This is a genomic window from Colwellia sp. RE-S-Sl-9 (assembly GCF_048296855.1).
Taxonomy (GTDB): domain Bacteria; phylum Pseudomonadota; class Gammaproteobacteria; order Enterobacterales; family Alteromonadaceae; genus Pseudocolwellia.
The window spans coordinates 1,845,487-2,306,859 of the sequence record NZ_CP182631.1; the positions used below are offsets into that span (position 1 = coordinate 1,845,487).

380 protein-coding genes, 4 tRNA genes, 3 rRNA genes, 4 pseudogenes and 2 riboswitches (2 of these 393 cut by a window edge) are annotated in these 461,373 nt (G+C 35.8%); of the genes and pseudogenes, 137 read left to right on the forward strand and 254 right to left on the reverse strand.

The genetic code is table 11. The features are described 5' to 3' along the window. Together cysE and trmJ are read right to left on the reverse strand one after the other, a co-directional pair. Positions 1-236: the 5' end (the start) of a serine O-acetyltransferase gene (cysE, locus tag ACM9HF_RS07910; RefSeq protein WP_473616947.1), read on the reverse strand. 574 nt of this gene lie to the left of the window's left edge; the window shows 236 of its 810 coding nt (coding positions 1-236); it begins with the start codon at positions 234-236; its stop codon lies beyond the left edge, outside the window. 33 nt (positions 237-269) lie between these two features. Then, complete coding sequence (gene trmJ, locus ACM9HF_RS07915) at positions 270-1,025, reverse strand: tRNA (cytosine(32)/uridine(32)-2'-O)-methyltransferase TrmJ (protein WP_473618269.1); 756 nt, start codon at positions 1,023-1,025, stop codon at positions 270-272. A 410-nt stretch (positions 1,026-1,435) separates the two neighbouring features. On the opposite strand from trmJ, the gene suhB reads away from it, so the two are divergent. Continuing rightward, positions 1,436-2,239, forward strand: coding sequence for an inositol-1-monophosphatase (gene suhB / locus ACM9HF_RS07920; protein ID WP_473616951.1), 804 nt, complete (start codon positions 1,436-1,438; stop codon positions 2,237-2,239). A gap of 146 nt (positions 2,240-2,385) precedes the next feature. Here the strand turns inward: suhB and ACM9HF_RS07925 are convergent, their stop codons facing one another. From ACM9HF_RS07925 to ACM9HF_RS07950, 6 genes are all read right to left on the reverse strand, one after another. Beyond that, on the reverse strand, positions 2,386-3,693 hold the full coding sequence (locus tag ACM9HF_RS07925) for a tetratricopeptide repeat protein (RefSeq protein ID WP_473616955.1): 1,308 nt from the start codon (positions 3,691-3,693) through the stop codon (positions 2,386-2,388). A gap of 8 nt (positions 3,694-3,701) precedes the next feature. After that, entirely contained in the window at positions 3,702-4,322 is a 621-nt protein-coding gene (locus ACM9HF_RS07930) for an energy transducer TonB (RefSeq protein WP_473616958.1), read from the reverse strand. Positions 4,323-4,324: 2 nt separating this feature from the next. After that, the gene (locus tag ACM9HF_RS07935) at positions 4,325-4,738 is read right to left on the reverse strand and encodes an ExbD/TolR family protein (protein WP_076419312.1); all 414 of its coding nucleotides are present in this window, start codon (positions 4,736-4,738) and stop codon (positions 4,325-4,327) included. A gap of 115 nt (positions 4,739-4,853) precedes the next feature. After that, positions 4,854-5,381: a MotA/TolQ/ExbB proton channel family protein gene (locus tag ACM9HF_RS07940; protein ID WP_473616963.1), complete on the reverse strand. Its 528-nt coding sequence runs from the start codon at positions 5,379-5,381 to the stop codon at positions 4,854-4,856. Positions 5,382-5,384: 3 nt separating this feature from the next. Next, entirely contained in the window at positions 5,385-6,770 is a 1,386-nt protein-coding gene (locus tag ACM9HF_RS07945) for a MotA/TolQ/ExbB proton channel family protein (protein WP_473616967.1), read from the reverse strand. Between the two features lie 22 nt (positions 6,771-6,792). Then, on the reverse strand, positions 6,793-7,581 hold the full coding sequence (locus ACM9HF_RS07950) for a DUF3450 domain-containing protein (RefSeq protein ID WP_473616971.1): 789 nt from the start codon (positions 7,579-7,581) through the stop codon (positions 6,793-6,795). A 322-nt stretch (positions 7,582-7,903) separates the two neighbouring features. Here ACM9HF_RS07950 and ACM9HF_RS07955 point away from each other — a divergent pair, with 322 nt between their 5' ends. Next, complete coding sequence (locus tag ACM9HF_RS07955) at positions 7,904-8,545, forward strand: sulfotransferase family protein (protein WP_473618270.1); 642 nt, start codon at positions 7,904-7,906, stop codon at positions 8,543-8,545. 22 nt (positions 8,546-8,567) lie between these two features. Next, positions 8,568-9,305, forward strand: a complete 738-nt coding sequence (locus ACM9HF_RS07960) for a dienelactone hydrolase family protein (protein WP_473616974.1) — start codon at positions 8,568-8,570, stop codon at positions 9,303-9,305. Positions 9,306-9,416: 111 nt separating this feature from the next. Here ACM9HF_RS07960 and eno read toward each other — a convergent pair whose 3' ends face one another. Both eno and pyrG read right to left on the reverse strand, forming a co-directional pair. After that, positions 9,417-10,715 (reverse strand): phosphopyruvate hydratase, encoded by a 1,299-nt coding sequence (gene eno, locus ACM9HF_RS07965; protein ID WP_473616978.1) that lies wholly within the window; start codon positions 10,713-10,715, stop codon positions 9,417-9,419. Positions 10,716-10,902: 187 nt separating this feature from the next. Then, entirely contained in the window at positions 10,903-12,540 is a 1,638-nt protein-coding gene (gene pyrG, locus ACM9HF_RS07970) for a CTP synthase (RefSeq protein ID WP_473616982.1), read from the reverse strand. Between the two features lie 319 nt (positions 12,541-12,859). On the opposite strand from pyrG, the gene ACM9HF_RS07975 reads away from it, so the two are divergent. Together ACM9HF_RS07975 and ACM9HF_RS07980 are read left to right on the forward strand one after the other, a co-directional pair. Then, positions 12,860-14,572, forward strand: coding sequence for a two-component system response regulator (locus tag ACM9HF_RS07975; RefSeq protein ID WP_473616983.1), 1,713 nt, complete (start codon positions 12,860-12,862; stop codon positions 14,570-14,572). A gap of 206 nt (positions 14,573-14,778) precedes the next feature. Next, positions 14,779-15,159 carry a response regulator gene (locus tag ACM9HF_RS07980; RefSeq protein ID WP_473616986.1) on the forward strand — a complete coding sequence of 127 codons (381 nt, stop codon included), beginning with the start codon at positions 14,779-14,781 and terminating at the stop codon, positions 15,157-15,159. Between the two features lie 2 nt (positions 15,160-15,161). Here ACM9HF_RS07980 and ACM9HF_RS07985 read toward each other — a convergent pair whose 3' ends face one another. The 3 genes from ACM9HF_RS07985 to ACM9HF_RS07995 are packed head-to-tail and all read right to left on the reverse strand — an operon-like array spanning position 15,162 to position 20,831. Continuing rightward, complete coding sequence (locus ACM9HF_RS07985) at positions 15,162-17,102, reverse strand: CHASE domain-containing protein (protein ID WP_473616989.1); 1,941 nt, start codon at positions 17,100-17,102, stop codon at positions 15,162-15,164. 32 nt (positions 17,103-17,134) lie between these two features. Next, entirely contained in the window at positions 17,135-18,217 is a 1,083-nt protein-coding gene (locus ACM9HF_RS07990; RefSeq protein WP_473616991.1) for a PAS domain-containing protein, read from the reverse strand. Positions 18,218-18,260: 43 nt separating this feature from the next. Next, the gene (locus ACM9HF_RS07995) at positions 18,261-20,831 is read right to left on the reverse strand and encodes an EAL domain-containing protein (RefSeq protein ID WP_473616995.1); all 2,571 of its coding nucleotides are present in this window, start codon (positions 20,829-20,831) and stop codon (positions 18,261-18,263) included. A 395-nt stretch (positions 20,832-21,226) separates the two neighbouring features. Between ACM9HF_RS07995 and ACM9HF_RS08000 the strand changes: the two genes are divergently transcribed. Continuing rightward, entirely contained in the window at positions 21,227-21,811 is a 585-nt protein-coding gene (locus ACM9HF_RS08000; protein WP_473617000.1) for a DUF4202 domain-containing protein, read from the forward strand. A 40-nt stretch (positions 21,812-21,851) separates the two neighbouring features. Here the strand turns inward: ACM9HF_RS08000 and ACM9HF_RS08005 are convergent, their stop codons facing one another. The 4 genes from ACM9HF_RS08005 to ACM9HF_RS08020 form a co-directional block, all read right to left on the reverse strand. Then, positions 21,852-22,235, reverse strand: a complete 384-nt coding sequence (locus ACM9HF_RS08005) for a YbaN family protein (protein ID WP_473617004.1) — start codon at positions 22,233-22,235, stop codon at positions 21,852-21,854. An 82-nt stretch (positions 22,236-22,317) separates the two neighbouring features. Beyond that, positions 22,318-23,322 carry an ABC transporter permease gene (locus ACM9HF_RS08010; RefSeq protein WP_473617008.1) on the reverse strand — a complete coding sequence of 335 codons (1,005 nt, stop codon included), beginning with the start codon at positions 23,320-23,322 and terminating at the stop codon, positions 22,318-22,320. Positions 23,323-23,325: 3 nt separating this feature from the next. Continuing rightward, a complete protein-coding gene (locus ACM9HF_RS08015; protein ID WP_473617011.1) occupies positions 23,326-24,207 on the reverse strand; it encodes an ABC transporter ATP-binding protein in 882 nt (293 codons plus the stop codon). A gap of 50 nt (positions 24,208-24,257) precedes the next feature. After that, a complete protein-coding gene (locus ACM9HF_RS08020; RefSeq protein WP_473617015.1) occupies positions 24,258-26,441 on the reverse strand; it encodes a tRNA(Met) cytidine acetyltransferase TmcA domain-containing protein in 2,184 nt (727 codons plus the stop codon). Positions 26,442-26,594: 153 nt separating this feature from the next. On the opposite strand from ACM9HF_RS08020, the gene ACM9HF_RS08025 reads away from it, so the two are divergent. After that, positions 26,595-26,777: a PA3496 family putative envelope integrity protein gene (locus ACM9HF_RS08025; RefSeq protein WP_077340779.1), complete on the forward strand. Its 183-nt coding sequence runs from the start codon at positions 26,595-26,597 to the stop codon at positions 26,775-26,777. A gap of 107 nt (positions 26,778-26,884) precedes the next feature. Further along, complete coding sequence (gene pdxH / locus ACM9HF_RS08030) at positions 26,885-27,541, forward strand: pyridoxamine 5'-phosphate oxidase (RefSeq protein WP_473617020.1); 657 nt, start codon at positions 26,885-26,887, stop codon at positions 27,539-27,541. A gap of 128 nt (positions 27,542-27,669) precedes the next feature. Here pdxH and ACM9HF_RS08035 read toward each other — a convergent pair whose 3' ends face one another. The 7 genes from ACM9HF_RS08035 to csrA form a co-directional block, all read right to left on the reverse strand. Beyond that, on the reverse strand, positions 27,670-28,803 hold the full coding sequence (locus tag ACM9HF_RS08035) for a sodium ion-translocating decarboxylase subunit beta (RefSeq protein WP_076419292.1): 1,134 nt from the start codon (positions 28,801-28,803) through the stop codon (positions 27,670-27,672). Positions 28,804-28,811: 8 nt separating this feature from the next. Then, positions 28,812-30,587 (reverse strand): sodium-extruding oxaloacetate decarboxylase subunit alpha, encoded by a 1,776-nt coding sequence (gene oadA / locus ACM9HF_RS08040; protein ID WP_473617025.1) that lies wholly within the window; start codon positions 30,585-30,587, stop codon positions 28,812-28,814. A 20-nt stretch (positions 30,588-30,607) separates the two neighbouring features. Then, positions 30,608-30,871, reverse strand: a complete 264-nt coding sequence (locus ACM9HF_RS08045; RefSeq protein ID WP_077340785.1) for an OadG family protein — start codon at positions 30,869-30,871, stop codon at positions 30,608-30,610. Positions 30,872-31,656: 785 nt separating this feature from the next. Further along, a tRNA-Arg gene (locus ACM9HF_RS08050) sits at positions 31,657-31,733 on the reverse strand. 85 nt (positions 31,734-31,818) lie between these two features. Beyond that, positions 31,819-31,895: transfer RNA gene (locus ACM9HF_RS08055), tRNA-Arg, on the reverse strand. Positions 31,896-31,955: 60 nt separating this feature from the next. Next, a tRNA-Ser gene (locus ACM9HF_RS08060) sits at positions 31,956-32,047 on the reverse strand. A 150-nt stretch (positions 32,048-32,197) separates the two neighbouring features. Beyond that, complete coding sequence (gene csrA, locus ACM9HF_RS08065) at positions 32,198-32,389, reverse strand: carbon storage regulator CsrA (RefSeq protein ID WP_473617031.1); 192 nt, start codon at positions 32,387-32,389, stop codon at positions 32,198-32,200. Between the two features lie 707 nt (positions 32,390-33,096). Here csrA and ACM9HF_RS08070 point away from each other — a divergent pair. The 5 genes from ACM9HF_RS08070 to ACM9HF_RS08090 all read left to right on the forward strand — a co-directional run bounded on the left by ACM9HF_RS08070 (position 33,097) and on the right by ACM9HF_RS08090 (position 40,256). Continuing rightward, a complete protein-coding gene (locus tag ACM9HF_RS08070) occupies positions 33,097-34,506 on the forward strand; it encodes an aspartate ammonia-lyase (RefSeq protein WP_473617034.1) in 1,410 nt (469 codons plus the stop codon). Between the two features lie 34 nt (positions 34,507-34,540). Beyond that, complete coding sequence (locus tag ACM9HF_RS08075; RefSeq protein WP_473617038.1) at positions 34,541-35,815, forward strand: dicarboxylate/amino acid:cation symporter; 1,275 nt, start codon at positions 34,541-34,543, stop codon at positions 35,813-35,815. 59 nt (positions 35,816-35,874) lie between these two features. Further along, on the forward strand, positions 35,875-36,927 hold the full coding sequence (locus ACM9HF_RS08080; protein WP_473617041.1) for a putative porin: 1,053 nt from the start codon (positions 35,875-35,877) through the stop codon (positions 36,925-36,927). A gap of 282 nt (positions 36,928-37,209) precedes the next feature. Next, complete coding sequence (locus tag ACM9HF_RS08085; protein WP_473617047.1) at positions 37,210-38,853, forward strand: transporter substrate-binding domain-containing protein; 1,644 nt, start codon at positions 37,210-37,212, stop codon at positions 38,851-38,853. Next, complete coding sequence (locus ACM9HF_RS08090; RefSeq protein ID WP_473617050.1) at positions 38,850-40,256, forward strand: sigma-54-dependent transcriptional regulator; 1,407 nt, start codon at positions 38,850-38,852, stop codon at positions 40,254-40,256. Before ACM9HF_RS08085 ends, ACM9HF_RS08090 begins: the two co-directional genes overlap by 4 nt. 708 nt (positions 40,257-40,964) lie before the next feature. Here the strand turns inward: ACM9HF_RS08090 and topA are convergent. Further along, positions 40,965-43,631: a type I DNA topoisomerase gene (gene topA / locus ACM9HF_RS08095; protein WP_473617055.1), complete on the reverse strand. Its 2,667-nt coding sequence runs from the start codon at positions 43,629-43,631 to the stop codon at positions 40,965-40,967. Positions 43,632-44,025: 394 nt separating this feature from the next. On the opposite strand from topA, the gene ACM9HF_RS08100 reads away from it, so the two are divergent. Then, the gene (locus tag ACM9HF_RS08100; protein WP_473617058.1) at positions 44,026-45,135 is read left to right on the forward strand and encodes an arginase family protein; all 1,110 of its coding nucleotides are present in this window, start codon (positions 44,026-44,028) and stop codon (positions 45,133-45,135) included. A 77-nt stretch (positions 45,136-45,212) separates the two neighbouring features. Here ACM9HF_RS08100 and ACM9HF_RS08105 read toward each other — a convergent pair whose 3' ends face one another. Next, positions 45,213-47,516 (reverse strand): beta strand repeat-containing protein, encoded by a 2,304-nt coding sequence (locus ACM9HF_RS08105; protein WP_473617062.1) that lies wholly within the window; start codon positions 47,514-47,516, stop codon positions 45,213-45,215. A 170-nt stretch (positions 47,517-47,686) separates the two neighbouring features. Here ACM9HF_RS08105 and ACM9HF_RS08110 point away from each other — a divergent pair, with 170 nt between their 5' ends. Then, complete coding sequence (locus tag ACM9HF_RS08110; protein WP_473617066.1) at positions 47,687-49,027, forward strand: dicarboxylate/amino acid:cation symporter; 1,341 nt, start codon at positions 47,687-47,689, stop codon at positions 49,025-49,027. Positions 49,028-49,139: 112 nt separating this feature from the next. Here ACM9HF_RS08110 and bamJ read toward each other — a convergent pair whose 3' ends face one another. The 7 genes from bamJ to ACM9HF_RS08145 all read right to left on the reverse strand — a co-directional run bounded on the left by bamJ (position 49,140) and on the right by ACM9HF_RS08145 (position 60,033). Then, positions 49,140-49,616 (reverse strand): BamJ family beta-barrel-assembly machinery protein, encoded by a 477-nt coding sequence (bamJ, locus tag ACM9HF_RS08115; protein WP_473617070.1) that lies wholly within the window; start codon positions 49,614-49,616, stop codon positions 49,140-49,142. A 36-nt stretch (positions 49,617-49,652) separates the two neighbouring features. Beyond that, positions 49,653-51,212: a glycogen synthase gene (locus ACM9HF_RS08120; protein ID WP_473617074.1), complete on the reverse strand. Its 1,560-nt coding sequence runs from the start codon at positions 51,210-51,212 to the stop codon at positions 49,653-49,655. Between the two features lie 140 nt (positions 51,213-51,352). Further along, positions 51,353-53,575, reverse strand: coding sequence for a 1,4-alpha-glucan branching protein GlgB (glgB, locus tag ACM9HF_RS08125; RefSeq protein WP_473617078.1), 2,223 nt, complete (start codon positions 53,573-53,575; stop codon positions 51,353-51,355). 19 nt (positions 53,576-53,594) lie between these two features. After that, positions 53,595-54,860: a glucose-1-phosphate adenylyltransferase gene (gene glgC / locus ACM9HF_RS08130; RefSeq protein WP_473617082.1), complete on the reverse strand. Its 1,266-nt coding sequence runs from the start codon at positions 54,858-54,860 to the stop codon at positions 53,595-53,597. Between the two features lie 55 nt (positions 54,861-54,915). Beyond that, on the reverse strand, positions 54,916-57,324 hold the full coding sequence (locus ACM9HF_RS08135; RefSeq protein WP_473618271.1) for a glycogen/starch/alpha-glucan phosphorylase: 2,409 nt from the start codon (positions 57,322-57,324) through the stop codon (positions 54,916-54,918). Between the two features lie 46 nt (positions 57,325-57,370). After that, positions 57,371-59,473, reverse strand: coding sequence for a glycogen debranching protein GlgX (gene glgX, locus ACM9HF_RS08140; RefSeq protein ID WP_473617085.1), 2,103 nt, complete (start codon positions 59,471-59,473; stop codon positions 57,371-57,373). A 263-nt stretch (positions 59,474-59,736) separates the two neighbouring features. Next, entirely contained in the window at positions 59,737-60,033 is a 297-nt protein-coding gene (locus ACM9HF_RS08145) for an isoamylase early set domain-containing protein (protein WP_473617089.1), read from the reverse strand. A 576-nt stretch (positions 60,034-60,609) separates the two neighbouring features. Here ACM9HF_RS08145 and ACM9HF_RS08150 point away from each other — a divergent pair. Together ACM9HF_RS08150 and ACM9HF_RS08155 are read left to right on the forward strand one after the other, a co-directional pair. Next, entirely contained in the window at positions 60,610-63,594 is a 2,985-nt protein-coding gene (locus tag ACM9HF_RS08150) for a TonB-dependent receptor (RefSeq protein WP_473617093.1), read from the forward strand. Positions 63,595-64,139: 545 nt separating this feature from the next. Beyond that, on the forward strand, positions 64,140-65,630 hold the full coding sequence (locus ACM9HF_RS08155; RefSeq protein WP_473617096.1) for a tryptophan halogenase family protein: 1,491 nt from the start codon (positions 64,140-64,142) through the stop codon (positions 65,628-65,630). A 113-nt stretch (positions 65,631-65,743) separates the two neighbouring features. Here ACM9HF_RS08155 and sohB read toward each other — a convergent pair whose 3' ends face one another. Next, the gene (sohB, locus tag ACM9HF_RS08160) at positions 65,744-66,787 is read right to left on the reverse strand and encodes a protease SohB (protein WP_473617099.1); all 1,044 of its coding nucleotides are present in this window, start codon (positions 66,785-66,787) and stop codon (positions 65,744-65,746) included. 162 nt (positions 66,788-66,949) lie between these two features. After that, positions 66,950-69,349, reverse strand: coding sequence for a VolA/Pla-1 family phospholipase (locus ACM9HF_RS08165; RefSeq protein ID WP_473617102.1), 2,400 nt, complete (start codon positions 69,347-69,349; stop codon positions 66,950-66,952). A gap of 239 nt (positions 69,350-69,588) precedes the next feature. On the opposite strand from ACM9HF_RS08165, the gene ACM9HF_RS08170 reads away from it, so the two are divergent. The 5 genes from ACM9HF_RS08170 (at position 69,589) to ACM9HF_RS08190 (ending at position 73,211) form a co-directional block, all read left to right on the forward strand. Next, the gene (locus tag ACM9HF_RS08170; protein ID WP_473617105.1) at positions 69,589-70,338 is read left to right on the forward strand and encodes a YciK family oxidoreductase; all 750 of its coding nucleotides are present in this window, start codon (positions 69,589-69,591) and stop codon (positions 70,336-70,338) included. A 419-nt stretch (positions 70,339-70,757) separates the two neighbouring features. Then, positions 70,758-71,018 carry a DnaJ domain-containing protein gene (locus tag ACM9HF_RS08175; protein WP_473617109.1) on the forward strand — a complete coding sequence of 87 codons (261 nt, stop codon included), beginning with the start codon at positions 70,758-70,760 and terminating at the stop codon, positions 71,016-71,018. A gap of 21 nt (positions 71,019-71,039) precedes the next feature. After that, positions 71,040-71,501, forward strand: coding sequence for a hypothetical protein (locus tag ACM9HF_RS08180; protein WP_473617111.1), 462 nt, complete (start codon positions 71,040-71,042; stop codon positions 71,499-71,501). A 56-nt stretch (positions 71,502-71,557) separates the two neighbouring features. Beyond that, on the forward strand, positions 71,558-72,205 hold the full coding sequence (locus tag ACM9HF_RS08185; RefSeq protein WP_077340810.1) for a hypothetical protein: 648 nt from the start codon (positions 71,558-71,560) through the stop codon (positions 72,203-72,205). A 70-nt stretch (positions 72,206-72,275) separates the two neighbouring features. After that, positions 72,276-73,211, forward strand: coding sequence for a DUF6178 family protein (locus ACM9HF_RS08190; protein ID WP_473617117.1), 936 nt, complete (start codon positions 72,276-72,278; stop codon positions 73,209-73,211). A 113-nt stretch (positions 73,212-73,324) separates the two neighbouring features. Here the strand turns inward: ACM9HF_RS08190 and ACM9HF_RS08195 are convergent, their stop codons facing one another. Beyond that, a complete protein-coding gene (locus ACM9HF_RS08195; protein WP_473617121.1) occupies positions 73,325-74,206 on the reverse strand; it encodes a LysR family transcriptional regulator in 882 nt (293 codons plus the stop codon). 145 nt (positions 74,207-74,351) lie between these two features. Between ACM9HF_RS08195 and ACM9HF_RS08200 the strand changes: the two genes are divergently transcribed. The 6 genes from ACM9HF_RS08200 to ACM9HF_RS08225 all read left to right on the forward strand — a co-directional run bounded on the left by ACM9HF_RS08200 (position 74,352) and on the right by ACM9HF_RS08225 (position 79,631). Next, positions 74,352-75,071 carry an outer membrane protein gene (locus ACM9HF_RS08200; RefSeq protein ID WP_473617124.1) on the forward strand — a complete coding sequence of 240 codons (720 nt, stop codon included), beginning with the start codon at positions 74,352-74,354 and terminating at the stop codon, positions 75,069-75,071. A gap of 54 nt (positions 75,072-75,125) precedes the next feature. Continuing rightward, positions 75,126-75,632, forward strand: a complete 507-nt coding sequence (locus ACM9HF_RS08205; RefSeq protein WP_473617128.1) for a nuclear transport factor 2 family protein — start codon at positions 75,126-75,128, stop codon at positions 75,630-75,632. Positions 75,633-75,822: 190 nt separating this feature from the next. Beyond that, entirely contained in the window at positions 75,823-76,239 is a 417-nt protein-coding gene (locus ACM9HF_RS08210; RefSeq protein ID WP_473617131.1) for a MoaF-related domain-containing protein, read from the forward strand. Between the two features lie 98 nt (positions 76,240-76,337). Then, entirely contained in the window at positions 76,338-77,042 is a 705-nt protein-coding gene (locus ACM9HF_RS08215) for an outer membrane protein (RefSeq protein WP_473617134.1), read from the forward strand. Positions 77,043-77,187: 145 nt separating this feature from the next. Continuing rightward, the gene (locus ACM9HF_RS08220) at positions 77,188-77,580 is read left to right on the forward strand and encodes a hypothetical protein (protein ID WP_473617137.1); all 393 of its coding nucleotides are present in this window, start codon (positions 77,188-77,190) and stop codon (positions 77,578-77,580) included. Between the two features lie 245 nt (positions 77,581-77,825). Then, complete coding sequence (locus ACM9HF_RS08225) at positions 77,826-79,631, forward strand: YfiR/HmsC family protein (RefSeq protein WP_473617141.1); 1,806 nt, start codon at positions 77,826-77,828, stop codon at positions 79,629-79,631. Between the two features lie 114 nt (positions 79,632-79,745). Here the strand turns inward: ACM9HF_RS08225 and ACM9HF_RS08230 are convergent, their stop codons facing one another. From ACM9HF_RS08230 to ACM9HF_RS08255, 6 genes are all read right to left on the reverse strand, one after another. Then, the gene (locus tag ACM9HF_RS08230) at positions 79,746-80,333 is read right to left on the reverse strand and encodes a Tll0287-like domain-containing protein (RefSeq protein WP_473617143.1); all 588 of its coding nucleotides are present in this window, start codon (positions 80,331-80,333) and stop codon (positions 79,746-79,748) included. A gap of 57 nt (positions 80,334-80,390) precedes the next feature. Further along, positions 80,391-82,124, reverse strand: a complete 1,734-nt coding sequence (gene cydC, locus ACM9HF_RS08235) for a thiol reductant ABC exporter subunit CydC (protein ID WP_473617148.1) — start codon at positions 82,122-82,124, stop codon at positions 80,391-80,393. Continuing rightward, positions 82,121-83,866, reverse strand: coding sequence for a thiol reductant ABC exporter subunit CydD (cydD, locus tag ACM9HF_RS08240; RefSeq protein ID WP_473617152.1), 1,746 nt, complete (start codon positions 83,864-83,866; stop codon positions 82,121-82,123). Before cydD ends, cydC begins: the two co-directional genes overlap by 4 nt. A 68-nt stretch (positions 83,867-83,934) precedes the next feature. After that, complete coding sequence (cydX, locus tag ACM9HF_RS08245; protein WP_076419258.1) at positions 83,935-84,060, reverse strand: cytochrome bd-I oxidase subunit CydX; 126 nt, start codon at positions 84,058-84,060, stop codon at positions 83,935-83,937. Between the two features lie 36 nt (positions 84,061-84,096). Beyond that, on the reverse strand, positions 84,097-85,251 hold the full coding sequence (gene cydB / locus ACM9HF_RS08250; RefSeq protein WP_473617159.1) for a cytochrome d ubiquinol oxidase subunit II: 1,155 nt from the start codon (positions 85,249-85,251) through the stop codon (positions 84,097-84,099). A 10-nt stretch (positions 85,252-85,261) separates the two neighbouring features. Next, a complete protein-coding gene (locus tag ACM9HF_RS08255; protein ID WP_473618272.1) occupies positions 85,262-86,848 on the reverse strand; it encodes a cytochrome ubiquinol oxidase subunit I in 1,587 nt (528 codons plus the stop codon). 328 nt (positions 86,849-87,176) lie between these two features. Between ACM9HF_RS08255 and ACM9HF_RS08260 the strand changes: the two genes are divergently transcribed. After that, on the forward strand, positions 87,177-87,944 hold the full coding sequence (locus tag ACM9HF_RS08260) for a sigma 54-interacting transcriptional regulator (RefSeq protein WP_473617162.1): 768 nt from the start codon (positions 87,177-87,179) through the stop codon (positions 87,942-87,944). A 347-nt stretch (positions 87,945-88,291) separates the two neighbouring features. On the opposite strand, the gene ACM9HF_RS08265 is transcribed toward ACM9HF_RS08260, so the two are convergent. Further along, positions 88,292-89,629 carry an MFS transporter gene (locus ACM9HF_RS08265; RefSeq protein ID WP_473617166.1) on the reverse strand — a complete coding sequence of 446 codons (1,338 nt, stop codon included), beginning with the start codon at positions 89,627-89,629 and terminating at the stop codon, positions 88,292-88,294. 171 nt (positions 89,630-89,800) lie between these two features. Next, a complete protein-coding gene (locus ACM9HF_RS08270; RefSeq protein WP_473617170.1) occupies positions 89,801-90,490 on the reverse strand; it encodes a glycerophosphodiester phosphodiesterase in 690 nt (229 codons plus the stop codon). A gap of 592 nt (positions 90,491-91,082) precedes the next feature. Here ACM9HF_RS08270 and ACM9HF_RS08275 point away from each other — a divergent pair. From ACM9HF_RS08275 to ACM9HF_RS08285, 3 genes are all read left to right on the forward strand, one after another. Beyond that, positions 91,083-91,220, forward strand: coding sequence for a hypothetical protein (locus tag ACM9HF_RS08275; protein ID WP_473617174.1), 138 nt, complete (start codon positions 91,083-91,085; stop codon positions 91,218-91,220). After that, complete coding sequence (locus tag ACM9HF_RS08280) at positions 91,220-93,475, forward strand: TonB-dependent receptor (protein WP_473618273.1); 2,256 nt, start codon at positions 91,220-91,222, stop codon at positions 93,473-93,475. The genes ACM9HF_RS08275 and ACM9HF_RS08280 overlap by 1 nt, the downstream gene beginning before the upstream one ends. 108 nt (positions 93,476-93,583) lie before the next feature. Next, on the forward strand, positions 93,584-95,560 hold the full coding sequence (locus tag ACM9HF_RS08285; RefSeq protein WP_473617178.1) for a tetratricopeptide repeat-containing sulfotransferase family protein: 1,977 nt from the start codon (positions 93,584-93,586) through the stop codon (positions 95,558-95,560). A gap of 521 nt (positions 95,561-96,081) precedes the next feature. Here the strand turns inward: ACM9HF_RS08285 and rimO are convergent. Further along, entirely contained in the window at positions 96,082-97,524 is a 1,443-nt protein-coding gene (rimO, locus tag ACM9HF_RS08290) for a 30S ribosomal protein S12 methylthiotransferase RimO (RefSeq protein ID WP_473617182.1), read from the reverse strand. 370 nt (positions 97,525-97,894) lie between these two features. Here rimO and ACM9HF_RS08295 point away from each other — a divergent pair, with 370 nt between their 5' ends. Then, positions 97,895-98,485, forward strand: a complete 591-nt coding sequence (locus ACM9HF_RS08295) for a PEP-CTERM sorting domain-containing protein (RefSeq protein WP_473617185.1) — start codon at positions 97,895-97,897, stop codon at positions 98,483-98,485. A 154-nt stretch (positions 98,486-98,639) separates the two neighbouring features. Here the strand turns inward: ACM9HF_RS08295 and ACM9HF_RS08300 are convergent, their stop codons facing one another. From ACM9HF_RS08300 to fabB, 8 genes are all read right to left on the reverse strand, one after another. Then, positions 98,640-100,121 carry a CotH kinase family protein gene (locus ACM9HF_RS08300; protein WP_473617189.1) on the reverse strand — a complete coding sequence of 494 codons (1,482 nt, stop codon included), beginning with the start codon at positions 100,119-100,121 and terminating at the stop codon, positions 98,640-98,642. Between the two features lie 317 nt (positions 100,122-100,438). Continuing rightward, positions 100,439-101,290, reverse strand: coding sequence for an SDR family oxidoreductase (locus tag ACM9HF_RS08305; RefSeq protein ID WP_473617192.1), 852 nt, complete (start codon positions 101,288-101,290; stop codon positions 100,439-100,441). 276 nt (positions 101,291-101,566) lie between these two features. Beyond that, positions 101,567-101,953 carry an SMU1112c/YaeR family gloxylase I-like metalloprotein gene (gene gloA2, locus ACM9HF_RS08310; RefSeq protein ID WP_473617195.1) on the reverse strand — a complete coding sequence of 129 codons (387 nt, stop codon included), beginning with the start codon at positions 101,951-101,953 and terminating at the stop codon, positions 101,567-101,569. Further along, positions 101,946-103,001: a sensor domain-containing diguanylate cyclase gene (locus tag ACM9HF_RS08315; protein WP_473617199.1), complete on the reverse strand. Its 1,056-nt coding sequence runs from the start codon at positions 102,999-103,001 to the stop codon at positions 101,946-101,948. The genes gloA2 and ACM9HF_RS08315 overlap by 8 nt, the downstream gene beginning before the upstream one ends. 97 nt (positions 103,002-103,098) lie before the next feature. Further along, positions 103,099-106,545: a FimV/HubP family polar landmark protein gene (locus ACM9HF_RS08320; RefSeq protein WP_473617202.1), complete on the reverse strand. Its 3,447-nt coding sequence runs from the start codon at positions 106,543-106,545 to the stop codon at positions 103,099-103,101. Between the two features lie 278 nt (positions 106,546-106,823). After that, positions 106,824-107,843 (reverse strand): aspartate-semialdehyde dehydrogenase, encoded by a 1,020-nt coding sequence (locus ACM9HF_RS08325; RefSeq protein ID WP_473617205.1) that lies wholly within the window; start codon positions 107,841-107,843, stop codon positions 106,824-106,826. Positions 107,844-107,866: 23 nt separating this feature from the next. Continuing rightward, positions 107,867-108,985 carry a 4-phosphoerythronate dehydrogenase gene (locus tag ACM9HF_RS08330; RefSeq protein ID WP_473617209.1) on the reverse strand — a complete coding sequence of 373 codons (1,119 nt, stop codon included), beginning with the start codon at positions 108,983-108,985 and terminating at the stop codon, positions 107,867-107,869. A 174-nt stretch (positions 108,986-109,159) separates the two neighbouring features. Beyond that, positions 109,160-110,371 (reverse strand): beta-ketoacyl-ACP synthase I, encoded by a 1,212-nt coding sequence (gene fabB / locus ACM9HF_RS08335; RefSeq protein WP_077339572.1) that lies wholly within the window; start codon positions 110,369-110,371, stop codon positions 109,160-109,162. A 176-nt stretch (positions 110,372-110,547) separates the two neighbouring features. On the opposite strand from fabB, the gene mnmC reads away from it, so the two are divergent. Next, positions 110,548-112,593, forward strand: coding sequence for a bifunctional tRNA (5-methylaminomethyl-2-thiouridine)(34)-methyltransferase MnmC2/FAD-dependent 5-carboxymethylaminomethyl-2-thiouridine(34) oxidoreductase MnmC1 (gene mnmC, locus ACM9HF_RS08340; protein ID WP_473617215.1), 2,046 nt, complete (start codon positions 110,548-110,550; stop codon positions 112,591-112,593). 93 nt (positions 112,594-112,686) lie between these two features. Here the strand turns inward: mnmC and ACM9HF_RS08345 are convergent, their stop codons facing one another. Genes ACM9HF_RS08345 through napF form a run of 6 tightly spaced genes read right to left on the reverse strand, consistent with a single transcriptional unit; the run spans position 112,687 to position 117,288 of the window. Continuing rightward, complete coding sequence (locus ACM9HF_RS08345; RefSeq protein ID WP_077339570.1) at positions 112,687-113,277, reverse strand: NapC/NirT family cytochrome c; 591 nt, start codon at positions 113,275-113,277, stop codon at positions 112,687-112,689. A 21-nt stretch (positions 113,278-113,298) separates the two neighbouring features. Beyond that, positions 113,299-113,757: a nitrate reductase cytochrome c-type subunit gene (locus tag ACM9HF_RS08350; protein ID WP_077339569.1), complete on the reverse strand. Its 459-nt coding sequence runs from the start codon at positions 113,755-113,757 to the stop codon at positions 113,299-113,301. Positions 113,758-113,790: 33 nt separating this feature from the next. Beyond that, positions 113,791-116,280, reverse strand: coding sequence for a nitrate reductase catalytic subunit NapA (gene napA / locus ACM9HF_RS08355; RefSeq protein WP_473617223.1), 2,490 nt, complete (start codon positions 116,278-116,280; stop codon positions 113,791-113,793). Continuing rightward, positions 116,277-116,576, reverse strand: coding sequence for a chaperone NapD (locus ACM9HF_RS08360; protein WP_076420502.1), 300 nt, complete (start codon positions 116,574-116,576; stop codon positions 116,277-116,279). Before ACM9HF_RS08360 ends, napA begins: the two co-directional genes overlap by 4 nt. Before the next feature lie 60 nt (positions 116,577-116,636). Continuing rightward, the gene (locus ACM9HF_RS08365; RefSeq protein WP_473617229.1) at positions 116,637-116,774 is read right to left on the reverse strand and encodes a TIGR02808 family protein; all 138 of its coding nucleotides are present in this window, start codon (positions 116,772-116,774) and stop codon (positions 116,637-116,639) included. Then, on the reverse strand, positions 116,761-117,288 hold the full coding sequence (gene napF / locus ACM9HF_RS08370; RefSeq protein ID WP_473617232.1) for a ferredoxin-type protein NapF: 528 nt from the start codon (positions 117,286-117,288) through the stop codon (positions 116,761-116,763). Before napF ends, ACM9HF_RS08365 begins: the two co-directional genes overlap by 14 nt. 309 nt (positions 117,289-117,597) lie before the next feature. Between napF and ACM9HF_RS08375 the strand changes: the two genes are divergently transcribed. The 5 genes from ACM9HF_RS08375 (at position 117,598) to ACM9HF_RS08395 (ending at position 125,927) form a co-directional block, all read left to right on the forward strand. Then, a complete protein-coding gene (locus ACM9HF_RS08375; protein WP_473617235.1) occupies positions 117,598-120,129 on the forward strand; it encodes a glycoside hydrolase family 2 TIM barrel-domain containing protein in 2,532 nt (843 codons plus the stop codon). Between the two features lie 190 nt (positions 120,130-120,319). Then, a complete protein-coding gene (gene prfC, locus ACM9HF_RS08380; RefSeq protein ID WP_473617238.1) occupies positions 120,320-121,900 on the forward strand; it encodes a peptide chain release factor 3 in 1,581 nt (526 codons plus the stop codon). A 219-nt stretch (positions 121,901-122,119) separates the two neighbouring features. Beyond that, positions 122,120-123,889 (forward strand): arginine--tRNA ligase, encoded by a 1,770-nt coding sequence (gene argS, locus ACM9HF_RS08385; protein ID WP_473617241.1) that lies wholly within the window; start codon positions 122,120-122,122, stop codon positions 123,887-123,889. Between the two features lie 23 nt (positions 123,890-123,912). Beyond that, positions 123,913-125,028, forward strand: coding sequence for an HDOD domain-containing protein (locus ACM9HF_RS08390; RefSeq protein WP_473617245.1), 1,116 nt, complete (start codon positions 123,913-123,915; stop codon positions 125,026-125,028). Between the two features lie 17 nt (positions 125,029-125,045). Continuing rightward, on the forward strand, positions 125,046-125,927 hold the full coding sequence (locus tag ACM9HF_RS08395; RefSeq protein WP_473617249.1) for a TatD family hydrolase: 882 nt from the start codon (positions 125,046-125,048) through the stop codon (positions 125,925-125,927). On the opposite strand, the gene ACM9HF_RS08400 is transcribed toward ACM9HF_RS08395, so the two are convergent. Further along, positions 125,880-126,488: an AhpA/YtjB family protein gene (locus ACM9HF_RS08400; protein ID WP_473617253.1), complete on the reverse strand. Its 609-nt coding sequence runs from the start codon at positions 126,486-126,488 to the stop codon at positions 125,880-125,882. The genes ACM9HF_RS08395 and ACM9HF_RS08400 overlap by 48 nt on opposite strands. A gap of 192 nt (positions 126,489-126,680) precedes the next feature. Between ACM9HF_RS08400 and serB the strand changes: the two genes are divergently transcribed. Further along, the gene (gene serB, locus ACM9HF_RS08405; RefSeq protein ID WP_473617257.1) at positions 126,681-127,748 is read left to right on the forward strand and encodes a phosphoserine phosphatase SerB; all 1,068 of its coding nucleotides are present in this window, start codon (positions 126,681-126,683) and stop codon (positions 127,746-127,748) included. A gap of 50 nt (positions 127,749-127,798) precedes the next feature. On the opposite strand, the gene ACM9HF_RS08410 is transcribed toward serB, so the two are convergent. Further along, positions 127,799-130,249, reverse strand: a complete 2,451-nt coding sequence (locus ACM9HF_RS08410; protein ID WP_473617260.1) for a PilZ domain-containing protein — start codon at positions 130,247-130,249, stop codon at positions 127,799-127,801. A 335-nt stretch (positions 130,250-130,584) separates the two neighbouring features. Here ACM9HF_RS08410 and radA point away from each other — a divergent pair, with 335 nt between their 5' ends. Further along, complete coding sequence (radA, locus tag ACM9HF_RS08415) at positions 130,585-131,964, forward strand: DNA repair protein RadA (RefSeq protein ID WP_473617264.1); 1,380 nt, start codon at positions 130,585-130,587, stop codon at positions 131,962-131,964. Positions 131,965-132,041: 77 nt separating this feature from the next. On the opposite strand, the gene metH is transcribed toward radA, so the two are convergent. From metH to ACM9HF_RS08450, 7 genes are all read right to left on the reverse strand, one after another. Beyond that, positions 132,042-135,734 carry a methionine synthase gene (metH, locus tag ACM9HF_RS08420; protein ID WP_473618274.1) on the reverse strand — a complete coding sequence of 1,231 codons (3,693 nt, stop codon included), beginning with the start codon at positions 135,732-135,734 and terminating at the stop codon, positions 132,042-132,044. Positions 135,735-135,822: 88 nt separating this feature from the next. Then, complete coding sequence (gene metA / locus ACM9HF_RS08425; protein WP_473617267.1) at positions 135,823-136,764, reverse strand: homoserine O-succinyltransferase MetA; 942 nt, start codon at positions 136,762-136,764, stop codon at positions 135,823-135,825. A gap of 234 nt (positions 136,765-136,998) precedes the next feature. After that, the gene (gene recA / locus ACM9HF_RS08430; protein WP_077339552.1) at positions 136,999-138,036 is read right to left on the reverse strand and encodes a recombinase RecA; all 1,038 of its coding nucleotides are present in this window, start codon (positions 138,034-138,036) and stop codon (positions 136,999-137,001) included. Positions 138,037-138,285: 249 nt separating this feature from the next. Beyond that, the gene (locus ACM9HF_RS08435; RefSeq protein ID WP_473617272.1) at positions 138,286-138,834 is read right to left on the reverse strand and encodes a phosphoglycerate mutase family protein; all 549 of its coding nucleotides are present in this window, start codon (positions 138,832-138,834) and stop codon (positions 138,286-138,288) included. A 20-nt stretch (positions 138,835-138,854) separates the two neighbouring features. Then, a complete protein-coding gene (locus ACM9HF_RS08440) occupies positions 138,855-139,607 on the reverse strand; it encodes a sulfite exporter TauE/SafE family protein (RefSeq protein ID WP_473617276.1) in 753 nt (250 codons plus the stop codon). A 113-nt stretch (positions 139,608-139,720) separates the two neighbouring features. Then, positions 139,721-142,783 (reverse strand): efflux RND transporter permease subunit, encoded by a 3,063-nt coding sequence (locus ACM9HF_RS08445; protein ID WP_473617278.1) that lies wholly within the window; start codon positions 142,781-142,783, stop codon positions 139,721-139,723. Between the two features lie 8 nt (positions 142,784-142,791). Continuing rightward, on the reverse strand, positions 142,792-143,886 hold the full coding sequence (locus ACM9HF_RS08450) for an efflux RND transporter periplasmic adaptor subunit (protein ID WP_473617282.1): 1,095 nt from the start codon (positions 143,884-143,886) through the stop codon (positions 142,792-142,794). A 594-nt stretch (positions 143,887-144,480) separates the two neighbouring features. Between ACM9HF_RS08450 and ACM9HF_RS08455 the strand changes: the two genes are divergently transcribed. The 5 genes from ACM9HF_RS08455 (at position 144,481) to ACM9HF_RS08475 (ending at position 152,701) form a co-directional block, all read left to right on the forward strand. After that, positions 144,481-146,997, forward strand: a complete 2,517-nt coding sequence (locus tag ACM9HF_RS08455) for an EAL domain-containing protein (RefSeq protein ID WP_473617284.1) — start codon at positions 144,481-144,483, stop codon at positions 146,995-146,997. A 125-nt stretch (positions 146,998-147,122) separates the two neighbouring features. Next, positions 147,123-148,901 carry a thiamine pyrophosphate-binding protein gene (locus ACM9HF_RS08460; protein WP_473617288.1) on the forward strand — a complete coding sequence of 593 codons (1,779 nt, stop codon included), beginning with the start codon at positions 147,123-147,125 and terminating at the stop codon, positions 148,899-148,901. A 95-nt stretch (positions 148,902-148,996) separates the two neighbouring features. Beyond that, positions 148,997-151,102: a TonB-dependent receptor plug domain-containing protein gene (locus ACM9HF_RS08465; RefSeq protein WP_473617290.1), complete on the forward strand. Its 2,106-nt coding sequence runs from the start codon at positions 148,997-148,999 to the stop codon at positions 151,100-151,102. Next, positions 151,102-151,899, forward strand: coding sequence for a citrate synthase family protein (locus ACM9HF_RS08470; RefSeq protein ID WP_473617294.1), 798 nt, complete (start codon positions 151,102-151,104; stop codon positions 151,897-151,899). The genes ACM9HF_RS08465 and ACM9HF_RS08470 overlap by 1 nt, the downstream gene beginning before the upstream one ends. After that, entirely contained in the window at positions 151,892-152,701 is an 810-nt protein-coding gene (locus ACM9HF_RS08475) for a citrate synthase family protein (RefSeq protein ID WP_473617297.1), read from the forward strand. The genes ACM9HF_RS08470 and ACM9HF_RS08475 overlap by 8 nt, the downstream gene beginning before the upstream one ends. Positions 152,702-152,718: 17 nt before the next feature. Here ACM9HF_RS08475 and ACM9HF_RS08480 read toward each other — a convergent pair whose 3' ends face one another. The 4 genes from ACM9HF_RS08480 to ACM9HF_RS08495 all read right to left on the reverse strand — a co-directional run bounded on the left by ACM9HF_RS08480 (position 152,719) and on the right by ACM9HF_RS08495 (position 156,961). Next, the gene (locus tag ACM9HF_RS08480) at positions 152,719-154,278 is read right to left on the reverse strand and encodes a sensor histidine kinase (protein ID WP_473617300.1); all 1,560 of its coding nucleotides are present in this window, start codon (positions 154,276-154,278) and stop codon (positions 152,719-152,721) included. 5 nt (positions 154,279-154,283) lie between these two features. Continuing rightward, positions 154,284-155,201 (reverse strand): ABC transporter substrate binding protein, encoded by a 918-nt coding sequence (locus ACM9HF_RS08485; RefSeq protein ID WP_473617302.1) that lies wholly within the window; start codon positions 155,199-155,201, stop codon positions 154,284-154,286. 554 nt (positions 155,202-155,755) lie between these two features. Further along, on the reverse strand, positions 155,756-156,160 hold the full coding sequence (locus ACM9HF_RS08490; RefSeq protein WP_473617305.1) for a hypothetical protein: 405 nt from the start codon (positions 156,158-156,160) through the stop codon (positions 155,756-155,758). An 84-nt stretch (positions 156,161-156,244) separates the two neighbouring features. After that, a complete protein-coding gene (locus ACM9HF_RS08495; protein ID WP_473617308.1) occupies positions 156,245-156,961 on the reverse strand; it encodes a peroxiredoxin-like family protein in 717 nt (238 codons plus the stop codon). Between the two features lie 163 nt (positions 156,962-157,124). Here ACM9HF_RS08495 and yegD point away from each other — a divergent pair, with 163 nt between their 5' ends. Next, positions 157,125-158,480, forward strand: coding sequence for a molecular chaperone (gene yegD / locus ACM9HF_RS08500; RefSeq protein ID WP_473617311.1), 1,356 nt, complete (start codon positions 157,125-157,127; stop codon positions 158,478-158,480). Positions 158,481-158,502: 22 nt separating this feature from the next. Beyond that, complete coding sequence (gene def / locus ACM9HF_RS08505) at positions 158,503-159,042, forward strand: peptide deformylase (RefSeq protein WP_473617316.1); 540 nt, start codon at positions 158,503-158,505, stop codon at positions 159,040-159,042. A gap of 72 nt (positions 159,043-159,114) precedes the next feature. Here def and ACM9HF_RS08510 read toward each other — a convergent pair whose 3' ends face one another. After that, a complete protein-coding gene (locus tag ACM9HF_RS08510) occupies positions 159,115-161,058 on the reverse strand; it encodes an alpha/beta hydrolase family protein (protein WP_473617321.1) in 1,944 nt (647 codons plus the stop codon). 215 nt (positions 161,059-161,273) lie between these two features. On the opposite strand from ACM9HF_RS08510, the gene ACM9HF_RS08515 reads away from it, so the two are divergent. Both ACM9HF_RS08515 and ACM9HF_RS08520 read left to right on the forward strand, forming a co-directional pair. After that, positions 161,274-161,861 carry a TetR/AcrR family transcriptional regulator gene (locus ACM9HF_RS08515; RefSeq protein WP_473617324.1) on the forward strand — a complete coding sequence of 196 codons (588 nt, stop codon included), beginning with the start codon at positions 161,274-161,276 and terminating at the stop codon, positions 161,859-161,861. A 125-nt stretch (positions 161,862-161,986) separates the two neighbouring features. Continuing rightward, entirely contained in the window at positions 161,987-162,592 is a 606-nt protein-coding gene (locus ACM9HF_RS08520) for an MlaC/ttg2D family ABC transporter substrate-binding protein (protein ID WP_473617327.1), read from the forward strand. A 308-nt stretch (positions 162,593-162,900) separates the two neighbouring features. Here the strand turns inward: ACM9HF_RS08520 and ACM9HF_RS08525 are convergent, their stop codons facing one another. Then, entirely contained in the window at positions 162,901-163,359 is a 459-nt protein-coding gene (locus tag ACM9HF_RS08525) for an RNA methyltransferase (protein ID WP_473617331.1), read from the reverse strand. 150 nt (positions 163,360-163,509) lie between these two features. Here ACM9HF_RS08525 and ACM9HF_RS08530 point away from each other — a divergent pair, with 150 nt between their 5' ends. Next, on the forward strand, positions 163,510-164,022 hold the full coding sequence (locus ACM9HF_RS08530; protein ID WP_473617335.1) for a YgjP-like metallopeptidase domain-containing protein: 513 nt from the start codon (positions 163,510-163,512) through the stop codon (positions 164,020-164,022). Positions 164,023-164,054: 32 nt separating this feature from the next. On the opposite strand, the gene ACM9HF_RS08535 is transcribed toward ACM9HF_RS08530, so the two are convergent. Further along, positions 164,055-164,762, reverse strand: a complete 708-nt coding sequence (locus tag ACM9HF_RS08535; protein ID WP_473617339.1) for a pseudouridine synthase — start codon at positions 164,760-164,762, stop codon at positions 164,055-164,057. 201 nt (positions 164,763-164,963) lie between these two features. On the opposite strand from ACM9HF_RS08535, the gene ACM9HF_RS08540 reads away from it, so the two are divergent. The 3 genes from ACM9HF_RS08540 to ACM9HF_RS08550 all read left to right on the forward strand — a co-directional run bounded on the left by ACM9HF_RS08540 (position 164,964) and on the right by ACM9HF_RS08550 (position 166,894). Continuing rightward, a complete protein-coding gene (locus ACM9HF_RS08540; protein WP_473617343.1) occupies positions 164,964-165,944 on the forward strand; it encodes a methylenetetrahydrofolate reductase in 981 nt (326 codons plus the stop codon). A 57-nt stretch (positions 165,945-166,001) separates the two neighbouring features. Beyond that, positions 166,002-166,628 carry a DsbA family protein gene (locus ACM9HF_RS08545; RefSeq protein ID WP_473617346.1) on the forward strand — a complete coding sequence of 209 codons (627 nt, stop codon included), beginning with the start codon at positions 166,002-166,004 and terminating at the stop codon, positions 166,626-166,628. 74 nt (positions 166,629-166,702) lie between these two features. Beyond that, positions 166,703-166,894 (forward strand): hypothetical protein, encoded by a 192-nt coding sequence (locus ACM9HF_RS08550; RefSeq protein ID WP_245825421.1) that lies wholly within the window; start codon positions 166,703-166,705, stop codon positions 166,892-166,894. Positions 166,895-167,068: 174 nt separating this feature from the next. Here ACM9HF_RS08550 and ACM9HF_RS08555 read toward each other — a convergent pair whose 3' ends face one another. Together ACM9HF_RS08555 and ACM9HF_RS08560 are read right to left on the reverse strand one after the other, a co-directional pair. Beyond that, positions 167,069-167,413: a YajD family HNH nuclease gene (locus ACM9HF_RS08555; RefSeq protein ID WP_473617352.1), complete on the reverse strand. Its 345-nt coding sequence runs from the start codon at positions 167,411-167,413 to the stop codon at positions 167,069-167,071. 232 nt (positions 167,414-167,645) lie between these two features. After that, positions 167,646-169,295, reverse strand: coding sequence for an electron transfer flavoprotein-ubiquinone oxidoreductase (locus tag ACM9HF_RS08560; RefSeq protein ID WP_473617356.1), 1,650 nt, complete (start codon positions 169,293-169,295; stop codon positions 167,646-167,648). 303 nt (positions 169,296-169,598) lie between these two features. Here ACM9HF_RS08560 and ACM9HF_RS08565 point away from each other — a divergent pair, with 303 nt between their 5' ends. From ACM9HF_RS08565 to ACM9HF_RS08580, 4 genes are all read left to right on the forward strand, one after another. Further along, on the forward strand, positions 169,599-170,351 hold the full coding sequence (locus tag ACM9HF_RS08565) for an electron transfer flavoprotein subunit beta/FixA family protein (RefSeq protein WP_473617359.1): 753 nt from the start codon (positions 169,599-169,601) through the stop codon (positions 170,349-170,351). After that, the gene (locus ACM9HF_RS08570; protein ID WP_473617363.1) at positions 170,348-171,274 is read left to right on the forward strand and encodes an electron transfer flavoprotein subunit alpha/FixB family protein; all 927 of its coding nucleotides are present in this window, start codon (positions 170,348-170,350) and stop codon (positions 171,272-171,274) included. The genes ACM9HF_RS08565 and ACM9HF_RS08570 overlap by 4 nt, the downstream gene beginning before the upstream one ends. A 78-nt stretch (positions 171,275-171,352) precedes the next feature. Beyond that, positions 171,353-171,679 (forward strand): SUI1 family translation initiation factor, encoded by a 327-nt coding sequence (locus ACM9HF_RS08575; protein ID WP_473617366.1) that lies wholly within the window; start codon positions 171,353-171,355, stop codon positions 171,677-171,679. 37 nt (positions 171,680-171,716) lie between these two features. Then, complete coding sequence (locus tag ACM9HF_RS08580) at positions 171,717-172,514, forward strand: response regulator (protein WP_473617368.1); 798 nt, start codon at positions 171,717-171,719, stop codon at positions 172,512-172,514. Between the two features lie 76 nt (positions 172,515-172,590). Here ACM9HF_RS08580 and ACM9HF_RS08585 read toward each other — a convergent pair whose 3' ends face one another. From ACM9HF_RS08585 to ylqF, 3 genes are all read right to left on the reverse strand, one after another. After that, entirely contained in the window at positions 172,591-172,752 is a 162-nt protein-coding gene (locus ACM9HF_RS08585; RefSeq protein ID WP_473617370.1) for a TyrR/PhhR family helix-turn-helix DNA-binding protein, read from the reverse strand. Between the two features lie 414 nt (positions 172,753-173,166). Continuing rightward, positions 173,167-173,589 (reverse strand): HIT domain-containing protein, encoded by a 423-nt coding sequence (locus ACM9HF_RS08590; RefSeq protein ID WP_473617374.1) that lies wholly within the window; start codon positions 173,587-173,589, stop codon positions 173,167-173,169. 9 nt (positions 173,590-173,598) lie between these two features. Next, positions 173,599-174,531 carry a ribosome biogenesis GTPase YlqF gene (ylqF, locus tag ACM9HF_RS08595; protein WP_473617378.1) on the reverse strand — a complete coding sequence of 311 codons (933 nt, stop codon included), beginning with the start codon at positions 174,529-174,531 and terminating at the stop codon, positions 173,599-173,601. A 165-nt stretch (positions 174,532-174,696) separates the two neighbouring features. On the opposite strand from ylqF, the gene ACM9HF_RS08600 reads away from it, so the two are divergent. The 6 genes from ACM9HF_RS08600 (at position 174,697) to ACM9HF_RS08625 (ending at position 177,986) form a co-directional block, all read left to right on the forward strand. After that, on the forward strand, positions 174,697-175,092 hold the full coding sequence (locus ACM9HF_RS08600) for an ExbD/TolR family protein (protein ID WP_473617381.1): 396 nt from the start codon (positions 174,697-174,699) through the stop codon (positions 175,090-175,092). A 51-nt stretch (positions 175,093-175,143) separates the two neighbouring features. Next, on the forward strand, positions 175,144-175,626 hold the full coding sequence (locus ACM9HF_RS08605) for a helix-turn-helix domain-containing protein (protein WP_473617385.1): 483 nt from the start codon (positions 175,144-175,146) through the stop codon (positions 175,624-175,626). Position 175,627: 1 nt separating this feature from the next. Continuing rightward, entirely contained in the window at positions 175,628-176,005 is a 378-nt protein-coding gene (locus tag ACM9HF_RS08610) for a transposase (RefSeq protein WP_473617388.1), read from the forward strand. Positions 176,006-176,047: 42 nt separating this feature from the next. Next, positions 176,048-176,530, forward strand: coding sequence for a helix-turn-helix domain-containing protein (locus ACM9HF_RS08615; protein WP_473617392.1), 483 nt, complete (start codon positions 176,048-176,050; stop codon positions 176,528-176,530). Next, positions 176,527-176,904, forward strand: a complete 378-nt coding sequence (locus ACM9HF_RS08620) for a transposase (protein WP_473617395.1) — start codon at positions 176,527-176,529, stop codon at positions 176,902-176,904. Before ACM9HF_RS08615 ends, ACM9HF_RS08620 begins: the two co-directional genes overlap by 4 nt. A 102-nt stretch (positions 176,905-177,006) precedes the next feature. Further along, a protein-coding gene (locus ACM9HF_RS08625; RefSeq protein WP_473618254.1) for an IS630 family transposase occupies positions 177,007-177,986 on the forward strand; the annotation gives its coding sequence in 2 pieces (ribosomal slippage) (positions 177,007-177,405 and positions 177,408-177,986; 978 coding nt in all). Positions 177,987-178,098: 112 nt separating this feature from the next. On the opposite strand, the gene rrf is transcribed toward ACM9HF_RS08625, so the two are convergent. From rrf to pssA, 5 genes are all read right to left on the reverse strand, one after another. Next, a 5S ribosomal RNA gene (gene rrf / locus ACM9HF_RS08630) occupies positions 178,099-178,213 on the reverse strand. 141 nt (positions 178,214-178,354) lie between these two features. Further along, a 23S ribosomal RNA gene (locus tag ACM9HF_RS08635) occupies positions 178,355-181,245 on the reverse strand. Between the two features lie 450 nt (positions 181,246-181,695). Next, positions 181,696-181,771, reverse strand: a tRNA-Ala gene (locus tag ACM9HF_RS08640). 153 nt (positions 181,772-181,924) lie between these two features. Beyond that, positions 181,925-183,467, reverse strand: a 16S ribosomal RNA gene (locus ACM9HF_RS08645). Together the 16S, 23S and 5S rRNA genes with 1 tRNA gene alongside form the textbook arrangement of a ribosomal RNA operon. A gap of 918 nt (positions 183,468-184,385) precedes the next feature. Further along, complete coding sequence (gene pssA / locus ACM9HF_RS08650; protein WP_473617399.1) at positions 184,386-185,198, reverse strand: CDP-diacylglycerol--serine O-phosphatidyltransferase; 813 nt, start codon at positions 185,196-185,198, stop codon at positions 184,386-184,388. Positions 185,199-185,411: 213 nt separating this feature from the next. On the opposite strand from pssA, the gene ACM9HF_RS08655 reads away from it, so the two are divergent. Beyond that, entirely contained in the window at positions 185,412-185,858 is a 447-nt protein-coding gene (locus tag ACM9HF_RS08655; protein ID WP_473617400.1) for a DUF4124 domain-containing protein, read from the forward strand. Positions 185,859-185,903: 45 nt separating this feature from the next. On the opposite strand, the gene clpB is transcribed toward ACM9HF_RS08655, so the two are convergent. The 3 genes from clpB to rluD all read right to left on the reverse strand — a co-directional run bounded on the left by clpB (position 185,904) and on the right by rluD (position 190,387). Further along, positions 185,904-188,480: an ATP-dependent chaperone ClpB gene (clpB, locus tag ACM9HF_RS08660; protein WP_473617403.1), complete on the reverse strand. Its 2,577-nt coding sequence runs from the start codon at positions 188,478-188,480 to the stop codon at positions 185,904-185,906. Positions 188,481-188,664: 184 nt separating this feature from the next. Beyond that, a complete protein-coding gene (gene pgeF / locus ACM9HF_RS08665) occupies positions 188,665-189,426 on the reverse strand; it encodes a peptidoglycan editing factor PgeF (protein ID WP_473617406.1) in 762 nt (253 codons plus the stop codon). After that, a complete protein-coding gene (gene rluD / locus ACM9HF_RS08670) occupies positions 189,413-190,387 on the reverse strand; it encodes a 23S rRNA pseudouridine(1911/1915/1917) synthase RluD (RefSeq protein ID WP_077341230.1) in 975 nt (324 codons plus the stop codon). Before rluD ends, pgeF begins: the two co-directional genes overlap by 14 nt. Before the next feature lie 221 nt (positions 190,388-190,608). Between rluD and ACM9HF_RS08675 the strand changes: the two genes are divergently transcribed. Beyond that, positions 190,609-191,370 (forward strand): outer membrane protein assembly factor BamD, encoded by a 762-nt coding sequence (locus ACM9HF_RS08675; RefSeq protein ID WP_473617411.1) that lies wholly within the window; start codon positions 190,609-190,611, stop codon positions 191,368-191,370. Between the two features lie 58 nt (positions 191,371-191,428). Here the strand turns inward: ACM9HF_RS08675 and glnB are convergent, their stop codons facing one another. Beyond that, a complete protein-coding gene (glnB, locus tag ACM9HF_RS08680) occupies positions 191,429-191,767 on the reverse strand; it encodes a nitrogen regulatory protein P-II (RefSeq protein ID WP_076421106.1) in 339 nt (112 codons plus the stop codon). 186 nt (positions 191,768-191,953) lie between these two features. On the opposite strand from glnB, the gene nadE reads away from it, so the two are divergent. The 3 genes from nadE to ACM9HF_RS08695 all read left to right on the forward strand — a co-directional run bounded on the left by nadE (position 191,954) and on the right by ACM9HF_RS08695 (position 194,089). Continuing rightward, positions 191,954-192,787, forward strand: a complete 834-nt coding sequence (nadE, locus tag ACM9HF_RS08685; protein ID WP_473617415.1) for an NAD(+) synthase — start codon at positions 191,954-191,956, stop codon at positions 192,785-192,787. 92 nt (positions 192,788-192,879) lie between these two features. Next, positions 192,880-193,443, forward strand: a complete 564-nt coding sequence (locus tag ACM9HF_RS08690; protein WP_473617418.1) for a GspH/FimT family pseudopilin — start codon at positions 192,880-192,882, stop codon at positions 193,441-193,443. Positions 193,444-193,516: 73 nt separating this feature from the next. Next, positions 193,517-194,089, forward strand: coding sequence for a GspH/FimT family pseudopilin (locus ACM9HF_RS08695; protein WP_473617421.1), 573 nt, complete (start codon positions 193,517-193,519; stop codon positions 194,087-194,089). A 255-nt stretch (positions 194,090-194,344) separates the two neighbouring features. On the opposite strand, the gene ACM9HF_RS08700 is transcribed toward ACM9HF_RS08695, so the two are convergent. The 12 genes from ACM9HF_RS08700 to murJ form a co-directional block, all read right to left on the reverse strand. Beyond that, the gene (locus tag ACM9HF_RS08700) at positions 194,345-194,671 is read right to left on the reverse strand and encodes a hypothetical protein (protein ID WP_473617424.1); all 327 of its coding nucleotides are present in this window, start codon (positions 194,669-194,671) and stop codon (positions 194,345-194,347) included. Between the two features lies 1 nt (position 194,672). Continuing rightward, positions 194,673-195,083, reverse strand: a complete 411-nt coding sequence (locus ACM9HF_RS08705; protein WP_473617427.1) for a type IV pilin protein — start codon at positions 195,081-195,083, stop codon at positions 194,673-194,675. Positions 195,084-195,088: 5 nt separating this feature from the next. Further along, positions 195,089-198,679: a pilus assembly protein gene (locus ACM9HF_RS08710; RefSeq protein ID WP_473617431.1), complete on the reverse strand. Its 3,591-nt coding sequence runs from the start codon at positions 198,677-198,679 to the stop codon at positions 195,089-195,091. A 1-nt stretch (position 198,680) separates the two neighbouring features. Continuing rightward, complete coding sequence (locus tag ACM9HF_RS08715) at positions 198,681-199,145, reverse strand: PilX N-terminal domain-containing pilus assembly protein (protein WP_473617435.1); 465 nt, start codon at positions 199,143-199,145, stop codon at positions 198,681-198,683. Then, a complete protein-coding gene (locus ACM9HF_RS08720) occupies positions 199,136-200,125 on the reverse strand; it encodes a PilW family protein (protein WP_473617437.1) in 990 nt (329 codons plus the stop codon). The genes ACM9HF_RS08715 and ACM9HF_RS08720 overlap by 10 nt, the downstream gene beginning before the upstream one ends. Positions 200,126-200,133: 8 nt before the next feature. Continuing rightward, the gene (gene pilV, locus ACM9HF_RS08725) at positions 200,134-200,676 is read right to left on the reverse strand and encodes a type IV pilus modification protein PilV (protein ID WP_473617440.1); all 543 of its coding nucleotides are present in this window, start codon (positions 200,674-200,676) and stop codon (positions 200,134-200,136) included. Between the two features lie 377 nt (positions 200,677-201,053). Continuing rightward, the gene (ispH, locus tag ACM9HF_RS08730; RefSeq protein WP_473617443.1) at positions 201,054-201,983 is read right to left on the reverse strand and encodes a 4-hydroxy-3-methylbut-2-enyl diphosphate reductase; all 930 of its coding nucleotides are present in this window, start codon (positions 201,981-201,983) and stop codon (positions 201,054-201,056) included. Between the two features lie 23 nt (positions 201,984-202,006). Next, positions 202,007-202,438 (reverse strand): FKBP-type peptidyl-prolyl cis-trans isomerase, encoded by a 432-nt coding sequence (gene fkpB, locus ACM9HF_RS08735; RefSeq protein ID WP_076420188.1) that lies wholly within the window; start codon positions 202,436-202,438, stop codon positions 202,007-202,009. A 31-nt stretch (positions 202,439-202,469) separates the two neighbouring features. Further along, positions 202,470-202,976, reverse strand: a complete 507-nt coding sequence (lspA, locus tag ACM9HF_RS08740; RefSeq protein WP_473617448.1) for a signal peptidase II — start codon at positions 202,974-202,976, stop codon at positions 202,470-202,472. 148 nt (positions 202,977-203,124) lie between these two features. Beyond that, the gene (ileS, locus tag ACM9HF_RS08745; protein ID WP_473617452.1) at positions 203,125-205,962 is read right to left on the reverse strand and encodes an isoleucine--tRNA ligase; all 2,838 of its coding nucleotides are present in this window, start codon (positions 205,960-205,962) and stop codon (positions 203,125-203,127) included. Between the two features lie 92 nt (positions 205,963-206,054). Then, complete coding sequence (gene ribF / locus ACM9HF_RS08750) at positions 206,055-206,987, reverse strand: bifunctional riboflavin kinase/FAD synthetase (protein ID WP_473617455.1); 933 nt, start codon at positions 206,985-206,987, stop codon at positions 206,055-206,057. 151 nt (positions 206,988-207,138) lie between these two features. Continuing rightward, on the reverse strand, positions 207,139-208,707 hold the full coding sequence (gene murJ, locus ACM9HF_RS08755) for a murein biosynthesis integral membrane protein MurJ (RefSeq protein ID WP_473617458.1): 1,569 nt from the start codon (positions 208,705-208,707) through the stop codon (positions 207,139-207,141). 268 nt (positions 208,708-208,975) lie between these two features. Between murJ and rpsT the strand changes: the two genes are divergently transcribed. Then, positions 208,976-209,236 carry a 30S ribosomal protein S20 gene (gene rpsT / locus ACM9HF_RS08760; protein WP_076420193.1) on the forward strand — a complete coding sequence of 87 codons (261 nt, stop codon included), beginning with the start codon at positions 208,976-208,978 and terminating at the stop codon, positions 209,234-209,236. Between the two features lie 175 nt (positions 209,237-209,411). Here the strand turns inward: rpsT and ACM9HF_RS08765 are convergent, their stop codons facing one another. From ACM9HF_RS08765 to ACM9HF_RS08780, 4 genes are all read right to left on the reverse strand, one after another. Then, positions 209,412-209,858 (reverse strand): DUF3010 family protein, encoded by a 447-nt coding sequence (locus ACM9HF_RS08765; RefSeq protein WP_473617462.1) that lies wholly within the window; start codon positions 209,856-209,858, stop codon positions 209,412-209,414. 340 nt (positions 209,859-210,198) lie between these two features. After that, complete coding sequence (locus ACM9HF_RS08770) at positions 210,199-210,984, reverse strand: DUF2884 family protein (RefSeq protein ID WP_473617466.1); 786 nt, start codon at positions 210,982-210,984, stop codon at positions 210,199-210,201. A 354-nt stretch (positions 210,985-211,338) separates the two neighbouring features. Beyond that, positions 211,339-211,545, reverse strand: a complete 207-nt coding sequence (locus ACM9HF_RS08775) for a cold-shock protein (protein WP_070376065.1) — start codon at positions 211,543-211,545, stop codon at positions 211,339-211,341. 608 nt (positions 211,546-212,153) lie between these two features. Then, complete coding sequence (locus ACM9HF_RS08780) at positions 212,154-212,675, reverse strand: RNA methyltransferase (RefSeq protein ID WP_473617471.1); 522 nt, start codon at positions 212,673-212,675, stop codon at positions 212,154-212,156. Between the two features lie 226 nt (positions 212,676-212,901). Between ACM9HF_RS08780 and ACM9HF_RS08785 the strand changes: the two genes are divergently transcribed. Continuing rightward, complete coding sequence (locus tag ACM9HF_RS08785) at positions 212,902-213,642, forward strand: DUF748 domain-containing protein (protein ID WP_473617474.1); 741 nt, start codon at positions 212,902-212,904, stop codon at positions 213,640-213,642. Positions 213,643-213,718: 76 nt separating this feature from the next. Continuing rightward, positions 213,719-214,318: a putative outer membrane beta-barrel protein gene (locus ACM9HF_RS08790; RefSeq protein WP_473617476.1), complete on the forward strand. Its 600-nt coding sequence runs from the start codon at positions 213,719-213,721 to the stop codon at positions 214,316-214,318. Positions 214,319-214,321: 3 nt separating this feature from the next. On the opposite strand, the gene ACM9HF_RS08795 is transcribed toward ACM9HF_RS08790, so the two are convergent. The 10 genes from ACM9HF_RS08795 to iscX all read right to left on the reverse strand — a co-directional run bounded on the left by ACM9HF_RS08795 (position 214,322) and on the right by iscX (position 223,771). Beyond that, the gene (locus ACM9HF_RS08795) at positions 214,322-214,828 is read right to left on the reverse strand and encodes a thioredoxin family protein (protein ID WP_473617477.1); all 507 of its coding nucleotides are present in this window, start codon (positions 214,826-214,828) and stop codon (positions 214,322-214,324) included. Positions 214,829-214,859: 31 nt separating this feature from the next. Then, positions 214,860-215,996: a bifunctional chorismate mutase/prephenate dehydrogenase gene (gene tyrA, locus ACM9HF_RS08800; RefSeq protein ID WP_473617479.1), complete on the reverse strand. Its 1,137-nt coding sequence runs from the start codon at positions 215,994-215,996 to the stop codon at positions 214,860-214,862. A gap of 45 nt (positions 215,997-216,041) precedes the next feature. Beyond that, entirely contained in the window at positions 216,042-217,112 is a 1,071-nt protein-coding gene (locus tag ACM9HF_RS08805) for a 3-deoxy-7-phosphoheptulonate synthase (protein ID WP_473618275.1), read from the reverse strand. Positions 217,113-217,377: 265 nt separating this feature from the next. After that, positions 217,378-219,324, reverse strand: a complete 1,947-nt coding sequence (gene acs / locus ACM9HF_RS08810; protein WP_473617482.1) for an acetate--CoA ligase — start codon at positions 219,322-219,324, stop codon at positions 217,378-217,380. 190 nt (positions 219,325-219,514) lie between these two features. Next, entirely contained in the window at positions 219,515-219,868 is a 354-nt protein-coding gene (gene rplS, locus ACM9HF_RS08815) for a 50S ribosomal protein L19 (RefSeq protein WP_077341269.1), read from the reverse strand. Positions 219,869-219,880: 12 nt separating this feature from the next. After that, positions 219,881-220,663: a tRNA (guanosine(37)-N1)-methyltransferase TrmD gene (trmD, locus tag ACM9HF_RS08820; protein ID WP_473617486.1), complete on the reverse strand. Its 783-nt coding sequence runs from the start codon at positions 220,661-220,663 to the stop codon at positions 219,881-219,883. 30 nt (positions 220,664-220,693) lie between these two features. Further along, the gene (rimM, locus tag ACM9HF_RS08825; protein WP_473618276.1) at positions 220,694-221,227 is read right to left on the reverse strand and encodes a ribosome maturation factor RimM; all 534 of its coding nucleotides are present in this window, start codon (positions 221,225-221,227) and stop codon (positions 220,694-220,696) included. A gap of 26 nt (positions 221,228-221,253) precedes the next feature. Then, positions 221,254-221,502 (reverse strand): 30S ribosomal protein S16, encoded by a 249-nt coding sequence (rpsP, locus tag ACM9HF_RS08830; RefSeq protein WP_076420269.1) that lies wholly within the window; start codon positions 221,500-221,502, stop codon positions 221,254-221,256. A gap of 245 nt (positions 221,503-221,747) precedes the next feature. Then, on the reverse strand, positions 221,748-223,439 hold the full coding sequence (locus ACM9HF_RS08835) for an NAD-dependent malic enzyme (protein WP_473617488.1): 1,692 nt from the start codon (positions 223,437-223,439) through the stop codon (positions 221,748-221,750). A gap of 131 nt (positions 223,440-223,570) precedes the next feature. Beyond that, on the reverse strand, positions 223,571-223,771 hold the full coding sequence (gene iscX, locus ACM9HF_RS08840; RefSeq protein WP_473617490.1) for a Fe-S cluster assembly protein IscX: 201 nt from the start codon (positions 223,769-223,771) through the stop codon (positions 223,571-223,573). 224 nt (positions 223,772-223,995) lie between these two features. Between iscX and ACM9HF_RS08845 the strand changes: the two genes are divergently transcribed. The 4 genes from ACM9HF_RS08845 (at position 223,996) to ACM9HF_RS08860 (ending at position 229,116) form a co-directional block, all read left to right on the forward strand. Beyond that, a complete protein-coding gene (locus tag ACM9HF_RS08845) occupies positions 223,996-224,241 on the forward strand; it encodes a DUF2164 domain-containing protein (protein ID WP_473617493.1) in 246 nt (81 codons plus the stop codon). A gap of 102 nt (positions 224,242-224,343) precedes the next feature. Then, the gene (locus ACM9HF_RS08850) at positions 224,344-225,549 is read left to right on the forward strand and encodes an NnrS family protein (RefSeq protein ID WP_473617497.1); all 1,206 of its coding nucleotides are present in this window, start codon (positions 224,344-224,346) and stop codon (positions 225,547-225,549) included. A gap of 95 nt (positions 225,550-225,644) precedes the next feature. Continuing rightward, on the forward strand, positions 225,645-226,598 hold the full coding sequence (locus tag ACM9HF_RS08855) for a D-2-hydroxyacid dehydrogenase (protein ID WP_473617501.1): 954 nt from the start codon (positions 225,645-225,647) through the stop codon (positions 226,596-226,598). Between the two features lie 118 nt (positions 226,599-226,716). Continuing rightward, positions 226,717-229,116, forward strand: coding sequence for an Ig-like domain-containing protein (locus ACM9HF_RS08860; protein WP_473617504.1), 2,400 nt, complete (start codon positions 226,717-226,719; stop codon positions 229,114-229,116). Between the two features lie 81 nt (positions 229,117-229,197). Here the strand turns inward: ACM9HF_RS08860 and ACM9HF_RS08865 are convergent, their stop codons facing one another. Beyond that, positions 229,198-230,742 carry an aminotransferase class V-fold PLP-dependent enzyme gene (locus ACM9HF_RS08865; RefSeq protein WP_473617508.1) on the reverse strand — a complete coding sequence of 515 codons (1,545 nt, stop codon included), beginning with the start codon at positions 230,740-230,742 and terminating at the stop codon, positions 229,198-229,200. A gap of 319 nt (positions 230,743-231,061) precedes the next feature. Continuing rightward, positions 231,062-232,318, reverse strand: a complete 1,257-nt coding sequence (gene moeA / locus ACM9HF_RS08870) for a molybdopterin molybdotransferase MoeA (RefSeq protein WP_473617512.1) — start codon at positions 232,316-232,318, stop codon at positions 231,062-231,064. Between the two features lie 349 nt (positions 232,319-232,667). Further along, positions 232,668-232,814: riboswitch (molybdenum cofactor riboswitch) on the forward strand. Between moeA and moaA the strand changes: the two are divergent. From moaA to ACM9HF_RS08920, 10 genes and pseudogenes are all read left to right on the forward strand, one after another. Next, positions 232,801-233,771, forward strand: a pseudogene (gene moaA, locus ACM9HF_RS08875) (GTP 3',8-cyclase MoaA). Its footprint overlaps the riboswitch before it by 14 nt. 3 nt (positions 233,772-233,774) lie before the next feature. After that, complete coding sequence (mobA, locus tag ACM9HF_RS08880) at positions 233,775-234,491, forward strand: molybdenum cofactor guanylyltransferase (RefSeq protein WP_473617516.1); 717 nt, start codon at positions 233,775-233,777, stop codon at positions 234,489-234,491. A gap of 2 nt (positions 234,492-234,493) precedes the next feature. Further along, the gene (gene moaB / locus ACM9HF_RS08885) at positions 234,494-235,036 is read left to right on the forward strand and encodes a molybdenum cofactor biosynthesis protein B (protein WP_077341295.1); all 543 of its coding nucleotides are present in this window, start codon (positions 234,494-234,496) and stop codon (positions 235,034-235,036) included. Further along, positions 235,036-235,572, forward strand: coding sequence for a cyclic pyranopterin monophosphate synthase MoaC (moaC, locus tag ACM9HF_RS08890; RefSeq protein WP_473617522.1), 537 nt, complete (start codon positions 235,036-235,038; stop codon positions 235,570-235,572). Before moaB ends, moaC begins: the two co-directional genes overlap by 1 nt. Continuing rightward, entirely contained in the window at positions 235,569-235,817 is a 249-nt protein-coding gene (locus ACM9HF_RS08895) for a MoaD/ThiS family protein (RefSeq protein ID WP_473617526.1), read from the forward strand. The genes moaC and ACM9HF_RS08895 overlap by 4 nt, the downstream gene beginning before the upstream one ends. 4 nt (positions 235,818-235,821) lie before the next feature. Then, entirely contained in the window at positions 235,822-236,301 is a 480-nt protein-coding gene (gene moaE / locus ACM9HF_RS08900) for a molybdopterin synthase catalytic subunit MoaE (RefSeq protein ID WP_473617531.1), read from the forward strand. Position 236,302: 1 nt separating this feature from the next. Next, on the forward strand, positions 236,303-237,091 hold the full coding sequence (modA, locus tag ACM9HF_RS08905) for a molybdate ABC transporter substrate-binding protein (protein WP_473617535.1): 789 nt from the start codon (positions 236,303-236,305) through the stop codon (positions 237,089-237,091). Beyond that, positions 237,088-237,804 (forward strand): molybdate ABC transporter permease subunit, encoded by a 717-nt coding sequence (gene modB / locus ACM9HF_RS08910; protein ID WP_473617539.1) that lies wholly within the window; start codon positions 237,088-237,090, stop codon positions 237,802-237,804. Before modA ends, modB begins: the two co-directional genes overlap by 4 nt. Continuing rightward, entirely contained in the window at positions 237,804-238,934 is a 1,131-nt protein-coding gene (gene modC / locus ACM9HF_RS08915; protein WP_473617542.1) for a molybdenum ABC transporter ATP-binding protein, read from the forward strand. Before modB ends, modC begins: the two co-directional genes overlap by 1 nt. A 1-nt stretch (position 238,935) precedes the next feature. Continuing rightward, positions 238,936-239,682 carry a HesA/MoeB/ThiF family protein gene (locus tag ACM9HF_RS08920; protein WP_473617546.1) on the forward strand — a complete coding sequence of 249 codons (747 nt, stop codon included), beginning with the start codon at positions 238,936-238,938 and terminating at the stop codon, positions 239,680-239,682. Positions 239,683-239,763: 81 nt separating this feature from the next. Here the strand turns inward: ACM9HF_RS08920 and rmf are convergent, their stop codons facing one another. From rmf to tviB, 9 genes are all read right to left on the reverse strand, one after another. After that, positions 239,764-239,937 carry a ribosome modulation factor gene (rmf, locus tag ACM9HF_RS08925; RefSeq protein WP_076420222.1) on the reverse strand — a complete coding sequence of 58 codons (174 nt, stop codon included), beginning with the start codon at positions 239,935-239,937 and terminating at the stop codon, positions 239,764-239,766. A gap of 307 nt (positions 239,938-240,244) precedes the next feature. Continuing rightward, positions 240,245-241,204, reverse strand: coding sequence for a DHH family phosphoesterase (locus ACM9HF_RS08930; RefSeq protein ID WP_473617552.1), 960 nt, complete (start codon positions 241,202-241,204; stop codon positions 240,245-240,247). Positions 241,205-241,250: 46 nt separating this feature from the next. After that, positions 241,251-241,853 (reverse strand): adenylyl-sulfate kinase, encoded by a 603-nt coding sequence (gene cysC / locus ACM9HF_RS08935; RefSeq protein ID WP_077339442.1) that lies wholly within the window; start codon positions 241,851-241,853, stop codon positions 241,251-241,253. Positions 241,854-241,906: 53 nt separating this feature from the next. Continuing rightward, entirely contained in the window at positions 241,907-243,634 is a 1,728-nt protein-coding gene (locus tag ACM9HF_RS08940; protein WP_473617557.1) for an SLC13 family permease, read from the reverse strand. Positions 243,635-243,694: 60 nt separating this feature from the next. After that, complete coding sequence (cysN, locus tag ACM9HF_RS08945; RefSeq protein ID WP_473617561.1) at positions 243,695-245,104, reverse strand: sulfate adenylyltransferase subunit CysN; 1,410 nt, start codon at positions 245,102-245,104, stop codon at positions 243,695-243,697. Positions 245,105-245,229: 125 nt separating this feature from the next. Further along, complete coding sequence (gene cysD / locus ACM9HF_RS08950; protein WP_077339436.1) at positions 245,230-246,129, reverse strand: sulfate adenylyltransferase subunit CysD; 900 nt, start codon at positions 246,127-246,129, stop codon at positions 245,230-245,232. 195 nt (positions 246,130-246,324) lie between these two features. Beyond that, entirely contained in the window at positions 246,325-247,221 is an 897-nt protein-coding gene (galU, locus tag ACM9HF_RS08955) for a UTP--glucose-1-phosphate uridylyltransferase GalU (protein WP_473617565.1), read from the reverse strand. Positions 247,222-247,279: 58 nt separating this feature from the next. Further along, positions 247,280-248,299, reverse strand: coding sequence for an NAD-dependent epimerase/dehydratase family protein (locus ACM9HF_RS08960; protein ID WP_473617568.1), 1,020 nt, complete (start codon positions 248,297-248,299; stop codon positions 247,280-247,282). A 232-nt stretch (positions 248,300-248,531) separates the two neighbouring features. Next, complete coding sequence (tviB, locus tag ACM9HF_RS08965; protein ID WP_473617570.1) at positions 248,532-249,812, reverse strand: Vi polysaccharide biosynthesis UDP-N-acetylglucosamine C-6 dehydrogenase TviB; 1,281 nt, start codon at positions 249,810-249,812, stop codon at positions 248,532-248,534. A 369-nt stretch (positions 249,813-250,181) separates the two neighbouring features. On the opposite strand from tviB, the gene ACM9HF_RS08970 reads away from it, so the two are divergent. The 4 genes from ACM9HF_RS08970 (at position 250,182) to serA (ending at position 254,562) form a co-directional block, all read left to right on the forward strand. Next, the gene (locus ACM9HF_RS08970) at positions 250,182-251,702 is read left to right on the forward strand and encodes a peptide MFS transporter (protein WP_473617573.1); all 1,521 of its coding nucleotides are present in this window, start codon (positions 250,182-250,184) and stop codon (positions 251,700-251,702) included. A 91-nt stretch (positions 251,703-251,793) separates the two neighbouring features. After that, complete coding sequence (locus tag ACM9HF_RS08975) at positions 251,794-252,393, forward strand: 5-formyltetrahydrofolate cyclo-ligase (RefSeq protein ID WP_473617577.1); 600 nt, start codon at positions 251,794-251,796, stop codon at positions 252,391-252,393. Positions 252,394-252,550: 157 nt separating this feature from the next. After that, positions 252,551-253,207 carry a ribose-5-phosphate isomerase RpiA gene (rpiA, locus tag ACM9HF_RS08980; protein WP_473617580.1) on the forward strand — a complete coding sequence of 219 codons (657 nt, stop codon included), beginning with the start codon at positions 252,551-252,553 and terminating at the stop codon, positions 253,205-253,207. Positions 253,208-253,326: 119 nt separating this feature from the next. After that, positions 253,327-254,562: a phosphoglycerate dehydrogenase gene (gene serA, locus ACM9HF_RS08985; protein ID WP_473617583.1), complete on the forward strand. Its 1,236-nt coding sequence runs from the start codon at positions 253,327-253,329 to the stop codon at positions 254,560-254,562. Positions 254,563-254,658: 96 nt separating this feature from the next. On the opposite strand, the gene ACM9HF_RS08990 is transcribed toward serA, so the two are convergent. From ACM9HF_RS08990 to ribH, 4 genes are all read right to left on the reverse strand, one after another. Further along, positions 254,659-255,126: a phosphatidylglycerophosphatase A family protein gene (locus tag ACM9HF_RS08990; RefSeq protein ID WP_473617585.1), complete on the reverse strand. Its 468-nt coding sequence runs from the start codon at positions 255,124-255,126 to the stop codon at positions 254,659-254,661. Positions 255,127-255,128: 2 nt separating this feature from the next. Then, positions 255,129-256,100, reverse strand: coding sequence for a thiamine-phosphate kinase (thiL, locus tag ACM9HF_RS08995; protein WP_473618277.1), 972 nt, complete (start codon positions 256,098-256,100; stop codon positions 255,129-255,131). Between the two features lie 106 nt (positions 256,101-256,206). Further along, the gene (nusB, locus tag ACM9HF_RS09000) at positions 256,207-256,623 is read right to left on the reverse strand and encodes a transcription antitermination factor NusB (RefSeq protein WP_473617589.1); all 417 of its coding nucleotides are present in this window, start codon (positions 256,621-256,623) and stop codon (positions 256,207-256,209) included. Positions 256,624-256,689: 66 nt separating this feature from the next. Next, complete coding sequence (gene ribH, locus ACM9HF_RS09005; protein ID WP_473617592.1) at positions 256,690-257,154, reverse strand: 6,7-dimethyl-8-ribityllumazine synthase; 465 nt, start codon at positions 257,152-257,154, stop codon at positions 256,690-256,692. Between the two features lie 221 nt (positions 257,155-257,375). On the opposite strand from ribH, the gene ACM9HF_RS09010 reads away from it, so the two are divergent. Genes ACM9HF_RS09010 through ACM9HF_RS09025 form a run of 4 tightly spaced genes read left to right on the forward strand, consistent with a single transcriptional unit; the run spans position 257,376 to position 261,430 of the window. Beyond that, entirely contained in the window at positions 257,376-258,566 is a 1,191-nt protein-coding gene (locus tag ACM9HF_RS09010) for a glycosyltransferase family 4 protein (RefSeq protein WP_473617596.1), read from the forward strand. After that, the gene (locus tag ACM9HF_RS09015) at positions 258,563-259,804 is read left to right on the forward strand and encodes an O-antigen ligase family protein (RefSeq protein WP_473617600.1); all 1,242 of its coding nucleotides are present in this window, start codon (positions 258,563-258,565) and stop codon (positions 259,802-259,804) included. The genes ACM9HF_RS09010 and ACM9HF_RS09015 overlap by 4 nt, the downstream gene beginning before the upstream one ends. Next, complete coding sequence (locus ACM9HF_RS09020) at positions 259,794-260,708, forward strand: glycosyltransferase family 2 protein (RefSeq protein WP_473617604.1); 915 nt, start codon at positions 259,794-259,796, stop codon at positions 260,706-260,708. Before ACM9HF_RS09015 ends, ACM9HF_RS09020 begins: the two co-directional genes overlap by 11 nt. Then, positions 260,708-261,430, forward strand: coding sequence for a WecB/TagA/CpsF family glycosyltransferase (locus tag ACM9HF_RS09025; RefSeq protein ID WP_473617607.1), 723 nt, complete (start codon positions 260,708-260,710; stop codon positions 261,428-261,430). The genes ACM9HF_RS09020 and ACM9HF_RS09025 overlap by 1 nt, the downstream gene beginning before the upstream one ends. A gap of 345 nt (positions 261,431-261,775) precedes the next feature. Here ACM9HF_RS09025 and ACM9HF_RS09030 read toward each other — a convergent pair whose 3' ends face one another. From ACM9HF_RS09030 to ACM9HF_RS09350, 65 genes are all read right to left on the reverse strand, one after another. Continuing rightward, on the reverse strand, positions 261,776-262,693 hold the full coding sequence (locus ACM9HF_RS09030; RefSeq protein ID WP_473617611.1) for a GNVR domain-containing protein: 918 nt from the start codon (positions 262,691-262,693) through the stop codon (positions 261,776-261,778). A gap of 151 nt (positions 262,694-262,844) precedes the next feature. Next, positions 262,845-264,146 carry an oligosaccharide flippase family protein gene (locus ACM9HF_RS09035; RefSeq protein WP_473617614.1) on the reverse strand — a complete coding sequence of 434 codons (1,302 nt, stop codon included), beginning with the start codon at positions 264,144-264,146 and terminating at the stop codon, positions 262,845-262,847. After that, positions 264,136-265,377: a glycosyltransferase gene (locus ACM9HF_RS09040; protein WP_473617618.1), complete on the reverse strand. Its 1,242-nt coding sequence runs from the start codon at positions 265,375-265,377 to the stop codon at positions 264,136-264,138. The genes ACM9HF_RS09035 and ACM9HF_RS09040 overlap by 11 nt, the downstream gene beginning before the upstream one ends. Further along, positions 265,374-266,624 (reverse strand): colanic acid biosynthesis pyruvyl transferase WcaK, encoded by a 1,251-nt coding sequence (gene wcaK / locus ACM9HF_RS09045; RefSeq protein WP_473617622.1) that lies wholly within the window; start codon positions 266,622-266,624, stop codon positions 265,374-265,376. Before wcaK ends, ACM9HF_RS09040 begins: the two co-directional genes overlap by 4 nt. Positions 266,625-266,721: 97 nt before the next feature. Next, a complete protein-coding gene (locus tag ACM9HF_RS09050; RefSeq protein WP_473617626.1) occupies positions 266,722-268,785 on the reverse strand; it encodes a secretin GspD/PilQ domain-containing protein in 2,064 nt (687 codons plus the stop codon). Then, positions 268,772-269,272, reverse strand: a complete 501-nt coding sequence (locus tag ACM9HF_RS09055) for a hypothetical protein (RefSeq protein ID WP_473617630.1) — start codon at positions 269,270-269,272, stop codon at positions 268,772-268,774. Before ACM9HF_RS09055 ends, ACM9HF_RS09050 begins: the two co-directional genes overlap by 14 nt. Further along, positions 269,269-269,814 carry a hypothetical protein gene (locus ACM9HF_RS09060; RefSeq protein WP_473617634.1) on the reverse strand — a complete coding sequence of 182 codons (546 nt, stop codon included), beginning with the start codon at positions 269,812-269,814 and terminating at the stop codon, positions 269,269-269,271. Before ACM9HF_RS09060 ends, ACM9HF_RS09055 begins: the two co-directional genes overlap by 4 nt. Further along, positions 269,811-270,977 carry a hypothetical protein gene (locus tag ACM9HF_RS09065; protein ID WP_473617638.1) on the reverse strand — a complete coding sequence of 389 codons (1,167 nt, stop codon included), beginning with the start codon at positions 270,975-270,977 and terminating at the stop codon, positions 269,811-269,813. The genes ACM9HF_RS09060 and ACM9HF_RS09065 overlap by 4 nt, the downstream gene beginning before the upstream one ends. 77 nt (positions 270,978-271,054) lie before the next feature. Beyond that, a complete protein-coding gene (locus tag ACM9HF_RS09070) occupies positions 271,055-271,921 on the reverse strand; it encodes a hypothetical protein (RefSeq protein ID WP_473617641.1) in 867 nt (288 codons plus the stop codon). Continuing rightward, positions 271,911-272,657: a PulJ/GspJ family protein gene (locus ACM9HF_RS09075; RefSeq protein WP_473617645.1), complete on the reverse strand. Its 747-nt coding sequence runs from the start codon at positions 272,655-272,657 to the stop codon at positions 271,911-271,913. The genes ACM9HF_RS09070 and ACM9HF_RS09075 overlap by 11 nt, the downstream gene beginning before the upstream one ends. Next, positions 272,605-273,066, reverse strand: a complete 462-nt coding sequence (locus ACM9HF_RS09080; protein WP_473617649.1) for a prepilin-type N-terminal cleavage/methylation domain-containing protein — start codon at positions 273,064-273,066, stop codon at positions 272,605-272,607. The genes ACM9HF_RS09075 and ACM9HF_RS09080 overlap by 53 nt, the downstream gene beginning before the upstream one ends. Next, positions 273,066-273,539 carry a type II secretion system protein gene (locus ACM9HF_RS09085; protein WP_473617652.1) on the reverse strand — a complete coding sequence of 158 codons (474 nt, stop codon included), beginning with the start codon at positions 273,537-273,539 and terminating at the stop codon, positions 273,066-273,068. Before ACM9HF_RS09085 ends, ACM9HF_RS09080 begins: the two co-directional genes overlap by 1 nt. A 14-nt stretch (positions 273,540-273,553) precedes the next feature. Next, positions 273,554-274,753 (reverse strand): type II secretion system F family protein, encoded by a 1,200-nt coding sequence (locus ACM9HF_RS09090; protein WP_473617656.1) that lies wholly within the window; start codon positions 274,751-274,753, stop codon positions 273,554-273,556. After that, entirely contained in the window at positions 274,750-276,450 is a 1,701-nt protein-coding gene (locus ACM9HF_RS09095) for a GspE/PulE family protein (RefSeq protein ID WP_473617659.1), read from the reverse strand. Before ACM9HF_RS09095 ends, ACM9HF_RS09090 begins: the two co-directional genes overlap by 4 nt. Next, positions 276,425-276,862 carry a type II secretion system major pseudopilin GspG gene (gspG, locus tag ACM9HF_RS09100; RefSeq protein WP_473617663.1) on the reverse strand — a complete coding sequence of 146 codons (438 nt, stop codon included), beginning with the start codon at positions 276,860-276,862 and terminating at the stop codon, positions 276,425-276,427. The genes ACM9HF_RS09095 and gspG overlap by 26 nt, the downstream gene beginning before the upstream one ends. 110 nt (positions 276,863-276,972) lie before the next feature. After that, positions 276,973-277,776, reverse strand: coding sequence for a DsbA family protein (locus ACM9HF_RS09105; protein ID WP_473617667.1), 804 nt, complete (start codon positions 277,774-277,776; stop codon positions 276,973-276,975). A gap of 128 nt (positions 277,777-277,904) precedes the next feature. Beyond that, positions 277,905-279,644: a hypothetical protein gene (locus tag ACM9HF_RS09110; protein WP_473617671.1), complete on the reverse strand. Its 1,740-nt coding sequence runs from the start codon at positions 279,642-279,644 to the stop codon at positions 277,905-277,907. Positions 279,645-280,089: 445 nt separating this feature from the next. Then, positions 280,090-281,142 (reverse strand): UDP-N-acetylglucosamine--undecaprenyl-phosphate N-acetylglucosaminephosphotransferase, encoded by a 1,053-nt coding sequence (gene wecA / locus ACM9HF_RS09115; RefSeq protein ID WP_473617675.1) that lies wholly within the window; start codon positions 281,140-281,142, stop codon positions 280,090-280,092. A 135-nt stretch (positions 281,143-281,277) separates the two neighbouring features. Beyond that, positions 281,278-284,022 carry an SLBB domain-containing protein gene (locus ACM9HF_RS09120; protein ID WP_473617677.1) on the reverse strand — a complete coding sequence of 915 codons (2,745 nt, stop codon included), beginning with the start codon at positions 284,020-284,022 and terminating at the stop codon, positions 281,278-281,280. A gap of 158 nt (positions 284,023-284,180) precedes the next feature. Then, positions 284,181-284,942, reverse strand: coding sequence for an MlaA family lipoprotein (locus ACM9HF_RS09125; RefSeq protein WP_473617680.1), 762 nt, complete (start codon positions 284,940-284,942; stop codon positions 284,181-284,183). Positions 284,943-285,087: 145 nt separating this feature from the next. Beyond that, positions 285,088-285,477, reverse strand: a complete 390-nt coding sequence (locus tag ACM9HF_RS09130; RefSeq protein WP_473617684.1) for a DUF2802 domain-containing protein — start codon at positions 285,475-285,477, stop codon at positions 285,088-285,090. An 81-nt stretch (positions 285,478-285,558) separates the two neighbouring features. After that, positions 285,559-286,053 (reverse strand): chemotaxis protein CheW, encoded by a 495-nt coding sequence (locus ACM9HF_RS09135; RefSeq protein ID WP_473617687.1) that lies wholly within the window; start codon positions 286,051-286,053, stop codon positions 285,559-285,561. A gap of 47 nt (positions 286,054-286,100) precedes the next feature. Beyond that, on the reverse strand, positions 286,101-286,871 hold the full coding sequence (locus tag ACM9HF_RS09140; protein WP_473617691.1) for a chemotaxis protein CheW: 771 nt from the start codon (positions 286,869-286,871) through the stop codon (positions 286,101-286,103). Next, positions 286,871-287,650, reverse strand: coding sequence for a ParA family protein (locus tag ACM9HF_RS09145; RefSeq protein WP_473617694.1), 780 nt, complete (start codon positions 287,648-287,650; stop codon positions 286,871-286,873). Before ACM9HF_RS09145 ends, ACM9HF_RS09140 begins: the two co-directional genes overlap by 1 nt. A 64-nt stretch (positions 287,651-287,714) precedes the next feature. After that, on the reverse strand, positions 287,715-288,806 hold the full coding sequence (locus tag ACM9HF_RS09150; RefSeq protein WP_473617697.1) for a protein-glutamate methylesterase/protein-glutamine glutaminase: 1,092 nt from the start codon (positions 288,804-288,806) through the stop codon (positions 287,715-287,717). A gap of 11 nt (positions 288,807-288,817) precedes the next feature. Further along, positions 288,818-290,887, reverse strand: coding sequence for a chemotaxis protein CheA (locus tag ACM9HF_RS09155; RefSeq protein WP_473617700.1), 2,070 nt, complete (start codon positions 290,885-290,887; stop codon positions 288,818-288,820). Positions 290,888-290,898: 11 nt separating this feature from the next. Next, entirely contained in the window at positions 290,899-291,642 is a 744-nt protein-coding gene (locus ACM9HF_RS09160) for a protein phosphatase CheZ (protein WP_473617704.1), read from the reverse strand. A 45-nt stretch (positions 291,643-291,687) separates the two neighbouring features. Next, positions 291,688-292,071 (reverse strand): chemotaxis response regulator CheY, encoded by a 384-nt coding sequence (gene cheY / locus ACM9HF_RS09165; RefSeq protein WP_473617708.1) that lies wholly within the window; start codon positions 292,069-292,071, stop codon positions 291,688-291,690. Positions 292,072-292,122: 51 nt separating this feature from the next. Further along, on the reverse strand, positions 292,123-292,842 hold the full coding sequence (locus ACM9HF_RS09170; protein ID WP_473617711.1) for an RNA polymerase sigma factor FliA: 720 nt from the start codon (positions 292,840-292,842) through the stop codon (positions 292,123-292,125). A gap of 26 nt (positions 292,843-292,868) precedes the next feature. Then, positions 292,869-293,711, reverse strand: a complete 843-nt coding sequence (locus tag ACM9HF_RS09175) for a MinD/ParA family ATP-binding protein (RefSeq protein WP_473617715.1) — start codon at positions 293,709-293,711, stop codon at positions 292,869-292,871. Between the two features lie 173 nt (positions 293,712-293,884). Beyond that, entirely contained in the window at positions 293,885-295,405 is a 1,521-nt protein-coding gene (gene flhF, locus ACM9HF_RS09180; protein ID WP_473617719.1) for a flagellar biosynthesis GTPase FlhF, read from the reverse strand. A gap of 40 nt (positions 295,406-295,445) precedes the next feature. Then, positions 295,446-297,551 carry a flagellar biosynthesis protein FlhA gene (gene flhA, locus ACM9HF_RS09185; RefSeq protein WP_473617723.1) on the reverse strand — a complete coding sequence of 702 codons (2,106 nt, stop codon included), beginning with the start codon at positions 297,549-297,551 and terminating at the stop codon, positions 295,446-295,448. Positions 297,552-297,646: 95 nt separating this feature from the next. Then, positions 297,647-298,777 (reverse strand): flagellar biosynthesis protein FlhB, encoded by a 1,131-nt coding sequence (gene flhB / locus ACM9HF_RS09190; protein ID WP_473617727.1) that lies wholly within the window; start codon positions 298,775-298,777, stop codon positions 297,647-297,649. Next, a complete protein-coding gene (fliR, locus tag ACM9HF_RS09195) occupies positions 298,777-299,559 on the reverse strand; it encodes a flagellar biosynthetic protein FliR (protein ID WP_473617731.1) in 783 nt (260 codons plus the stop codon). The genes flhB and fliR overlap by 1 nt, the downstream gene beginning before the upstream one ends. Before the next feature lie 15 nt (positions 299,560-299,574). Next, positions 299,575-299,844: a flagellar biosynthesis protein FliQ gene (fliQ, locus tag ACM9HF_RS09200; RefSeq protein ID WP_076416947.1), complete on the reverse strand. Its 270-nt coding sequence runs from the start codon at positions 299,842-299,844 to the stop codon at positions 299,575-299,577. Continuing rightward, positions 299,844-300,566: a flagellar type III secretion system pore protein FliP gene (fliP, locus tag ACM9HF_RS09205; RefSeq protein ID WP_473618278.1), complete on the reverse strand. Its 723-nt coding sequence runs from the start codon at positions 300,564-300,566 to the stop codon at positions 299,844-299,846. The genes fliQ and fliP overlap by 1 nt, the downstream gene beginning before the upstream one ends. A 94-nt stretch (positions 300,567-300,660) precedes the next feature. After that, positions 300,661-301,080, reverse strand: a complete 420-nt coding sequence (gene fliO, locus ACM9HF_RS09210; protein WP_473617736.1) for a flagellar biosynthetic protein FliO — start codon at positions 301,078-301,080, stop codon at positions 300,661-300,663. 10 nt (positions 301,081-301,090) lie between these two features. Further along, positions 301,091-301,483, reverse strand: coding sequence for a flagellar motor switch protein FliN (fliN, locus tag ACM9HF_RS09215; RefSeq protein WP_473617740.1), 393 nt, complete (start codon positions 301,481-301,483; stop codon positions 301,091-301,093). A gap of 74 nt (positions 301,484-301,557) precedes the next feature. After that, on the reverse strand, positions 301,558-302,625 hold the full coding sequence (gene fliM, locus ACM9HF_RS09220) for a flagellar motor switch protein FliM (protein ID WP_473617745.1): 1,068 nt from the start codon (positions 302,623-302,625) through the stop codon (positions 301,558-301,560). A 75-nt stretch (positions 302,626-302,700) separates the two neighbouring features. Beyond that, positions 302,701-303,249 carry a flagellar basal body-associated protein FliL gene (fliL, locus tag ACM9HF_RS09225; protein ID WP_473617748.1) on the reverse strand — a complete coding sequence of 183 codons (549 nt, stop codon included), beginning with the start codon at positions 303,247-303,249 and terminating at the stop codon, positions 302,701-302,703. A 78-nt stretch (positions 303,250-303,327) separates the two neighbouring features. After that, entirely contained in the window at positions 303,328-305,334 is a 2,007-nt protein-coding gene (locus ACM9HF_RS09230; protein ID WP_473617752.1) for a flagellar hook-length control protein FliK, read from the reverse strand. 104 nt (positions 305,335-305,438) lie between these two features. Continuing rightward, on the reverse strand, positions 305,439-305,879 hold the full coding sequence (gene fliJ, locus ACM9HF_RS09235) for a flagellar export protein FliJ (protein ID WP_473617756.1): 441 nt from the start codon (positions 305,877-305,879) through the stop codon (positions 305,439-305,441). Between the two features lie 57 nt (positions 305,880-305,936). Beyond that, the gene (gene fliI / locus ACM9HF_RS09240; RefSeq protein ID WP_473617759.1) at positions 305,937-307,292 is read right to left on the reverse strand and encodes a flagellar protein export ATPase FliI; all 1,356 of its coding nucleotides are present in this window, start codon (positions 307,290-307,292) and stop codon (positions 305,937-305,939) included. A gap of 29 nt (positions 307,293-307,321) precedes the next feature. Beyond that, positions 307,322-308,098 (reverse strand): flagellar assembly protein FliH, encoded by a 777-nt coding sequence (gene fliH, locus ACM9HF_RS09245; RefSeq protein ID WP_473617762.1) that lies wholly within the window; start codon positions 308,096-308,098, stop codon positions 307,322-307,324. Beyond that, positions 308,098-309,156, reverse strand: coding sequence for a flagellar motor switch protein FliG (gene fliG, locus ACM9HF_RS09250; protein ID WP_473617766.1), 1,059 nt, complete (start codon positions 309,154-309,156; stop codon positions 308,098-308,100). The genes fliH and fliG overlap by 1 nt, the downstream gene beginning before the upstream one ends. Beyond that, positions 309,149-310,870: a flagellar basal-body MS-ring/collar protein FliF gene (fliF, locus tag ACM9HF_RS09255; RefSeq protein ID WP_473618279.1), complete on the reverse strand. Its 1,722-nt coding sequence runs from the start codon at positions 310,868-310,870 to the stop codon at positions 309,149-309,151. The genes fliG and fliF overlap by 8 nt, the downstream gene beginning before the upstream one ends. 73 nt (positions 310,871-310,943) lie before the next feature. Next, positions 310,944-311,285, reverse strand: a complete 342-nt coding sequence (fliE, locus tag ACM9HF_RS09260) for a flagellar hook-basal body complex protein FliE (protein WP_473617769.1) — start codon at positions 311,283-311,285, stop codon at positions 310,944-310,946. 203 nt (positions 311,286-311,488) lie between these two features. Continuing rightward, the gene (locus tag ACM9HF_RS09265; protein WP_473617772.1) at positions 311,489-312,832 is read right to left on the reverse strand and encodes a sigma-54-dependent transcriptional regulator; all 1,344 of its coding nucleotides are present in this window, start codon (positions 312,830-312,832) and stop codon (positions 311,489-311,491) included. Further along, positions 312,819-314,045 (reverse strand): sensor histidine kinase, encoded by a 1,227-nt coding sequence (locus tag ACM9HF_RS09270; RefSeq protein WP_473617776.1) that lies wholly within the window; start codon positions 314,043-314,045, stop codon positions 312,819-312,821. The genes ACM9HF_RS09265 and ACM9HF_RS09270 overlap by 14 nt, the downstream gene beginning before the upstream one ends. 245 nt (positions 314,046-314,290) lie before the next feature. Further along, positions 314,291-315,757: a sigma-54 dependent transcriptional regulator gene (locus ACM9HF_RS09275; RefSeq protein ID WP_473617779.1), complete on the reverse strand. Its 1,467-nt coding sequence runs from the start codon at positions 315,755-315,757 to the stop codon at positions 314,291-314,293. Positions 315,758-315,882: 125 nt separating this feature from the next. Then, on the reverse strand, positions 315,883-316,611 hold the full coding sequence (locus tag ACM9HF_RS09280) for a nucleotidyltransferase family protein (RefSeq protein ID WP_473617782.1): 729 nt from the start codon (positions 316,609-316,611) through the stop codon (positions 315,883-315,885). Further along, entirely contained in the window at positions 316,608-318,092 is a 1,485-nt protein-coding gene (locus ACM9HF_RS09285) for a PfkB family carbohydrate kinase (protein ID WP_473617785.1), read from the reverse strand. The genes ACM9HF_RS09280 and ACM9HF_RS09285 overlap by 4 nt, the downstream gene beginning before the upstream one ends. A 15-nt stretch (positions 318,093-318,107) precedes the next feature. Then, positions 318,108-319,151 (reverse strand): alcohol dehydrogenase catalytic domain-containing protein, encoded by a 1,044-nt coding sequence (locus tag ACM9HF_RS09290; RefSeq protein ID WP_473617789.1) that lies wholly within the window; start codon positions 319,149-319,151, stop codon positions 318,108-318,110. A 13-nt stretch (positions 319,152-319,164) separates the two neighbouring features. Further along, complete coding sequence (locus ACM9HF_RS09295; protein WP_473617793.1) at positions 319,165-319,932, reverse strand: phytanoyl-CoA dioxygenase family protein; 768 nt, start codon at positions 319,930-319,932, stop codon at positions 319,165-319,167. A gap of 1 nt (position 319,933) precedes the next feature. After that, positions 319,934-320,791, reverse strand: coding sequence for a sugar nucleotide-binding protein (locus ACM9HF_RS09300; RefSeq protein ID WP_473617797.1), 858 nt, complete (start codon positions 320,789-320,791; stop codon positions 319,934-319,936). A 59-nt stretch (positions 320,792-320,850) separates the two neighbouring features. Then, entirely contained in the window at positions 320,851-321,675 is an 825-nt protein-coding gene (locus tag ACM9HF_RS09305; protein WP_473617801.1) for a phytanoyl-CoA dioxygenase family protein, read from the reverse strand. A gap of 2 nt (positions 321,676-321,677) precedes the next feature. Further along, on the reverse strand, positions 321,678-322,754 hold the full coding sequence (locus tag ACM9HF_RS09310; protein ID WP_473617805.1) for an alpha-ketoacid dehydrogenase subunit beta: 1,077 nt from the start codon (positions 322,752-322,754) through the stop codon (positions 321,678-321,680). Then, on the reverse strand, positions 322,747-323,742 hold the full coding sequence (locus ACM9HF_RS09315; RefSeq protein ID WP_473617808.1) for a thiamine pyrophosphate-dependent dehydrogenase E1 component subunit alpha: 996 nt from the start codon (positions 323,740-323,742) through the stop codon (positions 322,747-322,749). Before ACM9HF_RS09315 ends, ACM9HF_RS09310 begins: the two co-directional genes overlap by 8 nt. A gap of 8 nt (positions 323,743-323,750) precedes the next feature. Further along, on the reverse strand, positions 323,751-324,404 hold the full coding sequence (locus ACM9HF_RS09320) for a class I SAM-dependent methyltransferase (RefSeq protein ID WP_473617812.1): 654 nt from the start codon (positions 324,402-324,404) through the stop codon (positions 323,751-323,753). 8 nt (positions 324,405-324,412) lie between these two features. Then, positions 324,413-325,405: a GDP-mannose 4,6-dehydratase gene (locus tag ACM9HF_RS09325; RefSeq protein ID WP_473617817.1), complete on the reverse strand. Its 993-nt coding sequence runs from the start codon at positions 325,403-325,405 to the stop codon at positions 324,413-324,415. An 18-nt stretch (positions 325,406-325,423) separates the two neighbouring features. Further along, positions 325,424-326,080: a class I SAM-dependent methyltransferase gene (locus ACM9HF_RS09330; protein ID WP_473617820.1), complete on the reverse strand. Its 657-nt coding sequence runs from the start codon at positions 326,078-326,080 to the stop codon at positions 325,424-325,426. 28 nt (positions 326,081-326,108) lie between these two features. Beyond that, positions 326,109-327,236, reverse strand: a complete 1,128-nt coding sequence (locus ACM9HF_RS09335; RefSeq protein WP_473617824.1) for a class I SAM-dependent methyltransferase — start codon at positions 327,234-327,236, stop codon at positions 326,109-326,111. Positions 327,237-327,244: 8 nt separating this feature from the next. Beyond that, on the reverse strand, positions 327,245-327,808 hold the full coding sequence (locus ACM9HF_RS09340; RefSeq protein ID WP_473617827.1) for an SIS domain-containing protein: 564 nt from the start codon (positions 327,806-327,808) through the stop codon (positions 327,245-327,247). Further along, positions 327,805-328,749, reverse strand: a complete 945-nt coding sequence (locus tag ACM9HF_RS09345; protein WP_473617829.1) for an NAD-dependent epimerase/dehydratase family protein — start codon at positions 328,747-328,749, stop codon at positions 327,805-327,807. The genes ACM9HF_RS09340 and ACM9HF_RS09345 overlap by 4 nt, the downstream gene beginning before the upstream one ends. A 14-nt stretch (positions 328,750-328,763) precedes the next feature. Continuing rightward, the gene (locus ACM9HF_RS09350; RefSeq protein WP_473617832.1) at positions 328,764-330,299 is read right to left on the reverse strand and encodes a TIGR04372 family glycosyltransferase; all 1,536 of its coding nucleotides are present in this window, start codon (positions 330,297-330,299) and stop codon (positions 328,764-328,766) included. A 251-nt stretch (positions 330,300-330,550) separates the two neighbouring features. On the opposite strand from ACM9HF_RS09350, the gene ACM9HF_RS09355 reads away from it, so the two are divergent. Further along, entirely contained in the window at positions 330,551-333,049 is a 2,499-nt protein-coding gene (locus ACM9HF_RS09355) for a 6-hydroxymethylpterin diphosphokinase MptE-like protein (RefSeq protein ID WP_473617835.1), read from the forward strand. Positions 333,050-333,104: 55 nt separating this feature from the next. Here the strand turns inward: ACM9HF_RS09355 and ACM9HF_RS09360 are convergent, their stop codons facing one another. After that, entirely contained in the window at positions 333,105-336,317 is a 3,213-nt protein-coding gene (locus ACM9HF_RS09360; protein ID WP_473617838.1) for an ATP-binding protein, read from the reverse strand. A 499-nt stretch (positions 336,318-336,816) separates the two neighbouring features. Between ACM9HF_RS09360 and ACM9HF_RS09365 the strand changes: the two genes are divergently transcribed. The 3 genes and pseudogenes from ACM9HF_RS09365 to ACM9HF_RS09375 form a co-directional block, all read left to right on the forward strand. Next, positions 336,817-338,106, forward strand: coding sequence for an ammonium transporter (locus ACM9HF_RS09365; protein WP_473617842.1), 1,290 nt, complete (start codon positions 336,817-336,819; stop codon positions 338,104-338,106). Between the two features lie 426 nt (positions 338,107-338,532). Further along, positions 338,533-339,411: pseudogene (locus tag ACM9HF_RS09370) on the forward strand (sugar-binding domain-containing protein); the annotation flags it as partial. A gap of 96 nt (positions 339,412-339,507) precedes the next feature. Continuing rightward, positions 339,508-341,598 (forward strand): annotated as a pseudogene (locus tag ACM9HF_RS09375) (glycoside hydrolase family 2 TIM barrel-domain containing protein); the annotation flags it as partial. A gap of 411 nt (positions 341,599-342,009) precedes the next feature. Here ACM9HF_RS09375 and ACM9HF_RS09380 read toward each other — a convergent pair. The 5 genes from ACM9HF_RS09380 to ACM9HF_RS09400 form a co-directional block, all read right to left on the reverse strand. Next, complete coding sequence (locus ACM9HF_RS09380) at positions 342,010-345,258, reverse strand: choice-of-anchor I family protein (protein ID WP_473617845.1); 3,249 nt, start codon at positions 345,256-345,258, stop codon at positions 342,010-342,012. A 143-nt stretch (positions 345,259-345,401) separates the two neighbouring features. Further along, a complete protein-coding gene (locus tag ACM9HF_RS09385; RefSeq protein ID WP_473617847.1) occupies positions 345,402-346,439 on the reverse strand; it encodes a TIGR04552 family protein in 1,038 nt (345 codons plus the stop codon). A 111-nt stretch (positions 346,440-346,550) separates the two neighbouring features. After that, the gene (locus ACM9HF_RS09390) at positions 346,551-347,309 is read right to left on the reverse strand and encodes a hypothetical protein (RefSeq protein ID WP_473617851.1); all 759 of its coding nucleotides are present in this window, start codon (positions 347,307-347,309) and stop codon (positions 346,551-346,553) included. A 114-nt stretch (positions 347,310-347,423) separates the two neighbouring features. Further along, on the reverse strand, positions 347,424-349,238 hold the full coding sequence (locus ACM9HF_RS09395; RefSeq protein WP_473617855.1) for an alkaline phosphatase family protein: 1,815 nt from the start codon (positions 349,236-349,238) through the stop codon (positions 347,424-347,426). Positions 349,239-349,248: 10 nt separating this feature from the next. Beyond that, positions 349,249-350,835 carry an alkaline phosphatase gene (locus ACM9HF_RS09400; protein ID WP_473617859.1) on the reverse strand — a complete coding sequence of 529 codons (1,587 nt, stop codon included), beginning with the start codon at positions 350,833-350,835 and terminating at the stop codon, positions 349,249-349,251. A gap of 151 nt (positions 350,836-350,986) precedes the next feature. Between ACM9HF_RS09400 and ACM9HF_RS09405 the strand changes: the two genes are divergently transcribed. From ACM9HF_RS09405 to ACM9HF_RS09415, 3 genes are all read left to right on the forward strand, one after another. Then, a complete protein-coding gene (locus tag ACM9HF_RS09405) occupies positions 350,987-352,117 on the forward strand; it encodes an aldose epimerase family protein (protein ID WP_473617861.1) in 1,131 nt (376 codons plus the stop codon). Between the two features lie 292 nt (positions 352,118-352,409). Then, positions 352,410-353,525 (forward strand): phosphoserine transaminase, encoded by a 1,116-nt coding sequence (locus tag ACM9HF_RS09410; RefSeq protein ID WP_473617865.1) that lies wholly within the window; start codon positions 352,410-352,412, stop codon positions 353,523-353,525. 99 nt (positions 353,526-353,624) lie between these two features. Then, positions 353,625-354,794: a phosphoglycerate dehydrogenase gene (locus tag ACM9HF_RS09415; protein ID WP_473617868.1), complete on the forward strand. Its 1,170-nt coding sequence runs from the start codon at positions 353,625-353,627 to the stop codon at positions 354,792-354,794. 85 nt (positions 354,795-354,879) lie between these two features. Here ACM9HF_RS09415 and ffh read toward each other — a convergent pair whose 3' ends face one another. Next, positions 354,880-356,268 carry a signal recognition particle protein gene (ffh, locus tag ACM9HF_RS09420; protein ID WP_473617872.1) on the reverse strand — a complete coding sequence of 463 codons (1,389 nt, stop codon included), beginning with the start codon at positions 356,266-356,268 and terminating at the stop codon, positions 354,880-354,882. A gap of 247 nt (positions 356,269-356,515) precedes the next feature. Here ffh and ACM9HF_RS09425 point away from each other — a divergent pair, with 247 nt between their 5' ends. Further along, the gene (locus ACM9HF_RS09425) at positions 356,516-357,319 is read left to right on the forward strand and encodes a cytochrome C assembly family protein (RefSeq protein WP_473617875.1); all 804 of its coding nucleotides are present in this window, start codon (positions 356,516-356,518) and stop codon (positions 357,317-357,319) included. 83 nt (positions 357,320-357,402) lie between these two features. After that, positions 357,403-358,689, forward strand: coding sequence for an HlyC/CorC family transporter (locus ACM9HF_RS09430; RefSeq protein ID WP_473617879.1), 1,287 nt, complete (start codon positions 357,403-357,405; stop codon positions 358,687-358,689). A gap of 562 nt (positions 358,690-359,251) precedes the next feature. Here the strand turns inward: ACM9HF_RS09430 and ACM9HF_RS09435 are convergent. Together ACM9HF_RS09435 and ACM9HF_RS09440 are read right to left on the reverse strand one after the other, a co-directional pair. Then, positions 359,252-360,781, reverse strand: a complete 1,530-nt coding sequence (locus tag ACM9HF_RS09435) for an OmpA family protein (protein ID WP_473617883.1) — start codon at positions 360,779-360,781, stop codon at positions 359,252-359,254. A gap of 1,023 nt (positions 360,782-361,804) precedes the next feature. Further along, complete coding sequence (locus ACM9HF_RS09440) at positions 361,805-362,413, reverse strand: transglycosylase SLT domain-containing protein (protein WP_473618280.1); 609 nt, start codon at positions 362,411-362,413, stop codon at positions 361,805-361,807. Positions 362,414-362,606: 193 nt separating this feature from the next. Here ACM9HF_RS09440 and bluB point away from each other — a divergent pair, with 193 nt between their 5' ends. Next, positions 362,607-363,251 carry a 5,6-dimethylbenzimidazole synthase gene (gene bluB / locus ACM9HF_RS09445; RefSeq protein ID WP_473617886.1) on the forward strand — a complete coding sequence of 215 codons (645 nt, stop codon included), beginning with the start codon at positions 362,607-362,609 and terminating at the stop codon, positions 363,249-363,251. A 164-nt stretch (positions 363,252-363,415) separates the two neighbouring features. Here bluB and gshA read toward each other — a convergent pair whose 3' ends face one another. Further along, positions 363,416-364,987 (reverse strand): glutamate--cysteine ligase, encoded by a 1,572-nt coding sequence (gene gshA, locus ACM9HF_RS09450; protein WP_473617889.1) that lies wholly within the window; start codon positions 364,985-364,987, stop codon positions 363,416-363,418. A gap of 252 nt (positions 364,988-365,239) precedes the next feature. Between gshA and ACM9HF_RS09455 the strand changes: the two genes are divergently transcribed. Continuing rightward, entirely contained in the window at positions 365,240-366,601 is a 1,362-nt protein-coding gene (locus ACM9HF_RS09455; RefSeq protein WP_473617891.1) for a Na+/H+ antiporter NhaC family protein, read from the forward strand. A gap of 3 nt (positions 366,602-366,604) precedes the next feature. Continuing rightward, positions 366,605-367,312 (forward strand): TIGR01621 family pseudouridine synthase, encoded by a 708-nt coding sequence (locus tag ACM9HF_RS09460; RefSeq protein ID WP_473617894.1) that lies wholly within the window; start codon positions 366,605-366,607, stop codon positions 367,310-367,312. A gap of 11 nt (positions 367,313-367,323) precedes the next feature. Here the strand turns inward: ACM9HF_RS09460 and ACM9HF_RS09465 are convergent, their stop codons facing one another. Next, entirely contained in the window at positions 367,324-368,202 is an 879-nt protein-coding gene (locus ACM9HF_RS09465; protein ID WP_473617898.1) for a LysR family transcriptional regulator, read from the reverse strand. A gap of 122 nt (positions 368,203-368,324) precedes the next feature. Between ACM9HF_RS09465 and trxA the strand changes: the two genes are divergently transcribed. Next, the gene (gene trxA, locus ACM9HF_RS09470; RefSeq protein WP_076416989.1) at positions 368,325-368,636 is read left to right on the forward strand and encodes a thioredoxin; all 312 of its coding nucleotides are present in this window, start codon (positions 368,325-368,327) and stop codon (positions 368,634-368,636) included. A 108-nt stretch (positions 368,637-368,744) separates the two neighbouring features. Here the strand turns inward: trxA and ACM9HF_RS09475 are convergent, their stop codons facing one another. Beyond that, entirely contained in the window at positions 368,745-370,091 is a 1,347-nt protein-coding gene (locus tag ACM9HF_RS09475; RefSeq protein ID WP_473617905.1) for a sodium-dependent transporter, read from the reverse strand. 250 nt (positions 370,092-370,341) lie between these two features. Beyond that, positions 370,342-370,824, reverse strand: coding sequence for a YajQ family cyclic di-GMP-binding protein (locus ACM9HF_RS09480; RefSeq protein ID WP_077339278.1), 483 nt, complete (start codon positions 370,822-370,824; stop codon positions 370,342-370,344). 235 nt (positions 370,825-371,059) lie between these two features. On the opposite strand from ACM9HF_RS09480, the gene ACM9HF_RS09485 reads away from it, so the two are divergent. Both ACM9HF_RS09485 and ACM9HF_RS09490 read left to right on the forward strand, forming a co-directional pair. Next, positions 371,060-371,359 carry a VanZ family protein gene (locus tag ACM9HF_RS09485; RefSeq protein WP_473617910.1) on the forward strand — a complete coding sequence of 100 codons (300 nt, stop codon included), beginning with the start codon at positions 371,060-371,062 and terminating at the stop codon, positions 371,357-371,359. After that, positions 371,356-372,300: a ketopantoate reductase family protein gene (locus tag ACM9HF_RS09490; protein WP_473617914.1), complete on the forward strand. Its 945-nt coding sequence runs from the start codon at positions 371,356-371,358 to the stop codon at positions 372,298-372,300. The genes ACM9HF_RS09485 and ACM9HF_RS09490 overlap by 4 nt, the downstream gene beginning before the upstream one ends. Positions 372,301-372,321: 21 nt before the next feature. Here the strand turns inward: ACM9HF_RS09490 and thiI are convergent, their stop codons facing one another. The 3 genes from thiI to pomA all read right to left on the reverse strand — a co-directional run bounded on the left by thiI (position 372,322) and on the right by pomA (position 375,678). Then, the gene (thiI, locus tag ACM9HF_RS09495) at positions 372,322-373,776 is read right to left on the reverse strand and encodes a tRNA uracil 4-sulfurtransferase ThiI (RefSeq protein ID WP_473617918.1); all 1,455 of its coding nucleotides are present in this window, start codon (positions 373,774-373,776) and stop codon (positions 372,322-372,324) included. A gap of 187 nt (positions 373,777-373,963) precedes the next feature. Beyond that, positions 373,964-374,902, reverse strand: coding sequence for a flagellar motor protein MotB (locus ACM9HF_RS09500; RefSeq protein WP_473617922.1), 939 nt, complete (start codon positions 374,900-374,902; stop codon positions 373,964-373,966). An 11-nt stretch (positions 374,903-374,913) separates the two neighbouring features. After that, the gene (gene pomA / locus ACM9HF_RS09505) at positions 374,914-375,678 is read right to left on the reverse strand and encodes a flagellar motor protein PomA (RefSeq protein ID WP_077339274.1); all 765 of its coding nucleotides are present in this window, start codon (positions 375,676-375,678) and stop codon (positions 374,914-374,916) included. Between the two features lie 223 nt (positions 375,679-375,901). On the opposite strand from pomA, the gene ACM9HF_RS09510 reads away from it, so the two are divergent. From ACM9HF_RS09510 to ACM9HF_RS09525, 4 genes are all read left to right on the forward strand, one after another. After that, entirely contained in the window at positions 375,902-376,153 is a 252-nt protein-coding gene (locus ACM9HF_RS09510) for an exodeoxyribonuclease VII small subunit (RefSeq protein WP_473617927.1), read from the forward strand. Continuing rightward, positions 376,154-377,044, forward strand: coding sequence for a (2E,6E)-farnesyl diphosphate synthase (ispA, locus tag ACM9HF_RS09515; RefSeq protein WP_473617931.1), 891 nt, complete (start codon positions 376,154-376,156; stop codon positions 377,042-377,044). A 36-nt stretch (positions 377,045-377,080) separates the two neighbouring features. Then, a complete protein-coding gene (gene dxs, locus ACM9HF_RS09520; RefSeq protein WP_473617935.1) occupies positions 377,081-378,943 on the forward strand; it encodes a 1-deoxy-D-xylulose-5-phosphate synthase in 1,863 nt (620 codons plus the stop codon). Between the two features lie 299 nt (positions 378,944-379,242). Beyond that, positions 379,243-380,241: a LamG domain-containing protein gene (locus ACM9HF_RS09525; RefSeq protein WP_473617940.1), complete on the forward strand. Its 999-nt coding sequence runs from the start codon at positions 379,243-379,245 to the stop codon at positions 380,239-380,241. 188 nt (positions 380,242-380,429) lie between these two features. Here ACM9HF_RS09525 and ACM9HF_RS09530 read toward each other — a convergent pair whose 3' ends face one another. The 8 genes from ACM9HF_RS09530 to ACM9HF_RS09565 all read right to left on the reverse strand — a co-directional run bounded on the left by ACM9HF_RS09530 (position 380,430) and on the right by ACM9HF_RS09565 (position 393,185). Further along, positions 380,430-383,369 carry a TonB-dependent receptor gene (locus ACM9HF_RS09530; RefSeq protein ID WP_473617941.1) on the reverse strand — a complete coding sequence of 980 codons (2,940 nt, stop codon included), beginning with the start codon at positions 383,367-383,369 and terminating at the stop codon, positions 380,430-380,432. Positions 383,370-384,175: 806 nt separating this feature from the next. Then, entirely contained in the window at positions 384,176-385,252 is a 1,077-nt protein-coding gene (gene fbaA, locus ACM9HF_RS09535; protein WP_473617946.1) for a class II fructose-bisphosphate aldolase, read from the reverse strand. 17 nt (positions 385,253-385,269) lie between these two features. After that, positions 385,270-385,887 carry a bifunctional 4-hydroxy-2-oxoglutarate aldolase/2-dehydro-3-deoxy-phosphogluconate aldolase gene (eda, locus tag ACM9HF_RS09540; protein WP_473617950.1) on the reverse strand — a complete coding sequence of 206 codons (618 nt, stop codon included), beginning with the start codon at positions 385,885-385,887 and terminating at the stop codon, positions 385,270-385,272. An 87-nt stretch (positions 385,888-385,974) separates the two neighbouring features. Continuing rightward, positions 385,975-386,934, reverse strand: a complete 960-nt coding sequence (locus ACM9HF_RS09545; protein ID WP_473617954.1) for a sugar kinase — start codon at positions 386,932-386,934, stop codon at positions 385,975-385,977. Positions 386,935-386,938: 4 nt separating this feature from the next. Beyond that, on the reverse strand, positions 386,939-388,240 hold the full coding sequence (locus ACM9HF_RS09550; RefSeq protein ID WP_473617958.1) for an MFS transporter: 1,302 nt from the start codon (positions 388,238-388,240) through the stop codon (positions 386,939-386,941). Continuing rightward, the gene (locus ACM9HF_RS09555; protein ID WP_473617962.1) at positions 388,240-388,617 is read right to left on the reverse strand and encodes a cupin domain-containing protein; all 378 of its coding nucleotides are present in this window, start codon (positions 388,615-388,617) and stop codon (positions 388,240-388,242) included. The genes ACM9HF_RS09550 and ACM9HF_RS09555 overlap by 1 nt, the downstream gene beginning before the upstream one ends. A gap of 12 nt (positions 388,618-388,629) precedes the next feature. Continuing rightward, the gene (locus tag ACM9HF_RS09560) at positions 388,630-390,903 is read right to left on the reverse strand and encodes a heparinase II/III domain-containing protein (protein WP_473617966.1); all 2,274 of its coding nucleotides are present in this window, start codon (positions 390,901-390,903) and stop codon (positions 388,630-388,632) included. After that, on the reverse strand, positions 390,903-393,185 hold the full coding sequence (locus ACM9HF_RS09565; protein ID WP_473617970.1) for a chondroitinase-B domain-containing protein: 2,283 nt from the start codon (positions 393,183-393,185) through the stop codon (positions 390,903-390,905). Before ACM9HF_RS09565 ends, ACM9HF_RS09560 begins: the two co-directional genes overlap by 1 nt. 630 nt (positions 393,186-393,815) lie before the next feature. On the opposite strand from ACM9HF_RS09565, the gene ACM9HF_RS09570 reads away from it, so the two are divergent. Further along, positions 393,816-394,556 carry a FadR/GntR family transcriptional regulator gene (locus ACM9HF_RS09570; protein WP_473617974.1) on the forward strand — a complete coding sequence of 247 codons (741 nt, stop codon included), beginning with the start codon at positions 393,816-393,818 and terminating at the stop codon, positions 394,554-394,556. 221 nt (positions 394,557-394,777) lie between these two features. Here ACM9HF_RS09570 and ACM9HF_RS09575 read toward each other — a convergent pair whose 3' ends face one another. Next, entirely contained in the window at positions 394,778-395,659 is an 882-nt protein-coding gene (locus ACM9HF_RS09575; protein ID WP_473617977.1) for an NAD(P)-dependent oxidoreductase, read from the reverse strand. Between the two features lie 586 nt (positions 395,660-396,245). Further along, positions 396,246-396,623 (reverse strand): PH domain-containing protein, encoded by a 378-nt coding sequence (locus ACM9HF_RS09580; protein WP_473617981.1) that lies wholly within the window; start codon positions 396,621-396,623, stop codon positions 396,246-396,248. A gap of 234 nt (positions 396,624-396,857) precedes the next feature. Here ACM9HF_RS09580 and ACM9HF_RS09585 point away from each other — a divergent pair, with 234 nt between their 5' ends. Then, entirely contained in the window at positions 396,858-397,223 is a 366-nt protein-coding gene (locus ACM9HF_RS09585; protein ID WP_473617985.1) for a DUF4156 domain-containing protein, read from the forward strand. 129 nt (positions 397,224-397,352) lie between these two features. Here the strand turns inward: ACM9HF_RS09585 and ribBA are convergent, their stop codons facing one another. The 8 genes from ribBA to ACM9HF_RS09625 form a co-directional block, all read right to left on the reverse strand. After that, positions 397,353-398,462 (reverse strand): bifunctional 3,4-dihydroxy-2-butanone-4-phosphate synthase/GTP cyclohydrolase II, encoded by a 1,110-nt coding sequence (ribBA, locus tag ACM9HF_RS09590; protein ID WP_473617989.1) that lies wholly within the window; start codon positions 398,460-398,462, stop codon positions 397,353-397,355. Between the two features lie 10 nt (positions 398,463-398,472). Beyond that, a complete protein-coding gene (locus tag ACM9HF_RS09595; RefSeq protein ID WP_473617993.1) occupies positions 398,473-399,132 on the reverse strand; it encodes a riboflavin synthase in 660 nt (219 codons plus the stop codon). 44 nt (positions 399,133-399,176) lie between these two features. Next, positions 399,177-400,313 carry a bifunctional diaminohydroxyphosphoribosylaminopyrimidine deaminase/5-amino-6-(5-phosphoribosylamino)uracil reductase RibD gene (gene ribD / locus ACM9HF_RS09600; RefSeq protein ID WP_473617998.1) on the reverse strand — a complete coding sequence of 379 codons (1,137 nt, stop codon included), beginning with the start codon at positions 400,311-400,313 and terminating at the stop codon, positions 399,177-399,179. 21 nt (positions 400,314-400,334) lie between these two features. Further along, the gene (nrdR, locus tag ACM9HF_RS09605; protein WP_473618004.1) at positions 400,335-400,796 is read right to left on the reverse strand and encodes a transcriptional regulator NrdR; all 462 of its coding nucleotides are present in this window, start codon (positions 400,794-400,796) and stop codon (positions 400,335-400,337) included. 108 nt (positions 400,797-400,904) lie between these two features. Beyond that, positions 400,905-402,161 (reverse strand): serine hydroxymethyltransferase, encoded by a 1,257-nt coding sequence (gene glyA, locus ACM9HF_RS09610; RefSeq protein ID WP_473618008.1) that lies wholly within the window; start codon positions 402,159-402,161, stop codon positions 400,905-400,907. A gap of 323 nt (positions 402,162-402,484) precedes the next feature. Beyond that, positions 402,485-403,648, reverse strand: coding sequence for an ABC transporter permease (locus ACM9HF_RS09615; protein ID WP_473618012.1), 1,164 nt, complete (start codon positions 403,646-403,648; stop codon positions 402,485-402,487). Further along, the gene (locus tag ACM9HF_RS09620) at positions 403,645-404,394 is read right to left on the reverse strand and encodes an ABC transporter ATP-binding protein (protein WP_473618015.1); all 750 of its coding nucleotides are present in this window, start codon (positions 404,392-404,394) and stop codon (positions 403,645-403,647) included. The genes ACM9HF_RS09615 and ACM9HF_RS09620 overlap by 4 nt, the downstream gene beginning before the upstream one ends. Before the next feature lie 10 nt (positions 404,395-404,404). Next, a complete protein-coding gene (locus tag ACM9HF_RS09625) occupies positions 404,405-405,853 on the reverse strand; it encodes an alpha/beta fold hydrolase (RefSeq protein WP_473618019.1) in 1,449 nt (482 codons plus the stop codon). Between the two features lie 66 nt (positions 405,854-405,919). Between ACM9HF_RS09625 and ACM9HF_RS09630 the strand changes: the two genes are divergently transcribed. Further along, positions 405,920-406,831: a PhzF family phenazine biosynthesis protein gene (locus ACM9HF_RS09630; RefSeq protein ID WP_473618022.1), complete on the forward strand. Its 912-nt coding sequence runs from the start codon at positions 405,920-405,922 to the stop codon at positions 406,829-406,831. Positions 406,832-406,890: 59 nt separating this feature from the next. Here the strand turns inward: ACM9HF_RS09630 and ACM9HF_RS09635 are convergent, their stop codons facing one another. Beyond that, positions 406,891-407,613 (reverse strand): DUF1499 domain-containing protein, encoded by a 723-nt coding sequence (locus ACM9HF_RS09635; protein WP_473618025.1) that lies wholly within the window; start codon positions 407,611-407,613, stop codon positions 406,891-406,893. A gap of 444 nt (positions 407,614-408,057) precedes the next feature. Further along, on the reverse strand, positions 408,058-408,243 hold the full coding sequence (locus ACM9HF_RS09640; RefSeq protein WP_473618281.1) for a nitrate- and nitrite sensing domain-containing protein: 186 nt from the start codon (positions 408,241-408,243) through the stop codon (positions 408,058-408,060). Between the two features lie 23 nt (positions 408,244-408,266). Continuing rightward, positions 408,267-408,471: riboswitch (cobalamin riboswitch) on the forward strand. Between the two features lie 127 nt (positions 408,472-408,598). Between ACM9HF_RS09640 and ACM9HF_RS09645 the strand changes: the two genes are divergently transcribed. The 8 genes from ACM9HF_RS09645 to ACM9HF_RS09680 all read left to right on the forward strand — a co-directional run bounded on the left by ACM9HF_RS09645 (position 408,599) and on the right by ACM9HF_RS09680 (position 415,736). Next, positions 408,599-409,411 carry an ABC transporter ATP-binding protein gene (locus tag ACM9HF_RS09645; protein ID WP_473618028.1) on the forward strand — a complete coding sequence of 271 codons (813 nt, stop codon included), beginning with the start codon at positions 408,599-408,601 and terminating at the stop codon, positions 409,409-409,411. Continuing rightward, positions 409,408-410,412, forward strand: a complete 1,005-nt coding sequence (locus tag ACM9HF_RS09650) for a FecCD family ABC transporter permease (RefSeq protein ID WP_473618031.1) — start codon at positions 409,408-409,410, stop codon at positions 410,410-410,412. Before ACM9HF_RS09645 ends, ACM9HF_RS09650 begins: the two co-directional genes overlap by 4 nt. Before the next feature lie 12 nt (positions 410,413-410,424). Continuing rightward, positions 410,425-411,465, forward strand: coding sequence for a nicotinate-nucleotide--dimethylbenzimidazole phosphoribosyltransferase (gene cobT / locus ACM9HF_RS09655; protein ID WP_473618035.1), 1,041 nt, complete (start codon positions 410,425-410,427; stop codon positions 411,463-411,465). A gap of 302 nt (positions 411,466-411,767) precedes the next feature. Continuing rightward, complete coding sequence (locus ACM9HF_RS09660) at positions 411,768-412,640, forward strand: adenosylcobinamide-GDP ribazoletransferase (RefSeq protein ID WP_473618037.1); 873 nt, start codon at positions 411,768-411,770, stop codon at positions 412,638-412,640. A 5-nt stretch (positions 412,641-412,645) separates the two neighbouring features. Then, positions 412,646-413,353, forward strand: a complete 708-nt coding sequence (locus ACM9HF_RS09665; RefSeq protein WP_473618041.1) for a histidine phosphatase family protein — start codon at positions 412,646-412,648, stop codon at positions 413,351-413,353. A 21-nt stretch (positions 413,354-413,374) separates the two neighbouring features. Then, positions 413,375-413,980 carry a cob(I)yrinic acid a,c-diamide adenosyltransferase gene (cobO, locus tag ACM9HF_RS09670; RefSeq protein ID WP_473618046.1) on the forward strand — a complete coding sequence of 202 codons (606 nt, stop codon included), beginning with the start codon at positions 413,375-413,377 and terminating at the stop codon, positions 413,978-413,980. Positions 413,981-413,985: 5 nt separating this feature from the next. Next, entirely contained in the window at positions 413,986-414,888 is a 903-nt protein-coding gene (locus ACM9HF_RS09675; RefSeq protein WP_473618051.1) for a cobalamin-binding protein, read from the forward strand. Positions 414,889-415,067: 179 nt separating this feature from the next. Then, positions 415,068-415,736 (forward strand): hypothetical protein, encoded by a 669-nt coding sequence (locus ACM9HF_RS09680; RefSeq protein ID WP_473618055.1) that lies wholly within the window; start codon positions 415,068-415,070, stop codon positions 415,734-415,736. Positions 415,737-415,758: 22 nt separating this feature from the next. Here ACM9HF_RS09680 and ACM9HF_RS09685 read toward each other — a convergent pair whose 3' ends face one another. Next, entirely contained in the window at positions 415,759-417,357 is a 1,599-nt protein-coding gene (locus ACM9HF_RS09685; protein ID WP_473618059.1) for an AAA family ATPase, read from the reverse strand. Between the two features lie 136 nt (positions 417,358-417,493). Between ACM9HF_RS09685 and ACM9HF_RS09690 the strand changes: the two genes are divergently transcribed. Then, positions 417,494-418,735, forward strand: coding sequence for a multifunctional CCA addition/repair protein (locus ACM9HF_RS09690; protein ID WP_473618282.1), 1,242 nt, complete (start codon positions 417,494-417,496; stop codon positions 418,733-418,735). Between the two features lie 158 nt (positions 418,736-418,893). Here the strand turns inward: ACM9HF_RS09690 and ACM9HF_RS09695 are convergent, their stop codons facing one another. Continuing rightward, on the reverse strand, positions 418,894-420,369 hold the full coding sequence (locus tag ACM9HF_RS09695; RefSeq protein WP_473618063.1) for a tetratricopeptide repeat-containing sulfotransferase family protein: 1,476 nt from the start codon (positions 420,367-420,369) through the stop codon (positions 418,894-418,896). A gap of 75 nt (positions 420,370-420,444) precedes the next feature. Then, positions 420,445-423,069 (reverse strand): TonB-dependent receptor plug domain-containing protein, encoded by a 2,625-nt coding sequence (locus tag ACM9HF_RS09700; RefSeq protein ID WP_473618283.1) that lies wholly within the window; start codon positions 423,067-423,069, stop codon positions 420,445-420,447. 912 nt (positions 423,070-423,981) lie between these two features. Here ACM9HF_RS09700 and ACM9HF_RS09705 point away from each other — a divergent pair. Continuing rightward, positions 423,982-424,200 carry an EF-hand domain-containing protein gene (locus ACM9HF_RS09705; protein ID WP_076417046.1) on the forward strand — a complete coding sequence of 73 codons (219 nt, stop codon included), beginning with the start codon at positions 423,982-423,984 and terminating at the stop codon, positions 424,198-424,200. Between the two features lie 63 nt (positions 424,201-424,263). Here the strand turns inward: ACM9HF_RS09705 and ACM9HF_RS09710 are convergent, their stop codons facing one another. From ACM9HF_RS09710 to guaB, 3 genes are all read right to left on the reverse strand, one after another. Continuing rightward, the gene (locus ACM9HF_RS09710) at positions 424,264-424,614 is read right to left on the reverse strand and encodes a RidA family protein (RefSeq protein WP_473618068.1); all 351 of its coding nucleotides are present in this window, start codon (positions 424,612-424,614) and stop codon (positions 424,264-424,266) included. Between the two features lie 469 nt (positions 424,615-425,083). Next, entirely contained in the window at positions 425,084-426,661 is a 1,578-nt protein-coding gene (gene guaA, locus ACM9HF_RS09715; RefSeq protein WP_473618072.1) for a glutamine-hydrolyzing GMP synthase, read from the reverse strand. 218 nt (positions 426,662-426,879) lie between these two features. Next, positions 426,880-428,352, reverse strand: coding sequence for an IMP dehydrogenase (guaB, locus tag ACM9HF_RS09720; protein ID WP_473618076.1), 1,473 nt, complete (start codon positions 428,350-428,352; stop codon positions 426,880-426,882). A 180-nt stretch (positions 428,353-428,532) separates the two neighbouring features. Between guaB and xseA the strand changes: the two genes are divergently transcribed. After that, entirely contained in the window at positions 428,533-429,885 is a 1,353-nt protein-coding gene (gene xseA / locus ACM9HF_RS09725) for an exodeoxyribonuclease VII large subunit (RefSeq protein ID WP_473618080.1), read from the forward strand. 5 nt (positions 429,886-429,890) lie between these two features. Here the strand turns inward: xseA and ACM9HF_RS09730 are convergent, their stop codons facing one another. From ACM9HF_RS09730 to ACM9HF_RS09785, 12 genes are all read right to left on the reverse strand, one after another. Then, on the reverse strand, positions 429,891-430,568 hold the full coding sequence (locus ACM9HF_RS09730; RefSeq protein ID WP_473618083.1) for a PilZ domain-containing protein: 678 nt from the start codon (positions 430,566-430,568) through the stop codon (positions 429,891-429,893). 146 nt (positions 430,569-430,714) lie between these two features. Then, positions 430,715-432,178 (reverse strand): ribosome biogenesis GTPase Der, encoded by a 1,464-nt coding sequence (gene der, locus ACM9HF_RS09735; RefSeq protein WP_473618087.1) that lies wholly within the window; start codon positions 432,176-432,178, stop codon positions 430,715-430,717. Between the two features lie 137 nt (positions 432,179-432,315). Continuing rightward, positions 432,316-433,521 carry an outer membrane protein assembly factor BamB gene (gene bamB / locus ACM9HF_RS09740; protein ID WP_473618090.1) on the reverse strand — a complete coding sequence of 402 codons (1,206 nt, stop codon included), beginning with the start codon at positions 433,519-433,521 and terminating at the stop codon, positions 432,316-432,318. 108 nt (positions 433,522-433,629) lie between these two features. Continuing rightward, positions 433,630-434,265, reverse strand: a complete 636-nt coding sequence (locus ACM9HF_RS09745; protein WP_473618094.1) for a YfgM family protein — start codon at positions 434,263-434,265, stop codon at positions 433,630-433,632. A gap of 9 nt (positions 434,266-434,274) precedes the next feature. Further along, positions 434,275-435,549, reverse strand: a complete 1,275-nt coding sequence (gene hisS, locus ACM9HF_RS09750) for a histidine--tRNA ligase (protein WP_473618098.1) — start codon at positions 435,547-435,549, stop codon at positions 434,275-434,277. 111 nt (positions 435,550-435,660) lie between these two features. After that, positions 435,661-436,779: a flavodoxin-dependent (E)-4-hydroxy-3-methylbut-2-enyl-diphosphate synthase gene (gene ispG, locus ACM9HF_RS09755; RefSeq protein WP_473618102.1), complete on the reverse strand. Its 1,119-nt coding sequence runs from the start codon at positions 436,777-436,779 to the stop codon at positions 435,661-435,663. A 31-nt stretch (positions 436,780-436,810) separates the two neighbouring features. Next, entirely contained in the window at positions 436,811-437,743 is a 933-nt protein-coding gene (locus tag ACM9HF_RS09760; RefSeq protein ID WP_473618107.1) for a RodZ domain-containing protein, read from the reverse strand. 13 nt (positions 437,744-437,756) lie between these two features. Further along, entirely contained in the window at positions 437,757-439,145 is a 1,389-nt protein-coding gene (gene pilW, locus ACM9HF_RS09765) for a type IV pilus biogenesis/stability protein PilW (RefSeq protein WP_473618110.1), read from the reverse strand. Positions 439,146-439,197: 52 nt separating this feature from the next. Beyond that, on the reverse strand, positions 439,198-440,355 hold the full coding sequence (rlmN, locus tag ACM9HF_RS09770) for a dual-specificity RNA methyltransferase RlmN (protein ID WP_473618113.1): 1,158 nt from the start codon (positions 440,353-440,355) through the stop codon (positions 439,198-439,200). A gap of 263 nt (positions 440,356-440,618) precedes the next feature. Then, entirely contained in the window at positions 440,619-441,050 is a 432-nt protein-coding gene (gene ndk, locus ACM9HF_RS09775; protein ID WP_473618116.1) for a nucleoside-diphosphate kinase, read from the reverse strand. A 191-nt stretch (positions 441,051-441,241) separates the two neighbouring features. Beyond that, positions 441,242-441,712, reverse strand: coding sequence for a transcriptional regulator ArgR (gene argR / locus ACM9HF_RS09780; RefSeq protein WP_473618121.1), 471 nt, complete (start codon positions 441,710-441,712; stop codon positions 441,242-441,244). Positions 441,713-441,873: 161 nt separating this feature from the next. Further along, positions 441,874-443,064, reverse strand: a complete 1,191-nt coding sequence (locus ACM9HF_RS09785; protein ID WP_473618125.1) for an acyl-CoA dehydrogenase — start codon at positions 443,062-443,064, stop codon at positions 441,874-441,876. A gap of 247 nt (positions 443,065-443,311) precedes the next feature. On the opposite strand from ACM9HF_RS09785, the gene ACM9HF_RS09790 reads away from it, so the two are divergent. From ACM9HF_RS09790 to ACM9HF_RS09830, 9 genes are all read left to right on the forward strand, one after another. Further along, on the forward strand, positions 443,312-445,390 hold the full coding sequence (locus ACM9HF_RS09790; RefSeq protein WP_473618129.1) for a TonB-dependent receptor: 2,079 nt from the start codon (positions 443,312-443,314) through the stop codon (positions 445,388-445,390). A 152-nt stretch (positions 445,391-445,542) separates the two neighbouring features. Then, the gene (locus ACM9HF_RS09795; protein WP_473618132.1) at positions 445,543-446,433 is read left to right on the forward strand and encodes a MipA/OmpV family protein; all 891 of its coding nucleotides are present in this window, start codon (positions 445,543-445,545) and stop codon (positions 446,431-446,433) included. Beyond that, entirely contained in the window at positions 446,423-446,836 is a 414-nt protein-coding gene (locus tag ACM9HF_RS09800; protein WP_473618136.1) for a DUF3019 domain-containing protein, read from the forward strand. The genes ACM9HF_RS09795 and ACM9HF_RS09800 overlap by 11 nt, the downstream gene beginning before the upstream one ends. A gap of 9 nt (positions 446,837-446,845) precedes the next feature. Continuing rightward, complete coding sequence (locus ACM9HF_RS09805) at positions 446,846-447,553, forward strand: response regulator (RefSeq protein WP_473618140.1); 708 nt, start codon at positions 446,846-446,848, stop codon at positions 447,551-447,553. Further along, positions 447,553-448,851: a sensor histidine kinase gene (locus ACM9HF_RS09810; RefSeq protein WP_473618144.1), complete on the forward strand. Its 1,299-nt coding sequence runs from the start codon at positions 447,553-447,555 to the stop codon at positions 448,849-448,851. The genes ACM9HF_RS09805 and ACM9HF_RS09810 overlap by 1 nt, the downstream gene beginning before the upstream one ends. A gap of 15 nt (positions 448,852-448,866) precedes the next feature. Next, entirely contained in the window at positions 448,867-450,018 is a 1,152-nt protein-coding gene (locus ACM9HF_RS09815) for a phosphotransferase enzyme family protein (RefSeq protein WP_473618148.1), read from the forward strand. 149 nt (positions 450,019-450,167) lie between these two features. Beyond that, positions 450,168-450,791 carry a sigma-70 family RNA polymerase sigma factor gene (locus ACM9HF_RS09820; RefSeq protein WP_473618151.1) on the forward strand — a complete coding sequence of 208 codons (624 nt, stop codon included), beginning with the start codon at positions 450,168-450,170 and terminating at the stop codon, positions 450,789-450,791. After that, entirely contained in the window at positions 450,788-451,480 is a 693-nt protein-coding gene (locus ACM9HF_RS09825; protein WP_473618154.1) for a ChrR family anti-sigma-E factor, read from the forward strand. Before ACM9HF_RS09820 ends, ACM9HF_RS09825 begins: the two co-directional genes overlap by 4 nt. 18 nt (positions 451,481-451,498) lie before the next feature. Continuing rightward, a complete protein-coding gene (locus ACM9HF_RS09830; RefSeq protein WP_473618157.1) occupies positions 451,499-452,452 on the forward strand; it encodes a YbgA family protein in 954 nt (317 codons plus the stop codon). Between the two features lie 95 nt (positions 452,453-452,547). Here ACM9HF_RS09830 and ACM9HF_RS09835 read toward each other — a convergent pair whose 3' ends face one another. Beyond that, positions 452,548-453,048, reverse strand: a complete 501-nt coding sequence (locus ACM9HF_RS09835; protein WP_473618284.1) for a methyl-accepting chemotaxis protein — start codon at positions 453,046-453,048, stop codon at positions 452,548-452,550. 36 nt (positions 453,049-453,084) lie between these two features. Beyond that, positions 453,085-453,846: pseudogene (locus ACM9HF_RS09840) on the reverse strand (PAS domain-containing protein); the annotation flags it as partial. Between the two features lie 423 nt (positions 453,847-454,269). Here ACM9HF_RS09840 and phrB point away from each other — a divergent pair. Further along, complete coding sequence (phrB, locus tag ACM9HF_RS09845) at positions 454,270-455,676, forward strand: deoxyribodipyrimidine photo-lyase (protein ID WP_473618161.1); 1,407 nt, start codon at positions 454,270-454,272, stop codon at positions 455,674-455,676. 358 nt (positions 455,677-456,034) lie between these two features. Here phrB and ACM9HF_RS09850 read toward each other — a convergent pair whose 3' ends face one another. From ACM9HF_RS09850 to ACM9HF_RS09860, 3 genes are all read right to left on the reverse strand, one after another. After that, a complete protein-coding gene (locus ACM9HF_RS09850; RefSeq protein ID WP_473618165.1) occupies positions 456,035-457,498 on the reverse strand; it encodes a tetratricopeptide repeat protein in 1,464 nt (487 codons plus the stop codon). Positions 457,499-457,796: 298 nt separating this feature from the next. Beyond that, entirely contained in the window at positions 457,797-459,536 is a 1,740-nt protein-coding gene (locus tag ACM9HF_RS09855) for an Ig-like domain-containing protein (RefSeq protein ID WP_473618169.1), read from the reverse strand. Positions 459,537-459,622: 86 nt separating this feature from the next. Then, positions 459,623-461,373, reverse strand: partial view of a TonB-dependent receptor gene (locus ACM9HF_RS09860; protein WP_473618173.1) — the end only. 2,002 nt of this gene lie beyond the right edge of the window; the window shows 1,751 of its 3,753 coding nt (coding positions 2,003-3,753); its start codon lies off the right edge, out of view — the gene reads right to left on this strand; its stop codon occupies positions 459,623-459,625.

A 461,373-nucleotide genomic window follows, 5' to 3' on the forward strand; every position in this document is an offset into this window, starting at 1 on the left:
AAGAAACGTCTACCTAATGTTGCGCCCGGATGAATTTCAACACCCGTTAGCCAACGAGAAAAAGTTGATAATAAGCGAGCTATAAGTTTCCAATCAGCTTTCCATAACTTATGACTTACCCTATGTATCCATATCGCATGCATGCCAGGGTAATTAGTTAAAACTTCAAACGAATTACGCGCTGCGGGATCTCTATCAAAGACGCTTTTAATGTCTTCTCTAATACGGCTAAACATATTTTATCCTTTACTCTTAATGCTTTTTATCAATTAGGCTTTATTTTTTGCTGCGCGTTCTACTGACGCTAACATACCGCGTAACATTTTAACTTCTTTGTTATCGGGTCTTGCACGATTTAATAAGCGTCTTAATTTTGTCATCACTAAACCTGGATGGCTTGGCACAATAAATCCTGTTGCTTTTAAAGCATCCTCGAAATGTTGATATAAACGTTCAGTTTCTTCTAATACTGGGTACTCTTCATCTTCTTCAACATTTGTTGCTTTAACTAAAACATTATTATGCTTTTGGTTTTCAAGCGCTAAATAGCTCATACGAACTTCATAACTTAGTGTTTGAACCGCCATAGCTAAGTTCAATGAGCTGTATTCAGGATTTGCAGGTATCTGTACATGAAAGTGACACAGTTGTAGTTCATCGTTTGTTAAACCACTACTTTCACGACCAAAGACAAGAGCTACAGGAAAGTTATGTGCTTCTTCAATCAGCTTTTCACCACAACCTCTTGGTTCTAACATTGGCCATGGTAATGTTCTTGAACGCGCACTTGTACCTACAACTAAACCACAGTCAGTAATAGCTTCTTCTAGTGTGCTAACCACTTTAGCATTGGCTAAAACATCTGATGCACCTGCAGATAAAGCTTGAGCTTGACCATTTGGCATCTCAATCGGGTCAACTAAAACGAGTTGACTTAACCCCATTGTTTTCATTGCTCGAGCGGCAGAACCAATATTTCGACAATCTGACGTGTTCACTAAAACAATACGTACGTTATCTAACAAACTTCCTAAAGAAGGATCTAACATTATTTTTTACTCTCAAAATTTGGGGTAATTTATATAAAATTAAAGACCGTGATTTATTCTTTTTAACTTCACAAATGATAGATAGTGAAAATCTGAATATAAATTATCTATCTAGACGTCTAAAACTATAAAATAATTTTATCACAGAACCTTTCACTTGTACTGAGAAAAATCATCTTGTTTCATCCCTTTGATTAGCGCAAAACAATCTGATTTATGTCGTTAAATTATAATTAACACGGTATTGCTCAACATAAAATTCCGCGCCAGTGAATTTTGGTCGCCATCTAGTATTTATTTTGCTATACTTCGCGCCGCTTGATTTTCGCTCTGCGTTCAAGTTTCTCGTTCTTTTAAAATGCTGTTTATAAAATAAGGTAGTTGTTATGCATCCTATGCTTAATATCGCTATACGTGCGTCTCGTGTGGCTGGAAAAGTAGTTGTTCGTGCTTTTGAACAAGTTGATAAAATTGAAGTTCAATCTAAAGGCACAAATGATTTTGTGACTAACATTGATGTAAGCGCTGAAGAAGCTATTATTGAAACGATTCGTAAGTCTTACCCTGATCACACAATTATTGGTGAAGAAAGCGGTATATTAAAAGGTAAAGACGATGACTACCAATGGATTATTGACCCGCTTGATGGCACAGCTAATTTTATAAAAGGCATTCCTCACTTTGCAGTTTCTATCGCATTAAAAGTAAAAGGTAAGTTAGACCAAGCAGTAATATACGATCCTATTCGTGGAGAGTTATTTACAGCAAGCCGCGGTAAAGGCGCACAACTAAACAACTTTAAAATTAGAGTTAAAGCAAATAAAGAACTAGGCGGCACTGTACTAGCGACTGGTTTCCCGTTTAAATGTAAGCAACACACAGATGCTTACTTAAATATTTTTAAATCATTATTTATGAAAACAGCAGACATACGTCGTGCAGGCTCTCCAGCACTCGATTTAGCTTATGTAGCTGCTGGCCGTATTGATGGTTTTTTCGAAATTGGTTTAAAACCATGGAATTCAGCTGCTGGTGAATTATTAGTGATTGAAGCCGGCGGATTAGTAACAGACTTTACGGGTGGTCATAATCACACATCGTCAGGCAATATTGTTGCTGCTAGCCCAAGATTAGCAAAAGAAATTTTACAAGACATGCGTCCTCAATTAGGTGAAGCATTAAATAAATAATTTACCTTATTGATTAAAGAACGAGTAAAAAGACACAAAAAAAGGCTAAAGAAGATATTCTTCTTTAGCCTTTTTTCTGTTTAAATTTAAGTGCTATACCGAGTTGTTCAATATGTTATTTAAATTGATATGAGTGATATTTATTTTTACTCATTTAACATCGCTAATTGCATTTCTGCACTTTGCTCACGCTTAACGTATTGATACCATTGTTCCGCTGTTTTTGCCGACTCTTTTAACTTTTGGGCATCAGCAAATGCAGTTAAAGACGCATCAAACTTCTTTAAGTTAAAGTTAGACATGCCAATCACTAAATGCATGTTCCCTAAACGATCGACCCCACCACGTTTAATGGCTTTTTTAGCTGACGCTATTGCAAGATCCCACTTTTCTAAATTCAAGTACGATTGTGCTAAGAAAGCGTCAAACTTACCTGTTTCTGCAATTTCAGAAGCTTTAACTAATACAGGAATAGCTTTTTCGTCATTTTTAGCAGAAATATAAGATTGAGCCAGCATATCTAAATACTTTTCTTCTGCTGCTACTTGTCCTTTATCTATAGCAGTAGAAAGTAGTTTAGCGGCTTTATATGGTACGCCATGAAAACGATACAATTGCACTAAAGTAATAATATCTTGTGATGAAGTAACGTAACCGGCTTGATATGCACTTTCCATAACCGCAAGTTGTTTTTCTTCTTCACCTATTTCACCGTACATACCACTTAACTGTATCCAATATTTAGGTTTATCGTGAAAACGCACTAAATCTTCAATCACCTTTACAACATTTTCAGGTTGCTTAAGTTCATAGTAATTTGCACGTTGTAAAATAAACCAGTTTTCTTTAGGCACTTCGTCTTTAGAAAGAGAAAGTTCAACGGCTTCATTTACATATTTTAGTGAATTTTTGTAATCTTTATTTTGGTAATAGATTTGTGCAAATAATACTTGTTGTGTACTGGTTAACGGCTTAGCGTTAATTTTTTTCCACTGTCCTAAATACTTTAACGATTGATTATAATCTTGTTGCTGCATAGATAATTGCGCTAAAGAATATAAAGTTGATGTACGTAAAGTAAGAGGAATCGCTTCTTCAGCGATAACTTTTTCAAAGCTTTCAATAGCTAAAGGTAAGTTGTCACTACCGTAATACATAAAACCATAAAAGTTCCATAACATGGCTTGCTCGTAGCTATTTAAACTACTAATGCGATCTTTTACTTCGTCGAGAACTTCTAGCCCTTCTTTCTTGTTGCCTTCATCAGCCAGCTTTTGTGCACGAGCTAATTGCGAATAAACACGATTACGCATGGCGGGGACTTTAACAGTTTCAGTACTTTGCGCTTTTTCTTCTGCCTGCGCTACCGCTCCACCAAGTTCATTGGGTATGAAACTCGCCGTACTAAAAAGTACTGCTGCTGAAATTAAAGATAATGATAATTTTTTAATCATAATGTCTCCTAACCGTCTATTTGGAACGATATTTTATTTTGTACGCCAGCGACTTCCATAGCGACACCGTCAACAACGCGCGGCTTGTATTTAAATTTAAGTGCTGCGTCCATTGCTGCTTGGTCAAAAATGCTTTCTGGGTTTGATTCAACCACTTTAGCGTCTCGCACTGAGCCATTTTTAGTTACAACAAACTCTACAATTACGTAACCTTCAATACCTCTTGATTGTGCTCTTCGTGGATAAATAGGCGCCACTTTAACAATAGGTAAATAATCTCCATCACCTGTATCTAAACTTAACCCACCGCCTAAAGCCGTATCCGCTTGTACATTGGCTGCAAAACTTGTACTTACTGCATCGGCATTAGGGTTAGCTTGTTGCATTTGTGGTTGCTCCATTGGTGGTGGAGGCGTTTTAGGTTTAGCCGGCTTTTGTGGTTTACGTTCTTTCTTAGTTACGTCTTGCTCTTTCTTTAATCGAATAAAGTCTAGTACGTTACCTCTTGGTGCTTCGGTTAATGCATTGTTACCGCCAGAAATAAGCGCCTGCATTCCCCACAGTAAAGCAAAGGTAACAACAACAGCGAAAGATAAGCCAAATAAATAACGGCCACTTTTATTCATCATGGTTAGGCCTCTTGCGCCGCAATTGAAACATCGTAAACACCAGCTGCACGAGCTGAATCCATTACTTTTATTAATACGTCTGTTGTTGCTTTTTTATCGGCTTGAATAACCACCGTACCTTGTGGATTTTCAGCTTTTAAACGTTCTATGTTGGCTTGTACAGCACGAACATCTACACGACGTTTATTGATCCAAATTTCACCTTTGTCACTGATGGCAACTAATATATTTGCTCGTTCTTTTTTAACGGCGGTTGCTGCTTCAGGTCGGTTTACTTCAATGCCGGCTTCTTTTACAAATGAAGCGGTTACAATGAAGAAAATTAATAGAATAAAAACAACATCTAGCATAGGCGTCATGTTAATTTCTTCTGCTTCTTCTTGCTCTTGCAATACTTGTGATAATTGAGAACGCATCTTTTTACCTTACTGTAAACTTTTTATGTAAATCTCCTTGAGATCATTACCAAGGAGTATTCATTATTTCCTACGGCTTGAATTAATTCAGCCAAGTAGAGTTAAAATTTTTAAATTAATGAGCCAATGGCAAACTATCTTCAAGCTGTTGAGTTCTGCGTTTGATCTTGCGTTGTAACCAAGTAACAACAAAAACACCCGATAATGAACCCACCATGCCAGCCATTGTTGGAATAGTTGCTCTTGAAACACCTGACGCCATAGAGCGTGCATTACCACTACCCGAAATAGCCATAACATCAAATACTTCAATCATGCCAGTTACTGTTCCTAATAATCCTAATAACGGACATAAAACCACTAAACTTTGAATAAGCGCGACATTTTGCTTTAGCATTTCAGTCACTCTTGAAACATTGGCTATTTTAATTTGTTCAGCACTCCATGAGCTTTTATCTGTTCTTTTTTCCCAACGTTGAACTATGTCGGCTTTTACGTATTTATAGCTACGTAAAAAGAAATACATGCGTTCAAATATTAAGAGCCACATCAAACAAATAACAAAAGCGATAACGGTGAGCACTTGCCCACCTGTATCAAGAAACTCACGAATGCTATTCATCATTTCGATGAATAAAATCATGATTTACGCTCCTTTACCTGTATTTTCATCTTCAAAACGCTCAGCAAGAATACCAGCACTTTGATGTTGTAAAATATTAATAATGCCACGGCTACGCGTGTTTAAGATGGTAGAAATAAATACCATTGGAATAGCAACAACCAAACCTAATACCGTGGTAACAAGTGCTTGCGAAATACCGCCAGCCATAAGTTTAGGGTCGCCTGTACCAAATAACGTGATTGCTTGGAAGGTGTTGATCATACCCACAACTGTACCCAGTAAGCCGATAAGTGGCGCAACAACGGAAATAATTTTAATAAAAGTTAAGCGTGTAGTAAGTACCGGAACTTCTTGCAGTATACGTTCAGAAAGCTTGAGCTCTAACGTTTCAGCATCTGAACTCTTGTTTTCGTCTTTAACTAACATAACGCGACCAAGTGGGTTGTTTTTAGACGCTGTAGTGTTTTTAAGTTGGCTGTTAACTTTACCACCAATAATGGTTAATGAGATAAAACGCTCTACACCAATGAGTAAACCAATTAAGCCTATCGCTAAAATCACATAACCCACTGAACCACCTTGGTCTACGCGCTCTTGAAGGTTCGGAGCTTGTACAAGTAAACCTAAAATTGAACCACCTGTTGGGTCTAAAGCAAAAGGTACAACGCCTGATGTATTAGATGTTAATTCTGCTGCGCTTGCTAAATACCGATCTGAAGGTTGTCTCATTAATTCAACAACACTACCTGTTTCGTCTACATATTCTAAGTATTTGCCATCAGAAATTAAGTTAAAACCGCCCACTCGAACAACATCTGTTTTTAATTTTTCGCCGTTTGCTGTAACCACTTCACGACTAAATTTATGTACTTTACCGCTTTGCGTCATTTCACGTTGTAGTTCAAACCACAGGCGTTCAATTTCTTCGATTGAGGCTAATTTTGAAGAAGATCCCATGCTTTGAGCAAAATCATCTAAAAACACGCCACGGTCTGCTATTTGAGCCGAAATTACAGAGGTTTGAAATTTACTTCTTGTATCACCAGCAACTTGCTGAAGTACACCAAACAGCTCTTTTAATTCACCCATGCGTTTCGTTAACGCTTCTGATTTATTTGCTAATTCAATTTCGTTATCTTGAAATGTTGCTTCTAATTCAGCACTTACCTTGACTTCATTATCACGTATATTTTTAGCTTGTTTAAGTAAGTTTTCTTGCTCTGACTTTTTAGCATTAAACTCAGCCTCACGTGCTGTATTTTGTTTGGTTTGAGCAATTTTACCTTGTTCAAGTTGCTTTAATAATTCATCTAATGATGAAGCATCCTGAGCACTTGCGCTTGTTGTTATACTTGTAACTGATAGAGCTAATACAACCAGTGAAAAAAGTTGGCTTAATTTTTTCATTTTATAATTCCTATTACCGTACTTATTCGGCTGAGTTTTGCGCTACTGGCACAATGATTAAATCTGGGGCAAGCTGTTTACGTGCAATGCGTAAACCCTTATTGATGTTTGAACGATATTCTGCAGGAAGATCATCCCAAGACTTAGTCTCGTTATTCCATAAACCTAATTTTTGACCATCACGTGTTTGATACACTAAACTCACACGACCAATACGTAAAAAGTCTACGTCACGTTCGCTGCCATCAATTGTTAATAAACCGTTGTAAGCTTCAATAGTACGACCATATTCAACTTCAACTTGGTAAGCTTCTAATACACGACGAAATTTTTCAGATACTGAAACGTCAGCGCGTTCCATCATTTTCTTTAAACCTTCAATTCGTTCGCTACGCTCAGTCGGTAAAAACTGAACATCTAAACCAACAAAAGCTTCTAATGTATCTATCATACGTGCCATAAGTGGTGAGATTTGACGTTCGATAATACTCACTTGTTCCATTGAAACTGCTAGCTGAGTTAATTCTTTTAGCTGATTATCAATTTGAGTATTCATTTGTTGGTTGTAAACGCGTAAACCATCAACTTCTTTATTCACGGTTTTAAATTGTTGAAGTTTGGTTTGAATTTGTTCGCTAATATTATCTACACGACGTTGTGATTTATTTGCAGACTGGTTGATTTTTTTGCCAGCATCTACCACTTGTGATAAGGGTTCATCGTCAGCTGGAGCGGCATTTACAAGTGTAGGTAGGCTTAGTGCACTTGCACTTAAAAGCAAACTTGCTTTAGCCAAAGTAGACAATTTCATATTAAAACCTTTTGTTGAAATTCAATAGTGTTAAACGCTTTTAGCAAAACGCCTATTCAATATACTGCTATAATTGGGCACATTTTAAAGGCCAAATATGACAACTTGGTTTCACGAATATTGCATATTTGTTACATGACAGTTAGGTGACATTTTTTTTACAGGAAAGGTTTTATTAACAAAGCGTTAATCGTTATAAGGTTATATTTAAAGATTTGAGATAGTGTTCATCATCACTTTCCCCTAAAATGCGGTAACGTAAATCAGTAATAAATTAGATCACCCAACATGAGTTACCTTTAAACCTACTGTTATGAATAAACTGTCAAAAATATTCGTTTTAGGATTACCTCGAACAGGTACAACGAGCATTTGTTCTACTCTACTCTCTCTTAACTATTGCGTAGCTCATACTGCTTATACTCAAACAACGTTCGATAAAGCTAACGCGATAGCAGACACTCCTATTTTTAATGACTACAAAGCTTTACATCAACATTACCCTAACAGTAAGTTTATTTATTTAACGCGCGATGCCCAAAAGTGGCTCCCTTCAATAAAACAGCTTTTATTACGTATGTATAACAATGTAGTACGAGATGATGGTGGGTTTAACCCCATAATTAAGCGTTGTTATACTGAAATATTTTCCCCTTTTACCTTAGATAATATTAATAACGATGATTTCTTATTAACTTGCTACAACACGCATAAAGCCGCAGTTACTCAGTATTTTGAACAACAAGGCCACCCTGTGCTATTTATTGATATATCTAAACAAGGTGATTATCAAAAGCTATTAACGTTTTTGAATAAAGAGGATAACGATCCTAATACTTCAAACTCAGATTTTCCTGTACTTAATCAGGGCGGGAAAGTCACTGCATGGAAAGATTTAAAACATCCGCTTAAAGTTGATTCAACTAAAAATGGCCGTTGCTCTACCCTAAACCATATTCAATAAATATTAAGGACTTATACACACCATGATCATTACCCATAGCCAACACGATATTGCTACCCCAACAGGTGATATGCGCACTTATATTTATCAGCCTGAAGAACAAGGTAACTATCCTTGTGTTATTTTCTATTCAGAAATATTTCAACAAACAGCCCCTATAGCACGTAGCGCAGCTATTATGGCAAGCCATGGTTTTATTGTATTAGTGCCTGAGGTTTTTCATGAACTAAACCCTATTGGTACTGTATTAGGGTACGATGATGCAGGTAAAGACAAAGGCAATGAAGATAAGTGGGCAAAACTTTTAGAGCATCACGACTCAGACACTCAAGCATTAGTAAACTTCGCTCAAACACTTGATAATTTTTCAGGCAAGGTTGGTGCAATGGGCGTGTGTATTGGTGGTCATTTAGCTTATAGGGCGGCATTAAATAACAATATTTTAGCGGCGGCGTGTTTATATCCTACCGACATTCATTCAAACACATTACCTTGTAATAAAGGTAACGACTCATTAACGAGAACACCCGATATTAAAGGTGAACTATTAATGATTTTTGGTAAACAAGATCCTCATGTACCAGATGAAGGACGAATGAAAATTCATCAACATTTATTAACAAGTAAAAACACATTTACTTGGCATGAGTTTAACGCACAACATGCGTTTATGCGTGACGAAGGTGAACGTTACGATGCTGCTTTAGCCATAAAAGTTTACTTAATGGCTGTCGAGTTATTTAAACGAAAACTCACTTAAATCATTCATAATTTGTCATAAAAAGCGTACATAAAAAAACCCGACATTACTTTGTAATATCGGGTTTTAAATTTTTAAGGTTTACTTAATTAATAACGAAAGCGTTATTAATTACTGACCTTTAACTTCAGATAAACCGTTAAAGATAGCTTTATCACCTAAAAATTCTTCAATTCGTAATAATTGGTTGTACTTAGAAACACGATCAGAACGACATAAAGAACCTGTCTTAATTTGACCTGCAGCAGTACCAACCGCTAAATCAGCGATAGTTGCATCTTCTGTTTCACCTGAACGATGAGAGATAACAGCAGTAAAACCAGCATCTTTAGCCATTTTAATAGCCGCTAATGTTTCAGTTAAAGAACCAATTTGGTTAAACTTGATTAAGATAGAGTTACCAATACCTTGCTCAATACCACGAGCTAAAATCTTAGTGTTTGTAACGAATAAATCATCACCAACGATTTGGATTTTGTCGCCAAGTAATTTAGTTTGGTAAGCAAAACCATCCCAATCTGACTCGTCTAAACCATCTTCGATAGAAACAATAGGGTATTGCTCACAAAGTGTTGCTAAGAAATCAGAGAATTCGTTAGCTGTAAATTGCTTGCCTTCACCTTTAAGATCGTAAATACCTTTGTCTGCATCGTAAAATTCAGAAGCAGCACAATCCATTGCTAAAGTAACATCTTTACCTAATTCGTAACCAGCAGCAGATACAGCTTCTTTGATTACCGCTAAAGCATCAGCATTTGAAGCTAAATCAGGAGCAAAACCACCTTCATCACCAACAGCTGTATTTAAACCTTTTGCTGATAATACTTTTTTAAGTGCATGGAATATTTCAGCACCCATACGTAAAGCTTCGCGGAAGTTAGGAGCGCCAACAGGTTGTATCATAAACTCTTGAATATCAACGTTGTTATCAGCATGTTCACCACCATTGATGATGTTCATCATAGGTAATGGTAAAGAGTAAACACCTGGAGTACCGTTTAGGTCAGCAATATGTTCAAACAATTGAACGTTTTTAGCATTAGCAGCCGCTTTAGCTACAGCTAAAGAAACAGCAAGAATAGCGTTAGCACCAAATTTTTCTTTGTTTTCTGTGCCATCTAAGTCGATCATGATTTGATCAACTTTTGCTTGTTCTAAAGCACTTTGACCTAATAAAGCAGGAGCAATACTGTCATTTACTGCCGCTACTGCTTTTAAAACACCTTTACCTAAATAACGAGCTTTATCACCATCACGTAACTCTAAAGCTTCGCGTGAACCAGTAGATGCGCCAGAAGGAGCAGCAGCTCTACCCCAAGCACCTGATTCTAAATAAACATCAGCTTCAACAGTTGGGTTACCACGAGAATCCATGATTTCACGAGCAATAATCTTACTAATATTCGACATTTTTCATCCTATTTTATTAAAAAGCCGCTCGGTATTTATATACAGCGAGCTTATAAATACTATTAACGACAACATTCATACTAATTATATCTAATTGAATATTTTTTTTTAGAACATTCAATTATTTTAAATACCCTAAATAACAATTTTAAATAAAAAACCGCAGCTCAAGGCTACGGTTTTAATATTATGATTGTTTATTTTTTTGATGCTCAAATGAAGCAGCAACAAAACTTTCAAATAAAGGGTGTCCATCACGAGGTGTAGAATTAAACTCAGGATGGAACTGCCCTGCTATAAACCAAGGATGGTTTGGTATTTCAATAACTTCTACTAATGTTTTATCTGTAGAAAGACCTGAAAATACTAAACCAGCTTGACTTAATTTATCTCTATAGTTGTTATTTACTTCATAACGATGACGATGTCTTTCATAAATTGTGTCGCTACCATACACTTCATGCACTTTAGTATTTGGCGTTAAATGACACAATTGAGAACCCACACGCATAGTACCACCTAAATCAGAATCTTCGTGACGGTATTCCACTTGCCCTTCTTCATCTAGCCATTCATTAATTAAACCAACAACTGGGGCCGATGTTTCTGGATTAAACTCTGTACTGTGTGCGTCAGTTAAACCAGCAACATTACGAGCATAATCGATAAGAGCAACTTGCATACCTAAACAAATACCTAAGTAAGGGATTTTGTTTTCACGGGCATATTTTGCCGCTAATATTTTACCTTCAACACCACGTTCACCAAAGCCACCAGGAACAAGAATCGCATCAAGTTCTTCAAGAATATCAGCACCTTTACTCTCTACATTTTGAGAATCAACGTATTGAATATTTACTTTAACTTGATTTTTAAGTCCTGCATGTTTAAGGGCTTCGTTTACTGATTTGTAGGCATCAGGTAATTCTATGTATTTACCCACCATACCTATAGTCACTTCACCTTTTGGATTAGCTTCTTGATAAAGTACTTGTTCCCATTCACTTAAATCAGCTTCAGGTACGTCTAATCCAAAACGTTTAACCACTAATTCATCGGTGCCTTGCGCTTTTAATAAAGCAGGTACTTTATAAATACTGTCAACATCACGCATTGATACAACAGCTTTTTCTTCTACGTTGGTAAATAACGAAATTTTTGCACGTTCATTGGCAGGAATAGCTTGTTCGCTACGACAAACTAAAATGTCAGGAAAAATCCCAATTGAACGTAATTCTTTAACAGAATGCTGTGTTGGCTTAGTTTTAATTTCGCCTGCAGCGGCTATATATGGCACAAGAGTTAAATGCATAAACATAGCGCGTTCACGGCCTAACTCAACACCTAACTGACGAATAGCTTCTAAGAAAGGTTGTGATTCAATATCACCTACTGTACCGCCAATTTCAACCATAGCAATATCGTAACCTTCAGCCCCCTCAATAACGCGACGTTTAATGTCGTTAGTTATGTGAGGTATAACTTGTATGGTTGCACCTAAAAACTCACCTTTACGTTCACGCGCAAGAATATCTTGATAAATACGGCCTGTGGTAAAGTTGTTACGTTTAGTCATTTTGGTACGAATAAAACGCTCATAATGACCTAAATCAAGATCGGTTTCAGCACCATCTTCTGTAACAAATACTTCGCCATGCTGAATCGGACTCATTGTACCTGGGTCAACATTAATATAAGGATCAAGTTTAAGCATAGTGACATTAAGGCCACGGGCTTCAAGAATTGCAGCTAATGATGCAGCAGCAATACCTTTTCCAAGAGACGATACAACGCCACCTGTTACAAAAATATATCTAGTTGTCATGTGATACCAAAGTCAGAATAAGCAGAATTTTGCGTTAAATTGATAAACTGTTTAGTGAAACAATTCAATCTAACAGGACGGGAAAGCATTATACTTAACTTACCCTTAAACGACAATATATTAGATAGGTTGATCTTTGATTTTTACATTTAAATAACCTAAATATAAAACGCGAAAGCATTATTTGAAATTAAGGCTATAATTATGAAGTGTTTTTGCGCAAACAAGCATAAAAAACAGTTATGCACCCAATAAAAAAGACTATAGGTAATAATGTTGACTTTATTATAAATCAACATCATTAACATAAGGAATTCATGTGAATATACTCTTAGTCGACGATGATGAAGTCGATAGAAAGCTAATTAAAAGAGCGCTTACAAATGACGTGAATGTTAGTAACTTATGCGAGGTTTCTTCGGCTATTCAAGGCCTTAAACTTGCTGAAGATGGTAATTTTGATGTTTTATTACTTGACTATATGATGCCTGAGATAGATGGCATTGAAATGGTAATAGAAATTAGAAATAGACCAAACTTAGGCGAAACAGCCATTATAATGATGAGCTCATCTGAAGATGAAGAATTAGCCTTAGCCTGTTTACATGCTGGTGCTCAAGACTTTATTACCAAAAAAGAAATAACCTCATCCAAATTAAAACGTTCAATTCTTCAAGCTAAAAAACGCTTTGAGATGGAAAAAAAGCTTCATGATAGTTTTTGCCAAGTAAGAGAATTAGCTGAAAAAGATTCGCTAACGGGGCTTTCAAATAGATACCATTTTGAAGATGCACTGAATGTTTCAATTAATAATAACAAAAGATCTTCAGATATTATCGCTTTACTCTTTTTAGATCTTGATCACTTCAAAAATATAAATGATACCTATGGTCATGAAATGGGTGATTTGTTTCTCAAAGAAGTCGCCCGACGTACAAATGAATGTTTACGTGGAAACGAATTATTTGCTCGCTTAGGCGGTGATGAATTCGCTATTTTATTAACCGGATTAAAAAATGATCATGATGCCACAACAGTAGCTAGGCGAATTATAAAAACACTTGGAAACCCTGTAGAAATTAATAATAACCAACTACAATGTGGCGTTAGTATCGGAATAGCCTTGTATCCAAGTGATGCTGATTCAGCAGAAACCCTTAAAAAATATGCTGATATTGCAATGTATCGAGCCAAAAAAGAAGGTCGTAATCAACTTTGTTATTTTGAACCTTTAATGCAACAGCAGTTTTCACGTAACTTTCAAATTGAAACTGAACTCAAAAAATCAATCAAAAATAATGGTTTTGAATTACATTACCAACCCGTAATTAGTACTTCCCATAAAGAAATCATAGGTGTAGAAGCATTGATTAGGTGGCCTGACTGCCCCTTTATATGTTACCCAGATGAATTTATACCCGTTGCGGAACAATCTCGTATTATAGAAGAAATTGGTAAGTGGGTATTAGACACGGCCGTTAAACAACTTTCTATTTGGCAATCTAGTTTTGGTAATGAGTTCACAATGGCTGTGAATATTTCAGCCATCCAATTAGAAAACAACAGACTTGTTCCTACCATTGAGGGTGTACTAAAAACCTATAACGTTCCCGCTAAATCTTTAATACTAGAACTGACAGAAACCGCATTGTTTGTTCAAGATGAGAGTAACCACATACAAATCAATCAACTTTGTGATCTTGGTTGTAAATTAGCTTTAGATGACTTTGGTACCGGATTTTCTTCACTTTCTCATTTAGTCAATTTCCCAATTAACACGGTTAAATTAGATAAATCATTATTACCAACATCAAACGATGAGGTAAGGCACTTATCTATAGTAAAAGGCATTACAAAAATGGTGAACACCATTGGGCTACATATTATTGCGGAAGGTGTTGAAACAGAATATCAATATGAGCTGTGTAAAAGATTAGAGATAAGTGAATTACAAGGTTACTTTTTTGATAAGCCGATGCCTGCAAACGAATTAGAAAAGAAATGGTTACTCTCAAACCCTAATCAAGTTTAATTAACCTGAATTTGAGTTAATTAAAAACTTATCACCTATGCCCATAGAAACGTGGGCATTCCTTCTAAAAACAATGTATTTTATATAAACACTCTATTTTTACAAAGTAAACCTTAACGTCAAGATACCTGTGATCAATTTAAATTATATTAAAATATCCTTGGCAAGAAGAGAAAGTTTGATTTTATATTTTCCAAAAGAGCTTAATGATGACAGATACCGTAAATATTTTTTATGTAGAAGATAGCAAGGATGAAGTGGAGTTAATGTCTTTATACCTCAACAGGTATAATCTACAGCCCAAAATAGTGCTGCATGTAGCCGACACCGTTGATGAAGCCAAACAAATATTTAATTTAGAAAAGTTTTCTATGGCGTTAATTGACTGGAATTTACCTGACGGTACTGGTGATGAAATTGCTATGTATATACGTAATCAAACTCAATCTTTCCCCATTATATTTTTAAGTAGCTTAGTCACCGATACTCTTATTAATCAAGCAAAAGCATATACACCTGAAAATTTTTTAGAGAAAGGTTATAACAAAAAGTTCATTGAAGAAATTTATGCCATTTTAAAAAGATAACATTAAACCTCACTGACTAACTTTGGCACAGCTATATCCTTTTTACATTCCGTTATATTTTTAGGCCACGTAAAATAGAATGTACTTCCCTTTCCTATTTCTGACTCTACTGATACATAACCACCATAGTACTTTACAATTTTTTTAATTATAGCGAGTCCCATTCCACTTCCTTCAACATCATCACGAGGCTTTAGTGTTTTAAACATTTTAAAAATATTAATGTGATTATTATGGCTAATTCCTGGACCATCATCTTCAATGAAGAATTTATAATAGACATCCTCTTCATCACAGCTTACGGTTATATTGCCGTTATTTTTGTCATGATGTTTAATGGCATTATTTAATAAATTACGAAGCACTTGTTCAAATGGAGCACTAACCGTTAAAAAGTCAGGAAGGTTTCCTTTAATATGTAATTGAAAGCCCTTAGGTGGGGCGATAAGAGCAAATAAATCTTCAATTAACTCATTACAATGAATGTGGGTTAGCTTGTATTCTTGCCGATTAGCACGGGAATAATCCAACAAATCATTCAACAATGAATCTAAACGCTGAACTCGAGAACGCATTAATCTGATGTTTTCAGGTACTTCATCTAAATTTCCTTCTTCAACATCTTCAGCTACCCAATTTGCCAGTTGATCAATTCCGCGTAAAGGCGCTTTTAAATCATGGGAAGCGATATAAGCAAATTCATCTAGCTCTTTATTTGATCGCGCTAAATCTTTTGCTTGTTCTTCAGCATTATTTTTCGCCACTTTAGCTTCAATCATTAATGCCGAAAGCGTTTTACGCTGCTGAGTTAATTCTTCAACATGCTCGTTAAGCTGAATGTTTTTCTGCTCTAGCAGCTTTGTTCTTTCTTCTACTGTTGCTTCTAATTGATTATTTTGGTCCTTTAACTGCTTACTCAACTTTTTAATGTGTTGAGAACGGTAAACAACAACTTGCAAACCGTATATACATAAAGCTAACAACACACTTATCGTGATACCAGAAATTAACACCCCATAAACAATAGCGGGCGATTCAATGCTACGCAATAAGTCCTTATTAAGCGAAACCTCCAACTGCCAACGGCGATCAGGAATAGTTACATCAAAAGTAAAAGCTGTACTTTCATTCCCGTTGCCATACAAAATCCCTCCATTATCACTTTCTACATCGAGCAATGTTAAAATCAAACCTTCTTTATCTGCTTTTTCTCTAACATTTTCCATTAAGTTATTAATGCGAAACACGCCTGTTGCATAACCAATAAGGAAATTAGAGCGTTCCGCTTCTGTAGTCACAGATACGTTAGTTCGATAAACAGGGGCTATCATTAAAAAACCATAAGAGTCTTCGTTTTCTTGTACAAGATTTATTTTAGACGTAGCTGTTATTTGCCCTGTATTTTTAGCTTTTTGTAAAGAAACTCTACGAATACTATTACTACTTAAATCAAAACCTTGAGCAGCTTGGTTGATATCATAAGGACTAATAAAGGTAACGGGGGTATAGTAAGGTTTGTTGCTACTAACAATTAACTTACCTGTTTCTGTCCGTTCAGTAATATTAAAATTAGGATGTTTAATTTGAATATTGGCTTCAAAAATTTTTCTATCTTCTGCAGCAATATAAGGAACCCAGCTTAGTGCCTGAATATAATGACGCTTTTCAATATTGACTACGTCCATATAACGATCAAAATTATCTTGAGAAAGATTATCTTGGCTTGAACTATAAAATGCCTGTAATGCTTGTAAATCATTAACAGACATATCAATAGCATCTTGAAAACGAATTGAAACTTGTTGAGCAATATTTTTAAGTTTAAGATAACTTTGTTTTTTTAATTGCTCGCCCACTTGTATTGATAAGTAATAAGTACTACAAACTCCCATACAACCAATAATAATAGAAAAAAACAAAGCTCTAATTAATAATTTACTCATTATGTTAATAGCTCAAACGGTTAATATTATGCTTACATTTCAAATTGCTGAACAATGCTTCTAATTTCCTTTCTTTCCAATATATAATCAATACACCTTATTAATAATGCTTTAGATAAGTCATTTTTTTTAATAGAGTCATTAATTTCATTCATTAAAAATTCATTATCCATTGTTGACTCTTCTTGGCCAGATAACAAAATAACCGGTACATCAATTTTTTGAGACTTTAATGCTCGGGAAAAGTCTTCAGCTGTATTACCGCCAAGTTGATAATCCAGTAAGCAAACGTCTATATCCTTTTGTTGTAATATTGCAATGGCTTCATCGATACCTGAAGATTCAATTATTTGATATTCACGCTCATTAACGTCTTTTAAATAGCGCTTAATTATTTTGCGATCAATAACATCATCGTCAATAACAAGCACCGTTATGTTTTGGTTTTTTTCGATACGGTGGTGTAAACGCTCTGAACGACTAATTAACAAACTTTTAAATTGCTCTTGTGCTTGAGTTAAAGCATTTTCAACAAATTTCAAACGAGAAATATTTGTAATCGTAATTAACACGCCTTGTTTTACTTCGTGAGTATGTTCATCAAGGGTGTGAGGCATTATTTTTAATAGAACGGCTTGTCCTGATTTAGTCAGTATATCTCTTTCAATACTGATGTTTTTACTACGAACAATAGCAATTTGGATGAAAAACTCACTGTAATCTAATTGGTGCGTAATATCTTGTATAGGATGACCAATATCGCTTGGTCTTAAATTAAAGTAATGAGTAGATTGTAACGTATATTTTCGGATGGCTAATTGCTCATCTAAAAAAACGATACCAATATCAATAGAGTTGATCACATTATCAAGATCTGTGTTGGCTTCAGTTAATTGAGTAATTTTTTCTTGGTATTCATTATTTACGGTATACAACTCTTTATTAACTAATTGTAATTCGCTATTCGTTGTTTCTAACTTTTCTATTGCTAATTTTAAACACTCAAGCTCTTTGTTAGGCTCACCTTTCAAAACATCATTTCTTTTTTGAGTTGTTTCTTCTGTTTCAGCAGATGCATGATATGAGCTTTTCAATGTTTGTGATGACTTGTCCATTAAAGATCCACTTAAATTTTATTTATCATTTATAGCTAAATTATCAACTTGCTATAGTAGCGAGTGCGGCAGCATTAAGGAGTAACGATTGAGTATCAGTTTTCGTTAATGGTCGATTAAAGTAATATCCTTGATGGGTATAACAATCGTTGGCAATCAACCAATCTTTTGTTTGTGCGTTTTCAACACCTTCAGCAATAACACCTAAATTTAACATTTTACATAACCCTATAATCGCTTTAACAATTTTAGCTGTATCATCATCAGATAAAACATCTTTAATAAAGCTACGATCTATTTTTATGTAATCTAACGGCATTCTTCTTAATAAATTTAAAGATGAGTATCCTGTACCAAAATCATCTAGAGCAATTAAAAAGCCAGCTTTTTGAAGTTTTTTCAAATTTTTGCCCGCAATAGTAGGATCTTCAATAAAAGCGGTTTCAGTAACCTCTAGAGTAAACCACGTCGGTGATATATCTTTACTGGCAAATAAGGTAATAACTTGATCAGAAAAATCGTGGAAGTGTAACTGCTTAGCAGACAGATTTATCGCGATCCTTTGAGGTTGCTTAATAAGCCCTACTTTAACCCATTGACTCACCGTTTTGATAGCTTCATAAAATAACCACAATGAGAATTCATAGATTAAGTTATTATCTTCAACAAGTTTAATAAATGTATCAGGACCTATATGACCTAAAATATCATTATTCCATCGCGAAAGTACCTCAAATCCTGATATTTTATTTGAATTAATGTTTACTTGTGGTTGAAATACAATGGTAAATTCATTTTTTGATGGGTTATTTAAACTTTCACGAAGCCTGTTTAGCATAGTGATATTATGTTCAAGCTGACTATCATAAAAATAAAATTGATTTCGCCCTAATTCTTTCGCTTTATATAAGGCTAAATCCGCTTTATTTAACATATCTGTTGGAGTATGAAGCATCTTATCTTCATCGGTCATTGCAATACCAATACTACAAGACATAGCTATAGGATGCTCATCTACTGTAAAGGGTAAGTGCACAGCATTCACAATTTTTTGAGCGATTGAAGCAAGCACATGAATTGTTTTTATATCAGTAAAAATAATAGCAAACTCATCTCCTCCCAGACGAGCAATGGTATCTTCATTTCTTACCGTTGATGCCAAGCGTGAAGCCACTTCTTGAATAACTTTGTCGCCAACAGGGTGGCCTAAGGTATCATTAATATTTTTAAACTTATCTAAATCTAAAAACATCAATGCCGTAATACCATGCCGACTAGAACGCGACAATGCTACCGCTAATCGGTCATTAAAAAAGCTCCGATTAGACAAGCCCGTTAAATGATCATAATTAGCCATTTTTTCTAATTTTTCTGCATGGAGATAACTCTCTGAAATGTCATGCAAGGTCAATATAAAACCAGTTAACTCACATTTATCATTAAATAAACCAATGGCATTAATAGACACCCATAAATTAGATTGATCAATTCTTTTTAATTGTATTTCTCCTGTATAGTTTTTGGCGTAAAAAGTGACTCTTTGTATAGTAGGTAATATTTCTTGAATGTCAGATTGATGTAAACAAGAGAGCCAACCTTGCTCTTTTGAGTCTTTAATATGTTGTCCTGTATATCGTCCCCATGTTTCATTTACATAAGAACACCGCCAATGCTTATCTAGTTGTAAAATAGCCATAGGAACAACACTGGTTAAGGCATTAAATCGTTGTAAACTCGAAAAATAATCTTGTGCTGTAATTTCCGCATCATATTTTTCGTTCAGCATTACCCCAAAACATTGAGTGCCTAAATATTCTATTTCAAACAACTGAATATCAACCTTAACTGATTGGTAAGAATTGTGTTCAAACTTAACATCACACCACTGTTCTTTATTTAAGTGTCCAAGAAAGCCATATTTATTAATTGTATTAAGTAAAGCTGTTGCAACGCTCGGTATAGATTTTTCGAGTAGCTTATCCATAGTAGGCCAGCCACGTTCAATATTTGAATGAAATAATTTCTGTGAAGCCGAGTTAGCTTTCAATACTTTGAATTCGTCATTAAATATAAACGTTGGGTGAAAAGTGTTTTTTAATAAAGACTCTACAGCTTTTCTATCATTACCTATGTTTGTTTGGGGGAGTTTAACGGGGTAAAGTTCAGTGCCTTTGATTGAATGTTCGAACGACTTTAAAGAAGAGGCAACGAGTGATGTAATATCAGGTAATTTTTGAGTGACTTTAGATAGCTTCACATTAACTAATAAAATTACGGCGTAAATCCCTAACTCGTCCTTAATAGGAATATAGCGTATATTATTGATATTTTTGTTATTTAATACATTTGAATTGTGAAGGTTACTGTTTTTATCAAAAAATAGTGTTTCTCCTGTACAAGCTTGCTCAAAGAAGTTTCGTTCTAAATGGCGAGTTAATTTAATAACATCTTTTTCAGGTAAATCGAGAGAATTAATAACAACCTTTGTTTCTAAATGCACAAAGTTCGGTTTTACTGTAGTACTGACCACAAAACCCAAAGCAAACTCCGCATTGTTTAATTCAACAAATGCTTCAATACATTCTTTAAAAATATAATGGCTTATACTATTCATACTTAGATTTTCAACCTAATTTCATCCTTGGATAACATAAAACATAGCGCTAAAGTTAAAGCGCTTCTCTGTATTTTAAAGTTAATTACTTACATATTAGTGTATATCAGTGAAAAAGCGAGAAAGTAGAGCTTTTCATTACAATTTATTTGAATACGCATTTTTAGCTCGTCATAACTATTTATAAGCTTGTAAAGAAAATGAATAACCACTTAACTTTCATGATTTAAAGAGGACATACTTATAAATAAAAATCATATACTTACAGCTTTAAATCACAACTAAAAGTTAATGAATTATAAATAATTAAAGTCGACGCTAGAGTTAAATAGAGTATTACTGGAAAATAAATAATAAAAAGCTAAAATGTAACTCTTTATTTTTTAGGTACGATCATGAAAAACACCCAACTACACTCTGTTTTCACTGCAATTGACGATATTAATTCCGAAGATCCTAATACCACAATTGTTAACGGAAAAACTCAACCTAAAGAATTATTATATGGTCAGTACATGAGTGCATGTATTAATCAATATTGGCCAGAAGCCAATGAACTATTACAAATAGCGGTTCGTGCACAACATATCAAACGCTGGCACCTAAAACGAACTGAATTTGATGTGGGTAAAGCAGGTTATTTAAAATGGCGAATTGAGCAAGGTAAGTTTCACGCAGAATTAACTAAAAATATTATGATTGAACATGGATATTCTGAAGAAGATGCAGAAACTACGGCCAAGCTATTACGCAAAGAAAAAATCAAATCAAACCCTGATACTCAAACTTTAGAAGATGTTGCTTGTTTGGTGTTTTTACAGCATTACTTTGATGAGTTTGCAGCAAAACATACCGAAGAAAAAATCATTCGAATATTACAACTTACGTGGCGAAAAATGTCAGACCAAGGGCATGAAATAGCGCTTAAGCTAACACTACCTGAACATTTAGCCGCTTTAGTAGGTAAAGCCTTAGCATAATTTTTGTATTTAGATTGCAAACTAACAAACTCTAGACTATTTATTTGCTTGCTCGTTTAGCAATAGGTAGTCTATAAACGAAAATGGCTGGCCCTATCATTAGAACAATAACTAAAACCTTTAACCATATATTGCCCAGCATGTAACACGACCACGCCCCAGCTAACGCCATAGAACATAAAGAAATCATTTTAGACTTTTGCGATATAGATCGTGAATCTTGCCAATCTTTGATCAACTGACCAAACAATTTACTGTTTAATAATTTGTTATGAAAATAAGGTGACGACTTTGCAAAGCACCCTGCTGCTACCAACAAAAATGGCGTTGTCGGTAGCAATGGCAAAACAGCGCCTAAAATAGCTAAAAAAACAAATATACAGCCAGTGCTTTTTAAAAGAAAATTTTGAATAGATAACCTCATATCTCATCAATAAATCTATACCTTTAAGTATAGCTAAAAAGAAAGCCGCTTCAATAGCTCCGTTTGTTATAATCAACTAAGCTTATCGTTCTGTATTCCAACTAAATAAATAAGAACCTAAAATTAAAAACAATGAACACATAGCTACCAAGCACCATATGTGAAAACTAATATCAGCCAAACTAGCCCCTTCCGTAATAATTTTACGTGCTCCTGTCACAATATGAGTTAAAGGCAAGAAATTAGAAAACATTTGAATCGCACTTGGCGCTCCTTCTAAGCTAAACCAAACACCTGATAATAACATCATAGGCCATGAGGTTAAGTTTAATAAACCACCAATGAGCTCTTCACTTTTACTCCTGCTCGCCACTAAAAGTCCCAAGGTTATTAAGCTAAAAGCACCTAAAGCGCCAATAATAAAAAGATCTAAATAGCTACCTAACATGTAAAAATCGAAAAAAACGTTACAACCAATATAAACAACACTCGACATAAACATAACAATAAACAATCGCGATACAAGTTGGGCTGACACAAATTCAAAAGCGGATAAAGGAGTTGCCTTCAAGCGTTTTAACACTGAGTTTTTTCTGTACCTAACAATAACGTAGCCAACACCAAACAAGCAGCTAAACATCATATTCATACCTAAAATACCAGGTAAAACCCAATCAACATATCTAATAGGCTTTCCTTGTGTAGTTAAACGCTGATAGTTTGTATGTTCACTTTGAAATATTTTTTCCACTAAATAGCTATTAGGCGCACCTTCATTTACCCAATATTTCTTTAGGGTAAAATCTACTAAAAAATCAATTCCATGATGCTCAAGTTTAGTGGTAGCTAACGCCACATCGTTATAGTTAACAAAGTCTATGTGTTTGGTTTTAATAAAGTTTGATTGTGCTGTAGGTAAATTAATCACCCCTACTTTATAAACACCACGACCATCTCCTGAAAAAACAAACGACAAGCCCGCGAGCATTAATACAGGAAAAAGTAAATTCCATCCTAAAGAAGATCTGTCTCTAAAGAACTCAAGATTACGGGCCTTTACTACGGCTAAAAATCGCTTAAAATTCATCAATTAATCCCTCAAAGAATAGCCCGTTAGTTTTAAAAACAAATCATCTAAATTAGCTGACTTCACATGTAATCCTTCTAATGAAACGTTATTCTCAATTAATAGCGTTAAAGTTTTTTCCACATGTTGTGTCGTTATTTCGACTCTATCGCCTTGTACTTCACCATCAAACTTATCAATTAACTCAACACTGAGGTGTATTGCAGGCAAGTAAATAAAAATGCTTTCAAAGTGCTTATTTAATAGGGTTTCAGGTGTACCCGATTCAATAATTTTACCGTGATCCATAATTACCACTTCATCACACAGCTGTTCGGCTTCGTCCATATAATGCGTGGTTAAAATAATGGTTTTATCTTCTGCTTTAATATTTTTAATAAGTTGCCAAAAGTTACGTCGTGCTTGTGGATCTAAACCTGTAGTTGGTTCGTCGAGGAAAATAATTTCAGGATCATTAATCAAAGCAAGTGCTAGCAATAATCGTTGCCTTTGCCCCCCCGAAAGTAATCGATTATTTTTATTTAAAAATTCACTTAAATCGCACAACTCAATAAGTTTATTTTGAGGTACCGTTTTATCATAAAAAGCAGCAAATAAATTTAATGTTTCTTTTACTGTTAAAAAATCTTGTAGTGCAGTATTTTGAAATTGAATACCTATTTGTTGAGAAATAGACGGGTCAACGTCCTTGCCGTTATAAAGGACATTGCCTTTAGTAGCGGGAATAATACCTTCCATTATTTCAATCGTGGTTGTTTTTCCTGCTCCATTAGGACCCAACAGTCCAAAACAATGACCTTTTTTTATTGAAAAACTCACATCGTCCACAGCATTCAATTCACCATACTGTTTTACTAAGCTTTCAACTTTTATCACTTCCTGCATATTTTTTCCTGTTGTCAAACCACAAACGAGTTATATAAAAACAAAATATCTTATTTGCTCTGCTTTTGATAATAGCTTTGTGTAAATTGAATTAAATGATTATTAAATGCTTTTTTACCTGTAAATCCATAAGATTCAGCTAGGTTTGAAATTTCTTTCCGTTGGAATATTTTACTAATAATAGGGGCCATAGCGGGATCAAAAGGCATTATCATTTGATGCTGTAACCATTTATGTAAATGATAAACACAAACACTATATTGACGTTTTTTAGTAAAAAAATCTTCTATAGCTTTTAAATCTGAGTTATTCAATATAGGCAAAGAAGATAATGGACAATACGTCATAATTTGCCAAACAAGATCTGGCATCAGCTCTTTATATTGCTCAGCTAATAAGTAGTCAAAACTCTGATAAAAACTATTTTCAATTTTATCGAGGTATTCACTGTGTTGTTGATTAATGACTTTTAAGAGTAACGCCGAATGTTCACCGCTGGCTTTATCTTTAGTAAAACCTATGCGAGCAATTTTATAGTCTTGCTTTTGCCAAAAGTTAAGTAGAGATTTATTTGCACCAAAACTTGTTCCAACAAAGTCTACTTTCGTTTGTTTAGCATATTCTTCAATACGCGATAAAAACACACTACCTAAACCTTTCTCTTGTAGCTCTGGCACAATAGCAATACGCATAACTCTTAAATATGAATAGTTAAAACTACTCTCTTCACCGCAATGCGTGAGCAATGATTGTGGAATAAACTGATCTTTTAAACGTCTTTGATTCGTCTGAATTAACCCTTTTAATTGTTCATTTGCATTTGAACCTTCTTTTAATAATAAGGCGACACCCAGTAATTGCTTTTTATACGACAGAGTCACTAAAGTAATGTTGTTGTTATCAAGCAATAATCTAAGGTCGTTGGGCGACGTTTGATAATGTGCGGTAACCAGCACTGCAAAAACTTGCTCTAAAAGTAACTCGTTCAACATTAAAGCCTCTGTACTTACCTGTTCAAACTCAAGAGTTCTTTGCTCATTAATATTTGAAGATAACAACTGCGGCAATGAAAAATTTTCAGGTAACGGTGGCACCTCAGCATTCAACAAACAAAGTTCATAAATAAAAGTTTCAACAGGATCATTTTCTGCCCACCTAATTGGCTGACTAATATTTAAGGTTTTACCTTCAGGATATTTTTGTACGACATGCTTTTGAAATTTTAATGTAAAACTTCTGCCTGCTCCCTCGTATCCATGAACCGTACTAGCAAAAACCATTCGATGATGTTTCGCCAATAATTGATTTAAAAAATACAAAGGTATCGAAGCGGCTTCATCCACTAAAACTAAATTAAACACAGTTTTAGTTTTTATTAATTCATCTACAGCAATAAATTGTACATAACCGTTTTTATGCTCTAATTGGTTGGCATCCATACGAGTTTTATTTTTTTGCGCTAAACTTTTTGCTAGCTGCATAAAAAACACATCTAAAGATTTTCTATGAGTCGCCGTAATAGCTATCCTTAATTCAGACTTTGTATTATCTAATAAGTGAGCACATGCTATAGCTAAAGCTGATGACTTACCTCTTCCTCGATCGGCTGTTAATATTAAAGGCCTATTTCTATGACCTTTTACCACTTGGATAATATGTTTGACTGCAATGAATTGTTCTTCAGTTACGCAGTTCATTGCTATAGGATATTTTTTGAAAACAGTTGGATGAGTTACTGATTTTGGTATAAAGCTGTTTTCTATATTTAAACGACTTGAATCAACTTCTTTTATAATTTTAAAGGTCGAATCATTAAATATTTTATTAGCCAAACGTTGATTGAAGAAGCTATTTTTAAAAAAGCTTGAGTCCTCTATCTTGTTAGGTAAAACGATAAAAAGAACACCTCCCGCAACCAAGGTTCCAGATAAGGCAGCCAAAGCATCTACATTAAGCTCTTCACTATAAAAAACGACAAAATGACTTTCTGTGCCTAGCTGATTTCTATACGTTTGTTTATTTACATTGCCCCGTTTTAAATTATCGCTGTAAATATACCAACGTTTAGTTTGCTTATCTTTTTCCTCTTCAACAAAAGGATATGAATCAATTTTTTTAAGTAACGAATTAGCCCATTGCTCACTTCCTTGTAAAATAACTAGCTGCCTCTTAAAACAATTAAAAGCATTTATAGATACGTTATTTATCCACGAAGAAAAGTTGGTTAGAGTCATTTATGTACATCTAGAATATTAAATCAACATTTAGTTTATCAAGCTATTAAAAATATCTAAACAAACATAAATAAATTATTGATATTCAAATTTGAAAAGTTATAATTTTTTACCTATGTTCAAAGTATAAAGTTGTAAAAATTTAGGTGTTATATGAGTGATGATCTAGATAGTAGTGATGAAATAGATAGCATTGACGAAAGTGATTATGATAAAGATCTAGCAAAAGGAACAAAAGCAGAGCGTAACAGCAAAGTAAGAAGACGTATCGACGACCTTTTAGAAAGAAAACGCTTGAAAGAATTATTAGACGATAGCGATGATTGGGAGTTATAAAAAGCAAAATACACTATATAATCAATACCTTTAACCCCCCTTATTATTTTTATTATCCTTAGTATCTAAAGCTGATAAAATAGTAAAAAATCATTTGAATTAACTTAATGAATTTACTCGAAAAACTAAAATGTTTACTCACCTTTGGTCAAGGGGTCGCTCTACCTTTACCTGATATTTCTTCAGAAACCGATCCATTAGCATTATTTGAGCAGTGGTTTAACGATGCCCAAAAATCGGGAATATTGTTACCTGAATCTATGTCGATCAGTACTTGTGATACAAACGGTCAGCCACGTTCTAGAATGGTATTACTTAAAGAATATAATGCTGATGGTTTTGTTTTTTATACAAACTATGGCAGCAGTAAAAGCCAAGAATTAGAAGCAAATAATAAAATATCACTGCTCTTTCATTGGAATGTTTTACAACGCCAAATTCGTATAGAGGGTGAAGTATCAAAAACATCGGCCGAGCAATCTAAACGGTATTTCCATAGCCGAGATAGGGGTAGCCAAATTGGTGCTTGGGCGTCTAAACAAAGTACTAAGTTAATATCTTCTGATGAGTTAAAAGAACGTGAAGCTTATTATAAGAAGAAGTTCGCAGGTTTAGCTGAAATTCCTTACCCTGAGTTTTGGGGTGGTTGGAATGTTAAACCTACTTATATTGAATTCTGGCAAGGTAGAGCGAGTAGATTGCATGATAGGATCTGCTTTGAAAAAAATGACAATGCATGGACTCACTTCAAACGTCACCCATAGCAATTTGAATTTATTACACACATAATAAAAAACTAAGATAATAATCTTAGGGCAATAAAAAACGCAAACAGTAATGTTTGCGTTTTTTGTTTTATAACACGTTAATAATTCTTTAACGCTTAGTTGCTTTAACCGCCAACTAAGGCTAATAAAATCCCCGCAGCAACTGCAGAACCTAGTACACCAGCAACATTTGGTCCCATAGCATGCATTAACAAGAAGTTATGCGGATTAGCTTCTAAGCCAACCTTATTTGCTACACGAGCCGCCATAGGTACAGCAGAAACACCTGCAGCACCAATTAAGGGGTTGATAGGGTCTTTACTCACTTTATTCATAAACTTAGCCATCAGTACACCTGATGCAGTACCAATTGAGAATGCAACAGCACCTAAGCCTAAAATACCTAAGGTTTCCACGTTTAAAAACGCATGAGCACTTAATTTAGAACCAACACCTAAACCTAAAAATATCGTCGTAATGTTAATTAATTCGTTTTGAGCTGTTGTACTTAAACGATCAACAACACCCGATTCACGCATTAAGTTACCTAAACAGAACATACCAACCAACGGAGTAGCTGACGGTAAAAAGAATATTGTCATTAGCAACACACCTAATGGGAATATAATTTTTTCTATCTTAGTAACATGGCGAAGTTGAGCCATTTCAATTTTACGTTCATCAACACTGGTTAAAGCGCGCATAATTGGTGGTTGAATAATAGGAACAAGCGCCATGTATGAATACGCGGCAACAGCGATAGCCCCCAATAATTCAGGCGCTAGCTTAGAAGCTAAAAATATTGCTGTAGGCCCATCGGCACCACCAATAATCGCAATAGCAGAAGCGTCTTTCAGTGTAAATTCAATACCTGGGATCGCATTTAAAGCAATAGCACCAAATAAAGTAGCAAATATACCAAACTGAGCAGCAGCACCTAAAAACAACATTTTAGGGTTAGCAATAAGCGCCCCAAAGTCTGTCATGGCACCTACCCCCATAAATATAATGAGAGGGAATATACCCGTATCAATACCTGCGTAGTAGATATAATGTAATAATCCACCCACTTCTGAAAAACCAGCAACAGGAATATTCGTTAATATTGCACCGAATCCCATAGGAAGTAACAATAAAGGTTCAAAATTGCGAGCAATGGCTAAATACAATAAGCCACAACCCACCAGCATCATTACCACTTGGCCAACTTCAAAGTTAGCTAAGCCAGTAGACAACCATAATGTATGTAATGCTTCCATTATTTCACCTATGTCAAACTTAGTAAGGTGTCGCCAACTGTTACAGAGTCACCCTCTCTAACGTGTACAGCAACAATTTCACCTGCGCTTACAGCACGAATTTCTGTTTCCATTTTCATTGCTTCCATCACAATAACAACTTCACCAGCTTCAACCGTTTCACCTTCATTCACTAACACTTTAAAAATGTTACCTGCTAATGGTGCATTTAGTGTTTCTGCAGCACTAACCGACGTTGACTGCTTAAGCATTTCACCACCGGGAGCATGTGAAACACTTTCAAGGCTTCCACCTGGAGCAACAACAACATCATAAACTTTACCGTCTACGCTTACCGCATAATTCTCAGTAGGCTTATCTTCTTTCGATGCTGGAGCAGAAGCTTTAGCTGATTCTTTAGTAGGAACCGGTTCAAAAGCAGATGGATTGTTACGGTTTTCTAAAAACTTCAAACCAATTTGCGGGAATAATGCATAAGTTAATACATCATCAATTTCATCATCAGCTAGCGTGATTGACTTCTCTTTCGCTAAATTAGATAACTCAATTGATAAAGCGTCCATTTCTGGTTCAATTAAATCAGCAGGACGACATGTAATGGCTTCAGTACCATCAAGTACTTTAGCTTGTAGCTCAGCATCAACAGGAGAAGCAGTAGCGCCATATTCGCCTTTTAAGATACCAGCAGTTTCTTTTGTAATAGACTTATAACGTTCGCCTGTAAGTACGTTTAGTACGGCTTGTGTTCCAACAATTTGAGATGTAGGAGTAACTAAAGGAATATTACCTAAGTCTTTACGTACACGAGGGATCTCTTTTAATACTTCATCAAATTTATCTGATGCGCCTTGCTCTTTTAATTGGCTTTCCATGTTAGTTAACATGCCACCAGGTACTTGAGCTAGGAGAATACGAGCATCTACACCTTTTAAGCTACCTTCAAATTTTGCATACTTTTCACGTACGTCTCTAAAATATGCAGCTACTTCAGCCATTTTAACTACGTCTAAGCCTGAATCACGTGGCGTACCATCAACAATAGATGCGATAGTTTCTGTTGGTGAATGCCCATATGTTTGGCTCATTGAAGAAATTGAAGTATCAATTACATCAATACCCGCATCAATTGCTTTCATGTGTGTTGCAACACTTAAGCCTGTTGTAGCATGACAATGTAATGAAATAGGTAAAGCTACTGTTTCTTTTAATTTACCAATTAACTCAGCTGCAAAGTAAGGTTTGAGTAATCCAGACATATCTTTAATACATAAAGAGTGAGCGCCCATATCTTCTAACTTTTTGGCCATAGTTAACCAGCCTTCAAGCGTATGAACAGGGCTTTCGGTATAACTTAATGTTCCTTGAGCATGTGCTCCAACTTTAACCGCAGCTTTAATTGATGTTTCTAAGTTACGAACATCATTCATAGCATCAAAAATACGGAAAACGTCAACACCATTTACGTGTGCACGCTCTACAAATTTTTCTACTACGTCATCAGCATAATGGCGGTAACCTAAAATGTTTTGTCCACGAAATAACATTTGTTGTTTCGTTTTAGGCATCGCTTTTTTCAGGGCACGAATACGCTCCCAAGGATCTTCACCTAAATAACGAATACATGAGTCGAAAGTTGCTCCACCCCATGACTCGATTGACCAATACCCAATTTCATCTAATGTAGAAGCAATGGGTAGCATATCTTCAAGGCGTAATCTTGTCGCTAATAGTGATTGATGACCGTCACGTAGAACGACCTCAGTGATACCTAAAGGCTTTGACATGAATATGCTCCTATCTATTTTTAATTATGTTGACTACGATATTTTGAAACAGCCGAAGATATAGCAGCAACTACACTTGGCGAAACACTATCTGTAGACTTGTTCGAAGCTTTATTAGCTCTCGATGATTTAGTTTGAGGTATAGCATCCGGATATTTAATTGCTAACTTAGCTAATACAGCGTTAATAAACACTACCAATAAACCAAGAAATGCAAAAACAAAAACCATACCAGCAAGCATTAATGTGCCTGCTTCAATAAATAATTCGTTTAGATGTTCCATTTTATAACCTCAGGTCACTCTAAAGATAATTAGAATAATCACTCCAATAACTAAAAACAAATTGTTTTTTCTATTTTCAGAAAAATAACATTTAGTCAATAGCATAAAATACTTAATATTCACTATTATTGATAATTATTCAGAACATAGTATTACAAAAAACAAATTGTATACAATTTAGCGTCAACAGAAACAAGAGCTATAGAGGATAATTTTATTTTTGTATACAATATACATAAGACGTATCTGTAATCATAATTATTCATATTTATGTGAATAAAATTTACTATATAAACGATGTTTTTCGTATTAAGTGTTCATTAAATATGATTAATCAATCAGAAAAGAATAACCTAACTTACTGTAATAATTTTAGGCTTAGCTATGACATGCAACCAATACAACTTATCTGCTCGTATCAGTCATTAAATATTAAATAGGATAACTTTATTATTTTTATGAGCGCTATATAAGCTAATCAACTTAACATTAACCCCAACTCGGGTTAATAAATGTTAGAGAATGAATTAAAACTCTTATTTATCAAAAAATTAATATGTATCGTTGTTTCCCTAAGTTATATTAACCTCTCAACATTGATATTTTTCTGTATAGAAGGGATTTTTCTATCTATATAGCTGACGATTAGTAATAAATTCAACGAAGTTAGGCGTAAAAATAGCTTGTTGAGTAACTTTGCTTATCCCGAAGTAAGGTTAACATTATTAACTTCATAAATTTTAGGCGAAAAAAAACCAGTCATAAGACTGGTTTTCTTTTTAAAGTGGCGGACGCGGCAGGAGTCGAACCTGCGACCGCCTGGTTCGTAGCCAGGTACTCTATCCAGCTGAGCTACGCGTCCGCAATAAACTTGTTTTGTATCTACGTTAAAAGATAAATGTTCACCGTATTCTCGGTCTTTTATGTTTAGCCACTTAAAAGAAAAGTGGCGGACGCGGCAGGAGTCGAACCTGCGACCGCCTGGTTCGTAGCCAGGTACTCTATCCAGCTGAGCTACGCGTCCGTAATAAACTTTTTTTATATCTACGTTAAAAGATATTTTCTTCACAACCATTATAAATAATGGCGGAGAGGGAGGGATTCGAACCCTCGATCCGGGATAAACCAGATACTCCCTTAGCAGGGGAGCGCCTTCGGCCACTCGGCCACCTCTCCAATGGACGCGAATATTAATAGATATAAAAAATAAGTCAAACGTTTTTTGTAGATTTATTTCTGTTTGGTGAGATTTCAGGCAAGACGTTTAATTTTCAGCCATAAATATACAAAAAGCCGACAACAGCCGGCTTTTAAGATTTATCAGAATTAACTATCTGTTTGCTCTGCGTTGCCTTTTTCAGATTGAATTCTCATATAAATTTCTTCTCGGTGTACTGAAATTTCTTTTGGGGCATTTACACCTATTCTTACTTGGTTGCCTTTAACACCTAAAACAGTAACGGTAACTTCGTCACCAATCATAAGAGTTTCGCCTACACGACGCGTTAATATTAACATATTGATTTCCTTTTTATTTAATTCGGGATCCACTAAAGATTTATAAGCTAGTAATAAATTTAAATTTAGTCTAAAAATTATAATAAAGCACTATATCTATTCAAAAAACTTTAAATTTTTTCTAAAAAAGCATTTTAATATTTAAATACCACTAATATATCCAAATATTAATAACAAAATTAAAGCAACAGTAAGTACATATATTATTATTGTGTATATTAACAAGCTTATCGTTGCAATAAACACCAAAATTTCTATTTTTTGTATAATATTTTATAAACGTCTTAAAAATAGTTGTAGCAAACACACCAAATAAATGTAATTGACTATCATGTAGAGTAAAACTCCAACTCTAAGTTGAACAATTTATAATTCCAATTACTCTAAGTTCCCATTGAGTATGAATGGTACTAAGTATTAGGATAATACTCTTTTATACCTCTCCTCTCCCCTTATAACTTTAACTATAAATATAATAAAAGTTATAATCACACCTAAGCAACTGATAACAAACAAAAAAAATAAAAAAATAAATACTATTACTAAATATTACAAAGATAATTCCATCTAATTATTACAAAAGTTATACATTTGAAAAACGTCAAAAAAAAACAATAAAACACAAATAAATCAGCAACATAAAATATAAATAAACTCTGGTATCAATAATGCTATACAACATCTAATTAACAATGTGGATGTACGCTATGTCTCTAGATACAAATACTCGACAAGAAAAAGACTTACTTGGTATGGCTAACGTTCCAGCTAATGCCTTGTATGGCATTCAAACGCACCGAGCAATTGAAAACTTCACTTTAAGTGGTGTTCCTATTAATCACTTTCCTGAAATGATTAAGGCACTCGCTATGGTAAAACAAGCTTGTGCTATAGCAAATAATCAACTTGGTTTATTACCCACTGAAAAGTTCAACGCGATAGTAGTCGCTTGCGAAGATTTAAAACAAGGTAAGAATCATGATTCTTTTCTTGTTGATATGATCCAAGGCGGTGCTGGTACTTCCACCAATATGAATGCAAATGAAGTTATTGCTAACCTTGCTCTTAAAAACCTTGGTCATTCATTAGCAGATTACAAATACCTTCACCCAAATGATGATGTTAATCTTTCACAATCAACGAATGATGTTTATCCAACAGCAGTACGCTTATCTATTTTAATGAGCCACGGTGCCTTAGTGGAGTCGCTAAAGTCATTACGAAACGCTATGACAGTTAAAGCTAACGAGTTCACTCATGTAATTAAAATGGGTAGAACGCAATTACAAGACGCTGTACCTATGTCGTTAGGTCAAGAGTTTCAATCTTTCGCTTCCACTTTAACTGAAGATGTAGATCGAATAGCTCACTTATCTGAGTTATTAACAGAAATCAACTTAGGTGGTACGGCAATTGGTACTGGCATCAATGCTCACCACGAATTTGGCGAAATATCAGTTAAAGCATTACGTGAATTATCAGGTTTCCCTATGGTATTAGCCAGTGACTTAATCGAAGCAAGTTCGGACATGGGTGCCTTCGTATTGTTTTCGAGCATGTTGAAACGTCTGTCGATCAAACTATCAAAAATTGCCAACGACTTACGTTTATTAAGTATGGGACCTCGCGCAGGTTTAGGTGAAATAAATTTACCGGCACAACAACCGGGTAGCTCTATTATGCCTGGCAAGATTAATCCCGTTATTCCAGAAGCAGTATCCCAAGTAGCTTACAAAATAATTGGTCATGACTTATCAGTCACTATGGCTGCAGAGGCTGGTCAATTACAGCTAAACGCTATGGAACCTTTAATTGCTTATAGCGTACTAGATTCTATTGCTCTACTTACAAGAGCAATGCATATGTTTGAGCATAAATGTATCAGCGGTATTACAGCCAATGAAGAACATTGCCGTGCTCAAGTTAACAATAGTATTGGCATTATTACCGCTGTGAGTCCGTATATTGGCTACGAAAATGCTTCTCGCATTGCAAAACTAGCCTTAAATAGTGGTAAAGCCGTTTTAGATATAGTGAGAGAAGAAGCTCTTCTTAGCGAAGATAGATTACTTGAAATAACCGATATAAAAAACCTTATAAACCCAGTAGTAAAATAATCTTTAATTAATATAAAAAAAAAGGAAGATAAAAATGACAAACACAATAACTCCCCCCAACAGTGCATCTAAAAAGATGCCTTTATGGTTAAAAATACTCGTAGGCATGATTGCCGGTATTATTGCAGGTTCTTTACTAGGAACCGATGCAGAATTACTTAAACCGATAGGATCACTATTTATCAGTGCGATAAAAATGTTGATAGTTCCTCTTATCTTCTGTTCATTAATTGTAGGTGTTACCTCGATACAAGACACTTCAAAAATGAGTCGTATAGGCATAAAGTCAATGGCTATATATCTTTGTACTACAGCGGTAGCCATTTCTATTGGTCTAGCACTTGGAACTTTTTTCGAACCAGGTGCAGGCTTAAATATGGTAGCAACTACAGTTACTGAGGCAAAAACGGCTCCAAGTATAATTGATACATTAGTTGGTTTGGTTCCTAAAAATCCAGTAGGAGCATTAGCAGCAGGTAATATTCTACAAATTATTGTATTTGCGCTTGGTTTAGGTATAGCACTAAACTTATCAGGCGAAAAAGCTAAGCCAGCCATTAAAGTTTTCGAAAGCTTAGCTGAAGCAATGTATAAGATGACTGAACTTGTTATGAAATTTGCTCCTTACGGTGTTTTTGCATTAATGGCATGGGTATCTGGTAAGTACGGCTTAGATATTCTATTACCATTAATTAAAGTTATTGCGCTAGTTTATATTGGCTCTATCCTCCATGTATTATTCTTAGGTGGTGGCTTAGTTGGCCTAATGGCTAAACTTAACCCTACACGTTTTTATAAAGGCATAATTGAAGCACAAATCATTGCATTTACCACCACAAGTAGCTCAGGAACATTACCCGCTAGTATAAAGTGTGCAACTCAAAACTTGGGTGTATCACGTAGTATTTCAAGCTTTGTTTTACCTATGGGCGCTACCATCAACATGGACGGTACTGCACTTTACCAAGGCGTATTAGCACTATTTATTGCTCAAGCTTTTGGTGTTGACCTATCAACCGCTGATTACTTAACAATTATTGCTACAGCAACATTAGCTTCTATTGGTACTGCAGGTGTACCAGGTGCAGGACTTATCATGTTATCACTTGTTCTTAGTACCGTAGGTTTACCGCTTGAAGGGATTGCTATTGTAGCCGGTATTGACCGTATTCTCGATATGGCTCGCACTACTGTAAACGTAACAGGTGACATCATGGTTACCTTGTTAATAGGCAAGAGTGAAAATGAACTTGATCTAGATATATACAACGGTACAGGGACTAATAAGCCTCCCCTAGAGACTAAGTAATTAAAACTAACTTACAACTTAATAATTAAAAAAATAACTATAATAATAGGAACAACATAATGTTAAATAAATCCTTATATTTGTCGTTAGTGTCAGCTGCACTAGCAACAATTAGCCCAGCACAAGCAGATGTTTCAGTTAACGGTGTTGATGCAGTTAAGCTTTTTGGTGATATGCGATTACGCTTTGAACGTACTGATGGCGACACTATTGATACAACAAGTCGTGCGCGTTTACGCGCTCGTTTTGGAATTAAATATGCGGTTAATGATGATTGGTCTGCAGTAATGCGCTTTAGAACAACATCAAGTGCACATGATTCAACTCACCAAACGTTTGGCATTACAGATACTAGTGACAATGACGACTTCGGTCTTGATAAAGCGTACATGACATACAAAGGTATAGAAAATGCAACAATAGTTATTGGTAAAGCATCACCTGTATTTATGCACTCTTCAGAATTATTATTCCGAGATGATATTGCGCTTGAAGGTATCCAAGGAAGTTGGAGTAATAATGGATTTAGCGTTAATGCTGGCCACATTATTCTTGAAGAAAACAAAGATAATGGTGATGGTAAACGAGATGCTAGCTGGCAACAGTTACAAGGTGTTTATGAGGGTAAAATTAACAACGTTAAATACAAATTAGGCCTAGGTAAGTTATTTGTATCAGCTTCAGATAGTGCCTATTCTAGCGCAGAATCAGGACTTCATGCAGATCAAGCTGGCGATGTTATGACAATGAATGCTGACTTTAGAATGGGAGCTTTTCGTTTAGCTGCCGATTATTACACCAGCGATGCCGATAGTGAAGATACAGCTTATACAGTACACGCTCGATACCAAATGAATGATGTGATCGGTATGCGTTTCTATGTGATCCATACCGAAGCTTATGCCCTACCAATGAATGGGGCGTTTACACAAACAAATACTCCGGGTTCATACACCAACATTAAAGGCACTCGTTTACAGTTCGATTATAAAGTAGCGGACAATCTCAATGCTGACTTAAGATGGTATAGTGTTGATAATATTAACGAAAGCCTTCCAACCAACAACGCTGGTCGTGACCGCTTTCAAGTTAATTTAAATATGAAATTCTAACAATTATTCTATAATGCATAAATTAAAGCGACATAAAGGTTTATAAATGTCGCTTTACACCATTCAAAGCTAACGCATCTACTTTACTAATACTCAAAACATTATAATTTAGTACTCACTCACTTTATAACATAGTAATATTATTAAACTTATGATTTTTATTCATCGATTATTAAGCTTTTCTCAAAAGAACAAAAGCTACCTGAATCAAAAGGAATAACCACATTGTTTTCATACCGCCAAGCGCTATATCATCTTATTGATATCATACTAAAGAGCCTGATGATATGTAGTATTGGGGGATTTTTCGTATATGCTGATGAACAACCGATTAAAACAATTATTATTGGTGGCGATTATAGTTATCCGCCCTACGAGTTTGTTGATAAAGATGGTAAAAGCACTGGCTACAATGTCGAGTTAAGCCAAGAAATTGCCGAAGTAATGAACCTAAAGATAAAAATAAAGCTCGGTAAATGGTCAGATATTAGAGCACGATTCGATGAAGGTGAAATTGATATTATGCAAGGAATGTCTGCCACTAAAGAACGTGTAAACCTTTATGAATTTAGCCCTCATACTTTTGTTAATCAATCAATCTTTTCTCGCGATAATAGCTCAAATATTAATTCACTTAATGATTTAGAAAATCATGAAGTTATTGTGCAGCACAACGGCTCAGTTTATGACATGCTCAATAATTTAAACGTAAATATTAAAATCATTTCAGTTGAAAGTCACGCCGACGCTTTACGCTTATTATCTTCAGGTAAACATGACTATGCGATGGTATCTAACCTTCCTGGGCTCTACATTGTTCGAGAACTTGGCCTATCAAATATAAAACCAATATTTAATATCGAAGGGATAAGTAAATACGGCTACGCAGTGAAAAAAGGAGATGAGGTATTACTTTCACAATTCGCTCAAGGGTTAGCCATTTTAAAAAATACGGGCCGGCAACAAGCACTATACGATAAATGGTTTGGTGTTTCACAACGAACAGCTTGGTCAGAGTTTGGGTTAATTGCCGCGGCTATTGCCGTAATGCTGCTATTTATAAGTACTGCCGTTGTTATTTGGAATAAAGCGCTACGTAAAAAAGTTGAAAGCAGAACCCAAGAACTCAAAGCTCAGCAACTACAGTTATTACACGCCGATAAAATGACATCCTTAGGGGTTTTAGTCTCTGGTGTTGCCCATGAAATCAATAACCCTTGCAGTATTCTAACGCTCAATTTTCCATTTATAAAAGAGGTGTTTGAGCAGATTTCTGAAATTTTAGACGAGTACGAAACAGATGATCTCACCATTGCAGGTGTAAAATACAATAGACTAAAAGAAGTACTCCCAGAAACACTAGAAGACATGCATTTAGCCAGCGGTAAAATCCGAGGGATTGTAGAAGATTTAAAACATTTTGCACTTAAAGACGACGCAACGGTTAGTTTAACCGAATCACTAGATATTAATACGTTAGTTAAAGTATCAATTCGCCTAGTGGCCAACCAAATCAAAAACTCCACAGATAGTTTTGAGGTTAACTTTAGTAATAACATCCCAAATTTTAAAGGTGCAGGACAACGAATTGAACAAGTTATTATTAATTTAATTCTTAATGCCTGCCAAGCATTAACCAATAAAACTCAAAAAATCATCGTAACAACTTATTTTGATATAAAACGACAGCATGTGGTATTAACTGTTACTGACCACGGGGTTGGTATAAAAGAAAGTGATTTAAATAAATTAACAGATCCTTTTTATACCAGCAAACGTAAACAAGGAGGTACAGGTTTAGGCTTATCGATTTCTGCAGGGATCATAAGAGATCACCAAGGAATATTAAATTTTAGCTCCACGGAAGGTAAACACACTAAAGTAAAATTATCACTGCCATTATCCCATCAAAAGAGTAAGTTATGAGCACGAATCTATATCCTAATTTTCAAGTATTAATTTGTGACGATGATACTAGTTTTTTACGTAGCATATCTTTCGCCATAGAGCGCTACAGCGGGATCAATAATATTATCCAATGCAGTGATAGTCGAGAAGTACTGACTCATTTAAATACTGGTAACATTAGAGTAGTTTTACTTGATTTAAATATGCCACATATAACCGGAGATGAGCTACTTCCTCAAATCATTGAACTACATCCACATGTTTCAGTGATTATTATTAGTGGTATCAATCAAGTAAAATCAGCAGTGCAATGCATTAAATTAGGGGCCTATGATTATCATATAAAAACTGAAGAACCAGAACGTTTAAGTAGTAGTATTCTTCGTGTAATTAGGTTTCAAGAGTTAAGTATAGAAAATAACGCTATGCGTGGCTGTTTACTTAACAATCAAAAAGATTTACACCCTGCTTTTGCAAAAATAATTAGTATTAATAAACAAATGATCTCCATATTCCAATATATTGAATCACTTTCTAATAGCCGACAACCTATACTCATCACGGGAGAAAGTGGGGTGGGTAAAGAGTTAATTGCACAAGCAATTCATCAGACAAGTGGTTGTAGTGGAGAGTTGGTATGTGTAAATGTTGCAGGGTTAGACGACCACTTATTTTCAGACACTTTATTCGGCCATAAACGAGGTGCATTTACAGGCGCGGAACAAGCAAGAAAAGGAATGATTGAACGAGCTTCTGACGGCACGTTATTTCTCGATGAAATTGGCGATTTAAGTTTAGCTTCTCAAGTTAAATTATTGCGTTTATTACAAGAAAACGAATATTACCCCGTAGGAAGTGATACACCAAGACGTACCAATGCACGGATAATTTCAGCAACTCATCAAAATCTTCACATAAAAAAAGAACAAGGGCTATTTCGTAACGATTTATTTTACCGCCTTAAGATCCATCATGTTGATATTCCCCCACTTAGACAACGTAAAGAAGATATCAGACTCCTACTTGAACATTTTTTAACTCAAGCAGCTAACGAATTCAATAAAACTGTTGCTACTATACCCAAAGAGCTCATTCTGTTATTAGAAAATTATGTCTTTCCGGGTAATATTAGAGAGTTACGAGCTATGGCCTTTGATGCAATGAGCACGCACCAATCGGGGGTTTTATCGATGAAAACATTTAAAGTAGTTATTGATTCAATACCAGAGGCTGATAAATTAACTCAACCCGAGTCATTTTTTGTTACCTCATCAACGTTACCTACTCTTAAACATTCAGCCGAATTATTAGTTGATGAGGCAATGAAGCGATCTAATGGAAATCAATCATTAGCAGCACGGTTACTTGGAATATCTCAGCCCGCTCTCAGTAAAAGATTAAAAAAAACATTAGATAATTAATATCAATCGCAATAACACATTGATCATTTAATCATTAGAATAACTAGGGGCTGTTGAACTTTCATGTTTAAATTTCGTTCGAATTAAATGTTTATTGCTCGCGGCGCAAGGTATGTAACATAGTTGTTCTATATAAATTCCTTAACAATGAGCTGAAGTATTTAAATGGATCCGTAGGACTGCATTTATTAGCCATTTCTACGACGTTATAGCCTATTAGAGTATAATAACGGTGAAACATATGATTTGCCTTGTATAACAGACTAATACACTGCTGAAAAAACATTCAGAAAAGTTCAACAGCCCCTAGTTAACCTGAACTCGGCTTAACAAATTCTTCTCTAGCAGCTATTTTTCCTAATTTATGCGTTAAATTTACTTGCAATAGACCAACTATTGACGCGAAATTTGCCTTGAATTAAGAAAAAATATCAAGCTAGAGGAACAATAAAACTATTTTTTTTCTTATATTTCATTTTGTTAAGCATCTCTTAAACCAAGTTCAGGTTAGTTATTTGAATGCCTCGCCTACAGGGAGTAGGTGCTTAGGTTCAGTCTAGAACGATGAACCTGTGTATTTGACCATTTATTCTTCGTATAAAATAGGTAAATTCATTAATGTGTTTGGTATAATACGAACAGAAATAACAATATTAAAAAGCACCAAAAGGTGCTTTTTAATAAAATAGAACAATACATCAAATAAACTTAAGCTTTTACGGCTTTCTTAGCTTTAGGCTTCGCTTTAGCCTTTACGGCTTTCTTTTTAGCTTCTTCAACCCATTTATTATCAATGTACTTTGCCGTCCACCCTGTTGCTTTACCGTCAACTTCAGTCATAACATACTGCTCTTTAGTTTTACGGCTAAATCGAACAACAGCTAAATTCCCATCAGGGTCTTTGACTGGAGCATCAGCTAAATAATAAAATTTAGATGATATTCTATCTCTGAACCTCAGAAGCTCTTCTACTTTAGGCGCTCTAGTTTCACGTGATTTAGGAAAAGTATTCGCGGCTAAAAATATTCCAGCAGCGCCATCTCTTAGAACAAAATGTGCATCAGATTTTTCACAAGGTAACTCAGGTAATTGTACTGGGTCTTCTTTCGGCGGCGCAGCTTCACCGCTTGCTAAAAGCTTACGTGTATTTTTACATTCGCTATTTGTACAATCAAAGTACTTACCAAATCGACCTGATTTGAGTTCCATCTCAGATTCACAACGATCACATTCTAAAATAGGCCCTTCATAGCCTTTTATTTTAAATTCGCCCTTTTCAACTTCAATACCATCACATACTGGGTTATTACCACAGACATGTAATTTTCGAGTTTCATCGATAAGATAACTGTCCATTGCTGTATTACATTTTTTACAGCGATGCATAGCTCTTAGCGCTTCAGTTTCTTGATCTTCAGCTAAAACACTTACGGCTTCTTCACCCGGAGTCAGGTTCATTGTTGTTGTACAACGCTCCTTCGGAGGTAAAGCATAACCCGAACAACCTAAGAAAACTCCGGTTGAAGCGGTTCTAATCCCCATTTTACGCCCACACGTTGGACACTCAATATCAGTTAAAACAGGTTCGTTGTTTCTCATGCCACCTTCTTCTGTTGGCATGTCAGCTACACTTAACTGTTTAGTGAAGTTACTATAAAAATTATTTAGAACATCTTTCCAATTCGCTTTACCACCTGCAACCTCATCAAGCTCTTGTTCCATATTTGCAGTGAAGTCATAACTCATTAGGTTAACAAAACTTTCAGATAAACTGTCGGTAACGATTTCACCCATTTTTTCAGCATAGAAACGTTTTTTATCTAAACGCACATAACCACGATCTTGAATAGTAGAAATAATCGATGCATAAGTAGAGGGTCGGCCAATAGAACGTTTTTCTAATTCTTTAACCAGTGAAGCTTCACCAAAACGTGCTGGTGGTTTAGTAAAATGCTGAGAAGGATTAAGCTGTTCAAGCGTTAGCACTTCACCTACCGATAAATCAGGTAAATGTTTATCATCACCTTTAGACAACTGAGGGTGAACACGTGTCCAACCATCAAATTGCATGACACGACCTTTAGCTTTCAAATCAAATCTTTCGGCACCTATAGTCAGCGTACTAACCGTATATCTTGCCGCTGTCATTTGACATGCAACAAACTGACGCCAAATTAAGTCGTAAAGTTTTTTAGCATCGGCTTCAATACCTTCCATAAAGGCAGATTCCATCTTCACATTTGATGGACGTATCGCTTCATGGGCCTCTTGTGCATTACTTTTACTACTATATAATTTCGCTTTCTCTGGTAAATAATTTTCACCAAACGTATCAGCTATGTAGCCTCTACACATTTCAACAGCATCTTTACTTAAGTTGGTCGAATCAGTACGCATATAAGTAATATGACCTGCTTCATATAAACGCTGAGCCAAGCCCATAGTACGTTTAACACCAAAACCTAATTTAGTACTTGCCGCTTGCTGTAATGTAGAGGTAATAAATGGAGCTGACGGTGTACTTTTTGACGGTTTATCTTCACGTTTATCAACCGTATAAGTCGCGTCTTTTAAAACAGATAAGGCTTTATCTGTATCTGCCTTATTTGTCGGTTTAAATGCTTTTTTATTTTCATGGGTTACATCTAGTTCAAAATCTAACCCTGTATTTGTTTTAGTATCTGCGGTAATTTCCCAAAACTCTTCAGGAACAAACGCTTTAATTTCACGTTCTTTTTCTACAACTAACTTAACCGCAACTGATTGAACGCGCCCTGCGGAAAGACCACGAGCAACTTTCTTCCACAGTAAGGGGCTTACCATAAAACCAACAACGCGGTCTAAAAATCGACGAGCTTGTTGAGCATTAACACCCGGCATACTTAATTCGCCAGGTGTTGAAAAAGCTTGCTGTATTGCGTTTTCTGTTATTTCATTAAAAACAACACGTTTAAACTTGTCATCATCACCACCAATTATCTCTTTTAAATGCCACGCGATTGCTTCTCCCTCGCGGTCCAAATCGGTTGCGAGATAGATAGTATCTGCGGTACTGGCTAATTTAGTGAGTTCAGTAACAACTTTTTCTTTACCTGGAAGTATTTGATAGTTAGCTTCCCAATCTTTATCTGGGTTAATCCCCATTCGATTAACTAAAGCTTCTTTATCTCTTTTTTCTTTATATTTAGCTTTGGCTGCTGGTGTCATTTTACGAACTTCGGCAGGAGATTTTGCAGGAACTTTTTTACCAGTACTTCCATGGGGTAAATCACGTACATGACCTACACTAGATTTTACAATAAAGTCTTTACCAAGGTATTTGTTAATTGTCTTCGCTTTGGCTGGTGATTCGACAATTACCAGAGATTTTCCCATATGATTTTACATTCCTAGTCACTAATTGAACTAAATCAATTAGATATTATATAGAGTTTAAACTGTTCAATAATTAGGCGAGCAACCAATATATGAGAACAATTCACAATAAAATTGATGATTTAAGTGCTATTTACTATTAGATATATCTGCAATTATACAAAGTAACAAGCAAATATTTTGATTATATTCGCCTGCATTAATGCTTTTAGCTATAATGCTTGAGTAATTTCTGGCGTAATCATAATCGACTTTTATAAAAAAAATAAGGGCAAATGAAAATAATCATTAATTAATTTTCTTTTACAGCCCTTAAAAAACAATGAACCGCTGCATTCCTCCATAATTATTACTTTTATATATTTATCATTAACACAACATAGTGAGATCTCACATGACCACATCATGGCTAAATTTAAAAAATAAATTTACGCATTGTTTATGTCCTCCAGGAAACGGAGTTTTTACAGTAAACACGGCTAAAGAAAGAAAAGAAAAGCTACATCAATCACTTTTTGGACAAACTGAAAATATTGAACAACTATGGGCATCATCTTTAGATAATTTACCTTCTTCATCTAACGCTGTTATTTTAGGTATAGCTTCAGATTGTGGTGGCGGCATATTAAGGGGAGCAAATTGGGGACCTTTATTTGTTCGTTCAACGTTATTAGAACAATACAGTGGATTAAGTGCTTATGATTTAGGTGATGTGAGAGTTATTCCGCACTTATTACACGATAAGTACTTAAATGAGGCCACCATTTCAAATTGCCGAAAAGCATTATATAAAGATGAAAACAGTGAATATCCTGTTAGCCCTTTAACAATAACAGAAGATGTATTACACGATTTTTATGCTGAATTTCCTAAAAAAGGGATATTTGGTATTGGTGGCGATCATTCAGTGAGTTATCCGCTCACTAAAGCCTATTTACAAGCTAAAAAGAAACAAGGTATACGTGCTGCAATAATTCATTTTGATGCCCACACAGACCTATTAGTGGAACGCTTAGGGATAGATCTCTGTTTTGGCTCATGGTGTACACACATACTTGACGATTTACATGACCATAGTCATTTAATTCAAGTGGGCATTCGCTCAAGTGGAAAACCAAAGTCTCATTGGGAAAATACCTTTGGCGTAAAACAACATTGGTCTCATGAAATAAAAGAAAATGGTGTTGAAAGTATCATTGAAAATATTTTAAAACAGCTAAAAGATGAAAACATTGATGAGTTATACGTAAGTTTTGATATTGACGCACTTGATGCATCAATTGCATCAGCTACAGGCACTCCTGAACCTGATGGCATGGATATGAAAGATACAATGCTGATACTACGTTCATTAGGTCAAAAGTATCCGATTACTGGTGCTGACATGATGGAAATAGCTCCATTTACCGATAGCTCAGGTTTAGGTGAAGAAAGCAGAAACAAAACATTAACAGCCTGTGCTGAGATATCTGCATTTTTGATTGAAGAGATGTCGAAAACCTAATTTATAACTTTTTAAGGCTATATTTAGAACAATAAAAAAGCTCCTTGAGGAGCTTTTTTATTCATCCCTATTTTATCTTAATTAGCAGTATTACAATTATTTACATAGCCAAAGGGGCTATTTAAACCAATACCAGCAGTAGGCGGAGTAACATCTTCATCCAGAATATCTTCAGCCGATGTCGATAATGTAAATGTTGTCTTAGTTTGGCTTTCGGTGCCATTAACTTTCGCTGAAACAATTAAGTCTATATCAGCCCAACTACCACTACTTTGAGGATATCGAATATCAATAATGGCTTTACCTTGATCATCAGTTACAATGTTACCTAAAGCACCAACTACATTACCAGGAGTTAATGCCCCGTTACCATTAGTATCTTCCCCTGCATCCAATATACCATTAATATTTCCATCTTCATTGGCGCATGCAAAACTTCCATCATAACCTGTTAAATTTCCATCAACATCAAAAGTCAAATTACTCGCAGTAATCCAGCGTACAAAAGTTCCACCTATATCATAAAGTCTTATCCAACTACCTTTATAATAAGTTTTAGGAACAGCAGATACAGTCAATTCAACATTTTCAACAGGAGTAGAATCAACATCTGTAACAAATACACTAAACTGCTTGTTATAATTGGTAATATCTATTTCTTCAATGGTATTCCCCGTACCTAAAGTAATGAATAACTCTCTATCAGCTACTGTTAATGTAACCGTATCACTTACATTGGTTGTACCTATTGTATCCCTTACAACTGCTTTAATAGAAACAGCGTTTTGAGCTGATACTGCATTTGATGTATACACTGTAGAAGCATTACCGTTACTATCGGTTGTTGCACTAGCAGGAAAAATTGAACCGCCGTTAGTATCAGTTAGAGTAAAATCAATTTGCTTATTTTTAACCAAATTACCTGTAGGATCTTTAACTACGACTGAAATTGTAGATTTTTGCCCATTAGGTCCAATTGAATTTGGTGAAGCTTGTGCTACTACTCTTTCAGCTGTTTCGGCAACAAATTCAAACTCTAATTGATTATTTAAAGCAATATCACCATCGACCCCACTAAAGGTGACTAACGATTTACCTGCATTATTAGAAGTTAAGGTTGTTGATACTTTACCGTCAACAGTTGTTGCTGAGGTTGAAGACAAGTCACCTCTTGTTGCGGTAAAGCTAACTAGAGTACCATCAGGAACTAAGACACCATTTCGAGACCATGTTAATGTTAATGTCGCTGTTTTTGATAGCAACACATCAGGGATCGCACTTAAGTCTTGAGTGCTTAAGTTAATATTTGTACCGTTACCATCATTAAATGAAGAGAACAAAAAGGAATCAGCTTGAACGGCTACATTTTGAGTTGCTATAGCACCTAAAGCACTTGCTACAATGCTATTAACTCCTCCTGTTGTACCAACAACGGAAACTGTTGCCTGACCAGTAAAGTCAGTTGTTACAGATTCCGGAATTGTAATCCCTGCAGCTGTACTTCCATTTGAACTATTACTCGTTGATAACATAACTAAAGTATTAGCAATTCCCTTACCATCGGAATCAAGTACTCTTACAATAAAGTTATTTGAATCGTTAATAGCTAAAGAAGAAGATCCAGTTAGCTGGATACTAGTTCCTACAACTTGAACATCAACAGAGTCAGAAAATTGTGCCGTTGTTGCTGTAGTATGTATAATACGATTAGTCGGTTCATTACTTGTTTTTAGCGTTGCTGTTGCCTTACCATCAGCGCCTGTCAATGCTTTAACGACTTCAATCTGTCCAGAAGTTGCAGCAAATGTTACTAGTACATTTTCTAATAAGTTATTGTTCGCATCTTTTGCTATAGCTGAAAGAGTAACCTCTTGTGCACCACTCGATGCAATTTGTTGGCTACTTGCAAATAAAGAGATATTAGATACATCAGGTGTTGTACCTGTATTAGCGTCACCAGCACTATTAAAAGAAAGTGTTGCAATAACCTCTTCATCTACAGCTAAAATTGTCGCACTAACTTGCCCTGCACCAGCTGTTCCACCGGCATTAAGTGTCATAGTAGCAATCCCATCAGCGTCGGTTACACTAGTACCGAAGGTAGGAGTAAAATTAGCTAAAACGTCTGCGCCCTCGCTTAATGTAAAAGTAACAAGTACATTTTGCTCTGGTTCACCATTTTTTAGAACCGTAGCATTAATAGTTGCGGGGCTGGCATCTGATATATTTTGATCTGATATAGTCAAAGACATTGTAATAACATCTTTATCCTCTGGGTCTTCTGGATCTGGAGTTGTAGTTCCAAACCCCCCTTCACCACCTCCACAGGCCACTAACGTAAAAAGTAGTATGATTAAACTAAAGCGTTGAAGTAGCGCCATAAAAAGCATCTCCCTGGTAAATTTTTATTATCAACTTTGCCATCTTAACTGAAAAATCACAAAAAGGTCACTACCTTATTAAAAAAACTGACAATTGTTGCCTTTTTAATAATAACTTTTACTGTTAATCTTACAAATTAAACTCTAAATATAAGAAGTAATTCTAAATTATGACAAATAAACCTTCTTCAAGCCTTACTACACGCATCGTTATTGCAATGGTTGCCGGTATTTCAGTGGGCGCGTTCTTGCAGTGGTTAATGCCTGATCAATCAGACGTAGTTGTTCCTCTTTATTTGTTTGACCTATCCATTAGAGGAGTATTGGTTGACGGAGTATTTGAAGTGGTTGGCAAAATATTTGTTGCCAGCTTACAAATGCTTGTGGTTCCTTTAGTCTTTGTTTCACTTATTTGTGGTACATGCTCACTAAAAGATACAACAAAACTGGGTCGAATTGGTGGTAAAGCCATCGCGTTGTATTTAATAACTACAGCCGTTGCTATTAGTTTTGCTATGTCGTTAGCTTTATTTATAAACCCAGGTGAAGGCGTTAACATGGTGGCTAACACAACATTTGAGAGTCGAGAAGCGCCATCACTTGCTCAAGTACTCATTCAAATGTTTCCAAGCAATCCTTTTGAAGCTTTTGCTCAAGGTAATATGCTACAAGTTATCGTATTTGCATTACTTTTTGGTATTTCCATTGCATTATCGGGTAAAGCAGGTGAAAGAGTAGCAAGTCTATTTGAAGACTTCAGTGTCGTTATAATGCGCTTAGTTACCGTATTAATGAACATTGCACCATACGGTGTTTTCTGTTTATTAGCCGGATTGTTTACTGACGTTTCAATAGAAACCTTTGGTAATTTAATTAAATACTTCTTAGTGGTTTTTGTTGCTTTAATTTTACACGCGACGGTAACCTACCCTGTTTTACTGAAATTATTAACGGGATTAAATCCGCTTATTTTCTTAAGAAAAATGCGTAATACAGCTATTTTTGCTTTTTCAACATCAAGCAGTAATGCAACGCTTCCTATTACCATGGAAACTGTTACTAAGAAGATGGGCGTTAAAAACTCTATCGCTTCTTTTACTGTGCCTTTAGGGGCAACAATAAATATGGATGGCACGGCTATTATGCAAGGTGTGGCCACAGTATTTATTGCACAAGTCTTTAATGTAGATTTAACCCTTTCTGATTATTTGATGGTTATTCTTACCGCAACATTAGCGTCTATAGGCACAGCTGGCGTACCAGGTGTAGGATTAATTATGCTTGCCATGGTACTTGATCAAGTCGGTTTACCTGTTGAAGGTATTGGCTTAATTATAGGTGTTGATAGATTATTAGATATGACTAGAACAGCTGTAAATGTTACAGGTGATAGCATGGTTACTTTAATTGTAGGTAAATCTGAAAATCAATTTGATGAAGAGGTATATAAAGATCTTAATGCAGGTCAACAAATTGAGGATATTGATTTTAGTGATTTAAAACATAATTAATCTACATTTTAATAAACCGATACTTATCAGCTACGACAACTATTATACAAATAAAAAGGGAGATAACTTAATTAAGTTATCTCCCTTTCTTTTAAAGATATTTTTACAGCGTTTATTCGTTAATACCCAATAATTCAACTTCAAATATTAGAGTAGAAGCAGGTGTTATTTTTCCTGCGGAGCGGTCGCCGTAAGCTAAATATGATGGTATAAAGAATTTAAATTTATCACCTACTACCATTAACTGAACACCTTCAGTCCAACCTTTTATCACTTGATTTAAACCAAAGCTTATTGGTTGATTACGATCTACAGAGCTGTCAAATACTGTCCCATTTAGTAAAGTGCCATGATAGTGTACTTTTACTTTGTCAGAACTTTTGGGGTGTATAGTACCCTCACCTTTGTTTAATACTAAGTATTGTAAACCAGAGTCTGTTTCAATAACGCCTTCTACATTTCTATTATTATTTAAAAAAGTCTCGCCTTCTTGCTTATTTAAACTCGCAGCTTCTTTATTGGTATTAGAGCGAAAATAAAGTAAAACAACAATCACTAGAATAACAACAACTACAATAACTTTACCCATAATTTAATATTTACCTTTAATGTATTTTTTGAAATTTTATCTATATAAATCTGATATATAACGTTTAGCTGAATCGCTCCATAAAAGTCGTGTTTTACTCGCGTTATCCGATATTTCTTTATATTTTTTAGGCTCTTTAAGACATAAAAATAATGTGTTTTTAAAGCAACTAATCATATTCGTTGCTTGGTTAAACTGTGTATCACCATCAAATAAAAAACCATTTTCATGATCTTTTATTGTATCGGTTAAACCGCCTACACTATGAGCGATACAAGGTTGCCCCGCACGCATAGATAACATTTGGCTAATACCACATGGCTCAAAAGAGCTTGGCATCATAAACAAATCGCCCATGTTATAAATAGCTTCAGATAAGGTTTCAGAATAGCCTTTTAAAAAGATGAAGTTTGAATTTCTCCCTGCGGTTTTAGTTAAAAACTGCTCAAACCCAGCATCACCACTGCCTAATAAAAGAAAAATTCCTTTATCGCCTAATTCGTTCAATATGTGCTGTAATGCTGATTGACCATCTGCCATTTGCTGTTGTAACAATAATACTTTTTGATTGGTAATTCGACCAACAGACGTCATGATGAAAGGACGTTTAGCTATTTTTTTAGAGGTTAACTTGCCTAATCTTGTCGATGCAATTAAATGAGCACTCGCTAAAACAGCTTGGTTACCTGCCCACTTTAGGACCTCATTTTCGCATAAAGAAAAGAAGTGATTTAATGATAACGGTTTACGCTTCGAGTCATCGTATTCACAACCATTTAAAATACCAAACAGACGGTTTTCATTCGAAGCTCTTTGCAAATCATTTTCTAGTCCTTCACCACCAAAAAAACCTTGTTCATAGTTACTTGGTTTAACAATTTCTTTCGTATAATTAGGTGATACCGCATGAACTTTATCGCATAAATTAATAGCAGCCCTCATAGGGTTAAAGCAGTGAAGGTAGTTAGGGTCATTAATCACATTTACATCATAATTTAAATGTGGAAACCAAGTTTGCAACGAAGATTCATCATTCGATAACGGGCGAATACCTTGTAATGCAAGGTTGTGAATCGTGTAGGTTGTTCTTATATGTTTTAAATCTTGATATTGAGGATCGTACGCTCGTAAAACAGATAAAACAGCCGTATGCCAATCATGTAGGTGTAATACATCTACATGCCCAAAGATATGATCTATTATTGCCTGCCCTACCGCAGCATTAAATAAAGCAAATTTAGTTGCATCGGTAGCGAAAGGTCGATTATTAGGATCATCACAATAAACACTTCCAACACCGCAACTTGAAAATAAAGGGTGATGAGCTATCCATTGAGTTACGTTTTCATTACTGTTTGTAACAGCAAATTTATAAAAACTAACTTCTTGCGATTCTCCCGCAAACATCACAGTAACACTTTGTATAAATTCTGCTTTGTCTACTTCATGTAATATTCCATAATTTGGCATAACAACGTTTACTTGTTCGCCTTCGGCAGCTAATGCTTTAGGCATATCTCTTACAACATCGCCAATACCGCCAACTTTTCCGCCGGGTAATGCGTCATTTTCAGCCGACACCATTAATATATTCATGAATCACCTTTTGAAAGCAATGAATAATCACTCGCTTTTAGCCAGTGATTAAAAATTTGAATTTTATTTTAAAGAATAGAAACACATTTTAGGTTTATTTGAAATTAAATTAAAACCTAAAATGTGGCTTGTACAGGGTTTTACGTTTTTTGAATTTCAAATATTACCGTTGATAAAGGAGGTATAGAAACCTCTATATAATGATCTCTGCCATTATATTTCCCCACTTGAGATTCAATAATAGGAGTGTTCTTTACATTACTACCACCATAAATAACGTTATCTGAGTTTAAACGTTCAATATAGTGCCCTTTGTTTGGTACGCCTATTTTGTACCCCTCATAGGTTGAAGGAGTCATATTAACCATTACAAGTACTAGCGCTTCACCTTTTATGCTTTTACGTAAATAAACGAGTATTGATTCTGAAGCGTTCTCTGAAATCACCCATTCAAAACCATTACCATCACAGTCTAATTCATGTAAAGCCGGTGTCGTTTTATAAAGTGCATTCAAATCCCTTACTAAGGTTTGAACACCTTTATGTGGTTCATATTCAAGCAGATGCCAATCTAAACTTTGGTCGTGGTTCCACTCATCACGTTGTGCAAACTCACAGCCCATAAAGAGAAGTTTTTTACCTGGATGTGTCCACATAAAACCATAATATGCGCGTAAATTAGCAAATTTCTGCCAATCATCACCTGGCATTTTTTGTAATAAAGAACCTTTACCATGAACCACTTCATCATGGCTTAACGGCAATATAAAGTTTTCACTAAAACCATAAACCAGTCCAAAAGTTAGCTCATTATGATGATGTTGACGATAAATGGGATCTCTTTCCATATACTTTAAAGTATCGTTCATCCAGCCCATGTTCCACTTAAAACCAAAACCTAAGCCGTTTTCACTTACTGGTTTTGAAACACCTGGCCAAGCGGTAGATTCTTCAGCCACCATCATAATGCCAGGGTAGTTAAAGTAAGCTCTACTATTTACTTGTCTCAATAATTCGATTGCTTCTAAATTTTCTCTACCACCATGAATATTAGGTACCCACTCATCAGCTTCTCGGCTGTAATCGAGATATAACATAGAAGCAACAGCATCCACTCTCAATCCATCAATATGGAATTGATCTAACCAATAAAGCGCATTACTAATAAGGTAACTAACAACTTCTGCTCGCCCATAATTGTATATCAATGTTTTCCAATCAGGATGAAAGCCTTTACGTAAGTCTTCATGTTCGTAAAGACTACTTCCATCAAACTTTCCTAAACCATGCATATCTGTTGGAAAATGCCCTGGCACCCAATCAAGCAATACGGCAATATTTTGTTTATGACAACAATCAACAAAGTATTTAAAGTCTTCAGGTGAGCCAAATCGACAAGTAGGAGAAAACATTCCAATAGGTTGATACCCCCAAGAACCATCAAAAGGATATTCACTTACAGGCATCATTTGTATATGAGTAAATCCCATATAAGCAACGTAAGGTACTAATTGCTCCGCTAAATCTCGATAAGTTAAATATTCGTTATATTCACCACCAGTGCGTCGCCAAGAACCTAAATGAACTTCATAAATAGAAACAGGACCATGGTATTGATCAATATCCGTGGATCTTTTTTCCATCCACTCGTTATCTTTCCATTGATAAAGGCTTTTATTCACTGTTACCGAAGCATTCTGTGGTGCATGCTGCATTTGAAACGCATAAGGATCAGCTTTTAAAGGTAAAACTTCTCCAAATTTACCTACAATCTCATATTTATAATTAACATCGCCTTTAACACTTGGGATAAAAATATCCCATACTCCGCCACCGGGATGCTTGCGCATGACGTGACAACGGCCATCCCAAAAATTAAAGTCGCCCACCACTGAGACTCTTTTAGCATCAGGAGCCCATACGGCAAAATTAGTACCTTCTACACCATCAACTTCTTTAGAATGAGCCCCCATCCATCGATAAGCTTGCTCATGTGTCCCTTCACCAAATAAGTAAAGATCATCATTTTCGAGTAAAGAAGGAAAACGATAAGGGTCCTCTATTAGCAACTCAGATGATTCATAGGTCACTTTAAGTTGATAATTCAAGCTATTTTCGGTGCTATCTATATAACCTTCAAATAAACCAGAATGCTCTATTATTGATAAAGAAAAAATTGTTTCTTGGCTAACTTTATTAATAACATCAACAGCTAATGCAGTAGGCAAAAAACTTCTAATGATTAATCCACTTTTATCAGGATGACGATGTATTCCTAAAACAGAAAATACATCCTCGTGCTTACCTGAAACTAAGGCGTTAATTTCTTGTTGACTCAAAATACTCAACGCTTCTTTATTCATTTAGCTTACCTCTGATGTGTTAATCATGACTTATTGCTGCGATCATATCTCGTGTTACTAATACAACACCTTTTGCTGTTACCCTAAGGCCATTTGCTCTATCAGCATCATGATCAATACCAATTTCCATACCATCAGGAATAACACAACTTCTATCAATAATCGCTTTTGAAATTTTACAATTTCGTCCAATAATAGCGCCAGGTAAAATAACCGCGTCTTTGATTTCGCAGAAAGAATTAATTCTTACTTTTGAAAATAACAATGACCTTTTAACCGTTGAGCCCGACACAATAACACCACCAGAAACGGTTGAATCAACAGCCATTCCTCTTCTACCATCTTCATCAAAAACGAATTTAGCTGGGGCTGTTTGCTCTTGATAAGTCCAAATAGGCCAGCTTTCATCATACATATCAAGCTGAGGTTCAGGGCTGACAAGTTCCATGTTAGCTTCCCAAAAAGAATCTAACGTACCAACATCGCGCCAATAAGGTTGTTTTTCGCCATTAGGATCACGAAATGGAAAGGCAAAAACCTTATGCGATTCAATAATTTTAGGAATAATATCGTTACCAAAATCTCCACTTGATGAATCTTGTGCTGCATCTTTTGCGAGTTCATCAAATAAAAACTGTGTATTAAAAACATAATTTCCCATCGAAGCTAAAGTCATCCCTGGCTTACCAGGCACTTCTGATGGATGTTCTGGTTTTTCATCAAAACGGCATACACGGCTATTTTCATCAACCGTCATAACACCAAAAGATCCAGCAGCTTCTTCCACAGGCACTTCAACACAACACACGGTCATATCAGCGCCAGTTTCAACATGTTTAGCAAGCAACTCACCATAATCCATACGGTAAACATGATCGCCTGATAAGATCATGACATATTTAGGTAATTCGTGACGGATAATATCAATATTTTGAAAAACAGCATCAGCCGTACCTGAGTACCAACCATCACCTTTTCGCTGTGATGCGGGAAGTATTTCTACTGATTCACCTAATTCTTTTTTAAAGTGTCCCCATGCTCGATTTACATGACGTATTAATGAATGGGATTTATATTGTGTTGCTATACCAACACGACGAATACCCGAATTAATACAATTTGATAAAGGAAAATCTATGATACGGAATTTGCCACCAAAAAAAGTAGCTGGTTTTGCTCGCCAATCTGTAAGCTCATGCAGTCTTGAACCTCTCCCCCCTGCTAAAATTAATGCGTAAGTGTCTCGAGTTAAGTTACTAATATATCGATTTTCATATGTGGGCATAAAGCCTCCTTATATCGTATTAATTACCGTAAGCTATTTTTTTGTATTGTTATATTTAAAGCTTCCAAATTTCATCTCGATACTGCTTGATCGTACGATCACTCGAAAATTTACCACTTCCCGTAGTATTGATGATACTCATTTGAGTCCATTTTTCCTTGTTCTTAAAAACACAATCTACTTGACGTTGAGCTTCATAGTAAGAATCAAAATCGTAAGCGGTTAACCACATATCGTCGTGACTACGGATTGAATTGATAATTGAATCGAATATGCCAGGTTCAAATAAATTGAAATGTCCGCTCTCTAGTAGCTTCATAACAGCAGACAAATGAGGTGAGTTATTAATAATTTCGTTAGGATTATAGTTAGCTCGTATATCTTTTATTTCATGTGTTTGAGCACCAAATAAAAAAAAGTTTTCTTCGCCAACTTCTTCTCTTATTTCAATATTTGCGCCATCAAGCGTTCCTATAGTTAATGCGCCATTCATCATAAACTTCATGTTTCCGGTGCCAGAGGCTTCTTTGCCTGCGGTAGATATTTGCTCAGACAAATCAGTCGCTGGGCAAATAACTTCCATTGCCGTAACATTGTAATTAGGAATAAAAGCCACTCTTAAATATTGCGATACTTTAGGGTCTAAATTAATTGTGTCTGCAACATTATTAATTAATTTAATAATTTGCTTCGCCATAACATACCCCGGCGCAGCCTTTCCACCAATAAGTACGCATCTAGGCGCTAAGTGTTCTGTATCACCATTTCTTATTTGTTCATATAAACCAATAACATGTAAAACATTCAAAAGCTGACGTTTGTATTCATGTATGCGCTTTACTTGAACATCAAACATCATATTTACATCAAATTTAACACCTGTATTTTTTTCAACAAATTCAACCAGCGCTTGTTTATTTTGAGTTTTACATGCTTGCCATTGCTGCTGAAAAGCCTCATCACTTGCATATTGTTTAAGTTGCTTTATATGTGAAAAGTCAGCTACCCAATCTTCACGTATTTTACTACTAATAAGCGCTGATAACGGTTTATTACAATGAGACAACCAACGTCTCGGTGTTACACCGTTAGTTTTATTATTAAATTTTTCAGGCCATAATTGATAAAATTGATTGAATAAGCCTTCTTTTAATAATTGCGTATGTAAAGCAGCCACACCATTAACTGAATAACTACCCACAATAGCTAAATGCGCCATTCTTATTTGAGGTTCGTGGCCTTCTTCAATGAGTGATAAAGAACGTTGCTTATCCATATCACCCGGCCAAGAAACGGCAACGTACTGTAAAAAACGTGCATTAATTTCATAAATAATTTCTAAAATGCGAGGAAGCAAATTTTCAAATATTCGAACGGGCCACTTTTCCAAAGCTTCAGGTAACAAAGTATGATTAGTGTACGCCATGGTATTCGATGTAATATGCCAAGCTTTGTCCCATGATAATGAATAGTCATCCATTAATATGCGCATAAGCTCTGCCACAGCAATACTTGGATGTGTGTCGTTCAGTTGAAATGATTGCTTATCAATAAATTGCTCAAAACTATCACCAAACAATTCAACATAATTATTTACGGTATCTTGCAATGAAGCCGAAGACAGGAAGTACTGTTGACGTAACCTTAATTCTTTACCATTTTCGCTGGTATCATTAGGGTAAAGCACCATGCTAATTTGTTCAGCTAAGTTTTTTGTTGCAACCGCTTCTGTATAACCTCCAGCATTAAATTCATCTAAATCGAATTCGTCTGTTGCTTCAGATTTCCATAACCTTAATGTATTTACTATGCCATTTTTATAACCAGGGATAGGCATATCATAAGGTACAGCTAGCACGTCATGGGTGTTATTCCATTGTCGAAGTTGATTACCGTTACGTTCAGTAATCACATCAACTTGCCCAAAAAATTTAACTCTAATAGCCTTATCTGGAACAGCAATTTCCCATGGGTTACCTTCTCGTAGCCAACTATCAGGATGCTCTACTTGCTCTCCATTTTTAATTTGTTGGTTAAACATGCCGTACTCGTAACGAATACCATAACCAATAACAGGTAAAGTTAAACTTGCACAACTATCTAAAAAGCATGCTGCAAGGCGACCTAAACCGCCATTTCCTAAACCTGCGTCGTGCTCTGCCGTTTCAACTTCTTCTAACGCACAGCAATAACCTTTTAACGACTCCCGTACCGTCTCATCTAAGTCAAGATTAAGTACGGTATTGTTTAGGGTTCGCCCCATAAGAAACTCTAATGATAAATAGGCAACTGAACGTTCTTCAACTCTGTTAGCTCGAGTTTCTCGCCATTGAGCAACTAATCTATCTCTAATCGTTATTGCTAAAGCATTGTATAAATAAAGGTGAGAATCATTAACCTTGTCTCGACCTAGAGTAAAATAAAAATGTCGAGATAAGTCATCAGCAAAAGTGTTGTTGTCCATTAAAACACTGTCATCTAACGACGTTATTTGGCAAAAATCATCTGTGTTATTCACTAGGCTCAGATCCCTTATTCTCATTAGACAAAACAATTGTTGTACGTGGTTGAAGTGTTATTGCTCTTTGCGCTGGTAATTTAGGAATTTCGTTGTTTATTGCACTTGACGAGGTGTCTACCATCACATCCCAATATTCAACGTTATTTATTTCAGGTAAAACAAACTCAACAGGCTCTGCGCCGGCATGAAATATACAAAATACAGATGATGCATTATCTGTTTTTCCTTGAACTAAATAGCCAACAGTAGACGCATGGTGAGAGTGCCAGTTTTCTTTATGCATAATATTACCTGAACAGTGATACCAAGTAATATCCACATCAGATTTAGGATCATCTTTATGAATAAATCGATGATAAGCCAACATAGGGAAACGCTTTCTTAATTCAGACAAACGCGCTAACAAAGCGGACAATTCGCTAGCATATAAAGCATCCTCTTGCCAATTTAGCCAATTAATTTCGTTGTCTTGGCAATAAGCATTATTATTACCTTGTTGGGTACGCCCTATTTCATCGCCAGCTAATACCATAGGCACGCCTTGCGACAGCATAATCGTAGACAACATGTTTTTAATTTGCTTTAAGCGTAATGCAAGTATTTCAGCATTATCAGTAGTGCCTTCTACGCCGTAATTTTTAGACAAGTTTTCAGAATGACCATCACGGTTTTCTTCGCCGTTGCGTTCATTATGTCGCTGCTCATAACTCACTAAATCATGCAATGTGTAACCATCATGGCTCGTTAAAAAATTAATGCTTGCATAAGGTTGACGTCCATGATGTTCAAAAACATCGCTCGAACCATGAATTCTTCGTGCAAATTCAGGTAAGAGGCCTTTATCACCACGCCAAAAGCGTCTTATAGAATCTCTGTATTTATCATTCCACTCTGACCAAGGTGCTGGAAATCCACCTAACTGATATCCACCAGGACCAATATCCCAAGGTTCAGCAATAACTTTTACGGTGTTAAGTAATGGGTCTTGTAAAATTGCATCTAAGAAACCACTGTTTTTATCAAAACCATGAGGTTCACGGCCTAAAATAGTCGCTAAATCAAACCTGAAACCGTCAACCCCCATCACTTCAACCCAGTAACGTAAACTATCCATGACCATTTGGAGCACTCTTGGGTGGCTTAAGTTCACCGTATTACCACAACCTGTATCATTAATGTAATAACGAGGTTCAGATGGATTTAATCGATAATAAGAGGCGTTATCTATTCCTCTAAAGCTCAGTGTTGGGCCTAAAGCATTACCTTCTGCGGTGTGGTTATATACAACATCTATTAATACTTCAAAACCAGCTTGATGCAATTCATCAACCATGCGTTGAAATTCAAAAACTTGGTCGGTACTTAAATAATCTGAATGAGGAACAAAAAATGAAATACTGTTATATCCCCAATAATTACTCAGATCTTTATCATGTAAAAACTTTTCAGAAAGAAATTGCTGTACAGGTAATAACTCAATGGTTGTAATACCAATAGCACGATAGTGTGCAATCATTGATGGGTGACTAATACCTAAAAAAGAACCTTGTAATTCAGGAGGAACTTTTGAATTTAACTGTGTAAGGCCTTTAACATGCCCTTCATATATCACAGTATTTTGCCATGAAACAGGCACACGTTGTATTTGAGGTTTTGTAGGATCTATCACTACTGATTTAAGCATAACATCAGCATTGTCCCTGTCATCAAACGACAGATCTAGGTCAGGAGAATCCGCTTTATAGCCTAAATGACGATCAGACCAAGTAAACTTGCCTTTCAACGCTCTAGCGTAAGGGTCTAATAATAATTTATGATGGTTGAAACGGTGTCCCGCTTCAGGGTGATAAGCTCCATACACACGGTATCCATAAACTAATCCGGCTTTTGCACCTTTTAAGTAACCATGCCAAACATGATGTTCACAAGAAGGTAAAACGAATCGCATTAACTCTTGATGACCCAACTCATCAAAAACACACAATTCAACTTTTTCAGCATTAGCTGAAAAAAGAGAGAAGTTCACACCTGAATCATTAACTGACGTACCTAATGGGTAGGCACGACCAGACTCCATACTATATTGTTCCATTAATCACCTTTATTCTTTTTACTTAAAACAAAACGACTACACAACACGAAGGTAATTAATATTAACATGGTTAAATTCAACCAATGTCTTCTCTAAACCATATACCTATTACAAAACAGCTACAAATTAAAAATACATTAAAAACGTTTTATGTCTAAAAACTTTTTCTTATATAAATATGAGGAATAACAAAGGTAGTTGTTACCGATCAAACAAAGGCAACAACACACCAAAATAACCAGTTGATTTATAATGAAGTTATACTATGGGCGTGTTGATACAACACTATCTTCTGAACCAAATGAATTAGGTATATATTGATCCGCTTGATAATCATTTTCCCACTCAGCACCATTTAATAAATACTTAAATTGGAACTGACCGTCTTTAGGTAGCCTAACTTTTGTACGAAATGCTTTTTCTTTTTTACTAAATTTCATTTCAAGTGGTTGCCAATCAGTAAATTCTGCCACTAAAGCGACAGACTCAACGCCATCTCGACTAAACTCAAAGGTTATTTCTGCTTCATCTTTTGTTTTAAAAAACTTCTTAGTTAACATCTTTGTTCTCCATGCTTAATAAATAGTATTCACACCTTCTAACTATATTGTAATAATTTTATGACAATTCAATTACATTTATTTGGTCTTATTTAAGCCAAAAGAGGTGTTTATAGCTTTTATAAAAATAGTTACTTGATGTGAAAAATAATGAATAGCCATAAAGCCGACTCTCCACTATTCTATTTTATAGGCTTAAACGGATAAGCTTGCAAATATGATCTGTATAAAAAGCCTATAAGTGATAAAAAATCATCTATATTTTCTTTAATAATTAATAAATTTGTAGCAATAGTTATTTTATTCATTTTTTCTGACACTTTGGTTTCTCAGTTTAATGTCGGTATATTCACCAACAATCAAGATAAAAATAAAACTAACGATATCAAAGACTAGAAAAAAACACCTATAAAAAAGTAAATATATGTTGAAAAAAAAACAATAATAAATTAGCTTAATGTAAGCGCTTCCAAATACAAATACCTAATATATAAAATTGAATTATTATTTAATTGTACAAAATAAAATGTAAGCGCTTACAAATTAAAGAAATGATTGCAAAATCTAGGGGAAATAATGAGACATAATAAATTTAATAAAACAAAGCTGGCTACCAGTTTATCTATCGTTTTAAGCGCTACAGCAATATCACCTTTATCTTTTGCCTACGCAGAAGAAGCAAATAAAGATGAAGTAGAAATAATTCAAGTAACAGGTATGCGCTCAAGCATTAAAGAATCAACAGCACTAAAAAGAGATGCTAGCGGCGTTGTAGATGCTATTTCAGCTGAAGATATTGGGAAGTTCCCAGACACCAACTTAGCTGAATCATTACAACGAATTACAGGAGTTTCAATTGATAGAGCAAGTGGAGAAGGAAGTAAAATAACAGTACGTGGTTTTGGTCCTGACTACAACATGGTTACCCTTAATGGTCGTACTATGCCTGCATCTAGCTTACCTGATGGTGGCAGCGTAGCCAACTCTCGTGCATTCGACTTTTCAAACTTAGCTGCTGATGCGGTTAAATCTGTTTCTGTTTATAAAACAGGTAGAGGTAATATTGCTACAGGAGGTATTGGCGCAACGGTTGATATAGTAACAGCTAAACCGTTAGATAACCCTGGAATGCAAGTGAGTGTTGGAGCCAAAGCTTTAATGGATACAACTAATAGAGTTGGTGACGACGTAACTCCTGAATTATCAGGACTATTTAGTTGGACTGATGATGAAGAAGTTTTTGGTGCATCTTTAAGTTTTAATGCAAAAGAACGTCATAGTTCAGCGTCTGGAGCATTTGTTAATGAATGGCGAACAAGCGCCTATGATGGCACAATTCCGCAAGCCGCTGATAACATTATCTTAAGCGGTCAGCCTGAAATCGGACAGTTTTATTCAATGCCTTCCGATTTACGCTACTACATTACAGATGAAGAACGTGAAAGAACAAACGCTCAATTAACCCTACAATTTAGACCAATAGAAACTTTAACCACAACCTTAGATTACACTTATTCCAAACAAGATATTTTTCAAGCTAGGGCTGAACAATCTATTTGGATGGATACCTATAAATCAAACTTAGGCTTTGACGGGGAAACCGTTAAAACTCCAGTAGATTACAATGAAGATAGAGGTAATCAGGCACCTCGCGATTTAGGATTAGCTTTACAAGAATTAAATCAAGTTAATGAAAATAGTTCGATTGGTTTAAATATAAGTTACGACGTAAACGATAATTTTAATATTACTTTTGATGGACATAAGTCTAGTGCAGAAAGTACGCCTGATGCTGATTATGGCTCTTGGTTAAATACAGGATTAGGCGCTAACATTTCAGCAGGTCAAGGAGTCGACTTTACGAATGACTTCCCTACTATGTATATTAATTTTGATGACTGTAACGCAGAACGAGGACTCAATTGTAATGGTGTTCTTGACCAAGACGATGTTGGTACATCAATTTTAGATATGAGAGTTGCCTCACAAAAATCAGATATTGATCAATTTCGTTTAATGGGTACGTATGAATTTGAAGAAGGCAGTATTGAATTTGGTGTTGAATCTCGTTCAATGGAAAGTCACTCAACTCAAAGTTTAACTCGCCATACCATGGGTAACTGGGGAATAGAGAATCCAGGTGAATTACCAGACAACTTTTTAACGCTTATAGATTTTACTAGTGAAATCAGTGATTTTGATAAATCAGGTGCTTTCAACCAAGGATTTACTGGTAGCGCCTCTCAAGTAGCTGCTTGGGCAGCGGGTGAATATGGATTCGACTTTGTTGCTGATGGTGCTTTAGCTACAGATAGAACCATTAAAGAAGACGTTACTTCAGCATACTTTCAATTAGATTTATCAGGTGAATTAGCCGGTCGCCCATTTAATATTGCAGCAGGCGTTCGATTTGAAAGTACAGATATCACATCATCGGCTAATGTATCACTGCCTAATGCTGTTGCATGGGAAGGAAATAACGACTTTAACGTAAGGTTCGGTGAAGGAAAACAAGACTTTTCAACTGATGCTAGTTATACGCATTTATTACCAAGTTTTGATTTTGACATAGAAGTGCTTGATAACGTAATCACGCGCCTATCTTTTAGTAAAACTATTGCTCGCCCTACTTATGATCAACTAAGTGCTGCGGCATCAGATGTTAGTGGCCCAAGTGGACCAACAACATTAGCAGGTGTTCAATTAGGAACAGCCTCTAACGGTAACCCTGAACTCGTTCCCCTTGAATCTGACAATTTTGATATATCAGCCGAATGGTATTTTGAAGAAACAAGTTATGTCTCAATTGGCTACTATGAAAAACGTGTGAATAATTTTGCCGGTCGTCAACCTGTTATAGAGAACGTATATGGACTACGTGATGCAACCGCAGGTCCTCGTGCACAAGCCGCAGAAGCTGCGTTAATAGCTTTAGGCGAAGAAATTACTGATACAAACCTTTTTGCAATGGTTGCTGCAACAGAAAATAATGTAGATTTTTACTCAAGAAGTGCTGAAAGCTTTGAGGTTGACTACGATGTTTTACCCAATGCTGATGACCCATTGATGGATTTTACAGTCACTAAATTTGTAAATAACAAAGAAGCAAAAATTGACGGTTTTGAAATTGCCGTACAACATTTCTTTGGCGAATCTGGTTTTGGTATACAGGCCAACTATACAACAGTAAACGGTGATATCGGTTTTGATAACAATGGTGATCCATCCGTAACACAATTCGCCCTTGTTGGATTAAGTGACACAGCTAACCTAATTGCAATGTATGAAAACGATGATTTTCAAGCGCGTATTGCTTATAACTGGCGTGATAAATTCTTAAATACCCAAGCTCAATATATTAACGAGCCGGGTTATACTGAAGAGTATGCTCAAGTTGACTTTAATGTTGCATACCAAGTTAACGAAGAATTATCTGTCTTCATAGAAGGTATAAATATTACGGGTGAAGATACTAGAACTCATGGTCGTACAAAAGTACAACTATGGAAGTTAGCAGAACAAGGTGCACGTTTTGCTTTAGGTGCTCGTTATACTTTTTAAGCATTCTCTTTAACAGCAACTTATACCAAGTTACTTAGCGAGAATTAAAAGACTTATAGACACAGATGTTTAGTGCCAAGCTGAATCTAAACATCCGTGTCCGTGTAGATGTTATTGATTAAAGAAAATAGTTATTTAGGGTAACTGCTCTTGCATCCCCCTAAATAACCCTATAAATAGAGTAAATAGTTTTGTTTGGTATAAGGCTGTTTATCTTTCAGGGTTAAATTTTCAAGGCTCCAAAGAACTGCAATTTATAGGGATTATCATATGTTCGAGTAGCTAGTTACACGTCACATACTCACCCTATCTAAATATCACTCAACTTGCGGTAAAAGTAACTTCGAAAGTTCAATAGACCCTATTCAAATTGGTATAAAAACGGTTTAATGTAGAGCAACTACATAGCTTGTTATCTTGAAAAACAATCGAGAGACAAGGCTAAAATTAATAAACTCTAGCGATACCTATTTATTAACTTCATTGGTATAAAGCTCATTAATTGTATTTACCAAAATGTTCATAAGCATTAATCGAGGTATATTTTGCAACAAAAAAACATTAAAAACGTAGTTATTGCAGGTGGCGGCACAGCAGGTTGGATGGCTGCGGCAGCTATATCAAAACTGATAGGTAAAAATTTAAACATTACATTAATCGAATCTGATGAAATAGGCACAGTGGGCGTTGGTGAAGCAACGATCCCTCCCATTAAAACCTTCCATAAATTACTCAATATAAATGAACAAGAATTTATGCGAGAAACTCACGCCACTTTCAAATTAGGTATTAGCTTTAAAAACTGGGGAGAGATAAATGATGAATACATTCATTCATTTGGAGCAACAGGAAAAGAATGCTGGGCAGGAGAATTCCATCATTTTTGGTTACAAGGACGACAAAAAGGTTTAACAAAAGAATTTGGCGACTATTGCTTTGAACTACAAGCAGCCAAAGCCAATAAATTTGGCTTATCCAAACAAACACCGATTAATTATGCCTATCATTTAGATGCGACCCTCTATGCAAAGTATTTACGAAAGTTCAGTGAAAATTTAGGTGTTAAGCGTATTGAAGGTAAAATCAATAAAGTTAACAAACACTCCGATACGGGCTTTATTTCGTCTTTAACGCTAGATTCTAAACAAATCATCGAAGGTGATTTATTTATAGACTGTACAGGCTTTAAAGGATTACTCATTGAGCAAGCTCTGCATACTGGTTACGATGATTGGTCACATTGGTTACCATGCGATAGCGCCATTGCAGTTCAAACAAAATCTGTAGAACCAGCCATTCCATATACCAGATCTATTGCTAGAAATAGTGGTTGGCAATGGAAAATACCTTTACAACATAGAGTTGGCAATGGCTTAGTTTATTGTAGTAAATACATATCTGACGAAGCCGCGACTAAAGAATTATTAGCGAATATTGAAGGCGAAACCATTACAACACCAAGAACAATAAAATTTAAAACAGGACGCCGACGTAAAGGCTGGAATAAAAACTGTGTAGCTTTAGGCCTTTCTAGTGGCTTTATCGAACCATTAGAGTCAACCAGTATTCATTTAATTATGTCTGGTATCATTCGTTTATTACGCTTATTTCCGTTCCAAGGAATTGAACAAACAATGATAAACGAATACAACAGCAAACTCACTTCAGAACTCAATGCTGTTAGAGACTTTATTATTTTGCACTACCACGTAAACAAACGATCTAATAGTGAGTTTTGGCAGCATTGCCAAAATATGGAAATACCAGACTCTTTAGCACATAAAATTCAACTATTTAAATCATCGGGACGAGTGTTTTTAGATGACGGTGACATTTTCCGTGTAGATTCATGGACACAAGTGATGCTTGGGCAAGGTTTAATGCCAACACAACATCATCAAATTGCAGATATCATGTCAGACGATGAATTAAAGAACTTTCTTAACAGTTTGAAGCAATCGATTGATAACGCAGTAACCAAACTCCCGCAGCATCATGATTTCATTAACCAGTATTGTAAATCAGACCTAGCTTAGTGATTTTAAGTAACTCCCTAATAAACAGGTATTAAATAATATTAATTTTCAAACGTAAAAAAGGAGACAAACGTCTCCTTTTTAATAGCTATAAAACCAATTTATTCAGTATACTAGCTTGGGAAAATTCGATTTTTTTGCCACAAGTTACTAAAAATACGATCTACCGACATAGACGCCGCTTTAGAAAATTTTTCAGCTAAGCCTTTTTTAACAACGTATTTAATCGAGATAACTTTATTCGACTTATTCGCCAGTTGCAGATAGTCATCACTTGTTTGAATATCATCAACTAAACCTAACTCTTTAGCCTTTATGCCAAACCAATGTTCACCTGTTGCCACTTTGCCTATTTCAAGACTTGGACGATGATCTGACACAAACCCTTTAAAAAGTTGATGAGTTTCTTCTAACTCTTCATTGAACTTTTCACGACCTTTATCGGTGTTTTCACCAAACATAGTTACCGTACGTTTAAATTCGCCCGCGGTAAACTGTTCGTAATCAATATCGTTTTTCTTTAATAACTTATTAAAGTTTGGTACTTGCGCAATAACGCCAATAGACCCCACAATCGCAAACGGAGCAGATATAATTTTGTTAGCTACACATGCCATCATATAACCACCACTCGCTGCAACTTTGTCTACAGACACCGTTAACGGTATATTATGTTGGCGAATACGATCAAGTTGAGACGATGCTAAACCATAACCATGCACCATACCGCCACCACTTTCTAATCGAACAAATACTTCATCTTTTGGTGTAGCTACAGATAACACTGCAGTAATTTCTTCACGTAAAGAAGACACTTCTTTAGCGTCTATACTGCCTTTAAAATCAAGTACAAATACACGAGTTTCTTGCTCTACTTCACCACTTTTTACTGATTTTTTATCTGCTTTTGCGGTTTCTTTAGCTTGTTTTTTTTCTTCTTTTTCTTTTTGTTTAATTTGTTCTTTAGTTAATAGATGTTGCATAACATCATGCTCTACATCATCAAAGTGCTCAGATAAATCGGTAATTTCTAATTCACCTTTTTTAGTGCCCTGCTTAATAGCTGACGATGCAATTACCGCAACAATAGCGATAATTGCCAAAACAAAAGTAAGTGTTTTGGCAAAAAATAATCCGTACTCGTACAAAAATTCCAAGCTTATTCTCCTAAGCGTAAACCGCTTTAACTTTATTTATATTTAACTAACACCAAACGGATTAATCAAGTTGGTATAAATATGGGGATAAAAATGTAAAAAAAAAGCCCTTAAAAAGGACTTTCTCTCTCAAAGATCTTCATTATAAATGAAGTTTCTCCATTATTGTACAACTGCAGTATTTGTTACGTTAATCAATTGTCCTTTGCTTGCAAAAAAAGCAACAATTTGAGACTGCATTTCTAGCGTCGCGGCTCCTGTTAACATAGCGTCTGGAGCTTCAGGCCTAACACTAGGATCTAAAATAGAACTATGATGACCATTTAAAAATCTAACTACACCAGAACCTGCATTTGTTGTACTTACACTAGGCAATCCCAATAAAGCCACAGCACCTTCAGTACCACCAATTGGAGATGTTGATACCCTATTAGGTATAACTTGATCTGAAAGGTTTGTTCCACCATCACCCACTACTTCAATTAAATGAGTCGGGGTTTGAGTTACAGCCATTTGTGCTGCGTAGTTAATGGGGTCGCCAGAACCTACAATTGTTTGAGCAGCAAAAACAAACTGTGAGAATATTTCATTAAGACCCGCTTGTTGCTCCGCAGTTAAATTAGCATAAAATAATCGATAAGCTCCAACTAACTCAGCTTCTGTAGGGTTTGTGTATTGGCTAACCACAAAATTTTGAAAATCTTCAGATTGAGCAAAAGCTAAGTTAGATTTAATTACATCTTCAAAAGCGCCTGACTCTAATAAGAAATTAGCCACCATAATACCTGGCATAGCTAAAGAGTTAGACGCTATTTTAAACATAGGATCTAAAGCTGGATTAATTGGCGCATTAGCAAGAGCAACAAAATTAATACCTGTTATCGCTCCTAATGAATGCCCTAAATAATGAACTTCAGACGTATCAAGGTTTACACCTACTGTTGCGTTCAACCCTAAGCGTAAACCTAATGTATCAGCCGTACTTTGACGTAAATTATCACGCGTAGTTAACAAGCTCGCTAAGTTCATATAATGAGTTGCAGATACTGTAGAAGCATTAATTTCATCACCTGGTTTAGTTGGGTCTAAATCAAATCCTCGGCTACCATGTAGTGGGTGATCGATTGCAATTGTTGCGAAACCAAATGTTGATAAAATACCTGTTATCGCCAGCATATCTTCTTTTTTAGACGTAATACCGTGCTGAAGAATAACAACAGGCCAACCATTCTCTGGTGTTTCTAAAGCAGGTAAACCGTAATTCGCTCTGACCGCATCAGTAACAGGTGATAATTTAGGTGTAGTCATTTGAACATCAATATCTCCCGGATGAGAAATATAAGGGATATCACTCTCGCCTTGTGGCATAGGTACAGGGTTAAACTTTGTTAAGTTTCGCTCCGTATCCAGAGGTAAAGCACTGCTTAAATCTCTTAAACCAACCGCCATACAAAAACCGTCATTTTCACTTAGAGGCTCTACTGGAATTGCAGCTGGATTTTGTGCTGCTAAACCAGCAATCATAGCGCCAGAATCACATCGAGCTTGCCACCAAGAATTAACAGGGGCTTTAGGATTTGCTACACTAGGAATGGGTAAATAATACGGAAGTGTTACATTACCAGTATGATAGTTAGCCGTAGAATATAAAGCTTGTAATGATTCAGATAATACTCTGCCTTGCGATAAAAACACATCATTCACCGTAGCTCCCGATGGATTAATAGTAATAACAGGAGGTAAACCACCAGCAGCTAAATTTGCCGCCATTAAACCTTTAATTGTATTTAATACTTTCGTTGTTGATTGTGTGGTCATCGCCATAGTGTAAATTAACGAATCAGCTTCAACGCCTTCGCTTATTACAGCTTTTTCAAAACTATTAATAACAGCTTGTAAACCTAATTGAGCTTCAGAGCCTAATGGCTTTGTATTAATATCTTGGCGAACTGATTCATAGGTTGTGGAACCGGCGACGGCTTTACCATTAGTATCTTTAAGAGAGTTAGTTAGAGCAAGTAAATAAGTTGTCTCTGCTTTTAGCGGACTTAATGGCACAACAGCAATACTGTCACCTGATTTTTGTGCAATAAAATCAACACCAAATGTTAACTCACCAACTATTTTACATGCCAGTCCACGAGTAACATCGGTACACTCAGGATCATTTAAATCGCCCCCCATTGTTGCTTCAAAAAGCTTAATAGAATTCGCGACCGAATCGCCATCAAGAGAAGTACCTGCAGGAAAATCAACACTTAAAAGAAATGGATTAACAGTAGACCAGCCATCTAAAGCGCTTAACGCAACAGAAGGATCGCTTTCATCGGTAGGATCATCAACGGGTATATTCAATGTGCCATCTGTGGTTCCTTGAAATAACAAATCATTCGGTACTGATAAAATGCCATTTGAAGGATCAAATACAATCCGTGCCGAAGCCGTTACTGTAGAGTTATTTTTTTCTACGTTCTGTTGTACGTCATTAATCGTTTCACTATCGCATGCAGATAAGCCTAATAGACTTGCAATAGACATACTTAATATTACTTTTCTCATCATATCTCCCCAGATTAATTCTTTCCTAATACAAAGTTGTAGTCGTTTTAGTGAATTTTGCCTAATATTTATGACTAAAACACAACTCGTTAGACCAGTCAAACTTACCTTAAGAATTTGCTTTGTGCTAGTTGTTTTTTAAAATAACGACGGGTTTATTGAATTTTTATAACTTTTTACTCGTTTGTTTGCTCTGCTCAGAGTAGAATTCCCCCCATATTTTTTACGGCTTTCTAATGATTATGTTTGATTTTAAATGTGGAGCTAGTGCGCTAGCCAATAAAGTTATTTTAGTTACCGGTGCAGGAGATGGCATCGGTAAACAAGCAGCACTTACTTATGCAAATTTAGGTGCAACCGTTATCTTGTTAGGTAAAACAACTAAAAAATTAGAAGATGTTTACGATTTAATTGTAGAACAAAATTCGCCACAACCCGCAATTGTTCCTTTAGACTTAAAAGGCGCAACTAAGCAAAACTACATAGATATGGTTTCAACAATCCAAGAACAGTTTGGTCGACTTGATGGTGCCTTACTTAACGCCGCTATATTAGGAGAGTTAACACCATTTACACAAATTCACGAACAGGTATGGGCAGACATAATGCAAGTGAATGTAAATGCGCAATATTTACTTTCACAAGCACTTTTACCTTTACTGCAAAGTACTAAAAATTCTTCGTTAGTATTTACCACCTCAGGTGTAGGCAATAAAGGCAAGGCTTATTGGGGAGCTTACAGTATTTCTAAATTTGCTACCGAAGGTATGATGCAAGTTATTGCAGATGAATATGACACAACCTCAGTACGTACTAATGCCATTAACCCAGGCGCGACAAATACAAACATGAGATCTATCGCTTACCCTGGAGAAAATACTGAAGACTTAGCTTCTCCATCAGACATAATGCCAGCTTATGTTTATTTAATGAGTGACGAAAGTACAGATATAAATGGACAAATTATTAACGCACAAGCTACGTCAAATTAATTTTTGAATTAAGCACTTATTACCTCTGTCCAAAAAAATATTTAATTAGGGCCTGTTTGATATTTCTTACGTCGTTATAGTGATTTTATGTGGAACGCCACACATCAATCACTATAACTCTTATAAAAATCAAACAGACTGCTACAAAAACATACCTGCAAGTTCAACAGCCCCTCATAATACCTTCAAAGCGTATTACTAATTAAATTATCCTTATATTACTAATCTAGTAACGACAACAATTAAGTAAAAAACACTTAATGTAGGTATCCTCAAGGTTCGCACCTTTTTAAAATAAAAAATTAATAAATAAACATAATGATTTGAATAAACTGATTGCAGAGGTAGAATTGCATTACTCATGACAATTATGCCAACAGGCATTGTTAAGCTGTTTAGCAGAAGGTAGTAATACGTTTATGGATCATTTTGAACAGTTAGGTGTAGGTAGAGCATCTACAACCATCGAAATTAAAAAAGCCTATCGTAAGCTTGCAAATAAATATCATCCCGATAGAAACGATAGCGCAGAAGCAAAAGAAAAGTTTCAATTAATTCAGCAAGCGTATGATGTTATTTCTGACCCGAAAAAACGCGCGTTATACTTAAAAAGCAACTATACCGTAATAACAGATCCCCGAGAAATTGCTGATTCTTTTTGGCACAGTGCATTAAGTTAAGCTTCTCTACTAGGAAAAAAAATGCAAACTGAAACAAGTATACCTGACTATTTAACCGCTGACTTTTCTATGTATTTAGAAAACATGAACTCATTAGCTGATCCTGAAAACCCTGATTTATTATCAAATTATCTATCTAATTTATTCGAACAATTAACACAAATGCCTTTATTATTTAATGGCATGGTTGATCAACTTGCTATGGCTATATCAACCAAAGTAAGAATAAACAGTAAAAGCTTAGCAGCATTACCACTTTCGCAAGAACCTACATGGGAAGAAGTAAAACCTTTTGTGGGTGTTCATGCTGATGCAAGAGCTTGTATTACTGAAATAATGACTCACGCAGAACAAGACTTAAAAACAGCGATTTTACTTATTCATTTTTATAACAGCTACGATTCAAAACCTTTAAAAGCTGAAGACGAAGATGATGACCAGCACGATAATTATGACGATAATGACTACGATGAAAACTACTAATATTTGTCATTAACCATTAAATAAAACGAAAAACATATAAGTATTAAGGAATAATCTTGACTAAAAATGCATTAATTCTAGCGACCGACATTATTGAACAAGCACAACACAGCGGTAGACGCGCTGGCACCTCTTTAGAAGCTATAGCTTCTGAACAGGGCGATGCAACTATGTTAGCCGTATTAACAGAAATGGATATTTTAACTGTCGCTAAAATTGTTCGTGAGCACGACGCAACCATCCCTTCTATTGCAACTTGGTTAATGGATGCTGAATCAATTAAGCAATTATTAAATGTAGAACCCTCTTATTGGCAAAATATGGATGAAGACACCGTATTTTGTGCACAAACCGAAGCTCACAGCTTATTAACTCAGATATTTTTATCTTCAGACGACGAAGAGAAACAGCTAGAAGTACTTAAAGCCATAGTTGAAGACGATTTTGGTCTTCTATATTTGTCACTACCTTTTGTGGGTCATGACTTTTCTGAATTAGAAGAAGATGAAGAGCAAACATCGGGCAGTGTAGAAGAATTGTTAATGAAAATAAAAACGTTAAGCGAAGAAGCCTACCGTGAAGTAATGGTAGTAAGTACCAACGGCACACTCGACAACATTGAAAATGCATTAAAACAAAATGCTAATAAACAAAGAGTTACTGCTGTTGAAATGGATACCGACGATATGTTTGCGCCACTTTAGTTTTAGTAGCATACCGTATTTACTTATATACAAAACGTTATTTTCAGTAAGAATTGATTAGGATCCATCGATGACCGATTCATCAGTAAGCATTGCAGAATTAAGAAATCACCCTTTCCTACTTTTAGTATTAAAAGACGGAGAAAATGAAGGCTATTTTACGCCAGAATTTATGCACAAAACCAAACAACAATTATCTGATATGTCGTTAAGAATAGCCTCAGACAACTTATCAATAATTTATGCCGACCAAATAAGAAAAGGTTGTGAAATTGTACTTGGTATGTGTAATTTAGGTTTATTAGAGCTTTGCGATAACGACACCGAAAAAGCTAAACAAATTATTCAAACCGAAAGCATTGTGTACTGCTTTAGAGCCGGTTGGGCTAAATACGCCGAACTGAAAAAAATATCGCCTTCATACTTTGAAGAAATATCTATCACAAGTTATGCCCAAGCTATTAACGACACATCAGATATTAGAGCAATGCATAACGTATTAGAAAAAACTGGCCAACAAAGTGCCATGCTATTTAATATCTATAAAAGTATTGCCTCAGTTTACAGCGCAAATACCATTCTTGTAGATAATGACGAAGAAATTTTACAGTTTGAAATACAAAAATTTCTTAATTCAGCGATTACCCTATTACTCATAGATACTGATAAAAAGAAATACACCAATAGTTTATACGAAGAATTAATCACCTATCTCACCACTACAGAAAAAGACGAAATATTTGATAAAGTTGAAACGGCTATAGCCAAAATTAGCCAACAACTTCCGTTATCAGCAAGAGAATACCTACAAGATAAAGGTTTATTAGAATTTACCGATTTAAAAGGCTTAATTGAGCAACAACTCGATATTGAAGTGTTTATTCCTGACATATTAGAACTGCCCATCAGCGTTATTAATGAATTACATGACGACTTTGACGGTGGTTACGACTTCCATGCTGATGACGATGAAGATCTTGCTTATTTAATACCTGATGGTAAATAATAATCAAGATAGACTTCAGCTAAGTAAATTTTTTATACCCGTTATCATTCAAGATGCGTATTTCAGAGCATCTTGAATGATAACGGGTATATAACACCTATATAACGGCACTATTATCGATTTTGTTCAGCCAGAAAACGAACTAACATCAGCGTTAGGTTTTCGCGACGAGACTTATCTGGCCACACGGCGTAATACCCCATTGGTTTAAGTTCCCACTCAGGTAAAACATGCACAAACTCACCAGACTTAATCTGCTCTTCAACCAAATGCTCAGGTAAAATTGTCAGACCTAAATCTTGACTGGCAAAATACAATAACGCATTCGCACTATTCACACTAACACGAGCGTTTTCAGAGATGCTAACCTTCTCACCTGAAGGCGAAGTAAAATCAACCGTGCTCGACCGCATTTCAAAGCGCACCCAATCCCACATTTTCAAATCAGATGGGTGCTTAGGAGTTGCACGATTTTTTACATATTCTTTGCTTGCAACAAGAAATCGTTTACTTTCACCAAGTTTGCGAGACATCATCGAGCTATCTTCCAACCAACCTACCCGAATACTAAGATCTAAACCTTCATTAATAATATCTACCCTTTGATCTGTATAACTTAAAGAGAGAGATACTTTAGGATGTTGCCGAGCAAACTCAGCTATTCCGCTAGAGATAATAGAAGATGTTAGAAACGCAGGAAGTGATATTTTTAGTTTTCCTATATGCTTTTGCGAAAGCGTTTGTAGTTCATTTAATCCCGCTTCAGCATTCCTTGTTATTTCTACTACATGCGCATAAAAATTACGCCCCTCGTTAGTAAGAAAAAGCTTGCGTGTTGTTCTATTCAGCAAAGTAACGTCAAGATATTTTTCAAGATCAGATACTGTTTGGCTCACTCGTGATGGCGCCAAACCAAGGTTTTTAGCCGCTTTACGGAATGATCCTTCATCAACCACCATGGCAAAAACAGCCATATGTCTTAGGTAATTTATCATAGTTCTGTTTATCGGAATTATAAAATACAATTATTCTATATATTAAGCACAATAAGTAAAGGATATAATTGCTTCAGATTTATTAACATGAAGTCTGTCAGAAGAGAAACTCTGGCAAACAATAAAAATATCAATGGGAAATATTATGAATAGTTATAAAAAATTAATTTTAGCTACAACAGTAGCTTTGGCTATACCGTCAATAGCTCAAGCAGAAGGTTTTTACGTAACGGGTCAAATAGGTGTAAGTGAGCAAGCAAACGACTCTAAACCTTATGGTAACAATATCGCCATTGATCCAGACTTCCCAGGAAAATTTGATAGCGATGGCGGCACTGTTGGAGGCATAGGTATTGGTTACACATTCAACGACCAATATCGTATTGAAGGCCGTATTGGCTACCGTGATAGTAGCTTTAACGACAGACAAATAGGAACGGGTGCACGTGCAGGCGAAGAATATATTCTTAATGGCGAAATAGAAAGCACAACCTACACAATAGAAGGCTTTTATGACTTCTCAAATAATACGGATTTTACTCCTTATATTAAAGCAGGTTTAGGTATATCTGATAATAGTTACTCTGCTCGTTTAGGTGGCGCAGGTGTAGCAGCCTTTGATGCATTTGATGGAGCCGCTGATGGTTACTACGATGCTTATGCTGATGATGATTCCACTGAATTTTCTTGGAATGTAGGCTTTGGTGGTAACTATCAATTATCCGAAACAATCTCTTTATATGGCGAATATCAATATGCTTCATTCGGTGATGTAAAATCAGGGCAAGACTCATTCACTGATGGTTTTAAAATTGACGATACCGCAGCTCATGAAGTTATGGTGGGTATTCGTATTAAACTTTAAGTATTTTTTATTAAAAGATTCAAACTAAATTAACTCACTATAGGAAAACAAAAAATGAATAATAAATTAATTTTAAAAATGTTTGTCGTTATAAGCTTTATTGTCTCTGCTGGTACACAAGTAAACGCAAATGATATGAAAGACCAATCGCAAAATACACTTGCTACAGCACAAGCATTTTTAGAAGCTGCGGGTTCAGGTAATGGCGATAAACTCAATGAACTAATGGCTGACGACTTTGTTTGGCATAACGAAGGTGACAAAACAATTCCTTGGATTGGCAACTGGGAAGGAAAAGAAACCGTATTTAAAAAGTTTATGCCTAGCTTTGGTGCGGGTTTAAAAGTTACAAGCTGGACAACAGATTATAGTTTTTCTAATGGTGAACAAGCTGTTTTCATGGGAACAATGAGCGCAATTGCTACTAACACAGGCGTAGATACAGGCGTATTTAGCTGGGCTGTTCGCGTTAATGTAGTTGACGGAAAAGTTAAAAGCTGGAATTGGTTTGAAAATAGCTATGCCGTTTCTAAAGCTTATCACGCGAAAACAACTAAATAACAAAGCCGATATAGCTAGTGAAGATATATTTATTTACTTTTGATACCCCACGTATTTCAGGTAAATATTCTATTGTTATCAACGTTAGATAAATAAATATATTTTTCGCTAGTATTGTTTTTTATATTCTTTCCCCGCTATTCAACATATAGCCGTGTAGCTGGTATTTAACCTTACAATGAGAAATAACATGAAAAAATTAATGCTTATATTTATCTTCGCTTTTACATTTTTCAGCACTGGCGCTAATGCAGCTGATAACAAAAAACCTGAACACCTGCTCGATGGAAGTTCTATGAATTATTATTATCAAACAGGTAATGGAATTCATATGGAGTTTTATGACGGTATGCTTAAATATGAATGGATCACAGGTTCAAGAAAAGGCAATAGCAATAAAGATTTAGCGTATCAGTCACGTAAAATCGGACCTAAAATGTACATTGTTAGCTGGTTAGAAGAAGCTCACCCCGATTACGTTACACTTATTTTTAACTTTGATAGTGGCGTTATGTACTCTTCAGGTATCGCACGTTTTGGCTCAAAGAATCAATTCATAGTATTCGATGGCGGTATTATCGAAGATTTAAAGTTAATTGAAAAGTAACACCCATTTTATTATTAAATTATACAAATAAAAATTGCCATAAATAAGGCATTTATTTAACAACCCCCTAAATTCATAAATAACTAAACGGAAAAATCATGTCAAAAAAATACAACTTACTATCGGTTGCAGCTCTACTAACTACCGCTGCAATATCATCACAAGCACATGCAGGAGATTGGTACATATCTGCAAATGCTGGCTATTCAGACCCATCATCAAAAGTATTTAACGATGGTACAAATGGCCCTGGAACACCTAAAAGCTCAATAGACTCAGATATGAGATACGGTATTGCTGTAGGCTTTGAAGTATTACCAGCGCTAAAGGTTGAACTAGAATATTCACTTGCCAGCTATGATACTGACGCTAACCTTGCATTAGGTAATGACTCTAGAGCTTTAGATAACTTTGCAATTGATGCAAACCTTGATGTTGATTTACTTACACTAAACGTATCTTACGAGTTTAAAAACACATCTCAATTTACTCCATTTATTAAAGGTGGTGTTGGCTCTTCATTTTACGATGCATCTGGCGACCTTTTTGTAGGAAGTTTTGGTGGAAGCGATTTTGGTGGATTCTTACCTAGAACTTTCGAATATGAAGGAGATGGTAACGAGTTTGCTTATTTTGTTGGGGCTGGCGTTGCTATGGAAGTTTCAAATCAAGTAGAAGTAACACTAGAATATCGTTACAGCGACTTAGGTGAAGTGGCTACCGGTTATGATGAGAACGGCGATCGTCTTCAAACTAATTTAGACACAAACGACATTCAATTAGGACTACGATACAGTTTTTAATAAAATCTGCATCACAGTTATTTAAAAGTAAAGATGCAAGCGTTATATATTTCAAACCAATGTATAAAGTAACGCTTGCCTACCTCTTTCATTAGTTTCGAGTCACTTTATACCTCCTTAAACAAGGTCTCCTTGAGGAAGAAAAATGTCATTCAACAAACAATATATTGTTCCACGAATTTTAATTGCCCTTATGGCTCTCGCTATGGCGGCTGCAACAATCCCTGCATATACTAATCCCACATTTAACCCTGGACTAGCTGATTTGGTTGGTAACGCTCTTTCACTTGGTGAAACAGCGGGCGCATTCCTTGGTCGACAGTTAACGTTAATTATCATAGCCCTTATTGGTGCTGTTATAGGAAAACGTGACCTCGTGATGATCGGTGGTTTTGGTATGATGTTTATGAACGGTCACGATGCGATTTTCATGGGTTTAATGGACGGCCCAATGGCAGCAGCAATTGGAGGGCTTATTTTTTCGATTATAGCTGCAGTAGCCATTTTCCTAGTTTGGCGTACACCAGCAGATAATTAATCCCCTAAGTCGAGTAAGATAAACTCTCTTGTATTGAACACACAACTTATTAATAACAATCGCAGGATTACTGTCACAGACCCCTTACCAATCAAGATGTCTATCTCTGAATACATATTGAATGATAAGGGGTATATATGTGGTTATATAATCAATAAAGATAACCCACTAATAACCCTATTGATTTTCTTTTAATTCAACGTAGAATGTAAATACATTTTGTTATTTCCCTATAAAGGTTTTACATGGAAGTTACGACAACACGATTAAAATCAACTATTGCTCTATTGATTATCAGCTTAAGTTTCTTTATTGGTAGCCAAGTCTGGGCTCAAGCCATATCGCTTGATCAAGCAAAAGCACAGTTAGTAAGTAAATTCGCTAAGTTTATTGATTGGCCTGACGAAAACGAGCAACCTAAATTTATCATTGGTGTTTATGATGATATGGAAAAATATATCTATTTTAGTGATTATTTTGAAAACAAAGGCGTTAAAGGTAAAGATATTGAAGTACGTTTAGTTAAAACATTTAGAGAAGCCAAAGACGCTAATATTTTATATATTGCTTCAGGTAAAAGAAATATTTTAACTTCTGCGAATAATACGCTTAGTAACTCCCATGTTCTAATTATTACTGAAGACCATAAAGATGTTAAAAACACAATGATCGATATTTCTTACGATAAAGAAGAATCAAGTATTGTGTTTAAAGTTAACCAAGAAAATATTACAGATAAAGAATTAATATTTCCTGAATTATCTACTTTCTTAGATAAAAACAATAATACAAACGAAGAAATATTAACATTGGGTCCTACTGCAATTTTAAAGCAAAAGCATAGAAATGAATTACTAGCACTGCAAAAGAAAATAGAACAGCAAGAAAAATCATTAAATCAACTCAATACAAAATTAGAGTTAGGTGAAGAAAATTTAAAAAAATATAGCTTAGTTTTACAAAAAACTACCAAACGTTTAAATAATGCTGAAAAAGAAAGTGATACAAAAAGCCAAGAAATAAACTCTAAAGAACAAAAATTAAAAGAGTTAGAAAAAAAATTACAAGTTCAGATCTCACAGTCAAAAGAGAATAAACAAGAGTCGCCTGTTACCGAAAATACCTTGCTACTTGAAGAACAAGACAAATTAATAACAGAGTTAAGCGAAAAGCTGATACAACAAAAGAAAGTTTCAAATAACAATGCAACTAAATTAGCCAATATAACTAAAGAAAATAAAGCCCTAAGTCACTTTGAATTGTTGTTTTATATCTTTGCCGTTATGACCGTAATTGCTCTGCTTAGCGCATTTGTCATCTGGAAAAAAGCTAAGAACTTGGCCACACAAACCACATCAGAACCTAATAGTGCAAGCAATACATTATTATCCACTCGGGAAGGTCAACTTATAAGGTCAGAAAACTTTGCAGCTTTAGGTTATGTCGCCACCGATATTACCTATGCTGTTAACTTATACTTACTTGATTTAGAGACTGAACTTAAATCAAATAAAGATTTAAAAAGCCTTAATATTTTACAGCCCGTAATTACATTATTAGACAACTTTAACCTAATAGCCGCAGATCAAGATGACACTGAAATTCAGAGTTTTGATGTTATAGCCTATATGCAAAAAATGTTGATGCTTTATGATTTTGAATTTAAACAGGCCGATATTAGTTATAGTTACTTAGGTGAAGAAGCATTAAAAATCAAATCAATACCAAGTTATATTGCAGTAATATTAATCAACCTAATAAATAACTCTTTAAAACACGGTTTTGATAATGAAGGTAATGGTAAAATAACGTTAGAAGCCAAAAAAACAGGTAACGGTGTTAAAATCACGTATTCTGATGATGGCATAGGAATGAATAAAGCTACTTTAGAACAAGTATTTATACCTTTTTTTACTACACGTAAAGAGCGCGGCTATGTGGGTGTAGGTATGAGCACCACCTACGACATAGTTAAAAATAAATTAGCGGGTGATATAAAAATAGAGAGTAAAGAAGGTAAAGGAACAACCGTTATAATTACGCTACCGTAAGTTTTACATATCAATCTTTATAATTAATAACTTATGTCGCTTTAGAAAACGAATAAAATTCTGTTTACTAAAGCGATATAGGTTACATGATACAACTCATCAAATTAAATAAACCTACTCGACACTCAATGTTTTTATTAGAGTGAAAGCTCCTCTTATATCCCCTACATTAAAGCCTATTGCTTTGTCTTCAGGATATAATGCTTTTACTTTATCGTGAACGTCGTTAGAGAGTTTTGTGCCATGGCATGTCAAGCATAAGCCAGCTGTTGGTATTGGTTTCATGTAACGATAAACCGATTTATCGCCACTTTTAATGACTTCAGAGTACTCCATATTCTTCAGGTCTTCCCCTGCTTTTTTTCGCTTTTCAAATTGTTGTAAAACTGAAGTTTCCCATTCATCTGCAATGTTGTTCTCATTTCTCACTCTCAAAGAAGTTCGACCTATATTCCAAGGTGATACAGATGAGTTTTTGTCAGCAATAGGCTTTGCCTGCACATTACAAACCTCTAATGCCTTTAGCGGTCCCTCAGTTTGCATTGCCGTTTTTAATACCTTTTTTAAATCACTTCCAAAAGATTTTACTAAAGAACGTGCTTGCTGAAGCTCTTGATTAGGGAGTGTCTCAATAGCTGCAGCCAAAAAAGGTAATGATATGAGCGTACCAGCGAAAAGTAGCTTTGTAGTTATTGACTTCATTTTTTACCTCATTGCTAACGTGTTTATCTATATTTTGTTTATATTAAAATCATGTACTTAAAAATAATTGAGTAGCTTTTGATAATAATTATTCGTGTTAATCAGTTCATTATGACTGCCTTGGGCAATAACTTTTCCTTGTTCCATCACTATTATTTTGTCCATTTTTTCAAGCATAAAGGGTTTATGAGTGATCAAAAGTAAACTTTTTTGTTGCTGCTCAACATGCGTTAATAAACTATTCATCACTATTTTTTCGTTATTTCTGTCAAGGCCTTTTGTAGGTTCATCTAACACTAAAATTTGCGCCGAGCGAATGAATACTTGCGCCATTTGTAATCGTTGAATTTGGCCACCCGATAAACCTATACCTGTAGAACCTAACCAGGTATTAAAACCATTAGGTAAACTCTCAATGAATTCGAGTAAGTTAACTTGCTTGCAAGCATTACGCATTTCTTCGTTAGTCACATCATGTTTAGCTAAACGTAAATTATCAGCGATACTCGCATCAAAAATATGACCTTGCTGACTCATTAAAGCGATATTTTCGCGTAATGATGCTTGTTTTAATTGACTTAATTCATGATCCGCAATAGAAATTGAACCTGTATTTACACCATTTTCTGTTGGCCAAAACCCCATCAGCAAATTAACTAAGGTTGACTTACCTGCGCCACTCGCACCAACAATAGCGACTTTATCAGCCATTTTTATGGAGAGTGTTATATCCGTTAAACTCGCTTTGGTTTGCTCAGGATAATAAAAAGTAAATTTATCAAATTGAATATCCCCTTGTTGCACTTCTCGGCTTCCTACATCAATGGGTTTATCTTTATCTATAATGGCAAAAAGTCTGGCTGCACTAGCTAAGCTTTGTGGCAGTAGTTGTAATGCAAGTGGCATGCTGCTTACGGTTTCAAAGCTAACCAGTACAAGTAAAATAATGGCAACTAACGATTTACTATCAATCTCACCCGTAGCAAGTTTTGGCAATAAAATGAATAAACAGGCTAACGCCGATAAATGTATAAACAAAAAGATCAGTGCATTTAAAGCGGCATTAATTTTTACTAATTTGTAACGAATATCATAATACTGCTGCGTAATACTAGCGATAGAACGCTGATAACTAATAGCCACTTGATACACTAATAAGGTTTTAACAGCACTAATACCATTAACTAATGTTTCTGTTAGGTGGCTTTCTAAACGTGTTTTTTCTTTTGCTAGTTTTTTAGAAGAGAAATAACTCATCATGGGTAAAACAATAGCGACAATCAACAAAGCGCTAAGCATGAACCAAGCAACCGTTATTGAAAATAATGCCAAAGCATAACAAACAATGGGTACTGAAATGAGGGCAACAAATATAGGTAACAACACCCGTAAATAAAAGTTATCTAAGTTGTCTATGTCTTGCTGTAATCGAGCTAGCAAGTCGCCAGATCTTAAATCCATTTGATAATAAGGCAACAATGGCTCTAGCTGTTGATAAAAATAATGGCGCATATGAGCTAATGCATTAAAAGTAGCTCTATGGGTTAACATTCTTTCGGCGTAACGCCCTGCGGTTCGCACTATTGCTAAAAATCGTATTATCGCTGCAGGCGTAAAGTAGTTAACGGTTATGCCTGTTATACCACCAATCGCCATCAAGGTAATAAACCAACCCGAAATAGCAAGTAAACTAATATTAGCTAATACTGTAATTACAGATAAAAGCGCCCCCAATAACATTAAAGGTAGCTGCGGTTTAAGAAGTTTAATTAAACGGAAAAATATCTTCATATATTAATCTGCTTAGCGTAATAGTTATTTTGAGCGAACAACTCTTGGTGCGTACCTGACTCAATAATTTGGCCTTGTTCAAGTACAATAATATTTTTTGCGTTTATAACCGTATGTAAGCGATGCGCAATAACAATAACAAGATGATCTTTAGCATAAGCATTAATTGACTCAGTAATGATCTGTTCAGTTTGCTGATCTAAATGGCTTGTAGGTTCATCTAAAATAAGTACATCAGGTTGATGATAAAAAACCCGCGCTAATGCGAGCCGTTGTAATTGTCCTCCAGAAAGACCAGCGCCAGACTCACCGACTTGGGTTTCTATACCATTTTCAAGGCTTGATAAATACTCAGCTAAACCCGCTTTAGTAAGTGCTTCATGCACTAAGTCATTATCATAGGTTTCTGACAAAGCGACATTAAAGGCTAATGATCCATGAAACATTTCAGCTTGTTGAGCAATCCAGCCGCAATGTTGTAACCAAGCATCACGATTATCTGATGTTAAAGGAACATGGTTAATAAGCACTTGGCCTGAGTTAGGTTGTACAAAGCCTAATACCATATCAATTAAAGTTGATTTTCCCGAACCACTGTCACCAATAACCGCATATAAACCTTGATCCGCAAAGCTGGTATTTATATTAGTTAAAGCATTCGTGCGATCTGGATAGGCGAAATTGGCTTGCGCTATATCAATAGTAAAAGGTGAACAGAATTCTTGACTGTTATTTTGTTGAGCTTGAGATTTTGTTTGTGCTTGATTAAGAACCTCAACAAGATCCTCAGCAGCAGTAACACCGGCCATTTTTGCGTGATATTGCGTACCTAACTGTCTAAAAGGTAAATAGAACTCGGGCGCTAATAGCAAAACCCATAAGGCAAATACATAATCAACATCGCCGTAATACAAACGAAAACCGAGTACAACAGCAACTAATGCAATAGAAATAGAAGCAAGAAACTCTAAAACAAATGACGAAAGAAATGCTATTTTTAGAATTCCCATGGTTTCGTCACCATAATCATCACTAATGGTTTTAACAGCAGCTATTTCTCTGCGCGAGGCATTGAATATTTTAAGCTGAGTTAAACCTTGAATAATATCAAGAAAATGACTACTCATACGCTGAAGCTTAGTCCAATGTTCTTGGTTTAAACGTTGTGCTTTATGACCGATTAAAATCATAAAAAACGGCACCATAGGCGCAGTAAATAATAAAATTAATCCCGATTGCCAATCGATAGGAAATACGGCAATCAATATAGCGAAAGGAATAACCGCACAATAAGCGATTACCGGTAGGTATCCAGCAAAGTAGTCTTCTAACGAATCGATTCCTTGATTAAGTAAACTGGCTAATTTTGCACTACCTTTAGTTTGCGTATAACTAGGCCCTAATTGAAACAAGCGATGCAATAAACGTGAACGAATATTAGCTTTAATCAACATAGCGCCACGGTGGCTATAACATTCGCTAAAATAACCAAATACAGCACGAATAAAAATAACAGCCACTAATACAAAGCTAACTTGAGTAAGCGTAAATGTTGGTTCTTCTTCGCTCGTAAATATAACAATATCAATTAAATAAGCTAATATTGCCGTTTGTAGGATCATTAACAAACCACTTAATGATCCTAATGCTATCGCTCGACTTAATCTGCCATGGGCATGTTTTTTTTGAGCTTTGAGCCAGCCATTAACTTGTTTCTTTTGTTGTTCAGTTTTCTCTTTCATTTAACTCACTTTATTCTCTGCTATCACTGAACGCTGGCTCGTTTTCTAACGTAAAAAAAACGATAGAATTAATCGTCGTTATTTTGATCATCAGCCACGTTATCTACATGCTGCTCCATCTCATACCACATGACATTAATGATCCCAAAAGACACGGCAAGTAAAACACCTAAAATCCAACTAAAATACCACATACATAATTCCTCTAAACTGACTTAATATATTCTGAGCTAATACGCGGTGTGATTATTTTGCTCAATTTCTTCAATCGTAACGGTACGCCACATTTTTCGGTAACACCAAAAGGTGTAACCTAAAATAATTGGTGTAAAAACAGCAACAACCATTAACATTAAACCTAAGGTACCTTCACTTGATACAGTATCCCACATCAATAAGCTATGATTCGGTTGGCTGCTTGAAGGCATAACAAATGGGAACATAGCGATACCTGCCGTTAAAATAACGCCCGCAATTGTTAACGAACTAGCCAATAAAGCTGTAGTTTTTACTGAGGTACTTTTATTTTTGATACCTAATAGAAAAGCAGCGACTAATGGCATAAATACACCGGTAAACGGCACTAGCCACAATATTGGGTTTTCAACAAAGTTTGTTAACCAAACACCAGAACCAGTACTGACTTCTTTAGTGGTTGGCTGCGCTTGTCCCATAGTATCGATAGTACTAACAACTGAGTAACCATCAACACTTTGCCAAACCATAACACCAGCAAGAGCAAACGTAATCGCTAAAACCACAGCTACAACACGACCAATATTGGCTGAGCGCTGTGCGACATCAGCATCTGTTCTTAGCACCAACCAAGTCGAGCCATGTAGCAACATCATACATACACTTATGACACCCGTTAATAATGTGAAAGGCGTAAACAAAGCAAAAAATGATCCTGTGTAAGTTACTCGCATTAATGAATCGAATCCAAAAGGTACACCTTGTAATAAGTTACCAAAGGCAACACCAAATACTAACGGCGGCACCATCGAGCCGACAAACAAAGCTTTATCCCAGTTAGTACGCCATTTGTCAGACTCTATTTTACTGCGATAGTCGAATGCTAACGGTCTTAAAAACAAACTAAAAAGTGTTAGCATCATCGCAAAATAAAATCCGCTAAACGCTGTGGCATACACTAAGGGCCAAGCAGCAAAAAGTGATGCACCTGCAGTAATAAGCCATACTTGGTTTCCGTCCCAATGAGCGCCTACCGTGTTAATAACCACACGACTTTCAACATCTTTTTTGGCAACAAACGGAAGCAAACCACCTACTCCCATATCCATACCATCAGTTACGGCAAAACCGATAAAAAGAAAGCCGATCAGACCCCACCATATAAATTTTAATGTTTCGTAATCAAACATATATTGCTCCTTAAGAATTCTGACTGCGAAGACCAGACGTTAACTCTGGTGTTTTTTCAAAATGATAACGCCCTGTATGTAATGAACTAGGACCTAATCGAGCAAACTTAACCATTAAATACATTTCGATAATAAATAAAATGGTATAAACAACAATAAAGGCAATAAGAGAAAACAGTACATCGCCAACCGCTAGATCTGAAGTCGACAAAAAGGTCGGTAATACTTCACTAATCGCCCAAGGTTGACGACCAAACTCAGCCACAAACCAGCCTGTTTCTATGGCTATCCATGGCAGTGGTAAAGCAAACAGTAATGATTTTAATAACCAAGGTTTAGTCTCTATTTCACGACGAGCATTAAAGTAAAAAGCTAAAACAAAAAGTAATAACATTACTACACCACAACCAACCATTACTCTAAATGCCCAAAACACAGGAGCAACTGGCGGAGTAGAGTCTTTAACCGCCTGTTGAATTTGTTCTTCGGTGGCATCAACTACATTATTGGTATAGCGTTTAAGTAAAAGTCCGTAACCTAAGTCATGTTTAGTCTCATTAAAGCGAGCAATGTTTTCAGGCGTTTCTTCACCATTACGTAACTTAGTTAAATATTCATAAGCGATCATGCCATTACGAATACGAGGTTCATGGGCTTTTTGTAAGTCACGTAAACCAATCACTTTTTCATCTAAAGAACGAGTCGCAATAATTCCCAAAACATAAGGTATTTTTACCGCATAATCGGTTTCCATCGTTTCATCGTTTGGTAAACCGACTAAAGTAAATGCAGCGGGGGCAGGCTCTGTATGATATTCGGCTTCAATTGCAGCAAGTTTTACCTTTTGTACTTCTCCTGTTTCATATCCAGACTCATCACCTAGTAAAATAACCGATAAAATGGCTGCTAAACCAAAACCGGCAGCAACCGAAAAAGAACGTTTAGCAAAAGCTACATCTCGGCCTTTCAGTAAGTAATAACTACTAATACTTAAAACAAACATTGACCCAGCAACATAGCCACCAGCAACGGTATGAATAAATTTAACCTGAGCAACAGGGTTAAAAATAATTTCACTAAAGCTCACTAACTCCATGCGCATGGTCATGTAATTAAATTCACTACCAATAGGGTTTTGCATCCAACCATTGGCGATTAATATCCATAACGCAGACAAGTTAGTGCCTAATGCCATTAGGAAAGTCCCTATTAAGTGCTGTCGTTTACTTAAGCGATCCCAACCTAAAAAGAACATACCCACAAAGGTAGATTCAAGGAAAAAAGCCATCAAGCCTTCAATGGCTAATGGCGCACCAAAAACATCACCCACATAATGAGAGTAATATGACCAGTTGGTACCAAACTCAAACTCCATCGTGAGGCCAGTAGCCACACCAATGGCAAAGTTAATACCAAATAACTTGCCCCAAAACTTGGTCATGTCACGATAAATTTCGCGGCCAGTCATCACGTAAACCGACTCCATGATGAACAAAATCCAAGTTAAACCTAAAGTTAGTGGTACAAACAAAAAATGAAATAATGCCGTAACAGCAAACTGCCACCGCGATAGTTCTACTAGGGTTTCACTTATCATACTCATTACTCTCGTTATTGCTCTTTTGTGTTAAAAAACATATTACTATGGCTTGAGCTAGCTTTGGTTTCTATCTAACTAATCATTGATTGAAATCAATAGTTTTTCAAATTCTCTTTTTAAATAAAATTAATGCTCTTATTAATCGATAAAAATAAGGTTCAACAACTTTATTCAGCAGCTCAGTATTTTCTGTACTTCATTAATTAACTACTTAAAAAGCAACAAAGATGCCACAAGACAAAACAAAATTAAAACCTATAAAAAACAGTTTATTAACACTTACAATAAGAATATTTCAGATAAAAACCTTTCAATAGAGACATAAATGACATTAAATAAAAACATCAAAGTCATAAATGTCACAAACAAGCAGGTAATCGTGGTAAATCAAACCATTCAAGCAATAATAGAATCAATTGAAAAACCAGCGATTACCAGTAAAAAAGGCTTAGTTTGTATGGCAAATGGCGGCACCCTATTTTTAGATGAAATTGGCGATATCCCCTTAAACTTACAAGTAAAGTTATTACGATTACTGGAAACAGGATATTACCGACGAGTTGGCAGTACTGAAAAGCAAAAAGCCAATTTTAGGCTAATTTGTGCAAGCCATAAGAACATAGAAGAAATGGTAGAACAAGGAGAGTTTAGAGAAGATTTATATTATCGAATTGACGCTTTTCCTATTCACTTACCCACATTAAAAGAAAGAAAAACCGATATTCCATTACTCGCCGAACATTTATTACTAAAAAGTGAATTTCCAACTAAAAAGTTTTCACCCGAGGCATTAAACGCATTAACCCTTTATCATTACCCCGGCAATGTACGAGAGCTTAAAAACATTGTTCAACGCAGTGCTTTACTGAGTGATGATGATTTAATTACTATTGAATCATTACCACAAAAAATTATTGTCTTAAATCAAACACAAAACAGTACTACAAACCTCATCTCAAATGAAAAAAAACACATTACTGACTTGCTTAAACAATACGGTAACCAACCTAAAGTTATTGCTGAAAAATTAGAAATAAGTGTGAGAACGCTATACAGAAAGTTACAAAAGCACGAGTTAAATATAAAAAATTAATTATTAATAGAAGATAACCGTAAGCATAGGAATTCGTTCAGATTGATTTAGGAAAGTTAAGTAACACTGAGTTAATTAAGTTATATACCCGTTACCAATCAAGATACGTATTTCAGAATACTTAAGCGATATTACTTCTTCGATGGCTCTAAAAACAATTTATACCAAACACATTAATGAATTGACCTATTTTATACGACGAATAAATGGTCAAATACATAGGTTCATCGTTCCAGACTGAACCTAAGCACATACTTCCTGTAGGTGAGACATTTATTTTAATAACGAGTTGTTTTAATAATTAAATAAATCACGATGTCATTGGCCATTGCGATTAGTATTAAACCTTACACTGACTTTGCCGCTTTATATTCTGAATGCATAAAACCCCATACGGAGAGAATACCCACAGCAGAAATTAAAATTAACATATTCATAAAGCTAGACCAGCCACCGGCACTATCAGCTAATCTACCGCCAACAAAGCCAAATGTAGCACTTGCAGCAAAACCAAAAGCATCAATTAAACACACGAGTTTCGCGCTATGTGGTCCGCCATATTCAATAGAGAATATTGACATAGGTAAGTAATAAGCCGGTGATATTGAAAAAGCGAATAAGAAAATAGCCGTTAGCGCCACCAAATAATTAACTTCGTTACTAAAAGCAAACCAAGATAAATACTTCAACGTTAGTACACTCAGTAAACTAATAGTTAACGCTATGGTTAGAACGGTTCTAATGCCCTTTTTGGAGAAGCGATCATAAAACGCGATAGAAGCTAATAGCCCACCTAAAGAACCTATTGGGAATATAGTAGAAGCCATTGCAGCTTGCGAAGGTGTTAGCTTGTAGCTTTCCATCAAGTAAACCGCTACAAAATCTAAAAATGCCATCATACAAGTTAGCATCATCAACATGATCACCACTAACCAAACTCGTGGGCTTTTAGCAAAAGCGAGCATTCCACCCATCATGCTAGTGCCTTCCAGCGGATGATTGTACTTATTATCAAGGGCTTGTTTTGATGCTAAGGCTAGTTCAATTTCTTCAGGACTTGCATTAGTGTTGTCATTTTCACCTTCATTATCTTTAAAGAAATTAGGGTTTTCAGGCTTTTCTTTTAAGAAAATATAACACCCTAAAAATATAACCAAAGCAAAAACAGCAGCGATAATGGCCACTGTTCGCCAATGCATAAAGCTTAATAACCAACCAAAAAATAAAGTAGCAAGTACAACACTAAAACGCGAACTGGTTGATAAAATACTCCATACTCTTCCGTAATGATGAGGATGATACCAATCGCCTACTAACTTAGTCATACCCGGCCAGCCAGCTGATTTAGTAAGGTAAAGTAAAAAGGCAAATACTGAAAATACCATCACATTAGGTGAAAACCCAAAGGCAATAATAAATAACGCAGTAAGTAACACACCAGCTAAAAAGGTAAAACGTCCGCCAATTTTATCAGCAAGAGGTCCCCAAATAAGTTTTCCCACCAGAGCACCTAAAGTACCGTATGCGGCAAAGTCCCCTAAGTTTGTTTTTGTTAAGCCCAAAGTCTCATCAGCAAGCATAGCAGGGCTGAGAATGGTGATCATTTGTCGACAGATCATCATGGCGGCATAACCCAAATACATATAGATAAGGATGTTTAATTGTTTAGGAGGTCTACTAGACATAATTTCTCGTTGAACGCTGTAATATAGTTTCTGACGCTGCTATAAAACTCTGGTTCTGTTGGTGTGAATTAACATTAACTGTACATGCACTATGATATTCAATTGTTTACGTAAAACTGACGTATATACTCATAGCTCAATTCAATTAAATTCTTATTTTTATATTTTTACTTAAAGCCGTTCTGGAAAGTTACTAAAAACACCATCAACACCTAAAGCTTTCACTTTAGCAATGTCATCGTATTCATTAACTGTCCAAACATATACTTTCAAACCTTTTTCATGTGCATCATTTACAAAATCTTGATTAATAAAATCTAAGCTCAAATTAACAGAATCTGCTTGAAGTTGAACAGCACATTCACTATACGAAAGTGGAACACCTTCAATTAATGCTCCAATCGATATTTCAGGATAATGCTGTTTAAACTTACTTAATTCGTGATGATCAAATGAAGAAACCATAAAGTCACTTTCAGCCCAGCCTTTCGTTTTTATATATTTTTTAATAACTTGGATAGTGGCTAATGCAGTGTCTTTACCTTTTAGCTCAACGTTCACGATAACTTTCTTATCTATAACGTCTAAAACTTCCTCAAGAGTGGGTACAAGTTCACCTTTACCCGCATCAAGAACTCTTAACTCGGCAAAGGTTTTATCTTCTGTATAACCTTTACCATTTGTCGTTCTATCAACTTTATCATCGTGCATAACAATAACTTCACCTGTTTTGCACACATAAACATCTAACTCTATAGCATCTACATTTAACGCCAATGCTTTTATAAAAGACCGAATGGTATTTTCAGGCTCATGCCCCATTGCGCCACGATGGCCTATTTTTAAAACGTTTTTATCCAAAATTCAATTCTCATTATTCTTTAATAATTACTTTCAACACGAACAATAAAGTAAATAAAAGCCTTTCATTTCAATCTAAGTTTAGCATTAAGCTTCTCTATATTGGTAAATATCTTAACAACACTTCTTTCTGTATCGTAGAAAATTCGGCATTATTCCCGCAATACAACCACAAAACAAGAACTTTCACACAAACTTAATAAGCAAAGCAATAAGTTCATCGGTTTTACCACAAAGTTAGAGAACGAATAATTTTTCACAAATAAACCGCTTGAAACTGCCCCCTTATTTGCTTCATTTGTTATAATCCCCCAAACGATCATTCAAACGGTTCCTTTGAGATCGTAAAAAACAGGTTAAGTAACTACGTTTCTTCTACCTATACTCTGTATATTTTTAATATATAAGTATGTTGTTACAGAACAATTAAGGCAAAACTTAAAGACAAAGTATCTAACAGTAAATTTCGAAGCTAATGGCCATTGAAAGTTATTTTATGGTTTGCTGCTAAGGGGAAAATATCGCTGTTGAAGAAGCTCTGTCTTAAATGAGTACTTAATATTTTTAGGAACAATAAATACAAAGGATACATATGTCTCACATAAAAAGACCTACTAAAACAGTATTAACTGTAGCAGTAGCGCTTGCATTGAGTAATGGTGCAATTCAGGCTCAAGAAAATAATGTAGAAAAAAAGAAGCTGACAGTGATCGCCAACTCGAAAGAATAATTGTTACATCAACCCGCCGCTCTGAAAACCAACAAGAAGTTCCACTTGCTGTTCAAGCAATGAGCGGTCAAAAGCTCCAAGAACTTGGTATTGATAGTTTTGAAGATTACGTTGCTTTACTTCCAGGTGTTAGTTCAGAAGGTCAAGGTCCGGGTAAACAAGAAACTTATATCCGTGGTGTTTCTGCAGGACGTGCAGATGTCAGGCTTGCAGGTATCGGCGGCGAACCAAGTGTAGCTTTTTACCTTGATGAGGCCCCTATCACAACACCAGGCCGTAATATTGATTTATATGCCGTAGATCTACAACGAGTAGAAGTATTAAAAGGCCCCCAAGGTACATTATTTGGTGCTAGTTCACAGGCCGGTACTGTACGTCTTATTTCTAACAAACCAGATTTAACTGACTTCAGAGCTGGTGGCGAATTAGGTATATCGTCAACGAAGAGTGGTGGCATCAGTAATAAAACAGAAGGCTTCGTTAACATTCCTCTTGTAGAAGACGTATTTGCAATCAGACTTGCGGGTTATAGCTCAACTGATGCCGGTTTTATTGATAACCAGCTTGCAACCACTAAGATACCACTAACAAACCCAGGCTTAGGTGGAACCGTTCCTTCATCTCGATTAGAAGTAACTAACGGCATATATGCAAAAGACGATTACAACGAAGCAACCTACAGTGGCATGAGAGCCAGTGCGTTATGGCAAATCAACAACGAATGGGATTTGTTAGTACAACATACAAGCCAGCAACTTGATATTGAAGGTTCTTTTGAATATGACCCATCAATCAGTACAGATGATGACTTAAACGTAACGACCTTTTCACCTGTTGAAGGTGACGATGAAGTTAACCTAACACAATGGACTGTGAATGGTATGCTTGGTGATCTTGAAGTGATCTACAACGGTTCATATACTGACCGTACCTATCAAGGTAATACTGATTACACAGCTTACATCGAAGTAGGCCCTTACGTACCTTATTATACTTGTGCCTCTGGTTACGATGAATGTTTTAGCCCAGTAATGACCACATCAGAGCAATTTGAAACTAAACGTTCTGTTCATGAGATCCGTGTTTCTACTAATGCTGAAGATCGTTTAAGAGCTATTGGTGGGGTTTTCTATGATGATCAACAACTTAACAGCTTAACTGATTTTAACTATGCCGGTTCTGTTCAAGCAGGTTTTTCACCAAACTTTCCTATACCAGGTGCCTTTACTAATACAGACGGCAGTGCTCGCCCTGCAGGTGTAACTTATTTCAATGATTACCAATCAGATCGTGAAGAAGTCTCCGTATTTGGTGAAATAGCTTACGACGTGACTGACGATGTAACGGTAACTCTCGGCGCTAGACATTATGAAATTGAAATAGGACTTAAAGGCCAATCTCCTTTCGGACAAAAAGCAGCGGGACCAGAAGCTGATGCAGGAACCAATGTAGATAAAAACCTTGCCGGCAAAACGCCAGCAACGTTATCAGGAACCATTTACAAAGGTAATATCCGTTGGAAAATGGATGAGAATACAATGTTCTATGCAACCTACTCTGAAGGCTTCCGAGGTGGTGGATTCAACCGTACGTTTGGCACTGGAGACATTCCTGCGACTTTTGATACTGATGATGTAGTGAGTATAGAATTAGGTTGGAAAACAACTTGGTTAGACAATACTTTACGTTTTAACGGTGCAATATATAATGCTGACTTCACTGATCTTCAACAAGGTGTTCTTGATCTAAGTATAGCTAAAAGCTCATTTTTTGATAATGTTGGCTCAGCCGAAATTAACGGCCTTGAATTTGAACTAAATTGGACCGCTAACGACTACTTAGATCTATTCGGTTCATTCAGTTATATTGATTCTGAATTAACAGATATACCAGATACGCTTATTAATATTGCTCCTGTAGGTTCAAATCTACCTTACGCTCCTGAAACGGAAGGTGTAATTGGCGCTCGTATCTACCAAGAAGCCGATGATTTTTCTGTTGTTTATCAAGCTGTTTTCAAATGGACAGATTCACGCTTCAACAGTTTAGTTGCTGATGACCGTGTTGAGTTACCATCTTATAATCAACTTAACTTATCAGCGAGTATAAGCAAAGACGACTGGAGAGCAACTTTCTTCATCGATAATGCGACAGACTCGTTAGGTCAAGTAGCTGCTGGTTCTGCGGATAACGTGTTCAGAGTCTCTCCAACTAGACCACGTACTATTGGTTTTAGAGTAAGTTACGACTATTAACATTTAAAAATTATGTAAGGTTGGCGTGTAAAATCGCCAACCTTTTTTAATTTTTGCTTATATAAAACATTCAACACACAATACACCTGATATTCACTGGACATTACTTTGCCTGAACAATTAAATACTCAACAACCTGAACAGATTATTAAAAAGTCTCAGCAATTGATCCAAAAAGGTCAACTTAATGAAGCCGCTGAAAATCTTAATAATATGCTTAATGAACATCCAGAACATATTGAAGGTATTTATTGTCTTGCGGTGTGTCAGCGCAAACAAAAAAAATATAACGAATCTATGGATAACCTTAACCAAGTACTGGTCAAAGTTCCCGAGCATGCAAGAGCGTATCAAGAACAAGGTTATATTTATAAAGCCTTAGGCGAAACCTCAAAAGCTATTGCTGTTTTTGATAAAGCCGTCACTTTAAACCCTGCCTTATTTGGAAGTTGGCGTGTGTTGGCTAATGAGCCTAGTTATTCAAAAAAGCTTGAAGCTAAAAAACATTTTGATTGGCTATCTAGCTTACCGCCTGAATTAGTTTCTGTTTCAAGCTTAATTTATCAAAAACATTTACACAAAGCTGAATGGCTATGCCGTCACTTTTTAAAAGATAACCCGCATCACCCCGAAGCAATGCGCTTATTAGCGGAGTTAGGTTCAAAATTCCAAGTGTTTGACGATGCTGAATTCTTATTAGCAAGCTGTCTTGAGTTTGAACCAAAATATCACAGAGCACGTTTAGACTATGTTAATGTTTTGCATAAACGTCAAAAGTTTAATAAAGCATTAGAACAAGCAAAAATCCTTTTAGCGGCAGATCCTAATAATTCGAATTTCAAAATAGCATTAGGTAATGCCCAACAAGCAACAGGCGATTTTGCTGCGGCTATAGATACTTTTGAAACAGTTTTACAAAGTAATCCAAACAATCACTCCATTCACTTAACACTAGGGCATGCCCTTAAAACTATGGGCCGAGTTGAAGATGCTATCACTGTTTATCGAAATGCCTATACTAGCAAGCCTGATTTTGGCGATGCATTTTGGAGTTTAGCTAACCTAAAAACTTACCGATTTACTGAAGAAGAACGCCAACAAATGCGAGAACAAGAGGCAAGTTCTGAAATTTCAGTAAATGATAGAGTTCACTTTTGTTTCGCTATAGGAAAAGACCTAGAAGACAGAAAAGAATTCGATGAAGCGTTCACTTTTTATCATAGAGGCAACAAGCTAAAAAATGAGCTAGACAAATTTGATAGCAAAAGTCTTGATACCTTATTTGATATTCAAAAAAGCGACTTCGATGCAGACTTTTTTGAACGTAATAAAGAAGCTGGTTGCCAAGCGCCAGATCCTATATTTATTGTTGGGCTACCACGTGCAGGCTCAACCTTATTAGAACAAATTCTCTCGTCACACTCACAAGTAGATGGCACTATGGAATTAGCCAATATCATAGGTTTAGCTCATCGTTTAGGTGGACGAAAGTTAAAACAAGAAATACCTAAATACCCAGGTATTCTTAAAAAAATATCAGCTGAAGACATCAAAAAAATGGGTGACCTTTATATTGAAGAAACTCAACATCATCGCCAAGGTGGAATGTTTTTTATTGATAAAATGCCAAACAACTTTCGGCATATCGCCCTAATACATTTAATTTTACCTAACGCCAAAATTATAGACGCAAGACGCCATCCAATGTCTTGTTGCTTTAGTGGTTTCAAACAGTTATTTGGTGAAGGACAACAGTTCTCTTATGATCTTGAAGATATTGGACATTATTACCAAAGTTATGTCGATATTATGGAGCATTGGGACAAAGAGTTACCCGGTAAAATATTACGTGTTCAGTACGAAGATGTAGTTGCCGATTTAGAAACTCAAGTACGTCGTATACTCGATTATTGTGGATTGCCTTTTGAGCAAGCTTGTATCGATTTTCATACCAACAAACGTGCCGTACGTACACCAAGCTCTGAGCAAGTTCGACAACCTATTTATCAAAGTGGTTTAGAGCAATGGCGCAATTATGAAGCACATCTTGGACCTTTGAAAAAAGCACTTAAACAAGCAGACTAACTCTCATACATTTACCTGAAATTCGGTTAGAGTAAATTAATAACCTTGCCATCAAAAAAACTTAAAAAGTAAACTTTAACCAAAAAGCTTCACATACAAAAAGCCTAACTAAATGGAGCATGTTCATCGTTAGGCTTTTATTTATATATTCGTTTTCTTATATACCCGTTATCATTCAAGATACAGGTTTCAGTGGGAACTAAAAACAATTTAGGCACAGATTTCACGTTCCAAACGAAATCTAAGGTCTACATCCATGTATGCAAGGCATTAAGTTTACGTCATGGTTATTCTCGGTAACTGCTCCTGCGTTACCCTAATATCCTAAATCCGTGTAGGAACCTGACTAAAATTAATAAGCCCCATAAATTGTTTTTAGACCCATCGAAGAAGCGTTTGAGCAAAATCACTTCATCAACAATGCTTTTTATAAGGGAACGACCATTATTACAAAGCATTGCCTTGAATTGATATCGCTCAAGTGCTCTGAAATAGCCTCTTGATTGGTAACGGGTATAAAACTAATCTTCTACGCGAACACCCCAAACATCATGTTCATCCGCATGAATAATTTGGACCCAAATAAGGTCGCCCGGCTCGGCATCGTAATCGTCAGACAAAAAGACTTTACCGTCTATTTCAGGTGCATCCATGTATGAACGACCGACAATACCTAAGCTGTCTATTTCATCAACAAGAATAAGGTATTCTTGACCAATACGCGCTTGTAATTTTGCAGAGCTTATTCTGGCTTGTACTTCCATAAAGCGTTGTAAGCGTTCTTCCATCACGTCGTCAGAAACATGATCAGGTAACGCGTTTGCCGTAGCGCCTTCAACTGGCGAGTATTTAAAACAACCCACTCGGTCTAGCTGGGCTTCTTCTAAAAAGTCTAACAACTCTTCAAACTCTTCTTCAGTTTCACCCGGAAAACCAACAATAAAAGTTGAACGAATCACTAATTCAGGACAAATTTCACGCCACTTTTTAATACGCTCTAATACACGGTCAGAGCTACCAGGACGCTTCATTAATTTAAGAATACGTTTGTTAGCGTGTTGAAATGGAATATCTAAATAAGGCAGTATTTTACCTTCAGCCATTAATGGAATGATTTTATCTACATGCGGATAAGGATAAACATAATGTAAGCGGATCCAAACGCCCTGCTTCGCTAGCTCTTCACACAATTGTTGCATGTGAGTTTTAACGGGCATGCCATCCCAAAAATCTGTTTTATGCTTAACATCAACACCGTAAGCAGAAGTATCTTGCGAAATAACTAATAACTCTTTAACGCCAGCATTCACTAAACGTTTTGCTTCACCTAATACATCACCCACTGGACGCGAGTCTAAATCACCACGCATCGACGGAATAATACAGAAAGTACAACGGTGGTTACAGCCTTCCGATATTTTTAAATACGCGTAATGCTTAGGCGTTAACTTAACACCTTGAGGCGGCACTAAATCGATAAAGGGATTATGAACAGGCTTAGCAACATGTTGATGAACTTGTGTTAACACTTCGTCGTAAGCATGCGGACCAGTAACACCTAAAACATTAGGATGTAACTCAATAATTTCGTCTTTTTTCGCACCTAAACAACCGGTAACTAACACTTTGCCGTTTTCAGCAAGCGCTTCGCCAATGGTATCAAGCGACTCTTGCACCGCTGAATCAATAAAACCACAGGTATTTACAATCACCATTTCAGCATCAGCGTAAGAGTTAACCACATCGTAACCCTCAGTACGAAGCTGAGTAAGTATACGCTCGCTATCGACTAAGTTTTTAGGGCAACCTAAACTCACAAAACCAATTTTAGCGGCTTTAGCTGGCTGTTGAGCGTTAGCTTGTTCTTCAATCATTTTAGATGGAATGTTTAACGTAGTGGTTTGGCTTTCAGCCGAGTTACTACTTTTTTTAGATGCTTGCGGGTCGAATTGTTCTACGGTCATATTGTGCTCTGTTGCTTTAACTGGCTTTGAACCAATCGGTTAAAGCGTTATAAATAGGTGTTAACAGCCTAAATTAAGGTTTTAAAAAGGCTGTTGTTTAATGCGTGGGATTATACAGCAATGTTTTGTTGGGTGGTAACAATTGCAAATGTTAATAAAAGCAGAATAAAAAGTTAACAGAGGTTTTTCGAACTAATTAAATGTCTATTTCTTTTACAATCTATATTTATTTAAAACACAAAATAAAAAACAACTTATTGATTTTAAATGATTTTTAAAATCCGGCATGTTAAATGCTTAGATTTGTATACAATATAAAAAATCTAATATACATTATTAATTCAATAGAGTTTTAAATGAAGGAAATACTATGTACATAAAATACTTAAAAGCAGCTTTTGCAGGATTAATCTTATCTGTAAGTGGAATTGCAAATGCAAGCATTATAACTTATACAGACTCTCAAACCTTTAGTGGCAATTTGAATTTTCCAAATGTAATTACATTCAATTTTGCAACGCCTACTTTTGCACCTGTAACAGGGGCTACGTTAATAACGACCTCTATGGGCGATTGGTCATACGAAGGAGTTGCAGGAGCATTGAGTTCTTCAGAATCTCTGAGTGTTTCATTAGATGGAAACCTTATATCAAATGACCTTTTCCATTTAAATGCTAATCTTGACGCGTTAAGTCCCACAAAGAACGATAATTCACAAGCTATATTTCAAACCATATTTATACCTCAAGTGTTATTATCTTCCCTTGTCATTGATGGTACATTATCTTTAGTTTATACACCAAGAACAGAGGTGAATGTATCTAGCTCTTCAAGCTTTCTAACTGCTCAGATATCTTATGACTATACCGATGATGTAGCTTCTGTCCCTGAACCTTCTACTCTTGCTATATTCGCATTAGGCATTATGGGTTTAGCATCACGTAAGTTTAAAAAATCATAATCTGATTTCCTAGTATACGAAGCACCATTTATTGGTGCTTTTTTATTGCCTGAAATTCTCTAAACTCTTAAGTGAAGAAAAGCTCAACCGCAAGCGATTGAGCTTTTATTAAATCGTGATTTTATTTAGACATTTTACCCAACGTTAATAGGTATTATTGACTATTCAAATATGTTTCAACCGCTTCTGCTCGACTTTCTGCATGTTCGTTAAGTTGTTCAATCGCTTGATAAAAGTTATTACTACTGTTCAAAAATGAGAATCCTGAAAGTTCTGTAGTCGCATAAGGCTCTACTAATGAGGAGTAATCGCTATATATGCCTTGAATACTATTGGTTTCGAAGGCATCGCCAATAACGTATTGCAGGTAATTGTTGTAGCGTGCTTTATAAGTTTCATCAGCATACAGTTTTGCAATTAACGGCCAACTACTTGATTCAAGGTTAGAGAAATCAAGCGCTAATGAGCCCCCCATTTTTCCGTCTTGTAATGCTTCATTGTTATCCCATGGGATCCATGTAAGTTTTGATGTTTCAGGGTTGTTGTAAAGATAATAGTTATGTGGCATTCGACCATAGGTATCCCAATTTTGAATAATACCCGTTACGGCTAAGTATTTTAAAAACCCATCAACATCAAATACTGCTTCTAAATTAGTTCGCCAAGTTGCTGGATCACTTAATCGTGTTTCATCATGCAGAGCATCAAATAATGCAATAATATCTGACCAGTCTTCGTCATCTTCATTGGTTTTCTTTTCAAAGTTCTCTGTATTAAAGCTACCTTCAACAAAGTTTGCTCCGCCGTCTTCTGGCTTATATAAGTTACCATCATCATTAACAAATTGGGTTTCAAGAACTGTGCTGTCTATTTCTTCAACAAGGGTATATAAACCGAAGTATTCTGGACCATTACCATGGTCAATATATAAAGCGTAAAAGGCGGTATTAGACACGGCTATGCCTGCACGTTTATAAACATCTGCGGCAACTTTTTCACGTAATAGCGATTGATCGTCGTAGTTGTTTTTCAAACTAAATTTTTTAAAACCGTAAAATCGTTGATTGTCTATTTGCGGGTAATCATCTTCAAATTCGTCAAAGTCTAATTTGAATGACAGCTTAAGTATGCCTTGTTGCCAGCTGGTTTGTAATGATGAGTTTCCTTTGAAGCGAATACCTACTCGGTACCATTGCTTATCGTTATAATATACATCTGAAGGAACAAAAATAGGATCTTCATCTTGATCGCTTAATCCGCCAGCGGGGCTTGCTGTACGTTGACCAAATTCACCATACAAGTCTGTCATGTTATCTAACATACTTTGCCAGCGCTCTGGTGTTACCACGAAATCGAAACGTTTAACTTGTGTGTTATCGAATACCTCATCAAAATCTGGATCTGCACTTTTGCTATGAGTAGCATCGGTCCAGTCGGTTGTTTCAAAATCTGTATCTGTAATTTCATTTGAATCATTATCAGAAGGTTCTTCTATAACAATTTCTTCTTCAACTATCTCAGTTTCAGTATTATCACTGCCGCAACCCGATATGATGAAAAATAAGCTTAAGGTAGTTAATAGAAGAAGCTGCTTTAACTTCTGACTTTTGTTATTACTCGATATATGGCTAAACATATAAAAATCCTTACATTATTTTATGTTGCTTTAATTGATAAAATTCTATCGAAATAATGTGCAACAACTGTGTAAGGAATGAGGAAGTTTATTAGATAAGTGTATTTTAGGTGCTTTTATCTAAGTGGTTAATTGTGATTAACTTTTACTATTAACATATTTAGCTTAAAACAAGGAGGGTTTGATGATGCTAAATTTCCGTAGTTATTCCCTTGTAAAAATAATGCTCTACTAAGTAAAACTTAGTGATGAAGTCGCGTTTCATAACAAAACACGACTACTATCCATTCGAATAAATTTGCTTGACACTTTTTAGCTTATATTCCTGATTTTATATTGGCAAAGTACTCATTCCAACTTTGATGTTCTCTACCTGCGGCTTGTTTAAAATGACTCAAATTATTAGCTTTACCCTCACGAATACCCTCATAGATACCTGCAATCACTGTACCCATAAATTCACCTAACTCGCTAATACGTTCCTTACGATACTCTTCTACAGTCATAGACTTAAAGACTAGATCAGTACCAAAAGCAGTATTCATATACTCAGCAAGTTGAGACTGTGTTATCGCTTCGCCGTGCAAGTTGTAAACTTGTCCGTTATGCCGATCTTCAGTCAACATACGGGCATATGCATAAGCTAATTCAGCACGATTTGTGTAACCACATTTACCATTGTCGGCACAATTAAAAATACCTCCAGATTTTTTATAGTTTTCAATATATTCAATATCAGGTTCTATATAAATCCCATTGCGGCCAATAACCCACTCTAGCCCACTTTCTTGTATATCTTTTTCGGTTTGCCTGTTGCTTTGAATAACAGGAGAAAAAGCAGTACCTTCTTCGGCACCTTGTACGCTTGTATAAACAATTTTTTTTACTCCTGCATTTTTAGCAGCCTGAATAACATTGCGGTGTTGTTGAATACGTTTGTCTGGTGCGTCTATGCCAGACACTACTAATAGGGTATCAATCATTTGTAAAGACTGTTCTAATTCATCTGCATTATTGTAATCGCCTGGGCGAATTTCAATACCTAAATGTTCAGCCTTTTCAGGAGTACGCGCAAGGCCAATGACATTATCTTTTGAGATCAAAGCAATACAAGCTTTAATAATTGCAGCTCCGAGTTGTCCACTGGCAGCAGTAACAGCTATCTTCATATTATTAGTCCTTTTGGTTATAAGCTAAACTAACCAGTATTAGCTTTTAAGTGGTGAATTTTCATACCAATATAAATAATCAATTGATCATTTAGACTCGTTTAAAATAGGTCAATTCATTAATGCATTTGGTATAACCTAGATTACATAAAACAATACTAAAATTACCATTATGAATATAGGTTAATATTGCCAATAAAATGGTACAAAGCGAACGGAATGAATAGAGTCTGCTGCTCTTTCTAGCATGACTTTTGTTTAAGTTAACGATTGGAGTTATAAGTCTGCGTATAACTCTAAGGGTAGTCCGTCTGGATCAGAAAAAAAGGTGTATTTTCTGTTAGTGTATTCATCTATACGAATGGGCTCTACAGGTATGTTTTTTGATATGAGGTGAGCTGATGTTGCTTCAACCGAGTCAACACAAAAAGCAAGGTGTCTTAAACCTAAAGCTTCAGGAAAGCTTGGTCGTGCAGGTGAATTGGGAAACGAAAACAACTCAATTTGTCCTCCGTTTGGCAATTTTAAATCAAGCTTAAATGAATCTCGGGCTGCACGATAGTTTTCTGCAATAATTTCTAAACCTAATATTTTGGTATAAAAATGTTTAGATTTCTCGTAGTTAGAACAAATAATCGCTGCATGGTGAATTGATTTAAGCACTTGTATTTCCTAGCTGTTCACCTTTGATTTCAATTTCAACTTTATTTCGACCTAAGTCTTTGGCCCTATAAAGGGCTTTATCTACTCGATGAAATAAACTTTCAATGGTATCGCCTTTACCATATTCAGTTACCCCAAAACTGCAGGTAATAAATAAGTCAGGCTCAATTTCATACTGACTGATCAACATGCGCAATTTTTCGCTCACCATAATGGCATGTTTAAGTGCTCGACAAGGAAGAATGAGCACAAACTCTTCTCCACCCCAGCGTGCAAAAAAATCTATGCCTCGAATATTATCAGATACAAGTTGAGTCATTTTCCTTAAAACATTATCACCTGCTTTATGGCCTAAGGTGTCGTTAACACGTTTAAAAAAGTCGATATCAAAAATAACTAATGCCAGTGGATGGCTATAACGGTCAGCACGTGATATTTCTTTTTTGAGGTCTGCTTCAAATTTCTTACGATTGGCGATGCCTGTTAAAGGATCTGTATTTGAAATACGCTCTACTTCAATCATTTTTTCTTTGAGTTCTTTATTCGCTTTTTCAAGCTCTTCTGCTTTTATTCTGATGATGTTTTCTAAGGTTACATTGCCTGCTTTCAAGAGTTGATTTTTCTTAAAAAGTTCTTCCTGAGCTATTTTTTGTTCGTTAATATCTTGGTGCGCACCAATCATCCGCGCAATAGTTCCGTCTTGATTATACACAATGACTTTTGCTCTATCAGCTATCCATAAATAGCTACCATTAGATTTTTTACAACGATACTCTATTGAATATTGATTGATTTTTCCTGTTGTGACTAATTCAAAGGTAGCCATTACACTTTCATAATCATCAGGATGAATGATGTTTTCCCACGTAAAAACATCTTTATTTAAAATACCAACTTCGTAGCCAAGCATTCGAAACCAGCTAGGGCTTCGTTCAACGTGTCCGGTATTTCGATTCCAATCCCATGTTCCTTCGACGATTATGTCTAAGATGTTATTTAATGTGTTATCTGCATCTTCCGTGACTTGATGTTCATAAGTTTTTATCATAGATGAGATTTTTAAACTTTAAAGATATAAATACAGCATACTATAAAATGATCACCTAAACCGATTCATATGAGCAAATATTTTAACTTCTTATATTTTACATTAAGTTATCAAGTAGTTGTTGGGCGTCTAGCTGTTGTTGTGGATCACCATTGGCCACTACATCTAATAAAATAACTTCAGCATTTTCTTTGTCGTCTATTTCGATATAAACCTTGGCTAGATCTAATTTGGCTTCCATTCCGCTGTCATCATCCCCATCATCTAAATTTAAGTCACCACTAAATTCAGGGAATTCATTTAAACCAACATCAATATTAGTTTTATCGTATGGTTCTTCTAAACTATTACCTTCAAAACTGTCTGATAATAATGAATCTACAGAAATAAAATCTTCTTTCGATGTATTGGTAGACTCATTAAATGCCTGATCAATTAAGTCGTCTCCAATGTCTAATTCCATATCAAAGTCATCACTTAATTCAAACTCTTCAACTTCTCTTGACGCATTTTCTTCTTCTATATTTGACAATAACTCATCAAAATCTAGATTATCTAATTCTTGTATATCTTCTAATTCGTTAGCTTCTGTTGTGGTTACTTTTTCTGTTTCATCATCAGCTAATAGATCGGCTAATACATTACTGTCACTAAAATCCGGCGATAACTCTATTGGCTCATTTGATTCAAAATCATCACTTTCGTTTAATAAATTACTTAACGCAGCTTCATCAAAGTCGCTTTCCATTGCTTTTAATGTTTCTTCATCAATCGCACTTGATGTATCTTCTACTTCTTCAACCTCACTAATTTCATTATTAGATGGCTGAGGGCTTAGCTCATCAATTAAGCTATCAATATCAAGTTCGTCACCAATATCAAGCTCATCATCAAGACCTAATTCATCATTAGTATCAAGTTCGTCACTTTGTTCTTTTTCAGCGTCTGCAATTAATTGGTCTATATCTAATTCATCACTTAAATCATCTGAGCTATCATCTTGCTCTACTACCAAAGCCTCATTTTCAGGTGTATCTTCTTGCGAATGAATATCACTAAAATCAAAGTTTAAGAAAGGTGCAGCACTTTCTTGTGTAAAGTTGTTAATTAAGGCTTTATTATCTGCTTCAGGGTTTGAGTCTGTATCTAAAGACTCTTGTTCTGAAATATCTTTAAGTATTTCATCAACTTCTGAATCTGAATTTAAAAGTTCATCTATGTCATCTGAACTTGATATTTCAATATTTTCTTCTTCAGATAAACTTTCTAAAAATGAATCCAAATCATCTGAATCCTTTAATTCTTCTGACGAACTCGATTGAGATATTTCCTCATCTTCATCTGAAATAGACGCCATTAGCGCGTCTATGTCGTCTGGATCGGTTAAATCGCCCGACATATCTTCTTCTGATTCTGGTGTTGCTTCTGGTTCAGGGCTTGGTTCAAGTGCAGAAACTGACGCCATTAATGCGTCTATGTCGTCTGGATCGGTTAAGTCGCCCGACATATCTTCTTCTGATTCTGGTGTTGCTTCTGGTTTAGGGCTTGGCTCAGATTCAGGTTCAGGTTCAGGCGCAGAAACTGACGCCATTAGTGCGTCTATATCGTCTGGATCGGTCAAGTCGCCCGACATATCTTCTTCTGGCTCAGCTGAAGCTTCTGTTTCAGGACTTGGTTCAGGTTCAGGTGCAGAAACTGACGCCATTAATGCATCTATGTCGTCTGGATCGGTTAAGTCGCCCGACATATCTTCTTCTGGCTCTGGTGTTGCTTCTGGTTCAGGGCTTGACTCTGGCGCAGAAACTGACGCCATTAATGCGTCTATGTCGTCTGGATCTGTTAAATCGCCCGACATGTCTTCTTCTGGCTCTGGTGCTGCTGGCTCAGGGCTTGGCTCTGGCTCTGAAACTGACGCCATTAATGCGTCTATGTCGTCTGGATCAGTTAGGTCGCCCGACATATCTTCTTCTGGCTCTGGTGTTGCTTCTGGTTCAGGGCTTGACTCTGGCGCAGAAACTGACGCCATTAATGCGTCTATGTCGTCTGGATCTGTTAAATCGCCCGACATATCTTCTTCTGACTCTGGTGCTGCTGGCTCAGGGCTTGGATCTGGCTCTGAAACTGACGCCATTAGCCCATCTATGTCGTCTGGATCAGTTAGGTCGCCCGACATATCTTCTTCTGGCTCTGGTGCTGCTTCTGGTTCAGGTTCTGGACTAACAGAGAAATCTTCTAGTTCATCAGTCCCCCCCAGTAGATCATCAATACTATCTTCCTCAGGTTCATCTTCTTTGGAAGACTCTAGAGGATCGTCATCATCAAAACCCGCTAATAAAGCATCTAAATCGTCTTGCCCTAATTCGCCGCCTTCAAGCACTTCTCCAGCTAACGAGATATCTTCTAAGTCATCTATTTCATCATCTAAATGTATTACATCATCGTTAGATAAATCATCAGAAAACAAGTCATCATCACCATCTTCAGCTAAATCGATAGCAAGCTCATCATCTAAAGATAATTCGTCATCTAATGAAAGCTCATCATCCAACGTTAGCTCATCTTCAACTTTTTCCTCAACTGGAGGTTTTTCTTCAGTTTTAACTTCAGCTGGCGGCTCTACTTCTTTGGCAATAACTTTTTCTTCTTCAGGCTCATCTTTTGATTTTCTTTTAAGTAGAAACCAAATAATGCTCCCAACGAGTAAGCCCATGAATATGGCAGAAAGAGTAATATAAAACCAAGCGCTTGCTAAAATTTTTGATATTAAGGTATTATTTTTTTCTTTATTTTCTTGCTCAAGACGTAAGGCTTTTTCTTCTGCAGCATTGGCTTTGTCTATTAAGGCTTGTTGCAAAGCTAACATGTCATCCATTTGAAGCTTAATTTCTTTACTTTTAGCAACTTCATCTTGCATAACATCTAGTTGCTCATTAAATGAAGAAAGTTTATTTCTTAATCCTTCGTTTTCTTTAAGTAAGGCTTGTAAACCGTCAATAGAGTCAAGAACATCTTGTTGAATGGTTGATAAACGTTGAGTTTGATCGTTTCCGAAGGTTTGCAGCTGTTCGTTTATTTCTACTTTAGCAGCATCTAAATCTTTCTTTTTAACTGATAATTCTTCTGGTTTAATAACTTTTTTAGGTTTCGATTTAACAACTTTCTTTTCCCAGTTTTTATCATCATTACTAGATTTTTTTTGAGCGGCTTCTTTATCTACTGATCGCATTTCATCAATAGAAGGAATTTTTAGATAAGCACCTGTAACGAGGTGATTGAAATTATTGTCAACAAACGCTTGGGGGTTGCGCATGTATAAAGACTGCATCACTTGATAAACAGATAAACTGTTTTCAGGCCTTACTTTTAAAGCTATGTTCCATAAAGTATCTTGCGCAGTAATAGGACCATATTGCTCATATCGAAAAACATCTGACGATTTTGGCCCTTTAATACGTATACCTGCTTCTTCAGCCGCAACTGTAGAAGCAGTGAAAACAGTAAACATAATAATCTGCCACAGGCACAGACGTAAAAATTGTTGCATTACAACATTCCTATTTATTATTAATGGAGCCAATAACTTGTCACATAAAGATCAGATAAAACAAAGCAAAGTTTATTCCAACTCATTACATAATACTAGGGGCTGCTCTTTAACTGCCCAGAAATTGCTATAGGGGTATCTAATTTTATCTTTACTATATCGGTAATTTCTTGTTTTTCTATAGTTTTATTTAAGAAATGTAGCATTATTCTCATAAAAAAACCCACTATTAGAAGCTAATAATGGGTTTAAGGTATATCCGATGATAAATTATTAAATTAAGATAAGTGATCTTTTATTAATAGTTCGGCAATTTGAATACTGTTTGTTGCAGCACCTTTACGCGTATTGTCGGCAACAATCCACATGTTTATGCCGCAGTTGTGGCTAATATCTTCACGTACACGACCAACAAATGTAGCATCTTTACCGCTAGCTTCGCCAATTTGAGTTGGGAAGTCTTCATCGTTACGACAAAGTACAACACCTTCAGCTTTTTCTAATAAGTCTTTAACTTCTTCAGCTGAAATAGGTGAGTTAGTTTCAATATGAAGCGCTTCACCATGCCCAAAAAACACTGGAACACGAACAGCAGTAGGATTAACTAGAATATTGTCGTCGCCGAAAATTTTCTTAGTTTCCCAAACCATTTTCATTTCTTCTTTGGTGTAGCCATTTTCTAAAAACACGTCAATTTGTGGAATAACGTTAAACGCTATTTGACGAGAGAAGTTTTTAGACTCAACAGGCTTACCACTTAACAAATCAGCTGTTTGTTTAGCTAACTCGTCCATTGATTCTTTACCGCCACCTGATACAGATTGGTATGTACACACGTTAATACGTGAGATACCCACTGCGTCTTGAATGGGTTTTAATGCAACTAACATTTGAATAGTTGAACAGTTAGGATTAGCAATAATATTACGGTTACGGTATTCACCTAATGCTTGAGGGTTAACTTCAGGCACAATTAGTGGAATATCGTCTTCGTAACGAAACTCTGATGTGTTATCGATTACAATACAACCTGCTTCGCCAGCGATTGGTGCAAATTTAGCTGAGGTAGCGCCACCTGCTGAAAAGAAACCAATTTGTGCTTGGCTAAAGTCAAAGTTATCTGCATTTAAAACTTCAATACTTTCACCTTTAAATTCAATAAATTCACCAGCAGAGCGTGCACTTGCTAATGGGTATAATTTATTAATTGGAAAGTCTCGTTGTTCAAGAATTTCAATAATGGTTTTGCCTACTAAGCCTGTTGCGCCAAGTACGCAAACATCAAATTTCTGTGCCATGGTCCTCTCTCTTTTTTAATTAACTATTTGCTAAAGCCAAGACGATGCGGCACATCTTCATTGGCTTGATGATTCATAGAAACGGTAACTGCCGAAAACTCCCTGCGAGCAGGGTATGTTTTTCGAATGTGATCGAATCCTTTGGTGTTTATTTGCTGGCGAAATATTCCATCATCGCGCCTTACATCGTAAACCATTTTTACTAGCTGGTTTAGTAATATTTCATCAAAGTCTTGTTTTATTTCAACCGCGTTAATTGACGCACTAGGTAATAAGTCTTTAAGTACTTTTTCTACGGGAATATTGAGCTGTTTACATAATGCCTGATAGAGCATTTCTGTGCCACGAGCTTTTCCTTCTAAGCTATAACCAGCAATGTGTGCGCTGGCTATTTCTGCATATTCAATTAACGGATGTAGTAAGTTAGGTTCGCCTTCCCACACATCGAGTATTAATTTAGTTTTCATACCATTTTGTTTAAGAGACAGTAATGCTTTATTGTCTATAACTTCACCACGACAAGCATTTATTAATATTTGCTCATCTGTTAACTGACTTAAGCGATCTGAATTTAATAAATGATAGGTTGGATGCTCGCCGGTTTCTGTAAGCGGTACGTGAAGAGAAATCACATCACAAGCTAGCGCTTCATCTAAGGATACAAAGTTTCTCGTATCATTTGGGTTATCAGCTAACACAGGATCACACATTACATAATTAATACCTAATGCGGTAAGCTTTTCGCTTAACCGAGTACCTGTATTTCCTGCGCCTACAATGCCAACATTAAGTGAAAACAAATCAATTAAATAACGTTCACTCATTACAACTAATGCACTTAACACATATTCAGCCACTGAAATTGCGTTACAACCAGGAGCTGAAGTAAAAAATACATCACGACTTTTTAAATAAGCTTGATCGATGTGATCAACGCCTATAGTTGCAGTACCTACAAATTGCAGTGATTTATTATTAGCCAGTAAAGCTTCATTAACTTTCGTAATAGAGCGCACTAATAAAATATCAGCATTTTCTACCATATCAGCAGTTAGTTCACGCCCTGCAAAGGGGTAAAGAATACCTAAATCGCCAAAAAATTCTTTGGCGAAAGGCATGTTTTCATCGTGGTATATATTCATAATACTTTAAAATGGAATATTTTAGTGTAATAACACTATTTTACCCTACAAAACAAAAAACCACTAAAGCTATCTTTAGTGGTTTTAAATTTAATTACTATTACACTTGTTTATTTGTAACTAGCGTATGTTATTACACCTTAACTTTCTGAACGATGTTGCGTTCAATCAAGGTTATTTATATTTTTGCATCACTAATGTTGCATTAGTTCCGCCAAAACCAAAGCTATTCGACATAGCAAGGTTAATTTCAGCATCACGAGCTTCAGTAACAATATCTAAACCTTCAGCTTTTTCGTCTAATGTATTGACGTTAATTGAAGGAGCAACAAAGTTGTTTTCCATCATTAATAGAGTATAGATAGCTTCATGAACACCAGCTGCACCTAGTGCATGCCCTGTCATTGCTTTTGTTGCTGAAATAGCTGGAGAATCTTTACCAAATACTTCTTGAATAGCGCCAAGCTCTTTAACATCACCTACTGGTGTTGAAGTACCGTGGGTGTTTAAGTAATCTACTTTACCTTCTACGCCCTGCATTGCTTGTTGCATACAACGTATAGCGCCTTCACCACTTGGAGCTACCATATCGTAACCGTCTGATGTTGCACCGTAACCAACAATTTCAGCATAAATATGCGCGCCACGTGCTAATGCATGTTCAAGTTCTTCAACAACTAACATACCGCCGCCACCAGAAATAACAAAACCATCGCGGTCTGCATCGTAAGTACGAGAAGCCGTTTCAGGAGCATCGTTATATTTAGATGATAATGCGCCCATGCCGTCAAACATCATAGCTAATGACCAATGAACTTCTTCACCACCGCCAGCAAATACAATATCTTGTTTGCCTAGTTGAATAAGCTCAGCAGCATGACCAATACAATGAGAACTTGTTGCACAAGCTGAACTCATTGAATAGTTAACACCTAAAATTTTAAATGGTGTTGCTAAACAAGCTGAAACCGTACTCGACATTGTTTTAGGTACAGCATAAGGGCCAACACGTTTTACGCCTTTTTCACGTAAAACATCAGCACTTTTAACAACGTTTTCTGATGATGCACCACCAGAACCAGCTACGATACCTGTACGAAAGTTAGATACTTGCTCAGGTGTTAATTTTGCGTCGTCAATAGCTTGCTGCATAGCAATATAAGAATAACCTGCTGCATCACCCATAAAGCGCATAGCTTTACGATCAATATGTTCAGCAACGTTAATGGTTGGCATGCCCCAAACTTGGCTGCGTAAACCTACTTCAGCAAAACTCTCTGAACGAGAGATACCTGAACGCCCTGTTTTTAAAGACGCTAAAACTTCTTCGCTATTGTTGCCAATGCTTGACACAATGCCTAATCCAGTGATTACTACACGTTTCATTTATATAACCATTCAAAAATTTAAAAATTCGAGCATATCATACAGATAATTACCCGCCATCTGGTCTGCTCAGTGTACACCTGTACACTGATTTCTTCAATTCAATATCAATTACATTTTAAAAAAGATAAAATGTTGTTGAACTGTTCATTTACTAACATAAGATTTTATACCTAGTGAGCTCAAAAACTTCTCTTATATTTCAAGATAATGGCGCGCCTTACTCCACTCATTTTGACGACATTTATTTTGATAGTAAAACCGGTTGCGACCAAAGTAAAACCGTTTTTATACAAGCTAATAATATTGTAGAACGACTAAAAAATAATGATAGTTTATTTACTATTGCTGAAACCGGCTTCGGCACAGGATTAAATTTTTTATTAACGTTAGAAGCTTATAAAGAAAGCGTTTTATCTACTTATTCAGATGTTCTAAGCACTGAAAATAAAAAAACTGAAGAAAAAAACACACATAAACTTCATTTTATTAGTGTTGAAAAATTTCCATTAAGCAAAAACCAACTCACTCAGTCACTCCAGTTATTTCCTGATCTTGCTGAGTTTTACCAACCTTTTCTTGAGCAATATCCTGATGATATTGAAACAGTAACAAACAAGTTACTATCATTTAGCTTCTATGATGGAAGTGTATCTTTATCTCTTTATTTAGGTGACGCTACCGAAACTTATACAGCGTTAAAATCGCCAAAACAAGGCTTAGTAGACGCTTGGTATTTAGATGGTTTTTCACCAAGAAAAAATACAGAAATGTGGAGCCTTGAGTTATTTGAACAAGTTGCTCGCTTAGCCAAGGAACAATCGACATTATCTACTTTTACTATTGCTGGTTTTGTTAGACGCCAGCTAATAGATGTGGGGTTTCGATTACAAAAAATAGAAACGTCAGGACTCAAAAAAGAAGTATTACGCGCGGTTTACCAACAAACAAAATTGATAGGAAAAGGTTATCAATCACGCCCTCGCATTACTAAACCACAACACGTTGCTATTATAGGTGGTGGCATTGCTTCAGCATGTGCAGCTTATTATTTAACAACACAAGGTGTAAAAGTAACCTTATATTGTAAAGACAATACGGTTGCCCAAGGTGCATCAAGTAATGCTATAGGAGCACTGTTTCCTCTACTGCATCAGCAACGAGATGATATTAGCGAATTTTACGAAACCGCATATTGGCGTGCTCTACATTTATATCATTCATTATTAAAGCAAGGTTTTCATTTTTCACATCAATGGTGTGGATTATTAGAAATATCTTACAAAGACGCCCTTAAAAAACGCCAAACTTTATTTGAAGAAATACAAGCGTGGCCTAAAACACTCATTCATTCAGTTACTGCTGAACAAGCAAGTCAACTAAGTAACTTACCTTTACAGCATGGTGGTTTATTTATGCCATCAGCCGGTTGGATTGCCCCACAAGAGTTGGTATCAGCTTTACTAAATGCAGCTAAATCGACCAACAGGTTAAGAGTAGAAAATAGTATAAAAGTTGAGTCGTTAACACAAAAGGCGGATCAGTCATGGATACTCAATACTGATAAGGGTAGTGTTAAAAAACAGCTGAAAGAAAGTATTGTTATTGTATGCGGTGGCGCTGACTCTATTCACATGAACACCATTAACCAGCTACCTTTAACTTCAGTTAGAGGACAAATAACAAGTATGAAAACCGATAATAGTATTGGTAAACTTTCAACGGTTATTTGCCATAAAGGTTACTTAACCCCTGCACATAAAAATATTCATTGTATCGGCGCAACCTTTGATAAAAATAGCTTTGATATTACAGCAAATCAGCAAGGCGATGAATATAACCTCAGCATGTTAAACCAATGTTTACCTGAATTAACTAACTGGAGCATAAACGACGTAGCGTCAGCAAAAGCAAGGTTAAGATGTATGACACCAGATCACTTACCTATGGTAGGCGCCATGCCAAATATTGAAGCGCATACAGCAACTTATGCCCATTTACGTAAAGACAAGAATTGGAAGTTTTATCAGGCCGCTCCTACTATCAATAATTTATATGTGTTAACGGGCTTAGGTGCTAGAGGTTTATGTAGCGCACCACTTGCAGCTGAAATTTTAGCCGCAGATATTTGCGGAACACCTTACCCTATAGATAGTAAAATGTTATTTAATCTGTCACCGAATCGTTTTGTGATAAGAGATTTAATTAAACGAAAAATATAAGTCCATTAACTCGAAGAAATAAAAAAGCATCGGCAGTATTAAATACTATCGATGCTTTATTTTTTTTGCATGTATTGTATAAAAAATAAATGCTTACCAGTTTTCAACGCCTTTCATATCAGGTAGTTGATGTGCAATACCTTTGTGGCAATCAATACACGTTTTTTCACCTGAAGCTAGCGCGTCAGAATGCATTTTAACACTGCGATTTCCTTGCTCTGAAAAGTCCATGTATTCAAAGTTATGGCAGTTACGACACTCAAGCGAGTCGTTATCTTTCATGCGCTTCCATTCACGCTCTGCTAGTGCTCTACGGTGTTCTGTAAATTTCTCTCGTGTATCAATCATACCCGTTAACATACCCCATACTTCTTTACTGGCGGCAATTTTACGTACAATTTTATGTGTCCATTTTTTAGGAACATGACAATCTGGGCAAGTAGCACGAACACCCGAACGGTTAGCATAATGAATAGTTTCTTTGTACTCTTCGTATACGTTGTCTTCCATTTCATGACAACTGATACAAAACTCTTCAGTGTTAGTTATTTCTAAGGCGGTGTTAAATCCCCCCCAAAAAATGACACCACCTGCAAAACCAAGCGCTAAGATAACCCATAAAGCGGCACTACTTGGAGATTTCAAATACTGCCATATTTGTTTAAATTTTGATTGTTGAGACATATGACCTCCTACATTCCGTAATTAATTGTTGGTTAATGACTCAACGGGTTTAAAAGTATTTTCAACTAAAGGTCTAACGTCTGCTTGCGTAACATGACATTGAGAGCAAAAGTAACGACGAGGCGATACATCACTGAGTACCTTGCCATCACGAGTTTCAAAGTGAGTTAAACTTACTTTGGTTGCTCCTGTTTCTGCTGCATATTTCCAACCATGACATGTTAAACACTTGTTACTGTTTAAATCTATACGATACCCACGTGTTTGATGTGGAATAACAGGTGGTTGATGCACATAATTACGTGCTATTGGATTTTTGTCTTTTATCACACGTTTAAACGGATCTGCTTTACGTGTTTCGTCTAAGCTAGCTGCGCCTCTAATCGTATCTAAAGAACCTGTATTTACGGTTACTTTCTCCTGAGATAAAACAGCAAAAGAAAGACCTAGTATGGTGACGATAATTATTAATAATTTCATGTTTTCCTCCACCTTAATTGGTGTAAGTTTAATTTAAACCTTGCTAACTTTTACTGCACACTTTTTGTAATCCGTTTGTTTTGACAAAGGATCGGTGGCATCAAGGGTTAACTTATTTACAAGCTGCTTTGCATCAAACCAAGGCATAAAAACAAGCCCTTTTGGTGGTCTATTTCTTCCTCGCGTTTCAACACGCGATTTAACTTCTCCACGTCGAGATTCAATCAGTACTTGATCTCCTCGGCGTAAACCGCGTTCTTTCGCATCGTCTGGATGAATAAATAACACAGCATCAGGAAAGGCTTTATGTAATTCAGGTACACGATTTGTCATAGAACCTGAATGCCAATGCTCTAAAACACGCCCGGTACTTAACCAAAGATCAAACTCCTCATCTGGTGATTCAGCTGCAGGTTCATAAGGTAAGGCAAAAATAATCGCTTTTTTGTCAGACTTACCATAAAACTGAACTTCACTTCCTTTTTCTACATAAGGATCGTGCCCTTCTCTGTAACGCCATTTAGTTTCTTTACCATCAACAACAGGCCACCTTAAACCGCGCTCCTCATGGTAACGGTCAAAAGGAGCTAAATCATGTCCATGACCTCGACCAAATTCGGCATACTCTTCAAATAAGCCTTTTTGGATATAAAAACCAAATTCATCACCCTCAAAGTTTAAATCGCCTTTAGATTCACTCATCGGAAATTTATTCACATTGCCATTAGCATATAAAACATCAAATAATGTTTTTCCGCGTACTGATGGCATTTTTGCAATTAACTCTTCTGGCCATACTTCTTCCACTTTAAAGCGTTTTGAAAATTCAACTAATTGCCATAAGTCTGAGCGAGCATCGCCCGGTGCTTTAACTTGCTGATGCCAAAACTGAGTACGACGTTCCGCATTGCCGTAAGCGCCTTCTTTTTCAACCCACATAGCTGTAGGTAAAATTAAATCTGCCGCTTGTGCTGTAACCGTTGGGTAAGGATCAGAAACCACAATAAAGTTTTCAGGATTGCGGTAACCCGGAAATGCCTCTTCTGTTATATTGGCCGCCGCTTGCATATTGTTATTACACATTACCCAATACGCATTCAGCTTACCGTCTTTTAACATACGGTTTTGTAATACCGCATGGTAGCCAGGTTTAGGAGGAATAGTACCTTCGGGTAGTTTCCAAATTTTTTCCGCTATGGCTCTATGTTTAGGATTATTTACCACAAGATCAGCGGGTAATCTGTGTGAAAACGTTCCAACTTCTCGCGCTGTTCCACAAGCAGAAGGCTGCCCAGTTAAAGAAAACGGACTGTTACCCGGTTCAGATATTTTTCCTGTTAATAAATGGATGTTGTAAATTAAGTTATTTGCCCAAACACCTCGGGTATGTTGGTTAAATCCCATCGTCCAAAATGATGTAACTTTCACTTTAGGGTCAGCATATAGCTTAGCCATTTCAAGTAAATTAGCTTCAGGAACACCTGATATTTTAGACGTATATTCAACACTATATGTACTAACAAACTTAGCGTACTCTTCAAAGCTCATTGGCATTGAAGCACCACTGCCCGCATTTTTAGCTGACTTTTCTAAAGGATGAGTTGGGCGTAATCCATAACCGATATCAGTGACACCTTCACGAATGTTTACATGTTTCTTTAAAAACTCTTTATCAACAGCATCATTTTGAATAATGTAATTTGCAATAAAGTTTAAGATGGCTAGATCTGTTTGAGGTATGAACACCATACCGTTATCTGCAAGTTCAAAACTACGGTGCTTGTATGTTGATAATACATTGACTTTTACGTGTGGTGCGCTTAATCGACGATCTGTTAAACGTGACCATAAAATAGGATGCATTTCGGCCATATTTGAACCCCAAAGCACAAAAGCATCGGCATTCTCTAGATCATCGTAACATCCCATAGGCTCATCCATACCAAAGGTACGCATAAATCCACCTACTGCAGATGCCATACAGTGACGTGCATTTGGGTCAATATTATTGCTAAGAAAACCCGCTTTCATTAATTTTGACGCGGCATACCCTTCCCAAACAGTCCACTGACCAGAACCAAACATACCTACAGACGTTGGGCCTTTCTTTTTAATAGCCGCTTTAAATTTTTCAGCCATTACATCAAAAGCTTTATCCCAGCTTACTGGAGCAAAATCACCTTCTTTGTCGTATTTACCATTTGTCATTCTTAACAATGGCTGAGTTAGGCGATCTTTACCGTACATAATTTTTGATAAAAAATAGCCTTTAATACAGTTTAGGCCTTTATTCACTTCGGCTTCAGGATCACCTTGCGTAGCAACCACTTTGCCTTCTTGAGTTCCTACTAAAACGCTACAACCTGTTCCACAAAAACGACAGGGAGCTTTATCCCATTTGATTGTGGTATCTGACGATTTAGTCATAAGGTTTGATGCTGAACTTGGTATTGCCACACCGGCAGCAACAGCAGTTGCAGCAATAGCATTTGCTTTAATAAAGTCTCTTCTTGTTACTTTCATGATTTTACCTCTTGGTGTTGTGGCAATCCGGCATCGTTATGATGAAAAATTAAAGAAGAAGAAATAACACCATTCACTAATCCCATGTCTGTAATAATGTCTATTAATTTACTCTTTTTAGGATTAGTGATAACTTCCTCGATCGTAACAACCATGTTGCCGGTATTACCGGTTACATGTACCTCTGCTCCAGGAAACTGACCCAATTCCTTTGCAACAGCAGATACTTTAGAGGGATGAGCTACAAACATAACTCCTGCTATATTTACTGGAGTTTCTTCTAATAAATTGATCAAAATATTCGATCCTTATTTTTATTTGTATTTTCGCTTACACAAAAAATACAAGATAATTGTTTATTTTAGTGGTTTTGCACCGATAATTTTTAACGCCAGCATTGATACACCAGCCGTTGCAATAAAACCCATCAAGAAAATAATAGGCATAGATGAATAACCTAAAATATTCCAAATTAAAGATTCAAGAGCGCTCATAAGCTTCTCCAATTGTGTTTAAAAATTCATTTTTGGGTGATAATTCAATAGCCGTTTGTGGACATACAGCAACACATGCTCCACAGCCATTACAGCTATCTAAAGAAATTTGAGGTTGAGGAGTTGACTGATTAATATAAGTAAATGAAATAGCTTCGGTTTCACAGTTATCTTGACAACTTAGGCAATACACTTGTTTTTTTGCTAAACAATTAGCCTTAATTTCAATCGCTAAATCCCAAGGTTTTTCACTTTCAACTTGAGTAAAAATAGGCTCTTTACATGCTTCTACACATTTATTACAAAACGTGCACTCGCCTTTATTAAAGTCAATTTCAGGAAAACCACCATCTCCTTTTACAATAATTTTTTCTGGGCAAACATTTATACATTCCTCGCATTGAGTGCAATTATCTGTAAAAACTTTTTCATTAATAACATAAGGTAAGCGTATAGCTGGCTTACTGTTTTTTTTAGTTACATTAAAAAAATTTCGTCTGGCGAGATCAACCATTACACACCTAAAAGAATGACTTACGCATATCTACATGATTATAGATATTTAACTTTGGTACATAAGCTGAACAATACATTACTACCTTTAAAATAAAGTTGATTTAGGTCAACTTTGTTTAGCTTGTATAAAAAGATTCTTTTTATACAAAATTTAACAAACGAAAAGCTATTTTATATTTAAATACATAAACTCACTTATAAACATCATTTTGTTGACAATTAACCATACATATTTCAAGATTGAGTTAACAAAATTACAAAACATCAATTTAATCACTTCTACAAGAACCTATTTCGGAGCAACATTTTGAGAGTAATAACCACATTAATTCTAATAAGCATAATGTTTGGCTTTACCGCTAAAGCAGAGACCCCTCCGCGGGAAGTAGATTTCAATTTTAATTGGAAATTTACCCTAGTTGACTCCACTGAATTACCTGAGAAGTTACCCCTTAATGATAAGGAATGGCGTAACTTGCGCTTACCTCACGATTGGAGTGTTGAAGCATCTTTCTCTGAATCGTTAGAAGGCGCTACAGGATATTTACCAGGGGGAGTTGGCATATATCAAAAGCACTTTAAAACAACCGCTGATTTAGCTAACGAAAAAGTTTTTGTGATGTTTGATGGCGTATACAACAATGCCACTTTTTGGCTTAACGGTAAGAAGCTAGGTCATAACCCTTATGGTTATTCTCCTATTAACTTCGATTTAAGTGATAAATTAACGACTAACGGTAGCGACAATATATTAACCGTACATGTTGATCATTCACGTTATGGTGATAGCCGCTGGTATACCGGTAGCGGTATTTATAGAAATGTAAAACTCGTTACCGTCAACAAATTACATATTCCTATTTGGGGAACTTTTGTAACAACGCCTGAAGTATCAGCCGAACAAGCTAAAGTGAATATAAAAATCGATGTTGAGAACAAACACAGCTCAACAAATCGTTTTCAATTAACAACTCAAATCATTGATAATAAAGGTAACATTGTTGCTACAAGTACGAAAAAAGAGCGCTTAAAATCAAACAAAAAAGATACCTATACAGCCAAATTCACTATTGATAACCCTAAATTGTGGGATATTGATAAACCTAATATGTACTCTGCAGTAACAACATTATCTATTGAAGGTAAAAATGTAGATACCTACACAACTCCATTTGGTATTCGTAGCATTGCTTTTATTCCTAAGAAAGGCTTTTTTCTTAACGGAAAATCAACTTTAGTTAAAGGTGTTTCTTTACACCATGACGGCGGCTTAGTCGGTGCGGCAGTACCAAAAGAAGTATGGCGTAGACGCCTTGCCTCACTAAAAGATGCTGGATTGAATGCAATAAGAACAACGCATAACCCATTTTCTCAAGAATTTTTAGACTTATGTGATGAGATGGGCATATTAGTTCAAAACGAATTTTTTGATGAATTTGATTACGCTAAAGACAAACGTCTTAACTACCATGAACGCCACGATGACAATATTACCAAAGGTTACGTTGAACATTTTCAACAATGGGCAAAAAGCGACTTAACACGTACTATGCTTCGTGATCGAAATCACCCCAGTGTATTTATGTGGAGTATAGGTAATGAAATTGAATGGACTTATGTACATTACCGTTACGTTACTGGATTTTGGAGTGACTTAGATGATCCAATGAAAATGGATGGCAGCTTTTGGGGATCCGCTCCTAAATTTACACCCAAAGAGCTAAAGAAACGATACGATGAATCTACCAAAGGTGAGCATGTTCTTGCTGATACTGCTGTTAAGTTAAATAAATGGGTAAAAGAACTTGATACAACGCGCCCTACAACAGCTAACTTTATTTTACCCCAAGTAAGTCATGTAAGTGGATATGCTGATGCAGTAGATATCGCAGGATACAGTTACCGCAACAGTGTTATTCCTTGGGCACAAACTCACTTTCCTGACAAACAAGTGACTATTAATGAAAATCCAGGTAGTTGGGATGATTGGAAACAAGTACTGCAATTTCCTGGTGTATTTAGCCAATTTATGTGGACAGGTATTGACTACATGGGCGAAAGACACAAAAAATGGCCAGCTAAAAGTGGCTGGGGCGACATGCTTAATTTAGCTGGTTTTAAAGTGCAAGGTTGGAATTACTTTAAAAGTGTTTGGGTTAATGAACCACATATTTCATTAGGGACTTTACCTTTATCTGAATCAGGTTTTGAAGCTGAACCACTATCAGGATTGGCTGTAGCTAAAGATCAAGCAAGTTACAAATGGCGTAATTCTAATATGCATTGGAATTACAAGAAAGGCGAACCTGTACTTGTTGAAGTGACCTCAAATCACTCTATTGTTGAGCTACTACTCAACGGTGAATCACTTGGGTTCCGCAGTATGTCTGAATCGCCTGATAGAATTTTCCGCTGGGTTGTTCCATATCAATCAGGTGTGCTAACAGCAAGAGCCGGTTTTAAAGGCCAAGAAATTGCAGCCAAGCTTGAAACCGCAGGAAGAGCAGTAGGTTTTACTTTAACAGCAGATAAAACCACATTAACGGCAGATGGCTACGATTTAGCACATTTAGTGGTTCAGCTTATTGATTCAAAAGGCCGCCCAGTAAAAACCGATAATACTAAAGTCACTTTTAGTGTTGACGGTGATGCTAGATGGTTAGGTGTAGATTCTGGAGTTCCTGAGAATATACAAGACTTTCAATTAAAAAGCATAGTAACAGCTAAAGGACGAACTCTTGCTATCGTACAATCAAATACTGTAGCAAATAGAGTAACGATTACCGCTACAGCTAAAGGCTTTAAGCCACAATCAATTAGTTTAAACTTACAAAAGTAACTCATAGAAAACAGGTTGGTTTTATATAAAACCAACCTGTTTTCTCACTTATTTATATCCACTTCTAGATAACTTCTAAAAAAACACACATTTCCGACATATTGTTACTGCCCTTCGGCCGACTTTTCGCTATAATATCGCGCTCTTAATTTCATCTATTTTCATTTATATCTAACAATAGGTAATTTGCATGTCGGTACAACAGCAGGAAGTCGATTTACGTCGTACCTTCGCTATCATTTCTCATCCTGATGCGGGTAAAACAACCATTACTGAAAAAGTATTACTTTTTGGTCAAGCTTTACAAAAAGCGGGAACCGTAAAAGGTAAAAAATCAGGTCAACACGCAAAATCTGATTGGATGGAAATGGAAAAAGATCGTGGTATTTCAATTACTACCTCAGTAATGCAGTTTCCTTATAATAAATGTCTAGTTAATTTACTTGATACTCCCGGCCATGAAGATTTCTCGGAAGATACCTATAGAACATTAACCGCAGTAGACTCTTGCTTAATGGTAATTGATGTTGCAAAAGGTGTTGAAGCCCGAACCATTAAATTGATGGAAGTTACTCGCTTACGTGATACACCTATTATTACCTTCATGAACAAAATGGACCGCGATGTACGTGATCCTATGGAAGTTATGGATGAAGTTGAAGACGTATTAAAAATTAAGTGTGCGCCTATTACTTGGCCAATTGGCATGGGTAAAGAATTTAAGGGCGTGTACAACCTGTTAACTAACGAAACCTTTCTGTATCAAACGGGCCAAGGTCATACTATTCAAGAAAAACGAGTAATAAAAGGCTTAGATAACCCTGAACTTGATAAAGCAATTGGTAACTATGCTGATGATTTACGTGAAGAACTTGAACTTGTTCAGGGTGCATCGCACGAATTTAATTTAGAAGAATTTTTAAAAGGTGATCTAACCCCTGTATTTTTTGGTACAGCATTAGGTAACTTTGGTGTTGACCACATGCTAGATGGTTTAACCAAGTGGGCACCAAAACCCTTACCACGTTTAACGTCAACTCGTGAAGTTAAAGCTGAAGAAGATAAATTCTCAGGCTTTGTATTTAAAATACAAGCCAACATGGACCCTAAACATCGTGACCGTATTGCCTTCATGCGTATTTGCTCAGGTAAATATGAAAAAGGCATGAAAATGAGACAAGTACGTATTGGCAAAGATGTAAAAATTGCCGATGCGGTAACCTTTATGGCAGGTGACAGATCAAACGTTGAAGAAGCTTACGCAGGCGATATTATCGGTTTACATAACCACGGTAGTATTCAAATAGGTGATACCTTTACCGCTGGTGAAGACATGAAATTTAGCGGTATTCCAAACTTTGCACCTGAAATGTTCCGCCGTATTCGCTTACGTGATCCGCTTAAAATGAAACAACTTCAAAAAGGCTTAATACAGCTTTCTGAAGAAGGTGCTGTACAAGTATTTAGACCATTAAATTCAAACGACTTAATTGTAGGCGCTGTAGGTGTACTACAATTTGAGGTGGTTGTTCAACGTTTACGCACAGAGTACAAAGTTGAGGCTATATACGAGCCAATTAGTGTTGCAACAGCTCGTTGGTGTACATGTGATAACGAACGCACGTTAGAGCAGTTTAAAAAGAAAGCTTACGACAACTTAGCGTTAGATGGTGGCGATAACTTAACCTATATTGCTCCGACTATGGTTAACTTGAGTTTGGCGCAAGAGCGAGCGCCGGATATTGTATTCCATAAGACACGTGAACACTAAATTGGTGTTGTAGATAGTATTTTATCGGCATTATTTTATTATTTTTATTCGTCACTTAGTAAACTAAGCTCCTCATAAAAATAATAAAATGCTTTGATAAAAAACTATCTACTTAACCAAATAAAATTATTTACGAGCTGCGTTTTTTAGCAGTGATGGTTTTAAGTTTGTTTATATAAACAAAGATAAAACCGAACAACAATAACAGAGCTTATTAAAATGAATATTAAGAACTTACTTGCTGACATCGTTTCTACTGCAATGCTTTCTGCAGGTTTACCTGAAGGTACTAACCCTGCAATTAGTCTTTCAACTAAACCACAATTTGGTGATTACCAAGCAAATGGTGTAATGGGCGCAGCTAAAAAACTAAAAACTAATCCACGCGAATTAGCGACTCAAGTTGTAGCCGTGTTAGAGCCAGAATTAGTGGCGAAAGGTATTGCTGAAAAAATTGAATTAGCAGGCCCTGGCTTTATTAATATTCATTTAGATAAAAAATGGTTAAGTGAGCAATTAGTTAATAGTTCAAGTGATATAAATTTAGGTGTAACCCAACGTGGTTCACTACCTAACGAAAAAGCTCAAACCGTTGTTGTTGATTATTCAGCGCCAAACCTTGCTAAAGAAATGCACGTAGGCCATTTACGTTCAACCATTATTGGTGACGCGGTTGTACGAGCTTTAGAGTTTCGTGGCGACAAAGTTATTCGTCAAAACCACATGGGCGATTGGGGTACACAATTTGGTATGTTACTCGCTCATTTAAGTGACAAACTAGCCTCTGATGAAGTGGCTGAAACCGCTCTTGCCGATTTAGAAAACTTTTACCGTGAAGCAAAAGTAAGATTTGATAACGAAGATGGTTTTGCTGACAGAGCGCGCGACTACGTTGTTAAGCTGCAAGGTGGCGATGCTGATTGTGCTGTACTTTGGCAACAATTTATCGATATATCTATCGCACACAGTGAAGACATTTATAAAAAATTAAATGTAACCCTTACCCGTGACGACATTATGGGCGAAAGTGCTTACAACCCAGATCTTCCTAAAGTTATTGATGAGTTAATGGCTCAAAATATTGCTGTTGAAGATCAAGGCGCTAAAGTTGTATTTATTGATGAGATGGCAAATAAAGACGGCGAACCTTCTGTATTTATTGTTCAAAAATCAGGTGGTGGTTACTTATACGCAACAACTGATTTGTCAGCCTGTCGATACCGTAGCGGTGAATTAGCAGCAGATCGCATTATTATATTTACCGATGCTCGCCAAGCGCTTCACTTTAAACAAGTAGAAATTGTTGCACGCAAAGCAGGTTTTTTACCTGAGCATGTTGGTTATGATCATTGCCCGTTTGGTATGATGATGGGTGACGACGGAAAACCATTTAAAACCCGTACGGGCGGTACAATAAAACTAGCTGAATTACTTGATGAAGCCGTAGTACGCGCATCCGCTTTAATTAAAGAAAAGAATCCTGATTTTTCCGATGAGTTATTATCTGAAATTTCTGAAAAAGTAGGTATTGGCGCAGTTAAGTTTGCTGACTTATCAAAAAACAGAACCAGCGATTACATCTTTAACTGGAAAACCATGCTAAGTTTTGAAGGCGCTACAGCACCTTATTTACAATATGCGTATTCTCGTATTCAAAGTATATTTACTAAAGCTGGGATTTCAGCTGAACAATTAGATTACTCACAATTACAGCTTATAGAGTTACAAGAAAAAGCGTTAGCGATGAAATTATTACAACTTGAAGAAGTGATCGACTCAGTAATTTCTGAGTGTACACCTAACTTACTTTGTAATTATTTATATGAGTTAGCGAGTTTATACATGAGCTTTTACGAAGCTTGCCCTATTCTTAAAGACGATATCAGTGAAGAAGTGAAAAAATCTCGCTTAGCATTATGTGCTCTCGTCTCTAAAACCCTAAATAAAGGATTAGATATTTTAGGTATTGAAGTTATGGAAAGAATGTAGCAAATCACCTTATAAGGCGCTTCATGAAAATCTTGTTGATAGATACACAGCAACACGTATTAGATGTAATAAAACCAGCATTTAATACAAGTAAAGATGAAATTACTCATGTTACTAATTTAGCTATTTTGCAAAAACTACTACAACAAACAAAGTTTGATGTAGTAGTTACTCCCTCTTTACTTGGTAAAATAAATGGTGACGAATTACTAAGAACCTTAGCAAACAGCTTTCCGCATATGGTTCGTGTGCAAGTCATTAATCACGAACATAACACCACACAACATGCTCATTTTAATTTTACTCAACCACTTAATTTAGCTGCTATAAAAACTAAATTGAGTCAAAGTCAGCAACATAGTCAAGCCATTACCAAAGATCTGATTATTAAAGCAGTAGCAGGTATAAAAACATTACCTAGCCCGCCTAAAGTGTATATGCAATTAAACCATGCGTTAAAAGATGCTAAGACTGACTCACAAAAAATAGCCGAGATAATTCTTCAAGATCCAGGATTAACAGCTAAAGTATTACATTTTGCTAATAGCTCCTTAATGTCGAAAGGTAAAAATATTACCAGTATCAATGACGCTATTACTAAAATGGGTGTTGATACTCTTTGTTGTATAGTAATGACCGCAGAGTTATTTACTTATTCACCAGATATTCCCAATTTTTCATTAGAAAAAGAGCAATTACATAGCTTTGCTACTGCTAAATTAGCAGCCTCTATTGTGAAACCTGAATTAAAACAACAAGCTATGATAGCTGGGTTATTACACGCTATTGGTAAAGTCGTACTTTATGAAATAAAGCCTAATTTAACAGAAAAGTTTTTTCAACTTCGTAACCCAAAAGAAGATAACACTCCTCTTGAATTCAAAGTTTTTGGAACAGATCATTGTCATGTAGGCGGATACCTATTGCATACATGGAGCTTTTCTTATTCATTAATTGAAGCGGTTATTTTACACCGCAGTCCTGACAAATTATTAAAGTCGTCATTTGGTGTAGCGCAAGCCGTTTATTTAGCGAATACATTATTAAAAGAACGCGAACCTGATGCTGCTTTTATTAAACATTATAAAATGGAAGCTGTGCTAGATAAGATTAAACAAAGAGCAAATAAATTACGTTAAACACTAAAGGGAACGTTATGCTATTAACTGATAGCCACTGCCATATAGATTTTGATAACTTTACAAATGAGTTAATCTTACTTTTAGAGCAGTGCTATCTTCAAGGCATTCATCGAATAATTGTGCCATCTATTGCCCCTAAAAATTGGCAGAAAGTTTTAGAGCTATCAACATATAATAAATCAATCTCCTCGCCCTCTTGTTCAATCATTTCAAACAAAAATAATAATCAACAATCACACGCTAAATCATGTCAGCTATTTCCATGCTTGGGCATTCACCCATGGTTTTTAAATGATTTAGATGAAAGCGCGTTAGCACAACTTACTTCGCAAGTAGCGAAACATTCAGACAAGATAGTTGCGATTGGTGAAACCGGCATCGATAAAGTTATCGCACAAAATCATAATAACTTAGATAAACAAATAGCCTTTTTTGAGCATCAACTCTCGTTAAGTAACCAATATAACTTACCGATAATAGTGCATCATAGACGCTCTCACGACACTATTACCACACTATTAAAAAAACATCAGCCTAAAGCCGGTGGGGTAATTCATGCTTTTTCAGGCAGCTATCAAGAGGCGAAAAATTATATAGACTTAGGTTTTAAATTAGGAGTGGGTGGCACTATTACTTATGAGCGTGCTCAGAAAACAATTAAGGCGATTAAAAAGCTACCACTAGAAAGTTTATTATTAGAAACCGACGCACCAAGCATGCCATTACAAGGCCATCAGGGAGAAGACAATTCTCCCTTACGACTTATCAATATAGTAAAATGTTTAGCTGAAATAAGATCCGAAAGTGTCGATGAAATGGCTCAAGCCATTGAAAAAAACATTGATAATTTATTTTTCAGCAGAGAGTCTGAAACCTTGGCGACTAAAACGATTTAAACCTCGAGTAAGTAAAAAACCAATACACACTGCAATTATCATCATTAAACGTAACAGGGCGTGATTATCGTAACTCGTGGTATCTAAATCATCCGTAAAATAGTTTTTCTTCACGGTTATACGCATAAAACCAATAAGTTTATCTGTTCTAATCTCTTGGATAAAAGGAATATTCTCATCACTTTTATTACTTTTATTTAAGGTAATACCGTAAACATCTTTTATACTAGCGCTATTACGTGAAGACGCGATTGTTTTTCCGGTTTCATCATATATATGCGCATCATAAATCCACTTAGCGTCTGCTACACCATCGACATATTTTTGTAATTCGTCATTATTATCAATAAGCTGTAAAGACAAAACACCAGTAATAGCCTGCTCTAAATGTTGTTCCGCTAAAATATAAAAATGATCATGTATCGCTTTTTCAGAACGATAATTACTTGTTACCCATAAATTAAGTAAAACAATAATCAAAACAATCGCTATAGCTAATTGCATTAATTTATTATAAATAGATGATAATTTAGGGTATAAAGGCAGATTAGATGTTTCCATAATCCTCTATGATATTTGCTTTGCTATGGATACACTATAGAGGGTTCTTGGTGTATTTAAAATATCTATAGAACATCTTTTTAATGATGAGTACGATTAAGTTTAATTATTGCGTTATTAACTGCTGAATAATTAAACTTAATCGTATTCAAATATACAAATAAACTTACCTCAATCATAGTAGGCTTTAAAGTGACTAATAACGTACACAACTTTATTCTAGAAAAAATTAATACACTTCCACTTTCACAAGTAATATTACCCACTCAAGCGCCAGAGTTATTCCCTTTTAGTGTTGTTTTATCAACAAGTACCTTTACTATAGATTCGAACTGCCAATGTGAGGAGTCTCTTAAGGAAGATTCGCAACAAATAAATACAGTAACCAATGTAAATTCAAGAATTGAGCTTGTTGTATTCAGTGATATTTCTCTCGCCCTACTTTCACAACTTACACAAACTTGCGATATTTCATTAACGGCATTAACCGCTATTAACCATAGAAATAACCTAATAAGTTATCGCTTTGCTATCACAACAGCTGAGCTAAGCCTATCTAGACAAAAGCTGATTACTTTTGCTGAAAATAACAACATAGAAGCCGCTATTTTATTTAATGCGCCTAAGTTAAACGTTCCTGGCTTATTAGTAATGGACATGGATTCAACCACAATAAAAATTGAATGTATTGACGAAATAGCGACATTAGCTGGCGTAGGTGAACAAGTATCAGCCGTTACAGAACTAGCTATGCAAGGGAAATTAGACTTTTCTGAAAGCCTATATCAGCGTGTAGCAACTTTAGAAAATTCTTCAGAACAAATACTTGCCGACGTAGCTAAAAATATTCCGTTAATGGAAGGCTTAGAAACATTAATTGCTGAATTGAAAAAGCACCAATGGCGTGTAGCAATAGCCTCTGGTGGTTTTACTTATTTTGCAGATCACTTAAAAGACATGTTGTCATTAGATGCGGCTTACGCAAATACATTAGAAATTATTGATGGAAAACTTACCGGTAAAGTACTTGGAAATGTAGTCGACGCACAAGTGAAAGCTGATTGCTTATTAAAATTAAGTGACGAGTATAACATTCCTCATCAACAAACTGTTGCTATGGGTGATGGTGCTAACGATTTAGTTATGATGGAAGCAGCTAACTTAGGTGTAGCATTTCATGCTAAGTCAATCGTAAAAGCAAAAGCCGATACCGCAATTAATACATCTGGCTTAGACTGTATGATTCATTGGCTAGCATAAATAAATGAACAATTTAACACATTGATATTCCTTATCAATGTGTTAAATACTTACACTCCAAGCTTAACTCTTAACAGTGTTTCTTTCGTAATGTCTACAATTTGAACCACCCCTGAAACATTCCATATATTTTGCTCTATTTGCTTGCCTCTATGTATCGCATAAGAACTAATGTAACCCAGTTCAGGGCTTAAATATTCCATATCAGGTGCATCAGTTCTAGATAACTTTAATTGTAAACATAAAAAGTCACCTGTTTTTAAAGCATTTTTTATAAACATATCTTGTAATTTAATTGTACCTAAATCAGTAGATAGTTTTGTGATGACTGAGTTTTCAACAAGCTCTACACCCGGTTTTATTGCAACATACAATATAGTAGTAATAGGCGTATCTGAAGCATGCATCTTTTTAAGACTAATCATTAAATCGTTAGTTGCGTGTAGATGATTTAATAACGGGTATAAATTATATGTATTTTTTTTATCACTTATTTGGCGCATAAATGATAGTAACTTTCCGTTTGCTTGCCCACTAGCAATCGCTTCAATTTTATATCGGCTACCACTTGTTTGAACAATTAAGTTAGGAATATCAAGTACACTACTATAAATATTACGAAGCGGTTTAGCTAAACTTGGCACCATCAAAGCATATTCGTCAGGCGTTAATTTATCTTTGTTTTTATCTATTAGGGCTTTAAAAAAAGTTCTTCCAATATGTTTATGTTTTTCAACATAAACCCTAAGGTTAATGATTGTTTTTTTCTTATTAACTCTAACCACTTCATAAGGCAAAGCTTTTAAATCAAATGCCGAGGTAACTTTTTGTAATTCCGGAAAAGATAAATAAACAATGTCACCTTTATTTAGTGCTACATCATTTTCAAATTCTATTTTAAGACCTGAAGCCGAAAAATCGAGAGACTTTGCTGGCCATTTAAGGTTTTGGCATGTTACATCAACAGACGTTCTATATTTAAATCGGGCTTCTTGTCGGTGGTCTTTATAATGAATACCCAATTCTTCTATATAGATAGGCGCAATGGAGCGTTTATGACCAAATGCTTTAATTCGAGATGGCTCAATATTATCAAAATTGTATTCTCTGTATGTCTTGGTTAAATATTCATCGGTAATATCGTTAACAACCACTAAACAAGATAAGGCATCAATTTTTGCTAAGTTTTCATTACTTACAGGTAAGTTTAAATATTTATTTTTTGCAACAAGAGATTCAGACAAGGTAAAAAAGGAATTCGCTTTTTCTTTATTAATTCCTTTAATTGATAAAGTACTAATAGCAAAATGAGATTTATTAGCGGCAAAACCTAAAAATTGACTCATAAAGCTTGAATCAGCTTTTAACTGAATTTCATCAGCAGTATAAAAGTAGTATTTATCTTGGCTTTTATGGATAAAGCTATAAACCAAAAGATGATTACCCATAACAGCAACTTTCTTTAAGCGCTGAATTCGTTCAGCAGAGAGTAAAAAGTTAAGCGTAGAATGCTTATCTTCATCTTGCCAATATTGGAAAACATTCTGATTATTGGGGCAAGTTAGAGCATATTTAGGTAAAAAACCTTCCTCTTCTTTTCCAAGAAAAACAGGTAATTCATTCAGCTTAGGTAAAACATATTGTTCAAAGTTACGAGCTTGTAAGGCACTAATAGTATTGTCTAAATTAATTTTATAACGTCTTTTGTTACCTTGTATAAAACCTTCTAAAAACTGTTTAAAACCGTCTCTAAAATTTTCATTTGGGTAAACACGTTTCACACCAACAAGCTGAATATTATCAATTAATTGTATATTCTTTACTTCATATTCAAAAACATCATTTGAGCCAAACTCAAATTCTTCTTCTAAGCCTAAAAAGCGTATGGCAATTATTTTACCTGTGATAAGTTTTTCAATGCTAGGGATCCTAAACTTACAACCATTAACGCTAATATCAGAGCTATTACACTTAATTGCTTTACCATCTAAAGTAACTGATAGCACAATTGAGAAGTTCATTCTTTCTTCTTTGCGATTCAAATAATCGCCGAATTTAAATAATTGTGCAGGGTATTGTGTTTTTTCAAACACTTTTTGAGCAGGCTTTTTATTAATTTGAAGGGCTTTAATACCCGCTTTCTCTTTTTGGTATATAACTCTAAAATTATTTTCTGTATTGGTTACCGCTTCATAAACACCAAATGTATACTTTCCATAAAATGCTAGGTTTTCTTCAAAAACTTTAATGGCAATATCATCTAAAAAATGAGATCGACCTTCGTTTTCATAGACTTTACACTCACCATCAACATGACCTCGTAAATCAACTAATCGAGTACATGGGCCAGCCAAACGTTTTAATTCCATTTTTAAGAGGAAACGTTCAGTTTTTGGAAGATGAGATACTTTCGCAGTAAATTTAGTCTCAAAATCCTTATTTAGAACTTGACCACGAAACTCATCAATTATTTTTTGGTACTTAGCAAGATTATTAGTCATTCAAGTTTGTATATCAGTTAAAAAGAGGTAACAATTCAGTATATTTAGTCATATACAAAATACTCATGTAATTGTATATCACAAAACAATTATCAAAACACAGCAATTTTCATGCCTCTAGAAGATTAAAATCATTAACTGTTAATGTTTTTGCTCAAGCGCTTGTTTGCTGGGCTTAAAAAAACTTATAGCATTATTAATTATTACTCCTAAGGTTTGTCATAAATTTGACCTTTTTTGATAAATTTAATATTGCATACATTATTTATACGATAAAAATTTATAACAATATAAATCACTTATCAAACAATACGTTTAAAAATAGGTAAAACCATATGGCAAAACCGTCAAAAATTGAATTTGTGTGTACCGATTGCGGAATGAATCATCCTCGTTGGCAAGGTCAATGTAAGTGTGGAGCATGGAATACACTCACCGAAATGAAACTTCCCACAAGTCAGGTTAAAAAAGCGACTGGCAATAGCGGCGGTTATGCCGGTGGTATAGGTGGCGGTTCAAAAAAAATAAATGAAATAGACTCTGTTGAAGCTGAAAAACAACTTACGGGTATAGGAGAACTTGATCGAGTGTTATGTGGTGGTGTTACTACTGGCTCTGTCAATATTATATCAGGCGACCCCGGCGCAGGAAAAACCACACTACTTTCAGATTTAGTTGCTCGCATGTCTGAAACAACCGCTTCCCTTTACTGTACGGCTGAAGAATCACTTTCTCAGTTTAAAAATAGAGTAAATCGTTTAAAGTTGAATTATAACGAAGATAACCTTTACTTGCTGTCTGAAACAAGTGTTGAATCAATTATTGCAGAACTTGATTCAAAAAAAATAAAGTTTGCTGTTATCGACTCCATTCAAGCGGTAGTTACCGATAACGCCAATGGTAGCCCAGGTTCACCTTCTCAAGTAAAAGGTGCTGCGCAATTACTTACCCAATATTGTAAGCAAAATAATGTCACCATGTTTCTTATCGCTCATGTAAATAAAAACAATGAAATTGCAGGCCCGCAAACCTTAGTTCATATTGTTGATGCGTTATTACATATTGATACCAACGACGGCCAAATACGTACACTCAGAGCCAACAAAAACCGTTTTGGTGATATAGACACTGTAGGTATTTTTAGAATGTGTGAAAAAGGTATGCTCAGTGTTGATAACCCTAGCGAGATTTTTCTCTCAGGATCTACTACCGAATCACCCGGCTCGGCAATTACCTGCATTAGAAAAGGTAACCGAAATATTTTATTAGAAATACAATGTTTAACGACAGAAACTGAAGCAGAGTTTCCGCAAAGAGTATGCGTAGGATTAAACATGAACCGTATAAAAATGCTCACGGGGATATTACGTAAACATACAAAAACAAAGATTTTTCATGATACCTTTTTTAATATCGTGGGTGGTTTAAAAATAGATGAATCTGAAACCTGTATTGATCTTGCGCTAGTTACCGCACTACTGAGCAGTTTAAATGATTTTATTATCCCGCGCACAACTTGCATTATGGGTGAGCTAAGTCTAAACGGTGATGTACGCCCTATTGATAGCGGCGTTCCTCGCGTAAAAGAAGCCGCCCAACATGGTTTTTCTCAAATAATTATTCCGTTTAGAAATTATCATAAGTCTATGGAAGGTTTAGGAGCGACCATTTCTGCAGTTAAAACCATTCATGAGTTACTCGCGATAATTAAATAATCACTTATTTGTAGACCCAAGGTCAAAAAAGGCTACTTAACAGTAGCCTTTCAACTTATCACTTAATATTAAACCTATTACTCAGGTTCATAATCTAAGTTAGCCGATAACCAACGCTCAGCTTGCGGCATAGTCATCTCTTTTCTTATAGCGTAATCCTCTACTTGGTCTTTCGCTACTTTAGCTACAGCAAAGTACTTAGCTTCTGGGTGAGCAAAATACCAGCCACTTACGGCAGCACCTGGCCACATTGCGTAGCTAGACGTTAACTCCATACCAATGTTATTTTCAACATCAAGTAACTTCCACAACAAGCCTTTTTCAGTATGTTCAGGGCATGCTGGGTAACCAGGAGCAGGACGAATACCTTGATATTTTTCACGAATTAAATCATCGTTTTCTAGATTTTCGTCTTTAGCATAACCCCAGTATTCTTTACGGATTTTTTCATGTAAATATTCTGCGGTCGCTTCTGCTAATCTATCGGCTACAGCTTTAGCCATTATGCTATTGTAATCGTCATGATTCGCATCAAAGGCTTTTACAATTTCTTCAACGCCAAAACCTGCTGATACAGCAAAGGCACCAACATAATCTTTAATGCCTGACGCTTCATCTGCAACATAATCAGATAAACAGCGGTTAAACTGCCCTGCGGGTTTTTTACTTTGTTGACGTAATTGATGTAAGCGTTCTAATTTAGTGGTTCTGGTATCATCAGTAAAAAGGATCAAATCATCATTTTCACGATGAGCAGGAAATAAACCAAATACCGCTTTACCTTTTAGTTTTCCATTACCTATCACATCATCCAACAAGGCATTTGCATCATCAAACAACTTAGTTGCTTCTTCACCTACCACTTCATGTTTAAGGATCAATGGGTATTTACCCGATAGTTGCCAAGTCATAAAGAATGGCGTCCAATCGATGTACTTTCTCACAATCGATAAATCAATATCATCTAATACTGTTACGCCTAACTTTTTAGGTGTCGTTGGCGTGTAATCATCAAAACTTATTGGAACAGCATTTTTACGAGCATCTTGTAATGAAATGAGCGTAGAACGAGGACCTTTTTTATAATGACGTTCTCTTACACGTACATATTCTTCTTTTTGACGCTCCATAAATGCTGGGCGAAGTTCATCAGACAACAAGGCACTTACTACAGAAACCGAGCGCGATGCATTAGGCACATAAACAACAGGATGATCATATTGAGGTTCAATTTTAACCGCTGTATGTGCTTTAGATGTTGTTGCACCACCTATTAACAGAGGTAAATTAAAATCTAGTCGCTTCATTTCTTTAGCAACATGTACCATTTCATCAAGTGATGGCGTAATAAGACCTGACAAACCAATAATGTCGCACTTTTCTTCTTTTGCTACTTGAAGAATTTTCTCTGTTGAAACCATAACGCCAAGGTCAACAATATCGTAGTTATTACATTGTAAAACTACGCCTACAATATTTTTACCTATATCATGTACGTCGCCTTTTACCGTTGCTAATAGCACTTTACCATTAGACTTAACTTCGGTTTTTTCGGCTTCAATAAACGGATTTAAGTGAGCTACAGCCTGCTTCATTACACGCGCAGATTTAACCACTTGCGGTAAAAACATTTCACCGGCACCAAATAAATCACCAACTACGTTCATGCCGTCCATTAACGGACCTTCAATGACATCTAGTGGGCGAGCTGCAATTAAACGCGCCGCTTCGGTATCTTCAATAATAAATTCGTTAATACCTTTAACCAACGAATGTTCTAAACGTTTATTTATAGGCAATTCGCGCCATGTTAAATCAGCTTTATTATTCGCTTTGCCGCCTTGCCCTCGATAACCTTCAGCTAAATCTAATAAGCGCTCAGTAGCTCCGTCATCACTGTTCTGAATAACGTCTTCAACAGCTTTTAATAAATCTTTCGGGATATCTGAATAAATAGCTAACTGACCCGCATTTACAATTCCCATGTCCATACCATTTTTAATGGCGTGATATAAAAATACGGCATGAATCGCTTCACGTACTGGGTTATTACCACGAAATGAAAATGAAACGTTCGATACACCACCTGAAATCATGGCGTACGGTAGGTTGTCTTTAATATCTTTTACGGCTTCAATAAAATCAACGGCATAATTGTTATGTTCTTCAATACCGGTAGCTACAGCAAAAATATTAGGATCAAAAATGATATCTTCTGCTGGGAAGCCAATCTCATCGACTAATATATGGTAAGCACGATGACAAATTTCGTATTTACGCTCACGAGTATCTGCTTGACCTACTTCATCAAAAGCCATAACAATAACGGCTGCGCCATAACGACGTAACAATTCAGCTTGTTTGCGGAAGATATCTTCTCCCTCTTTCATACTGATAGAGTTAACAATACCTTTACCTTGAATACATTTTAAGCCTTCTTCTATGATGTCCCACTTAGAGGAATCGATCATAATTGGTACTTTGGCGATATCGGGCTCACCGGCAATTAAATTCAAAAAGCGAACCATCGCGGATTTTGAATCCAACATGCCTTCATCCATGTTGATATCGATGATTTGCGCGCCGTTTTCTACTTGTTGTAGAGCTACTGCGATAGCTTCATCAAACTTCGCTTCAGTAATTAAACGTTTAAATACAGCAGAACCGGTAACGTTAGTTCGTTCACCTACGTTAACAAATAGGCTATCACCATTAATCGTTAAGGCTTCTAATCCAGATAAGCGGCAAGCGACTTCGCGTGGCTTAATTTCGCGAGGTGTTATACCCGCAACTGAATCAGCCATACCTTTAATATGTTCAGGTGTTGTACCACAACAACCACCAATAATATTTAAAAAGCCAGATTCAGCCCATTCACTTACGTGTGAATTCATGTCCTCTACTGTGAAGTCGTATTCACCAAATGCATTAGGTAAACCCGCATTAGGGTGAGCAGATACAGCAGTGTCTGATATACGACTTAATTCTTGTACGTATTCACGTAATTCAACCGGCCCTAAAGCACAGTTCAAACCAAATGATATAGGTTTAGCGTGACGTAAAGAGTTATAAAATGCTTCAGTTGTTTGCCCTGATAATGTACGACCTGATGCATCGGTAATCGTACCGGAGATCATTACGGGGTATCGCACACCGAGCTCTTCAAATACACATTCAACCGCAAATATTGCGGCTTTGGCATTTAACGTATCAAATATAGTTTCAATCAAGATCAGATCTGAACCACCTTCAATTAATGCTTTAGTTGATTCAATATAGGCGTCTTTTAATTCGTCAAAAGTTACATTTCGAAAAGCAGGATCATTTACATCAGGAGATATTGAACAAGTACGGTTTGTTGGCCCTAAAACACCAGCAACAAAACGTGGTTTCTCTGGGTTTTTAGCCGTAAACTCATCAGCTGCTTGGCGAGCAATTTGTGCAGCAACCAAGTTAATTTCAGCGCTGTACTCTTGCATATCGTAATCAGCCATAGCAATAGTTGTGGCATTAAACGTATTGGTTTCGAGTATGTCTGCGCCAGCAGCTAAATATTCGGTATGTATTGCTTTAATAATATCGGGCTGAGTAAGCACCAACATATCATTATTGCCTTTTACATCAGAATGCCAATCGGCAAAACGATCACCTCGATAGTCTTGTTCTTCAAACTTGTATGCTTGGATCATAGTTCCCATAGCACCATCAAGTATTAAAATATTTTTACGAAGTTGTTGTTCAAATGTTTCAAAACTGGCTGACTTTTGCATCATTTTTTCCGATAAAAGGTCGTTAATAACAATCTCATGAATGAAACTGGTATAAATGTATTTACTATAAAAAGAACCTTGGTTCTATTTAATCATTAGGGTTAATAGCTTTTATGTTATTTGCATCTAATTTGTATGGGGTAATTTGATAAACGTAGTAGTTAAGCCAATTAGTAAATAACAAACTACCATGACTACGCCACGTACTACTCACCTCGTTTTCAGGATTATTATCAGGGTAATAATTTTCCGGTATAGCAGGCTTTCCTCCTGCATTTATGTCGCGCATAAATTCCTCATGTAAGGTTTCAGCGTCGTACTCCGGATGACCTGTTAAATAGACCTGTTTTTTATTTTTACTGGCAGCAACATACACACCGGCTTGCTCCGATTCGGCAATAATTTTGAGACCTTCTATAGATAAATAATCTTCTCTATCTATGTAGCCATAACGAGAATGAGGTACTTTAAATAAGTCTTCAAAACCACGCGTGAGCGGTTCTTTTATATCATTAGGTTTATGAGTAAAAACGCCTGAAAGCTTTTGCTTTCTTAAATGCCTTTGCAAACCATAATGATAGTATAAAGCAGCATGAGCTCCCCAACACGAAAACATAGTAGAAGTTACGTTGTCTTCGGCCCAATCAAATACTTCACAAATTTTATCCCAAAAAGTCACTTGATCATAATCCATTAAAGCTAATGGAGCCCCTGTAACAATTAACCCATCGTACTGTTTATGCTTAATATCATCAAATAAACAATAAAAATTTTCTAAGTGCTCTTTAGGTGTATTTTTCGATTCGTTGGCATGAATACGTACAAACTCAATATTAATTTGTAGTGGTGTATTCGATAACATTCTTAATATTTGTACTTCTGTCTCAATTTTATTGGGCATTAAATTGAGTATTGCCACTTGCATTGGGCGAATTTCTTGACGGGCAGCTCTATTCTCAGACATAACGAAAATATTTTCATTATTCAAAATAGATAAAGCAGGCAATTGATCAGGAATTTTAATGGGCATAAGACTCAACCTATAGAATATACAAAATTTAGCTTGAATGATTATAGCATTTTTCATTATGGCTATGTCAACATCTAAACGTATAGACGTCTAAACAGATTGTAATATTTTCTAACTTAAAAAATATAATGACATAAGTTTTAAAAATACCCGCTGAATTTAATATTAAGCTTTATAAATTTAGATCAAAAAAAATCTCGGACATGCCGAGATTTTAGTGAAAACGATTGCTGATTATTCAGCAGCTTCTTCTACTTTTTCAGTTTTTTCACTCTCAGGTACTTTCTTAGTTAAAAGTTCTGCGCGTAAACGTGAATCTAATTCTTTAGCTATTGCCGGATTTTCAGCTAGATATTTTGTTGAGTTAGCTTTACCTTGACCAATTTTATCGCCATTGTAGCTATACCAAGCACCAGCTTTTTCAACCATGTTATGCTTAACACCTAGGTCAATTAACTCGCCTAAGCTGTTAATACCTTCGCCATATAAAATTTGAAATTCAACTTGTTTAAACGGAGGAGCTATTTTATTTTTAACAACTTTAACACGTGTTTCGTTACCGACAATTTCATCGCCATTTTTAACAGCACCAATACGACGAATATCTAATCTTACTGAAGCATAAAACTTTAATGCGTTACCACCCGTTGTGGTTTCTGGAGAACCAAACATTACACCAATCTTCATACGAATTTGGTTAATAAAAATCATCATGGTATTTGATTGTTTAAGGTTACCTGTAAGTTTACGCATTGCTTGAGATAACATTCTTGCTTGAAGACCCATATGCGAGTCGCCCATGTCACCTTCAATTTCAGCTTTAGGTGTAAGAGCTGCAACAGAATCGACAACAATTACGTCAACAGCACCTGAACGCGTTAACATGTCACAAATTTCTAAAGCTTGTTCACCCGTATCAGGTTGAGATACTAATAATTCATTAATATTTACACCTAGTTTACCTGCGTAAATTGGGTCAAGTGCATGCTCGGCATCAACAAAAGCACAAATTTTTCCATTACGCTGAGCTTCCGCGATAACTTCTAATGTTAAGGTTGTTTTACCACTAGACTCTGGTCCGTATATCTCTACAACACGGCCTAATGGTAAACCGCCAGCACCTAGTGCGATATCTAATCCTAACGAACCTGTAGAGATTGTTTCTACATCCATACTACGGTTATCACCCAACTTCATTATTGAGCCTTTACCAAATTGACGTTCTATTTGACTTAACGCAGCAGAAAGTGCTTTTTCTTTATTCTCGTTCATTATTTATTGCTCCAAGATGATTTAGGTGCTTAATTCATTTTAATGAAACAAGTATACTGTATAGTCGTACAGTATCAAGTTTTTTATTAATTTATTTTTTATACTGGAAAATAAATCAATAACAAGACTTGCTATCCATTGAAAAATAACAATTTTATATTAATTAGTAACTTTTTAAAAAAATTTAAAAAAAAGTTACTCTTTTAATTTCTATTAGTTTTATACAGTAAATTATATTAATGCGTACAGTTATAATTTTAATTGAGTTACTCCCCAATAATCGCTACTTTTAGTTGTTAATTTCCAGCCTTTTTTGATAAGTACTTTTCGAATAAAGCGATTAATTAGCCCATGCCCAAAAACAACTATTTTTTCTTCTTTTTCAGCTAATCGAATTAAAGTAAGTGCCGCTCTTATAGAGCGTATTTTAGATTGTTTATAAGTTTCAAAGTGCCCTTTAAACCGAAGTAACCAAAAAATACGACAGCTATAAAGCCAAACCACTGTAGGTAAATATAAGGGAAGTTTATAACGTGGTAATTCCATTTCTCTTAATGTTTGATCTATTAATTCAGGTGATTTTCCGGTAAATATATGTGCTGAATGCAGTGCTCTTTTAAGATCACTTGATACAACAAAGTGAGACTTGTAGTCTTGAACATGTTGATAGTTGGGCCTACTGTTATTTGATATTTCGGATAGGTGGTATTGCCTTACCCATTTGACATAGCTGATAGCATTCATCATGCTGTTAACTGCAGCGACAGGCTTACCATGCCTAATTAAAACGATTTCCATATCTTCCTTATCCTAGTTTTTTATAAAACCATAAAAACAGCCGCTAATACCGTCATACCAATAACCCACCACCTATATTGTTTATTGGGTATTCTTTTAACAATAAATACCCCCGCATATGCGCCTAATGCGATAAACGGTAAGCTTATGATATTCAATAAGAATGAATCTATAGTGATGGTTTCCCATACAAAAATATGAAATGGTACTTTGAATAAATTTACCGCTAAAAAGAAACAAGCAGCTGTTCCTATAAATTCATTTTTGGGTAATCTCATACTTAATAAGTATAAGGCCATTACCACTCCAGCTAAGTTCCCCACCATGGTCGTTATACCGCCTAATAGCCCCATTAAAATAGCGAACCACATATAATCAGGCACATTTACGCGTTTATTTTGCTCTTGCCAAATCATTAGGGCCAAACTACCAAATAAAATAATCCCCATAAGTTGACGAAATATTTGATCATCAACATATTCTCCTATCAAGGTACCAATAATTACTCCTATAGCAGCCCAAGGAAATAGCTTTTTTAAATAGTACCAATTAGCGCTACGGTGATAATAAAAAACACCAAAAATATCGGCCATAACTAATAGAGGTAACATAATGCCTGTTGATTCTTTACCACCAAAGTTTAACGCGAGTAAAGGCACGGCAAACATTGAAATACCGCTAACACCTGTTTTAGCCATACCAATAAAAAAAGCCACAAGAAATAACAGTAATAAAGCGTTATAAGAGAGTTCGTAAGAAAAGAGAGACAACATTTAGGAATATTTTCCAATTGTGGTTTAAATTAAAGAAATAAAAAAGGATAGGTTTTAAAGAGAATTGAGTTCTCCTGCCTATCCTTATTATGCTAACGAATATTGTACGTTACTTACATAATATCAATGGTTTTTTCTCGTTTTTCAGCAAACCATAAATAAAACACGGGTAATATAAATAATGTGAACACAGTACCAATTAACATACCGGCTACTAATATAATACCAATACTGTTACGTGCTTCTGCGCCAGCACCTGTTACAAATACTAATGGGAGATGCCCAAAAACAGTTGCCGCCGTTGTCATCATAATAGGTCTTAATCGTGTTATAGCCGCTTCGGTTACCGCTTCTAATTTTGTTTTACCTTGTTCTTGAACATGGTTAGCAAATTCAACGATCAAAATACCATTTTTAGCAATTAAGCCCACCAAGGTGATTAAGCCTATTTGTGAATAAATATTGATTGTTGTTAACTCAATAAAAGGTAAAAGCAATGCGCCTGATAAAGCTAAAGGTACACAACCAAATAACACCACTAACGGATCTCTAAAACTATTAAACTGAATCGCTAAAATGAAAAATACAATAATAGATGAAACCCCTAATACGCTCATTAACGTACTACCTTCAGATCTAATTTGGCGAGACTCACCCGCGTAATCTAATCGATATGATTTAGGTAATATATCAGCAGCCGCTTTTTCCAATGTAGCTAATGCTGCTTCTTTACTTACCCCTGGTAAAACACCGCCAAAGATTTTAATAGAGTTTTGCTGATTAAATGTGGTGAGTTGTCTAGGACCAATCAACCATTTAATTTTAGCAAAGCTAGAAACAGTCACTAAACTGTTACTTGGCGTTTTAATGGTTAAACTTAAAATATCTTCTGGGTTAGCTCTTACCTTATTATTTACCATAGGAATAACTTGATAAGCTTTGCCGTTTGAATCAAATCGATTAACGTAGTTACTTGATAAAAAAACACTTAGCTGTTGATTTATGTCTGCAAAGCTAAGCCCTAAATCAGAAATTTTTTGTCTATCTATACTGAGTTCCATTTGTGGTAAATCAATCTTCAAATCAGTATCAGCAAATAAAAACTGTCCGCTGGCAAAAGCTGCACCAACCAATTTATCGGTATAGCCTTTCATGGTTTCGTAAGAATCAGGCGATTTGATCACCAACTCAACATCAAATTGCCCTGCTGTTGGTAATGATGGAGGTAATATAGGAAGTGAATCTAACCCCGAGTTCCCGACTAAATTCATATAAACCATAGGAACAAGATCTTCAGCACTTTCTTTACGTTCATCAGGTTTTACAAAGTTTAAGCCACCAAAGCCACCACTTTTAAAAACCACTTGCCAAATAGCTTCACTGTTAGGAATAGTTAATAATTTATCTACCATTTTAATAGTATGTTCTATGTTATACGCCATAGACGATTCTGGTGGTGATTGAATAATAACCACTACCATACTTTGATCTTCAATGGGGGCTAACTCTTTAGCAGAATATAAATAAAAGGGTACGGTAAGCATTGCAACAATGGCAGCGACTAAAACAATTTGAGTTTTAATCGTAAAAACGAAATCTAACAATTTTGCATAGGCACGCTGAATACGGAAAAATATAGCGTTTACATATTTGGTCATGCTGCCCTCTTTTCCGTCAGACGGAGAGATATGGGCACTCATAATAGGCGACAAAGTTACAGCTACAATACCCGAGAACAACACAGCAATTGCTAATGTAAAGGCAAACTCTTTAAACAACATACCCGTTAAACCTGATAAAAAACCAATCGGTGCATATACCGCAGCCAAGGTTAATGTCATAGATATAATAGGTACAAGTAATTGTCTTGAACTTTGTAGAGCCGCTTCAGTACGGGTTTTACCATCTCGCATATAGCGCGCAACGTTTTCAACAACAACAATCGCGTCATCTACCACTAATCCCACAGATAGAACAATGGCAAGTACAGTTAATAGGTTTAATGAAAAACCCATTAACGACATAGTCCAAATAGCACCTAAAATTGAAATTGGAATAGTAATTAATGGCACTAATGCACTTCTAAACGATCCCATTAAGGCTAAAACCACTAAACCCACAATGGTGATTGTTTCAAATAAGGTGATAATTATTTCTTTCAGTGAGTCACGCATATACAGCGTGCCGTCGTAAGCAAACTCAATATCAATACCATCTGGTAATGTTTTATTTATTTCTTCTACGGATTGATAAAGTGCATCTCCAATTGAAATTTCATTAGCTCCTGGTAAAGGCCAAACTGAAATATAAATGGTGTTGGTGTTATTGATTCTTGCCGTAACATTCGCTTCTTCTGCTCCTAAAGAAATATTCGCTATATCTTTTAAATAAATAACGTCGTCATTAATTTTTGTTACCACCAAGTCTTCGAATTCTTTAACGCTAGATAACTGAGAGTTAGTCACAATATCAATTTGCTGACGATCGTTTTGGCTGTATCCCAAAGTTGCTATGGTGTTGTTAGCTCTTAAAGCGTTAAAAACATCAACGGTGCTTAGCTTGTAGGCGGCGATACGTTCAGGATTTAAATTTACGCGCATGGCAATTTTTCGACCGCCTTCGAGTTCAACCTTCTGTACTCCATCAATGCTGGTAAGAGCTGGAAGTACCTGTCTTGTTAAGTAGTCACTTAACATAGAAGGATTGTTTTTATTTGAATTAACGTTTAAATAAAAAGCCGCAAAAGATCGATCAGCACGAACAACAGACACCACAGGGTCTTGTGCTCCTTCAGGCAACTCAAAGCGAATTTGACTCAACTTAGTGTTAATTTCGGCTAAAGCTTTTGTACTGTCTTCATTCAAATTTAAATGAACGGTAACCGTACTACTTCCCGCTGTTGTTGTTGAATCAACATAATCAACACCTGGTATTGTAGAAGATACACGCTCAATAGGATCAGTAATAAAGCCCTTAACAACTTTAGCTGAAGCGCCTGTGTAATAAGTATTAATGACTAACGATGAGCTTTCCATTTGCGGAAACTGAATAACAGGTATATCAAACGCGGCCCATATGCCCGATAAACAAATCACTAACGACAAAACAATAGACAATACGGGTTTACGAACAAACATATCCATTATGCTGGCTTTATTGTACTCAAGTGTGGCCATAATATTCCTTATTGTTCAGCAGTTGGGGCAGCTTTTGCGATAAAAACCTTCATACCGTCACGAAGTTTAAAAGCACCAAGAGTCGCTATGGTTTGCCCTTCTTCTAAACCATTTTTCAATACAACGTCTGTTTCATTTTTCAGCGCTATCGTCACTTGTTTACGCTTAGCACGATAACTACCTTGCCCACCTTCTTCTGGTGTTAGTATGAATACGTAATCACCAAATTGGTCATGAGTTAACGCTACATCAGGAATACTAATGCGGTTTTCAACATCACTGATAGGAGCGACTACATTCACTAATGAATTCGGTTTAATGGCATTATTTTTCACACTAAACTGCGCTCTATATGTTAAATGACGAGATTGTGAAGTCAGTACAGGTTCTACCGCAATAATATTGGCAGATAATGCTAAACCATTTGAACTGTTAATCATGACTGTTTCATTAATAGCAAGTTCAGAAAACGACTGAGGCAATGAAAACTCAACCCATAAATGATCAGTTACACCAACTAAATCAGCTATTTGACTATTACTATCTAAATATTGGCCTTGTGTTAAATTATGTAAGCCAACAACAGCATCAAAAGGCGCGGTAATGGTCTTTTTTTCAATTTTAGTATTAAGAGACATAACTTCAGATGTTGCGATAGCGAGGTCAGATGTCGCTTTATCAACTAATTCAGCACTAATCTCATTACGAGAAACAAGATTTTTATAACGCTTTAATGTTTGCTCAGACAAAGTAACACGCGCTTTAGCCGCAATTAAACTGGCCTCTTCGTTACTGGTATCAAGTGTTAATAGCGTTTTACCTTTTTTAACAATTTCTCCAGAAGTTAAAAATAATCCAGTGATTTTCCCAGCAAGTTCGTTTTTTAATATTAACTGCTGTGGTGCTTTAATGTTCCCTGTAACTTGAACGGTGTTTTGAAACACACTCATTTTAGTTTCAGTGGCTTCAACAGTTGCAGCAGGCTCAAAATCACCAGCAGATGCACCGCCACTAGGCGACATTAAATATTGCTTGTATGAATACAAACCAAGCAATACCAATGCAATAACAATAAGAGTAATTATCCACACTTTAATTTTCACTGAGCTTCCCTAATTTTAATTTTAATTTTAATACGCTTTATTGTACTTTAACTATAAGTTATTTTAATAAAATAAAACGCTGTAATATGATAAAAACACGATAAATTACCACTTACTTTGTTATTAAAAGCACCTCATTTAATAAGTACAAATTTATAAATGTAGTTTTAAACAAGTTTTTTTAAACGCCCAAACACACGTAAAACAACAACATAAATACAATATCATTGTTAACAATAGTAACAAATGAAACTTAAGATATAAGCCTTTTATTTAACAACCAACTTTATTTTTTAAAAAGAATAAAGCTACCATGGATAACTATAAATATTTATCAAAAATTTAAAATACTCCTTTCAACTAAAGTAGGCAGAAAACCAGAAAAGTTAAAAAGTAGAAGTTGCTTGAACTCCAGAGCAATGGTGCTTCTCGAGTTCAAACATATTAATTTACAGACTAACATCAAACACCAAACTAACATTTTCTCATGAAACAAATCGGACCTTTCAAAAAAATATTTACATTTAATTCATTGCTTTAATTGAAAAAATATATAAATATAGCCCTATTGCCATCAAGTAGTTTGAAAAAAAAGTGCTATTTAAAAAATTACAAACTTCTCGTAACAAACCATTAACCTTATTAATCATTACTTCAAATGATTTGATTATTAATAAAATTAATTTAAATCTATCTAACAGTGAAACGCTGCTTATTCATGCCAAAAACAGTATAGAAGCTGTTGCAATTCTTCGTTCAAAAAATATTGATGCTGTTATTACTGAAGTCGCTATTGGACAAGTAGATGGTTGGAAATTAACTCGATTAATTCGCTCTGGCATATTATCCGAAAACGCTGACATTCCCGTTATATTAATTACTGAAAATCATAGTGAACGTATTGCTGAAACAACCGCAAAAATATTTGATATAAATAAGGTGGTTTCATTTCAAGAAATTGACTTACTTTCAAGTATTGTTCAAGAAGCGATAACAGGAAAAGATAATTTAAACCAAAAAACTAAAATATTAGTAATTGAAGACACCTCCGATACAGCTCAGCTCATTGAACGCATGTTAAGACATAATTATGACATTGAGTTAGCTGAAAACGGCTTGATTGGTTTACAAAAATTCAAAAATAAATCATACGACATTGTACTTTTAGACATTATGATGCCGGGAATGTCTGGCGATGAAGTGTTAGATCACATTATAACAATGGCACCAAGTCAAACGGTTATAGCAATGACAGCACACGGCAATGCTGATTTAGCCGAATTAATGCTAAAAAAAGGGGCTTCTGATTACATTCAAAAACCTTTCAAAGCTGAACAATTAAGAAAGGTGTGTAGTATTGCCGAGAAACGCGAAGATTTTATTATAGCTAATGAACAGTTTTCGACTAAAGCGCAAGCCCTAAGACAAGAACAAGAAAAATTTGAGTCATTATCAAAAGTTCATTACAGAATATTAAATAGCCTAAATAATATTGTTATAGAGCTAACAGCTGAAGGTATTATATCTTTCTTAAACAGTGCGTGGCATCAAACTACAGGTTATTTAATATCTGAAAGTATAGGAAAACATCTTACTGATTATGTTCATGAATCAAGTGATAAAATAAAACCGTTTTTAAATGAAACCTATCAAACATTAGTGCAAGGCAAACAAGAAAAAGAAATAATAGAGTTTACTTTAAAAACATCATCTAACTCATTTTTTTGGTGTGAATTAACACTTTCATCTTATTACGATGAACACCATCAATTCATGGGTATATCTGGCACTATTGATGATATTTCATTAAGAAAAAAAGCAGAAGAAAAATTACAACACGTCGCTTTACACGATACGCTAACAGGTATACATAATCGCTATTACTTTGATGACGTACTGGTTAATATTGCTAAAGCAACGGCCCGCTCTAACACTGTAAACTCGTTACTCTACGTAGATTTAGATCATTTCAAAATAATTAATGATTCACAAGGTCACCAGCAAGGCGATTTGGTTTTAAAAGAAATCTCACACTTACTGTCTGAAAGAGTAAGAGGAAGCGATTACTTATGCCGAATTGGTGGTGATGAATTTGCTATTATTCTGCAAAACACGAATGTAAAAGAAGCACAAAAATTAGCTCAACAAATTTGTAAAACTATAGAAGAAGCCAGTTTTCGTTTTGGTGACAAAGTTTATAAAGTCAGTTGTAGTATAGGTATTTCAGCCATTGACGGTAAAGCTTTATCAAGCGACATTTATTTACAACAAGCTGATATAGCCATGTTTGTCGCTAAAGATAATGGACGAAACCGAGTTCATACTTTTACCCAAGAAGACAAACTGACAGATGAAATTAAACAAAGTTTTGAATGGGCCCAAAAACTACAAAAAGCGCTCAGTGAAGACAATATAGTATTACACTTCCAACCAATTATTGATGTAAAAACGCGTAAAACAGAATGCTATGAAGCCCTAGTACGACTTATTGTTGACGATCAGCTCGTTTATCCTGACAAATTCATACACCACCTCGAAAAAGCAGGTGATATGAATATACTCGATCGCCATGTAATAGATAAAGCCATGAAACTAGTGCATGAATACGATCTATTAGAAAAAGTTGCCATTAACTTATCTGCTCAAGCCTTTAGCGATGATCGCTTAGTTTTATATATAGAAGAACGATTATCTCAATACAACATTAAACCTTCACAAATTATTTTTGAGCTCACCGAAAGCGCTAGCTTATCAAATATTACCGGTACTCAACGCCTAGTAAACCGCTTAAATGAAATTGGTTGTAGCTTTGCTATTGATGACTTTGGCACGGGTTTTAGTACTTTTACTTACTTAAAACAAATTCCGGCAGAGCATGTTAAAATTGACGGTTCTTTTGTAAAAGACATGCTAAAAGATTCAACAGATGCGGCACTAGTAAAAGCAATCAACGAAACGGCGAAAGCACTCAATAAAAAAACAATCGCTGAATTTGTAGAAAATGAAGCAACTCTAATAAAATTGAATGAATTAGGCGTTGATTTTGCACAAGGTTATCATATTGCCAAACCCAAATGCATCAAGGAAATATATCAAGATAAATTAAATTAACTTAACAGCAACAAGCACTAAAATTTAATCAAGAAATTGTTCTATTACATTTAATTTTTATGAGGCTAATTTTTAGCTCTATAAATAATTGTCGTATTTTAATAGTAAGTTTAACTGAGAAAATTATGAGTCACCAAAATTTAGTAGCGCCTCAAGAACATGCATTTGATTATGCAGACCTAATCATTACATACCTTAAAGAACTCAAAATTGACTGTGTTTTTGGGGTACCTGGAGGCGCAATTGAACCCTTTATAAATGCTTTAGCACGTTCAGAAAGAAATGGCGGGCCTAAACTTGTTATCGCTAGGCATGAGTGTGCTGCTGCATTTATGGCAGATGGTTATTTTAGAGAAACAGGTAAATTAGGTGTTGTATGCTCAACAACAGGCCCAGGTGCAACAAACCTTATAACCGGAGTTGCCTCAGCCTCTGTTGATAAATCATCAATGCTTGTAATTACAGCACAAACAGCTTTACCCAAGTTTGGTAAACGTTCTTTACAAGACTCCAGCGAAACAGCCATTGATACCGTTAGTATATTCAGAAACTGTACAAAATATAACGCATTAGTTTCCCACGAACTACAACTAGAAAGTAAATTAATATCAGCCCTAATGGAAACATACCAAACTCCACGAGGCCCTGTTCATATAAGTATTCCTTCAGATGTTTTGCGTATGCCTTACGGGCATGAAAATCCAAATGTTCATATCAATTACTTAATGAATAAAGCCTCTTTAGAAGACACAATTGCCGTAGAGCAACTGATTGAAGAAATTATCAAAGTAAATAAAATTGTTATATATGTTGGACATAGTTGCGCTGGCGCATACCAGCAAATTGAAGCATTAGCTGAAACCATTAATGCCCCTTTTGTGTCTGGGCCCATGGGGAAAAGATGGGTAAATGAAAAGCACCCTCTTTACTACGGTGTATACGGTTATGCTGGTCATAGTTCTGCGCGTGAGCTTTTTAAAAATGATGATATTGAACTCATTCTTGCTTTTGGCACCTCAATTACTGAAACAGGTATTGGTGGCTTAAGTAGTGACTTATTAAACGAGAAACTTATTCATATTGACTCTTCTGTTGATAGCTTCAGTCGCTCTCCTATGGCGAAACTTCATGTATGTGGCCACCTGAAAGGCATTGTAAATAGATTATTAAATAAAATATCTCAACAAAGCTGGCGAAGAACTTGGGAAGGTATAGAACTAGAATGCAATAAAAATGTATTAGGTGGGTATGCAGAACTGATTGACGAACATAAATGTATATCTAATGACATTCCCATCAAACCACAACGACTCATGGGTTACCTATCCACACAACTACCCGAAGATACACGTTTTTTTATTGATGCAGGAAATATTTGGGCTTGGGCAACACACTATTTAACGACTTCAAACAATTCAGGTTGCTATCGTATCGCCATGGGGTTTGGCAGTATGGCTTGGTCAATGGGCGCTGTAATTGGTTCTGCTATGGCATCTCCCGACAAGCCTCATGTATGTTTAATTGGTGATGGTGCTTGGCAAATGAGCTCTCACGAAATAGGCGTAGCGGTTGATAATAAACTCCCTATACTTTTTATCGTACTTAATGATAGTGCTTACGGCATGGTTAAATTTGGTCAAAGAATGAGTAATGCCGAGCAAGTGGGCTGGAAGTTGAACCAAGTTGATTTTGCTTTACTCGCTCAAGCTCAAGGGGCTGACGGTTATATATTTGAATCACCACAAGAGCTAATGGCTTTAGATATTCACGCTGTTTTTAATAAAAACGTGCCCACCGTTTTAGATATAAGAATAGATAGTAACGAAATCCCTCCGATGATGGATCGCGTAAAAAGCTTGCAAGAAGGCGCTGTTTTCCTCACAGGAAATGATGATATTACTTAAAGATTTAAAATAATGTACTTCACTAAAATTATCATGTATAAATTTGATATTGTTAATTTTATTCTATTTTTTAACATCAGGAAGCTGTACTGTTTATGAAATTGATCACCCTTTCTTTATTAGCTGCATTTTCAGTAGTCCCCAATGTATTTGCGCAAGGTTATGACCTAGAAGAGAACGATGATTATTTTGTAGATTTTTACGGCAGTGAAGAGTTGGTTGAAATAGCAACAGGAATAAAAACACAAATATATAAAGCCCCTGCTGTCGCCAGTGTATTTACCAGTCAACAAATTAAAAATATGGGGGCTACTGATATAGATGAAGTATTAGAAGCAGTACCTGGTTTACATGTATCTAGAAACGCTGTTGGTTACAACCCTATTTATAGCTTCAGAGGCGTACATAGTTCCTATAATTCTCAAGTGTTAATGTTGGTTAATGGTATTCCAATCACTAATAACTTTGTAGGAGATAGAGGCCAAGTTTGGGGTGGAATGCCTGTTGAAGCCATAGCGCGTATAGAAGTTATTCGCGGGCCCGGCTCTGCTATATATGGCGCTGATGCATTTTCGGGTGTTATTAACATCATAACGAAAAATGCTGACAATATTCAAAAAAACGAAATTTCGGTTAGGTTAGGCACTAATTCAACAAATGATGCTTGGTTCAATATATCAGGCCAACAGCAAGACCTAAAATATTCAGCGATAGTTGAATACCATAAAACAGATGGATCCGATAAAGTTATAGAACAAGATGCGCAAACCTTATTAGATAATGTATTTAATACTAATGTCAGCAATGCCCCAGGGAAATTAAATTTAAGCACCGAAAACATCGATATAAGAACAGAAATTAATTATTTAGATTTTACCTTAAGAGCTGGTTACCAATTAAGAAATAACACAGGTGTTGGTACAGGCTTAGGGGAAGCATTGGACCCAGATGCTCAACAAGAAAGTAAGCGTTATAATATAGATATCAATTACGTCAAATACTTAACTGATAATTGGCAGTTAAATGCGCAAGCAAGCTACTTCAACACATCCCAACAAGTTAAAAATAATTATTTAATTTACCCCAAAGGCGCAGATATTGGATTAGGGGCTCCCTTTAAAGACGGGGTGATTGGTAACCCCGAAAATTGGGAACAGCAAAGTAGAGTAAATATATCTTCAATTTATAATGGTATTGAAAAACATACACTAACATTAGGTGTCGGGTATTTTTATAGCGACCTATACCGAACACAAGAAACTAAAAATTTTGCATTAGGACCTAATGGTGAATTTATCATCCCTAATAGCCCATTAGTTGACGTATCTGATACTCCTTACGTTTTTTTACGTGAAACAGATCGAACCAATAAATATATATTTGTTCAAGATTTATGGAGTATTGCCAATGATTGGGAATTAACCGCAGGAATTAGATATGACAACTATTCTGATTTTGGGAATACAACTAATCCTCGATTAGCTTTAGTGTGGTCTACCAACTTAAACCTATCTACAAAACTTCTCTATGGCAAAGCTTTTAGAGCTCCTTCCTATGCTGATATAGGGAATATTAATAACCCCGTTGCTTTAGGTAATCCTGATTTAAAACCTGAAGTTATTGAAACCACCGAACTCGCTTTTGACTATCACCCAGGCTCAGGTTTTGGCGCTATTTTAAGTTTTTACTACTATGAATGGGATAATATCATCCAATATATTCCTAATCAAAATGGTAATACAGCTCAAAATTTTGGTACACAAATAGCGTATGGTAGCGAATTAGAAATTAACTGGAAACTTACCAATAGCATTAGTATTTCAGCCAATTACTCTATTTCTAAAGCAGAAAACAAGAATACTAATACCAAAGTTGCTAATGTACCTGAACAGCAAATGTTCACTCAAATTAATTGGAATATCAGCGATACTCTTCTACTGAATATGAAAAATAATTTTGTCAAAAACAGGTTACGCAGCTTTGACGATCCCCGTGATGATATTTCTGATTATTGGACGAGTGATATCAGTATGCGTTGGAAAAGTGACGATACCCCTATTGAGCTAGCCATAATTGCTAAAAACATTTTCGATAAAGACGCTAGAGAGCCTTCATTTAATAATGGCTCAACTGTAAACATTCCAAACGACCTTCCTTTATCTGAACGTTATTTACATACTGAACTTAGGTACACATTCTAATGAAATCATCTTTTAGTGACGTAAAATCTCGTGGTGAACAATTTTCTGTAAAAATAGAAACTAAAATCACCCTAGAGCAACCACCTGAACACAATCCATATTTAGTTGATAAACAATTTATACATGGATACGACCATTTAGATCTATTAGAAAACTGTAACTTTGCTGATGTTATTTTTTTGCTCCTTAGAGGAGAGCTTCCCTCAAAGGAGCAGAGTATATTGTTTAACAAACTGGCTATCGCACTAATTAACCCAGGTGTACGTCACCCTGCGGCTCAAGCCAGCATTATTGCAGGTGTAGGAAAATCAGATACTGTAAATATCCTTCCTATTTCCTTAGGTATTTATGGTGGTACATTTGATGGTGCTGGTGAAATAGAAGCCACTATTCGTTTATTTAGAAAATATGCTAGAAAACCCGCGGAAGAAGTAAAAGAAGAAGCTTTACAAGAAAAAATCCCCAGTATTACTCAACATTATGGTGATGCTGATACTTATGCTAATACGCTTCTTGAAAAGCTAGTGCCTTATGCCAACGATGGAAAAGTATTTTCTTGGTTATACCAACTACAATCTCTTATATATAATGAAAATATAGGCATAACTAAAGCCAGTATATGTGCAGCAATATTAGCAGACTTAGGCTTTCAACCACGCCAAGGCGCCTCTGTAATGCAACTATTCGCAGCCCCTGGGTTATTAGCGCACGGCTTAGAATATAGCAACAAGCCCTTAACTTCTATGGTATTTGAAACTGATGAAGCCTACACAATTGAGAAATTACATAATGAATAATTATCAAGACTGGGAATATTATCATGGCCGTATAGTAAGCGCGCGAGGTGGTTGGAAACTAGGGGAAGGTGTTCAATGTTGTGGTTACGACATGATGGAAGACCTTGTTGGTAAAACTAGCTATATGCAAGTGGTAATATTGAACGCAACTGGACGTCTTCCCTCTAAAGCATTGGCTGATTGGATTGAAGCAATACATATTTGTTTGAGTTGGCCAGACCCTAGAATATGGTGTAACAGAATTGGAGCCTTAGCAGGAAGCGCGAGAACAACTTCAGTTGCAGCATCCACTTTAGGTGTATTAGCGGCAGACTCTAAATCATATGGTATAAAACCTCTTATTAGCGGAGTTAAATTTATTCAACGAGCGTATCAAGAAATAACAAAAGGATTATCCATTGATGACTTCATAACAAATGAAGTAAAGAAAAATGGTGGAAAACCATATTTAATGGGCTATATAAGACCTATAGCTAAAGGTGATGAGCGCATACCCGCTATGGAAAAGGTAACTAAAGATTTGAACTTTAGTATTGGGGAGCACCTTTCATTAGCCTATAAAATAGAAGAGCAGCTGAACAAAAGGTTTGAGGAAACCATGAATGTAAATGGTTATGTTTCCGCTTTTTTATCAGATCAAGGTTACAGCCCTCAAGAAGTCTACCGAATTTTTTCCTCTGTTGTTATTAGCGGTGTTACCGCGTGCTATACCGACACTAAAGAGAGAATTAAAGGCGGTTTCTCTCCTTTAAAAACTGAAGATGTTACCTATACAGGTAAAGCATTTAGAACTGTCACATAATACGAATATGTGTGTACCTACTCGATAACTTGGGTAGGTAACTTAACAACAAACACAGACCCTTTACCTAACTCACTTTCTACTCTTATAGTACCATCAATGAGTTCAACAAAACCTTTTGAAATGGCTAACCCAAGCCCTGTTCCACTAAACTTTCTAGATTGACTAGAGTCTACTTGGCGAAACTCTTCAAAAATATAGATTTGCTGTTCTTTCGTTAGCCCTATGCCTGAATCTTTTACAGTAAATTCGATGAAATCTTTAGAACTACTTACAGTGAAGGTTATTTCGCCATTTTCAGTAAATTTACAGGCGTTACTCAATAAATTAATAAGTACCTGTTCAACTTTTTCTTTGTCTGTTTGAAGCGTGCTGACCTTTTGGTTTTGAACAATTAAAAATGTATTATTGTTGCTCAATGCTAAAGGTGAAATGGTATCACTAATCGTTAAAATTAATGCTTCAAGGTCTACTTCTGAAATACTTACATCAACTTTACCTGATTCAACTTTAGCTAAATTCAACAAGCTATTAATCATATTGAGCAATCGTTGAGAGTTTTTAGCGATACGGTCCATATCATCAATTAACTCAAACTGCCCTTCCAGCTCTAATTCTTCTGTAACTAGCTCTCCATACCCGATAATAGATTGAATGGGTGTACGTAATTCATGACTCATGTTCGCGATAAATTCAGATTTATGACGACTTGCCGTCAGTGCTGCATCTCGGGCTTCAATTAATTCAGACGTTCTTACTTTGACTTCGCTTTCAAGCCTATCTCTATGAAGCTTTATATCGTTTTCTTGTTTTTTCAATACTCTCATCATGCTATTAAAGGCATGCGCCATGCTTTTAATTTCTTTAGCACCCGTATTTTCAGCAAACACATATTCCCCCGTAGTTTCAGCTAGCTGCATGGTTACAGCTAAATTACGTAGAGGTATGAATAATTTTACTAATCCAAAATGTAAAACAATACTCAAAATAACGATTGAGATTAAACCAACTAAAGCAATAAGAAGTGTAACTTGGGTTTGCGCCTCAATTAGGTGAGATTTACTATAAAGAACTTCTGCATAGCCGATAACTTCATTAGCAACTTGGGTCTGCTCAAAACCAAGTTCACTACTTTCATCATCATTATTTTCTATTTTTATAAGTATAGGAGAAGTTATAAACCAGAAATCATCGGTTTCAACTGAAATATTACTACTAAGTAAATGAGAATGTCCCGCTTGAATACTTTCAGGAAATTCACCTCGGCTAATAAATGGTTCGTAATTGTCTGACAAAATACGCGCTGCAGAAACTGACTCAAAACCTTGCACTTGCTCCATAGCTTCTTGAGCATTTTGTTCTGAACCGGATAAAACAGAAAATACCGCTTGTTTCGCTAATCCATCAGTTATTTGCATCGCATTTTTTAGCATTAATTGGCGGTATTGTTGATTAACCCCAGACGACGTTACCCAACTCAGTACAAAGATCATTAAGGTAATAGCAATAACGATGAAAATGATAACTTGCGCTTTTATACTGCGCTCAGATAATTTTGACGGTTTCACGTTATCCATATAGCCTACTTAGGAAAAATCAAAGCAAAGTCTGATACGACACTAGGTTGGTAGTTATAACCTAAGTGAGCAGCAGTACGTAAGTTTACCGCAAGTTGAATAGTATTTAATGGTTTAACCACAGCCGACTTCTTATTGCTTTTTAAGGTTTGCATCAAGGTAACGAGTTGCTTACCTAAGTTTTCATTATCTGGCAGTGCAGAAAATAATGCACCTCGTTTGGCATGAGTTGGTTTACTCGAAAAAACGACAATTTTCTTCTCCCAAGCTTTTTCGAGTATTGTGGGCACAATAATTTTTTCATTAGCCGTTATAGGATCTAAAGGCAGCCAAATGGCGATATTTTCTGTTTTAGTTTTTTCAAATAAATCATTGTATGTTTGAACTGCCATTTTCAAATCATCTACATGAATAGCTTTTAATGTTAATCCTTTATTTTTGGCTTCTTCTTTTGCTTCTTCAATCAACCAAGCAGAAGACTTGCTATATACAACGTTTATTACTTTTATTTGGGGAGCTAATTCATTTAGAGAGTTAAACAATGCACTAGGTGAAGCCATCAAACTAACACCTGATAAATGATTAGCTATTAAGGGTAAGGCGCCTATTACTACAGATTTGTCTTGATAGATTTCTTTAGCAATACTCATTCCGCGTTTACCAAGAGCAATAACTTGTTTTGTTGAAATGTTTTTTGAAACTTGCTGACTATCAAAGGTACGAGAGAGTTTTAATGTAATAATTTCACCTTTAAATTCTGCTCTAACCCCCTCAATTATTTGAGAAAATATCTTATCGTAAGGAGCGTTTACATCAGGGTATATTACAGTAACTTTATTTACTTCATCACTAAACGAATAACTACTCAGAAAGAGTAATGATAATAAGATACAATAAATAAATATGTTTTTTGTATAAGTCATTAAATCTCTAGCACTAATTAAAAAATATTAATTCGCATTTCCATAAGATGAAGGTACGTTTTTTCAATGAAAAAGTCCTTTTAATACCTAAACACTTCCAGCAGTAAGTATATAATAATACTCTTATTATCTTACTATATAACCTCCGTTCGCGTTAAGTTATTTTGCTTATTAATAATATTTAATCCCCGATCAAGAGTATATTGTCCTCGTTGGGTCAATAATGAGTCTTAACAAACTATTTTACTCATTTTCTAATGATAAGTTTTTATTCTTAATCACTATACCTGTTACCACTCAAGAGGCTATTTCAGAGTGCTTGAGCGATATCAATTCAAGGCAATGCTTTGTAATAATGGTTACTCCCTTATAAAAAGCATTAACGAAGAAGTGATTTTGCTCAAGCGCTTCTTCGATGGGTCTAAAAACAATTTATGCTACGTTATTAATTTTAGTCAGGTTCCTACATGGATGTAGACCTTAGATTTTGTTTGGAACGTAAAATATGTGCCTAAATTGTTTTTAGTTCCCACTGAAACCTGCATCTTGAATGGTTACGGGTATATAAGTTTTGATAGTTTTTCAACTTGTGCCAATTCTTCTAATGTTAATTCTCCATATCCTTTAGGGTAAGGCCAACCATATCCCCATCTAAAACTTGTGGGTAAATAGGGAGTACCTCCAACTCTTACCCCTGATAACATCAACATTGCAATTTTAGGCTTGCCAACTTTAGTGACACAGCGCTTTAATTCAAGATCAGATGCCATACGTTGATCAAAAGTGCCACCTTTCCAATAATCAAAATCATGTTTTTCACAACATGCTAACCAAAGCTTCTGCTGTTTCAAAGTTCCATCCGGAAAAGCACTGCAACCATCACTTGTAAAAGGCTTTAACGTATCAGCGCCAGCACTTAAAAAGCTCATCAAGGTAAGAAGTATATAGATATATTTCATTTTTTTACTCTAAAAACAAAAACGCTTTTTAGTTTACCTAAAAAGCGTTTTATATAAGATTTTTTTCTAATAAAAATTATATTATTAAAGTTCAGACAATGCCTTAATAATATCAGCCGATTCCATACGAACTTTATAATCTGTTTGTGCTGTCATAGCTCTCACTATTCCTTTAGTGTCAATAACAAAGGTACCAGGCACTGGTAATGCCGTACGACCTTCCCCATTAAAGTCTTCTAAATCTAAACCATGCTTTTTGTATAATTCAACCAAGGCCTTAGGAACTTCAAAATACAATTTGTAGTCTTTCATAACTTGATAGTCTAAATCGCTTAACACTTCAAACGGGTAACCTTCTTTCTTAAATTGCGCTTCTGATTTATCAGGTGTTTGAGGAGTAATAGTAACTAGTTGTGCATTATATTTTTCAAACTCGGGTAAGTTCTCTTTTAATGAACGCAACTGCATATTACAGTATGGGCACCATGCTCCACGGTAAAACACTAAAACGACAGGACCTTTAGCTAATGCACCTTCTAAAGTAATGTTTTCACCTTGTGAGTTTTTTAAAGAAAAGCTTGGGGCTTTTTCTCCTACTTGAATACCCGGATTAGGCAATGCTTTTGCTAGGTTATCGCTAGCATCTTGCATCATTTGTTTTTCTTCCGAAGTCCAAGAAGATTTTTTCTTTTTCATCTTTTCTATTTTTTCATCAATAGACTTTTTATAACTTGCTGTATCTTGATATGCTTGAGCACTAAACACAGACAAGATTAAAGATAAAATAAGTAATGAACGCATTTTGTTCCCTTTTATTTTTAGTAAATTTTTTAATATTCATGAATAATTTTATTCATTCTGATCCTCAACAAAACTAAGCTAATACGGCTAAGCATTAATTCTCACTTGCACATACTACATATCATCAGTATCCTACGCGATTTTTTAAACGTAGGTACAGCATATGATCGGTTTTGATTACGGCACATCAAATTGCGCAGTGGGCGTAATGCAAAACGGTGTTCCATCTATATTATCTTTAAACGAACACGGAAAATATGTTGCCTCTACTTTATATGCACCAAGCAGAGAAGTTATTGTAAGTTGGCTTCTCAAACAGTTGACCGAAGAAGAGCAAGTATTATTTCAAGCACAGCGTAAAGTTCAACTACAAAAGAGTAACAGTGTTTTACGAGAGTTAAAACAAGATGGCATTTCATCTGACTTGTTTTTTGGTCAACAAGCATTACAGGCTTATTTAGCCGACCCCGAAGAAGGTTATTACATTAAGTCACCTAAATCCTTTTTAGGAGCAAGTGGCTTATATCCTCAGCAAGTACAATTATTTGAAGATATTGTTGCCGCTATGATGGCAAATATAAAAAACTTAACGGAACAATCATTAGGTAGAGAAATAACTCAAACAGTTATTGGTCGTCCTATTAACTTTCAAGGCTTAAAAGGCGAAGAAAGCAACCAACAAGCGATCACCGTATTAACTAATGCAGCTAAACGTGTAGGATTTAAAGATGTAGAGTTTCAATATGAGCCTGTTGCCGCTGGTTTTGAATTTGAATCGACTTTAAGTAAAGAAACTAAAGTGCTTGTTGTTGATATAGGCGGTGGAACAACTGATTGCTCAATGCTATTGATGGGACCAAACTTATGTGATCTCGATAATAGGACTCATCATTTACTTGGGCATTGCGGTGAACGCATTGGCGGTAACGACTTTGATATTGGTTTAGCATTAACGGGAATAATGCCCGAGTTAGGACTTAAAAGTTTTTTGAAGTCTGGCAAACCTATGCCAGTAAACTCCTTTTACCAAGCACTGGCTATTAATAAAATTAATGAACAAAGTGAATTTTACAGTAGTGAAAATCAACGTTTCCTTAAAGAATTAATACGTGATGCACAACAGCCAGAGCTAATAAGTAGACTACTTAAAGTACAACAAGAAAAACTCAGTTATCGACTCGTTAATGGTGCAGAACAGGCTAAAATTGGTTTAACTGATTATGACGAACATACGATTGAGCTTACTGACTTAGATAATTCGTTAAAAAGCATAGTAACTAAAGACACATTACTTGCAGGCATAGCCCGCGAACTAAAAGGTATTGCTCATTTAATGCATGAAGCGGTAGCCCAATCAGGCCATCAACCCGACGTAATATTTGTTACAGGTGGTACCGCACAGTCTCCTGTACTTAATGAATTTTTCAAGAAGCAATTTAAAGATACGCCCATAGTATTAGGTGATAATTTTGGTAGTGTAACGGCAGGATTAACTCGATGGGCCAATAAAATTTTTTAATTATACGAAAAGGATTAATAACTTGAATAACTCCGTTGAAATTCTCCAACTAGGTAATCCTGTTCTAGCTCAAATAGCACCGTCTGTTGAAAACATACTATCTGACACCACTCAACAGACCATTGATATAATGCTAACCACAGTAGCTAAAGCAGGAGGTGTAGGTATTGCAGCACCTCAAATCAATATTAGCCAACGTATATTTATTATGTGTTCAAAGCCCAACAAACGCTATCCTGAAGCTCCGCTTATGGAACCAACCGCTATTATTAATCCAGAAATATTAACTACCAGCAAAGAACAAGAAAAAGATTGGGAGGGCTGTTTAAGCGTGCCATCAATAAGAGGCTTAGTTCCTCGGTATAAAATCATTAACGTTAGCTATTTTGACCTAAAGGGAAATAAGCATAATAAAGAATTAACTGGCTTTTTAGCGCGTATTTTTCAGCACGAAATGGATCATTTAGATGGATTAACTTTTATTGACAGAGTGGAATCAGTTAAAGACTTATGTAGCGAAACCGAGTGGTATAAACAATATGTGGATATCAACTCAAAATAAATAATAAAGGTGAATTAAAACGAAAGGGAGCACTTTACCCCCCCTTCGTTTTAATTAATTTTTATACTATTTTCAACCTAAATATTTATCTAAAAACTCTGAGATTAATTTCATCGCGTCTTGCCTATTGACCGCGTCATCTAAATTATGAGTTCCATATTCATACACTTGAATCTCAACATCTTTTTTCGAATGTTTCAATGCATCATACATGTCTTTAGATTGATAATAACTAACAACGGTATCTACCTTTCCGTGAATTAATAGTACGGGAGTTTTAAACTCTTTAGCATGATTGACGGGAGATAACCTTTCAAAGGCAGCTTCATCTTCAGTAACTGCATTATCTATATAGTTCCTATTCCCCCATTTTTTCCAATCAGCTAAAGTCAGTTCCATATTTGCGGTTCCTGCAATGCTTACAATACACTTAAACAGATCTGGAGTTTGATATCCTGCCGTGAGTGCTGCATACCCACCATAGCTAGCGCCAACAATACATGCTTTATCAGTATTAGCCCTTTTACTTTGCTTCAACCAATTAAATGCATCAATCAAGTCGGTTTGCATTTTACCGCCCCACTCGTGATAACCAGCCGTACGATACGCATTACCATATCCAGTAGAGCCTCTATAATTAACCTGAAGTACAGCATATCCTTTGCTCGCAAACATTTGTACAAACGGATCAAAATATTGACTATCTCTTGCAAAAGGACCACCATGTGGAAATAAAACAACAGGGGGATTTGTAACATTATCAGGTAAAGTTAAATATCCATGGAGTTTTAGACCATCCCTTGCTACAAAATCAATAGGCTGAACACTTGCTAATTTAGCATTTTCTAAATCAGGGTATTGCGAATACCATACGCTTAGTTTTTTCTTAACTTTATCATAAGTAAAAAACTTACCTGGTGATTTATCGCTAACGGCATAAATCAAATACCTTGTTTTACTTTCGCTCCAATCATAAAGGTTTGCTTTTAAATTGTTTTTTTCAAAAATCTGACTAATTTGTAAAGCTAACTGATTACTGTTTTCATCAAAATAAACACGCTTTATAAAATTATTATTATATGTAAACCCTATTAATTTTTTAATATTTCCAGATCGTTTTATTATTGGCCCAGATACATCTAAGTTTTCAGGAGCTTCAGCAATTAATGTATATTCGGATGTTTTAATATTAAAACGCCAAAGGGCTTTTTTATTGAACTTATAATCAGACAATACAATAATAGAATCTTTTTCTGGTTCAAACAATATTGGTTCAAACGTCTCTGTCTTGTAGGCCTCATAAGATTTAACCATTAGCCAATCAGAATTTACATCTTTACGAACATATATATACCTTGTCTTTTTTTTATAATTATCATCAACCCCAATGCCCAATAACACCTCGCCTGAAGGAGTTACTCCCCATGAAACTATTCGATTTTTGTTAGGTATATATTTTTCAAACTCGCCATTTGTAACGTTTACTTTAAATATTGAAGAGTAGTTATTATCTCTAGGATCTCTTATTGTCACTAAAATATGCTTTTCATCATTATGCAATAAGCTTAATAAATCAGGACTGTTTCGATAAAAATCTTGTTTCTTTTTACTTTTTGATCTTTTTCTTAATTCAAAAACATCACTACCATCTAAGTTTGCTGAATATAAATGATTCGTTCTAACTCGAACATTCCAGTCATCGATATATAATGGTTGTGACACTTCAATAAGTAGCCTTTCATTATTTGCCCAATTAAGTTGATGTAAGCGATATTTTTTGGCTCCTAATTGTAATACGACCTTCATTTTACTTTTATCATCAAAAGGAAAAATAGCAACTTGTGTATTTTCTCCTTGATTGAGTATTACCGCAATATTTTTACCATCTGGAGATATTGTAGGAATTTCAACCATAGGCATTTGATTAAAATATTCTAATGGAACACTAGCATTTTTAGCCATTAAAACAGGGGATAAAAAGAGACAGAAAAAGAAAGGGAATAAATTTTTGAACATAAATAACATCCTTGTTTTTATAGAAATAAATATGTATCGAATACTCAGCTATAAATGTAAATAAATCAAGTTAAGGCCATTAAAATTAATAAGTATTTTATAATTGACACGTAACATTTCACATTTATTTTACAACCGACCAAGTGGTCTGTTAACATAGGTTTAAGTTGTACTCGATATTCGTATACATTTTAAATGTAAATTAGGTTGTAAATATGAGAGACGCAGAGCAAACCAGACAAAAAATATTAGATGTTAGCGCTGATGAAATTCATAAACATGGTTTCACCGCTACAAGTTTGTCAGTAATTTTAAACAGATGTGAAATATCTAAAGGTGCTTTATATCACCATTTTGCTAATAAAATGGAATTAGGGTATGCCGTATTTGAAGAAATATATACACCAATGTTTTTAAACACTTGGTTACCCGCTGTAAACAACGAAGATCCTATTGAAGGTCTTTGTGCGTTTTTCAGTGAAATGAGTGTAAATATGAGCTGCGATGAATTGATATGTGGTTGCCCACTTAACAATTTATGCCAAGAAATGGCTGGGGTTGATGAAGGTTTCAGACTACGAATTTTAGATCTGCAACTACAGCTTAATCAACTTATTTCAGATAGTTTACGTAAAATAGAAAAACAACTTCGAAATGATATTGACTATAGTCAGGTCTCTTACTTTATCGTTTCTACCTTTCATGGTTCAACCAGTTTAAGTAAAAGCTCGCGAAATAAAGAGTTATTTGAACATGTTATGAACGAGCTATGTAAATACCTAAGAAACTTAAAACACAGTTAACGTTATTTAAACCTTAGTATCTATAACATAAAAATATATACAAATTACTTTTTATTACTAGCAGACCGAGCGGTCGGTATGCTAGTATTACTACAATATAAATTTACCGTTATTAAGGCGCATCCATGAAAAACTTAATTTCTATTTTCTCATTTGTTTTTACACTATTTATTAGTGCCTCTGTTTTATCTGCTGAAGTTTCTCCATATAAAGTAATAGAAAGTGTCGGTAATAATTTATTTACGCGCATTGCTAATAACCAGCAAGAAATTGAGAAGTTCCCAGATCTAATGAGAAACATTGTTGATGAAGAACTTATGCCTCATATCGATTATAAATATGCTGCTTATAAGATTTTAGGTAAAAACTTAAGATCTACATCTAAAGAGCAACGAGAAGATTTTGTAGTTTCTATACGTCAATATTTAATACGCACTTATGCTAATGCTTTAACGCAGTATAAAAACCAAAAAGTTATTTTTGAGAAAGAAAAAAGTACTGAAGGTCAAAAAATAGTTTCTGTTGGCACACAAATTATTGATGGTAACCGTCCTACTATTGATATTAATTTTAAGTTACGTAAAAACCCAAAAACACTTGAATGGAAAGCATACGACATGGTTGTTGAAGGAATTTCATTACTTTCAAGTAAGCAAGCAGAGTTAAGTCAACGCATTGCTAAAGAAGGTATTGAGCAAGTTACATTAGAACTAGCTTCAATAACTAAATAACCTTAACTCGGTTTAAGAGATGTTTAACAAATTGAAATATATATAACAAAAAATATTTTTATTGAGCCTCTAGCTTGATAGTTTTTCTTGATTCAAGGCAAATTTCGCGTCAATAGCTGGTCTATTGCAAGTAAATTTAACGCAGAAATTAGGAAAAATAGCTGCTAGAGAAGCATTTGTTAAGCCAAGTTCAGGTTAAATATCAATTCAGAGTTTCCCTATTAAGAATTCATTGTTCGCTGTAATTCTTGGTCCCCATTAAGTTTTTAATGGGGATTTTTTTATCTCTTATTTTTATACCAATCGCATTAATGATTAGAAAAATCATCACCTTTTGCCATTCTGTCGTACAAAATAACATTTACAGTTGCCGCTAAGTTCATACAACCATTAGTGGGTATATAAATAGTTTCTCGACAAAAATCAGTAATGTGTTTTTTTAACGTGCCATCTTCTGGGCCAAAAATGTAAAAAGCTCTAGGTGGATGTTTATAGTTAACTAGCGATTTAGCCCCTTCAACCAATTCAACGGCTACTGGCACACAATCTAATGGAATGGTATTTTTTAAGTCTTCAACACCAATTAATGGAATGTCTAAATGAACTTTATTTTTATCGGTGTAAAACGCTTTAGCTAAATCGTATCGTTTACCTGTGTAATAAACCGAATGTACACCGTAACAACCTGAAGCTCGCATCACTGATCCTACGTTCTCTGGTGATTTAGGATTAAATAATCCAATGCATGCGTATCCTTTTTTACTCATTTTAAACAACTCATTTTATTTATTAATTTACTAGCCAACTTAGAACGGCGAGATTATACCTATTTTTGATTCTGAAAACATGTAAGCCACATAGATAGTTGTTAATATAAAACATATAATGCTGCTAAGTTTTAAGCTAAATAATTTATTATGACTACGCCATTAAAATACCTTTCTGCATACTCACCTGAGATTAAAGATAAAATTCAAATAATGTTGAATGAGAACACGTTAAAAACGTTTTTACTCAATAAATACCCTACCCCTCATACGATTTATAATGATAAAGCCTTGAGGGAATATGTAATGAATATAAAAAATCAATATTTGAAAAAATCGAATCCTTTAAGTCAAATAAAGTACGATGATAAAATTCACGTGATTAATAATGCGTTAGGATTACATACTTATGTGTCTAGGGTACAAGGTAGCAAGCTAAAAAGTAAAAATGAGTTAAGAGTTGGTAGTATGTTTAAAGTCGCTCCAGAGCCTTTTTTACAAATGATAGTGGTGCATGAATTAGCACACTTAAAAGAAAAAAATCATGATAAGCCGTTTTATAAGCTCTGCGAGCACATGTTGCCTAATTATCATCAATTAGAATTTGAATTACGCGTATATTTAACTCAGCTTGAATTGAAAGGCCCTGTGTATGGTGAGTAAGCTATGTTTATGTTGATTTAAATAACAATAGTTTATCGGTTAAAAATATTTTTTACTTCATCAGCCGTTAATTCGCGGCTTTCGCCAGCTTGTAAATTTTCATCTAATAACAAACTCCCTATTTTACTGCGATGTAACGCCATAACTTGATTTTGAAAACGGCCAAACATGCGCTTAATTTGATGATACTTTCCTTCCATTAAAATAACTCGAGCAATATAGTCAGATTCAATAGTGAGTTCAGCGGGTTCTGTTGTTATATCTTCATAGCCAAAATACATACCTTGTTTAAAAGCCTCAATGTAATCGCTTGTTAATTTGTTTTTTAAGGTAACATGATACACTTTAGGTACTTTACTGTTGGGTAATGTTAAACGTTCAGACCAACTACTGTCGTTAGTTAAGAGCATTAAACCTGAAGTATTGAGATCTAAACGACCAACAATATGTAGATCTTCTTTAAATGAAAAAGATAATAAGTCGATTACCGTTTTATGAAGCTTATCTTTAGTCGCACTTACCACACCTATAGGCTTATTCAGCATAATGTAGGATGGTTTATAATCTTGTAAGACCTTATCGCTAACTTTTATAAACGAGAACTTATTTATTTGGAGGGCCGCATCAGTAATAACAACCCCATCTACTTCAACTTTATTCTGCGCTAAAAGCAGCTTAACGTCTCGTTTATTAATAGCTAATGCGGAGCTTATAAATTTATCAACCCTGCTTTTTTCCATTACCTTTCTTTACTCTACTGTAGGTTCTAGTTGTCATTACAACAAATAATATCAGTATCAAAAGTAAATCGCATAACTCTGACACTTAAAAACACATAGCTAATATCCAATTAATGCATTAACTCGATGAATGAACCTTGACAAATTTTAGAAACTGTAAGACTATATAGACGTCTAAACGTCTATAAAAGAATTTAACTTGTGAAAACAGAATCTGAATTAAAAGCACGATACAACGATATTCACCGAGGTGTTTATTTTATTGGTACAACTCCTCCTAAAAGTGACACACCACTTGAAGAAGTTGAAAGCATAGCAAATAAATTATTAGAGCGTGTAAGCGATATAGATTTTGATGGTTTAATTGTATACGACATTCAAGATGAAAACTCACGCACGAATAAACCACGACCGTTTCCTTTTAAATCGACCCATGATCCTCGATTATATTCATCACTGTTAAACAAAAAGTCTAATCGCCCAGTGATTACTTATAAAAGTGTTGTTCAATCAAACGCTGACGACTTTAATTTGTGGGCAAGTGAAGCTTGGGAAAAATATGGCGTTAAAGATATCGTGTTAGTGGGCAGTCCATCTAAAAACAACACGATATCTCTTTCTTTAAAAAATGCTTACAACACACTAGTTTGCAATGAAAATAATTTTTTTATTGGTGGTGTAACCATAGCTGAACGCCACGTAAGTAAAGGTAATGAACACCAAAGATTAATTGAGAAACACCAACAAGGTTGTAACTTTTTTATCTCACAAGCGATTTATAACCCACAAGCAACAATTGATATGCTGACTCGCTATGCCATTGAATGTAAAGAGCAAGGCTTAAAACCACAGCGTTTAATATTGACTTTTTCACCTTGTGGTAGTCAAAAAACGTTAGAATTTATTGATTGGTTAGGTGTAAGTGTTCCTGAGGCAACAAGTTTGCGTATACTAAATGCTAACAACTCGTTATATGAATCTATCCGTATTTGTTCAAACAGTTTACAGCAAATTTTAGATGCTATATTACCTTACGACTTACCTTTAGGCTTAAATATTGAAAGTTTAACCAATCGTAAAGAAGAGATTGATGGCTCAATTCTGCTTTATAAACTATTACGCTCAAAAATGGAAAACTACTTAGCTAAAAAAGAACTTAATCTATTAATTAGCAAAGTTTAATCTGTAACAATTAATTTTCATATCGGCTACCGAGCGATTAAATCATAAGGACTTATTTTGGATAAAATACTTATTTATGTTCATGATCCTATGTGTAGCTGGTGCTGGGGATTTGAACCCGTTAGAAAGAAACTTTTTAACAGTTTACCGCCTGCAATTATCATTAAGCGATTTGTTGGCGGCTTGGCTTCAGACTCTCATGATCCTATGCCAAAACAAATGCAAACTATGCTACAAAACACATGGCGTAAAATAGAACAGACAATTCCTGGTACTGAATTTAATTATGATTTTTGGACTAATTGTCAGCCAAGACGTTCAACTTACCCTTCAAACCGTGCTGTTATTGCTGCTCGCCAGCAAAGCTCTGAATACGATGAATTAATAACACACCGCATTCAACAGGCTTATTACACTGAAGCTAAAAACCCATCAGATGAAAGTACTTTAATTGAATTAGCCAAAGAAATAGGATTAAACGTAGAACAATTTACTCAAGACATTCAGTCAGAAAAAATCGATGAATTATTCCAACAAGAGCTAAACTACACACGAAAGTTAGGTATGAATAGTTTCCCAAGCTTAGCGTATCAAGTAGGTAATAAAGCGTATTCTATACAGTTAGACTACAATAATATGGAAAGCATGTTAGACCAAATCAAACAAATTGATCAATTAAGCTAATATCGATTTATTAGTGAGGTTGATATAGCTTATCTGCTTATTATAAAGCACAAGGAGTTACTTTGAAGCTAATAATGAAAACTGAATTTGATAATCTTAGATTAAATACAGATCATCAATATGACGTAGATAACAATGGCGACAAGCATGTAGTCAAGATATATTGCAATAACCAACTTATCGCAAAAAAAATCAAACTTAAAAAGTCGATCCGCTTTTTTGGTGCAGAGGGTTATCAAAAGCATTTAACTGATACTGAAGAGTAACCTCCCTATTTACAGCGAATAAAAACAATTGAAGCCTAGCTGCTAAGTTGAAAGTAGGCTTCTCAATCCGTCTAAACTTCCTATATATACCAATCGCAATAACCAATTGATCATTTATACTCGTCTAAAATAGCTCAATTCATTAACGCGTTTGGTATTATATATTTTTAAATTCTATTTTTTTAACATAGATTTTAAATCAGCAAATGGATTATAAGTGGCTTGTTCTTGCTGGCTATCGCCCGGTTTAACTTCAGTACTATAATTCGCATGATCTGTGTATTTAGCATGTTCATTATCATGGCAATAGATACATAAGAGCTCCCAATTAGAACCATCATTAGGATTGTTGGTGTGGTCGTGATCGATATGATGAACCGTTAATTCTCTAATATTAGAATATTCAAATTCTCGAGCACAACGTCCACAAACCCAAGGATATAATTTTAATGCTCTATCTCTGTAGCCTTTTTCTTGGCTTTTATAATTAGCACTAGTGCCGTATCTATCTGAGGACATACTCTACTCTCTTATTTCTTTTTATGATTTCTTCTCACACCAATTAATGCAAAGTCATCATCTTTATAAGTCTTTAAGGGGATTATATAACTACCTAATGAAAAACAAACAATTAATTTGGTGTTAATTGACGTAATAAATATAGAGACTCTTCAAGCGACACATATAAAAAAGCCCACTTAAAATTAATTAAGCAGGCTGTTATTAATAAAAATTGTTAGACATGATGAAATTACATATTCGGATAATTTGGTCCACCCGTACCTTCTGGTGTTACCCAAGTAATGTTTTGACTTGGATCTTTAATATCACAGGTTTTACAGTGAATACAGTTTTGTGAATTAATAACAAACTTATCACCTTCACTTGTCGATTCAATTTCGTAAACGCCAGCAGGACAATAACGCTGTGCGGGCTCTGCATATTTAGCTAAGTTTACACTAATAGGAATACTGGCATCGGCAAGTTTTAAATGGCATGGTTGCTCTTCAGCATGATTGGTATTTGATATAAATACCGAAGATAGTTTATCAAAACTAAGTACGTTATCAGGCTTAGGGTAATTAATTACCGGTGCATCCGCCGCAAGTTTAAGTTGCGCATGATCTAAAGAATCGTCTTTAAAGTTAAAAGGTAATTTACCGCCAAAAAAGTTTTGATCAATTGTGTTATACGCACCACCTACAAAGGTACCAAACTTATGCATAACAGGGCCAAAATTACGCGTTTTATAAAGTTCGTCGTATAACCACGAAGCTTTAATTTTATCAGTAAACGAGGTAAGGTCTTTTCCGCCTTCATCGCCTGCTGAAATGGCCTCAAAAATAGCTTCGGCGGCAAGCATACCTGATTTCATAGCGGTATGATTACCTTTGATTTTAGCGTAATTAATTGTTCCAGCATCGCAACCAACAAGTAAGCCACCCGGCATTGTCATTTTAGGTAAAGAATTCAAACCACCTTTTGCCATAGCACGAGCACCGTAAGATACGCGTTTACCACCTGCTAAATATTGACTAATTTGGGGATGATGCTTATAACGCTGAAATTCATCAAATGGACTTAAATGTGGATTGCTGTAACTTAAATCAATAATCAAACCAACAAACACTTGATTATTTTCTGCATGATATAAGTAGCCACCGCCGTTAGTATCTGACTCTAAAGGCCAACCAGCACTATGTATCACTAAACCTTCTTGGTGTTTTTCTGGTGCTATATCCCAAATTTCTTTAAAACCAATACCATAATGCTGAGGTGAAGAATCAGCATCTAAACCAAACTTAGCAATCAATTCTTTACCTAAATGTCCGCGACAACCTTCAGCAAAAACGGTATATTTCGCGCGTAATTCCATACCCGGCTCAAATGAATCTTTAGGGTTACCTTCTGCATCTAACCCCATATCCCCCGTAATAATCCCTGCTACGCTATTATCATCATTATAAATAACTTCTTGAGCTGGAAATCCAGGAAAAATTTCAACACCTAATTGCTCTGCTTGTTCTGCTAACCAACGACATATATTGCCCATACTTACAATAAAGTTACCTTCGTTATGCATTGTTTTAGGCACAGCAATGTTAGGTAATTTAATAGCTTTTTCTTCACCAGTGAAATAGTAAATATCATCACCTGTTACAGCTGTGTTTAATGGTGCGCCTTTTTCTTTCCAATCGGGAAATAATTCATTCATCGCTGTAGGTTCGAATACAGCACCAGACAGAATATGAGCGCCAACCTCAGAGCCTTTCTCTACGACGCACACCATTAATTCTTGTTCATTTTTTTGTGCAAGTTGCATAAGTTGACATGCTGTAGCTAAACCTGATGGCCCTGCTCCAACAATTACAACATCAAACTCCATAGATTCACGTTCCATAATATCCCCCTGAAAAAATAGACAATCAAATTATTTCAAACACTCGTTTGATTTTCAAACACCTGTTTGATAATATCAACAATTATAGATAAATGGTATGTAAATACTATCTTGTAATGAAATATTTACTGAGAAAGTTTTTTATCGCTTAGTTTACATTGCGTGATTTACACAATATAGCTAAGCTTCGCTTACTCTACACAGCTAATTTTTCAAACAATCTTTGTATTAGCGACTAAGATTAAACATAGAAAAATTTAAATACTTAATAATTACAAACAACATGCACCATCAGAGGCTACGATGAAAATATTAGTACCTATAAAACGTGTAATTGATTACAACGTAAAAGTTCGCGTTAAAGCAGACCATTCAGATGTTGATCTTGCTAACGTAAAAATGTCACTTAACCCTTTTTGTGAGATTGCAGTAGAAGAAGCTGTTCGTCTTAAAGAGGCTGGAACAGCAACTGAAATTGTAGTGGTTTCTATTGGCAATAAATCTTGCCAAGAACAACTCAGAACCGCATTAGCGCTGGGTGCTGATCGTGCAATACATATTGATACTGAAGAAAAATTAGAATCAATCAATGTTGCTAAGTTACTTCAAAAAATCGTTGAAGAAGAACAACCTCAATTAGTTATTTTAGGTAAACAGTCTATTGATAGCGACAATAACCAAACAGGCCAAATGCTTGCAGCCCTAACAGGTATGGCACAAGGTACATTTGCTTCAAACGTTGTTGTTGAAGGTGATAAAGTTAATGTTACTCGTGAAGTAGACAGCGGTTTACAAACCGTTGCGTTAAATTTACCTGCAATTGTAACAACTGACCTTCGTTTAAATGAACCACGCTATGCTAAATTGCCAGACATAATGAAAGCTAAGCGTAAGCCTTTAGATGTTAAAGCTGCAGCTGATTTTGGTATTAACTTAACACCTCGCAGTAATGTTATTAAGGTAACTCCACCAGCAGAGCGTCAAGCAGGTATTGTTGTTAGTAGTATTGATGAATTAATTGAAAAATTAAAAAATGAAGCGAAGGTGATCTCATGAGTATTCTAGTATTTGCAGAGCATGATAACAAAAGCTTAAAAGCAGACACTTTAAAAACTGTAGCGGCCGCTCAAGCCATTGGTGGCGATATTCATATACTTGTTGCTGGCTCAAATTGTGCTGATGTTGCAACTGAAGCAGCAAAAGTAAATGGCGTAAGTAAAGTTTTAGTTGCTGATAATGCCGCTTATGAACACCAACTAGCAGAAAACATTAGTTTACTTGTAACCGAACTTGCTACTGATTATGACTACATTTTAGCAACAGCATTAACAACGGGTAAAAACTTTATGCCTCGCGTTGCTGCTTTATTAGATGTCGCTCAAATTTCAGATATTATTGCTGTTGAGAGTGCTGATACTTTTGTACGACCTATCTATGCTGGTAACGCTATTGCTACAGTGCAAAGCTTAGACAGTAAAAAAATAATCACTGTTAGATCTACAGGTTTCGATCCTGTTGCTACCGACGGTAATGCTGAAGTAGTTGCTATTGATTCAGTTCAAGATGCAGCTATTTCATCACACGTTAGTGACGAAATATCTAAATCAGAACGTCCAGATTTAGGTGCGGCTAACATCGTTATTTCTGGAGGTCGCGGTATGCAAAATGGTGAAAACTTTGCATTGCTTGAAGGTATTGCTGATAAACTAGGAGCCGCTATTGGTGCTTCTCGTGCTGCTGTTGATGCAGGCTTTGTACCTAACGACATGCAAGTTGGGCAAACAGGTAAAATTGTTGCTCCTAACTTATACATAGCTGTTGGTATTTCTGGTGCTATTCAGCATTTAGCAGGCATGAAAGACTCTAAAATTATTGTTGCTATTAACAAAGATCCTGAAGCTCCTATTTTCCAAGTAGCAGATTATGGTTTAGTGGCAGACTTATTTGATGCTTTACCGGAATTAGAAAGTAAACTATAAAATTTATTATTCTCGCCGTATAATAAAGCCACTAATATGTGGCTTTTTTTATATTTAAAAATCAATAACTAGGTATTTATGAACGACAATAACTCAACTTTGGTCTACTCTACTGATAGCGGAAGGATTAAAGAACAAGATAAAAGCAATACAATTACCCCGTCAGATGGTTTTGCAAAAGTAAGGCGTGAAACCAAAGGACGTAAAGGAAAAGGTGTAATTACTATTTCAGGTTTGGGTCTTGATACTGCTGCATTAAAAGATCTTGCGAAAAAATTAAAGAAAACCTGTGGGACCGGTGGTAGTGTTGTTGGCGAAGTTATTGAAGTTCAAGGCGACAAAAGGGATACTATCAAGCAAGTACTTGAAAAAAATGGTTTTAAGGTTAAATTTGTTGGTGGTTAAATAGCACTAATAAATTGTGTTCATTTAAAGGAAAAACATGACAACAATGAATCCGAGTGACATCTCTATTTTAGTAGTAGAGCCATCAGATACTCAACGAAAAATAATTACCAATGAGCTGAAAAAGCAAGGTGTTACTGAATTATCATCAGCAAAAACAGTAAGCGAAGCATTAAGTATTGTTGAGCGTCATTCCTACGACTTAATTACTAGTGCTATGTATTTTGATGACGGTACTGCATTAGATCTTCTCAAAAAAATCCGAGCAAACGATAAGATTTCTGATACCGCTTTTATGCTAGTAAGTAGCGAACATAAGAGAGAGAGTTTAGAAGAATTTAAACAGTCTGGAGTTATTGCATTACTTCCTAAACCTTTTACCCACGATCATCTCGCAGCAGCGATTAATACAACGATTGATTTATTATCTGTTGATGAGTTAGAACTAGAACATTTTGATGTTCACGAAATTAGAGTATTACTTGTGGATGACAGTCGTTTAGCCCGTAATCACATTAAACGCGTGCTAAACAACCTAGGTATGATGAAAGTAACTGAAGCTGTAGATGGTCAACAAGCAATAAACTTGTTACAAGACAATATGTTTGACCTCATCGTAACTGATTATAATATGCCAGAGGTAGATGGAAGAGAATTAACCCGTTATGTTCGTGAACAAAGCCAACAATCACACTTACCTATTTTAATGGTAACCAGTGAAAGTAATGATACTCACCTTGCTAACATTGAACAAGATGGCGTCAATGCACTTTGTGACAAACCCTTTGAGCCTCAAGTGGTTAAGCAGATTTTATATAAACTTCTTGAGCATTAAGCTCCCTAGTTTCAATAGCTTGATTCATTATTACCTTATTAATAACTAATTTATTAATAAGGTATAAATTAGCTTTTCAATATCCCATATTTTTTAACTTTCTCGCTATTTTATTATGGAATACTTCTAATCGTTGAGCTAACAAACGCGTAGTAGAAAACTCAAGATAAAGATTAATGAGTAAATTACACTCAAAGTTTTCTTTTTCATATTCCCAATTACCATAAGAAATAAGCATATCAGTAGGGTTAGTATATATACCACCTCAAGATGCTCGTTTCAGGACGACTGAATGGATCATGATCAAGGCGCATATTTTTATTAATGGTTACTCCCTTAAAAACAGATGGAACAATGATCATGGTTTCCTCATCCGTCTCTGAAAGTCTGTTTTATAAACGTTTTACACGGTGTTATTGATTTCGAGAATGTTCCGACATGTATGTACTTAGATTTTGTTTAGAACGTCAAATCTGTGCCTAAAGACGTTTCTAATTACAGCTGAATCCTACATCTTGAAGTGGTTTGGGTATAGACGATCTAATACCTGACTTAAAAGAAGCTTTATATAAAGTGATACTTATAATAAAAGTGTAGGATAACAACTAAACACTTCAAGATAAGTAGTCTATTACTTATTCAAAGTAACTTATTATCCAGCCACTTTAGTTAAAGCAGCTTTCACTTCATGTTTTATCTTATCTAGTGCATTATTATCATATGCAATTGCAGGAAATGCTCCCCATACAGGCTTAGGCCAAGCGATATCATCATTAAATCTCACAATATGATGAACATGCAACTGAGGACAAATATTACCAATAGCAGCAACATTAAGCTTGGTCCCTTTAAACATTGCCATTAACACTTCGCTTAATAAACTCGATTCATTTAAAAATTGAATTTGTTTTTCCCATTCAAGCTCATAAATATCTAAAACATCATTTATTTTAGGTACTAAAATAAACCATGGATATTGGCTGTCATTCATAAGCAATACCTTACATAATGGAAATTCATAAACTTCAATACAATCTTTAGCTAACATTTCGTGAAGTTGAAAATCAGTATTCATCTTACTTTCCTATCTTTTATTTTTACGACCGCGACCACGCGCTAATTTTTTAGCTTCTCTAGCTGCTATTTTATCTTCTTCGACTTTATCAAAATGAATAATTTCTTTTTCTACCATTTCAGGTGATTCGAAGGTTATTGCCCCCAGTGTTTTATCGCGAATCTCATTAATTAAAATAGCAGATGCTTTATGGAAGTCTATGTGACCACCACTTTTCATACATCCTCTAACACGACCAATTTCTTCTAATAGTTCAATTTCTGTATCAGGTAAAATATCTAACTTATAACGTTCCCGTAATCTTTCAGGATATGCTTCAAGTAAGTACTCTGCAGCAAAACAAGCGATATCATCATGATCAAAAGCAGTATCTTTAACCGCACTAGTAATTGCTAAACGGTAACCGCTATTTTCATTTACAATTTTGGGCCACAACATACCGGGTGTATCATAAAGATATAATCCTTCTTCAAGTTTAATTCTTTGCTGACCTTTAGTAACTGCGGGCTCATTCCCTACTTTAGCTTTAGCTTTACCCACTAAAGTATTAAGCAATGTAGATTTACCTACATTCGGGATCCCCATAATAACAGCATTAATTTGCTTACCTGTTTCATCTTTATTTGGTGCTAGCTTACGAATTAACGCTGGTAGAGTTTTAGCAACACTTGGATTATCGGTAGTTAAAGCGATAGCTTTTACATTTTGTTGAGCTTCTAAATAGTCTAACCACATTTGTGTTTTAACAGGATCGGCAAGATCGGATTTATTTAATATTTTAATTAATGGCTTATCACCTCTTATCTCAGTGATCATAGGGTTTTCACTACTGAAAGGTAAACGTGCGTCACACACCTCAATAACCACATCAATCTGAGGAAGAATGTCTTTTATTTCTCTTTGAGCTTTATGCATGTGCCCAGGAAACCAATTAATCGCCATTTTATTAAATTTTCATGAAGTATAATTATTTATATTTTATCAAAATTCAGTCAACACAACATTACTTTTAAAAAATAGAACAGTGAGTTTACCCTATTTTATGACAAATTAGACTTACGATACTCTTCGTACTATATTTATAAAAAACTTATAAAGGAAATGACTATGAGCCGAAGAGATCACAAACATGAGATAGAGCAAAGCGAAGTAGATATGACACCAATGTTAGACATTGTGTTCATAATGCTGATATTTTTTATTGTAACTACATCATTTGTTAAAGAAGAAGGGATACTCGTTAATCGACCAGAAACTTCAAAATCACCTAAGAGTAATGATCCAATAATACTAGTTAAGATAAATGAAACAGGGCTAATCACATTTAACGGAAAACTTGTCGACATAGAAAGACTACCCGCACGTATCGAAAATTTTTTAGCAAAAAGCCAAACAAAGAGTGCGGTAGTAATACCTAGCGATGAAACTTCTCATGAAAATGTAGTTAAAGTACTTGATCAAATCAGAAATTTTAATCAATTAACCATATCTATTGGTAAGTAATACCAATTAGTCTAATTATGTGATCTAATGTCATTTATTTACTCATAATAAATGACATTGAACACTCATAGCTCACAAGAATTAAAAATACTCTCCAACAAAGTAAAAGATCATCGAATGAGACTGCGCTTGCTAGCCGTTTCGCACTTTAAATCGGGTAAGAATAGATCAGAAGTTGCTAGAACACTTAATATAAGTAGAAGAATTGTTAATGATTGGGTTGCGAACTACATCAGCGAAGGTTTACTTGGTCTTGAGAGTAAAAAACCTACAGGGCGATCTAGCTATCTTACAGAGCAAGATAAAGAAATATTGAGTCAATATATAAAGGCTCAATGCCAATCCGATATGGGTGGACGACTAACGGGTGAGTGTATCCAACTATATATCAACGCTAATTTTGATGTTGATTATCATCCCAACGCCATTTATAAGTTATTAAAATCAATGGGATTTAGCTGGATAACAAGTCGCTCTCGACACCCAAAACAGTCTGATGAAGTACAAGAAGATTTTAAAAAAATTCGAAAGTGAAATGATCCGCACGATCCCATGGAATGTGAGGCTTAAAGAGATAGATGTGTGGTTCCAAGACGAAGCACGTTTTGGACAGCAAAATACAACGACAAGGCTCTGGGCAGAGAAAGGAACAAGACCGAGAGCCGTTAGGCAACAACAGTTTGAATACGCTTACCTTTTTGGTGCTGTTTGCCCATCAACAGGCGCAACTGAGGCACTGATTTCTCCAGTAATGAACATGGATGTAATGGAACAACATTTGGCTTTAATTTCTCAAAAAACTCAAGAAGGACGACATGCGGTGATCGTTGTCGATGGTGCTGCATGGCACCAAGTTTACCTTGCTGATAAATTTAGCAACGTAACGATCATTAAGTTATACCAATTAGTCTAATTATATGATCTAATGTCATTTATTTACTCATAATAAATCACATTGAACACTCATAGCTCACAAGAATTAAAAATACTCTCCAACAAAGTAAAAGATCATCGAATGAGGCTACGCTTGCTAGCCGTTTCACACTTTAAATCGGGTAAGAATAGATCAGAAGTTGCTAGAACACTTAATATAAGTAGAAGAATTGTTAATGATTGGGTTGCGAACTACATCAGCAAAGGTTTACTTGGTCTTGAGAGTAAAAAACCTACAGGGCGACCTAGCTATCTTACAGAGCAAGATAAAGAAATATTGAGTCAATATATAAAGGCTCAATGCCAATCCGATATGGGTGGACGACTAACGGGTGAGTGTATCCGACTATATATCAACGCTAATTTTGATGTTGATTATCATCCCAACGCCATTTATAAGTTATTAAAATCAATGGGATTTAGCTGGATAACAAGTCGCTCACGACACCCAAAACAGTCTGATGAAGTACAAGAAGATTTTAAAAAAAATTCGAAAGTGAAATGATCCGCACGCTCCCATGGAATGTGAGGCTTAAAGAGATAGATGTGTGGTTCCAAGACGAAGCACGTTTTGGACAGCAAAATACAACGACAAGGCTCTGGGCAGAGAAAGGAACAAGACCGAGAGCCGTTAGGCAACAACAGTTTGAATACGCTTACCTTTTTGGTGCTGTTTGCCCATCAACAGGCGCAACTGAGGCACTGATTTCTCCAGTAATGAACATGGATGTAATGGAACAACATTTGGCTTTAATTTCTCAAAAAACTCAAGAAGGACGACATGCGGTGATCGTTGTCGATGGTGCTGCATGGCACCAAGCTTACCTTGCTGATAAATTTAACAACGTAACGATCATTAAGTTATACCAATTAGTCTAATTATATGATCTAATGTCATTTATTTACTCATAATAAATCACATTGAACACTCATAGCTCACAAGAATTAAAAATACTCTCCAACAAAGTAAAAGATCATCGAATGAGGCTACGCTTGCTAGCCGTTTCACACTTTAAATCGGGTAAGAATAGATCAGAAGTTGCTAGAACACTTAATATAAGTAGAAGAATTGTTAATGATTGGGTTGCGAACTACATCAGCAAAGGTTTACTTGGTCTTGAGAGTAAAAAACCTACAGGGCGACCTAGCTATCTTACAGAGCAAGATAAAGAAATATTGAGTCAATATATAAAGGCTCAATGCCAATCCGATATGGGTGGACGACTAACGGGTGAGTGTATCCGACTATATATCAACGCTAATTTTGATGTTGATTATCATCCCAACGCCATTTATAAGTTATTAAAATCAATGGGATTTAGCTGGATAACAAGTCGCTCACGACACCCAAAACAGTCTGATGAAGTACAAGAAGATTTTAAAAAAAATTCGAAAGTGAAATGATCCGCACGCTCCCATGGAATGTGAGGCTTAAAGAGATAGATGTGTGGTTCCAAGACGAAGCACGTTTTGGACAGCAAAATACAACGACAAGGCTCTGGGCAGAGAAAGGAACAAGACCGAGAGCCGTTAGGCAACAACAGTTTGAATACGCTTACCTTTTTGGTGCTGTTTGCCCATCAACAGGCGCAACTGAGGCACTGATTTCTCCAGTAATGAACATGGATGTAATGGAACAACATTTGGCTTTAATTTCTCAAAAAACTCAAGAAGGACGACATGCGGTGATCGTTGTCGATGGTGCTGCATGGCACCAAGCTTACCTTGCTGATAAATTTAACAACGTAACGATCATTAAGTTACCACCGTATTCACCCGAGTTGAATCCAATAGAGCAAGTTTGGAGTTGGTTGCGCCAACATCATTTAGCGAATAGGTGCTTTCAAGGCTATGATGACATCCTCGATGCTTGCTCTGATGCATGGAACTCATTTGTGAGTGATGCAAAGCGGGTCATGAAAATGTGTAGTAGAGATTGGATTAAGGTGGGAAAAACTTAAGATGGAATGGTATAAAAACAATGTATGTTCGACCTTGGAACGACTGCTGCAATGTTTAACACCAGACAGCAAAAAGCCCAACTCTTTCGAGTCGGGCTTTTCTTAATGAGAAGCCTAGCAATGTCCTACTCTCACATGGGAACTCCCACACTACCATCGGCGCTAATGCATTTCACTTCTGAGTTCGGAATGGGATCAGGTGGGTCTACATCGCTATTGTCGCTAGACAAAAAAGGTCAATCTTGAAAGCCTTTCAACAAAAAATTATTTTCATTGAACTATAAATACGTTTTAATCTCTTATTCGCACATGTGTACGTGTCACTCATAGAGTGTGTCAAACTTCATACAAAACTATTTAGGTGTTGTATGGTTAAGCCTCACGGGCAATTAGTATCAGTTAGCTCAAGGCCTCACAACCCTTACACACCTGACCTATCAACGTTGTAGTCTCCAACGACCCTTTAGGGAGCTTAAAGCTCCAGTGAGAACTCATCTCAAAGCCTGTTTCCCGCTTAGATGCTTTCAGCGGTTATCAGTTCCGAACGTAGCTACCGGGCAATGCTATTGGCATAACAACCCGAACACCAGCGGTTCGTCCACTCCGGTCCTCTCGTACTAGGAGCAGCCCTCTTCAATTCTCAAACGCCCACGGCAGATAGGGACCGAACTGTCTCACGACGTTCTAAACCCAGCTCGCGTACCACTTTAAATGGCGAACAGCCATACCCTTGGGACCGACTTCAGCCCCAGGATGTGATGAGCCGACATCGAGGTGCCAAACACCGCCGTCGATATGAACTCTTGGGCGGTATCAGCCTGTTATCCCCGGAGTACCTTTTATCCGTTGAGCGATGGCCCTTCCATACAGAACCACCGGATCACTATGACCTACTTTCGTACCTGCTCGACGTGTCTGTCTCGCAGTTAAGCTGGCTTATGCCATTGCACTAACCGTACGATGTCCGACCGTACTTAGCCAACCTTCGTGCTCCTCCGTTACTCTTTGGGAGGAGACCGCCCCAGTCAAACTACCCACCAGACAGTGTCCCCAAGCCCGATGAGGGCCCTAGGTTAGAACATCACGCATACAAGGGTGGTATTTCAAGGTTGGCTCCAACACATCTGGCGACGCATCTTCAAAGCCTCCCACCTATCCTACACATGTAGGAGCAATGTTCACTGTCAAGCTATAGTAAAGGTTCACGGGGTCTTTCCGTCTAGCCGCGGGTATACGGCATCTTAACCGCAATTTCAATTTCACTGAGTCTCGGGTGGAGACAGTGTGGCCATGATTACGCCATTCGTGCAGGTCGGAACTTACCCGACAAGGAATTTCGCTACCTTAGGACCGTTATAGTTACGGCCGCCGTTTACCGGGGCTTCGATCATGAGCTTCGCAGAGCTAACCCAATCAATTAACCTTCCGGCACCGGGCAGGCGTCACACCGTATACGTCATCTTTCGATTTTGCACAGTGCTGTGTTTTTAATAAACAGTTCCAGCCACCTGGTTACTTCGACTCTCCTGTGCTTACTCCGCAAGGGATTCACACCAGAGAGCGTACCTTCTCCCGAAGTTACGGTACTATTTTGCCTAGTTCCTTCACCCGAGTTCTCTCAAGCGCCTTAGTATTCTCTACCTAACCACCTGTGTCGGTTTGGGGTACGGTTCCTATATATCTGAAGCTTAGAAGCTTTTCCTGGAAGCATGGCATCAATGACTTCATCTCCGTAGAGACTCGTCTCGACTCTCAGTGTTAACAGCAACCCGGATTTACCTAAGTCACCCACCTACAGTCTTTCACACGGACTACCAACGCCGTGCTCACCTAGCCTACTCCGTCCCTCCTTCGCAATATATAGAAGTACAGAAATATTAATCTGTTTCCCATCGACTACGCGTTTCCGCCTCGCCTTAGGGGCCGACTTACCCTGCCCTGATTAACATGGGACAGGAAACCTTGGTCTTTCGGCGGGGGAGTTTTTCACTCCCCTTATCGTTACTCATGTCAGCATTCGCACTTCTGATACCTCCAGCATGCTTTACAACACACCTTCAACGGCTTACAGAACGCTCCCCTACCACTTGAACCTAAGTTCAAATCCGCAGCTTCGGTGACTAGTTTAGCCCCGTTACATCTTCCGCGCAGACCGACTCGACTAGTGAGCTATTACGCTTTCTTTAAAGGATGGCTGCTTCTAAGCCAACCTCCTAGCTGTCTATGCCTTTCCACATCGTTTCCCACTTAACTAGTACTTTGGGACCTTAGCTGGCGGTCTGGGTTGTTTCCCTCTTCACAACGGACGTTAGCACCCGCAGTGTGTCTCCCGCATATCACTCATTGGTATTCGGAGTTTGCAAAGGGTTGGTAAGTCGGGATGACCCCCTAGCCTTAACAGTGCTCTACCCCCAATGGTGTTCGTGCGAGGCTCTACCTAAATAGATTTCGGGGAGAACCAGCTATCTCCCGGCTTGATTAGCCTTTCACTCCGACCCACAAGTCATCACCGCATTTTTCAACATACGTGTGTTCGGTCCTCCAGTTGATGTTACTCAACCTTCAACCTGCCCATGGGTAGATCGCCGGGTTTCGGGTCTATACCTTGCAACTAAACGCGCAGTTAACACTCGCTTTCGCTACGGCTCCCCTATTCGGTTAACCTTGCTACAAAATATAAGTCGCTGACCCATTATACAAAAGGTACGCAGTCACCCGACTAAATCGGGCTCCCACTGCTTGTACGTATGCGGTTTCAGGTTCTATTTCACTCCCCTCACAGGGGTTCTTTTCGCCTTTCCCTCACGGTACTGGTTCACTATCGGTCAGTTAGGAGTATTTAGCCTTGGAGGATGGTCCCCCCATGTTCAGTCAACGTTTCACGTGTGCCGACCTACTCGATTTCATGGTAAGTTTATTTTCGTGTACGGGGCTATCACCCTGTATCGCTCTACTTTCCAGTAGATTCCACTAACTTACAAACCACTTAAGGGCTAATTCGCGTTCGCTCGCCGCTACTAACGAAATCTCAGTTGATTTCTTTTCCTCGGGGTACTTAGATGTTTCAGTTCTCCCGGTTCGCCTCGCTACCCTATGTATTCAGGTAGCGATACCCGCCTTACGACGGGTGGGTTTCCCCATTCGGATATCTTTGGCTATAACGGTTTTTATCACCTCACCAAAGCTTTTCGCAGATTAACACGTCCTTCATCGCCTCTAACTGCCAAGGCATCCACCACATACGCTTAGTCACTTAACCATACAACCCTAAATAGTCTCGAAAGAATATTAAGTACACCGTGGTGACTAAACCACAGTAATTGTAAAGTCTGACATTTTCACGCACACATTGTGTGTCTTGAATAAGAGTTGATATATTCTTACGAATATATCGGGTTGATAGCGTCTCCGAGGAGGAGCCACTATCACCATCATCACTTCCCGATAAAAGAAGTAACAATAGCTTGGTATTTATACGTTACAAACAACAGCGCGACACCGTTGAGTGCTATATAAATACCGGTATTTATATCAGCTTTCCAGATTGTTAAAGAACTTAATCTCAGCACGCATTCGGCTAAAATTTTGGTTTGACCTCCACGGATGGAGGAAAACCCGAGAAACGTACGGAACGTTTCCGGTAAAAAACCAAACTTAATGTGTTCACTTAGAACAAGTTAAGTTTGGTCTCTTTCTTTTGAAGAAAAAGTGGTGGAGCTAAGCAGGATCGAACTGCTGACCTCCTGCGTGCAAGGCAGGCGCTCTCCCAGCTGAGCTATAGCCCCATATTTTTTATGAGGTGTGCACTTCTTCTATTTCGTTATCAGGCAATTTGTGTGAACACTCTTGGTACAGGATGTACCTGTGTCGATTAGCCACGGATGGCAAATAATCGACCTAAATAAATCTTATACCCATTAAAACGTTTTACTTCAAGATAAGGAGGTGATCCAACCCCAGGTTCCCCTAGGGTTACCTTGTTACGACTTCACCCCAGTCATGAATCACAAAGTGGTGACCGTCCTCCCGAAGGTTAAACTAGCCACTTCTTTTGCAACCCACTCCCATGGTGTGACGGGCGGTGTGTACAAGGCCCGGGAACGTATTCACCGTAGCATTCTGATCTACGATTACTAGCGATTCCGACTTCATGGAGTCGAGTTGCAGACTCCAATCCGGACTACGACAAGCTTTGTGGGATTCGCTCCACCTCGCGGTATTGCTGCCCTCTGTACTTGCCATTGTAGCACGTGTGTAGCCCATCCCGTAAGGGCCATGATGACTTGACGTCGTCCCCACCTTCCTCCGGTTTATCACCGGCAGTCTCCTTAGAGTTCTCGCCATTACGCGCTAGCAAATAAGGATAGGGGTTGCGCTCGTTGCGGGACTTAACCCAACATTTCACAACACGAGCTGACGACAGCCATGCAGCACCTGTCACTACTTTCCCGAAGGCACGAAACCATCTCTGGTAACTTAGTAGGATGTCAAGGGATGGTAAGGTTCTTCGCGTTGCATCGAATTAAACCACATGCTCCACCGCTTGTGCGGGCCCCCGTCAATTCATTTGAGTTTTAACCTTGCGGCCGTACTCCCCAGGCGGTCAACTTAGCGCGTTAGCTACGCCACCCACAGATCAAGTCTACAGACGGCTAGTTGACATCGTTTACGGCGTGGACTACCAGGGTATCTAATCCTGTTTGCTCCCCACGCTTTCGTGCCTCAGTGTCAGTATTTGTCCAGGTAGCCGCCTTCGCCACTGATGTTCCTTCCAATCTCTACGCATTTCACCGCTACACTGGAAATTCCACTACCCTCTACAATACTCTAGCTTGCCAGTTCAAAATGCAGTTCCCAGGTTGAGCCCGGGGCTTTCACATCTTGCTTAACAAACCACCTACGCACGCTTTACGCCCAGTAATTCCGATTAACGCTTGCACCCCTCGTATTACCGCGGCTGCTGGCACGAAGTTAGCCGGTGCTTCTTCTGCGAGTAACGTCACAGATGCAGAGTATTAGTCTACACCCTTTCCTCCTCGCTGAAAGTGCTTTACAACCCGAAGGCCTTCTTCACACACGCGGCATGGCTGCATCAGGCTTTCGCCCATTGTGCAATATTCCCCACTGCTGCCTCCCGTAGGAGTCTGGGCCGTGTCTCAGTCCCAGTGTGGCTGATCATCCTCTCAAACCAGCTAGAGATCGTCGCCTTGGTAAGCCTTTACCTTACCAACTAGCTAATCTCACTTGGGCTAATCAAATGGCGAAAGGTTCCGAAGAATCCCCTCCTTTGGTCCGTAGACATTATGCGGTATTAGCAGTCGTTTCCAACTGTTGTCCCCCACCATTAGGCATATTCCCAAGCATTACTCACCCGTCCGCCGCTCGACGCCGAATAGCAAGCTATTCTCGTTTCCGCTCGACTTGCATGTGTTAAGCCTGCCGCCAGCGTTCAATCTGAGCCATGATCAAACTCTTCAATTATAAATCGTTTGTGCATCTTGCGATGCTGCTCAATGAATTCTGTCGTGTTACCAACCGAAGTCAGTAACTACATAAAACGTACAATCTAATCAAAGATTAAATTATACTTTTTTGTGTGACATCAACATAAGCTGTTTTACGTCTTTTCTATTTATTAAGTAGTAAACTACCTAACGCATAAAACCGACTATGTAAAATCAATCTTAATGTGAGTGTTCACACAAATTGCATGATAACTAATTTTTAAAGAAAGGCTTCTTTTTATAAAAGAAGCAAGAGGTTAATCGCATTCGTTAAGCTCTTTTGCTGCAGGCCTTGCCTAAAGCGAGATGCGCATTCTACGCGCCTCAGTTTTGATGTCAACAACTTTTTGAAATTCTTTTTAAAAGATTTTAAAAGTTATCTTTCGTTTAATTCGTCAATTAAGCCTAACTAAACCTATCAAAACGTCCACTTCGCTGTCCTTATTCTGTGAACTCAGTATTTCCTATACTTACCTTCTCTGGGTTTCCCTGAAGAAGTGGAGCGCATTTTAGAGATTTTTGAGGTGACGTCAACACTTATTTTGAAAAAACTTTCTGTTTGTTGGATTTTCACACAGACGTTGGTTTTATTGTGTTATTTACCAACATTTAGTGTATTTAAAGAGCTATTTATCAGTGGTATACATGACTTGATATACGTTAACTGTTTTCTTTTTTTTATGTTAACGGCTGTCTTTTTTTAATGTTAACGGCTGATTATATGTACTTTGATGGTTTAACCTTAAATAATAGAGCCGAATCTAAACCTTAAATGTTTTAATTAATATTTACCTGTTTAGAATCTCTAGCAGTAAAAAATAAAAACACTATTGATAAAGACTAAAAAAAGTCCCCCCATCCAAAGTAACTTCTTGTTCATTAATACCGTTATAATCTATTTATCAGAGGACTCTTTTTCAACTTCATCTGCGCACTCTTTGAAGTCTGCATCTTTATCATCACCAACAACATGTTCTAATTTAAGCTTCCTTACTCCACGAATTGTAGTAAATGGGCCAGAAAAAGCGTAAATAACAAATATAATCAGTAATACATTTTCAGGACTAGAAGCAACGATGATAAAAGCGAGGACTATGAGTAGTACAACTACAAAATTAACTCTACCTTTCCAGTCAACATCTTTAAAACTACTATATCTAAAGTTACTCACCATTAATAACCCCGTCACAATAGTAATAACCCCCATTAAATAACCATAATCATTACCAACGACTTGATAAGATGTTCCTACCCACACTATACTAGCTACTACACCCGCTGCTGCTGGGCTCGCTAATCCTTGAAAATATCGTTTGTCTGCCACACCAACCTGTGTGTTAAATCGAGCTAACCTTAATGCGGCACTCGCTACAAAAACAAAAGCAGCTAGCCAACCAAACTTTCCAAAATCAGCTAAAGCCCAGTTATAAACAACTAACCCGGGGGCTATTCCAAATGAAACCATATCAGCCATGCTGTCGTATTCAGCTCCAAACTCACTTTGTGTATTTGTCATTCTAGCAACACGACCATCTAAACCATCGAAAACCATTGCCACGAATATTGCGATAGCCGCACTTTCAAAATGTCCATTCATTGAAGAAACAATTGCAAAAAAGCCAAAAAATAAGCCAGCTGTTGTTAATAGATTTGGAAGAAGGTAAATCCCTTTATTTGGATTTTTTCCATTTGAAGAATTTTGTGTCATTTTAAAGCCGTTCTTTTATACGAAATGTTTACGTGAATTTAGCATAACTATAATTAACTACGATAGCGTATTTGAGTTTATTCAGGTAAAAAGCTATAAAATGTTTGAATAATAAGTAGGTATTGTTATAAATTCATATATTAAATAACTTAAGTTAGTAGATAAGCCATATAATTTACTAAAATAAGCTTAAAAAAATAAAGAGTTTTTAAAATGAAATGTTTATCAAAAGTCTTATTACTTGCTTTTAGTTTCAATGTCATTGCTGATGATGTAGTTATATATAGATGGGTAGATGAAAACAATGTGGCTCACTTCAGCCAAAACCAGCCCAAAACTGGTGACTTTACTGAAATAGTAATGGCTAAATCTAATATTCCAAATATAAAAAATAACACCTCACCTTCAGAATCTAATGTAGCCTCATTAGAAAAAGATAAAAAAGAAGAACAAACATCAAAAAACAAACTACTTGATACTGCAGGAAAGTGTGAAGAAGCTAAAAATAACTTAGCAACACTAACCGACTTTTCTCGTGTACGCTTTGTTGATGCTAATGGTGAAACTCAAATTTTAGATGAAGAAAAACAAGCGGAACAAATAGCAATTAATAAAAAACGAATTGAAGTTTACTGTACTAACTCATCCAACAAGAAATAATAAAATAGCTCCTATAATAAAAAATATATTATAGGAGCAAATATTTTAATTAAATTTAAATACTAACTTATCTTGTTCTAGTGCTATACGGATAGAACTATCAGGTGTAACTTCACCTGACAAGAGAGCCTGAGCCAGTGGATTTTCAATTTCTTGTTGAATAACTCTTTTTAAAGGCCTCGCACCAAATAAATGGTCAAAGCCTACCTTACCTATATAATGTAACGCCTCATCAGAGATAGTTAATGTTATATCTTTATCTTTTAAACGCTTAGCCAATGATTGAATTTGTATTCCTGCAATTTTCTCAATTTGGCTTGTTTCTAACGAATGAAAAACAACTGACTCATCAATACGATTTACAAACTCGGGTTTAAAGTACTGATGGACTTCTTCCATTACTTGACTTTTCATTAATTCATATTGCTTTTCGGAGCTTAATTTCTGTATAACATCAGAGCCAATATTAGAGGTCATAATAATAACGGTATTCTTAAAGTCGACAGTCCTGCCTTGCCCATCAGTTAACCGCCCGTCATCGAGTACTTGTAATAAGATATTAAACACATCGTTATGTGCTTTTTCAATTTCATCTAACAAAATAACTGAATAAGGTTTACGACGAACAGCTTCAGTTAAATACCCTCCTTCTTCATACCCTACATAACCTGGAGGAGCCCCTATTAAGCGAGCAACAGAATGTTTCTCCATAAACTCTGACATATCTATTCTTATTAAAGAATCTTCACTATCAAACAAAAAGTTAGCTAAAGCCTTAGTTAATTCAGTTTTGCCTACACCTGTAGGACCTAAAAATAAGAATGATCCTATCGGCTGATTTGGATCTGCTAATCCTGCTCTTGATCTTCTTATTGCATTAGAAACTGATGAAACCGCTTCATTTTGTCCTATAACGTTTTGATGGAGACTCTCTTCCATGTTTAACAGTTTATCGCGTTCACCTTGTAACATTTTAGATACAGGGATCCCTGTTGCTTTACTCAGAACGTCTGCAATTTCAGTTTCCGTGACTTTATTTTTTAATAATGTCATTTCTTGCATTTCCGCCTGGCTTGCTAAATCAAGTTGTCTCTCTAACTCAGGAATTGTACCATGGTGCAATTCAGACATTTTATTTAAATCGCCAGCACGTGTTGCAGCTTCAAGAGAAAGTCTGGCTTGCTCTAAATCTGTTTTTATAGCTTGTGTTCCGTGTAACGCAGCTTTTTCGGTAGTCCATACTTCATCTAATTCATCATATTGCGTTTGCATTATTGATATTTCTTGTACAATGTTTTCTAAACGCTTTACTGAAGCTGCATCTGACTCTTTGACTAACGCCCTTTCTTCTAATTTCAATTGAATGAGTCTACGTTCTAATCGATCTAAATCTTCTGGTTTTGAATCCATTTGCAAACGAATACTTGAAGCAGCCTCATCTATTAAGTCGATTGCTTTATCGGGTAATTGGCGGTCGCTAATATATCGATAAGATAAAGTAGCAGCTGCAACAATAGCAGGATCAGTAATTTCAACATTATGGTGTAATTCGTAACGCTCTTTTAAACCGCGCAGTATGGCAATAGTGTCTTCAACACTAGGCTCATCCACTAACACTTTTTGAAAACGGCGCTCTAAAGCAGCATCTTTTTCAATGTATTGACGGTACTCATCCAGTGTTGTTGCTCCTACACAGTGTAAATCACCTCGAGCTAATGCGGGTTTAAGCATATTACCAGCGTCCATAGCACCGTCAGATTTACCAGCACCTACCATGGTATGTAGTTCATCAATAAAAAGGATAACCTGCCCTTCTTCTTTAGCTAGCTCGTTTAATACTGCTTTTAAACGTTCTTCAAATTCGCCTCTATATTTAGCTCCTGCAACTAAAGCTCCCATATCTAAAGATAAAACTCTTTTATTTCTGATACCTTCTGGTACGGCATTATCAATAATTCGTTGTGCTAAACCTTCAACGATAGCCGTTTTACCTACGCCTGGCTCACCAATGAGTACAGGATTATTTTTAGTTCGGCGTTGCAAAACTTGTATTGTTCTTCTTATTTCATCATCTCGACCAATAACGGGATCAAGTTTTCCTTGCTCAGCTCTTTCTGTTAGATCTACGGTATATTTATTTAACGCTTGTCGAACATCTTCCGCATTTTGATTATCAACCGATTCTCCACCTCTTACGTGCTCTATAGCTTGATCAATTCTCGTTTTATTAGCCCCAAGCGAGGTTAATATTTTGCCTAAAGCGCCTTTATCTTCAATAGCAGCCAAAACAAAAACGTCCGACGATATAAATTTATCACCCAATTTTTGGGCATATTTATCACATAAATTGAACATATTAGCCATTGATGGTGAAAGCTGAAGATCGCCACCTGTTCCTGTAACTTGTGCTAAATTAGCAAGTGCTGCATCTATTTGGTTACGTAGACTATGAACATTAACGCCTGCACTTTTTAATAAAGGAATGACGCTACTATTATTTTGATTTAATAAAGCCATCATTAAATGAAGAGGTTCAATAAATTGATGATCTTTACCTAAAGCAAGTGACTGAGCATCAGAAATAGCTTCTTGAAATGTTTGAGTAAATCGATCTAAGCGCATGGCACACCTTTGTAAATAAAGTAATTGAACAAAATAAACTTCAATGGAATCTCTAATCTCACAACGAATATAAATCGTTTCAATGATTATAAGTTTCTATACCCTATTAATAAGGGCAAATAGGAATATTTCAATCAAATTCAAACGAACTATTGATCAAGAACAATAATGTAGTTTAATTAAACTAAGCTCGACAAATAATAGTAGCCATACGGCCAGTTTTATTATCACGTCGGTATGAATAGTAGTTGTCTTTCATAGAAAAGGTGCAATGTGGTAGCGAATAAATATGATTAACACCTAAGTGTTTAAGTTGAATCTCAGCTATAAGTTGTAAATTAGCTAAATACTTATTTTTATGTTCTTGAGGATCCACAGATGTAAAAGCACGAGAAAATTCATTATGTTGATCCATAAAAATACCATAAACATCTTCCCCTACTTCAAACTTTTCAGGCCCAATACAAGGGCCTAACCAAACATAAAGCTCATTCGCTGGTGTTTTCATTTTTTGAATAGTGTGTTGGATGATATTTTTTGAAAGAGGTTTCCAGCCACCATGAATAGCGGCTATATCACTACCATCTAATGATGAAATTATAATAGGTAAACAATCCGCCGTCATAATAGCAAGCGCTATATGACGTTGCTGAGTAGTTGAAGCATCAGCGATATGTGGTTCAGATTCTTGCTTGATAACTTCTACATTATTACCGTGAACTTGATCTAACCATTGAATAGAGGTGTTAGCAGGTAAATAGTCAAGTAAAAGCCGTCTATGACTTAAGACTATATTTTCTTCATCTCCAACATGTAGTCCTAAATTAAAATTTCCGTATGCTGATAAATATTCTAATTGGTTTGGATGATGAATAGTTGTAGTAAAGGCCACTACATTTTGTACTGGCCAAATCACATGGTTAAAAAATGAATTAGTACGGTTCAATAGAATGTAGCTTTGTATCTTCTCGTAACAGATCTGTTAATTTCACCATATCTGCAGGAACATCAGCATGCCACGTCATTTGTTCGCCTGTAATAGGATGAAACAAAGATAACATAGCAGCATGTAATGCTTGTCGATGAAAACCTCTTAACATATCACGTAATGCTTCGGTGGCATTTTTAGGAGGTCTAGGTCTTCCACCATAAACAGGATCACCAACTAGTGGATGTGTTATATGAGCCATATGTACTCTAATTTGATGAGTTCGACCTGTTTCCAAACGTAAACGCAACCTTGTATGAAGTCTAAACTTTTCCATGACTCTATAATGAGTTACTGAAGGTCTACCTGAAAAAGTAACAGCCATATGTGTGCGCTTAGTTGAATGTCTACCAATAGGTTGATCAACAACTCCGCCAGCAGTCATAATTCCAGTGGCGATTGCTTCATATTCACGTGTTATTTCTCTAGCTTGTAACGACTCAACTAAATTTGTTTGCGCTGCAATAGTTTTAGCAACAACCATTAATCCCGTAGTGTCTTTATCTAAACGATGAACAATCCCTGCTCTAGGAACAATTTCAACTTGTGGACAATAATGTAACAAAGCGTTTAATACGGTACCATCAGGATTACCTGCTCCGGGATGAACAACAAAACCAGCTGGTTTATTAATAACTAAAATATCATCATCTTCGTAAACAATATTTAATGGTAAATCTTGAGCTTCAAACCTTTCTTCGGCTTCAATTTCAGTATCAATGGAAATATTTTCCCCACCATACATTTTCTCTCTAGCCACTTGTATTACTTGGTTATTTACACAAACATGTCCGGCTAAAATCCAGTCTTTTAACCTTGTTCTTGAATAATCAGGAAACATTTCTGCAATTGTTTGGTCCAAACGTTTACCTAAACAAGATTCAGGGACTATACCATTGTGTTGAATTTTTTCGGCCATTAAGTTCTCTTTAATTTTACCAAGCAAACTAAATAAGTTTTAGTGCTGTGCAAGGAATGTTTGCTAGGTTAGAATGCTTGGAATATTTTACCTGTTTGTGTGATGGGATGAAACCAACTTCATTAAATAAATATGAATGTTGCCTTTATTGAGGTAATCATGTTTCACTTAAATGAATCCACATTAACTTTAGTTAAACCAACGTTGTGATTTTTAAATCTATGGAAAAAATATCAATAAAAGTACTACTGACCGCACTTAGTTTAAGTTTAATAGGGTGTTCTTCATCTGATAATGTCAATATTGACAATGTACCTAACAAGTCAGCCCAAACTTTATTTTCAGACGCGCGTAAAGCGCTCGATGATGGCTTATTTCAAAAAGCTATTCAATTACTATCAGCAATAGACGCCCGTTTTCCATTTGGGCCAATATCTCATCAAGTACAAATAGATTTAATTTACGCTTATTACAAAAGTGGTAATGCAGATCAAGGGATAGCGTTAGCAGATAGATTTTTAAAATTAAACCCTACACACCCTAATGTTGATTATGTTTACTATATGAAAGCATTAATTAATTTATCAACAGAAGAAAATTTATTTCAAGATCTGGTAGGAATTGACCGTGCAGATCGAGACCCTACGGCATCTAGAGATGCTTTCGACGGGTTTAAGAGAATAATTACAGACTTTCCTGAAAGTCGATATGCTGCCGACTCTAGAAAACGTATGATTGATATAAAAGATCGATTAGCTCGATATGAATTATCTGTTGCACATTTTTATTTAAAAAGAGACGCATGGGCTTCTGCTGCCAATAGAGGGAGATACATCATTGAATACTATTCTCCAAGTGAGCATGTTGAAGAAGCATTAGAAGTTATGATTGAATGTTACGATAAACTAGGACTGGAAGATCTTAAGAATAACGCTAAACAAGTTTTAGCTGCCAACTTCCCTGATAATAGATTATTAAAATAAGATAAATTATCAAAGCACTAATTCAATGTTAGTGCTTTGATATATTTCAGTCTTTCACTTATATAGCTGACGCGTCTTCTTCGCCTGTTCGTATACGGATAATACGCTCTACATCAGTTACGAATATTTTACCGTCACCAATTTTTCCTGTTTGCGCTGTTGACATTATTGCCTCAATGCAACGTTCTACATCTTCAGAAGCAATAATAAGTTCAATTTTTACTTTTGGTAAGAAATCGACCATATACTCAGCTCCACGATAAAGCTCAGTATGTCCTTTTTGACGACCAAAGCCTTTAACTTCAGAAACCGTCATACCCGTAACACCTATTTCACCTAATGCTTCTCTCACATCGTCTAATTTAAACGGTTTAATAATCGCTTCTATTTTCTTCATCATCGGTTCCATTTTCAAAAAGTTAAATTCATTGTACACAATTCACAACATCAATCAAAAAATTCAATAAATAGCGTATTCTTAATGCTAATAGTGTTAAAAATTTTGATACACTTACCTTATTATCTACCGAAGAATATAATCCTTCAAATAAAATAAACATTTAATTACCGTTAAGGAAAGTACATGGATCCTCAATTCATTATTAACGAAATGAAAGTTTTACCCGCTATTGATACTCAATATGAAATTACCCGCCGAGTAGATTTTATAAAACAACAGTTAATTAACTCTGGATTAAAAACTTTAGTGCTTGGTATTAGCGGTGGAGTTGATTCATCAACATGCGGAAAATTAGCCCAGTTAGCTGTAGATGAACTTAATACTGAAAACGAAGGTAATAACTATCAATTTGTCGCAATCAGATTACCTTACGATATTCAAGCAGATGAAGAAGACGCGCAACTTGCATTAAGCTTTATTAAACCATCGCATAGTATTTGTACTAACATTTTAAATGGTGCAAACGGCATACATGAAGAAACACTCAAAGCATTATCAGACAATAACCTCTTAAATGCTTCAGACGCACAAAAAGACTTTTCAAAAGGTAATGTAAAAGCACGAACTAGGATGGTAATGCAGTATAACGTAGCTGGCATATTAGGTGGTTTAGTACTAGGAACAGACCATTCAGCTGAAAATATTACTGGTTTTTTTACTAAGTGGGGTGATGGTGCCTGTGATTTAGCCCCTCTATTTGGATTATCTAAACGTCAAGTTCGACAAGTTGCGCAAACTTTAGGAGCACCAACACAATTAATAGAAAAAGCACCAACAGCGGATTTAGAAGAATTATCTCCAGGTAAAAAAGATGAAGATGCATTAGGGGTATCATACGATCAACTAGATGATTTTTTAGAAGGAAAACTTACCGACTCAAAAATAGAAGAGATGATCATTAATATCTATTTAAAAACTCAACATAAACGAGCCGCAATACCAACAATTTACAACTAGTTTACATTTTCATATAAAAAATATACTATCTGTATTGTTTTATAATTGTTCATTAAACCAACAAAAAATATAAACGACTAAGGATAGTTGAAATGAATAAACACTACGGCTTTACATTACTTGAATTACTCACATCAATGACCATTTTGATGTTACTCCTCACTATAGGCATGCCATCAATGGCGAATTTCACGGTTAAAATGCGAGTTGACCGTGAAATATCTAGCTTACATAAAATGTTAGTATTTACTAAAAACACCGCGGTTAACTCTAATACCTATATCACGATTTGCCCACTAAACAATTCAAATGTTTGTACTACTAATTGGCACTTAACGTTAAGTGTATTTAGTGATCATAACAAGAATAAAAAATTTGAACCTTCAAAAGATGAGTTTATTCTAAAAATAAAAGAACCTATTGATAAGAATGATAAGCTTCAATATGGTAAAGATAGAACAGCTTTAGTATATGGTCCTACAGGACATTTAGCTATATGGGGAGGTAATGCAACCTTCAAATATTGCCCCAAAGACGATAAAGATAAAAATAGAGGTCTTATCGTTTCTCGAGCTGGACGGGTTTATGAAACCTCAAATTATAAAAATGATGGTTTAGACAGAAACAGAAGTGGTAACTTAATTGTTTGTAAATAGGTTAAACTCATAGCTAGATAGGTTATCAGTAAAATGTTATAAATAGGTCTTTGCTGTTGATAAATGAGATCTTATGCGTACTAAAATAATAAACATTAAACAAAAAGCTTTTACACTGGTTGAGCTTTTAGTTGGTATAGCTGTTATTAGTATAGTAGCAATGATTGCCTTACCAAGTTTAAATACATTTGTTGTTAATATGCGGGTAGACAACCAAATTACAGAATTACATCGCCTGTTGCTTATAGCAAGAAACGCTTCTGTGAATTCAGGTCAAAACGTTGTTATTTGCCCTCTAGTTGCTAATACATGCACAAATGATTGGACTAAGGAAATTAGCGTTTTTATAAATACTAGTAACGATAGCAGCTTAGACTTACCTTCAGACGAAATAATAAGAGTAAAGTCAGCATTGAATAATAATGATAAATTTCAATACTCCGGTGGTGCATTCTTAACTTACAATGCATTGGGCAATCTAACAACAAGTACTGCTGGAGATACATTTAGTTATTGCCCTAATGGCGTTACTGATGCATCTCGAGGAATTATAATCTCAGCTTCCGGTAGAGCCTATATTAGCCAAGATAATAACAATGATGGAGTTGACGAGGATCGCGATAATAATACAATCACCTGTATATAATTTGTGGCTTAAAACCTAATTTGATATTTATTACTTTTTTGGAGGATTATCAACTTAATATTATTGTTTTTGCGTTTATTAAAAACAAACTATAACGAATTCTTATTCGATGCTCGCCCTGGGATTATTAAATAGTTTAAGTTAAGAGCTAGCTTTTCAAAAGTCTAACTCTTAACTTTAATTTTCCCCCAACGTTTAGGTGAAATTTAACACAATTACATTAAAATATATAATGAACCTCTTACATTGATATTTTTATCCTTGGGTTTTAGATTCTTCATCTAATTTATTTGCGATTTCATCGTTGAACTTCTTGTCTATTTCAACACATTGATTAACTCTGTATATTTTATTTTTAGAAGGTATATTAAGAAGATCAGCCTCAAATGTACCTCGTAATTTTATTGGTAAGTCATAATGATAATGAATATCCCTTACTCCTCCCATATATAAAATGTCACATTTTAGGGAAACCTTTTTAAGGTTTTTAAAATGATTTTTATTATCTGATGTATTACTCAAAGCTATATTTGAGATAATTACAAAAAAGAATAATACTATTAGCTTATTAAATGATTTCATATTATTTTTCCCAACATGTAGCTGTTTTAGCTGTTTTTTGACCTGTTTCAGATATATTTAATGTCGTACAATCGTTGTCCCTTGTAGCTTGCGCCCCTCTTGCCGTAGCTGTTAACGTATAAGTAGTATTTGTTTGTGCTGAAGTATCAATACTGTAATTACCTGATTCAGTAATAAAAGGATCTGCAGGTAAACCTAAAAGCTTCATATCTGCAGTATACCTTCGGGTATCAACAAAATATTGTTCCATCTTATTTGCTATACGCAATAATTCTCTTTGGGCCTCACTACGATTAGATTGACTAACATACTCAACATAAGATGGATAAGCGACAGCTCCTAATATCCCAACAATAGCTACGGCAATCAATAGCTCGATCAAAGTCATTCCTATTTGATTTTTAATTATCATTATAGCTACTCTGTTATATATTGATAAGTACGATATATTGATGGCCCAACGCCAGTATTAATAACTCCTGGATTAGTTCCCTCACCTTCTCCGCTACCAGTCAGAAGTCTTATCGTAGGACTGTCTGAACCGGGTGGAGATCCTGGAGGTACGCTAGTTACATCAACATGAGGAATATAAGGCGTAGGAGTATCGGGCATAGTTGTGGTTGTGACTATTTTTTTCCAACTGAAAAACTTTGTACCTTTGTATAAATCTACAGCATATAATGCACCTTCACCATTTACCAAAGAACACGAATTAGTTCCAGCTGGAGTAAAAGAAGTAAAATAAGCAACGCCTTTAAGAACTATAGCTCCTGCAGTACTTTTTTCTCCTGCAGATTCGTAGTTATAGCGCCAACCAGATTTTTGACTTACAATTAGATCAAGTGCTTTAATATCAGCGGTTGTAGTTAGAGAACCATATGGGTCAGAAGTAAAATCAGCTAAGTCATTATATGTTATTACAGTAGGAATATCTTTAGCAGGTGCAACGGCCCCAGCCACAAAAGATTGAGTAATAATATTTTCATCTTGGATCATAAAAAACTCATCATTTGTATCTGTTGATGAAGGGGTTGATCTATCCCCACTTCCCAATAATACAGCCTCATATGGCGTTTCCTTACTGGTAATAATAGTTGTTGTACCTATTGTGCTTTCATAAGTATCAGTAAAAAATGTTCTTACAATAGAGGGAGCATCAAAAAAGCGTCTATCATCTACATTTGTCGTTCCACCTAACTCAGCTAATTTAAAAGCGGTCCAAGGAGTAGTGCTACTAAAAGGATTATCACCAGGCATATCGATTCTAAATACATTTCCCCCAGTATCACCAGTGTACAACCTATCGACTAAACCATCACCATCACTATCTAATATACCAATACGTGAAGGGATACTATCAGTAAAACCAGTAAACTGTGTATTCTTACCTGTAGTAGCTGCTGGTGTTACACTCCATAATAAAGCACCTGACTCAGCATCTATCATATATATACCTCGGCCTACGCTATCAGGAGTACCAGGTCCAGTAATATCTTTTGCAATAGAGTAACCAGCGCCAAATATTAATACAGGTTTTGCTTTTCCACCTGAGATATTTAATGCTGAATAAGTGACTTGAGGTTGAGACCATGTTTGACCTAATTCTTTAAAGTCACCAGTATTTGCTTTAATTTCCCACATAAGCTTAGGAGTATCAGGATCTGTTATATCTAAAGCATAATATGAAGATCCACCTCTTCGTAATCCAAAAAAGATCCATGCTTTATCTCCAGTCGAACTGATTGAACCGTCTAAATCAGCATCAATTAAATGTGTAGTTATGCGCCCATCAATTCCATATACTTTACTGGAAGCAGGTAAATTATCGCGTAATGTTTTTATTTCTGGAAAAAATTTCTGAGGCATAAATGCCCATGATTCATCAACAGTAGCTCCACTGTCTTTAAACATATGTAATACACCAGAATTAGTTCCAACAAGAATACGAATATCAGGATTAGACTTACTACCGCCATAATTAACCGTAACAGGTTTTGAATGTAACGGATCACCAAACAAATCAGGTCGGTAATCATCTTTATCACCGTCTTTATCTGCATCATCAACATCAAGACCTAAAGCCCAATTTAAATATTCTTTCGCTTCAATAGTATCTGTAACTCCCATTAAAGACTGTACATTAACCGCACTTCCTGCCGCAGTTTCAAGGTTGTCATATGTTAACGATGTCAGTATATTTGATGTGCCAATATCACTATATACCTTTCTTGAATTTTTAGTTTTAGCACTAAACATACCAACAACGCCTCCAGCATTTACATTGTTACCATCTGGTGTTGCTGAACTTTGCCAGTAAGTTTTAGCGGTATCGATGATACTACCTGAAGCATCTACTGCTGAATTACCTTCCCTATCAACCTGTTTATCATCTTTAATTTTTAATTTTTTAAGATTGCCTTTCCATCTAGCACCATTATTAGGAATAAACATCCCATAATAAGCCGAATCAAGGGACTCAGTTCTATCAAAACTATTAGTAGCAACTGATGGAGCTGTAAAAGTAGTATTTACAGCTAAAATTGAACTCAAGGCCTTTTGTAAAGCTGAACCTAATTTAGTAGGGTCTGTCGCATCATAATATTCGCCCCCTCCTTTAGTTGCTGCTGCTTCTAATAATTTAGTTGCAGCACTTGCTCCTTCACTAAAGCCTACGGTATACAAAGTTGCTATTTGAGTTCCGGGGAGGCTAGCATTAATATCATTGCTATGAACATATTCAGCAAGTGCTGGTAAATAGTTATTATCAACATCTACCGCTGTTGAAGAAGGTGTAGCTCCCGCGTGTAATGCTTTAACCAAGCCATCTGATGCTTTATCATTTGTGGGTTCACCATCTGTAATTAAAATCACAAAAACTTCATTACTACAACCTTTATATGGTGCGATATAGTTTCCACCACTTTCAATGCTCTTGTCTCGATCTGGCAAGGTCTTATTATGGTATTTTACACCATTAAAGCCATTTTCATCTTGTGAACCATATTTAACAGGCAAGCCTGCAAAATAGCGATAAGCTTCATAATAAGACTCACACAAAGGTGTCCAGCCAGAAGCATGTAAATCATTTTCAATTATAGAAAGTAATGACTTTTTGGCTGTAGCCGTCATTTCTTGTATACCAAAAGCAATTCTTCCGCCATGAGAATTACTTTGATTACTATCGGAATACCTATTAAAATTATAAACTTCAAGACCAAATTGAACTGATGGGATTGAGTCAATTAAATTTGTTAAGGTTCGCTGAGCAATTGCAATTCTTGTCGTATTTGTAGTACCTATATCAGCACCATTACTATACTTTGTGCCTTGCTCCCATCTTAGGTAGTTATCAGTATAAATAGTAACAACATCCCCTCCCCATGAAGCATCTACTTTAGTAATATCCGTATCGTAATATACGGGGGAAGCAACAGTTCCTAAACCATCAATTGGGTATCCAAATGTAACACTACCGTTGACTTTATTACTATTATGTTCAACCGTTGTACTATTTTTTATGTGCTCTAAATCTAGGCTAATATCATCTTCACAATCAATTATCGAAATGGATGTTCCATCACTATCAGGAATATCTTGCCAACTGCCAGAGTTACCTTGAAATGTATATTCTTTTATACGACCAGTATAAAAGCCAACTTTATTAAGTCGAGAAACAGCGGTAGAACAATTATTAATACTTGCCAAAAATCGTCTTTTTTCAGTTGGAGAATCAACAGAAGGTAAAGATGTTGGTGTCCCTACGACATAGTACAAATATTTATCGCCTTTACCAGAATATGACCCAAGAGTTTTATATGTTTTAGCTGGGTTATAAGGTGTTTTAATTGTTTGAGATCCCGTCATACTACCTGAAGTATCAACAATTAATAATACTTGTGGTTTTGTTTGGGCACGTAAATTAGCATTCCCTACATATAATTCTATATCTTCGCTATAGGCATATAAGGAACTAAATATTAAGGCCGATAATAAAATATATTTTTTCATATTAATATCCTAGTGATAATTCTTGAGCAATGCCGGCATTAACTTGAATGACATGGTTATTGTTTCTTCCATATGTTCTACTAACCACAACATTTGACATTCGACACTGAGCGTCTGAAGATGCGGGTTTAACACGTGGGCAAGATGGCGCAAGAGAAAGTAGATTGTCTGGCGATGCTATAGCTGTAGTTATCGAAGGTTTTGTCACGGATAATATAGGTGTAGGGGTATTCAGTTCCACAAATATATTTGGTCCATTAACTCGACGTTGTTCATTAAAAATAATCCTATCCATTTCACTAATAGTTTCTTGTGTAACTATTGATTTTTCTTGACTTGCACCTGCCATTTTAACATCCGTTGTCGTATTTTGCATTAGTGCCGCAGCAACGGCAGTTAAAGCAACTAAAAAAACAAGGGATACAATTAAAACTACGCCAGATTGATTAAATTTTTTTATTGCCATTCGGTTATCCCTTGATTATATAATGTAACAGTTGAACTAAATAATAAACGCCTAAAATTATCGCCACCCGCATTAAATACAGTATCCCCCATTTGATATGTATTATTATTCTCATAATTAGGGTCTGCTCTAATAGATCTAACTAAAACATAAAATTTTACAGCTAAAATTTTTGTATTATTAGTATTATCCCAATAATCTCCAATCATATCAGCTGGTGCCATATAACCATTAACGACGTCATCCCCATCAGTATCTACACCAAACATATAATGAACACGTTCAATACCTTCAACTAATAAGTTAAAAGATATTGGTGTAGCTGTATTTTGTAATCGCCCTTGCATCAACACAGGAACAAAATTAGCGGTAGTGCCAATGCGATCATTTCGAATATAATAAATATGATGCTGATATTCCCAAATGCGTGAATTGTTACTAACAAAAGGAATTGCCGCGGCGCTTCCTGGAAATAAAGTAGCTTGAGTATAACCTGCGTTCAAATAATAACGTTCATTATCAATCGCTCCTGGTAAAATGGGACGAGCGAGTACTCTTTTTATTTGCAAAACATCTGAACCAGGTACTGCATTATTTATACAGCCACCAAGTATAGTCGCAGCTGTTACATTAGCAGCCCAAAGCGTTCTAAAATGAAAAAGATTACCTTGTGGAAAGCTGCTATTATTTTGTCCTCCTCCTATACAATCGCCAATGACAGGTGGGAGATCTACCCCTGAATATACATCAGACGAAAAACTTAATTGTAAATCTCCCCAAAAATTTTGTCGTAGTAAGTCATCAGTTAATATAGTAACAGCAAAACGTCCATTTTCTTGCAGCTCTCCTATGCTTGAAGTTTCTTGCGTGGTGGTTTTCATTCCTACAAAAACACTTAACACCCCGCCAATCAATACTAACCCTATAGCTAAAGCTACAAAAATTTCTAAAAGTGTAAATCCATTTTGTTTTTTAATCATATAAGCCTCTAAAAAATAAATGCATCTACGACAATTTGTCTACGTTTAGTACTTGTAGTACCACATCCGCTTCCAAATGTTGTATTAAATTTAGCACCGTCTGATGTTTCTTCCCGCCCTTCCCAACTAATAGCAACTGAGACAGCATTATTTACATGTTCAATACAGGCAACAACACCAGTTAAGCCACCATTACCTTTCGATAAATTTTGTACATCTTCGCCAATTAAGCTTTGTTCCCACTCGTACAAGTCGTTAGCTGTTAGTTCAGCGGCGTTGCATAAAGCTGTTGGTGTATCACAACGGACTGCTGGTGCAGTAAGAGGAGTAACACCATAAGTACCGTTATAACCATCAAGTACATTGAGTCCCACGGTTGCATCATTTCCTCGCATACGTTCAATAATATTTTGCGCTAAAGAAGAAGCCATAGAACGCTGCATAGCATCAAAACTTCCTTTTTTGGCAGAAGCTTGCATAGCTACAGCGCCTAAGATTCCTGTAGATAAAATAAATAAGGCTACAAGAACTTCAATTAAAGTCATCCCCATAAAAGAAGTTTTTTTAAACCGACACTGTTTATAGGGTCGTGAATTATAAAGCCGCAAAATTATTCTCCTTGAGAATCAAAAATTTTATATTACTAAAATACTGAAAAGTTATACGGATATTGAAAGGGGACTTTGATAGCGGCAATAGTGCGCCAAAGCTTTTAATTACATTGATTAAAAGCTTTAAAAGAAGATCATATGTGTTAAAAATCACTAATGTGAACCGCATTAACTCATACCTTAATATCCATATTTAAGCAGCATTCCATTATATGCCATGTGATGACTACTTACAATTTATACAATAAAAACCTAGACTTATATTACATACAATATACACAAGCCCATTTCATGTTTAATTTTTAAACAGCTTAAGATTAACGCAATTCGAGTGGAACTGCAAACACTGTATTTTCTTCCCTACCTGGGTACTCTACAACCTCTTTACCACCATAACTTTTTAATCTTTCAATGACCTGATTAACCAAAATTTCAGGAGCGGACGCTCCAGCAGTTACACCTACTTTATTAATGTTGTCTATCCAACTTGGAATTATGTCTTCAGCTGTATCAATTAAATAAGAGGTAGTGCCTATTTTTTCAGCAAGCTCTCTGAGTCTATTAGAATTAGAGCTATTTTTTGCACCAACTACCAAAAGTAGATCAACTTGATTAGCTATTGAGCGAACCGCGTCTTGACGATTTTGTGTTGCGTAACAAATATCATCTTTACGAGGACCTTGTATATTTTTATATTTCTTTTGTAGAGCGTCAATAACATCACTTGTATCATCTACCGATAACGTTGTTTGACTGCAAAAATAAAGTTCGTCCGGATTTTTGACGTTTAGTTTTTCAACATCACAAGCAGATTCAACTAAGTAAATACCGCCAGTTTTACTTTCATATTGACCCATTGTACCTTCCACTTCAGGGTGTCCAGCATGACCAATAAGAATACATTCAACATTTTTACGGCTTGCGCGAGAAACTTCCATATGTACTTTTGTCACTAATGGACATGTTGCATCAAAAACCTTTAAACCACGATCTTTAGCTTTATTGCGAACAGCTTTAGAAACACCATGAGCACTAAAAATAACAGTACTATCATCTGGAATTTCATCTAATTCATCAACAAAAACAGCACCACGTTCTTTTAAGCCATTAACAACAAACTTATTATGAACAACTTCATGACGTACATAGATAGGAGCATCGAATAAGTCTAATGCTCTATCGACAATACTAATTGCTCTGTCAACACCAGCACAAAAACCTCTAGGGTTCGCTAAAATAATTTCCATTGGTATTCTCTAATTGTTCGTATCTATTGAATTTCTACTACGTCAATAACAAAAGTGACTGCTTGACCAGCTAATGGGTGATTAAAATCGACAGTAACAGATGAGCCTGAAACGTCGGTGATCATACCCGGTAATTCACCACCAGGCTGTGTAAACGTAATAATATTACCTACTTTAGCTGGTGTTTCACTGTCAAACTTTGTGATATCAACATAATGGATATTATCAGGGTTTTTATCACCAAATGCGTCTATAGACTGAAGTGTAAACTCTTTAGATTCTCCAACTTTTAAACCCAGTAGATTCGCTTCAAATGCTGGAGAAATGCTTTGATCACCCATAATTATTTTAGCAGGTTTATTATTTACTTTTGTGCTATCTGCTGCAGAACCATCAGCAAGCTTCATTGTTATATGTACAATTATTTGAGAACTTTCATTAATAACTTTAGTCATGATTTGCCTTTTATACTACTAAATATTTCTGCTACTTTTTGCTCGTAGTGCTGTCTTTATCGCTATTTTTAAATGAATCAAAAATCATTAAAGCTGCACCTATAAAAATCATAGAGTCTGCAACATTAAATGCTGGCCAATGATTATTACCAATATAAAAATCTAGAAAATCGATAACATAACCAAATAGCACTCTATCAATTAAGTTTCCTAAAGCGCCACTTAATAATAAAGCAAAAGCAATACTTAATAGCTTTTTATCTTTAGGGGTTTTGGCTAACCAAATAATAAACACAATACTGGCTATAGCTGCTATCGCGGTAAAAAACCACCTTTGCCATCCACCTTGATCAGCTAAAAAACTAAAGGCCGCTCCTAAATTATGTACATAAGTAATACTAAAAAAAGAAAGTACTTGAATTGATTCATAAAGCTCCATAGAACCAACAACTTGATGCTTAGTAATTTGATCTACAACCAAACACAACAGAGTTAACCACAACCAACTTAACCCTGTATTCATTACATTTTTTATCATTGAAAACTTAAACCTTATTAAATGATTAAAGGTGTATAAATATAAAATAAGCGTAAATTAATAAATAATATACGCTTATCTCTCTTCTATATTTAACCACGTTGCGTACTGTTAAATACTATAAATTATGTAAGTAAATACAAAAGTTTTATGCAAACTTACGCTCTTCACCTAAACCATCTACGTTAGTTACACAACGACCACATAACTCAGGATGAGCTTCTATTTGACCAACATCGTCAGTAAAGTGCCAACAACGATCACATTTACTACCTGACGCTGGAGTAACCGATAACCATAATCCTTCAACATCTGTTTCTATCATTCCTTCAGGTGCTGAAGTTACAAGTTCAACGGTTGCTGCAGAAGTAATTAAAACAAAGCGTAATTCTTCTTCTAATTGTTTTAATTTATTCACAATGTTTTCGGTGGCATAAATAGTTACTGCGGCTTCAAGAGCTTTACCTACTTTTTTATCTTTACGTGCAGCTTCTAAAGCTTTGTTAACTTCTGTTTTAATTAATAAAATTTCAGCCCAATAATCATCACCTAAACGTGAATTTTCAGGTAACTTAGCTAAACCATCAAACCAAACATCAGTAAATACAAATTCATCTCTTACGGTATTAGCTGGTGTTGGTAAAGCTTGCCAGATTTCTTGAGCTGTAAAAGATAAAATAGGAGCCATCCAACGAGTCATAGCTTCTGCAATTAAATACATAGCTGTTTGACATGAACGACGAGCCAAGCTATCGCCTTTAGCTGTGTACTGTCTATCCTTAATAATATCAAGGTAGAAACCACCTAATTCAGTTGTACAGAAGTTCATTAGCTTATGTACAACAACATGAAATTCATATTCTTTATAAGCTTTTTCAATATCTTCTTGAAGTTGTGCAGCCTGCCCTACTACCCAACGATCTAAAGCAACCATGTCATCTAAAGCAACAGAGTGTTCTTTTGGCTCAAAACCATTTAGGTTCGCTAATAAGAAACGTGACGTATTACGAATTCGTCTATACGCATCAGCTTGGCGCTTAAATATTTCATCCGATACTGTAATTTCTTGCGTATAGTTTACTGAAGCTACCCACAATCTTAAAATATCAGCACCTAACTTACCGGTAATTTGCGAGGGTGTTATAACATTCCCTAACGACTTAGACATTTTGTGACCATTAACATCAACAGTGAAACCGTGCGTTAATACTTCACGATAAGGTGCTTTACCTGTCATTGCTACTGAAGACATCATAGAAGACATAAACCAACCTCTATGTTGATCTGAACCTTCTAGATATAAATCAGCTATATCATCAAACTCTTCGCGTGCATCAATAACAGTTGAATGTGTTGTACCAGAATCGAACCAAACATCTAATGTATCTGGTACTTTTACAAAATCATTCGCGTCGTCACCAATCAGTTCTTTAGCTTCTAAATCAAACCATGCTTGGATACCTGACTTTTCTACTTTTAGTGCAACTTCTTCGATTAGTTCAATACTACGAGGATGTAATGCGCCAGTATCTTTATGAATAAATAGCGCAATAGGCACACCCCATGTACGTTGGCGAGAAATGCACCAATCAGGACGTCCTTCTACCATAGATTCAATACGGCTTTGGCCCCAATCAGGGATCCATTTTGTTTTTGCTATTTCACCTAAAGACTCTTTGCGTAGTCCTTTCTTATCCATACTAATAAACCACTGAGGTGTAGCACGGAAAATTATTGGAGTTTTATGTCTCCAACAATGCGGATAAGAATGCTCCATTGCATGGTGATGTAATAAAGCGCCTTTTTCTGTTAGTACTTCAACTACAGAAGCATTGGCTTTAAATACGTGTTGTCCAGCAAATAAAGGAGTATCTTCAAGATAAACACCATTTGCTCCAACAGGGTTATAAATTTCTAAATTGTATTGTTTACTTACATTGAAATCGTCTACACCATGACCACCCGCTGTATGAACACACCCTGTACCTGAATCAGTTGTAACATGGTCACCACATACTACAGGAACAACAATGTCATAAAATGGATGTTGTAATGAAACTAAATCAAGGTCTGAACCTTTACAAAATCCTAGTGCATGATATTTACTAATACCGTATCTATCCATACACGACTGTACAAGATCAGTAGCTAAAATTAATCTTTGTTTACCTGAATCTGTTTCGCATTGTACTAATGAGTATTCAACTTCAGGGTGAACAGAAACAGCACGGTTAGCTGGTAAAGTCCAAGGAGTAGTTGTCCAGATAACAATAGATATATCACCTTCACCTACATGATTTTCAGGGTGTGAAAATTTATCGGCAACACTCGCATCTTCAACTAAAAATTTAACGTCTATCGCAGGAGATTGCTTATCTTTATATTCAACTTCAGCTTCAGCTAAGGCTGAACCACAATCTGTACACCAATGAACAGGTTTAAAACCTTGTTGTAAATGTCCATTTTCAGCTATTTTGCCTAAAGCTCGAATAATGTTAGCTTCAGTACCAAAATCCATCGTTAAATAAGGCTTGTCCCAATCAGCGAAAACACCTAAACGTTTAAAGTCTTCTTTTTGACCATTAACTTGCTTAACAGCATATTCACGACATTTTTCTCTAAATTGAGCTGCTGTGACTTTATGACCGGGTTTACCTACTTTTTTCTCAACCATTAACTCAATAGGTAAGCCATGACAGTCCCAACCTGGCACATAAGGAGAATTGAAATCAGATAGCGTTTTAGATTTAACAATAATGTCTTTTAAAATTTTATTTACTGAGTGTCCTAAATGAATATCACCATTTGCATAAGGAGGTCCGTCATGCAAAATAAATGATTTTTTACCTTTTTTAGCTGCACGAATTTTACCGTACAAGTCTTTTTCGGCCCATTCTTTTAACATATTAGGTTCACGGTTTGCCATATTCCCTTTCATTGGAAATGAAGTATCCGGCAAATTCAAGGTATGCTTATAGTCACTCATTTAAATTTATATCCACTCGTATTTTAGTTAACGCCCAATCATTACGTTGCAGCAGTTAATATTAAAAATTTAATAATATGTTGCGATTCACTCTATGTACTTAACTCAGCCACGTATTGAGACGCTAGTGCGCTATCAATCGTTATTTGATTTGTTAAGGCAGAAAGAGAATCAAATTTCATTTCTTTTCTTAATTTTTTCAGTAACACCACTTCAATTGTTTGACCATATAGATCAGAGTCAAAATCAAAAATGTGTACTTCAAGCTGTTGTCTTATACCTGAAACTGTAGGTCTCGACCCTATATTGGCAACACCAAAAAACAACCCGACATTCGTTTTTACTTTAACAACATATACCCCATTTACAGGTGATACACGCCTTTTCAATTTTACATTAGCCGTAGGAAAACCTAACTGACGCCCTCTTTTGTCACCATGAAAAACTCGACCTATTATAGAATAAGGCCTACCAAGCATAACTTCTGCTTGTTCTAAATTATCGGCTTCAAGTGCTTGGCGAATTTCAGTACTACTGATCCTTTGATCTAATATTTTGTAACTTGCCGTATCAGACACATTAAAGTGAGATGTTTTTCCAGCCTTACGTAACATTTCATAATTACCTTTTCGATTTTTACCAAATCGAAAATCGTCGCCTACAATCAAACTTTTAATGCCTAATTTGTTAACTAGCAACTCCTTAATGAAGTTCTCAGCTGACTGTGTTGCAAATTTAGCATTAAAATTAACACAAATTAAACGCTCCACACCTAACGACTTTAATAATGTATATTTATCCCTTAGCCTACATAATCTCGCTGGTGCAGTCTCTGGAGAGAATAATTCTTGAGGCTGAGGTTCAAAAACCATAACCGCAGCTGCACAGTTAAGCTCTTTCGCTTGTTTAATTAACGCATGTATAACTTGCTTATGTCCTAAATGAACGCCATCAAAATTCCCTATCGTTAGCACGCAGCCATGATGTTCTGGTTGTATATTATGAATACCGCGTATTAACTGCATTTATTAAGGAAACCTTTTTTACTAAACTTTTGCTAGACTTTATTTATATTCAAGGAAAAACCGACGAATTATATATTACTCAACCATAAGAATCAGCACCTGAACGCAATTTCATCAAATTTATTTACGATTAGCTGTAGTTAACCTATAGCTAAGTATGCACTTTAATATCCTTCGTTCTTATACCCAATACAACAATAGATATAAAATAACTGCTCACTCCTAACCCGATACACATACCAAGCTGAATAAGTTGTTCTAATTTAGTCATACTTAACCATTCTATGAACGGAGGCGAAATAACATAAACCACTCCCCCCATAATTCCAGCTGAAATCATAATACGGGCCATAAACCACCACGCACATTTAGTTAAGCTAAAGACATCTTGTTTTTTTAATCCACGATACAACAGAAACGCATTTAATGAGGCTGACATGGTTGTAGCTATAGCTAACCCCACATATCCAAAGAAAGGTGCCAACATTACATTAAATGCCATGTTAGCTACCATAGCTTTAATACCAATAATTACTGGAGTTTTAGTATCTTGTCTTGCGTAATAAGCAGGAGCTAAAATTTTAATAAACATAAAGCTTATTAGTCCTGATAAATAAGCAAAAAGTGCATATGATACATTCATTACAGTTTGTTCAGAAAATTCTCCTCGCATAAACAAAACCATTACAATAGGCTGAGCCAACACCATTAAGCCAGCCAAAGCAGGCCAGCCAAATAAAGACACTATTTTAAGTCCCCACTCAACCGTACTTTTAAATTCTTGTGAATTTTGTTTGGCGTGTAATTTAGATAAACTAGGCAAAATTACCGTTGCTATGCCAATACCAAATAACCCCAAAGGAAACTCTAAAAGTCTATCCGCATAATATAACCAACTAATCGATCCTGTAACTAATACACTCGCTATTAATGTATCAAGCAATAGATTGATTTGTGTAACCGACACGCCAAATAATGCAGGTACAATCAATTTTCTAATTTTAGTTACACCTTCAGCTTTCCATGCCCACTTAGGCTTAACTAAAGCTCCAGCTTGTATTAAAAAAGGTATTTGAAATAAAAATTGAACAACACCGCCTATAAATACGCCAATAGCAAGTGCATAAGCAGGGTTAGGCATCGACGAAGAAAGAAATAAAGCACAACAGATAATACAAACATTAAGTAAAACAGGCGTAAAAGACGAAACAGCAAACTTGCCAACAGTATTCAAAATCGCCCCAGCTAAAGCTGTAAAACTTACAAAAAACAAATAAGGAAACGTAATTTTCAATAAAATTGAAGCTAATTCAAATTGTTCAGCTTTAGGTCCATCATGTAACCAATCCCAAAACCAGCCAAAGCCAAACAAAATAACAAATACAGGAGATGCAATCACACCAACAAGTGTAACTAAAGTAACTAAAACGCCTAAAGTACCTGACACTTGTGCGATAAGTTGCCGTGTTTCAAGCCCCAATTTATCGCCGTCTTTTGCATGATATTCGCTTAAAACAGGTACAAAGGCTTGAGCAAAAGCACCTTCGGCAAATAATCTCCGTAAAAAGTTAGGGATCTTATTTGCAAAAAAGAATACGTCTGCCGCAACACCAGCCCCCATAACATTTGCAATAACAACATCTCTTATTAAACCTAACACTCGAGAAACGAGTGTCATAATGCTAACAATCAATCCTGATTTTATGAGTTTTTTACTCAAAATTTATTTCCTACACCGCGATTTATAATAATTCAAGGTAAGTACTTATTATGCGTTTTTTTAATAAGCAGAAACAAGCGTTTAAATTAACTTAAACACCTATTTCAAAAAGTATATGGTAAAATAGGTATTCACCCCTTTCGTTTAGTTTTCAATTTAAACCTAAATATTAAAAATTAAAGCGAAAGGGTTTGACAAACGCCTTTAAAACAGGCATATTTCGTCGCCTTAAATCTAGGCAATATTTATTCAATTTTAGGAGTTCACCTTGGCTAACTCAAAGTCTGCTAAGAAGCGCGCAGTACAATCTGAAAAGCGCCGTCAACACAATGCAAGCCGTCGCTCAATGATGCGCACATTACTTAAAAAAGTAATTGGTGCTATCGAAGCCGGTGACAAAGATACAGCAACTAAAGAATTTGCTGCTGCAACACCAATTTTAGATCGTTACGCAAGTAAAGGTCTTATCCATAAAAATAAAGCTGCTCGTAGCAAAAGTCGTTTAAACGCTGCTATTAAAGCTCTTTAATTTTTATAAAGACTTTAAAAAACCGACATTTGTCGGTTTTTTTATATCTAAAATTTACTTATCTTACGCAAAGTAAAAGTTATAATTTAAAGAGCAATAGTTAGCTAGACAAAGCTTAGTAATAAAAAAGGAAGCTAAAAAGCTCCCTTTCAAATTTATATATTTAAATTAAAAGTTAAATACTATTAGGTCTATAAGCTGATTGTTCAAAATAAGAAAAAACGGTTTCAAATGCGCTTTCTTGATATTGCTTTAAACCAGTATCCCTAAAGTCTATATCAACCTGACTTTTCGCCAATGACTTTTTAACAGCACTACCCGCAATAATTTCAACAGGCAAGTCTTGAATAAGTTGGATAGCAGCTTCTAATTTAAAACCAACAGGTCCACCAGAAAACTTTCCTTTTAATGCTCGACCACGAATAACCACTTTATCAACTTTATAATCTTCCATTAACTTAGCAAATGTAAATTGGAAAGCTCGTACTTGTTCAGCATCCCCTGCATCTGCGATTGCTATTTTCTGTACTCGTATACTTGGAATATCATACAATCCATTTTCTCGCGACATAATACAAACAATCGCGTCATTACCTTTTAATTCAACACCACATATCTTCATGTAAAAAAACCTCATTTATCTAATGAGGTCATTATAAAGTACTTTTCCTTTTGGTGCAGTTTCTTATACAAAAATATAGAGTCAAAGAAATAGGTAAATAAACTCATCTTCAATTTAACTTAAATAGTTAACCTCAACTCGGGTTAATGAATGTTAGATAATGAATTAAAATTCTTATTTATCAAAACTTTAATCTGTATCGTTGTTTTCCTAAGTTATATTAGTCTCTCAACATTGATATTTTTGTGTATAACAAGGCGAATTTTTCTATCTAATAGCTAGCTATTAGTAATAAATTCAACGAAGTTAGGCATAAAAATAGCTTGTTGAGTAACTTTGCTTATCCCGAGCTGAGGTTAGTTAATATATTGATGTCTTCAAGTTGTTCAATTTCCTCTTTTAGTTTTTCTTCTAACTGATCAATTTTAGCAACAGCATTGCATAAGCTTGTCGCACGTTTTTCAATTTCTGCCCCACGAGCTTCCATCTCAGTTTCTATTTTCTTGCCAAACATTTCCATTTTAGCATCAAAAGAATCCACACCTTCACTAGAAAACAGTAACTCTTGCCCTAAAGCAATCATAATGCTCCCAATAGATTTTTGAACAGTTTGTTCTACTACACTTTCAATTCTTTTTTCAAAATTTTCACCGAAAAAGTCATCTCCAACAAAACCATCTTCGTCAAAATGAACCGTTTTATTAGCAGAAAAATTTTGATCAATTTCATAACTAATCGCCTCAAAGTGACCTGTTAAATCGTGACTTAATGAATTATCTGGCCCTAACAATTCAGTAAATGCCAAATTAACACCATCAGAAGCTAAGGTAATAGCATCTGTAGCTAAAACCTTTATTTGTGGTAACAGCGCACGTATTTCATTAGAGTAACTAGAAACGAGTTTTTGCTGACTTGTGTTTAATGATATTTCTTTATTATTAACGATAAGTATATTGTCATTAACTATTTTATATAAAGGCTCCTTTTTGTATGAAAACTCAATTTCCGCTGGAGAAATACGAACACCGCCTTTTACGTCAAAATCACAAGTATCGTTACCAAAAGAAGAGCCATGAGCAAAAACATTAGAACTTACTAAAATAATACCTGTTAATAATATTTTCATAATTTAATACCTAATAATATCGTTAGAATTAACCAGAACATTACAAGTCTAATGCCAAAAATTAAATTAAGTATTTTCAACATGTTAGTTTAATTAAATTTATAAAAACAAAAAAACAACACATGCCTTAGCGTAATACACTAAAATATAGCTATTTTAATCAATTCGTTTTTACTATTTTATGTGCTTAATAGGTAAACAGTAGAAGTATTATTTAATGGAAAGAATAAAGATGGGATAAGCGCTAAATTTAAATAGAGGAGTAGTATAAAATGAACAAGCAGACATAAAAAAGGCAAGAATAATCTTGCCTCTTATACGCTTTATTAATAACCGAACGAATCGGCAATTAAATTAAAGTGCTTGAATGTTTTCTGCTTGAGGACCTTTTTGTCCTTGAGTAACAGTAAACTGAACTTTTTGACCTTCAGCTAAAGTTTTGAAACCGTCGCCAGAGATAGCACTAAAGTGTGCAAACACGTCTGGACCTGATTCTTGCTCAATAAAACCAAAACCTTTAGATTCATTAAACCATTTTACTGTACCAGTAGTAGTAGACATTGTATATCCTATTCTTTTTAAGAGTAATTTTTTTGCCCCAACATTAGGGCGGTGTTGCTGGAAGTGAAGCTATTACTTATTAAACAGGACGAGCTACTAAATATAACATCGAAACGGCGTACATAAATATAGGTATTACTTTCAAGCTAAAAACATTCTAGCTGAATAATATGGTTAGTCAAGTAGTTTTGTTTATATATACCCGTTATCATTCAAGATGCAGGTTTCAGTGGGAACTAAAAACAATTTAGGCACAGATTTCATATTCCAGACGAAATCTAAGGTCTACATCCATGTATGCAAGGCATTAAGTTTACGTCATGGTTATTCTCGGTAACTGCTCCTGCGTTACCCTAATGTCCTACATCCATGTAGGAACCTGACTAGAGTTAATAACGAAACATAAATTGTTTTTAGACCCATCAAAGAAGCGCTTGAGCAAAATCACTTCATCAACAATGCTTTTTATAAGGGAGCAACCATTATTACAAAGCATTGCCTTGAATTGATATCGCTCAAACACTCTGAAATAGCCTCTTGATTGGTAACGGGTATAAAAATAAGCGACTTACTATTCGTTGTAATGTATTGGCTAATAGTCAGTCTATTTAGCGTACTACTTTTGTGCGATTATTTTTATCTCGGCTATTTACAATTAATTCATCTCCTATCTGAAAATCATTTAACTTCACCATTCGATCGTATAACACTACATTTACAGTTGCAGCTAAATTCATACAGCCAACAGTTGGTATATAAACAGTTGCATCAGCTTTATTAATAATGGATTGAGATATAGTGCCGTCTTCAGGCCCGAACACATAAATCGCGTTACTAGGATGTTTGAAGTATGGCAGAGGAATAGCCCCTTCGACTAAATCAACACAAACTACTTTCATACCATTAGACATAGCTTCGGTTACTTCATCTACAGCGATTAAAGGTATTTTATCTTTTATGTTTTTAGTATCAGTATTAAATTTTGCCGCATGTTCGTAACGTTTTCCGGTATAATAAACTTTATCTACTTGATAACATCCTGCAGCACGCATTACTGCACCTACATTGGTAGGACTCTTCGGGTTTATTAACCCAACCTCTACTTTATAACTTAATTCTAAATTGCTCATGAACTACAACAGACTATTAAACATTGTGGAGCATTATAAAGAATTAATTTTTCTAATAAACTAAATCACAGCTTTAGATCTAGTTATCAATTATTTTTATATTTTTCAGCTCATACATCTATTAACTTTACAGGTATTTTTTATATGGTAGATGATTTATAATTTTCGTTAATATAGAGATACTCTCTGTATTTTCTATTCATTTTTTACACATTAAGGATTATTCGTGAATAAATTAGCCTCTTTCGTTATTATTATTTTATTATTTTGTGGCGGCGCATTATGGTTTTTAGCAAGCGGCTCACTAGATGACTTTATTAAACAACAAATAGAAAGCCAAGGAAGTAAAATTACTAACCAGACAGTACTGGTTAAAAATGTTGAGATGAAGCTGGTAAAAGGTTCTGGTGCTATAAATGGCTTTAGTTTAAGTAATCCAAAACAATACAAGTATCCATATGCTTTTTCTTTTGAAACTGTTTTATTAGATATTAATATTAAAAGCCTAACTGAAGACCCTATCGTTATTGATGAAATTAGAATTAATAACCCACAGGCTTTTGTTGAACTAACCCAAAATGGTAGTGCCAATTTATCAGACATATTAGATGATATAGAAAAAAACCTTCCAAAAAACGAAGAAGAAGTTCAACAACCTGAGAGCTCATCACAAAAAGAACCTAACATTCGCGTAAGTAAACTTATTCTAGCTGGCACAAATCTATCGCTAGATTTATCAGCGTTAGGTAATAAAGAGCACCAAATTACCCTACCAGACATTAACTTAACAAATATAGGCGGAGATAATGGCTTACCAGCGAGTTTGTTAGGTGCAGAAATAGCAAAACAAGCTTTATCTTCAATATGGAAACAAGCTAAAACTGAACAAAAACGAAAAATTAAAGATAAAATTAAAAACAAACTAAAAGAAAAAGCATTAGATAAATTAGGCAACTTTTTAAATTAATAACAAAATCTTTTTATTAACGTTATGATAAGTTTAATAGTATGATAAAAATAAGAACAAATAAAAGGGATTAAATATGTCAAATTCAAGCAATATATTACCGAAATCCATCGGTATATTAGCCTTACTTACTACCTCAACAATGGCAACTCAATTTGAAGTAACTCCTTACGTAGGGAGTATGTCTAGTTCCGATTTAACTGTTCCAAATACGAGTACTTCTATATCTGTTGATAGTGCAACCCACTTTGGGGTTGGTGTAGCTTGGCAAGAATCACCTAATGGACAAGGACAAATACTTGTAAATTATGCAAGCCATGACTTTAAGTTTGGTGAAGATAATCAAACAAGTTCTGTTGACGTATTGTATGCTCATTTTAGTGGTGTAGCGCTATTCAGACAAAAAGGCTACATAACAACAGTATCCGTAGGTTTAGGTGCCGCACGCTTTAGTGGTGATGGAGGAAGTGAAATATCACCTTCTTTTACAGCTGCTATAGGCACTCGATATGAAATATCTAAAGAAGCAGCTATAGTAACTGAATTAAGAGGTTATGCTAGTTTAATGCAAGATGGTGAGACTTTATTTTGTAAAACTGATATTTGTGCGGCAGAATACGACGATACCCCATGGATAGACACAAGTGTTTCTATCGGATTTTCTTATAAATTTTAATTCTTAATCAATCACTTTTAACGAATTAACATACATAGCAGTAATATCTTCGATAAAATTCTGAGTAGGTCGTTCAATAATACGACCTATCTCTTTCTCCTCTATAAAAACAACAAACGTTGGCGTATATTTTATACTGTTATTTTTAGCTAAATATTGAGGATCTTTCTTATCAATATCTAAAGCAATAAGTTGAAATGTCACATTTTGATTATTATCTAAAATAGAAAGTATTCTAGGCACCTCTCTTTGACTATCGTGACACCAAGTCCCAAAATATATATCAATATGTAAGTTGCTCGGCCAATCCTTAATCTGTAGTTTTTCTTTTTCTGTCACTGAAAAAGCCTGATAACCTTCGTTAAATAACACTTCATTCATCAATAAGTTATCTTTAGTGATCACGCCAGAAACAATATTATCTGATGTTGAGGCTCCACTAGTACAAGAGGCTACCAACATAAAACCTATTAACATAATAACTTTTGAAGTATGGCAAAAACCTAGCATATTGTTTACCTATTGAAGATTAACCCAAATGTTATTTCTTTAATTCATTTGCTTTAAGTAACATAGATTTACTTTCTTTTAAAAAAGCGCCCGCATAATCTCCAAACCAATCGGAGACCTGATTAAACATATTAACGAAAGACTCTTTGTCTCCTGTTTCTACATCTTCAAGTAACTCTAAAAATCGATAAGCAAAACGTTTCATCATATCAATATTATCCGAATTAGAAAAAATAATATCGCTATACAACACAGGGCTTTGCGCAAACAAACGTCCTACCATAATAAGTTCTAATCGATAAATAGGCGAACTCATTTCCACTAACTGCGCTATGTCAGCGCCTTCTGTCATTAAATGATATCCATAAGCGATAGTTGAAAAATGTCTCATAACTTGTACCATAGCCATAGCTTGGTCATGAGCGGCTGCCTCTACAGCATATATTTTGGCACCCCAAATTTTTATTTGTTCTAGAAGCCATTGATAGCTTTCAGGAGAGCGCCCTTCACACGCAATAACGGTTTGTTTTACTAAGCTGGTAACATCAGGCCCAAACATTGGGTGTAAACCAACAACAGGACCTTTATGCACTTTAAGCATTTCGTATAAAGGTGATTCTTTTACGCTAGTAACATCAGCTAAAATACATTCTTCTGGCAAGTCGTTAAGCTTTTGAATAATAGATGTTGTTAAACGAATAGGTACTGCAACAATAACAACACTTGCACCACTCAATATGTTGGTGCTGTTAGGCCAGTCTTCTTGCTCTATAACTTCTACCTGGTAATTAGAACGAGTAAATAAGTCGACAAAAATTTTGCCTAATTGCCCCCTCCCACCTATTACAACAATTTTTTTACAGGTAGGATTTACACATAAATAACCACTCGCATCTTGACTAAGGTACGAATCGCTCATTAAACGACGGAGCACATCCTCAATAACATCGGGGTTTAAGCCAGCATCTTGCGCTTGTTGCCTACGTTTAGAAAGTAAGGCTTCTTCACGCTCAGGAGCATAAATAGGCATACCTACTTCACTTTTAAGCTCACCAACCTTAGTGGTAACCGTACGTCGCTTTTTTAATAAATCAACTAACTGACAATCAATATCATCAATTTCATCTCTTAATACTGCAAGCTTTTGATCAAATACTATTTTTTCCATTGGTGTCTCATCAATGTACGGTTAATATTTTAAATATAAAATTTATTAAGCAATACGTGCTTTTAAAACAGTTTGTAATTTTTCATCTGCTGTTGATATCAATTCTTTTGTTGTGGCTAAATCAATACAAGCGTCAGTTATAGAAACACCATAAGCACGTTCAGCAATAGGAATACTATCGCTCTGGTTACCTGCGTTCAGGTGACTTTCAAGCATAATACCAATAATTGACTTATTACCATCAACTATTTGATCAAAAACATCATTTGCGACGATTGGCTGACGTGAATAATCTTTGCTTGAATTACCGTGAGAACAATCCACAACAATGCCGGGCTCTAAACCATGATTAGCTAATTCTTGTTCACATAAAGCAACATCTTCAGCGCCATAATTAGGTTTTTTACCGCCACGTAAAATAACATGTCCATCTGGGTTGCCTGATGTTTTAATCAACGCCACTTGGCCTTGTGTATTAATACCCATAAAGCGATGTGATGATGCTGCTGATTGCATTGCATTAATGGCTACATCTAAACTACCTTTAGTGCCATTTTTGAAACCAATTGGCATAGACAAGCCTGAAGCCATTTCTCTATGAGTTTGAGATTCAGTTGTTCTTGCACCAATTGCAGACCAACTAAATAACTCAGCTAAATATTGTGGGCTAATAGGATCTAATGCTTCAGTTGCTAAAGGTAGTCCTAATTCAGTTAAGTAAATGAGTAACTCTCTTGCCTTTCTTAAGCCTGATTCAACATCGAATGATCCATCCATATGAGGATCATTAATTAAACCTTTCCAACCAACTGTTGTTCTTGGTTTTTCAAAGTAGACTCTCATTACTATGTATAATGTGTCTTTATATTCTTCATGAAGTTTTTTAAGTTCGCGAGCATATTCTTTTGCTGCATCAACATCATGCACAGAACATGGACCACTAATAATTAATAAACGGCTATCTTTTTTATGAATGATATCAGCAATAACATTTCTTGCTTGCTGTACAAACACTCGACCCGCTTCAGGTAAAGGCAATTCATCTCTTAAAGCTTGAGGAGTAATAAGTACTTCTTCAGCATTTACATGAATATCGTTTAAACGACTTTTTTTAATTTCTGTATTTATTTCTTGTGTCATAACTCTCGCCTTATCATAGGTAATTAAATAAGAATAAATCAATTAGTCATACTCAAATGTAATAGTAAAAAGCCAGAATAGTTATAAAATCAATCAAAACCCTTACAAATACAAACTGTAAACTTTTATTTACTCAATTTGTATTAAATATTTTACACATATTTTATGGTCAGGTACATAGAACAAACAAAAAAAAAGCACCTAAAAGGTGCTTATTCATTACAAAACTGTAAAGATTTTATTATTCACCATGAATAATTCGCTTATCTATTAGGTTTTCTACTACAGTAGGGTCCGCTAATGTAGATGTATCACCTAATGTATCAAGATCATTTTCTGCTATTTTACGTAAAATTCTTCTCATAATTTTACCTGAGCGGGTTTTGGGTAATCCCGGCGCATATTGAATATAATCAGGCTTTGCAAAACGTCCAAGCTCATTTGCGACAAACTCTGTAAGTTCTCCGATGAGCTCATTTGATTCTGTCGCATTTTTCATTAAAGAAACATATGCATAAATCCCCTGCCCTTTAATTTCATGCGGGTAACCCACAACTGCAGCTTCAGCTACAGCAGGATGAAGTACTAGCGCACTTTCAATTTCAGCAGTACCTAATCGATGACCTGATACATTAAGCACATCGTCTACTCGCCCTGTTATCCAGTAATAACCATCTTTATCACGTTTAGCACCATCACCTGTAAAGTAATTTCCGGGGTATTGCCCTAAATAGGTATCATAAAAACGTTTATGATCACCATAAACACTTCTTAATTGTCCGGGCCAACTACCTGTCATCACAAGTAAACCACTATTTTCACCTTCTAATGTATTTGCTTCTTTATCAAAAAGAGCAGGTTTAACACCAAAAAACGGCTTACCTGCTGCACCCGGTTTCATATCCACAGCACCAGGTAAGGAAGTAATTAAAATTCCGCCAGTTTCTGTTTGCCACCAAGTATCAACAATCGGACAAGTAGACTTACCCACGACTTCATAATACCAATGCCAAGCTTCTGGATTAATTGGCTCGCCTACCGTACCTAATAATCGTAACGATGAAAGATCGGCCTTTTCAACTAGATCATCACCTACACTCATTAATGCTCTAATCGCAGTAGGAGCGGTATAAAAAATATTAACTTTATGTTTTTCACATACTTGCCAAAATCGACCAGCATCTGGATAAGTAGGAATTCCTTCAAACATCAATGTGGTTGCACCATTTGCTAATGGCCCATAAAAAATATAAGAATGTCCTGTGATCCAACCAGCGTCTGCTGTACACCAATATATTTCGCCATCTTTGTAATCAAAAACATATTTGTGTGTCATGGCAGCATATAACAAATAACCACCGCAAGTATGAAGTACTCCTTTTGGTGTTCCTGTTGAACCTGATGTATATAAAATGAAGAGAGGATCTTCAGCATCCATGATTTCTGGCTGACACGTAGCAGGTAGGTTCTTTATTTCTGTGGCGTAATCTACATCAATACGATTATTCCACGTAATTTCTCCACCGGTACGCTTAACAACAATAACGGAATGTACATTTGGGCATTCTGTTATGGCTGCATCGACGTTTGACTTCAATGGAATTGCTCTACCACCACGTAAGCTCTCATCTGCCGTTATGACCACTTTACAGTCGGCATCTTGAATACGTGCTTTAATTGATTCCGTTGAAAAACCACCAAAGACTACAGAGTGCACAGCACCAATTCTTGCACAAGCTAACATCGCATAGCTCACTTCGGGGATCATAGGCATATAAATACAAACTCTATCGCCTTTTTTAACGCCTCTGGCTTTTAATAAATTAGCAAAACGACATACATGATCATGCAGTTGTTGATAACTAATGTGGTCATCTTCACTTGGATCGTCACCTTCAAAAATAATCGCGGTATCGTTAGCTTTAGTGGCTAAATGTCGATCGATACAATTATAAGAAACATTTAATTTACCACCTGAAAACCACTTTATATCGGCCGTTTTTAAATCAACATCAGATACGCTATCCCAAGGTTGGTACCAATCTAAAAATTTTTCTGCTTGCTCTGCCCAAAAAACATCAGGTTGTTCAATAGATTGCTTATACATTTCGTTGTAAGTTGCGCTATCAATATGGGTGTGCTGTTTAGCACTTTCTAAGATAGGGTAAATAGCTTTCAGTTCTTGCATGTGCATACCTTTATTTTTTAATTTTAATGCTGAAATTTTTTAGTATCACAAAGCTTATATGAAAAGGAAGGAAAAGGTAACGGGTATATATTGATATTATAAAATGATGAGTTATAAAAACAAAAAACCTGTGTAGTTTCCTACACAGGTTTTATTCAAGCTAATAGATAATTTTTTAACTACTAAAAAATTACTTTTTACCCAATTTTTCTTTGATACGTGCAGAGCGACCTGAACGTTCACGAAGATAGTAAAGTTTAGCTTGACGAACATCACCGCGACGTTTGATTTCAATTGAATCAACGATAGGGCTATGTGTCTGGAATACACGTTCTACACCAACACCGTTAGATATTTTACGAACAGTGAATGCAGAGTTGATGCCACGGTTTTTTATAGCAATAACTACGCCTTCAAATGCTTGTAGACGAGATTTATCACCTTCTGTAACTTTTACTTGTACAACAACAGTATCACCTGGTGAATATGCTGGTACATCTTTTTTCATTTGCTCAGCTTCAAGCTGTTTAATAATATTACTCATAATACCTTCTTCCTAGGGTTCACAGTCATCAACAATTTTTTCACCACTTTTAATTAAAAGTAAGTGTTTTTCTTGTTCCGCTGTCAGAGCTAGGTTAGTTAATAGTTCTGGTCTTCTGTTCCACGTTCTTTCCAAAGACTTAAATTGACGCCACTGTTCAATGCGCTTGTGATCACCACTTAACAACACTTTTGGTACTGATTTTTCTCCCAAAGAAGAGGTATTCAATACTTCTGGCCTTGTGTAATGTGGACAATCTAATAAACCTTCAGAAAATGAATCCTGTTCGGCTGATTGTTCGTGTCCTAATACACCAGGTACAAAGCGTGCTATAGCATCGATTACATTCATGGCAGGTAATTCTCCACCACTTAACACGTAATCACCAACAGACCATTCTTCGTCGATATCCGACTCAATTAGTCTCTCGTCTATGCCTTCATAACGTCCTGCTATAAATATCAGTCGGTCATGTTGTGATAATTCGCGTACGCCAGCTTGATCTAATTTACGTCCTTGCGGAGATAAATAAATAACCTTTGCCTTCTCTTTATGAGAAGTACCATCAACATCTGCTGCAGCGCGTGCAGCAATAATGGCATCTCGTAATGGTTGAACCATCATCAGCATTCCTGGACCACCGCCGTAAGGTCGATCGTCAACAGTGCGATGTTTATCATGCGTAAAATCACGAGGATTCCACGTATGAAAGTCAATCAAACCATTACGAATTGCTCGGCCTGTTACTCCATACTTAGTGATAGCATCAAACATTTCTGGAAAAAGGCTTATCACCCCTATCCATAATTTGCAGTTACTCACAAGTTAAAAACCTGGATCCCAGTCAACACAAATTTGTTTATTTTCCAAACTAACTGACTCTACAACTTGCTCAAATAAGTAAGGGATTAACCTTTCTTTTTTGCCAAATCCGTCATTTAGATTAGCTTTTACAACAAGTACGTCGTTAGCGCCCGTCTCCATAACATCAGAAACTCTACCAAGGTTATAACCTTCAGTAGTCACAACAGTCATACCAATTAAGTCACGCCAATAAAACTCCCCTTCAGGTAGTTCAGGTAGCGCTTTTTCATTAACAATTATTTCAGATCCTACATATGCTTGCGCAATATCTCGGTCATCAACATTTGCAACTTTGACAATAAGTGAATTACTGTGTCGACGCCAATCAGTTATTTCCACTAATTGCGTTTTATTCCCTAATTTTAAAGACCAAGGAAAATAGTCTAAAATGGCTTCTTGGTCATCAGTAAATGAATGGATTTTCAACCAACCTTTGATACCGTAAACAGCGCCTACTTTACCTAAGATGATTTCTTTACCTAATTCTTCCACAATCGACTCCTAAAACCTTCTAAGTATAATTAAGCTGCTACTTGAGCATCTTTAACTAACTTAGCTACACGATCAGATAAACCAGCACCTTGACCAACCCAATGGTTGATACGATCTAGATCTAAGCGTAATTTCTCAGCTTGACCTTGTGCTGTTGGGTTGAAGAAACCAACTTTCTCGATGAAACGACCATCGCGAGAGTTACGGCTATCTGCAACTACAACCTGATAAAATGGACGCTTTTTAGCGCCACCACGAGCTAAACGAATGGTAACCATATCGCCCTCTATTATATTAAGTGTTAAAACGGATTTTCCAGACACTTCCGCCACCATATGTGACAGAAAAGCTCGCGTATTCTACGCTTTTGAATAGAAAATGCAAACGATATCTAGCTTGAAAGTAAAAACTTGCTGATAAATGAACTGTGAACGATTTATATACCCGTTATCGCTCAAGCACTCTAAAATAGCCTCTTGATTGGTAACAGGTATATATCAGCAAATATGGGCAATTAACCTTTTTAAGTGCTAATTCTTTTATATTGACGGTATTCAGGGTTCCAAAAATTACGATCAATTTTTGCCAATAACATTTCGTCATTTATTTCTAATGCTAGACCCTGCTTGTAAGCCACTTTAGCCACAGCAAAGGCTATTTTTTTACTAAGCTGTGCAATAGAAGTTAAAGGCGGCAACAATTCGCCTTTTCCTGTATTGGCTAAAGGAGATTCATTAGCTAACATTTCACTGGCTACCATTAACATTTCATCAGTTACTCGACTAATATTTGCAGCAACAACACCTAAACCTAAACCTGGGAATATATAGCTATTATTACATTGAGGGATTGGGTAAGTTTTCCCTTGAAAATTGACCGGGTTAAAAGGGCTACCTGTAGCAATAATTACTTCACCATCACACCATTCAATAACATCAATAGGTTTTGCTTCAACTTGTTTTATAGGGTTACTTAATGGAAAAATAATAGGTAAGCCACAATGTGACTTCATTGTTTTTATAAGTTCTTCAGTAAATAAACCTGCAACACCAGAAACACCGATTAATACATCGGGTTTTGCATTATTTACAACGTCTAATAATGAAGGGATTTCATTATTTATATCCCAATCACTTATGTTAGATAAAGACTGACAAAGCATACTTTGAAAATCTCTTAAACCTTCCATGCCTTCTATTAACAACCCTGAACGATCAACCATATAGATTTGACTTCGAGCTTGTTCAGGTGAAGCTCCTTCACTGATCATTTGAGTTATTATTTGTTCTGCAATACCACAACCTGCAGAGCCAGAACCAACAAAAACGACCTTTTGTTCGGAAAGTTTAGCGCCTTTTGCTCTACAAGCAGCAAGCAAAGAGCCTACTGTTACACAAGCAGTTCCTTGAATATCATCATTAAAACAACATATTTCGTCACGATATTTCGTTAACAATGGCATCGCATTAGGTTGGGCAAAGTCTTCAAATTGAAGTAATACATGCGGCCAACGACGCTTAACCGCAGTTATAAACATATCAACAAATTCATTATATTCTGCTTGCCCTATACGTTTATGGCGGCGCCCCATATACATAGGATCAGCTAATAGCTTTTCATTATTTGTTCCAACATCAAGCATTACAGGCAATGTATAAGCAGGGCTAATACCACCACACGCGGTATACAATGAAAGCTTACCAATAGGTATTCCCATACCACCAATACCTTGGTCACCTAAACCTAAAATTCTTTCGCCGTCAGTTACTACGATAACTTTAACTTTATTTTTAGTTGCATTACGCAGAATATCGTCCATGTTATGACGCTCTTCGTAAGAGATAAATAAACCTCTTGAGCTTCTATATATATCTGAAAATTGCTCACACGCATCACCTACTGTAGGTGTATAAATAATAGGCATCATTTCAGCTAAATGAGCTTGAACAAGCTTATAAAATAATGTTTCGTTATTGTCGTGAATCGCTCTTAAATAAATGTGTTTATTTAAATCTTCATCAAAACTTTTGTATTGCATATAAGCACGTTCAACTTGTTCATCAATAGTTTCGTAGCGCGGCGGTAAAAGCCCTGTTAAATTAAAGTTTACACGTTCTTCAGAAGTAAAAGCGCTACCTTTATTCAATAAAGGGGTTTCTAATAACGAAGGTCCTGCATAAGGTATATATAATGGATGTTTTTTGTTGTTGGTCATAATAATTTAGTAACTTTTATAGTTTTATATAGCTATGTGAATAATGAATATTCACGAGTTTCGTGCAGGCTAACACAAGTCTTATTAAAGATTAATAAAACTTGTTGTAAAACCAGAAAATAATAGAAAAATTAATCAACTTCTGACAGCCATGCTAATTGAATGGCTTCCAACACCCTTTCGCCGCAATGTTCTGGATCATCATCAAAGTTTTCTAAAGCTAAAACCCATTGACTTAATTGTGTAAAATTAAGTTTCATAGGATCGGCATCAGGGTGTTCTTCCATGAGGTCTAGTGCTATATCTAACGAATCTGTCCAACGGTATCCCATATTTCCACCTTACTTATTAGAAATTTATTAACAAATGAAACCACAATGCATCGGCAAGTAGCATTAATATCAACCATAAAAGAATCATTCGTGCTTTTTTACAATACTGGCATTGCGTATGCCACCAAGCAAACCAATTTTTTTTCATTATTTTCAAACATCAACATTCTACTAATTGTTATTATAACAGTTACAGTTAAATAATAAGCTAAGGTTTGAATATTATGTCTACTATTGAATTTTCATTACAACAAAAAGAACAAATAATCATTAAATTACAAAAATATTTTTTGAAAGAATTAGACAGTGAATTGGAGCAATTTGATGCCGATTTTCTTTTAGACTTTATAGCTAAAGAAATGGGTGTTTTCTTCTATAATAAAGGGCTGTACGACGCTCAAGCAATTTTAAATGAAAAACTAGACACCATATCAGACGCTATTTATGAAATTGAGCAACCCATTCCATAATACCTACTTAACAAAACCTTTAAATAAAAATTGATTTGAGGCAAATATTCCTCCCTTGATCAGGAGTACACTGAATGAAAATAAACAATAACGTAGACTACTATGCTTCAAATTACCGATCCTGAAAAAGAGCAAAAAACGCTCCCATTATTAAGATTAGGCTTTCGCCCTTTTTTCTTATTTGGTTCTGTTTTTTCGGTTGTAGCCATGATTTTATGGTTATTCATGTTGAAAGGTAGCCTATCGCTATCACCATTAGGTGGAATGCAGTGGTGGCACATTCATGAAATGACCTTTGGTTTTGGCTGTGCGATTACTGTAGGTTTCTTACTAACAGCCGTTCAAACATGGACGGGGATTAAAGGAGTACAAGGCACTCCATTACTCTTATTATTTATTTTATGGATGCTTGGGCGAGTTTTTGTTTTATTTCCTCATATTTTAGGGGGTTCTTTATCATCAATAATAGATATAAGCTTCCTCCCAATATCCGCTTATATGCTAGGCAAGCCTATTATTGCGATAAAACAATATCGAAACTTATTTTTCGTTCCCTTATTATTATTGTTTACTCTCGCTAATATAACGATGCACTTATCTTTAAGTTACCCAGAAACATTCTCGTATCAACTATCAAGTTATACAGGCATCATATTGATTGTATTGTTGATGTCGGTTATATCAGGTCGAGTTGTCCCTATGTTTACTGCGAATGGTACTAAAACACCTAAAGCGGATCCTTCTCCTGTTTTAGATAAATTAACAAATATTCCGTTAGCTCTTGCGATGTTTATGTTGTTGCTTCATCCGCTAATAACTTTTAATACCTTAGTCTTTGGTAGTTTGTTAACTTTTTCTGGCATATTTCAAACGCTTCGTTGGTTGAAATGGAAACCTTACCGAACACTTAACGTTCCTTTAGTTTGGGCCCTTCACAGTGGATTAATGTTTATTTCTTTTGGACTAATTTTATTAGGACTAAGCTACATACTCATTGAATTACCAAGTAATCACATTTGGCACTTAATCACTATTGGAGGAATTGGTGGACTTATAATCGCAATGATAACACGTGTTTCATTAGGTCATACTGGAAGACCATTAATAGCTCCTAAAACAATACCACTCGCTTATTTTCTTATAATTGTTGCAACTATAATAAGAGTATTTGCTCCGTGGATATGGCCTGAAAGTACCGTAATATTTATTGATATAAGTGGTTTTTTATGGATTTTGTCCTTTACGCTTTTTATCTATCATTATATGCCAATCCTTCTATCCGCTAGAGCAGATAATAAATCAGGGTAAATTGTTCAATACGGATATTTAATCCCTAAGTCTATTGAGAATATAACGGCGACTCCGTATGCTAATAATCAAATAACATACGGAATAGCCTTCAAATGTACGCAGTTTTTCTTGATAAAAAAACCTTCAACGCCTCTAGTTCAACAGTAAATATAAGCAAACAAGTCAATAAACTTGTTTGTTACGATACAACAGCAACAGAATATATTATTGAGCGGTGTATAAACGCAGATATTATCATTACCAATAAAGTTGTTTTATCTGAAAGTACTTTAGAGCAACTACCTCAACTTAAATTAATTTGCATCACAGCAACAGGAACAAACAATGTAGACTTAAAAGCCGCAGCTCGACTAAACATTGCTGTAACTAATGTTGCTGGTTATGCAAAGCAATCAGTTGCTCAATATGTATTTGCACAAATACTTGAGTACTATAATCAAACTACGCATCACCACCATAATGTAGAAAATGGTTTATGGTCTAAAAGCGATACCTTTTGTGTATTAGGGAATCCAATAACTGAAATAGCTAACAAAACATTAGGTATTATTGGTTATGGTGACTTAGGAGAGAGCGTTGAAAAAATAGCATTAGCGTTTGGTATGAACATCCTTATCGCTGAGCGTAATGATGCTAAACATATTAGAGAAAACAGACATTCTTTTGAATATGTATGTAAACATGCTGATATTATCAGCTTACATTGTCCACACGTTCCAAGTACTGAACACCTAATTAATACGCATTCGCTTACGCTAATGAAACCTTCTGCGATGTTAATTAATACAGCAAGAGGCGCTATAATAGACAACTCTGCCCTGCTTTATGCATTAAATAATAAAACGATTGCTTATGCAGTTTTAGATGTACTTGACTGTGAGCCTCCACCATCTAACCACATATTATTGAACAACCCTCCTGAAAATTTAAAAGTTACAGCACATATTGCTTGGGCAAGTAATGAAGCACAATCACGACTATTAGATTTAGTTGCACAAAACATAAAAGCCTTTATTAATAATAAACGAGTAAATCGTGTAGATTAGCCCTAACAAAAACCCGCTAATTTGTTAAAAGGTTCTTTATATTCATGGACTTTTAACGAAATGACTTTTATTCTTATTAATAAGCGAAATTATTGTATTCCATTAGGGTATTTCTAACATGAAAACACTTTTTACCTCTTTACTGTTACTCAGTTTATTTATTCTTACGGGGTGCAATGGTAGCTCTGGCGAAAATGAGGAAGTTGTTAGCGGCTCTGATGTCGTAGTTTCAAATCTAACACTTACCAGTTTAAATAAAGAACTTGAATCACAACAGAGCTTTGAAAGTAACTCATCTATCACACTGCAAGCAAAGGTATTAGATCAAAATGGTGACGCTGTTAGTGGTAAACGTGTCAATTTCACTGTTGATTTAGGAAGCCTATCGGTTCCTTCAAAACTAACCGACAGCTCTGGTATTGCAGAAGTTTCTATTTCAAATAACTTAGCAAGCTTAAGTGCAGGTACAGCATCTGCAACTATTGATGATTTATCCGCCAGTATTGATTATGAATATATAAGCAGCTCTTCAGAAGTTATTTCATCAGCCTCCTTAAGTGTTCAAATGCTAGTGAATGGAGCTTTAACCAATAGATTTAAAGCGGATGAAAGTGCTCAAGTTATAGCAACTCTTCTTGATGAAAATGGAGACCCTTTTAGTAATCAACTTATTAATATAAGTGCTGATGTTGGTGAATTAACCTCAACGACTGCATTAACAACCGTAAGTGGCAATGCCTCTTTCTCTATAACAGGAGGCACTTCTTTAGGTGCTGGTGTTATTACACTTTCTTTAGCCGATGATACGAGCGTTAATAGCCACTTAAATTATGAGATAGTTTCTGCAGACGCCACCATAGAAGATAATGTTCGCTTAGGTTATTTCAACGATAGTAATGAGTTTATTGAAGGCAAAATTAAATTATCTATCAGTGATAACACTATCAGTGCAGGTGGAACTTTAGGGGTTTCAGTTGTACTGGTAGATAGTCAAAACCAAAGGATTAATACTCCCACACCTATATCTTTTTCATCTAACTGTGTATCAAATGAAAATGCCGTTATCGATACTACCGTATTTAGTATTAAAGGCAGTGCCAGTGCCACATATGAGGATATTAAATGTGCCGGTATAAATGGTACTGAAGATGTAATTGTCGCTACAGTTACAACAAACGGTATAACAAGTACAGCTTCTGAAACTATCGACATTACAGGTGAACAACTTGGTTCTATTGAATTTTTATCTGCGTTGCCTAACTCTATTGTATTAAAAGGCAGTGGTGGTCAAGAAACCTCTATTTTAACTTTTGTCGTAAAAAGCGCTTTAGGTAATGTTGTTGCTCAACAAGAAGTTAATTTTACTTTAGATACAATCGTTGGTGGTATTAGCTTAGGTCGAGTGTCAGGTCTAACTAATAGCCAAGGGCAAATCACCACACAGGTATTATCTGGAACGGTTCCTACAACGGCGAGCGTTACAGCAAAAGCGACTAGAATTATTGATGGTGAAGAAGTATCAATTCAAACTCAATCAAAAGAATTAAGTATAAACACAGGGTTAGCAGAACAAAGTTCGATTACCATTGCTCCCAGCATTATCAATCCAGAAGCCAGCACTACAGGTGCGACATCACAAATTTCAGTTTGGCTAGCTGACAGCTTTAATAATCCTGTGCCTGATGGAACTCCTGCTAACTTTACAACTGAAGGTGGCACCATAGAAAGTCAATGTTTAACTGTAAATGGTACTTGTTCAGTTGAATGGCGTGCTACAGAGCCTTATTTAGATGATCATCGTTCAACTATTCTGGTTACTGCCGATGGACATGAAACGTTTTACGATACGAACGGTAATAACACCTTTGACGATGACGATGGTTTAGCTATAACTGATCCTAATGTATCTTCGGGGTTAGGTAGACGCGCACCTGAAGCTTCAGGCTTTATCGATATGTCTGAAGCATGGCGTGACGATAATGAAAACGGCGTTAAAGATGATAACGAAACCAAGTTTTTTGATGCCGATGGCGATGGGGATTTCTCTGATGCTGATGAAATGTTTAATGGTCCACAATGCGAAGGGAGTTTATGTAATTCAAGTGCCAAAATAGCTACCATCCGTAAAGCATTTGTTTTAATAATGTCTGATGCTAATAATCCCATTTATGAATTAACAGGCAACGGACAAACTTATGCGAGCAATAGCCAAGCTGATGTTCAAATAGAACCAATTGCTGATGGTGAATCACGCTCTTTTAACTTTAAATTTGCCGATAGTGCTATGCAAACACTACCTAAAGATAGTGTTATTTCAGTAGAGTTTACTGGTGGGACAATCAATGGTACTACAAACTACACAGTAGGTAACACTCGTAGTGCGGGATTTAAATCTATCGACTTTATCTTAAAAAATGAACTTGATGGTGAACCAGAACTAGCTACCTTATCAATTACTATTTCAACACCAGGAACGGGTAATAAAATATACTTTAGCCAATTAATTTCAATGCTTTAATATAGTTGATAAATTAACTTAATGAACACAAAAAAGGCGAATAATGATATTCGCCTTTACTTTATCTATTTATCTTTAAACTTACCTAAACATTTTCTTTAAAAAAGATCCCTTTTTATGTTCACTGGTTGTGCTTGCTAACGGTAAATTCATACACGGTTCAGGCAATGGTTCAAATGAAGATAAGGTTGGAAACTTCAAATCTTCATGCTTATATTCAAAGTCACCTAACGCTGGATTGAAACGATAGCCAATACTCCATTGATCAATATTTTGAGATACCTGATTAATGGCATTAATAATATAATCAACTTCTTCATCTAACATCGTTGGGTGAAAAGAAGCTCTAATCCAGCCGGGCTTTTCAGCATAATCACCTGAATCAATTTGTTGAGTAATTTTATCCGATGTATCATGATCAACATTTAATAAAATATGACCATAAGTTCCTGCACAAGAGCACCCACCTCGTGTTTGCACACCAAACTTATCATTTAATAATCTCACCACTAAATTGTAATGAGCATTAGGAATGTAAAAAGAAACAATAGCCAACCTATCTTTAATACTAGGTTCTAACATAACGACACGATCATTTTTGGCTAATGCATCCATCACCTTCTCAGTAATCTCAGTTTCACGCTTAGCTATATTTTCTACTCCCATAGCGTCTTTCAATTGAATCGCTAACGCTGTTTTTATACATTGTAAAAATCCGGGAGTGCCACCATCTTCACGTACTTCAATATTACTAAAAAAACTATGTGCGCCCCATGGATTTGTCCACGTAACCGTTCCACCACCGGGATGATCCGGTACTTTATTTTTGTACAGCTGTTTATTAAAAATTAAGACTCCAGAGCTACCCGGCCCGCCTAAAAATTTATGCGGTGAGAAAAAAATAGCATCTAAACATTGTTTAGAATTTGATGGGTGCATATCAATATCAACATAGGGAGCTGAAGCAGCAAAATCGACAAAACAAAAACCATTATATTCGTGCATTTTTTCTGCTAATTGATAATAAGGAGTTTTAATGCCAGTTACATTTGAACAAGCAGAGAACGAACCTATTTTTACTTTGCGTGCACTGTACTGCTGTAATAAAGCGTCTAAATGCTCAATAGAAGGTAAGCCGTTCTCATCAGGATTAACGATTTCAAGTGTTACATCACATTCATACCACGATGTTTGATTAGAATGATGTTCCATATGAGTAATAAAAATAACAGGCTTGTCTTGCTCATCAAAAGACACTTGGTTTTGCATTCTTTCAGGAATTCGTAACCCTAAAATACGTTGAAACTTATTTACTACATCGGTCATCCCCGCACCCGATGTAATTAAAATGTCGTTATCACAAGCATTTACATGTTTTTTAATAATGCCTTGAGCCTCATGATAAGCATGAGTCATGGCACTACCTGTTAAGTTGGTTTCAGTATGAGTGTTAGCAACATAAGGTCCTAAAGTATGGGTAATGTAATCTTCGATTGGTTGATACAAGCGTCCACTTGCCGTCCAATCTGCATAAATAATATCAAGATCAGTCCCATGGATACGATGAGATAACTCAGTTCCAATGACGTGCTTTCTAAAAGGTAAAAAATAATTTTCGAGTGACATGAGCGTACAACCATCAAATAAACATTATGTAAATTCTAACAAATAAGAGATTAACAGCAATTAAAAACCACGTAACCAACAAAACTCGCAATTTAAATCTAAAAATAAAAACAAATAACATTTTAAATTCTAATAAGACAGAATAAATATTAAATAATAAAAACGATATTCTATGAATTATCAATAACTGAAATAACGTTTCTAGAACAAGCTATTTAAGAGAGAAAGAGGAGGAAAAAATTAAGATATTCTAAAAAAGAAAGTGAATGAGAGATGGTATATACCATCTCACTAGTTAATGATAAATTAATACGGAACTTTAATGATTAATGATTGAATCAAACAACTGCACAGTAACAAGGTCGCCCGCTTGTAAGTTGCTCTGCTCTGCGGGTAAAACAATATAACAATTCGCTTTTGCTAAACTGGTTAATACACCAGAACCTTGATTACCCGTACTGGTAACTAGCATTTCACCTTTATTATTTGTGCTTAGAATACCTCTCTGAAAATCCATTCTACCAGGTGCTTTTCGAATATCCGTAAGCGTTTTTACTGTCAATTTTACAGGTGCCGCATTGATGCAATTTTGCATTTTAGCTAAAGCAGGAACCGCCAGCATATGCGCCGTTACCGTCGCTGATACAGGATTACCCGGTAAGCCAAAAAACACACTATTGGGTAATTTTCCAAAAGCAAAAGGCTTACCAGGCTTCATAGCTATTTTCCAAAAACTAATATCACCAAGTTCATCCAGTACCTCTTTTGTATAATCAGCATCACCTACTGACACACCACCAGAAGAAAAAATAGCGTCTGCCTCTTTATCGGCTTTTATAAATGCATCGGCAATAGCTGCTTTATCATCTTTAATAACACCTAATTTCAATACATTAATATTCATTTTTTCGAGCATTGCTGCAAGAGTAAAACTGTTACTCTCAAAAATATCGCCTTCGGTTAATGCTTCCCCCGGCAATTTAAGTTCATCACCTGTAGAAATAAGCGCAACCGTGAGTTTTCTAAATACAGTAACCGTTGGAACACCTAAAGACGCTAAAACACCAACATCGATAGCTGATAATTTTCTTCCTTTTTCAAACACCACCTGATCTTGCTTAATATCTTCGCCTGCATACCTAACATGACTGCCCGCTTTTTTTGGTTCTAAAAACTGAACCATTTGAACCTGTTTTTCTATATCATCAGCTACTAGGCAATTTTCTTGCATTTCAACGGTATCGCAACCTTTAGGCATTTTTGCCCCTGTCATAATACGAATGCATTCCCCTGTTAAACATTCACCTTGAAAAGGTTCGCCAGCCATAGAACGCCCAGCAAGCTTTAATTTGTCTGATGTTTCTAAGCTACTATGAGCAAAAGCATATCCATCCATCGCTGAATTATGGTGAGGCGGAACATTTAACGGACTCGTTATAGGTTGTGAAACAACTCGACCCACAGCCTCTTCAATTAAAACCTGTTCTGTTTCCTGTACTGATGAAACATTAGCTAACATATTTGTTAAGGCTTGTTCAAAAGGCAATAAGCCTGGCGCTGAGCAACAATCAACCATAGTATTTATTCTCTTTTAAGTTTCTTATTTTATTGAAAACACATGCAATTTTATTTAGATAAAATCTGTCTACTCTATAACGCTAATACTATCAGGTGTTAAACATATAGCGACTTGATGTGAATCAATATTTAGTTTTGAAATTGTATTACTATGGTAAACCAAAATTAAGGTATAGTAACTGGGCTGTTGACCTTTCAAATATGTTTTTTTGCAACAATAAATTTGATTTTTAGATAAAGCATAGTTATTGATATGTAGTTATTCACCACGCAATCGCTATAACCTAATATAAATATCAAACGTATACTGCCAATATGATTAACATTTGAAAGGTCAAAGCCTCAAAAAAATTATTATTCGCCGAGCTATTGTAGCTACCCCAGCCTATTTGATTGGAATGTTACCTTAGCCGTGGTTATTCAACTAACCGCCAGGGTTTGCATGGAAACGTGTATGCCTCCCGACATTGGAAAGGTGAGATGTTAACAGACAACTTTGGTCGCAAGTTTTATTACTTGCGCCTATCAATTACCGACGTGTGTAACTTTAGTTGCAACTATTGTTTGCCTGATGGTTATCAATGCGATCAGCCGCGCGATTTTTTATCGCTGCCTGAAATAAAACGCATTGCTAAAGGTTTTGCGCAATTAGGCACTGAAAAAATACGAGTTACGGGGGGGAGCCCTCACTCCGTAAAGACTTGCCCGATATCATTGCTGCTTGTAAAGAAACAGAAGGTATTAAGCAAGTTGCCATAACAACCAATGGATATAAGCTCCCTGAACATTTACCTAGTTGGTTAGATGCGGGGATTGATGCGATTAATATTAGTATTGATAGCTTAGACCCTAGACAATTTCATAGCATTACAGGTCACGATAAATTACCTCATATACTGAAAGGTATTGATATGGCCTTGGCAAGTGGCCAACCTACGGTAAAAGTAAATACCGTACTTATGCGTGAATACAATGGCTACGACATTCAAACGTTTTTAGATTGGCTTAAAGATACGCCCATTACATTACGCTTTATTGAGCTAATGCAAACAGGTGATAACAAAACGTTTTTTGATGCGCAACATGTACAAGGTTCACGTATTCGTCAAAATTTAATTTTAGACGGATGGTTACCTGCCATTAGAGATAGATCATCTGGCCCTGCTCAAGAATTTTATCATCCTGATTATGCCGGCCGTATTGGTTTGATCATGCCTTACAGCAAAGATTTTTGTTCAACCTGTAATCGATTAAGAGTGAGCTCTCACGGTAAGTTACATTTATGTTTATTTACTGAAGAAGGTTTATCACTAAAAGACCATATTCAACATGATGATGTAGAGCCATTAAAGCAACATATTATTGAAATGATGGGAGACAAAAAAGCCACTCACTTCTTACATGAAAAGCTAACAGGTGCTACCACTAATTTAGCTATGCTAGGCGGCTAGTTTATGATCATAGTACCCAACACTAAAAACAACCAACCTAAACCAAAAAACCAATGCTTAGGTGTAGTATTAGCAGGTGGTTTGTCTTCTCGTATGGGAGTAGACAAAGCGAGCTTACTTCGAAATGAAGTGAGCATGCTAAGTTATAGTAAGCAGTTACTTACTGAAATAGGCTTAAATAACATAGTCATTAGCGGTGAACCTTCATGTGCAACAGCTCAAGATGTGATTATTGCAGATAAATATGCAGAGATGGGACCGATAGGAGGCATTGCCAGTGTTATTGAAAAACATCAACCTAGTGCTCTCTTTATTCTCCCTGTCGATTTACCTTTAATCACGGCAGACGCATTACAAAAGTTAAAACAAATTGGTGAGTTAAGCCAACAAGCTTGTTTTTATAACGACAATTATTTACCTCTGTATTTGCCGGTAAATGCACATACAGAAAACTTCTTGAAGAGTGCATTCAGTCAACAAGCTAATTCACTAGATAAAAGTAAAACGTCTACAGCTAAAAGTGGCCCTTCTATCCGTGCTTTACTTAAACAAGTGCCGCATAAAGCTATTGCTATTGAAACACCCTCAAGTTTATTAAATACCAATACACCTGAAGAATGGGCTACAGCACAAAAAAGTTTTACTCAGCTAAGCTTGTCTCAGCAAAAAAATACACATGTAAAATATTCAAAAAACAACTTATTAAATTCTAGGAAATAACTATGTCTAAGCATGAAAAAAGTGCCTTTATTCCTTTATCTATTGCTGTGTTAACGGTTTCAGATACACGTGATGAATCTACCGACACCTCGGGCCAAACGTTGGTTGAACGAGTGACATCAGCAGGACATAACCTTGCCGCTAAAAAAATCGTAAAAGACGATGTATACCAATTGCGTTCAGTGGTATCTCAGTGGATAGCAGACGATAGCATTCACGCTATTATTACTACAGGCGGCACAGGCTTTACCGAACGAGATAATACACCTGAAGCTTTATTACCTTTATTTGATAAAAACGTTGAAGGCTTTGGCGAAATATTTCGTGCTATTTCACTCACTGAAATTGGCACATCAACCATTCAGTCACGCGCCTTTGGTGGCATAGCCAATAAAACCGTTATTTTATGTGTACCGGGTTCAACCAATGCGTGTAAAACAGCGTGGGACAAATTAATTGCGGAGCAACTTGATGCAAGCCATCGTCCTTGTAATTTTGTACCTCATTTAAACATATCAGCAGAACAATGTGAGACTCGCCAGTAATGACAGATAACCCTTCACAATCAGTATCGCTAAGCCATATTAATCAAAAAGGCGAAGCTAACATGGTAGACGTTACCGAAAAAGCGCTTACCTCTCGCACCGCAACGGCTCAAGGCAGAATAACCATGTCGGCGGCTACGTTAACTTTGATCACTCAAGGCGAAAATAAAAAAGGTGATGTTTTTTCAGTTGCTCGTATTGCTGGTATTCAAGCCGCTAAAAAATGCAGTGACTTAATTCCTTTGTGTCACCCTCTTATGCTGACAAAAGTTAAAGTCGACTTTGATATTGATGAACAAAACAACCAAGTCATCGTTAATAGCCTGTGCCGTTTAACAGGCCAAACGGGCGTTGAAATAGAAGCATTAACCGCTGTTTCAGTGGCTTGCTTAACCTTATTTGATATGTGTAAAGCTGCCGATCCTTTTATGGAAATTCACGGCATTAAAGTATTAACAAAAGAAGGTGGAAAATCAGGAAGTTGGGAAGCTAAAGCCGAAATAGCGAATCAAACAGCTAAACAGGATAACTTATGATCAAAGTCAGCTTTTTTGCCGCATTAAGAGAACAACTCAATTGCAATGAAACACAGCTTAACGTATCTGAACCTATTACAGTAGAACAAGCAAGAGTGTTATTGGTTGAGTCGCACCCCGAATGGGAACAACATCTAAAAAACAACTCGCTTTTAACAGCAGTAAACCACGACCTTGTGGATGATAATTTTATTGTAAAGCCAAATGACGAGTTAGCATTTTTCCCACCCGTTACTGGCGGTTAAGTCTATGTTAAAAACTAATACAAACATCCACTTAAATGATCGTATTGTTATTCAAACTCAAGATTTCAGCCTAAGTGAAGAAGTTAACTTATTAGAAGAAAACAATAACGAAGACGGTGCCGTGGTTACCTTCTGTGGTCGTGTAAGAAATAACAATTTAGGATTAGATGTAAAAGGATTGACCCTTGAGCATTACCCTGGAATGACAGAAAAATCATTACAGAAAATTGTACTTACCGCCCGCAAAAAATGGGAGCTAGGCCGAGTAACCGTTATCCATCGTGTGGGTAAACTATTCATTGGCGAACAAATTGTATTTGTTGGGGTTACCAGTAAACATCGCGGTAATGCCTTTGCTGCAAACGAATTTATTATGGATTTCCTCAAAGTAAAAGCTCCTTTTTGGAAAAAAGAACTCACCTCAGAAGGTGAAAAATGGTTAGACGCAAAGTCGTCAGACACCAATAAAGCACAAGAGTGGTAACATGAGTAAGTGGCTACGTACCTTATATAAAAGCACTCTATGTATGAGTATTTTTATTTGTTTTTTCACAGCAACAACAAGCTACGCTAAAAGCAAACCGCTACGAGTTGCCGTATCATCAAACTTTGCTCCGGTATTAACTCAACTTGCCCCAGCTATTTTTAATGAAACTAATATAACGATCGACATAATCAGTGGTTCTTCAGGTACTCTTTACCAGCAAATAATTCATGGGGCGCCTTACGACATGTTTTTATCTGCTGATGACATTCACCCACAGAGATTAGCGTCTGAATCGTTTATTGTAAAAAATAGCCTGCAAACTTATGCCGTAGGCCAACTCGCATTTTGGTCTGCCGATAAAAGCTTTAACCCTCAGCAAAGCCTCCCTAATTTATTGAATGAATATCTTATTAATTCATCAAAAATAGCAATAGCTAATCCTAATACGGCACCTTACGGGCAGCGTGCTTTAGAAACCTTAAACTCATTAGACTTATGGGAAAAATTTAAAGATAAAACCATTACTGGCATTAACGTCAATCAAACGTTTCAACAAATTAGAAGCCACGCTGTAACTGCTGGATTTATTGCATTAAGCCAATTAAAACTGAATAACTTACACGGAATTGTTGTACCTGAAGACCTTTATTCTCCTATAAAACAACAACTGGTTATTTTAAAAAATAGTAAAAAAATAGCAGATGCTAAAAAATTAGCGCTATTTATTCAAACACCGGCTATTCAAAAAATCATTGCGAGTTACGGTTACAAAGCAGCAAGCTTATGATAGAAAATTCTTTATTCGAAAATAGCGATTTAATCGCTTTATTCACCACATTAAAAATGGCCTTTGTCACCACGATTATACTCATGGTAATAGGTACACCATTAGCGTGGTATTTAGCAAAAATGAAGAGCCGCTATAAAATTGCCATTGAAGCCATTATTGCCTTACCTATTGTACTACCGCCTACCGTATTAGGCTTTTATTTACTTATTGCCTTTTCGCCACAACATTTACCTGGGCAGCTTTGGCAAAGTATTACAGGCCAACAACTTGCTTTTAGTTTTAGTGCTATTGTTATAGGTTCTATTTTTTATTCATTACCTTTTGTTGTTCAGCCCTTACAAAAAGCCTTTGAACAGTTAGGCGACGATGTTCTTGAAGCAGGTGCTATGCTAGGAGCTAATGCGCTCGATAGATTTTTTACACTTGTACTACCTATCACTAAAGCCAGCTTTATTACCGCAGCCAGTTTAGGTTTTGCTCATACAGTCGGTGAATTTGGTATTGTGCTTATGATAGGTGGCAACATATCAGGTGAAACTAAAGTGCTCTCTATTGCCTTATTTGAACATGTTGAAGCCTTTAATTACGCTAAAGCCCATTTACTTGCCGGTAGTTTACTTATAGGTTCTTTCGTTGTGCTGGGGCTTATTTATTTATTAAATTATTCTAAGCCCACTACGGTACATACTAAAAACGAAGTAAATAACTAATGAATAATATATTGAAGGAGCTTAGCTTCAATTTTAATAGCCAGTTTGATGGTTTTGCTCTATCGGTAAAGCAAACACTTCCAACGAAAGGTATTACAGGTATTTTTGGCCATTCAGGTTCAGGTAAGTCTACCCTGCTTCGGCTTATATCTGGTTTAGAAAATTCAACAACAGGTCAACTATCCTTAAATGGGAACGTTTTATTCGACTCAGATCATAAATTAAATATCAAGCCCGAAAAAAGACGCATAGGTTTAGTATTTCAAGACTCTCGTTTATTTCCGCATTTAAATGTACAACAAAACTTAGCATATGCGCATAAACGTTGTTTGCATAAGCAACTCAACATCGATGATATTATTGATTTAACACAGCTAACACCTTTACTTCACAAAAAGGTTACCTTGTTATCTGGTGGTGAGAAACAAAGAGTTGCAATAGCAAGAGCCGTATTGTCAGAACCCGAGTTGTTATTATTAGATGAGCCATTAAGCGCGTTAGACAATCAAAATAAAGCCTTGATGATCACCCTATTACTCAATGTTCAACGTACTTTAAATATTCCTATGTTATACGTAAGTCATAGCTTAGCTGAATTACAACAAATTGCAGATAACTTACTTGTGATGAAACAAGGTAACATTCAACACTTCGGGCCAATTCACCAAATTATTCATACTTTAAATAACACTAAAGAAACGCTACAACAAACCAGCTTATCGTTAATAGTGAAAGAGCATTTACCTGAATACGGCTTAACGTCTTTACAGCTAACAACCGATATCGTTATATATTTACCATTACAATCTAACACTACCAGTACTAACGCTGTTAATGATAAAACCTTAACGCCGAAAAAAACACGCTGTTATATAGCCGCTAGCGATATTAGTATTAGCCGACACGAAGCAACAGACTCTTCAATTGTTAATCATTTTCAAGCTAAAATATTGAATATACAACCACAAAATAACACCGTATTAATTACCTTAACTTGCGCAGAGCAAGTATTTTATTCTTCTATTAGTTTATGGTCTGCAGAACGTTTATCGCTAAGCCTGCATGATCTCGTTTATATTCAATTTAAAGCCAGTGCAGTGCACAGCTTAGCGGATATTGGAGAGCTTTAACGTGCTTACTCAAAAAGAACAACTCAGGTATAGCCGGCAAATCATGCTAAAAAACATAGGGGAAGAAGGCCAAATAGCCCTTCGCAATGCCAATGTGATGATTGTGGGTATGGGAGGCTTAGGCAATCCTGTTTCTCTTTATTTAGCCGCGGCAGGCATTGGCACATTATTTATAGCCGATGGCGATACGGTTGATATTACCAACCTACAAAGACAAATATTATTTACCGAAAACGATATTGATCAAAACAAAGCTGATACCGCCGCTGAAAAACTTCAGCAGCATAACAGCGATGTAACAATTGAAGTGATTGATGAAATGCTGGATAACGAATTATGCGACTATTATGTTCCTAAAATGGATGTAGTGATTGATTGTAGCGACAACATTCAAACACGCTATTTGGTTAATCAATATTGCGTTACTCATAAAGTCCCTTTAATTGTAGGTGCTGCCACTGGGTTTGATGGCCAACAACTCGTTGTAGATCCTCGTAATGACGAAAGCGCTTGTTATCAGTGCTTATTTCCAGAAAGTAAAAAAGCACCTGAAAACAACTGCCAAACTATAGGTATTGTTGGGCCAGTATTAGCTATTGTGGCCGGTATGCAATCATTACAAGCTATAAAGTTACTGACAGGCAATACAATACACATTAATCAGCTAAATTTGTTTGATGGTTTATCGAACCAATGGCAACAATTTAAAATAAAAAAACAAAGCAATTGTAAAGTCTGTGGTAACTAAACAAGAAAAAGCCCTTAGCTTAATGTAATAAGTTAAGGGCTTAATTCGTTTTAAAATTAATGTTTTGTTACGACAAGTTAGTTATTTAAATAATCCAGTGCTTCTATCGGAAACCGCTTCTCTCCATCCTCCTAACCATTCCGATCTAGCGTTGATACTCTGGTAAGGACATTTTTCCTTTGCTTTGCCATTAAGGCCTGCTTGATAACCGTTAGCATGTGCTCTTCCTAAACGATCCCTTTTTTGTCTTCTCATGAACTACACCTCTTAACCATTTGATAATAAAAATAAAATAATATATCTAGCGGTCGAAACTTAACTTCAGTCGACAATTAATTCTCGACCAAACCTAGTTAGAATGCAAGAGGATAAAGGTTACAAATGGGCGCAAAAAATGCTTAAAACAAGAATAAAAAACGGCTCAAAAAAACTAAAAATGACTTTTATATTACAAAACAGCTTCTTAATAAAAGTGTAATATTCCAATAGGCAATAATAATAAAATTAATATAAACATTTGGTTTATAAAAACTCATTTTTCAATTAAAAAATCGCACACAAATTAACTTGTATAATAACTATCTAGTGTATTAATAAATGTTGCGAGCATATCTTGCGGTAAATTATTAATACCTGCTGCACCTGCTCTACCACCACCGGTTGGAAACTGAATGCATACTTCATCAGCACCTTGCTTGTTATTTAAAGGGGCTCTAACACTTACGGTATAAGTATTATCTGCGTTCAATGTAATAACAGCATGGGCTTTATTTGGCGACTGGTTAGCTAAGTCATTACCAAAAACACCACTAACACGCCTAGCCCAAGGTTCATCGTCTAACTGAACCACTTTACTTATGTCGCTATCAGCCAGTACCTTCGCAGTTAAGGCTTTTTGCATATCGGCTTGATAGGCTTTTTCTAATTGGTGGAATATAGAACCTTCTTCCTTAATTAACGTAAGAGGATCAGGGTAAGCTAACAAGGCTTTATAAAGATCCGCTGGATGAAAATGTAAATCATCAACATCACGCCCATAGCCGTTGTAGTTAATGTAAATACCAAGGGCTTTTAGCTGTTCTTGCTGGCCTTTAGATAAACCGACACTTTCAGCTAATGTAATAGCCGATTGAGTCATGTTATCGCCAAAAGCAGCAGCAACAGCCCAATTCACGTATGCGCCTTTTAAATAGTCATTAACAAGTAAACTGGTGCAAGTATTCGCATCGGTATTAATTAAGGTAGTTAAATGTTCTGAACGAGGAATATCGCCAGCACGATGATGATCAATATAAAACACTTCCGTATTATTTTCTAAATGTAACTTAAGCGCTTCAACGTTCTTTTCAAGAGAAATATCAAGCACGGTAATAGAATCAGCAGCGGTAACATCAACTTGTTTTAATAAGCTAATATCGCGTTTAACACCTGTTATTAACGTGGATTCTTTCGGCTGGGCTAATCGTAATTGAACCAGTGCAATAATGCCGTCTGCGTCACCATTAAATACATCAAAATGCATGAATTTTCTTCCTCTTTCTACCAAGCTTTTATTTAAGCAAACAAGCTTACTGAATAAATTGATTATCAATTAAATGTTGCACGATTTGCTCAGCACATTCTTTAATTGATTTTTCATCAGTTTTCACATGAATTTCTGGAGCACTTGGCACATCGTAAGTTGAATCTATTCCCGTAAAGTCTTTAATTTCACCTGCGCGGGCTTTTTTATATAAGCCTTTAGGATCACGCTGTTCACACACGGCAATAGGCGTATCAATATAAACTTCCATAAACTCACCTTGCTCAAGCATCTCACGCGCCATCGTTCTATCAGCAGCAAAGGGTGAAATAAAAGCAGTTGAAACAATTAAACCCGAATCAACAAACAGTTTAGCGACTTGGCTAATACGGCGAATATTTTCAACACGGTCTTCATCACTAAAACCTAAATCACCATTTAAACCATGACGAACATTATCACCATCAAGTAAATAACTGTGGCATCCTCGCTCAAATAATAAGGCATCAACGGCATTAGCAACGGTAGACTTACCAGAACCACTTAAGCCTGTGTACCATAGTAAGCATGGTTTTTGATTTTTTTGCGCTGAACGCTGCTCTTTAGTGATATTTTGTTCGTGCCAAACGGTATTTTCTGTTTTCATCATTCTTCTCTATATTCTATGTAGATATTTAGTCTAATCATTGCGCTTAAGTCGCTTTAAAAAGGAAATACCCAAGGTAACATGGCTAATACAACCACACTATATGTAATAGAAACGGGTAAACCAAATTTTACAAAATCAGTTAATGTATATTCACCTGCGTTGTACACCATAATATTGGTTTGATAGCCATATGGACTCATAAAACTGCCGCTTGCCGCAAAAGCTACTGCCATAACAAAAGGTAACGGACTTACACCTAACCCGACACTCATGCTGTAAGCAATAGGAAACACTAAAGCAGCTGCCGCAGTATTGGTAATAATTTCGGTTAATAACAAGGTGATAATAAAAACTAAAATCAGTGCGACATAATGGCTTTGACCTTGTAACAAGCCTTCTATGCCATTGGCTAATAGACTAATAACACCACTATTTTCTAACGACTTCGCCAAAGTTAACGCGCCAAGTACTATCATCCATATTTCTAATGGGAAGCGACGTTTTATTTCGTTTACTGTTAAACAGCCCGTGAAAATAAGTAAGGCAATATAAAAAATCAAACACGTTACTAACGATACAGGCGTAAGTGCTGATGCTGCTATTGTAACTAAAAAACCACCAACCGTTAAAGAATCACGCCAGCCACTCAACATATTTTCTGGTTGATGGCCTGACAAAATATAAAAGTTTTTTGATAAGTTGGTGCGAGAACTAAAGTCGCTACCTACGGCTAAAATTAGAAAGTCGCCCGATTGAAGAGTAATTTCACCTAGCTTACCTGATAAGGTAGAGCCTTCTCTTCTTATCGCCACAACAGCAGCGTCGAATCGTGCTCTAAAGCCTGCGCTTTTTAATGTTTTACCTATTACGGCTGAATCAGGTTTTATTAAAACTTCGGTTAAGTTTTCACGTAGTAAACCATCTTGTTCTGCAAATAGCGTTAAGCCGTCAAACTGCTGAAGAGTTAATACTTTAGATATATCACCACTAAAAATAAGCTTATCTTTGGCTTGCACCACTTCATCAGGACTTACAGGAGAAAGTAATCGTCCATTACGTACTAGCTCAACTAAAAATAACGAGTCTAAATTTCTTAAACCATTTTCTTCAATGCTTTTTCCTACCAGTTTTGATTCTAAGCTAACTCTGGCTTCAACTAAGTATTCGTTGGTTGAAAGCTCTTGCAGCTCCATATCAGGTAAAGTATTAATACGTAAAAAAATCACCAGTAAACATACAGATAAGGCACACACACCAATAATAGTAAAATCGAAAAAACCTAAACTCTCATGACCTTGATCAATCAACATACTGTTTACGATCAAGTTAGTAGATGTTCCTACTAAAGTTAATGTGCCACCTAAAATTGCAGCAAAAGATAAAGGAATTAACAACTTACCGGGGTTAACCACTTTGTTATTTTTAATAGTGGAAATAAGCGAAGCAACAACAGCCGTATTACTCATTAATGCTGACGATAACGCCGTACCAATTAAGGTTTTAACTGAAGAAGCAAATGGAGAACCACTGATCATAGAAGTCGATAAGCGGCGTAATACACTGGTTCGTTCGAAGGTAAAAGAACATAAAACCAATAAAATGAGAGTGACTAACCCCGGATTAACCGCATTAGCAAGAATGTCTTCATAAGAAACAAAAGATACACCTAAACACACCAGCATAGTTGCAGAGAATACGCGTTCAGGTACATGTTGAAACTTTACTAGGCCGGCAAAGGTTGCTATAAAAATAGCAACCATTAACCATTGAGATACGTCCATTAAAAAGAGCCTTTGGTGTATAAATTATAATAATTCATAGAGTCTAGCTCTTTAAAAGGGCTATTTAGATTTTAAAATATCTCGAGCACCCCAATGAGGGAAGTGTTTACGAACCAATGTATTAAATTCGATTTCGAACTCTGAATAGGTTTTTGCATCTTTAGCATCAATCGCATGATTAATCATACCCGCACCTACCGTGATATTACTTAAACGGTCGATAATAATAAATGCGCCAGATGTCTTGTTGTCGTTGTAAGCATCAAAATGTAACGCTTCTTCCAACTCAAAGTTTACTGAACCAATTTCGTTTAATGCCAGTTGGTCAACATCAATTTTTTTCATGTTGTTTACATCGATACGATGTTCAACATTAATCGCATGCCCTGCTGTCATTTTACTACCATGTTTAATGTAGTAATCACGACCCGGTTCAAGCTCGTCTTCATGCATCCATACCACTGTGGTATTAATTTCTTTAGACGTGATCGGTAAGTTATCTTTCTTAACAATTAACTCACCACGGCTGATATCAATTTCAGTGTCTAATGTTAGTGTAACCGCCATGCCTTTATCAGCACGCTCAATTTCACCTTCAAAAGTAACAATAGACTTAACGGTACTTTCTTTACCTGATGGTAAGGTAACAATTGAATCACCAACACGTACATGTCCTGATGCCACCGTCCCCGCAAAACCACGGAAGTCTAAGTTAGGACGGTTTACATATTGCACTTGAAATCTGAACTGAGTAAAGCTTTCATCACCATCAACTTTAATGGTATTTAATAGCTTCATCATAGTAGCGCCTGGGTACCAAGGCATGTTTACACTTTCGTCTACTACGTTGTCGCCGTTTAACGCTGAAATAGGGACAAAACGAACATCTTCAAACGCTAAATCGTCAGCAAATTCACGATATTCTTTTTTGATTTCTTGGTAACGGTCTTGGCTATAATCAACCAAATCCATTTTGTTCACAGCAATTAATACATGCTTAATACCTAATAATGAACAAATAAATGAATGGCGACGTGTTTGTACTTGTACACCATGACGCGCATCAATCAATATAATCGCTAAATCACATGTTGAAGCACCCGTTGCCATGTTACGTGTATATTGCTCATGGCCCGGAGTATCTGCAATAATAAACTTACGCTTATCTGTAGCAAAATAACGGTAAGCAACATCAATAGTAATACCTTGTTCGCGCTCTGATTGCAGACCGTCAACTAATAAAGCTAAATCAACAGCTTCGCCGGTAGTACCTGACTTTTTGCTGTCTTTTTCGATGGCAGCTAATTGATCTTCAAAGATCATTTTTGAATCGTGTAGTAAACGACCAATTAAAGTACTTTTACCATCATCAACGCTACCACATGTAAAGAAACGCACCATTTCTTTGTTTTCATGCTGTTTTAAATAAGCTTCAATATCTGTTTCAAGTAAGCCTGTGTTTGGACTCATGATTGTTCCTTTCGAAATATATGTGACGCGCTTATGCTGTCACCTAATTTACGTTTAATTTTTACTGTATTGCTAGGTGTTCTAGGCAATACGAATAATGTTATCTTTACGAATAAAAGAGTTATTTAGAAATAACCTTCCATTTTCTTCTTCTCCATTGAACCAGATGAATCATGGTCAATTACACGCCCTTGGCGCTCAGAAGTTTTTGTTAATAACATTTCTTGAATAATTTCAGGCAAAGTTGTCGCGTCAGACTCAACAGCCCCTGTAAGTGGGTAACAACCTAATGTACGAAAACGTACATTTTTCATTTGTATCTCTTCGCCTTCTTCAATCGGCATACGATCATCATCCACCATAATTAATGTACCATCGCGTTCAACAACAGGACGTACAGCAGATAGGTATAAAGGAACAATTTTGATGCTTTCTAGATAGATATATTGCCAAATGTCTAATTCTGTCCAGTTAGATAATGGGAAAACACGAATACTTTCACCTTTATTTACTTTACCGTTGTAGATATTCCACAACTCTGGACGTTGGCTTTTTGGATCCCAACGGTGATTTTTATCACGGAAAGAGTAAACACGTTCTTTAGCGCGAGATTTTTCTTCATCACGACGAGCACCACCAAAAGCAGCATCAAAACCATATTTATCAAGGGCTTGTTTTAAGCCTTGAGTTTTCATAATATCGGTATGTTTAGCACTACCATGAGTAAATGGGCCAACACCGGCGTCAATCCCTTCTTGGTTTTTATGTACTAATAATTCAAAGCCATATTCTTTAGCCATTTCATCACGAAAGGCGATCATTTCTTTAAACTTCCACGTAGTATCTACATGTAATAAAGGAAATGGAATTTTACCCGGAGCAAAAGCTTTACGAGCAAGGTGTAATAATACAGCTGAATCTTTACCTACGGAATAAAGCATAACAGGGTTATCAAACTCTGCCGCAACTTCGCGCATAATGTGGATTGATTCAGCTTCAAGTTTCTGTAAGTGAGTTAAATTCATCGCTGTAATACTAACTTTTAGTAAAATATAAGTGCGATTATAATGACACAGCTAAGTCAACACTTCCATATAAGAAATGACTTGGTTAGACGAAATAAGAATAAATAAAATTAGAAAGATTGGTGTGTAATAAAAAAGACCTATAACAAACGTTATAGGCCTTTACATTTATAAAGAAGGATTTAAGTTTTTCTATTAACAAACAAGTTGCTTTACGTAAGCTCTAAATTCTTCAGCTATTTCAGGATGGCGTAAACCATACTCAATATTCGCTTTCATATAACCTAGTTTAGAACCACAATCATGTGATTTACCTGTCATATGAAATGCTTCAACGGTTTCTTTTTCCATCAATGCATCTATTGCATCAGTTAACTGAATTTCGTCACCGGCACCTGGACGTGTAATAGCCAGTAGGTTCCAAATTTCAGCTGATAATACATAACGACCTACAACGGCTAAATTAGATGGCGCATCTTCAACATCAGGTTTTTCAACAACTGCCGTCATAGCTTTTGACTCGCCGGCAACTAACTCTTCGCCACCGCAATCAACTACACCGTAGTTTTTTACTTGATCCATAGGTACTGGCTCAACCATAATTTGGCTATGTCCTACTTCGTCAAATCGCGCAAGCATTGCAGCTAAGTTTTCTGTTTTTAGATTAGCGGTAGTTTCATCTAAAATGACATCAGGTAACACAACAACAAAAGGTTCATTGCCTATAATTGGGCGAGCTTTTAATACCGCATGACCTAAACCTTTTGCTTCGCCTTGGCGTACATGTAAAATCGTAATACCTTTAGGGCAAATAGCTTGAATTTCTTCAAGTAGCTGGCGCTTAACACGTTTTTCTAAGGTTGTTTCTAATTCAAACGATTTATCAAAATGGTTTTCAATCGCGTTTTTTGATGAATGAGTTACCAACACAATTTCTTTGATACCTGCGGCAATACATTCATTCACAATGTATTGAATGAGAGGCTTATCAACTATAGGCAGCATTTCTTTTGGTATTGCTTTAGTGGCAGGTAACATACGAGTTCCTAGACCGGCAACTGGAATTACTGCTTTTTTAATTTTGTTAGTCATCAATTTTCCTTATTGTCTTCGCTTTTTTTAAACTGTTTATTAATCATAACGTTATGTTTTATAAATTACTTACGTACCAAGTCATAGCTTTTTCAATACCTGACTGAATACGATATTCAGGATCGTATCCTAATAAGCTATTGGCTTTACCTATATCAGCTTGAGAATGCCGAACGTCTCCAGCTCTAAACTCTCGGTAAACCGGCGATTTTTCATAGCTAATATCATTTGTTTTTAAGGCATTTTTTAAACTATCAAATAAAATATTTAGTGTTGTTCTATCGCCAACAGCTACGTTGTATACATTGTTTTTAGCTTCATCATTTGAGGTAGCGGCTAAAATATTCGCTTGTACTGCGTTTTCAATAAAACAAAAATCTCGACTAGTTTCGCCATCACCATTAATAAATACATCCTCATTATTAAACATGGCCGATGTCCACTTAGGAATAACGGCAGCGTAAGCACCATCAGGATCTTGTCTTTTACCAAATACATTAAAGTAACGTAAACCTATAGTATTTAAACCATAGGTTTTAAAAAACACATCAGCATAAAGTTCATTAACGTATTTAGTTACGGCATAAGGTGATAATGGATTACCAATATTTTCTTCAATTTTAGGCAGTGCCGGATGATCTCCATAAGTAGAACTAGATGCAGCATAAACAAATGTTTCAACTTTAGCTTCTTTTGCTGCAACCAGCATGTTTAAGAAGCCAGTCACATTTGCTGAGTTTGTCATAATAGGATCAACAATCGAACGGGGTACAGAACCTAAAGCAGCCTGATGTAGAATATAATTAACATCGGTTACAGCTTTATGACAGTCTTCTAAGTTTCGAATGTCACCTTCAATAAAAGAAAATTTAGCCCACTGCTCTGTTGATACTTGAGCTTGAACTTCATCTAAGTTCTTTTGGTGGCCTGTAGCAAAGTTATCTAAGCCGACAACTTCTTGATTTAATAAAAGTAATGTTTCAATTAAGTTAGAACCAATAAAACCTGCACAGCCAGTCACAAGCCATTTTTTAGAATTATTTTTTAAGTTGTCTTGAATTTCTTGATATCGATTCATTGAATGTTCCATTTATGGATGAGAGATAATTTTATTATAATAGAGATATGAACCACCTAAATACAAAAACAGTATAACATTAATAAGTGAAGGATTTTAAGCCTCAAAAGCTATAGCTGAATAAATTTCAGGTCTTATAAAAATAATCAGTATCTAAAAAAGAAAAAACCAAACGTTTACATGAGTAAAGGTTTGGTTTATGTTTTTGATGTTTAGATTTGTTAAATACCGTTTATAAGCGGATATCCGAAAAATCCATGTCTAACATATATTTTAAATCATAAATAATATGCTCGGTTTTCATCAGTGCTTTAATATCACTATTGCTCATTGCTTTAAACTGATTATGTGCCACGGCAAAAATAACAGCATCGTAATTACCTGCCTTTGGCTCAGAGATAAGATCAACATTATATTCATGTTTTGCATCTTCAGGATTTACCCAAGGATCGTAAACATCTACATTCATTTGGTATTCAGCAAGCTCAGATAAAATATCCACAACTTTAGTATTTCGAACATCAGGACAATTTTCTTTAAATGTTAGCCCCATTACTAATACATTTGCACCATTCACTTGTAACTTACGCTTGATCATTGTTTTAGTTAATTGAGAAACAACGTATTCAGCCATACCATCATTAATTCGACGACCAGCAAGAATAACTTCTGGATTATAACCAATAGATTGAGCTTTATGCGTTAAGTAATATGGATCAACACCAATACAATGTCCGCCAACTAACCCAGGACGAAATGGTAAAAAGTTCCATTTAGTGCCTGCCGCTTTTAATACTTCTTCGGTATCAATACCTAATTTATTAAAAATTACAGCGAGTTCGTTAATAAGAGCGATATTCAAATCACGCTGAGTGTTTTCAATTACTTTTGCCGCTTCTGCCACTTTAATAGATGAAGCTTTATAAGTACCCGCAGTAATAATTGAACCATAAAGCTGATCAATAAACTCTGCTATTTCAGGCGTTGAACCTGATGTTACTTTTAGAATATTAGTAACACGATGCTCTTTATCACCCGGATTAATTCGCTCGGGGCTATAACCAGCAAAAAAATCTTTGTTAAAAATGAAGTCTGAATGCTTTTCTATCTCAGGGATACAAACTTCTTCCGTTGCACCGGGGTAAACCGTTGACTCATAAACAACGATATCATTTTTAGAAATGACTTTTGCCAGCATTGCGCTTGCTTTCACTAAAGGTGTTAAATCAGGTTGTTTGTGTTTATCGATAGGTGTTGGTACCGTAACAATATAAACGTTACAGCTTTTTAGGTCTTCTACATTACACGAATAGCTAATATGCTTTGATTCTGCTAATTCTTCAGAAGAAACTTCTAGCGTGAAATCATGCCCTGATTGTAATTCTGTAATGCGTTTTTCATGTATATCAAAACCGACCGTTTGATACTTTTTACCAAATTCAACAGCTAAAGGTAAACCTACATAACCTAAACCAATGATACCAATTTTTACATCGTTTAATGATTGCGACATTACTATGCAAACCCGTTCGTTAAAATTTCAAATAATTATTCTTATCTTACTATTAAACAATAAACAAAATAAACCTATAACGTAAATAATACTCGTACGACTAATTTATTGTTATCTCTAATATAAAAAAATTTTACATATCAAATATTTTATACTTTATATTAGTTCTGTATTTATAAACTCAATGCCTGCTAAGTATTATAGAAAATCATGTACTTTTAGAGTTATTGAGCTTTATATATAAACAGTTCAACTGATTTATTTGCTTTGTGTGGTATTTTTTAAATAAAGTCAATTTCACACGGTTTAATGATTAACTTTCTTTAGAAAAAATCAAACGATAATACAACAATAAAAAAGGTAATGTGAATGGAACAATCATCACAAGATACAAAATTTTTCGGCCATCCTACTGGGTTAACAACGCTATTCTTTACAGAAATGTGGGAAAGGATGAGTTATTACGGTATGCGCGCCTTACTTGTTCTCTTTATGACAGCTACCCTGCAAGAGGGCGGATTGGCATTAACCGTAGCAACAGCTGGTGCGATTTATGGTTTGTATACAGGTAGCGTTTATTTTATGGGGCTTCCCGGCGGTTGGATTGCCGACAGGTTACTAGGGGGGCAAAAAACCGTTTGGTATGGCGGTATAATTATCACCATAGGGCATATAGTACTTGCCCTACCTAACGATAAAACGTTTTTTGTTGGTTTAATACTCGTTATTTTAGGTACTGGATTATTAAAACCGAATATTGGCGCTATGGTAGGCCAGCTATATTCATCAAAAGACAGACGCAGAGATGCAGGTTATGCTATTTACTATATGGGCATTAATTTAGGTTCTTTCTTTGGCTATATTATATGTGGCTACTTAGCAACCAATATGGGATGGCACTGGGGCTTTGGTGCTGCTGCTGTTGGTATGGGCTTAGGCTTAATACAATATAAGTTAACATCTCCAAAGCTAAATGGTGCGGGCCTTGTCCCCCCATCTCCTTTATCACCCAAAGGAGCCAAAACGGCCTGGCTAGTTATCGTTGGCTTTTTAATTACGGTAGCCGTTATTACAACACTTGTTTTTCAAGGAAAAATTATAATTAACGCGGTTGTTTTAGCTCAATACACGGCGATTACGTTCTCTGCTATTTTTGTATTATATTACGCTGCTATTTATATGTTTGGAAAACTCTCTAAAAGCGAAACACTCAGGTTAACCGCATTATTATTAGTATGTGTTGCTTCCGCTTGTTTTTGGTCTGGATTTGAGCAAGCTGGCTCATCACTTAACCTATTTGCAAGAGACTACACAGATAGAATGATAGGTAGTTTTGAAATCCCTCCTGCATGGATGGGTTCTGCTAATGCCTTTTTCATTATTATTTTATCTCCCTTTTTTGCTGCTTTGTGGATGAAACTAGGCCAAAAATTAGTAACTCCTGCTTATGGCCTTAAATGTGCTATTGGTTTAATCATTATGGCAAGTGGCTTTCTTATTATGTTTTTTGCCGCGCAATACGCAGCATCAGGATTAAAAGTAGCCCCGTATTGGCTTATAGCAACTTATTTTCTACATACCGTGGGTGAATTAATTCTTAGCCCCACCGCATTAAGTGCGGTTAGTAAATTATCACCTAAGCGTTTTGCAGGGCAAATGATGGGCGTATTTGTATTGACCTACTCTATTGGTAATATTATTTCAGGTTTACTAGCTGGAAGTTTCGATCCAAATAACGTTGAACAAATGCCATCACTGTATATTCAAATTAGTTTATTTAGTATCGGTATAGGTATCGTAATTTTATTGCTTAGCCTTAAAACTCGATTTTGGGAATTACTCGCAGAGCAAGAAGGTAAAGAAGAAAAAAGCTCGCCTCAAGTAGCCTAGCCAATAAATTTCCTCTAACATATGCTCGTATGTTAGAGGACTCCCTCCTCTATAGAAGCAAAGTTAAAGCAACAATACAGGTGATGTTATTTTGAATAGCAGAATAGAGCTAAGAAAAACGATTAGAGAAAAACGATCATCATTAACTCAGCAAGAACAAGCTAATGCTGCAGCACAACTACTTAATCAATTAACGTCTCATACCAGCATACTTTCAGCACAACACATTGCTATTTATTTAGCTAACGATGGTGAGCTGAATACCTCTGCTTTTATTGATTGGTGTTGGAAACACAATAAGCAGGTATATTTACCGGTAATTCACCCTTTCAGTAAAGGCCATTTGTTATTTTTAGAATACACGCCAACGACCCCTATGCTTAAAAACCGCTTTGGAATTTTAGAACCTAAACTCGATGTTCGTCTTATTCAGCTAATACATAACATAGATATTATTTTTACCCCCTTAGTTGCCTTTGATAAATCAGGTGCTCGCTTAGGTATGGGCGGTGGGTTTTATGATAGAACGTTACAAAAATGGTTTGAGCACTATAAAACCAATAAAAACGCACGCCCTTATCCAATAGGTTTAGCACATGATTGCCAGCTTGTTGATTCTGTTCCTGTTGAAGATTGGGACATTCCTATTCCTAACATTATAACCCCCAGCCAAAACTACTCATTTAAATAAATATCCAACGCTAGCCGCTCAACCTATCGCTTTCATTACGATAGTTGGTGTATAATTACGCGCATAAAAAATGTTCATTATCCACGCTATGTTGCTTCAATAAAATTCAGCACTAGAGTGATACTTTGTTTGCTCATATATAAGTTTAAGGCTCATCATGACACAAGACGATATGAAAAAATCTGCGGCAATTAAAGCTCTAGATTTCATTAAAGATGACACGATTGTAGGTGTTGGAACAGGTTCCACAGTTAACCACTTTATTGATGCTTTAGCGACGATAAAAGATCGTATTACTGGCGCTGTTTCAAGTTCTGAAGAGTCAACCAAACGTCTTCAAGCACACGGCATTGAGGTTTTTGATTTAAATAACGTTGACGGTATTGATGTGTATGTAGATGGTGCTGATGAAATTAATTCACACATGCATATGATCAAAGGTGGCGGTGCAGCACTCACACGAGAAAAAATTGTTGCAGCCGTAGCAAAAACCTTTATATGTATTGCAGACAGTTCAAAACAAGTCAGAGTTTTAGGAACATTTCCATTACCTGTTGAAGTTATTCCTATGGCCAGAAGTTATGTTGCTAGAGAAATAGTTAAATTAGGCGGTGATCCTGTATACAGAACAGGTGTAGTAACCGATAACGGAAACGTAATTCTCGATGTATATAACTTAGACATAATTGATCCAATCACATTAGAGAAAGACCTTAATGCCTTGGTAGGCGTTGTAACTAATGGCCTGTTTGCTAATAGAGGTGCCGACACACTTATTATTGGTACACCTGAAGGCGCAAAAATAATAAATTAGTGCTTTAGAGTTTAAGCACTATATGCTAGTTTATACATACATTTGGACATCTAAACGTCCATAACTTTAAATTTTGTTAGCCACTGGCTAAACCCATTCATTAAGAGAATTTAAATATCATGAGTACTAATTCACTCGCTAAAGAAAAAATTAAAATTTTATTGTTAGAAGGTGTTCACGAAAGCGCACTTGAAGAACTAAAGTCACAAGGTTATAACAATATAGAATATTTAAAAACGTCTTTGTCGGAAGAAGATTTAATAAAAAAAATTGCTAATGTTCACTTTATTGGTATTCGTTCACGTACTAACCTTAATGAAAAAGTACTTAGCCACGCTAAGAAACTTGTTGCTGTTGGCTGTTTTTGTATTGGTACTAACCAAGTAGATATCAAAGCAGCCCAATCATTAGGTATCCCAGTATTTAACGCACCTTTCTCAAATACTCGTTCAGTTGCTGAATTAGTATTAGGTGAAACCTTATTATTACTTCGTGGTATTCCTGAAAAAAGTGCTAAAGCACACCGAGGTGAGTGGGATAAATCAGCTGCGGGTTCATTTGAAGCTCGTGGAAAAACACTCGGTATTATTGGTTACGGCCATATCGGTATGCAGTTAGGTGTTCTTGCTGAAACTGTTGGTATGAAAGTTAAATTTTATGATGTAGAAACTAAATTACCATTAGGTAATGCAAGCCAAACACCATCATTACGCGCATTACTGCAAGAATGTGAAGTTATTAGCTTACACGTTCCTGAAAACCCGCAAACTAAAAACATGTTTGGTGCTGAAGAAATTGCTAACATGAAAGATGGCGCTATATTAATTAACGCATCTCGCGGTACAGTCGTTGATATAGATGCACTAGCTGACGCATTAGCAAGTAAAAAGCTATCTGGCGCTGCTATCGATGTATTTCCTGTTGAACCTAAAGGTAATGATGAAGAGTTTGTTTCACCATTACGTGCTTTCGATAATGTTATTTTAACACCACACATTGGTGGTAGTACAAAAGAAGCACAAGAAAATATTGGTTTAGAAGTAGCAAGTAAACTTGCTAAGTATTCTGATAATGGTTCAACTTTATCAGCAGTTAACTTCCCTGAGGTATCATTACCAAGCCATGGTGGTAAAGGTACAAGCAGGCTATTACACATACATCACAACCAACCAGGTATATTAAATAAAATTAACTTAGCATTTGCTAAATTAAATATTAATATTGCCGCTCAATATTTACAAACAGACGATAAAATTGGTTACGTTGTTATAGATATTGAAACAGAAGATAGCGTATTAGCGCTTAAAGAATTAAAGAAAATTGAAGGTACGGTTAAAGCTAGAATTCTTCACTAAAAGCAATTTATTAGATACAAAAAAGGTAGACATAATGTCTACCTTTTTTATTGCTTATTTTTTATGGAATATTGAGGCCTATAAACCATCAATCGTTTAAAAGATAAAATGCATACATGCAAGTGCCATAAACCCTGCAACTACATCATCAATCATAATACCAAAGCCGCCGTGTACGTACTTATCTAAATAAGAAATAGGCCAAGGCTTTACAATATCAAATATACGAAACAGTACAAAACCAACAAGAATACTTTGCCAGCTAATAGGTACTAAAAACATAGTGATTAAATAACCAGCTATCTCATCCCAAACAATAGCCCCATGATCGTGTACACCAACATCTTCAGCCGTTTTACCGCAAATATAAATACCAGCGATGCACACAACGAATACGGCCAAGAAATAAAATAAAGGCGTAAATAAAGTAAATAAAAGAAAAACAGGAATAGCAGCTAATGTACCAAATGTACCAGGAGCTTTAGGGCTTAAACCACTACCAAAACCCAATGCTAGAAAATGAATAGGATTTGATAACGTAAACTTAACCACGGCCTTATTCATATTTACGGTTCAGACTTAGAAAAATGTTCAAAACCATTAACGCTCATTGTCACATTTTCACCATCTAAAACAGTTGTAATTTTTTCAGTTCCGTTTAACTGCCCAATACAAGTAGTTGGAATACCTATGTTTGCCAAAGCTGTTGCCATCCCTACTTTATTGTCTTCAGGTACAGTAAAAAGTAACTCGTAATCATCACCACCCGATAGTGCTAGTTCTATAGCTTTGTCTCTACCGAGAGTTTCACGCATTACCGTCGAGATAGGAATATTCTCTAAGTTAAGCTTAGCTCCAACTTTTGAGGCTTTACAAATATGCCCTAAATCTGAAATAAGCCCGTCAGATATATCAATTGCTGAAGTAGCGTAATCTCTTAACGCCTGTCCAGCTAAAACTCGAGGTCTAGGGTAGTCTAATTGCTCAAAAACTTTACCTTTATCAGCATCGACAAGATCAACTTTACCTTGTAGGTTTTTTATTGCTAATGCAGCATCACCCAATTCACCCGTTACGTAAAGCCAATCACCAGCTTTAGCATTTGAACGCGTGATATATTTATCTTTGGGTGTTAATCCTTGAGCGGTAACCGTAATGCTCAAAGGCCCTTGAGTAGTGTCTCCACCAATAAGCTGAACATTATAAAATTCACATAACTCAAAAATACCAGCACAAAACTCTGACAACCATTGTTCATCAACTTCAGGTAATGTTAATGCTAACGAGATCCATGTAGGCTCTGCGCCCATTGCCGCTAAATCAGATAAATTAACCGCAATAGCTTTATGGCCAATAGCTTTTGGTGATGTATTTTCAGGAAAATGAACACCAGCCACTAAAGTATCTGTAGTTACAGCAATAAGCTGATGTTCTGCCGGAGCTAACAAGGCACAGTCATCACCAATACCTAAAATAACATCTTTGCGTTTAACTATTTGCTCTGAGAAATAATGCTTAATTAAATCAAATTCTTTCATAGGGGAATATTCAGTTTTGATTATTTGATGTGTCACAAAAACACATCAAATAATTGAGTAGGCTTAAAGTGTGTTGATTAAAACTACAGAAAGTAGACTTTACTCACTAAGCTTCTTTACGGATTAGTTTAACGGCCTTATCTAAAACACCATTAACAAACTTGTGGCTGTCATCTGCTGCAAAAGATTTAGCAAGTTCAATGGCTTCATTGATCACAACTTTGTATGGCACATCTAAACATTCCTTTAATTCAAAAATAGCCACTCTGAGAACCGCTTTTTCAACATGGTCAACATCATCTATAGGTCTATCAACATGAGGAGCTATAAGTAAATCTAACTCGCTGGCTGATGATGTTACACCACGAAATAATTGCTGAAAAAATGGAATGTCAAAACGGCGAGCAGCGTTGTCCACTAAAAAATTAGCTTCGATATCGTTAACAGCATTTTGACTTAATTGCCAAGAATAAACAGCTTGTACGGCTAATTCTCTGGCTTTTCTTCTAGGTGATGGCTTCACAGGTACATCCAAATATAAAATTAAAACTTATTATAACTAACGCAAACGAGTATAAGATTTGAAAACTTATAACAACTCTAAAACATTAATCATTTCTAAAGCACTTAAAGCTGCTTCAGCGCCTTTATTACCCACTTTGAGGCCAGCTCTATCAATAGCTTGCTCAATAGTGTCGGTAGTAATAACACCAAAGGCTACAGGAATAGTAAACTCCATTGCCACTTGCGCTAAACCTTTATTACACTCGCCAGCTACAAAATCAAAATGCGGCGTACCACCACGAATAACCGCACCAATAGCGATAATAGCGTCGAAACCACCTTTTTGAGCAACACGCTTAGCTGCTACAGGTAACTCATACGCACCAGGAACACGAATAACTGTAATATCGCTGTCTGCAACGTTACCATGACGTTTAAGTGCATCAACTGCACCTTCTAATAAACTCTCAACAACAAAACTGTTAAAACGAGAAACAACAATGGCAACTTTTTTGCCCTTAGCATCGAAATTAGCTTCAATTACATTCATGGAAATAACCTCTCGGTAAAAAATTGACGCGATTCTATCAAAAAATGGAGGATTTAGGTACTCGTTTATCCTCAAATATAAAATTAGTAGTGTTTATTATTTTAAATTCAAATACTAAATTTATTTATTCTTAAGAAACATAATTTTTTTTACTGGCGACACATGAAATGAAACAAGTTAAAATAAGAATAAGTTAAACTTATCACTAGATAAATAAAGCAATGAAAGAAACGATAGTAATAACAAGTAATGCGTATTTTCCAAATATTGGTGGAGTAGAAAACTCCTTAAAGTATCTAGCAGAAAGTTACATCAACTTAGGGTATAACGTCATTATTGCTATTAGCGATGTTTCAAATAAAAATCATATTTTACCTCATAAAGAAATTATCGATAACGTAACTATTTACAGATATAACTCATACTCCCAAACTAAATATGCACATAAGTATTTCAAAGGAATTAGAGCATTATTCAATGCATATGCTTTACTTAAATATATCAAACAGAATAACAATGTTATATTAACAATAAGTCGTTTTCATACGACAACAGTACTCGCAAAATTATGTAAATTATCTAATGTTATTTATTTAGTTCCTGGCGTAGTAATTAATCAAAATAACAATAAAAACTTAATAAGCAATACTGGTTTAGCAAAAATAAAATTAAACATATCAAAAATATTACACCATAACATTCAAAAAATGGCTTTAAAGTATTCCGATCAAGTTATAGTCTTTAGTGAGAACATGTCTACTCAAATATCACAAATAATTCCCTCACTGAAACATATACCTATTGTAAAACCTGGAGTAGATCCAGAGCGATTCATTCCTGTTCAAAACAAAATATCACTAAAAGAAAAGTTTAGTATTCCTACAGATAAAATAATATTACTAACAGTAGGGCGATTTGTTAAAGCAAAAGGGTTTGAAATGGTTATAGATGCATTACTTAACTTACCAAAATGCCATCTTGTGATGGTAGGAGATGGTGAAAACTACACATCAATCAAGCAACAAATAACAAATAATAAATTAGAAGATAAAATCACGTTAACGGGTCCGCAAAGCGATACCGCACCATACTACCAGTTGGCGGATATATTTGTAATGTCTTCTACTTATGAACCTCTTGGACAAACCATCCTTGAAGCTCTATCTACTGGTTTACCTATAGTAGCCTTTAAAGGATCAAAAATTACTACCGCGACACAAGAGCTATTAAGTGAAAAAGAAGCTCTTTATACTGATTCTGTAAACGAAGCAGGAATTACAAAATGTATAAGGTTATTAATCGATGAACCATCCTTAAGGAATTCAATGTCAAATAATAGTCGTAGGATAGCAATTGATAGATTTTCTTGGAATAAATTAGGTGCTCAAATTTTAAAGTATAAGAAAAAATGAGTTTTATCATACCTAAAAAAATCCCGTTATTTTCACTGTTTTTTTTCCTTGTTATTATCTTACTACCTGTTGTAGATAACTTAACGGGAGCGCTTTTTAAACTAAAAATAACGTCTGAAAATACTATAGGCTCCCCTTCACAAATAGCTAGATTTATTTTATTTGCTCTTGTAATCTTGATGTTAGATAGAGCAAAATTTCGTTCTTCACTTAAAATCATTATCTACGCAATGTGTTATCTTTTTTTAACTGAAGTATTCATTGCATGCTTCCATATGAACTTAAAAGCGTTTATCTCTGGCATTATTTTCTCTATAAAAATTCTATTTTCACTGAGTTGTTATTATTATGTGGCTAATTGGATTAATTACGATAGAACACGGACAATTTACGTAATAAAGCAACTAATAAATTACGGCACCATCGTTTCATTATTGGTATTAACTGCATACTTTTCTGGCTTTCATATTTCAAATTACCAAATAGGTATAGCAACAAGAGGATTATTTATATCAGGGAACGGGTTGGGTGTAGTTTTGGGTGTAAGTACTATATTACTTATATGCTTTAATGATAAAATAACACTAAGAAAATTTTTTCATATAGTGCTTTTAATTATAACTACAGCATTATTAGGTACAAAAGCTAGCCTAGTATTTTTATTAATAGCCTTAATATTATTAGCATACAAATTATCTAAGCAATCACCAATAATATCAGCAGTGGCCATTACTATATTAGCTATTTATTTATTACCTACACTTATCAGCGTAGTTAGCAGTGTATTTGAGAATATAATATTCAAATTTAATAGTATAGATAACAAAATGCACTTTATAGCAAGTTCCAGAGATACATTTATTCGGGATGCCTTTACAGAGCTTAACACAAATGGCCTTTATTCATTTAGAGTGTTATTTGGAGGAGGAGCATACTACGCTTATACTGACTTCAGCTCCGGAGCATTATTATTACGAAAAACTTTAGAAAACGATTTATTTGAACTATTTTTCTCATACGGTATTATTACTGTCTTAATTTACGTATCTGTTTATTTTTTCGCGCTTAAAAAGAGTTTGCATAAGAAGGAGTTTGCAATAGCACTCACAATGAGTTTAGCTTTCTTTCATTCGATCACCGTTGGGCATGTATTGTTTAATGGTACATCAGCCATAACTTATGTTTTATGCCTTGCGATAGCGACAAAAGGTTCTAAAGTAAATAACCATGACTTCTAAATTAAGCGCTGTAATTCCCCTTTTTAATAAATCACAATATATAAAAAGAGCAATAGAGTCTATTTTAAATCAAAATCACCCCGTTGATGAAATAATTATTGTGGATGATGGCTCAACTGATAATAGTGTAGAAATAGTTAACTCAATTAAAAGTAATAAATTAAAAATAATTTCACAGAAAAACCAAGGCGTATCTTCTGCTAGAAATAATGGAATAAAAAATGCTTCAAATGAATACGTATTATTAATTGATGCTGATGATATTTGGTTACCACATTTCACTACAGAAATCATCAAATTGATAAAAGCCTATCCAACAGCAGGAATGTTTGCTACTGCTTATTCATTTATAAAATTCAAAAAAATCACACCCGCAAACTTACGTTTTGTTCCTAAAGATTCGGGCCTCATTCAAAACTACTTTTTATCTTGTATAAAAGCTGATCTTCCTGTTACGGCATCATCAGTTGCGATAAAAAAAGAAGCATTCTATCAAGTTGGAGGTTTTATCCAAGGTATGGCTATGGGAGAAGATCAATTATTATGGTCGCGAATTGCATACAAATACCCTATTGCGTTTAGCAATACTATTAGTGTTTACTATGATATTTCTATTGCAAATAGTGCATGTAAAACACATATTATAACAAGCTTAGCCCCCCATATTTCATACTGGACTGAAGACTTAAAGAATGAAGAAGTACCTAATAACTTCCGTAATAGCTTAAAGCAGTTATTGCACTTTAGCGCTTTATATTGCGTTAAAAACAACTTAAAAGTAAACAATAAGAAACAAGCTAGAAAAATTCTCTTTAATGAACCAACATTACTTAAAGACAGTTACTGGTTTATTAGTATATTTCTTACATTTTTACCATATTTTATTATTAAAAGAATATTTTAATGCACCCTTTATTAGCCATTGTAAAAAAAACTCCAAACATTCAAAGAGAATTACTTAAAAGTATTCATAACAAAGATTACTCTTGTAAAGCAATTTCATTTATTAACCCATTTTCCTATCAATTGTTAAGGAATAAAAAAGACTCATATAAAAATATTGACCACTATCACAGCGATGCAATAATCTCTAGCTGGGTATTTAAAAAATTACTCAATCAAGATACTCCAAGAGTCAGTTTTGACTACGGTTCTTTTGCCAAATATTTTTTTGAAACAGCAGAAGAAAACCAATTAAAGATTTTTATTTTAGGAAGTAAAGAAAGTGAATTAAAAGGCGCTATAACACAATTTAAAAAATATTATCCTAAGTTAAATATTTGTGGATATCATAATGGTTATTTTGATGACGACAATAAAATATTAGAATATATAAAATTAAGCAAAGCCAACTATGTTATTTGTGGTCTTGGTACACCTAAACAAGATGAATTTGCACAATTAATAAAACAAAGTTTACCCCTACAAATAAAACAAATATATACTTGCGGAGGCTTTCTGCACCAAAGTAAAAATAAAGTAAACTACTACCCAAGAGTTATTAATAAATACAATTTACGTTGGTTATACCGTATGTTTAAAGAACCTAAAGTAGCAAAAAGGCTGGCAACTCAATACCCTATGTTTTGTTTTTTTGTTTTATTCGACCATTTAAAAAAACAATAAGTTCAATTTTGATATTCTCAATTTATTAAATATTATTCAAGGGTACATAAAAGCCACTAAAGATCATTAAAAGAGTTACCTCTAATACCAACTGTGAATATGATCTTTGATCAGCGTATTTTAATCTCTACATACTCACAAGTTTGTTTTATCAGCCCTAGACTTTCAGCCCACATTACCAATAAATAAACGATAGCAATACTTCGTTACCCAAATAAAATGGTAATTATTTTATATTTGATATGCATACCATTACAATATTCCACACCTATATAATAAACATAACTACTAGCCGAAAGCTATACAGTTTAAAGTCTAAGGGGTAAACCAATTCCTTCAAACGAATCAATTAGATTTTAAAAGATATCTTATAGAAAAAAATATAAAGCAGAGAATACCGCCTATAAAACCGCCCAAAACAGTAATCAAAGCACGTTTAGGAGAAGACTTTTCTTCTGGAAAAATAGCAGGATCAATAACTTTAAAAATGTATTCGTTGCGTGCCTTTGCTAAAGTTAACGATTTTATTTGCTCTTCGATAAGAGAATAATAAACGTTACGAATACCTGCGTTTCTTTCTAACTCCAATTGATGCTGCAAAAAAGCAATTTGTTTTTCCCCTCTACTTAAATCATCTTGGCGTAGTTCATTGTTTAAAGTTTTAATTAGCTTAGACAGCAATAATTGAGCATCATTGGGATTAAGTGACGTAAAACTAATTTTAGTGACTCTATTAGTTGTATCCATATCAACAGTCAAAGACGACTTTACAAGTTCATGGATTTCTAGATCAGTTGGATAGTAGCTAATAGGCTTATCTGCGCGCTGTAACCACACACCGTTTTCTTTGTCATACTTATCTTCATAATAAACATACTTATCTGTGGTAATATCCCACTTTTTTACAGCAAATAACTTTACCTCAAGTTTATTAAACTTAACAAAATCAACTAAAAATCTACGTGATTTTAATATTTGTAATGCTACAAGCTTATTTTTTTTTGAGTTACCTACATTAATACCAGCTAAGCTTGCTAGCCCCCCAAGTTGGCCGGACATACCATCCAATCCACTGGTCTCGTCATCTGCTTCTGTTAATAAAATTTCTGATGTATATTGGTTTGGTAAGTCGATTGATATGTAAGCAAAAACACCTGCTACAACAAAACCAATAACTAAAAACCATTTCCATTTTGATACTAGATAAGCAATAAGTCTACCCAAATCAAATAAATTACTCTCGTGTTCTGAAATATTGTTCATCAACAACCTTTGTTATCTAACGTTTAACTTTAGTGAATATATTATCTTTCATTAACTTACTCTATTCTACGTTACTCTGATAAAAATAATTATAAAATTAACGTAATATTACTTTTTCTGTAATTCATTTTAAAAATAGAAAAATATAGCTTTAGTATTCATTAGGCAGACTGTATTTAATAATACAATATAAAAAAACAATAAAAACGATTCTTATTAAATGTTTTTTATGATCAATACCACCGATATATTTTGAAAAATATATCGGTGCATAAAAGGATAACAATAATTGTGAACCAATCATTGCTAAAGCAAATGCTTCTAATGTCTTAAAAGGAAAAGCCAAACATAGTACAACTACGGATAACATTGCAGATATAAGGTTCCATCTAAACTCAATATTACTCACACCTTGTGATTGTGCTAGTACGCCAAATAAACTACCTATAGGCCTTAGCAAGCCAACCAACAATAGAGTTGTATATATTTCAAATGAATATATATAATCTTGACCAAAAAACTGCGGAATTAAATAGTAAAGTGCAATGGTTAAAATCAAATAGACAATCATATTAAGAAGTAATATAGCTTGACTGGCTTGATTAAAAATTAGTTTAGTGCCTTTAACTGAAGTTTGAACTTTAGCAAGTCTAGGTAGAGCCAGCTTGGAAGTTATTGGGGCTATTAACTTTGTTGGTTGCATAATAAACTCTTTAGCTAATGAATAAACACCGAGAGCTTCAATCCCTAACCACTTTCCGATAATTAATTGATCTAATTGTGTACGTAATTGATTAATTATTTGAGACCCCATCTGAAAAAAACCGAACCTAAGTGCAGGCTTGATTATATTTTTATCAAACGAAAAAGAAGGATGCCACTCTACAGGAGATATAAACAGAATGAGTAATAACTTAACAGCTGAACCAATCAATACGGCATAAAGATAGCCAAACAAAGACATATTTAAATAATAAACAAAATAAAGAACAAAACATAATAATATTACTTTTGAAATAATTTCAATTTTAGCAAGTAAATCACTCTGCAACATTTTTATAAAATGTGCTTGATACTGCGATGTTGCACCAATGATAATAAAGTTAAAAGCTACAATTTGAAGACCTTTTGTAATATTATCTGATACATAAAAAACACCAATAGGAATCGATAAAAAAAAGACAATAATAGTTGCTAAACAACCTAAAGCTAAATTAATACTAAATAGTGTAGATTCTTCTTTTTTACTTATGGATTGTCTATGAATAAAATAGCTAGACAAACCTAAATCCTGCAAAGAAAAAGCAAAGAAAAGCACTATATTAATAATAGCTAATTCACCTAAAACCCCTACATCCTCAGATTGCGATAGAAGTATTAATACAATTATCTGACTAAGCGCACTTATACCTGTTGAACCAAAAATCCATATTGCTTCTTTTTTAATGCTCATAAACTGATGTTGCTATCTCTTTAAGGTCTTTATATAAGGACTTTTGGTTAAATTTTTCAGCAATTGTATTCAATGCGTTAGCTCTTATTTGAGCGATATCAATTTGGTCATCATTAATTACCTTAGCTAAAATCTCACATAATTGTCTTGGCGAAGATTCCGATGCTAAAAAGCCTGAACAACCATCTTTAATAAGCTCAGGGATGCCACTATGAACAGTTGACACAACAATAATCCCCATAGCCATAGCTTCCATTAAAGCAACAGGAATCCCCTCCATATCACCATTTTTTGCTGTTATTGAAGGTAATAAAAAAACATCTGCTTCGTTTAAGTAATTTTTTACCGTTTCCTGCGATTGAAAACCAGTTAACTCTATATCACTTTCTAAATTCAAATTATTAATATGTTCTTTCAGTTTTTCTTCAAGCTCTCCGCCACCTACAATTTTATAATTAAATTCAACTCCCCTTTGTTTCAACAAATACATTGCTGACACAGCATCAAACAAGCCTTTTTTCTCCACAAAGCGAGCCACAGTAATAATTGATAAAGGTAAATTTAATGGTTTCTTTAAATCTCTACTTGAAAAATCGTCAAGGTTTATTCCCATTCTATTAATATAAATTTTATGAGCAGGGCACCCCATCTCAATTAAACGTATTTTCCATAACTCACTTATAGGTAACATTACATCACCTTTTATGAACAATTGAGCATATTCATTCTGAAAGTTATTCAAGACATCTTTTACTGATATATCAGCTCCATGAAAAACAGTCATTAACTTACCCTCTAATAAGCCAAGAGTTTTAAGATGATTTGCAATAACTCCTACAACACCGAAATGGGCAACGATAACATCGGTTTTGATTGACGATTTAATAGATGCTGTAACTGAAGGCAAGAGAAGTGACTTACTCATTTTACCAAATTTTTTAAAATTTAAAGAATGAATAATACGTTTTGTTAATAAACACTTAATTATTGAGCTACAACGCTGAAATATACAATAAATTTTTGAATCTTGATTTTTTTCTGTTATTAGATAACGAGTTTTAGCCAGTAAGTCATGTTTTATAAGCTCCTTGGCTTCTAACGCTTTCGAAGACCCTCTTCTTAAAGCGAGTACTTCCACTTCAAGACCTAAGTCTATTAAACCATTAATTTGATTTATTATAAAAGTTTCGGACTGTACTGGAAATTCACCTAAAAAAAAAGTTACTTTCATTTATTAAGGTCTCTAATATCAGATATTACAGATGTTACCATTTTATGGGCGCGATATTTTTCTGCATCAACAAAAGGTTTAAGCCCCCCCCTTTTTTCATCAACATTGCTTAAGACTGTATTGATAGTATTACTGAGAGAACCATCAAACAGACTTTGTATTTCTTTTGAATACTCACTCAAACCTAATTGTTGCATTATTCCTTCTGATTTATGCTCATAATTTAAAGCAATTGCGGGAGTATTAAAATTCATCGAAATAATAGCGCTATGCAAGCGAGTACCAATAGTAAGCTTACAATATGAAAGGAAATGGCCAAGTTGAACATCATTAAGCTCGTCCATCACTACCGTATACCCCAATTTCGACTTAACTTTTCGCCCAACATTGAGAGCTACCATACGGTCATCTTTATGATAACTATCAATACCTGTACATGTTGACACTGCTACGACTTGATACCCTTTAGCAATAAGTTCATCTACAAGTTGAGAAAAAGCAGTTTCATAATCATGCTGACTTACGTTTAAACGTTTGTCAAAAGGAGCAAGTTCTCTTAATGTTATTGCTACTGTAGGCGCCTGATTAACCAAACTAAGTAAGTCTCTCGGTATATAAACAGGAGAAGTATCAACTAACCAAGCAGTATCTGCACCTTTATGCACTTTAGAAACAGGTATTCGAGCCTCTTCCATTAAAGATAAACTAACTGGCTCTCTCAGCGAGAGTAAATTAACTCGTCCAAAAACAGCTTTTGCTAAAGCATTAAATTCAGAAATTTGAAATGGTCCAACGGAGTGTCCAACCATATACAATGGCTTTTCAGCAATAAGTGCACATAAAGCGTGCTCGAATTGCGCACAACCATATAAATCAACAAAAAAAGATCCCCCAACCTGAATCACAGCATCATATTTCTTTAAATCTTTTATGTGTTGCTGGATATGATGCGGTAGTTTCCCCTTCCACCAACCTTCAAGCGTCAAAAAAAGTAACTTAGGCAACAATTTTTGGCTAAACTTTTTCCAAATTCTATCTAGCCTACCGCCTCGTTTTTTATGATATAAATAAAGAAGATCAGAGTGTAATGTTTCACCTATTAGGTAAGATGAACTTATTGGATAACGTGTAATTGCATCAATTTCAATATTAGGCTCAATTCCTCTTAAACTAGAACATAAGCCACGTAATATTGCACCATCCCCTCTGTTCCCACAGGTATGATTACCAACTAATAATATTTTCATTTTATTTTTCGTTTTAATACTTGTTTTTGTTATTGACCAAACACCAGTTATTTATTAGATATATAACACCTAAAATGGAATGTTAATCAACAATGAGTTACTTCGAGTTATCAAGAGGGAAACTATATAAATCTAAGATTTTATCTCTAAATTCATCTACTTCATTTACATCCGTTACAATTCTTGTGGTAATTAGCATCATAAGCTCTGTACGAGCATATGAGTCTCCATTCGTACCAAATAGTTTCCCTAAAATAGGAAGAGAGCTTAAAAAAGGAACGTTTTTACTAGTGTCATTTAATGTTTCTTGGATAAGTCCACCTAAAGCAACGGTCTGGCCATCAGCACTAAAAACATTTGTTTGTATTGAACGACTATTAATAGATGGTGTTAATGAATCACCAGTAGGACTACTAGAAGACATTGATATCTCTAGATTGATTAAGCCTTTAGCATTTATAGTTGGCGTTATTGCAACTTGAATACCTGTCGTTATGTATTGGACAGAATTAGTTACTCTATCTGTATCACTCGTACTTGTTTGAGTAATTGTAGGTACCTGGCTACCCGAGTTGATTGTCGCACTTTCACCATCTTTTACTATAAAAAAGGGTTTTGATAAAACTTTTATATTTTGTTTTGACTTTAAAAAATTTAAAGCAACTCTCCAATCCCCATCAATTCCAACTAAATTTAAAGCACCTGAACTCAGCAAACTTCCGGTTAATGATGTTGGTAAAACATTAGTTGATCCATCTTCAGTTTGCCCTTTCGAATCATAAAACCAATCAACACCAGAAGAAATACCATCTGAAAGTGTAACTTCAGCTATTGCTATATCCAGAATAACTTGTCCTGGTAGCAAATCAAGTTTCTGCAATAATTGTAGTACTTTTCTATACCTTTCAGATGTAGTATAAAATACTAAAGCATTCTGTGTTTCATCAACTGTCATAGATGAAGTAGATCGACTTGATGATGCTCCTGAATTGCTCTTCGCGTCAGCTTTAATAACTGAATTTTCTGAAGATTGTGCATCATTTAAAATAGAATTTATTATAGGCGATAAAGAAGTTTGTAAATCATTGGCTTTATTGAATAGTGGTCTGTAAACAAAGAACTGAGGTTCATTACCAGCAACGGCAACATCAAGTTTCTGACTCCATAACTCAACTCTTTCTACAGCATCAAGGCTAACAGCATAGACAACTATAGCCCCTAAGCGAGGCATAGTAACAAAAGTTATATCCTTATCATTACCAACTTCAAAGCCATCGTTTTGTAATAGTTCAGCTAATTGTTTAACCAAGTCATCAGGGCTAATATAAGCAAGATCAATCAATCTAATTTCTTTACCCGATGAGCTAGGGACATCAAGCATACGAAGAACTCTCATAACTTCATGTATTTCTTTTTGTGCTCCCTCTGCCATCACTATTTTTCGCTTACCATCAATTTGAACTTTCACACCTGTAAGCTTTGTAATAACACTAGAAAGACTGGAACTATTTGTATATACATAAGGAATAATTTGTACTATTTCACCTGTAGTATCAGGCACATCCCCATCTAAACGCCCTATTCCTACGGATGCTGTTTTATAACGTTTATTTTTTGCTTTCTTTTGAAAATAAATAATATTGTCTTTTCTTAATAAGGCAATATCATTTTCTGCAAGTAATTGCTCTGACGTAGAATAAAGTACATCTTTATCAACAGGATCACTTAGGTTTAAAGAAACTTTATTAGTATCACTTTGTAATTGAGTAGATATGACATAATTTAAATTCAGTAACTCATCAAAAACATAATGAATAAACTCAACAACAGTCATACCATCAACACTTATAGTTACTTGTTCCGTATTTTCAAATATTGGAGGTGTTTTATCGTTTGTTTCCAAAACGCCAAAACCAGCTATATTATCAACTTTTTCAGTAGGTTTTTTCTGTTCAATTTTAGCTTTCTCAATCTCAAGTTTATTTTCTACAAATTGATTTCTTTCTTCGGCTGATTTAGCAACAATTGATTCTTTAATACTTAAAGAATCAGGCTTGATCATGTCAACTTTTTCTTGAGGTATTGAGCTACAAGCATTTAACACCAAAGACAATGCAACTATTGGTAGATGATACTTAATGGATTTATTACTTAATGTCATTTTCTAGTCTATTTTGGTTGATTTCTTTGGGATGAAATAATTTAATCGTGTATTCTTCTTTATCTTTTTCTAATATCAATAACTTATTGTTAATTGACTTAATTAAAAAGCCTTTCACTATAGTGCCTTCCGTTACAGATATTCGTTTAGTTTCATTTGGTGTAACAATGTCTAACAATGTATTTAAACGCCCGCCAATACGAGATTGAGCTACAATTTTCACATTGACATTTTCTAGTGCCAACAACAAAGCATCAGTATCTACAAATGAATCAACTTCAAAACCAAACATTTTGAGTAAAGGTATTAATAAATCACTTGCTTCATTATTACTATCCATAGAAATAAAAACTTGCTCATCTTTATTCGTAGAATAAGACGGTTTACTCTCAAAAAAAGAAAAAAATAGATTAATAACAAGAAATAAAACTCCCACTATTATACCTACCCCCACAGATAACAACGTTTCTTTTTTTATTTTATTCACTTTTCATTCTTATTAATCGTTGTAAACCATGCTCTCAAGTATATCTGAACAACTAGGTCTTCTTTATTCTTGCCCTGACTACGAATAAGCTTCAATTGTTCTAAAAAAACATATGGAGATTTAGATTCCAGTTTTAAGACAGCCGCCATAACATCTTTAGCCAATCCTGACATATAAAACACACCTGTAACATAGGCAACATCGTCAGTGACATACTCTTCGAACTCAACACGCTGATTATAAACTTTTATTTCCTCTTTTTTTATTGTATCAATAAGTGAAAACCAGAGTGTGTTTGCTTTATCCCCCGATTTTACAGTGGGTAGATTTTCAATAAAGAGAGAAAAATTAGCTTGATATTTAACAAGCTCATCTCGAATCAACAACTCATTTTCAATAACCTGTTTTTGTTTACTTTCAAAAACCTTAAGCCTAGATATATCACTTTCAGTCTCGTTCACCCAATCATTCCACGGTAAAAGTAAAAACTTAATTAAAACAAGTGATGCCAATATAACTAAAGTAGTTTTTTGCTTATTCATTGAACTAACTCTTTAGCTTTATCTTGATAATGAGTAATATTCTCATCAAAAAGTAATTTTATAAAAAATCGTTCGCCTCCACCCTTCAGGCTTGTCGGAGGAGAATTAAATTCTACCTGATTAAAACCATGAATGTTAGAAAGTGTAGTCAATAAGTTAGCCGCATTATTACATGTTCCACGTAATTGCATCTCAGATGAATAAATATCAATTATTGAAAATTCTAAACCATTATCCTTAGTGGTTAAGCTAGATAATATGTTTAATAGCTGCGCTTTAGATAACTGCAATTTTATCGATGTATTTATTTTTTTTACATCTTTTGTTATTTTTTTTAATTGATTTGAAAATGCTAATGAATCAACAGCAGCCTTTTTTGATTCAGTAATTTCGTTTGTAATATAATCATGGCGCCAAGAAATGAATGCAGACTTACCAATAATAAAAGTTAACAAGGCCATAAGAAATACTGTAGCAAAATAACGTCCTAAATACCCCTTTTTAGTAACAATTCCTTTAATCCCTTCATTAACCTGCGCGATCAGATCAATAAATTTTAATGAATTAAATTGCTCAAATATGACTTCAATATTATTTTGTTCAATCACATCTGCGTCTTTAATCATTGCAGTGGAAAACATGTCTAGGTTCTCCCTTTCCACAGGTAATGAAGAATAGTTTTCCCCATCATTTTTTATTAACAATTCATTACTGACTGATGTATCGCAAACTTCAACGTTATTTTCTTTGGTATTGATTAATAAGGCAGATAAGTCGAGTTTTGATAGGTAAACCCCCGTTTTTCCGAACAAGTACCTATAATAAGGTAGTGTTTCAGGAAGTAAACGCCATAGATTATAGGACTTAACTTTAGAAACAATAGCCTCTGGAAAACAGCAATATAATACCGTAGTTCTTTTATTTGATAAATTAACTATATAAGCATATGTATTACCATCTACAGGAGAAATATAATCTATCTCTGATTGTACGATTTTACGTACTTCAAGGAGGTTAGTTGTAGGATAATGGACAATACGTTCCCAATATAAGCTCCGCCCTATATAACATGTAGAAAAAGCAAAGCGAACAGCATCAATTAAGTTGTGTTTTTTAAACTTTTCTTGTGATTTTTCATCCCGTTTATTAAATAAACGGAACAAGCCATTAGGCTCCAACAATAAATATCGACTACTCAAGCGACAACCTTTTAAATAATGTTCAAAACAAGCCTAAGTGCTTAATTTTCTCGTTCCTGCCAACGACTAATAACAAAAGGGCGATGTTCCCCAAAGCGCTTTAACAAATGCAGTATCTTACTCGATTTAGCTTGCCCATAGCTAGTACTAACTTTAATGATCCAATTTCCTGTTGGATAATTATTAGTTGTTAGGATCCCTTTTTTTCGGTTCTCATTTCTTTCTTTAAGAATAAGTTCGGCATCATAATCAGTATTAAAAATAGATAACAAATCATTAGGTGCATAACCAGGGGTATTAGCCCCTACACCAAATAACATCAAATTTTTATCTATTGCTAGGGACTCAAGGCGTTTAACATCTACTTTCTCAAATAAAGTAATATCTTTAAGTGCTTGCAAATTTTGATTTAGTGGGTAACCAAACACACCATATTCAAATGCTTCTGCACCATTTATTCGTTTAAACCCATCAATGTCTTGCCAATCTAAAAGCACATCAATAAAGCGATAAATTTCACTTTCTGGCCAATTCAAGTGCTTAAGATATTTTATAAAACGTGTTTGCTCAAGAGGATTTATTGAAATAAGCCCTCCCATATCTTGAATAGACACATTAGAGTCTTGATACAAAAAAGGAATTCCTTGTAAATTAATTCCTTCCGGTAAATCAAACAATGAAAAATCAGTATTGTCTCCCATAATCGCATAAGGTGTTGTTTGAGTAACATATATGAGATTGTTTATATCCGTAATAAGTTTACGTTCAGCAGACATAAAGTCTTTTGCAATAGTTATTCTCTCCACATGTTGCTTTGTTTTCACTATCATCAAAGCAGCAACACTCGCTAATATAGCAGCAATAAAAAGCACTATAATCAATGCTGCCCCACTCGATTTATTCTTCATTATTAGAACTATTAACATTAAATTGTAAGGGGTCTGCATCAGCAATATGAAACCATAGCTGTTTAGGCTGGTAAGGCAAAACCTTTTCACTATAAGTAAACGTTATTTTAATATATTGAGGAAGTAACCCTAACTTTGTTGCATCCCATGTTTCAGCCCACACTTTTTTATTACTTAAACCATTAGAGGGTGCTGCAGCCCCTTCATAAAGCGCATTCAATGAGGACCATCCAAAATAATCAAATTTTACTTTTTCCACATTAGTTATCAATACTCTAGGTCTCTCGCATTCAGACTTGATACTCTTTACTGGAAAGTTTTGTTTATTATTGTACTCACAATAAACAAGATCGGTCATATCCAATGACGTTCTTCTCGTTGTAACGGATATGCGAGTAGGTTGTTTATCAAAATCAATAGAGTTTAACGTGATCCCAGTAAAACCATCGCTATTCCCCAAGAAGAATGGTTTAGACTCTTTTAGGTTGATTGCACTTTCAGGCAAGTAATAATGATGTAGGCCTTTTATAGAGCTCCTTATTTTTATTATTCTCATAGTATCTTGCATAACTTGTTCACTATTAATTGTACGAGATCCTATCGACATAAAAAACTTAAATGCAGAGGATGCAATTAATAAAACTGCCGCAAAAATAGTTGCGGCGATAAGAGCTTCTAATAGACTAAAACCCTGTTGATGCTGCCGTTGCATCAACGGTAAGTTGAGTGATCTCAAAGGACTTTTCCGGATATTGTTTAAGGTGATAACTAACTCTATATAATGAAATATTATTAAAGGCCAAATACTGTTCGGCCGAATTTAACTCTGGATCAAAAGAACTTATTACAGGCGCCTCTTTAATGAGTTTAGCTTCCCATATTAGCTGATAATCACTTATTTCAAAGTTTCCTGAAAAAATTTTCTGATCTAAAGAATAAGAAAGATAATCAAAAAAGAATTGCTCGTTGAGTAATAATGCATAGTCAGCCAAATTTTGACGTTGGTAATGATTTAACGTTCTATGAACTCCTGATACAGTACCTATTGCTGCAAATAAAATAACAGAAGCGATCATCACTTCTATTAAAGTCATCCCTGAATTTATTTTTAGCCATTTATATCGAATTCTATTCTGGAATAACATTATTGAGTATTATCCTCAGATTCACTATATTCTACATCTACAGTTTTTATTGGTTCATTACCCTCAAACAAAGCAAAAGTAGTTAACTTATTTTCAGGACTTTTAACTAACTTTATATTATAACTTCCTATCCAACGACCATTATTAATTACCAAGTGTGTTTCTTCAAAAATAAAAAATTCACTTTCTATTTCTCTTAAAATATTAATTTCTTCTGTAGCTAAGGGGTTAACTTGTGAAAATACAACGGTATTATCTTTAAATATTATATCTATTGTACTTGCTGAAAAAAAACTTCTTTCAACGCTCAACTCAGCAATAGCTTTTATTTTTTCTAGCTCTGTTTTTGCCTGAGCACGCTTAACAATTGAAAACATATCTGGCGCTACCAAACTTGACGTTAGCCCTAATATAACCATCACAACTAATAACTCAATTAAAGTAAAACCAGGATTTCTAGAATATATAATCAAATTATAGAACTCGTTTATAATGAAATATCATTAACAGAAACGATACTTAATAACATAACAACAACAACACCGCCAACGATGCCCCCCATTATTAAGATTAATAATGGCTCTAACAATGAAGTAAGTTTAATCATCCATGATTCAAAGTCGGTTTTTGCTCGACGAGTTACTTCAGCAAAAGAACTATCAAGTGTGCCACTTTGTTCCCCAACCTTAATTAGTGATAAAGAGATCCTATCTAAAAAGTAGCTTGATGAAAGACTTTCAGCTAAAGGTGCTCCATTATCAACTTTAACTTTAGCCAGTTCTAATTGCTGTTTATTTACTACTGAATTTAATGTTTTTATACTTAAAGATAGTGAATCAGATAAACTCAAACCACTTTGTAATGTTAGACTCATGGCCGAAGAAAAACGAATTTGCTCAGCCTTATCAATCATAGTTCCTAAAAATGGGATAACTGAAATCCATTGCATTAATAATTGCCTAGTTTTATCTTGTCGCCACAATGCAACAAGTACCAACACACCCCCTCCCATCAATAAAAAAATAAGTAAATTATTTTGACTTACAAAACGACTGCTATCTAGCAACCACTGAGTGTAAGCTGGCAATTCTTTTGCTGAGGTAAAAACGCTTTCCATATTAGGTATAACAAAATTAAAAATAGCAAATATGGCACTTAGGCATACCATAAAAATAATCATAGGGTACGTTAACGCTTGTATAGTTTTACTTTTTAGATCGCGCTGGAAAGCTAAATTATCTGACAAACTACGAAACACGGTTGGCAATGTACCAGTGTTTTCGGCGATATTTGTCATTTCAAGATACAGAACATCAAATAATTCAGGATATTTATACAGAGCCTGATATAAACTAGTACCAGCTTGTACATCAGTATATATTTCGTGCCATACTTTACCTAATGCTTGCGATGGCGCTGTATCAACAAGTACTTCAAGTGCATCATTTATTTTTAATCCATTCTCTAATAAAGTTGCTAACTGATTAGTAGATTGCTCAATATCGGATGCACTCGCTTTTTTTTCAAAACTTAAAAAACTAGTTGACGATTCTAGCTCTAAAGATACAACAACTAATGATTGTTTCTTTAAAACTGACCTAGCAGACTTTTCGTCAACCGCAAACAGATAATCAGCAACCTTATCACCTGAAGCGGTGAGTGCTTTATATTTATACTTTTGGCTCATCCTGCAACTCTCAGCACTTCTTCTAAAGTAGTTTGCCCTTTAATCGCCTTTAAATAACCATCTTGTTTCAAAGTCCGTAAATTATTTCTTTTCATATATTCAGCTGCTTCATGAAAAAAAGTTTCCCCTTTTGGTAATTGCTTTATTTCATTATCACAGGGTAAATATTCTAGTAGCGCGACCCTACCTTGAAAACCTGTATGACCACATTTATCACATCCCACAACGTTTTTTAATTCAATGTTATCGACGTGATATTGGTTAGCTAATGTAATTAAATCATATTGATTTGCCAGTGCAGAAATTTCATCTACTGATTTTATTTGAGCACAGTCACATAATTTTCGTACTAAACGTTGTGCTAAAATTGACACCAATGCAGCGTTAAGCAAATACTCTTGTACGCCTAAATCAAGTAAACGTGTATAAGCAGTAGCAGCATCATTTGTATGAACAGTACTAAATACCAAATGACCAGTTAAAGCAGACTGTAAAGCTATTCTTGCTGTTTCATTATCTCTAATTTCACCAACCATAATAACATCGGGATCTTGTCGAACAATACTGCGTAACCCTTTAGCAAAATCAAACCCAATTTCATTATTTATTTGAACCTGATTAATGCCTTCTAATTGATATTCAATTGGATCTTCTAAGGTTATAATTTTTACTTCAGGTCTATTAAGTTGATTAAGATATGAATACAAACTAGTAGTTTTACCTGAACCTGTAGGTCCGGTCATTAAAATAACACCTGCTGTTTTTTTCAAATCCGCTTGAACACGTTCAGCTAAATCACTCTCATAACCTAATGTTGCTAAATCATATTGTACTGAACTTTTAATAAGAAAGCGCATAACCATACTTTCGCCAACACCTAGAGGAAGAGAAGAACAACGAATATCTAAATCAACATTATTCGCTCGAGTTTCAATTTTTCCATCTTGCGGGCGTCTTTTTTCAGCTATATCCATACCTGAAAGAATTTTAATACGAGATATAACAGCTAACTGTAAATTTTGTGGGATTGCGTCTGCTTCATGAAGTATACCATCAACACGATAACGCGCTCGGTATCGTTCAGCTACGGGCTCAATATGTAAATCCGATGCACCTAGCTTGACCCCCTCTGCAACAAGATTATTTACAAATGAAACTGTAGGAGCTCCTTGGGCCAATTCTTTTAAGCGCTCTATTTCACCTTCACCCACATACTGCTGACCTACTTGGCTTTGTTGAGCTATATTGAAGTTTATTTCATATTTCTCTTTAAGTAATGCAATCTGTTTACCTGTACAAAAAGCATACTTAATTTTCAAAGGTAATAAACGCAAATAATCAATTAACGACCACTGCTCTGTATCACTTATAGCAATTAAGATAGTATCTTCAAATAAATTTATTGGTACAGCATTAGATTGCAATAAAAACTCACTGTTAATAACAGGTAATAACTTAGCAATATTTTCAGGGGCTAATACCTCTGTGTCGTTTGCTAGAACACTACCTTGGTATAACGTGGAGTAAATATGAGGTAATTGTTTTTCATCTAACACACCCATTGAAATTAAAGTACGCTCTAAGGTTGTACTTAAACTTTTTTGTAATTTTTTAGCTTCAGCTATTTTTTCATTGCTAATACCTAACACTTCAGTTAGGTGCTCAGTAATACTAGTAGGTAATATCACTGGCTTCATCGCTACCGCCTTCTTTTCCATCACTGCCATAACTAATCAAATCGTATTCGCCATTATCGCCAGGAAACTTATAATAATAGGGATTACCCCAAGGATCATTAGGTATTTCTTTTGGTAAATAAGGACCTTGCCAGCTTGGGTCATCTGATGCTCTAAGCTTACTTAATTCATTTGGGTAAGTGCCTAAATCAAGACGATACATATCAAGAGATGTAGAAAACAATTCCATTTGTGTTTTAGCTGTTCCTTGTTTAGAAGAACCAATTTTACCAAACATTTTTGGGGCAACTAAAGAAGCTAGCAACCCTAAAATAACCATAACAATTAATAATTCAACTAGCGTAAAACCCCTACTGTTTTTTTTCTTAAAACACTTAAGTGTTAAACTTCTTACACTACGTTTAGACAACATAGAAAAACAACTCCAATCAAAATTTCATATTACAAATAAGCTTGCTTGCTCTTGTTTGAGTATACACAATAAAGAACAAGCGATATATTAGAACAATCTAATCCCATAGATTAATCTGTAACATTTCCTAATGCTTCAAATTCAGCAATAGCTTTACCAAAGTTTTCTACTGACTGTGCGCCTGTTATGATTTTCCAATCAACTACCTCTCCATCTTTTTGCAAACCTATAGCAAATGAAGGGGTTTGATTAACACCAATAACTTGTGCAATTTTCATATCATTATTTATTTGTGCAGCCGTAGCTGGAGATTCTACACACTGGTTGAATTTGTCGGCGTCTAAACCCATCGCTGTAGTAAATTCATCCATAGCATCTTTATTAAAGGCCTTACCTTTTGCAAATAACCACGATTTTGCTTGCTTATAATCACCAGACTCTCTAGCACATTCTAAAGCAAATGCTGCCACAGCTGCATTTTTATGAAGCTGTACAATTGGATAATTTTTTCCTACAAAACGCAATTTGCCCGTATCAATATATTGTTTTTCTAAATCAGGTAAAACATTGTCATGAAATTTTTTACAAAATGGACAATGTAAATCGGTAAATTCAACCAAAACTACTTTTGCGCTTTCATTACCTATACTCGCACTATTCCCTATCGTTAGAACGGGCTGCTTCTTAGTTGACCCCATACCTAACTTTTTAGCAATTGCTTTTTGATTACGGCCTAAAATAGAAAGTTGTTTCGCTAACTGTTGAACTTGAGATTGCAATAACGTTATCTGTTGCTCTTGTGTAGGCTTAATCTTTGGTTGAGGTTGTTTTTCATCAACAGCAAAACTCATAAAACTGACTAATGAAAAAGCCAACGTAGCAACAGTAAAAACAGCTGTACAATATGAACGCATAATTTTCCTTGGTATATTAAATTAATTTAAATCAAATAAAAAAGCCTCCGTAAGGAGGCTTTAAATTAGTAGTACTTACTTATATTAACAACTTACTATATAAAATAATTCGTTAACTAAAGTAATAATTACTGAGACCAATCGTTTTGGTCAAGAACAGGCATTACGCGGTCAACACCACCAACGATTTTCTGAACTGATACACCGTGAACTTTGTTCTTAGGTGCAGTAACAGTGAATGTCATTGTATGACGAGCACCAGTACCAACATAACCATCAGCTACAGCAGCAGCTAATAAGTCTTCAGTTTTAAATACGTTAGAAGCTTTATTTGCAATTTGTCCTAAGTTAACATTTTTAGTTTCGTTAGAAGACTCATCAAAAATGTCCATAAAGATTGTTGCTTCAGTTGTATGCTCACTCGTAATACGTACAAAACCACCATCAAGTTTAGTGTAAGTATATGGAACTTTTAATACAGCACCGTTAACACCAACTTCGAATGGAGTAGGAGTTTGACAACCAACTTTATCTAATAAGTCTTCGTCTTTAAAGTTCATGCTCCAAGTTGTTTTAACTTCATAGTTGAAGTCCATAACTTCTTCGTCAGCATTCATTAAACGTGCTACAGCATAAATATCACTAGTTTCGTCTGAACGGAAAATATCGTTCGCATCAATAGTGTAAGTAGTAGGAGTTTCAGTTAATGTAATTAAGTCATCAACAGCAGAAGTTTCTTCAATGTCAAGAAGAATAATATCATCATCAACACCAACAGCTAAGTGATCAGCTTCACCTGCGTCTAATACAGTACCATTACCAATATCTAGTTGACCATTTTGACCAATGTTAGCTAGGAAAGATAATGTAACACCATCACCTAAACCAGAAGTCGCACTTGCCATAACGGTAATTTCGTCATCAGCATCCATATCTACAGCAGCATCTAATGTATCGTATGCGTTTGTAAATTGAGCTTCCCAGTATGCAGTTGGGTTTATAGCGCCATCTTTAGCAACAACTTGACCAACCCAATCACCACCAACTTTAGAAACAACAAATTGTTGACGGAAAGAAGGATCTTCAGCATCTACTAATATTTCGTTAGTATCTTGTGCGTTTGCAACAATAGCAAACTGCTCGCTGATGTTTAAAATTTCTTGAGGTTCAGCTGAAACAGCACCCGCAATTGATTGACCAGCATCAGAAAGCGCTTTAGTTGCAGCAATTGTTACTTTAGGTGTAATAGTACATGTTTCATCATTAGCAATGTGTAAATGAATACCTTCAATCAAAGTACCATCAGTATTATCACCAGCAGTTACGCTTTTTGAAGATAATAATAAACGACTACCAGCAGGGATAGGGTCATTACCTACGATGAAAGTAATATCGCTTGTATTGTTAAAGCTACCATCAGAAGTTGCTACTGTTTCAAAAGTAGTACCATTATCTAATACTAAAAAGATTTGGTTAGCGTTGTCTTCACCAAAGTCAGCACCAGTAATTTTCATTGATACACGTGCAGAAGCACTTAATTGACTTGTTGGAATATATACAATGTGATGACGAGGATCTGCAGCACCTAAGTTTTCTAAGTCAACATCTAAATCACCCGTTAATTCCCAAGCGATTTTAGCGTTTACTGTTGCAGCTAAATCAGTTGTAGATGCACCAGTACGGTCCTCTTCAGCTATACAAGAAGCTGGAGTATATAATTCTTCATGTGCTGTTACTAAACCAGCAGCAGGGCCACCAGCTGCAACACGATATACTTCAAAACAAGCTTCTGTACCAGCAAATGCAGAAGTAGATGCTAAAACACCGGCAACTGCTAATGGTAATGCTGCTAAATTAAATTTTTTCATTCTAAGTTTACTCCATTTATATATTTTAAGCCTTTAATTACTTATATGTAACGTTAAAGACTTGTGAACACGTGTTCTTTTAAAACTATATTAGTTTTCTATCATTGTATTTATATTTTGCTATTAATTAATTGTTTCAATTCGTTCAGCCATAACAAATAAATAAAGAAATTTATTGGCATGCCCTCCCTCATTTATCAATTAAGCATCACTGCATCATAACTACTAACTAAATGCTCAATTAAATTACAATGAGTGTGAAATTTAATGATTACTTGGCCTATTGTCAATAAGTTAATACAAAAAAGTGCTTATTAGTGTCAATAAACCGTGCTTTACAAGCAAGCGTATAAAATTCAAGCAAAAAATATCAATTCTATAACAAACCTATAACAATAAGTCTGCTTGCGTATTTAACGTAATATATCATTATTTTATTACGTTATTATTTAAGCGCTCTTACTAATTTCCATGAATGTTGAATAGCAAACGAATATAATAAAAATAAAGCTATAAAACAATGTAACATTATCGACTCAGGAACTGAAGCAACTTCTCCTATAATACCAATTAATGCACATAATATAGCTAAGACGCATATTGTCCAAAGCGCTTGACGAGAAGAAAGTCCTAACCTTAAAAAAATATGATGAAGGTGGCCATTATCAGCCTTAAAAGGAGATACTCCTTTCCTAATTCTTCGGATCATAATGGCAAACATATCCATAATAGGAATAGCTATTATCCATAGTGCAGTAACAGGCCTAAAAGCAGCTTCTTGTGTTGCGGTATGCTGAGTACCAAGCGTTAATAACCATATAACGGTTAATCCCATAAACATGCTACCAGCATCCCCCATAAAGATTTTTTTCCCTCTGGGATTACGTGTACTTACGTTATAAAACAGGTAAGGAATAATGGCCACCACAATAATAAGTGGTAGTAACACATCTCGTTGGGTATCGGCGAGAAGAGTCAAAATTGCAATTGATGAAATAGATACAATACTCATTGAACCAGCCAAACCATCTATTCCATCAATCATGTTAAAAGCGTTTATAGCAGTAATACAAGCAAGCATGGTGAATATAATTCCATACATACCGATATTAATATCCCCCAACATGAAGAGTTCACCAAGATTGCTGATGTATATCCCCCCACCAAAAACCATGATCGCGCCGACTAGGCTTTGAAAGATCATACGGGGCGCTACACTTAAATCATATATATCATCCATTGTGCCTATAAACACAAGAAGTGCTGATGAAATTAGGTATAGATTTAAAAGTTGACTCTGCTCTACAAACAAAGATGAAGCAATAAGTACGCCTGTAAATATTGATATTCCTCCAATAAGAGGAATAGCGCCATCATGATTTTTTCTATCTGAAGGATAGTCTATCAGGCCAATTTGCGGTGCTAGCGGAAGCAATACTTTAATAGTAAAAATAGATGAAAAAAAAGCTACGCATAAAGCAGGTATTATAAATAACATTTAATGTATACCAGTTAAAAAAATTAAAATGACATTAGTCAGAAGTATTTCAACGTCATGACTAAATTGAATGTGCATAGTATATCTCGGTTTACATACTTTGCACATAAGCGTTACATTCTATTACATAAATATTTACAGTCCAGCTACTGCGGCCAGTGCAACAACTGCTTGATACACAATTTGAGTAGCTGTTTGCCATAAAGTCAAATCATCCATAAAGTAAGAATCTAAAGGCACTACAATAGTATCGCCTGGCTGTAATTGACTGCTGTTAGAAGCAAACCAATTACTATCATTTGGTATCTCTACAGCCCCATTAGCTTTTATAATATATATTCTCTCTTGATCAGCTTGCTTTTTAGCACCACCACTTAACTTTATATAATCAAATGCGGTTAAACCTTTTTCATATAGATGAGATGTTGCTATTTGAACTTGTCCCACAACATTAATTGTATTTTGCTTCGGTGATACATACAAAGCGTCGCCGTTTTCTAAAAAGATATCAAAAGAATTACCTGAAAGCATTTTTTCAATGTCAACAACTAAGCGTCCTACAGGCTCAACTTTAGTAAGATCCGCCAATAATAAGTTGGCTTGCTCATAATCTAAAATTTGACTACCTTCTCTTTGAGATAAAGATTTAGAAGCAATTTCATTTCGTAAATTTTGCGATACATCAATTAAATTTTGTAATTCAACTTGTTTTAGTTTTTCGCGCGTAAAGAGTGACGATTTAATATCTGCATACTCAGTAAAGCCACCCGCCCTTTCAATTAATTTAGCAAGAGTTTCACCTCTTCTAACGGTATAACGCCCTGGAAATTTAAACTCTCCAAGTAACTCTACGGTTTGATCTTTTTGCCATGCAGGTATGTGATTTATGTTTAAGCGGTCTTTACTCTTTAAACTAAGACCTTTTTCTGAACGAGATAGGACATCTTGTAAATTAACATTAATGAGTGTTTTATTTGCAGTTTTATTGTTTACTTCAAATCGTGATAATTCGGCCTTTTGTAAAAAAGCAGATTCTAACAAGCCACCAGCAGCCTTAATTAAATCAACTACAGTTCCATTATTGGCTAAAGGATAGGTACCAGGATATTTTACGGCTCCATCAATAACAACCAGTTTTAATGGTTGGTTTAATGAGGCTTGTCTTTTAAGTTGTTTAATTACTGGGGCTAATAATCTTTGCCTTGAAAAGAAACTTATCTCGTTAGGTTTTAGTTCTTGCTCAATATTTTTTTCTTTAAGATCTTTTAATGATTTCTTAGTAGCATTGTAAGTTTCTTCTGCTTTATCTTCTTCTTTAAATGGGTTTATAGGCTCAGCATTTTCACCATATTGTTCCCAAAACAAATTATCTTCGTAGCTTTTAATTAACACTTCTTTTTCTTTTTCTAGAAGCTCATTTTCCGTCAACAAGAATTCATCTAAATTGGTAAGTTCTTGACTATTTCTCTCAATATTTGAAAACACTAGTATTTTATCTAAAGGTTTTAATTCAACATTATCTGCAGACATTTTTTCTGACAAAGCATTGGCAATACTAAACTGTACAATTTCAATATCACGAGAGTTATTTAGCTGCCTGACAATGATGCTATAAGTTAAATCAGCATTTTCAAGTAAGTATGAGGAAATATTTGGCAATAAATCTGATACTTTTTGCTTCGGTTTCCATTGATAATTCCCCGGCCTTGAAACAGCTCCTATAATAGATACACTATCCTCAAAATTGCTAGATGTAGCCATTACACGAATATAATCTCCAGCTCTAGCTTTTTTAGCAAGGTTATTAGCAATTGATAAATCGACATTGATAATAGAACGTAAATTACGATTATTATAACGTTCAACAATAGTTGATGAAGGGTAGGCTGAAGGTAACATTCCCCCTGCCATGGTTAAGATAGAATCAAAGCTTTCTTCTTTTTTTAACTCGTAAATTGCAGGCCTTTTCACTTCACCATCAATTGAAACTCTATTTCCAACAGGCGGAATAAAAATAACATCTCCAGATTTGAGTAAAACATCGTTGCTTGAATCACCATTTATTAGTAAGTCGTATAAATCAAGAGAAGATATCAGTTTACCTGCTCTTTTTAATTGTATATTACGTAAAGAACCTATATCACTGATACCACCAGCCGAAAAAATAGCGTGCGTAATACTGGATAAGGAACTAAGTAGGTAATTACCGGGCTTAAAAGCTTCACCTAATACAAAAACCCGAATAGATCGCAATTCAGCTAATGTTATAACAACATCAACACCTAAAATTTTATTTTGAATTTCATTTTTTAAGTATTTTTTTACTTCTTTAAAAGTCATACCTACAACTTTGAATGCCCCTAGTTCAGGAAAAACCACTTCTCCTTCTCTAGATACAGCAAGTTCGTAATCATTATTTTCTTTACCAAACATTTGTACGCTAAGTACATCTCCCGTTCCGATAGTATAATTATCTGGTATTGCAATATCGATTGAAGGTGCGAAAGTTAATGGTGCATTAGCAAATACATCATAACCAAAAGGTTTTAACTCACCTTCATCTTCTTCAGCGAGTTCTTCCTCTGATAATCCAATTGGATTACCCATTTCATCAAACTGAGTACCTCTAGGGTAATATTGCTGTAAATTTTTTGTTTCTTCATCATTTGGATTGTTTTTTTTAATTTGAGATTGAATTGTACTTAAGTCAATCCCCATAGTTGATGCTAATGACTTTTGCTGCGCCGGAGAAAGCTTTTTAAATTGCTCTAACTGTTGCGGTGATATATTACTAGGTAGCTGTGCTGAAAGGGTGATAAAGGAAAAAAGTGATAAAAACACTGTGGATAATAGTGTTGATTTATAAGAAAATAATGTCATTAAAAAGCTAATCCTAGAGCAAAAAAATAATATAGATACCATAAATTAGGTATAAACCTTTAGTGATGTGAAGTCTATCATCTAAAGGCTTAACCATAAAGTAGCTTAGAACGTTATTATATAACTCTAAACGTCAAATAAAGCCTTATTTATTCGTTTTAGTCTATTTCATCTAAATATGCTTCAAGTTCAGCTTCGTCAGCCGCATTAACTTCAATAGGTGGATTACCATCATAAACTTTAAACTTTAAGTTTTGAAAATAAGCATTTTTTACAAATTCATAAGAATCTATAGATTCATCAATCAGTTTTTCTTGCTGCGATAATGAAGCTCTTTGCTCTAGCCCAACAACAGCCATTCTTACAATATTGGGCCAAAAGTCTATGGCAGCTAACGGCCAATAATATTTATCAACATAGTCCCCAACCTCTTCTCTTACCGAAGATGGACCTAAGCCAGGAACAACAATATAAGGCCCATCACCTACGCCATAGCTACCTAATACTTCGCCAAATTCTTCTTGTTTTCTGGCCCAACCAAAGTCACTCGCTGGGTCAAAAAAGCCGAATAAGCCAATAGTAGAATTTAGTAAAAATCGACCTGTACTTACGGCTGCGTCAGAAAACTTGGCTTGTAGTAAGTTATTAATAATTGCAGAAGGTTCGTTAAGATTAAGCGCCATATTATAAACGCCTACTCTTAAATCGGTAGGAACATACTCGGCATAAGCTGAAGATGCAGGCCTTGCTACATATTTGTCAGCGTAATCCCACGTAAAGGTCCAAAAAGGTCTATTAATTGATTCCAAAGGGTCTTTAGGATCACTATTATTAGTAGACGGAGTCGAAGAACACCCCGTTAAAGCTAGAAAACAAACAATAAAGAAAGTTATAAAGGATTTTTCTGATCGATTAATCATGCGACTATTCACTGTTCCATAGGTTAAATAGAAATCTATATCGTGTAGTTATAGAAATTTCATATAAAATTATTTTAACACGATGCACATTCAATAATCACAGTTTTTATAAGTAAAAATGTTAAATATTGTAAGAAGTTGAACGTTAGGAAGGGTTTTTCTTTTGATGAATAGCAATGAGAATATCGGCTTCTGCTCTAGGAATATCACACTCTTTGATCAATTCTGCGGCATCAGCACCAAGTTCAATCATTTTGAATGCCCTGCTATATAATTTATCTTCAGGTTGTTGTGATTGTACTTGTTGTAATTTTACAATGTCTCCTTGAAGGTTTTTGATACGATGTTCTAACTGTTTAGATACTTGATTTAATTCAGTATATTTTACTTTGTTTTGTTTAACAGATTCCGCTAACGTTTTATCTATTTGTATAAATAATGTTTGTAACTGATTAACAAGTAATTCATTAGATGAAATGTTTGTTTCAGTTAAACGAATTTGTTTTTTTAGTGATCGCAGAGATATAAATAACATTAATATGAGACATAACATTAATGTTATTACAACAAATAGCACTATCAACTCAGGAGTATTAAACATGTTGATTAACAGTAATTAAAACTGTTTTAACTCATCCCATTCATCATCAGAAAGTAACTTATTTAAATCCACTAAAATAAGAAGCTCTCCTTCTCTATTTGAAACACCTTGAATGAATTTTGCACTTTCATCATTACCTACATTTGGAGCAACATCTATATCAGATGCACGTAAATATACAACTTCAGCTACGCTATCAACCAAAATACCAATAACCTGTTTTTCTGATTCAATAATCACAACACGAGTATTATCTGTTATTTCACTTGACTCTAATCCAAATCTTGAACGTGTATCAATTACAGTAACCACATTTCCACGTAAATTAATGATGCCTAATACATATAATGGCGCGCCTGGGACAGGTGCAATTTCACTGTATCGCAAAACTTCTTGTACTTGCATTACATTAATACCGTAAGTTTCACTGTCTAATTTAAAAGTAACCCATTGTAAAACTTCATCATCATTAGCTTTATCTGGATTCTCTTTACGTCTTTCGTCAGACATTTAACACTCCTCAATTTATAATATTTTAATATAATTAAAACAAGCACTTATATTTGTTGCACATCGATACCATTATTCAACAATTGAATTAATGATTCTACTTCTAACAGAGCACACATTCTGTTTTTAACTAATCCTGCCAACCAAGGCCGTTTAGAAGAAGAATTTAACCATTTTACATCTTCAGGCATTAATGTAACGGTATCTACTAAGGTTTCGGCCAGTAATCCCCAACGACTATTACTCAACATAATAACATATTGATAATTTAGCGCGTTTTTAAGCTCTTCATTGTATTTCTCTGGCATTACCCAAAGAGCAGTATCCACCACATTAATTTTTTCTTCTCTATGGATCATAACACCTTCAAACCATTTGGGTTTCCCCATTAAGCTGGTTATTTTATTTACGTTATGAATCCCCCCTAACTCTACTAAAGGTACAGCTACCGTTAACCCAGCTACATCAAAAAACATAGCTTGAAAGCTTTTATCACGATAACTCTTATCAATACTTGTAGTATTATGCTCCGCTGAATATTCTTTTATTTCTACAACTGTATCAACTGGTTGTTTATTTAATTCAGGTACTAATTCTTTATTATGGCTAATAATTTCATTATCGGCAGATTTATTTGAAACTATAGTATCTAGTACAGCCTCTTCATTACGTTCAGCTACACTAATTTTTTGAAAAAGCTTGTTTAGCTTTTCAGTTTCTACTGCCTTTTTTTCAATGAAGTCATCGGTGTCTTCTGTTAACAGCTCTGATAAGTAATTTTTCATCAATTTCTTACTAGCGGTTAATGATTTATCCATTAAGATATCAAACCTTTTTGTTCTTCTATTAAAGAGTATAATAGCTTCTTATATGCTGTTACGCCTCTTGAACTACTTAAATAATCAGATGGAACTTTACGAGCTTGGCTTGCATTCCTAAAATTTGTATCGATTGGAATAACACCAGACCATACTTTTCCAAAATATATATCTTGAAGTTTTCTATAGGTTATTAATGATGCTTTTGTGCGTTTATCAAACATAGTCGGTACAATTGTATATTTAAAAGGCTCCGCCTGTTCACCTTGCATAATTTCTAACGTATTAATCATTCGTTCTAAACCTTTTAACGCAAGAAACTCGGTTTGAACAGGTACTATAATTCGATCTGACGCAGCAAGTGCATTTACCATTAAAACGCCTAAAATAGGTGGACAATCAATTAAAACATAATCGTATTCACTTTCTATTAATTTAATCGCTTTTTTAAGAACTAGCCCCATTCCCCCTTTACTGCCTAAAGCACGATCTAATGTCGCTAGCCCCATTGTTGCAGGAAGAATATCTATATTATTATATTGAGTAGGACATAAACTTTGTAAGATCTGTTCTTTTGTTGACGACTGAATAAATAAATTATAGACGCTTAAATCTAATTCTTCCGATTCAATGCCAAAATAATAACTTAATGATGCATGTGGATCAGTATCAACTAATAACACACGAAAACCTTGATCAGCCAATAAGCCTCCCAACGTAATCGTAGACGTAGTTTTACCAACCCCGCCTTTTTGATTTGCTAAAGTCCAAACTACCAATTAAGCTTCCTATAAAGTTATTAATGCTCATTGAATATATCTAACCTCAAACGGGCTAAATATTTTATTTCAAATCAAAAACTTTTAATATTGCAGAAGAGATCTTATCTAATGGCAATTCTGCACCAGACAAACCGGCATTTACCACAGCTTGCGGCATACCATAAACAACACATGACTCTTCATCTTGAGACCAGATTGTAGCCCCTTTATTTTTTAATAAACGACAGCCATCTTTTCCGTCAGAGCCCATACCCGTTAATATAATAGCCAAAACATTTTCACCGAAAACTTTGGCTGCAGAAGCAAAAGTAACATCTACGCTCGGTTTAAAAGCAACTCTTTCTGAAAGGTCATCTATTATCTTTAGTTTAGCTTTAGAATTTGTTCCATCAATTACCATTTGTTTTCCACCTGGTGCTACATAAGCATTGCCTGGTTTTAATTCGTCGCCGATAGCCGCTTCTTTCACATTAACGTTGCATAAATTATTTAATCGATTAGCAAAAGCTTTAGTAAATGATGCTGGCATATGTTGAATGATAAGAATTGGAACAGGAAAGTTTGCAGGTAATTGAGCAAGTACTTTTTGAAGTGCTATAGGACCACCGGTTGAGGTACCTATTGTTAGTAATTTATATTCTTGGGATGTTTTTTTTATTGCTACACTATTTTTTTGTGTAACATCAATTAATTCTCTTGTTGTTGTTTTGTTAGATACTATTTCTCTATGGTTTGATTTTACTTGTATTCTAGATTTTTTACGCGCTAATTGAATCACACGTTCACGCAATACCATTCCAGCATCTGATGTGCTTTTAGCTATTTCGGAGAATTTTTTTGGTAGAAAATCTAACGCCCCTGCATCAAGGGCATCAAGTGTTATTTTAGCTCCTTCATGAGTCAGAGAAGAAAACATAATAATTGACGTTGGTGAATGTTTCATTATCTGTTTTACCGCGTCAATACCGTTTAATTGCGGCATTTCAATATCCATGGTAATAACATCAGGTTTAAGTAGTTTAGCCTTTTCTACAGCTTCTACACCATTTACAGCAACATCAACAACATTTAGGTTGGGATCAGCATTTAAAATATCGGCTACTCGACGTCTAAAAAAGCTGGAATCATCAACTACTAATACCTTATATGGCATTAACTATCTCTTTATCTTGTACGTAATTTTTTATGAACACTAGATTTCTTAGCGTAATATTTAAGCAGGTTAGGAACATCAACAATTAATGCTATGCCACCATCACTCGTGATTGTAGCTCCTGCCATACCGGGAGTTCCGTGTAATAAACGGTCGAGGGGTTTAATAACAACTTCTTCTTGTCCAATTAAACTGTCAACAACAAAACCAACTTGCTGGCTCCCTACTTGTACAATAACTACATGCCCTGTATCTCTTGGTTTTTCAACATAATCTCGAACTAACCATTGATCAAGATAAAATAATGGAATGGCTTTATCTCTAACAATAATAGTTAATTGACCATCAACTATATTAGTACTCGTTAAATCTAAATGAAATATTTCATTTACACCCGCTAATGGCAAAGCGAATGTTTGTTTGCCAATAATAACCATAAGAGTAGGCAATATGGCTAAAGTCAGTGGAACTTTAATTTCAAGTACAGTACCAATACCTAATTCAGAATCTATATTAACAGTACCGTTTAATTGCGTAATTTTGGTTTTTACAACATCCATTCCTACACCACGACCAGAAACTTCTGAAATTTCGGTTTTGGTTGAAAATCCCGGTGCAAAAATCAAATTAAAAGCTTCACTATCCGACATACGAGCCGCGGCATCTGCATCTAATACACCACGCTCTATAGCAATTTCTTTCAATTTTTCAGCATTCATTCCAGCACCATCATCTCGAATGGTAAGAAGAATATGATCACCTTCTTGTGAAGCTGAAAGTATTACGGTTCCTTCTCTTTCTTTACCTTTTGATTCTCGAACATCAGGATCTTCAATACCGTGATCAACTGAGTTTCGCACTAAATGCACCAATGGGTCAGCAAGAGCTTCAACTAAATTTTTATCTAAATCAGTTTCTTCACCTTCAAGAATAAGTTTAATTTCTTTATTTAAGCTTCGAGCTAAATCACGTACAACCCGAGGAAAGCGGCCAAAAACCTTTTTAATAGGCTGCATACGCGTTTTCATTACAGCGCCTTGTAAATCAGTTGTCACAGCATCGAGATTAGAAACAGCTTTGGTTAAATCTTCATCTTCTTTGGTCATTCCTAAACTAGTTAAACGATTACGAACTAGTACTAGTTCACCCACCATATTCATGATTTGATCGAGTCGCTTAGTATCCACTCGAACGGTTGTTTCACCTTGTGAAGCAGTAGCTTGAGGTGCTTTTTTCTCAGGTGTTGATGGTTTGCTCGCGGGTGCTGCTTTTACGGCGGCTACAGGAGCAGGTTTAGGCGTTGCAGGTGGTGGTGTTACTTGTTGAGGCTGAGTATTAGTTGTTGCATTTTGTGGCCCTTTTCCTTGGCCATGAAGTTCATCTAATAAATTTTCAAATTCGTCATCATTGATTTCGTTAGGATTACTTTTAGCTTCGGCCTTATTAACTTCTGGAGAAAAAGCACCTTGCCCATGTAAATCATCAAGTAAGCTTTCGAACTCATCATCTGTAATTTCATTACTATTATTATTTGATACATTAGTAGGCGTAGCCGGAGGTGTTACAGAACCGCCGCCATGTAATTCATCTAATAATTTTTCAAATTCGTCTTCAGACATTTCATCTGATGAACTTGAAGATACAGGAGCTGCAGGCTCCTCGACTACCGTTGCAACAGGAACGTCTTCAGATTCTGGTACACTTAAACGATGTAATTCAGCTATTAATTCAGGGGCAGCGGGTACGAGAGGCTCTCCTCCTTGAACTAAAGCAAACATTTCATTGATTGAATCTGTTGCCTGCAGAATAACATCCATTAAATCAGAGGTAACCGTTCTTTTATTAGTTCTTAAGAGGTCAAATATATTTTCAGCGCCATGACAAACATCCACAAGCTCTGTTAACGATAAAAAGCCTGCTCCGCCTTTTACAGTATGAAATCCGCGAAATATTGCATTTAATAAATCAGCATTATCGGGGTCATTTTCAAGCTCTACTAATTGTTCAGATAAAGCTTCGAGAATTTCACCTGCTTCAATTAAAAAATCTTGTAAAATCTCTTCATCTTGCTCAAACGACATTTAGCAACTCCTTAAAACCCTAAACTTGATAAAAGATCGTCAACATCGTCTTGATCTGAAACAACGTCATCACGCTCTTTACTATTTACAATCGGACCTTCAACCAAATTTTCACCCACTGAAGGTTTAGCTTTATTTTGAATTGAGTCTGAAGACATGCCAAATGCGGTTAGCATTCCAATCAAACCATCTTCAACTTCCCTTACTAAATCAATAACTTTACGAATAACTTGGCCTGTTAAGTCTTGAAAGTCTTGCGCCATCAAGACATCAGTCATTAATATACGAATTTTATCTGTTTCACTTCCTGTTGATTTTAATAACAAATCAATATCTAAACATAACTGTTTAAACTCAGGTAATTCTAATTTATTTTGTATAAGTTTTGTCCATAAAGGATTAACCACTTCGACTCTATTTTGTAATGACTCAAGCACAGGAAAAATAGATTCAACTGCATCCATTGTTTTGTTTGCAGCTTCTTCCGTTCGTTCTATAACATAGTTAAGTCGTTCTTTAGCATCAGGTATATCAGCTTTTGCTAAATCAGTGAGTCGAGAGTCAACTTGAAAATTATTCAAAGAATCATGTAACTGACGGGTTAATTTACCTATTTCAGCAAACAGCTCTGTATTGATTGGACTTTGAATATCTGCAACCAATTCATCAGCCTTGTCTTGCTGATCTGTTTCTAAATATTCAACCAACAATTTAGCTTGTTCTAATGAAACATGTACTTTAGGCAAACTACTCATGCAAAATATCCTTTATTTATTTAGGTATTAAAGAAAGATTTTCAATTAACCTAAGCGTTCGAATATTTTATCGAGTTTAGTTTTTAACGTTGCAGCAGTGAAAGGTTTTACAATATAGCCATTTACACCCGCTTGAGCGGCCATAACTATTTGCTCTTTTTTCGCTTCAGCTGTCACCATTAAAACAGGAATATGGGATAAACTAGCGTCTGCTCGAATAGCTTTTAATAAATCTATTCCTTGCATACCAGGCATATTCCAATCGGTTACAACAAAATCAAACTCTCCTGACTGAAGCATAGGTAAAGCGGTGCTACCATCATCAGCTTCTTGAATGTTAGTAAAACCTAAATCGCGTAACAAGTTTTTCACTATTCGTCTCATCGTTGAAAAATCATCAACTACAAGAACTTTCATATTTTTATCCAAGGCACCCTCCGGTGAGAACATTCAAAAATTTTAAATTACTTATTATTCTACTTAACTTTGCCAAGAATGCATACGAGCTTTTAAACGATGCATAGCTTGACTGTGAATTTGACTTACTCTTGACTCGCTTACATCAAGAACTTGTCCTATCTCGCGTAAATTAAGTTCTTCATCATAATACAATGAAAGTACTAAACTTTCTCGTTCAGGTAAAGTAGAAATACATTCACTTAACGCTCTTTTAAAAACAATCTCTTCAATTTGATTATAGGGCTCGTCACTTATTGATTTATTTTCTAAATTCAAAGCGTCTTCACTAACACCTAAATCATCTATTCCGATTATTTTCCCAGAACTTACATCATTAAGAATATGATGGTATTCATTTAAAGAAATATCAAGTTTATCTGCTACTTCCTTGTCAGTTACATCTCTTCCTAACTCTGACTCTAACTCTTTTATCGCATCACTCACCATACGACTATTCTTATGAACAGAGCGAGGAGTCCAGTCTCCACGTCGAATTTCATCCAACATGGAACCTCTAATTCTTATCCCTGCAAATGTTTCAAAGCTTGCGCCTTTTGTATGGTCAAAGTTATTTGATGCTTCGAGTAGACCGATCATTCCTGATTGAATAAGATCATCTACAAGTACACTTGCAGGTAATCTTGCAAGTAAATGGTAGGCTATACGTTTAACTAAAACAGTATATTGTTCTATTAAAACAGATTTATCTGTTTGAGTACTGTAGGCATCTGCTTTTCCCAAACTATATACTCGCGATAATTAGCATATTAATGTTCTAATAATTGTTCAATAAAGAACTCTAAATGGCCTGAAGGTTGGTGAGGAATTGGCCATTTCATGATATTTTTTGCTAAGTTTTTAAAACCTATTGAAGCGGGTGAATTAGGAAATGCTTCAATAATTGCTTTTTGCTTACGACCTGATTTACGTATGTTTTCATCAAATGGCACAACGCCAACAAGTTCTAAGCCTACATCTAAAAATCTATCACTTACTTTGGCTAGTTTTTCAAATAATTGCTGCCCTTCGTTAGGGCTTCGTACCATGTTAGCAACAACCTTAAATTTAAATACATCATGATCACGACTTAATAATTTCATTAACGCGTAACAATCGGTAATTGACGTTGGCTCATCACATACTACTAACATAATATCTTGTGAGGCTCGACAGAAGCTCAATACCATGTCGGAGATCCCTGCTGCGGTATCAACAATAAGAATATCGAACTCTGTTTGCATATCACTAAAGGCTCGAATTAATCCTGCATGCTCACTAGGTGTTAAATCAACCATAGATTGAGTACCTGAAGTGGCTGGAATAATTTTAATTCCTGCAGGGCCTTCGATGATAATATCGTCTAATTCACATTCACCAGACAACACATGAGAAAGGTTACGTTGAACACGTAGACCTAACATAACATCAACATTGGCAAGCCCTAAATCTGCATCTAGAACAAGTACTTTTTTACCCAGTTGAGCTAATGCTATAGATGTGTTTAAAGACACGTTAGTTTTACCTACGCCACCTTTACCACCTGATACTGCAATAACTTTAATTTGTTGTAAATCTTGCATCTTACGTAAACCACTCGCTTGGTCTATCATTTAAATCTTCTCGTCACTGACACATACACTATTTTCGAAAAGATGTTGCTAAGTAAATACATTATAGCTTAGTACATCTTAACTCGTGAAGTTATAAGCGGTTTTTATCAATGTTATTCAATTTAACTAATTTAATTAGTTTAAGCTAGCTTGTTTTGCTAAACATATTCAATTTATGCTGCACTTGCTTCTTTTTTAGGCATTGGTCGCCATGTACTAGTGTGTTGGTGGTTTATTCGACTACTCATTTTGTCTGCTAAGGCAACTAATTTTTCAGCATTTGCTACCTTAATATCTTCAGGAACTCGTTGTCCATCGGTAAGGTAACCGATAGGTAATCCGTTTTGAATAGCGGTAGAAATAATTTCACCAATACTAATACTCTCATCCAGTTTAGTATAGATACAGCCAGCTAATGGAATTTTTTTAAATCTTTCTACATTTTCTTGCATAACACGCTGCTGAGTATTGGCTGATAACACAAGATAATTACGAATTCTCACACGTGCATTGGCAATTAAATCTGTTAAATGCTGTGCTAAGCGCATGTCTCTCTGTCCCATACCCGCAGTATCAATTAATATAAGTTTCTTTTGTCCAAACTGCTGTAGTAATGAGTCTAATGCTTGTGCATCGTTAGCCAACTTAACTTGGCAACCAATAATACGTCCGTAAGTGGTTAATTGTTCAAAACCACCGATCCTAAAACTATCAGTAGAAATTAATACTACTTCATCAGCACCATGAATTTGTGCAAACCTTGCAGCTAATTTAGCAATAGTGGTAGTTTTACCTACACCTGTTGGACCCACTAAAGAAATAACACCGCCATGATGAATAATATCGTTATTGGTTGTATTTAGTTGCTGTGCTATAAATTTTTTCGCCTGCTCCCAAGCATCTTGTTCATTTTGTTGAGGAGGAATAAAACCAGCTATTTGATCTGCCATATGGTCTGTTAATCCCAAAGCAACTAGCTTGTTTATGAGCAATGCTTTTTGAGGGTTCTTTTGTGCCATATCTTGCCACATTAAACCCGACAACTGATGTTCTAAAAGGTGTCTAATGGTATGCATTTCTTTTTTCATTGTTTCAAATTCATTTGAATTATCATGAGAAAAAGAAGTTACCGAAGGATCATTAAAAACGTCTGTATCATTTGTTTCATCATTAACGATAGCAGCGTCCTTTTGTAATGACGGCATTGAGGAAGTATTTGATTGTTCTATATTTTGTTCTGCGTTTCTTTGCTGAGTCGAGTGTTGTAAACGGTCAGTGAAATTTTTAAATTGTAATTCAATATCATTGCTTGAAGATGTTTTTTCTCTTGAGCTATTATCGTGAGACTCCGCTTGAGCTTCTTGTTGAACTTTACGATTCAACAAGGCTGATAAACTATCAACAGGTGCTGCTCCAATGTCTACACTTTCTTCTACATGTTGAGTTTTGGTTGCAGAACGTCCACTTAAACTCACAACATCATTACTTAAATCTTGAGGATTATTATTTGTTACTGATGCTTCTGGAGCAATACTCTCTTTGGCTTGTGATGGGTAATAGTCAATAGCCGCCATAATTTCGACGCCCTCCACAACCTTTTTATTCGACATAATAACGGCATCCGCACCTAGCTCTTCTTTAATTTGCGCTAATGCAGTCTTCATATCTGCGGCAACAAAACGTCTAATTTTCACTATGGACCCCTTATTTATCTATTATCGCGAGCGAATAATGCTATGTATTACCTATCGCGCTTATAATCTTGATTTGTTTATCGTCTGGTATTTCTTGATAAGAAATAACTCTTAACCCTGGAATTGTATATTTAACAAACTTAGCTAATACCGTTCGTAATATACCTGAGGTTAATAGAACTGGCGTGTCTCCTGCCATTTCTTGTTGTTGAGCGCCTTCCATTAATGAAGTTTGTAATCGCTCAGCCAAACCAGGTTCAATTCCAGCGCCGTCATCTCCAGCCATTTGCATAGACTGGTGCAACATCTGTTCCAACTCTGGTGACAATGTTATGACAGGTACTTCATTAGCTGGCCCTACAAGCTCTTGTACTATAAATTTACGGAGTGTGATCCTAACAGCCGCAGTAAGAACTTCAGGATCTTGGCTTCTAGGTCCATATTCAACAAGTGTTTGCACAATACTACGCATGTCTCTTACCGGCACACCTTCGTTCATTAAGTTTTGTAAAACTTTAACCAAACAACCAAGGGTTAGTGTGTCAGGAATAAAGCCTTCAACTAATTTAGGATAAGACTTAGCAAGTATGTCTAATAGGTTTTGAACCTCTTCATGTCCTAATAATTGAGCCGCGTTATTGGTCAAAATTTGACTTAAATGGGTCGCTAAAACTGTTGCGCAATCAACAACGGTATAACCTAAAGATTGTGCGTATTCTCTTTGTGATTGATTAATCCAAACAGCATCTAAACCAAAGGCTGGATCTTTAGTCGGCGTGCCTTCTAAATTACCAAATACTTGTCCGGGATTAATGGCAAGTTCGTGATCATGTCTTATTTCTGCCTCACCAACGGTTACACCCATTAATGAAATTTGATAAGTGTTAGGGTCTAAATCTAAATTATCGCGTATATGAACAGCAGGAACTAAAAAGCCAAACTCTTGAGATAACTTTTTACGCACCCCTTTAATTCTATTTAATAATTCGCCGCCTTGTGCTTTATCTACCAATGGAATTAAGCGATACCCTATTTCTAAGCCAATAATATCTACGTGATTTACGTCATCCCAACCTAAATCTTTTACTTCTGATTCTATTTGCTGACTTTCAATTTCGGCTGCTTTTTCTTTTTCAACAATATCAGCTGCATTTTTCTTTTTCAGCTTAGCCCCAAAAAACGCTCCCGCAAGAATAATTACAGCAAAAGTTAAAAAAGCTACATGAGGCATTCCAGGAATGACGCCCATAATAAACATAACGCCACCAGCAATATAAAGCGATTTCTCTTGGCCTAGTTGAGAGCTAACTTGCTCTCCCATGTCTTGAGAGGTGTTTTGTCTAGTAACGACAATTGCGGTACCTACCGATAATAATAACCCTGGAATTTGTGCAACTAAGCCATCACCAATAGTTAATAGAGTATAAATTTCAACAGCACTATCAAAAGATAAGTCGTGCTGAACCATGCCGATAACTAAGCCACCAATAATATTAATTAATAAAATGAGAATACCGGCTATTGCATCCCCTTTTACAAACTTACTGGCACCATCCATTGAACCATAAAAATCAGCTTCACTTGTTACTTCAACACGTCGCTCTCTTGCTTGTTCAGCTGTTATAAAACCGGCATTTAAATCAGCATCAATTGCCATTTGTTTACCAGGCATCGCGTCTAAGGTAAATCGAGCGGTAACCTCTGAAATACGTCCAGCACCTTTAGTAACAACCATAAAATTGATAATAATTAGGATTAAAAACACCACTAAACCAACAGCATAATTACCGCCAATAACAACAGAACCAAACGCTTCTATAACTTTACCTGCAGCATCGGGGCCTTCATGGCCTTCAAGTAGAACAATACGCGTACTCGCAACATTCAAAGCCAACCTTAAAATAGTTGCAATAAGTAGTACCGCGGGGAAAGAGCCAAACTCTAATGGTTTTAAGGTATAAACCGTAATTAACAGCACAATAAGGGATAGCGCGATATTAAAAGAAAAAAGCACATCTAATAAAATAGCTGGCATAGGTAAAATAACCATACCTAGCGCTGCCATCACTAAAAACGGCGTACCAATACCTTTTAATTGGCTAAATCGAAGTTGCTTTGCTTGAGTTATTGCTGATGAAAATTGCATCTAAAGGCTGCTAATTAATTGACACATACTAGTGTCAGAGCAATATCCAGACCAAATTTAGGGTTAAATTGTTATTTAAGAAAAAATAGCAAAAACTAATATTTGAACTCATCTGGAATAGGGAGGTTTTTGGCTAAAGCTTTAGGTCGTTTACTTTTTCCTTTTTTATGTTCATTTAATTGATAAACAAATGCTAATACTTGAGCGACGGCAGCAAACAATTCTTCGGGGATATCTTTATTGACTTCAGCAGTATAATAAAGGGAGCGAGCGAGTGCGGGTGACTGTATAATTTCTACTTGATGTTCTTTAGCTATAGTGCGAATGTGCATAGCCATTTCATCTATCCCTTTTGCCACTAGCTGCGGAGCTCCGCCTGAAGAACCGTCATATTTTAACGCGATGGAATAATGAGTTGGGTTAGTAATAACTACATCTGAATCAGGCACGTCTTGCATCATTCGACGTTGCGACATTTCGTATTGAACACGTCTGATACGCCCTTTGATTTCGGGGCTACCCTCAGAATTTTTAAATTCGTCTTTAATCTCTTGTTTTGTCATTTTTAACTGTCGATTATGTTCCCATGTTTGATAAGGGGCATCGATAGCAGCAATAATACCAATAGACAAAGCTAACACTAAAAACATCCACAATAGCATGTCTGTAGCATGCTCAAAATTAATGGGAATAGCTTCTAAACTTAAGCCTAATATTTGATCGAATAGACTCGTTAGTAGAAGAAAGGCAACAATGAACACAACAAAAAACTTGAGTAATGATTTAATTAGTTCAACTAAAGCTTTAACCCCGAACATTCTTTTAAAGCCAGCAATAGGTGACATTTTACTTAACTTAGGTGCCATAGCCTCTGCCGAAAAGCTTATACCTCCTAACATAGTATTACCGATAAAAGCAGCTAACATGATAATAAAGAAAATCCATAAAAGCGGAGCAATAATGTCGGATACCGTACCTTGGGCAACATTAAATAAGGCATGAATATCTAAAGCTTCTTTTCGTGATAAGCTAAAAAAACGGGTCATAATATGCGACAGTGACTCCACTAAAGAGCTGCCTACCATCATGATCGCCACAGCGCTTCCTACTAATACAAACATTGTACCTAGGTCTTTAGAACGTGCTATTTGGCCTTTTTTTCTCGCTTCAGAAAGCTTTTTGGCCGTGGGTTCTTCGGTTTTTTCACCACTATCAGACTCAGCCATTATGCAGCCTTACAGCCAATTAAATAACAAGAGAACTCAAGCGCCCTTTGCCATTGTATTTGAAAATGTGTGAAAAAGTTCCCCATGGTTAGCCACATAATAAGTAGGCCTGCACACATGGTAATAGGAAAACCAATAGAGAAAATATTCAATTGAGGAGCGGCGCGTGTCATAACACCAAAAGAAAAGTTAATAAGTAACATAGCGGTTAATGGCGCAATAGATAAAGATAATGCTGTAGCAAACATCCAACCTCCCCATTCAACCAACTCCCTAAACTTTGTACTATCAAAATCGTTAGAGCCGATAGGAAGCGTATCAAAACTTGTGACTACAAACTGTAAATAAGCTAAATGCCCATCCATCACCCAAAAAAGTAGCGAAGATAATATAAGAAAAAATTGACCAACAGCAGGTACATTCATACCACTGGCAGGATCGACTAAAGACGCAAAACCCAAACCTGTTTGCATGGCTATAATTTGTCCCGCTAGAATAAACGTATTGATCACAAGCGTGGTAACAAACCCCAGCATAATGCCGATAATAATTTGCTTAGCAATTAATAAAGCCGTTGCGAGGGAAAATATATTACCTACATTTGATGGAGGTATAGCAGGCATTACAGCAACAGTAACAACAACACATAAACCTAGTTTAATTGATGACGGAATAGTTTTAGAACCAAAACCAATCATACTCATAATTAATGCAGAAATACGCGTAAAAGGCAGAATAAAATCAGCAATAAATTGGTTAATTACTGCGTCGGTAAATTCCATTAGCTGAACACGCCATTAGCTAACAACACTGGGAATACTACCTATTAATCGAATAGTAAAATCCATGAGCTGTCGTACCAACCAGTGCCCACCAAAAATTAAAGCAAGCAAAGTAACAATCAGGCGAGGTAAAAAACTTAATGTTTGTTCGTTAATTGAAGTCGCCGCTTGAAAAACCGCAACCACTAACCCTATAAGTAAACTAGGAATAATAACCGCACTTACTAATATAATAACCAGAAATAAAGCATCGCTGAGGATGTCTACAAAGACCTCTGGATTCATTAGCCGGCTCCCATCCCATAGCTGGTTGCAATAGTACCAATGACTAAATTCCAACCATCTACTAATACAAAGAGCATCAATTTAAAAGGTAAAGAAACAATCATGGGCGATAACATCATCATCCCCATCGCCATTAATATACTGGCCACCACTAAATCGATGATCAAAAAAGGAATAAATAACATAAAGCCTATTTGAAAGGCGGTTTTTAGTTCGCTGATGACAAATGCAGGCACGATAACCGTCATAGGTAAATCAGTAGGTTCATCTACTTGTTCAATGCCCGCCATACTTGCTAAGGTGTCTAGATCTTTTATACGTGTTTGCTCAAGCATAAAAGCTCGCAATGGAACTTTTGCTCTGTCTATCGCTTCAACGGATGTTAATTGGTCTTGCAAGTAAGGTTGAATAGCGCGCGCGTTAATTTCGTTATATACCGGAGTCATAATAAATAGGGTCATAAACAAGGTTAAACCTACAACCACTTGATTAGATGGTGTTTGCTGCAACCCAATGGCTTGACGCAATATAGCCATAACAACAAGAATACGAGTAAAAGATGTCATCATAATAACCGCCGCAGGAATAAAGCTGAGGGCGGTCATAAAAATAAGGATTTGGAGGGTTACTGAATATTCTTGCGAACCATCTGGATTAGTAGTGAGTTTTAATGCTGACATACTTAAGTCTTCAGCATAACTAACACCGCTAAAAGCAAACATAGATAAAAGAATAAACACCAAGATAGGCAAACGCTGTTTAACAGTGTTTATGATTGCTTTGAGCTCTTTATTTCTCACGTTACTTACCATAGGTTTAATCATTTTTTTTGATGCTTTTTTTTAGCATATTAACAACGGATTTATCAAAAAATTCAGTTGCACTTTTACCTGTTTCTAGCGGTTTATCTAACGTATCTAAAAGTGTAATTTGATTTGCAGTAACACCTAATACCAATTGTTTATCTGCAACTTGTACCACAACAACACGCTCTTTAGTTCCTAAATGTACACTGGTAACAACTTTCAATCCCTGATTGTTACCTTGAGCGGTAATTTGAAATTTCTTTAAAAGGTAAGCACTTGCAATAACTACCAATAACACAAGAAATAACGATAAGATCATAGTGACTGGATCGGTACTCGCCGTCACATGTTTACCTACTTGTACGGTTTTTTCTTCTGCAAAACTTGTAGAAGAAAAAAATGCGCCAACAAAAAACCAAAATGTTTGCATTAATAATCCATTATTTAAGTTTTTTAATTCGCTCAATTTGACTAATAACATCGGTTAAACGAATACCAAATTTGTCATTAACCACAACAACTTCACCGTGAGCAATTAAGGTTCCATTTACCATCACATCAAGTGCTTCACCTGCCACACGATCTAACTCTACAACAGAACCTTGATTTAACTGTAGTAAATTACGAATACTAATATTACTACGCCCTACTTCCATAGAAATAGTCACAGGAATATCTAAAATGGCATCAAGTTTACGCTTTTCATCTCCAGTTATTGGAGCGTCAGCTTCTAATTCGTCTAACTCAACGGGTTGCGCATCAGCCGCTTCGGCTTCTGCTTGCTCTTCCATTGCCTCATCCCACATGCCTAAATCTTCATTGTCATCGCTCATCGCCATTGACCTCTATCATATTTTTATTTAATTCTATTTATCTACAACACATTGGTATTCATTTATGTGTATAGCTAATATTCTAAATCATCTTCCAAAAGATGAAGTTCGGCATCACTGTCTAAGCGTTTACCGCCTTTAGTTAAAATAGTAAGTTCATTTTTAACTGATTCTGGACGTTTAATTTTTTCTTCTATTTTTAAAGCTAAGTGGTCGCGACTACGACCTAATTTAGCTCTAAAACTTGGTAAACTTTCAACTAATACGGTGACATGCTCTGGCATATCGATAGGAATAATATCACCAGCTTCGAGTTCCATTATTTGTGATAAAGGTAATTCTACTTCTATGAATTTTGTTGATATACCAATTGGAACATCCATGATTTCATCACGTAATGCTTTAGACCAACGCATATCAGTGTCTTCTTTATCACTTTGAACACCTGCATCTAATAATTCTCGAATAGGCTCAAGCATTGAATAAGGCAACGCTACGTGAAAATCACCTCCACCACCATCAAGCTCAATATGAAATGAACTAATAACAACGACTTCGGTAGGGCTAACAATATTTGCCATTGAAGGGTTAACTTCTGAATCTAAATATTCAAACGAAACATCCATTACCGGCGACCAAGCTTCTTTATAATCTTCGAAGATTAATTTAAGTAGCATTTGAATAATACGACGCTCAGTAGGGGTAAACTCTCGCCCTTCAATTTTTGCATGGTAACGACCGTCGCCACCAAAAAAGTTGTCTACTAAAATGAAAACTAACCGAGCTTCCATGGTGATTAGCGCTGTACCTTTTAACGGACGAAATCGAACCATATTCAAACTTGTAGGTACAAATAAGGTGTGAACATATTCACCAAACTTGATCATTTGAATACCGTTAATTGAAACTTCAGCCGTTCGACGCATCATATTAAACAAACTAATACGCATATGCCGAGCAAAACGTTCATTCACCATTTCAAGTGTAGGCATACGCCCACGAACAATTCTATCTTGTGATGAAAAATCGTAGTCAGACATGCCATCAACGTCGGCACTGTCTTCTACTAATTCTTCTTCTTCAACGTCATCAACACCATGTAATAGCGCATCAATTTCATCTTGCGATAATAAATCACTCACTCAATAGTCTCTTTATTAGTTATCATATTTATTGTTATTTATATTTTATCTGGCGCATTATAACGAGATGTAAGATTACTGCATTACAAAACCCGTAAATAACACTTCTTCTACAATTTTCTTATCTTCTATATCCATTAATACTTTTTGAATTTCAGACAAGGTTTTTTGTTTTAATGACACTTTACCTGCACTCGTAGCTAAATCGTCCGCATTTGACTGAGAGAAAACTGCCAATAATGTACTTTCAATTAATGGTATGTGTTTTTTAGCGGTTTCTTCATCGTCACCACCTCGAACTAAAAGCTGAGCGCGTATTTCAACAAATCGATCGCGTGCCGCACCAGGTACATTAAATCTAAACGGCCTAGGCATAGGAACATAGATTGCTGTTCCCATTTCTGCTGTTGCAGGGCCTTCTTCAGAAGTTGCACCTTTACTTTCTCCACTATCGAGTGCTGCTTCTACCTCTGCGGCTGTAGGTTCGTCACTTCCTCCCATAAAGAAAAAAGCCCCAGCACCAACTGCTGCTAAAATAACAACGGCAGCAATAATGATGATCATTTTCTTTTTGCCACCACCTGAATTATCTAGTTCTAACTCTTCTTCTTTACCATCAGCCATTTCAATTCCTTAAGCTTATATACAACAATGGCTTAACTATAGCCTTGAATGGCAGCCTAGCCAATGTGTTTTATTCATTTAAGCGTAGTAATCAATGCCTGTTGATGAAGCTTTAATCACTTTTGATTGTTGTGCGCTTATAGACTGCTCTAAAGAGCCTTCTTCTTGTTGCTCAAATTGGCCATTTGAACCTTGACTATTTTGCTCTTGCATAGACGATTGGTTCGATTGTTGTTTAACATTTGCGCCACCAACATCAACACCACTATCTGCCATCATATGTCTTAATTTATCCATGTTTTGTTCAAGAGCTTCTTTAGCTTGTTGATTTTGTACTACAAAATTCACTACAGCTTGTTCGCTTTGTAAATTAATACGTACTTGCATACGGCCTAATTCTGGAGGGTCTAATTGAATATCAACTTGCTGTATTTTTTGATTAATCATCACCATCACTTTATCTTTTACTGCATCGGTAAAATCTTTACGCATAATAGATATAGTTTCAGCTTGTTGAATAATTGCCGTTTTTTGCGTTTGAGCTAAATCTGCAGATATATTTTGCATCGTATTTTCAAACGAAAGCTCATGTTCAATAAATCGCTCTTCTCCTTGAGAAATATGATTAACATCTCTTTGAGATAGGGTATCAAATAAAGGATTAATACCTGAATTTAATTTAGCGTTGCTATTCAGAGGCTTTGATTCATTATTCATTATTTCATCAACAACACTCTCTTCTGTACTTTCAGTTTCCGTTTGTAGTTCAGACTCTATAGTTGCAGCAGACGATTGAGCAGTACTTTTATTTTGCTCAACTTGACTTTTTTCACCTATGATATTTTTAATCGCATTATTTTTTGTGCTAATAATAGAATCATCACCAGATGCTGTATCAATAAATTCTTCTGATAATTCACTTGAGGCTTGAATATTTTTACTTTCCTTCTCGTTATTATCGATTTTATTGGTATCTTTGGGTAGTGTTTGAAATTTTGATTGTGCAATAACTTGATCGGGGTTAGTGCCCGCTTTTTCAGCAGCAGTAACTACATTAAGATTTTTTTCAATGACATTATCTACCAGTTCAGGCTTTGGATGAGCGGCGTTATTTACGGTCCCATTTTTACTATCTGATACATTTTCAGATTTCCCGTTTACCTTTGCGTCTAGTATTGCGGGTCCTTCTTTTTCTATACTAATACTGTTTTCTTCAACCAGTGTTTTGGCAACACCTGATTGAACTAACATTTCAGGTGATACCTTTTTATCTATGTTTTCTGCACTATCATTACTATCTACTTCACCTTCGATGCCTTTAACATCAGCTTCTGCACTATTTTTAACAGATGTTTCAAAGGTATTTTTAAATGATGTGTTAGTGCTTTCTGTTTCTTTAGACTTAAGTAGTGCTTTTACTTTTTGTAGAATATCTGAATCTTCTGTTTCTACTTGGCTAGATACAGATTGTGCTATCAGTGTTTTATCTGTTTTGAGTGTGTTTGCATCTTCTTTCGCTTCAGGTGAATCCCCTACATTTTTATTAGGTGCATTAGCAGAATTTCTCTCTTTATTAATATTAGAAATATTCGACACTGCCTCATCCGTAGCCATTTCACTACTTGCACTTACTGTATTGTTTTGAGTATTCAATACTTTTTCAGAAGCATTTAAAAAAGATAATAATTGATCTGGTTGAGTAGTGGCTTGCTCTTTTGATGATTGAGTACTTTCGGGATCAACAACTTCAGTTTCTGAAAGGTTTTTATCTTGTTCTTCATTTTTTGTTTTAGCGGTTAATTCAGTATCAGTACTATTCTTGCTTTGTATTTCTTCACTTTTATCTTCACTTGCGTAGTTGTTAATCTCATTTTCTCCATGAGATTTTTCATTGGCACATGAATGCTCCTCATTTTTGCCGTTTGTTGTAACACTGTTGCCGCTTTGAGCTTGCCCTTTATGTTTTTCCATTACATCAGAAAACAGTAAAGAACTTTCTTTACTTGAATCGTCAAAGCTACCACTTAACGCTTTTTTATCAGTAGGTTGAGTCGATTCTAGTGTTAACAAAGTCATATTAGACATAAATATTCCTGCAAAAAATTTGCTTCCATTACCTTTTATTTAATAGGTATAAAAGGAGCTACTTTAAAATTAAAGCAAAACATGTTCCATACTGATATAAATCATTACCTTTTTCGTCGAACAAATTGCTGAGTGGCTATTTCATCAAACATTTTTTGTTCTCTTTTGTTTTCAATTGAAGCTAATACTTTTAATTTTTTGTCTCTTAATAACTCAACCGCCTGTACCTTTTGTCTTTGTGCTAACCATTCTTGTTTACGCTTTTTCACCATAGCTTGGGCTTGGTTTAACGCTATTTGAACTTGTTCTGACGCATTATCTAGTTTTTTAATAAAAGCATGGAAGTGACTAAATGTATGACTATCAATTCCCTCAAGCGAACGCTGGTTCAGTCGTTTCATGTACTCCAGTCGATATTCACTTACGCTATCTAAACGTTGTAAATTTTGTTGGTATTCAAATTCAGCTTCTCTTAAATTTTTAGCTGCCGTATTTTCATTTGTTTGCTCGTATTTATATAAAGTGTTTAGTTGCTTCATCGGCATAGAAAACCTCCTTTAAAAAATAGAGATAGCACAATAAGGTCATCATTACGCATGAGTTTATTGGCCTTGCTGAGCATGGGCTTGTGCCGCAGATATAATCTCTTGTAGCTGACTTAAGCTTTGTTCGTATGGAATAACTTCTGATATTTTTTGCTGTAAAAAGAAATTAATAACCGGCAGTAAGGTAATAGATTGATCAATACGCGGATCACTACCTTTACTGTAAGCACCAATAGAAATAAGATCTTTGTTTTGTTGATACAAGGAATAAACTTGTTTTAATTGCTGGGCAAGTTGTTGATGTTCTGGGCCTGTTACCATAGGCATTACACGACTAATTGAGGCTTCAATATCTACCGCAGGGTAATGCCCTGAATCAGCTAAATCGCGTGAGAGTACAATATGCCCATCGAGTATTGCTCGAGCTGCATCAGCAATAGGATCTTGTAAATCGTCACCTTCTGTTAATACGGTAAAGAAGGCTGTAATTGAACCTTGTCCTTCGCCACCATTACCTGCTCGTTCAACCAATTGTGGTAATTTAGAAAATACTGAAGGTGGATAACCTTTAGTTGCCGGTGGTTCACCTACAGCCAGCGCAATTTCACGTTGAGCTTGGGCGTAACGAGTAATAGAGTCGATAAGTAATAAAACATTCAATCCTTGATCACGAAAATACTCACTAATTTGTACGGCCGTTTCACAACCTTTTAGTCGCATTAATGGCGAGTTATCGGCAGGGGCCGCGACAACTACAGCTCGTTTCCGCCCTTCTTCCCCCAGTATTTCTTCAATAAATTCTTTGACTTCTCGACCACGTTCACCAATAAGTCCTACTACAATAACGTCAGCTGTTGTACCTTTGGTCATCATACCCAAGAGAACACTTTTACCTACGCCTGAGCCAGCAAAAAGCCCCATACGTTGGCCCGTACCAACGGTTAAAAAGCTATTGATTGATCGAACACCAACATCTAAGGGTTCAGTTATCGCTCGTCGAGATAAGGGATTAATAGGTTTACCACTGTATTGATAGGTATCGAGATTTTTAATAGGCCCTTTACCATCAATAGGTTTACCCACACCGTCAATAACACGGCCAAGTAACTCCATTGAAAAAGGTAGTTTAGCTTTTGTCGCTAAAGGGACAACACGTGCGCCAGGTAAAACACCTTGTAGGCTTTCTTCTGGCATGAGATAGGTTTTTTCTTGCTCGAAACCAACCACTTCAGCAATTAAATCGCCTTGTGATGTTTCAACTAAACATTGGCTACCTACGGGGGCTTTAACACCTACGGCTTCTAAGGTTAAACCCACAACACGCACTAATCGACCCGCCACTGATGTTTTGTGAGGATGGATCATGGTTTCGCAATTTTTAAGTCTTTCGGTGATGCGGTTATAGTCAAGCATAATAGTTTTTTGACGTTATGACCTTTTACTTACTGATGTAATGCATCCTGCAAAAATGATTCCAATACGTCTTTCATGCGGGACTTAATACTTAAGTCGATATTAGATGTGCTGTTTTCTATTTGGCAGCTTCCTCTTTCTAGCTGAGGTGCCGCAAGTAATTTCCAACCTTGTTCAATAATATAGTCTGCGCCAAATTGCTCTTCGACTATTTTTATATCTTCAGGATGAACTAATATTTGTGTTTGGGCTTCTTGGCTAGGAAGCATTTTTATCCCTTCGCCTATTGCTGCGGTAATAATGTCTGGATTAATTTTTGCTTCTTGTAGCGTAATGGCTTGGGTAAGTTGTACGACTAAATGTAATAGCTGTTCTTCTACATTTTTTTCAACATCAGCTAATGGTGTATGCAGTTGTTGAACTAGGGTTTGCCATTCTTGCGCTAGGTTATCAATGGTTTCTTTACCTTCGCTAAGTCCTGTTGCAACACCTTCTTCATGACCTGTCTTTAGCCCTTCTTCATGGCCTGAACTTTTCCCTTCATCATAACCTTTAGCAAAACCTTCTTCTTTACCTTGATTAAAGCCCTCTTCGTGCGCCGCTTGACGTATTTCTTCAATATCTTCTGCGGTTAATGGTGTCGGCTCTTCAATCTCAGTTTCTTCAGGTGGTTCATATTTCCAACTACTCTTTTTACCTAAAGCATTGGTTTTGCCATCGTCAACTTGTTGTGCTTGTTCAACATTAGGAATAGACCAAAGATCAGACTCTACTTCAGAAGAACCTTTTACAATTTTTTGGCTCATTATAAGAACTCATCTCCACCGCCTGCACCACCCAGCATGATTTCGCCTGCATCAGACAGTTTTCTCGCTACAGCAAGAATTTCTTTTTGTGCGGCTTCTACTTCTGTAATGCGCACAGGTCCCATGGCTTCTAGATCATCCGCCATCATTTCAGCAGCACGTTTAGACATGTTAGCCATAATTTTTTCTTTAAGAGCATCGTCGGCGCCTTTAATGGCTTTCATTAATGCATCTTGCTGAACATCACGTAGGATCGCTTGAATACCTCTATCATCAACATCTGCAAGGTTTTCAAATACAAACATAAGATCTTGAATTTGTTGACTCATTTCTTCGTCGTGTTCGCGAATTGCGTCCATTAACGCGCCTTCGATATTGGTATCTAAATAGTTCATAATATCGGCCGCAGCTTTTAAGCCACCCATTTTCGCCGATTGTGCCCCTGCTTGTCCGGCAAACTGTTTTTCCATAATTTCGTTTAATTCTTGTAATGCAGCTGGTTGCACTTCTTCTAAATTAGCAATACGCATGGTTAAATCTAAACGAACTTTGTCAGCAAATTGACTTAATATTTCAGCCGATTGATCCGGCTCTAAATAAGATAATACGATGGTTTGAATTTGTGGATGCTCATTACGAATAATGTTGGCTACTTGTTTAGAGTCCATCCATTTTAATGAATCTAAACCTTTAGCGCCGCCGCCCATAACAATTTGGTCAATTAAATTGCCCGCTTTGTCTTCACCCAATGCCGCTGTTAATGCTTTACGTACAAACTCTTCACTTTGGAAACCTATGGTACTAAAGTTTTGAATTTCGTTAATAAACAGCTTATGTACTGCGGTAATTTTTTGTTGTGTAAAGTCTTGCATGGCAGCCATGCTAGTACCTACTTGCTGAACTTGCTTGGGCTCTAAGTGTTTTAAAATTTGCGCAGCATCTTCTTCAGACAAGCTCAGTAGCAAAATAGCTGCTTTTTCTGTGCCGTCTAATTTGTCAACATCAAACCCCGCAGGGGCGCTAGCCATAGGTGCTAGCCCTTGATTTTCATCACTCATCTTCGCTTAACCAACTTTTAACTACTTGAGAGGATAATTCAGGTTCATTTGCTACAAGAGCCCGAACAGCTTTTAATATGTCTTCATCACGATGTAAATCTGGTAGCTGCAAGCTTCCGTCTGGCGCAAAACCTACAGCGCCAGCATCAAATTCCGTGGTTAACATATCCATAGTTTCATCACCTAAATCAATATGACTATCAAGTGATTTGTCACCGTAATCGTCTGGTGTTTGGTCTGGATAAATTAAACGTTTCAACATTGGACGAACTACAGCCATTATTAATACGATAATAACCAATGCGCCAAGAACCAATTTCAAGGTTTTCATAAACCAAGGTTGAAGATAAATAGGCACTTCTTTTTCAACAATTGCAGCTTCGCGAGAAAACGGTAACGAAATAACTTCTAATACGTCGCCTCGCTGTAAGTCAAAACCCACACTACCTTGTAATAAGCGACGAATATTTGCTATTTCAGCTTCAGCTCTTGGTACATAAGACACAACAGGAGCCGTAGTAGCAGCTTCTTCGCCATCGGCACCTTCAGGTGCTGGTGTAGCAGGCGCGGTTGAGGTTAAATAATCTAACGCTACCGAAACACTCACACGACGAATAACACCCGTTTGTTGTTTAGTATGGCTGATAGCTTCATCTAATTCATAGTTTTTCGTTGATTCTAAATGATTACGGCTTGGCATTGCTCTTTTTTGCTCGCCGCCTGTCGCATTTTCAGGAATATCTGAATCTAATGGTGGCTGGTTTGATAGTGCACCCGGTATACCGCCTAACATGCCACCTATAGTTTTATCTTCAACTTTCATTTCACTACGTAAAGCAGGTAAATCAGAATTATAACGGCGTTGAGTTTCTTCGGTATTGGTAAAGTCCATCGTTACATCAACTTGCGCTGTGTAATTACCTAAACCCACAACAGGAATAAGGATTGAATCTATTTTTTCCATATATTCTGATTCACGTTTTTGTTCTATTTCAAATTCTTTACGTGAACGAGATGAAAGCGAACTTTGTGAACCTGAATTTAATAAACGACCATTTTGATCAGTAACAGTTACTTTGTTGGGTTGCATGCCTTGAACAGCTGAAGCGACAATATCGACTACAGCATCAACTTTTTCTTCCGATAATTGGCGGCCTTTTTGTAAGGTAAGTACCACAGTTGCGGAAGGAGACTTTACGCGTTTTGCGAAAATATTATCTTTTGGAATAGCTAATAAAACTTTAGCTCTTGCAATAGTTTGTAGCTCTTCAATGGTTCGAGCTAGTTGTTGTTCACGAGAATGTTTAAGTCGTTCACTTTCAAGACGTTGGCTTACACCAAAGCCCATGTCTTGCATAATAATTTCGTTACCTTCTTTTTTCTCGTAGGTTAAACCTTCACGAGCAAGTAACATTTTAACATTTTGATATTCGTCTGTAGGTACTGAAATAGTGTTGTTTTCTTGAAGGTAATCGACTTTATTCGCATCAAGAAAATCCATTGTTTTAATAAGTTGTTCGGTAGGAAGCTTAGTGATCACTCGATATTCAGCTTGGTTCGCCCACATGATCACAAATATAGCGATAACTAAACAAATAGCTAATGCCATAATTAGGGTTAATTGTCTTAGCACATCTACATTGCCAAGAGCAGATGAGAAACCTGACTTTTGTTCTTCAGATATGCTATCTGAACCGTCGTCAGTTACGACCATACCTGTATTATCAACTGTATCAGACACTTAATTTCTCCGAGAATTTTGGAAAGTTACAAACAAAAAGTCATACCTAAACAGGCATATTCATAATTTCTTTATAAGCTTCTACAAATTTATTACGTACTTGAACCGTTGCATCAAATGCCACACTTGCTTTAGATGCAGAAATCATGGTTTGCGCAAGCGTTACGCTAGAGTCACCTAATTCAAAAGCTTGACGCTGGGCCCCTGCGGTTTGTTGAAGATCGTTAACAGTATTAACGGCGTCTTTTAATAAACTTCCAAAATCGCTACCTGACTTATTTACTGACGGTATTGCATTATCAGATGAAACGGCTTGCGTATTATGGTTCATTGCCTCTAAAGACATGCTTTGCATTTGTGCAAATAAGGAATTTGATTTGATATCCATAGCAATCTCGCTTGTGTCAATTTCTTGATGTTTATATTGTTATTATGGATAAAGCAATCATGATGCCAAGGTAAGCGAACGTATAAGAGATTAAAATAAAAACTTTAAAATCAAAAGCTTGAAAGTGACTTAATTAGAAGGAATATAGATTATGCTTATATATAACAAAAAGCCCAGCATTGTTAGACTGGGCTTTAAGAAACTTAAGCAGGTATTTGAATACCTGAATCTCGCATTCTGGCTATTTTATAGCGTAAAGTTCTCGGGCTTATACCCAAACGTTCAGCTACATTTTTACGGCTACCTTGGCATGCGTTTAAGGTATCTAAAATAATTTGATGTTCTTGAATTTTTAACTCGTTACCGAGTTTGTCTTCAGAAAGCGTTTGAGTTTCATTTGTACTTGGGAGCGTTGTTGTTTCAAATTGTTCAATAAGTAAGTCGCTCGCATCAATCACATTATTACTATATAAAATAAGTGCTCTTTGAATAACATTATCGAGCTCTCTTACATTACCTGGCCAATCATAGGCAATTAATTTACTACGAGCTGCTGTGGTAAATTCTGGGATCATGTCTGAATTTTTTTGCACAATACGTTCAACTAAATGTTTTGCTAGAGGTAAAATATCATCTCGTCTTTGCGCAAGAGCTTTCCAAGTAAGAGGAAATACATTTAATCGATAATATAAATCTTCTCTAAATACACCTTCAGCTACGGCTTGTTGTAGATCTCGGTTACTGGTTGCAATCACTCTTACATCTAATTTAATGGTTTTACGGCCACCTAATCGCTCAACTTCTCGCTCTTGTAAAACACGTAAAATTTTAGCTTGTAAGCCTAAATCCATTTCGGTAATTTCGTCTAGTAGTATTGTACCACCCTGAGCTTGTTCAAATTTCCCCGGAGATGCTTGAATAGCTCCCGTAAATGCGCCTTTTTCGTAACCAAATAAGGTAGCTTCTAACATATTTTCAGGAATAGCGGCGCAATTTATAGCCACAAAAGGCGCTTCTGCACGATCTGAATTGTAATGAACATACTGAGCAAGTACTTCTTTGCCTGAACCACTAGGTCCTAGCACCATAACTGACGCTTCGGTTGCCGCAACTTTTTTCGCAAGAGATAGTAATTCAATACTTTTAGGATCAGCGACCACAGGTTCAAACATATTAGTTATTTCAAGAGGTACGTATTGATTCACCATATTCAATAGCACTTCGGGTGAAAAAGGCTTTGCCATATAATTACTAGCACCATCTTTCATTGCTTGTACAGCATCATCAATAGTGCCATAGGCTGTCATAATTAATACAGGCATTTGAGGAAGATTATTTTTGATACTTTTAAGAAGAGATAAACCAGACATCCCTCCCATTTGTACATCACTTACCACTAAATCAACTTTATGATTTTTTAGTAATAATAATGCTGCTTCACCAGATTCAGCTTCTATACACTGAAATCCCGCGAGTAGTAATGTATCAACTAAAGCTTCTCTTAAACCTGCGTCGTCTTCAACAACTAAAATTTTACTTGTTTTCATTAGCATTCTCCATAGGTGAGGCATGAAAGTTCGCTACTGATGAATATTCGTTCGAGGCTGCACTCGTTGGCGTTGAATCGTTATTAGCTGACGGATTAAATGTTGTTTCGAGTAAAGGGATGTGAATACAAAAATGTGCTCCCTCTCCCGCTTGACTCAATAGTTTAACGTCGCCTTGGTGCGCATTAACTACAGATTTAACAACAGCTAAACCTAAACCCGTGCCTTGAGAGCGTGATGTGTAAAAGGGTTCAAATATTTTATCTGCTAATTCTTTATCTATACCTTTACCGTTATCTCGTACACTGATAAGCGCATAGCCGTCTTTACAGTAAGAAGACAACTCAACTTTAGCGCCTTCTTTAATAACTTGAATGCTATTGAGTACTAAGTTTTGAATAGCGCCTGTAAGAGCACTTTTATTACCTAGTATTTGGCAGTCGTCTTCACATAGCGAAAATGTTATTTCGGCATTTTCTTTTTTAATAATGGCATCAATTGATTGAACCGAACTAGATAAAAGTTCATTAATAGATAAAGGTTCTACAACCTGTTGTTTACCACTTTTAGCGAAAAGCAGCATGTCGTTAACTTGTTGTTCTAAATCACTTAACCTTGTCATTAGCTTATCTTGAAAGTTTTCTCGTGATTCGTTAGTTAACTTTTTATTTTGTAAATTTGCACCATACAACATAGCAGCTGAAAGCGGTGTTCTAATTTGATGTGCTAATGTTGATACCATTCTCCCTAAAGAAGAAAGACGTTGTAATTGGCCTAATTTGTCTTGCAGTAAACGAGTTTCGGTTAAATCGGTGATCATAATGAGTTGCCCCGGCTGATCGCCTAGCGCAGTAATTTCTAATTTAACTCTTCGACCGTCCTTTAAAGACACTTCATGCCAATCGTCTGCTCTTGGTTTAAAAGAGCGTTTGATCACATCAAACCATGGTTGACCTAAAATAGGTTCATCAAGTAATTGACGAGCGACATCATTAATTTTTACAACAACACCATTGCCATCAAGAATGATCATTCCTGTTGGCATAACATCAATAACTTGGTTCAATTGTTGAATTTTTTCTTTTAATGAATTTATTTCATTTAAATTAGAATGCAGAGTTACATTTGCAGAAGGGCCTACCGCATTGTAAGAAAAAGCGGTTTGATCAAATGTATTATTGATATTGGAAACGGTTGAAGCTGCATATGTCATAATTCATCACTCAATTATTGATAACACATACAACAAAGCATTTACCATGCCAAACAAAAAATCATTAATTTTCAATAAATTAAAACGTAATAACATTAAAAACGGATATTCTAAATGGGTCAATTTTTTGGCTAAAAGCAAAGATTAATAGCTTTTTATTAAGACATTAATAAGATGGGCGTAGCTAAAAGACAATAAAAAAGGATATCAATACAATATCCTTTTTCTTCTGATAAATTGTAAAGTTAGCTTTTTTGTAAACTGTATTTACGCATTTTCTCAACAAGTGTTGTTCTACGCATACCTAAAGTTTCAGCAGCTCTAGCAACGACCCAATCGTTTAGTTCTAAAGCTTGAGTCACCAAGGAAACTTCAAGATCAGCTAAATAATCTTTAAGGTTAAAACCTTCAGATGGTAATACTAGAGTTTCTGTAAAGTCAGGTTCAGGTGTTTGAATCTCTTCTTCATCACCGTCATCATCGCCATAATCAAAGCCTGAAAACAGGTCATTAATGGCATCGCGCTCTTGTAATTCTTCTGGGTAGTCTTGTTGGTATTCGTCAACTTCAATATGTCGATACTTAATAGGAAGCTGACCAACATTAACAACTTGCTCGTTGTACATTATGATCATACGTTCAATTAAGTTAGATAGCTCACGTACATTACCTGCCCATTTATGTTCTTTTAAAGACTCTATCGCCTTTTCGGTAAAACGAACACTATGACCTTGTTCAGCAGTAAAACGAGAGATTAATTCTTTCATTAATAAGGGAATATCCTCTTTACGTTCTCGTAACGCAGGGGTTTCAATGGGAAATACATTTAATCGGTAATATAAGTCTTCACGAAATTCGTTGGTTTTTATCATTTCTTCTAAATGCTGATGGGTTGCTGCAATAATACGTACATCAGCTTTAATACTTTTACTCCCCCCTACTCGTTCAAAGGTACGCTCTTGCAGAACACGTAACAATTTAACTTGCATAGGCTGTGGCATATCACCAATTTCATCTAAAAATAGTGTTCCGCCTTCTGCCATTTCAAAGCGCCCTTTACGGGTAGAAATAGCGCCAGTAAAAGCACCTTTTTCATGTCCAAATAACTCACTTTCTAACAAGTCTGGTGGAATAGCGCCACAGTTAACGGGTACAAAAGGCCCTTTAGTACGATCAGACAAGTTATGTATATTACGTGCAACAACCTCTTTACCTGTACCTGATTCACCTAAAATTAATACATTTGCCTCAGTACTTGCTACTTGCTCAATTAAAAATCGTACTTGTTGCATTGGCTCACTAGCGCCCACCAATGAACGAAAAAGTACATTAGGGCAATTACCACTACGTTTATTAGGTAAATTATTGTGGTAATGATGACTATGATGGATCATTTCGGTTAGCTGCCCATAATTTAATGGGAGCGTTAATTCACCAATAACGTTGTTGTAGCCAGCAATGAGCGCTTTATCGATAAGATCATGGTAAATAAATGGGCAAGCAGGATGAGATTTAATAATGGCCTGTAAATGTTCTGATATTTCACCACATAATATTACGGTGAGAATATTAGGTACATCAACCAAGTGTTGAACTATTTCATCTTCAGGAAAAACATAAAAATGCTCTCCCACAAATGCTAATACAGTTTCTATTTGACTTCGTCTTGCCGGATCATTATCGACAACTAGAATATGTTTCTGTCCTTGCATAATTCCCTGATGATGAATATTTGTTTTTCTATGCTTTAATCATAACTTGCTTAAGTGAATAATCAATAAAAAATTGACGCTTATTAGCCATTTATTTGACATCGTTTAAAATTCAATCACTTAAGCTAGATTGGAGCGTCATTATTTGCTATTGCTAGGCTTTCAGGCGTACCAATATCACGCATATATCCTTTATTTTCCCAACCATTAACTTGGTTAATAAGGTATGGCATTAAATGGTAACTAATATCTGACTCATCATTTGCAAGTGTACTTAACATACCGTTAACACGCTTATCAAATAAATACACGGCGGCATTAGCTAAATTAGATGGCGGCTTTTTAACTTTTTCATGAAAAGCAACAACACAATTAGCGTCATCAAGTTCAACTATGCCACAACTTTGAGGGGAGTCTGTTTTAAATAACATTAAGGTTCCCAAACAGTTTTCTTTGCGTTGCTTAAAACTTGCGATAAAACTTGTCCAATCGCAAATACAGAGGTTGTCTGCATGGGCAATTAATACATCGCTATCACACCAAAATGCTTTTGTAGCCTTTAAAGTACCTAATGTACCGAGCAGTTCTTCTTCATGAAATGTGGTTATTTGATCTTTAAAAGGAGAATTTTCAATAAATTGGTTAACTTTCTCGGGTAAGTAGTGTGTATTAATTAAAAATTCAGAAAAGCCCGCTTTAGATAATTGCTCTAACCATATTTGCAACAAAGGTGTTTGATTAATAGAAACCAAACATTTAGGTATATTGTTAGTAATAGGCTTTAAACGTGTACCAAAACCTGCGGAAAGTAAAATAGCTTTTTTAATAGGTGATACTTTAGTTGCGTTACTCATGTTAATTGCTCTAACGCTTGCATCAATTCTTTAAACTCAAGCGGTGTATTACCCACGCGAGATACTTGGCATGCCGCGGCAACAGAACCAATTAAAGCCGACGTCCATAAATCGCCACCACTCACCAAAGCCATCGCAGTAGCCGCTAACATACAATCGCCAGCGCCAGCAGGATCTATAGGGTTACTCGCTAATGCTGGTATTTTATCGTTGTTCCAATGATGTACTGCACCCTTTTCGGTTCTGTGTAATAGTGCCCCTTCATCAGCAAGGGTAACGATAATATTAGGGCATTGCATTTTTTGATGCAGTTTATCAGCAAGAACAACTAAACCGTCTCGCGTATTGTTAAGGGCAACACGTATTTCACGTTCAGTAGGCGTGATTAAATCGACGTTTTTAAAACGCGCAATATCCCCCACCTGTGATGAGGTTTGGCTATCTGCAGATACCATAACATTATGCTTGTTACATAAAGCAATAATGCCATCAACTAATGGTTGAGGTAAAATTCCGTAGTTAAAATCTGAAAAAATAACTAAATCTGTTTGAGAAATTTCTTCTGCGAGTTGTGTCATTATCGCTTCTTGAATATCTATACCAATATCATGCTCACGAAAGTCATTCACTCTGAGTAAGGTTTTATTACCCACACGGTAACGGCGTTTTTTTGTGGTTGGCCTTGTATCATCAACAAAAGTTCGAGCTTTAAGCTGATACTCGCGCATTTTCTCGTAACCATAAATGGCCGCTTTATCTTCACCAAGGACAGTATAAAACGATACATTTTTCGCGCCTAAGCCTTTAGCATGTGCAGAGGTAATACCTGCACCTCCTAAAAAGAGCTTTTTCTCGTCGGGCGTTACAACAATAGTAGGATCTTCTTGCGACATACCTACAGCGTTACACTGCATATATTCATCAATAATGGTATCGCCAATGACTAATATATTAAGCTTCGAAAAATTTGCCATAACCCGCTCAATATCAGCCTTGTTAATATGATGGCGGCTCATATAATTGCTTAGTTTACTGACGTTTAATACGGGTTGTTCGGTTTGACGATTAAAAACAGAAGACGATTTTACATGAGTATAACCTGAGCTAAATATTAGCTTACCACCAAAGGTTTCTATCGCCTTTTGCTCAGGGTTAAGTTTGTCTTCGTACTCTTTACCTTTTACAACAACATGAGGCTTCAATTTTTCAATAAGTGTTGTGGCTGAATCGTAATTAATAAAACAATAATCAACAAAGGCTAACGACGCGACAATATCTGAACGGTGAGTAGCATCGTTATAATCGGTTTGAGTTAATAATTCATCTGCATTTACTCCAACAACCAGAGTATTACCGCATTCTTTAGCAAAGCGAAGCAAGCGGATATGGCCGGGATGAAGAATGTTAAAATCGCCGGTGACTAAGACTATTTTACCAAGTGATTTTCGAATAGACTCAATATCTTTAAATAAAACAGTCATTAAATAGACTCTTCCCTATATTAAATTTTCAAAATGTATTAATGCGCGTGTAATCTTTCTTTGTTCAAGATCAGTTAAAGCTTGGTTAATATCCATTAACGAATATTCATTCGATAATAACTTCTCTACAGGTAAAGTATATTTATTAATAATATCTACAATAAACGGAATATCTTTATCTGGTTTAGAGGCGCCCCCCCAACTACCTTCAATTTGCTTTCCACAAATAAGATCAAAAGGATCAAGTTGAATGGTTTCACCTGATGGCGGATGAGAAGCAAAAATGCATTTTCCTCCTCCTTTTTTAACTAATGAAAACGCAGCTTCAATTGTTGATGTTTTTCCTGCCGCTTCCACGATATAGTCAATACCTTCAGGGAAGTCAATTAAAAACTGTGCACGTCCTTGCTCACCTACTTCATAGCAATGAGTGGCTCCTAGCTCTTTGGCTAGTATTAACTTACTTTCTTCAATATCAAAAGCAATAACGTGACTCGGTTCAAAATGCTTTAAAGCTAATAATGCACTTAAGCCAATTCCACCTAAACCATATACACCAACAGACTTTCCAATTTTTGGTTTTAGCTGATTTAATACAATGCCAGCGCCTGTAGGTAATGCACAACCCAAAAGAACCGCTGTTTTTTTGTTTATACCTTTAGGTAGCTTAACCAAACGGTTTTCAGATACTACGGCATAGTTTGAAAATGTAGTTACAGCACCTGCATTAATCTCTCGTTCATTATGCAAATATTTACAACCACCAGCATCGATACCTTCTGACTTTATCCAGCCTAATATAACGTCATCACCGACACTAATTTTCTGAACTTTTTCGCCTACAGCGACAACCCTACCAACACCTTCATGCCCTAACATATGAGGGAGAAATTTATCTTCGCCTCGCCTGCCTTGTACTTCCATAAGCTGGCTATGACATACGCCTGAATAATCAAGTTTTATCAATACCTGTCCTTTTCGTAAAGTTGGTATGGTAATGTTTTCACAAAGAGTTAGGGGCTGGTTAATTTGTTCTAATATAGCGGCAGTTATTTTCATTTTTATCGCATTTTTAAGTATTGTTGAGGTTAAGATCAGGCACTAATAAAGTTGCTTCTAAACTGACTCTTGTTTTATCTGATTTATTTTCCATACCACGATGAATTAATCCATCATGAAAAACAATGAAATCACCAGATTGTGTAGGTACATCATAGATGCTTAATTGCGATACATCTTCATCAAATTTTGGTTTAGCAATACCGGTGTGATCGACTTCTCCATGATATTTCCAATCGTTTTTAAGATGGGAACCCGGAATAACACACAAACCGCTTTTATTTTTTACCACATGAATGGCTATCCAAATCTTTAAGCGCCTCATACCTTCAGGCATAGTCCCGTGACCTAAATCCCAAAACCATTTATCGGCATGATAATCACCAATATCTGAATTTCCAGGGCGAACAATTCGCCAATACATTTCCTGCCAACCGCAACCTTCTTCAGTAGCTACAGCTTGAATATCGAGACGCTCTTTCAAGGTTTGAAAAAAAGGTAATGCTAATATTGTTTCAAAAGCATTGGGCCCTAATATACGTACATTTTTCGGCCACATTTTTCGATGTTCAACTTTATCAGAAAGTTCATGATAATTTGACATATCAGTGTGATAAAAATGCTTAACTTCTTTAGGTGCTAACATTAACAAACGTGCTAAATATTGATCTCGGATAAACGCACGCAAAATTTTTAATTCACCTTCTGACATAGCACCAACAAAAAATCCTTGGTCTTGCTCAATATTATTAATAGCTACTTCATAATGATTAACACGCATACTAATTTCCTTTGCCATATACTGCAGATAATAATTCAGTAAAGCTTTGATTATTTAATTTTAACTCAGAAGAACTAATAGCATTTAATGAACCAAAAAGTACTGGTGTAATACCTTTTGAAGTAGCAGAAATTTTAATTATTTCTGCCTTTAAATCTAAATAAGATAAGAGTAATTCGGCCATTTTTGCATAAGATAAATCTTCAGCCCCCGATAACTGATAAATGCCTGATTTTTTCTCCTCGCAAATAGCGATTAAAGTATCAACGACATAATTTAAGGAAATAGGAGCTGCACAATAATCATCAAAAAGAATGATATTTTGCTGTGTTTTCGCTTTATCAACAATGCCATCAAATAAAGCGTAACCTTTACCTACTACTTTAGTTAAACGTAAGATTGCGGTATTTAATTTATTCTCGGTAATAAATGTTTCTACTTGTACCTTTTGCTGACCATATAACGTAGTTGCTGAATAATCACTTTGCCATTCAATAAATGGAGTTTGATGATTGAATACTTGAGAGCTAGAAAGAAAAATAGAAAATACACCTAATGCATTTAATTTCGATAGTAATAATACCGTATGATTCACATTAACCAAGGTAGAGAAATGCGGCTGTTTAATACACGCAGCGTTACTTGTCATTCCAGCGCAAAATATCACTGTATTAATATCTTTTATTTTAATATTTTCAATTAAGAAATCCATACTGTCTATATTAGCTAAATCGAAATACCAATTTCCCCCCTTTTGCTTTCGACTTGTTGTATAAACATTAACTTCTGCATTAGGTAAAGCAGTTTGACACGCTGAAGCAATAAAACCATCACCACCAATAATTAAAATATTATTCATAATTTGCCGTTGAGATATAAAGTTTAGTGATTTTATTTAAGTTTCAGCATTACTTAAATTCAAGGTTTAGTTAACAACTGTTTTTCATCATCATTTAATGCGTAATAGTCATCACCTAAGCTGCCAATCACACTACTTGTTAAACGAGTGTAATAACCTGCTTTTAAGTTTTTAGTTAACGGATGAAAACTGTTTTTTATTCTAAAATCGATTGCCCATCGAGTCATATGACTTTGATTAGCTTTTTGACCATGAATAAGCCCAAGTGTAAAACCCAGTCCGGAACCAAAAGGGAGAGAAATACAAGTTAATTTAGACTCGTCTAAGCCTACAATTTTTTTAGGCGCATATAAGAAACCCATTTGATTTTTTGGTGTACCACGAACAACATCTTCTCGGTTAAATTGCTCAAGTTCACTATCAGGAATAAGGTGACTTTGCGGAATAACATTTAAACCACAACCTTCAACCTGATCCACTAAAGGTAATGAAAGTGATACTTCATAAGCGGAATTACCATAATGCGTATCTCGGTGAATTCCGATGTTGTCTGTAAAAACACCTGGCCTTGCAATACGTAAATATAAATTAGTTTGGACATCTAAATCTTGTCCAAAAATACTTGTAAAAAAATCAAGGTTATCTTGTACAAAATATCGGTGTTTTTTATCGTTATTCAATTGCGTAAATACAGCAAACTGAAACTCATCATGCTGCTCATTTGTTAACTCAATGTCATGATAATTTTCTAACGATGTAAATTTTTTACCAAAGCTATCTCGTGCAATACGCTCACAAGTACTTTTAATTTCCTGTAAAAACTCAAGGTTATCAAAACAGTAAGTAAAATAACCTTGCTGCTTAAAACGATCAATATCAATCATAACTAAAATGGCCCTTTAAAATATTCTCCAGGAATATCATGATGTCCTTGACGAATGAGATGTTGATAAAGATCACCTATCGTTCCACTTTTTACTATTTTATGTGCTTTCTCTGCAATTTCTTTGGCACCAAAATAATATTCTTTAGTTAAAGCGTAACTTGTTGGCTCAGGAATATCAGGCATAGCTAAACGTACTGGTGCGCACTTTAATAAAGAAAAATAGTTTTCAGATACATAGCTAACAATTTCACTGGCAACAGAGCCTGTAGTAGCACCACTATCTAACACTAATAAGCGTCCTGTTTTTGCAACAGACGTACTAATGGTTTCCCAATCAATAGGCTTAATAGAGCGTAGATCAATAAGCTCAGCAGAAATACCCTGTTTTTTTAATGCCTCGACAGCGTTAATCGCTTCAATCGTTAAATATGACATTGAAACAATCGTAATATCACTCCCTTCTTTAACTACTCTTGCTTTATGCATAGGTAAATAGTCAGGGTGTTCAGTTACATTGTCTGCAACTACCCCCTGTTGATTATGCAACCAACGATGCTCTAAAAATATAACGGGGTTATTGTCAAAAACACTCTCTAACAACATGCTTTTTGCATCTTGCGGTGTAGTCGGCATTAACACTTTTAAACCAGGAATATGAGCAAATAATGCTTGTAAGTTTTGTGCATGTGTTGGACCTTGCCCCCAGCCTCGGCCAATTAATAACCGAATAGTTAAAGGAACACTACGTTGCCCGTTAAACATATATTGCCATTTAGCGGCATTATTAATTAATTGATCAAGTGCTAATAAAAAGAAGTCTAAACGTTGATGAACCATTACGGGCCGCATGCCAGCAAGCGCAGCGCCAATGCCTATACCCGTCATTGCATTTTCAGCCGTTGGCATATCAAAAATACGTTCTGGGTAGGCTTCAACAAGATCTTTAGTGGTGCCAAAAATACGACCTGGGTCGTCGATACCTAAACCATAACAAAACACATCATTAGACTGTTCCATCGCACTAAATAACGCTTGATTAATGGCTTGTGTATAAGGGATTACTTTTAAGTTATTCATAATGCCCCTCATTATAAACGTAATGAGCCAATGTATTGTTATCTGGAAATGGTGATTTCTCAGCAAATTCAAACACTTGAGATATTTGCTCTTTAATATTAGCTCTTAATCTTGTCATTTTTTCAATAGAAAATATGTCTTGCTCAACTAACCAGTTTTCAAAACGTGAAATAGGTTCTTTTGCCTGCCAAGATAAAAACTCTTCTTCACTACGATAGCCAATATGATTATCATAATTTGGCCCGCAGTGCTCACGCCAGCGATAAGTATCAAGCTCAACAAAGCAAGGGCCGTTCCCCTTTTTTATATTGGCAATTATTTGCTTAAATAGTTGATAGTTAGCAGTCACATCATTACCGTCACCATGGTAGCTATCTAAACCGATAGCTTGCGCTAATTGATGAATTTTACGATTTTTGGGTTGGCGTTTATCTAAGCTGGTATACACTGAATATAAATTATTTTCACACACGAATAATACGGGTAGCTTTTGTAGTACGGCGAAGTTAGCAGCTTCATAAAACGCGCCTTCTTCTGTAGCGCCATCACCTAAATAAACAACGGTAACATTTTTTTCATTACGCATTTTTTGGCTCAAGGCTAAACCAACCCCTAACGGAATAGTATTACCAACTATAGCGGTTGAACCTTTAAAACCAACACTTTCGTCAATCAAATGCATTGAACCACCGCGACCACCACTGCAACCTGTCGCTTTACCATAAATTTCAGCTAACATTGCTTTAGCACTACCACCTTTACCAAGGTAATGAGCATGCGCTCTATGGGTAGAAACCGCATAATCTTGATTCGACAATAAAGGTGATAGCGCTGCAGGTGCACCTTCCTGCCCAATAGATAAATGAGTTGGGCAACGCATTTTACCTTCGCTATATTTATCAGCAATTGCTTCTTCAAGATCTCGTATTAAATAAAGTTTATTTAAAATAGTTAGGCAATGCTCAGGGCTCATTACTAAATCTGTCATAAATTACCTTATGGGATAAACCAGTAAAAATCGCCAGTGTAATCAACCTTTTTGAAAAAGGCCTGCCATTCATCAACATGCATAATCGTTTTTGCTGTTAAATTCCAAGCATACATACGTTCTTTTTCTTCATCATTACGATAAGCATCAACTGTGATAAATGCTCTACCTTTACTCACTCGCATAATTTCTTGTAAAGCAATAGCGCAATCATCTAATTCGAGGTTATGAACGGTGTTGATACTAAAAACGGCATCAAAACTGTTATCTTCATAAGGTAGTTTTATCGCGTTACCCACTTGTAATTGTTCTTTTACTTCTTCTTTCGCGTTAGCAATAGCATATTCTGAAATATCTAGTCCTTGTACTGCAATACCCGGTACAAGTTCAGTAAAGTCATACAACATAAAGCCTTTAGCACAACCAACATCTAAAATTTTACTACTTGGAGATAATTGAAAATGTTGAACAAAGTCAGGAATAACAGGTTGCCAAAAGCGCGAAAAATACTTAAAGCCACCATAACCATATAAACGGTCACCATCAAAAAAATCTTTACCAAATTGACGAGCGATAGCACGCATTTCTTCAGTCAAAGCATCTTGTCTTGCATGCGGATCTCGTTTGCTTTGAGGGTAATTACGTAATAAATCAATTTCCATTTTATAAATTATGCCTTATGAATATAATCAAGGGGTTGCTGCTGTAGTACAGCAATATTTTCTTGCGCCCACTTTATGGTGCGGCTAATACCAGTGTCGAGACTAATACTATCTTGCCAACCAAGTTCATTTCTTATTTTGCTCGTATTTAATAAATAAGCCGCATCTTTACCTTTACGATCGTCACTAACTTCGCAAACTTGATTAAAGTCTGCCGACATATTTTGGCAAATTAATTCAACTAATTCTCGAATAGTTACCGTTGACGGTGTCGCAATATGATAACAATCGCCAAGTCTACCTCGCTCGGCAATTAAATGAGTTGCTGCTGACACATCATCAATATGAATAAATGAGCGTTCTGAATGACCTCCGCCATGTAATGATAATTTTTTGCCTAATAGGATATATAGAATGGTTCTAGGAACAATACGGTAAAGTTGCTGCCCTTCACCATAAACATTTGCAGCACGAGTGCTAATAACGGGGAACTGATGCACATTAAAAAAAGTTTTTAAACTCATATCAGCTGCTGCCCTAGAAACAGCATAAGGTGTACTCGGGTTAAATACTTGTGATTCGTCAATATACCCAGTACAACTTCCGTATACTTCAGGCGTTGTAATATGAATATAGCGGTCTAAGTAGTCTTTATGCCTAAGCATATTATGCAGCTTAATCATCGATACAGCATTAGTCATAAACCAATGTTCTGGAAAGTCCCAGCTTTGCCCAACCATACTTTGCGCAGCAAAATTATAGATATGACTGGGTTTTAACTTATCTAATAATATCTCTATTTCTGGTAAATGATGATTAACATCAAGTTGAAAAAAGTTAACTTGGTTTTTACTGTTCGCCCACGAATATGGCAATAATGCAGCAACAGGTGCTGCTGAACGACTAATACCAATAACTTGGTACCCCTGCTCTAATAAATATTTACAATAACTAGCACCTGAAAACGAGTTACTACCAATGACACAAACGGTCTTATTCATAAAGTACCCTAATAATTTTTATTTAACACATAAAGCGAATAAATAATGAGCCATGGGATAAAAACCAGTATGAACAACTTCATCATTCATCGAAAATAAAAACACATGCTTAAAATGCTGCTCTAATAACGTTTTAAAGTCATTACCTGATTTACAGTTAACATGCCCTTCAATACTTTGTGGTGATGCATAATGTTGAGATTCAAGCGAAGGTATACCAATAATAGCTACCCCATTATCATGGGTTGATTGGTTTAAATGTTTAAGTATGCCATGTTCATACTCAGGTAAAATGTGTTCAAAAACATCTAAACAATAAACCGCATCGTGCTTTGTTACAGTTGGCCCAGATAAAATATCGTGTACTTGAGCATTTTTTTGCCAATCATAACGTGCATTTTGTTGTACTTTTTCAATAAAAACAGGATCAAAATCGCTCACTGTAAGCTGTTCAACAGAATCAGCTACAATGTGAGAACCAAAAGCATCAGCACAACCAACTTCTAATACTCGAGCCTTTCCCGCTAGCATTTTTGCGACAAATTTATAGCGGGATAAAACAAAAACTACACGTTTAGGATCATCTTGCCATACTTGGTTGGTCATAAAGCCAAGTTTAGTTTCAGGGTATTCAAATAGAGTATTGTATTGAGCTTCTTTTGTATCTTTTTGCATATTAACTCTCTGTTAAATATGTATTTTATTAACGAACAACACTTAAATATTGTTGACCTCGCCCAAACCACTTTCGAAACAAAGATAAGTCACAATCGAAGTCACCATTTTTTAATAAAGGAATAGCGGCTATAAAATTATTGATAGCTAATGATGTTTCTATCATATTTTCACCAATTAATTTGTCTATGCTTTTAAGCACAAGAATAAAATTGTCTAAATCTTTTTCTAAACAAGATGTTCTATATACATTATGTATTTGCATTGCTTTATCGCAGAGTCTTAATAATTCTTGCGATTGAGATTGCTCAAAGGCAATTTTAGGCGTTACTCGATAATCAATTAAATAAGGAGACCACTCTGTATAACTTTGAAGTATGGTATTTTTATTACCTGAATGGCTTTCTTTATACCAACGCCAGTCTTGAATAAATTTTGGCGAACAGCCAAGTACATTAAATTCATCAGGTAATGCAACTAGAGCCTCTTCTAATGAAAAAAGACTGTTTTCAGTCCAAGAATGAATTATATTATCTAAAACCCAATCTTTATGGTGTCGGCTCATTCCCGATAGGCTATTTAGATCTTCCTTAAAAAATAATGTAAGGTAATCGAATAAAGGCTCATCATCGATAAATTTTTGCTTAAATAAAGGTAATAATATTCGTCGACAGATTTCAGCTAGATAACTAACAGAACTAACCGTTGTAAAGACACAAATGCCATTGGGTTTTAAAGCAGATAATACATTGTTAAGAAATTTAGCAGGGTCCTTTTGCCCAGGAATCAAACCTTCACATAACACTAAATCAAATTGTTCGGGAAATGAATATGATGATACATCGGCTTGAATAATTGATGCACTATTACCATATTCACCATTATCTATTCTTTTTTGAATATTGCTGACAGCCGCATTGGCGCCATCAACAAAAGAAATACTTTTAGGAGACCAGGAAGCTAAATGAAGCGCATTATCTCCAGATCCCGGACCTATTTCTAACAAAGTCCTACTTTTAATGACTAATTGTGTAATACCTAGACTCAGAAAAAGAGCATTGCGTTGAGCAAAATGTAATGCAGATCCGGCACCATGTTGGTGAACGGGTATTGAGTTTAATTCATCATAGAAATCAAGAAATGCACGATCTGACATAAAGAGTCCTACCCTAAAAATTCATGTAATAAACGCATTAACATATGACCTACCACTAGTTGTAAATCTTCTGAAATCTGCATATCGTCAATTTCAAAATGGATAGGTAAATCTAGAATTTCTTTCGCTTTTCCGCCCGAAAATCCAAGAACTCCCGCAGTAAACACTCCCTTAGTTTTAGCACTTTCTATAGCTTTTATAATATTAGCTGAGTTACCACTACCTGAGAGTACTAATAATAAGTCACCTACGTTTGCTTTTACATCCAACTGATGTGAAAAAATAGCATTGTAACCCACATCATTTGCCAAACAAGTAATAACTGAGGCATTAGCTGATAATGCCTCTACCTTTAATGAATTTTTATTTTTAGGGCTAACCCCATATAGAAAATCGTTCGCTAAATGTTGGGCATTTCCAGCACTACCACCGTTACCGCAAATATATAAGTTACCGCCGTTGTTAATTAAAGTTAATAATTTATCAGCTAATAGCTCAACGTCTTGCCAGTTGGTATTTGAGAGCAAGGCCGTTAACTTGCTTGCATAGTTTGCACAGGTAAATTTTTTCATAAGACTGTCTTTTGCATCCACTTTAAATTATACCAACGATCTTCGTCTAATAACTTCCCTTGATGATAGGCTTCAATCATTTCTTCAATAGCAATTCTGACATTCTTTTTAGGTTTAAAACCTGTTGCCAATAGCTTATCTGAATTTACTCGGTATGAACGCGGATCATTAGAGGGCGTAACAACAACTTCAGCATCTATTTTCTCTTTAATAATTGCAGCAATCTCACCCACCGTTATGTTTTCGAAACCGGCATTGTATACGCCAGTTACTTGCGGGTTTTCTAATAAAAACAAATACAAATCAGTTATATCGTCGATATGGATATTAGGCCGAGCTTGTTCACCACCAAATACCGTAATACGTCCATTTTTAAGTGCTTGCATGGTTAACATATTAACCGCGACATCAAGTCTTTGGCGGGGTGATAAACCACAAACAGTTGCTGGCCTAACTATTTGTACAACCATATCGTCTGAATAACTTAACAATACACGTTCAGATACCATTTTAGTTTTGTTGTACTCAGATATTGGTTCTAATGAAAGTTCTTCCGTGACATTCTCTTCATCTTTTATGCCATATACACTGCCTGACGATGCATAAATAAAATGCTTAATGCCTTCTCGTTTAGCTCTGTCAGCTAATTGCATTGTAGCTAAAGCACTTGTTTCCCATGTTAATTTAGGATCTAAATCACCACAGGGGTCATTAGCAATTGAAGCTAAATGAATAATAATATCAACTCCATCAAGCGGAATGGATGGCGTATCAATCACGCTACCTTTTACAACAGTTAAATTGGTATGTTCAGGTAAGAAGTTACCAAACCACTGGGTATCAAAAGCAATAACTTTATGCCCTGCACTTAGTAATTTAGGAACTAAAATACTCCCCTTATAACCCGTTGCACCAGTTACTAATATTTTTTTTATATTCATAATTAACTAATTTATTAAAATAATTCAGGATATTGTGACAAAAAGCTGTCACAGACTAAAGAAGAAGAGTCTTTAAAAACAAAATCTGTAGGTAAACGTTCTATATATTTCTTTTGTAGAGGAGTTACTTCATTCAAAAACTCTCCATCAACTATTTGCTTTTCAAATTCATTAACGGCGGATAAAATTTCCTCAGGTGTATTCTCAACATATTGATAGCCATACTTACTTAATTTTTTTCCGTTAAAACACAATAAAATTGTTTCATTACTGTCCTCACTCAATACCTTACCTTTACAGACATCAATTAAATTCACTTCTTCGTTATTATGAAATAAATGCTTGGGTATAAACCTAGTATTTCTTGAATATTGAGGATTAAATGGAGTGGAATTTATTAATAAAATAGGTACGTCGAACAAGGCTGCCACACTAAATGGACCGGAAAGAGCGCCAATATAAAAGTAACATTGACTTATTAAAAGTAATTCAAAAAAGTCACCATATTCTTCATCTCTATCTAAACATAAATCTAAATAGTTTTCTGAGAGTATATTTAACTGCTGGTTTGACCCATTGCCAATTCGAACAACTTTATAGCCCTTATCAATCAACACTTCTACTGCTTTTTGATAATTAGCAATATTCGCGTCTCTATAGTCATGATAAGAAAAGTCAGCGTTTCTTGATATCTTACCTAAATAGTCGCTGTCTCTAACATGTAAACAGACTATTTTATCTGATTTTGATAATCCATAATGACCTAGGAGCTCCCATCCTTGAGCTATATCAGCTGGAGCAAGTTGTAATACAGAAGAATAATTATTATATATACGTATTAATTCTTGATTACCTTTAGTAACAATATTTTCATTTGTATTTCCTCTCATTACAGAATGTATATCATAAGGAAACTGAATAAAAAAAACCTCATCTAATAATTGAGCTCGAGTTGAATAAAAATCAAACCAAACTTTACTTTCAATAATATGAACATTATTTTTCAATAAATTATATAAGGCTGTGTTTGCAGGTGTTATTCCATTAGATATAAATACATAAAGACAATCATCTTCATGTACTTCATTTTTTTGACGACGCAACCATGGTTCTATTTCAACAGCTAAATGACCAATTCTATTTAGAGTTAATATGTTAATTTTTAATTTAATATACTTAGGATTGATATCTGCTAGTGTTTTATTAAATAGGTACTGACATTCTTCATCTTTAGGATCAATACTTAGTGCATAAGCTAATGCTATCAAAGCATCGGCCACCATATTTTTAGACATATAGGCTTTATATAATAATAAATACCCCGTAACGTCAGAGCTACGCATATTTACATAATGATGTAATAAATTAAAATCTAAGATTTCTTCTTGCTGTGCGTCTAAAACTTGTAGTTTCCATAATAGGTATTCTGAATTATTGGGATCTTTTTTGAGTAAAGTGTTGATTACAGGTAATAATGTATCGTATTTACCCATTTCTTGATGAATCCTAACATGTTCCACTAACTGCTGAATACTTGGGCTCTTTTGCATTTTTATACCTTTAGTATGATTTTAGTAACATTCTAATAATAATCAGATAAACTCTATCTAACGATTAAAATTTTGACGCTTTTCTATAGTAAAGTATTCAAGCTAATATTATGCCAATAGTCATTAAATCTTAGACTATTGGCATAATATTAGCTTTATACTAGTTTAATAGACACAGTAATATAATTTTGACAAACAAAACATAAGTAGACCAACTTACCCACATCATTTACAAAATATAGGCTTTAAAAATGACATCAAGCGAAGACGTGCTATCTGAACAATTTCAAATAAGTCGCTACAATGAAAAGTATTTACACTCCGTAAATAGAAAATTATTTGAAAGAGAAAGTTCATCTTCTATGTTTGAAAGACAATTTGGTGAAAAACTTCAAAAAGAAGAAAAGCTATACATTATATTGGGAACCGACTCAGGTTTATTACCCACTTATTTGCTACAAAATAAAACACCTAAAAATACACGGTATTTATTTATAGAACTCCCTTATATCATTGACAAAATAAAAGAAAACATTCCAACTAATTACGATAAAGATACTTTTCAATTTACCACGTTAGATCAATGGCAAAAAACAGCAGAAGCATTTGAGATCAATGTTTATATTTATAAAGATAGTATCGAATATATAAAATCTTTTTCGGCTATTGATTCATTTTTAATAGATTATCACTCAACCAATTTAAAAATGATTAAAGAGTTAGAAACAATATTCTTTTTCACTCGAGCATTGGTGGGAGTTTTCCCATTCATGACACGACAATTAGTGAATATTACTGAGAATAAAAATTCATTAACCTTATTAAACAATTTATTTAAAGGTAAAACCTGTGTAATTCTTGGTGGTGGGCCTTCTCTTGATGACGACATAGAATGGATAAAAGAGAACCAAGAAAATTTAGTCATTATCGCAGTATCACGTGTTTCTAAAACATTATTAAAAAATAATATAACCCCACATATGGTGGTATGTGTTGACCCTTACGATGTCAGCTTTGATGTGAGTAAAGAGCTTTTATTAATGTCAAAAGAAGTACTTTTTATTAATGCTAACTGTGTAACATCACCGTTGTTATCACAATGGTCTGGCCGTAATGTTTGTATTGGCGCAAGGTTTCCTTGGAAAGAAGAGTCAGATGAAAACTGCAGCATAGTAGGTGGCCCCACAGTAACTAATACCGCTCTAAAAGCCGCAATAGAGATGGGCTTCGCTAATATTTTATTAACGGGTGTAGACTTATGTTATGCGTCATCAGGTGTTACTCATGCAAAAGACAGTAATGAAGCTAAAGTTGGTCCTACACTTGGGCAACCCGGTATATGGGTACCAACATATGCAGGTGATAAAGCAGAAACACAAATAGCATTCGACAATGCGATATCAGCCCTTTCTAAGCAGGCAAAATCAGCCTTAGACATGGGGGTAACCATATATAACCTTTCAGCGAATGCCGCTGTTGCAGAATATATTGATCATATTCCTACATCAGCACTTTCATTTGAGAATGAAGCAAATAACGCATGGGAAATCATCAATAATGCTCTTCCTCCTATGAGTAAAGATGCCATTCAAGAAGATAATAATTTTGTATTAACGAAAGTTAGTAAAATATTAAAAGATATAAAACAGATCAAAATTCTCGCAAAAGAAGCACTTGAATGTAATGAAAAAATATTTTCGATAAAAGGTAAAGAAAGTGAGAATTTTAAATACAAATTGCGAATGGATAAAATAGAAATAGAGCTTGATAAAAAATATAAAAAATCATCGGCTTTTGTTAAAAATTTTGGCCTAGATAAATTTATTAAGTCAGTACAAACATCTCATGAGGATTGGTCTGATGATCAAGTAAAAAATACTGGCCAAATATATTATCAAGCGTATGTAGACTCAAGCACAACACTTATTAAACATTTAGAAGAGACTGTAAATCGAATAAAAAGTAGAAAAGAAGAAGAAAAAGCATCACCTGATATTACTAAACTCTTTGAACAATGGGAAAAAGATAAGCACTTTGGGCGAGTAAAAGTATGGCAAATAAAACACCCTGAACATACCAATATACTAGAAAATAACTTCCCTGAAGAATTAGAACGTTTTAATACAAAGTTTCAAGATATTCTAAGTGATGAAGAATCGCAGCATATGAAAAAAATGAAGCTACAGTCATCTTTAGATGGTGTAAAACGTAAAATTATTATTTTATTTAATCAAAAAAATATTGATGCCTTAAATGTGTTGACTCACAGTTTGAAGCTATACGATAAAAATAATCATCAAGCACAAGAGCTTTACATAAATGCAGAGGCTTACTTAGCGATTTTACGACAAGATCATCAGTCTGCTTTAAGTTATTTTGATCAGCTAGATTCAGACACATTTTCAGAGGATGAATTACAGCAAATAGCTTTTTTAGGTATAAATTTATCTTTATATGAAAAAACATCTTGGGCATTAGAAAAGCTATCTAGCATCTCACCTAAATTTACCCCTCAATATGGAAAAGTATTATATTTACTAGGTGAATACGATAAATCAATTAATGTGTATAGCCAATATTTAGAAGACTTCCCTGAAGATTTAATAACATGGTTAGCACTTGGTAAAGTATATATAAAAATTAATGCTATCGAATCAGCACAATTAGCCTTCAAACATGTTTTAGCTAAAGAGCCAAACAATATTAATGCCCGTGAATTATTACAAAGCATAACGGATCTAACACAGTAAAATCAGAATAGAGGTTACCTTGTGGAAGCCTCTTATTTTTCTATCTAGGTATAAATCAATTCTCGTTAGTCAACTTAAGAATAGTATTTAGTAACGTATCGTACTCAACGGGTTTAGCCATATGTAAGTTCATGCCTGCGGCAAGAGAGCTTTCTCTATCTTCTTTTCGGGCGTGAGCTGTCATGGCTATAATAGGTAAATCAATAAACTGCTTTTGTTGCCTAATGAGTTTTGTTGCGGTTAAACCATCCATTACAGGCATTTGTATATCCATCAGAACAATATGAATAACGTTTTTCTCAAGTAAATCGAGAGCCACTTGACCATTTTCAGCAATTATAACTTCTGCTTTCATACTAATTAAAAGCTCTTTTGCAACGAGTTGGTTAACTAAGTTATCTTCAACCAATAAAACAACAAGGCCTTTTAAGTTTTCACTTTTTTGTAAAATAGTTGAAGGTTCTGTTTTATTTAAACGTGATATAGATTGCCCAATAGCACTCAACATATACCGATACAGAGGCTGTTCTTGTAAAATATATGGCACAGTAAGTTGCTCTAAAATAGGTTCGTGTACACTTATGTTGTACCCTTTAGTTTGGCAAATACAAAGTAACTGAATATATTGTTGAGACTCACTTTTAAGAAGGTCGAGTAAATTAACTTCAGCTGCTAATAGCACAACGTTATCATTTTTAGCCAACGTTTTAATTTCGTCTAACTTTGATATTTCGAGGTATTTCCAGCCAACTGTTTCAATGGCTTCAAGTAATGTATCAGGTAAATTAATTCCTAAATTACACAGTGTTAACGGCTTAGTTATTGAATCATCGATCTTGTTGTTATTTAACTCAAAAGGTAATTCTATTGTAAACTCACACCCTTGGTTTAACTCACTTTCAAATGAAATATTACCATCAAGTAATTGTACAATTTGCTGACAAATAGATAAGCCTAAACCTGAGCCGCCATACTGTCTAGTCATCGAATCATCGGCTTGCTTAAATGCTTCAAACAAATGAGATTGTTTATCAAGTGCAATGCCAATACCTGTATCTTTTATTTTAAAACAGATAATCGCATTTTTTGAACTTTGATTAAGCACCTCTACCGATATACTGATTTTTCCTTCTTGAGTAAATTTAACCGAATTTTGTAATAGATTGGTTAATACCTGCACTAAACGCATTTCATCGGTATTAACAAATTGAGGAACATTAGGATGAACATCAACAAAAATATGTAATTGTTTTTTATTGATCTGCCCTAGGTTGAGCATTATCGCTTTGTTAATAATAGCATCTAGACTTGCTCTTTCTTTCACTAATGTCATTTCACCTGACTCTATTTTTGCAAGATCAAGTAGCTGGTCAACTAAATATAAAAGTGATTTAGATGCACCATAAGCGTTATCAATATGCTGACGTTGATTATTGGTTAAAATAGAACGACCTAATAAGGTGATCATTCCTTGTATAGCGTTAATAGGCGTACGAATTTCATGACTCATATTGGCTAAGAATTGGCTTTTCGCTTTGTTAGCAAACTCAGCTTGGTTTTTGGTATTTTCTAACGCAGCTTGAATAGCGTATTGCGTGGTTACGTCACGAATAACATCAATAGTGCCAACTTCTATCCCTGTATCGCTATGAATATTCGTACAGTAAATATCATAAGTACTATTTTTAGTGTGAACAACACGTTGTAGGCCTTCTTTTACATTTTTAGACGTACTTAATTTGGTTAGCTCGGCACCTAATTCATTACGAATAATTTCATTCGCCTTAAAGCCTAAAACTTCGTCACGACTTTTTTCTATAAAATCACCAAACGTATCGTTAAAACCTACAATATTACCGTCTATATCATTAAAAATAATATATTCAGGTATAGCATTCATTACCGATTTTAATAAAGCGTAATCACGTTTATGCTGAACAACCTTCTCTTGTAATTCTTGAGTTTTTTCATTAACTCGCGTATCTAATAACAAGTTTTGATCCGTTAAGCGCTGTAATAAGCTTCTGTTTTGCCCGAAAATATTTTCTACTACTTGAAACCAGCGTAACCAATCAGCTGTTGGTTTAATTTTACCCGGATCACCTTGTGCACAATATTCAATATGACTAATAAAACGTTTAGTTGGTTTAACAAATGTGCGATGTGTTATCCAATAAATCAAGGCAAAAAATATAACTAAACCCGCAAATAAAATAATGAAAACGACACAGTAATGCTTTAAAAGAGGTTCACGAAAATCTTGATAAGACTGATATTTAATGACAGTCCAACCATTAATAGGCAACGTTTGTTTTTGTACAAGCCAATCGCCTATTTCTTGGTAAACCGTGAAAGAATTAACATCATTCTGAGTTAATGACGACAAACTTGCAGGAACAACACTTTTCCATTTTTCTATATTGTTAACCGCCAGACCGCCTAGCTTATGATGAATTAACACATTATTATTACGATCAAGTACTACAACCCCCTCCTTTTCTTTTGTTATAGGCGAAAATTGCTTTTGTAAACGAGCTAAGCTTATATCAACGTATAAGATCCCCGCCATATCAACTTTGTTAAAAATACCTATACCTAATGACGCATTTAGGCCCGAACCAGCAGAACCAACATAAGGCGCAGACCAAACAATTTCTTGTTTATCTAAACCGTTTTTTAATATTTTTTGCGTGTGCTCCCCCGCTAATAAAACATCACTATACTGCCAACTATTACGATTAATTGAGGGGTAAATACTTACAAATCGCTTTTTAGATACGTAATAAAACCATACGGCTTCTTCGTTAGCTTGTTTAGTGGCGACAAAAGCGGGTGTTAACATGTTTGACATGGCTAACTCAGCTTTATGGGCTTTATCTAAAGAACTAATATCACCAATACCGGTAATATTATTTCTTACATAGTCTTTGTGGTCTATCACATCATAGTGTCGATGTTTAATGTAATAATGTTCGCCGTCTTGAGTCAGCTTTGGCGTTTTGGTAACAAGATCATCAGGATATTTTAAGAAATAATTAGCAAATTTTTGAATACTCAACAAAGCTTCAGTATTAGCAACCAATGCATTATCAAGCTGTTTAACTTGCTGAGTTAAATCTTTAATTTCAATTTTTTTATGCTCAGATAAGTCTGAAAAATATCGATAGGTAATAAAGGAAAAAATAGATAAGGTAATAAGTGAAAAAACAACAATTATAGTTATATTGTATTGACTAAAAACTTTATTCCCCCCCCTCACTTGAAACACTAATTAAGCCCACCTGAACATTATGAAAATTATAGTTTATATCAAGCAATATTATATACCCATACCACTTCAAGAAGCGAGTTTCAGGTCGTTTGAGAAAGTCACAATAAACGAACAATTTTTATGGTTGTACTATTAAAAATAAATGTAACTATGTATATGTTTTACTTATCACGATAACAGCATGATTTAATAGAGATAATATCTAAAACATTAATTTGTTAACTATCGAATAATCAATAAAAAGCACCTACACACATAATGACACAAGCCTAGCAAATTGCACCAACAAAACAATATAGCGCACCAAAATAAAGCATAATAAACAACAACAAGCACACCTGTGGTGCACACAGAAGCACATAACAGGGAATAAAAAACATAACAATTTGTTTTAAAACAACAAATAAAAATGGCCTATTTTGTGCAGACACCCCACTCGACTTAAATAAAAAATTCAAAATTTCTAATAATGATAAAGTTGTAGGAACAAAACACTATGCGTCAATTACTTACTTTAATTTTTCTATGTTTACCTTCATTAGCATTTGCGAGTGAAGGTGAATTAAATGGAGCAAATACAGCGTGGATTTTAACATCTACGGCACTTGTTTTATTAATGACCTTACCTGGTCTTGCCTTATTTTACGGTGGTTTGGTTCGTAAAAAGAATGTTTTATCTATTTTAATGCAATGTTTTGCCATAGGTTCATTATCTTCAATTTTATGGCTTTTAGTGGGTTACAGTCTTGCCTTTAGTGAAGGTAATGGCTTTATTGGCGATTTTAGTAAAGTGTTTATGATGGGCATAACAAAAGAAAGCTTATCAGGTGATATTCCTGAAAGCTTATTCATGTTATTTCAAATGACATTTGCCGTTATAACACCAGCCCTTATTATTGGTGGCTTTGCTGAACGCATGAAGTTTTCTGCTGTATTAATTTTTAGTGGTTTATGGTTATTAGCTGTTTATGCACCCGTTACTCATTGGGTATGGGGCGGCGGCTGGTTAAGTAAAATGGGCGTATTCGATTTTGCTGGTGGTATTGTTGTTCATATTACTGCGGGTACAGCAGCATTAGTTGCGGCACTTGTTTTAGGCCCTCGCAGAGGTTTTGGTACCACGCCATTATTACCACATAACTTAACCATGACAGTAACAGGCGCAGGTATGTTATGGGTTGGTTGGTTTGGTTTTAACGGTGGTAGTGCTTTAGCGGCTAACGGTGACGCTTCAATGGCTATGTTAGTTACTCATATTTCTGCAGCCGCAGGTACATTGACTTGGGCATTTATTGAATGGAAAAAGTTTGGTAAAGCAAGTGTTATCGGTGCTGTTACAGGTATGGTAGCAGGTTTAGGTACCATTACTCCTGCATCAGGTTTTGTTGGGCCTGGCGGGGCATTAATTATCGGTATTTCCGCGGGTTTTGTTTGTTACTATTCTACTGTATATATTAAACAAAAATTAAAAATTGATGACTCGTTAGATGTTTTTCCTGTGCATGGTGTTGGCGGCATTTTAGGGACATTTTTAGCCGGTGTTTTATCAGCAACAAGCTTAGGCGTATTTAGTGGTTTTGGGTTTGCTGAAGGTATAACAACCATGAGCGAGCAAGTTTTTGTTCAGTTAACCGGTATTGTTTCAACCCTTGCTTATACTGCTATCGTTACATACGTTTTACTTAAAATTGTTGGTTTAATGACAGGCGGTTTACGTATTGATGAAGAAGGCGAAGAAAGCGGTTTAGACTTAGTAGATCATGACGAGTCTGGTTATAACCTATAAATTTTAATATTTATCGTACACCCTAAAATAACAAGATGGAAAACGCCATCACTTGCGGCTTTGAATTTTATAATAATTAAATTCAAAGCCGTTTTTATTTCATTTATTTATAAAAAAGAACTATCATATTTAAATTTTAATAATTTGAATATAATAGGTGCTTACATGAAGTTTCAAGGTCGGCTGTTAACTGGCAGTATGCTATTAATTGCGCTTACTACCGCAGGTTGTGTTACGGCAGTAAAAAATCAACAAACAACGGCAGCTGTCCCCTCTGCTACTAGTGCTTACCATAGTAATGTTGGCGTGGTAAAAGATTGGGAAAACCCTGCGATTGTGTCAATTAATCGCCTACCTACCCGTGCCAACCCTTATTCTTATACTAATACCGCCGACGCGTTAACAATAAACCGTGACAAGGCTTTGATGTTAAGCCTAAATGGTCAGTGGAAATATCGTTATCAACCAGACGATGAAATGATTGATCATAACTTTATTGCCGCCGATTTTAACGCTGCAAGCTGGTCAACTATTCCAGTGCCATCAAGCATTGAACTTTTTGGTTTGGGTATTCCTTATTACACGAATACTCAATTACCTTTTTATTCTAGTCATGACACGCCGTTACCTGATACTTCACCGTTAATTACCAACGCAAATCCAGTAACTGCTTATATTCGTGAGTTTGAATTGCCTGAGAACTTTACCGGCAACGATATTATTTTACATTTTGGTGGTGTTTCTTCGGCTTTTTATGTGTGGATAAATGGCACTAAAGTAGGTTATAGCCAAGGCAGCCGTTTACCGGCAGAGTTTGATATAACGCCATTTTTGAAAGCAGGTAAAAACAAATTGGCTTTACAAGTCATGCGTTGGAGCGACGGCAGTTATCTTGAAGGCCAAGATATGTGGAAACTCAGTGGGATTCATCGCGAAGTTTTATTATTGGCGAGACCCAAAGTAGCTATTCGTGATTATTTTGCCAAACCTAAATTAGCCGCCGATTATCAAAGTGCAAGCTTACAAATTAGACCGTTTTTAACTATGTCTAATAACTCAGCTTTAAAAGGTTGGAGTTTAGAAGCGCAGTTGTTCGATCAAAATAATCAACAAGTAACAGCCCAAACCATTGCCGCTGATCAAGTAATGGAAGGTTACCCGCAACGTGAAGTTATTCAATTTGATTTACTTAACCTAAAAGTAAAACAACCTAAGTTGTGGTCAGCAGAAGCGCCCAATTTATATAAATTAGTACTGCAATTAAAAGACGATAAAGGCCAAGTGATTGAAGCTAAAAGTAACCAAGTGGGTTTTCGTGATGTACGTATAGACAAAGCTTCTGGCAAGTTATTAGTAAATGGTCAAAGCATAAAAATTATGGGCGTAAACCGCCATGACCATAACGCACTTCGTGGTAAAGCATTAAAACGTGAAGATATTTTGCACGACGTATTGTTAATGAAACAATTTAATATTAACGCTATTCGTACTTCACATTACCCTAATGATCCTTATTTGTTAGAACTAGCCGACCAATACGGCTTATACATAATGGATGAAGCGAATGTTGAAAGTCACTTTTTTGGTGGCCAAATGTCTAACCAGCCACAATGGTTAGCAGCTATTATGGACCGTGTTGTACGTATGGTTGAACGTGATAAAAACCATGCTTCTATTATTTCATGGTCGTTGGGTAATGAATCAGGTATGGGGCCAGCGCATGCTGCTGCCGCAGGTTGGATCCACGATTATGACAGCAGTCGTTTTGTTCATTATGAAGGTGCACAAGGTCAGCCTGAACACCCAGATTTTATTCAACCGCCACGTGGCTGGTATTGGGTGCCAGAAAAACTTGATAATCTTGGTCGTTTAACACCTATGGCTAACCCAACAGATCCAACGTATGTTGATGTGATCAGTCGTATGTACCCAAGTGTTGAGCATTTACGAGGTTTAGCCGACAGCCCTTATATTAAACGTCCTATTTTAATGTGTGAATACGACCATGCTATGGGTAACTCGTTAGGTAATATGGACGAGTTTTGGGATTTAATTTGGGCTCGTGATAACTTAATTGGTGGTTACATTTGGGATTGGATGGATCAAGGTTTAGAACATAAAACCGCTGACGGCGTTAAGTTTTTAGCTTACGGTGGCGACTTTGGTGACACCCCTAATTCAAAAGCGTTTAACCAAAATGGTATTATTGATTCATACGGTAATGCGACGCCAGAATTATGGCAAGCCAAGTATATTTTCCAACCAGTAAAAATTAGCGCGGTAAATATTGCGGCAGGTAAAATTAAAATCACCAGTCGTTTATTCCATACCAATGTTAATCAATACCAGCTTAAGTACGAATTGTTAGAAGACGGCAAGGTTATTCATGCTGGCGAATTAGCAACACCGTCAATTGCTCCTCGCGCGAGTAAAACCTTAATGCTACCGTTAATTAAACGTGGTTATTTACCGCATAAGCAATATTGGCTAAATGTTACCTTACATAGCAAAACAGACAAGCCTTGGGCCAAAGCAGGTTTTGAAGTGGCCAAAGAACAGTTTTTGTTAAAAGACAAACAAATTCCAGTAACGGCGAAAGCGTTTAATTATTTACCGCAGCAAGCGTTAAACCTTGATAACAATGCCGCGCAAATTAACATTAGCAATAGCCATGTTAAATGGATAATTAATAAAAATACTGGTTTGTTAGAACAGTTTACTTACCAAAATAATCCTATTTTGACGACGCCTTTAGCACTGAACTTTTGGCGTCCACAAACCGATAACGACAAAGGCGGTTGGAGAACAGCAACGAATGGCATGCAAATATGGCGCGACTTACCGGCTAATTTTACAGTAAAAGCGGTAAACGTTGTGAGTAACAGCGCGGAAAAAATCGTATTAGAAAGCCAATTGGCGTTCCAAGATAAAGTACAAGTAGTACAAACGTTAGCGTTTTATGCCAATGCCACGGTAAAAGTATCGTTTAACATTATTGCCGACTCAACTATGCCTGAAATGTTACGCATTGGTAGCCAAGTTGGTATTAACAAAGATTACCAGCAAGTTAACTATCTTGGTCGCGGGCCATTTGAAAACTATCGTGACCGTAATTCAGGTGCAAAAGTAGGCCACTACCAAGCAACGGTTGACTCATTACATACTAGCTACATGGTGCCACAAGAAAATGGCAACCATACCGATGTTAGCTGGTGGCAATTAACCAATAAGCAAGGTAATGGCGTAAAAGTGATTGGCGAGCAGGCATTAAGCATGTCGGTATGGGCGTGGGATCAGCAGCAACTTGATCAAGCGTTACATACTTATGATTTACCTGCTTCTACCCAGAACACCCTAAATATTGATTTAATACAAGCAGGTGTTGGTGGCACCGATTCATGGTCAAGCTTAGCAGCGCCACTTGATGCTTATCGTGTAAAAGCGGGTAACTACCAATATGGTTATTGGTTAGTACCCGTTACAGCTAAATAAAAAATTCGTTTAGTTGTAATACCAAACGCATTAATGAATTGACCTATTTTATACGAAGAATAAATGGTCAATTTATGATTCAAATCGGTATAAATTATCTCTATTAAAAAAGGCATAGCGTTTTAGCGCTATGCCTTTTTATTTAGCCTTGCTGTACAAAATTTACATAGTTTTTAGACTATTTAACATCAACTCGGGTTAATGAATGTTAGATAATGAATTAAAATTATTATTTATCAAAACCTTAACCTGTACCGTTGTTTTCCTAAGTTATATTAGTCTCTCAACATTGATATTTTTGTGTATAACAAGGCGAATTTTTCTATCTAATAGCTAGCTATTAGTAATAAATTCAACGAAGTTAGGCATAAAAATAGCTTGTTGAGTAACTTTGCTTATCCCGAGCTGAGGTTATTTAATTTCGTATACGTTAGTACTACCGCTTACTTCATTACCTACGATCAATAATGCTTCACCTGTTGGGCTTTTATCTGCAGGAACAAACTTCATTCCTTCAGGGCCTACGTCGCCAGCTTCCGTTGATTCAGTTGGATCTTTAGTAAAGTCACGGTTAATAACGTATTCGATAAACTGCACACCATTAGGGTTGGTAATGTCGTACATCATAATACCGCCAACACGTTCTAAGCCTACAAATGCGTAAGTTCTACCGTTTACTTCACCTACAGTAAGCGCTTCAGGTTCAGCACCTTTAGCTGAAGAGCGATCATTCTTTTTATCGTCTGCTTCTTTGTCGTTTGAAGCATTAAAGAACTCACCTACTCTACCTGCTGTAATTTTGGCAATGTCTGAGCCTGAATCAAATACTAACTCGCCTGACTCTGTCCAAATACTGAATGAGCGTGCGCCGTAACTTTGTAGTTTTGTTACTGTACCCGTTACTTTGTTTAGTGCGTTTACGGTAGTTATTTTTAAACGACCTAGCGCTTCGTCTGTAATTTTTTCTGTTATTTCAGCACTAAAGTTATCGGCTATTTCAGCAACATTGGTTGGAATTGGTGCAACAAAATCACCGTAAGAACCATTAACAGTTAAGTCTTCAACTCTAAATTCTTCAAGATACGAAAAACACGTTTCGTTTTCTAGGTTAAGTAAACCTTTTGTTGCACACATAGTGGGTGTATCACCATCAAAACAAGCTTCTTGAGTAGCGTCCCAATTTAGCCCTTCAGCTTCGCAACTAACTTGTGTTTCAAAGTCATTGTTAAGCTCGCCAGATATATATTCGCGTGCATCACCTTCGTTAGCGGTAACAATATAGTTAACACCATTTACCGCGTAACTTGCGATAGTGTCGGGTTGATATGTACCAACAACATTGTCCCAAGTAGTGATGTTAATACGGCCTTTACCGTTGTGGTGTTTAGTGCCTGAAACTTCAGCGTCTTTATCTTTGTCTGATACATCTAAAGCATTTTCTGCTTGGCTATAATCTTTATTACCCAAAGCAATAATACGGCTAATTTTACTTGTAGTTAAATCAACTAAAGCTATTGCGTTGTTTTCTTGCAAAGAAACATAAGCCATCGAGCTATCGTCTGCAAAAGCTACGTATTCAGGTTCTAAGTCTTGAGCAACTGTTGATGGTGTTCCACCAAAAGCGCCACCAAAAATACGTACACTCTCAGGTAATTCATTGGCTCTGCTACCACCAGCATTAAAGTCAGTAAAACTTAAAATAGTGGCTGATGCTGCAGGAGATTGGTCAGTAATATTAATAAGTGCGATTGAACCTTCAGGATCTGACAAGTAATCGCCGCTTGGCTCACCTTCACACGCGACCACAAGCTTAGTGCCGTCTGGTGAAAATTGAACGTTATCAGGTAACGCACCTACGGCAACTTGGCTTAAGTAAGTTGCCGCGCCTGTTGTTGCATCTAACTGATAAAAAGCAACCATGCCGTTGGCTTGTTTATTGTCATGCTCTACCGCAACCGCTAATAAGTTACCGTGAACAGCAACACTATTTATACCACCAGATTCTGTAATATTCGCACTTACATCAATTGATGCGTCTTTTGTTAAGTTAGTCGCTGTTAAAGGTGCAACTAACGTTTCAGAGCTTGAAATACCTGATAATATATCGACTTGGCTCGATTTAGCGTTAATCACATAAACACGTTTACTTTCTGAATGAAAAGCAACAATTTCAGCGGCACTTTCACCCAAAATGTTAGATTGATAACGTGCAATCATATTCATTGCCGGCTTTTTGATTGACGTAGCCGCCGACATAAATTTGTCTGCAATATTTAACACTAATGCTTGTGTTGCATCACCAAAAATACCGAAGTCGTTGTCGTTAATCAGCAATACATGTTCATTGTCTAATACTGCGATACCTTCAATTTTTGTTGGTGCTGTCATACCTGCAGGCATGTCGGTTAAGGTATTAAAAACTAATTCTTTACTGACCGCTTTCGCGTTATGAGAAGCTAAGTCGTACACTTGTTCTAAGGTTTTTTCTTCTTCAGATTCGTTATTTGCCACTGTACCTGTAGCAATAGCTTCACCTAAAATATTATCGCCTGTAGTTAAGTTAACACGATAGAATTTAGTAACACCGCTAATACGCTCAAGTATCACTAACTCATCGTTACCTACCGCCACCATTTCTGAAATTTTAACGTCGCTTTGCTTTTTACCTTGATCACCTGTGTTATTAAGGCCAGCATAAGAAGAAGCTCGATCCATGTTATAAACATATTCGCCTTCAACCGAGGTAATATTCCCGTCGGTAAGTGCTAGCTTAAATAAACGCACATGGCTTGATGTTTTATAAGCGTTAGCATCTGGAAAGGCTAACGGGCTTTGCATAATAAAATATAATGATTTTTCGTCTTCAGATAACGCGATAGACTCAATGCCACGGTTAAGTTTACGATGTTTTAATGCATCAGGTAATAAACCTTCAACAGGATAACCCGCATTATCTAAATCAGTTGCTACGGTTTCAGGCACAACACGTTTTAAAATAGTACCATCTACATCAACATGAACTAATGAGGGTCCGTATTCGTCAGTTAACCAAAAAGTACCGTCTTTTAGGCGCACTATCGCTTCAGTATCTAAACCTGCGTTATCGTAATCGATTAATTCACCATCAGTACCAATCGATGTTTCAGAATCAGTTACCGTTAAATTATTAGTAATACCTGAAATATTTTCGCCAAGGGTATTTTTAAGAGGTAGCTCTTCTAAAACTTCATAACCATAAGCGCCACTTTCTGCTTTAGTTAATTTTATTTTGTAGATCGTTGGAGTGAAATCAGGTTGCGGGAATACTTTATCGCCACCAGGCATACAAAAATCTTCAATGCCAAACACGGCGTTAGTATCTGAACATTTAATATTCGGACCACGGTCAGTAATGGTATAAAAAACATTGCTGTCGTCACCAGCTCGGTGATAAGCACCTGAACCAAAACCTACATCTAATGCTAACGGTGCAGATGAAACGCCACCTTTGGTAAACACTACATCGCCTAGCGATTTAGTTAATGTTAGAGAGCCTTCGGTTAGGGTAACTTTTTCTGCGGGTGGTGTAGCCGGTGTTTCAATTACGGGGCTATCGTTACTATCATTACATGCGGTTAATAAAGCACTGCAAACGGCAATGCTAACAAGTTTTTTATACATTTTGTTAAGATCCTCAATTTAATTACTTAAAGGATCTCATTGTTTTATGACCATTATGTGACTAACAGATTAAGCTATTTTTACACAAACTTTATTGTTAATTATTAAAAACTTAAACAAATAAAGCCGATATAATTCAAAAATTATTTATGCGCTAAAAAAGGAAATACCCTCTCTCTAATCGCTTGTTTTTGACGTTTTTTATACTCGTCGTGAGACGCTAAACCTTCTCTGGTATCTAAAAAGCTTTTACGATCCATTAATTGTATTTCAAAAGGGAAAAAGAAAGACATATTAAAACCATTTTCTTGCCTTATTTTAATACGATGGCGGCAGGTTATTTGAACAGATTGGTAACTTACTCCACTGAAGGGATTTTTTTCTGTCTGTGTAGTTGAAATGCTTTTTGGGGCTAAGTGTATGGATTCCATTTCATGGCGTATTTCGTCGGTTGACATACCTCGTTTCAAACACTTATCTATCCATTCTAAATCAAGTAAATTATTACGCGAGCGAGACGGTTTAAGGTTCGCATAAGTAATAACATGATTAACTCTTAAATAGGCTAACACATCTAAAACATCGGCACGGTGCTCAGTTATAAAGCGTATACCTATCCAATCAAAAATATCAGCTGAAACATTTTCAGCTTTATGTAATAGCTTTAAAGCAACTGAACGGCGAGATTTCGCTTCTCGAAACTCTATATCATCAAGTTTAATATTTCCTAAAAAACAACCTTTGTCATTACGAATAATATGTTGAGAAAAACGATTGAAAATTTGTTCTCTTATAGGATTATGATAAATGTCGTTGAGATAAGAATGACTATGCGACAAGGTATGAATAACACGTAATATGGCAGCACTCCAAGGTGCTAATGCACGTTCTCCATGGCCTGATGCACTAATTAAGTATTTTCTAATATCTTGTTCTTTTAACAGTACTTCAGGTATTACTTCATTGTCTAATAAAAGTTCTTCTTGAATAAGTTCAATCGCTTCCTTACGTAAACTCTCTAATTCAAGAACATCCATCGCATCTTCAAGATCAAAGCCATAACTTTCTAAAAAGTTTTGGGCTTCTTGTTCACCATGAATATGCATGCGTTTTTGATCGATAAAAGATGAGCCATTTAATGCCGCCCTAACAGAAGTACTACGCCAAGGATTTATGTTCATTATTTGATATCCATACGCTTATCAGGTAAATATTTTATCTGATAAGCGTAGCTCAATCTTTTGTTTTTAGCGATACAAAAAAAAGGTAATTATCATTGAATACATTGAAATTTAATGACGGTGATGATCAGGTGAAATATTATCGCCTTGGCTATTGTAAAAGCCTTTTGGTGTGTGGTCGATAAAACCTAAGTTGATCATTTTAACTAAAAAAGGATCTGACTCATTATCGCCTATATCCGAATAATCAGTACTTTGATATTGATAGTGTTTAGCAAAAAACTGGTTAACATTATCTAACGACGATTCAACATTATTCAACTGCCAAGTTTTACTATAATTGTTCTGTGTCACCTGTAATATTTTCACTAAGTTTAATTGTGGTAACCAAGTTAAATGAACCTTGATACCTTCTTTCGTTAACTGATATTCTTCTTGCTGATAACAGCCACTACCCGCTTTAGTTATAAAGCTCATTTCTTTAATTTGTGTGGGCGTAATTAATTGATATTTGGTTTGCCAATTAACTTTTCTTTTAAGCTCGGTAGGCTGATATTCAATAGAGCGTTTCTGTTCTTCAAAATAACGATTTAATGCTACTTGATTATTAGGGTATTTAACCCAAACATCCGTTACATTGTTATGTGGATAAACATAAGCCACTTGATTTTTATTACGTACTAAATCTAACTGCGTTTTGTGATTGCCAGCAGAACCTTTGGTTTTAATATTGCTTTCAGTTTCAATCATGTAATGAGCTTCTATAATATTAGCGTTTATATCACAGGTTTCTGCACTTACGTTTAATGACAATGCTAAAGTAAATACCGTTGTAATTTTTATCGTGTTAGCAATAATATTTTTATACATAGTTTTTCACAAAGTGCTTTTCAGCACATAAATTAAGTTAGAGGGAATAAAATAAAAACAAAAGGTTGAAGTAAATCTCCAACCTTTTGTGGTTTAGCAGAAATGTCGCAATGCTTATTCCATAGCGGCTTCAGCGTTTTGAACTAAGTTACCTGCGTAATCCATTACATGGAAAATCAAACTTTGTTCGTTAGTACCTGTTACCAAATGCGCGCCTGGTCCCATGGCATATACACCTACATCTTCACCTGCATGTGTTTCTGAACTTAATGGAACAAGAGCTTCTTGATGATAGCCTGATGACGTTGTATCAACTGCAGTTAAGTCTTGACGACCCACAGCAATATCTAAACTATAACCAGCATCTGCATCGGTTTCAGTCATTAAGTTTCTGAAACCATTACCATTGGTATAACCTACAGTGGTATATGGCATACCATCGGCTGCTTTAGTCGGTTCGGTTTTCCCAACTTCAACAACTTTACCTAATATAGGATTACCGCGTTTAGGGTAGCCAGCAATGGTGAATACATGACTGTGATCAGCCGTTACAATAATAAGCGTTTCTTCAGGGTTGGTATTTTTAACTGCTTCTTCAATCGCTTTAGCAAATTCAATCGTATCAGTTAATGCGTTGTAAGCACTGCCCGCATGATGACCGTGGTCAATTCGACCCGATTCAACCGTTAAGAAAAAGCCTTTTTCGTTGTTGTCTAAAATATCAATCGCTTTGCTTGTCATTTCAGATAATGAAGGTTCGCCAGCAATATCATTTTTACGGTCAGCTTCATATTGCATATGAGATTCGTTAAATAAACCAAATACACGTTCAGTTGAATTTGCATTTAATGCTGCAAAACCAGCTTTATCCATAACATAGTTGCCACTTGGGTAAGTCGCTTTCCATTCAGCGGTTAAGTCGCGACCATCAGTTCGGTCACCTTCAACAGCGCTGACTGCATCCATACTGTTAAATGCGGCATCTTTCGGTAAGAAATGACGACGACCACCACCTAGTACCACCTCAAGACCATCTACATTAAGGCCAGTAAACTTAGCTTCTAAATTTGCTTCAAAGTTAACAAGTTGCGACGCTATATCTTCACAACCTGCAGTTACTGCATCAGCAGGCATATCTGAAACATCTTCCCAGTTTCGGTCCGCTGATTTAGCGTAAGTTGCTGCTGGCGTTGCATGAGTAATACGTGCAGTAGAAATAAGGCCTGTCGATTTACCTGCGATTTCAGCTAACTCTAATGCGGTGACTAATTCGTTACCTGAAACCGTATTACATTTACCACGTTCAATCGCCTCAGAAACACCAATAACACCTACATCAGTTTTAACACCAGAGATCATTGCTGTCATTGTGCCGGCAGAATCAGGTGTTTGAGAGTCAACATTGTAAGTTTTAGCAAAGCCAGTAAACGGGAATTTATCAAAGCTTAGCTCGTGCTCTTCACCCATTTTACCCATTTGTTGTCCCGCTAAAATACGCGCTGCAGTTATGGTTGAAATCCCCATGCCGTCACCTACAAATAAGATCACGTTTTTCGCTTTACCACGGGTGTTTTCAATGTTTTCACTCTGCATTTTGGCTGTTTTAACTTGCGCTGCGCCAGCAGTATACCAAGGACTTGATACCGTTTTAGTTACTGCTTTACCAGTAGCTTCAGTTATAGCAGCAGTACATACATATTGTGTAGAATCTACTTCGCTCTCATCTAACATGCTGTTGCTGTTGTTGTCTAAACCTGAGTCTATTTGAACGCCGCCGTTGGCACAGTTTGCATTACCTATAGCAAGTTGCGTTTGTTTAACTAAGCTGTTTAAACCGTTTGCGCCATTGGCACCATTTTTACCGTCATCACTGTTACATCCTGTTAATGCTACAAGCACAGATAATGAGACTAATTTTAAAGATTTCATTGTGTTTGCCTTATTGATTAGGAATTAAGTTAAGTGATTGGTTAATTAAGTGAAATACAACACTTTGCTCTACAGTACCTTGAGCTAAATGAGCACCAGGCCCCATTGCATGTAATGAAATATCTTCACCTGCATGAGTTTCAGAACCTAATGGTACGAGGGCTTCTTGATGGAAACCTGATGTCGTTGTATCAACTGTGGTTAAGTCATGACGACCTGCTGAATCTGCTTCGCTATACGTTGCATCTGCGTCAGTTTCATTTACCAAATTTCTAAAACCTAAACCGTTGGTATAGCCTAAAGTTGTATACGGCATTCCGTCTGAAGCTTTTGCAGGTTCAGTGCTACCTACTGAAACTACTTTACCTAAAATTGGGTTACCACGTTTTGGATAACCAGCAATGGTAAATACGTGGCTATGATCGGCTGTTACAAGAATAAGTGTTTCTTCAGGGTTGGTTGAATCAACGGCAGCCTGAACAGCTTTGGCAAATTCAATGGTGTCGGTTAACGCGTTATAGGCACTACCAGCATGATGACCATGGTCAATACGACCTGACTCAACCACTAATAAAAAGCCTTTATCGTTATTGTCTAAAATATCAATCGCTTTAGCGGTAAGTTCAGTTAACGATGGTTCACCTGCTATATCGTTCGCACGGTCAGCTTCATATTGCATATGAGATTCGTTAAATAAACCAAATACACGTTCAGTTGTAGCTGCATCAATCGCGTTAAAGCCGGCTTGGTCAATTACATATTTACCGTTAGGGTAAGTGGCTTGCCATTCTGCCGTTAAATCGCGACTATCTGTACGATCACCTTCTACTGCGCTAGACGCATCGGCACTGTTAAACGTGGCATCTTTTGGCAAGAAGTGACGACGACCACCGCCCATAACCACTTCTAAACCATCAACATTTACACCTGGAAAACGCATTTCTAGGTTTTTCTCAAAATTAACTAATTGAGAGGCAATATCTTCACAGCCTGCAGTAACCGCAGCTTCTGGCATATCTGAAATATCTTCCCAGTTACGGTCTGCCGATTTAGCATAAGTAGCTGCTGGCGTTGCATGAGTAATACGTGCTGTTGAAATAACACCCGTAGATAATCCTTTTATCTCAGCAACTTCAATCGCGGTAATTAACTCATTACCTTTTGCTGTATCACAATTACCACGTTCAACGTCGGCATCAACACCAATAACACCAACATCGGTTTTAACACCTGAAATCATTGCGGTCATAGTACCTGCTGAATCAGGTGTTTGAGCATCAACGTTATAGGTTTTAACTTGAGCTGAATAAGGAAAAGTTTCAAAGCTTAAGTAACCTTCTTCGCCTGAATTTCCTTTTATTTGCCCGTCAAGAATACGTGCAGCCGTTAATGTAGATATGCCCATACCATCACCAACAAACAAAATAACGTTTTTTGCTTTATCGCGCTTAGTTTGTTTAGTTTTATTGATTACGGTTTGTTTTGCTTCGCTATACCAAATACTGTCTTTTTGTACTGCTGGAAGTACATCAGCTGTTGCAACAGCAGACAATAACATTGATGATAAAGCTGATACTGAAACCCAAGATGAGTTCATCGCTTATTCCTTTTCAAAAATTATAAAAGAGTTAAAAGTTGGTTAACTTTTTAGACAGAAAGAGGATAAGAAAGAAATGTGACAAATCAGTAACGATAATATGAAGCTGACATAACACTTTTATTGCAGAAAAAAGACATAGAAAGAACAAATGAAAAAAACAACGACACATTTAAATACTTTGGCTATTACAAAATCATCATTTGGATTATTAAGTTCTGGTGAGGAAGCTCATTTATTCTCCTTAACCAATAATAAAAACACGCAAATTTGTATTACAAATTATGGTGGAGCCATTGTTTCTATAAATACTCCCGGCAACAAAGGTGATCTTGCCGACATAGTACTTGGCTATGATTCTATTGAAGGGTATGAAAATGACTCGGATTATTTAGGTGCAATTGTTGGCAGATACGCTGGTAGGATAAAAGAAGGTATTGTTACTTTAGATGAACAAATAATGACACTTTCATTAAACCATGAAAATAGCCAGTTACATGGTGGAAAACAAGGCCTAAATAAACAACTATGGCAAGCTGAAATAGAAACATCACCTGAACAAGTATCGTTAACGCTCAAACACACTTCACCAGATGGTCATAACGGTTTTACAGGAAAAGTTCAGTTTTGTGTTAAATACACACTAAATAATAACAACGAATTAACGGTTGAATATTTTGCACACACCAATAAAACCACGATTATTAATTTAACTCAGCACAGTTATTTTAATTTAGCAGGACACGATCAAGGCAGTATTTTAAACCATCAAGTACAGTTAAATGCAGATTATTTTCTGCCAATGAATAATCAAGCCTATCCAACAGGCGAAAAATTAAAGGTAAAAAACACGCCACATGATTTTACTGCGCTCACCTCTTTATCATCAGTTATAGACGTATCAAACGAGCAAATCAAAATAGCAAAAGGCTACGATAATTATTGGTTAGTTAATGCCTCTGATACGATTCAAACCTTAGATGATTATGCCGCCAAAATAGTAGAACCTATGTCAGGAAGAAAACTTACACTCTATACCGACCAACCGAGTGTTATTTTATATACAGGGAATTACTTAAATATGGGCTTAGATGGTAGCCAACAAGGTAAAAAAGGTAACGTTTATCAAGCTCAACATGGGTTATGTATAGAGCCACAGTGCGCATTTGATCATTCAATATCTAATGCTAGCTATAAACCTTTTTCAAGCTGTATATTAAAACCAGAACAGCCTTTTTACAGTAAGAGCATTTATGTGTTTGATGTAATAATTCCGCGATAAATTTTATAACAATATATACCCGTTACCACTCAAGAGGCTATTTCAGAGTATCTTGAATGGTAACGGGTATAACTTAAAGCTAATCTCATCTTCCTTCCCTATTTATCCCACCTTGTATTTTTATTCTTTTTTATACGATAAATATTCATTAATTTTAGAGTTTCATTGCCAAACTCTGCAGATATAGGTTAAATTTAAATCACTTATTTATTCAAACATTTTCATTACCACTATTTTAACAACATTTAAAATTAAAGGCTCACAACACTGATGAAGCCAACAAGGAACATAAATGAAACCTAATGTTAAACCAGCAAACCCAAACTTCTCTTCAGGCCCTTGTACTAAACGCCCCGGTTACAATCTTAGTTCGCTAAATACTGACAGTTTAGGCCGCTCTCACCGTAGTAGCATAGGTAAAGAACGTTTAAAAAAAGCCATTGATGAAACCTCACGATTATTGAATTTACCCCAAGGTTATAAAGTAGGCATAGTACCGGGTTCAGACACTGGTGCTATGGAAATGGCGATGTGGTCGTTATTAGGTCAACGTCCTGTAGATGTTTTTGCGTGGGAATCTTTTGGCTCTGGCTGGGTAACCGATGTTGTTAATCAACTAAAACTTGAAGATGCAAATGCATATATTGCTGAATATGGTCAACTGCCTGATTTTACAAAAGCTAACCCTGAGCACGATACTATTTTTACATGGAATGGCACCACTTCAGGCGTAAAAGTTAATAATGCCGATTGGATAAGTGACGACCGTACAGGCCTAACGATTTGTGATGCCACAAGTGCCGTTTTTGCTATGAACATTGATTGGCCAAAAATTGATGTTGCTACCTTTAGCTGGCAAAAAGTACTTGGCGGTGAAGGCGCACACGGCATGTTGGTTTTAAGCCCTAGAGCAGTTGAACGTCTTGAATCATATACGCCTGCATGGCCATTACCTAAGGTATTTCGTTTAACAAGCAAAGGGCAATTAATTGATGGTATTTTCAAAGGAGCTACGATTAATACACCTTCGCTATTATGTGTTGAGGATTACCTTGATGCTTTATCTTGGATTGAAAGCATTGGCGGCTTACCCGCTGCTATTGAGAAAAGTGAAGAAAACTTAAAAGTTTTAGCTGCATATGTTGCAGAAAACACTTGGATCGACTTTTTAGCGCAAAGCCCTGAAATATGTTCTAACACCAGTGTTTGTTTTCAATTAAAAGCAAGCGATGAACAAATTAAAACCATGATCAAACTATTAGCAGATGAACAAGTTGCTTTTGATATTGGGGCATACAAAGATGCTCCTTCAGGTTTACGTATATGGTGTGGAGCAACGGTTGAAAAATCAGACCTAATAGCTTTACTCCCTTGGTTAACTTGGGCTTACCAGCAAGCTACAGCATAACTGATAAAGGCGTTAGTAATTATTATTACTAACGCCTTTTTCTTTAAGTACAACAAACATCATTGATATTTTTCCATAATAATAATTTAAGAGTAACTCATGAAGAAAATCAGAACATACAACAACATTGCAGTAAAAGGTTTAGATAAATTTCCACAAAACAGCTATCAAGTATCTTCAACGTGTGAAGAGCCCGATGCTATTTTATTACGTAGTCATAAATTACATAATGAAACATTACCCAGCTCAGTTTTAGCTATTGCTCGCGCGGGTGCTGGTGTTAATAACCTCCCCGTGAGCGATTACACTCCGCAAGGTATCGTGGTATTTAATACCCCTGGCGCCAATTCAAATGCGGTAAAAGAATTAGTATTAGCCAGCTTGTTATTAGGTTCTCGCGGTATCACTCAAAGTATGAGCTATGTTGATTCGCTCGCCTCAGAAACAGACCCCGTTGAACTACACAAAAAAGTTGAAGCGGGTAAAAAACAATATGGCGGTAGCGAACTAGAAGGTAAAACATTAGGTGTAGTAGGTTTAGGCGCTATTGGCGCCAAAATTGCCAACTTAGCATTAAATTTAGGTATGAATGTTATAGGTTATGATCCTAAATTAAGTGTTGAGGCTGCATGGCAATTATCATCTAATGTTACTCGCGCTGAAAATCTAAACTCTTTATTAGCACGCTCTGATTTTATTACTTTGCATGTACCTGTTATTCCTCCAACGTTAGGCTTTATCAATGAAGACGCATTATCTGCCATTAAAGAAGGTGCACAACTGATTAACTTAGCACGTGGTGAATTAGTGGATGAAAAAGCGGTTATTGACGCGTTAGATTCAGGAAAACTTAAGCGTTATATTGCCGACTTCCCTAGTGAAGCATTAATTGCCCACGAAAAAGTTATATTATTTCCTCACCTTGGTGCCAGTACTGTTGAAGCCGAAGAAAATTGTGCTGTAATGGGCGCTAACCAATTAATCGATTTTCTTGATAATGGTAATATTGTTAACTCGGTTAACTTTCCCACTATATCAATGGAGCGTACTAAGGGTTACCGAGTTACTTTTGCTAACGACAATGTACCCAAAGTATTAGGCACCGTTTTAAACTTACTTGCCGATTTAAATATTAACGTATTTGATATGATGAATAAAAGTCGTGATGAAATTGCTTATACCATTTTAGATATTGAGCAAGAACCGACACCCGCTTTAATTGAGAAAATTTCAAACGTTGAGCATGTTTTTCACGTAAGAAGTGTTTAGATCAGGTTTGATTTTTGATAATAAAAAAAGGCTATAACTTGATATAAAGTTATAGCCCTTTAATTATATTTCTGATTATCGAATTTTAACGACCGCCGAACATTCCACCCATTCCGCCGCCACCGCCTGGAGGCATCATACCTTTCATGCTACGCATCATTTTTTGCATACCGCCTTTGCCAGACATTTTCTTCATCATTTTTTGCATTTGGGTAAATTGTTTAAGTAACTTATTCACGTCTTGAATTTGTGTACCTGAACCTAAAGCTATACGACGTTTACGCGAGCCTTTAATAATTTCAGGACGTTGGCGTTCACCTGGAGTCATAGAGTTGATCATAGCTTCCATACGGATCGTTATTTTATCATCCATTTGGCCTTTGATTTGCTCAGACATATTACCCATACCCGGTAATTTATCCATTAAGCCCATCATGCCGCCCATATTTTGCATTTGTTTAAGTTGATCACGAAAATCTTCTAAATCAAACCCTTTACCTGACTTCACTTTTTTAGCTAATCGTTCAGCCTGTTTTCTATCAACTTTTTGTTCTACTTCTTCAATAAGAGATAAAACATCACCCATACCTAAAATACGAGAAGCAATACGATCAGGATGGAAAGGTTCTAAAGCGTCAGTTTTTTCACCAACACCCATAAATTTAATGGGTTTACCAGTAATATGACGAATAGATAAAGCTGCACCACCGCGTGCATCACCATCGGTTTTCGTTAAAATAACACCTGTTAATGGTAATGCATCACCAAATGCTTTTGCAGTATTCGCAGCATCTTGACCTGTCATCGCATCAACAGTAAATAAAGTTTCTACTGGGTTAATAGCAGCATGAAGATCTTGAATTTCAGTCATCATGCTTTCATCAACGTGCAAACGACCCGCGGTATCAACAATGACTACATCAAAAAAGTTAAGTTTTGCATGTGCAATGGCCGCATTACCTATATCAATAGGCTTTTGAGAAATATCACTCGGGAAAAATTCAACATTAACTTCTTTTGCTAACGTTTCAAGCTGCTTGATTGCCGCAGGTCGGTATACATCGGCACTTACGACTAATACTTTTTTCTTTTCACGTTCTGTTAAAAATTTAGCCAATTTAGCAACAGAGGTTGTTTTACCCGCACCTTGTAAGCCAGCCATTAACACAACAGCAGGAGGAACAGCTTTTAAATCAAGCCCTTCATTTACTTCCCCCATGGCTTGTTCAAGTTCAGATTGAACTATTTTTACAAACACTTGCCCCGGAGTTAGGCTTTTAGAAACGTCTTGCCCTACTGCGCGTTCTTTAACTTTATTAATAAACTCTTTAATAACAGGAAGCGCTACATCAGCTTCAAGAAGTGCCATACGCACTTCACGTAACGTATCTTTTATATTATCGTCAGTTAAACGGCCACGGCCACTGATATTTTTGAGTGATTTGGTTAATCGATCGGAAAGATTTTCAAACATGAAGAACTCTATATATTACGGATACCACAAATTACTTGGTATTATACCTGTTGAACAAATAAGCGAAAGTATAAAATTCTTTGCGCTAAAATTTGTACCCTTTATTTTGAGGGAAATCATTAAAAATTTAATTTAAACCGTTATTCAATCATTAACTATGGCGTAGCAAAATCAATCTGATAGAATCGACGTTATAGGAATAGTTCTTATTTACTTTTATAGTTCTGTAATAAGTGTGGAGCACTTTGTGAGTTTACCTGATATTTTATCAATAACAGCATCCGTAAGTTACTTACTAGCAGCTGTTATTACTATAACAACCCTATTTACACCTAAAGGCCCAAACATAGTATTGGTATTATTTTTAGGTTGCTTAGGTATTATTACTCATGCACTCAGCAGTAGTAGCCACTTAATATATTCACCAGACGTTATTAACTTTAGCTTACCTAATGTTGTTTCTTTAGTAAGTTTATTAATTACATTAAGTATTTCAGCTGTTGCCATTAAATTTAAAGTTAATTTATTATTACCCGTTGTTTATAGTTTTGCGGGCTTTTGGCAACTTGTTTTATTTTTAATTCCTGAAGGCCACGAAATTCCAATAATTTCAAACAAAATAAGTGTTATTAGCCATGTAAGTTTATCGTTAATTGCTTACTGTATATTAGTTATTGCGACCTTATACGCATTTCAGGTTTCTTATATAAACTACAAATTAAAACAAAAAAAATTACAAGCGGTAAACCATTTACCTCCATTAATGCAAGTTGAAGGTCAGCTATTTACCTTACTAGCAATGGGAACTTTGTGTTTAAGTATAAGCTTACTTGTAGGCTTCATATTTTTAGAAAATTTCTTTTCGGCACAAAACGGCCATAAAATGGTATTTTCTTTTCTTGCTCTCATCACTTATATTGTGATTTTATGGGGTCACTTTAAACAAGGCTGGAGAGGCCACAAAGTGCTCGTTTTAACCATTATCGCGACATTTTTATTAACATTAGCCTATTTTGGTAGCAGATTTGTGAAAGAGTTTATATTACAATAAGACACAAATAACTGCGGGTTGTAATCAACTAACAGCTTAGTTAACCAACACCCGTATTTTTTAACAAACATAGGATCCACTTTTTGGATAACATATCAACGGAAACACTCTTTGTTATATTGGGTGTTTTGATACTCGTTTCAGCATACTTTTCTAGCTCTGAAACAGGCATGATGTCTATTAACAGATATCGTCTACGACACTTAGAAAATCAAAAGCACAAAGGTGCTATGCGTGTTAGTAAGTTACTAGCAACGCCTGATAAACTTATTGGGCTCATATTAATAGGTAACAACCTCGTTAATATTTTTGCCTCATTAATCGCTGGTATAATTGCTGAACGTTTATATGGTGATGCAGGTATTTTTTATGCCGGACTACTTTTAACCTTTGTTATATTAATTTTTGCAGAAGTTACCCCTAAAACTCTTGCAGCTTTGTACCCTGAAAAAGTCGCCTTCCCAAGCTCAATCTTACTTAATATATTATTAAAATTATTATACCCATTTGTTTTAGCGGTTAACTGGCTAACCAACGGTATTTTAAAAATTATTGGCGTAAGCTCAGAGCAAAGAGAGCATCATACGTTAAGCTCTGACGAACTTAAAACAGTGGTGAACGAAGCGGGGGCATTGTTACCAAAACGCGACCAAAGCATGCTGGTAAGCATATTAGAATTAGAAAAAATTACCGTTGAAGATATCATGATCCCCAGAAGTGAATTACAAGGTATTGATATTAATGACGATTGGAAAGTTATTCAAAAACAGTTAACCCAAGCAAATCACACCAGAGTCTTGTTATATAGAGATTCTATTGATGACGTTGTGGGTTATATTCACATGCGAGACGCACTCAAATTACTGTCTAAAAATCAGTTTACTAAAGCTACTTTAGTAAGAGCCGTAAGAGAGCTTTATTTCATTCCTGAAGGTACAACACTTAATGTACAGCTATTAAAGTTTCAGCATGCTAAAGAGCGTTTAGGCTTAGTTGTAGACGAGTATGGCGACATTCAAGGCTTAGTTACTTTAGAAGATATTCTTGAAGAAATAGTAGGCGACTTTACAACAACTATGACACCCGCCACCAGTGAAGAAGTTAACTTACAACCTGATGGAAGTTACCTCGTTGATGGTAGTGCAAACATTCGAGATATTAATAAAGAAATGTCTTGGAATTTTGCATCAGACGGCCCAAAAACCCTTAACGGCCTGATCATAGAACATTTAGAAGATATTCCAGAAGCTAATTTAAGCGTAAGAGTTTCAGGTTACCCTGTTGAGATTATTGATGTAAGCGACAACATGATTAAAACAGTACGCATACTGCCTGAGTTTTATCAGGAAATAAAAGAGACTGAAGAATAACGCCTTTCTAATAATATATTGTATTTAACCTCAACTCGGGTTAATGAATGTTAGATAATGAATTAAAATTATTATTTATCAAAACCTTAACCTGTACCGTTGTTTTCCTAAGTTATATTAGTCTCTCAACATTGATATTTTTGTGTATAACAAGGTGAATTTTTCTATCTAATAGCTAGCTATTAGTAATAAATTCAACGAAGTTAGGCATAAAAATAGCTTGTTGAGTAACTTTGCTTATCCCGAGCTGAGGTTATTTACTAATACCAATTAAAATCGTGCATTCAATTGGTATTAGTTTTTTAGCAGCCTAAATCTTGCTATTCAAATATTAACTTAGATATTTAATTACTTAAACTAAACAGGTTAACAGTAATAAATAATATTCGCTAAGCTGCTCTAATACATTTATACAGTATATATCACATTTTTCGAGTATAGACTCTACACTAAGATGCTCAATATACTAAATACAAAAAAGCCGCTTAATGAATAATCCATTAAGCGGCTTTTAAATCAGACATTACTTATACAATCTCACTAATGAGATTGAAGGGTAATATTATTCTGCTTCGTTATTTACAATAAGTATTTCAACTCTTCGGTTAGCTGCACGACCTTCTACACTGTCGTTGCTTGCTACAGGTTTAGATTTACCGTAACCCGTTGATTCAACTCTACCGCTTTCAACTTGACCCACTTCACTTAAGAAATTAGCCACTTTATTACCACGTTCTGTCGATAATTTTAAGTTGATTTCGTCGCTACCTCTGTTATCTGTATGTCCTGAAACAACGATATTTGAGTTAGGAAACGCTGAAATTGCTTTTGTTATTTTATTTAATAAAGCAAAGTTAGATGCATCTATTTCACTGTTACCCGATTTAAACGAGAAACCATGAGCACGAATAAGTACATTATCTCCTTGGCGATATACATCAGCTTCTTGTTGATTAAATAACGATTGAACACCTTTAAATTTAGCGGTAATTGCATCATTACGACGTTTTTCACTTTCAGCTTTCTCTTGTGCTGCTGCTAATGCTTGCTCTTTTTCTTGCGCTATTTTCATTTCTCGTTCTTTGGCTTGAGACATAGCAACATTCATTTCAGCTTGTGCTGCTGCAAGTGCTAACTCTTTTTCCTTAGCTATTTGCATATTTCGTTCTTGCGCTTCTGTCATAGCAACCGTTACGTTGTCTTTTTCTGAAACAAGGCGTTGTATTTTGCTATTAAGCCCTTTAACCATGACTTTGTTAGAATCATCAAACGCGACTTGTTGCTCAATTGGAGAAACAATACGTGTAACTTGTTCTTGATACCATAGTACTTTATCTTCTTCTTCATAGTCTGATTGACGGAAATGCGTAATAACCTCAGCAATACCAACAGCACGCTCTACATTCCAAATAGCTCGTTGGGCATGAGCATTCGCTTTTTCAGTTTCTCTGCGATCAGCATCTAAGGTATTTAATGCTAATTGGTAATCTTCTTGAGCTAATTTCATAGTGCGTGGAGCTAAATCGTCAACGTCTTTCTTTTTAGCATTTTCAATCGCCACTTTAGCTGCATCTACAATGTTCACTTTAATAGAGGCTAATTCGATTGCTGCATATGCACGCATGGTTTCAGTACGCTCTTCTTTTGCTTCTTGTACGTCGCCATTTTCAATTAACTTAGTTAATTTAAGTAGCTGTTTCTCTGCTTTTGCAAAGGCTTCAGGGCTAGCAGCTGAGGCTTTACTTTTAATAGCTTTAGCACGAACAGATAACACTTCTTCAAGTACGTCTCTGTTTAACATTTCAGTTTTTTTAGCTAAGGCTAATTGTTTTAAACCTTCTTTAGCTTTTTCCAATGCTTTTGGATCGTCTGCTTTAGCAAGTTTCATTGCTTCGCTATACAGTTCGTTTGCTTTGGCGAAAGACTTTGGAGATAAAACATCTAGCTCGCTATCAAGCTCATTGGCTAACTGTGCTTTTAATGTAGACACAGGTAAATATTTTTGTATTGCCTGATCTTCTTTTAGTGATGGCTTACTAGCACAACCAGCAAAAGTTAAACAAACAGTAAGAAACACAATGTAATTTTTCATTTAGGATTTATCCCTATTAAGCAATTTAATATGCAATGCAATTAAATATATTGAACACTAAATTAATATTTAGAGCATTTTTTAATCGTCGGTCCAAAACCATTGGGCTTAGGTCGCGATCGTGGCAAGTATAGTCGATAAAAAAATAAATACATAATATTTATTCATAAAATAATTACATTAAATTTACATAAAATTAACAACCGTATTGTTGAAAATTTTACCACTTTAAGTTCAACGAGTTACCTTAATATCCTGAAAGTCTTGATAAGTATTCTCCCCTCCTGATCAGATAATGTTTTCAGTATTTGAGCTAATCTCGCTTAAAAATAGTTATAAATATTTTTTATCTCTTGGCTGAAAAAGTTTCGAATTGTTAGTAAATTTTCTGTTGAGTTCAACATTAACTATTCAACATTATATTAGGCTCAATATAGTGAAATTTAGATACATAACTCAGGCGAGTAAGTTATTTATTTTTAAAGAAAAAGCTATTATTTGTGGATAATACCTACATTAGAACAAGTTAACAACAGACTTATCCACAGGTAATTTTTTGTGTGATAATTTTCCACAATTTCTGTGGATAACAAAAGCAAGGCCAGTAGATTTCTGACTTCAGATTTTGCAAACGATTTTTTGCAATTTTATGAAGTTTTTTTAACAATTGTTTTTGTCATTTATTTGGCGCTCATTTACGATAAATTAATCAATAAAATGATGCAATTGGCAAGAAATATGCGTAATAAGAATAATGCCAATAGTTTCTAATCTTGGCATTATTTAGGGTCTATTGATTTTTTCTTATTATTTTTGCAGCAGTTTATTAGCCTTTTATACAAGGCAGAGCTTATGTTTCGTCGTTGTTCTACTCTAATAGGCGATAACCTAGTATAAATAGTTAATAAACGCTGTCCTACGGAGCCGTTTAAATACTTATTAGTCATTGTTGCAAGGAATTTACATAGAACAACTAGGCTACCCTCCTTGCGCCGCGATCAACAAGCATTTAATGCGAATTAATCAACTCGAAAACAAGCGTGACCACCAACCTTGGTTAAACGAGGCTTCGCATTTTTTCAATTGAGCACTATAGCGTTTAGCGCGCTTTTCTACTTTACGAGAAACAGCCATTAGCCATTTCTTTTTATAATAACTTTTACGCTTAAAACCTCCCCAGCCCTCATGATAGTTAAGGTACTGATTGTAAGCATCCCATTTTGAGGTTTTATTCAGCTTTTGAGATTTATAAATAAACCAGCCCATAAAGTCCATCGCATCATCAAAGTCATCACGATCGGCACCGCTATTGCCCGTTTCTTTCATGTAATCGTTCCACGTCATGGTTTTAGCTTGCGAATAGCCATAAGCAGAACTTACACGACCAATAGGAATAAAGCCCAGAAAATAATCCATAGGAGGAATAGCATCATGTTTAAATGAGCTTTCTTGATACATCATGCTCATAGGTACATGAATAGGCACCCCCCATTTATCTTTGGCTTTTTTAGCAGCAAAGTACCAATCAGTATTCTGTTCAAAGATGCTGCATATATTTTCAGGATTCTTGGGGGGTAATGTAGAACAAGAAACTAACGAGAATAGAATAAAAATAATAAAAATATGTTTAATAGACAAATGTACAACCCTAATAATGTCTTTTCCCTAGAAATAAAGTTTAGCATTAAGTTGAATGGAACATCTAACAAAGTTCCATTTCAACAGGTTTGTTATTGTTGTTATTAAATATTCTCCTCTAATTTCCATCGTATTTCTCTGTTACTATTCAAGAGAGTAATTAATAAATACTAAAACGATAAATACAATGAGCAAAGAATTTACCCCTGAAGATACCCATATTATAAAAGAAATCATGCAATATCGCCGAGATGTTCGTGGTAACCGTTTTACTGATAAAAACGTACCGAGTGAGGTAATTGATCAAATATTAGAAGCCGCTTTGTATGCGCCTTCGGTTGGCTATTCACAACCTTGGCAGTTTATTGTTATTGATGATCAAAACATAAAGCAAAAAGTGTTTAACTCTTTTACCGAAGAAAACAATCACGCAAAAACGCTTTTTTCCGGTAAAAAAAAGCAAAGCTATGCCCAATTAAAACTTGAAGGAATACTTGAATCTCCTATTAATATTGCAGTTTTTTATCAACCATCAGAAAAAACTATATTAGGGCAAACCAGTATGAGCGACATGGGAAGGTTTAGCGTTGTTTGTGCAATTCAAAATATGTGGTTAATGGCACGTTCACTTAATGTAGGTGTAGGTTGGGTGAGTATTGTGGATCCTAAAAAAGTAAAGGCAGCTGTAAATGCACCAAAAAATAGTGAGCTTATTGCTTATTTATGTGTGGGTTATGTCAATGAGTTTTTGGATGAACCTGAATTGAAAACTAAAAAGTGGGAAGAAGAAAAACACAAAGAAGATATTATTTTTAAAAATACCTTTAAATAACATCACTCAAATAAAAATCAAAAATAAAATGAACTTTTTATATTTAAACCACTCATACCTTTGAAATATGTATTTCCCACATAGTATTTCACTTTTACGCATTTACTTTTGTAAATGCGTTTTTTTTGCTTAAAAAAACATAAACAACTGTTTATAAATAAATTTTAACGAGAAAAGTAATCAACTAAAAACTGATCAAAGTCTACTGTATCTGCCTCTTCAATTGCTCGCTGATCTTTATGTGATTTATTTACACTATCAATGAATTCTTGCTCGCTAAACATATTATATTCTTGTGCTAATAAATCATCTCTATATGTTTGTGCCATAGACAGAGCAATTTGGGTTAAACTTTTATTTTGATTTACTAACAAATCAATAACTTTAGCTGAAGGGGTTAACTCAGGCTGATTAATTTTGTCGAGTTCATCAGACAGCACTTGTTGATATTTAGACGTGTTATTTGCTTTATCCAATAATTTGGCAATAGGTAACATTTCATCAAAAATACTGTTACCCCATTGCTTAATAGACTTAAGTTCACCTTCGTCCTGTAAACGTAACTCTGGATCTCGCCCTCTTAGTACAATTTCATCCATGTTTTCTTCATAAATATTTTGCTGTTCACAGTTTAATTCACCGTGTTCAGTTAACGCACAATAGGTTAAAAATATATCTAAAAAGTAAACTTGTTCTAAGCTAACACCCGTGGATACAAATGGGTTTACATCAAGAGCTCTTACTTCAATATATTCTACACCACGCCTCTTTAACGCTTCAGACGGTTTCTCGCCCGCTTTAGCCACTCTTTTAGGTCGAATAGGTGCATACAGTTCATTTTCAATTTGTAAAACATTGCTATTAAGTTGTTGGTATTTTCCGTCAACTTTTATGCCTATTTTTGCAAATTCGTCAGACGCTAAATTAATCGCGTTTTTAACACCCTCAACATAACCATCTATATGGTTATAACAAATGTGTAAAGAAGACTGCTCATGATTGGTATAACCTAAATCACTCATTCTTAAAGACGTTGCATGTTCTAAATACAAATAACCTTTAGGCGATTTTTTAAAAGGTAAAACCTGCGGTTTATTTTGTAGAAATGAACTACAAATACTGGGTGAACTACCGTATAAATAGGGGATCAACCAACAAAAACGTTTGTAGTTTCGCAATAAAGAAAAGTAACGCTCTGAAACAAATTCATCTCGAGGTTGCGTATCTTTAAGTGTACTTTGTAATACATTCCAAAATGAGTCAGGAAAAGAAAAATTAAAATGAATGCCTGAAATAACTTGCATCATACTACCGTATCGGTTTTTTAAACCTTGGCGATAAACGGTTTTCATTTTACCTATGTTTGACGAGCCGTATTGAGCTAAAGGAATTTTATTCGCATCATCAACAAAACAAGGCATACTCATTGGCCACAAAAGTTCACCATCAATTTGGCTTAAGGTAAATTTTTGTATATCTTGCAATTGCGCAATTACATCTTCAGGACTTTTATTAACAGGAGTAATAAACTCTAATAACGTTTCAGAGTAATCTGTTGTTATATAGGGGTTAGTTAAAGCTGAACCTAAATTATAAGCATGAGGTTTTTCTGATAACTTACCTTCAGCTAGTACACGTAGGGCTTCACGTTCTATACCCCTTCCAAAACCAGTTAAAGAAGATATATTAGCTTCTTCATTAAAAACAGAAAGATACTCAGTTAAAGATAATTTCAAAATAATTCCTATGCGTTGTACGCAAGAGTTGATAGAACCTATTTATGGCCTAAAAAACATATTTCAATCCCATTCAGTATTTAAATAGCCAATAAGATTGTGTGAATTCCTTGGCAATATTACTACATTAAATACGTAGCGTGTTATTAGAGTTTACTATTAGAGGCGCTTTATTGAATTGCAATTTATTGTCTATACAGTAAAGTTGCCTATCCAGTAAATTGACTTAAAACCTTAAAGGTCTATCGAAAAATGCAAGATAGCGCACTAAGCTTACTTCCCCCTTTAATTGCAATTATTATTGCCGTATGGAAAAGGAACGCCCTAATCGCATTGTTATGTGGGCTAATGTTTACTTTTCTGATGATAAACCACTTCAATCCATTAACTATGCTCACCGACAGTGCTCTAGGCATAGTGGGTGTGTTTAGTTCAACTGGAAATAGTTATATTGTCGCTTTCAGTTTATTAATAGGCGCGTTAGTTACCTTGATGAATCAATCTGGTGCGGTAAATGGGTTTATTGAAAGTTTAGCCAAACTCAATCTGGTTAAAAATAAAAGACAAGCCGCTATGCTACCTACCATAATTGGCACCAGCATTTTTACTGATACTAATTTAAGTATGTTTACCGCAGGCATGGCAAGCCAAAAATTATTTGATACCCATAAACTTAGCCGTGCAAGACTGGCCTATTTACTTGATTCAACCTGTGCACCCGTCAGTATTCTTTTGTTAATAAACGGTTGGGGAGCTTATGTTTTAGGGCTATTAGATGGTTATAACTTTAACGATCCTGTTGGCATTCTTATTGGTACAATTGGCTATAACTTTTACGCTATTATTGCTTTAGCTTTAGCTTATTACACCGCATTTTCAGGTAAAGCTTATGGTTCATTACGCTTAGCTAAACCGATAACGCAAGAACAAAATAGTGAAGAATTGATCACTAAAACTGCGCCAGCTATGGTTATGTGGTTTCCTTTATTAACATTATTAGTCACCACCCTAGGTTTACTCTGGTTTACGGGTAATGGAGACATTCGCCAAGGTTCAGGCTCATTTTCCGTCTTTTGGGCAATAATAAGTGCTTTAGTATGTTTAACCCTATTCATTTTAAGTTATAAACTTTTATCGGTTACCGAAATTTTGGCTGGCATAGTAACAGGCACTAAAAAAATGTTACCTGCTGTTGGCGTGTTAGTTTTATCTTTCGCTTTTGGTAGTGCTATAAAATTATTAGGTACAGGGCTTTATGTTAGCCAACTCATTAATGTGGAATTTCCTTTATTTTTAATGGCCCCTATTTTATTTATTGCTGCAGCAATTATGGCTTTTGCTACTGGAACCTCGTGGGGAACTTTTGCCATTTTAGTACCCATTGCTGTACCTGTAGCTCAGCAAAGTGGCTTACCTATTGAGTTTATGGTGGCCGCTGTTTTAGGTGGTGGTGTATTTGGAGATCACGCTTCTCCTATCTCCGACACAACCGTAGTTGCCTCTATCGCCAGTGGTTGCGATCATTTCGAACACGTTAAAACCCAATTACCCTACACGCTATTTGGCGGAGTGATCACTATTGTGATTTATACGTTAATCGGATTGAGTTACTAATTTATGGAAACAACATTCGATATAATTGACGAGCAACCCGACTTTATTGTGGTAAATAAACCTGCAAATACCAACTTTCATGATGAAGGTGAAATAGGCTCAGGTTTTTTTAATGAAGTTAAGCTGTCACTTAGTCCTACAAGCGAGTTATACCCAGTACACCGTTTAGATAAAATGACGTCAGGCATGCTTATTTTTGCCAAAAATAATGAAACAGCAAAAACCTTCCAACAATTATTTGAACAACACCACATTCAAAAATATTATCTCGCTCTCAGTGATAAAAAACCGAAAAAGAAACAAGGCCTAATTAAAGGCGACATGACTAAAAGTCGCCGTAGCGCATGGAAACTACTAAGAAGCCAAGAAAACCCAGCCATCAGTCAATTTATGTCTTACAGCATAGGTAATGGTATAAGGCTTTATTTAGTTAAACCTCATTCAGGAAAAACACATCAAATAAGAGTTGCACTAAGCAGCATAGGTTCACCTATAATTGGCGATACCTTATACGGAGGGAGTAGCACTACAGATAATCCTATGTTCGACAGAGGGTACCTACATGCCTACGCCTTACAATTTACTTTAAATAATATTCAGTACGAATATATACAAGCCCCTAGCTCTGGCGAGCTATTTTTGTCAGCTGAATTTTCAGAACAACTCAAACAAATAGAATTACCTTGGCTTTTACCTTGGCCTAGAGTGTAACGGCTATAGCTTTAAGACAAACTTCCCATTTTCGATTGAAAATACTCTAAAAACATTCGTGTTTTAAAAGCAATACTTCTACTTTGATACAAAACAGTAAGCTGTAATGCCACTGGATCGTGGCTTAGTTTCAGCCTTTTAACATTCAGTAAATGTCCTTGCGATTGGCACAAGTAATCAGGAAGTTTTGCAATACCTAAGTGTTGCGATGTTGCCTCTAACCTCATTTGTGGACTGGATAAAATAACTTTTTCATGCACAGAAATAAGTTGAATTTTATTATTCTCCCTAAACAACCACTGTTCGTTGTTATTCGATGTTATACACTTTTCATTTTGGAGATCTTCAGGCGTGTGTATATGATCAACCGATTCATTAACACCTGAATAAATAGATTGTGGAAAACTTAATAACTGCTTACCTACCCAACTCGAATGGGCTAAATCGGTTTCATGTAAAACAAAAATCAAATCATAGTAATAATTTTCTTCAGGAAATTCAGAACTGTAATGACTGCAATGCACCACAATATCAGGATATATTTTCGCGAAGTCGGTAATAATTTGACTAATAATCTGACTAAAAAATTCTATAGGCAGCAAAATATTCAACCGACCTTTAGGTGATGTATTAAGCTCGTGAATATCGTTTTCAATACTACTTAGCGCTTCTAAATGAGGCTTGCAAGAACGATAAAGTAACAAGCCACTTTCGGTTAACTCTTGCTTACGCGTAGTACGAATAAGCAATTGATAACCCAGTTCAGCTTCTAAATTAGCTAATCTTCGGCTTAATTTTGATTTAGGCACGCCCATAGTTCGGGCTGCTTGCGTTAAAGAGCCTGAATCAATAATGGTAGAAAAGAAAATAAGATCATCTAAATTAAGCACAAAGTTTGTCTCATATATAGAACAATAGATTCTATTAAACCATCTATTAAGTTAAATGAAAACCACCTAGAATAGCTCTTCAATAAATAAAGACCTTATTAACATTAAAAGAGAAGTAAATAATGAGCAATGTAACAGTAATTAAAGCTGAAGATTTTGAACAAGAAGTAACGGCACACAAAGGTGCAGTATTAGTAGACTTTTTTGCTGAGTGGTGTGGACCTTGTAAAATGATTGCACCATTACTTGATCAAGTATCTGAAGAAAATAGCGAATTGAAAATCGTAAAAATTGATGCAGACCATGCACAAGAGTTAATGACTAAGTTTGGCATCAGAGGCATCCCTACTTTATTACTATTTAAAGATGGCGAATTAAGTGCAACTAAAGTTGGCGCATTATCTTTAACACAGTTAAAAGAGTTTGTTGCTTAATTAGCACTTATTTAACCTATTCACCATAGGTAAAGATCAGAAAAGCCTGTAATGATATCACTATCATTACGGGCTTTTTTATAAGCGAATATTCTACAAATTTGGTATCTAAAGCGAATGTAAAAACACCATAGCAATGGCCGTTGGACAAACTACCTTGGTGTAAACAGGCCAAACCTTCCAGAAAAAACTCTCTTCAATTGACTCGTTACCTTGCTTAATTTCGTCTAGCAGCGAATTACGTTGCCATATCCAACCCACAAATACACAACAAAGCATAGCTACAATTGGCTGTCCGTATTTAGTAGACAAGGTAATTACTAAGCCAAACAAGCTCTCGAAATTAGCCATAATAATAACGCTCAGTAAAAAAATACCAATACCAATAGTAATAGAAGCTTTTTTACGTTCTATATTATGTCGCTCTACCGCATAAGAAACTGGCCCTTCAAGCATTGAGATAGAAGATGTTAGCGCCGCAATCGTCATTAAAGCAAAAAAGCCGATAGCAACAAACAGCCCTACTCCACCCATGCTTTCAAATAAACTAGGTAGTACGGTAAATACCAAGGTATCTTCTGATAATAAACTGCCGTCAGCAGCAAATATTTCTACACCTTGTGCTTGAGCCACATACATAGCAGGAATAATTAATAAACCCGCTAAAAAAGCGATTGATACATCAATTAACGTAACCTGTGCACCTAAGCTCACCATATTTTCTTTTTTAGAAATGTAAGAGCCGTAGATCACCATAACACTCGTACCTAAAGATAAAGAGAAAAAAGCTTGCCCTAAAGCACTTAACAATAGCGTGGGTTCAAAAATACGGGAGAAATCAGGATTAAGGTAAGCTTCTAAGCCTTCGCTAGCCCCCTCTAAAGTAAGCACATAGCCGATTAAAACAAGCAGCAAAGTAAGCATTAATGGCATTAATCGTTTAGACCACTTTTCAATACCCTCTTCAACACCACGAGAAATAATAAAAATAGTTAAACTAACAAATATTGCCGTAAAAATGAGGTTTCGTTCGAAGGAAAAAGCCACCAGCCAATGAGCACTTTCTACACTACCTATTAATTTAGCCACAGGTTCAGCGGTATGAGCAATCATCCAACCTGCAACTATCCCGTAAAAGCTTAAAATTAATGCTGCACATATAACGCCAGCAAAACCTACAACAAAAGCAAAGCGTTTTTGAAATAAGCTTTTAGACATTTTTTGAAGTGAAGTAACCGCATTAGCTTGCCCATAACGACCAATTAATATTTCGGCCATAAATGCAGGATAGGCTAAACAAAATGCTAACACCAAATACATAAGTACAAAGGCAGCACCACCATTACTGGCTGTTTGCGTAGGAAAGCCCCAAATATTGCCTAAACCAACCGCAGAACCTGCAGCCGCCATAATAAAACCTAGTCGCGAACTAAATCCGCCTCTACTTCCAGCCATGAACATCTATCTTTTTTATTAGGATCATAACGGAGTAATTTACTTAATGTATTCGCAAAACAACAGTATTAATTTAATAAACCCGTGTTTAGGTTGAAGATTGCACAATTTTAAGTGTAAAGATTTTAGTACCGGTGAGTTGACATAAAATAGATAAATAAAGGAATAATATTAAAAAGAAGATAAAGAAAGCCTCTTTATTTTCATTCATACATATGAAGATAAAGAGGCTCATATAAACAACGACAACTTAGTCTCTAAAGTTATTAAACTGAAATGATTGCTCTAAATCAGCTTCGCGCACAAGTTGCATAACTTGTTGTAAATCATCGCGCTTTTTACCGGTAACACGTACTTGCTCGCCTTGAATAGCGGCTTGTACTTTTAACTTACTGTCTTTAATTAATTTAACCACTTTTTTCGCTACGGGTTGTTCAATACCTTCTTGAAAAGAAAGGGTTTGAGTAACGGTTTTGCCTGAAAACTCAGCTTTAGACACAGTAAGTGCTTTAGCATCAATATTACGTTTAGCCAGATTACCTCGTAACATGGTAACTAACTGTTGTAATTGCATTTCTGCTTCTGCTTTAATGATAACGGTTGGTTTTTTCCATTCAATACTTGCTGTAACACCTCTAAAATCAAAACGAGTTTCTAGCTCTTTTTTAGTGTTGTTGGTTGCATTAAGTACTTCTTCCATATTAATTTCAGAAACGATATCCATTGATGGCATAATTTTTCTCTTTTTAAAACAAAATACGATAGGCAAATAATAACAGTCTGATACTCGATAACCAATATTAAGCTGATAATAATGCTGAATATTTGCCTACATTTAAACGAATATACGTTGGAATAGGCTTATTCCATCATGTTATGATGAGGGTAAATCTTCTCCCTTTGTTGTTAACTTTATGAAATATCTCCATCACTTACTTTTTTTCCTTGTTATATTGGTGTCTGTGGTGATGCTAACTATTTCAAATGAAGTACGAGAAGTCGTTTTTCAATTGACTAAAATTGATACTATTGGCCATTTTATTGGTTTTTTCTGCTTAACATGGATTTTAAATAGTTTATTTAAATTACCTTTGTTTAATTTAGCTATTTGTTTGGTTTTATATTCAGGACTTACTGAAATCGGTCAGTATTATTTAGGCTTTAGAAATGGTGAATTTAGAGATTTTATTGCTGACGTTATTGGTATTGGAACCTTCGTTATTATTAAATGGATGGTAGTGGTTTACGGTAGAAAAGAAACGATATGACCAGCGTTTCGGCTTCAGTGACCACTCAACCGACAACCAATGTAATGATTGTCGGTTCTGGAGCTATTGGTTTATTATGGTATAGCCATTTTTATTTATGTAGCAACAAAGCTGTTAACTGTTTTTTATATCAGTCCCCTACTCGAAAAACCTTACAACGTTCCATTTTATTTACCTCGCTAAGTAATCAAAAAACAACCTTTCCAAGTAAAGTGATCACTAGCAGCAACGAGCATGCAATAGATATTATTTTAGTGTGTGTTAAAAGCTATCAACTCAATCAAGCCATTGCTGACATACACCCTTTTATTACAGCTAATACTCTCGTAATAACGACTCATAACGGTTTAGGGGCTCTAAATACTGAATCTGCACAGTTTTTACAAAACAATAATGTATTCGACTTACTTACCACGCACGGTTGCTTAAAACTTTCTGATAATGAGATAGTTCATACGGGTGCAGGTATTTCTCATCTAGGCCGAAAATTTGGGAAAGAAAGTCCGTTACTTGAAACAAAAACAACACAGTTACTACATTCGGTATTACCTGATGTTATTTGGTGTGACGATATATTATCGAAACAATGGTTAAAGTTAGCGATTAACTGTGTAATAAACCCATTAACAGCCTTATACGATATTAAAAATGGCGATCTAATTCACGAGAAGTTTGAGAATACAATCAACCAACTAATAGATGAAATAGTAGTTATAGCCCATTTAAAAAACATAAGTTTGAATAAAGAAAGCTTAAAAGAAACCGTATATTTAGTTGCGCAAAATACCGCAAAAAATAGTTCGTCAATGCGATGTGATGTACAGCAAGGTAGGCAAACAGAAGTGGAATATATTAATGGTTATATTCACCGATTAGGGCAAGAATTGAATATTCCTACCCCAAAAAACACTGAGCTATATCAAAGGGTGTTAGCCTTATAGCTCAGTAATGATGAATGTAAATTACGGACGGTAAACTTTAACATTGGTAAAGCCATTATCTAATAAATACAAGGCTTGCAGCTTACTCATAACACCTTGGTCGCAATAAAGAAAATAGTCTTTGTCTTTCGCTAAATCGCCAAATTTTGTCGCCAGTTTATAAAATGGAATGTGAATAACTTCTACTTTATCTAATTCTAGCGGGTTATTGTCTTCTTCTTCAGGGCTTCTAATATCAACAACAATGGCGCTTTCATCAAGTTGGTCGACCATTTCTACCGCTTTAATTTCAGCTTCTGTTTCTGTAGCAATATCACGAATATCATATAAACGAGTATTCTTTACTACGTCGTCTAAAATATCAAAATCGAAGTTACTTTCTTCCTGTTCAATTTTAGATAACACCGCTTTAACCGTAGGTTTGTTTGAGATAACACCACAGTATTCAGGAATCGTTTTAGAGAAGTCTTCAGTACCTATTTGACGAGCAATATCGATAATGTCTTGTTTATCGTAAGCTGTTAATGGCCTTAGAATTAAGGTCTCGGTTACACGATCAATCACATTTAAGTTGGTTAGCGTTTGGCTAGAAACCTGCCCTAATGCTTCACCAGTAACTAACGCTTGTATTTTAGCGCGTGCTGCCACTTTTTCTGCTGCACGCATCATCATACGTTTTAGAATAACGCCCATTTGACCGTTTTCTACTTTCTCTAAAATTTCAGCCACTACAGGTTCAAAATCAATAGCAAAAAACTTAACTTTATGAGACGCACCAAACTTGTTCCATAAATAGTAACTGACTTGCTTAACACCAATTTCGTGAGCTGAACCACCTAAGTTAAAGAAACAATAATGAGTACGAGCACCCTTTTTGATCATTTGATAACTGGCAACCGCTGAGTCAAACCCCCCCGACATAAGCGATAATACGTCTTCTTGCGTGGCAATTGGAAAACCACCTAAACCTTTATGACGTTCAGTAACAATAAACAGTTTTTCATTTTTAATTTCTAAATGAATAGTAACGTCTGGCTTACTTAATTTTACTTTAGCTGACTCAACCGCTTGATTTAAGCCGCCACCAACATATTGCTCAACTTGAATAGATTTAAAGTCGTGGTTACCCGTACGTTTTACGCGAACACAAAAGGTTTTGTTTTCAATCGTTTTGGCATGTAAAGCAATTGTTTTTTCGTAAATGCTATGCAAATCAGTAAAATCTGTTTGCTCAACCTCTAAAAACATCGGAATACCAGGAACGCATTTCAGGGTTTCAATCACCTTTTTACGATTTTCTGGAGAATCGTTAGGTGTGTTTACTTCAATGTTGTCCCACGTCATACGGGCAGTAATTTGTTCGTCTACACGACGAAGCACAGTTTTAAGATTAGATTCTAATATTTTAGTAAAACGCTTACGTACAGGCCTACTTTTAATGGTGATTTCAGACTGCAACTTTACAATAAATTTCATGGACGCTAATACCTAACAAATGTACTTCAAAAATAATGGCGCGAATTATACACGATAAATAAGGCTATTTAGGATAATTTTTTCTCATGAAGGTAATCTCAACCTTACTGGATGTAAGCGAGGTATATACCTGTTACCAATCAAGGTACGTATTTCAGAGTGTATCTTGAATGGTAAAGGGTATATGTTATTGAATAATAGACACTGGCTCTGTTTCTTTTGCTTTACCTTGATTAATCGCAATTTCAACACGGCGATTTTTACGTCGATTAAGTGCATTATTATTAGGCACTAAAGGTTGAGCATCGGCATGGCCAGCAACCACTAATCGGCTTTGATCAAAGTCAGGCACTTTTATAATTTCATGGGCTATTGCTACCGCTCGCTTACTTGATAAATCCCAATTTGACGTAAATAACTCAGAGCTAATACCTTGGTTATCGGTATGGCCTGATATCATTATTTCTCCAGGTATAGTCATTAACAGCTCACCTATTTCTCGAATAATAGGTCTGAACTGCGGTTGTAAAAAAGCTGAACCAGATGGAAACGAGCCGTTTTCACGAATACGAATAATAACTTGTTGCCCTAAAGATTCTAACTCTATGGCACCATCTTGAATTTGCTTGTCTAGCTGGTCGGCTATTTTCTTTATTAATTCATTAACTTGTTCTTGAGAGGCCTTTTGTTCATCTTCTGCGGATTGCTTAACTTCTTGAGCAGCTTGCTCGTTAGCCGTACTTTGAGACTGGCCACCACGCTGTGTGCCACGTTGTTCTTGACGCCCCCCCGCAGATGTTTCATCACCCGCCTGAAACTCTAGCATTTGCTGAGTCATTTCTACGGTTTGTTGTTGAATAACTTCAATTGGCGTGGGTTCAGGCTTACCCGGTCTAAATTCTTGAGCAATAATACTGGTGCCTTTAGGGATATCTTTTACTTCAATTTTATTTTGTACACCAAAGGCAAACTTCATTGAGCCAGCGATTTGCTTAAATTTCAAAACATCCATTTCAGAAAAAGATAATAGCAACACGAAAAAGCACATTAGCAATGACATTAAATCAGCGAACGTTCCCATCCAAGCAGGCAGACCTGGGGGCGGACATTTACATTCTTCTTCCATTCTAGCCTCCCCTATTCTTCATTTGTGTCGATGGTTCGCTTACCTTCAGCTAAATAATTTTTTAACAGCCCTTCAATAACGCGTGGGTTTTGACCATCTTGAATACCCAATACAGCATCTAAAATAAGTTGCTGATTCATTTTTTCTTCATCGAGTCTTAGTTTTAATTTATTCGCGATAGGAATAGCAATTACGTTTGCTAAAAAAGCACCATAGAGAGTCGTTAAAAGTGCAACCGCCATTGCCGGACCGATAGCTTTAGGATCATCCATGTTTGATAACATAGCAACCAAACCAATTAATGTACCTATCATTCCCATAGCGGGAGCAACATCGGCAATGGCCATCATCATACCTATGCCTCTTTCATGGCGCTCGCTGGTAAGTGTGATATCTTTTTGCATGGTACCGCGGACTACATCGGCATCATGCCCATCTACCAACATATCAACGCCTTTTTGCATAAAAGCATTGGTAATTTCAGCTTCTTCTAATGCTAAAAAACCACCTTTACGAGCTGCGTCTGCCATTTCAACAGATTTTTCAATTAGCTCTTCTGGCTTTTCAATTTTAAAGAGGAAGGCTTTACCACATATTTTACCTATACCGAAAAACTGCCCCATATTATAATTTGATAATACAACGAATAAAGATCCACAAAACACGATCAATATAGACTGAGTATCAACAAACATGCTGATATCACCACCTAAAATCATCGCCATTACAATAAAACCTATGGCGCCAACCATTCCAAGAAGCGTAGCTAAATCCACAAAATTCTCCTGTTCACATGCTTTCGTTGTACTTCATAAAATAATAATACATTAACGATTTGGGTTACGCGAATACTAATAGCTTTATTATCGCCCGCAATGTCAATAACTTAAGTTCTTTTCATTAAAAGATAACAATCAATTAATAAATCGACGCTAATTGACCAAAATGTTAAGCTAAGGTACCTTTGCGCCCATCTATTAAATGTAGCAGTAAAAAATAATGGCTAGAAAAAAAATTGAAAATTTAAGCTTTGAAGAATCACTCAATGAACTTGAAGAAATTGTTCAAGACTTAGAGCAAGGAGAGCTTAGTTTAGAAGACTCGATGAGCCTTTTTGAAAGAGGTTTACATCTCAGTCAGGCTAGCCAAAATAAGCTTCAAGACGCTGAACAAAAAATTCAAATATTGATTGATAAAAACAATCCTGATGAAGGGTTAGCAACATTTAAATTAACACAGGAAGACAGCTAAGTGAGTCAACTTCCTCAATTAGATGAATACCAGCAACGTGTTAATCAATTTCTTACCCATAAATTAGATCAGTTAGCGTGTAACGATGAGCGCTTATTAGAAGCCATGCGTTATGGCTTATTAATAGGTGGTAAACGCATGCGACCTTATTTAGCTTATATTACCGGTATAAGTGTTGGCGCTAAGTTAGAAGATATTGATGGCGTAGCTGCCGCGTTAGAATGTATTCATGCATATTCGTTATTGCATGACGATTTACCTGCAATGGACGACGACGATTTAAGACGTGGCAACCCCACATGCCATAAAGCCTTTGACGAAGCGACTGCAATATTAGCTGGCGATGCTTTACAAACACTCGCGTTTGATATTTTAGCTAATCATCGTTTTTCAGAACCACTACAAAATAAACGTATTGGTTTTGTGCAACAATTGGTTAAAGCTTCAGGTTATCAAGGTATGTGTGGCGGACAAGCATTAGATTTAGCCGCAACAGACAAATCTATTTCGTTAGAAGCACTGCAACATTTACATTCATTAAAAACAGGCGCTTTAATTGAAGCTTCTGTACTTATGGCAGCTGATTGCAGTAACAGTGTTTCTAATAAAGACAAAGAACAATTAAAACTTTTTGCACAACTTGTTGGTTTAGCTTATCAAGTAAGAGATGATATTATTGATATTACCTCAAGCGAAGAAGAGCTAGGAAAACCAGCGGGTTCAGACCTAGCAGCCAACAAAAGTACCTACCCAGCCTTACTCGGCTTAGAAGGTGCGCAACAAAAAGCTGACAACTTATACCAACAAGCGCTTCAAGCTTTGTCTACTTTACCTTACAATACCCACAGTTTAGCTGAATTTGCCACTTTTATAGTAAAACGCACCAGCTAGTTACCCGATATACATTAATAAGAATAATCAATAAACATGACAATTGATCTGAATGACTACCCTCTTTTATCTAATATCAATACACCTGATGATTTACGATTATTAGGTAAAGATAAACTCACTCAAGTGAGTAAAGAACTGCGTCGATACTTACTCAGCTCAGTTAGTAAAAGCAGTGGTCACTTTGCTTCAGGCCTTGGAACAATAGAGCTCACCGTTGCGCTGCATTTTGTTTATAACACTCCTTTTGATCAACTCATCTGGGATGTAGGTCATCAAGCTTATCCTCATAAAATATTAACAGGTCGACGCGATCAGCTTCATACCATTCGACAAAAAGATGGTTTACATCCGTTCCCGTGGAGAGAAGAAAGCGAATACGATGTGTTAAGTGTCGGTCATTCGAGTACTTCAATATCTGCTGCGCTTGGTATGGCGGTAGCTGCTGAGAAAGAAGCCAAAAACAGAAAAGTGGTTGCGGTAATTGGCGATGGCGCAATGACTGCAGGCATGGCGTTTGAAGCATTAAACCACGGCGGCGATATTAATAAAGATATGCTCGTTGTATTAAACGACAACGAAATGTCGATCTCAGAAAACGTAGGTGCATTAAATAATCATTTAGCGAAAATGTTATCAGGTAGCATATATACTGGTCTTCGTGAAGGTAGTAAACGCATACTAAAAGGCATTCCACCGATTAAAGAATTAGCTAGCCGAGCAGAAGAACATATTAAAGGTATGGTGGTTCCTAGCACCTTTTTTGAAGAGCTTGGTTTTAATTATATTGGCCCAATCGACGGGCACGATGTTAAAGGTTTAGTTGATACCATTAGCAATATGCGTAATTTAAAAGGACCTCAACTTTTACATATAGCGACTACAAAAGGTAAAGGCTACGAAGCCGCAGAGCAAGATCCAATAAAATATCACGCGGTTCCTAAATTTAACCCTGAAGAAACTACGCTGCCAACCAGTAAACCAAGCTTACCGACTTATTCTAAAATTTTTGGTCATTGGCTATGTAATACGGCCGAAATAGACGAAAAATTAGCAGCGATAACACCAGCAATGCGTGAAGGTTCAGGCATGGTTGAGTTTAGCCAACGTTTTCCAGAACAATATTACGATGTTGCCATTGCTGAACAACATGCAGTAACGTTTGCTGCTGGTTTAGCGATTGGTGGTTATCATCCTGTTGTGGCTATTTATTCAAGCTTTTTACAGCGTGGTTACGATCAACTGATCCATGATGTAGCGATTCAAAACTTACCTGTTTTATTTGCTATTGACCGTGCAGGTATTGTGGGCGCCGACGGCCCTACGCATCAAGGCGCATTCGATTTAAGCTTTTTAAGATGTATACCTAATATGGTTGTAATGGCCCCTTCAGACGAACGTGAATGTCAATTAATGCTCACTACAGGCTACCAACACAATGGTCCTGCAGCAGTTAGATATCCTAGAGGTTCTGGCACTGGTGCCGAGACACCACAAATTTCAGAAACGTTAGAAATTGGTAAAGGCCTAATAAAACAGCAAGGTAAAGATATTGCTATTTTAAGTTTTGGTACCTTGTTACATGAAGCAAAAATAGCCGCTGACTCTCTAAACGCAACCTTAGTTGATATGAGATTTATTAAACCTTTAGATGAATCTTTAATTGCACAAATAGCCAGCACGCATTCTTGTATTGTAACCCTTGAAGATAATGCGATAGCAGGTGGCGCAGGTTCAGGCGTAAATGAGTACATACTTAGTAAAGGTATAGCGATAAAAGTATTAAATATTGGCTTACCTGATGTGTTTATTAAGCACGGCACTCAAGAAGAAATACATAAAGAGCTAGGGTTAGATAGCGAAGGGATATTAAGTAAAATTAACAAATTCGTTAGTTAACTCCCCTCAATTAAAGATTAATCATCTTATAATCAAACATAAAAACGAGCTATAACAGCTCGTTTTTTATTTATACCGTTTTTATTTATACCATATAGTGGCAAGTATAATGTAGCAAGAATACGATACTTTTAGTGCGTTTATTGTGAGTTTTAACATCATAAAGGTCATATTATGATTGTTTGAGTATGAATTGGATAAATGGCAAGTATCATTTTAATCATGCCCTTTCTCTAATAAAAATTAATTTCAAACAATAAGGAAAGAGCTGTTTACTAAAACCAGCCTCAACATTTAATATGAATAAATTTATCCCCCTTTGTTTACTAACGTTCGCTTTTTCTGCGTCTGCCGCAGATTGGAGTGAGTACCCTGTTCCGGCCAAGCTTGATAAAGGTCAAACTTGGCAATTAGATCCACTTTCAGACGATTTTAATTACAATGCTCCAGCAAAAGGAAAAAGTAACGAGTTTTTTAGTCGCTGGAAAGAGGGTTACATTGGAGCATGGTCTGGGCCCGGCAAAACCGTTTGGGAGCCTCTGCATTCGTCGGTAAAAGACGGTAAACTCGTTTTAATAGCAAGTCGCGTACCTCTTGACTACCCTGAAAAAGAAAAAGCTGGTGGGGTTTTTGCTGGAAGTATCACATCAAAAAAATCCGTTCTCTATCCAATATTTATGGAAGCCAGAGTCAAATTTAGTAATACCGTATTAGCATCAGACTTTTGGCTACTGAGCCAAGATTCAACACAAGAAATTGATATTATCGAGCACTACGCTGGTGATGGTGTAGATATTGACGGTGATGGTGTTATTGATAATGACAACAGTTATTTTGCGAAAAAATTACATATAAGTAACCATATGTTTATCCGTAAGCCTTTTACTGATTACCAACCTTCAGATAAAAATGGAGTATTTGGTACTTATTATTGGGAAGAAAGCAGAAAAAATTGGCGTGATGATTATGTGCGAATAGGTACATATTGGAAGTCTCCCAACCATATTGAGTACTTTGTTAATGGTAAATGGGTACGTACAATTACCAATACGGGTTATTCATTTGTGAACCCCAAAGGTAAAGTAGAAACTTACCAAACTGATTTTAATCCTATGGACAAGTTTAATTACAATCATGGTAAGGGCTTAGATAAACCAATGCGCGTTATTTTAAATATTGAAGATCAAGATTGGCGTAATAAAAGAGGGTTAACACCTACAGATGCTGACTTGTTAGATGATAGTAAAAATAACTACATTATTGATTGGGTACGTTTTTATAAACCTATTAGTCAATAACGGCTAGCGCTAATATACCATTGAATACAAGCAACGAATATCGTCTGTCGTTGGATCAAAAGGCAAAGTAAGACAATTAATAGATTAAAAACTCCCCAATATAATAGCTATATTGGGGAGTCTAGTTAATGACACTTATCAAGCACTAAATTCTGCACTTTTCACTGTCATAGGTATATCAAAAGATATTAGAACTTAGCGCGTACACCAACTGTGTAACGACGATCCGCTTCTGTATATTTCCAAGCTCCACCTAATTCAGATAAGTAGATAGAAGGTTCACCTGTTAAGTTAGTGGCGTTAGCTACTACCGTAAAGTGTTCGTTAATATCCCAACTTGCTGAGAAATCTAACTGGCCTCTATCGTCGCGGTAGTTATTACCATAAACCGTACCTTCTTCAGAAATACCACCCGTAGCATTAATGTTCTCTACACGTTTTTCGTTTTCTGTATCTAAGAAGCTATCACGGTAGTTATACGCTAAACGGGTTGAAACGCCTTCATATTCCCAGAACAACTGTAAGTTATATGTATTTTTAGAAATATCTAATAATGGGTTACCATTTGGTTGCTCACTGTCAGCATATGTGTAGTTTGCACTAACACCTAAACCAGACCAAGCATCAGGAAGAGAAGTAAAAAATTGCTGATAGCCTATTTCAAACCCTTGAACTTTACCGTTTTCACCATTGGTATCTTTCGTTGTATCAATACCAGTGTTTCCTGAAGCTCTTAGCGCATCAACAAAAGCAAAACCGTCAGCATCTACTGGGAAGTCTGTACTATCAGAGAAAACTAGGTTGTCTTGTGATACGCCTGCTGTAGTTAACTGACACACCTGATTCCATTGCGTCACGTTTTGGCCAACAGTAGAAGCATCTGCCACACAACTGCTTTCGTTACTTAAGAAAGATTCAACATCTTTGTAGAATACTGCGAAAGACACCATGTTGCCTTCGCCAAAATAATGCTCTACTGATAAATCAAACTGAGTTGCACGGAAAGGTTCTAAATCGATAGCACCTTGAGTCGCCCCCGTTATATCGTTATTAATATCAAATGCCGGACTTAATTCATTGAAGTTAGCACGACGCATTACTTTAGCTGCAGCAAAACGAAATAGAGTTTCGTCTGAGTAGTTATATGTTACGTTTAAGCTAGGTAAAAAGTCGCTGTAATCATTTTCGCCTGTTACTTTTTCACTATCAAGATATACGCTTGATTCAAGATCTGTTGTTACATATCTACCACCAACAATCGCGGTAATATCATCAAAATCTAAATGCGCTGATACATAAATTGCTGCTGTATCTTCAGTAACCTCTCTGTAAGCACTGTCTTGAAATTTCAAGTTGTCGGCTAAACTACCCGTTGTTGCTAAATTAGTACCTACCAATAGTTGCTGTAATTCATTAAATACATTTGCAGGGTTAGATAATCCGTTATAAGTCGCGAAAGTTAACAAATCATTTTGGCCTGTATGCCCTAATTGATCGAAAGAGTTATCGTGGCTCATGGTGGTAAAACTACCAGCAAACTGGTCGTTGTAATCGTCAATCCATAATGTAGCTAAAGAACCGTCTGAATCATTTTTAGCATTTTTGTAAATATCTTTAATTTCAACTTTATATTGCTCATATTCGTATTCACGTTTTGTTGCACGAACACCTGCCTTTAATGTAGACACCCACTCTAAACCTAGTGGTTCAGTTATTGCGATATCAAAACGTACAGCTGTTTCATCGTTATTCGTTATTTTTTCTTCACTTTTAAAAGTACGTAACGCTAAGTTATCAGGGCTAGTAAATGCCGTAGGATCTGAGTGAATAATACTTGGAAGTTTATTACCTGATTGAGAAAAAGCACCGTCATAAAGGTGATTTACAAGATCTGTACCACCGCTAGCTTCAAACGTACTTTTTTCAATAGGTCGTAAAGTAAATTCTGAATCAGGTCTAATACTTTCTGACGATGCTACAGCAACTTCACCCGATATTTTCACGTCATCAGCAATATTCCACTCAGCACCTAGTGCATGTGAAAAAGACTTAGTTTCGCGGAAATCACTGTAAGTTTTAGGAATAGCAAAGTCGTTTGTAAGAGTATAGTTATTTACACCATTAGCATCTTGCGTCGTATTTTCATCTGTAGATAAAGAGCCAACAACACCAAGAATTGAGTTACCATTTTGCTCACCAGAACGCTTAGTTGTGTTTAAATCAAGGTAGATCATACCGTCATTCGATTTAGGCGCCCACTGAAGTGATAAATTTAAAGCTGTACGTTCACGTTTTTCTACGTATTGTTCAACACTATGCTCATCTCTAACAATTGCATTACCGCTTGGAGTGTTGCCGTCTTGACCATTAATTTGAATGTCTTGCGGCTTAACACGGCTAGAGGTTTCATCTTGACGAATTTCGCGATCTTGATATGAAAGCATAGCTAAAGCACCAAAAGTACCTGCATCACCTAAGTCCCAGTTATTACCAATTGAACCACTGAAAATAGGTGCAATGTTTTCAGTTTTATCTGCATACTCAGCATCTAAAGACATAGCGCCAGTGAGCTTTTCTAACTCTAATGGACGAACGGTTTTAAGGCTTACTGTGCCGCCTAGCGCACCTTCAATCATGTCTGCAGTAGGAGATTTAACAACTTCTACCGCTTTTAAGAAACTTGATGGAAAATCTTGAAGGCTTACACCGTCGCGTGAATCACCGATAGTTGAACGACCATTTAATTCAACACGGTTTTGAGGTAGACCACGGATTGAAACGCTATCGCCCACACCAAAATCAGTGTTAATTGATACACCAGTAATACGCTGTAATGCTTCAGCAATGTTGTTATCTGGTAACTTACCAATATCTTCAGCAACAATAGCGTCTACAATACGACCATCAGTACGCTTAAGTAGAGAGGCAGCTTTCATACTACCTAACATGCCCCTTACTTCGATAACTTCAATCGCCTCAGCTTCGCTTGCATCTTGAGTGTTAGCTTCTTCTGCTGCATAAGCAGGCATTGCTAGCATGGCAACTAAGGCAGAACTATATAGAGCTGATTTATTACTTAAACGGTTACGTTGTAATGCTGAACTTATTTTATTTAATTGAATTGTCATCTTTTCCCCTAAACCTTACATGATGTTCATTTTTTATTTGAGCTTACCAATTTAACAATTATCATCAGCTCAAAAACTAAACTAAATCTAACCAACAAAACAATCATTGTCAACCATTTTGGTAAACCAATTAAAAATAAAAAACGAAAATAGTCTTTACCAATAGGTAGAATCAATTTAGTTATCTCTGTAAGTGGTGATATGTAAAGGAATAATATTTAAAATCCAAGTGACAGCTAACATAATTAATTAAACTATTAGTAACAGTAGCGAGTGAAGGAATTAATCAAATAAACAGATTAATAACAAACTTCTTTCGTTTTCAGTACTTGTACTATCTATTATAAATAATAGAACACTTTTATTATTTTGCTAACAACAATAAAAAAATAATAAAAACAACAACTAGAAACACAAATTATAAATATAAATTAAAATATATAGATGGTATTTAAATTAAAATTAACTTAATTAAATTTATTCAATATTAGGAAGGAGATAAGATTAAGCTCACCTTAACATAATGATATTTTTTTCAATGAACATGTAAATTCATAATATAAACACCATAACTGGTAATACCAAAGAAGGATAAAATACAAAATTGGCATTACCAATAAATAAAACCTCATAAAATAATAAGAGAATAAATAGAATATTAGAATCACATAAAGCGCTTAGCGTAATAAAGAAGAGAGGTAATGAGCAGGTTACTCAACCGTGGCAGGAAACTTATTTACCCGTTTAAAATGCCTATTGCTACATCTTAAACGGATAGTTAATTGTAATTCAGGTTAATTAGACAATTAGTATCTATTTAAACAATTTAAATCTTCAAACGTTTGAAGTAACCTTTGAACCATACTGTCTTCACCTTTGCGTAACCAAGTACGAGGATCATAAAAGGGTTTATTGGGCTTGTCGTCCCCTGTAGGATTACCTATTTGCTTACCTAGATAACGCTTTTTCTCGTTATAGTAATTCAGTATTCCTTGCCAAGTAGCCCATTGAGTATCGGTGTCTATATTCATTTTTACTGTACCGTAAGAAATAGCTTCTTTGATATCATCTACGTCAGATCCTGAACCACCATGAAAAACAAAGTTCAATGGTCTAGCTGGCAATGCAAACTTTTCAGATACATAACTTTGCGAATTTTTTAAGATCATTGGCGAGAGCGTTACATTACCCGGCTTATAAACACCGTGCACATTACCAAATGAAGCCGCTATGATAAAATTTGGGCTGATTTTTATCAGTCTTTCATAAGCATATGCGACATCTTCAGGCTGGGTATAAAGCTTAGCGCTATCAATATCGGTATTATCAACACCATCTTCTTCGCCACCAGTACAACCTAGTTCAATTTCTAGCGTCATATTAATTTTACTCATACGCTCTAAATAACGAGCACATGTTTCAATATTTTCTTCTAAAGATTCAGCCGATAAGTCAACCATATGAGAACTAAAAAGAGGTTTACCTGTTTTTTTAAAGTGTTCCTCTCCTTCAGTGAGTAATGCATCAATCCACGGTAGTAAATTTTTTGCAGCATGATCCGTATTCAATATAACAGGTACGTCATAATGCTTAGCGGCTAAATGTATATAGTGAGCTCCAGCTATTGCTCCTTGAGTAGACGCGTCCATTGCTGAAAGATTTGCACCTTTACCAATAAAAAAAGCAGCGCCCGAATGTGATAGCTGAATAATAACCGGTGATTTTACTTTTTTAGCGGCTTCTAAAGTTGCGTTAATGGAATGATTACCAATAACATTAACTGCTGGATAAGCAAACTGATTGTCTTTAGCAAAGTTATAGAGATCTCTGACACTTTGCCCTGTTGCTACTCCCACTGACACCCTATTAGATAATGTATTCATAAGCTTTGTTTATCATCCTATTGAAGAGCATTTTTACAAGCTGATGTAATTAAATCCCACTGCTGTGATTCAACCCAAGCAGCTGGTGCCACCCAAGTTCCGCCTACCGCAAAGACATTACTCAAATTAAGGTAATCCGCTTTGTTGTCTGCGTTAATACCACCTGTAGGGCAAAAACTTACTGACTTAAATACAGAGCCCATTGCTTTTAAAAACGGCGCACCACCAGACAGTGATGCTGGAAATAGTTTTAATTCACTATAACCAAATTCTGTTGCTAGTAAAATATCTGCAGATGTAGAAACACCGGGTAATACAGGTACAGAACAGTTTTCAAGCGCATTAAGTAATGTCGGCGAACTTGCTGGTGTAATAATAAAATCAGAACCGACGCTTAAAGCGTTATCTAAAATAATAGCATTTAATACAGTTCCTGCACCTACCAATAATTCTGGTAACTCTTTTTTGATCTGTTTAATAATATCTAACGATGCATCAGTACGTAAAACCACTTCCACTAAGTGAATGCCAGCTTCGTGCATAGCTCTTGCTATATTAACGCCTTGCTCTACCGTATCTGCTTGAATAATAGGCAATAGTGTTTGGTTTCCCATGAGTGATGAGAATGTTTTCATGTTTTTTTCCTTTAATTAGATAGATTCGAATACCATTCTTATACAGTTGAAATAGTGATGGTTTATCAATGAGTTTTAGGTTGTAAGTTACTTAATAATTGATAGTAGCTCTTGATCAATAAAGGTTTGAAAGGCCTTTGAATCGACAATGGCTCCCTTATGTTGAATAACAACAGCGGCTGACGCAGATGCTAACTTAATGGCATCAATCGTATTTATCCCAGAAGAACATGCTCCCAGAAAGACACCATTAAAAGAATCCCCTGCAGACGTTGTATCGACCACATCTTCTACAGGTGTTATTTCAATATTTTGTATTATTTTATTTTTAACACACACAACGCCTTTTTCACCGTTTTTAATAACCAGTTCATCAAGTGCATATGGCTTACAAAATTCGATAACATCTTCTGCGGTTGTTAAATTATAGAGCTGCTTAAAGTCGTCTATACCCGGTAATGCAATATTACTTAAGGTGAACGCTTTATTAAATTGCTGCTGAGCTTCTTCAACAGACTCCCACATTCTCGCTCTATAATTAGGGTCAAACACTATATTGAGCCCAGCCACTTTTAATTGCTCAACCATTAGCCAAAACTTTGGACGATCTTCGGGTTTAATAACCGCTAAAGAAATACCAGAAAAAAAGAACACGTCTCCATGTAACATCTTTTCTGTTTCTGAAGCGTCAATAAATTTCATTACATCGCGAGCGGCCGAGTTTTCACGCCAGTAGGTAAATGTTCTTTCACCTTCGCTATCGGTTTTAATTGAATAGAGGCCTGCTATTTTATCATTTGATCGATAGACGAAATCGGTTGCGATATTTTGCTGCGAAAAATACTCAACCATATTAGAGCTCAGTTCGTCTGTACCTACCGCAGTAATTAAATTCACCTGCATTTCAGAAAACACACGTTTGAGATAAACAGCCGTATTAAATACATCGCCAGCAAACGATTGCTTTAATGTTTGCGGTAATTGATTGTTAGGTGAAACATTAAGTAGCTCCACCATACACTCACCAAATAGGAAAATTTTTTTCACTCACCTACTTCCTTTTTAAAGGTTCTATTTTTGGAATAAGAACCCAAACAGATAGCATCGCAATTACCGCTAAAGAAGCACCAATAACAAATGCAGGCGTATAGTTTCCGTCAGCCGTTAAAATAGGTACTAAAGCCGTTAACCCGAGTGCTCCCAATTTTGCAGCCATACCTGCAAAGCCAGACAATGTTCCTACGGCTTTTTTACCATAAAGATCACTTGGTAGTGTTTGCACATTACCAATTGCAGTTTGAAAACCAAATAAGATAACTGCCATAATAATTACCGCAGTTGTTGGTCCGCCAGGGTTTGCCATAGCTAACAAAGCAGGCAACATAATCAAACAACCTAAAGTAATGGTTAACTTACGTGTTTTGTCGGTACTCCAACCAGCTTGTAAGCGATTTTGTGCAAGTAAACCACCAAACCAAGCACCAACCATGGCTCCTACATACGGAACCCAACCATAGATACCGATAGATTTAACGTCCATTGCATAAACTTCGTTAAGATAAATAGGGATCCAGAAAACAAACAGCCACCAAATAGGATCAATCGCTGCAGAGGCAATTATTACGCCCCAGCTTTGTTTACGTGAAAGTAATTCTTTAGTTGATGGGTTATATTCTTCTTCATCTGTAGCTGCACTATCATCAACGTCGCAACTTCTTTGACCTGTTAAAATGTACTCACGTTCTTCGTCAGTGATCCAAGGATGAGATTTAGGTGGCGCTTTCACTAAAATGATCCAAGGTATAAGCCATAATAAACCCGCTACACCAATCACAACAAAAACCATTTGCCAGCTAAAATAAACCGTTAGATAAGCAATTAAAGGAATAGCCACAATACCGCCAATAGCAGCACCTGAGTTAAAGATACCTTGAGCTAAAGCACGTTCTTTAGTTGGAAACCAATCAGCGTTACTTTTGGCTGCACCGGGCCAGTTACCTGCTTCTGCCACACCTAATATTGCACGGAAAATACTAAAGCTCAGTACACCTTGTGCAAAAGCATGAGCAGCCGTAGCTAAAGACCAAACACCAATAGATAAAACAAAACCTAAACGTGTACCAACCCAATCAAATATTTTTCCGAAAATGGCTTGGCCGAAAGCATAAGATAAAATAAAAACAATAGAGATATTTGCATAAATTTGTTTACGCTCTAAAGCCGATTCATCAGGGAAAAGGTCTTCTACTATATCAGGCCAAAGAACGGCAAGCGCAGAACGATCTATGTAGTTAATAACGGTAGCTAATGCAATTAATGCAATAACCCACCAACGTAAATTTTTCATTTTCATTAGCTGCTTTCCTTATTATGAATATGGTCAAAAGTACCTTCTTCGACAAAGTCTTCACGAGCAGGACTAAAAGTATCAATTAAAATACCACCTGTAGGACACGTTGCACCGTGATCAGCATGTGGAGGGATCATACAACTGTCACCTGCTTTTAATATTTTAGTTACACCATCAATATTAAAATGAAATTCACCTTCAACCACGTAAGTCACTTGCGAATGTCTATGCGCATGGTTGTAACCTATAGCGCCTTTTTCAAACCAAATTTTTACCGCCATTAATTCGTGGTTATAGCCCAACATTTGACGCTTTAAACCACCGCCTATGTCTTCAATTACTGCTTCATTACCTAGGGTAAAATGTTCACTTTGACTCATGTGGTGCTCCTACTACTTATTAATTTCGAACAGTTTAAAATGGCCAGTAAATTCAAAAGATTTACCGTTATAAGAAAATTTATTACGTGTTGCGCTATCTGCTTGTTGGCTATTAAAAACCAGTATGTAATTCACTTGGTTGTCAAAACTAAAAGCGACAATATCTAACCCGTTAATTTTTTTGTGTTGTAATGTTTTGAGCTTGCTCGTTGCATCTATAGTGAATTCTTTTGACGGGTTATATTCACCATGAGGTTCAAATACACTGACAAAACTATGTTTTTTAGTATTATTTACGCGAGCAATAAATGCATTTTCGTTACGTAAATTAAAGTTAGGATCGTTAGCGCCTAACTGGGTAAATAACATCTCTGACTTACCATCAACTAACGAAGTTTGCGTATAGAAACGTCCGTTATCTTCATTCAACCAAGTGATTTTAGCTAAGCCCGCTTTGGGTGAAGACTGAGCTTTTAACCACATGTGCTGATAACCATTATTTTTACCGAGTGCGGAAATACTTTCGGTTTTGGTGCCTAGTTCAAAATTGGTTTCAATTAAGTGACCTTTGTAATGTACAGGTAAATCTAACTGGTGCGCTTTATCACTGCTTACATCAAATACATCAACCACTAACGACTGATTTAATTTAGGTAAGTTGATCAACGCTAAAGTACGTTTGAGTTCAACGCCTTCATAAGCGGTATCAATTTTTGCTGACGATATTTTTACTTTATCGTTCACGTCAAAGAAAATAACCTCTGGATGATTAGCATTACCCACTGTTACATCGCTGTTAAAGTGCGATGTTTGATCTACCACTACCGTGTTATGAGCAATAGTATGCTTTGCATAGCTGTCGTTTTCAGGTAAGTAACGCCCACCAAATTTGGCTTCAACATTTAAGAAGCGAGCAGCACCGTAATCCGATACGATTTCTTGTTGGCGATCGTAAAACTGCCAAGTTAATTTATCAAAATGACCATGTCCTAAACCTTGAGCGGCAGGTTTAAATAATAACGCTTGTTCGCCTTCCACATTTTGGCGCATAACAACCAAAGCACCTTGCTTACCATTATTACCGTCGCCAAAAGCTACAGATTTAAATTGATAAGGTGTTGCTAAACCTTGATCTATCGCGTTAGCGACTTTTAAGCCATCGCCCGTTAAAACAATTTGATCTTGCTGTTTGGCAATATCTAATAAACCTGCATCTTTCGTTAGTCCGTATGCGATAGTTACGCCATTCACTAATTCGATAGTGTCGATGCCTTTACTTTTTATCGCATCGTTAATTGGAAAGAATAATTTGTTGTAGCTCAGCTGAATCGTGGTATCTATCGCTTTTAATAAAATACCATCGCGATATTCGAATATTTTACGTTCAGGTTCATTCGTTTGAATTGCTTTTGCAAAAGTAACAAAAGGCATTAAGGCATAACGTTGATAATATGGTCCTTCGTTGTAATAACCTTGAGGTGAAAACAATTCATCAAGTTGTTTCATAAAGCCGCCTTTACCTGATTTTTCTAAATCGTAAAGTGCTTGTTCAACCCATTCTTGCTCACCTAAAACATAACCTGTCATGCCTACAGCAGCGGTTGTCCAAGTACCATGATTATGAACTTTATTAAAAGTAGCCGGCGACTCTACCGATAAAAATCTTACGATAGGACGAAATAAACCGGTTTCAATTGTGTTTTTTTCAGCGGTGTTCAGCGAAGCTAAAATAAGGTCGTAAGCTTGGCTGGTATACACTAACCAAACGGCTTCATTTAAACTTTGCCAAAATAGTTTACCCGGGTTTTGTTTGCCTATTTTTCTTTTAGGATGAGGAGGTAAAGTAGGATACAAGTCAGCGTAAGCAAGTAGCATATCGCGAACATAGTCAGCATATTTTGCTTCACCTGTTAATTGGTAAATAACGCCAGCATCGTACATAACTTTGTAGTTTTTCTTATGACGTTCGTGGGTATAACCACCACCACCATCTTTTGGTACAGGTACGGTAATCACTTGCTGTAATTGTTGATCTACCCATGCTTTATTCGCTAGGTAAGCGTCTTTAAATTTACCTTGTTGATGAATGGCAGCTTTCATTGCAACAACATCATCAGCATTAATCACCAATGTAGGATGCGATTTAGCTGATACAGCCGTTGACGATAAACATAACGCCGCAAATACTAAAACAGAGCGTATTAAAACTTTAGTTACACCACTCGGTAATAAAGCCGCTAATAAGGTAATCGAATACCTCTGTGTTAAGGATTGTGTTGTCATCATTAAAGTACCTTATTGCCTTGTAAAATTGCCGTATGTGGACCTTTAACTCGTAATTCCACGATAATAGGTTCGGCTGTTTTATTTAGAGTGTTATTTGTTATATGTGTAACAGGCTCCCCTACGGTATGCTCAACATTAATTAAGGCGCTATCAATAAAGGTATTACCTTCAAGGTTAGTTACTTGCACCCCATGTAACTGCAGTGCAGATTTCGACTTGTTGCGTTTACCCTTACCTACATTAGTTATCATGTTGTTTTTGAAAAGTATATGTGGACCAAAAGTACTTTCGTCTGAACCGCCGCGATATAAGTTAACCAAAGTACCTTCAACATTTTTAAAGGTGTTGTTCTTCACATTTAAATATTCTGCGTTATAAATACCTAAATCATCGGTTTCTTTATTTAATCTAAAAATGTCACCCGTAATATTTTCAAAAACATTACTTTGAACATCTATTGATAAAGCGAATGCTCTGCTACCTGAATCAAAAAAGTGAAATGAATGGTTAATATCGAGATCTTTAATCACGCTATTTTTCATGGCAAAGCGATAGTTTTTAAACATGCCCCATTTAGCCGTTCTCACAAAAGTATTGCCCGAGTAATCAGCACTGTTTTTACCACTAACAACAATACCGTCGATACTTAAACTGCCACCATTATTAATTTCAAATAACGTTGAGCGACTAAAATCTACTAGCACCTTATGTTGATTTTTAGCTTTAATTGAAAGCGTTTTATCGAGTTTAATAATTTTTTCTACGCTATAGCTGCCATTTTCTAAAACTAAAGTATCGCCTGACTGAGCTTGCTCAACGGCTTGATATAACGACTCACCGCCCGCTTTAACCGTAGTTATTTTACCTGTACCAAAAGCAACTTCAGGTTCAGTTTTTTTATACCACGTAGGGCCAGTTTGATCTTTTAGCGTGGGTTGCAAGTCTTTCGAAACCCCTGCAGAGCTAGCTGAATAATTACTTGGGTATAACAAGCCGTTAGCAGCTCGCTTTAACACAACATTTTTTTCTGATATACCTGACGTAATTTTATTATTTTTCAATTTATTAGAAATATTATCGGTAAAAGTAATACCGCTAATATCGTCAAATACAGAAAATGGCGCTTTGTTGTTTTCATTAACAAACAGGTTGTTTTTAATGGTACTTTTGATAGGAACAGCTGTACGCTCTGCATCACTACCTGCGGCTAAATGAACATGGTCAACATTAATCAATGTGTTATTGGCTATTTGTGCATTAACCACTTGATGATAACGATTAATACTTGAGTTAGGCACACCATTCATTACCGTTAAACCACTACCAAAACGGTAGCCAGTTAAACCTTCTAAATAATTATTTTGCACAACTTGGTCACGGTTAATCACTCTAATACCGCCGGTATGGTCAACACCATTACCAAAAAATACGTTGTTTTTAATAATGTTTCCATTTCCGTGGCGAAGCGTTAACGTGCCACGTGATTCAAAAAAGGTGTTATTAAGAATGCTATTTTTACCCGATTTAACTGAAATAATTTCAACTTCGCCGTTACAACGATCAAAGTAGTTATTCTCAACCGTAGTAAATGAGTGAGTTAATGAATGATGACTGGTACCAATTCTTAATGTTTCGCCACCGTTTGAACCAAAGATAGGACGAGGGCCAAAATAGTTATGATCTATTCTATGATGATTTTGTTGGCTTTCTTCTGTAGTTAAACGCACAGCAACCGTAACGCCTTTATTACGTTTACCCACTAAATGGTTGTGGTCGAAACGATTATATTGACCATAAATACCGACCCAATAATCTGATTCAAATCGGTCTGGGTTACTGTAATTGTCAATCACCACTTCCGTTACACGAGAATAATAAGCAAGATCTTCTTTGTTACGTCTAAACGAAATCACTTCACTACTTGGCGTAAAACCATTTTTAAATACCAAGCCAGATACAACTAAATATTTACCGGCTAAACGTAAGTTAGAAGCCCCCGATAAAATAACCTGCCCTTTAGTTTCAGCTTTAAGAGTTACTGGAGAGTTTTCAGTGCCCATAGCTTTAAACACTATTTCAAAGTCTTGCCAAACACCGTTAGCAAGTATAACCGTGTCACCTGCTTTTAAATCTTTAGCGGCAGCAAAATATTCTTTTTGATTTTTCACTAATATTTCATTACGACTTTGTGTGTTGTCAGCCCCACATGATGCAATAAGTAAAGTGGTTAATATAAAAACACATAAACGAGTAAACGTTAGCTTTTTATTATGATTGTTCATTAATAACTCTCTTGTAATTTAGCAAGTATCCAAATTAATTTTCGCTTTAGTGGCGTGATTCGTTGGATAAGTAATGCATGAATTCTTCAGTAACGCTTCTAGTAATGAAAAGGTTTACTGAAAAAATGGAGTTCTACTGAATAAAACAAGATAGAACTCCTTTATTTCTAATTAGTTAGATAATAGTAGAGTTTTCCTCTATTAGTTAACCTAGGTTTCAGTAAAGTTGCACCAAACAATGCACCTTTATTTATTGTATTTATACGGCTTGCTTTTAACGCTGAACTTATTTTATTTAACTTATTTTTGTTCCTGCTCATGTGATCCCCCCAGATTGTATTTTTAAGTTTTAATTGCTTTTAATTTTTTCTTAAAATTTTAGTTATTTTAACAGCCTGCTAAATCTAACCAATCACCACACCAATTGTCAACCATTTTGTTATACCAATTAAATTAAAAATACTGTACACTTTATTACCAAAGAGATTTAAATAAAGACAAACCACATTAATACCAAAGCATAAACATAATTTAAAATCGAAAAAATATAATGTCTTTGCTATGGGTTTTGTAAATAGATACTATATAAACACTGTATTTAGTATTGCTAAAAAATTAAGGGAAAGAAAAATGAAGAATCGTCGATTATTTTGGCGTATCGTCGAGAATATAGAGGCTTCTATCGATAAAGGTGATTTTACACCTGGAAGTCGACTTCCTCCTGAGCGGGAACTTGCAGAAAGATTTGATGTAAGTAGACCGACTATTCGCGAAGCCATAATAGCACTTGAAGTGCGAGAGAAGGTTGAAGTTAAAACTGGCTCAGGCGTATACGTGTTACAAACTGCAACTCAAAACCATAAAAATCAAAACATCAGTGCATTTGAATTAACACAAGCAAGAGCATTGGTTGAAGGTGAAGTGGCAGCTTTAGCGGCAACCGGTATCACTGACGATGAATTAGAGGCTTTGCATAAAACTCTGGTTATGATGGAAAACCCTAAAGACGCGAACAGCATTGAAGAAGCCGACAAAATGTTTCATAACATTATTGCAGGCGCAACACGTAATGGTGCGATGATATTATCTGTTAACAACTTATGGGCGTTGCGAGAATCAACAAATGAAATTATTGACGATTACAAAAGCGTTTGTAGTACAGACAACAACCTTACGTTAACTGAACACACAGCCATTTATAACGCATTGAAAGAAAAAAATGCGACTAAAGCTCGCTTAGCCATGCATCAACATTTCAATCGCTTAATTAATGCTTTATTTGATGCCGTTGAAACCAGAGCATTAGAAGAAGTTAAAAGAAAAAATAGTGAAAAAAGAGGTTTATACTCTTTAGAAAGCTTAATTAAATAAACGTTAAAACCAGAAGGTTAACCAAACAAGGTTAGATAAATCAGTTATTTACTAACCTAACACCTAGTATTTGTGCTCAAAAACTTACCTTCAAAGCTAAAAATCTGTTTTTAAACTTCCAAAAAAAAGGCCTCAAAAAGAGGCCAATGAGCACTATAATTTATCACTGAGTATTGCCCGCTAGTTGTTCTAAAATATAACAACTAGCAGGCATTATCCGATCACTTCTCTAGTTTAAGGAAGTAATCAAAAATCTCTGGAACATTCCCTCTACCCATATCAGCATCACATGCTGCTTGTAGGTTTGCAGAGGTACCTTCAGCAATTTGAGAGCGTGTACCTAAATCACGGACCATTTCAAGGAAATAGCCTAAATCTTTATTCGCATTACCAATCGAGAAGCCTAGATCACTTACACCATCAACAGCGTAGTTTTTACAAAATTGCATAAAAGGTGAACTCGACGGGCCTGACGACATAATTTCAAAAAGTTGTTGGCGATCAACCCCCGCTTGTTCTGCTATAGCAAAGGCTTGCGACATAGCTGCTACGGTTGTCATTCCCATAAAGTTGTTAATTAACTTAGTTGTATGACCTGAACCTAGTGCACCAAGATAAAATACGTTTTCGCCTTGTTGCTCTAATACCGGTTTAACTTTATTAAAAGTTTCTATATCGCCAGCGGCCATAATGTTAAGTAAACCATCTTTAGCGTGAGCTGGTGTACGCCCTAATGGCGCGTCAATCATTCCTGCGCCTTTAGCCGCAAGGTCTGCACCAATTTTACGTGTAGAAGCCGGAATAGAAGTACCAAAGTCTACTAATACAGAACCTTCTGACATGCCCGCTAATACGCCGTTATCGCCGTAAACTACCATTTCAACTACTTTCGACGTAGTCAGTGCAAGCATTACAATGTCGCTTTTCTCAGCTAATTCTTTACCTGAAGTAACTTCAGTGGCATTACCACGAGCAATTACCGTTGCAACAGCATCTTTATTAAGATCCATTACATTAACTTGAAAACCACGTTTTTGCAGATTTTCAACCATGTTGCCGCCCATTAGGCCAAGCCCGATGAAACCTATGATAGGTTTTGTCATATCTAACTCCTAAATATATTGGTGTTGTTTGTCTAAGTCTAAAATCGCTAACGCCACGTTGGACGTAATATTTTCTTTATAAAAGAAAAATTCACTTAAAACTCAGATTAATGTCTGAATAAATAACCCATTGCACTAATGCTTTGTGAATCAGCTTTATAGGGAAGCACCATTGATAAGAGTGCATGTAAAATTCCGCTATAAATCCAGATTTAATAAGTTTGAGTACAAATACTAATCTCGCTCTAACCTAACTGACCATAAAAGCTAAATAAAAAACACATCTGTATATTTATTAGCCTCACTAAACACTTTAAAAATTCTAATATTAAGTGTTCTTCAGTTTTACAAAAGATATTACCAGCTAAGCAATACTAACCAACAATAAAATAAGTGTCAACCAATTTATGATTTATTGTAATACCAATAACAATTACCTATAGAAAAAAAACATTACCAATAATATTTACCTTAATAGAAATAAGGAAAACGGGATTAAATAAGAAATGAGAAGTGAATAAATAAAAATTCATAAAAAAAGCTTCAATATTGAAGCTTTTTTTATGGTAGGAATAGAGTATAAAGGTTATTCAAGAACGTATTGGCTAATTAAACGATTAAAACCAACAATATCGAAACTACCTTTAATTTCGAAATTAACTTGGCCTAATTCACTGATATATAATTGTATTTCGCAATCTAAATCTAACGTGCCTGAAGTCTCAATAGAGAATGCATTAATTTTGCTGTAAGGAAGAGAGGTATAATCAACTTTAGATCCTGTAATACCTTGCACGTTGGCTGAAATTACACGTTTATTGGTGAATACCACTTGATCTCTAATACTTTTGAACGTGGCAAAAATCGTTTCGTCGTTAATTAAAAAGGCATGAAAGTCTTCTCTCGCATCTTCATTATCAATTCGCTTTAGTTTAAATACAGATGAATTTTTAAAATCGATCATAAATAATTCCTTTTTCGAGGCTGTTGTCAGAGATAGTTACCTTAACCTGAAGATTTTCAATGCACAACGAATTTACTGTCATGTTTTCAAACGTTAAACAGCTCCATTTTCATAAATTGTAAAAAACTGATCGCGATTTGTAAGTTGTACTTACATTATTACAACACTTTGTAAGTATTAATAATTAACGAACATCATAAAATAATCGAATCAAAATACTTATAGGAACTAATAATGAAAGCTGTATTCACCATGATATTTGTAACAACATTAGCGGCATGTTCTTCAACAGCCATAATCCCTGAAGCTAATAGCGTAAGATTAACCCATAATGAACCTGGGCAAGAATGCGCATTTTTAGGAGATATTACAGGTAGCCAAGGCGATTTTTTTACGGGCTCCTTTACCTCTAATGCTGATTTAGAAACAGGGGCACGTAACGATCTAAAAAATAAAGCCATGATGCTTGGCGGTGACACTATTTATATTTTAACGCAAAGAGCTGGTCAAACAGGCCATTATGATGATGGATTTGGCGGCGGAAGCCAACAAACCAACGTAACATTATCTGGTAATGTTTATAAGTGCCGTAAGGAATAACCGTGATCATTTCTAAATAGTTGAATGGTTGAATGGTTGAATGGTTGAAGGCTCTAATTTACACAGAGACAAATAAAAAACGCTACCTCAGTAGCGTTTTTAAGTTACATCACTTAATACTTATTAAGCTTACTCAGCAATATATTCAACCACTTCTAAACCAAAGCCTGATAAAGAGTGATATTTACTTTGCGAGCTTAATAAACGCATTTTACTTACGCCTAAATTAGATAAAATTTGTGAACCTACCCCAACATTACGTGAACCCACATGACGTTTAACTTCTTTAACCTGTTCGCCAGCGTCTTGTTTTGCGTATTTTTCAACTTGCGCGATCAATGTTTCTGTTGATTCATGCTTACCTAGCAATACTAAAACACCACCTTCATCAGCGATTCTTTTTAACGCATCAGCCATTGGCCATTGTGAAACACTTTCGCGCTCGCTAAATAATAAATCTCTAAAAGTATTCTCAAGATGTACACGTACTAAAGTTGGCTCATCAGCTTTAATTTCACCTTTTGTTAAAGCAAAATGTGCCTGTCCGTCAATCGTATCTTTAAATACAGTTAAGTCAAACTCACCAAAAGCTGTAGGTAATTTACATGAAGTTACACGTTCTATTGTAGTTTCGTTAGCATTACGGTATTCAATTAAGTCTGCAATGGTGCCCATTTTTATACCGTGCTTTTCAGCAATAACTTCTAAGTCTGGGCGACGCGCCATAGTGCCGTCTTCATTTAATACTTCCACAATAACTGCTGCAGGTTCTAAGCCAGCTAATCGAGCTAAATCAACAGCAGCTTCAGTATGACCAGCTCGATTTAAAACGCCGCCATCTTTCGCCATTAACGGAAAGATATGCCCTGGTTGAACAATACTTAAATGGCTAGCATTCGGTCCTACTGCCGCTAAAACTGTTTTTGCTCTGTCTGCTGCTGAGATACCCGTTGTTACACCTTCAGCCGCTTCAATTGATACAGTAAAGTTTGTGCTAAATTGTGCGTTGTTGTTGTCTACCATTAACGGTAGCTTTAACTGTTTACACTTTTCTACAGACATAGGCATACAGATCAAACCACGACCATGAGTGGCCATGAAGTTGATTGCTTCAGGTGTTACCTTTTCAGCAGCCATAATGAAGTCGCCTTCATTTTCACGGTCTTCATCATCCATTAAAATAACCATTTTACCCTGAGCTATATCATCGATAATCTCTTGTGGGGTATTTAATTTCATATTTACCTCTTTATTTGATAAAACCATTGCGTGCTAATAGTTCATGCGTAACACCTGATTGTTGGTTATTTTCAGCTGTTTTGTGTGTTAGCAATCTTTCGATATACCGTGCTATCAAATCAACCTCTAAATTCACTTTAGCGCCCACTTGATAACTGCTAATAATTGTTTGTTCAGTAGTATGCGGCACGATAGTTAATCTAAATTTATTATCCGATAAACTATTTACCGTTAAGCTTGTGCCGTCAATAGTTACAGAACCTTTCTCGGCAACATATCCGGCTAAATCATTAGGCATTGATACCCAATAATGAATGCTATTACCATCATGTTCAACTGCTACTATTTCAGACAAAGCATCAACATGCCCTGAAACCATATGCCCACCAAAACGCGTAGTGGGTAACATAGCTTTTTCTAAGTTAACCTTTTGACCACTTTTATAATGAGCAAAGCCAGTACGCGCTAAGGTTTCGTTAGAAACATCAGCACTAAAGCTGTTTGTGCTAAAATCAACAACCGTTAAACAAATGCCATTAGTGGCGATTGAGTCACCTAATTTTACATCGTGCATATCAAGCTGACCGGTTAACACCGTAATACGCGCACCTTGAGCATTGATTTGAATAGTACCTATTTGGCCTACGGCTTCTATAATTCCTGTAAACATGAATAACTCTTGTTAATTATGTATCGTTAAATTGATTATTTAAGTTAATTTTTAGCTATTTTTGCTGTTATACGTATATCTTTTCCAACCATGCGTACATCTGAAAACGTTAGTTTTTTCGCTTGCGATAATGTTTCAATGTTAGGCATGTTAAGTAAACTTTTACCGTCTGCTCCCATCAATTTAGGCGCTTGAAAAAGAATAAGTTCATCTACTAAATTCTGCTCAACAAAAGCCCCTGTTAATTTAGCGCCAGATTCAATAAGTACATCATTAAAGCCACGTTCACCTAAAATAGATAAAACAGCTTTAAGATCTAACTTGTTTGACGTTAAACCTTGCGCATAAGGAACGCTTATATGTTCTACAAAATATGGCCACTTATGGCTATTTTCAATGTTATGAGTAAATATAATTACAGGAGATTCTGTTTTAAAAAGATCTAATTCTGGCGACAATCTATTTTGAGAGTCGATAATAACGCGAATGGGTTGTCGTAAAGTATTTTCACTATAGGTATTTTTAAGCTCGCCGAGCTCATTCCAGCGAACATTCATTTTTGCATTATCAAATAATACAGAATCAGCACCGGAAATAACCGCACAACTTTGTGCACGTAAGCGCTGTACGTTTTGTCTCGCTTCAGGCGATGTTATCCATTTACTTTCACCACTTGCCATAGCTGTTTTGCCATCAATACTCGCCGCTAATTTACAACGAACATAAGGCAGCTTAGTGGTCATTAGCTGAATAAAACCAACATTTAACGCTTTTGCTTCTTGCTCTAATAAGCCATGTTGCGTAGTAATACCCGCGCTTTCAAGCATTTTAAGACCATTCCCCGACACTTGAGGATTAGGATCTACCATGGCAGCTATTACATATTTAACACCTGCTTTAATTAAACCTTCAGCGCAAGGTGGCGTTCGACCATAATGGCTACAAGGCTCAAGCGTTACATAAGCTGTAGCACCTTTAGCTAAACTGCCCGCTTGTTTAAGTGCGTTAACTTCCGCATGCCCAAGGCCTGCTTTAACATGATAACCTTCGCCCACAATTTCATTGTTTTTTACCAATACACAACCCACTCTGGGGTTAGGCGAGGTCGTATAGTGAGCACGCTTAGCTAGCGATAATGCTCGCTGCATATACTGATAATCTTGCTTTGAAAATGATGTCATAAACTTTAATATAAACTCAGGTTAGCTACTTTTTTCATCACCTAAACGGGCAATTTCTTCACCAAATTCTTTAATATCTTCAAACGAACGATAAACCGAAGCAAAGCGAACATAAGCCACTTTATCTAAATATTTTAGCTGTTCCATAATGGTATTACCTAGCATTTCGCTAGAAATTTCGCGTTCGCCTGTTGCGCGTAATGTCGATTTAACTCTATTGATAGCAAGCTCAACATTTTCAACACTTACCGGTCTTTTTTCTAATGCTCGTACTAAACCATTACGCATTTTGTCTTCATTAAACGGTTCTCTTGAACCATCTCGCTTAATGATTTTTGGCATAACAAGTTCAGCTATTTCAAACGTTGTGTATCGTTCGCTACAAGCTAAACATTCACGTCTTCTTCTAACTTGATGTCCATCAGCGACTAATCTTGAATCAATAACTTTAGTCTCTGTTTCAGAGCAAAAAGGACAATGCATGGTGTGATCCTATAACTGATGTTAAACCATTTTATTTAATAAAATAAAAATGGCCGCTAATGCGGCCATTCTATTCGATATTAATAATTCAAACTACTGTTTAAAAAATTAACCGTAAACAGGGAAACGAGAACAAAGCTCTTTAACTTTACCTTGAACCGCTGTAATAGTTGCTTCATTAGTAATATCGTCAAGAATATCACAAATCCAGCTTGTTAATTCTTTAGTCTCTTCAACACCAAAACCACGACGTGTAATTGCTGGTGTACCTAAACGTAAACCTGAAGTTACAAACGGTGAACGTGGATCATTTGGTACTGAGTTTTTGTTTACGGTGATATGTGCTTTACCTAATGCAGCATCGGCATCTTTACCGGTAATGTCTTTATCAATAAGGTCAAGTAACAATAAATGGTTTTCAGTGCTATTTGATACAACTTTATAACCACGATCTTGAAGTACTGACACCATAGTTTTAGCGTTATCTAAAACAGCTTGCTGATACGTTTTAAATTCTGGCTGTAAAGCTTCTTTAAATGCTACTGCTTTTGCGGCAATAACGTGCATTAAAGGACCACCTTGGCCACCTGGGAATACAGCACTGTTTAATTTTTTATAGATGTCTTCATCATCACACGCAGAAACAATTAAACCGCCACGTGGGCCAGCTAATGTTTTATGTGTAGTTGTTGAAACTACATGAGCATGTGGAACTGGGTTAGGGTATAAACCAGCAGCAACTAAACCTGCAACGTGAGCCATATCTACGAAGAAATATGCGCCAACTTTATCTGCAATTTTACGCATGCGAGCCCAGTCAACAATACCTGAAAATGCTGAGAAACCACCAATGATCATTTCTGGTTTATGTTCTACCGCTAAACGCTCTAATTCTACGTAATCAATATCACCGGTTTCTGGATCTAAACCGTATTGAAAAGCTTCATACGACTTACCAGAAAAGTTTACGTGTGAACCATGCGTTAAATGACCACCATGAGCTAAGCTCATACCTAATACTTTACCGCCTGGAGTAACTAATGCTTGGAATACTGCAGCGTTTGCTTGTGAACCAGCATGTGGTTGAACGTTAGCATATGTTGCACCAAAAAGTTCTTTAGCGCGATCAATAGCTAATTGCTCAGCTACATCTACGTATTCACAACCACCGTAATAACGCTTACCTGGGTAACCTTCAGCATATTTATTCGTTAATTGTGAACCTTGAGCTTCAAGTACACGAGGGCTACAGTAGTTTTCTGAAGCGATAAGCTCGATGTGCTCTTCTTGGCGAACAGTTTCTTTAGTGATTGCTTCATACAATTCAGCATCGAAATCTGCGATATTCATATCACGTTTAAGCATGTAAAATCCTCAAGTAGTCAGCCAATAACTCTACGTAGGCTGTGGGGTATAATTCAATAAAAAATCAATAAAATTTATGGGCAGTATTTTGCCTGAAACTAGCTATTTTGTACATGCTAAAACAAACAAATGTTAGTCGATTTAGTAATCTAATATATCCTATAGATCCTAGTAACGTCTAAAAAACAACAAACCACAATAAAACAAAATATAATACGGAATAAAAATTAAATCAACGAATTTAATTTCACTTATACATAAAACAAATACATATTATAAAAATAACGACTTATTTGATTGAGCACAATACAGGAAAAAAGACGTTAACTTAACGCTAAAACTACTTTTTCAGATTTTAATCGTAGCGAAAGTATGATCACTAGTGCAGCGGTTAATCCAATAGTCACTAAGGCTGTACCTGCAAAGGCTGCCCAGTTAATCGGAATACCTTTAAATAAATCGTCCATTAATAAAGATTGCCCAGAAACAGGTAACCAATCTAACCATTGAGGTTTATCATCAATAAACATAAGAGCAACAGGGATCATCGCGGGTAACATGATAATCATACTGACGGTTGATTGTGCTTCTTTAAAACTCTTTGCCTGAAAGGAAACAAATAGCTGTAAAGCTGAAGCAAAGAAACTAATCGGTAATAACAATAAAATTAAAAATAACACCATGATAAAGTCGAGGTTAAATGTTGCGCCAATTTTAGTTAAATCGACAAAGCTGACTGAAAAAGACGTGAGCACTAACGTTAACGTAACACCAATTATAGAGATAGTACTGGCACAACAAAGCTTAGCGGCAACTATTTTAAAGGTGCTTACCGGTTGGCAAAGTAGCATTTCAAGTACATTACGTTCTCTCTCGCCAGCACTTGAGTCAATAGCGACGGAAAGGCCCGACATAAAAGCAGCCATTAATACATACAAGCCCAACATTAAAGAAATAAACATAGCATTACTGCTTGGCTGTGCAGTATCTTGATCGTTAATTTTTATAGGTCGTAAAATACGTGGGTCTATCCCTCTAACAATTAACCGCTTGGCACCTATACTTTGTGCATATTGATTAATTTGATTTTTAATTCGTCTGATAGGCGCATTCAATGCTTTTTCACTAAAATCAGCACGTAAATTGATGGTAATAACCCGCCCTTCTTCCATATATTCAGCAAAATTTTCTGGAATAATGAGTTCAATATTACGCTCTGTCCAAAGGTTTTTGATATCTTCTGGTGCGTCGGTTAATGGGTAAATATTATTTTGCTTAAGTTGTTTAATTAACTTAGGTGCGAAACTTTCGCCTGTTACATTTAAATAAACAGGCGGCGTTGCCACCATTTCTTTGATCATGGTTTTTGACAATACTAAAATCATAACAGGTGCGAGCATAGCCATGGTCATGGCAACCATAAGCGCACGCTTATCGCGAAAGGCTTCTTTAAATTCTTTTATTAATAACGCTTTAAACTGAATCATGCGGCAACCCCTTCGTCAGATCCTATTAATTTAACAAAGGCATCTTCTAATAATGCTTCGCCCGCTAAGTCACATAGCTCAGTAGGTGTTCCTTGTGCGGCTAGTTTGCCGTTAGCTACAATAATGACGCGATCACATAAAGCAGCGACTTCTTGCATAACATGAGACGAAAATAATATGCAGTGACCTTTGTCTCTAAACTTAGCTAAGTGATTACGTAAAACACGAGTACTCATTACATCTAAACCACGAGTTGGCTCATCTAAAACAAAGTTTTGTGGTTGGTGAACTAAAGCTTGCGCTAGGGTAACTTTCATTCGCTGACCTTGAGAAAAACCCTGAGTTTTACGGTGTGCGAGTTCTTCCATTTCAAGATCTTTAATAATGTCTTCAATCGCTTGATGTTTAACTGCGCCTTGCAAACCATGAATACTTGCAAAATAATCTATTTGCTCGTAAGCGGTTAGTCGTTCATATAATCCAAATTTATCAGGAAAAATACCTAACTTAGCACGAGCTTCAATAGGTGACTTGGTAACCTGTATCCCATCAATAGTAGCGGAGCCAGAATCCGCTTTTAATAAACCATATAATGTACGTAAACAGGTGGTTTTTCCTGCTCCGTTAGGTCCTAAAATTCCAGTAATTTCGCCATCTTTTGCGGTAAAAGACAAACCGTTTAAGGCGATGACTTGTTTCTTTTTAGCGCCTAAAAAAGATTTATGTAAATCATTAACTTCAATCATAATTATTTCCTTATATGCTGCCGTTTAGGCTTGTCATAAATGACTCAGCAGGTATATCTAACAAACACGTTTGATCCACTTTTTTAGGATCTAAATGTTGTAAAAATTCATTAATCATTGCTACACCACAAGCGGAAGAAGCCACAATATGCGCACTGTTTTTTGAAATAATATGATGGCTATTAGGTAAAGTACTCGCTGACTTTTCGCCATTGCTTGGCGGTGTAACGGGATCTAAATCACCCGACAATATTAAGGTAGGAATATTAGCCACTACGGGCTTGTAAAAAGCTTCATCAACCTGATATTTTGGCCATACATCACAAGCTGTTTTAAAAATAGCGTGGCTACTACCACCATCAAAACTATTGTTGCTGTCTTTAACGCGCATATCATGGGTAATTCTTGGCATATCTTCATTACATACAATATTAAACGTTAGTCCCACGTACATGTTTATAGCACCTTCTCCTGCAGAAATAATTCCTACTAATGGCTGGTAGTTTTCCAGAAAGGCTTGATGAATAATTAAAGGCACTATAGTGCGAGTTTCTGTACTGTAAAGTTGCTTAAATAGCGTATTGATGAATTTTCCTTTACTTAATTTAAAAGGCGTTTTAGTGCCTAATCGAGGATGACTTATAGATAAAGCAACCACTTCGTTAGATAAACGCTTAATAACAGTTTCAAACTCTTCTTTTAAATTAGGGTAGGCTTTATTACAGGTTTCTTCATTAGCGCAATGTTCAAGCAATAAGTTAAATGATCGCTCTGAGCTCAAACCAAATAAACCGATAGGTACTTCAATCGGCCCTACGCTATCTAACACAACACTTTTAATATTTTCGGGAAATAAACGCATATAAGTAAGCGCCGCTCTTGTTCCATAAGAGCCACCATAAAGATTCATTTGCTTGTAACCTAATGCTTCTCTTACTGCATCAAAATCACGGATTGCATTTTCTGAGTTGTATTGGCTTAGCTCGTTAGTTTCTTTTAATTTTGTAATACAATCTAGCGTTTCTTGTTCAGAAAACTCTTCAGGAATCATGCTATATAAATTCCCTTTGGTAGCTTCATCACACAACATGGGTTGAGATAAACCAGTACCTCGTTGATCAATTAAAATAATGTCGCGTGTTTTTCTAATTTCTACAAAGCTTCGACGTATATGTGCTGCTAATTCAACAGCTGCTTGACCTGGCCCCCCGGCAAGAAACATAAGTGGCGCATTATTTTTTGAGCTATCAATCGCTGGTAACACAGCATAATTAATGGAAATATTTTTGCCTTCAGGCTTATTGTAGTTCTCGGGGACATTTAAAGTGCCACATTTTACTTGCGAGCGAATACCATCAATGTGGCAGTTTTCAACAGCAGAGTTTTCTTCATTCGCCAACGCAGCATTAGCTGTAATACTTAACAAAAATGAAAATAGAACGAATCTTGTTTTCTTCATTACTTTCCCTTGTAAAAATTTTAAATTTGGTGTCTATTAAAATAAATTATTTGACTAAAAAATCTCATGAATACTTATATGGATATAACAGTTTATTACCTTAATTCTTTTACTTACAATGGCTCAGGCGGTAACCCAGCAGGTGTTGTATTAAATGCAGATAATCTAACACCGCAGCAAATGCAGTATATTGCCACACAAGTGGGATACTCTGAAACCGCTTTTGTATCAGCGGATGTTGAATGCGACTTTAATGTTCGATTTTTTACTCCGAATCATGAAGTTGATTTTTGTGGACACGCGACTTTAGCAACATTTTCATTATTGTTCGAAAAACAGATCATTGAAGCGCAAGAGTATACTCAACAAACTAAAGCGGGAAAGTTAAAGGTAAAAGTGGCCACTGATACCTTAGTGAATATGGAACAAACACTCCCGCAATATTTAGGTGTAGTTGAAAGCAAAGAAGTAGCTGAGTTATTAAATATTTCTGAAACGTTATTTGCTACGACTAATCTACCTTGTGAAATTATTTCAACGGGCTTAGCTGATGTAATAATACCTGTACCCTTTGGAACTTTAGATTCAATAGTGCCTGATTTAGATAAAATATCGCGTTTTAGTGAAAAATATAATGCGATTGGCATTCACCTGTTTGAGTTATCTCCAGCCCAAAAAAATATCTCAGAAAGTAATTCAAATAGTTTAACAGCCAGCTGTCGAAACTTTGCACCTTTATTTGGTATTCCTGAAGAGTCTGCTACGGGTAGCGCTTGTGGTGCTCTCGCCTGTTATTTAGATAAGTATAAGGTTATAGATGGCCAACACTACACGTTTGAGCAAGGTAGAATAATGGAGTCGCCTTCTTTACTGAAAGCTTCAATCTTTAAACGTGATAGTATAATTACGAAAGTAGAAGTGAGTGGTTTTGCTTATTTATTTGATTGTAAAAAGATAAAATACCCTAGGATCTGTTGATCTATCAAGATTGTTTTTTCAGCCCCCTGAAAGATCAACAAACCTAGTTAAAAGCATAATTAAAATGATGATATAAAGCTTTTTATACGTTTGGCATTAGCTCCAAGATCTGTTCCACCAATACGAGAAATGGATCGTAGATCTATCTTACTTCCTGTATCCGTTGCTTGAATACGAATAGCTACATCGTCTTTAAAACCCCAGAGTAAACTGGTATCAACTGCTTCAATCATTCCTTGCTTAATATCTTTAGCAACAATTTCCCAGCCTAATTTTATCGCCGTATCAATAGCTTTATTAAACGCTTGCTCTGTGTTCAAGATGCTTACAATGGGTTGTAGTTCTGGATAAACTTTTTGTTGTAACGGAGCTAATTTTTCGCTGTCGTATTCTAGTGGATTAGTTCCTTCGCCACGCAAGGCTAAAATGGCTTTAAATTGAGGTAAATTAACCGTGTCAGTACTTACCTGATGTAAAAAAGGTAAAGACTTAGCTTTAGCCGCTTGCATTGATAAACCAACAGCCGGTATAGCTAATAAAATAGCGACTATAGCACTACTTTTAAGCACACGTTGTTGCTTTGTAAAAAACGCAAATAAACCAATTACTATCGCTATTACCAGCACAACAATACTAGCATACCCTGTAAATTGAATGATTTTAAAAGACGTTCCCATGCCCCATAATTGCAAACGATAAGCAATAACGGCAAGAGGAAAACCCAGTAACAAAGGAATAGTTAAAAACTTACAAATAGTTATAATTTTTTTAATGAACATCATGTTGCCTTAAGATCGGTATTAATAGAAGCCCATATATTTAGCAGGCATGTGGATAATTGTACTACGAAGTATATCTAGACCTTAGAATGGCTTACATTATTTCATTGCTCAACTTCGGTTTCAAAAGTGAAAAAATAATATCCACTTAATATTCAAAGCTGTGTTCAAGTACGCTGTAGCGTTGATCATTTATTGATTTTAGGTATGAAATTTTAGCTTAGCTCACTTTTATCAATGTATTTAGTTCTAACGGTTAAATCGTTTTCTTTTCTAACTTGACTAAAGACGGCCATTAAATCTTTTATGCGATTATCTAAATCTTTAATCACGACGTAGCTTATAACTATAACTAAAAAACTTATAATAAAAATAACATCAGCGCTTAACATTAACGAGCTATTCGCTGAATTTTTAATATATCAGTTAGTTTCATTACTGATATATTTAGTTTGTTTTCAACTTGTTTAACTGCTTTATTCTATCTGTTGCTTGTTCGAACCAGTAGCTTGCATCAATACCAAATTTCCCCGTTGCTGACTTTTCCATTGCAACTTTTCGTAGTTTTTCAACTTCAAGTACAGCAGGTTGTTGCATAGCATTGGTAAATATTGATAAAACAAATACTGTTATTTAATTAAAAAATAACTGTGGTAAGATGTCGGCGCTTTTAAGGTGTTTTTTACTCTTATTTATTAGAGGAAAAACTTAAAGGGGAATATGGTGCAAGACATGGTTAGTTTTATTAACAACCACTTAATTCCATAACTGTTCCCGCAACTGTAAAGAGAGTTTAGTGACGGTTAAAATAACATCACTAAACACTTAAGTCAGAACACCTGCCTTAATCGCCTTTAGTGAACGTGCGGGTAACGCGAAAAACTAAGAATATCTCTCATATAATTATGAGTGACTTCTTATGATGTGTCCTTGTATTTCCTAAAATTGTATTCGCTATGTTTTATTCGCTATTATGGTTAAGGCACATATGTCACCCTTTGTTCTACAAGCAAATAATGTTACTTGGTCTGCAAACCCAAAAAAGGTTATTCAAGGTATTCACCTACAAATAAAAGCAAGTGAAACCGTTGCTATCGTTGGCCCCAATGGCGCAGGAAAAACCTCTCTTCTTAAATGTTTATACGGCGAATATTCAGATTATTCTGGTAATATTTATTTGCATGGCAAGCCCCTTAAAAACCTTAATAATAAAGATATAGCCAAAAAAGTCGCTGTGGTTAGCCAACATTCAGAGTCTGCATTCAACTTAACTGTTTTAGATATTGTAGGTATGGGGCTTATCCCTCATAAAGGATTGTTTGACATAAATACAGATGCCGACAAACACAATATTGAACAAGCGTTAATCAAGGTTGATCTGATAAAAAAACAGCATCAATTATTTAGTACTTTATCAGGCGGTGAGCAGCAGCGAGTATTAATTGCTAGAGCTATTGTACAAGCGCCTGATATTTTGATTATGGATGAACCTACGAATCATCTTGATATGTACTATCAGCATCAAATATTAATGTTAGCCAAGTCCCTCAACATAACCTTATTGATCACTATTCATGATCTTAATTTAGCCGCCCAATATTGCGATAGAGTGCTCATGTTAAACAACGGTCAACTTGTAGCAGATGACACACCTGAAAGTGTATTTACCGCCGAAAACTTAACTGATGTATTTAAACTAGAATGCGCTATTGATAAAAACCCTTTCACTCAAAAAACAAGAATTACCTTTGCTGGTATAAACAACCAAGTAAATGACGAATCAAAGTGGCTACAATCATGAAAAATCACTTATTAACAAAAAAGCTACCGTACAAATATTCGCTCTTGTTAATTGTTAGCCTCGTTGTTATCACGTTATTGTCTTCTATTGGGTTTGGTGTTGTTGAATTAAACCATAAAGCAGTATGGCAATGTGTAACTCAAGGGTGTGAAAAAGGTATTTACGATACCATTTTATGGGAAATACGCTTTCCGAGGGTATTGCTTGGTTTTATCGCGGGCTTTGGTTTAGCTTTAGCAGGCGCTTTAATGCAAAACGTGACACGTAACCCACTTGCCGACCCGTATTTATTTGGTATTGTTTCTGGAGCAGGCTTAGGGGCAACTTTAACTCAGTTTTTACCGGTATCAATGCAGCTTGTTTCGTTACCTTTTGCCTCTTTTTTAGGGTCTTTATTAGCGGTTGGACTTATTTTAATTGTGATATATCAAAATAATTGGCGTCGCATTGAGCACTTACTGTTAGCAGGCGTAGCGGTTTCCTTCTTATTAAGTTCTTTAACCACCTTTATTCTTTACAGCGGTGATGCTTTTTCAAGTAACCGCGTTATTTTTTGGCTCATGGGCAGTTTAGCCAGAGCAGACACCAACGCTCTACTGTTGATATCCCCCGTAATTATTATTGCTACGCTTATTGCACTTTTATTAGGACGCCAGCTTGATGCGCTATTACTCAGTGACGACAGCGCTCGCACCTTAGGAGTAAAAGTTGAACGCTTGCGTGTTATTACCCTTATTTTATGTGCTGCAATAACAGCCGTTATTGTGTCTTATTGTGGCGGCATTAGCTTTATTGGTTTGATGATCCCACATATTGTTAGGCCTTTTGTGGGCATTACCAGCGCTAAATTATTTATAGCCGTAGGCTTAGTTGGTGGCTGTTTTTTAGTGTGGGTAGATGTTGTTGCGCGTACGGCATTAGGCGGACAAGAAATACCAATAGGTGTTATTACTTCAGCGATGGGCAGTTTGTTTTTCTTAGCCCTATTACGAAAAATGTAAGCGAGATTTTTTATGGAAATAAAAGCGTTAAATCTTGAATTTGAAAGTAAAATTCAAGATAAAATCAATCAAAAAACCAAACCTGTTGGCTCTTTAGGCTTATTAGAAAGCACGGCTTTACAGCTTGCGCTTATTCAAAGTAATAAAAGCAATAAGCTTATTTCACATATTTCAATTAACAAACCTACTGCCTTAGTTTTTGCTGGAGATCACGGTATTAGTGAAGAAAGTGTTTCAATTGCACCAAGTTGTGTAACTCGCCAAATGGTACAAAATTTTATCGCTGGCGGCGCCGCAATTAACTGTTTTTGTAAGGTAAACAATATTGATTTTAAAGTCGTTGATGCTGGCATTATAGACCCCATTACCGATAGTTCATCTCGATTAATTAACATGAGATTAGGGGCTGGTACAAAGAACTTTGTACATGAATCAGCAATGACGATGGAACAAGTTGAACTTGGTCTTAGCTATGGTGAACAAGTGGTAGCGCCCATCATTAAAAATGGCTCTAACCTACTTATATTAGGCGAAATGGGAATTGGCAATACCAGTTCAGCTACGGCAATTACAGCTCGTTTAACCCATTCAGATGTTGATCTTTGCGTAGGTGTAGGCACAGGCATAACCGCAGAGCAACTTTTTAAAAAGAAAACGCTTATTGAAAAAGCCCTCGCACGTTTTGATTCAGACGAACCTTTAACGGTTCTAAAAGAAGTGGGTGGATTTGAAATAGTTGAAATAACAGGCGCAATTTTAGCGGCAGCACAAGCCGGAATTTGTATACTAATTGACGGTTTTATCCTAAGTACAGCAGCACTAGTTGCCTGTAAAATAAATTCTAATGTAAGAGATTATTTAATTTTCGCTCATGAATCTCATGAATTTGGTCATCAACTATTATTGCGCCATTTAAAAGCCAAACCTTTACTAAATTTAGGTTTACGTCTAGGTGAAGGAACGGGGGCAGCAGTCGCATTACCGTTATTAACGGCAGCAGCTGCTTTTTACAATAATATGGCAAGTTTTGAAGATGCAGGTGTAACCGTTTGAGCATACAAAAGAGTTATATACCCGTTACCATTCAAGATGCAGGTTTCAGTGGAACTAAAAACAATTTAGACACAGATTTCATGTTCCAGACGAAATCTAAGTACATACATCCATGTATGCAAGGCATTAAATTTACGTCATGGTTATTCTCGGTAACTGCTCCTGCGTTACCCTAATGTCCTACATCCGTGTAGGAACCTGACTAAAGTTAATAACGCAGTATAAATTGTTTTTAGACCCATCGAAGAAGCGCTTGAGCAAAATCACTTCGTCGTTAATACTTTTGATAAGGGTACACCATTATGGCAAAGCATTGCCTTGAATTGATATCGCTCAAGTGCTCTGAAATACGCATCTTGATTGGTAACGGGTATACAAGCAACAATAAATATAGACGGTATTTAAAGCGTCAGCTTAACTTATGTTACTTAGCGCTGAGCTTTTTTACTCGTATACCTGTACCACAAAGCATGTATTACAGCCCCGCGCTTTTAAATAAGTCTGGCCGTTATTTTTCTTTAATAGGGCTTTTATTAGCAGGTATTTTAAGCTTACTTTTTAGCCTTATTTCTCCCTTATTTCCTCATACTATTAGCATCGCGTTACTGGTTGTTTTTAGCTTACTGCTCACTGGTGCTTTTCATGAAGATGGTTTAGCAGACATGGCCGATGGTATTGGCGGTGGTATGACAGTAGAAAAACGTTTAACCATAATGAAAGACAGCCGCATAGGCACCTATGGCGCAGCAACTTTATTTATGGCTTTAGCGCTAAAGCTATTGGTATTAATAGAACTTGCTCAACTAGCGTATTTAATTCCTTCATTATTTTTGGGGTATGCCTTATCAAGAGCGGTTGCGGCTAGTTTAATATATGACTTACCTTATGTAGCTGATACCGATACCAGTAAAAGCAAACCTTTAGCGAATAAGCAAAGCCCCTTTGAATTAAGATTACTTTTTATTGTTGGCCTTGCCCCTTTGGTGTTTTTTTCAATAACTACAGTCTTATTGTTAATACTCACGCTTTTTATTTTTAGAGCGGGTTTTAAACAATGGTTAATAAAACGAATAGGGGGTTATACTGGCGATTGCTTAGGTGCTTGCCAACAATTAAGTGAATTACTTATCTACCTAGTAATACTTGCTAGTTTTCCCCTCTTTGCTCAGGCATAACCTTTATGCAAAAAGGCACTATGCAAACCACCACAATCTATTTATTACGCCATGGAAAAGTGAGCGGGCCTGCTGCCTTATATGGTCAAACAGATATAGGTGTAACTGATGAGGTAAATACGAAAATATTAACTGAATTAAATCAATTACAACAAAATTTAATCAACAAAATTAGCCATGTAGTAACGTCTCCCCTTCAGCGTTGTCAAAACGTTGCTCAACAATTTGCTAAAAATAACAAGTTACCAATAAACGTTAACACGTGTTTTCAAGAAATGAACTTTGGTCAATTAGATGGCATTTCATTTGATGATATTAGAGACTCAGAAAACAGTAAAAAAACTTGGCTACAGTTGGAAGATTTTTGGCGTGAACCAGACGCGTTTCCTCTGCCTAAAGCTGAATTGTTATCAAGCTTTTATCAAAGAGTTGAACACTCATGGTGTGAACTATTAACATCACACGCAGGGAAAAGCATATTACTCGTGTGCCACGGTGGTGTTATACGTATGATTTTGGCTCTCTTACTCAATATTGAATATCATAATAAAGCACTCTTTAGTCAGTTAACCATTAAAAATAGTAGTATTACATTGGTTAAAAATCTTACTGATATAAGCTCAAGTACACCCGCTGCTACTCAGCATAGTAATGTAATAACAATTTCTACACCTTTAAAAGCGATATCGCAGAACCCTGAAGAATTTGAATAAAAAGAAATAGAGGAATAACACATGATTGATGACGAGAAGAAAAAAGAAAATCATAAAAAACGCCAGCAAAAATTGAAAGAAAAAGTAGACGAGCGTATTGCCGCTGCTACAGAAGACAAAGGTCTACTACTGGTAATTACCGGCAATGGTAAAGGCAAATCGACTTCTGGTTTTGGCATGATCACTCGTTCTGTGGGTCATGGATTAAGTGCTGGTATTATTCAGTTTATTAAAGGTACATGGGAATGTGGCGAGCTTAATTTATTAAAACAACATGGCGTAAAGCACCACACAATGAAGACAGGTTTTACGTGGGAAACACAAAATAAAGAAGCCGATACAGCAGCAGCTCAATTAGCTTGGGCTGAAGCGAAAAAGCTCCTCACCGATGAAAGTGTTCATATTGTATTACTCGACGAATTAACCTACATGGTGACTTACGGTTATATTGATTTAGAAGAAGTGTTAAGCGTATTAGCAAATAGACCGTCAATGCAGCACGTTATTATTACAGGTAGGGCTTGTCATAGAAAAATAATCGAAGTAGCCGATACCGTGTCTGAAGTGCAATCTATCAAACATGCTTTCGATAGCGGCATAAGAGTTCAAAAAGGTGTAGATTGGTAATGTTCATGCAGCTTCAACGTAAAATTTTCGCTTTTGTACTTGCCGCACTCGCAAGTACATCTACTATGTTATATGCCAATGACTCTAGCGCCATTGATAACGTAGATAACAATAAAAGTGAGTTTAAAAAACAACGAATTATCACCTTAGCCCCACACCTAATAGAGATGCTTTTTAGCTTAGGTATAGGCGATCGTGTCATAGCAACTACCGAGCATTCCGACTTTCCTGAAGCCGCAAATAATGTTCCTCGTATTGGGAATTATGCTCGCTTAAAAATAGAAAAAATACTCGCCTATGAACCCGATTTAATTATTGCCTGGCGCACGGGAAACCCTTTAGATGATTTAGACAGACTCAAAAAGTTAGGATTAAATGTTGTATATTCAGATCCTAAAAACTTAGAAGATGTTGCAACTGAGTTACGCTTATTAGGTAAATTAACAGGAACCAATAACCGTGCTGAAGAACTAGCAAGCCAATATGAATTGGACCTGAAAAATTTACGTAAAACTTTCGCCAATAAACCACCTATAACCGTATTTTACGAACTTTGGTCGAATCCATTAACCACAGTGAGTAATAATTCGTGGCCGCAACAACACCTTAATGTTTGTGGGGCAACAAACCCTTTTGTAGAAAGCATAACTGACTATCCACAAGTAGGTTTAGAGCAAGTGGCAATCGCTAAACCACAATTAATTATTCAACCTATATCGAATGGACACGCAACTCCCGATGCTGTTAATTGGTTACAGTGGAACGACATACCCGCCGCAAAACATAAACAATTAATAACCCCTAATTCAGATAAATTACACAGAATGACACCAAGATTGCTAGGTGAATTAGAAAAGCTTTGTATCAGTATCGACGATTCGAGAAATTATTACCTAAGCATAAAGTAAGTAACTCTTCGACTGAAAATATAAGCGTAAACTTGTTATAAATTTTAATACATTTACGCTTAATTCACCCTATACAATACAAGGCATTAACTTTCATAAAAAAATTAAAGTTTCCTGCTAATGTTTATCAATATAACTGCTAGAATAATAATTAAATACGACTCGAATTATTGAACTTCATGATCAAAATTATTTTATCTCTTCTTATATTCTCTTTATCTCATATTGCTTTTGCAGAAGAAGAATCTGAGCCGCTTCCTCCCTTAGATCCAAAATATATGGGGATTCATGGCATGAAGCTTTTCAACAAAGGTCCCAGCGTATTTGCTTCTCATATGCTGACTTTAAAAGAGCCTAATAATATACAAATTCTTTATAAACTAGATATTAACGAACTGTCTTTACTGCAATTGGTTAAAGACGCTGATTTGGTTACCCTTAAGCCTGAAGCATTTAATTTGGAACGCTTAATGCGTGGTGAACAAGTAGAAGTCAATGCTGATATATATATGGGAAACTATAAAAAAGACGGCATGCTAACCTACAAAAACATGAAGATAATATTTGATAAACAACTCTTTGTAAAAGTAATCGACAAACCGGAAGAATCAAATAAAAGACAAAAATACGATATAGTACAACTTCGTAATAATGAAAGAATTTTAATCCACCAAATTCAACAGCCTCCAAGTTATGAACACCTTATTTATCTTTCAGATGATGTAAATTGTGTAACTAACTTCACGGCATCTTCAGCCGTTCCAAAAGAAAATGAGATCCACTACAAGCTTACTTATTGTGGTGCAATGAAACCTCTTTATTATAATGCAGAAGATTTTGCGCAATAGGCCTATTGTGCACTTATTTGAACTACCACGAAGATAAAGCAGGCATAGTAAATTTCTCACCTCGAAAATTTAACACTACTTTTTGAGGGAGAATTTCTACTAAGATCAATTCTCTAGCAATCGTATCGCCTTCATAGCGATCTCTACCATTTACCTTTACCCAGCCTTGACCATCACTAGCATAAATATGTTGTTCAAACTGTAATTGCGGAATACCGTTTTGTACCCACAAAGGCATTTTTTCGATAGGGTCTATCTCTTGGTCTCTTTCATCAATGTTATTAGTATATTCGTTAGTATTATTCGTATCGTCTTCATTATTTAGCGCTTTTTTAAACTGATTCAATAACTCTTCTGATACACCTTCAACCTGAGTAAGTTCGATATCTTTAGTCTGAACTTCTTGTTTAACTTGCTTAGCCTCAACAGGCGCTTGTTGGGCAATCACTTTAGGTGCTGGCGTACTTTCTTTTTCGGTAATAGGTAATTCAACTTCTTCCTGCTTTTGCTGCGCACTAGCATCTACCGGCAATACTTCATTCGTTTTTTTATCTGCTATTGAGTTCGTTATTTCATCAATTTGAGTATCAACGTTATTAACTACAACCTTTGATGTGCTCTCAATTTGGTTCGACGATTTAACATCATTAAGAGCTTTTTCAGCGGCATCAGTAATAGCTAATGGTTGTAAGGTATTATTCTGAGTTTGATAGCTACCAAAAAAATAGGCTCCAGCAGAAATAACACCTACCGATAAAACGATTAGCGCTATTTTAATTGTAGGGTTTTGCCACCAAGATGTAACCTCATAATCATCTCCAAGCGCTTCATGAGCAGACAACAACACAATGCGTTTATTAACTACGGCAATATTACTGCTATAAGCATTAATGAGAGAACGTTCGCACACTAAATTAATTAAACGAGGAATACCGCCGCAAATTTTATGGATAGTATTTATAGCCGACACTGAGAACAGCGATCTAATGCCCTCTGCAATAGATAAGCGATGTTTTATATACTGCGCGACTTCTTGCTTATTAAGAGGGAGTAAATGGTACCTAGCGGTTATACGTTGTGCTAATTGACGAAGGTCTCTTCTTTTTAATAGAGTTTGTAATTCAGGCTGACCAATAAGAATGACTTGTAATAGCTTTTTAGTATTTGTTTCTAAGTTAGTTAATAATCGTAATTGCTCAAGTACTTCAGGTTGCAAGTGTTGAGCTTCGTCAATAATTAATAAAGTATTAGTATTTTCTTTATGGTTTTTTAATAATTTTTCTTGAATTTTATCCGTTAAGGTTTTTAACGTAGCACCTGTTTTACGGTAACGAATTTTTAATTCATCGCAAATAGTCGCCAGTAATTCGTGACTTGATAGCGTAGGATTAAGTATAAAAGCCGCTTGAGTATTTTCAGGTAAGCGCTCCATTAAACAACGGCTCACGGTTGTTTTTCCTGTTCCTACCTCACCTGTTAACAGCACAAAGCCACCAGCATCACCTAAACCGTAGGTTAAATGCGCAAGTGCTTCACGATGACGATCACTCATAAATAAATATTGAGGATCAGGAGCAATAGAAAATGGCTTTTCTTTTAAGCCGAAATAAGCGGTATACATATCAACAACTTCATAAAAAATAACACCATGAAACTAACCTTTACCTTACCAGATGTCAAAACACTATTTTCTTTTATGATAAACTTAAATTGTAATAATTTAATCGGATGTATAAATGGAAAACCCAGTATCACAAATCACCAGCTACTTAGTGGGCGGTGCAGTTAGAGATAAACTACTCAACAGAAAAAGCTACGATCACGATTACGTTGTCGTAGGCTCAAGCGTTGAACAAATGTTGTCGTTAGGTTTTTCACAAGTTGGTAAAGATTTTCCTGTATTTTTACATCCAAAAACAAAAGAAGAATATGCGTTAGCACGTACCGAAAAAAAAGTAGATGCTGGCTATACGGGATTTGCTTGTGATGCTTCCGAATTTGTAACCATTGAAGAAGACTTACTCAGACGAGACTTAACTATTAACGCCATGGCATTAAAACCAAACGGTGAAATAATAGATCCTTATAATGGTCAAGCAGACCTTAAAAATAGAATATTTAGACATGTCTCCGATGCCTTTATTGAAGATCCATTAAGAGTATTGAGAGTGGCTCGCTTTGCTGCGCGTTACCATAGCTATGGATTTACTATTGCCGAAGAAACCATGGCCTTGATGACACAAATATCTCAAAGCAACGAGCTACAATCTTTAAGTAGCGAACGCATATTTACAGAACTCAATAAAAGCCTACTTGAAGAGCACCCTGAAGTATTCTTCGAAACCCTAAAAGCCTGTGGTGCATTAAAGGTTCTATTACCTGAAATTGACACACTTTGGGGAATTCCTAACCCTGCACTATGGCACCCTGAAATATGCTCTGGCATTCATACTATGATGGTTTTACAACAAGCAGTAAAGCTATCAAAAAAACCTGAAGTACGCTTTGCTGCATTGTGTCATGATCTAGGCAAAGGCAATACACCTGAACCCGAATGGCCAAGCCATAGAGGACATGAAAAATCGGGCTTACCTTTAGTAAAAAATGTTTGTGATCGTTTAAGAGCACCTAATTCATATCAAACATTAGCCCTTAAGGTGTGCGAATACCACCTACATTGCCATAAAGCCTTTGAGTTAAAGCCTAGTACTATATTAAGGTTATTTAATGCCTTAGACGTGTGGAGAAAACCTGAGGAATTTAACGACTTTATTTTAGCGTGCACCGCTGATATGCGCGGCAGAACAGGATTTGAAGATAAAGATTATCCACAAGCAGATTATTTACACCAATGCCTTAAAGCTGCAAATACCGTAACGGCAAAAGTGTTTGTTGAACAGGGCTTGAAAGGTAAGGAAATAAAAGAAGCGATAGAAAAAGCAAGATTAGACGCGATTAAAAATATAAAACAGATTGTTCCGCTACCAGAAAATAAATAACCCGAATTCAGGATGATTATTTTCGTAATCTACTGATTTATAAATAAAAGGTGACAAATACTATTCAAGTGACACACTTATTATTTACTCATGTTGAAATTTATTAACTCCCTAACCGAATGAATTATTCAAATCAGTATAACCTCAGTTCAGCTAAATTATTTTTGATCCAATAAATCGAACATGGCTTTTAATTCATGTTCGTATGGTGTCCAATCAGGTATCGATCTTTTTTGAATTCCTTTACGTAGTTGTGTATCACTGAGCGTTTTTATTACCCGCTTTTTTGAAGAAAAATTTAAACAATCTTTTTCAAAAGCCAGTCCGCAATATGCTAACACTTGTGTTATCTCATTTTCAGGTGAATTAACCAGATCCTCATATTCAATATCGTACACTTCTTTAGGTAACACGCTTTTCCAATGTAACATCACCTTTTGATAGAGTTGATGATACTGACCAATTTCGGTTTGCGAACAAAAATTCGGTTCTAATGCTCCAAAATTATTTTTAAAAATAGACCAAGACACATCTCGTGGGTCTCTTTTTATATGAATAATTTTAGCCTGTGGCAAGAGTAATTTAATTAACCCAATAAATTGATAATTAGCCGGCATTTTATCAATAACAAATTTATGATCCCCACCGGAAATTTCTTTCAGTTTTGTCAAATAATGTAAAGCTAAAGACAGACATTGTTCTTTTGTTAAAGATTGGCAACCTAACGGAAACCCTTCACTAGTTACCTGTGTAATAGCGTTTACAAGATCATCCCCAATATGTGGGATCTCACCCGCGCTAACAATATCGTTATGCCCTATCAGCATTTGTTCAAGCAATGTAGAACCAGATCTTGGCTGACCTACAATAAAAATAGGCGTAATATTTATATGAGAGGTTAAAACAGTACTTGCTGGTGATATATTTGAAAATGATTGAATAACCGAGGAAGTAAAAGCCTTCAGTAATAGATCAATAGAAGGTTTCATATCACTAACAGAAAAATTAATTAATTGTTTTTGTAGGCGGTTGGCTTCTTTGTAATGGTAAAAAGCTTGAGTGTATTTTTTACTTAAATGGAATAAATCACCAAAGCTATAATTCAATAAAACCTTATCATGAACTAATAAATCACCTTCTCTTAGAAGATTTTCATACTGCGTAATTAATGGATTAAAAGGGCTACCCGCACCTATTTTTTTTATTCTCACTAATAATGAAAAAGCAGGTATATTTTCTTGATCAATTGTTAATATTTGATTTAAAAACTGCTCACTTTTATCTAGGTTGCCACTTTCACAATAATAAACACTTAAAGCATATAGCACTTTTATTGAGTGAGAACTTAGTTGATAAGCACTTAGTAATGCTTGCTCTGTTTTATCGAAGCGCGTTAATGCTGAACATGCTTGAGCTAATGAAAGATAAACATCAGGTATCTTCGCATTAATATGTAAACATCGAACAAATAAATCGTAAGCTCGCTGATAACTATTTTGAGCTAAAGCAACTTTACCTAAACCCCACATTGCCTCAATATTGTTAATGTTTTCCTTTAATAAACGTTTATACATCTGCTCTGCTGATGAAAAGTCTTGTATTTTAAGGTAATGTTCTGCTCTTTCTATTGTCATCTATTAAATTAATCCAAAATCAACTATAAAAAAACCACATCAATTGATGTGGTTTTTTACAAACAAAATTATAACTTAAAAGTTATAAGATGCTTTTACGTAGTAGAAACCACCGTTAAAGCCAAATGGAGAGGTTTCATAATATTTGCCCCCCCAATTGTTGTTATCACCAGACCAATCAATTTTTTCTGCTTCTTGGTCAAAAATGTTTTGAGCCCCTAAAGAAACAGTAATATCGTCATTTACAAAGTAACTCACTTCAACATCAACAGTTACTGCAGCATCACCTTCTTTGATAGTGGCATCATAATCAACATGAACACCTTGATATTTGCCGTAGTAGTTTACACGAGTAAACATACTAATCATTTCCCAACCTTGAGACCATGTAAATGTTCCTCTATGGTTCGGTAAATCATTTTCTAAACGAGATACTTTGAAATCACCCGTAATTTCAGGAGAAAACTTATCAACTTCAGTTTCATTCCAGTTATAAGCTAATGCAAACGTTGTATCACCATCGAGCAATGAAGTTGAGTAGTTCGCTACAAAATCAACCCCTTGAGTGGTTGTATCAAAATCATTAGTAAAGAAACTCACTTGTTGAATAGAGTCAACATTGGGTACACCTGCCGCTTTTAATACGTCTTTATCATTATCGTCTAAATTATATTTAGCTGATTGAGAAATACGATCTTCAACTTGGATGTTATAGTAATCTAATGTGAAATAGAAACCATTAATATCCCATACAGCACCAAAAGCATAACTTTCAGACTCTTCAGGTGTGAGCTCTGTTGCGCCTAATTGGATCGCTACTGGGTTTGTCGGTGGTAGTAGGGCTGAGTCGCTTAACACACCATCACTTAAGTTTGTTTGTACATTTGAATAGTTAGCTTGACCAACTGTAGGCGCTCGGAAACCTGTACTTAATGAGCCTCGAAGTGAGAACTCATCAGTAATATTGTACTGAGCTGTTAACTTGTAATTTGTTGTATCACCAAATGAGCTGTAATCTTCATAGCGTAAAGCTGCGCCCATTAAGAAATTTTCAGTAAATTGTGCTTCAACATCAACATATAAAGCATAATTTTGACGAGAGAATTTACCGGCGGCAGAAGGTTTAAAACCAGGAAAACCATTTGAACCAATACCAAAACCTTGAGAAGTTAATGGACCCGCTTCAAAAGCCGCGACATCACCTGAAGTCACTTCAAATGACTCTGAATGCCATTCGTAACCCCCAGCAACAATTAATGGAGACTCCATACCTGCTTCAAATTCTTTCACTAAATCAATGTTAAATGATTTTTCTAATTGAGTATGTTTACCCGGACTAAAGTCACGCGGAGTGACAGGACCTAAAGAAGCATTAAGCGTATCATAGATAACATAAGTGGATTCGTTGAAACCAACTGAGCCGCTTACATCATATTTAAGTGTATCGCTTATCTCACCACGAGTCCCCATAGTAATAGCTGTATCAACGATGTTACCACCGAAGTTAGGTGTAAAACCACCTGGTAACATTTCATTAAATGCGAAACAGTTTTGACCAACGGCTGTATTATCATCCGCAATTAAAGCGTAATCACTTTGTGTTAACACATTACTACTGGTGACATTAACTGTAGGACAAGCAATACCATTATCAAGCCCATCTAAATCAGCAATAAGAATGTTAGGTTGATAGTTTTCATCTTGAACGCCATTAACTATATCACCATTGATTTTACCATCACCATTGGTATCTACGCCGTCTGTATCACCATTACTATATACACCACTACGAGTATGTGGGTTACGGTAGTAAAAACCACCTTTAATGTTACGTTCAGAGAAGTTACCAAACATGTAAGCTTCTTTACCATTTCCTAAATCTAGACCAAAGTTACCAAAAACAGTCAGATCATCTTCTACTTCAGGAGAGCCCCAAACTTGAGCTAAACTATCAACATCCGTGTTACCGGCTTCGATTAAGGCGGCGGCATCAGCACGCTGTACACTTCGGCTTGTAGCATCAGCGGTTTTATATTGAAAACTTAAATTAGCAAAGCCATTGGCAGATAATGGTAAGCCTATGTTACCGGACACTTCTGTAGTATCGCCATCTCCTTCGTAGTATGAACCATGACGCACCGTAAGGTTTCCACCCTCATCATCATCTTTTAAAACAAAGTTCATTACACCCGCAATAGCATCTGAGCCGTATTGTGCCGCAGCACCATCTCGTAATACTTCAACTTGCTTTAACGCAGCACTTGGAATAACAGAAATATCTGGACCTTGTGCACCATCATTAATACCACCACCTAATAAGGCAATAACAGAGGCACGATGACGACGTTTGCCGTTAACTAGGATTAATGTACTGTCAGATGAAAGACCACGTAAGTTAGCGGGTTTTACTAAACTAGCCGCATCTGAGATAGGATTTTCATGAACGTTAAAAGAAGGAACGGTTCCTTTAATAAGGTCTAGCATATTAGTGTTACCTGCTTTACCTAATTCGTCAGCTCCAATTAAATCAACGGGAACGGGTGAATCATTTACTGAGCGGGGCGCACCACGTGAGCCTACTACAGCGATACGTTCAACTTTTTCTTCTTTTGCGCCGGTTTCATTCTCAGCAGCAGAAACAGTGGTTGTTCCTAGAGCAACACTCACAGCAAGCGCTAACGTAGTATTACGAAATTTTATAGACATATTTTTCCCTTATTAAATTTGAAGACTAATTCTTATTATTGAATTTTTAATTATTTTTATGTAAACAACTTGTAAAAAGCTTAATTATTTATAGGACAGGAAGTATTGCTTTACAAGTGTTCAAAAATTTTCTTTTTCTTGTTTTCTCTCCAAAAAAACAACATTAACGAAAATGTTTATTTTTTTGTGAAAAATAAAAGACAAAAAAATAAAAATAAAAACAAACAAATACAATTAATTAAGAAAATTAACGAATAAAAAACTAATAAGGGTTTCGTACTATAACCTAGTTAACAAAGAAAAAAATGTAACACTCCCTAGACATAATAATGAAAAAATTTCATGTATAAATAAAGAAACTGGTTAAACATTAGACACATTTAACCTTGAAAATAAATTAAAAAAATTAATAGAACGTATATTTTTTTTATTCACCTTAAAGATAAATGAATATAAAATCACATATTTAGAATAAAAAAACAAAAGAGTTATAGCTTATATCATTTAACTATCAGGCTAAGTTGTCGTATAAAGCTTTGATGATATTGCAAACCTACTCTTTATTTTTTATTTAAGTTTTCACCTTTATACCTATTACAATTCAATATGTAAGTTTCAGTGAGAACTAAAAACAATTTAGGCACAAATTTAACTTTCCAAACGAAACATAAGTACATACATTTATGCATGCAAGGCATTAAGTTTATTCCATGGTACGCCCTGGATAAATTATGTTGGTCCCCCCTTAATTGGTCACGGGTATATAAAGCACTCAAATAAAAAACGACAATTGATCTTTTTATTATCTAAACAACAAAAGTTACAATTAAATATTCACATAGCGTGTGATAAAAGATAAAGTCTATCTAAATATTAGGTAAGTAGAAATTCTAACGAGGAATACTCATGGAACTTAATCAATGGGTTGATGAATTATTTGAAGTATTTGACGAAGATAAAGACGGTGTTATTAGCCGTAGTGAATTTGTTGAGTTAATTGACGTATTATTACAAGACAAAGGAATTAGAATGTGTGAAACCATTTTCCATCGTTTTGATAAAAATCACGATAATTCCATCTCCAAAAGCGAACTTAAAGACATGGTGATAGAACTAGCGCTTTAATACTATATTTAATGAATGTCACACTTCATTTTACAACATAGAGTGACATTCATTTTTTAGCAGCTATTTCTCAGCGGCGATTACGCTAATTTCAACAAGTAGTACATCTCTTGCCATTTTAGCTTCAACACAGGCTCTTGCTGGAGCATGCCCTTCTGGTACCCAAGCATCCCATACAGCATTCATTTCTTGAAAGTCAGACATTTTATTAAGATAAATAGTGGCTGATAATATATGCTCTCGTGAGCTACCCGCAGCAATTAATAACTCGTCAACTTTATCAAGCATGGTTTGAGTCTGCTCTGTAATCCCTTTTGTCGCATCAGCACAGACTTGCCCACATAAATAAATAGTACCGTTATTCTTTACAATACGGCTCATACGTTGTTTTGTTTCAATTCTTTCTATTGTCATTTTTATCACTCTTCTAATTTATTCTTGTCAGAAGAAAACCCCAATGCTTTTCAACAATGAGGTTTTATCAAATATACAGCTTAAGCGTTGTTTAAACGACGATGTAATTTATTAGTTCAAGGAAATCGCACGGAGCTGACGCTAGTCAGTGAGTACGTTTGACGATGAAGTTATATACCCGTTGCCAATCAAGATGCGCATTTCAGAGCACTTGAGCGATATCAATTCAAGGCAATACTTTGTAATAATGGTCGTTCCCTTATAAAAAGTATTAACGAAGAAGTGATTTTGCTCAAGCGCTTCTTCGATGGGCCTAAAAACAATTTATGCTGCGTTATTAACTTTAGTCAGGGAATAACCATTACTGAAACTTAATACCTTGCCTAAATTGTTTTTAGTTCCCACTGAAACCTGCATCTTGAATGGTAACGGGTATATATTACAGCAAGTTAAAACATCGCTTAATAAATTATTCCCACTCGATTGTCGCAGGCGGCTTCCCCGATATATCGTAAACCACACGAGAAATACCATCTATCTCGTTAATAATACGATTAGAAACCAAACCTAAAAAGTCGTAAGGTAGTGGTGCCCAAATAGCCGTCATAAAATCAATAGTTTCAACCGCTCTTAAGCTAACAACCCAATCGTACTTACGACCATCGCCCATAACGCCAACAGAACGTACAGGTAAGAAAACAGTGAAGGCTTGGCTTACTTTGTTATATAGGTCATGCTTGTGAAGTTCTTCAATAAAAATATGGTCTGCACGACGTAATAAGTCACAATATTCTTTCTTTACTTCACCTAGAACACGTACACCTAGTCCAGGACCTGGGAAAGGATGACGATAAAGCATGTCGTATGGCAAACCAAGTTCTAAACCAATTTTACGTACTTCATCTTTAAATAATTCACGTAAAGGCTCTACTAAGCCTAGCTTCATGTAATCAGGTAAACCACCTACGTTATGGTGAGATTTTATAACGTGTGCTTTACCTGTAGCTGATGCTGCAGACTCAATAACGTCAGGGTAAATAGTACCTTGCGCTAACCACTTTGCGTTTTCTAATTTATTTGACTCTTCTTCAAAAACGTCAACAAACACATTACCAATAATTTTACGTTTTTTCTCTGGATCATTTTCGCCCGCTAAACGGTCTAAGAAACGATCTTCGGCATCAATTTTAATAATATTTAAACCAAAATGATCACCAAACATTTCCATAACTTGTTCGCCTTCGTTTAAACGAAGTAAACCATTATCAACAAAAACACATGTTAACTTGTCACCAATAGCACGGTGTAACAACATGGCAACAACTGAAGAATCAACACCACCTGATAAACCAAGAATAACTTCGTCATCACCTATTTGCTCTTTCATTTTGGCGATTGCATCTTCAATAATAGAAGCGGAAGTCCAAAGTTTTTCACACTGACAAATATCAAGTACAAAATGCTCTAAAATGCGTAAACCTTGTTTGGTATGAGTAACTTCTGGATGAAATTGAACACCATAAAATTGCTTATCTTCATTCGCCATTGCCGCGTATTTACAACTTGGCGTTTGTGCAACCGTTACGAAACCTTCAGGTATTGCTGAAACTTTATCCCCATGACTCATCCATACGTCTAACAATGCATTACCTGCATCATTCACACTATCTTCAATATTTTTAAATAAAGCAGACTCAGTGATCACTTCAACGGCAGCGTAACCAAATTCTTTATGTTCAGAACTTTCTACTCCCCCACCTAGTTGCTCAGCCATAGTTTGCATGCCGTAACAAACACCTAAAACAGGTACGCCAGCGCTAAACACATACTCAGGAGCGCGAGGTGAATTATGTTCAGTGACACTTTCTGGGCCACCAGCAAGAATAATACCAGTAGGATTGAAACCTTTAATTTGCTCTTCAGATACATCCCAAGCCCATAGTTCACAATAAACACCTATTTCACGTACGCGACGTGCGATTAGTTGAGTGTATTGTGATCCAAAATCTAAAATTAGTATGCGGTGATCATGAATGTCTTTACTCATGGTTCTCTCTCATATTTAACGGCTCTAACTTTGTTTTAATCTAGAGCGATATATTTAAAGTAAAAAGGCTGAAATAATTAATATTTACTTCAGCCTAATATTATTTCTGTTTCAATATTTTGAGAAATAGTTTTGATTGATAACGAAGAAGAAACACGAAGCTTACGAATGTAAGTGAGTATTTCTGATAAAGTTATCAGCAAAAATATAAATCAAAATTAGCCCATGCGGTAATTAGGCGCTTCTTTAGTGATGGTCACATCATGTACGTGCGACTCGCCCATACCTGCTGACGTTATTTTCATAAACTCAGGTTTAGTGCGCATGGTTTCAATATCTTTTGAACCTGTTAATCCCATAGATGAACGTAAACCGCCCATTTGCTGATGAATAATTGCCGCTACAGGGCCTTTATAAGCAACGCGACCTTCAATACCTTCTGGCACTAACTTATCAGCTTCACCATCAGATTTTTGGAAGTAACGATCGCTTGAACCTTCTTTTTGGTTCATTGCGCCTAAAGATCCCATACCGCGATATGATTTATAATAACGACCTTGATACAGCTCCACTTCACCTGGAGACTCTTCAGTACCAGCAAACATGCTGCCTACCATTACACAATGAGCACCAGCAACAAGTGCTTTAGCTATATCACCTGAAAAACGAATGCCACCATCAGCAATAACAGGAATTCCTGTACCTTTTAGCGCTTCAACTGCATTTGAAATAGCTGTTAATTGTGGAACACCAACACCTGTTACAATACGCGTTGTACAAATAGAACCTGGGCCAATGCCCACTTTAACAGCATCGACACCAGCATCGGCTAACGCTTTAGCACCTGCGCCGGTTGCTACGTTACCCGCAATAATTTGTAAATCTGGATACTTAGCACGAGTTTCAGCTACGCGATCAAGAACGCCTTGAGAATGTCCGTGAGAGGTATCAATCAGTAGTACATCAACACCCGCTTCAACCAATGCATCTATACGTTCATCAGTACCTGCACCTACGCCAACCGCAGCACCTACACGTAAACGGCCTAGCTCATCTTTACATGCGTTAGGTTTGCTTTCTGCTTTTTGATAATCTTTTACTGTAATTAACCCTTTAAGCTTAAACGCATTATCAACCATCAATATTTTTTCAATACGATTTACGTGCATTAAACCTAAAATCTCTTCGCGTTCAGCACCTTCTTTCACAGTGATCAGCTTGTCTTTTACTGTCATTAATTCAGAAACTTGTAAAGAAAGGTCTGTTTCAAAACGTAAATCACGCCCCGTGATAATACCCACTAAGTTATTATCTTTATCAACTACAGGAAAACCTGAAAATCCAAGTTTATCAGCAAGTTTCATTACTTTTGCAATAGGTTCATCTGGAAATACAGTAACGGGATCTGAAACAATACCACTTTCAAATTTCTTAACTTTAGAAACATTTTTGGCTTGTTCTTTAATTGTCATATTCTTATGAATAAAGCCTACGCCACCTTCTTGTGCAAGCGTAATAGCTAAAGGAGCCTCAGTAACTGTATCCATTGAAGCTGAAATCATAGGTACATTAAGGTTTATTTTACGAGTTAATTTAGTTTTTAAATCAGCCGTATGGGGAAGTACCGTAGAGTGGGCAGGTACAAGTAGAACATCGTCAAAAGTTAACGCTTCTTGGGCAATTCTTAGCATCACAATATCTCACTAATAAGGGGTGATCAGGAGTAAATATTGCGGCAGAATTTTAACCGTTTTCATCGTCAAGGTAAACTTAAATTTTAGTAAAAACCAAAATAAATTCCCTTTAAAACAATTAACCGCTATATAATACGATTTCCTTCCGAATAAAACGAAATTTTAACGAATACAAAAATGAATCAGCATATTTTACAAGTTAGCGAATTAACCAAAAAAGTACGTTTTATATTAGAAAGCGAATTAAACACGGTTTGGTTATGCGGTGAAGTTTCTAATTTTATTGCTGCAAGTTCTGGACATTGGTATTTGTCGTTAAAAGACAGTAAATCGCAAGTAAAGTGTGCGATGTTCAAAGGTAATAACCGTAAAGTTAGATTATCGTCTGGCTTACCTAAAAATGGTCAACAAGTACTGGTAAGAGCAAAAGTTTCTTTATATGAACCAAGAGGGGACTTTCAACTTATAATTGAACAACTTGACGATGCAGGAGAAGGAATTTTACGGCAACAATTTGATCAACTTAAAAATAAGCTTAACGCTGAAGGTTTATTTAACCCTTTAATTAAAAAAGAAATTCCTAAAAATATTAATACTGTTGGTATTGTTACCTCACCTACTGGTGCTGCTGTAAAAGATATACTCACTGTATTAAAACGACGAAATCCGTTACTTAATGTAATTATATACCCTGCCCTAGTGCAAGGTAATGAAGCAAAATTCGAAATTGAGCAAGCCATTAATACCGCAAACTACAGAAAAGAATGTGATGTAATAATTGTCGGGAGAGGTGGCGGCTCATTAGAAGACTTATGGAGTTTTAATGAAGAAAATGTAGTGCGGGCGATTTATAACAGTAAAATACCAGTAATTAGTGCTGTAGGCCATGAAATTGATACTACACTTTCAGACTACGCTGCCGATCTTAGAGCTCCTACGCCTTCTGCTGCTGCAGAATTAGTCTCTTCAAACCTTGAAGATAAATTACAAAAGCTTGCTGCTTTTAATCAAAGAATACGCCAAGTTAATCAACGCAATTTACTTAATAAAAAAAATAAACTGAGTAACATTCAGCATAGATTATCTTTATTACATCCTGCTCAAAAATTAACAGTACAACAACAAAAGTTTGATGAGTTAAGTTTTAGGCTTAATCACAACTTACAACAATTGAAAACGCGATTATCACTGCAATCAACACAACTTAGTAAAAGATTATTATTACAATCCCCTCTTAAAACGATTCAACATAATCAACAAAAAGTTAATGCATTAGAAGTAAGATTAATCAACGCGATACAAGCAACTAACAAAAATAAACAAAGACTATTCAAACATACTATTGAGCAGTTACATTTAGTGAGTCCACTAGCAACCATAGCACGCGGCTATAGTGTGACTAAAAGTATAAAAGGAAAAGTTATTACAAGTATTGAACAAGCTCATATTGATGAAAACATTTCAGTACAAGTAAATGATGGGTTTATTTCAGCGAAAATAATAGAATTAAATAAACTTAAAGAAAAGTGATCGCTTTACAAATCAGCAACAACAGCGTGTTGCACTAACTTTATAACATCGTCTTTACTTTCTTCAGCAAATTTAACACCTAAAGAAACACCTTCAACTTGAGACTTAATATTACAAACATTGGCTGATAAGTTTATATTTTTCATACCTTGAAAGTCTTCAACAATAAGGCTAATGTTTTTATCTGAAACTAAAGTTAATGATTCACCATTACTGACGTTAATTTGGCAACCATGTGCTGAAATATTACGTACTGAGGCTTTCCAATATTCATTGTCTACTTTTATCTTCACATCAATATCAACATCAATTCTGAGTGAGGAACGTAAGCTTTGAAGTGTTACTTTTTTAGGAAAATCTAATACAATAATACGCGAAGGTATCTGCAAGGTTTGCTTAACCTTAGAAATAAAGGCAACAACAGAGCCTTCATGCCCTTCAATTAATCCACGAACGGTAATTGCTGAGCCTTGAGTAATATATTTAGAAAAGCTCCCTAATTTACTTGAGTCGGGATATTGAACAAGCGTATATTTTTTAGGTAAATAACCAATAAATATCGTTCTAAATTTTGCACGCTGCCCAGCAGGAGTTGCAATATCTAATGACACCGTTGTACCAGGTAAAAGCAAAGCTAAATGATTACTTAACCTGTTTGATGTATCTATTTCTTTTGCACTCACGCTTTAGCCTTGCAATGAATAATTAAATAATATTAATTACAGTAGCTAAATCAGTGGTTAAAAGCAATATAACTGGATTATTAGCCATAAAAAAAGTAGCTCTTTAAGCTACTTTTTCTTGTTTTGAATGAATCACTTAAAAGCCATTAATCTTTCTTATAACCTTGTGTTGCTCTAGCAAGTTTCTTTTGCTCGGTATAAGTTAACTTCTTCTTACCTGCAAACGGATTACTTGTTTCTCTAAATTCAATTCTTATAGGTGTGCCCATTATTTTTAATGATTTACGGTAATAGTTCATTAAATAGCGTTTATAAGATGGCGGTAACTTTTTAGCTAAATTACCATGAATAACAATAATAGGTGGATTATAACCGCCTGCATGTGCGTATTTTAATTTAATACGGCGTCCTTGATGCATAGGAGGTTGATGATCAAATACCGCCATATCTAATATTTTAGTGACCATTGACGTTGAAATACGTTTAGTTGCTGAAATAAAAGCTTCTTCAACAGACTCATATAAATGCCCAACACCAGTACCATGAAGAGCTGATATAAAGTGGATACGTGCGAAATCGATAAAGCCTAAGCGTCTATCTAATTCAGTTTTTATGCGATCTTTTACGTGATCGTCTAAACCATCCCATTTATTAACAGCAAGTACTAAAGAACGACCTGATTCCAAGATAAAACCAAGCAGGCTTAAATCTTGATCAGTGATCCCTTCTTGCGCATCTATTATTAATAAACATACATTCGAGTCTTCAATAGCTCTTAACGTTTTGATAACAGAGAATTTTTCAACTATATCAGTAACATTTTTACGACGTCTGATACCTGCAGTATCAATTAACGTGTACTCACGGCCGTCATGTTCCATTGGAATATATACACTGTCGCGTGTTGTACCTGGCATGTCATAAACAACAACACGTTCTTCGCCTAAAATGCGATTCGTTAACGTTGATTTACCCACATTAGGCTTACCAATAATGGCCAGCTTAATACGATCATTTTCTTCTGGAGCAGCATCAATTTTTTCTTGATCTGATAACTCGCTTTCCATATCGCCATCAAATTCGTCATTTTCTTCTGCTTTAGGTGCTGATAATGCTTCAATATGCGGTGTTAATGCTAACGTTAATAGCTGAGTAACACCTCTACCATGAGCCGCAGCAATTTGATGAACCGTATCACCTAAACCTAAAGAATAGAAATCGGCAACGGCTGAATCAGCGTCAATTCCGTCGACTTTATTGGCAACCAGAAATATTTTTTTATCTTGCTTACGTAAATACGTTGCAATACCTTGATCTGCCGAAGTTAAACCCGCTCTCGCATCAACCATAAAAAGTACGGCATCAGCTTCTGCAATGGCCATTAATGACTGCTCAGCCATTAATGCATCAATTCCTTCTTCATCTCCTTGAATACCGCCAGTATCAATAACGATAAACGGGTGCTCTTCAACTTCTGCCTTACCATATTGGCGATCACGGGTTAATCCCGGATAATCGGCAACAAGTGCATCTCGACTACGAGTAAGACGATTAAATAGCGTTGATTTACCTACATTAGGACGACCAACAAGCGCTACAACTGGAAGCATGAATACCTCGATTTAAAAAGAATGATAAGTTTTGTGCTAATGCCAAAACTCAATATATATTTATGTTTTTTAAAAATAAACAACGGCTCCAACACGTTATGTGAGGAGCCGTTATTAATTTAAATTGTTAAAGTGACTTAAGGTGTTTTAATTGCCTGAAGATCACCATTACGTGCTTGTGAATAAATAATACCATCTTGAACAGTAGGCGTTACATGAACACCACTTGAGTCTATATGATGACGAGCTACAAACTCTCCCGTAGTACTATCTAGCCAATGTAAGTAACCTTCGTAGTCACCTACAACAATGTAACTTCCCACTTCAACAGGGCCAGTTACATCACGATTTGTTAAAGCAAGTTGGCTCCACTTCTCAGTACCATTTAATCGATCAACAGCATACACATGCCCTTTAATATCGGTTAAATAAATATTATTAGTGCTAACTAACAAATCAGTATAAGACGAATATTGACGTTCCCATACTATTTGACCAGTTCTTAGTTCAAGCGCAACTAAATTCCCTCTTGATGAGATAGTATAAATCTTATCACCAAATACTGCTGGAGATGAATCTACATCAATAACACGTTCAAATTCTGTAGAGCCTGTTGGTTCTCCAACTGGAGCTGACCAACCTTGTTGACCGTTTTCTAAAATATAAACAGATATGTTACCGTCAGGAGTACCAATAAATACACCACCTGATGAAATAGTAGGAGCACTAATACCACGTAAAGTTAATGCTGGGGTATCTTGGTCTATTTTCCAAAGCTCTTCACCTGTAGCAGCATTATAAGCTTTCATAACACCTGATGAACTGTTAACAACCAGTATACCTGCATCAATAGCTGGTGCTGATAAAACTTCACCTTTAATGGTTGATTGCCAATCTAACTTACCCGTTGCAGCGTCAAGTGCGTAAATTTTACCGTTTTCGCTACCTAAAAATATTTTGTTAATACCGGCAACTGGCCCACCGCTAATTAATGCTGGTTTATTACTTTCAAAAAAACCACTTTCGCCATCAATATCACTTAAATTAACAGACCAAATTTCTTTACCTGTTTTAGGCTCTATCGCAGTTACTTCACCTTCACGACTACTAGTAAATAATTTATCGTAAGCAATCACAGGAGCAATGCGAGAAAAATACTTTCCGGCTCCGCCGACGTTTTCTTGCCATAAAACTTCAGGTTCAAATTGTTGGTTAATTTCTTCTAAATCAACAGGTAAACTTTCATCGATATCATCGGTAGATGAACATGCTGAAATACCTAGCGCGATTAAACAAACAACAGCTATTTTCTTTTTTAAACTATTTTTATCAAAAATTAACACATCAAGGTCCACTTATTTAGTCATTAAACATATTGAGCTTTAGCTTCAGACAACTGAATTCGAAAAAAAGTCACTCAATATGTTATTTTTTCACATTATTTTAAATGTTTATTTTAAAACAATATTTTCCGCTAAATCATCTAACTTCATTTGAAGTGATTGACTTGCATTACCTGGCGTTGCCGCAATAGCTTCTTGGTACGAAGTACGTGCTAAATCTTTCTTATCTTGTAATAAATAAGCATCACCTTTTATTTCTTCAATTGAAGACTTAAACGATTTTGGTAATGGTGCCGCCAATGTGCTTAATGCCGCATCAACTTTATCTAATTGAATTTGAACTCTTGCTAAACGCAGTGTGGCAATAGCTTTCATGCCTTCGTCTTTAGAAGACTCGATAGCCGTAGTTAAATACTTTTCAACTTGAGTCCAATCTTTATGAGTTGCAGCCTTTTTAGCTAGCGTTAAAGCGGTTAAAGTTGCATAACTTGAATCTTTGTTGTCAGCAATAAACTTTTCGCCAGCAGCAATAAATCCGTCAGGTTTAGTTTCTGATGATTCAACTAATGTTTGATAAGCATCTGATACAGCTAACTGTTTCTCTAATTCTGCTTCTTTATAAAAGTTAAAACCCACAAAACCTGATAAACCAATAACTAAACCAGCAATAATGGCATTACCATTTTTTTTCCAGTAGCTTTTAATTGCATCAACTTGCTGTTCTTCTGTTTCGTAAATTTCCACGTTTTTCCCTTATATTAATTTTTTTAATAAGCTTGGCACTTGCTCTAATAACACGGTTTCTTGGTCGTGTTGGCCGCGCAAATATTTAACTGTTACTTTTTGTTCTGCTAATTCGTTCTCGCCTATAATAAGGGCGATTTGAGCACCTGACTTATCAGCACGCTTCATTTGTTTTTTCATGTTTCCGCCACCACAATGGTTTTGTAATCTACATTCTGGTACAAGATTACGCCATTGCTCAGCGAGTTGAATTGATTTTAATTCAACTTCTTCACCTAACATAATAAGGTAAGCGTCTACTTGAGGTCGAACATTGTTAACTTTTTCTAAGCTCGTTAACATTAACACTAATCTTTCTATACCTAAGGCAAAACCAAATCCAGGGGTTGCTTTACCACCAAGTTGCTCAACTAAACCATCGTAACGGCCGCCAGCACAAACAGTACCTTGTGAGCCTAAGCTTGTTGTTACCCATTCAAACACAGTACGGTTGTAATAATCTAAACCACGTACTAAGCGGTCATTTATTACATAGCTAATGCCTGCAGCGTCTAAACGACGACAAACCTCTTCAAAGTGTGTTTTAGATTCTTCACCAAAATAATCTGATAATTTAGGTGCGCCTACTAAGGCTTCTTGAACAGCTGGGTTTTTACTGTCTAATACACGTAAAGGATTACTATGCATTCTACGCTTGCTGTCTTCGTCTAACTGATCTTCTCGTTCAGTTAAAAAAGCAACTAATGCGTCTCGGTATTCTGCTCGCTCTAGATTAGAACCTAAAGAATTAAGCTCTAATGTTACATGTTCACTAATACCTAGCTCACGCCATAAGCGTGATGAAAGTGTAATAATTTCGGCATCAATATCAGGTGTTGCTAAACCAAAAGCTTCAATACCAAACTGATGAAACTGTCGGTAACGACCTTTCTGTGGGCGTTCATGTCTAAACATGGGTCCCATGTACCATAAACGTTGTTCTTGGTTATATAGCAAACCATGTTGATTTGCTGCTCTAACACAAGAAGCCGTTCCTTCAGGTCTTAGTGTTAAACTATCACCATTTCGATCATCGAACGTGTACATTTCTTTTTCAACAATATCAGTTACTTCACCGATAGAACGTTTAAAAAGCGCAGTAGATTCTACAACAGGCATACGTATTTCAGCAAAACCATAATTGCTAGCAACACGTCTTAATACAGTTTCAACCATTTGCCATATATTGGTTTCAGATGGTAGACAATCGTTCATGCCTCTTATTGCTTGAATTGCTTTACTCACTAATGTACTTCTCTCTACAAAATCAGAATGGTTAAAATGCTGCGCGCATTATAGGCGCATTACAGCTAAACGTAAATAAGGCCTTGAATAGACCTTATTAATAGTACGGTATTAATCAATTTCTTTTACGTCGATACTATTTGCTTTATCCAGCAACTTGGCTTTAGCACGAATACGAGTTTCAAGTTGATCAACTAAATTAGTATTATCAAACCGTTCTTTTTGTCTAATACCATCAAGGTAATAGCCACTTTTTTTACTGCTACCTGTTAAACCTAAATCGGATACTATTGCTTCACCAGGGCCATTTACGATACAGCCAATAATTGAAACATCCATGGGTGTCATAATATCTTCAATACGCTGCTCTAATGCGTTAACAGTGGCAATAACATCAAATTCTTGACGAGAACAACTTGGGCAAGCAATTAAATTAATACCACGGCTACGTAATTTAAGTGATTTTAGAATATCAAAACCGACTTTAATTTCTTCAATAGGATCTGCAGCTAAAGATACACGCAGAGTATCGCCTATTCCTTCAGCGAGTAATAAACCTAAACCAACAGACGATTTTACAGAACCAGAACGTAAGCCACCTGCTTCTGTAATACCTAAATGTAATGGGTTATCTATTTGCTTGGCCAGTAATCGATAAGCACCCACTGCTAAAAATACATCGGAAGCTTTAACACTCACTTTAAATTGATCAAAGTTCAAACGGTCTAGAATATCGACATGACGCATTGCTGATTCAAGTAATGCTTCAGGTGTTGGCTCGCTATACCTTTCTTGAATGTCTTTTTCTAAAGAACCACCATTAACACCAATACGAATGGGAATATTATGATCTCGAGCCGATTCTACAACTGCTCTAACGCGATCTTCTCTGCCAATATTACCGGGATTTATTCTTAAACAGTCAGCGCCGTATTCAGCTACTTTCAACGCGATGCGATAATCAAAATGGATATCTGTAACTAGAGGAACATTCACTTGTTTTTTAATTTCTTTGAAAGCTTCTGCTGCGTCCATTGTAGGAACACTAACACGCACAATATCTGCACCAACAGCTTCTAATGCTTTGATCTGAGCAACTGTAGCGGCAACATCTGTTGTTAGTGTGTTTGTCATTGACTGAACCGTAATCGGCGCATCGCCACCTACTGGAACATTCCCCACCATGATTTGGCGAGATTTACGTCTGATAATAGGAGATTCTTTAAACATAGTTATTCTTTCAGTTATTAATTACTGGCATTTATGATTGTGAAAGCAAGGGCAACTCAAATTTAGCAATATGCCCCTGAGGGAAAGTAGACATATCAATACTTTCACCATTAAAATTAATTTGTACTAGTTCAGGTTTACCTATGGTTATATTTAAAGGCGCTTTTGCTTCTATGGTCATCACGTAACCTGATTTTTTTATACCCCAAGCGATCCTTTCGCCTAATGCATCGTGAATATTAACCCAGCAGTCACCAGAAAAAGTAAATATAACTTTCGAGAGTGTAATCTCGTCTGATTCAGTTGAAGTGACCGCTTTAGCATCAACACTTTCCAGTGATGCATTTTGTTCTAGGTTGTCAATATTAGAAGTATCAAGCTCGTTCTCTATTTCAGAGTTGCCTACTGCAGAAGCAACTGACTCGGTAGTAGATAATTCTTCGCTTGAAGAAGTGGTTTCAACAACTTCTTCTATATCAGTACTGTTTGTCGTATTTTTTATTAGAGTCTCAGAGCTAACAGCTGCTTTAGGTTCAGCTTCTTTGTCATCTTGTAACCACCACATCACCGTTAAGCCAATAAAAACAGTAAGGATCAAATAGGTGATCCACATTAGCATACTGTTTTCAGCTTTTTTCATTGTGCCACGAGAAAAGCTCTGCATTTTTGTACTGTGTACTTCTAGAATATTCAGTTTTTCGTAATACGCGATAATATCGCTAACAGGAAGATTAACTAATTTAGCGTAATTTTTTATATAGCCTCGGTTATAAGTATCTGGCAAAGTTTGGTCGAAAATATCGGCTTCAATATTTTTCACTAATGCAACTCGAATATTTAAGCTACTGGCAACATCATCAATACTTAAGCCTTTTTTAATTCTAGCCTCAGCTAACATACTACCGGGGCCACTCACTTCTACTTGTACTTCAGTTTCTTCTACTTCGGGTAATTTTTTACTCATGTAAGTAAGCTCATTAATGTTTAAGTGCTTTTTTAGGATCAGCCAAATAGATAACATCTCCAATCTTTAAAATTTTTGACCGTTTAAATCCATTCCAGCGTTCAATTTGCTGCATTTTAATATTATATCGTTTAGATATAGAGAATAAACTATCCCCTTTTACAATCACATGAATCGGCAAAGTTAACATTTCATTACCATCATCATCGATTAAAGAACTTGCTAATACATCATCTTTTTCTAATGTATCTAAAAGCTTTTTAGCTTTCTTTTCAATTTTTTTCTCATCTGTTTTCACCTCATTTGAGGTAGTTCCAACTTCTTGTGTGGTTTTACTCACATTTTTAGCTTTATCATTAAGCGCTACAATATCAGTTTTAATTTTTGCTGTTACAGTCGTTGCTTGTGTTTCAGCCGCGGCAACCTCTTTTTTTACAGGTTTAACCGTTTTATTTCTTTCGTCATTCAAAGACTTAATAGCTGTTTTTCTTTGTGCTGATAATGAAATACCTGATTTTTTATTAGGCGATAATACCATTACGCGCTTTTTAGGTTTATCACTATTGCTTTTGTTCACTAATAAGAATTCAGATGCTAAATCATCCGCTTCAATATGCTGTAATCCATTTAAAATATATTGTTTAGCTTCATACGAATTTGGAAACATTTTAACCAATAGACTGGCATAGTTTTTTGCAATGCTTCGGTTATTCATTTTTTCGTAAACTTTATAAGCTAAACCAAGAGCGTCAGGCGTAAAACGTCTTGTTGATTTTTCGTAACGCCTTAAATAAGCAACAGCTTCATCGTATTTTCCCATCACATATTGTAAACGTAACATTTGAAATAATGATGATGCGCTACCTGGGCTATGAGAAATTGATTTAGCTAAATACATTTCTGCTTTTTCAAAACGTTTATCTTCAAGCTGACATAACGCTAAGTTTTCATAGCTTTGGGAAACTAACAAATAACTAGGTACAGCAATAGCTTTTAGCATGTATTTTTCTGATTCGTCGTATCTTTCACGCTTACAAAGAAATACACCGTAATTATTTAACGTATCAGCGTCATCGGCATCTAATGAAAGCGCGTGCTCAAATGCCGCTATTGCCTGCTCTGGTTCATCTACTACATCGTAATAATGAGCAAAAGCGGTATAAACTTGAGTTAAGTTAGGCGAAAATCTTTTTGCTTTTTCTAAATTGAGTTTTGCCTGCGTGGTATTTCCCATATTTAAATACCCCATACCTAATGAAATACGTGTTAACGCAATATCGTCATCGGTTGAAGTACGTTCAGTCACTGGGTTTTCAGCATTATTTTCGTAATTCTGTGTAACGCAAGCAGAGAGTAAAGATGATAATACACCTACCGTTATTATTTGGTAAATTTTAGGCATGTAGGTAAGATCCCTTTAATTGAGAATTATTTGCATACGCATCATAACTATATCAGACAACTTTTACTGTTATTTCTTCTATTTTTGCTTGTTTTTTTTCTTCATTTAATACTGTACGCTTAGTTCTATCTAAAACATCACCAGCTAATTGTCCACAAGCCGCATCAATATCATCACCACGAGTACGACGTGTAATAACCGTTAAACCATAACTTTGTAGTACTTTATCAAAACGATCTATGCGTGAATTACTTGATCTTTTATATGGAGAACCAGGGTAAGGATTGAAAGGTATCAAGTTGATTTTGCTTGGTAAGTCTTTTAAAGCAATCGCTAATTCATGCGCTTGTTCTGTACTATCGTTTACATGATCTAACATTACATATTCAATCGTGGCTTGTTTATTTGCTTTTGAACCTTCTATATAGCGACCTGCCGCTACTAAGAACTCTTCTAGTGGATATTTTTTATTAATGGGTACTAATTCATCTCGTAACTTATTATTTGGCGCATGAATTGAAATAGCTAAAGCACAATCAATTTTTTCTTTTAGCATGTCTAATGCGGGTACAACACCTGAAGTACTCACTGTTACTCTACGTTTAGATAAACCATAACCTAAATCGTTCAGCATAGTATCTAATGCTGGGATCAGGTTTTTCATATTTAATAAAGGTTCACCCATGCCCATCATTACAATATTTGTGATAGGTCTTTTACCTGCGATACGTGTTGCGCCAATATCGTTAGCTACACGCCAAACTTGACCAATAATTTCAGCCATAGATAAGTTACGATTAAAACCTTGTTGCGCAGTTGCACAAAAAGTACATTCAAGCGCACAACCTACTTGTGAAGAAACACATAAAGTAGCACGATCGTTTTCAGGTATCCAAACGGTTTCTACTTCTTGGCCGCCTTCAAGTCTTAATGAATATTTTATCGTGCCATCTTTAGAGACTTGTTTTTCTGAAATAACAGGTGCAACAATTTCAGCCCTACGTTGAAGTTTTTCACGCAGTTTTTTATTGATATTTGTCATCTGCTCGAAATCATCATAACCAAAGTGATAGATCCACTTCATTAATTGATCGGCTCGAAAGGGTTTTTCACCTAGCGATGCTAAAAACTCACGCATCATTTGATGGTCCAAATTAAGTAGGTTTACTTTTTTAATAGACTCAGACGGTGTTTCGGCCACTTCACTCATGATAAATAAATCTCAGAAATACATTTAATAGGTAAAGTAACTTTCTTATTAATAAAGAAAATTACTTCATAAGGTTTAACGATATAACACCGTTAAAATTTTAATATTGAGTATTCTAATAAAAAACACTCAATATTGAAATTTTTACGTAATACCAATAGGCAAGACTATCGTAAAAAACAAAAGGATTTTACCGAGTATTCAGTAAAATCCTTTCATCATACATTTATATTATGCTCTGTTATTATAAATAACAGTTAATATTAACGAGTACGAGGGCAAATCTCATCGTCAGAGAAGAAATAAGCAATTTCACGAGCCGCAGATTCTAAAGCATCAGAACCGTGACATGCGTTTTCGTCAATCGAATCAGCATAATCAGCACGTAAAGTACCCGCTAATGCTTCTGCTGGGTTAGTTGCACCCATAACTTCACGGTTTTTTAATACAGCGTTTTCGCCTTCTAACACTTGAACCATTACTGGGCCAGATGTCATAAATTCAACTAAAGCACCAAAAAATGGACGTTCGCTATGTTCAGCGTAAAAGCCTTCAGCTTTTTCTTTAGATAAGTGAACCATTTTTGAAGCAACAATTTTTAAGCCTGCAGTTTCAAAACGGTTATATATTTGACCAATAACATTTTTTGCTACTGCATCTGGTTTTACAATTGAAAAAGTACGTTCGATAGCCATGAGAGCCCTCTGTAATAATTAAGTAAGTATAATTTTTGCGCGAGATTATAGACGAATTATAAGGAAAAAACTAACACTATCCGATGAATAAAGGACTTATTTCTCAAGGCCTCACAATAACTGAATGTTTATAACAAATGCTTAAATAACTATTCAATTAAAAACAGCCGATAGTAGTTTACTCAATAAAACTACATATCTAATATTTGTTTAATATCTGCAGTTATTTGATCGATATCCTTCACGTCGGCAGGAGCAATAAATATAGTATCGTCGCCAGCCAAGGTACCTAAAATACCAGCTGACTCGCCCATGCTGTCTAACATTCTAGAAATGAGTGGTGCTCCACCAATACCTGTTTTTACGATAATTTGTACACCGTTATTTTTAACACTAATAACAACTGACTGTATGGCTTGTTTCGTGCGAGGCACAGCTAATTCATCAGGTAAAATATAAACCACTTGGCTCGATGCATTTCTCATTTTTACAGCGCCTAACTTAGACAACAAACGAGAAATTTTAGCTTGAGACATGTTATCAAAGCCATGTTTAGCAAGACCTTCAGCCAATTGACTTTGCGAACCATAACATTGATCTTTTAACAAACCTTTAAAAGTTTGAATTAAGGCGGATTCATTTTTTTTACGGTTACTTAGCATATTAACTCTATGATTTACGGGTTATAGAAGACATTTTATTATAATCTCAAAAAATGATAATAGATATGTCATTTATGTGTATTAATACCAAATTGAATAACTATTTGCATAACGAGTTCGTTAATAAATATTACAATATGATAATTCATAGTGACTATCAACTAACAAAAAGCTTGAATACCCGTTTGAGCTCTACCTAAAATAAGTGCGTGAATATCGTGCGTCCCTTCATAAGTGTTAACCGTTTCAAGGTTCATCATATGGCGAATAATATGAAACTCGTCACTAATACCGTTAGCGCCTAGCATGTCTCTCGCTGTGCGGGCTATATCTAAAGCTTTACCACAAGAGTTACGCTTAATTAAAGAAATAGCTTCAGGTGCTAATTCTGATGAGTCCATCAATCTACCGGCTTGTAAACAAGCTAGTAAGGCCATGGTTATTTCTGTTTGCATATCAGCGAGCTTCTTTTGAACCAATTGAGTAGCCGCTAGCGGTTTATTAAATTGTTTGCGATCTAATACGTACTGCCTTGCGCCATGCCAACAAAATTCGGCTGCACCTAAAGCTCCCCAAGCGATGCCAAAACGCGCTTTGTTTAAACATCCAAAAGGTCCTGACAAGCCTTTGGCATGAGGTAATAGAGCATCTTCATTCACAAATACGTTGTCCATTACCACTTCCCCCGTAATAGACGCTCTGAGTGAAAACTTACCTTTAATTGCAGGTGCAGATAACCCCTCTAGACCTTTATCTAGAATAAAACCTTTAATCACACCTTCAAGCTTTGCCCAAACAATAAAAACATCAGCAACAGGTGCATTGGTTATCCACATTTTATTACCTGTAATGCGATAACCACCTTCAACTTTAACAGCTTTAGTTAACATACTTGCAGGATCAGATCCTGAATTAGGTTCAGTTAAACCAAAACAACCAATATATTCACCCGTTGCTAATTTAGGTAAATACTTGAGTTTTTGCTCTTCGCTGCCGTAAGTATAAATAGGATGCATAACCAAAGAAGATTGCACACTCATAGCACTTCTGTAGCCACTATCTACACGTTCTATTTCACGGGCGATTAAACCATAACTTACATAATTAATATTAGAACCGCCATATTGTTCAGGTAATGTAGCGCCCAGCAATCCTAATTCGCCAAGCTCTTTCATAATATTGGTATCAAAATGCTCATTACGATTAGCTTCAAGAACTCGAGGTTGTAATTTTTCTTGGCAATATTGATAGGCGCTATCTCTAATGAGGCGCTCTTCTTCGCTTAATAAAGACTCAAGCAGTAATGGATCTTCCCAATTAAAAGAAAGTTTCTTGTGAAAATTATCAGACATGAAAACGCACTCGGATTATAGATAGATAAGGCTATTGTATTGAAAAAAAGAGCGGAGTAAAAATAGTAATATATTGTAGTAACTATAATGTTTGGCTATAAATCTTTACAGCTTTTGTACAACAGAAAATGATTTAACGAATTATTACATTTATCTACAAAGAACCAACAAATAGCTAACGGATTTAAACACGATTCTCATCAACAATATGCTCAATTAATGACATCACTTATTATTTGAGAATCTTATGTTTACTCATAAATCGTCCCAACATAAATTAACCTTATCATCACTAATAATTTTAGGGTCAATCATCACAACTCCAACTTACGCTTTTACTCCTGAAAATAGTATTGATGAAAATTTAAAAGATAGAAACCCTGAGGTTATTACGATTGAAGGGAGAAGAAACCAAGCTTTAACAGAACTAACGCCTGAAACTGAAAAACTACTTAGCATCGCAGGACTTGATCACGATCCGCTAAGTGCCGTTTATTCAATGCCTGGTGTTGTTTACGCGGGGGGGGATGACGGCGGAGCACCCGCAATTAGAGGCTCATCTCCAGACGATAACGCTTTTTATATTGATGACTTACCTTCAGGTTATATTTTTCATTTGTTTGGCGACAGTATATTTAACGAAAATGTTGTACGAGACTTCAGCCTAAAACCAGCTGCTTTTGATAGCCATTATGGTAATGCAACAGGTGGTGTATTTGATGTGAAACTCCGTGATCCACGTAATCAAGATATATCAACAACCTTAGATATGAGTTTACTCAAAGCCAGCGCAATGATCGAAGGAGGCATTGCTGATGATCATGCTTTTTACTTAGCTTATCGCAGAAGTTTAATTCATTTATTTCTACCTGAAGGTGAAGAAGACGAAGGTTACACCATATTTAAAGCGCCAGTGAGTGATGATTATCAAGGGAAATACCAATGGCTAATTGGTGACAAGCACAAACTAACATTTACCATAACAGGCGCCAGTGATGTAGGAGGTATTAATATATCTGCGGCTTCTGAAGCCGGCCGAGTTGATCCTGATTCAATTGGCGACTTAAAAATAAAAACTCAGTTTGATAGCCAAAGTGCTTCGTGGCAATACTATGGCGACAATCAAAAAATAATGCATTTTACTGTTGGCCATACCACCGAAAAAGAAAAGCAATCCTTTGGCCAAGGTCAATTTATTAATATTGATTCTGAAATTTACAATGCTAGATTTCTTTATCAAATTGACTGGTTTGAATCACATAAATTGATTACAGGCGTCGACTTTAAACAAGAAGATACCAAATACTCTTACGATGCTATTCCTTATTACTGTACAGATCATGACAGCGATTGCGAAAGCCGAAAAGGTGATCGCATTCAAGATGCTGACGCCTTAACTAACAAAAACATTGCGGCATATATACATGACCAATGGACAATCACCGACAGCTTAATGTTAGATATAGGCTTACGAGCTGAGCATGACGACTACACCGACCAAAAGTTTATACACCCAAGAGTTGCGCTACATTGGTATGCTACTAACAACTTAACTGTTAACACAAAAGTGGGCACCTATAGTCGTTTTCCAGACATAGACACGGCATTACGCAAAATAGGTAACCCCCAAATTAAATCGCCTAAAGCGACACATTACGCTTTAGGGTTTGAATACAACTTAAACGGCATTTGGCAAACCTCTTTAGACTTATACTACAAAGACTTAAGCGACATGGCTCGCTCAACCGACGAAGGTGAAATTAACGAATACCTTCATTACACAAATGACTTATCAGGAAGTGCTAAAGGTATAGAGTGGGTTGTAAGGCGTGAAAAACAAAATGGCTGGTATGGCTGGGCATCTATTAGCTGGTCGAAAAGTGATAGAACTGATGACATTACGGATATTACCACCGAATACTACTTAGATACCCCCTTACTAGCTAACTTAGTAGCAAATTATGAGCTAAACGAACGTTGGGATTTTGGCGTAAAATTAAGTATTAGAAGCGGTCAAAAGTACACCCCCATTATAGGGTTATACGAAAACCCTGACTATGACGGGCATTATTTACCACAATACGGCGAGCTCAATTCAAAAACCTTACCTGTTTATCATCGTTTAGACTTACAAGCTAATTACAAAACTAGCTACTTTGGCAATAAAGCTGAGTGGAGCTTTGCTATGCTAAATGCGCTAGGCAGCGATAATATATCAGGCTATTACTACGCGCCAGACGGCACCGAAACCTTAACCGACTACACCATAGAAGGTGAAAAAGGTATGGAGATGTTTCCATCAATTGGCTTAAAAATGCAGTTTTAACTCGATAAAACTAAATGAACCTGCATTTTCAGGTTCATATAATGAGCTGAGCTATTTCTTACAATTTTTAAACACTTTAACAAAAGGTCTTACCTGCACAATGCTCACTACATTTGCTAACATGGAGAAAAAGTAAAACAAAAAAGATAAACATGAAACTCACTAAAAATTTGTTGTATAAAATAAAACTCACATTAGGAAAAGCCGTGTTAGTGGCGCTGTGCTTTTTTCCTCAGTTAAGTTTTGCGGTGGAACAACAGCTAGACAAAGAAACAACCTTGTTTAACCAAACATTTAGCTGGCAAGTAATGATGGGGCTTTCTGTTTATTCGAGCCACAGTCCATTAAAAGATGTTAAGCAAGAAGACGTCGTTGATTACATGTCGTTATCGATAATGATTGACCTTTATTACAAAGGCTTCTTTATTCAATCGAACCATCGTCGTTCAGTTGCTATTACTCAAGGAGCAGAGGTTGGCTACCAGTTACATGTCGACAATGATTGGTCTGTAGATATTTTAACTAAAACATATATTACTGGTTACGACCCCGATATTTTAATAGAAAAGAAAAATCAAAGTATACCCACACTTGAAGGATTAAAAGAAAGAGAAATAGGTGATGCAATAGCACTTCGTTACTCACGTTTTAATGACGATTCTATTTTCTCGATAGATTTTGCCAACCTAACCCATTGGAGTAAGGCTAACGGTTGGTTAATTGACGTATATTACAACGAAGTATATATCTATAAAAATTGGGATATTTATATTGGTGGCGGTGTTACCTATTATTCCAATCAGGTAATGGATTATTATTACGGCATTAAAGAAGAAGAAGTAACAAACGCCAGAGCCTATTATGATCCGAACACCGGCTTTAAAGGAACATTTGAAGTTTACGCTCAATACCCTATTTCAAAAAAATGGTCTTTTAGTGCGGGTGTAACTCAAACCTATTACTCCAATACAATTGGTAAAAGCCCATTAATTGATAGGCAAAATATTACTCAATTTCTGCTTGGGGTAATATATGTATTTTAAGTTAAGCAATGGAGCTGCTTTTCCGCCCATTATATTAATAATGTGTTTATTGCCAAAGGTAAGTTTTGCACAACAGCAACAAGGTATTGTTTTTCAAATAAAGCCCGCTATGTGCGTCGCTTTAAACCAAGGCAGAACCTGTTATGCACAAGTAAAAATACAGTGGAGTACATTACATAATGACAACTTTTGTATTGTACAAAAACAATCAACACAACCTCAACAAACCATAAAGTGTTGGAAAAATAGCAAAGGTAATTCATTTTCGTTTGAATTTGAATCAAGTGAATCACTCACTTACCAATTAATAAATAACAATAATGAACCACTTGCAGAAGCAACAGTAGACGTAAGCTGGGTTCATAAAAAATCACCTCGTAAACGCAGATGGCGATTGTTTTAGGAGTACAAGATGACTACACAAAATAACATATTGCTGGTCGAAGACGACATAACCTTAGCCAATTGGGTGTCTGAATATTTAGTAGAACAAGGTTTTAATGTTCAACATGTTGACCGAGGCGACTTAGTCATGAACGAATTAAAAAACTACAACGCCGACATTGTATTATTAGACGTAATGTTACCCGGATTAAATGGTATTGAAGTCTGCCGTTTAATTCGCGAAAACTCACAAATCCCTATTATTATGTTAACAGCACGTGCTGACGAATTTGATGAAGTTATCGGCTTAGAAGCCGGCGCAAACGACTATGTTATTAAACCAGTAAGACCACGCGCCCTACTCGCACGTATCACCAGCGCATTAAAAAACAATCATGCGCCTATTCAACAAACCAATGAAATACAACATGGCTGCTTACTCATTAACGAAGATGCCAAACGTGTTATCTATCAAGGCAAAGAGATTGAATTATCCACCAGTTTGTTTTCATTTTTGTTGTTTTTAGCCACTCATGCGGGTCAAGTAGTTGATAGAGATTCAGTCTTTAAAGCACTAAAAGGCAGAGAATACGACGGACAAGATCGCCGTTTCGACGTTATGCTCTCAACCCTACGTAAACTCTTTAATGATGATCCTCAAAAACCGAAAAAATTTAAAACCGTATGGGGCAAAGGCTACTTATTTGTGTCTGACGCTTGGGCTGAAGAAAATTAATGAGACGTTTATACATCAGCATTGTTTTTGCAGTGCTTGGCTCGTTATTTATTATTAGCTGGGGCCTAGACGCTCTGGTTGAAGAACATGCCGATTATGAAGACAGCAGCGATATTGTTATTTATAAAAAATTGATCGAAGGCATAAGTCAGCAGCTTAACCTAATACCTCACAACCAACTATCTAGTGAAGTTAAAAAATTCAGTCAATATTACCAAATAGATATTTCTTTAGAACAAGCGAGTAACGTCGCTTTGCCTGAGTCTTTATCAGTACAGCTATCACAAACAGGCGGTTTATTATTAGCGTCAGAAAGTAATCCCTATTTATTAAGAAAGCTACACGCGCACCCCGATGCATTAATTGAAATTCATCTACCAACCGATCCAATAGAGAGCCAAAACGTAGATATTATTCTTACCTCTATTTTATATTTAGGTGTGTGTAGCATTATTATTTTATGGCTGTTTCCGTTAACTCGTCGACTATTTATTCTTACTTCTGTGGCAGAGAAAATAGGCGAAGGTAACTTAGAGCTTCGTATATCTTCTAGTAAATACTCGTATATTCGCTCTTTTGAAAATAGCTTCAACCAAATGGCAGCAAAAATAGAAAAACTCGTGAACGACAACCAAATACTCGCTCGAAGTTTATCTCACGACATAAGAACCCCAATGTCGTGTTTACGCTTTGGCGTAGAAGCTGCGCTAGACGCGAAAAGTCTTGAGAAAAAAGACATTTACATAAACCGCATGGAAGCTGAAATCACGCGGATGGAAGACATGACCTCAGCGTTTTTAGAATATGCTGGCATGGAACGAAAAGCGTTTAATCTCAAAAAAGAAACCGTTGATATTAACGATTTTTTACAAAACGTAACCGACGAACTGCAATCACTGGCTCAGCAATATAATATTGCATTAATTTATCATAAAACCTCAAAACCCATAACCGCCTTAATTGACGAATACTGGTGCCAACGAGCCATACAAAACTTGGTTGGCAATGCTGTTCAGTACGCGTCTAAAAGTGTTCATATAAGCATAATAAGCAGCTCAAATTTACTCACTATTAATATAGAAGACGACGGTAAAGGTATACCTGAAAACAAACTCGATGTTATATTTGATCCTTTCGTAAAACTTGATACCAATCGCTCAAGAGAAAATGGCCACTTTGGATTAGGTTTAGCTATTTGTGCGAAAGTTATGGATTGGCATCAAGGTAAAATTGTAGCTAAAAATTCAACACAGTACGGAGGCGCTAGTTTTAGCTTATCGTTTCCTTTAAAAAAATAATCATACATAGAGCTTATGCCAAATACACACGAACACCTAACGAACAGCAAACTAAGCGACAGCATAAAAAAAACACTCACGCACATATTGCCTTTGTATAATTGCTCATTAAATACCAGCAAAATCACTTGTATTGGTAATGGTTTAATTAACGATACATTTTTGGTTGAATCGTCAGACACCTGTTTTGTATTACAACGCATTAATACGCATGTATTTCCACAACCTCAATCTATCGTTGAAAACGCTGAATTAATTCATCAGCATTTACAGCAAAAAACACAAAATAAATCTTACCCGTTCAACAGTATTGGACACGTTAAAAACATTCATCAAAACGCACTTACTTGTTATGAAAATAGCGATAAAAAAGAATATTGGCGCGCACTTGATTACATTTCCAACTCAGTCACTATTGAAGCGATTGAAACTACACAGCAAGCTGAACTTATGGCCAATGCTTTCGCTCAATTTACAACAACGCTAAGTGATTTAGACGCACGAAAACTTAACGAAACCATTCCAAACTTTCATAATATAAATACCCGACTGCAACAACTAAACACTGCATTAAATGCATGTTCTAATAGTGATTCAGATAAAAAGAAAGCGCAGAGAATACAAGAAAGCCAAACGTTAATTTCTTTTATTGAACATCAAAAAGCGTTTGTAAAGCAAGTAAACGAACTGAGTACTCACTTACCTTTAAGGGTAACTCACAACGATACAAAAATTAACAACCTGCTATTTTCACATATTACTCTGCAACCCGTAGCGGTAATTGATTTAGATACCTGTATGCCTGGTTTTTTAATGAATGACTTTGGTGATTTAGTTAGAACATGCTGCCCTAACATTGATGAGAACAGCACTGATTTACATAGCATGACTATTCGAATGGATATATTTAAAGCTATTGCGCGCGGCTACCTTACTGCATTTAACAACAACCTTTCTACACACGAAAAAGAAAGCTTAGTGGTTGGCTCACAACTCATCCCTTTTATGCTGGCTATACGGTTTTTAACTGACTATATAAACGGTAATGTTTACTTTCAAACAGCCTATGCCGAACAAAATTTAGATCGTGCTAAAAACCAATTTCATATCTTTGCACTGTTGCAGGAGAAACATAACGAGTTGTTTGAAATAGTGAATGCCATGTGAGTTATTTGTTATTACACAAATTCTCCTTTCCTATTATTTTTTCAAATCAACTCATTTAACACTTTTACTGGAACAGAGTGATCCCTAATATAAAACAATGCGTATAACACAACAGAGCCTCAACTTTATTTGCTGTTAAGTGTTATATTATGAATACACCTTGGAACTATAACTCAGCGCCAGCTGAAATCATTTTAAGAAATTCAACAATGGATCCTGATGAACAACAGCAATTAAAAGGCTGGCTATACGATATAGCTACCGATAGAGATAAAGCTGCATTTACTGCGCTATTCTCTTGGTTTGCGCCCAAAATAATTAGATTTGGCATACAAAAGCTGAATACCGAAAGTGCAGCCAACGAGCTTTTACAAGAAACCATGAGTAATATTTGGAGAAAAGCTCACCTTTTTGATGGCGACAAAGGTCAAGCAACCACTTGGGTTTACAGCATTATGCGTAACTTATCGTTTGATATGTTAAGAAAAGTCAGATCAAACCGAGAAGACACACTTAGTGATGATATTTGGCCAATAGCAGAAGCTGAACTTGTAGAAGACAATATTTTTGATGATCACCTTATGAGCTCACACATTCTCAAACACATTAATACACTACCTGAAGCGCAAAAAGAAATTGTGAACGGTTTATATTTTCAAGACTTATCACAAGAACAATTGGCGACCAAACTCGCCATTCCAGTAGGAACCGTAAAGTCGAGATTAAGGCTAGCTTTGGTTAAATTAAAACAACAAATAGGAGAATCGAAATGATCACTCATCATCCAACACACGAACTCCTTAGTGCTTTTGTTGAAGGCGAATTACCTGCATCATTAAGCGCAGCAATTGCTGTGCATGCCGAGCTGTGTGAGGTTTGTGCGAAAAACATTCAGCACCTTACAGAAGAGTCTGCCGCTAACTTTTTTTCACCTGACGCTAAAACTTACAACAGTTATTCAGATAAGCCTACTACTAATACAGCAGCTACAGATGAGCTGAGTTATGAATTTATGATTGATTCAATCACTGAAGATGAATCAATTGCTGAACTTGTTGTGCAAGAGCCCCTAGAAATTGAAATTAAAGGCTCTACTTATCAATTACCTACCGCACTTCGATCTATGTCGATGATGGGATGGCAAAAAATGGGCAAATTAAGCCGAGCACGACTAAACTTAAATGAAGGTGCGCTACATTCAAGCTTATTGCATATAGACAAAGACGGTGGAGTTCCTTCGCACACTCATAAAGGCTTTGAACTAACCCTATTGCTTGAAGGTAGCTTTGAAGACGAAATGGGCACTTACGTTAAAGGCGACTTTATTTGGTTAACCGATAAAAACACCCACACACCACATACAGCAGAGGGCTGTTTATGCTACACCGTAGCTGATGATGCATTACAGTTTACCCAAGGCTTAAGTAAGTTACTAAACCCTATTGGCGCTTTTATTTATTAACTTTTGTAAAGGAACACCATGAAAGAACCCCTTAATAAACCAGTAATAGGTATGAGTGCTTGCGTTCATGGTGAACCTGTTCGTTATGATACAGGCCATAAAAAATCTGACTTTTGCATGAATGAATTAAGCAAACATGTAGATTTTAAAACTTATTGCCCTGAAGTTGCTATTGGTTTACCTATTCCTCGTCCAACCATTCGACAAATTATAAAAGACGATATCATTACTGTTAGCCAACCAGACGGTTCAGGCGATGTAACAAAAGCCTTAACGGAATATGGACAAAAAACAGCAAAAACTTTTGACTCACTCAGTGGTTTTATTTTTTGTCAAAAAAGCCCAAGCTGCGGTATGGAACGTGTAAAAATTTGGTATGACCATGGAAAAGGCTGCAAACACGATGGTGTAGGTTTTTTCGCTAGAGAAGTCATGAAAGCTAATCCATTGCTACCTTGTGAAGAAAATGGCCGTTTAAATGATATGCCATTGCGTGAAAATTTTATCATTCGTATTTTTACTTATCGCCATTGGCAAGATCTTATCGCTTCAGGCCTTACAAAACATAAACTCATCAAGTTTCATAGCGAACATAAATATTTGGTGATGAGCCATCATATCGATAGCTATAAAGCATTAGGTCAACTTTTAGCAAGAGCTGATTTACCGTTAGAAGAACAAGCCGATTTGTATATTGCTGGATTAATGACAGCATTGAAAAAACTGTCAAACAGAAGAAGCCATGCTAATACCTTAATGCATTTACAAGGCTACTTTAAAAAGCACTTAGACAAATCTCAAAAACAAGAATTGGTTGAAAAAATACATCAATACCGAGAAGGTATTTTACCTTTGTTAGTACCACTCACTTTAATTAATCATTATTTAAGAGAGCACACAGAGGAGTATTTATCTGCACAAGTGTATTTATCTCCTTATCCTGATGATTTAAAACTTAGGTACGGGTTTTAGAACTGATGTAATTTGACACTTAATACTTTATGTTGATAAACACGCTGAATAAGCTTAGTTTCAACATAAAGTATTAAGTTTTATAACACCAATAATTAAGTTTGAGATAATGCTGAAACGGTATTAGATATATTAGCGGCCCCACTCTTAATATCATCCATCACCTCTGCAACTTCAGATATTTGCACTTTACCTTTCTCTACAAAATCTGAAACTGAATTCATCCCTTCTTGAACACTAGTCGTGATAGACTGATTATTAAGCACTACACTTTCAATTTCGCTTGTTGATTGACTAGTGCGAGAAGCCAATTGTCGTACCTCATCAGCTACTACAGCAAAACCTCTTCCTTGCTCTCCAGCTCTTGCGGCTTCAATAGCGGCATTAAGTGCTAATAAATTAGTTTGGTCTGCTATACTTTTAATCGTTAATACTATGGCTTGTATGTTCTCAGACTGCTCACTAAGCTTAGCTATTTGCTCGGTAGTAATTTTAGCTTTTTCAGAGATTTCATTTGACAATTTAACTGATGAATCAAGTAACTCGCTGGCATGTTCTGTTATTTTAACCGTTTCAAGTGATATATTATGTGCCATATTAGATGCGTCGCGAACAGCAAATTCTTTTTCAACATTCGCAGTAATATTATGAGCAAACTTAATAACTTTAATCACATCACCATTGCTATCAATAATAGGATTGTAGGTTGCTTCAAGCCAGATAGGAGTTCCGTATTTATCTTTTCGTAAAAATTGACCACTTTTAAACTCCCCGCTTTTCAAATCATCCCAAAAATTTGGGTTTTCTTCGTAGAACTGACTTTCGCAGAATATTTTATGATGTTTACCTTTAATTTCACTTAAGTCATATCTAACAGCATCTGTGAAGTTTTGGTTTGCTTTAAGTATGTATCCATCGGGAGTAAATTCAATGATGGCTTGTGATTTATCTAAAGAACTTAGTACTTGCTCTGTCGCTAATGCTGCTAATTTTTCCGCGGTAACATCAGAAGCAATTTTCATTATTTTCACAACGTTATTATTTACTATAACAGGAAAATAAGTCGCCTCTAACCAAATAACATCACCTTGTTTATTTCGACGTTCAAACGTTCCATTGTTTGTTTTTCCTGCACGTAAATCTTCCCAAAAGTTTTTATAAGCCTTACTCGATACATAGTTAGACTCACACATTACTGAGTGATGTGCCCCAATAACTTCATTCTTTTTATACCCGGCGATATTGAGAAAAAGTTTGTTCACATCAAGAATATTACCTTCAGGTGAAAACTCGATAGTAGCAACCCCATGCTTAATAGCAGCAATTGTCGATTGAGCTTCTACTAGTTGGTCTTTGCAATTTTTTAATTCTTCTTTAATTTTTTGATTAAACATATGGACTCGTTTATTAAACTAATTATTTGATTAAAAATATCCATATAGCTTAACCACATTAAATAAGAGCTAAACAATAAAAGCACACAAACTGATCTTATTGTTGATTTCTCACGTATTACCTTAGCTAGAGGTATTAAAAATGAACACACATTCTATTGTATATTTAATTTCTTTTATGAAATCAAAATAAGCACAATTAAATATATACCCGTTATCATTCAATATGTAAATATAATGTTAACACTCTCTTGTATAGTAATAAATATAACAAAAGTATTTTCTTATATTTCACAACGGGTATAGACAATAAGTATAGATAATAAAAAATAAATTAACCTACTACTCAGTCACCAATAAAATAACTTAATAGTATTAATAATGATTATACCTTTTAATATTATTAAGTTAGGTACATAAACTATGAACGTTATTTGGTTTAGAAAAGATTTACGTATTTACGACAACCCAGCCCTTACACAAGCTATAACAGATAAGCGCTGTAAAGCTGTATATATTTCAACGCCCCTGCAGTGGCAACAGCATGATATGGCACCGATTCAAGCTGACTTTATTGAACGCCATCTCAACTTACTGGCAGAACAATTATCTGAATTAGGCATAACCTTAGATTATATTGAATCTACTGACTATAACGACCAAATATCACAATTATTAAGCTATTGTGAACAGCACAATATTGACAATATATATGCCAACAGCGAAGTTGAAATAAACGAACAAAACAGAGATAACAAATTACAACAAGCTATTAGTAACACAGATCTATCGCTACATCTTTTTGAAGCTGACGTTATTGTAGAAAAAGGTAAAGTACTTAACGGTGATAAAGCCATGTACAAGGTGTTTACTCCTTTTAAAAATAACTGGGCTGATCAGTTAGCTAAGCATTCTTTTACAATGAGCTATCCACCAAAAGTCATGAATACGGTAACCAAGCCACCAATAGTTACGCTGGCGAAAATAACATTAAATACTCCTAAAGTTTGTTCAAAAAAATGGCCATTAGTGTCTGACGTATTGGATCAGATTATTCCCAGTTTTATTGAAGATAAACATGACGAATACAAAGAATACCGTGACTTCCCTGCGCTAAAAGGTACTTCTGGGCTATCGCCTTATTTAGCGATTGGAGCCATTAGCGCTAAAGCCTTACTGTTTAACGTATTACAAAAACACCCTCACCTATTAGAAAATCCAAAAGCAGATAAATTTTGTTGGGTAAATGAACTCGCATGGCGTGATTTTTATAAGCACTTGCTGTTTCATTTTCCGCAATTATGTAAGCATAAAAACTTTCAAACTAAGTACGACCACTTATTATGGCGTAATACTCCGCAACACTTTCAAGCGTGGTGTGAAGGACGCACAGGTTATCCGTTAGTTGATGCAGCAATGAAACAATTAGTGACCACAGGTTGGATGCACAATCGATTACGTATGGTAGTTGCCAGCTTTTTAACAAAGCATTTATTAATTGATTGGCGTTTGGGCGAAAGATTTTTTATGCAAAACTTAATAGACGGCGACTTTTCAGCAAATAATGGCGGCTGGCAATGGGCAGCTAGCGCGGGGTGTGATACTCAACCCTATTTCAGAATATTTAACCCCATTAGGCAGAGTGAACGCTTTGATCCAGATGGCAGTTTTATTAAGAAATATATACCTGAGTTGAGTGATGTACCTGCAAAACATATACATTTTCCTCATAAGTATCTCGCGAGTATTGGAGCAACACAGTCTTACCCTGAACCTATTGTTGATCATAAAACAGCAAGATTAGACGCTTTAGATTTTTACAAAGTCTAAATCCCCCCAATTAGGATTAAATAATACTAACTGGCTAAGGTAAAAGAAGCTGATAAATTATTCATCTTTTTTTACCTGCATTGTATATACCCGTTATCATTCAAGATGCAGGTTTCAGTGGGAACTAAAAACAATTTAGGCTAGGCATTAAGTTTACGTCATGGTTATTCCCTTACTAAAATTAATAACGCAGCATAAATTGTTTTTAGACCCATCGAAGAAGCGTTTGAGCAAAATCACTTCATCAACAATGCTTTTTATAAGGGAACGACCATTATTACAAAGCATTGCCTTGAATTGATATCGCTCAAGCGCTCTGAAATACGCATCTTGATTGGTAACGGGTATATACCCGTTATCATTCAACAATATATACACTTCCTGTTGTCCATTTTTCAAGTAACCCTTGCCAATAACCAACATCCCAGTTGTATTTTTCACCTAAATCTATCGCTTTTTCTATATATCTAATAACTTCTCTAAAGTTTCTATTTTCACGATTTTTATGAGAAACAGATAGTAAAAAATAGTATTCAGGGTTATTTATTTGGCTGTCTTCCAGCTCCGTCAAATAAACTATTGCACCAGGAATATCATGTAAACTAGAGTCTATGGCTAATAATTTAAGTGCTGTTGCTTGTAATTTTGCAGCTTGATGATCTTGTTTTATCGCTGATTCAAACCAAAACAATGCTTTCTTTTCATCTTGCTGTACCCATGGACTATGCAAGAGAATAGTTGCCAGTAAATATTCAGCTTTAGCTAAACCATATTTACTGGCTTGTGATATCCAATGTATACCTTGTTGTATATCTGTTTGCTCACGGTACAGCTTGGCACCATATTCATATTGAGCGAAAGGATGACCTTGCTCTGCAAGATTCTTTAAGCGTTGTTCGGCTTCACCTTTTTCTTGTTCTAGCCAAGTAAAGGTACATAGCATCATAGCGTATTGATATTGATCATTAAATTGGTTGCTTTTTTTAAGTTTTTTCGCATGCCGTCTAACACGATCAAAGAGTAATTCGTTCTCTTCCTTCATTCTAAATTTGGAATAAAATGCAGAACCAATATAACTACGATTTAAAAAATTAATACGATTTTCTTTAAAATTAGGTGCTGGAAATGTTGAAAAAACAAAGGTTTCTAAAATCGTTCTAGAGTAACCGATTTCTTGTACTTTTCTTACGTTTCTAATTGAACCGTCTGGGCCTACATCATAATCAACGATTAAAAAAGGAACTTTTCTGGCCATAGTGTTGGTTGGTCGTTGAAAAGCAGGATTAGAATCCTCCTCAGCAAAAGGATCATCTTCATCAATAAAAAAGGGATCATTTTCTCCTGCATCATCTGCTATATTGCTTTCAAAATTAGTATCAAAACTATCTAATATAAGTTCAAAATCTTGGTAATTAACTTCTAATTTTCCAGCACCACCAAAAGTTACTTTTTCATTTAATAACTCTTGATTCAATAAAGGAAAGTACCGTTGATTAATAACAGACTTACCCAAGTTTTGTTTAAGTGATGTTAATAATTTTTGACTTTGTTCTTGTGATTTTTTGGATAATAGCTGGTAGATTTTGTCGGAAACTTGCTGAGCATCATTAAAGTTATATTCTGCAGCCAGAGAGAACCATATATACGAACTAATAGGATCTTTAACAACATCTAACCCTTGGTGATAAATAGTGCCTAATTGATAAAATGCGTGTGGACTACCTAACTTTACTGAAGCCGAATAAGCCTTTCTTGCTTCTTGATATTGCTTTTGTTTGAATAATTTATCCGCTTCAAAAATATTTGTGCCGAATACTGTCATGGGACTGAAAGCTAATATAGTAAAGAGAAATAAAGTGTATTGGGTTAATTTACACATTAGATAAGTCAAATCCTTTGTTTGGAGGGAGATAATTTATTTTAGAGATTAAAATGGCATAATTCGGGACGGTTTAAATATAATAATCGGCTAAGTTTTTTACCCTATAAATATAAGGATGGTTTAAGCTATAAACCATCCTTCATATTATTTACTATATTCGTTTATTTTTAAGCTATGTAATAAGGTGCATCTAAAATAGCTATATAAAAAGAGTATATAGCTATTTAAAGTACAATAATTATTCTTCTTCTACTTTGTAGAAACGAATATTATCAATATACCACTCCAAGTTTTCTATTAGTGCACTTCCGTTATTTGCAAACAATACTATTTGGTATAATTTTTTACGTCCACTAATGGTAAATTCATGCTTTTTCAGAGCATTAACCGAAGTACCTAACCCTCCCCACAATACCTTTGCAGATGTTTGTCCTTTATTAAAATATGCATCATCAGCACTTTTAGGACCTTGGGCATCGATACCTTCATACCATAACCTTACGTGACCATTATTATTCAATAAGCTTGATATCATGGTTGTACGGTATTCTAAAATATAAGTAGTATCTTTACCAAACTCACCTATCAATTTAGGTGCATTAGGGTTTTCAACAGGCTCTCCATTTGCATCAACTTCATCATTATCGAAAAATCGTAGTGCAATACCCGCTTGTCTAAATTTAAGAATGTTTGAACCAGTTACTTTTAAATCATAATTACCGTCAAGTGGATTAACTGAATTAATTTCAATAGCATCACTTTGTGGTGTAGGATTTCCACCTAAAACTTGTCCATATGTTTGCCAATCGCCAACCTCTTCAAAAACGCCAGATTCAAAGTCAGAATTATGCAATTTAACTAGACTTGGGTCACCAATGACTTCTACTTGTAAAAATTGTACAAATTCCTGTGCATCAGTAATCACTCCGATTAAAGCCGAACCTACGTTAACACCCGCAGTTATTACACCATTTTCATCAACAGTCAGTAGATTTTCATCAGAAGATATAAATCGAACCGCGCTATTTGAAGAAGAAGTATCAACACCTGCTTGAAATAAAACTTCAACATTTAACGCAGCGCTCGTTTTTTCTTCTATCGAGAACTGAGTTATTGGTTCATTAGCACCATTTAAAAATTGAGCACCTATCGCTTGACTAGTAGTGTCAACTACATTCACAACACGTGTAACAGAAACAGGTTTTTCTGGAGACAAGGTTGAAATTGTAACCGTAGCAGTTCCTTCAGAAATAGGTTTTGCAAGACCTGTTTCAGCGTCCACTTCAAGAACAGCAGGATTATCACTAATATATGTAGCTCTTTTTATTGATGCATTATCAGGTAAAACGCCAAGGTTATAAAATTGAAAGAAAGGTAAAGAAAGCGGAACTTCAAACTGAGGTGAATGAGATGCCGTTATGCTTTCTGCAACATGTTCTTTTGCAATAATTTTAATTTCAACATTTCGTGCAACACTAACAGGAAGAACTTCTGTAATCGTTTCAGCTTCGCTCTCTCCTTCAGTTTCGCCCACTGTTTCAACTTCTTCTAATGCAAAATTATCAATATTGTAAGTACAGGTGTAAATTATTTCCTCTGGGCCATCTACAGTATACTTTACTTGGTTTTCCCATACTGAAGGATCAATTTCCATAAAATTGGCTCGCATAAATAAGCCACCTTCTGGAATTAATATCTCCTTACCTTCTTCATCAACCTTATTTTCTCCTGTTTCAGGATCAAGCTGACATACAACATTAGTGACAAAGCCTTGCTTACCTTGTAAGTCAATATTTTCTAATAAGTCTATACGTGCAATAGGATCTTCTTCTATAAACTGAATATAAAGTGTTGTATCGCCATTGTCATTTGAAGGAACAATAGCTTTTGGGCTGAGCCCTTCGTTATTATCACTGTCACTGCCACATGCACCTAACAAGACAGATATAGCTAATAAAGAAATGATTTTAGATTTCATAAATAAGTACCTAATTTATCGTGATTGCCCGAACTTTGCATCGGGCTATCTTATATTTTGAATTTATTTTTATTAAGAATACGATTTTAAAAGTTCAAACGTAAGCTAAGTCTATAATGTCTACCAGTACGGTACTCTGTACGAGTAAAACTAGTATCTACTGACGAATCAGTCATAGGGTTACCTTGTTTGTAAACATATTGTTCACGCTCCCCTGACTCATTAATTCGATCAAGTTTCACTTTATCTGCAGTTAAGAACGTACGTACTTTAGTATCAGTTAAATTCAACCCATCAAAACGAAATGAAAGATTTTTATTAAACTTGTAATTAATTGCTAAATCTAAGCTTTCTTTAGCGTCTTGCCACTCTAAGTAATCTGAAAATTGTCGACCAACAAATTGAACTGAGTTATAACGATGCGTTAATCGTACAGAATGTCCTGATTTTTCCCAGTATAGTGAGGTATTTAATGTATGTTGCGGGGTAAACGCTTGCGGTACTGATGAAACATCGCTATCTCCCGTAATTGTAAGTGTTCCTGGATTTGAACTAGATTTAGCATAGGTATAGTTAACATTTGAACCTAAACCAGATAAGAGTCCCGGTAAAAAGTCATACGTTTGACGATATGTAAACTCTATCCCTTCAACTTTAGCTTTAGCACCATTGAGTTTATATTCTAAATTAACGATGGCACATTGATTAATCCATTCAGATGGATTCTCCCAAGTTAAGTTAGTAATACGGTCTGGATGACACATTCGCTGATCGCCTTCCATACCTATTGAATCTAGCGTTTCTCCAGGTCTAAGCTTATCTGCTTCGGCTTTAGCGCTTTCTGATTCAACAATTGGAATAATAAAATCTTCAAGAGTTAACGTTTCAATATCAAGATTTCTTCTAATATCAGTTACATAAACATCAGTATTAATTTTATCAACATAATCTTTAATATCTTTCTTAAAGTAAGATAATGATAACTGACTACTTTTATTAAAGTACCATTCTAAAGATAAATCTAAATTGGTAGATACCATCGCATCTAATTCAGCATCACTTGCGTTTCTGATATTATGCTGGTCTGACTGTTCTGTTTCTCTGAATGTGAAACCACCTCTAACATCCTCAAACTTAGGTCTAGCCATTGTTTGTGAAACGGCAAAACGACCAATCAAATCTTCCTTAATTAGGTAGTTCAAGTTAAAACTAGGAAGTAAGTTAGTATAGGTATGCTTAAGGGTTGCATCATATTGTCTAGCTTGATTTCCAGTTACAGCAGCTGTTGAAAGATCTGAGTGTATGTCTGGTCTAGTCAAAGGTGAGCTATTACTTGTCCATGGGTTAGCTAAAGTAGCAAAGTTTTGATCAACACATTTAAGTGAGCTATTTGGATCAATTGAATATTGAGCTTCAACAAAATCGCCAGCAACTAACGGATCACCACCTCTAACCACATCGGTATAGATAACACCGCCGTCAAAAGCTTTCTTATCAGGTAATATAATTGGATTTCCATTAGCATCATATCTATTAACGACCTGAAAAGTACCATCAAATGAATCTCTCCATTCCACAGGGTTGCCTGCAGGCCCTTGATCAATACGTACTACTTGGCTATATTCATCAGGAGAAGAAGCTTGGAATGAACTACATTCATCAGCACCACCACCAAATAATCCTGCATCTCTTAATTCATGCCAAGTCCACATATTTGGACTACCATGATAATTAACGGCTGTTTGATCTCGTAATACTTCAACTTCAGTTCTTACATAACGTAAACCAATATCACCCGTTAAACGTCCATCCATAAATGAGAAGTCTGCTTTAGCGT

Bases quoted from the DNA above. Each gene is read 5' to 3' on its own strand.
- ACM9HF_RS09040 (WP_473617618.1), bottom strand. From the start codon at position 265,377: ATGAAAGTAACTTTTTTTTTAGGTGAATTTCCAGTACAGTCCGAAACT.
- ACM9HF_RS08300 (WP_473617189.1), bottom strand. From the start codon at position 100,121: ATGTTTAGCCATATATCGAGTAATAACAAAAGTCAGAAGTTAAAGCAG.
- ACM9HF_RS08535 (WP_473617339.1), bottom strand. From the start codon at position 164,762: ATGGAAAAAAGCAGGGTTGATAAATTTATAAGCTCCGCATTAGCTATT.
- ACM9HF_RS09380 (WP_473617845.1), bottom strand. From the start codon at position 345,258: ATGTATAAAAAACTTGTTAGCATTGCCGTTTGCAGTGCTTTATTAACC.
- guaA (WP_473618072.1), bottom strand. From the start codon at position 426,661: ATGAGTAAAGACATTCATGATCACCGCATACTAATTTTAGATTTTGGA.
- ylqF (WP_473617378.1), bottom strand. From the start codon at position 174,531: ATGGCGATTAATTGGTTTCCTGGGCACATGCATAAAGCTCAAAGAGAA.
- fliG (WP_473617766.1), bottom strand. From the start codon at position 309,156: ATGAGTGATGAAAATCAAGGGCTAGCACCTATGGCTAGCGCCCCTGCG.
- ACM9HF_RS09705 (WP_076417046.1), top strand. From the start codon at position 423,982: ATGGAACTTAATCAATGGGTTGATGAATTATTTGAAGTATTTGACGAA.
- bluB (WP_473617886.1), top strand. From the start codon at position 362,607: ATGAGCAAAGAATTTACCCCTGAAGATACCCATATTATAAAAGAAATC.
- ACM9HF_RS07935 (WP_076419312.1), bottom strand. From the start codon at position 4,738: ATGCGTTCTCAATTATCACAAGTATTGCAAGAGCAAGAAGAAGCAGAA.
- ACM9HF_RS08775 (WP_070376065.1), bottom strand. From the start codon at position 211,545: ATGTCTACTACTACTGGTACAGTAAAATGGTTTAATGAATCTAAAGGT.
- ribF (WP_473617455.1), bottom strand. From the start codon at position 206,987: ATGCAGTTAATACGCGGTATTCATAATATACAACCAGAACATCATGGC.
- ACM9HF_RS08000 (WP_473617000.1), top strand. From the start codon at position 21,227: ATGAAAAACACCCAACTACACTCTGTTTTCACTGCAATTGACGATATT.
- thiI (WP_473617918.1), bottom strand. From the start codon at position 373,776: ATGAAATTTATTGTAAAGTTGCAGTCTGAAATCACCATTAAAAGTAGG.
- recA (WP_077339552.1), bottom strand. From the start codon at position 138,036: ATGAACGAGAATAAAGAAAAAGCACTTTCTGCTGCGTTAAGTCAAATA.
- acs (WP_473617482.1), bottom strand. From the start codon at position 219,324: ATGCAAGAACTGAAAGCTATTTACCCTATCTTAGAAAGTGCTAAACAG.
- csrA (WP_473617031.1), bottom strand. From the start codon at position 32,389: ATGTTAATATTAACGCGTCGTGTAGGCGAAACTCTTATGATTGGTGAC.
- ACM9HF_RS09280 (WP_473617782.1), bottom strand. From the start codon at position 316,611: ATGAGTAACGCAACTAAAGTATCACCTATTAAAAAAGCTATTTTACTT.
- ACM9HF_RS09585 (WP_473617985.1), top strand. From the start codon at position 396,858: ATGAAAGCTGTATTCACCATGATATTTGTAACAACATTAGCGGCATGT.
- fliJ (WP_473617756.1), bottom strand. From the start codon at position 305,879: ATGCCGATGAAGCAACTAAACACTTTATATAAATACGAGCAAACAAAT.
- ACM9HF_RS09825 (WP_473618154.1), top strand. From the start codon at position 450,788: ATGATCACTCATCATCCAACACACGAACTCCTTAGTGCTTTTGTTGAA.
- ACM9HF_RS09070 (WP_473617641.1), bottom strand. From the start codon at position 271,921: ATGAAGAATAAATCGAGTGGGGCAGCATTGATTATAGTGCTTTTTATT.
- ACM9HF_RS09135 (WP_473617687.1), bottom strand. From the start codon at position 286,053: ATGTCTGACGAAAGACGTAAAGAGAATCCAGATAAAGCTAATGATGAT.
- ACM9HF_RS08520 (WP_473617327.1), top strand. From the start codon at position 161,987: ATGAAAAACTTAATTTCTATTTTCTCATTTGTTTTTACACTATTTATT.
- fliO (WP_473617736.1), bottom strand. From the start codon at position 301,080: ATGCAAACATTTTGGTTTTTTGTTGGCGCATTTTTTTCTTCTACAAGT.
- rpsP (WP_076420269.1), bottom strand. From the start codon at position 221,502: ATGGTTACCATTCGTTTAGCTCGTGGTGGCGCTAAAAAGCGTCCATTT.
- ACM9HF_RS07945 (WP_473616967.1), bottom strand. From the start codon at position 6,770: ATGAAAAAATTAAGCCAACTTTTTTCACTGGTTGTATTAGCTCTATCA.
- ACM9HF_RS09230 (WP_473617752.1), bottom strand. From the start codon at position 305,334: ATGTCTAATATGACTTTGTTAACACTAGAATCGACTCAACCTACTGAT.
- ACM9HF_RS08960 (WP_473617568.1), bottom strand. From the start codon at position 248,299: ATGAATCGATATCAAGAAATTCAAGACAACTTAAAAAATAATTCTAAA.
- ACM9HF_RS08690 (WP_473617418.1), top strand. From the start codon at position 192,880: ATGAATAAACACTACGGCTTTACATTACTTGAATTACTCACATCAATG.
- ACM9HF_RS08705 (WP_473617427.1), bottom strand. From the start codon at position 195,083: ATGATAATTAAAAATCAAATAGGAATGACTTTGATCGAGCTATTGATT.
- ACM9HF_RS09550 (WP_473617958.1), bottom strand. From the start codon at position 388,240: ATGAAAATGAAAAATTTACGTTGGTGGGTTATTGCATTAATTGCATTA.
- ACM9HF_RS08795 (WP_473617477.1), bottom strand. From the start codon at position 214,828: ATGCTAGGTTTTTGCCATACTTCAAAAGTTATTATGTTAATAGGTTTT.
- ACM9HF_RS08325 (WP_473617205.1), bottom strand. From the start codon at position 107,843: ATGGCACAGAAATTTGATGTTTGCGTACTTGGCGCAACAGGCTTAGTA.
- tyrA (WP_473617479.1), bottom strand. From the start codon at position 215,996: ATGGAAAAAATAGTATTTGATCAAAAGCTTGCAGTATTAAGAGATGAA.
- ACM9HF_RS08515 (WP_473617324.1), top strand. From the start codon at position 161,274: ATGAGAGACGCAGAGCAAACCAGACAAAAAATATTAGATGTTAGCGCT.
- pilV (WP_473617440.1), bottom strand. From the start codon at position 200,676: ATGGGGATGACTTTAATTGAAGTTCTTGTAGCCTTATTTATTTTATCT.
- ACM9HF_RS08855 (WP_473617501.1), top strand. From the start codon at position 225,645: ATGTACGCAGTTTTTCTTGATAAAAAAACCTTCAACGCCTCTAGTTCA.
- ACM9HF_RS07940 (WP_473616963.1), bottom strand. From the start codon at position 5,381: ATGATTTTATTCATCGAAATGATGAATAGCATTCGTGAGTTTCTTGAT.
- ribBA (WP_473617989.1), bottom strand. From the start codon at position 398,462: ATGAAATTAAATACCCCACAAGAGATTATCGATGATATAGCTCAGGGT.
- ACM9HF_RS09460 (WP_473617894.1), top strand. From the start codon at position 366,605: ATGGAAACAACATTCGATATAATTGACGAGCAACCCGACTTTATTGTG.
- metA (WP_473617267.1), bottom strand. From the start codon at position 136,764: ATGCCCATTAAAATTCCTGATCAATTGCCTGCTTTATCTATTTTGAAT.
- ACM9HF_RS09435 (WP_473617883.1), bottom strand. From the start codon at position 360,781: ATGAAAAATTACATTGTGTTTCTTACTGTTTGTTTAACTTTTGCTGGT.
- glgX (WP_473617085.1), bottom strand. From the start codon at position 59,473: ATGGAACAATATAGTATGGAGTCTGGTCGTGCCTACCCATTAGGTACG.
- ACM9HF_RS09090 (WP_473617656.1), bottom strand. From the start codon at position 274,753: ATGAGCCAAAAGTATAAATATAAAGCACTCACCGCTTCAGGTGATAAG.
- modA (WP_473617535.1), top strand. From the start codon at position 236,303: ATGAGTAAGTGGCTACGTACCTTATATAAAAGCACTCTATGTATGAGT.
- ACM9HF_RS09830 (WP_473618157.1), top strand. From the start codon at position 451,499: ATGAAAGAACCCCTTAATAAACCAGTAATAGGTATGAGTGCTTGCGTT.
- ACM9HF_RS09330 (WP_473617820.1), bottom strand. From the start codon at position 326,080: ATGCAAAAAGATACAAAAGAAGCTCAATACAATACTCTATTTGAATAC.
- ACM9HF_RS07985 (WP_473616989.1), bottom strand. From the start codon at position 17,102: ATGAGTAAATTATTAATTAGAGCTTTGTTTTTTTCTATTATTATTGGT.
- ACM9HF_RS09855 (WP_473618169.1), bottom strand. From the start codon at position 459,536: ATGAAATCTAAAATCATTTCTTTATTAGCTATATCTGTCTTGTTAGGT.
- ACM9HF_RS08220 (WP_473617137.1), top strand. From the start codon at position 77,188: ATGTCATTCAACAAACAATATATTGTTCCACGAATTTTAATTGCCCTT.
- ACM9HF_RS08605 (WP_473617385.1), top strand. From the start codon at position 175,144: ATGACATTGAACACTCATAGCTCACAAGAATTAAAAATACTCTCCAAC.
- ACM9HF_RS09365 (WP_473617842.1), top strand. From the start codon at position 336,817: ATGCGTCAATTACTTACTTTAATTTTTCTATGTTTACCTTCATTAGCA.
- ACM9HF_RS08100 (WP_473617058.1), top strand. From the start codon at position 44,026: ATGACCACATCATGGCTAAATTTAAAAAATAAATTTACGCATTGTTTA.
- ACM9HF_RS07980 (WP_473616986.1), top strand. From the start codon at position 14,779: ATGATGACAGATACCGTAAATATTTTTTATGTAGAAGATAGCAAGGAT.
- ACM9HF_RS08440 (WP_473617276.1), bottom strand. From the start codon at position 139,607: ATGTTGTCTCTCTTTTCTTACGAACTCTCTTATAACGCTTTATTACTG.
- eno (WP_473616978.1), bottom strand. From the start codon at position 10,715: ATGTCGAATATTAGTAAGATTATTGCTCGTGAAATCATGGATTCTCGT.
- ACM9HF_RS08860 (WP_473617504.1), top strand. From the start codon at position 226,717: ATGAAAACACTTTTTACCTCTTTACTGTTACTCAGTTTATTTATTCTT.
- ACM9HF_RS08120 (WP_473617074.1), bottom strand. From the start codon at position 51,212: ATGAATATATTAATGGTGTCGGCTGAAAATGACGCATTACCCGGCGGA.
- ACM9HF_RS09385 (WP_473617847.1), bottom strand. From the start codon at position 346,439: ATGAACATAAATCCTTGGCGTAGTACTTCTGTTAGGGCGGCATTAAAT.
- argR (WP_473618121.1), bottom strand. From the start codon at position 441,712: ATGCTAAGTAACCGTAAAAAAAATGAATCCGCCTTAATTCAAACTTTT.
- ACM9HF_RS09030 (WP_473617611.1), bottom strand. From the start codon at position 262,693: ATGAACAATATTTCAGAACACGAGAGTAATTTATTTGATTTGGGTAGA.
- ACM9HF_RS08580 (WP_473617368.1), top strand. From the start codon at position 171,717: ATGACAACAATGAATCCGAGTGACATCTCTATTTTAGTAGTAGAGCCA.
- tviB (WP_473617570.1), bottom strand. From the start codon at position 249,812: ATGTCGCAATCATTAAACGATGTAAAAATTGGTATCATTGGTTTAGGT.
- pdxH (WP_473617020.1), top strand. From the start codon at position 26,885: ATGAATTTACTCGAAAAACTAAAATGTTTACTCACCTTTGGTCAAGGG.
- ACM9HF_RS09475 (WP_473617905.1), bottom strand. From the start codon at position 370,091: ATGGCTGGAAGTAGAGGCGGATTTAGTTCGCGACTAGGTTTTATTATG.
- ileS (WP_473617452.1), bottom strand. From the start codon at position 205,962: ATGAGTGACTATAAGCATACCTTGAATTTGCCGGATACTTCATTTCCA.
- ACM9HF_RS09410 (WP_473617865.1), top strand. From the start codon at position 352,410: ATGAAACCTAATGTTAAACCAGCAAACCCAAACTTCTCTTCAGGCCCT.
- xseA (WP_473618080.1), top strand. From the start codon at position 428,533: ATGAATCAGCATATTTTACAAGTTAGCGAATTAACCAAAAAAGTACGT.
- ACM9HF_RS08075 (WP_473617038.1), top strand. From the start codon at position 34,541: ATGACAAACACAATAACTCCCCCCAACAGTGCATCTAAAAAGATGCCT.
- ACM9HF_RS08255 (WP_473618272.1), bottom strand. From the start codon at position 86,848: ATGATAAGTGAAACCCTAGTAGAACTATCGCGGTGGCAGTTTGCTGTT.
- fkpB (WP_076420188.1), bottom strand. From the start codon at position 202,438: ATGACTAAAGTTATTAATGAAAGTTCTCAAATAATTGTACATATAACA.
- ACM9HF_RS08510 (WP_473617321.1), bottom strand. From the start codon at position 161,058: ATGTTCAAAAATTTATTCCCTTTCTTTTTCTGTCTCTTTTTATCCCCT.
- ACM9HF_RS09295 (WP_473617793.1), bottom strand. From the start codon at position 319,932: ATGCGTGTTAATCATTATGAAGTAGCTATTAATAATATTGAGCAAGAC.
- serA (WP_473617583.1), top strand. From the start codon at position 253,327: ATGAGTACTAATTCACTCGCTAAAGAAAAAATTAAAATTTTATTGTTA.
- cobO (WP_473618046.1), top strand. From the start codon at position 413,375: ATGATTGATGACGAGAAGAAAAAAGAAAATCATAAAAAACGCCAGCAA.
- suhB (WP_473616951.1), top strand. From the start codon at position 1,436: ATGCATCCTATGCTTAATATCGCTATACGTGCGTCTCGTGTGGCTGGA.
- ACM9HF_RS08620 (WP_473617395.1), top strand. From the start codon at position 176,527: ATGATCCGCACGCTCCCATGGAATGTGAGGCTTAAAGAGATAGATGTG.
- ACM9HF_RS09110 (WP_473617671.1), bottom strand. From the start codon at position 279,644: ATGAAAAAATTTAATTTAGCAGCATTACCATTAGCAGTTGCCGGTGTT.
- ACM9HF_RS09140 (WP_473617691.1), bottom strand. From the start codon at position 286,871: ATGGATAAATCATTAACCGCTAGTAAGAAATTGATGAAAAATTACTTA.
- ACM9HF_RS08200 (WP_473617124.1), top strand. From the start codon at position 74,352: ATGAATAGTTATAAAAAATTAATTTTAGCTACAACAGTAGCTTTGGCT.
- dxs (WP_473617935.1), top strand. From the start codon at position 377,081: ATGACAATTGATCTGAATGACTACCCTCTTTTATCTAATATCAATACA.
- ACM9HF_RS08560 (WP_473617356.1), bottom strand. From the start codon at position 169,295: ATGGAACGTGAATCTATGGAGTTTGATGTTGTAATTGTTGGAGCAGGG.
- ACM9HF_RS09660 (WP_473618037.1), top strand. From the start codon at position 411,768: ATGGCAAAGCATTGCCTTGAATTGATATCGCTCAAGTGCTCTGAAATA.
- prfC (WP_473617238.1), top strand. From the start codon at position 120,320: ATGTCGGTACAACAGCAGGAAGTCGATTTACGTCGTACCTTCGCTATC.
- glgC (WP_473617082.1), bottom strand. From the start codon at position 54,860: ATGCCCACATATGAAAATCGATATATTAGTAACTTAACTCGAGACACT.
- ACM9HF_RS08400 (WP_473617253.1), bottom strand. From the start codon at position 126,488: ATGGAAACATCTAATCTGCCTTTATACCCTAAATTATCATCTATTTAT.
- wcaK (WP_473617622.1), bottom strand. From the start codon at position 266,624: ATGAAAATATTATTAGTTGGTAATCATACCTGTGGGAACAGAGGGGAT.
- ispG (WP_473618102.1), bottom strand. From the start codon at position 436,779: ATGTTTAAAGAATCTCCTATTATCAGACGTAAATCTCGCCAAATCATG.
- ACM9HF_RS09680 (WP_473618055.1), top strand. From the start codon at position 415,068: ATGATCAAAATTATTTTATCTCTTCTTATATTCTCTTTATCTCATATT.
- galU (WP_473617565.1), bottom strand. From the start codon at position 247,221: ATGACTAACAAAATTAAAAAAGCAGTAATTCCAGTTGCCGGTCTAGGA.
- fliN (WP_473617740.1), bottom strand. From the start codon at position 301,483: ATGAGCGATGACAATGAAGATTTAGGCATGTGGGATGAGGCAATGGAA.
- ACM9HF_RS09320 (WP_473617812.1), bottom strand. From the start codon at position 324,404: ATGGAAATTGATTTATTACGTAATTACCCTCAAAGCAAACGAGATCCG.
- der (WP_473618087.1), bottom strand. From the start codon at position 432,178: ATGCTTCCAGTTGTAGCGCTTGTTGGTCGTCCTAATGTAGGTAAATCA.
- rimO (WP_473617182.1), bottom strand. From the start codon at position 97,524: ATGACCGTAGAACAATTCGACCCGCAAGCATCTAAAAAAAGTAGTAAC.
- ACM9HF_RS09695 (WP_473618063.1), bottom strand. From the start codon at position 420,369: ATGACAATAGAAAGAGCAGAACATTACCTTAAAATACAAGACTTTTCA.
- ACM9HF_RS08695 (WP_473617421.1), top strand. From the start codon at position 193,517: ATGCGTACTAAAATAATAAACATTAAACAAAAAGCTTTTACACTGGTT.
- ACM9HF_RS08720 (WP_473617437.1), bottom strand. From the start codon at position 200,125: ATGATTAAAAAACAAAATGGATTTACACTTTTAGAAATTTTTGTAGCT.
- ACM9HF_RS09325 (WP_473617817.1), bottom strand. From the start codon at position 325,405: ATGAATAAGACCGTTTGTGTCATTGGTAGTAACTCGTTTTCAGGTGCT.
- ACM9HF_RS07960 (WP_473616974.1), top strand. From the start codon at position 8,568: ATGATCATTACCCATAGCCAACACGATATTGCTACCCCAACAGGTGAT.
- modC (WP_473617542.1), top strand. From the start codon at position 237,804: ATGAATAATATATTGAAGGAGCTTAGCTTCAATTTTAATAGCCAGTTT.
- ACM9HF_RS08845 (WP_473617493.1), top strand. From the start codon at position 223,996: ATGTCTACTATTGAATTTTCATTACAACAAAAAGAACAAATAATCATT.
- oadA (WP_473617025.1), bottom strand. From the start codon at position 30,587: ATGTCAAAGCCTTTAGGTATCACTGAGGTCGTTCTACGTGACGGTCAT.
- moaB (WP_077341295.1), top strand. From the start codon at position 234,494: ATGTCTAAGCATGAAAAAAGTGCCTTTATTCCTTTATCTATTGCTGTG.
- glgB (WP_473617078.1), bottom strand. From the start codon at position 53,575: ATGAATAAAGAAGCGTTGAGTATTTTGAGTCAACAAGAAATTAACGCC.
- ACM9HF_RS08180 (WP_473617111.1), top strand. From the start codon at position 71,040: ATGCAAACTGAAACAAGTATACCTGACTATTTAACCGCTGACTTTTCT.
- ACM9HF_RS09480 (WP_077339278.1), bottom strand. From the start codon at position 370,824: ATGCCATCAATGGATATCGTTTCTGAAATTAATATGGAAGAAGTACTT.
- cydX (WP_076419258.1), bottom strand. From the start codon at position 84,060: ATGTGGTATTTTAGTTGGATTTTAGGTGTTTTACTTGCCGTGTCTTTT.
- cysD (WP_077339436.1), bottom strand. From the start codon at position 246,129: ATGAATTTAACTCACTTACAGAAACTTGAAGCTGAATCAATCCACATT.
- moaE (WP_473617531.1), top strand. From the start codon at position 235,822: ATGTTAAAAACTAATACAAACATCCACTTAAATGATCGTATTGTTATT.
- ACM9HF_RS08230 (WP_473617143.1), bottom strand. From the start codon at position 80,333: ATGAAGTCAATAACTACAAAGCTACTTTTCGCTGGTACGCTCATATCA.
- ACM9HF_RS09015 (WP_473617600.1), top strand. From the start codon at position 258,563: ATGAGTTTTATCATACCTAAAAAAATCCCGTTATTTTCACTGTTTTTT.
- ACM9HF_RS09835 (WP_473618284.1), bottom strand. From the start codon at position 453,048: ATGGCACATAATATATCACTTGAAACGGTTAAAATAACAGAACATGCC.
- glyA (WP_473618008.1), bottom strand. From the start codon at position 402,161: ATGCTTAAACGTGATATGAATATCGCAGATTTCGATGCTGAATTGTAT.
- ACM9HF_RS09265 (WP_473617772.1), bottom strand. From the start codon at position 312,832: ATGAAAACAAGTAAAATTTTAGTTGTTGAAGACGACGCAGGTTTAAGA.
- ACM9HF_RS09510 (WP_473617927.1), top strand. From the start codon at position 375,902: ATGGCTAGAAAAAAAATTGAAAATTTAAGCTTTGAAGAATCACTCAAT.
- fliQ (WP_076416947.1), bottom strand. From the start codon at position 299,844: ATGAATCCAGAGGTCTTTGTAGACATCCTCAGCGATGCTTTATTTCTG.
- rmf (WP_076420222.1), bottom strand. From the start codon at position 239,937: ATGAGAAGACAAAAAAGGGATCGTTTAGGAAGAGCACATGCTAACGGT.
- fliF (WP_473618279.1), bottom strand. From the start codon at position 310,870: ATGGTCGTAACTGACGACGGTTCAGATAGCATATCTGAAGAACAAAAG.
- ACM9HF_RS09635 (WP_473618025.1), bottom strand. From the start codon at position 407,613: ATGATGTTCATTAAAAAAATTATAACTATTTGTAAGTTTTTAACTATT.
- ribD (WP_473617998.1), bottom strand. From the start codon at position 400,313: ATGACATCATTTTCAAAGCAAGATTATCAGTATATGCAGCGAGCATTA.
- ACM9HF_RS09810 (WP_473618144.1), top strand. From the start codon at position 447,553: ATGAGACGTTTATACATCAGCATTGTTTTTGCAGTGCTTGGCTCGTTA.
- napA (WP_473617223.1), bottom strand. From the start codon at position 116,280: ATGAAAGTAACAAGAAGAGACTTTATTAAAGCAAATGCTATTGCTGCA.
- ACM9HF_RS08045 (WP_077340785.1), bottom strand. From the start codon at position 30,871: ATGGAACATCTAAACGAATTATTTATTGAAGCAGGCACATTAATGCTT.
- ACM9HF_RS09020 (WP_473617604.1), top strand. From the start codon at position 259,794: ATGACTTCTAAATTAAGCGCTGTAATTCCCCTTTTTAATAAATCACAA.
- flhA (WP_473617723.1), bottom strand. From the start codon at position 297,551: ATGCAATTTTCATCAGCAATAACTCAAGCAAAGCAACTTCGATTTAGC.
- ACM9HF_RS08835 (WP_473617488.1), bottom strand. From the start codon at position 223,439: ATGACCAACAACAAAAAACATCCATTATATATACCTTATGCAGGACCT.
- ACM9HF_RS08090 (WP_473617050.1), top strand. From the start codon at position 38,850: ATGAGCACGAATCTATATCCTAATTTTCAAGTATTAATTTGTGACGAT.
- ffh (WP_473617872.1), bottom strand. From the start codon at position 356,268: ATGTTTGAAAATCTTTCCGATCGATTAACCAAATCACTCAAAAATATC.
- fliI (WP_473617759.1), bottom strand. From the start codon at position 307,292: ATGCTTGACTATAACCGCATCACCGAAAGACTTAAAAATTGCGAAACC.
- ACM9HF_RS08205 (WP_473617128.1), top strand. From the start codon at position 75,126: ATGAATAATAAATTAATTTTAAAAATGTTTGTCGTTATAAGCTTTATT.
- ACM9HF_RS08330 (WP_473617209.1), bottom strand. From the start codon at position 108,985: ATGAATATATACCACGATGAAAACATGCCTTTCGCCAAAGAATTTTTT.
- trxA (WP_076416989.1), top strand. From the start codon at position 368,325: ATGAGCAATGTAACAGTAATTAAAGCTGAAGATTTTGAACAAGAAGTA.
- cysN (WP_473617561.1), bottom strand. From the start codon at position 245,104: ATGAGTCCAAACACAGGCTTACTTGAAACAGATATTGAAGCTTATTTA.
- ACM9HF_RS08390 (WP_473617245.1), top strand. From the start codon at position 123,913: ATGAAAATCTTGTTGATAGATACACAGCAACACGTATTAGATGTAATA.
- ACM9HF_RS09310 (WP_473617805.1), bottom strand. From the start codon at position 322,754: ATGAATAACTTAAAAGTAATCCCTTATACACAAGCCATTAATCAAGCG.
- ACM9HF_RS08565 (WP_473617359.1), top strand. From the start codon at position 169,599: ATGAAAATATTAGTACCTATAAAACGTGTAATTGATTACAACGTAAAA.
- ACM9HF_RS08345 (WP_077339570.1), bottom strand. From the start codon at position 113,277: ATGTCTCAACAATCAAAATTTAAACAAATATGGCAGTATTTGAAATCT.
- ACM9HF_RS08010 (WP_473617008.1), bottom strand. From the start codon at position 23,322: ATGAATTTTAAGCGATTTTTAGCCGTAGTAAAGGCCCGTAATCTTGAG.
- phrB (WP_473618161.1), top strand. From the start codon at position 454,270: ATGAACGTTATTTGGTTTAGAAAAGATTTACGTATTTACGACAACCCA.
- ACM9HF_RS08295 (WP_473617185.1), top strand. From the start codon at position 97,895: ATGTACATAAAATACTTAAAAGCAGCTTTTGCAGGATTAATCTTATCT.
- ACM9HF_RS09390 (WP_473617851.1), bottom strand. From the start codon at position 347,309: ATGTATAAAAATATTATTGCTAACACGATAAAAATTACAACGGTATTT.
- ACM9HF_RS08265 (WP_473617166.1), bottom strand. From the start codon at position 89,629: ATGTCTAGTAGACCTCCTAAACAATTAAACATCCTTATCTATATGTAT.
- ACM9HF_RS09490 (WP_473617914.1), top strand. From the start codon at position 371,356: ATGACCAGCGTTTCGGCTTCAGTGACCACTCAACCGACAACCAATGTA.
- pilW (WP_473618110.1), bottom strand. From the start codon at position 439,145: ATGCCTAAAATTTACCAAATAATAACGGTAGGTGTATTATCATCTTTA.
- ACM9HF_RS08170 (WP_473617105.1), top strand. From the start codon at position 69,589: ATGTTTGATTTTAAATGTGGAGCTAGTGCGCTAGCCAATAAAGTTATT.
- fliL (WP_473617748.1), bottom strand. From the start codon at position 303,249: ATGGCTGATGGTAAAGAAGAAGAGTTAGAACTAGATAATTCAGGTGGT.
- ACM9HF_RS08940 (WP_473617557.1), bottom strand. From the start codon at position 243,634: ATGGACGTATCTCAATGGTTAATGGTTGCTATTTTTATAGCAACCTTT.
- eda (WP_473617950.1), bottom strand. From the start codon at position 385,887: ATGAAAACATTCTCATCACTCATGGGAAACCAAACACTATTGCCTATT.
- ACM9HF_RS08070 (WP_473617034.1), top strand. From the start codon at position 33,097: ATGTCTCTAGATACAAATACTCGACAAGAAAAAGACTTACTTGGTATG.
- ACM9HF_RS09560 (WP_473617966.1), bottom strand. From the start codon at position 390,903: ATGATGACAACACAATCCTTAACACAGAGGTATTCGATTACCTTATTA.
- cydC (WP_473617148.1), bottom strand. From the start codon at position 82,124: ATGAAGATATTTTTCCGTTTAATTAAACTTCTTAAACCGCAGCTACCT.
- fliR (WP_473617731.1), bottom strand. From the start codon at position 299,559: ATGGAATTTACCGACGCAGTAATTAACCAATTTATTGCTGATTTTATT.
- argS (WP_473617241.1), top strand. From the start codon at position 122,120: ATGAATATTAAGAACTTACTTGCTGACATCGTTTCTACTGCAATGCTT.
- fbaA (WP_473617946.1), bottom strand. From the start codon at position 385,252: ATGAATACATTATCTAATAGGGTGTCAGTGGGAGTAGCAACAGGGCAA.
- ACM9HF_RS08475 (WP_473617297.1), top strand. From the start codon at position 151,892: ATGAATAATTATCAAGACTGGGAATATTATCATGGCCGTATAGTAAGC.
- ACM9HF_RS08485 (WP_473617302.1), bottom strand. From the start codon at position 155,201: ATGACTTATACAAAAAACATATTTATTTATTGTATCTTATTATCATTA.
- ACM9HF_RS09125 (WP_473617680.1), bottom strand. From the start codon at position 284,942: ATGATTAATCGATCAGAAAAATCCTTTATAACTTTCTTTATTGTTTGT.
- ACM9HF_RS09305 (WP_473617801.1), bottom strand. From the start codon at position 321,675: ATGATTGATATTGATCGTTTTAAGCAGCAAGGTTATTTTACTTACTGT.
- ACM9HF_RS08675 (WP_473617411.1), top strand. From the start codon at position 190,609: ATGGAAAAAATATCAATAAAAGTACTACTGACCGCACTTAGTTTAAGT.
- ACM9HF_RS07950 (WP_473616971.1), bottom strand. From the start codon at position 7,581: ATGAAATTGTCTACTTTGGCTAAAGCAAGTTTGCTTTTAAGTGCAAGT.
- ACM9HF_RS08990 (WP_473617585.1), bottom strand. From the start codon at position 255,126: ATGAATAAGGCCGTGGTTAAGTTTACGTTATCAAATCCTATTCATTTT.
- napF (WP_473617232.1), bottom strand. From the start codon at position 117,288: ATGGTTGATCTCGCCAGACGAAATTTTTTTAATGTAACTAAAAAAAAC.
- ACM9HF_RS08305 (WP_473617192.1), bottom strand. From the start codon at position 101,290: ATGAAGATAGCTGTTACTGCTGCCAGTGGACAACTCGGAGCTGCAATT.
- ACM9HF_RS08490 (WP_473617305.1), bottom strand. From the start codon at position 156,160: ATGAAATATATCTATATACTTCTTACCTTGATGAGCTTTTTAAGTGCT.
- wecA (WP_473617675.1), bottom strand. From the start codon at position 281,142: ATGTTATTTATAATACCTGCTTTATGCGTAGCTTTTTTTTCATCTATT.
- ACM9HF_RS08275 (WP_473617174.1), top strand. From the start codon at position 91,083: ATGTCTCACATAAAAAGACCTACTAAAACAGTATTAACTGTAGCAGTA.
- ACM9HF_RS08105 (WP_473617062.1), bottom strand. From the start codon at position 47,516: ATGGCGCTACTTCAACGCTTTAGTTTAATCATACTACTTTTTACGTTA.
- ACM9HF_RS09485 (WP_473617910.1), top strand. From the start codon at position 371,060: ATGCTAACTATTTCAAATGAAGTACGAGAAGTCGTTTTTCAATTGACT.
- ACM9HF_RS08215 (WP_473617134.1), top strand. From the start codon at position 76,338: ATGTCAAAAAAATACAACTTACTATCGGTTGCAGCTCTACTAACTACC.
- ACM9HF_RS08715 (WP_473617435.1), bottom strand. From the start codon at position 199,145: ATGGCAATAAAAAAATTTAATCAATCTGGCGTAGTTTTAATTGTATCC.
- ACM9HF_RS09650 (WP_473618031.1), top strand. From the start codon at position 409,408: ATGAAAAATCACTTATTAACAAAAAAGCTACCGTACAAATATTCGCTC.
- cydB (WP_473617159.1), bottom strand. From the start codon at position 85,251: ATGTTTGATTACGAAACATTAAAATTTATATGGTGGGGTCTGATCGGC.
- fabB (WP_077339572.1), bottom strand. From the start codon at position 110,371: ATGAAACGTGTAGTAATCACTGGATTAGGCATTGTGTCAAGCATTGGC.
- ACM9HF_RS07930 (WP_473616958.1), bottom strand. From the start codon at position 4,322: ATGATGAATAAAAGTGGCCGTTATTTATTTGGCTTATCTTTCGCTGTT.
- ACM9HF_RS09500 (WP_473617922.1), bottom strand. From the start codon at position 374,902: ATGGAAGAAGAATGTAAATGTCCGCCCCCAGGTCTGCCTGCTTGGATG.
- ACM9HF_RS08460 (WP_473617288.1), top strand. From the start codon at position 147,123: ATGAGTCACCAAAATTTAGTAGCGCCTCAAGAACATGCATTTGATTAT.
- ACM9HF_RS08445 (WP_473617278.1), bottom strand. From the start codon at position 142,783: ATGGCCACACTTGAGTACAATAAAGCCAGCATAATGGATATGTTTGTT.
- ACM9HF_RS09820 (WP_473618151.1), top strand. From the start codon at position 450,168: ATGAATACACCTTGGAACTATAACTCAGCGCCAGCTGAAATCATTTTA.
- ACM9HF_RS08850 (WP_473617497.1), top strand. From the start codon at position 224,344: ATGCTTCAAATTACCGATCCTGAAAAAGAGCAAAAAACGCTCCCATTA.
- cobT (WP_473618035.1), top strand. From the start codon at position 410,425: ATGGAAATAAAAGCGTTAAATCTTGAATTTGAAAGTAAAATTCAAGAT.
- ACM9HF_RS08320 (WP_473617202.1), bottom strand. From the start codon at position 106,545: ATGCAACAATTTTTACGTCTGTGCCTGTGGCAGATTATTATGTTTACT.
- ACM9HF_RS08480 (WP_473617300.1), bottom strand. From the start codon at position 154,278: ATGGATAACGTGAAACCGTCAAAATTATCTGAGCGCAGTATAAAAGCG.
- ACM9HF_RS08025 (WP_077340779.1), top strand. From the start codon at position 26,595: ATGAGTGATGATCTAGATAGTAGTGATGAAATAGATAGCATTGACGAA.
- ACM9HF_RS09285 (WP_473617785.1), bottom strand. From the start codon at position 318,092: ATGACTGTTTTATTTAAAGATATTGAGTCTATTCGAAAATCACTTGGT.
- ACM9HF_RS08365 (WP_473617229.1), bottom strand. From the start codon at position 116,774: ATGAGCGCTCTTGAATCTTTAATTTGGAATATTTTAGGTTATTCATCT.
- ACM9HF_RS09580 (WP_473617981.1), bottom strand. From the start codon at position 396,623: ATGATCGATTTTAAAAATTCATCTGTATTTAAACTAAAGCGAATTGAT.
- ACM9HF_RS08590 (WP_473617374.1), bottom strand. From the start codon at position 173,589: ATGAATACTGATTTTCAACTTCACGAAATGTTAGCTAAAGATTGTATT.
- clpB (WP_473617403.1), bottom strand. From the start codon at position 188,480: ATGCGCTTAGATCGATTTACTCAAACATTTCAAGAAGCTATTTCTGAT.
- ACM9HF_RS09350 (WP_473617832.1), bottom strand. From the start codon at position 330,299: ATGCAAAAGAGCCCAAGTATTCAGCAGTTAGTGGAACATGTTAGGATT.
- ACM9HF_RS09575 (WP_473617977.1), bottom strand. From the start codon at position 395,659: ATGACAAAACCTATCATAGGTTTCATCGGGCTTGGCCTAATGGGCGGC.
- moaC (WP_473617522.1), top strand. From the start codon at position 235,036: ATGACAGATAACCCTTCACAATCAGTATCGCTAAGCCATATTAATCAA.
- ACM9HF_RS09095 (WP_473617659.1), bottom strand. From the start codon at position 276,450: ATGAAGCCAGTGATATTACCTACTAGTATTACTGAGCACCTAACTGAA.
- ACM9HF_RS08020 (WP_473617015.1), bottom strand. From the start codon at position 26,441: ATGACTCTAACCAACTTTTCTTCGTGGATAAATAACGTATCTATAAAT.
- ACM9HF_RS09175 (WP_473617715.1), bottom strand. From the start codon at position 293,711: ATGATAGACCAAGCGAGTGGTTTACGTAAGATGCAAGATTTACAACAA.
- ACM9HF_RS09120 (WP_473617677.1), bottom strand. From the start codon at position 284,022: ATGACATTATTTTCTTATAAATCAACACTATTATCCACAGTGTTTTTA.
- modB (WP_473617539.1), top strand. From the start codon at position 237,088: ATGATAGAAAATTCTTTATTCGAAAATAGCGATTTAATCGCTTTATTC.
- ACM9HF_RS09400 (WP_473617859.1), bottom strand. From the start codon at position 350,835: ATGAACTCATCTTGGGTTTCAGTATCAGCTTTATCATCAATGTTATTG.
- nadE (WP_473617415.1), top strand. From the start codon at position 191,954: ATGGATCCTCAATTCATTATTAACGAAATGAAAGTTTTACCCGCTATT.
- ACM9HF_RS09710 (WP_473618068.1), bottom strand. From the start codon at position 424,614: ATGACAATAGAAAGAATTGAAACAAAACAACGTATGAGCCGTATTGTA.
- ACM9HF_RS09795 (WP_473618132.1), top strand. From the start codon at position 445,543: ATGAAACTCACTAAAAATTTGTTGTATAAAATAAAACTCACATTAGGA.
- ACM9HF_RS09815 (WP_473618148.1), top strand. From the start codon at position 448,867: ATGCCAAATACACACGAACACCTAACGAACAGCAAACTAAGCGACAGC.
- ACM9HF_RS09275 (WP_473617779.1), bottom strand. From the start codon at position 315,757: ATGCAAGGACAGAAACATATTCTAGTTGTCGATAATGATCCGGCAAGA.
- ACM9HF_RS09620 (WP_473618015.1), bottom strand. From the start codon at position 404,394: ATGATTGAAGTTAATGATTTACATAAATCTTTTTTAGGCGCTAAAAAG.
- ACM9HF_RS09060 (WP_473617634.1), bottom strand. From the start codon at position 269,814: ATGAATAAGCAAAAAACTACTTTAGTTATATTGGCATCACTTGTTTTA.
- ACM9HF_RS09300 (WP_473617797.1), bottom strand. From the start codon at position 320,791: ATGAATAATATTTTAATTATTGGTGGTGATGGTTTTATTGCTTCAGCG.
- ACM9HF_RS09555 (WP_473617962.1), bottom strand. From the start codon at position 388,617: ATGAGTCAAAGTGAACATTTTACCCTAGGTAATGAAGCAGTAATTGAA.
- ACM9HF_RS09675 (WP_473618051.1), top strand. From the start codon at position 413,986: ATGCAGCTTCAACGTAAAATTTTCGCTTTTGTACTTGCCGCACTCGCA.
- ACM9HF_RS09625 (WP_473618019.1), bottom strand. From the start codon at position 405,853: ATGAAGAAAACAAGATTCGTTCTATTTTCATTTTTGTTAAGTATTACA.
- ACM9HF_RS08195 (WP_473617121.1), bottom strand. From the start codon at position 74,206: ATGATAAATTACCTAAGACATATGGCTGTTTTTGCCATGGTGGTTGAT.
- ndk (WP_473618116.1), bottom strand. From the start codon at position 441,050: ATGGCTATCGAACGTACTTTTTCAATTGTAAAACCAGATGCAGTAGCA.
- ACM9HF_RS08410 (WP_473617260.1), bottom strand. From the start codon at position 130,249: ATGACTAATAATCTTGCTAAGTACCAAAAAATAATTGATGAGTTTCGT.
- bamJ (WP_473617070.1), bottom strand. From the start codon at position 49,616: ATGGGTAAAGTTATTGTAGTTGTTGTTATTCTAGTGATTGTTGTTTTA.
- ACM9HF_RS08530 (WP_473617335.1), top strand. From the start codon at position 163,510: ATGACTACGCCATTAAAATACCTTTCTGCATACTCACCTGAGATTAAA.
- ACM9HF_RS09335 (WP_473617824.1), bottom strand. From the start codon at position 327,236: ATGTCAGATCGTGCATTTCTTGATTTCTATGATGAATTAAACTCAATA.
- ACM9HF_RS09525 (WP_473617940.1), top strand. From the start codon at position 379,243: ATGAATAAATTTATCCCCCTTTGTTTACTAACGTTCGCTTTTTCTGCG.
- ACM9HF_RS08765 (WP_473617462.1), bottom strand. From the start codon at position 209,858: ATGAAGATATGTGGTGTTGAATTAAAAGGTAATGACGCGATTGTTTGT.
- ACM9HF_RS08895 (WP_473617526.1), top strand. From the start codon at position 235,569: ATGATCAAAGTCAGCTTTTTTGCCGCATTAAGAGAACAACTCAATTGC.
- ACM9HF_RS09805 (WP_473618140.1), top strand. From the start codon at position 446,846: ATGACTACACAAAATAACATATTGCTGGTCGAAGACGACATAACCTTA.
- ACM9HF_RS08165 (WP_473617102.1), bottom strand. From the start codon at position 69,349: ATGATGAGAAAAGTAATATTAAGTATGTCTATTGCAAGTCTATTAGGC.
- ACM9HF_RS08110 (WP_473617066.1), top strand. From the start codon at position 47,687: ATGACAAATAAACCTTCTTCAAGCCTTACTACACGCATCGTTATTGCA.
- radA (WP_473617264.1), top strand. From the start codon at position 130,585: ATGGCAAAACCGTCAAAAATTGAATTTGTGTGTACCGATTGCGGAATG.
- ACM9HF_RS08145 (WP_473617089.1), bottom strand. From the start codon at position 60,033: ATGTTAACTAAGAAGTTTTTTAAAACAAAAGATGAAGCAGAAATAACC.
- ACM9HF_RS09405 (WP_473617861.1), top strand. From the start codon at position 350,987: ATGAAAAAAACAACGACACATTTAAATACTTTGGCTATTACAAAATCA.
- ACM9HF_RS09345 (WP_473617829.1), bottom strand. From the start codon at position 328,749: ATGAATATAAAAAAAATATTAGTAACTGGTGCAACGGGTTATAAGGGG.
- ACM9HF_RS09290 (WP_473617789.1), bottom strand. From the start codon at position 319,151: ATGAAAATAACTGCCGCTATATTAGAACAAATTAACCAGCCCCTAACT.
- ACM9HF_RS08495 (WP_473617308.1), bottom strand. From the start codon at position 156,961: ATGCGTTCATTACTTATTTTATCTTTAATCTTGTCTGTGTTTAGTGCT.
- ACM9HF_RS09685 (WP_473618059.1), bottom strand. From the start codon at position 417,357: ATGTATACCGCTTATTTCGGCTTAAAAGAAAAGCCATTTTCTATTGCT.
- ACM9HF_RS09530 (WP_473617941.1), bottom strand. From the start codon at position 383,369: ATGACAATTCAATTAAATAAAATAAGTTCAGCATTACAACGTAACCGT.
- ACM9HF_RS08435 (WP_473617272.1), bottom strand. From the start codon at position 138,834: ATGGAAATCGTTTTAATTAGGCATGGTAAGCCTGTCGCTGCAGTTAAC.
- pssA (WP_473617399.1), bottom strand. From the start codon at position 185,198: ATGACACAAAATTCTTCAAATGGAAAAAATCCAAATAAAGGGATTTAC.
- iscX (WP_473617490.1), bottom strand. From the start codon at position 223,771: ATGGGATACCGTTGGACAGATTCGTTAGATATAGCACTAGACCTCATG.
- ACM9HF_RS08970 (WP_473617573.1), top strand. From the start codon at position 250,182: ATGGAACAATCATCACAAGATACAAAATTTTTCGGCCATCCTACTGGG.
- ACM9HF_RS08700 (WP_473617424.1), bottom strand. From the start codon at position 194,671: ATGAAATCATTTAATAAGCTAATAGTATTATTCTTTTTTGTAATTATC.
- ACM9HF_RS08085 (WP_473617047.1), top strand. From the start codon at position 37,210: ATGATATGTAGTATTGGGGGATTTTTCGTATATGCTGATGAACAACCG.
- ACM9HF_RS09150 (WP_473617697.1), bottom strand. From the start codon at position 288,806: ATGCCATATAAGGTATTAGTAGTTGATGATTCCAGCTTTTTTAGACGT.
- rlmN (WP_473618113.1), bottom strand. From the start codon at position 440,355: ATGAGTGAAGTGGCCGAAACACCGTCTGAGTCTATTAAAAAAGTAAAC.
- ACM9HF_RS08175 (WP_473617109.1), top strand. From the start codon at position 70,758: ATGGATCATTTTGAACAGTTAGGTGTAGGTAGAGCATCTACAACCATC.
- ACM9HF_RS08260 (WP_473617162.1), top strand. From the start codon at position 87,177: ATGACATTAAATAAAAACATCAAAGTCATAAATGTCACAAACAAGCAG.
- ACM9HF_RS09645 (WP_473618028.1), top strand. From the start codon at position 408,599: ATGTCACCCTTTGTTCTACAAGCAAATAATGTTACTTGGTCTGCAAAC.
- ACM9HF_RS08550 (WP_245825421.1), top strand. From the start codon at position 166,703: ATGAAAACTGAATTTGATAATCTTAGATTAAATACAGATCATCAATAT.
- nrdR (WP_473618004.1), bottom strand. From the start codon at position 400,796: ATGCATTGTCCTTTTTGCTCTGAAACAGAGACTAAAGTTATTGATTCA.
- ACM9HF_RS09105 (WP_473617667.1), bottom strand. From the start codon at position 277,776: ATGCGTTCATATTGTACAGCTGTTTTTACTGTTGCTACGTTGGCTTTT.
- pyrG (WP_473616982.1), bottom strand. From the start codon at position 12,540: ATGACAACTAGATATATTTTTGTAACAGGTGGCGTTGTATCGTCTCTT.
- ACM9HF_RS08780 (WP_473617471.1), bottom strand. From the start codon at position 212,675: ATGAGCAATTTAGAATTAAGTTATAAAGTAGAGGTTGGGTTAATAAAC.
- mobA (WP_473617516.1), top strand. From the start codon at position 233,775: ATGATCATAGTACCCAACACTAAAAACAACCAACCTAAACCAAAAAAC.
- ACM9HF_RS09315 (WP_473617808.1), bottom strand. From the start codon at position 323,742: ATGACAGATTTAGTAATGAGCCCTGAGCATTGCCTAACTATTTTAAAT.
- ACM9HF_RS08770 (WP_473617466.1), bottom strand. From the start codon at position 210,984: ATGAAAATATTATTAACAGGTATTATTTTAGTAAGTTCTAATGTTTTT.
- ACM9HF_RS09790 (WP_473618129.1), top strand. From the start codon at position 443,312: ATGTTTACTCATAAATCGTCCCAACATAAATTAACCTTATCATCACTA.
- ACM9HF_RS09630 (WP_473618022.1), top strand. From the start codon at position 405,920: ATGAATACTTATATGGATATAACAGTTTATTACCTTAATTCTTTTACT.
- rluD (WP_077341230.1), bottom strand. From the start codon at position 190,387: ATGGCCGAAAAAATTCAACACAATGGTATAGTCCCTGAATCTTGTTTA.
- gspG (WP_473617663.1), bottom strand. From the start codon at position 276,862: ATGTTGTCTAAACGTAGTGTAAGAAGTTTAACACTTAAGTGTTTTAAG.
- ACM9HF_RS08655 (WP_473617400.1), top strand. From the start codon at position 185,412: ATGAAATGTTTATCAAAAGTCTTATTACTTGCTTTTAGTTTCAATGTC.
- ACM9HF_RS09785 (WP_473618125.1), bottom strand. From the start codon at position 443,064: ATGTCTGATAATTTTCACAAGAAACTTTCTTTTAATTGGGAAGATCCA.
- ACM9HF_RS07990 (WP_473616991.1), bottom strand. From the start codon at position 18,217: ATGGACAAGTCATCACAAACATTGAAAAGCTCATATCATGCATCTGCT.
- ribH (WP_473617592.1), bottom strand. From the start codon at position 257,154: ATGAATGTAATTGAAGCTAATTTCGATGCTAAGGGCAAAAAAGTTGCC.
- ACM9HF_RS08570 (WP_473617363.1), top strand. From the start codon at position 170,348: ATGAGTATTCTAGTATTTGCAGAGCATGATAACAAAAGCTTAAAAGCA.
- ACM9HF_RS09155 (WP_473617700.1), bottom strand. From the start codon at position 290,887: ATGTCGTTTGAGCAAGATGAAGAGATTTTACAAGATTTTTTAATTGAA.
- ACM9HF_RS08790 (WP_473617476.1), top strand. From the start codon at position 213,719: ATGTCAAATTCAAGCAATATATTACCGAAATCCATCGGTATATTAGCC.
- ACM9HF_RS08225 (WP_473617141.1), top strand. From the start codon at position 77,826: ATGGAAGTTACGACAACACGATTAAAATCAACTATTGCTCTATTGATT.
- ACM9HF_RS08710 (WP_473617431.1), bottom strand. From the start codon at position 198,679: ATGAAAAAATATATTTTATTATCGGCCTTAATATTTAGTTCCTTATAT.
- ACM9HF_RS07995 (WP_473616995.1), bottom strand. From the start codon at position 20,831: ATGAATAGTATAAGCCATTATATTTTTAAAGAATGTATTGAAGCATTT.
- ACM9HF_RS08585 (WP_473617370.1), bottom strand. From the start codon at position 172,752: ATGCTTATTTCTTATGGTAATTGGGAATATGAAAAAGAAAACTTTGAG.
- ACM9HF_RS08525 (WP_473617331.1), bottom strand. From the start codon at position 163,359: ATGAGTAAAAAAGGATACGCATGCATTGGATTATTTAATCCTAAATCA.
- ACM9HF_RS09595 (WP_473617993.1), bottom strand. From the start codon at position 399,132: ATGTTTACAGGAATTATAGAAGCCGTAGGCCAAATAGGTACTATTCAA.
- metH (WP_473618274.1), bottom strand. From the start codon at position 135,734: ATGCAAAAGTCAGCCAGTTTTGAAACATTTGAACAACAACTTCGTAAA.
- thiL (WP_473618277.1), bottom strand. From the start codon at position 256,100: ATGAAAGAATTTGATTTAATTAAGCATTATTTCTCAGAGCAAATAGTT.
- ACM9HF_RS09340 (WP_473617827.1), bottom strand. From the start codon at position 327,808: ATGAAAAAATTTACCTGTGCAAACTATGCAAGCAAGTTAACGGCCTTG.
- ACM9HF_RS08190 (WP_473617117.1), top strand. From the start codon at position 72,276: ATGACCGATTCATCAGTAAGCATTGCAGAATTAAGAAATCACCCTTTC.
- ACM9HF_RS08470 (WP_473617294.1), top strand. From the start codon at position 151,102: ATGAAATCATCTTTTAGTGACGTAAAATCTCGTGGTGAACAATTTTCT.
- ACM9HF_RS09160 (WP_473617704.1), bottom strand. From the start codon at position 291,642: ATGAGTAGTTTGCCTAAAGTACATGTTTCATTAGAACAAGCTAAATTG.
- ACM9HF_RS09665 (WP_473618041.1), top strand. From the start codon at position 412,646: ATGCAAAAAGGCACTATGCAAACCACCACAATCTATTTATTACGCCAT.
- ACM9HF_RS09270 (WP_473617776.1), bottom strand. From the start codon at position 314,045: ATGACATATGCAGCTTCAACCGTTTCCAATATCAATAATACATTTGAT.
- ACM9HF_RS09760 (WP_473618107.1), bottom strand. From the start codon at position 437,743: ATGAGTAAAAAATTACCCGAAGTAGAAGAAACTGAAGTACAAGTAGAA.
- ACM9HF_RS08555 (WP_473617352.1), bottom strand. From the start codon at position 167,413: ATGTCCTCAGATAGATACGGCACTAGTGCTAATTATAAAAGCCAAGAA.
- ACM9HF_RS08575 (WP_473617366.1), top strand. From the start codon at position 171,353: ATGAACGACAATAACTCAACTTTGGTCTACTCTACTGATAGCGGAAGG.
- ACM9HF_RS09570 (WP_473617974.1), top strand. From the start codon at position 393,816: ATGAAGAATCGTCGATTATTTTGGCGTATCGTCGAGAATATAGAGGCT.
- ACM9HF_RS08930 (WP_473617552.1), bottom strand. From the start codon at position 241,204: ATGCATTTTGATGTATTTAATGGTGACGCAGACGGCATTATTGCACTG.
- flhB (WP_473617727.1), bottom strand. From the start codon at position 298,777: ATGGCTGAGTCTGATAGTGGTGAAAAAACCGAAGAACCCACGGCCAAA.
- fliP (WP_473618278.1), bottom strand. From the start codon at position 300,566: ATGTTTGCTTTTAGCGGTGTTAGTTATGCTGAAGACTTAAGTATGTCA.
- ACM9HF_RS08465 (WP_473617290.1), top strand. From the start codon at position 148,997: ATGAAATTGATCACCCTTTCTTTATTAGCTGCATTTTCAGTAGTCCCC.
- yegD (WP_473617311.1), top strand. From the start codon at position 157,125: ATGATCGGTTTTGATTACGGCACATCAAATTGCGCAGTGGGCGTAATG.
- ACM9HF_RS09050 (WP_473617626.1), bottom strand. From the start codon at position 268,785: ATGACATTAAGTAATAAATCCATTAAGTATCATCTACCAATAGTTGCA.
- ACM9HF_RS09415 (WP_473617868.1), top strand. From the start codon at position 353,625: ATGAAGAAAATCAGAACATACAACAACATTGCAGTAAAAGGTTTAGAT.
- ACM9HF_RS09355 (WP_473617835.1), top strand. From the start codon at position 330,551: ATGACATCAAGCGAAGACGTGCTATCTGAACAATTTCAAATAAGTCGC.
- ACM9HF_RS07925 (WP_473616955.1), bottom strand. From the start codon at position 3,693: ATGATTAAAAAATTATCATTATCTTTAATTTCAGCAGCAGTACTTTTT.
- ACM9HF_RS08600 (WP_473617381.1), top strand. From the start codon at position 174,697: ATGAGCCGAAGAGATCACAAACATGAGATAGAGCAAAGCGAAGTAGAT.
- ACM9HF_RS09035 (WP_473617614.1), bottom strand. From the start codon at position 264,146: ATGAGCATTAAAAAAGAAGCAATATGGATTTTTGGTTCAACAGGTATA.
- ACM9HF_RS08210 (WP_473617131.1), top strand. From the start codon at position 75,823: ATGAAAAAATTAATGCTTATATTTATCTTCGCTTTTACATTTTTCAGC.
- ACM9HF_RS09800 (WP_473618136.1), top strand. From the start codon at position 446,423: ATGTATTTTAAGTTAAGCAATGGAGCTGCTTTTCCGCCCATTATATTA.
- ACM9HF_RS09130 (WP_473617684.1), bottom strand. From the start codon at position 285,477: ATGTTATTTATATCTCTGCGATCACTAAAAAAACAAATTCGTTTAACT.
- ispH (WP_473617443.1), bottom strand. From the start codon at position 201,983: ATGGAAATTATTTTAGCGAACCCTAGAGGTTTTTGTGCTGGTGTTGAC.
- ACM9HF_RS08350 (WP_077339569.1), bottom strand. From the start codon at position 113,757: ATGAAATTATTAATAATTATCGTCACCATACTAGGTCTTTCTTTTGCT.
- ACM9HF_RS09025 (WP_473617607.1), top strand. From the start codon at position 260,708: ATGCACCCTTTATTAGCCATTGTAAAAAAAACTCCAAACATTCAAAGA.
- ACM9HF_RS08315 (WP_473617199.1), bottom strand. From the start codon at position 103,001: ATGATAAAAACTTATGAACATCAAGTCACGGAAGATGCAGATAACACA.
- topA (WP_473617055.1), bottom strand. From the start codon at position 43,631: ATGGGAAAATCTCTGGTAATTGTCGAATCACCAGCCAAAGCGAAGACA.
- ACM9HF_RS09565 (WP_473617970.1), bottom strand. From the start codon at position 393,185: ATGAACAATCATAATAAAAAGCTAACGTTTACTCGTTTATGTGTTTTT.
- ACM9HF_RS08015 (WP_473617011.1), bottom strand. From the start codon at position 24,207: ATGCAGGAAGTGATAAAAGTTGAAAGCTTAGTAAAACAGTATGGTGAA.
- ACM9HF_RS09455 (WP_473617891.1), top strand. From the start codon at position 365,240: ATGCAAGATAGCGCACTAAGCTTACTTCCCCCTTTAATTGCAATTATT.
- lspA (WP_473617448.1), bottom strand. From the start codon at position 202,976: ATGATAAAAAATGTAATGAATACAGGGTTAAGTTGGTTGTGGTTAACT.
- ACM9HF_RS08080 (WP_473617041.1), top strand. From the start codon at position 35,875: ATGTTAAATAAATCCTTATATTTGTCGTTAGTGTCAGCTGCACTAGCA.
- rpiA (WP_473617580.1), top strand. From the start codon at position 252,551: ATGACACAAGACGATATGAAAAAATCTGCGGCAATTAAAGCTCTAGAT.
- ACM9HF_RS08395 (WP_473617249.1), top strand. From the start codon at position 125,046: ATGCTATTAACTGATAGCCACTGCCATATAGATTTTGATAACTTTACA.
- rplS (WP_077341269.1), bottom strand. From the start codon at position 219,868: ATGAGTAATATTATTAAACAGCTTGAAGCTGAGCAAATGAAAAAAGAT.
- cydD (WP_473617152.1), bottom strand. From the start codon at position 83,866: ATGAAAGAGAAAACTGAACAACAAAAGAAACAAGTTAATGGCTGGCTC.
- cysC (WP_077339442.1), bottom strand. From the start codon at position 241,853: ATGATGAAAACAGAAAATACCGTTTGGCACGAACAAAATATCACTAAA.
- glnB (WP_076421106.1), bottom strand. From the start codon at position 191,767: ATGAAGAAAATAGAAGCGATTATTAAACCGTTTAAATTAGACGATGTG.
- ACM9HF_RS08035 (WP_076419292.1), bottom strand. From the start codon at position 28,803: ATGGAAGCATTACATACATTATGGTTGTCTACTGGCTTAGCTAACTTT.
- ACM9HF_RS08005 (WP_473617004.1), bottom strand. From the start codon at position 22,235: ATGAGGTTATCTATTCAAAATTTTCTTTTAAAAAGCACTGGCTGTATA.
- ACM9HF_RS09395 (WP_473617855.1), bottom strand. From the start codon at position 349,238: ATGAAATCTTTAAAATTAGTCTCATTATCTGTGCTTGTAGCATTAACA.
- ACM9HF_RS09850 (WP_473618165.1), bottom strand. From the start codon at position 457,498: ATGACAGTATTCGGCACAAATATTTTTGAAGCGGATAAATTATTCAAA.
- ACM9HF_RS08610 (WP_473617388.1), top strand. From the start codon at position 175,628: ATGATCCGCACGATCCCATGGAATGTGAGGCTTAAAGAGATAGATGTG.
- guaB (WP_473618076.1), bottom strand. From the start codon at position 428,352: ATGCTAAGAATTGCCCAAGAAGCGTTAACTTTTGACGATGTTCTACTT.
- fliE (WP_473617769.1), bottom strand. From the start codon at position 311,285: ATGGATATCAAATCAAATTCCTTATTTGCACAAATGCAAAGCATGTCT.
- ACM9HF_RS08150 (WP_473617093.1), top strand. From the start codon at position 60,610: ATGAGACATAATAAATTTAATAAAACAAAGCTGGCTACCAGTTTATCT.
- ACM9HF_RS09615 (WP_473618012.1), bottom strand. From the start codon at position 403,648: ATGATTCAGTTTAAAGCGTTATTAATAAAAGAATTTAAAGAAGCCTTT.
- moeA (WP_473617512.1), bottom strand. From the start codon at position 232,318: ATGGTTGATTGTTGCTCAGCGCCAGGCTTATTGCCTTTTGAACAAGCC.
- fliH (WP_473617762.1), bottom strand. From the start codon at position 308,098: ATGAGCCAAAAAATTGTAAAAGGTTCTTCTGAAGTAGAGTCTGATCTT.
- ACM9HF_RS09080 (WP_473617649.1), bottom strand. From the start codon at position 273,066: ATGTTATTCCAGAATAGAATTCGATATAAATGGCTAAAAATAAATTCA.
- ACM9HF_RS08135 (WP_473618271.1), bottom strand. From the start codon at position 57,324: ATGGACAACAACACTTTTGCTGATGACTTATCTCGACATTTTTATTTT.
- ACM9HF_RS09010 (WP_473617596.1), top strand. From the start codon at position 257,376: ATGAAAGAAACGATAGTAATAACAAGTAATGCGTATTTTCCAAATATT.
- ACM9HF_RS08865 (WP_473617508.1), bottom strand. From the start codon at position 230,742: ATGTCACTCGAAAATTATTTTTTACCTTTTAGAAAGCACGTCATTGGA.